At 66.2% G+C, this 456,389-nt stretch carries 406 protein-coding genes, 12 tRNA genes, 7 pseudogenes and 1 riboswitch (1 of these 426 cut by a window edge); of the genes and pseudogenes, 259 read left to right on the forward strand and 166 right to left on the reverse strand.

Annotation, left to right across the window (positions count from 1 at the left end; translation table 11 throughout):
• Positions 1–257 precede the first annotated feature (257 nt).
• Positions 258–1,397, forward strand: coding sequence for a D-alanyl-D-alanine endopeptidase (gene pbpG, locus AB4851_RS22100; RefSeq protein WP_414451449.1), 1,140 nt, complete (start codon positions 258–260; stop codon positions 1,395–1,397).
• A gap of 69 nt (positions 1,398–1,466) precedes the next feature.
• On the opposite strand, the gene AB4851_RS22105 is transcribed toward pbpG, so the two are convergent.
• Positions 1,467–2,276: an IclR family transcriptional regulator gene (locus AB4851_RS22105; protein WP_414451450.1), complete on the reverse strand. Its 810-nt coding sequence runs from the start codon at positions 2,274–2,276 to the stop codon at positions 1,467–1,469.
• A 190-nt stretch (positions 2,277–2,466) separates the two neighbouring features.
• On the opposite strand from AB4851_RS22105, the gene AB4851_RS22110 reads away from it, so the two are divergent.
• The 12 genes from AB4851_RS22110 (at position 2,467) to iscX (ending at position 11,714) form a co-directional block, all read left to right on the forward strand.
• Positions 2,467–3,189 (forward strand): (Fe-S)-binding protein, encoded by a 723-nt coding sequence (locus tag AB4851_RS22110; protein ID WP_414451451.1) that lies wholly within the window; start codon positions 2,467–2,469, stop codon positions 3,187–3,189.
• 51 nt (positions 3,190–3,240) lie between these two features.
• Entirely contained in the window at positions 3,241–4,662 is a 1,422-nt protein-coding gene (locus AB4851_RS22115) for a lactate utilization protein B (protein ID WP_414451452.1), read from the forward strand.
• Between the two features lie 183 nt (positions 4,663–4,845).
• The gene (locus tag AB4851_RS22120; protein ID WP_414442522.1) at positions 4,846–5,061 is read left to right on the forward strand and encodes a hypothetical protein; all 216 of its coding nucleotides are present in this window, start codon (positions 4,846–4,848) and stop codon (positions 5,059–5,061) included.
• Positions 5,062–5,156: 95 nt separating this feature from the next.
• Positions 5,157–5,639, forward strand: a complete 483-nt coding sequence (locus AB4851_RS22125) for a low molecular weight protein-tyrosine-phosphatase (protein WP_414451453.1) — start codon at positions 5,157–5,159, stop codon at positions 5,637–5,639.
• A 123-nt stretch (positions 5,640–5,762) separates the two neighbouring features.
• Positions 5,763–6,299, forward strand: a complete 537-nt coding sequence (gene iscR / locus AB4851_RS22130) for a Fe-S cluster assembly transcriptional regulator IscR (RefSeq protein WP_414442520.1) — start codon at positions 5,763–5,765, stop codon at positions 6,297–6,299.
• A gap of 75 nt (positions 6,300–6,374) precedes the next feature.
• Positions 6,375–7,598, forward strand: a complete 1,224-nt coding sequence (locus tag AB4851_RS22135) for an IscS subfamily cysteine desulfurase (RefSeq protein WP_414442519.1) — start codon at positions 6,375–6,377, stop codon at positions 7,596–7,598.
• Between the two features lie 52 nt (positions 7,599–7,650).
• Positions 7,651–8,061, forward strand: coding sequence for a Fe-S cluster assembly scaffold IscU (gene iscU / locus AB4851_RS22140; protein WP_414442518.1), 411 nt, complete (start codon positions 7,651–7,653; stop codon positions 8,059–8,061).
• A 112-nt stretch (positions 8,062–8,173) separates the two neighbouring features.
• Entirely contained in the window at positions 8,174–8,497 is a 324-nt protein-coding gene (iscA, locus tag AB4851_RS22145) for an iron-sulfur cluster assembly protein IscA (RefSeq protein ID WP_206125547.1), read from the forward strand.
• Between the two features lie 94 nt (positions 8,498–8,591).
• Positions 8,592–9,119: a Fe-S protein assembly co-chaperone HscB gene (gene hscB, locus AB4851_RS22150; RefSeq protein ID WP_414451454.1), complete on the forward strand. Its 528-nt coding sequence runs from the start codon at positions 8,592–8,594 to the stop codon at positions 9,117–9,119.
• A 73-nt stretch (positions 9,120–9,192) separates the two neighbouring features.
• The gene (gene hscA / locus AB4851_RS22155) at positions 9,193–11,061 is read left to right on the forward strand and encodes a Fe-S protein assembly chaperone HscA (RefSeq protein ID WP_414451455.1); all 1,869 of its coding nucleotides are present in this window, start codon (positions 9,193–9,195) and stop codon (positions 11,059–11,061) included.
• Positions 11,062–11,138: 77 nt separating this feature from the next.
• Positions 11,139–11,480, forward strand: a complete 342-nt coding sequence (fdx, locus tag AB4851_RS22160; protein ID WP_414442515.1) for an ISC system 2Fe-2S type ferredoxin — start codon at positions 11,139–11,141, stop codon at positions 11,478–11,480.
• 27 nt (positions 11,481–11,507) lie between these two features.
• Positions 11,508–11,714 (forward strand): Fe-S cluster assembly protein IscX, encoded by a 207-nt coding sequence (gene iscX, locus AB4851_RS22165; RefSeq protein WP_414442514.1) that lies wholly within the window; start codon positions 11,508–11,510, stop codon positions 11,712–11,714.
• Between the two features lie 114 nt (positions 11,715–11,828).
• On the opposite strand, the gene AB4851_RS22170 is transcribed toward iscX, so the two are convergent.
• The 5 genes from AB4851_RS22170 to AB4851_RS22190 all read right to left on the reverse strand — a co-directional run bounded on the left by AB4851_RS22170 (position 11,829) and on the right by AB4851_RS22190 (position 18,679).
• Positions 11,829–12,542 carry a glycine zipper 2TM domain-containing protein gene (locus AB4851_RS22170; RefSeq protein WP_414451456.1) on the reverse strand — a complete coding sequence of 238 codons (714 nt, stop codon included), beginning with the start codon at positions 12,540–12,542 and terminating at the stop codon, positions 11,829–11,831.
• 333 nt (positions 12,543–12,875) lie between these two features.
• The gene (gene lysS / locus AB4851_RS22175) at positions 12,876–14,405 is read right to left on the reverse strand and encodes a lysine--tRNA ligase (protein ID WP_414451457.1); all 1,530 of its coding nucleotides are present in this window, start codon (positions 14,403–14,405) and stop codon (positions 12,876–12,878) included.
• Between the two features lie 176 nt (positions 14,406–14,581).
• A protein-coding gene (gene prfB, locus AB4851_RS22180; protein WP_414442511.1) for a peptide chain release factor 2 occupies positions 14,582–15,686 on the reverse strand; the annotation gives its coding sequence in 2 pieces (ribosomal slippage) (positions 14,582–15,604 and positions 15,606–15,686; 1,104 coding nt in all).
• Positions 15,687–15,872: 186 nt separating this feature from the next.
• Positions 15,873–17,567, reverse strand: a complete 1,695-nt coding sequence (recJ, locus tag AB4851_RS22185) for a single-stranded-DNA-specific exonuclease RecJ (protein ID WP_414451458.1) — start codon at positions 17,565–17,567, stop codon at positions 15,873–15,875.
• Positions 17,564–18,679, reverse strand: a complete 1,116-nt coding sequence (locus tag AB4851_RS22190) for a regulator (protein WP_414451459.1) — start codon at positions 18,677–18,679, stop codon at positions 17,564–17,566. The genes recJ and AB4851_RS22190 overlap by 4 nt, the downstream gene beginning before the upstream one ends.
• A gap of 345 nt (positions 18,680–19,024) precedes the next feature.
• Here AB4851_RS22190 and AB4851_RS22195 point away from each other — a divergent pair, with 345 nt between their 5' ends.
• From AB4851_RS22195 to ftsB, 9 genes are all read left to right on the forward strand, one after another.
• Positions 19,025–20,278: a lipoprotein-releasing ABC transporter permease subunit gene (locus tag AB4851_RS22195; protein ID WP_414442508.1), complete on the forward strand. Its 1,254-nt coding sequence runs from the start codon at positions 19,025–19,027 to the stop codon at positions 20,276–20,278.
• Between the two features lie 19 nt (positions 20,279–20,297).
• Positions 20,298–21,023 (forward strand): lipoprotein-releasing ABC transporter ATP-binding protein LolD, encoded by a 726-nt coding sequence (gene lolD, locus AB4851_RS22200; protein ID WP_414451460.1) that lies wholly within the window; start codon positions 20,298–20,300, stop codon positions 21,021–21,023.
• Positions 21,024–21,027: 4 nt separating this feature from the next.
• Positions 21,028–21,816 (forward strand): TatD family hydrolase, encoded by a 789-nt coding sequence (locus AB4851_RS22205; protein ID WP_414451461.1) that lies wholly within the window; start codon positions 21,028–21,030, stop codon positions 21,814–21,816.
• A gap of 161 nt (positions 21,817–21,977) precedes the next feature.
• Positions 21,978–24,485, forward strand: coding sequence for a ComEC/Rec2 family competence protein (locus AB4851_RS22210; RefSeq protein ID WP_414451914.1), 2,508 nt, complete (start codon positions 21,978–21,980; stop codon positions 24,483–24,485).
• 216 nt (positions 24,486–24,701) lie between these two features.
• Positions 24,702–25,514, forward strand: coding sequence for an alpha/beta fold hydrolase (locus AB4851_RS22215; protein WP_414451462.1), 813 nt, complete (start codon positions 24,702–24,704; stop codon positions 25,512–25,514).
• A gap of 222 nt (positions 25,515–25,736) precedes the next feature.
• A complete protein-coding gene (locus AB4851_RS22220) occupies positions 25,737–27,398 on the forward strand; it encodes a CTP synthase (protein WP_414442503.1) in 1,662 nt (553 codons plus the stop codon).
• Entirely contained in the window at positions 27,395–28,249 is an 855-nt protein-coding gene (gene kdsA, locus AB4851_RS22225) for a 3-deoxy-8-phosphooctulonate synthase (RefSeq protein WP_414451463.1), read from the forward strand. The genes AB4851_RS22220 and kdsA overlap by 4 nt, the downstream gene beginning before the upstream one ends.
• A 97-nt stretch (positions 28,250–28,346) precedes the next feature.
• Complete coding sequence (eno, locus tag AB4851_RS22230; RefSeq protein ID WP_414442501.1) at positions 28,347–29,630, forward strand: phosphopyruvate hydratase; 1,284 nt, start codon at positions 28,347–28,349, stop codon at positions 29,628–29,630.
• Positions 29,631–29,715: 85 nt separating this feature from the next.
• A complete protein-coding gene (gene ftsB, locus AB4851_RS22235; RefSeq protein ID WP_414451464.1) occupies positions 29,716–30,138 on the forward strand; it encodes a cell division protein FtsB in 423 nt (140 codons plus the stop codon).
• A 101-nt stretch (positions 30,139–30,239) separates the two neighbouring features.
• Here the strand turns inward: ftsB and AB4851_RS22240 are convergent, their stop codons facing one another.
• From AB4851_RS22240 to AB4851_RS22250, 3 genes are read right to left on the reverse strand one after another with little or no spacing between them, the layout of a single operon-like run.
• Positions 30,240–30,620, reverse strand: coding sequence for a hypothetical protein (locus AB4851_RS22240; RefSeq protein WP_414451465.1), 381 nt, complete (start codon positions 30,618–30,620; stop codon positions 30,240–30,242).
• A gap of 45 nt (positions 30,621–30,665) precedes the next feature.
• The gene (hslO, locus tag AB4851_RS22245) at positions 30,666–31,616 is read right to left on the reverse strand and encodes an Hsp33 family molecular chaperone HslO (protein ID WP_414451466.1); all 951 of its coding nucleotides are present in this window, start codon (positions 31,614–31,616) and stop codon (positions 30,666–30,668) included.
• A 36-nt stretch (positions 31,617–31,652) separates the two neighbouring features.
• Positions 31,653–32,177: a gamma carbonic anhydrase family protein gene (locus AB4851_RS22250; protein WP_414445622.1), complete on the reverse strand. Its 525-nt coding sequence runs from the start codon at positions 32,175–32,177 to the stop codon at positions 31,653–31,655.
• Positions 32,178–32,369: 192 nt separating this feature from the next.
• Here AB4851_RS22250 and AB4851_RS22255 point away from each other — a divergent pair, with 192 nt between their 5' ends.
• The 11 genes from AB4851_RS22255 (at position 32,370) to AB4851_RS22305 (ending at position 41,748) form a co-directional block, all read left to right on the forward strand.
• Complete coding sequence (locus AB4851_RS22255; RefSeq protein WP_414451467.1) at positions 32,370–33,239, forward strand: ferritin-like domain-containing protein; 870 nt, start codon at positions 32,370–32,372, stop codon at positions 33,237–33,239.
• Positions 33,240–33,342: 103 nt separating this feature from the next.
• Positions 33,343–34,239 carry an alpha/beta fold hydrolase gene (locus AB4851_RS22260; RefSeq protein ID WP_414451468.1) on the forward strand — a complete coding sequence of 299 codons (897 nt, stop codon included), beginning with the start codon at positions 33,343–33,345 and terminating at the stop codon, positions 34,237–34,239.
• 126 nt (positions 34,240–34,365) lie between these two features.
• Positions 34,366–35,196 (forward strand): 3',5'-nucleoside bisphosphate phosphatase, encoded by an 831-nt coding sequence (locus AB4851_RS22265; protein ID WP_414451469.1) that lies wholly within the window; start codon positions 34,366–34,368, stop codon positions 35,194–35,196.
• Positions 35,197–35,283: 87 nt separating this feature from the next.
• Positions 35,284–35,919 (forward strand): L-threonylcarbamoyladenylate synthase, encoded by a 636-nt coding sequence (locus AB4851_RS22270; protein WP_414451470.1) that lies wholly within the window; start codon positions 35,284–35,286, stop codon positions 35,917–35,919.
• Positions 35,920–35,992: 73 nt separating this feature from the next.
• Positions 35,993–36,652, forward strand: a complete 660-nt coding sequence (locus tag AB4851_RS22275) for a site-2 protease family protein (RefSeq protein WP_414451471.1) — start codon at positions 35,993–35,995, stop codon at positions 36,650–36,652.
• A gap of 9 nt (positions 36,653–36,661) precedes the next feature.
• Complete coding sequence (locus tag AB4851_RS22280; RefSeq protein WP_414442492.1) at positions 36,662–37,864, forward strand: tryptophan--tRNA ligase; 1,203 nt, start codon at positions 36,662–36,664, stop codon at positions 37,862–37,864.
• A gap of 8 nt (positions 37,865–37,872) precedes the next feature.
• Positions 37,873–38,478, forward strand: coding sequence for a class I SAM-dependent methyltransferase (locus AB4851_RS22285; protein ID WP_414451472.1), 606 nt, complete (start codon positions 37,873–37,875; stop codon positions 38,476–38,478).
• A 44-nt stretch (positions 38,479–38,522) separates the two neighbouring features.
• A complete protein-coding gene (gene dapA, locus AB4851_RS22290; RefSeq protein ID WP_414451473.1) occupies positions 38,523–39,425 on the forward strand; it encodes a 4-hydroxy-tetrahydrodipicolinate synthase in 903 nt (300 codons plus the stop codon).
• Between the two features lie 109 nt (positions 39,426–39,534).
• Positions 39,535–40,677, forward strand: a complete 1,143-nt coding sequence (gene bamC, locus AB4851_RS22295) for an outer membrane protein assembly factor BamC (RefSeq protein ID WP_414451474.1) — start codon at positions 39,535–39,537, stop codon at positions 40,675–40,677.
• Positions 40,678–40,681: 4 nt separating this feature from the next.
• The gene (locus AB4851_RS22300) at positions 40,682–41,458 is read left to right on the forward strand and encodes an MBL fold metallo-hydrolase (RefSeq protein WP_414442488.1); all 777 of its coding nucleotides are present in this window, start codon (positions 40,682–40,684) and stop codon (positions 41,456–41,458) included.
• A gap of 155 nt (positions 41,459–41,613) precedes the next feature.
• On the forward strand, positions 41,614–41,748 hold the full coding sequence (locus AB4851_RS22305) for a hypothetical protein (RefSeq protein WP_414442487.1): 135 nt from the start codon (positions 41,614–41,616) through the stop codon (positions 41,746–41,748).
• A 341-nt stretch (positions 41,749–42,089) separates the two neighbouring features.
• Here AB4851_RS22305 and AB4851_RS22310 read toward each other — a convergent pair whose 3' ends face one another.
• Positions 42,090–43,292 (reverse strand): JmjC domain-containing protein, encoded by a 1,203-nt coding sequence (locus AB4851_RS22310; protein ID WP_414451475.1) that lies wholly within the window; start codon positions 43,290–43,292, stop codon positions 42,090–42,092.
• Positions 43,293–43,325: 33 nt separating this feature from the next.
• On the opposite strand from AB4851_RS22310, the gene AB4851_RS22315 reads away from it, so the two are divergent.
• Positions 43,326–43,871 carry an FKBP-type peptidyl-prolyl cis-trans isomerase gene (locus AB4851_RS22315; RefSeq protein WP_414442486.1) on the forward strand — a complete coding sequence of 182 codons (546 nt, stop codon included), beginning with the start codon at positions 43,326–43,328 and terminating at the stop codon, positions 43,869–43,871.
• An 84-nt stretch (positions 43,872–43,955) separates the two neighbouring features.
• On the opposite strand, the gene AB4851_RS22320 is transcribed toward AB4851_RS22315, so the two are convergent.
• Both AB4851_RS22320 and mutS read right to left on the reverse strand, forming a co-directional pair.
• Positions 43,956–45,272: a hypothetical protein gene (locus tag AB4851_RS22320; RefSeq protein WP_414451476.1), complete on the reverse strand. Its 1,317-nt coding sequence runs from the start codon at positions 45,270–45,272 to the stop codon at positions 43,956–43,958.
• The gene (gene mutS, locus AB4851_RS22325; protein ID WP_414451477.1) at positions 45,256–47,961 is read right to left on the reverse strand and encodes a DNA mismatch repair protein MutS; all 2,706 of its coding nucleotides are present in this window, start codon (positions 47,959–47,961) and stop codon (positions 45,256–45,258) included. Before mutS ends, AB4851_RS22320 begins: the two co-directional genes overlap by 17 nt.
• 159 nt (positions 47,962–48,120) lie before the next feature.
• Here mutS and AB4851_RS22330 point away from each other — a divergent pair, with 159 nt between their 5' ends.
• Positions 48,121–49,422: a tyrosine-type recombinase/integrase gene (locus AB4851_RS22330; RefSeq protein ID WP_414451915.1), complete on the forward strand. Its 1,302-nt coding sequence runs from the start codon at positions 48,121–48,123 to the stop codon at positions 49,420–49,422.
• 123 nt (positions 49,423–49,545) lie between these two features.
• On the opposite strand, the gene AB4851_RS22335 is transcribed toward AB4851_RS22330, so the two are convergent.
• The 10 genes from AB4851_RS22335 to AB4851_RS22380 form a co-directional block, all read right to left on the reverse strand.
• Positions 49,546–50,628, reverse strand: a complete 1,083-nt coding sequence (locus tag AB4851_RS22335) for a type VI immunity family protein (protein ID WP_414451478.1) — start codon at positions 50,626–50,628, stop codon at positions 49,546–49,548.
• Positions 50,629–50,795: 167 nt separating this feature from the next.
• Entirely contained in the window at positions 50,796–51,008 is a 213-nt protein-coding gene (locus AB4851_RS22340; RefSeq protein WP_414451479.1) for an IS3 family transposase, read from the reverse strand.
• On the reverse strand, positions 50,924–51,172 hold the full coding sequence (locus AB4851_RS22345) for a helix-turn-helix transcriptional regulator (protein ID WP_414451480.1): 249 nt from the start codon (positions 51,170–51,172) through the stop codon (positions 50,924–50,926). The genes AB4851_RS22340 and AB4851_RS22345 overlap by 85 nt, the downstream gene beginning before the upstream one ends.
• Positions 51,169–51,423 carry a hypothetical protein gene (locus AB4851_RS22350; RefSeq protein WP_414451481.1) on the reverse strand — a complete coding sequence of 85 codons (255 nt, stop codon included), beginning with the start codon at positions 51,421–51,423 and terminating at the stop codon, positions 51,169–51,171. Before AB4851_RS22350 ends, AB4851_RS22345 begins: the two co-directional genes overlap by 4 nt.
• A 173-nt stretch (positions 51,424–51,596) precedes the next feature.
• Positions 51,597–52,916 (reverse strand): ParB/RepB/Spo0J family partition protein, encoded by a 1,320-nt coding sequence (locus tag AB4851_RS22355; protein ID WP_414451482.1) that lies wholly within the window; start codon positions 52,914–52,916, stop codon positions 51,597–51,599.
• Positions 52,909–53,130 carry a hypothetical protein gene (locus AB4851_RS22360; RefSeq protein ID WP_414451483.1) on the reverse strand — a complete coding sequence of 74 codons (222 nt, stop codon included), beginning with the start codon at positions 53,128–53,130 and terminating at the stop codon, positions 52,909–52,911. The genes AB4851_RS22355 and AB4851_RS22360 overlap by 8 nt, the downstream gene beginning before the upstream one ends.
• A complete protein-coding gene (locus AB4851_RS22365; protein WP_414451484.1) occupies positions 53,115–53,603 on the reverse strand; it encodes an ACP synthase in 489 nt (162 codons plus the stop codon). Before AB4851_RS22365 ends, AB4851_RS22360 begins: the two co-directional genes overlap by 16 nt.
• Positions 53,600–53,944 carry a beta-hexosaminidase gene (locus AB4851_RS22370; protein WP_414451485.1) on the reverse strand — a complete coding sequence of 115 codons (345 nt, stop codon included), beginning with the start codon at positions 53,942–53,944 and terminating at the stop codon, positions 53,600–53,602. The genes AB4851_RS22365 and AB4851_RS22370 overlap by 4 nt, the downstream gene beginning before the upstream one ends.
• A gap of 38 nt (positions 53,945–53,982) precedes the next feature.
• On the reverse strand, positions 53,983–54,198 hold the full coding sequence (locus AB4851_RS22375) for a hypothetical protein (RefSeq protein ID WP_414451486.1): 216 nt from the start codon (positions 54,196–54,198) through the stop codon (positions 53,983–53,985).
• Between the two features lie 320 nt (positions 54,199–54,518).
• Positions 54,519–55,070, reverse strand: a complete 552-nt coding sequence (locus AB4851_RS22380; protein WP_414451487.1) for a helix-turn-helix domain-containing protein — start codon at positions 55,068–55,070, stop codon at positions 54,519–54,521.
• An 83-nt stretch (positions 55,071–55,153) separates the two neighbouring features.
• Between AB4851_RS22380 and AB4851_RS22385 the strand changes: the two genes are divergently transcribed.
• The 8 genes from AB4851_RS22385 to AB4851_RS22420 all read left to right on the forward strand — a co-directional run bounded on the left by AB4851_RS22385 (position 55,154) and on the right by AB4851_RS22420 (position 61,853).
• Positions 55,154–55,390, forward strand: a complete 237-nt coding sequence (locus tag AB4851_RS22385) for a hypothetical protein (protein WP_414451488.1) — start codon at positions 55,154–55,156, stop codon at positions 55,388–55,390.
• A gap of 9 nt (positions 55,391–55,399) precedes the next feature.
• Entirely contained in the window at positions 55,400–55,618 is a 219-nt protein-coding gene (locus AB4851_RS22390; protein ID WP_414451489.1) for a hypothetical protein, read from the forward strand.
• A 674-nt stretch (positions 55,619–56,292) separates the two neighbouring features.
• The gene (locus AB4851_RS22395) at positions 56,293–56,820 is read left to right on the forward strand and encodes a hypothetical protein (protein ID WP_414451490.1); all 528 of its coding nucleotides are present in this window, start codon (positions 56,293–56,295) and stop codon (positions 56,818–56,820) included.
• A 1-nt stretch (position 56,821) separates the two neighbouring features.
• Positions 56,822–57,205, forward strand: a complete 384-nt coding sequence (locus AB4851_RS22400; RefSeq protein ID WP_414451491.1) for a hypothetical protein — start codon at positions 56,822–56,824, stop codon at positions 57,203–57,205.
• A gap of 23 nt (positions 57,206–57,228) precedes the next feature.
• Positions 57,229–57,690: a hypothetical protein gene (locus AB4851_RS22405; protein ID WP_414451492.1), complete on the forward strand. Its 462-nt coding sequence runs from the start codon at positions 57,229–57,231 to the stop codon at positions 57,688–57,690.
• A gap of 155 nt (positions 57,691–57,845) precedes the next feature.
• Positions 57,846–60,344 (forward strand): VapE domain-containing protein, encoded by a 2,499-nt coding sequence (locus AB4851_RS22410; RefSeq protein ID WP_414451493.1) that lies wholly within the window; start codon positions 57,846–57,848, stop codon positions 60,342–60,344.
• Positions 60,345–60,560: 216 nt separating this feature from the next.
• Positions 60,561–61,334: a hypothetical protein gene (locus tag AB4851_RS22415; protein WP_414451494.1), complete on the forward strand. Its 774-nt coding sequence runs from the start codon at positions 60,561–60,563 to the stop codon at positions 61,332–61,334.
• A 246-nt stretch (positions 61,335–61,580) separates the two neighbouring features.
• Positions 61,581–61,853 (forward strand): hypothetical protein, encoded by a 273-nt coding sequence (locus tag AB4851_RS22420; protein WP_414451495.1) that lies wholly within the window; start codon positions 61,581–61,583, stop codon positions 61,851–61,853.
• Here AB4851_RS22420 and AB4851_RS22425 read toward each other — a convergent pair.
• A complete protein-coding gene (locus AB4851_RS22425; RefSeq protein WP_414451496.1) occupies positions 61,804–62,073 on the reverse strand; it encodes a hypothetical protein in 270 nt (89 codons plus the stop codon). The genes AB4851_RS22420 and AB4851_RS22425 overlap by 50 nt on opposite strands.
• 212 nt (positions 62,074–62,285) lie before the next feature.
• Here AB4851_RS22425 and AB4851_RS22430 point away from each other — a divergent pair, with 212 nt between their 5' ends.
• The 28 genes from AB4851_RS22430 to AB4851_RS22565 all read left to right on the forward strand — a co-directional run bounded on the left by AB4851_RS22430 (position 62,286) and on the right by AB4851_RS22565 (position 86,224).
• Positions 62,286–62,807 (forward strand): MarR family transcriptional regulator, encoded by a 522-nt coding sequence (locus tag AB4851_RS22430; RefSeq protein WP_414451497.1) that lies wholly within the window; start codon positions 62,286–62,288, stop codon positions 62,805–62,807.
• On the forward strand, positions 62,692–64,806 hold the full coding sequence (locus tag AB4851_RS22435) for a phage terminase large subunit family protein (RefSeq protein ID WP_414451498.1): 2,115 nt from the start codon (positions 62,692–62,694) through the stop codon (positions 64,804–64,806). The genes AB4851_RS22430 and AB4851_RS22435 overlap by 116 nt, the downstream gene beginning before the upstream one ends.
• Before the next feature lie 9 nt (positions 64,807–64,815).
• Entirely contained in the window at positions 64,816–65,022 is a 207-nt protein-coding gene (locus AB4851_RS22440; RefSeq protein WP_414451499.1) for a phage head-tail joining protein, read from the forward strand.
• Positions 65,019–66,509, forward strand: coding sequence for a phage portal protein (locus AB4851_RS22445; RefSeq protein WP_414451500.1), 1,491 nt, complete (start codon positions 65,019–65,021; stop codon positions 66,507–66,509). Before AB4851_RS22440 ends, AB4851_RS22445 begins: the two co-directional genes overlap by 4 nt.
• Positions 66,506–67,606: a head maturation protease, ClpP-related gene (locus AB4851_RS22450; protein WP_414451501.1), complete on the forward strand. Its 1,101-nt coding sequence runs from the start codon at positions 66,506–66,508 to the stop codon at positions 67,604–67,606. The genes AB4851_RS22445 and AB4851_RS22450 overlap by 4 nt, the downstream gene beginning before the upstream one ends.
• A gap of 24 nt (positions 67,607–67,630) precedes the next feature.
• On the forward strand, positions 67,631–67,975 hold the full coding sequence (locus AB4851_RS22455) for a head decoration protein (protein WP_414451502.1): 345 nt from the start codon (positions 67,631–67,633) through the stop codon (positions 67,973–67,975).
• Positions 67,976–68,048: 73 nt separating this feature from the next.
• A complete protein-coding gene (locus AB4851_RS22460; protein WP_414451503.1) occupies positions 68,049–69,044 on the forward strand; it encodes a major capsid protein in 996 nt (331 codons plus the stop codon).
• Position 69,045: 1 nt separating this feature from the next.
• Positions 69,046–69,333 (forward strand): hypothetical protein, encoded by a 288-nt coding sequence (locus tag AB4851_RS22465; RefSeq protein ID WP_414451504.1) that lies wholly within the window; start codon positions 69,046–69,048, stop codon positions 69,331–69,333.
• Positions 69,334–69,336: 3 nt separating this feature from the next.
• On the forward strand, positions 69,337–69,867 hold the full coding sequence (locus tag AB4851_RS22470; RefSeq protein WP_414451505.1) for a phage tail protein: 531 nt from the start codon (positions 69,337–69,339) through the stop codon (positions 69,865–69,867).
• Entirely contained in the window at positions 69,857–70,381 is a 525-nt protein-coding gene (locus tag AB4851_RS22475) for a hypothetical protein (protein ID WP_414451506.1), read from the forward strand. The genes AB4851_RS22470 and AB4851_RS22475 overlap by 11 nt, the downstream gene beginning before the upstream one ends.
• A gap of 3 nt (positions 70,382–70,384) precedes the next feature.
• Entirely contained in the window at positions 70,385–71,065 is a 681-nt protein-coding gene (locus AB4851_RS22480; RefSeq protein WP_414451507.1) for a phage baseplate assembly protein V, read from the forward strand.
• 42 nt (positions 71,066–71,107) lie between these two features.
• Positions 71,108–72,421 (forward strand): hypothetical protein, encoded by a 1,314-nt coding sequence (locus AB4851_RS22485; protein WP_414451508.1) that lies wholly within the window; start codon positions 71,108–71,110, stop codon positions 72,419–72,421.
• Positions 72,422–72,683: 262 nt separating this feature from the next.
• On the forward strand, positions 72,684–73,019 hold the full coding sequence (locus AB4851_RS22490) for a GPW/gp25 family protein (protein WP_414451916.1): 336 nt from the start codon (positions 72,684–72,686) through the stop codon (positions 73,017–73,019).
• Positions 73,016–73,912 (forward strand): baseplate J/gp47 family protein, encoded by an 897-nt coding sequence (locus tag AB4851_RS22495; protein WP_414451509.1) that lies wholly within the window; start codon positions 73,016–73,018, stop codon positions 73,910–73,912. The genes AB4851_RS22490 and AB4851_RS22495 overlap by 4 nt, the downstream gene beginning before the upstream one ends.
• Positions 73,902–74,480: a phage tail protein I gene (locus AB4851_RS22500; RefSeq protein WP_414451510.1), complete on the forward strand. Its 579-nt coding sequence runs from the start codon at positions 73,902–73,904 to the stop codon at positions 74,478–74,480. The genes AB4851_RS22495 and AB4851_RS22500 overlap by 11 nt, the downstream gene beginning before the upstream one ends.
• Positions 74,468–76,438, forward strand: coding sequence for a phage tail protein (locus tag AB4851_RS22505; RefSeq protein WP_414451511.1), 1,971 nt, complete (start codon positions 74,468–74,470; stop codon positions 76,436–76,438). The genes AB4851_RS22500 and AB4851_RS22505 overlap by 13 nt, the downstream gene beginning before the upstream one ends.
• 15 nt (positions 76,439–76,453) lie before the next feature.
• Positions 76,454–77,149 (forward strand): tail fiber assembly protein, encoded by a 696-nt coding sequence (locus AB4851_RS22510; RefSeq protein WP_414451512.1) that lies wholly within the window; start codon positions 76,454–76,456, stop codon positions 77,147–77,149.
• 75 nt (positions 77,150–77,224) lie between these two features.
• A complete protein-coding gene (locus AB4851_RS22515; RefSeq protein ID WP_414451513.1) occupies positions 77,225–78,394 on the forward strand; it encodes a phage tail sheath subtilisin-like domain-containing protein in 1,170 nt (389 codons plus the stop codon).
• 10 nt (positions 78,395–78,404) lie between these two features.
• Positions 78,405–78,908, forward strand: coding sequence for a phage major tail tube protein (locus tag AB4851_RS22520; protein ID WP_414451514.1), 504 nt, complete (start codon positions 78,405–78,407; stop codon positions 78,906–78,908).
• Positions 78,909–78,994: 86 nt separating this feature from the next.
• The gene (locus AB4851_RS22525) at positions 78,995–79,297 is read left to right on the forward strand and encodes a phage tail assembly protein (RefSeq protein ID WP_414451515.1); all 303 of its coding nucleotides are present in this window, start codon (positions 78,995–78,997) and stop codon (positions 79,295–79,297) included.
• Between the two features lie 80 nt (positions 79,298–79,377).
• The gene (locus AB4851_RS22530) at positions 79,378–81,792 is read left to right on the forward strand and encodes a phage tail tape measure protein (RefSeq protein ID WP_414451516.1); all 2,415 of its coding nucleotides are present in this window, start codon (positions 79,378–79,380) and stop codon (positions 81,790–81,792) included.
• An 11-nt stretch (positions 81,793–81,803) separates the two neighbouring features.
• Entirely contained in the window at positions 81,804–82,682 is an 879-nt protein-coding gene (locus tag AB4851_RS22535; protein ID WP_414451517.1) for a phage tail protein, read from the forward strand.
• On the forward strand, positions 82,657–82,863 hold the full coding sequence (locus tag AB4851_RS22540) for a tail protein X (protein ID WP_414451518.1): 207 nt from the start codon (positions 82,657–82,659) through the stop codon (positions 82,861–82,863). The genes AB4851_RS22535 and AB4851_RS22540 overlap by 26 nt, the downstream gene beginning before the upstream one ends.
• Positions 82,864–82,872: 9 nt before the next feature.
• Complete coding sequence (locus AB4851_RS22545) at positions 82,873–83,919, forward strand: phage late control D family protein (RefSeq protein ID WP_414451519.1); 1,047 nt, start codon at positions 82,873–82,875, stop codon at positions 83,917–83,919.
• A gap of 76 nt (positions 83,920–83,995) precedes the next feature.
• On the forward strand, positions 83,996–84,280 hold the full coding sequence (locus tag AB4851_RS22550) for a holin (RefSeq protein ID WP_414451520.1): 285 nt from the start codon (positions 83,996–83,998) through the stop codon (positions 84,278–84,280).
• A gap of 2 nt (positions 84,281–84,282) precedes the next feature.
• The gene (locus tag AB4851_RS22555; protein WP_414451521.1) at positions 84,283–84,777 is read left to right on the forward strand and encodes a glycoside hydrolase family 104 protein; all 495 of its coding nucleotides are present in this window, start codon (positions 84,283–84,285) and stop codon (positions 84,775–84,777) included.
• Positions 84,774–85,268, forward strand: coding sequence for a DUF2514 family protein (locus tag AB4851_RS22560; RefSeq protein ID WP_414451522.1), 495 nt, complete (start codon positions 84,774–84,776; stop codon positions 85,266–85,268). The genes AB4851_RS22555 and AB4851_RS22560 overlap by 4 nt, the downstream gene beginning before the upstream one ends.
• Positions 85,269–85,435: 167 nt before the next feature.
• Positions 85,436–86,224 carry a DNA adenine methylase gene (locus AB4851_RS22565; protein WP_414451917.1) on the forward strand — a complete coding sequence of 263 codons (789 nt, stop codon included), beginning with the start codon at positions 85,436–85,438 and terminating at the stop codon, positions 86,222–86,224.
• Between the two features lie 43 nt (positions 86,225–86,267).
• Here the strand turns inward: AB4851_RS22565 and AB4851_RS22570 are convergent, their stop codons facing one another.
• Positions 86,268–86,585, reverse strand: coding sequence for a hypothetical protein (locus AB4851_RS22570; protein ID WP_414451523.1), 318 nt, complete (start codon positions 86,583–86,585; stop codon positions 86,268–86,270).
• A 211-nt stretch (positions 86,586–86,796) separates the two neighbouring features.
• Between AB4851_RS22570 and AB4851_RS22575 the strand changes: the two genes are divergently transcribed.
• Complete coding sequence (locus AB4851_RS22575; protein ID WP_414451524.1) at positions 86,797–87,228, forward strand: LysR family transcriptional regulator; 432 nt, start codon at positions 86,797–86,799, stop codon at positions 87,226–87,228.
• A gap of 404 nt (positions 87,229–87,632) precedes the next feature.
• Here the strand turns inward: AB4851_RS22575 and AB4851_RS22580 are convergent, their stop codons facing one another.
• The 8 genes from AB4851_RS22580 to AB4851_RS22615 all read right to left on the reverse strand — a co-directional run bounded on the left by AB4851_RS22580 (position 87,633) and on the right by AB4851_RS22615 (position 93,499).
• A complete protein-coding gene (locus AB4851_RS22580) occupies positions 87,633–88,052 on the reverse strand; it encodes a type II toxin-antitoxin system HicB family antitoxin (RefSeq protein ID WP_414451525.1) in 420 nt (139 codons plus the stop codon).
• Positions 88,053–88,125: 73 nt separating this feature from the next.
• Positions 88,126–88,311: a type II toxin-antitoxin system HicA family toxin gene (locus AB4851_RS22585; RefSeq protein WP_414451526.1), complete on the reverse strand. Its 186-nt coding sequence runs from the start codon at positions 88,309–88,311 to the stop codon at positions 88,126–88,128.
• Positions 88,312–88,405: 94 nt separating this feature from the next.
• Positions 88,406–89,020, reverse strand: coding sequence for a hypothetical protein (locus AB4851_RS22590; protein ID WP_414451527.1), 615 nt, complete (start codon positions 89,018–89,020; stop codon positions 88,406–88,408).
• A gap of 71 nt (positions 89,021–89,091) precedes the next feature.
• The gene (locus tag AB4851_RS22595; protein WP_414451528.1) at positions 89,092–89,622 is read right to left on the reverse strand and encodes a hypothetical protein; all 531 of its coding nucleotides are present in this window, start codon (positions 89,620–89,622) and stop codon (positions 89,092–89,094) included.
• Between the two features lie 91 nt (positions 89,623–89,713).
• The gene (locus AB4851_RS22600) at positions 89,714–90,193 is read right to left on the reverse strand and encodes a DUF4145 domain-containing protein (RefSeq protein ID WP_414451529.1); all 480 of its coding nucleotides are present in this window, start codon (positions 90,191–90,193) and stop codon (positions 89,714–89,716) included.
• Between the two features lie 530 nt (positions 90,194–90,723).
• Entirely contained in the window at positions 90,724–91,257 is a 534-nt protein-coding gene (locus tag AB4851_RS22605; RefSeq protein ID WP_414451530.1) for a hypothetical protein, read from the reverse strand.
• A gap of 6 nt (positions 91,258–91,263) precedes the next feature.
• Positions 91,264–91,869 (reverse strand): hypothetical protein, encoded by a 606-nt coding sequence (locus tag AB4851_RS22610; protein WP_414451531.1) that lies wholly within the window; start codon positions 91,867–91,869, stop codon positions 91,264–91,266.
• 811 nt (positions 91,870–92,680) lie between these two features.
• Positions 92,681–93,499: an FkbM family methyltransferase gene (locus tag AB4851_RS22615; RefSeq protein ID WP_414451532.1), complete on the reverse strand. Its 819-nt coding sequence runs from the start codon at positions 93,497–93,499 to the stop codon at positions 92,681–92,683.
• Positions 93,500–94,052: 553 nt separating this feature from the next.
• Between AB4851_RS22615 and AB4851_RS22620 the strand changes: the two genes are divergently transcribed.
• From AB4851_RS22620 to AB4851_RS22630, 3 genes are all read left to right on the forward strand, one after another.
• Entirely contained in the window at positions 94,053–96,527 is a 2,475-nt protein-coding gene (locus AB4851_RS22620; protein WP_414451533.1) for a YjbH domain-containing protein, read from the forward strand.
• Between the two features lie 94 nt (positions 96,528–96,621).
• Positions 96,622–97,353, forward strand: a complete 732-nt coding sequence (locus AB4851_RS22625) for a carboxypeptidase regulatory-like domain-containing protein (protein WP_414451534.1) — start codon at positions 96,622–96,624, stop codon at positions 97,351–97,353.
• Between the two features lie 572 nt (positions 97,354–97,925).
• Complete coding sequence (locus AB4851_RS22630; RefSeq protein ID WP_414451535.1) at positions 97,926–98,984, forward strand: sugar transferase; 1,059 nt, start codon at positions 97,926–97,928, stop codon at positions 98,982–98,984.
• A 230-nt stretch (positions 98,985–99,214) separates the two neighbouring features.
• On the opposite strand, the gene AB4851_RS22635 is transcribed toward AB4851_RS22630, so the two are convergent.
• On the reverse strand, positions 99,215–99,628 hold the full coding sequence (locus tag AB4851_RS22635; protein WP_414451536.1) for a hypothetical protein: 414 nt from the start codon (positions 99,626–99,628) through the stop codon (positions 99,215–99,217).
• 226 nt (positions 99,629–99,854) lie between these two features.
• Between AB4851_RS22635 and AB4851_RS22640 the strand changes: the two genes are divergently transcribed.
• Genes AB4851_RS22640 through AB4851_RS22655 form a run of 4 tightly spaced genes read left to right on the forward strand, consistent with a single transcriptional unit; the run spans position 99,855 to position 105,216 of the window.
• Positions 99,855–101,117, forward strand: coding sequence for a polysaccharide biosynthesis/export family protein (locus tag AB4851_RS22640; protein ID WP_414451537.1), 1,263 nt, complete (start codon positions 99,855–99,857; stop codon positions 101,115–101,117).
• The gene (locus AB4851_RS22645) at positions 101,117–101,791 is read left to right on the forward strand and encodes a hypothetical protein (protein WP_414451538.1); all 675 of its coding nucleotides are present in this window, start codon (positions 101,117–101,119) and stop codon (positions 101,789–101,791) included. Before AB4851_RS22640 ends, AB4851_RS22645 begins: the two co-directional genes overlap by 1 nt.
• Positions 101,778–104,003: a GNVR domain-containing protein gene (locus tag AB4851_RS22650; RefSeq protein ID WP_414451539.1), complete on the forward strand. Its 2,226-nt coding sequence runs from the start codon at positions 101,778–101,780 to the stop codon at positions 104,001–104,003. The genes AB4851_RS22645 and AB4851_RS22650 overlap by 14 nt, the downstream gene beginning before the upstream one ends.
• 4 nt (positions 104,004–104,007) lie before the next feature.
• A complete protein-coding gene (locus AB4851_RS22655; protein ID WP_414451540.1) occupies positions 104,008–105,216 on the forward strand; it encodes a glycosyltransferase family 4 protein in 1,209 nt (402 codons plus the stop codon).
• Between the two features lie 38 nt (positions 105,217–105,254).
• Here AB4851_RS22655 and AB4851_RS22660 read toward each other — a convergent pair whose 3' ends face one another.
• Entirely contained in the window at positions 105,255–106,520 is a 1,266-nt protein-coding gene (locus tag AB4851_RS22660) for a glycosyltransferase (protein WP_414451541.1), read from the reverse strand.
• Positions 106,521–107,061: 541 nt separating this feature from the next.
• Here AB4851_RS22660 and AB4851_RS22665 point away from each other — a divergent pair.
• The 7 genes from AB4851_RS22665 (at position 107,062) to AB4851_RS22695 (ending at position 115,162) form a co-directional block, all read left to right on the forward strand.
• Complete coding sequence (locus tag AB4851_RS22665; RefSeq protein WP_414451542.1) at positions 107,062–108,138, forward strand: glycosyltransferase family 4 protein; 1,077 nt, start codon at positions 107,062–107,064, stop codon at positions 108,136–108,138.
• Positions 108,139–108,178: 40 nt separating this feature from the next.
• A complete protein-coding gene (locus tag AB4851_RS22670) occupies positions 108,179–109,660 on the forward strand; it encodes a hypothetical protein (RefSeq protein ID WP_414451543.1) in 1,482 nt (493 codons plus the stop codon).
• Positions 109,657–110,940, forward strand: a complete 1,284-nt coding sequence (locus tag AB4851_RS22675; RefSeq protein WP_414451544.1) for a polysaccharide biosynthesis C-terminal domain-containing protein — start codon at positions 109,657–109,659, stop codon at positions 110,938–110,940. Before AB4851_RS22670 ends, AB4851_RS22675 begins: the two co-directional genes overlap by 4 nt.
• Before the next feature lie 88 nt (positions 110,941–111,028).
• Positions 111,029–112,069, forward strand: a complete 1,041-nt coding sequence (locus tag AB4851_RS22680; protein WP_414451918.1) for a glycosyltransferase family 2 protein — start codon at positions 111,029–111,031, stop codon at positions 112,067–112,069.
• A gap of 67 nt (positions 112,070–112,136) precedes the next feature.
• Positions 112,137–113,069, forward strand: a complete 933-nt coding sequence (locus AB4851_RS22685; protein ID WP_414451545.1) for a glycosyltransferase family 2 protein — start codon at positions 112,137–112,139, stop codon at positions 113,067–113,069.
• Positions 113,070–113,108: 39 nt separating this feature from the next.
• A complete protein-coding gene (locus AB4851_RS22690; protein ID WP_414451546.1) occupies positions 113,109–114,311 on the forward strand; it encodes a glycosyltransferase in 1,203 nt (400 codons plus the stop codon).
• Positions 114,308–115,162 (forward strand): glycoside hydrolase family 16 protein, encoded by an 855-nt coding sequence (locus tag AB4851_RS22695; protein WP_414451547.1) that lies wholly within the window; start codon positions 114,308–114,310, stop codon positions 115,160–115,162. The genes AB4851_RS22690 and AB4851_RS22695 overlap by 4 nt, the downstream gene beginning before the upstream one ends.
• Positions 115,163–115,186: 24 nt before the next feature.
• Here the strand turns inward: AB4851_RS22695 and AB4851_RS22700 are convergent, their stop codons facing one another.
• Together AB4851_RS22700 and AB4851_RS22705 are read right to left on the reverse strand one after the other, a co-directional pair.
• Positions 115,187–116,191: a response regulator gene (locus AB4851_RS22700; RefSeq protein ID WP_414451919.1), complete on the reverse strand. Its 1,005-nt coding sequence runs from the start codon at positions 116,189–116,191 to the stop codon at positions 115,187–115,189.
• Positions 116,192–116,246: 55 nt separating this feature from the next.
• On the reverse strand, positions 116,247–119,834 hold the full coding sequence (locus tag AB4851_RS22705; protein WP_414451548.1) for an ATP-binding protein: 3,588 nt from the start codon (positions 119,832–119,834) through the stop codon (positions 116,247–116,249).
• A gap of 179 nt (positions 119,835–120,013) precedes the next feature.
• Here AB4851_RS22705 and urtA (AB4851_RS22710) point away from each other — a divergent pair, with 179 nt between their 5' ends.
• From urtA (AB4851_RS22710) to AB4851_RS22745, 8 genes are all read left to right on the forward strand, one after another.
• On the forward strand, positions 120,014–121,282 hold the full coding sequence (urtA, locus tag AB4851_RS22710) for an urea ABC transporter substrate-binding protein (protein WP_414442452.1): 1,269 nt from the start codon (positions 120,014–120,016) through the stop codon (positions 121,280–121,282).
• Between the two features lie 82 nt (positions 121,283–121,364).
• On the forward strand, positions 121,365–122,282 hold the full coding sequence (urtB, locus tag AB4851_RS22715; protein ID WP_414442451.1) for an urea ABC transporter permease subunit UrtB: 918 nt from the start codon (positions 121,365–121,367) through the stop codon (positions 122,280–122,282).
• A 106-nt stretch (positions 122,283–122,388) separates the two neighbouring features.
• Positions 122,389–123,558 (forward strand): urea ABC transporter permease subunit UrtC, encoded by a 1,170-nt coding sequence (urtC, locus tag AB4851_RS22720; RefSeq protein WP_414451549.1) that lies wholly within the window; start codon positions 122,389–122,391, stop codon positions 123,556–123,558.
• A 2-nt stretch (positions 123,559–123,560) separates the two neighbouring features.
• Positions 123,561–124,304 (forward strand): urea ABC transporter ATP-binding protein UrtD, encoded by a 744-nt coding sequence (gene urtD, locus AB4851_RS22725; RefSeq protein WP_414442449.1) that lies wholly within the window; start codon positions 123,561–123,563, stop codon positions 124,302–124,304.
• Between the two features lie 16 nt (positions 124,305–124,320).
• Positions 124,321–125,010 carry an urea ABC transporter ATP-binding subunit UrtE gene (urtE, locus tag AB4851_RS22730; RefSeq protein WP_414451550.1) on the forward strand — a complete coding sequence of 230 codons (690 nt, stop codon included), beginning with the start codon at positions 124,321–124,323 and terminating at the stop codon, positions 125,008–125,010.
• A 48-nt stretch (positions 125,011–125,058) separates the two neighbouring features.
• Positions 125,059–126,297: a formamidase gene (fmdA, locus tag AB4851_RS22735; RefSeq protein WP_414451551.1), complete on the forward strand. Its 1,239-nt coding sequence runs from the start codon at positions 125,059–125,061 to the stop codon at positions 126,295–126,297.
• 16 nt (positions 126,298–126,313) lie between these two features.
• Positions 126,314–126,691 (forward strand): FmdB family zinc ribbon protein, encoded by a 378-nt coding sequence (locus tag AB4851_RS22740; RefSeq protein WP_414451552.1) that lies wholly within the window; start codon positions 126,314–126,316, stop codon positions 126,689–126,691.
• Positions 126,692–126,746: 55 nt separating this feature from the next.
• A complete protein-coding gene (locus AB4851_RS22745) occupies positions 126,747–127,784 on the forward strand; it encodes an aliphatic amidase (RefSeq protein ID WP_414451553.1) in 1,038 nt (345 codons plus the stop codon).
• Between the two features lie 61 nt (positions 127,785–127,845).
• Here the strand turns inward: AB4851_RS22745 and kdgR are convergent, their stop codons facing one another.
• From kdgR to kduI, 3 genes are all read right to left on the reverse strand, one after another.
• On the reverse strand, positions 127,846–128,703 hold the full coding sequence (kdgR, locus tag AB4851_RS22750; protein WP_414451554.1) for a DNA-binding transcriptional regulator KdgR: 858 nt from the start codon (positions 128,701–128,703) through the stop codon (positions 127,846–127,848).
• 63 nt (positions 128,704–128,766) lie between these two features.
• Positions 128,767–129,552, reverse strand: a complete 786-nt coding sequence (kduD, locus tag AB4851_RS22755; RefSeq protein ID WP_414451555.1) for a 2-dehydro-3-deoxy-D-gluconate 5-dehydrogenase KduD — start codon at positions 129,550–129,552, stop codon at positions 128,767–128,769.
• A gap of 5 nt (positions 129,553–129,557) precedes the next feature.
• Entirely contained in the window at positions 129,558–130,394 is an 837-nt protein-coding gene (gene kduI / locus AB4851_RS22760) for a 5-dehydro-4-deoxy-D-glucuronate isomerase (RefSeq protein WP_414442442.1), read from the reverse strand.
• Positions 130,395–130,667: 273 nt separating this feature from the next.
• On the opposite strand from kduI, the gene kdgT reads away from it, so the two are divergent.
• Both kdgT and AB4851_RS22770 read left to right on the forward strand, forming a co-directional pair.
• Positions 130,668–131,693 carry a 2-keto-3-deoxygluconate transporter gene (gene kdgT, locus AB4851_RS22765; RefSeq protein ID WP_414442441.1) on the forward strand — a complete coding sequence of 342 codons (1,026 nt, stop codon included), beginning with the start codon at positions 130,668–130,670 and terminating at the stop codon, positions 131,691–131,693.
• Between the two features lie 156 nt (positions 131,694–131,849).
• Positions 131,850–132,470 (forward strand): HAD family hydrolase, encoded by a 621-nt coding sequence (locus AB4851_RS22770; protein ID WP_414451556.1) that lies wholly within the window; start codon positions 131,850–131,852, stop codon positions 132,468–132,470.
• A 114-nt stretch (positions 132,471–132,584) separates the two neighbouring features.
• On the opposite strand, the gene AB4851_RS22775 is transcribed toward AB4851_RS22770, so the two are convergent.
• Entirely contained in the window at positions 132,585–133,400 is an 816-nt protein-coding gene (locus AB4851_RS22775) for an inositol monophosphatase family protein (RefSeq protein WP_414442439.1), read from the reverse strand.
• A 286-nt stretch (positions 133,401–133,686) separates the two neighbouring features.
• On the opposite strand from AB4851_RS22775, the gene AB4851_RS22780 reads away from it, so the two are divergent.
• Both AB4851_RS22780 and cysE read left to right on the forward strand, forming a co-directional pair.
• A complete protein-coding gene (locus AB4851_RS22780; protein ID WP_414451557.1) occupies positions 133,687–134,532 on the forward strand; it encodes an RNA methyltransferase in 846 nt (281 codons plus the stop codon).
• A gap of 192 nt (positions 134,533–134,724) precedes the next feature.
• Positions 134,725–135,507 (forward strand): serine O-acetyltransferase, encoded by a 783-nt coding sequence (gene cysE, locus AB4851_RS22785; RefSeq protein WP_414451558.1) that lies wholly within the window; start codon positions 134,725–134,727, stop codon positions 135,505–135,507.
• Between the two features lie 53 nt (positions 135,508–135,560).
• On the opposite strand, the gene AB4851_RS22790 is transcribed toward cysE, so the two are convergent.
• From AB4851_RS22790 to AB4851_RS22805, 4 genes are all read right to left on the reverse strand, one after another.
• Positions 135,561–136,364 carry a UDP-2,3-diacylglucosamine diphosphatase gene (locus AB4851_RS22790; RefSeq protein WP_414451559.1) on the reverse strand — a complete coding sequence of 268 codons (804 nt, stop codon included), beginning with the start codon at positions 136,362–136,364 and terminating at the stop codon, positions 135,561–135,563.
• Positions 136,365–136,384: 20 nt separating this feature from the next.
• The gene (locus AB4851_RS22795) at positions 136,385–136,876 is read right to left on the reverse strand and encodes a peptidylprolyl isomerase (protein WP_414451560.1); all 492 of its coding nucleotides are present in this window, start codon (positions 136,874–136,876) and stop codon (positions 136,385–136,387) included.
• 97 nt (positions 136,877–136,973) lie between these two features.
• Positions 136,974–137,549, reverse strand: a complete 576-nt coding sequence (locus AB4851_RS22800; RefSeq protein ID WP_414442434.1) for a peptidylprolyl isomerase — start codon at positions 137,547–137,549, stop codon at positions 136,974–136,976.
• Between the two features lie 45 nt (positions 137,550–137,594).
• Positions 137,595–138,308, reverse strand: coding sequence for a tetratricopeptide repeat protein (locus tag AB4851_RS22805; RefSeq protein ID WP_414451561.1), 714 nt, complete (start codon positions 138,306–138,308; stop codon positions 137,595–137,597).
• Positions 138,309–138,550: 242 nt separating this feature from the next.
• Here AB4851_RS22805 and cysS point away from each other — a divergent pair, with 242 nt between their 5' ends.
• The 6 genes from cysS to AB4851_RS22835 all read left to right on the forward strand — a co-directional run bounded on the left by cysS (position 138,551) and on the right by AB4851_RS22835 (position 145,278).
• Positions 138,551–139,945, forward strand: a complete 1,395-nt coding sequence (gene cysS / locus AB4851_RS22810; protein WP_414451562.1) for a cysteine--tRNA ligase — start codon at positions 138,551–138,553, stop codon at positions 139,943–139,945.
• A 43-nt stretch (positions 139,946–139,988) separates the two neighbouring features.
• The gene (locus AB4851_RS22815; RefSeq protein ID WP_414451563.1) at positions 139,989–140,843 is read left to right on the forward strand and encodes a DNA-3-methyladenine glycosylase family protein; all 855 of its coding nucleotides are present in this window, start codon (positions 139,989–139,991) and stop codon (positions 140,841–140,843) included.
• A gap of 106 nt (positions 140,844–140,949) precedes the next feature.
• Positions 140,950–141,921: an acetyl-CoA carboxylase carboxyltransferase subunit alpha gene (locus AB4851_RS22820; RefSeq protein ID WP_414442430.1), complete on the forward strand. Its 972-nt coding sequence runs from the start codon at positions 140,950–140,952 to the stop codon at positions 141,919–141,921.
• 46 nt (positions 141,922–141,967) lie between these two features.
• On the forward strand, positions 141,968–143,416 hold the full coding sequence (gene tilS, locus AB4851_RS22825) for a tRNA lysidine(34) synthetase TilS (RefSeq protein WP_414451564.1): 1,449 nt from the start codon (positions 141,968–141,970) through the stop codon (positions 143,414–143,416).
• Between the two features lie 321 nt (positions 143,417–143,737).
• The gene (locus AB4851_RS22830) at positions 143,738–144,988 is read left to right on the forward strand and encodes an aspartate kinase (RefSeq protein ID WP_414442428.1); all 1,251 of its coding nucleotides are present in this window, start codon (positions 143,738–143,740) and stop codon (positions 144,986–144,988) included.
• Between the two features lie 196 nt (positions 144,989–145,184).
• Positions 145,185–145,278: transfer RNA gene (locus tag AB4851_RS22835), tRNA-Ser, on the forward strand.
• Between the two features lie 221 nt (positions 145,279–145,499).
• Here the strand turns inward: AB4851_RS22835 and AB4851_RS22840 are convergent.
• The 3 genes and pseudogenes from AB4851_RS22840 to AB4851_RS22850 form a co-directional block, all read right to left on the reverse strand.
• Complete coding sequence (locus tag AB4851_RS22840) at positions 145,500–146,948, reverse strand: UdgX family uracil-DNA binding protein (protein WP_414451565.1); 1,449 nt, start codon at positions 146,946–146,948, stop codon at positions 145,500–145,502.
• A 9-nt stretch (positions 146,949–146,957) separates the two neighbouring features.
• The gene (locus AB4851_RS22845; protein ID WP_414451566.1) at positions 146,958–148,169 is read right to left on the reverse strand and encodes a putative DNA modification/repair radical SAM protein; all 1,212 of its coding nucleotides are present in this window, start codon (positions 148,167–148,169) and stop codon (positions 146,958–146,960) included.
• 129 nt (positions 148,170–148,298) lie between these two features.
• Positions 148,299–148,433: pseudogene (locus AB4851_RS22850) on the reverse strand (helix-turn-helix domain-containing protein); the annotation flags it as partial.
• On the opposite strand from AB4851_RS22850, the gene AB4851_RS22855 reads away from it, so the two are divergent.
• The gene (locus AB4851_RS22855) at positions 148,428–148,763 is read left to right on the forward strand and encodes a phytanoyl-CoA dioxygenase family protein (protein WP_414451920.1); all 336 of its coding nucleotides are present in this window, start codon (positions 148,428–148,430) and stop codon (positions 148,761–148,763) included. The pseudogene AB4851_RS22850 and the gene AB4851_RS22855 overlap by 6 nt on opposite strands.
• A 36-nt stretch (positions 148,764–148,799) precedes the next feature.
• Here the strand turns inward: AB4851_RS22855 and AB4851_RS22860 are convergent, their stop codons facing one another.
• Positions 148,800–149,744, reverse strand: a complete 945-nt coding sequence (locus AB4851_RS22860) for a LysR family transcriptional regulator (RefSeq protein WP_414451567.1) — start codon at positions 149,742–149,744, stop codon at positions 148,800–148,802.
• Between the two features lie 54 nt (positions 149,745–149,798).
• Between AB4851_RS22860 and AB4851_RS22865 the strand changes: the two genes are divergently transcribed.
• Together AB4851_RS22865 and AB4851_RS22870 are read left to right on the forward strand one after the other, a co-directional pair.
• Positions 149,799–150,668, forward strand: coding sequence for a DMT family transporter (locus tag AB4851_RS22865; RefSeq protein ID WP_414451568.1), 870 nt, complete (start codon positions 149,799–149,801; stop codon positions 150,666–150,668).
• A 12-nt stretch (positions 150,669–150,680) separates the two neighbouring features.
• Complete coding sequence (locus AB4851_RS22870) at positions 150,681–151,463, forward strand: alpha/beta fold hydrolase (protein ID WP_414451569.1); 783 nt, start codon at positions 150,681–150,683, stop codon at positions 151,461–151,463.
• Positions 151,464–151,809: 346 nt separating this feature from the next.
• Here AB4851_RS22870 and AB4851_RS22875 read toward each other — a convergent pair whose 3' ends face one another.
• On the reverse strand, positions 151,810–152,709 hold the full coding sequence (locus AB4851_RS22875) for a LysR family transcriptional regulator (RefSeq protein WP_414451570.1): 900 nt from the start codon (positions 152,707–152,709) through the stop codon (positions 151,810–151,812).
• A 181-nt stretch (positions 152,710–152,890) separates the two neighbouring features.
• Here AB4851_RS22875 and AB4851_RS22880 point away from each other — a divergent pair, with 181 nt between their 5' ends.
• The 3 genes from AB4851_RS22880 to AB4851_RS22890 all read left to right on the forward strand — a co-directional run bounded on the left by AB4851_RS22880 (position 152,891) and on the right by AB4851_RS22890 (position 156,096).
• Positions 152,891–154,078, forward strand: a complete 1,188-nt coding sequence (locus AB4851_RS22880) for an MFS transporter (protein WP_414451571.1) — start codon at positions 152,891–152,893, stop codon at positions 154,076–154,078.
• 19 nt (positions 154,079–154,097) lie between these two features.
• Positions 154,098–155,216 carry a Gfo/Idh/MocA family protein gene (locus AB4851_RS22885; RefSeq protein WP_414451572.1) on the forward strand — a complete coding sequence of 373 codons (1,119 nt, stop codon included), beginning with the start codon at positions 154,098–154,100 and terminating at the stop codon, positions 155,214–155,216.
• An 85-nt stretch (positions 155,217–155,301) separates the two neighbouring features.
• Positions 155,302–156,096 carry an SDR family NAD(P)-dependent oxidoreductase gene (locus tag AB4851_RS22890; RefSeq protein WP_414451573.1) on the forward strand — a complete coding sequence of 265 codons (795 nt, stop codon included), beginning with the start codon at positions 155,302–155,304 and terminating at the stop codon, positions 156,094–156,096.
• Between the two features lie 57 nt (positions 156,097–156,153).
• On the opposite strand, the gene AB4851_RS22895 is transcribed toward AB4851_RS22890, so the two are convergent.
• The 6 genes and pseudogenes from AB4851_RS22895 to AB4851_RS22920 all read right to left on the reverse strand — a co-directional run bounded on the left by AB4851_RS22895 (position 156,154) and on the right by AB4851_RS22920 (position 160,848).
• Positions 156,154–156,636 carry a RidA family protein gene (locus AB4851_RS22895; protein WP_414451921.1) on the reverse strand — a complete coding sequence of 161 codons (483 nt, stop codon included), beginning with the start codon at positions 156,634–156,636 and terminating at the stop codon, positions 156,154–156,156.
• A gap of 158 nt (positions 156,637–156,794) precedes the next feature.
• Entirely contained in the window at positions 156,795–157,121 is a 327-nt protein-coding gene (locus AB4851_RS22900; protein ID WP_414451574.1) for a RidA family protein, read from the reverse strand.
• 38 nt (positions 157,122–157,159) lie between these two features.
• Positions 157,160–158,592 (reverse strand): annotated as a pseudogene (locus AB4851_RS22905) (FAD-dependent oxidoreductase).
• The gene (locus tag AB4851_RS22910) at positions 158,589–158,882 is read right to left on the reverse strand and encodes a (2Fe-2S)-binding protein (RefSeq protein ID WP_414451575.1); all 294 of its coding nucleotides are present in this window, start codon (positions 158,880–158,882) and stop codon (positions 158,589–158,591) included. Before AB4851_RS22910 ends, AB4851_RS22905 begins: the two are co-directional and overlap by 4 nt.
• A complete protein-coding gene (locus AB4851_RS22915; RefSeq protein ID WP_414451576.1) occupies positions 158,866–159,975 on the reverse strand; it encodes an NAD(P)/FAD-dependent oxidoreductase in 1,110 nt (369 codons plus the stop codon). Before AB4851_RS22915 ends, AB4851_RS22910 begins: the two co-directional genes overlap by 17 nt.
• Before the next feature lie 39 nt (positions 159,976–160,014).
• The gene (locus AB4851_RS22920; RefSeq protein ID WP_414451577.1) at positions 160,015–160,848 is read right to left on the reverse strand and encodes a transporter substrate-binding domain-containing protein; all 834 of its coding nucleotides are present in this window, start codon (positions 160,846–160,848) and stop codon (positions 160,015–160,017) included.
• Positions 160,849–161,155: 307 nt separating this feature from the next.
• Here AB4851_RS22920 and AB4851_RS22925 point away from each other — a divergent pair, with 307 nt between their 5' ends.
• Entirely contained in the window at positions 161,156–162,112 is a 957-nt protein-coding gene (locus AB4851_RS22925) for a LysR substrate-binding domain-containing protein (protein WP_414451578.1), read from the forward strand.
• Positions 162,113–162,602: 490 nt separating this feature from the next.
• Here AB4851_RS22925 and AB4851_RS22930 read toward each other — a convergent pair whose 3' ends face one another.
• Positions 162,603–163,229: a TetR/AcrR family transcriptional regulator gene (locus AB4851_RS22930; RefSeq protein WP_414451579.1), complete on the reverse strand. Its 627-nt coding sequence runs from the start codon at positions 163,227–163,229 to the stop codon at positions 162,603–162,605.
• Positions 163,230–163,469: 240 nt separating this feature from the next.
• Between AB4851_RS22930 and AB4851_RS22935 the strand changes: the two genes are divergently transcribed.
• Positions 163,470–163,895: an H-NS family nucleoid-associated regulatory protein gene (locus AB4851_RS22935; protein ID WP_414451580.1), complete on the forward strand. Its 426-nt coding sequence runs from the start codon at positions 163,470–163,472 to the stop codon at positions 163,893–163,895.
• A gap of 96 nt (positions 163,896–163,991) precedes the next feature.
• Here AB4851_RS22935 and AB4851_RS22940 read toward each other — a convergent pair whose 3' ends face one another.
• From AB4851_RS22940 to AB4851_RS22950, 3 genes are read right to left on the reverse strand one after another with little or no spacing between them, the layout of a single operon-like run.
• Positions 163,992–164,291, reverse strand: a complete 300-nt coding sequence (locus AB4851_RS22940) for a YciI family protein (protein WP_414451581.1) — start codon at positions 164,289–164,291, stop codon at positions 163,992–163,994.
• A gap of 13 nt (positions 164,292–164,304) precedes the next feature.
• Complete coding sequence (locus AB4851_RS22945; protein ID WP_414451582.1) at positions 164,305–165,435, reverse strand: muconate cycloisomerase family protein; 1,131 nt, start codon at positions 165,433–165,435, stop codon at positions 164,305–164,307.
• 45 nt (positions 165,436–165,480) lie between these two features.
• The gene (locus AB4851_RS22950; RefSeq protein ID WP_414451583.1) at positions 165,481–166,827 is read right to left on the reverse strand and encodes an MFS transporter; all 1,347 of its coding nucleotides are present in this window, start codon (positions 166,825–166,827) and stop codon (positions 165,481–165,483) included.
• Between the two features lie 103 nt (positions 166,828–166,930).
• Here AB4851_RS22950 and AB4851_RS22955 point away from each other — a divergent pair, with 103 nt between their 5' ends.
• Positions 166,931–167,827: a LysR substrate-binding domain-containing protein gene (locus AB4851_RS22955; protein ID WP_414451584.1), complete on the forward strand. Its 897-nt coding sequence runs from the start codon at positions 166,931–166,933 to the stop codon at positions 167,825–167,827.
• A 140-nt stretch (positions 167,828–167,967) separates the two neighbouring features.
• Here the strand turns inward: AB4851_RS22955 and AB4851_RS22960 are convergent, their stop codons facing one another.
• The 9 genes from AB4851_RS22960 to atzF all read right to left on the reverse strand — a co-directional run bounded on the left by AB4851_RS22960 (position 167,968) and on the right by atzF (position 180,993).
• Positions 167,968–168,411 carry a hypothetical protein gene (locus tag AB4851_RS22960; protein ID WP_414451585.1) on the reverse strand — a complete coding sequence of 148 codons (444 nt, stop codon included), beginning with the start codon at positions 168,409–168,411 and terminating at the stop codon, positions 167,968–167,970.
• A gap of 347 nt (positions 168,412–168,758) precedes the next feature.
• Complete coding sequence (gene urtE, locus AB4851_RS22965; RefSeq protein WP_414442280.1) at positions 168,759–169,451, reverse strand: urea ABC transporter ATP-binding subunit UrtE; 693 nt, start codon at positions 169,449–169,451, stop codon at positions 168,759–168,761.
• Between the two features lie 12 nt (positions 169,452–169,463).
• On the reverse strand, positions 169,464–170,249 hold the full coding sequence (gene urtD / locus AB4851_RS22970) for an urea ABC transporter ATP-binding protein UrtD (RefSeq protein WP_414451922.1): 786 nt from the start codon (positions 170,247–170,249) through the stop codon (positions 169,464–169,466).
• A 56-nt stretch (positions 170,250–170,305) separates the two neighbouring features.
• Positions 170,306–171,493, reverse strand: coding sequence for an urea ABC transporter permease subunit UrtC (gene urtC, locus AB4851_RS22975; protein WP_414451586.1), 1,188 nt, complete (start codon positions 171,491–171,493; stop codon positions 170,306–170,308).
• Positions 171,494–171,496: 3 nt separating this feature from the next.
• The gene (gene urtB / locus AB4851_RS22980; protein WP_414451587.1) at positions 171,497–173,128 is read right to left on the reverse strand and encodes an urea ABC transporter permease subunit UrtB; all 1,632 of its coding nucleotides are present in this window, start codon (positions 173,126–173,128) and stop codon (positions 171,497–171,499) included.
• Positions 173,129–173,274: 146 nt separating this feature from the next.
• Positions 173,275–174,582 (reverse strand): urea ABC transporter substrate-binding protein, encoded by a 1,308-nt coding sequence (gene urtA / locus AB4851_RS22985; protein ID WP_414451588.1) that lies wholly within the window; start codon positions 174,580–174,582, stop codon positions 173,275–173,277.
• A gap of 215 nt (positions 174,583–174,797) precedes the next feature.
• Positions 174,798–175,514: a GntR family transcriptional regulator gene (locus AB4851_RS22990; protein ID WP_414442276.1), complete on the reverse strand. Its 717-nt coding sequence runs from the start codon at positions 175,512–175,514 to the stop codon at positions 174,798–174,800.
• Positions 175,515–175,550: 36 nt separating this feature from the next.
• Entirely contained in the window at positions 175,551–179,156 is a 3,606-nt protein-coding gene (gene uca / locus AB4851_RS22995; RefSeq protein WP_414451589.1) for an urea carboxylase, read from the reverse strand.
• Positions 179,157–179,166: 10 nt separating this feature from the next.
• Complete coding sequence (gene atzF, locus AB4851_RS23000) at positions 179,167–180,993, reverse strand: allophanate hydrolase (protein WP_414451590.1); 1,827 nt, start codon at positions 180,991–180,993, stop codon at positions 179,167–179,169.
• 959 nt (positions 180,994–181,952) lie between these two features.
• Here atzF and AB4851_RS23005 point away from each other — a divergent pair.
• Together AB4851_RS23005 and AB4851_RS23010 are read left to right on the forward strand one after the other, a co-directional pair.
• On the forward strand, positions 181,953–182,390 hold the full coding sequence (locus AB4851_RS23005; RefSeq protein WP_414451591.1) for a type II toxin-antitoxin system HicB family antitoxin: 438 nt from the start codon (positions 181,953–181,955) through the stop codon (positions 182,388–182,390).
• A gap of 116 nt (positions 182,391–182,506) precedes the next feature.
• Positions 182,507–191,266: a GH36-type glycosyl hydrolase domain-containing protein gene (locus AB4851_RS23010; RefSeq protein WP_414451592.1), complete on the forward strand. Its 8,760-nt coding sequence runs from the start codon at positions 182,507–182,509 to the stop codon at positions 191,264–191,266.
• 222 nt (positions 191,267–191,488) lie between these two features.
• Here the strand turns inward: AB4851_RS23010 and AB4851_RS23015 are convergent, their stop codons facing one another.
• From AB4851_RS23015 to AB4851_RS23025, 3 genes are all read right to left on the reverse strand, one after another.
• Complete coding sequence (locus tag AB4851_RS23015; RefSeq protein ID WP_414451593.1) at positions 191,489–191,662, reverse strand: hypothetical protein; 174 nt, start codon at positions 191,660–191,662, stop codon at positions 191,489–191,491.
• A gap of 127 nt (positions 191,663–191,789) precedes the next feature.
• Complete coding sequence (locus tag AB4851_RS23020; RefSeq protein ID WP_414451594.1) at positions 191,790–192,266, reverse strand: PRC-barrel domain-containing protein; 477 nt, start codon at positions 192,264–192,266, stop codon at positions 191,790–191,792.
• Positions 192,267–192,614: 348 nt separating this feature from the next.
• Complete coding sequence (locus AB4851_RS23025; protein ID WP_414451595.1) at positions 192,615–193,487, reverse strand: slipin family protein; 873 nt, start codon at positions 193,485–193,487, stop codon at positions 192,615–192,617.
• Positions 193,488–193,875: 388 nt separating this feature from the next.
• Here AB4851_RS23025 and AB4851_RS23030 point away from each other — a divergent pair, with 388 nt between their 5' ends.
• Complete coding sequence (locus tag AB4851_RS23030; RefSeq protein ID WP_414451923.1) at positions 193,876–194,157, forward strand: hypothetical protein; 282 nt, start codon at positions 193,876–193,878, stop codon at positions 194,155–194,157.
• A gap of 104 nt (positions 194,158–194,261) precedes the next feature.
• Here AB4851_RS23030 and AB4851_RS23035 read toward each other — a convergent pair whose 3' ends face one another.
• The 9 genes from AB4851_RS23035 to AB4851_RS23075 form a co-directional block, all read right to left on the reverse strand.
• The gene (locus AB4851_RS23035; RefSeq protein ID WP_414451596.1) at positions 194,262–194,540 is read right to left on the reverse strand and encodes a DUF1488 domain-containing protein; all 279 of its coding nucleotides are present in this window, start codon (positions 194,538–194,540) and stop codon (positions 194,262–194,264) included.
• A 547-nt stretch (positions 194,541–195,087) separates the two neighbouring features.
• Positions 195,088–195,486: a RidA family protein gene (locus AB4851_RS23040; protein WP_414451597.1), complete on the reverse strand. Its 399-nt coding sequence runs from the start codon at positions 195,484–195,486 to the stop codon at positions 195,088–195,090.
• 16 nt (positions 195,487–195,502) lie between these two features.
• On the reverse strand, positions 195,503–196,726 hold the full coding sequence (locus tag AB4851_RS23045) for a pyridoxal phosphate-dependent aminotransferase (protein ID WP_414451598.1): 1,224 nt from the start codon (positions 196,724–196,726) through the stop codon (positions 195,503–195,505).
• Positions 196,727–196,780: 54 nt separating this feature from the next.
• Complete coding sequence (locus AB4851_RS23050; RefSeq protein WP_414451599.1) at positions 196,781–197,776, reverse strand: threonine/serine dehydratase; 996 nt, start codon at positions 197,774–197,776, stop codon at positions 196,781–196,783.
• A gap of 60 nt (positions 197,777–197,836) precedes the next feature.
• Complete coding sequence (locus AB4851_RS23055; RefSeq protein ID WP_414451600.1) at positions 197,837–198,565, reverse strand: amino acid ABC transporter ATP-binding protein; 729 nt, start codon at positions 198,563–198,565, stop codon at positions 197,837–197,839.
• A 19-nt stretch (positions 198,566–198,584) separates the two neighbouring features.
• Positions 198,585–199,271, reverse strand: coding sequence for an amino acid ABC transporter permease (locus tag AB4851_RS23060; protein ID WP_414451601.1), 687 nt, complete (start codon positions 199,269–199,271; stop codon positions 198,585–198,587).
• The gene (locus AB4851_RS23065) at positions 199,268–200,026 is read right to left on the reverse strand and encodes an amino acid ABC transporter permease (protein WP_414451602.1); all 759 of its coding nucleotides are present in this window, start codon (positions 200,024–200,026) and stop codon (positions 199,268–199,270) included. Before AB4851_RS23065 ends, AB4851_RS23060 begins: the two co-directional genes overlap by 4 nt.
• Positions 200,027–200,108: 82 nt before the next feature.
• Positions 200,109–201,002, reverse strand: a complete 894-nt coding sequence (locus AB4851_RS23070; RefSeq protein WP_414451603.1) for an amino acid ABC transporter substrate-binding protein — start codon at positions 201,000–201,002, stop codon at positions 200,109–200,111.
• A 12-nt stretch (positions 201,003–201,014) separates the two neighbouring features.
• Positions 201,015–201,746 carry an HAD hydrolase-like protein gene (locus AB4851_RS23075; protein ID WP_414451604.1) on the reverse strand — a complete coding sequence of 244 codons (732 nt, stop codon included), beginning with the start codon at positions 201,744–201,746 and terminating at the stop codon, positions 201,015–201,017.
• 111 nt (positions 201,747–201,857) lie between these two features.
• Between AB4851_RS23075 and AB4851_RS23080 the strand changes: the two genes are divergently transcribed.
• The 7 genes from AB4851_RS23080 to AB4851_RS23110 all read left to right on the forward strand — a co-directional run bounded on the left by AB4851_RS23080 (position 201,858) and on the right by AB4851_RS23110 (position 209,214).
• Entirely contained in the window at positions 201,858–202,529 is a 672-nt protein-coding gene (locus AB4851_RS23080; protein WP_414451605.1) for a GntR family transcriptional regulator, read from the forward strand.
• A complete protein-coding gene (locus tag AB4851_RS23085) occupies positions 202,519–202,665 on the forward strand; it encodes a hypothetical protein (RefSeq protein ID WP_414451606.1) in 147 nt (48 codons plus the stop codon). Before AB4851_RS23080 ends, AB4851_RS23085 begins: the two co-directional genes overlap by 11 nt.
• A gap of 256 nt (positions 202,666–202,921) precedes the next feature.
• A complete protein-coding gene (locus AB4851_RS23090; protein ID WP_414451607.1) occupies positions 202,922–203,629 on the forward strand; it encodes a YfdX family protein in 708 nt (235 codons plus the stop codon).
• A 315-nt stretch (positions 203,630–203,944) separates the two neighbouring features.
• A complete protein-coding gene (locus tag AB4851_RS23095; protein ID WP_414451608.1) occupies positions 203,945–204,517 on the forward strand; it encodes a fimbrial protein in 573 nt (190 codons plus the stop codon).
• 55 nt (positions 204,518–204,572) lie between these two features.
• Positions 204,573–205,328 (forward strand): fimbria/pilus periplasmic chaperone, encoded by a 756-nt coding sequence (locus AB4851_RS23100; RefSeq protein WP_414451609.1) that lies wholly within the window; start codon positions 204,573–204,575, stop codon positions 205,326–205,328.
• Between the two features lie 77 nt (positions 205,329–205,405).
• Positions 205,406–208,078: a fimbria/pilus outer membrane usher protein gene (locus tag AB4851_RS23105; protein ID WP_414451610.1), complete on the forward strand. Its 2,673-nt coding sequence runs from the start codon at positions 205,406–205,408 to the stop codon at positions 208,076–208,078.
• Positions 208,079–208,101: 23 nt separating this feature from the next.
• Positions 208,102–209,214, forward strand: a complete 1,113-nt coding sequence (locus tag AB4851_RS23110) for a fimbrial protein (RefSeq protein ID WP_414451611.1) — start codon at positions 208,102–208,104, stop codon at positions 209,212–209,214.
• A 129-nt stretch (positions 209,215–209,343) separates the two neighbouring features.
• On the opposite strand, the gene AB4851_RS23115 is transcribed toward AB4851_RS23110, so the two are convergent.
• Both AB4851_RS23115 and AB4851_RS23120 read right to left on the reverse strand, forming a co-directional pair.
• A complete protein-coding gene (locus tag AB4851_RS23115; RefSeq protein ID WP_414451612.1) occupies positions 209,344–212,424 on the reverse strand; it encodes an ATP-binding protein in 3,081 nt (1,026 codons plus the stop codon).
• A 77-nt stretch (positions 212,425–212,501) separates the two neighbouring features.
• Positions 212,502–212,696 (reverse strand): hypothetical protein, encoded by a 195-nt coding sequence (locus AB4851_RS23120; protein WP_414442256.1) that lies wholly within the window; start codon positions 212,694–212,696, stop codon positions 212,502–212,504.
• Positions 212,697–213,145: 449 nt separating this feature from the next.
• On the opposite strand from AB4851_RS23120, the gene AB4851_RS23125 reads away from it, so the two are divergent.
• Complete coding sequence (locus tag AB4851_RS23125) at positions 213,146–213,853, forward strand: response regulator (protein ID WP_414451613.1); 708 nt, start codon at positions 213,146–213,148, stop codon at positions 213,851–213,853.
• Here AB4851_RS23125 and AB4851_RS23130 read toward each other — a convergent pair.
• From AB4851_RS23130 to AB4851_RS23140, 3 genes are all read right to left on the reverse strand, one after another.
• Entirely contained in the window at positions 213,826–216,912 is a 3,087-nt protein-coding gene (locus AB4851_RS23130; RefSeq protein ID WP_414451614.1) for an ATP-binding protein, read from the reverse strand. The two genes, AB4851_RS23125 and AB4851_RS23130, sit on opposite strands and share 28 nt — an antisense overlap.
• 85 nt (positions 216,913–216,997) lie before the next feature.
• The gene (locus AB4851_RS23135) at positions 216,998–217,228 is read right to left on the reverse strand and encodes a hypothetical protein (protein WP_414451615.1); all 231 of its coding nucleotides are present in this window, start codon (positions 217,226–217,228) and stop codon (positions 216,998–217,000) included.
• Between the two features lie 217 nt (positions 217,229–217,445).
• The gene (locus tag AB4851_RS23140; protein WP_414451616.1) at positions 217,446–219,317 is read right to left on the reverse strand and encodes a YadA family autotransporter adhesin; all 1,872 of its coding nucleotides are present in this window, start codon (positions 219,315–219,317) and stop codon (positions 217,446–217,448) included.
• A gap of 359 nt (positions 219,318–219,676) precedes the next feature.
• A riboswitch (glycine riboswitch) is annotated at positions 219,677–219,771 on the forward strand.
• Positions 219,772–219,927: 156 nt separating this feature from the next.
• Between AB4851_RS23140 and AB4851_RS23145 the strand changes: the two genes are divergently transcribed.
• From AB4851_RS23145 to AB4851_RS23165, 5 genes are all read left to right on the forward strand, one after another.
• Complete coding sequence (locus tag AB4851_RS23145) at positions 219,928–221,133, forward strand: D-amino acid dehydrogenase (RefSeq protein WP_414451617.1); 1,206 nt, start codon at positions 219,928–219,930, stop codon at positions 221,131–221,133.
• Positions 221,134–221,186: 53 nt separating this feature from the next.
• Positions 221,187–221,411, forward strand: coding sequence for a hypothetical protein (locus AB4851_RS23150; RefSeq protein WP_414451618.1), 225 nt, complete (start codon positions 221,187–221,189; stop codon positions 221,409–221,411).
• Positions 221,408–222,328 (forward strand): helix-turn-helix transcriptional regulator, encoded by a 921-nt coding sequence (locus AB4851_RS23155; protein WP_414451619.1) that lies wholly within the window; start codon positions 221,408–221,410, stop codon positions 222,326–222,328. The genes AB4851_RS23150 and AB4851_RS23155 overlap by 4 nt, the downstream gene beginning before the upstream one ends.
• Positions 222,276–223,028, forward strand: coding sequence for a glutathione S-transferase family protein (locus AB4851_RS23160; RefSeq protein WP_414451620.1), 753 nt, complete (start codon positions 222,276–222,278; stop codon positions 223,026–223,028). The genes AB4851_RS23155 and AB4851_RS23160 overlap by 53 nt, the downstream gene beginning before the upstream one ends.
• A gap of 232 nt (positions 223,029–223,260) precedes the next feature.
• A complete protein-coding gene (locus AB4851_RS23165; RefSeq protein WP_414451621.1) occupies positions 223,261–224,031 on the forward strand; it encodes an SDR family oxidoreductase in 771 nt (256 codons plus the stop codon).
• A gap of 57 nt (positions 224,032–224,088) precedes the next feature.
• Here the strand turns inward: AB4851_RS23165 and AB4851_RS23170 are convergent, their stop codons facing one another.
• A complete protein-coding gene (locus AB4851_RS23170) occupies positions 224,089–225,375 on the reverse strand; it encodes an MFS transporter (protein WP_414451622.1) in 1,287 nt (428 codons plus the stop codon).
• 425 nt (positions 225,376–225,800) lie between these two features.
• Here AB4851_RS23170 and AB4851_RS23175 point away from each other — a divergent pair, with 425 nt between their 5' ends.
• Genes AB4851_RS23175 through AB4851_RS23185 form a run of 3 tightly spaced genes read left to right on the forward strand, consistent with a single transcriptional unit; the run spans position 225,801 to position 231,760 of the window.
• Complete coding sequence (locus tag AB4851_RS23175) at positions 225,801–227,042, forward strand: efflux RND transporter periplasmic adaptor subunit (RefSeq protein ID WP_414442247.1); 1,242 nt, start codon at positions 225,801–225,803, stop codon at positions 227,040–227,042.
• Positions 227,043–227,054: 12 nt separating this feature from the next.
• The gene (locus tag AB4851_RS23180) at positions 227,055–230,222 is read left to right on the forward strand and encodes an efflux RND transporter permease subunit (RefSeq protein WP_414451623.1); all 3,168 of its coding nucleotides are present in this window, start codon (positions 227,055–227,057) and stop codon (positions 230,220–230,222) included.
• Positions 230,222–231,760 carry an efflux transporter outer membrane subunit gene (locus tag AB4851_RS23185; protein ID WP_414451924.1) on the forward strand — a complete coding sequence of 513 codons (1,539 nt, stop codon included), beginning with the start codon at positions 230,222–230,224 and terminating at the stop codon, positions 231,758–231,760. The genes AB4851_RS23180 and AB4851_RS23185 overlap by 1 nt, the downstream gene beginning before the upstream one ends.
• A 48-nt stretch (positions 231,761–231,808) precedes the next feature.
• On the opposite strand, the gene AB4851_RS23190 is transcribed toward AB4851_RS23185, so the two are convergent.
• Both AB4851_RS23190 and AB4851_RS23195 read right to left on the reverse strand, forming a co-directional pair.
• Positions 231,809–232,381 carry a TetR/AcrR family transcriptional regulator gene (locus AB4851_RS23190; protein ID WP_414451624.1) on the reverse strand — a complete coding sequence of 191 codons (573 nt, stop codon included), beginning with the start codon at positions 232,379–232,381 and terminating at the stop codon, positions 231,809–231,811.
• A 98-nt stretch (positions 232,382–232,479) separates the two neighbouring features.
• On the reverse strand, positions 232,480–233,430 hold the full coding sequence (locus tag AB4851_RS23195; protein ID WP_414451625.1) for a LysR family transcriptional regulator: 951 nt from the start codon (positions 233,428–233,430) through the stop codon (positions 232,480–232,482).
• 123 nt (positions 233,431–233,553) lie between these two features.
• On the opposite strand from AB4851_RS23195, the gene AB4851_RS23200 reads away from it, so the two are divergent.
• From AB4851_RS23200 to mmsB, 3 genes are all read left to right on the forward strand, one after another.
• Entirely contained in the window at positions 233,554–234,861 is a 1,308-nt protein-coding gene (locus tag AB4851_RS23200) for an MFS transporter (RefSeq protein ID WP_414451626.1), read from the forward strand.
• A 73-nt stretch (positions 234,862–234,934) separates the two neighbouring features.
• Positions 234,935–236,461, forward strand: a complete 1,527-nt coding sequence (locus AB4851_RS23205; protein WP_414451627.1) for a CoA-acylating methylmalonate-semialdehyde dehydrogenase — start codon at positions 234,935–234,937, stop codon at positions 236,459–236,461.
• Between the two features lie 22 nt (positions 236,462–236,483).
• Positions 236,484–237,377, forward strand: a complete 894-nt coding sequence (gene mmsB, locus AB4851_RS23210) for a 3-hydroxyisobutyrate dehydrogenase (protein ID WP_414451628.1) — start codon at positions 236,484–236,486, stop codon at positions 237,375–237,377.
• Between the two features lie 25 nt (positions 237,378–237,402).
• Here mmsB and AB4851_RS23215 read toward each other — a convergent pair whose 3' ends face one another.
• From AB4851_RS23215 to AB4851_RS23245, 7 genes are all read right to left on the reverse strand, one after another.
• Complete coding sequence (locus AB4851_RS23215) at positions 237,403–238,002, reverse strand: HD domain-containing protein (protein ID WP_414451629.1); 600 nt, start codon at positions 238,000–238,002, stop codon at positions 237,403–237,405.
• A gap of 89 nt (positions 238,003–238,091) precedes the next feature.
• Positions 238,092–238,670 carry a class I SAM-dependent methyltransferase gene (locus AB4851_RS23220; protein WP_414451630.1) on the reverse strand — a complete coding sequence of 193 codons (579 nt, stop codon included), beginning with the start codon at positions 238,668–238,670 and terminating at the stop codon, positions 238,092–238,094.
• Between the two features lie 36 nt (positions 238,671–238,706).
• Positions 238,707–239,432, reverse strand: coding sequence for a class I SAM-dependent methyltransferase (locus AB4851_RS23225; RefSeq protein ID WP_414451631.1), 726 nt, complete (start codon positions 239,430–239,432; stop codon positions 238,707–238,709).
• 44 nt (positions 239,433–239,476) lie between these two features.
• Positions 239,477–240,274, reverse strand: a complete 798-nt coding sequence (locus tag AB4851_RS23230) for a phytanoyl-CoA dioxygenase family protein (protein WP_414451632.1) — start codon at positions 240,272–240,274, stop codon at positions 239,477–239,479.
• 25 nt (positions 240,275–240,299) lie between these two features.
• Positions 240,300–240,557 carry a hypothetical protein gene (locus tag AB4851_RS23235; protein WP_414451633.1) on the reverse strand — a complete coding sequence of 86 codons (258 nt, stop codon included), beginning with the start codon at positions 240,555–240,557 and terminating at the stop codon, positions 240,300–240,302.
• Positions 240,558–240,764: 207 nt separating this feature from the next.
• Positions 240,765–242,087: a TIGR00366 family protein gene (locus AB4851_RS23240; RefSeq protein ID WP_414451634.1), complete on the reverse strand. Its 1,323-nt coding sequence runs from the start codon at positions 242,085–242,087 to the stop codon at positions 240,765–240,767.
• Between the two features lie 655 nt (positions 242,088–242,742).
• Entirely contained in the window at positions 242,743–243,819 is a 1,077-nt protein-coding gene (locus AB4851_RS23245) for an NAD(P)H-dependent flavin oxidoreductase (RefSeq protein ID WP_414451635.1), read from the reverse strand.
• A gap of 304 nt (positions 243,820–244,123) precedes the next feature.
• On the opposite strand from AB4851_RS23245, the gene AB4851_RS23250 reads away from it, so the two are divergent.
• The 11 genes from AB4851_RS23250 to AB4851_RS23300 all read left to right on the forward strand — a co-directional run bounded on the left by AB4851_RS23250 (position 244,124) and on the right by AB4851_RS23300 (position 257,243).
• Positions 244,124–245,152 carry a porin gene (locus tag AB4851_RS23250; protein ID WP_414442233.1) on the forward strand — a complete coding sequence of 343 codons (1,029 nt, stop codon included), beginning with the start codon at positions 244,124–244,126 and terminating at the stop codon, positions 245,150–245,152.
• A gap of 159 nt (positions 245,153–245,311) precedes the next feature.
• Entirely contained in the window at positions 245,312–246,040 is a 729-nt protein-coding gene (locus AB4851_RS23255; RefSeq protein WP_414451636.1) for a GntR family transcriptional regulator, read from the forward strand.
• A complete protein-coding gene (locus AB4851_RS23260; RefSeq protein ID WP_414451637.1) occupies positions 246,040–247,116 on the forward strand; it encodes an ADP-ribosylglycohydrolase family protein in 1,077 nt (358 codons plus the stop codon). The genes AB4851_RS23255 and AB4851_RS23260 overlap by 1 nt, the downstream gene beginning before the upstream one ends.
• Positions 247,117–247,192: 76 nt before the next feature.
• Complete coding sequence (locus AB4851_RS23265; protein ID WP_414451638.1) at positions 247,193–248,641, forward strand: purine-cytosine permease family protein; 1,449 nt, start codon at positions 247,193–247,195, stop codon at positions 248,639–248,641.
• Positions 248,638–249,576, forward strand: a complete 939-nt coding sequence (locus AB4851_RS23270) for a PfkB family carbohydrate kinase (protein WP_414451639.1) — start codon at positions 248,638–248,640, stop codon at positions 249,574–249,576. The genes AB4851_RS23265 and AB4851_RS23270 overlap by 4 nt, the downstream gene beginning before the upstream one ends.
• A 393-nt stretch (positions 249,577–249,969) precedes the next feature.
• On the forward strand, positions 249,970–250,320 hold the full coding sequence (locus AB4851_RS23275) for a hypothetical protein (RefSeq protein ID WP_414451640.1): 351 nt from the start codon (positions 249,970–249,972) through the stop codon (positions 250,318–250,320).
• Between the two features lie 230 nt (positions 250,321–250,550).
• Positions 250,551–252,536 (forward strand): extracellular solute-binding protein, encoded by a 1,986-nt coding sequence (locus tag AB4851_RS23280; RefSeq protein ID WP_414451641.1) that lies wholly within the window; start codon positions 250,551–250,553, stop codon positions 252,534–252,536.
• Positions 252,537–252,644: 108 nt separating this feature from the next.
• Positions 252,645–253,685: a microcin C ABC transporter permease YejB gene (locus tag AB4851_RS23285; RefSeq protein ID WP_414451642.1), complete on the forward strand. Its 1,041-nt coding sequence runs from the start codon at positions 252,645–252,647 to the stop codon at positions 253,683–253,685.
• Between the two features lies 1 nt (position 253,686).
• Positions 253,687–254,784 (forward strand): ABC transporter permease, encoded by a 1,098-nt coding sequence (locus tag AB4851_RS23290; RefSeq protein ID WP_414451643.1) that lies wholly within the window; start codon positions 253,687–253,689, stop codon positions 254,782–254,784.
• On the forward strand, positions 254,781–256,430 hold the full coding sequence (locus AB4851_RS23295) for an ABC transporter ATP-binding protein (RefSeq protein ID WP_414451644.1): 1,650 nt from the start codon (positions 254,781–254,783) through the stop codon (positions 256,428–256,430). Before AB4851_RS23290 ends, AB4851_RS23295 begins: the two co-directional genes overlap by 4 nt.
• Positions 256,431–256,544: 114 nt before the next feature.
• Positions 256,545–257,243 carry a C40 family peptidase gene (locus AB4851_RS23300; RefSeq protein WP_414451645.1) on the forward strand — a complete coding sequence of 233 codons (699 nt, stop codon included), beginning with the start codon at positions 256,545–256,547 and terminating at the stop codon, positions 257,241–257,243.
• Positions 257,244–257,373: 130 nt separating this feature from the next.
• On the opposite strand, the gene AB4851_RS23305 is transcribed toward AB4851_RS23300, so the two are convergent.
• Positions 257,374–258,306, reverse strand: coding sequence for a patatin-like phospholipase family protein (locus AB4851_RS23305; protein WP_414451646.1), 933 nt, complete (start codon positions 258,304–258,306; stop codon positions 257,374–257,376).
• A 373-nt stretch (positions 258,307–258,679) separates the two neighbouring features.
• Here AB4851_RS23305 and gltX point away from each other — a divergent pair, with 373 nt between their 5' ends.
• The 10 genes from gltX to AB4851_RS23355 all read left to right on the forward strand — a co-directional run bounded on the left by gltX (position 258,680) and on the right by AB4851_RS23355 (position 262,052).
• A complete protein-coding gene (gene gltX, locus AB4851_RS23310) occupies positions 258,680–260,080 on the forward strand; it encodes a glutamate--tRNA ligase (RefSeq protein ID WP_414451647.1) in 1,401 nt (466 codons plus the stop codon).
• A gap of 145 nt (positions 260,081–260,225) precedes the next feature.
• A tRNA-Ala gene (locus tag AB4851_RS23315) sits at positions 260,226–260,301 on the forward strand.
• Between the two features lie 157 nt (positions 260,302–260,458).
• A tRNA-Glu gene (locus AB4851_RS23320) sits at positions 260,459–260,534 on the forward strand.
• Between the two features lie 78 nt (positions 260,535–260,612).
• Positions 260,613–260,689: transfer RNA gene (locus AB4851_RS23325), tRNA-Asp, on the forward strand.
• A 78-nt stretch (positions 260,690–260,767) separates the two neighbouring features.
• Positions 260,768–260,843 (forward strand) — tRNA-Glu (locus AB4851_RS23330).
• Positions 260,844–260,921: 78 nt separating this feature from the next.
• A tRNA-Asp gene (locus tag AB4851_RS23335) sits at positions 260,922–260,998 on the forward strand.
• Positions 260,999–261,076: 78 nt separating this feature from the next.
• Positions 261,077–261,152: transfer RNA gene (locus tag AB4851_RS23340), tRNA-Ala, on the forward strand.
• A 27-nt stretch (positions 261,153–261,179) separates the two neighbouring features.
• Positions 261,180–261,255: transfer RNA gene (locus AB4851_RS23345), tRNA-Glu, on the forward strand.
• Between the two features lie 79 nt (positions 261,256–261,334).
• Positions 261,335–261,411 (forward strand) — tRNA-Asp (locus AB4851_RS23350).
• 173 nt (positions 261,412–261,584) lie between these two features.
• Positions 261,585–262,052, forward strand: a complete 468-nt coding sequence (locus AB4851_RS23355; protein ID WP_414451648.1) for a GNAT family N-acetyltransferase — start codon at positions 261,585–261,587, stop codon at positions 262,050–262,052.
• Positions 262,053–262,092: 40 nt separating this feature from the next.
• On the opposite strand, the gene AB4851_RS23360 is transcribed toward AB4851_RS23355, so the two are convergent.
• On the reverse strand, positions 262,093–262,950 hold the full coding sequence (locus AB4851_RS23360) for an AraC family transcriptional regulator (RefSeq protein WP_414451649.1): 858 nt from the start codon (positions 262,948–262,950) through the stop codon (positions 262,093–262,095).
• A 67-nt stretch (positions 262,951–263,017) separates the two neighbouring features.
• Positions 263,018–263,734: a haloacid dehalogenase type II gene (locus tag AB4851_RS23365; RefSeq protein WP_414451650.1), complete on the reverse strand. Its 717-nt coding sequence runs from the start codon at positions 263,732–263,734 to the stop codon at positions 263,018–263,020.
• A 161-nt stretch (positions 263,735–263,895) separates the two neighbouring features.
• Between AB4851_RS23365 and AB4851_RS23370 the strand changes: the two genes are divergently transcribed.
• On the forward strand, positions 263,896–264,798 hold the full coding sequence (locus AB4851_RS23370; RefSeq protein WP_414442218.1) for a LysR family transcriptional regulator: 903 nt from the start codon (positions 263,896–263,898) through the stop codon (positions 264,796–264,798).
• A 429-nt stretch (positions 264,799–265,227) separates the two neighbouring features.
• Here the strand turns inward: AB4851_RS23370 and aceA are convergent, their stop codons facing one another.
• The 3 genes from aceA to AB4851_RS23385 all read right to left on the reverse strand — a co-directional run bounded on the left by aceA (position 265,228) and on the right by AB4851_RS23385 (position 269,306).
• Positions 265,228–266,535 carry an isocitrate lyase gene (aceA, locus tag AB4851_RS23375; protein WP_414442217.1) on the reverse strand — a complete coding sequence of 436 codons (1,308 nt, stop codon included), beginning with the start codon at positions 266,533–266,535 and terminating at the stop codon, positions 265,228–265,230.
• 409 nt (positions 266,536–266,944) lie between these two features.
• A complete protein-coding gene (locus tag AB4851_RS23380) occupies positions 266,945–268,567 on the reverse strand; it encodes a DEAD/DEAH box helicase (RefSeq protein WP_414451651.1) in 1,623 nt (540 codons plus the stop codon).
• 469 nt (positions 268,568–269,036) lie between these two features.
• Positions 269,037–269,306: an acyl-CoA-binding protein gene (locus AB4851_RS23385; protein ID WP_414442215.1), complete on the reverse strand. Its 270-nt coding sequence runs from the start codon at positions 269,304–269,306 to the stop codon at positions 269,037–269,039.
• A 143-nt stretch (positions 269,307–269,449) separates the two neighbouring features.
• Between AB4851_RS23385 and tsaB the strand changes: the two genes are divergently transcribed.
• Genes tsaB through AB4851_RS23405 form a run of 4 tightly spaced genes read left to right on the forward strand, consistent with a single transcriptional unit; the run spans position 269,450 to position 272,757 of the window.
• Positions 269,450–270,226: a tRNA (adenosine(37)-N6)-threonylcarbamoyltransferase complex dimerization subunit type 1 TsaB gene (gene tsaB, locus AB4851_RS23390; RefSeq protein ID WP_414451652.1), complete on the forward strand. Its 777-nt coding sequence runs from the start codon at positions 269,450–269,452 to the stop codon at positions 270,224–270,226.
• Complete coding sequence (gene rimI, locus AB4851_RS23395) at positions 270,223–270,720, forward strand: ribosomal protein S18-alanine N-acetyltransferase (RefSeq protein WP_414442213.1); 498 nt, start codon at positions 270,223–270,225, stop codon at positions 270,718–270,720. The genes tsaB and rimI overlap by 4 nt, the downstream gene beginning before the upstream one ends.
• Entirely contained in the window at positions 270,707–271,789 is a 1,083-nt protein-coding gene (locus AB4851_RS23400) for a uracil-DNA glycosylase family protein (protein ID WP_414451653.1), read from the forward strand. Before rimI ends, AB4851_RS23400 begins: the two co-directional genes overlap by 14 nt.
• Positions 271,786–272,757, forward strand: a complete 972-nt coding sequence (locus AB4851_RS23405) for a DUF1853 family protein (protein ID WP_414451654.1) — start codon at positions 271,786–271,788, stop codon at positions 272,755–272,757. Before AB4851_RS23400 ends, AB4851_RS23405 begins: the two co-directional genes overlap by 4 nt.
• A gap of 40 nt (positions 272,758–272,797) precedes the next feature.
• Here AB4851_RS23405 and thiD read toward each other — a convergent pair whose 3' ends face one another.
• Together thiD and lplT are read right to left on the reverse strand one after the other, a co-directional pair.
• On the reverse strand, positions 272,798–273,610 hold the full coding sequence (gene thiD / locus AB4851_RS23410) for a bifunctional hydroxymethylpyrimidine kinase/phosphomethylpyrimidine kinase (RefSeq protein ID WP_414451655.1): 813 nt from the start codon (positions 273,608–273,610) through the stop codon (positions 272,798–272,800).
• An 88-nt stretch (positions 273,611–273,698) separates the two neighbouring features.
• A complete protein-coding gene (gene lplT, locus AB4851_RS23415) occupies positions 273,699–275,006 on the reverse strand; it encodes a lysophospholipid transporter LplT (protein ID WP_414442209.1) in 1,308 nt (435 codons plus the stop codon).
• A gap of 211 nt (positions 275,007–275,217) precedes the next feature.
• Between lplT and alr the strand changes: the two genes are divergently transcribed.
• From alr to AB4851_RS23430, 3 genes are all read left to right on the forward strand, one after another.
• Positions 275,218–276,288: an alanine racemase gene (alr, locus tag AB4851_RS23420; RefSeq protein WP_414442208.1), complete on the forward strand. Its 1,071-nt coding sequence runs from the start codon at positions 275,218–275,220 to the stop codon at positions 276,286–276,288.
• Between the two features lie 10 nt (positions 276,289–276,298).
• Entirely contained in the window at positions 276,299–277,675 is a 1,377-nt protein-coding gene (gene radA, locus AB4851_RS23425) for a DNA repair protein RadA (RefSeq protein WP_414442207.1), read from the forward strand.
• 116 nt (positions 277,676–277,791) lie between these two features.
• Positions 277,792–278,070, forward strand: coding sequence for a DUF2866 domain-containing protein (locus tag AB4851_RS23430; protein WP_414442206.1), 279 nt, complete (start codon positions 277,792–277,794; stop codon positions 278,068–278,070).
• A gap of 58 nt (positions 278,071–278,128) precedes the next feature.
• On the opposite strand, the gene AB4851_RS23435 is transcribed toward AB4851_RS23430, so the two are convergent.
• A complete protein-coding gene (locus tag AB4851_RS23435; RefSeq protein ID WP_414442205.1) occupies positions 278,129–280,063 on the reverse strand; it encodes an ATP-binding cassette domain-containing protein in 1,935 nt (644 codons plus the stop codon).
• Positions 280,064–280,224: 161 nt separating this feature from the next.
• On the opposite strand from AB4851_RS23435, the gene AB4851_RS23440 reads away from it, so the two are divergent.
• Complete coding sequence (locus AB4851_RS23440; protein WP_414451656.1) at positions 280,225–280,710, forward strand: glutathione peroxidase; 486 nt, start codon at positions 280,225–280,227, stop codon at positions 280,708–280,710.
• 42 nt (positions 280,711–280,752) lie between these two features.
• Here AB4851_RS23440 and cls read toward each other — a convergent pair whose 3' ends face one another.
• The 6 genes from cls to dapC all read right to left on the reverse strand — a co-directional run bounded on the left by cls (position 280,753) and on the right by dapC (position 287,088).
• Positions 280,753–282,192: a cardiolipin synthase gene (gene cls / locus AB4851_RS23445; RefSeq protein WP_414451657.1), complete on the reverse strand. Its 1,440-nt coding sequence runs from the start codon at positions 282,190–282,192 to the stop codon at positions 280,753–280,755.
• Between the two features lie 232 nt (positions 282,193–282,424).
• Entirely contained in the window at positions 282,425–283,354 is a 930-nt protein-coding gene (prmB, locus tag AB4851_RS23450) for a 50S ribosomal protein L3 N(5)-glutamine methyltransferase (protein WP_414442202.1), read from the reverse strand.
• A 16-nt stretch (positions 283,355–283,370) separates the two neighbouring features.
• Entirely contained in the window at positions 283,371–284,510 is a 1,140-nt protein-coding gene (gene dapE, locus AB4851_RS23455) for a succinyl-diaminopimelate desuccinylase (RefSeq protein WP_414442201.1), read from the reverse strand.
• A 118-nt stretch (positions 284,511–284,628) separates the two neighbouring features.
• A complete protein-coding gene (locus AB4851_RS23460; RefSeq protein WP_414451658.1) occupies positions 284,629–284,985 on the reverse strand; it encodes an arsenate reductase in 357 nt (118 codons plus the stop codon).
• The gene (gene dapD / locus AB4851_RS23465) at positions 284,985–285,812 is read right to left on the reverse strand and encodes a 2,3,4,5-tetrahydropyridine-2,6-dicarboxylate N-succinyltransferase (RefSeq protein WP_206128836.1); all 828 of its coding nucleotides are present in this window, start codon (positions 285,810–285,812) and stop codon (positions 284,985–284,987) included. Before dapD ends, AB4851_RS23460 begins: the two co-directional genes overlap by 1 nt.
• A 58-nt stretch (positions 285,813–285,870) precedes the next feature.
• The gene (dapC, locus tag AB4851_RS23470) at positions 285,871–287,088 is read right to left on the reverse strand and encodes a succinyldiaminopimelate transaminase (RefSeq protein WP_414451659.1); all 1,218 of its coding nucleotides are present in this window, start codon (positions 287,086–287,088) and stop codon (positions 285,871–285,873) included.
• 256 nt (positions 287,089–287,344) lie between these two features.
• On the opposite strand from dapC, the gene AB4851_RS23475 reads away from it, so the two are divergent.
• The 5 genes from AB4851_RS23475 (at position 287,345) to def (ending at position 296,044) form a co-directional block, all read left to right on the forward strand.
• The gene (locus AB4851_RS23475; protein ID WP_414451660.1) at positions 287,345–288,277 is read left to right on the forward strand and encodes a DMT family transporter; all 933 of its coding nucleotides are present in this window, start codon (positions 287,345–287,347) and stop codon (positions 288,275–288,277) included.
• 127 nt (positions 288,278–288,404) lie between these two features.
• Positions 288,405–291,923 (forward strand): chromosome segregation protein SMC, encoded by a 3,519-nt coding sequence (gene smc, locus AB4851_RS23480; protein WP_414451661.1) that lies wholly within the window; start codon positions 288,405–288,407, stop codon positions 291,921–291,923.
• Positions 291,924–291,979: 56 nt separating this feature from the next.
• Complete coding sequence (locus tag AB4851_RS23485; RefSeq protein ID WP_414451662.1) at positions 291,980–293,341, forward strand: cell division protein ZipA C-terminal FtsZ-binding domain-containing protein; 1,362 nt, start codon at positions 291,980–291,982, stop codon at positions 293,339–293,341.
• Positions 293,342–293,438: 97 nt separating this feature from the next.
• On the forward strand, positions 293,439–295,514 hold the full coding sequence (gene ligA / locus AB4851_RS23490) for an NAD-dependent DNA ligase LigA (RefSeq protein ID WP_414451663.1): 2,076 nt from the start codon (positions 293,439–293,441) through the stop codon (positions 295,512–295,514).
• Positions 295,511–296,044, forward strand: a complete 534-nt coding sequence (gene def, locus AB4851_RS23495) for a peptide deformylase (RefSeq protein ID WP_414442193.1) — start codon at positions 295,511–295,513, stop codon at positions 296,042–296,044. The genes ligA and def overlap by 4 nt, the downstream gene beginning before the upstream one ends.
• Positions 296,045–296,154: 110 nt before the next feature.
• Here def and AB4851_RS23500 read toward each other — a convergent pair whose 3' ends face one another.
• The 3 genes from AB4851_RS23500 to map all read right to left on the reverse strand — a co-directional run bounded on the left by AB4851_RS23500 (position 296,155) and on the right by map (position 301,907).
• Complete coding sequence (locus AB4851_RS23500; protein WP_414451664.1) at positions 296,155–298,383, reverse strand: pseudouridine synthase; 2,229 nt, start codon at positions 298,381–298,383, stop codon at positions 296,155–296,157.
• A gap of 16 nt (positions 298,384–298,399) precedes the next feature.
• Positions 298,400–300,976: a [protein-PII] uridylyltransferase gene (locus AB4851_RS23505; RefSeq protein ID WP_414442191.1), complete on the reverse strand. Its 2,577-nt coding sequence runs from the start codon at positions 300,974–300,976 to the stop codon at positions 298,400–298,402.
• Between the two features lie 121 nt (positions 300,977–301,097).
• The gene (map, locus tag AB4851_RS23510; RefSeq protein WP_414442190.1) at positions 301,098–301,907 is read right to left on the reverse strand and encodes a type I methionyl aminopeptidase; all 810 of its coding nucleotides are present in this window, start codon (positions 301,905–301,907) and stop codon (positions 301,098–301,100) included.
• 441 nt (positions 301,908–302,348) lie between these two features.
• Between map and rpsB the strand changes: the two genes are divergently transcribed.
• The 16 genes from rpsB (at position 302,349) to AB4851_RS23590 (ending at position 318,048) form a co-directional block, all read left to right on the forward strand.
• Entirely contained in the window at positions 302,349–303,089 is a 741-nt protein-coding gene (gene rpsB, locus AB4851_RS23515; protein WP_414442189.1) for a 30S ribosomal protein S2, read from the forward strand.
• A 179-nt stretch (positions 303,090–303,268) separates the two neighbouring features.
• Complete coding sequence (gene tsf / locus AB4851_RS23520) at positions 303,269–304,150, forward strand: translation elongation factor Ts (protein WP_414442188.1); 882 nt, start codon at positions 303,269–303,271, stop codon at positions 304,148–304,150.
• Positions 304,151–304,316: 166 nt separating this feature from the next.
• The gene (gene pyrH / locus AB4851_RS23525) at positions 304,317–305,030 is read left to right on the forward strand and encodes a UMP kinase (protein ID WP_414451665.1); all 714 of its coding nucleotides are present in this window, start codon (positions 304,317–304,319) and stop codon (positions 305,028–305,030) included.
• 87 nt (positions 305,031–305,117) lie between these two features.
• Positions 305,118–305,678, forward strand: a complete 561-nt coding sequence (gene frr, locus AB4851_RS23530; protein ID WP_414442186.1) for a ribosome recycling factor — start codon at positions 305,118–305,120, stop codon at positions 305,676–305,678.
• Between the two features lie 50 nt (positions 305,679–305,728).
• Positions 305,729–306,511, forward strand: coding sequence for a polyprenyl diphosphate synthase (uppS, locus tag AB4851_RS23535; RefSeq protein WP_414442185.1), 783 nt, complete (start codon positions 305,729–305,731; stop codon positions 306,509–306,511).
• The gene (locus AB4851_RS23540; protein WP_414451666.1) at positions 306,505–307,347 is read left to right on the forward strand and encodes a phosphatidate cytidylyltransferase; all 843 of its coding nucleotides are present in this window, start codon (positions 306,505–306,507) and stop codon (positions 307,345–307,347) included. The genes uppS and AB4851_RS23540 overlap by 7 nt, the downstream gene beginning before the upstream one ends.
• A gap of 21 nt (positions 307,348–307,368) precedes the next feature.
• Positions 307,369–308,565, forward strand: coding sequence for a 1-deoxy-D-xylulose-5-phosphate reductoisomerase (locus AB4851_RS23545; protein WP_414451667.1), 1,197 nt, complete (start codon positions 307,369–307,371; stop codon positions 308,563–308,565).
• Between the two features lie 13 nt (positions 308,566–308,578).
• A complete protein-coding gene (rseP, locus tag AB4851_RS23550) occupies positions 308,579–309,964 on the forward strand; it encodes an RIP metalloprotease RseP (RefSeq protein WP_414451668.1) in 1,386 nt (461 codons plus the stop codon).
• A 67-nt stretch (positions 309,965–310,031) separates the two neighbouring features.
• A complete protein-coding gene (bamA, locus tag AB4851_RS23555) occupies positions 310,032–312,338 on the forward strand; it encodes an outer membrane protein assembly factor BamA (protein WP_414442181.1) in 2,307 nt (768 codons plus the stop codon).
• A gap of 67 nt (positions 312,339–312,405) precedes the next feature.
• Positions 312,406–312,909 (forward strand): OmpH family outer membrane protein, encoded by a 504-nt coding sequence (locus AB4851_RS23560; protein ID WP_414451669.1) that lies wholly within the window; start codon positions 312,406–312,408, stop codon positions 312,907–312,909.
• A 16-nt stretch (positions 312,910–312,925) separates the two neighbouring features.
• Positions 312,926–314,011 carry a UDP-3-O-(3-hydroxymyristoyl)glucosamine N-acyltransferase gene (gene lpxD / locus AB4851_RS23565; protein WP_414442179.1) on the forward strand — a complete coding sequence of 362 codons (1,086 nt, stop codon included), beginning with the start codon at positions 312,926–312,928 and terminating at the stop codon, positions 314,009–314,011.
• A gap of 129 nt (positions 314,012–314,140) precedes the next feature.
• Positions 314,141–314,611 carry a 3-hydroxyacyl-ACP dehydratase FabZ gene (fabZ, locus tag AB4851_RS23570; RefSeq protein ID WP_414442178.1) on the forward strand — a complete coding sequence of 157 codons (471 nt, stop codon included), beginning with the start codon at positions 314,141–314,143 and terminating at the stop codon, positions 314,609–314,611.
• Positions 314,612–314,661: 50 nt separating this feature from the next.
• Positions 314,662–315,450, forward strand: coding sequence for an acyl-ACP--UDP-N-acetylglucosamine O-acyltransferase (lpxA, locus tag AB4851_RS23575; RefSeq protein ID WP_414451670.1), 789 nt, complete (start codon positions 314,662–314,664; stop codon positions 315,448–315,450).
• 2 nt (positions 315,451–315,452) lie between these two features.
• The gene (gene lpxB, locus AB4851_RS23580) at positions 315,453–316,622 is read left to right on the forward strand and encodes a lipid-A-disaccharide synthase (RefSeq protein ID WP_414451671.1); all 1,170 of its coding nucleotides are present in this window, start codon (positions 315,453–315,455) and stop codon (positions 316,620–316,622) included.
• Entirely contained in the window at positions 316,619–317,269 is a 651-nt protein-coding gene (rnhB, locus tag AB4851_RS23585; protein WP_414451672.1) for a ribonuclease HII, read from the forward strand. Before lpxB ends, rnhB begins: the two co-directional genes overlap by 4 nt.
• A complete protein-coding gene (locus AB4851_RS23590) occupies positions 317,266–318,048 on the forward strand; it encodes a TrmH family RNA methyltransferase (RefSeq protein WP_414451673.1) in 783 nt (260 codons plus the stop codon). The genes rnhB and AB4851_RS23590 overlap by 4 nt, the downstream gene beginning before the upstream one ends.
• Positions 318,049–318,154: 106 nt before the next feature.
• On the opposite strand, the gene AB4851_RS23595 is transcribed toward AB4851_RS23590, so the two are convergent.
• Positions 318,155–318,970: a pyruvate, water dikinase regulatory protein gene (locus tag AB4851_RS23595; RefSeq protein WP_414442173.1), complete on the reverse strand. Its 816-nt coding sequence runs from the start codon at positions 318,968–318,970 to the stop codon at positions 318,155–318,157.
• Positions 318,971–319,416: 446 nt separating this feature from the next.
• Here AB4851_RS23595 and ppsA point away from each other — a divergent pair, with 446 nt between their 5' ends.
• From ppsA to AB4851_RS23610, 3 genes are all read left to right on the forward strand, one after another.
• Positions 319,417–321,819: a phosphoenolpyruvate synthase gene (gene ppsA / locus AB4851_RS23600; protein WP_414442172.1), complete on the forward strand. Its 2,403-nt coding sequence runs from the start codon at positions 319,417–319,419 to the stop codon at positions 321,817–321,819.
• Between the two features lie 124 nt (positions 321,820–321,943).
• Positions 321,944–322,378 (forward strand): NfeD family protein, encoded by a 435-nt coding sequence (locus AB4851_RS23605; protein WP_414451674.1) that lies wholly within the window; start codon positions 321,944–321,946, stop codon positions 322,376–322,378.
• Positions 322,379–322,431: 53 nt separating this feature from the next.
• Positions 322,432–323,367, forward strand: a complete 936-nt coding sequence (locus tag AB4851_RS23610; RefSeq protein WP_414451675.1) for an SPFH domain-containing protein — start codon at positions 322,432–322,434, stop codon at positions 323,365–323,367.
• A gap of 118 nt (positions 323,368–323,485) precedes the next feature.
• Here AB4851_RS23610 and smpB read toward each other — a convergent pair whose 3' ends face one another.
• The gene (gene smpB, locus AB4851_RS23615) at positions 323,486–323,938 is read right to left on the reverse strand and encodes an SsrA-binding protein SmpB (RefSeq protein WP_414451676.1); all 453 of its coding nucleotides are present in this window, start codon (positions 323,936–323,938) and stop codon (positions 323,486–323,488) included.
• Positions 323,939–324,032: 94 nt separating this feature from the next.
• Here smpB and AB4851_RS23620 point away from each other — a divergent pair, with 94 nt between their 5' ends.
• Positions 324,033–324,470, forward strand: a complete 438-nt coding sequence (locus tag AB4851_RS23620; protein WP_414442168.1) for a type II toxin-antitoxin system RatA family toxin — start codon at positions 324,033–324,035, stop codon at positions 324,468–324,470.
• A 2-nt stretch (positions 324,471–324,472) separates the two neighbouring features.
• Entirely contained in the window at positions 324,473–324,796 is a 324-nt protein-coding gene (locus AB4851_RS23625; RefSeq protein ID WP_414451677.1) for an RnfH family protein, read from the forward strand.
• Positions 324,797–324,904: 108 nt separating this feature from the next.
• On the opposite strand, the gene AB4851_RS23630 is transcribed toward AB4851_RS23625, so the two are convergent.
• The gene (locus tag AB4851_RS23630; RefSeq protein ID WP_414451678.1) at positions 324,905–325,900 is read right to left on the reverse strand and encodes a DMT family transporter; all 996 of its coding nucleotides are present in this window, start codon (positions 325,898–325,900) and stop codon (positions 324,905–324,907) included.
• Between the two features lie 368 nt (positions 325,901–326,268).
• On the opposite strand from AB4851_RS23630, the gene guaB reads away from it, so the two are divergent.
• The 5 genes and pseudogenes from guaB to AB4851_RS23655 form a co-directional block, all read left to right on the forward strand.
• Positions 326,269–327,729: an IMP dehydrogenase gene (gene guaB, locus AB4851_RS23635; protein ID WP_414442165.1), complete on the forward strand. Its 1,461-nt coding sequence runs from the start codon at positions 326,269–326,271 to the stop codon at positions 327,727–327,729.
• Between the two features lie 6 nt (positions 327,730–327,735).
• Positions 327,736–328,416: a hypothetical protein gene (locus AB4851_RS23640; protein WP_414451679.1), complete on the forward strand. Its 681-nt coding sequence runs from the start codon at positions 327,736–327,738 to the stop codon at positions 328,414–328,416.
• 118 nt (positions 328,417–328,534) lie between these two features.
• On the forward strand, positions 328,535–330,154 hold the full coding sequence (gene guaA / locus AB4851_RS23645; RefSeq protein ID WP_414451680.1) for a glutamine-hydrolyzing GMP synthase: 1,620 nt from the start codon (positions 328,535–328,537) through the stop codon (positions 330,152–330,154).
• 297 nt (positions 330,155–330,451) lie between these two features.
• A pseudogene (locus AB4851_RS23650) lies at positions 330,452–330,751 on the forward strand (Arm DNA-binding domain-containing protein); the annotation flags it as partial.
• Between the two features lie 2 nt (positions 330,752–330,753).
• Positions 330,754–331,077, forward strand: a pseudogene (locus AB4851_RS23655) (type VI secretion protein); the annotation flags it as partial.
• 198 nt (positions 331,078–331,275) lie between these two features.
• Here the strand turns inward: AB4851_RS23655 and AB4851_RS23660 are convergent.
• The 3 genes from AB4851_RS23660 to AB4851_RS23670 form a co-directional block, all read right to left on the reverse strand.
• Entirely contained in the window at positions 331,276–331,554 is a 279-nt protein-coding gene (locus tag AB4851_RS23660; protein ID WP_414451681.1) for a DUF1330 domain-containing protein, read from the reverse strand.
• 160 nt (positions 331,555–331,714) lie between these two features.
• Positions 331,715–332,722 carry a zinc-dependent alcohol dehydrogenase family protein gene (locus tag AB4851_RS23665; protein ID WP_414451682.1) on the reverse strand — a complete coding sequence of 336 codons (1,008 nt, stop codon included), beginning with the start codon at positions 332,720–332,722 and terminating at the stop codon, positions 331,715–331,717.
• Between the two features lie 15 nt (positions 332,723–332,737).
• Positions 332,738–333,580, reverse strand: a complete 843-nt coding sequence (locus AB4851_RS23670; protein WP_414451683.1) for an NAD(P)H-dependent oxidoreductase — start codon at positions 333,578–333,580, stop codon at positions 332,738–332,740.
• A gap of 164 nt (positions 333,581–333,744) precedes the next feature.
• On the opposite strand from AB4851_RS23670, the gene AB4851_RS23675 reads away from it, so the two are divergent.
• The 5 genes from AB4851_RS23675 to AB4851_RS23695 all read left to right on the forward strand — a co-directional run bounded on the left by AB4851_RS23675 (position 333,745) and on the right by AB4851_RS23695 (position 340,498).
• Positions 333,745–334,650, forward strand: coding sequence for a LysR family transcriptional regulator (locus AB4851_RS23675; protein ID WP_414451684.1), 906 nt, complete (start codon positions 333,745–333,747; stop codon positions 334,648–334,650).
• 493 nt (positions 334,651–335,143) lie between these two features.
• On the forward strand, positions 335,144–336,079 hold the full coding sequence (locus AB4851_RS23680) for a LysR family transcriptional regulator (RefSeq protein ID WP_414451925.1): 936 nt from the start codon (positions 335,144–335,146) through the stop codon (positions 336,077–336,079).
• A 175-nt stretch (positions 336,080–336,254) separates the two neighbouring features.
• Positions 336,255–337,853 (forward strand): MFS transporter, encoded by a 1,599-nt coding sequence (locus AB4851_RS23685; protein ID WP_414451685.1) that lies wholly within the window; start codon positions 336,255–336,257, stop codon positions 337,851–337,853.
• 27 nt (positions 337,854–337,880) lie between these two features.
• A complete protein-coding gene (locus AB4851_RS23690) occupies positions 337,881–338,954 on the forward strand; it encodes an HlyD family secretion protein (protein ID WP_414451686.1) in 1,074 nt (357 codons plus the stop codon).
• Positions 338,951–340,498 (forward strand): efflux transporter outer membrane subunit, encoded by a 1,548-nt coding sequence (locus AB4851_RS23695; protein ID WP_414451687.1) that lies wholly within the window; start codon positions 338,951–338,953, stop codon positions 340,496–340,498. Before AB4851_RS23690 ends, AB4851_RS23695 begins: the two co-directional genes overlap by 4 nt.
• A 125-nt stretch (positions 340,499–340,623) precedes the next feature.
• Here AB4851_RS23695 and AB4851_RS23700 read toward each other — a convergent pair whose 3' ends face one another.
• Positions 340,624–342,078, reverse strand: coding sequence for a PLP-dependent aminotransferase family protein (locus tag AB4851_RS23700; protein WP_414451688.1), 1,455 nt, complete (start codon positions 342,076–342,078; stop codon positions 340,624–340,626).
• Between the two features lie 102 nt (positions 342,079–342,180).
• Between AB4851_RS23700 and AB4851_RS23705 the strand changes: the two genes are divergently transcribed.
• The 5 genes from AB4851_RS23705 to AB4851_RS23725 are packed head-to-tail and all read left to right on the forward strand — an operon-like array spanning position 342,181 to position 346,108.
• Positions 342,181–343,272 (forward strand): four-carbon acid sugar kinase family protein, encoded by a 1,092-nt coding sequence (locus AB4851_RS23705; RefSeq protein ID WP_414451689.1) that lies wholly within the window; start codon positions 342,181–342,183, stop codon positions 343,270–343,272.
• On the forward strand, positions 343,269–344,270 hold the full coding sequence (gene pdxA / locus AB4851_RS23710; RefSeq protein WP_414451690.1) for a 4-hydroxythreonine-4-phosphate dehydrogenase PdxA: 1,002 nt from the start codon (positions 343,269–343,271) through the stop codon (positions 344,268–344,270). The genes AB4851_RS23705 and pdxA overlap by 4 nt, the downstream gene beginning before the upstream one ends.
• 22 nt (positions 344,271–344,292) lie before the next feature.
• The gene (locus AB4851_RS23715; protein WP_414451691.1) at positions 344,293–344,973 is read left to right on the forward strand and encodes a 4-hydroxythreonine-4-phosphate dehydrogenase; all 681 of its coding nucleotides are present in this window, start codon (positions 344,293–344,295) and stop codon (positions 344,971–344,973) included.
• Positions 344,970–345,347: a cupin domain-containing protein gene (locus tag AB4851_RS23720; protein WP_414442109.1), complete on the forward strand. Its 378-nt coding sequence runs from the start codon at positions 344,970–344,972 to the stop codon at positions 345,345–345,347. The genes AB4851_RS23715 and AB4851_RS23720 overlap by 4 nt, the downstream gene beginning before the upstream one ends.
• A 5-nt stretch (positions 345,348–345,352) precedes the next feature.
• Complete coding sequence (locus AB4851_RS23725) at positions 345,353–346,108, forward strand: cyclase family protein (RefSeq protein WP_414451692.1); 756 nt, start codon at positions 345,353–345,355, stop codon at positions 346,106–346,108.
• A 138-nt stretch (positions 346,109–346,246) separates the two neighbouring features.
• On the opposite strand, the gene AB4851_RS23730 is transcribed toward AB4851_RS23725, so the two are convergent.
• Positions 346,247–347,173: an AraC family transcriptional regulator gene (locus tag AB4851_RS23730; protein WP_414451693.1), complete on the reverse strand. Its 927-nt coding sequence runs from the start codon at positions 347,171–347,173 to the stop codon at positions 346,247–346,249.
• Between the two features lie 96 nt (positions 347,174–347,269).
• On the opposite strand from AB4851_RS23730, the gene AB4851_RS23735 reads away from it, so the two are divergent.
• Positions 347,270–348,244 (forward strand): oxidoreductase, encoded by a 975-nt coding sequence (locus AB4851_RS23735; RefSeq protein ID WP_414451694.1) that lies wholly within the window; start codon positions 347,270–347,272, stop codon positions 348,242–348,244.
• A 145-nt stretch (positions 348,245–348,389) separates the two neighbouring features.
• On the opposite strand, the gene AB4851_RS23740 is transcribed toward AB4851_RS23735, so the two are convergent.
• Positions 348,390–349,346, reverse strand: coding sequence for an AraC family transcriptional regulator (locus tag AB4851_RS23740; protein WP_414451926.1), 957 nt, complete (start codon positions 349,344–349,346; stop codon positions 348,390–348,392).
• Positions 349,347–349,401: 55 nt separating this feature from the next.
• On the opposite strand from AB4851_RS23740, the gene AB4851_RS23745 reads away from it, so the two are divergent.
• Positions 349,402–350,430, forward strand: a complete 1,029-nt coding sequence (locus AB4851_RS23745) for an SDR family oxidoreductase (RefSeq protein WP_414451695.1) — start codon at positions 349,402–349,404, stop codon at positions 350,428–350,430.
• Between the two features lie 388 nt (positions 350,431–350,818).
• Positions 350,819–351,514 carry a glutathione S-transferase gene (locus AB4851_RS23750; protein WP_414451696.1) on the forward strand — a complete coding sequence of 232 codons (696 nt, stop codon included), beginning with the start codon at positions 350,819–350,821 and terminating at the stop codon, positions 351,512–351,514.
• A gap of 14 nt (positions 351,515–351,528) precedes the next feature.
• Here the strand turns inward: AB4851_RS23750 and AB4851_RS23755 are convergent, their stop codons facing one another.
• Entirely contained in the window at positions 351,529–352,368 is an 840-nt protein-coding gene (locus AB4851_RS23755; RefSeq protein ID WP_414451697.1) for a YkgJ family cysteine cluster protein, read from the reverse strand.
• A 296-nt stretch (positions 352,369–352,664) separates the two neighbouring features.
• Here AB4851_RS23755 and AB4851_RS23760 point away from each other — a divergent pair, with 296 nt between their 5' ends.
• Entirely contained in the window at positions 352,665–354,062 is a 1,398-nt protein-coding gene (locus tag AB4851_RS23760; RefSeq protein WP_414451927.1) for a purine-cytosine permease family protein, read from the forward strand.
• Positions 354,063–354,183: 121 nt separating this feature from the next.
• Here the strand turns inward: AB4851_RS23760 and zwf are convergent, their stop codons facing one another.
• Positions 354,184–355,659 carry a glucose-6-phosphate dehydrogenase gene (gene zwf, locus AB4851_RS23765; protein ID WP_414442102.1) on the reverse strand — a complete coding sequence of 492 codons (1,476 nt, stop codon included), beginning with the start codon at positions 355,657–355,659 and terminating at the stop codon, positions 354,184–354,186.
• A 319-nt stretch (positions 355,660–355,978) separates the two neighbouring features.
• Here zwf and AB4851_RS23770 point away from each other — a divergent pair, with 319 nt between their 5' ends.
• From AB4851_RS23770 to AB4851_RS23845, 16 genes and pseudogenes are all read left to right on the forward strand, one after another.
• Positions 355,979–356,557 (forward strand): TetR/AcrR family transcriptional regulator, encoded by a 579-nt coding sequence (locus AB4851_RS23770; protein ID WP_414451698.1) that lies wholly within the window; start codon positions 355,979–355,981, stop codon positions 356,555–356,557.
• A 96-nt stretch (positions 356,558–356,653) separates the two neighbouring features.
• Positions 356,654–357,529: an SDR family NAD(P)-dependent oxidoreductase gene (locus AB4851_RS23775; RefSeq protein WP_414451699.1), complete on the forward strand. Its 876-nt coding sequence runs from the start codon at positions 356,654–356,656 to the stop codon at positions 357,527–357,529.
• On the forward strand, positions 357,526–358,467 hold the full coding sequence (locus AB4851_RS23780) for an oxidoreductase (RefSeq protein WP_414451700.1): 942 nt from the start codon (positions 357,526–357,528) through the stop codon (positions 358,465–358,467). Before AB4851_RS23775 ends, AB4851_RS23780 begins: the two co-directional genes overlap by 4 nt.
• Positions 358,468–358,665: 198 nt before the next feature.
• A complete protein-coding gene (locus AB4851_RS23785) occupies positions 358,666–359,172 on the forward strand; it encodes a DUF1993 domain-containing protein (protein WP_414451701.1) in 507 nt (168 codons plus the stop codon).
• Between the two features lie 78 nt (positions 359,173–359,250).
• A complete protein-coding gene (locus tag AB4851_RS23790; RefSeq protein ID WP_414442097.1) occupies positions 359,251–360,240 on the forward strand; it encodes an aldo/keto reductase in 990 nt (329 codons plus the stop codon).
• A gap of 480 nt (positions 360,241–360,720) precedes the next feature.
• Positions 360,721–361,122 (forward strand): DnaJ family domain-containing protein, encoded by a 402-nt coding sequence (locus AB4851_RS23795; RefSeq protein WP_414442096.1) that lies wholly within the window; start codon positions 360,721–360,723, stop codon positions 361,120–361,122.
• On the forward strand, positions 361,119–361,805 hold the full coding sequence (tadA, locus tag AB4851_RS23800; protein WP_414451702.1) for a tRNA adenosine(34) deaminase TadA: 687 nt from the start codon (positions 361,119–361,121) through the stop codon (positions 361,803–361,805). Before AB4851_RS23795 ends, tadA begins: the two co-directional genes overlap by 4 nt.
• Before the next feature lie 56 nt (positions 361,806–361,861).
• Positions 361,862–362,800 (forward strand): muramoyltetrapeptide carboxypeptidase, encoded by a 939-nt coding sequence (gene ldcA / locus AB4851_RS23805; protein ID WP_414451703.1) that lies wholly within the window; start codon positions 361,862–361,864, stop codon positions 362,798–362,800.
• 320 nt (positions 362,801–363,120) lie between these two features.
• On the forward strand, positions 363,121–363,816 hold the full coding sequence (locus tag AB4851_RS23810; RefSeq protein ID WP_414451704.1) for a GntR family transcriptional regulator: 696 nt from the start codon (positions 363,121–363,123) through the stop codon (positions 363,814–363,816).
• Positions 363,817–363,962: 146 nt separating this feature from the next.
• On the forward strand, positions 363,963–365,438 hold the full coding sequence (locus AB4851_RS23815; RefSeq protein WP_414451705.1) for an NCS1 family nucleobase:cation symporter-1: 1,476 nt from the start codon (positions 363,963–363,965) through the stop codon (positions 365,436–365,438).
• Positions 365,439–365,487: 49 nt separating this feature from the next.
• Positions 365,488–366,321, forward strand: coding sequence for an aspartate/glutamate racemase family protein (locus AB4851_RS23820; RefSeq protein ID WP_414451706.1), 834 nt, complete (start codon positions 365,488–365,490; stop codon positions 366,319–366,321).
• Positions 366,322–366,490: 169 nt separating this feature from the next.
• Positions 366,491–367,441: an allantoinase PuuE gene (gene puuE, locus AB4851_RS23825; protein ID WP_414442090.1), complete on the forward strand. Its 951-nt coding sequence runs from the start codon at positions 366,491–366,493 to the stop codon at positions 367,439–367,441.
• Positions 367,438–367,959 carry a 2-oxo-4-hydroxy-4-carboxy-5-ureidoimidazoline decarboxylase gene (gene uraD, locus AB4851_RS23830; protein WP_414451707.1) on the forward strand — a complete coding sequence of 174 codons (522 nt, stop codon included), beginning with the start codon at positions 367,438–367,440 and terminating at the stop codon, positions 367,957–367,959. The genes puuE and uraD overlap by 4 nt, the downstream gene beginning before the upstream one ends.
• Before the next feature lie 105 nt (positions 367,960–368,064).
• Positions 368,065–369,075 (forward strand): allantoicase, encoded by a 1,011-nt coding sequence (alc, locus tag AB4851_RS23835; RefSeq protein WP_414451708.1) that lies wholly within the window; start codon positions 368,065–368,067, stop codon positions 369,073–369,075.
• The gene (locus AB4851_RS23840) at positions 369,072–369,584 is read left to right on the forward strand and encodes an ureidoglycolate lyase (RefSeq protein ID WP_414451709.1); all 513 of its coding nucleotides are present in this window, start codon (positions 369,072–369,074) and stop codon (positions 369,582–369,584) included. Before alc ends, AB4851_RS23840 begins: the two co-directional genes overlap by 4 nt.
• Positions 369,585–369,724: 140 nt before the next feature.
• Positions 369,725–369,940, forward strand: a pseudogene (locus tag AB4851_RS23845) (aldo/keto reductase); the annotation flags it as partial.
• A gap of 219 nt (positions 369,941–370,159) precedes the next feature.
• On the opposite strand, the gene AB4851_RS23850 reads toward AB4851_RS23845, so the two are convergent.
• Entirely contained in the window at positions 370,160–371,353 is a 1,194-nt protein-coding gene (locus AB4851_RS23850; protein WP_414451710.1) for a urate hydroxylase PuuD, read from the reverse strand.
• Between the two features lie 68 nt (positions 371,354–371,421).
• Entirely contained in the window at positions 371,422–371,775 is a 354-nt protein-coding gene (gene uraH, locus AB4851_RS23855; RefSeq protein WP_414442085.1) for a hydroxyisourate hydrolase, read from the reverse strand.
• Positions 371,776–372,335: 560 nt separating this feature from the next.
• On the opposite strand from uraH, the gene AB4851_RS23860 reads away from it, so the two are divergent.
• Positions 372,336–373,748 (forward strand): 8-oxoguanine deaminase, encoded by a 1,413-nt coding sequence (locus AB4851_RS23860; RefSeq protein ID WP_414451711.1) that lies wholly within the window; start codon positions 372,336–372,338, stop codon positions 373,746–373,748.
• A 37-nt stretch (positions 373,749–373,785) separates the two neighbouring features.
• Here the strand turns inward: AB4851_RS23860 and AB4851_RS23865 are convergent, their stop codons facing one another.
• A complete protein-coding gene (locus AB4851_RS23865; RefSeq protein ID WP_414451712.1) occupies positions 373,786–374,715 on the reverse strand; it encodes a LysR substrate-binding domain-containing protein in 930 nt (309 codons plus the stop codon).
• Between the two features lie 162 nt (positions 374,716–374,877).
• Positions 374,878–375,087, reverse strand: coding sequence for a dodecin (locus AB4851_RS23870; RefSeq protein ID WP_414442082.1), 210 nt, complete (start codon positions 375,085–375,087; stop codon positions 374,878–374,880).
• 74 nt (positions 375,088–375,161) lie between these two features.
• Here AB4851_RS23870 and AB4851_RS23875 point away from each other — a divergent pair, with 74 nt between their 5' ends.
• Complete coding sequence (locus AB4851_RS23875) at positions 375,162–376,082, forward strand: NAD(P)-dependent oxidoreductase (protein WP_414451713.1); 921 nt, start codon at positions 375,162–375,164, stop codon at positions 376,080–376,082.
• Between the two features lie 103 nt (positions 376,083–376,185).
• On the opposite strand, the gene AB4851_RS23880 is transcribed toward AB4851_RS23875, so the two are convergent.
• From AB4851_RS23880 to AB4851_RS23895, 4 genes are all read right to left on the reverse strand, one after another.
• Positions 376,186–376,626 (reverse strand): hypothetical protein, encoded by a 441-nt coding sequence (locus tag AB4851_RS23880; RefSeq protein ID WP_414451714.1) that lies wholly within the window; start codon positions 376,624–376,626, stop codon positions 376,186–376,188.
• 399 nt (positions 376,627–377,025) lie between these two features.
• Entirely contained in the window at positions 377,026–377,472 is a 447-nt protein-coding gene (mscL, locus tag AB4851_RS23885; protein ID WP_414442079.1) for a large conductance mechanosensitive channel protein MscL, read from the reverse strand.
• A 218-nt stretch (positions 377,473–377,690) separates the two neighbouring features.
• The gene (locus tag AB4851_RS23890; RefSeq protein ID WP_414451715.1) at positions 377,691–378,929 is read right to left on the reverse strand and encodes a tetratricopeptide repeat protein; all 1,239 of its coding nucleotides are present in this window, start codon (positions 378,927–378,929) and stop codon (positions 377,691–377,693) included.
• 92 nt (positions 378,930–379,021) lie between these two features.
• Positions 379,022–379,702, reverse strand: coding sequence for a PspA/IM30 family protein (locus AB4851_RS23895; protein WP_414442077.1), 681 nt, complete (start codon positions 379,700–379,702; stop codon positions 379,022–379,024).
• Positions 379,703–380,276: 574 nt separating this feature from the next.
• Between AB4851_RS23895 and AB4851_RS23900 the strand changes: the two genes are divergently transcribed.
• Positions 380,277–382,784: a penicillin-binding protein 1A gene (locus AB4851_RS23900; protein WP_414451716.1), complete on the forward strand. Its 2,508-nt coding sequence runs from the start codon at positions 380,277–380,279 to the stop codon at positions 382,782–382,784.
• A 107-nt stretch (positions 382,785–382,891) separates the two neighbouring features.
• Here the strand turns inward: AB4851_RS23900 and AB4851_RS23905 are convergent, their stop codons facing one another.
• A complete protein-coding gene (locus AB4851_RS23905; RefSeq protein ID WP_414451717.1) occupies positions 382,892–383,722 on the reverse strand; it encodes an SDR family oxidoreductase in 831 nt (276 codons plus the stop codon).
• Between the two features lie 110 nt (positions 383,723–383,832).
• Here AB4851_RS23905 and AB4851_RS23910 point away from each other — a divergent pair, with 110 nt between their 5' ends.
• Complete coding sequence (locus tag AB4851_RS23910; protein WP_414451718.1) at positions 383,833–384,729, forward strand: LysR family transcriptional regulator; 897 nt, start codon at positions 383,833–383,835, stop codon at positions 384,727–384,729.
• 278 nt (positions 384,730–385,007) lie between these two features.
• On the opposite strand, the gene AB4851_RS23915 is transcribed toward AB4851_RS23910, so the two are convergent.
• The 3 genes from AB4851_RS23915 to mfd form a co-directional block, all read right to left on the reverse strand.
• Positions 385,008–386,027 carry a threonine/serine dehydratase gene (locus tag AB4851_RS23915; RefSeq protein WP_414451719.1) on the reverse strand — a complete coding sequence of 340 codons (1,020 nt, stop codon included), beginning with the start codon at positions 386,025–386,027 and terminating at the stop codon, positions 385,008–385,010.
• 58 nt (positions 386,028–386,085) lie between these two features.
• On the reverse strand, positions 386,086–387,309 hold the full coding sequence (argE, locus tag AB4851_RS23920; protein WP_414451720.1) for an acetylornithine deacetylase: 1,224 nt from the start codon (positions 387,307–387,309) through the stop codon (positions 386,086–386,088).
• Between the two features lie 177 nt (positions 387,310–387,486).
• Positions 387,487–390,957 carry a transcription-repair coupling factor gene (mfd, locus tag AB4851_RS23925; protein WP_414451721.1) on the reverse strand — a complete coding sequence of 1,157 codons (3,471 nt, stop codon included), beginning with the start codon at positions 390,955–390,957 and terminating at the stop codon, positions 387,487–387,489.
• Positions 390,958–391,069: 112 nt separating this feature from the next.
• Between mfd and ispD the strand changes: the two genes are divergently transcribed.
• Both ispD and ispF read left to right on the forward strand, forming a co-directional pair.
• On the forward strand, positions 391,070–391,783 hold the full coding sequence (gene ispD / locus AB4851_RS23930; RefSeq protein WP_414451722.1) for a 2-C-methyl-D-erythritol 4-phosphate cytidylyltransferase: 714 nt from the start codon (positions 391,070–391,072) through the stop codon (positions 391,781–391,783).
• 26 nt (positions 391,784–391,809) lie between these two features.
• Positions 391,810–392,295 carry a 2-C-methyl-D-erythritol 2,4-cyclodiphosphate synthase gene (ispF, locus tag AB4851_RS23935; RefSeq protein ID WP_414442069.1) on the forward strand — a complete coding sequence of 162 codons (486 nt, stop codon included), beginning with the start codon at positions 391,810–391,812 and terminating at the stop codon, positions 392,293–392,295.
• Between the two features lie 81 nt (positions 392,296–392,376).
• On the opposite strand, the gene AB4851_RS23940 is transcribed toward ispF, so the two are convergent.
• The 3 genes from AB4851_RS23940 to ompR form a co-directional block, all read right to left on the reverse strand.
• Positions 392,377–392,898, reverse strand: a complete 522-nt coding sequence (locus AB4851_RS23940; protein ID WP_414451723.1) for a redoxin domain-containing protein — start codon at positions 392,896–392,898, stop codon at positions 392,377–392,379.
• A gap of 162 nt (positions 392,899–393,060) precedes the next feature.
• Positions 393,061–394,425, reverse strand: coding sequence for an ATP-binding protein (locus AB4851_RS23945; RefSeq protein ID WP_414442067.1), 1,365 nt, complete (start codon positions 394,423–394,425; stop codon positions 393,061–393,063).
• 72 nt (positions 394,426–394,497) lie between these two features.
• Entirely contained in the window at positions 394,498–395,232 is a 735-nt protein-coding gene (ompR, locus tag AB4851_RS23950) for a two-component system response regulator OmpR (RefSeq protein ID WP_015875381.1), read from the reverse strand.
• Between the two features lie 260 nt (positions 395,233–395,492).
• Here ompR and AB4851_RS23955 point away from each other — a divergent pair, with 260 nt between their 5' ends.
• The 3 genes from AB4851_RS23955 (at position 395,493) to AB4851_RS23965 (ending at position 398,772) form a co-directional block, all read left to right on the forward strand.
• On the forward strand, positions 395,493–395,789 hold the full coding sequence (locus AB4851_RS23955) for a hypothetical protein (protein ID WP_414451928.1): 297 nt from the start codon (positions 395,493–395,495) through the stop codon (positions 395,787–395,789).
• 282 nt (positions 395,790–396,071) lie between these two features.
• Positions 396,072–397,493 (forward strand): DUF1800 domain-containing protein, encoded by a 1,422-nt coding sequence (locus AB4851_RS23960; RefSeq protein ID WP_414451929.1) that lies wholly within the window; start codon positions 396,072–396,074, stop codon positions 397,491–397,493.
• A gap of 28 nt (positions 397,494–397,521) precedes the next feature.
• Positions 397,522–398,772, forward strand: a complete 1,251-nt coding sequence (locus tag AB4851_RS23965) for a DUF1501 domain-containing protein (RefSeq protein WP_414451724.1) — start codon at positions 397,522–397,524, stop codon at positions 398,770–398,772.
• A 294-nt stretch (positions 398,773–399,066) separates the two neighbouring features.
• Here the strand turns inward: AB4851_RS23965 and AB4851_RS23970 are convergent, their stop codons facing one another.
• From AB4851_RS23970 to AB4851_RS24000, 7 genes and pseudogenes are all read right to left on the reverse strand, one after another.
• Positions 399,067–399,951: a squalene/phytoene synthase family protein gene (locus AB4851_RS23970; protein ID WP_414451725.1), complete on the reverse strand. Its 885-nt coding sequence runs from the start codon at positions 399,949–399,951 to the stop codon at positions 399,067–399,069.
• A gap of 185 nt (positions 399,952–400,136) precedes the next feature.
• Positions 400,137–400,223 (reverse strand) — tRNA-Leu (locus AB4851_RS23975).
• Positions 400,224–400,394: 171 nt separating this feature from the next.
• Positions 400,395–401,438, reverse strand: a complete 1,044-nt coding sequence (locus AB4851_RS23980; RefSeq protein WP_414451726.1) for an ABC transporter permease — start codon at positions 401,436–401,438, stop codon at positions 400,395–400,397.
• 1 nt (position 401,439) lies between these two features.
• The gene (locus tag AB4851_RS23985; protein ID WP_414442063.1) at positions 401,440–402,414 is read right to left on the reverse strand and encodes an ABC transporter permease; all 975 of its coding nucleotides are present in this window, start codon (positions 402,412–402,414) and stop codon (positions 401,440–401,442) included.
• A 421-nt stretch (positions 402,415–402,835) separates the two neighbouring features.
• Positions 402,836–404,110: pseudogene (locus AB4851_RS23990) on the reverse strand (sugar ABC transporter ATP-binding protein); the annotation flags it as partial.
• A gap of 35 nt (positions 404,111–404,145) precedes the next feature.
• Positions 404,146–405,177 carry an ABC transporter substrate-binding protein gene (locus AB4851_RS23995; RefSeq protein ID WP_414451727.1) on the reverse strand — a complete coding sequence of 344 codons (1,032 nt, stop codon included), beginning with the start codon at positions 405,175–405,177 and terminating at the stop codon, positions 404,146–404,148.
• 120 nt (positions 405,178–405,297) lie between these two features.
• Positions 405,298–406,443 (reverse strand): LacI family DNA-binding transcriptional regulator, encoded by a 1,146-nt coding sequence (locus AB4851_RS24000; protein WP_414451728.1) that lies wholly within the window; start codon positions 406,441–406,443, stop codon positions 405,298–405,300.
• A 268-nt stretch (positions 406,444–406,711) separates the two neighbouring features.
• Between AB4851_RS24000 and AB4851_RS24005 the strand changes: the two genes are divergently transcribed.
• Complete coding sequence (locus AB4851_RS24005) at positions 406,712–407,629, forward strand: aldose 1-epimerase (RefSeq protein WP_414451930.1); 918 nt, start codon at positions 406,712–406,714, stop codon at positions 407,627–407,629.
• Between the two features lie 240 nt (positions 407,630–407,869).
• On the opposite strand, the gene AB4851_RS24010 is transcribed toward AB4851_RS24005, so the two are convergent.
• Both AB4851_RS24010 and AB4851_RS24015 read right to left on the reverse strand, forming a co-directional pair.
• Complete coding sequence (locus tag AB4851_RS24010) at positions 407,870–408,067, reverse strand: CsbD family protein (RefSeq protein WP_414442058.1); 198 nt, start codon at positions 408,065–408,067, stop codon at positions 407,870–407,872.
• Positions 408,068–408,136: 69 nt separating this feature from the next.
• Positions 408,137–408,481 (reverse strand): BON domain-containing protein, encoded by a 345-nt coding sequence (locus tag AB4851_RS24015; protein ID WP_414451931.1) that lies wholly within the window; start codon positions 408,479–408,481, stop codon positions 408,137–408,139.
• Positions 408,482–409,049: 568 nt separating this feature from the next.
• Here AB4851_RS24015 and AB4851_RS24020 point away from each other — a divergent pair.
• Entirely contained in the window at positions 409,050–410,039 is a 990-nt protein-coding gene (locus AB4851_RS24020) for a 2-dehydropantoate 2-reductase (RefSeq protein WP_414451729.1), read from the forward strand.
• A 71-nt stretch (positions 410,040–410,110) separates the two neighbouring features.
• Here the strand turns inward: AB4851_RS24020 and AB4851_RS24025 are convergent, their stop codons facing one another.
• A complete protein-coding gene (locus AB4851_RS24025) occupies positions 410,111–410,560 on the reverse strand; it encodes a MarR family winged helix-turn-helix transcriptional regulator (protein WP_414442056.1) in 450 nt (149 codons plus the stop codon).
• Between the two features lie 55 nt (positions 410,561–410,615).
• Complete coding sequence (locus tag AB4851_RS24030; RefSeq protein ID WP_414451730.1) at positions 410,616–411,782, reverse strand: glycerate kinase; 1,167 nt, start codon at positions 411,780–411,782, stop codon at positions 410,616–410,618.
• A 433-nt stretch (positions 411,783–412,215) separates the two neighbouring features.
• On the opposite strand from AB4851_RS24030, the gene tig reads away from it, so the two are divergent.
• The 7 genes from tig (at position 412,216) to AB4851_RS24065 (ending at position 419,178) form a co-directional block, all read left to right on the forward strand.
• A complete protein-coding gene (gene tig / locus AB4851_RS24035; protein WP_414451932.1) occupies positions 412,216–413,562 on the forward strand; it encodes a trigger factor in 1,347 nt (448 codons plus the stop codon).
• A gap of 141 nt (positions 413,563–413,703) precedes the next feature.
• Entirely contained in the window at positions 413,704–414,357 is a 654-nt protein-coding gene (gene clpP, locus AB4851_RS24040; RefSeq protein ID WP_414442054.1) for an ATP-dependent Clp endopeptidase proteolytic subunit ClpP, read from the forward strand.
• Positions 414,358–414,512: 155 nt separating this feature from the next.
• Entirely contained in the window at positions 414,513–415,784 is a 1,272-nt protein-coding gene (clpX, locus tag AB4851_RS24045; protein ID WP_414445522.1) for an ATP-dependent Clp protease ATP-binding subunit ClpX, read from the forward strand.
• Positions 415,785–415,983: 199 nt separating this feature from the next.
• A complete protein-coding gene (gene lon / locus AB4851_RS24050; RefSeq protein WP_414445521.1) occupies positions 415,984–418,401 on the forward strand; it encodes an endopeptidase La in 2,418 nt (805 codons plus the stop codon).
• Positions 418,402–418,651: 250 nt separating this feature from the next.
• Positions 418,652–418,924 carry an HU family DNA-binding protein gene (locus AB4851_RS24055; RefSeq protein WP_015875397.1) on the forward strand — a complete coding sequence of 91 codons (273 nt, stop codon included), beginning with the start codon at positions 418,652–418,654 and terminating at the stop codon, positions 418,922–418,924.
• 69 nt (positions 418,925–418,993) lie between these two features.
• A tRNA-Val gene (locus AB4851_RS24060) sits at positions 418,994–419,069 on the forward strand.
• Between the two features lie 32 nt (positions 419,070–419,101).
• A tRNA-Asp gene (locus AB4851_RS24065) sits at positions 419,102–419,178 on the forward strand.
• 256 nt (positions 419,179–419,434) lie between these two features.
• Here the strand turns inward: AB4851_RS24065 and AB4851_RS24070 are convergent.
• The 3 genes from AB4851_RS24070 to AB4851_RS24080 are packed head-to-tail and all read right to left on the reverse strand — an operon-like array spanning position 419,435 to position 424,348.
• On the reverse strand, positions 419,435–420,895 hold the full coding sequence (locus AB4851_RS24070; protein ID WP_414451731.1) for a TolC family protein: 1,461 nt from the start codon (positions 420,893–420,895) through the stop codon (positions 419,435–419,437).
• Positions 420,892–423,060: a peptidase domain-containing ABC transporter gene (locus AB4851_RS24075; protein ID WP_414451732.1), complete on the reverse strand. Its 2,169-nt coding sequence runs from the start codon at positions 423,058–423,060 to the stop codon at positions 420,892–420,894. The genes AB4851_RS24070 and AB4851_RS24075 overlap by 4 nt, the downstream gene beginning before the upstream one ends.
• Before the next feature lie 13 nt (positions 423,061–423,073).
• Entirely contained in the window at positions 423,074–424,348 is a 1,275-nt protein-coding gene (locus tag AB4851_RS24080; protein WP_414451733.1) for an HlyD family secretion protein, read from the reverse strand.
• A 386-nt stretch (positions 424,349–424,734) separates the two neighbouring features.
• On the opposite strand from AB4851_RS24080, the gene AB4851_RS24085 reads away from it, so the two are divergent.
• Positions 424,735–424,920, forward strand: coding sequence for a hypothetical protein (locus tag AB4851_RS24085; RefSeq protein WP_414445517.1), 186 nt, complete (start codon positions 424,735–424,737; stop codon positions 424,918–424,920).
• 46 nt (positions 424,921–424,966) lie between these two features.
• Positions 424,967–425,356, forward strand: coding sequence for a hypothetical protein (locus AB4851_RS24090; RefSeq protein ID WP_414451734.1), 390 nt, complete (start codon positions 424,967–424,969; stop codon positions 425,354–425,356).
• Between the two features lie 138 nt (positions 425,357–425,494).
• Here the strand turns inward: AB4851_RS24090 and AB4851_RS24095 are convergent, their stop codons facing one another.
• Positions 425,495–425,620: a hypothetical protein gene (locus tag AB4851_RS24095; RefSeq protein WP_414452010.1), complete on the reverse strand. Its 126-nt coding sequence runs from the start codon at positions 425,618–425,620 to the stop codon at positions 425,495–425,497.
• Between AB4851_RS24095 and AB4851_RS24100 the strand changes: the two genes are divergently transcribed.
• Positions 425,597–427,543, forward strand: coding sequence for a SurA N-terminal domain-containing protein (locus AB4851_RS24100; protein WP_414451735.1), 1,947 nt, complete (start codon positions 425,597–425,599; stop codon positions 427,541–427,543). The two genes, AB4851_RS24095 and AB4851_RS24100, sit on opposite strands and share 24 nt — an antisense overlap.
• A 97-nt stretch (positions 427,544–427,640) precedes the next feature.
• On the opposite strand, the gene AB4851_RS24105 is transcribed toward AB4851_RS24100, so the two are convergent.
• Positions 427,641–428,330 carry an arylesterase gene (locus tag AB4851_RS24105; protein WP_414451736.1) on the reverse strand — a complete coding sequence of 230 codons (690 nt, stop codon included), beginning with the start codon at positions 428,328–428,330 and terminating at the stop codon, positions 427,641–427,643.
• Positions 428,331–428,339: 9 nt separating this feature from the next.
• On the opposite strand from AB4851_RS24105, the gene AB4851_RS24110 reads away from it, so the two are divergent.
• Entirely contained in the window at positions 428,340–429,047 is a 708-nt protein-coding gene (locus AB4851_RS24110) for an ABC transporter ATP-binding protein (RefSeq protein WP_414445514.1), read from the forward strand.
• 91 nt (positions 429,048–429,138) lie between these two features.
• Here the strand turns inward: AB4851_RS24110 and pgi are convergent, their stop codons facing one another.
• The 3 genes from pgi to AB4851_RS24125 all read right to left on the reverse strand — a co-directional run bounded on the left by pgi (position 429,139) and on the right by AB4851_RS24125 (position 433,838).
• Positions 429,139–430,764 (reverse strand): glucose-6-phosphate isomerase, encoded by a 1,626-nt coding sequence (gene pgi / locus AB4851_RS24115; protein WP_414451737.1) that lies wholly within the window; start codon positions 430,762–430,764, stop codon positions 429,139–429,141.
• A gap of 124 nt (positions 430,765–430,888) precedes the next feature.
• Positions 430,889–432,478 (reverse strand): NAD(P)H-hydrate dehydratase, encoded by a 1,590-nt coding sequence (locus tag AB4851_RS24120; protein ID WP_414451933.1) that lies wholly within the window; start codon positions 432,476–432,478, stop codon positions 430,889–430,891.
• Positions 432,479–432,533: 55 nt separating this feature from the next.
• Positions 432,534–433,838: an FAD-dependent oxidoreductase gene (locus AB4851_RS24125; protein ID WP_414451738.1), complete on the reverse strand. Its 1,305-nt coding sequence runs from the start codon at positions 433,836–433,838 to the stop codon at positions 432,534–432,536.
• Positions 433,839–434,126: 288 nt separating this feature from the next.
• Here AB4851_RS24125 and purL point away from each other — a divergent pair, with 288 nt between their 5' ends.
• Positions 434,127–438,197 (forward strand): phosphoribosylformylglycinamidine synthase, encoded by a 4,071-nt coding sequence (purL, locus tag AB4851_RS24130; RefSeq protein ID WP_414451934.1) that lies wholly within the window; start codon positions 434,127–434,129, stop codon positions 438,195–438,197.
• Positions 438,198–438,385: 188 nt separating this feature from the next.
• Here purL and AB4851_RS24135 read toward each other — a convergent pair whose 3' ends face one another.
• The gene (locus AB4851_RS24135) at positions 438,386–438,625 is read right to left on the reverse strand and encodes a hypothetical protein (protein ID WP_414452011.1); all 240 of its coding nucleotides are present in this window, start codon (positions 438,623–438,625) and stop codon (positions 438,386–438,388) included.
• Here AB4851_RS24135 and ilvD point away from each other — a divergent pair.
• On the forward strand, positions 438,516–440,375 hold the full coding sequence (gene ilvD / locus AB4851_RS24140) for a dihydroxy-acid dehydratase (protein WP_414445510.1): 1,860 nt from the start codon (positions 438,516–438,518) through the stop codon (positions 440,373–440,375). The genes AB4851_RS24135 and ilvD overlap by 110 nt on opposite strands.
• 232 nt (positions 440,376–440,607) lie before the next feature.
• A pseudogene (locus AB4851_RS24145) lies at positions 440,608–442,150 on the forward strand (methyl-accepting chemotaxis protein).
• Between the two features lie 144 nt (positions 442,151–442,294).
• Here AB4851_RS24145 and AB4851_RS24150 read toward each other — a convergent pair.
• The 5 genes from AB4851_RS24150 to AB4851_RS24170 all read right to left on the reverse strand — a co-directional run bounded on the left by AB4851_RS24150 (position 442,295) and on the right by AB4851_RS24170 (position 446,131).
• Positions 442,295–443,074: a peptidylprolyl isomerase gene (locus AB4851_RS24150; RefSeq protein ID WP_414445509.1), complete on the reverse strand. Its 780-nt coding sequence runs from the start codon at positions 443,072–443,074 to the stop codon at positions 442,295–442,297.
• A 22-nt stretch (positions 443,075–443,096) separates the two neighbouring features.
• A complete protein-coding gene (locus AB4851_RS24155; RefSeq protein WP_414445508.1) occupies positions 443,097–443,405 on the reverse strand; it encodes a BolA family protein in 309 nt (102 codons plus the stop codon).
• A 2-nt stretch (positions 443,406–443,407) separates the two neighbouring features.
• On the reverse strand, positions 443,408–443,941 hold the full coding sequence (locus tag AB4851_RS24160) for a septation protein A (protein ID WP_414445507.1): 534 nt from the start codon (positions 443,939–443,941) through the stop codon (positions 443,408–443,410).
• 158 nt (positions 443,942–444,099) lie between these two features.
• On the reverse strand, positions 444,100–444,528 hold the full coding sequence (gene msrB, locus AB4851_RS24165; protein WP_414451739.1) for a peptide-methionine (R)-S-oxide reductase MsrB: 429 nt from the start codon (positions 444,526–444,528) through the stop codon (positions 444,100–444,102).
• A gap of 37 nt (positions 444,529–444,565) precedes the next feature.
• Complete coding sequence (locus AB4851_RS24170; protein ID WP_414451740.1) at positions 444,566–446,131, reverse strand: protein adenylyltransferase SelO; 1,566 nt, start codon at positions 446,129–446,131, stop codon at positions 444,566–444,568.
• Between the two features lie 105 nt (positions 446,132–446,236).
• On the opposite strand from AB4851_RS24170, the gene AB4851_RS24175 reads away from it, so the two are divergent.
• The 8 genes from AB4851_RS24175 to AB4851_RS24210 all read left to right on the forward strand — a co-directional run bounded on the left by AB4851_RS24175 (position 446,237) and on the right by AB4851_RS24210 (position 455,296).
• A complete protein-coding gene (locus AB4851_RS24175) occupies positions 446,237–447,937 on the forward strand; it encodes a 3-(methylthio)propionyl-CoA ligase (protein WP_414451741.1) in 1,701 nt (566 codons plus the stop codon).
• Between the two features lie 252 nt (positions 447,938–448,189).
• Entirely contained in the window at positions 448,190–450,274 is a 2,085-nt protein-coding gene (locus tag AB4851_RS24180) for a 3-hydroxyacyl-CoA dehydrogenase NAD-binding domain-containing protein (RefSeq protein WP_414451742.1), read from the forward strand.
• An 11-nt stretch (positions 450,275–450,285) separates the two neighbouring features.
• Positions 450,286–450,912, forward strand: a complete 627-nt coding sequence (pncA, locus tag AB4851_RS24185; protein WP_414451743.1) for a bifunctional nicotinamidase/pyrazinamidase — start codon at positions 450,286–450,288, stop codon at positions 450,910–450,912.
• A 76-nt stretch (positions 450,913–450,988) separates the two neighbouring features.
• Complete coding sequence (locus AB4851_RS24190; protein ID WP_414451744.1) at positions 450,989–452,167, forward strand: acetyl-CoA C-acyltransferase; 1,179 nt, start codon at positions 450,989–450,991, stop codon at positions 452,165–452,167.
• A 154-nt stretch (positions 452,168–452,321) separates the two neighbouring features.
• On the forward strand, positions 452,322–452,639 hold the full coding sequence (locus AB4851_RS24195) for a Dabb family protein (RefSeq protein WP_414445500.1): 318 nt from the start codon (positions 452,322–452,324) through the stop codon (positions 452,637–452,639).
• Positions 452,640–452,644: 5 nt separating this feature from the next.
• A complete protein-coding gene (locus AB4851_RS24200; RefSeq protein ID WP_414445499.1) occupies positions 452,645–453,127 on the forward strand; it encodes a PaaI family thioesterase in 483 nt (160 codons plus the stop codon).
• A 124-nt stretch (positions 453,128–453,251) separates the two neighbouring features.
• The gene (locus AB4851_RS24205; protein ID WP_414451745.1) at positions 453,252–454,250 is read left to right on the forward strand and encodes an NADP-dependent oxidoreductase; all 999 of its coding nucleotides are present in this window, start codon (positions 453,252–453,254) and stop codon (positions 454,248–454,250) included.
• An 80-nt stretch (positions 454,251–454,330) separates the two neighbouring features.
• Complete coding sequence (locus AB4851_RS24210; protein WP_414451746.1) at positions 454,331–455,296, forward strand: alpha/beta hydrolase fold domain-containing protein; 966 nt, start codon at positions 454,331–454,333, stop codon at positions 455,294–455,296.
• A gap of 35 nt (positions 455,297–455,331) precedes the next feature.
• Here the strand turns inward: AB4851_RS24210 and AB4851_RS24215 are convergent, their stop codons facing one another.
• Positions 455,332–456,183, reverse strand: coding sequence for an NRDE family protein (locus AB4851_RS24215; RefSeq protein ID WP_414451747.1), 852 nt, complete (start codon positions 456,181–456,183; stop codon positions 455,332–455,334).
• Positions 456,184–456,271: 88 nt separating this feature from the next.
• On the reverse strand, positions 456,272–456,389 hold the 3' end of the coding sequence (locus tag AB4851_RS24220; RefSeq protein WP_414451748.1) for a YgfZ/GcvT domain-containing protein. Its footprint extends 923 nt past the window's final position; the window shows 118 of its 1,041 coding nt (coding positions 924–1,041); the start codon falls outside the window, past its right edge — the gene reads right to left on this strand; its stop codon occupies positions 456,272–456,274.

Here is a 456,389-nt window from a genome sequence, read left to right on the forward strand (position 1 = left end):
TCGTGCTACAAGCTCTTTCTGTTTTCCCGCTGCAATCCGTTGTCGCGGTGCCGTTATACCGGGTATTCGGCCGGTGCCCCGTTGCAGGCAGGGTGTGGCCGCCATTGGTTTTCTCGATGGAAATGGGAGGGTGATTGCCTCAAAGCAATCAACTCTTACAATCCGGTTTAACGAAAGCCGGTAAGTGCCTAAAATTGCTTATTTTTTCTGGTTTTACTACACTTGCGGAAACCTCCCGCCGCTCTGCTCAGACCCCAATGAAAGTCTCACTGTTCTCGCCGCTGAAGATGATGCACGGCGCGGCCCTCGGCACCGCGGTGTCGGTGGCCGTCTCGATGCTCGTCGCGTCGGCCGCCGTCGTGCCTGTCGACGCGCTGGCCGCGACCGCCAAAACCCATCCATCCTCGAAAGCCGCCAAGCCTGTCGCCACCGCGAAGGGCAAGAAGCGCACCGTCGCCGCGCAGAAGAAAACCGCGCGCGTCGCCGCCGCCGAGCCGCACAAGGGCCGCAAGCGCGTGACGCTGGCCGCCGTGCCGGGCCGCCATCACGGCGCAGTGCGCCGCGTGGCGTTCGAGCCGCGCCAGACTCAGGCTTTCGGCCTGCACGAGGCGCCCGATGCGCTCGCGCTGCGTTCGAGCGTGGCCTACGTGGTCGATCAGGGCACCTCGGAGCCGCTGTTCGACAAGAATTCGCACTCGGTGGTGCCGATCGCTTCCATTTCGAAGCTGATGACCGCGATGGTCGTGCTCGATTCGAAGGCGCCGCTCACCGAGCAGATCGAGGTCACCGATGAAGACCGCGATTACGAGAAGGGCACCGGTTCGCGACTGTCCGTGGGGTCGGTCCTGTCGCGCGAAGACATGCTGCACATCGCGCTGATGGCGTCGGAAAACCGCGCCGCGGCGGCGCTGTCGCGCTACTACCCGGGCGGTCGTCCGGCATTCATCGCGGCGATGAATGCCAAGGCGAAGGCGCTCGGCATGGCCGATACGCATTTCGAGAACTCGACGGGTCTGACGGTTCTGAACGTATCGAGCGCGCGTGACCTCGTGAAGATGATCGATGCGGCTTACCAATATCCGCTGATCCGCCGTTTCTCGACCGATCACACCTATACGGTGTTCACCGGCAAGCGTTCGCTGGTCTACAACAGCACGAATGCGCTGGTGCGCAATCCGTCGTGGGATATCGGCGTGCAGAAGACGGGTTTCATCAACGAAGCCGGCGAATGCCTCGTGATGCAGACCACCGTGCACGGCCGTCCGATCGTGATGGTGCTGCTCGATTCGTTCGGCAAATACTCGCGTACGGCCGATGCGGTGCGCGTGCGCAACTGGCTCGACGCCGGCGGCGGCGAGCGCCTGACGGCCGCCAACACGGCTACCGGCGGCACCTGATCGCTCATCTGCTTCGCCATGAAAAAGCCCCGCAGTTGCGGGGCTTTTGCTTTGGAAGGCGTGCCGCCCTCAGACCGATTTCGCGAATGCCGGGCTTTCCGGTTCCTTCGGCGGCCGGTAGCCGAGCGATTCGGAAATCGTCAGCGCGGTGTGACTGACCTGGCCGAGCCACGCGTCCTGCAGGCGGTCGGCCGGTGCCGACAGCGACAGCCCGGCCACCAGCTTGCCCGAATCGTCGTAGATGCCGGCCGCGATGCAGCGCACGCCCAGCTCGAGCTCCTCGTTGTCGCGCGCACACGATTGCTGGCGCACGATCGACAGCTCGCGTTCGAGTTTGCCCAGATCGGTGATGCTGTTCTGCGTATGGCCGGACAGGCCGGTGCGTGTGGCGTAGGCGCGCACGCGGGTGGTTTCGTCGGCCGCCAGGAACAGCTTGCCGACCGAGGTCAGGTGCAGCGGCGCGCGGCCGCCGATCGCCCGCACCACCTGCATGCCCGAGCGCTCGGAATAGGCGCGCTCGATATACACGATCTCGTCACCCTGACGCACCGACAGATTGACGGTCTGCCCGGTCGTGCGATGCAGTTCGCGCATCGGCATCAGCGCCGCGTCACGCACCGACAGGCGGGCCTTCACGAGATTGCCGAGTTCGAGCAGGCGCATGCCGAGCCGATAGGTGCCGGGGTCGGAGCGGTCGACGAGGCGGCAGGTCACCATGTCGTTGAGGATGCGGTGCGCCGTGGACGGATGCAGCTCCGTGCGCAGGGCAAGCTCCTTCAAACTGACCGGGTCGCTGTGGTCGGCGAGGGCGTCGAGCAGCCGCATCATGCGTTCGATCACCTGGATCGACGTCTTCGGGTCCGGAGTCGGAGTGCTCATCGTGAAAAATCAGTTGACCTGTCAAGCGGTGAGGAGCCGATTGTATCTCGTATGGTGAAAAAAGCGAACGCCGTTCGAGGAGAGGCTCGGAACGGGACGCGGGCCATGTTTTCACCGATTCGGGGCGGCCGGCGTTGGTCTGGCGCGCCGAACCACGGATAATGAGCGACGTTTTCTGCAAGGAGCCGCCATGCGAGTCGGATTGTTCGTTACCTGTCTTATCGATCTGATGCGGCCCGAAATCGGGTTTTCCGCGCTGAAATTGATCCGTGAAGCCGGCTTCGAGGTGGACGTGCCGCCTGCGCAAACCTGCTGCGGCCAGCCCGCCTACAACTCGGGCGAGCGCGCCCTCGCGCGCGATCTGGCCGAAAAGACGCTGCGAGAATTCGAGCCGTTCGATTACGTGGTGGTGCCGTCCGGTTCGTGCGGCGGCATGATCCGCGCGCACTATGGCGACCTGTTCCGCGACGATCCCGACCTGATGACGCGCTTTGGCCGGCTGCGCGAGCGCACCTACGAACTGACCGATTTCCTGCTCAACGTGGCCAAGGTGGCGCTGCCGCTCGGCGAATTCACCGGCCCCGTCACGTATCACGATGCCTGCTCGGGCTTGCGTGAACTCGGCGTCAAGGCGCAGCCGCGCGCGCTGCTCGCGCAACGCGGTGTGGACGTTGTCGAGATGAAGGATTGCGAGCACTGCTGCGGCTTCGGCGGCACGTTTGCCGTCAAGTACGGCGATATTTCCACCGCGATCGTCGACGAAAAATGCGCCAACGTGCAGGCCAGCGGCGCGCGCACCGTGGTGCTCGGCGATCTCGGCTGCATCCTCAATATCGAAGGGCGACTGCGACGCACCGGCGACCGCGACACGCGCGTGTTGCACGTCGCGCAGGTGCTTGCCGGCGATCTGTAAGCGCTGTTTTTCGTTCCCCGTTACCTTTGCCGCCAGCCGAATCTGCCAGCCATGCAAGTCCAATCGATGCAGTTCAAGGCGCGCGCGGGCCAGAAGCTCGCCGATCAGCGCCTCCAGCAGAACCTCAAGAAACTGTCGACCAAGTTCGTGTCGGCGCGCGCCGAATCGCTTGAACAAATCGATTTTCCGGCCACGCGCGCCGCGCTGAAGGCGCGCCGCAACCGCGCGCTCGAGCATCTCGACGTCTGGCTCGAAGCGTTCGAGCGCGAGGCCACGCGGCGCGGCACCACGGTGCTGTTCGCCGAATCGATGGCCGACGCGGCGAAGCGGGTGGCCGATATCGCCCGGCGCCACGACGTGAAGAAGGTCATCAAGACCAAGTCGATGGTGTCCGAGGAAATGCGCATCAACGCGGTGCTGGCCGAGATGGGCGTGCAGTCGGTCGAGACCGATCTGGGCGAATACATCCTGCAGATCAACGACAACGAGGCGCCGAGCCACATCATCGCGCCGGTGGTGCACAAGGATCGCGACGAGATCGCCGACCTGTTCGCGCGCACCCACGACCGGCCGCGCCTGACCGAGATCCCGGCCATGACGCGCGAAGCACGCGAGGTGCTGCGTCCGCATTTCCTCGGCGCCGACATGGGGCTGACCGGCGGCAATTTCGTGGTGGCCGAAACCGGCTCGGTGGCGCTCGTGACGAACGAGGGCAACGAAGGCATGTGCACGGTCATGCCGCGTGTGCACGTGGCCGTGACCGGCATCGAGAAGGTGCTGCCGACGCTGGAGGATCTCGCCACGGCGATGCGCCTGCTGCCGCGCTCGGCCACCGGCCAGAAAACCTCCAACTATTTCTCGCTGCTGACCGGCCCGCGCGGCCCGCAGGACGAGGACGGCCCCGAACACAACTACGTGGTGCTGGTCGACGGCGGACGCACCGGCCTGCTGGGCGGCGAATTCCAGGACATGCTGCGCTGCATCCGCTGCGGCGCCTGCATGAACCATTGCCCGGTGTATCAGAAGGTCGGTGGTCACGCCTATGGGTGGGTCTATCCGGGGCCGATGGGTTCGGTGCTGACGCCGAGTTACGTCGGGCTCGATCGCGCGCTCGATTTGCCGCAGGCGGCCACGCTGTGCGGCGAGTGCGACAGTGTTTGCCCGGTCGGCATCCCGCTGTCGGGCCTGCTGCGCACGCTGCGCGAAAAGCAGGTGGAGCGTGGGCTGCGGCCGTGGCGCGAGCGCGCGGCGCTGGCGGTGTGGGGCTTCACGGTGCGCCGGCCGCTGCTGTACGGCCTCGCGACCAAGCTCGCGGTGCGGATTCTCGAACGCGTCGGCGGCGACAAGGCCTCGGGCCGCGGCATCGCGAAACTGCCGTTCGCGGCCGGCTGGACCGACACGCGCGACCTGCCGACCCCCACCGGCCGCACGTTCCGCGAGTTGTACGCCGCGTCGAAGACGCACATCGGCTAATTCAAAGCAGGGCGGGGCGCGTTGATGGGAGCGTGGTGGACATTGCAGATAGCGAGTGACTGTTCGCCGCACGACAACACTGCGTTCGCTATTTGATGGTTTATCTCAATAGGTGCGATCTATAGAATAGGTTCTGTCAATGTCGAACATTGGATTCGACAGGCTTGAACCGGAGGTCGCATCATGAGAAAGACAATATCGATCTACTGGCCGCTCGCGATCATCGTCCCGCTTGCCGCCGCCGCCTATCTGTACGCGTCGAACGCCGCGCGCCCCAGCGAAACACAACCGATCGCGCAGGTGTCGGCGGAGCTGGCTCGCACGGTGTCGTTCGGGCTGGTGGGCGATGTGCCCGACGCCGCGTCGGGTGCGCCGATCGCAGCGGTAAAGTCGCTGTAAGCCATGCCGAGCCGGGCTGCCACGGGACTCGAAGCGCGCCTGTATAATGGCGCGCTTTCTGTTTTCGCGGCCATTTGCCGCCTTCCGGCCGCACGATGAAACCCGCTTCGATCTGCTTCGTCTGCCTTGGCAACATCTGTCGTTCGCCCACCGCGGAAGGCGTGATGCGCCGGCAGGTCAACGCGGCGGGCCTCGATCACGTGATCGAGATCGATTCGGCCGGCACCGGCGACTGGCATGTCGGAGAAGCGCCCGATGCGCGGGCGCGCCAGGCTGCGGAACAGCGCGGTTACGACCTGTCGGCGCTGCGCGCGCGGCAGGTGAGCGCAGCCGATTTCGCGCGTTTCGATCTGCTGCTCGCGATGGACGAGGCGAATCTGGCCGAATTGCAGCGCCGCAGCCCGGCCGAGCATCGACACAAGGTCCGCCTGCTGATGGCGTTCGCAGGCGACGCGAATGAGCGTGAAGTGGCCGACCCTTATTTTGGCGGCGCAGCCGGGTTCGAGCGCGTGCTCGACCAGTGCGAGCGTGCCTGCGCAGGGTTGCTCGCCGATCTGCGCGGCCGCGCGAGCGCTTGATCCGGCGGTTGCCACGTTTCTGAAGCGTTCACTGAATCCCCTTCCCCGGACAGGGATACTTGACTAAAAGCGTCAGATATTTATACTTGACCAAAATCGTCAAGATTGCTGTCCCCTACGACTATGAGACTCACTACGAAAGGCCGTTTCGCCGTCACGGCGATGATCGATTTGGCACTGCGTCAGGAGCAGGGGCCGGTGACGCTTGCAGGCATCAGCCAGCGCCAGCGGATCTCGCTCTCGTACCTGGAGCAACTGTTCGGCAAGCTGCGTCGGCACGAGATCGTCGAATCGGTCCGCGGGCCGGGCGGCGGCTACAATCTTGCGCGCCGCGCGGCGGATGTCACGGTGGCCGACATCATCATCGCGGTCGACGAACCGCTCGACGCGACGCAATGCGGCGGCAAGGGCACGTGCGAAGGCACCAAGCAGCCCGACGGCCATTGCATGACGCACGAGCTGTGGTCGACGCTCAACCAGAAAATGGTCGAATACCTCGATTCGGTGTCGCTGCAGGATCTCGTCGATCAGCAGCGCGCTCGCGAGGGGGCGCCCGCCGTGCTGCGCGATCGCCGCGCGCCGGAACCGGCTGCACCCGTCGAGCCCGTGCGCGCGATGCCGCTCGGGCCGAACTCGGTGTTCAACATCGCGAGTTCCTGACGCCCGCACGCCGTGGCGCCAGATCCAGCATTTAAAAAGAATGTCCCTGCATTGAACGAATACCCGGAGCGACAGATGAACAACCCTACTCCTCACCTGCCCATCTACATGGACTACAGCGCGACGACCCCGGTCGATCCGCGCGTGGTCGACAAGATGGTGCCGTATCTGCGTGAGCAGTTCGGCAACCCCGCATCGCGCAGCCATGCTTACGGCTGGGATGCGGAGCGCGCAGTCGAAGAAGCGCGCGAGCAGGTGGCGGCGCTGGTCAACGCGGACCCGCGCGAAATCATCTGGACGTCGGGCGCGACCGAGTCGGACAACCTGGCGATCAAGGGGGCGGCGCACTTCTACCAAGGCAAGGGCAAGCACATCATCACGGTGAAGACCGAGCACAAGGCCGTGCTCGATACCTGCCGCGAGCTCGAACGCGAAGGCTTCGAAGTCACGTATCTCGACGTCAAGGCCGACGGCCTGATCGATCTGGACGTGTTCAAGGCCGCGCTGCGCGCCGACACGATCCTGGTGTCGGTCATGCACGTGAACAACGAAATCGGCGTGGTGCAGGACATCGCGACGATCGGCGAAATCTGCCGCGAAAAGGGCATCGTGTTCCACGTGGATGCAGCCCAATCCACCGGCAAGGTCGCGATCGACCTGGCCACGCTGAAGGTCGACCTGATGTCGTTCTCGGCGCACAAGACGTACGGTCCGAAGGGCATCGGCGCGCTGTACGTGCGCCGCAAGCCGCGCGTGCGCATCGAAGCGCAGATGCACGGCGGCGGTCACGAACGCGGCATGCGCTCGGGCACGCTGGCGACGCACCAGATCGCCGGCATGGGCGAGGCGTTCCGCATCGCACGCGAGGAAATGGCGGTCGAGAACGAGCGCGTGCGCGCGCTGCGCGACAAGCTGCTGCGCGGCCTCTCGCAGATCGAGGAAACCTATGTGAACGGCGACATGGAGCAGCGCGTCCCGCACAACCTGAACATCAGCTTCAACTTCGTCGAAGGCGAATCGCTGATCATGGCGATCAAGGACGTGGCCGTGTCGTCGGGCTCGGCCTGCACGTCGGCCTCGCTGGAGCCGTCCTACGTGCTGCGCGCGCTGGGCCGCAACGATGAACTGGCGCACAGCTCGATCCGCTTTACGGTCGGCCGTTTCACGACCGAGCAGGACGTCGATTACGTGATCAACCTGCTGCAGGGGAAGATCGCCAAGCTGCGCGATCTGTCGCCGCTCTGGGAAATGCACAAGGACGGCGTCGATCTGTCGACGATCGAGTGGGCCGCACACTGAACGAAGGTCGCGCGGCCGGTGCCGCGCACACGCAACGTATCAAGGAGTCATCATGTCTTACAGCACCAAGGTTCTGGATCACTACGAAAACCCGCGTAACGTCGGCTCGTTCGAGAAGGATGACGATGCGGTCGGCACCGGCATGGTCGGCGCGCCGGCTTGCGGCGACGTGATGAAGCTGCAGATTCGCGTCGGCGCCGATGGCCTGATCGAAGATGCCAAGTTCAAGACCTACGGCTGCGGTTCGGCCATCGCCTCGAGCTCGCTCGTGACGGAATGGGTCAAGGGCAAGACGCTCGACCAGGCGCTGGCCATCAAGAACACGCAGATCGCCGAAGAGCTGGCGCTGCCGCCGGTGAAGATCCACTGCTCGATCCTCGCCGAAGACGCGATCAAGGCGGCCGTGGCCGACTATCGCAAGCGTCACGACGCCACGGCCGAAGACGGTCAGGCTGCTGCCTGAGCGTACCCACGCTTCAGGCTTACGACACGCGGTACGCCGCCCGCGCCTCGGGCGCGGCGGCGGGGTTCATCGAGGAAGACGCCTGCGCGTGGCGCGGGCGACCAGGAACATCATGGCAATCACACTGACCGAAAAAGCAGCGCAACACGTTCAGAAGTACCTGACGCGACGCGGCAAGGGGCTGGGCCTGCGGCTCGGCGTGCGCACGACCGGCTGCTCGGGCCTCGCGTACAAGCTCGAATACGTCGACGACGTGGCGGGTGAAGATCAGGTGTTCGAAAGCCACGGCGTGAAGGTCGTGGTCGATCCGAAGAGCCTCGCCTACATCGACGGCACCGAGCTCGATTTCGCGCGCGAGGGCTTGAACGAAGGCTTCAAGTTCAACAACCCGAACGTGAAGGACGAGTGCGGCTGCGGCGAGTCGTTCCGCATCTGACCCGGTTCCGCTCGATGCGGGCGACAGGCGGCACTGGCCGCCTTTTTCTTGTGCGGCTCGCGCCGCTCTCACGATCAGGTTGGAACGCACCGCGATGATTTCGCTGAAAGACAGCTTCTTCGAACTCTTTCATCTGCCGACGCAGTTCGCGCTCGACGCCGGTGCGCTCGATACCGCCTATCGCACCGTGCAGTCGCAGGTGCACCCGGATCGCTTCGCCGCGGCCGGCGACGCGCAAAAGCGCATCGCGATGCAATGGGCCACGCGCGCGAACGAGGCCTATCAAACGCTGCGCGACCCGTTGAAGCGGGCGATCTATCTGCTGTCGCTGCGCGACGTCGATGTCGGCGCGGAGAACAACACGGCGATGGAGCCGGCGTTCCTGATGCAGCAGATGGAATGGCGCGAGGCGATCGAGGATGCGGCCGGCGCGAAGAACATCGATGCGCTCGACGCGCTGCTCGGCGAGTTGCGCGACGAAAAGCGCGCGCGGCTCGACAAGCTCGCGGCGCTGCTCGACAGCGGTTCGAACCAGGGCGCGGCCGAGGCCGTGCGGCAACTGATGTTCATCGAGCGTGTCGCCGCCGAAGTGGCCACGCAGATCGAGCGTCTCGAAGACTAACCGCGCACGCGCCGCGATCCGTCGCGGTGCGCGCGTTGCAAGCGGGGCGATGCGCCCCTCACCGATAAAACCGATGGCTTTACTGCAAATCTCCGAACCCGGCATGGCGCCCGCGCCGCATCAGCGGCGCCTCGCAGTCGGCATCGATCTCGGCACGACCAATTCGCTGGTTGCCTCGGTGCGCAACAGCGTGCCCGAAGTGCTGCCCGACGACGAAGGCCGCATGCTGTTGCCGTCCGTGGTCCGCTATCTCGAGAAGGGCGGCCGTCGCATCGGCTACGCCGCGAAGGACGCGGCGGCCAGCGATCCGCGCAACACGATCGTGTCGGTCAAGCGCTTCATGGGCCGTGGCAAGGCCGAGGTCGAGCACGCGGCCAACGCACCGTACGATTTCGTCGATGCGCCGGGCATGGTGCAGATCCGCACGATCGATGGCGTCAAGAGCCCGGTCGAGGTATCGGCCGAGATTCTCGCGACGCTGCGCCAACGCGCCGAAGATACGCTCGGCGACGACCTGGTCGGCGCGGTCATCACGGTGCCCGCCTACTTCGACGACGCGCAGCGCCAAGCCACCAAGGACGCCGCGCGTCTGGCCGGGCTGAACGTGTTGCGCCTGTTGAACGAACCGACCGCGGCCGCGATCGCCTACGGGCTCGACAACGGCTCGGAAGGCCTGTTTGCCGTCTACGACTTGGGCGGCGGCACGTTCGACCTGTCGATCCTGAAGCTGACCAAGGGCGTGTTCGAGGTGCTGGCGGCCGGTGGCGATTCGGCGCTCGGCGGCGACGATTTCGATCACGCGCTGTTCGCGCACGTGCTGGCGAACGCCGGCATCGAGCGCGCGGCCCTGTCGGCCGAAGACGTGCGTGCGCTGCTCGACCGCTCGCGTGTCGTCAAGGAAGCGCTGACCGATGCGCCGCAGGCCGCGTTCGAACTGACGCTGTCGACCGGCACCGTGATCGCGCAAACCATCGCGGCCGATACGTTCGCCGCGCTGGTCGAACCGCTCGTTTCGCGCACGCTGTCGCCCACGCGCAAGGCGCTGCGCGATGCGCAGGTCACGCCGGCCGACATCAAGGGCGTGGTGCTGGTGGGCGGCGCGACGCGCATGCCGGTGATTCGCGCGGCGGTCGAACGCTTCTTCGGCCAGCCGCCGCTCGTCAATCTCGATCCCGACCAGGTGGTCGCGCTCGGCGCGGCCGTGCAGGCCGACCTGCTGGCCGGTAATCGCGCGAACGGCGACGACTGGCTGCTGCTCGACGTGATCCCGCTGTCGCTCGGCGTCGAAACGATGGGCGGCCTGGTCGAGAAGATCATCCCCCGCAATTCGACCATTCCCGTCGCACGCGCGCAGGAATTCACGACCTTCAAGGACGGCCAGACTGCAATGGCGATCCACGTCGTGCAGGGCGAACGCGAACTGGTGGCCGATTGCCGCTCGCTCGCGCGTTTCGAGCTGCGCGGCATTCCGCCGATGACGGCCGGCGCGGCGCGGATTCGCGTGACCTATCAGGTCGATGCGGACGGGCTGCTGTCGGTGTTCGCCCGCGAGCAGCATTCGGGCGTCGAGGCGTCGGTGGTGGTCAAGCCGTCGTACGGCCTGGCCGACGACGACGTCGCCAAGATGCTCGAAGACAGCTTCAAGACGGCCGACATCGACATGCGCGCCCGCGCGCTGCGCGAAGCGCAGGTCGAAGCGCAACGCGTGGTCGAGGCGACCGAGGCGGCGCTGGTGGTTGATCCCGACCTGCTGGACGACGACGAGCGCGCCGCGATCGACACATTGATCGCCGCGCTGCGCGCGCTCACGGGCGGCGACGACACCGACGCGATCGACGCGGCGACCAAGGCGCTGGCCGAGGGCACCGACGAATTCGCGGCACGGCGCATGGACAAGAACATCCGCCGCGCGCTCAAGGGCCGCAAGCTCGACGAGATCTGAGAACGAACGGCATCGTGCCCCCGGGCGCGATGCGTGACGGCGCGCCCCGCGCGCCATTGACGAATCACGGAACCAACATGCCCCAACTCGTAGTTTTGCCCCACGTCGAATTGTGCCCGGATGGCGCGGTGATCGATGCGACGCCCGGCAAGAGCATCTGCGACAACCTGCTCGATAACGGCATCGAGATCGAGCACGCCTGCGAGAAATCGTGCGCCTGCACGACCTGCCACGTGATCGTGCGCGAAGGCTTCAACGATCTGACGCCGTCCGAAGAGGACGAGGACGACCTGCTCGACCGCGCCTGGGGCCTGGAGCCGCAGTCGCGCCTGTCGTGCCAGGCGATCGTCGAGGAGAATTCGGATCTCGTCGTCGAGATTCCGAAGTACACGATCAATCACGCCAAAGAAAATCACTGACCCGTTACGGAATCAGGAGGTGCGACGATGAAATGGACCGATTCGCGCGCGATTGCCATCGCGCTGGCCGACAAGTTTCCCGACGTGGATCCGAAGACGATCCGCTTCACCGATCTGCACCAGTGGGTGCTCGATCTCGACGGTTTCGACGATGCGCCCGACCGCTCGGGCGAGAAGATCCTCGAAGCGATCCAGTTGCTGTGGATCGACGAGTCGGATTTCGACGACGCGTGAGCGTGCGCCGCGCAGGCGGCGCAGCGAGGGATAGAAAAACGGCCGGTTGACATGACGTCAACCGGCCGTTTTGCATTCGGGCGCCGTAGCACCGTGAAGGTGGTGCCTGCGAGATCAGCCTGCCGCCAGCGTGCCCCGTTCGATATGGACGCGCTCGCCCTGGCCGAACGGCGGCGGATTGCGGTACGTGAAGGTGCGTTCCGCGCCGCTCTGCATGCGCACGCGGACGTGGTACGCGGTTTCGCTGCGCAGGTGCTTTTCAACCGAATTGCCGGCCAGGCCACCGCCGAGCGCGCCGACGATGGTCATCGCGGTGCGGCCGCCGCCGCTGCCGAACTGGTTGCCGAGCAGGCCGCCCGCGGCGGCGCCGCCCACCGCACCGAGCCCGGTGCCGTGTCCTTCCGTTCGCGTTTCGGTGATCGCGACCACGGTGCCGCACGTGTGGCAGATCGCGGCCTGCGGTTGGGCGGGCTGTTGCGCGTATTGCGGCGGCTGCGGCGCGGCCGACGGTTCGGCTTGCGCGGGCGCGCGGGCTGCCGCGACGGGCGCCACCGCTTGCGTAGGCTGGCCGGCTTGCTGCGCCTGCAGCGTGCCGGGGCCGTTGGCCGTATTGTTGGCTGCACCGCTGGCGGGCGCGGCCGTGTCGACTGCTGCCGGCGGCGTGGATGCCGATGGCGAGCCGCCCGCTTTCGGCAGTACGCCGGTAATGGCGGCGGTGGCGGCCAGGCTGGCGACGATCACTGCACCGGCGGCCGTGGCGACGAGCGGATGCAGGCGCTTGCGTGGTGGTTCGGTAGCGGGTGTGCGGTTCGGGTTGAGGTTGTCCATGTCGGCTCTCCAGCGCACTTCGTGTGCGTTATTTTCTGTCGATGAGTGTCGATCATTCCGACCGGTGCCGGCGTATCAAGATGTAACGATTACCGCTGGCCGGCTCGTGTGGGTGCGGCGGCGAGGCGGATCGGTCGTTGTTCCGCGGCGAGGTGCGGGCACGGCAGCGGAGAAATTTTACGTGCCGTTACAAAACTGTCGATCGTAAGGAAGGCGAAACGAGACGGCGGGGAGGCGGGGGAGGGCCACGGCGAACGCGCGGCCCGAGGCAAGGCGGAATGTACGGTACATGCCGGCCGTGGGCGCACCCACCGGCCGGCATCGTCAGCTCGCTCAGTCTTCGCGGCGCAGGTGCGGGAACAGCAGCACGTCGCGGATCGTCGGGCTGTCGGTCAGCAGCATCACGAGGCGGTCGATGCCGATGCCGCAGCCGCCCGTCGGGGGCATGCCGTATTCGAGCGCGCGGATGTAGTCGGCGTCGAAGTACATCGCTTCCTCGTCGCCCGCATCCTTCTGGTCGACCTGCTTCTTGAAGCGCGCGGCCTGATCTTCCGGATCGTTCAGTTCCGAGAAGCCGTTGGCGATTTCGCGGCCCGTCATGAACAGCTCGAAGCGCTCGGTGATGCCCGGCACCGTGTCCGATTCGCGTGCGAGCGGCGACACCTCGACCGGGTAGTCGATGATGTAGGTCGGTTCCCACAGTTGCGATTCGGCAGTTTCCTCGAACAGCGCCAGATGCAGCGAGCCGATGCCGGCGTTCAGGAAGGCCGGCTGGCCGACATCCACGCCGAAGCGCTTCAGTTCGGTGCGCAGGAACGCCACGTCGGCCAGTTGGGCATCGGTGTAGTCGGGCGCGTACTTCTGGATCGCCTGCGTGATGGTCAGGCGATGGAACGGCTTGGCGAGGTCGAGCTCGCGGCCCTGATACTGGATGGTGGCGGTGCCGAGCGAGTCGATCGCGGCCTGGCGGATCACCTGCTCGGTGAAATCCATCAGCCAGCGGTAGTCGGTGTAGGCCGCGTAGAACTCCATCATCGTGAATTCCGGATTGTGGCGCGGCGACACGCCCTCATTGCGGAAATTCCGGTTGATCTCGAACACGCGCTCGAAGCCGCCCACGACCAGCCGCTTCAGGTAAAGCTCCGGTGCGATCCGCAGGAACATCTGCATGTCGAGCGCGTTGTGGTGCGTGACGAACGGCTTGGCCGTCGCGCCGCCCGGGATCGGGTGCAGCATCGGCGTTTCGACTTCCATGAAGTCGGCATCGGCCATGAACTTGCGGATCGACGCGATCGCCTTGGTGCGCGCACGGAACGTGTTGCGTGTTTCGGGCGACACGATCAGGTCGACATAGCGCTGGCGGTAGCGCGTTTCCTGGTCAGCGAGGCCGTGGAACTTGTCGGGCAGCGGGCGCAGCGCCTTCGACAGCAGGCGCAGCTCCACGCACTTGACCGACAGCTCGCCCTTGTTGGTGCGGAACAGCACGCCACGCGCGGCCACGATGTCGCCGAGGTCCCACTTCTTGAACGCGTCGTAGGTTTCGGCGCCGACGTCGGCCGGCGTGATGAAGAACTGGATCTGGCCCGAGCCGTCCTGCACGGTGGCGAACGCGGCCTTGCCCATCACGCGCTTGAGCATCATCCGGCCGGCCAGCTTGACTTCGAGCGCCTTGGCCTCGAGTGCCTCCTTGTCGTCGCCCGCGTAGCCCGATTGCAGATCGGCGGCGTGGTGCGTCGGCTGGAAATCGTTCGGATAGGCGACGCCCTGCTCGCGCAGCGCGCGCAGCTTCTCGCGGCGCTCGGCCATGATCTGGTTTTCGTCGGTCGCGGGCGCTGCCTGCTGCGGTTGGGTCGGTTCGGTCATGATGGTCGGAATTCGGTGGGTAACACGGGTGCGGCGCGTGACAGGTGCGGCGAGTGCTGCAACTCGGTCGGGCCGGTGCTGCGGGTGCGTCCGGCTGGCCGGGCGCGGGGGCCGCGGCGATCGCGCGAGGCGCGGTGTCGCCGCGTGGGGCGGGCGGCGCGAGGCCGCCCTGACGATCAGACGCCCTGTTTCAGGCTGGCGCCGATGAAATCGTCGAGATCGCCGTCGAGCACGGCGCGGGTGTTGCTCATTTCGACGTTGGTGCGCAGATCCTTCACGCGGCTCTGGTCGAGCACGTAGGAGCGGATCTGGTGGCCCCAGCCCACGTCCGTCTTGCTCGATTCGAGCTTGTCCTGCTCGGCCTGACGCTTGCGCATTTCGGCTTCGTACAGGCGCGACTTCAGCATCGCCATCGCTTCGGCGCGGTTGCGGTGCTGCGAGCGGTCGTTCTGGCACTGCACCACGATGCCGGACGGCATGTGCGTGATACGTACCGCGGAATCGGTCTTGTTGATGTGCTGACCGCCCGCGCCCGACGCGCGATAGGTGTCGATGCGCAGATCGGCCGGGTTCACGTCGATCTCGACCGAATCGTCGATTTCCGGATAGACGAACACCGACGAGAACGACGTGTGGCGGCCGCCCGACGAATCGAACGGCGACTTGCGCACGAGGCGGTGAATGCCCGTTTCGGTGCGCAGGAAGCCGTAGGCGTAGTCGCCCGTGACCTTGATCGTGGCGTTCTTGATGCCGGCCACGTCGCCGTCGGATTCTTCCAGCACTTCGGTCTTGAAGCCCTTGCGCTCGCAGTAGCGCAGGTACTGGCGCAACAGCATCGACGCCCAGTCGCAAGCCTCGGTACCGCCGGCGCCGGCCTGGATGTCGATGAAGCAGTTGTTCGGATCGGCCGGGTTCGAGAACATCCGGCGGAATTCGATTTCCGAGACGCGCTTCTCGAGTGCGGCGGCGTCGCTTTCGCTGCCGACGAGGGTGTCTTCGTCGTCTTCCTCGCGGGCGAGATCGAACAGATCGCTGGCGTCGCCGAGATCGTTATCGAGCGCGGTCAGCGTCATCACGACGCCTTCCAGCGATTTCTTCTCGCGGCCGAGTGCCTGGGCGTTCTTCGAATCATTCCAGACGTTCGGATCTTCGAGTTCCTTGTTGACTTCGGCTAGACGTGCAGACTTGACGTCGTAGTCAAAGATACCCCCGTAGCTCGCCTGCGCGCCGGCGCAGGTCTGCTAGAGAGCTTTCGATCGCGTTGAGGCGTTCCGCTTCCATGTGATGATCGCTTTTTCGGCTTCGTGAAAAGGCGAAATTATAGCCGATCGGGCGGCCCCTCCGGTTGGCCAGGCGGGGCTGCCGTGCGGCGGAAGGTGTGGAAATGAGCGACGGATCGATGGCGAGCCGGCGATGAATCGGCGGCCGGCGGGCGCTGCGGCGGGCAGGGCGGCCCGCCGCGCCGCTTCAGGCGGCGTGCTCGACGATCAGTTGCACGCGCGTGACGCCGTTCCAGGTATCGCTCGCCAGCCGGTAGGCGACGGTCGCGCGCGCCGGCAGCGGCTCGGTGTGGTTGAACCAGATCGCGCCGAAGCGCTGGCGGCCGCGCAGCAGTTGCAGCTTCAGGTGCTTGTCCTTGACCAGCGCCTGCGAGGCCACCTCGAATTCTCCCGAAAACAGCGGGGCCGGAAAGCCCTGGCCCCAGACGGCAGCATCGATCAGCTCGACGAACTGCGGCGTGAAGTACGCATCCTCCAGGTCGCCGTCGGTTTCGACTACGCGCGCGAGCGTGTCGGCCGACAGCCATTCGCGCGCCACCGCCTCGAACGCGGCGGCGAAGCGCGGCACCTTGTCGGTTTCGAGCGTGACGCCGGCCGCCATCGCGTGGCCGCCGAACGTGACGAGCAGATCCGGCTCGCGCTTCGAGACCAGATCGAGCGCGTCGCGCAGATGGAAGCCCGGGATCGAGCGGCCGGAGCCCTTGACACGCGCGCCGCTCTCGTCGGCATGCGCGAACGTGAACGACGGGCGGTGGAACTTCTCCTTGAGCCGGCCGGCGACGATGCCGATCACGCCCTGGTGCCACTCGGGATTGAACAGCACGATGGTGGCCGCCTCGGCCGGATCGACGCTCGCCAGGTCGGCCAGCGCCTGCTGCTGCATGCCGGCCTCGATCTCGCGGCGCTCGCGGTTCATTGTGTCGAGCTGCTGCGCCAGGTCCCAGGCGCGGCCGACGTCGTCGGTGGTCAGGCATTCGATGCCGAGCGACATGTCCGACAGGCGGCCGGCCGCGTTCAGGCGCGGCCCGAGGCCGAAGCCCAGGTCGAAGCCCGAGGCGCTGCGCGCCTCGCGCGCGGCGGCGCGGAACAGCGCGGCGATGCCGGGCTGCATGCGGCCGTTGCGGATTCGCTGCAGGCCCTGCGCGACCAGCACGCGGTTGTTGCCGTCGAGGCGCACCACGTCGGCCACGGTGCCGAGCGCGACCAGGTCGAGCAGGCCGTCGAGGCGCGGCTCCGGGCGCGCGTCGGTGAACGCGCCGCGGCGGCGCAGTTCGGCGCGCAGCGCGAGCAGCACGTAGAACATCACGCCCACGCCGGCAATGTGCTTGCTCGGGAACGTGCAGCCCGGCTGGTTCGGATTGACGATGGCGCGCGCATCCGGCAGCGTCGCGCCGGGCAGGTGGTGATCGGTCACCAGCACGTCGATGCCGAGCGCGTTGGCGGCGGCCACGCCGTCGACGCTGGCGATGCCGTTGTCCACCGTGATCAGCAGGTCCGGCTTGCGCGCGGCGGCGAGCTTGACGATTTCGGGCGTCAGGCCGTAGCCGTATTCGAAACGGTTCGGCACCAGGTAATCGATGCTCGCGCCGAGCATGCGCAAGCCGCGCACGGCCACCGCGCAGGCGGTGGCGCCGTCGCAGTCGTAGTCGGCCACCACCAGCATCCGCTTGCGCGCGTCGAGCGCGTCGGCCAGCAGCACGGCGGCCTCCTCGCAGCCCTTCAGGCTGGCGGGCGGCACGAGGCGGGCCAGCGCCGTTTCGATGTCCTCGGGGCAGGTGACGCCGCGCGCCGCGTACAGGCGCGCGAGAACGGGATGCAGGCCGTGGCGGGCCAGGGCTTCGGTGTCGGCGGGCGAGGCCGAGCGGGTGACGAGTCGGGTCATGCGCTTGCGTTTTCGAACAGGGAGGCGAGCGCGCGGCGTCGCCAGAATTTGCGGAGATCGCCGCGCGTGGCGGCGAGCGTCGTGGCGCTGGTGTCGCCGCACAGCGTGAAGCTCAGTTCGCGCACCCGGCCCGCGCGCAGTGCCTCGAGCGCCGGGGCGAACCAGTCGCGTTCGAGCGCGTCGAGCGCGTCGCGCCAGCGGTACCAGTCCTGCTGGATGAACGGGACGGTCAGCGTGTCCAGCTCGATCAGCGTGGCGCGTGCGTCGTCGTTATCGGCATGGTTGGCGGCCAGGGCATCGAACGTGGCCGGCGGCGCATCGGCGGGCGCCTGCGCGGCGAGCGCCAGCCCGCGCGTGGCGCAGGCGGTGGACAGCACGCGCGCGAACGGGCTGCGCACCGGCCGCAGCGTGCCCTGGCCGTGAAACCAGATCGAATTCGCGCTGAACTGGCGGCGCGCCTCGCGCGCGTCGTTCACCGCGTGGCCGAACCAGGCCATCTGCACTTCGTTCTGCAGTTTCATCCAGAGGCGCGAGCGTTCGCCCGTGCGGGCCTCGTGCGGCAGCCAGATCTCGATGTTGCGGCCGCTCGCGCGCAGCGGTGCGGCCCCGGCCAGTTCGGCCAGCGAGGCACTGGAGACATACCAGCGTTTCGGATGGGGCGCCTGCATGCGCACGCCCAGCTCCTCGATCAGCGGGCGCGCCACGTCGAGCAGCGCGGCGGCTTCGGCGTCGGCCAGTTCGAGCGAGGACGGATCGATCAGCACCAGGTGGTCGGTCGCGATCTGCACGTGCACCGGCTCGATGCAGGCCCACGGCGCGTCGCCGGGCGTGCCGCCGTCGGCGAGCAGCATGTAGGGGGCGAGCGGGGCGTCGTCGGTCTGGCCGTCGATCGCGCCGAAGCGCTGGGCCAGCCAGCGTTCGTGCGGCAGCGTGCGCTGGAAATCTTCGCCGGCGATCCGTTCGACCAGGCGCGCGCGGGCCAGCAGCGCGCTCAGCGCCGGGCTGGCGAGATCGCGCAGTGACAAGGCGGCATCGGCGGCGGACGGGAGCGCGAACGGCAGCAGGAAATGGAGGCGGCGGGGGGCAGGGTGGTCGCGCATGATGGTGCGCATTGTAGGCCAAACGGCCTGGGCCGGCGGCGCGGTTTGTGGCCCGGGGTGACCCGGGCCGCGCGAGCGCGGCAGCGGTCGGGCGAGTCATGGCAGCAGCATGCGCGGCTGTGCCGACAACGGCGGGCGGCCGTGCCGGGAAGACCGCCCGGCGGGGCATCGGCGGCTTTTGCACAGGCCCGTTGCAGGCCGCCTCGTCCTGTCTCGTTTTCAGAGCCGGTTAAGTAATGTGTGGCAAACTTCGCGCGTGATCGGCGGCGCCCGGCCTGGTGCGCCGCCTTCCGGGCTGCCGGCCCGGATGCCTCACCCGGCCGGCGACGCCCGCCGCAACACGTAAAAAGGACCCGCTTGAAACTCCCGTACGAATGGCAGATCGGCTGGCGCTACACGCGCGCCGGCAAACGCACGACCGGCAACGGTTTCATCTCCTTCATCGCCGCCGTCTCGATGCTCGGCATCGCGCTCGGCGTGGCTGCCCTGATCGTGGTGCTGTCGGTGATGAACGGCTTCCAGACGCAGGTGCGCGACCGCATGCTGTCGGTGCTCGCGCACGTCGAGATCTTCTCGCCCACCGGTTCGATGCCGAACTGGCAACTGACTTCCGACGAAGCGCGCCGCAATCCCGAAGTGATCGGCTCGGCGCCCTACGTCGAGGCGCAGGCCTTGCTGACCCGCCAGGATGCGGTGAGCGGCGTATTGCTGCGCGGTGTCGATCCGGTGCGGGAGCCGCAGGTGTCCGACGTGAGCAAGGACATGAAGGCCGGCTCGCTCGCGGCCCTGCAGCAAGGCCAGTTCGGCATCGTGCTCGGCACTGCGCTGGCCAGCAATCTCGGCGTGGGTGTGGGCGATAAAGTCACGCTGGTCGCGCCGGAAGGCACCATCACGCCGGCCGGCATGCTGCCGCGCCTGAAGCAGTTCACGGTGGTCGGCGTGTTTGAATCGGGCCACTACGAATACGACAGCACGCTCGCGATGATCGACATCGGCGACGCGCAAACCCTGTTCCGCCTGCCCGCGCCCACCGGCGTGCGGTTGCGGCTCAAGGACATGCAGCGCGCGCCCGAGGTGGCCGTGCAGTTGTCGCATTCGCTGTCGGGCGATCTGTATATCCGCGACTGGACGCAGCAGAACAAGACGTGGTTCTCGGCCGTCAAGATCGAGAAGCGCATGATGTTCATCATCCTGACGCTGATTATCGCGGTCGCGGCGTTCAATCTGGTGTCGTCGCTCGTGATGACGGTGACCAACAAGCAGGCCGATATCGCGATCCTGCGCACGCTCGGTGCGCAGCCCGGCTCGATCATGAAGATCTTCGTGGTGCAGGGCGTGACGGTGGGCTTCGTCGGCACGCTCGCGGGCGTCGGCCTCGGCAGCCTGATCGCCTGGAGCATTCCGTGGCTGATCCCGATGATCGAGCATCTGTTCGGCGTGCAGTTCCTGCCGCCGTCGGTGTATTTCATCAGCGAACTGCCGTCGGAGCTGGTGGCCGGCGACGTGATCAAGATCGGCCTGATCGCATTCGTGCTGTCGTCGGTGGCGACGCTGTATCCGAGCTGGCGCGCGGCCAAGGTCCGCCCGGCCGAAGCACTGCGCTACGAATGAGCGGGGCGCGCAACAGGCCATGAACTCGAACCATCAAGGAAATCCGCGCATGCGCGAAACCGTGCTCGAAGCGAGCGGCATCACCAAATCGTTCCAGCAGGGCGGGCTCGACGTGCGCGTGCTGGCCGAGGCGTCCGTCACCGTGCATCGCGGCGAGAAGCTCGCGATCGTCGGCGCGTCGGGCTCGGGCAAGAGCACGCTGCTGCACGTGCTGGGTGGGCTCGACGAGCCGGGCACGGGCGAGGTGTCGCTGCTCGGCAAGCCGTTCACGCGGCTCGCCGAGCGTGAACGCAACGACCTGCGCAATCGCGCGCTGGGCTTCATTTATCAGTTCCACCATCTGCTGCCGGAATTCTCGGCGCTCGACAACGTGGCGATGCCGCTGCGAATCCGCCGGCTGGCGGCCGCCGAAGCGCATCACGCGGCGCGCGAGATGCTCGAACGCGTCGGCCTCGGCCATCGCGCGAAGCACCGTCCGGGCGAGCTGTCGGGCGGCGAGCGCCAGCGCGTGGCGGTGGCGCGCGCGCTCGTCACCAAGCCGGCCTGCGTGCTGGCCGACGAGCCGACCGGCAACCTTGACGGCTCGACCGCCGACAACGTGTTCAACCTGATGCTCGAACTGTCGCAAACGCTCGACACCAGCTTCGTGATCGTCACGCACGATCTGGAACTGGCCGGCCGCTGCGACCGCATCCTGCGGCTGCGCGACGGCGTGCTGCACGAGGAGCCGGCGGTGCCGGCCTGACGCGATGTGGATCGACACGCACTGCCATCTCGACGCCGGCGAATTCGACGCGGACCGCGCTGCGGTGGCGTTGGCGGCGGCCGAGGCGGGCGTGTCGGGCATCGTGATTCCAAGCGTCGGCGCGGGCAATTTCGATACGGTGCGCGAGCTGGCGCATCGCACCGCCGGCGGCAGTTACGCGCTCGGCATCCATCCGCTGTTCACGCCGGCCGCGGGCGACGATGACCTCGACCGCCTGCGCATGGAGATCGAGGCCAGCCTCGACGATCCGCGCTTCGTCGCGATCGGCGAGATCGGCCTCGATTACTTCGTCGACGGGCTCGACAACCCGCGCCAGGAACACTTCTACGCCGAGCAACTGAAGCTGGCGCGCGAATTCGATCTGCCGGTGCTGTGCCATGTGCGCAAGTCGCAGGATCGTGTGCTGGCGGGGCTGCGGCGCTTCGGCGTGCGGCGCGGCATCGCGCATGCGTTCAACGGCAGCTTCCAGCAGGCCGAGGCGTTCGTGACGCAGGGCCTGCATCTGGGCTTCGGCGGCAACGTGACGTTCGAGCGGGCGCGGCAGATCCGGCGGCTCGCCGAGCAACTGCCGCTGGAGGCGCTGGTGGTCGAAACCGATGCGCCCGACATCGCCCCCGAATGGCGCTACAAGCAGCGCAACACGCCCGATCAGGTGCCGCGTATCGGCGAGATCATGGCGGCCCTGCGCGGCAGCGACGTTGCCGGCATGGCGCGCGCGACCACCGAGAATGCCCATGCGGCGATGCCGCGTTTGCGCGCCGCGCTGGCTTGATGGCGCCTGAGTTGCCTGCTCGGTTGCACGCGTTTCGGTTTTTTCCCATCGCTCTATTCCCTTCGGCCGGCGTGATCGTTTCGACGGTTCGCGGCTGCCTTTCTTCCCCATAATCGTCCGTGCTTGGCGTCGTGTTCGCGGCGCGTCATCACGAGGTGGCGATGCGGGAAATCTGGATCGCGTTTGCGCTCGGCGTCGTGCTGTTGCAGCGGCAGGCGAGCTTGCCGGAATGGCGCTTGTTGGCGGCCTTGGGGCTGGCGGTGGGGCTGCTGATCGCGCTCGTGCTCGTGCTGTTTGTCGGGCCTACCCGTTGGGCGGGGCGGGCGTGTGTGCCTGCGGCGCTCGCGTTGGCCTTGCTCGCCGGCTTTTCCTACGCTGCCGTGCGCGCGCATTGGCGGCTCGCCGATACCTTGCCGGCCGAATGGATGCGGCGCGATGCGATCGTGACCGGCACGGTGCGCGGGCTGCCCGCGCGCGACGCCGACGGCATGCGTTTCGTGTTCGACGTCGACGGTCACGACACGGGCCTCGCACACTTTCCGGCGCGCTTGCGCTTGTCGTGGATCGTGCGCGGTGGCGACGCCGTGCCACCGCCGCCGATGCGCCCTGGCGAGCGCTGGCGGCTGCGCGTGCGCCTGAAGCGACCTCACGGCGCGGCCAACGACGGCGTGCGCGACGCCGAGGCCGGGTGGCTGGCGCAAGGCGTGCGCGCGCTCGGCTACGTATCCGCGCCGCGCGACGCGATACGGCTCGATGCGGGGCCTCGCACACCGCGCGACGCCGTCGATCGGCTGCGGTTCGCGCTGCGCGAGCGGGTCCGCACGGTGCTGGCCGGGGCGCCGCATGCGGGCATCGTGATCGCGTTGGCGATCGGTGCGCAGGACGACATCACCGAAGCCGACCGCCGCTCGCTGCGCGCCACCGGTACGAGCCATCTGGTGGCGATTTCGGGGCTGCATATCGGTATGGTCGGGGCGTTGGCCGGCTGGGGCGTGGCCGCGTGGTGGCGGCGCGCGGCGGTACGCGGCATGCCGTTGCCGCTGATCGTGCCGGCCCAGTACGCCGGCGCGTGCGCGGCGATCGCCGGAGCCGGCTGCTATGCCGCGCTGGCCGGCTTCAACGTGCCGGCGCAGCGCGCCTGGTGGATGTTGAGCACGGCCTGCCTCGCCTATCTGGCCGGGCGTGCGGTGCCGCCGTCGGCCACGCTGGCGATGGCGCTTGCCGGCGTGCTGATCGCCGATCCGTGGGCGGTGCTGCTGCCGGGGTTCTGGCTGTCGTTCGGCGCGGTTGCGGTGATCCTGTTCGCGGTGTCGGGGCGCACGAATCGGCGGCGGCATCGGCGGGAGGGCGAACCGCTGGCCGCCGATGCCGATATGGGTGTTGCGCAGCCGCGTCGCGCCATCGATTCGCGGCGTTGGGTTGCGCGCCTCGCTCACGGGATCGCCAGCGGCGCGCGCGTGCAATACGCGGTGACGCTCTGGATGGTGCCGCTCGGCGTCGTCTGGTTCGGGCAGATCCCGCTGGGCGGCATGGCGGCCAATGCGCTGGCGATTCCGTGGGTCGGCTCACTCGTCACGCCGGTCGTGCTGGCCGGCGTGGTGCTGCCGGCGCCGCTCGATGCGCTGGCGTTTCATGCGGCGCACGCGATGCTCGCGGCGTTGTTCGGCGTGTTCGACGCGCTCGGGCCGGCCGAGCGCTCGGTGTTGACGATGGCGCCGCCGTCGGGCTTCGCACTGGCCGCCGCGCTGATCGGCGGCGGATGGATGCTGATGCCGCATGGCTGGCTGTTGCGTTTCGCGGCCCCGCTCGCGTGGCTGCCGTTCGCGCTGCCCGCGCCGCAGGGGCCGCCAGCGGGCGCGGCGAGGCTGACGATGCTCGATGTCGGGCAGGGCACGTCGGTGCTCGTCGAAACCGCGCATCACCGGCTGCTGTTCGATGCCGGGCCGGGTGAGGAGTCCACGCGTGCGGGCGAGCGCGTGGTCGTGCCGTTCCTGCGTGCGCGCGGTATCGACAAGCTCGACGTGCTGATGATCAGCCACGCCGATGCCGATCACGCGGGCGGCGCGCCGGCCGTGCTCGCCGCGTTGCCGGTCGCGCAGCTCGCGGGCGGCTTGCCGCCCGGCAACCGGCTGTGGCGTCAGGCGAAGGATGCCGGCGTGGCCGACCGGCTCGTTTGCGCGGCCGGGCAGCACTGGCAGTGGGATGGCGTGCGTTTTGCCGTGCTGTGGCCGCAGGGCGGGGTGCGGGCCGGCAGCGCGAATGCGCAATCTTGCGTGCTGCACGTCTCGGCGGTCCGCCACGCGGCCTTGCTGACAGGCGACATCGACACGCGCGTCGAACGCGTGCTGCTGGCCGGCGACCGCGCGGCGCTGGCGGCCGATGTGCTGGTGGTGCCGCATCATGGCAGCCGCACGTCGTCGTCGGAACCGTTCGTCGATGCGGTCGGGCCGCGCACCGCGTGGTTTCCGCTCGGTTATGCGAACCGTTTCCGGCATCCGCATCCGACTGTCTGGGCGCGTTTTGCCGAACGCGGCATTCCGCTGGCGCGCAGCGATCGCGACGGTCAGGTGGAGGTCATGCTGAACGATCCCGACGCTCCCGACGCTCCCGACGCATTGCCGATCCTGCGCTACCGTGACCGCCACCGGCGCTACTGGATGGATCGATGAGGGCGAGAGTAGAGGGAACCATCGAAGCGCGGTCGATCGAAAGGATTCGATAAAAATCAAACGCTTATCGCCTCATTTCGAAAATGACCCGGCACGCGGCCCGGTGCGCCCCGGCGCATTGTGCGATATGGCCGCACGGACGCGCTATGCTCGTCCGGCATCGTCGCGCAGCCTTGTCTGCCGTGCCCCGAACCGAACACAGGAGACACCGCTCACTTGAAGGACATCCTCCATTTCTCGCATGCGAACGGCTTTCCCGCCTCGACCTACCGGACGTTGTTCGCCGAGCTGGCCGACGAGTACGAGATCCGCACGCTGGAGCGGATCGGTCACGACCGGCGCTATCCCGTCACGCGCGACTGGCCGCATCTCGTCGACGAGCTGGTCGAGACGATCGGCCAGCGCTACGAGCGGCCGGTCTGGCTGGTCGGCCATTCGCTCGGCGGGTATCTGTCGCTGATGGCGGCGCTCAAGAGGCCGCAATGGGTGCGCGGCGTCGTCATGCTCGATTCGCCGGTGATCGCGGGCTGGCGCAGCAGCGCGCTGCGCGTGAGCCAGTGGACCGGCCTCGACGAGCGGCTCTCGCCGGCCGCGGCCACCCGTAAGCGGCGCACGCGCTGGGCCAGCCGCGACGAGGTCTGGCGGCATTTCCGCGAGAAGCCGGCGTTCGCGCGCTGGGACGAGCGGATGCTGGCCGACTACGTCGATCACGGCATTCCGCAGACGGATGCGTCCGGCGAGCGGCGGCTCGCGTTCGACCGCGAGATCGAGTACATGATTTATCGGACGTTGCCGCACACGCTCGGGCCGCGGCTTGCGCACGGCGCGCCGGTGCCGGTGGGCTTCCTGGCCGGCACGCGTTCGCGCGAGGTGCGGCAGGTCGGGCTCGATGCCACGCGGCGTATCGCGCACGGCCGGATCGAGTGGCTCGAAGGCTCGCATCTGTTCCCGATGGAGCACCCGCTGGAAACCGCACGCGCCTTGCAGCGCATGCTGAATACCTTGCGTTCGGCCGGCGCCGCCGCATAGCAGCCGGCGTGGCGCGAGGCGGCGTGCAAAGGCGCGGGACAGCCTGCCGCAGCACGCCTTCCCGGCCGCTCGCGCGGCGTCGGGACAGCCGGCGCGCAGGTGCCGAAACGGGCCATCGGCCGCCTCGCCGCACAGGGCAAGGATAGGGCGCGATCGGTCCACAATTGCTCAGAGATGCACGGTCTTTACGGTATAATCCGTTTTTCCCGCGAGCATTCAGCGATGACCAAATATGTATTCGTCACCGGCGGCGTAGTTTCTTCCCTCGGCAAGGGAATTGCTGCCGCTTCTCTCGCCGCGATCCTCGAGTCGCGCGGTCTAAAAGTCACCCTCCTCAAGCTCGATCCGTACATCAACGTCGACCCCGGCACGATGAGCCCGTTCCAGCACGGCGAAGTGTTCGTGACGGAAGACGGCGCGGAAACCGATCTCGACCTCGGCCACTACGAGCGCTTCATCAGCACGAAGATGCGCAAGGCCAACAACTTCACGACCGGTCAGATCTACGAGTCGGTGATCCGCAAGGAACGCCGTGGCGATTATCTGGGCAAGACGGTCCAGGTCATTCCGCACATCACCAATGAAATCCAGGCGTTTGTCGAGCGCGGCGCGGCGTCGGCCACCTGCGGCGAGCCGGACGTGGCGATCGTCGAAATCGGCGGCACGGTGGGCGACATCGAATCGCTGCCGTTCCTCGAAGCCGCACGTCAGATGAGCCTGCGCATGGGCCGCAACAGCGCGTGCTTCGTGCACCTGACGCTGGTGCCGTTCATCGCGACGGCCGGCGAACTGAAGACCAAGCCGACCCAGCACAGCGTGCAGAAGCTGCGCGAAATCGGCATTTTGCCGCATGTGCTGCTGTGCCGTGCCGATCGCCGCATCCCCGACGACGAGTGCCAGAAGATCTCGCTGTTCTCGAACGTGCCGGAAGACGCGGTCATTTCCGTGTGGGACGTCGACAGCATCTACAAGATCCCGCAGATGCTGCACGATCAGGGCCTCGACAAGATCATCTGCGAAGAGCTCAAGCTCTCGCCGAACGACGCCGACCTCTCGATGTGGGCCTCGCTGGTCGATCGCCTGCAGCACCCGAAGCACGAAGTCACGATCGGCATGGTCGGCAAGTATGTCGAGCTGACGGAATCGTACAAGTCGCTGATCGAGGCGCTGCGTCACGCGTCGATTCACACGTCGACCAAGGTCAACATCGAATACCTCGACTCCGAGGAAATCGAAACCAACGGCGTCGACAGCCTCAAGCACCTCGACGCCGTGCTGGTGCCGGGCGGTTTCGGCCGTCGCGGCACCGAAGGCAAGATCGCGGCGATCCGCTATGCGCGCGAAGCGAACGTGCCGTATCTCGGTATCTGTCTCGGCATGCAGCTCGCGGTCATCGAATTCGCACGCGACGTGGTCGGCCTGAAGGGCGCCAACAGCACCGAATTCGATCCGGAAACGCCGAGCCGCGTGGTCGCCCTCATCACCGAGTGGCACGATCGCGAAGGCAAAGTGGAAAAGCGCACGGAAGGATCGGATCTGGGCGGTACGATGCGCCTGGGCTCGCAGCGCTGCCCGATCAAGGCCGGCACGCTGGCCGAGGAAATCTATGGCGCCGACGTCAACGAACGTCACCGCCATCGTTACGAGGTCAACAACGGTTTCGTGCCCCAGCTCGAAGCCGGCGGCCTCGTGATCAGCGCCCGCACGCCGAGCGAGGATCTGCCGGAAATGATGGAGCTGCCGCGCTCGATGCACCCGTGGTTCGTCGGTGTCCAGTTCCACCCGGAATTCACGTCCACGCCGCGTGACGGTCACCCCCTGTTCAAGTCGTTCGTCGAAGCCGCGCTGGCCAATCAGCAGGCGCGTGCCGGAGTGAAAGCATGAAACTGGGCGATTTCGAAGTCGGCCTCGATCGGCCGTTCTTCCTGATCGCCGGCACTTGCGTCGTCGAATCGGAGCAGATGACGATCGACACCGCGGGCCGGCTCAAGGAAATCTGCGCGAAGCTGAACATCCCGTTCATCTACAAGTCGTCGTTCGACAAGGCCAACCGCAGTTCGGGCACCTCGTTCCGCGGCCCGGGCATGGACGAAGGCCTGCGCATCCTGTCCGAAGTCAAGCGCCAGCTCGGCCTGCCGGTGCTGACCGACGTGCACGGCATCGAGGAAATCGAGCCGGTGGCGTCGGTGGTCGACGTGCTGCAAACGCCGGCCTTCCTGTGTCGGCAAACCGATTTCATCCACGCCTGCGCGCGCTCGGGCAAGCCCGTCAATATCAAGAAGGGTCAGTTCCTCGCGCCGCACGACATGAAGAACGTGATCGACAAGGCGCGCGCCGCGGCCCGCGAAGCCGGCCTGTCCGAAGATCGCTTCTTCGCCTGCGAGCGCGGCGTTTCGTTCGGCTACAACAATCTCGTGTCCGATATGCGTTCGCTCGCGATCATGCGCGAAACGGGCGCGCCGGTCGTGTTCGACGCCACCCACTCGGTGCAGTTGCCGGGCGGGCAGGGCACCAGTTCGGGCGGCCAGCGCGAGTTCGTGCCGGTGCTCGCACGCGCGGCCGTGGCCACCGGCGTGGCCGGGCTGTTCATGGAGACGCACCCGAACCCGGCCGAGGCGAAGTCCGACGGCCCGAACGCCGTGCCGCTGCATCGCATGGCCGCGCTGCTCGAGACGCTCGTCACGCTCGACGCGGCGGTCAAGCGCACGCCGTTCCTGGAAAACGATTTCAACTAATGCATGAACTTGGCGGCGGTGGCAGGCGTCTGTAGCAAGGTCTGCTCCGCCGTCACAGCCATCACGACGGAATCCATCGTCATCCTCAGAGGAAATCATGAGTGCAATCGTAGATATCATCGGCCGCGAGATTCTGGATTCGCGCGGTAATCCTACCGTCGAGTGCGACGTGCTGCTCGAATCGGGCACGATGGGCCGCGCCGCGGTGCCGTCGGGTGCGTCGACGGGCTCGCGCGAAGCGATCGAGCTGCGCGACGGCGAAGCCGGCCGTTATCTCGGCAAGGGCGTGCTGAAGGCGGTCGAGCATATCAATACGGAAATCTCCGAAGCGATCATGGGTCTCGACGCGTCGGAGCAGGCGTTCCTGGACAAGACGCTGCTCGAGCTGGACGGCACCGACAACAAGTCGCGCCTCGGCGCGAACGCGATGCTGGCCGTGTCGATGGCCGTCGCGAAGGCTGCCGCCGAAGAAGCCGGCCTGCCGCTGTACCGCTATTTCGGCGGCTCGGGCGCGATGCAGCTGCCGGTGCCGATGATGAACATCGTGAACGGCGGCGCGCACGCCAACAACAGCCTGGACATCCAGGAATTCATGATCGTTCCGGTCAGCCAGCCGACGTTCCGCGAAGCGCTGCGCTGCGGCGCCGAAGTGTTCCACGCGCTGAAGAAGATCCTGTCGGATCGCGGCATGAGCACGGCCGTCGGCGACGAAGGCGGCTTCGCACCGAACTTCGGCAGCAACGACGAATGCCTGTCGACCATCATCCAGGCGATCGAGAAGGCCGGCTACCGTGCCGGTGAAGACGTCCTGCTGGCGCTCGACTGCGCGGCCTCGGAGTTCTATCACGACGGCAAGTACCAACTGGCCGGCGAAGGCCTGCAACTGTCGTCGGCCGAATTCACCGACTACCTGGCCACGCTCGCCGACAAGTTCCCGATCGTCTCGATCGAGGACGGCATGCACGAAAGCGACTGGGACGGCTGGAAGCTGCTGACCGATCGTCTGGGCAAGACGGTGCAACTGGTCGGCGACGACCTGTTCGTCACCAACACGCGCATCCTGAAGGAAGGCATCGAGAAGGGCATCGGCAACTCGATCCTCATCAAGATCAACCAGATCGGTACCTTGACCGAAACGTTCGCCGCCATCGAAATGGCCAAGCGCGCCGGCTACACGGCCGTGATCTCGCACCGCTCGGGCGAAACGGAAGATTCGACGATCGCCGATATCGCCGTGGGCCTGAACGCCGGCCAGATCAAGACGGGCTCGCTGTCGCGCAGCGACCGCATCTCGAAGTACAACCAGTTGCTGCGCATCGAGGAAGATCTCGGTGATATCGCCAGCTACCCGGGCAAGTCGGCGTTCTACAACCTGCGCTGATAACGCGCTACTATCCGGACTTGTCCTCCGTGACGCCGCTTCGCGACCCTCGCGAAGCGGCGCTTCTTATATCTGCGGCTCGTACATGCGGCTTGTCACTGTCGTTCTGATCGCCTTGCTGGTGTTGATTCAGTACCCACTCTGGTGGGGACATGGCGGCTGGCTGCGCGTGCACGAATTGCGTCAGGAGCTGGTCGACCAGATGCAGAAGAACGCGGACGAAAAGCTGCGCAACGAGCGCATTGCCGGCGAAGTGCAGGATCTGCAAAGCGGCACGGCCGCCATCGAGGAGCGCGCGCGCTACGAGATGGGCATGATCAAGGACGGCGAAGTGTTCGTGCAGTTCGTCTCGCCGAATTCGCCGGCGCCGATGGTGCCGAATCAGAATTCCACGGCGTCGCTGACCAATCACGGCGTGACCACCGGTGCACCGGTCAGTGTCGTGCCGAACCCGGTGTCGCGCGCCAAGCCCGAACGTCATCACGGCCGCGCGGCGCATCACGAGTGAGGCGGGAACGGCGGCAGCCAAAGAAAAACGCGACCAATAGGTCGCGTTTTTTTCAGCAAGCGCGCATGAGCGGAAGGCCAGAACCCACGGCCGGATGAGTCTTACCAGCCCCATCCCCAGCCCGGATAGCCGTATCCGTAACCCCAGCCGTTGTTCCAGCCCCCGTAGTAGCCGCCATAGACGGTGACCGGTGCCGGTGCGTAATAAGCGGCCCGCGCGGCGGCTTCGGCCGACATCACCTCGTCCTGCTCGCGCAGCACCTGCTTGTCGATGGCGTCGTAGCGCTGCTTTTCCGCGGGCGTAAGCGGCCGAGCCTGGGCCGCGGCGGCACCGGGCTGGCCATCGGGCAGCCGGCTCAGCACCGTGGACGGCGGCGCGACCGCACAGCCCGCGAGCAGCGTGGCCGCCAATACGGCGGCCAGGGCGGCCGAGGCCGATACCGAGGCCGGCAGCGGCAGTTGGCGAATGGATCGGATGCTCATGATGCTTCTCCCTCGGCGCGGGCGGGCGGTGCCGCCGCGTGCTGCTCAGTGACGCTGATCGCTTGCCGGCGTGACGCCGGCACCCAACGCGGGCGTCGCGAACAGTTGTTCGACATCGACCGGATCGAATTCATAGCGCTGGTTGCAGAACTCGCAATGAATCTCGACGTGGCCGCGCTCCTCGATCACGCCGTCGATTTCCTCGCGGCCCAGCATGCGCAGCATCCCGCCCACCTTCTCGCGCGAGCAGGTGCACTGGAAGCGCGTGCTGGCCGGTTCGAAGTGACGGACGTTCTCCTGCCAGAACAGACGCCGAAACACCGTCTCGGGTTCCGTTTCGAGCAATTCCTTCGACGTCAGCGTGCTGCCGAGCGTGCAGACGCGTTCCCAGGTGTCGGCGTCCTGCTCGTCGGCGGCCGGCACGATGCCGCCGTCGCCGGGCAGCTTCTGCAGCAGCATGCCGACCGCGCGGTCGCTGTCGGCCGCGAGCCAGAGCCGCGTGTCGAGCTGCTCCGAGTGATGCATGTAGTGTTCCAGCGCCTGCGCAACCGATTGCAGCGGGCCGTCGTGATCGTTGAGCGGCACGATGCCCTGGTACGGCTGCTGGCCCGGCTGCTTGTCGGACGGGTCGAGCGTGATCACGCAACGGCCATGGCCGCTGACGTTGAGCAGATCGACGAACGACATGTCGTCGCCGAGCGTGGCCGCCGTCGAATCGGCCAGCTTGGCGGTGGCGCGCATCGACAGGTCCGAGCTGCACTGCACCACCAGCATCTTGACCGGCCCGTCGCCGTAGATCTGCATGACGAGCGTGCCGTTGAACTTCAGGTTCGCGGACAGCAGCGCGCAGGCGGCCATCATCTCGCCGAGAATGTGGCGCACGGGCGCCGGATAGCTGCGACGCGTCAGGACTTCGCGCCAGGTGCTGCCGAGCGAGACGATCTCGCCGCGCACCGGCGCCGTGTTGAACATGAATTTCTGTAGCTGGTCGCTCACTTCGGTTCCTCGATTGGCGGAGTGCGGCGGACGGCTTTAGCCGATCCGCACGAGCTGCTCCTTGAAATACGCGCGTCGCTGCGCGTAGTTTTGCGTGTTCGCGTGCATGCCCGCGATGTCCTCGTCGGACAGCGTGCGCACGACCTTTGCCGGCGCGCCCAGGATCAGCGAGTTGTCGGGGAAGGTCTTGCCTTCCGTGACCACCGCGCCGGCGCCGACCAGACAGTTGCGGCCGATGACCGCACGATTCAAGACCACCGCCTGAATCCCGATCAGCGAACCCTCGCCGATCGTGCAGCCATGCAGCATCGCCTGGTGACCGATCGTCACATTCGGGGCGATCGTCAGCGGGCAGCCCGGATCGGTGTGCAGCACCGCGCTTTCCTGTACGTTGCTGCCGGCGCCGACCACGATCGGCTCGTTGTCGCCGCGGATCGTCGCGCCAAACCAGACGCTGGCGTTCTCCTCGAGCACCACTTTGCCGATGATCGCCGCGCTATCCGCGACGAACACGCTTTCATGAATGGTCGGGGCGTCTTCGCCGAGCTTGTAGATGGTCACGTTGTCTCCTGGGGGGCACCTGCAGGGTGGGGCGCCGTATGGCGCCGGTACAATGTGCGCGGCCGTGCGGGCCGGGTTGCCGTGGCCGCCGCGCGCGAAACGGGCAGCGGCCGAACGCACCGTAATCCGCTATTGTAAATGCTTGCGTGAATTGATCGCGCACACCGCTTCGCTGTCGCCAGCGTCGTATTCATGTCCGACCCGAATTTCCCGTCCGAAACCTTGCCCTGCCTGCGCACCGCCGCACTCGCCGCGCTGCTCGAAACCGATCCCGTCGCGAAGGCCGCGCAGGTGCGCGCGCTGCATGCCGATGGCTTGGCGGGCCGCGCACGGATCGACCCGGCACGTCGCTTCGAGGTGCCCCCGGCCTTGCCCGGCCGCCCCGAGCGCCCCGAACTGGTCGAACCGCGCCTGCTGAAGCGCCGTTCGATGCGCTCGCCCGAAGGGCGCGCCACGCTGCTGCACGCGCTGGCCCATATCGAATTCAACGCGATCAATCTCGCGCTCGACGCGGTGTGGCGCTTTCCCGGCATGCCCGAGGCGTTCTACGCCGACTGGCTCAAGGTGGCCGCCGAGGAGGCGCATCACTATTCGCTGCTGGCGCAGCGGTTGGGCGAGTTCGGCCATGTCTACGGCGATTTCCCCGCGCACGACGGGCTGTGGGAAATGTGCGAGCGCACGGCCGGCGACGTGCTGGCGCGCATGGCGCTGGTGCCGCGCACGCTGGAGGCGCGCGGCCTCGATGCCTCGCCGCCGATCCGGGCGCGGCTCGCGCAGTCGGGCGATGAGGCGTCGGCGGCGATCCTTGACGTGATCCTGCGCGACGAGATCGGCCACGTATTGATCGGCAACCGGTGGTTTCGTCATCTGTGCGCGCAAACGGGGCGTGAACCGCATCCGGCCTACCTGCAACTGGCCGCGCAATATCATGCGCCGCGCCTGCGCGGGCCGTTCAATTTCGAGGCGCGTCGCGATGCCGGTTTCGACGAGACCGAACTCGACGCGCTGGTCGCGCAGGATCGCGATCCGCCGCCCGTGGCCGGGGCCCGACCATCGGCTTGACCTAGAGAGGTGGCTCGACACGCGTCCGCGGCGCGACGTTGCGCAGCACCGGCTGCCATCGGCATCGATATAATCGAACGATCATTCTTTTTTGGTGGCCGCAATGACCCAGATCAGCACCGATTCCCTCTCCGAATTCGTGACCGTGCGCGGCACGCGCCTGCACGTACGCCGCTGGGGCCGGCCCGGCGCGCCGACGCTCTACATGCTGCACGGCTGGATGGACGTCGCCGCATCGTTCCAGTTCGTGGTCGACGCGCTGGCGGGCGATTGGCAGGTGATCGCGCCGGACGCGCGCGGCTTCGGGCTGTCCGACTATCCGGTGGCGGCGCAGGGCGGCGGCCAGTATTGGTTCATGGACTATCTCGCCGATCTGGAAGCGCTGATCGATCACTACACGCCGGACGGCGAAGTCAACCTGGTCGGTCACAGCATGGGCGCGAACGTGGTGTGCCTGTACGCCGGCGTGAGGCCGCAGCGGGTGCGCCGCGTGGTCGATCTCGAAGGCTTCGGCCTCGCGCCGCCGCCGCCGTCGCAGGCGCCGCTGCGCTTGGCCGGCTGGCTCGACGAGCTGCGCGAGCCGCCGCACCTGGCCAGCTACGCCTCGCTCGACGAGGTCGCCGCGCGCCTGATCAAGACCAACCCGCGCCTCGCGCCCTCGCGTGCGGCGTTCCTGGCCGGCTACTGGTCGCGCCGCGATCCCGACGGCCGCTTTCACCTGCTTGCCGATCCCGCCCACAAGCAGGCCGGCCCGCTGCTGTACCGGCTCGACGAGGTGATGGCGGTGTGGTCGAAGGTGCGCGCCAAGGTGCTGCACATCGAGGCGGTCGATTCGCCGACGCTGCGCTTCCTGGCCGGCAAGATCCCGCTCGACGAATTCAAGGCGCGTTTCGCCGCGTTCCCCGACTGGCGCGAGAAGACCATCGAGGACGCCGGCCACATGGTCCATCACGACCAGCCCGAGCAGGTCGCCGCGCTGATCGAGGCGTTCTGCGCCTGATTTCAGCCTGAATCCGGGCCGCATGCGGCCCCGGTTTCACCCGGGCATGGCGGCCCTATCCGGGATCGGCGCGACCGCCGGATTGCGGCGTTGCAGTAGAATGCCTGCATGTACCCGATTCCGACGATGAACGCCGATCTGCACTGCCATTCCAACGTCTCCGACGGCCAGTTGACACCTGCCGAGGTCGCGCAGCGCGCGCACGCGGCGGGCGTGACGCTGTGGGCGCTGACCGATCACGACGAGATCGGCGGCCAGGCGGTGGCGCGCGAGGCGGCGCAGGCGCTCGGCATGCGCTACCTGTGCGGCGTGGAGATTTCGGTCACGTGGGCGTCACGCACGGTGCATATCGTCGGGCTCAATATCGATCCGGCCCATCCGGCGCTCGTCGACGGGCTGTATCGCACCCGCAACGGCCGTGCGGCGCGCGCGCAGGAAATGAGCGAGCGGCTCGCCGAGATCGGCATTCCGGGTGCCTACGAAGGTGCGCTGCGCTTCGTGTCGAATCCCGAACTGATTTCCCGCACCCACTTCGCGCGTTATCTGGTCGAGGCCGGCTATGCCGCGTCCACGTCAGACGTGTTCGCGCGCTATCTCGGCGACGGCAAGCCTGGCTGCGTGCCGCACCGCTGGGCCAAGTTGTCGGACGCGGTCGGCTGGATCCAGCAGGCGGGTGGCGAGGCCGTGATCGCTCACCCGGGCCGCTATGCGTTCACGCCGGTGGAATTCGGCGCGCTGTTCGGCGAATTCATCGGTCTGGGCGGGCGGGCGATCGAGGTCGTCACGGGCAGCCACACGCCCGACCAATATCGCGAATATGCCGACGTGGCGCGCCGCTACGGCTTCGAGGCGTCGCGCGGTTCCGATTTCCATGCGCCGGGCGAGAGCGTGATCGAGCTTGGCAGCCTGCCGCCACTGCCGCCGGACCTGAAACCGGTCTGGGAACGCTGGCTTTGACCCCCGCTGCCGCGCGCATCCCGGCGCGGCCTGGCCCCCCAACGCGCAACGCACGCGCGGGCCGACGATCCACTCCCCACACAGTCCATGTCCCAGTTCTTCAGGATTCACCCGGAAAACCCGCAGTCGCGGCTGGTGCGCCAGGCGGCCGAGATCGTCAGGCAGGGCGGCGTGATCGCGATGCCGACCGATTCGAGCTACGCGCTGGCCTGCCATCTCGACGACAAGACCGCCGTGGAGCGTGTGCGCCGCATCCGCGGCCTCGACGACAAGCAACTGCTGTCGCTGCTGGTGCGCGACCTGTCGGAGCTGGCCAATTTCGCGATGGTCGACAACCACCAGTACCGGCTGATCAAGTCGGTCACGCCCGGCCCGTACGTGTTCGTGCTGCAGGCCACCAAGGAAGTGCCGCGCCGGCTGTCGCATCCGTCGCGCAAGACCATCGGCCTGCGCGTGCCGGATCACGCGATCACCCTGGCGCTGCTGGAGGCGCTCGGTCAGCCGCTGCTCGGCACCACGCTGATCCTGCCGTCCGACGACGAGCCGCTCAACGATCCCGAGGAAATTCGCGAACGCCTGGAGAAGCAGGTCGATCTGGTGATCGACGGCGGCGCATGCCCGCGCGAGCCGTCCACGGTGATCGACCTGAGCGGCGACGAGCCGGTGCTGGTGCGAGCCGGCCGCGGTGCGCTCGAACCGTTCGGCCTGAGCGCCAACGCCTGACTCCGACCCGAACGCAGCGGCGCGCCGCCGGTTTTCCGCGTCCGTCATTTTCCGCTTGTTACAATATCGCGCTATGGACAACCTGATTCAGACGATCGTCGTCTACGCCTTGCCCGTGATCTTCGCGATCACGCTGCACGAGGCCGCACACGGCTACGCCGCCCGCCTGCTCGGCGACAACACCGCCTACGCGCTCGGCCGCGTTTCGTTCAATCCCGCGCGCCACATCGATCCGATCGGCACCATCGTGATGCCGATCGCGCTGTATTTCCTGACGAGCGGGGCCTTCCTGTTCGGCTATGCCAAGCCGGTACCGGTCGCGTTCCGCAACCTGCGCAACCCGCGCTGGGGCAGCCTGTGGGTGTCGGCCGCCGGCCCGGCCTGCAATTTCGTGCAGGCGCTGATCTGGGGCCTGGTCGCGGTCGGCCTGGCCGCCGGCGACGTCGACGAGGCGTTCTTCACGCGCATGGCCGGCGCCGGCGTGGGCGTGAACCTCGTGCTGTGCGTGCTGAACCTGTTTCCGCTGCCGCCGCTCGACGGCGGGCGCGTGTTGTCGGCGCTGCTGCCGCCCAAGCAATCGATCGCGCTTTCGAGGGTCGAGCCTTACGGCTTCATCATCGTGCTGCTGCTGCTCATGACCGGCGTGCTGTCGAAGTACTGGCTGCAGCCCGGCGTCGGCATCGGCTACAGCATCGTGCGGGCCATCCTGTCTCCCATTGCATCGCTTTTCTAAAACACAAACATGTTCCCCGATCGTATCTTTTCCGGCATGCGTCCCACCGGGTCGCTTCACCTCGGCCATTACCATGGCGTGCTGAAGAACTGGGTGAAGCTGCAGTCCGAGTATCCGTGCTTCTTCTGCGTGGTGGACTGGCACGCGCTGACCACGCACTACGAAACGCCCGAGGTCATCGAAAAGAACGTCTGGGAAGTGCTGATCGACTGGATCGCGTCCGGCATCGATCCGACCCAGGCGACGCTGTTCATCCAGAGCAAGGTGCCCGAGCATGCGGAGCTGGCGCTGTTGCTCGGCATGAGCACGCCGCTCGGCTGGCTCGAACGCGTGCCGACCTACAAGGAACAGATCGAGAAGCTCAAGGACAAGGATCTTTCCACCTACGGCTTCCTCGGTTACCCGGTGCTGATGGCGGCCGACATCCTGCTGTATCGCGGTTCGCTGGTGCCGGTGGGCGAGGACCAGGTGCCGCACGTCGAGATGACGCGCGAAATCGCACGCCGCTTCAACTACCTGTACGGCCGCGAGGCGGATTTCGAGGAAAAGGCGCTGGAAGCCGCCAAGAAGCTCGGCGGCAAGCGCGCCAAGCTGTACCGCGAGCTGCGCAACGCCTACCAGCAGGAAGGCGACGACGAGGCGCTCGAACAAGCGCGCGCGATGCTGCAGGAATCGCAAAGCTTGTCGATGAGCGACCGCGAACGCCTGTTCGGCTATCTCGAAGGCTCGCGCAAGATCATCCTGGTCGAACCGCAGGCGCTGCTGACCGAGGCCTCGCGCATGCCGGGCCTCGATGGCGGCAAGATGTCGAAGTCCTACGGCAACACGATCGGCCTGCGCGAAGATGCCGAAACCATCACGAAGAAGGTCCGCACCATGCCGACCGATCCGGCGCGCGTGCGCCGCACCGATCCGGGCGATCCGGACAAGTGCCCGGTCTGGCAATTCCATCTCGTCTATTCGGACGATTCGACGCGCGAATGGGTGAAGCAGGGCTGCAAGACGGCCGGCATCGGCTGTCTCGACTGCAAGCAGCCGGTGGTCGACGGCATCCTGCGCGAACAGCAGCCGATGCTGGAGCGTGCGCAGAAATACATGGACGATCCGTCGCTGCTGCGCGCGATCGTCGCGGACGGTTGCGACAAGGCGCGCAAGCACGCGGTCGAGACGATGCGCGACGTGCGCGACGCAATGGGCCTGTCCTACAACTGAGCCGCGGCATGACCACCACCACGCCGATCCCGCCGGCTGCCCACGCAGGCACCGCCGAGCCGCACGCGGCCGGCGCGCCGTCGCGCTGGGTCGCCGCCTGGTCGCACCTGGTGCCGCCCGGCGGCGCGGTGCTCGACGTGGCGGCCGGGCAGGGCCGGCATGCGCGCTGGTTCGCCGGGCGCGGCCATCCGGTGCTCGCGCTCGACCGCGATCCGGTGGCGCTCGATGCGCTGGCCGGCATCGGCGGCGTCGAGGCGCGCGCGGCCGATCTCGAAGGTGCGCCGTGGCCGCTGGCCGGCGATGCGCGCTTCGCGGCGGTGGTCGTCACGAACTACCTGCATCGCCCGCTGCTGCCGCGCCTGGTGGCGTCGGTGGCACCGGGCGGCATCCTGCTCTACGAAACTTTCGCGCGCGGCAACGAAACGCTCGGAAAGCCGTCCAATCCCGCATTCCTGCTCACGCCGGGCGAATTGCTCGACGCGGTACGCGGCGAGTTGCGCGTGATCGGTTTCGAGGACGGCTTCACGGACCAGGGGCGGCCCGCCTTCGTCCAGCGGATCTGCGCGGTGCGCGATCAAGGGGAGGGATTCCCGCGTTACGGACTGCTCGGGTAATCCGCTACAATCGACGTTTATTGAGTTTACTTTCATTGCGTTTCATGGCTAACGGCACCCAAGACGGCATTCAATTCCGCGGCAGCATGCCCGCGATCGTGACCCCGATGCTCGAAGACGGCAGCCTCGATCTGCCGGCCTTCCGCAAGCTGGTCGACTGGCATATCGAAGAAGGCACCGATGCACTGGTGGTGGTCGGCACGAGCGGCGAATCGGCCACGCTGTCGGTCGACGAGCACATCCAGACGGTCAAGACGGCGGTGGAGCACGCCGCCAAGCGCATCCCGATCATCGCGGGCGCGGGCGGCAATTCCACGGCCGAGGCGATCGAGCTGTCGCGCCAGGCCAAGTCGGTCGGCGCCGACGCCACGCTGCAGGTGGTGCCGTACTACAACAAGCCGACGCAGGAAGGCATCTATCGCCATTTCCGTGCGATCGCCGAGGCGGTCGACCTGCCGGTGATCCTGTACAACGTGCCGGGCCGCACGGTGGCCGACATGGCCAACGAAACCATCCTGCGTTGCGCCGAGGTGCCGGGCATCGTCGGCGTGAAGGATGCCACCGGCAACCTCGAGCGCGCCGCGCACCTGATCAAGGCCGCGCCGCAGGGCTTCGGCATCTACAGCGGCGACGATCCCACCGCGATCGCGCTGATGCTGCTCGGCGGCCACGGCAACATCTCGGTCACGGCCAACGTCGCGCCGCGCGCGATGAGCGAGCTGTGCCGCGCCGCGATCGCCGGCGACGCGAAAACCGCGCGTGAAATCCATATGAAGCTGCTGTCGCTGCACAAGCACCTGTTTGCCGAGGCGAACCCGATTCCCGCGAAATGGGCGCTGCAGGAAATGGGCAAGATTCGCGGCGGCATCCGCCTGCCGCTGACGCCGCTCGACGAGCGCTTCCACGATGTCGTGCGCGGCGCGCTGCGCGAAGCCGGCATCGTTTGACCGATCCGGATGGCCGCGCCCGCGGCCGTCCGTGCTTCCCGACCCACCCGATTTCACCCCGGCCCGCCGGCATTGCGCGTGTCACGCGTTTAGCAAGACGAAGGATTTCATGAAACATTTCGCCTTTTCCTCTCGCGCCGTCCAGGCGTCCGTGGTGGCGCTTGCGCTTGGCGCGCTGGCCGGTTGCGACACGCTGAACGATTATTTCGCGCCCGACCGTGTCAACTACAAGTCGACCGGCTCGGCGCCGCCGCTGGCCGTGCCGAAGGATCTGACGGCCGTGCCGGTCAGCCCGTCCTACGTCGCGCCGCCGACCAATGCGGGCCTCGGTTCGCTGCCGCAGCGCGCCGTGACGGCCGCGGGCAATTCCACGGAAGGGCAGCCCAGCGCGCAGGATCCGTACGGCATGCACATCGAGCGCGATGGCGATCGCCGCTGGCTCGTGGTCGATGGCCGCACGCCGGAACAGCTGTGGCCGCAACTGAAGGAATTCTGGGCCGACAACGGCTTCGCCCTGAAAACCGACGCGCCGCAAACCGGCATCCTCAGCACCGATTGGGCCGAGAATCGCGCCAACATTCCGGACGACTGGTTCCGCCGCAGCATCGGCCGCGTGATCGACTTCGCCTATTCGTCGGGCACGCGCGACAGCTTCCGCACGCTCGTCACGCGTGGCGGCAACGGCACGACCGACATCTCGATCACGCACAGCGCGATGGAAGAAGTGCTGACGGGGCCGCAGGGCGGCGATTCGTCGCGCTGGGTCGAGCGTCCGCGCAACCCGGTGCTCGAAGCGGTGTTCCTGGCCAAGCTGATGGAGAAGTTCGGCTTGACCGATGCCCAGGCCAAGCAACTGCTGACCGACGCGCGCTCCGCCACGGCGCCGGCCACCGTGGTCGACAGCTCCGGCGCGGCCACGCTCGATCTGGCCGAATCCGTCGATCGCGCCTGGCTGCGCGTGGGCCTCGCGCTCGATCGCACCAACTTCGCCGTCGACAACCGCGATCGCGCCAAGGGCGTGTACATGGTCCGCTACGCGAATTCGGCCGACGAGCTGAAGGGCGACGGCCTGCTCGGCAAGCTGTTCTACGGCCACGCCAAGGCCGCCAAGCAGGGCAAGGAATACTTCGTCAGCGTGCGTGCCACCGGCGACGCGAAGACGCAGGTGGCCGTCGTCGATGCAAACGGCCAGGCCGACAATTCGACCGACGCGCAGCGCATCATCACGCTGCTCCACACGCAACTGAACTGAGCGCGTGAGAGTCACAAGCCTCGGCAGCGGCAGCGAGGGTAACGCGCTCGTTGTCGAGGCATCGTCGGGCACCACCACCACACGCGTCCTGCTCGACTGCGGTTTTTCAGCGAAAGAAATCGATCGCCGCCTGGTGCGGGTCGGGCTCGCCTCGGGGGAGCTCGACGCGATCCTGATCACGCACGAGCACAGCGATCACATCGGCGGCGCGCTGACCATGGCGCGGCGTTTCGGCATCCCGCTGTACATGAGCTGGGGCACCGCACGCGCGGTCGGCGCCGATAGCGCCGACGTCGATCTCCATGTGATGTGGGGCGACGACACAGCTGCCATCGGCGATCTCGAAATCCATCCCTATACGGTTCCGCACGACGCGCGTGAGCCGCTTCAGTTCGTGTTTTCCAATGGCAGTGCACGGCTCGGCGTGCTGACCGATGCGGGCATGTCCACGCCGCATCTCTGCAGTGCCCTGAACGGCTGCGACGCGCTCGTGCTCGAAGCCAACCACGATGTCGAGATGCTGGCCAAGGGCCGCTATCCGGCCTCGCTGAAGGCGCGCATCAGCGGCCCGCACGGGCACCTCAGCAACGCCGCGGCGGCCGAGATCCTGGCCTCGCTGGATCGCTCGCGCTTGCGGCATCTGGTGGCTGCGCACCTGAGCCAGCAGAACAACCTTCCCGAGCTGGCGCAGGCCGCATTCTCGGCCGTGCTCGATTGCGCGCGGGATGACGTGACGGTCGCGTCGCAGGACGACGGTTTCGGCTGGCTGGACGTGGGGTAGGGGAGCGGGCACACATGTGCCGCAGGGGGAGTGCCCGCTTGTCGCGATGGAATCGCGAGCGGGCATAAAAAAACCGGCCACCAGGGCCGGTTTTTCGTATCAGCGTGAGCTGAGTCTTGCTTAGTTGCTTGCGCCCGAAGCCGGAGCAGCAGCCGATGCGCCTGCGTCCGAAGCCGGAGCAGCAGCAGCCGATGCAGCGTCGCTCGCAGCAGCAGCCGTGCTCGAAGCTGCGTCCGAAGCAGCAACAGCAGCCGACGAAGCAGCCGAAGCTGCTGCCGATGCGTCGCTAGCAGCCGACGAAGCAGCTTGGTCCGAGCTCTTGTTGCAAGCAGCAAGAGCAACAGCGGCCAACAGGGAAGCTACGAGGAGGGATTTCTTCATGATCACGTCCTTTTATGGTTAAAGGTAAGCAACAGCGCGAAACAATACCGGTAATGTGCTCCAACACCGACTCGGGCCGCTGGTGGAGACGCGCTGGACGCACTGCCAGAGCGTGAATCTTCCCTACGGCTTGGGCGGAAATTATATGCACTTTCCTATCGACCGTCGACAAATGCGGGGTCAATACGTTGTCTTTCCCATACAGGTTTCATCCAATATGGGATGTCATGCCGGGGCAAGCGTACAGCACTTATCCCAGTTTGATCCAGCCCGCACAATACCACTCGTGGAGCAACGCTGTCATGAGCGGGTGGCGGGAGTGTGTTACAAAGCGTTTCGCCCCCAAACAGCGTCGATCGGCCAATTCCGGCAGCCATTTTGCGGTGCCGGCGAGCGGATTTTCTTCGCCATTAATGAAGTACGAGCGCGCGTTATACATCAACGCCGCCTTTCTGTCGAGGCGAATACCCCGGCGGCCTGCTTCAGTCGAGAAATCGTCCTCTTCGAGCGGGTCATCAGGGGTGTCGAATACCACGTTCGATTTGGGTTCGCTGAGGTAGCTGCCGAGGAACGATTCGATCTCGCGCGGCGTCCAGCGAATGCCGTTCAGCACCGCTTCCACTTTCTCCACCATCGTGGCGGGCAATTGCGCCGGACGATCGACGGCCGGTTGCCGCGGATCGCGATACAGCGTGCCGGCGCGCGCGCCTTGACGCAGCGCGCCGCGCTCGGCGAGGTAATACAGGAACTGGCTCGTCAATTCCCCGGTGGACGGGGCACGGAAGCCGATCGAGCAGGTCATGCACTCGCCCTCGGCGATGCCGTCGTGGGCGATATGCGGCGGCAGGTAAAGCATGTCGCCCGGCTCCAGCACCCACTCCTCGGTCGGCTCGAAATGCTCGAGCACTTTGAGCGGCAGATCCTCGCGCAGGCTAAGGTCGGTTTGCGCGCCGATGCGCCAGCGTCGCTTGCCGTGCACCTGCAGCAAAAACACGTCGTAGGAATCGAAGTGCGGACCGACGCCGCCGCCGTCCGTCGCATACGAAATCATCAGGTCGTCGAGGCGCGCATCGGGCACGAAACGGAAACGTTCGAGCAGGGCGCGCGCGGCATCGTCGTGCAGGTCCGCGCCTTGCAGCAGCAGGGTCCATTCGCGCTTGTTCACCGAGGGCAGCGCACGTGCCTCGAATGGGCCGTGATCCAGTTGCCATCTGTTACGAAAATGGGTGATGAGCCGCGATTCGATATCCATGTCGGCGGCCAGCTCGAACAGCGCGTCGCGCGTGATCGGCGGCACGATGCCGGGTATCGCCTGGCGGATCAGCAGCGGCTTTTTCTGCCAGTAGCGGCGCATGAATTGCGACGGTGTCAGGTTGCCGAGCAGCGGCGTCGGCTGGTCGGGGCGGGGGGCATCGGACGGGCTGTGCGCTTCGGTTTCGGACCGTTGAGACATCGGTATAATGCGGCTTGAAATTGGGAGATCTGGATGAAAATCGCAAAAAACACCGTCGTATCGGTTGCTTACAAGCTGTCGGATGCGCAAGACAACCTGATTGAAGAAAGCGACGAGCCGATGGTCTATCTGCACGGCGGCTATGATGGCACGTTCCCCAAGATCGAGGAACAGCTCGACGGTCAGGAAGCCGGCTACGAGGCGGAGGTCCAGCTCGAACCGCAAGACGCGTTCGGCGAATACGATCCCGAGCTCGTGAAGATCGAGGCGCGCGACCGCTTCCCCGAGCCGCTCGAAGTCGGCATGCAATTCGAAGGCACGCCGGAAGATGGCGACGAGGAAGTCGATTCGCTGATCTACACCGTCACCGATGTCGCCGAAGACAAGGTGGTGCTCGACGGCAATCACCCGCTCGCCGGCATGGCGCTGCGTTTCTCGCTGAGCGTGAAGGATGTGCGTGCGGCCACCGAAGACGAAATCGAGCACGAACACGCGCATGGCGCGGAAGGGCTGGAAATCGTCGACGAGGACGATGACGACGAAGAAGGCGAGGCGCCGAAAGGCCACACGCTGCACTGATCGAACGCGGGCCGAGGCCCGCGTTTTTGCATCCGCTTGGCCCCGGCCCTCGGGGCATCGTGGCTCAGGCCTTCCGGGCTGCGTTCAGCGGTAGCTGCCCGGCGCCGATGCCGGCACGTTGGACGTTGGTGCCGATGGGTAGAGCGGCGGCATGGCCTGACCCGCGCCGCTCGCCGCGGTGCCGGGCGACGCGCCGATCGAAGCCGGTTGCGGCGATACGCCGCCCGCGGTGGAGGCCGGATCGGGCAATTCCGGCAGCGCCGGGATTTCCGGCATATCGGGCAACGGGATGTCCTCGTGCGGCGTGGCAGGCAGCGCGGGCGGCACCGGCAGGTTGGCCGGCACTTCTTGCAGGCTCACCCCGAACATCGGCCGTCCGACCGGATTCATCGTGATCTTGATCCATTGCACGAGCCGCTCGCGCGGCGCGATCGCGATGCGCGTCAGGTTCTCCATGCGCTCGCCTTTCTCGTCGTGCAACGGCTGATCGATCCGGAAGCCGCCGCGCAGCGCCTCGCTGCCTGCATGGATCACGAGGATCGTGCCGCGAAACGTGGCGGCCGCCTTCACGAGCGAGCGCTTGAATTCCAGAAAGCCGTCGCGCGCGCGCGTCCTCAGTTGCAGCCAGGCAAAGCGCTCGTGTTCGTAGCGCTCGAACTGCGGATCGCCTTCGATCACGATCACCAGCGCGCGGGCATTGCGCCGCTTCGCGAATTCGGCCGCATGGTCGATCCAGAATGCGTTGGCGATGGCGCGATCTTCGAACTCGCCGTTGCGCCCGCCGGCTGTCAGATAGCGGTTGTTCGGCGACGGCGCGTTCAGCGCGACGAAGACGGCATCGCCCTGGGTCCAGCGGATGTTCTCGCGGAACGGGCGGAAGCGCGCGACTTCGCTCTCGCGCGTGACGGGCTGCGGCGTCGCGCCAAGCGATTCGGAATCCGACAGGAAGGTCTGGCGCAGATAGTCGAGCCGCTCGACCGCGTCGTAGCCGCCGTTGTCCTTTTGCGCGCACACCGCCCAGTCGAATTGCCCCGGCACGTAGAACACCGGCACGCGCGAGGCCTTGAGGATGGCGAAGCGGTTGTCGTACACGCCGTCGCGGCACGCTTCGCGCGCACCCTTGAGGTTGCCGTCGTAGATCGCGAACGCCACCGCGCGATCGCGCGAAATCGCGTCGAACATGCGCGCCATGCCGGGGTCGTCGGCCGGGCTGTTGATCATGCCGGACAGCACCGCGAACGCGAAGCCGCGCTCGGCAACATGCGCGGCGCCGGCCGCGGGCGCGGCACCAACCGGGTTGGCGAACGCCGCGGCGGCGGCCAGCAGCAGCCACGCCGCCGTGTGCCGGCAAGGAGCGCGGCGCGGGCCGTGCGCAGGCCTGGCTTCAGTGCGCGAGGTCATCGTCCGCCTGCCGGGCGGCGAGGGTTTGCAGTTCGTAGAGCAGATCGAGCGCCTCGCGCGGCTTGAGGTTGTCCGGTTCGATCTCGCGCAGGCGCGTGAGCGCCGGATGCGGCGCGGCCGGCGGTGCTTCGTGCACGGCGGGCGTGTCGTAATCGGACTCGTCGTCGTACAGCGGTGCCGGTGCGGCGAACAGGTCGAGTTGCGGCGTGGGCTGGCCGGCCGACTGCTGTTCGAGGTGCGCGAGGTGCTTGCGCGCGGCGCGGATCACGGCGGGCGGCACGCCGGCCAGTTGCGCGACCTGCAGGCCGTAGCTCTGGTTCGCCGGGCCTTCGTTGACCGCATGCAGGAACACGATGCCGTGGCCGTGCTCGACGGCCGACAGGTGGACGTTCGCCGCATGCGGGAATTCGGCCGGCAGTTGCGTCAGCTCGAAGTAGTGGGTGGCGAACAGCGTGTAGCAGCCGTTGTGCGAGAGCAGGTGGCGCGCGATCGCCCAGGCCAGCGCGAGGCCGTCGAACGTCGAGGTGCCGCGGCCGATCTCGTCCATCAGCACCAGGCTTTGCGGCGTGGCGTCGTTGAGGATCGCCGCGGCTTCGGTCATCTCGACCATGAACGTCGAGCGGCCGCCGGCCAGATCGTCGGCCGCGCCGATGCGCGTGAAGATCCGGTTGATCGGGCCGAAGCAGGCCGACTTCGCCGGCACGTAGCTGCCGACATAGGCCATCAGCGCGATCAGCGCGGTCTGACGCATGAAGGTCGATTTACCGCCCATGTTCGGGCCGGTGATCAGCAGCAGCTTGCGCTCGTTGCCGAGCCGGCAGTCGTTCGCGATGAACTGCTCGACCTGCGCTTCCACCACCGGGTGGCGGCCCTGTTCGATATCGATGCCGATTTCATCGGAAAAGCGCGGCGCGACCCAGTCGAGCGCGCGGGCGCGTTCGGCGAAGGCGCCGAGCAGATCCAGCTCGGCGAGCGCGGCGGCCACCCGCTGGCACGCCTCGATATGCGGCAGCAGCGCCTGCAGCAGCGCGTCGTAGAGGGAGCGCTCGCGAGCCAGCGCGCGCTCCTGCGCCGACAGCGCCTTGTCTTCGAAGGTTTTCAGTTCCGGCGTGATGTAGCGCTCGGCATTCTTCAGTGTCTGGCGGCGGCGGTAGTCGTCGGGCACCTTGTCGGTCTGGCCGCGCGTGACTTCGATATAGAAGCCGTGCACCTTGTTGAACTCGACGCGCAGGTTCGCGATGCCGGTGCGGGTGCGCTCGCGCGCTTCGAGATCGATCAGGAACTGGCCGCAGTTTTCCGAGATGTCGCGCAGCTCGTCGAGATCGGCGTCGTAGCCGCGCGCGATCACGCCGCCGTCGCGCACCATCGCCGACGGCTCCGGGGCGATCGCGCGCGTCAGCAGGTCGGCGCAGCCGGCCGGCGGTTCGAGCGCGGCTTCGAGGCGCGCCAGCGCCTCCGCCTGTTGCGCGATCGGCGTGAGGCGCGCGCGCAGCTCGGGCAGCGAGGCGAACGTGTCGCGCAGGCTCGACAGATCGCGCGGGCGCGCCGACAGCAGCGCGAGGCGGCCGGTGATGCGCTCGACGTCGGCGATCCGGCGCAGCGCGCCGCGCAGCGTTTCGAGGTTCGCGTCGCCCACGGCTTCGAGCAGCACGCCGATCGCCTGCTGGCGGCCCTGCGCCGCCACCGAGGCGCGCGGCGGGTGATGCAGCCAGTGGCGCAGCAGGCGGCTGCCCATCGTCGTGCAGCAGGTGTCGAGCAGCGAGTAGAGCGTGGGCGATTCGGTGCCGCGCAGCGTTTCGGTCAGTTCGAGATTGCGGCGCGTGGCCGGGTCGAGCCCGATGTATTCGGATTCCGTCTCGACCTTGAGGCTGCGCACGTGGCGCAATTGCTGGCCTTGCGTGGACGCCGCGTAGAGCAGCAGCGCGCCGGCCGAGCCGCAGGCGCTCGTCATCGAATGCGCGCCGAAGCCTTCGAGGCTCGCCACGTCGAGCTGGCTGCACAGGCGCTGCGTGCCCGAGGCGATGTCGAAGTGCCAGGCCGGCACGCGCGTGACCGCGCCGGCGCCGGGCGGCACGGCTTCGATGGCGGCATCGGCGGCGAGGATTTCGGCCGGGCGGATGCGTTCGAGCGCGGTGCCGAGTTCGCCGGGCGCGATTTCCGCGAGGCGCAGCGCGCCGCTGGCCAGGTTGAGCCACGCGAGGCCGACGTTGGTGACCACGCCTCGCTTGTTGTGGCCGAGGCTCAGCGCGAGCAGGAACACGTCGGCCTTGTCGGACAGCAGTGCCGCGTCGGTCAGCGTGCCGGGCGTGACCACGCGCACCACCTTGCGCTCGACCGGCCCCTTCGACGTGGCCGGGTCGCCGATCTGTTCGCAGATCGCCACCGATTCGCCGAATTTCACGAGCTTCGCGAGATATTGTTCGAGCGCGTGATGCGGCACGCCGGCCATTCGGATCGGCGTGCCGGCCGACGCGCCGCGTTGCGTCAGCGTCAGGTCGAGCAGGCGCGCGGCTTTCTCGGCGTCGTCGTAGAACAACTCGTAGAAATCGCCCATCCGGTAGAAGACGAGCGTATCCGGGTGTTCGCTTTTGATGCGGAGGTACTGCTGCATCATGGGCGTGTGACCAGATAACTGGGCTTCCGTAAGCTGCTGTTTCGTTTCCGTAATTTCCTGCACTTCCTTATCCATCAAAGCTGTCCGTCTGTTTTGGGGTATTTCATCTCGAATTTCCCCACGTCATGACATCTTGCTAAATTTCCGTCGTCAGCGTAGCTTTGCGCCTACCTTGAAATCTACGCCTACGCTAATGGCTAAGTGCGTATGGCGGAAACCTACGCTGAGGTTGGCATGCGGTTTGACGCGCGCACGGCAAAGCAACTTTTGCCCGGTGCACATTTGAATATCGACGGTTATCCAGGCTTGAGACTTGAGGCAACGGCATCGCGTCGGAGCTGGACTTACCGATACAAATCGCCGGTCGACGGTCGCATGCGACAGATCAAAATCGGCGAATGGCCTGCGTTGTCGATAGCGGCTGCGGCCGTTGAATGGGAGCGCTTGAGGGATCAGCGCAACGCTGGCAACGACCCAGCACTTGCCAAGCGACAAGCGCGCGGCTCAGTCGCCGTTATGGTACAGCAAGGGCATTCGCCGACAGTGCGCGAAGTGTGCCTCGCGTACCTGGAAGGGCATGTCGAACGGAACCGAAAATCGAAAGGCGCGGCTGAAGTTGCCCGAATCTTCAAGACGATGATTGGCGATATCGCGGAGTTGCCGGCGGCCGAGCTGACACGCGAGCGCGCATTCAACAAGATTGATTCATTTCGTCACATTCCCGTTCAGGCATCCAAGCTGCGGCTTGAGCTGGGGGCCGCGTGGGATTACGCGCTCGATGCCGGCCGTTTGCCGGAGACGGCGCTTAACTGGTGGCGCCAGGTGATGCGCGGCCGTCTGCGCAGCAATGGCAAACGCATCCAGGGCCAGCCGACCGGAACCGTAAAGCGCTTCCTCAGCGATGCGGAAACCGGTGCTTTGATTAACTGGTTGCCGAACTTCAGCCGCAACGTGGAAGACGCGTTGACGTTCTATCTCTGGACGGGCACGCGCGGCGCTGAAATTGGCGCGATGGAAGGGCGGGAGATCGCGGAAGAACCGGACGGACTTTGGTGGACGATACCGAAGGTCAAGACGAAAAACGCCCGCCACGAAAACGCTACGGATTTGCGGGTGCCGCTAGTGGGACGAGCTGAGGCGATCGTGCGTCGTCGGCTGGAGCGTTATGGTCCTGGTTGGCTGTTTCCGGCAGAGCGGGGCGGGCCGATGCAGCAGAAAGTGTTCGGGCAGGCCGTGCATTTTCACATGCCCTACAGCGAGACGAGGCCAGAGCAGCAGCGTCCGCGCCTCACGATCACCCATTGGGCTCCGCATGATCTGAGGCGGACGACTCGCACCTTGTTGGCGGCGGTCGGATGCCCTTACGAAGTGGGGGAGGCGATCATCGGGCACATGCTGCCTGGCGTCGGCGGCATCTACAACCGCCATGACTACGATGCCGAGCGCCGGCAGTGGCTGGCCAAGTTGGATGCGAAGCTTGAGACGCTGAGTGTCGCAAGCACAAGCTCGGCGAGGGGCGGTGCTGCGGCTGCTTGAACGTGTGAATCAGAGGCCGATGATTGCCAGCTCGCGCTCCAGGGCTATCCAAATCGAGCAGGCGATGCTGGCCTGCGGGATTTCTTCGGAGCGCTTCAATCTCGATGGCCAGCAGGTTGGTAGTTACAGAGGGTCGGGAAGCGCGTTTTCTTGCGAGAGTTGAGGCGTGTCCAGTAGGGCCGCCTTGGCCGCGAGCAGCCCCTTGTCGTCTGTCTCGTAGCGCCGGAGCCAGGCGGACGTCGACGCTTGCGTGTTGTACACCAGTGCGCCCGCGTTGACAGTCCCGCGTTGCAGGATGTCCATTTCGTTTGCCCTGACCGCGCGCAGCGCGTGGTCGAGCACGACGTAGGCGGGCGGTGGCACCGGAGGCTTGTCTTCGTTGTCAGAGACGCCCGATTCCGGTTGGACGCCGGCGCGGATGACCACCCCCGCTCCGTAGTCGCCCATCGAAAACCAACTTGGGGGCAGCTCGGAGCGCAGTGTGGCGACGCCGCCAACGGCGGCAAGCATCGGCTTGCTGATGGCGGTCAGCCAGTTGACGGATTTGATCCGCTCTTTCAAGCCTCGTACGGAAACCGAATCCGGCTTGCCGACGTCGAGACCAGGCATGATTTGCGAGATCCAGTGCTCGGTTGCTTCGTTTTCCTCGGGGTTGGTCGGGGACAGGTTGACCGCGCAGCCTGCCTGACCATGCACCGCGTTGATTCGGCGGGCCGAGTCGAAGAACAGCTTGGCGAAAGCGTCGGGATTTTCCTGGACGGCGGAGAGGGGAAAGGAGAAGGCGAGAGCGTTGAGGCCTCGGGTTCCCTTCGCTTCTTGCCATTGGCGCAGGCCCGTGACGTCGAACCGGAAAAGGCTCGCGTCGGTCGCGGCTTCGCCGCCCACATAGCAAAAGTCGAAACGGTCGTCCGGGCCAAGGCTGGCGGCGATCGACCGGAAAGGCTTGGCTTTGTCGAAAGCCTGCGCTGCCTTGCCGTTGTTCCACAGGAACGTGAGCTTGCAGCCCGGCATTGCTTGATAGTCTTCGAAGCACTCGACGATGGCCTTGCGGACGTCCGGATCGAACGCTCGCTCGAAGTAGAGCGAGCCGCGAACGACGATCGCCGCGCCGATGCCGTCATGGGCGTAGCGAGGCTCCAGCAGCCCATTCTGAATCAGCGCTTTGTCCTGGTTGGCTTTCGCCCACTCGATGAAGTTTTTGTCCATGCTCTCGTGCCGCAGGCCGGTTGGCGAAAATGGGATTATGGGGCGAACGAGCCAGGTTGGAACGCGGGCGCTCCTGAGCTTTACTCCGGTTTCCGTATTCCATAAATCTCGATTTATGTCGCCGTATTTCTGGTATTCCGAGCCTTGATCCAGTTCCCAAGGAACCGCTATGGATAAACGAGGCCGAGCGACGAATGACGACGATTGCGGTTGTAAAACGCTTCGATGTATTTGAACAGATCGGCCTTTGCGCTCGGATGCGTCCGGCAGCGCGTGGCGCGAATCTGTTCGTTATTCAAGCTGCCGAAGTATCTTTCCTGCGACCAGTTCCGCAATTGGGCGGAGGTAGAAATTCGGATGGCGTCCTTGCCTCCGCCCACTCCTCTATTTCCCGTGTGAGCCAACCAACACGCCGGCCAGACAGCGCGCGCGGTTTCGGGAATTCGTTGTGCCGGACGAGCTTGTGAATGACGGCCGGCGACAAGGAGATTGCAGCGGAGACCGATTCGAGGCTGAGGTAGATCGGTTTCATTGCTACGCTCATGCGGATGTTTCCTGGTCTTGGGTTGCTTCATCGGTCGAGTCGGTCAACGCTCGGCCGATTTGCATCAAACCGGTTTCCAATGTGATGCTCGCGGCGGCTAGCCAGGTGCGCCGTTCTTGCGCTGCGTTGTAGCAAGCAAACGAGCCGATCTCGCGTGCCATCAGATCCAGCAGCTCGACGTCAGCCGCGCGGGATATCTCGGTGATCAGCGCGCGGATCTCGATGCGAAGGGCGTCGAGTCGAGCGAGCATGCTTTGGTTCTCGTCCGTCTGGATTGGTTTTCGCCGCGCAAGCGGCGCACCATCTTTCTGGATAGCTGTTGCGGGCGAATGCCCGCTTTTAGGCCGTGCGATTGCCGCGTGAGATTTTCCGTGTTCCCGCATTCGCGGCAGCGGTTGTTGGGTAGAAGCGGCCGGGCGAGGCATCACGAGGCCTCCTTGGCAGCGGTGTGCTTGGCCGCCAGTTCCGGGGTCCAGTCGGGATCGGGCATCAAGTACAGCTTGTCGAGCCATCGGCGCACGACGTCTGCGCCTTTCGCCTTCGACATCGAGGCAGACGATTCCAGAGCGCGCGTGATATCGGCCACGGCGGCCCGGATTGCTTGGCCGCGTGTGGGGAACATGGTGGTGAAGCATCGCATGGAAGGCAGGCCGGTCATGGCGCTGGAGCCGAGATCCAGCGAGAACGAATGAATCCAGGTCTGATCGTCCACGTGAGCAAGATGAATTTCGGCCGGTGGTTGGCCCGTGGTCTTGATGCGCGGCGAACTGATCGTCTCGCACTGATCGAACACGCCGTGTTTGTTCGGGGCATGGATCGGGTGTTTCTTTGCTTTCGCGGGGAGATCAAGCATGCCCTCAAGGCCGGCCAGCGCGGCGTGGACACCGTGAACCGTTCCGGGGGACAGTTGCCCGAACGTCGGGTCGTGCAGAACTGCCTGCAGCGCCTGCAAAAGTTGCTTTGCGCGCCCGGCATCGATTTTCTTTGCGGCCGGCGGTGCCTCAGGCTCGAGGCCGGGAAAAGGCGCGTGGGCAAGGTGCTTCTTCGTGACCTTGCTCTTGCCGGCTTCTTTCGCCTTGGAGAGTCCGATCTCAATTCGATCGAGCGCCTTCTCGCCGCCGTGTTCGCGTATCTCCTGGATTGCGAGCGTGCCGGCGATCGCGCCACTGCGCACCAAATCGTGCAGTGGCGCCGGTGCCTGTTCCAGCAGCGCGACGTCGCGGATCGTTTGATCAGTGACATTCAGACGCTTGCAGATAGCAGCAAGCGTCATGCCATGAGTGTCGCGCAGCTCCGCAACGGCAGCGGCCAGGTCGAGCGGTGACGACGGTTTGCCGTTGTTGCTGAGATAGCCATCAATCACCATCTCAGCGCGGTTAACGGTCTTTGCGTCGCGGACGACGACCGGGATCTTGCCCAGACTCTTCCCGGCTGCGATTACGTGTCCAGCCGCGAGGTAGCGGTGCTGCCCCTTGTACACGTAAAGCAGATCCTTGCCGTCGACCTTCCGGGCGTAGCAATGGAGCGGCGAACCCTTGTCGTATCCGTTCTCCCTCATCAACGCGGCGAGGTGCGCCACCCATTCGGGATCGACCGCGCGGATGTTGTCAGCCGGATCGTAGTGAAGCTGTTCGTAGGGGACCATCCACAGGTCCGCCGACGTTGCGCCGGCCTGCGATGCGGCGGCCTTGGTGTTTCCCGTCACGATTTGCGGGATCAGCGGGAGCGGTGTGGTTTTAGACATGGAGCCTCCGGAGCGCAGAACGGATGAGCGGCAACGCGAAGCAGAAGCAGCAGAACGCGGCCACGGCGGTGATGGCGCTGGTGCCAGCCGACAAGCTGGCCAGCAACCAGAGCAGGGCGTTGGCGAGGCCGAACGCGCAGCCGAGCAAACTGCCGGTCGAGGCAAGTAGCGCGGCAGCGGCGCAGCTCGTTAAGGCGATCAGGAGGCCGAACATGTCTTGGTCTCCTTTGCATTGCCAATGCGATCGGTCGTCTTCTCCGTGAGGTGTTTGCGCAGTTCGACCGATGCGTCCAGTTCGACCCGGATCTGCGTCTTGGGCTTGCGGAGAATGACCGTACCGTAATTGCCGCCCAGGCCTTCCCGTTCGAAGGTCCACCCGAGATCGAGGAACGCGTGCACGAAGCGATCGCTGTAGGCGCGGGAAATCGCGCCGCTATCGAGACTCAGCACATACATGGCGCGTGACGCGTATGTCAGACGGCGATCGCGAAGCATGAACGAGCCGCGTTCGGCAGCGAAGAAGAGCCCGTTCTGTTCGTGCAGTGCGCGCAGATCCGGCTCGATCGCGCGGATATGTTTCTCGGCCCGCTTCAATTGTGCGAGCTTGGCGGCGAGACCATCATGGGCTTGCTGGACCAGTTCACGATAGGTGGTCGGCGGCCGATAGGGCGTGGGTGTGCGCTTCATACCGCCACCTTCGACGTCTGGCGGCGACGTTTGGCAACTTTGCCTGCGTCGTCCTTCGCATTGATCGCAGCAACCCGAGCATGGATCGCGCTTGCGCAATCGGCCTCGCTTGGAATCGAGATCTGCGTTCGTGCCACGGCAGCGCCATCTCGGATCGAGTACAGCGTGTAAATGCTGTCGGATAACGGCCGTCGATCGACCACATACTTGCCGACAAGGATCGGGGTGCTGGGGCGATCCGCGCGGGGATCGTAGCGCGTGGCGCTGTGCAATGACAGAGTGTCTCGACGTTTAACGTCGATGAGGGCGTGGGTCGGGAATTGCGGCATGGTGATCTCCATGACGCCGGGGCGGCTCGCCCCGGCTGAACCGAGGCGAGTTAGATCGTGAAGTGATACGGGGTGGGCACGACGACGGGGCCGTCTTGCAGCACGTCCACGATCGCGAACAGCAGGGCGAGGATGAATATCGCGCGGAAGATAGCCGACTTCTCAAAGTTGCTTTGGCGTGCCGGCTCGGACGAGGTAACGCGGGGTGTTTGTTCGTCGCGGAGCCAGGCCTGACGGGCTTGCGCATGCAGATCAGTCGATTTCACTGAGATTCTCCAGGGAGGGCGTCGATGAGACGCGATAGCCGGAGTATCCATTAAAGGAAAAATGACTGTCAATCCTTAAATGGATAATTTTCTGCGACAAATCCCCCAGAGGTTACGGGGAGCGTCACCGTTGTGATGGGTTGTGACGGCCGAGTTGCTTGATCGGATTTCCCCGATTCGCTTCGCTGGTTGATGTGTGGATGCCGGCGCATCGTCGGCAGTATGGGGATCTGCGCCCGTGGCCGAACATCCTCTTGGTGATCGACTAGGGCGTTCTGGGAGGTTCAAACGCTACGTGTTGCTGGCCAAAGCAGACGTTGTTAGGCGCCTGTTTTGGCTCCTCTGCTGCGTTTGCTACGGTTCTGCTCTTCCCCATCGCTCATCGACTCATTGGGTAGCGGGCGTTGGGAGGCGGTTTGGGCGCGTCGTTTGGACGCGGCAGTGGCAGGGATGGTCTCTTCGATTGTTTTTGAGCCGTCGTCATCGAGAGTGGCAACGTCAGCTTGGCTCAGTACGAATTCAATGTAGCGCTCGATTGCTCTCTTGTCTGCGTCGGGTAGGCGAGCAAAGCGTACGCGGTCGTAGTGAATTACGGCTGCGTCGTTTTCTTCGTCGGTGAGTAGTTCCATTGGCGACACACCAATGGCGTACGCGAGTGATTCGACGATTCGCATCTGCGTGTCAATCTTTGCGGCCAAGACGCGATTTACCGAGCTTTGGGAGATCCCTGCGCGTTTTGCGACCTTCTCCTGGCGATCGACATGCTCATAACGGTCCATGTACCAACGAAGCTTGCGGGCCAAGGTGGTGCGGAGATCTGACTTGGTTGGCGGCGTTTTCATATTGGTATCTTGCCAAGCATGGATATCCATTAGAGGGTTATTTAGCGCTTCGAGGCCTTGATTGAAAATCCATAAATGGATAAACTCGCCCCGTCCATCTCTCGGGGAAGTCCATGCAGACCGAATTCGAGCCCATTTTGTCGTTTGTACTTCGCCGGCTTGACGCTGCCAAGGGCGACTGGCCCGAAATCTCCAGGCGGAGCGGTGTCCCCTATCAAACGCTTACGAAGATTGCGGGACGCTTTGTTGCCGATCCGCGCATCTCAACCTTGCAGGCGCTTCACGACTGCCTGCGGGAGCGTGAAGCGGTGACAAGCGATCACGCTTCAGGGTCATCGGATAGCCAATGAGCGCCCGCCATGGCAGCACATCGTATGTCGCGGTCACGTCCAGCGACAGCATTGGCCACCTTGGCGGTTCAGCACGGGGCGCGGTTCTTTGGTTACGAAAAACTACTGGATGGCACGCAGCGCGTGAGCAATTGGCTTTCACGCGGCATTCCCGCTGCCGTGAAGGTCGAGCGCCCCGATCTATTTCTGGTCACCTCACCCGCCGCAAATCCTATCGACGTGCACTGACGCGCGACAGGATGAAAGCGACCGCAGCTCAATGCCCCGATTTGTGTCGCCATGCCGACGGCTCTCAGCACGCTCACCACATGTGCTGCGGGGCAGCGCTAACCCAGCAGGAGGAAATATGAAGTTGATTCGAGGAACGGTGCTTGTGACGACACTGGACGAGTCTGGTCACGACAGTGGTGGCGTCCGCGTGCTTGTCGGTTTGGACGACAGCGCGGACGCCACTTCCGAAGGTATCTCGGCATTGGCCGAAGTACTCGGAAGAGCAGCGGCTAGCGTGGGTCCCGTTGTCGCGACTCGGTATGTCCACATGCAGAACAACGGAGTGAATCAAGCTTCACCCCAGCAAAGCCGAACTGAGGATCAGGAGCCGACGATATGACTGCCAATGTCGCTTCCTTGCATATTGGGCAGATCTGTCCGCCAGGCGAGAGCTTCGCTTCAAGCGCAGCAACGCGTGCTTTAAGCGCATCGATTTCGGTTGGTGCTGCCGAAATTCGCTTCCAGCCCGGAACGCGTTCGAGAGTTTTCATGATGTCTTCAAGCAGTCCCATTTGCATTTTTCCTATTGGGTTACACGGTTTAAAACGCTTCCGCCGAGAAAGCTGGCGGGAGTTCGGACGACATCGCCATATTGCATCGGCTAGCGCGCCAGACTTCAGGGGCGCGTCGCTATGACCTGCCGATACGACACTACCGAATGGTTGGACGTGCTTTACACGTCCGTTCGCAACACGCCCGGCGGCGTTGCCGATGCCGCCCATCATCTGACCGCTCGACGCGGCAAAAACGTCACGCCCGAGTCCCTTCGCCTTCGCCTGCGCGGCGTTGGTGACAGCCGATTGTCGATGGAGATGTTCGAGCTGCTGATCGAATGGATGCAGGAGAAAGCCGAGGCCGGTTCACACGCGCTCGATGCGCTGCACGCGTTGAACGCTCGCTTCGGCCTGGTCGCCGAGCAAATCGACGACCAAACCTCGGACGACATGGCCGAACCTGGGGCGATGCACCTTGTCTCGACGACGTTGCGCTTGCAGGCGCAGCTCGGCCGGGTTGCCGACGACGTAACCAGTGCGCTCGACGGCCGACAGATCGACGATCGAAAGGCGGAGGAGATCATCGCGACTGGGCGCAGGGGGCAGCAACTGTTTCAACGGCTGATCCGAGCGGCTCGCAATCTTGCCAAGCGTCGTCGCCGCTGACATGGAGCGATTCAAGCCTGGCATGGGATGTTGCCGTGTCGAGCGAGAGCAGGTCGCGTTGTGCTGCGGGCGTGCGCAACAACTTACATGCGCAACGACGGCGCTCGCGCAGCGACTCGATTCCTCGCCTGATCAAGCTGCTCGCCTTATCGCCTATCTGATTTCGACCTTTCCAGATCGGATCGCTGTCTTTCTCGCGGAAGCGCAGCGCGTCGATCGCTTCGACATATTTAACCAGGCCGCCGCCAATGCGTGTGCGGCGCTTCCCACCAAAGCGGAACGCCATGTGTTTCGCGATCAGATCGTCGGCCAGCTTTGTGAGGCCGATCTTGCCGCATTCGATAAACGCATGTCTGCCGAATGGCATCGCCTGCGCGGCAAGTAACCGGATTCTCAATATTCAAGGACATGATGAACGATCCTAAAAGGGAGTTGGCACACCGTGTGATTCGCCACGCCGAATGCTATTGGAAAAGCTGGGGTGGTGACTCCGAGGCCGTCAAGGTCGGGCGAATTTTCGAGTCCGTCGACCACGAGGTTGCGATTGGTGTGTTGGTGGAGCTGTTCTTGCGTATCGGTGGATGGGGGCGGGACGCACTGAAAATGGAGTGCTGCCGTTGCCTTCCCGAAGTGCCAACTAAAAGCAACGAGCGTTGCGTAACAGTACCGACTAATTTATCCCTGGTCGAAATCGGCAACAGATGCTTCCACGGTGTGACGAGCATTCGCGAAAGCCGAGCCGAAATCACGGAATTTGTTAAGAGCCACGAACCGGAGGAAATCGTGGCAGGCGTGGCGGCACTCATGCTCGACATTAAGTTCAAAGGGCGTGAAGCATTGCGGCGTAGCTGCGGTATGGCTCGGTGCTAGGAGATCAAAGTGACTTTGCAAAGCGTCAGCAGCGGCTTGCGCCGCCGGCATTCGATTCCGCTACGCAAGACGATCGGAGTCGATGTTTACAGCGCCGGCCGCAAGGCCTGGCGTTCGACTCTTCACCAATGTGAGCTGGAAAGGAGGCTTGCCGAATGTCGTCGTTAGACCAGATCCGTGCGCAACTCGCGGCAGCCGACCATCCGTTGCCGGCTGGCCATCCGATCGCGGACGGAAAACATCATCGTTATGGGCCTCGCAAGAAATACTGGTATCAGTTGCGCGAGGTGGTGAGCAGGGGGGGCGTTATCGGCTACTCGGGCACGTTCGGCCATTTCTCGGGCGACGATCCGGGCACCGAGCGTTTTCGATGGGATGGCGCACCGTTGAGCGACGAGGTGCTGGCGGAAACACGTCGTCGTCAGGAGCAGGTCGAACGCGAGCAAGCGGAGAGTGAAGCCCGACAGGCGAAGCTCGCGGCGAATCGTGCTCGCAGTCAGTGGGCACGCGCGAGCGAGCAAGGCGAGTCGGCCTATTTTCGCCGCAAGCGGATCACGCCGGAAGGTGTCCGGTTCGACCAGGACGGGACAGTTTTTGTCCCGATGCTCGTGTATGGCGACGAGCCGCGCTTGGTCGGTTTGCAGAAGATCACGCCGGACGGGGCGAAGCGCTTCAACAAGGGGATGCAGAAGAAAGGCGCATCGTATCTGCTCGGTGATATCGGCCCGGACGACAAGATGGTGCTGGTCGCTGAAGGCTATGCCACCGGCAGGTCGGTCCGGATGGCATCGAACGAAGCGTTTGCGCTTTCCGTGTGCTTCGATGCCGGAGGGATTCTGCCGGCCGTGAGGCACCTGCGTGAAGCGCATCCGGGCGTGCACATCATGGTGTGTGCCGACGACGACTGGCCGATCGAACAGCGCATGCGTGACTGGCTTGTCGAGGAGTTCGCCTTCAAGGGCGAGCTGACTTACGACGCTTCGCCCGTGCGGATCGAGGCGAAGAATACTTGGTACGCGGTCGCGGTGCGCAAGCTCGTCGACGCGAACGGCGTCGAGTATATCGAGGCGACGTATGGCAACGACGTGATGCCGCAGCGCCGCAGGCGGTTCGAGAACGCAGGATTGAAACGGGCGTGTGAAGCGGCAGCGGTGGTCGATGGGGTGAGCGTGGTGTGTCCCACGTTTGCGAATCGCGGGCAGCGCAAGCTGACGGACTTCAACGATCTACATGTCGAGGAAGGGATCGAGGTTGTGTCGCGACAGATCCAGTCGGCAATCCTGGCCGTTCTCGCGCCAGCTTACGACGAAGTGAGGCCGACCACGGTCGAGGTGGCCGCCGCTCCGCAACTCAAAACAGCCGCGACATCCGCTGGCGCCGACGAAACGGAGTGGCGCGGTCAGGACATCGAAAACGGTGCGCACACGTGGGAGCGTGACCTCGTGCGCACGGAGAAGGGCACGCTGCTGCCGACGCTCGGGAACGTCCATCTGATTCTGTCGAACCACAAGGATTGGCAGGGCGTGATTGCCCAGGATGATTTCGCGGGGCGTGTCGTCAAGCTCAAGTCACCGCCGTTCCCGCAGGGCGAAACAGGCGAGTGGACCGACATGGATGACCAACGCTGCACGCTATGGTTGTCGAACAAGTACGCGCTTTCTGTGCGGGCCGACATCGTCATGAACGCGGTTCTGCTGGTTGCGGATGCAGCGCATTTTCACGATGTCCGCGAATACCTGGATGGCCTCGAATGGGATGGCGTCGAGCGTGTGCGATCGATGCCATCGAAGTACTTGCGTGTCGACGATACCGAGTACGCGCAGCTCGCGTTCATGAAATGGATGATCGCGGCCGTGGCGCGTGTCATGAAGCCCGGCTGCAAGGTCGACAACGTGTTGATCCTCGAAGGCCGGCAGGGCTGGCGTAAATCGACTGCGCTGAAGGTCCTCGCTGGCAAGCCGTGGTTCACCGACACGCCGATCCAGATCGGCAACAAGGACACATACGCGGTCATGGCCGGCAAGTGGATCATCGAGTTGGCCGAGCTGGATTCGCTCAACAAGACCGACTCGTCGGCCGCGAAGAGCTTCTTCGCGACGGAGTCCGACCGGTTTCGCAACTTCTACGGCAAGCGTGCCACTGACGTTCATCGGCAGTGCGTGTTCGCCGGCTCGGTCAACTTCGACGCCTACCTCAAGGATGAATCGGGAAACCGGCGCTACTGGCCGCTGCGTTGTGGCGGCCTGGTCGATATCGATGGCATCGAGCGTGCGCGCGATCAGCTATGGGCCGAGGCCGTGCACCTCTACCGCGAAGGCGTGGTGTGGCACGTCACCGAGGCAGAGCGCCCTCTGTTCGAGGTTGAGCAGGCGGAACGGTACGAGGGCGATGTGTACGAGGACGTGATCGGCAGGCAGCTTGAGTACGCGACCCGCACGACGATGGAGGAGATCTTGCGCGACGTGTTGAAGCTCGATTCGTCGAAATGGACGCAGCCCGAGCAGCGCCGCATCGGCAAGGCTTTGAAGTCGCTTGGTTGGATCCGCAAGCGTGAGTCAGTGGGCGTGCGTCATTGGTTCTACATGCGCGACGAACACGAGCTGGATCGCGTGCCGGAACCCGTGAGTGCAGGCGACGACGACAGCCCGCTTTGATGACGTGGCGCGCTGCACCGGTATCGACGGCGCGCTATTGCGCCAGCGATGGCGCGCCGTGTCCGTCCCAATGTCCCAACGTCCCAAGGCATTGCCTCGGGTGCGGGGGCAGGCGGGCGACATGCGCGACATGAGCGGCGCATGTCGTGGCCGCGCGCGCAACCTCAGGACTTTTCCCTTGGGACATTGGGACATTAGGACGGTAAGGAGAGAATCATGATCGATTTGAAAGAGCGAGCAGGCATTGCAATGAGCGTTCGTGGTCAGTTCACCGACCCGATTGCCGATCCAAAAGTTACTTTGGGCGCGCTCGCCTTTGCGAGCGACCTCGGTCGCCTGATGACGCGGATAAAGGCCGGGCCGCATCCGACGCCTGAAATGGTTCGGCGGGCTTCGTTGTTGCTGGCGCAGATGATCCGGACGTCGGGGCGCTTCAAGCGAGGCAAGTTCTCAGGGTTGAAACGGGAGGAGCTTCGGGAGCAAAGAGCAGGGCAGGCAGTCGAGCGTGCGAAGTTCGATATCGTTGAGCGGTTCGCGCTTCGGCTGCTCGACGAGTGGGTGAACGATCAATGTATCGAATGCGAAGGGCGAGGCGTTGTGCGTCGAGCGCGCGGGATTCGAAACATCACGCCTCGGTGCGTGACGTGCGTGGGTGCCGGAAAGATATGTGTATCTGAAGAGCGCATTCCGTTCTTCGTCGGGCGCAATGGGCCGCTCGTGTTTCGTGAGTTCGATCCTTGCGATGATTGCGGCGGGATGGGGCGTGTTGCGCCAGCTTCGATTATTGATGCGCAGGGCCGGCGTATTTGTCCTGTCTGTTCCGGATCGGGTAAGCGGCAGGCTGATGAGGCAAGTCGTGCGCATTCAATCGGCGTATCGCTTGCCGAGTATCGAAACAACTGGTCCTGGCGTTTTCACGACATGCTTGCGTTGATCGACAATGTCGATGGATCGGTGTGCGACATAATGCGCCGGCAATTACGAAGATGAACGCTATTCCATTTCAAGAGTGATTCGCTTACACTCTGCGCATCCTTTACCGCGTCACTGGATTCATGAGCGACCGCATACTCGTGTCGCAACCTTCGCCCGACAGGCGTACTGAATCGCGGGAGCGCCGCGACCAACCATAAACAAAGTCTGTCGGGATCTGCTGGGAGGGCGTTCGCCCTGACGAAATGAATATCGGAGCCTTGAGAGCGAAAGTTCTCGGGGCTTTTTGCATTGGAGTGCGAGATGCGTAAAAACTCTGGAAGTGGGCCGGTGGACCTGATCCTTGGCGAGCAGGTAGCTGAGGCCGTCAAAGAGGCGGTGCACGACGATCCCAACGCGTACGGTATTGCCGATGGAGAAGAAGCGGAAGCGCTCAAGGCATTGTCGATGACCCTGAGCGCTATCGATGAATTCGGCAATCAGATTGCTGTTTTGGTACGTGCAGAGCGTGGTACTCGCGACGTACTCAGATCTTCCGGAGTGTTTCCGGGAGTAGATCGCGTACTGATTGCTTGAATGTTTCGATGATCTCGTCGGACGCCTCTGACGCAATAAGTTTCGACACACGCAACTCAGTTAGTGTGTCGACCGCAGTAACGAACGCCGAGTTGCTGGCATTGGCTTCGGCGAGTGCACGGACAACGGTGTAAAGCGCCATATTGTCCGCGACAAGTTGCTGCTTGATTGGGGCGTCGGCCTTTAAGGTTTCTGCAATTTTTTTTAGTGCATCGCTCATACGGATCTCCTTCATGGTTGATGCGCGCGATTCTACCGCTCAATGAAATGGGGCGGTTTCTTGCTCCGATCGCGTGGGTGCGACAACTGATCGCTGTTTGGTGCGGTCTGCACAATCCATGTGCAGGCGGGGACCCTGAGGGCTTCGCCACACGCGGGGGCTCGGACCCGCGCCTTTTCTCTACTGGCGAATCTCCATAGGGGGTCATATTCATGCCGACTCAGCAGCAGATCGCCGACCATCTCGACCTCGACCAGTCAGCCGTTTCTCGGTTCGTCGACAAGCTTCAGCTCGACTACCGCGCAGCATCAATCGACGAGATCCGCGTCGCCTACATCCGGCACTTGCGCGAGATCGCCGCTGGCCGCTCCAGCGAGACCGGGATCGATCTGGTGGCGGAGCGCGCGATGACCGAGCGCGTCGATCGCGAGCTCAAGCTGCTGACGCTGGCGGAGAAGAGAGGGCAGCTCGTCAACGCGGCGCAGCTCGAACAGGCGTATGGCCTCATGGTCGGCGCATTTCAAACGGAACTGCTGGCGCTGCCCGACAAGCTGGTGCCGGAGCTTTACGCGCTGCACGGTGTTCAGGTCGACATCGAATGGTTGAACGAGCATATCTATGGATGCCTTGAGCAGCTATCTGAATACGAGCCAGACCGTCCGCACGGTGATTCGTCGGATCGCGAAGCTGTTGAGGCCGCCGGAACGGATCGGGACGACGGAATGGGCGAGTAAGTACCGCCGTCTGAACGCCAAGGCGTCCGCCAGCCCGGGCCGCTACAACCCGAATATCACGCCGTGGGTGCTCGCGATGCATGACGCGCTGGACGATCCGACCGTGCAGAAGGTGGTGTGCATGAAGTCGGCGCAGGTCGCGTGGACAGACGGCGTACTGCTGAACTACATCGGCAAGCGGATCGACGTCGATCCATGCCCGATGATCTTGATGTTCCCAAAGGAGAAGACGGCCAAGAAGTTCAACCTGGAGAAGTTCGAGCCCATGATCGAGGTGACGCCACGGCTCGCTGCGAAGCTGCCGGTCCACGCGGCGCGCGACAAGAACAACCTCTGGGATCACAAGACCTTCGCGCGCGGCTTCCTGAAGTTCATCACGTCGAACGCACCTGACGACGTGAAGTCGACGCCGGCTCCAGTGGTGGCCGTCGAAGAGCCGGACGATGCAAACACCAACGTGCGCGACCAGGGCGATTCGATCACGTTGCTGGAGCAGCGGAACAAGTCCTACTCGGCACGTCGCCGCAAGATGATCCTGGGCGGCACGCCGACGGTCGACGGTCTGTCGCGTATCCAGCAAGCGTATGCAGCCTCCGATCAGCGGGTGTACCTGGTCCCGTGCCCGGACTGCGACGAAGAGCACGAGCTGATGTGGGAGCACGTCACATGGAGCAATGACGCCGACATCGTGCACGAAGTCTTCGGCCGGGCGCGGCCCGAGTCGGCCCGCTACACCTGTCCGCATTGCGGATCGTTGTGGGATGACCCGACTCGCATTCGCGCTGTTCGCCGTGGGCGTTGGGTCGCCACCGCACCGTTTCACGGCGTGGCCGGCTTTCGTGTGAACGAATTGGTGTCGCCGTTCCCCGGCTCGAACATGCAGGAGCTGGTGAAGAAGTGGCTGGAGGCGGACAAGGCGCTGCGCGACGGCGACGACACGAAGATGCGTTCGTTCGTGAACAACTCGCAGGGCCGTGCGTACCGATACAAGAGCGAGCTGCCCGAGTTGGACGTGCTGGCCGAGCGCGCGATGGACTACGCGGAGCTGACGGTGCCGGCCGGCGGATTACTGCTGACGCTTGGCGTGGATGTGCAGCACGACCGCCTCGCGCTCGTGCTGCGCGCGTGGGGGCGCGGCGAAGAGAGTTGGCTGGTCGTGTGGGGCGAGATCCACGGGAACGTGCTCGACCAGCAGCAAGACCCCTTGGAAGGCGGCGTATGGGGTGCCCTGACCACGATGTTGACCCACGCATATCGGCACGAAAGCGGATGGCTGCTGCGCGTGCGAGCCACCTCGATCGACTCGTCGGACGGCTCGACGTCGGACGCTGTGTACAAGTACGTGCGCGCGGCGCAGCAGGCCGGACTCAACGTCGTGGCGGTCAAGGGCAGCAGCAACGCCGAAGCCGAGATCTTCAGCGTCCCGAAGGCCTCGATCGATTCGACGCGCAACAACAGCAAGGCGGCCAAGTACGGCCTGCGCCCCTACATGGTCGGCGTCAGCCGTGCGAAGGATCTGATCCTCGAAAACCGCCTGAAGCTCGAAGGCGACGGCCCGGGCCGCATGCACTGGTATCGCGGCGTGCGTAGCGACTATCTGGCTCAGTTGACCGCCGAGGTCAAGGTGCCCGGCCCGCGCGGCGGCAAGCGCGTCTGGCAGAAGAAGGCCGGCGTGAGAAACGAAGCGTTGGACTGCGAAGGCTATGCGTTGCACGCGGCCCGCAGCGTCAAGGTGCATTTGATGAAGGAACCACATTGGCAGATGGAGCAGCACCTGGTTTCGCAGGCGCCGCTGTTCGACGCGGCACCGGTACTCGATGCGCTGCCGTCCGGGCTGCCCGTTGAAGTGCCACCCGATCCGCCGGCCGAGCCGGCTGTTACAGAAGCGCCGCGGCCACCGCCGCCGGCAGCAACCCCCGACGAAACCCCGCCATCGAGCGGGGTTTCGCGCATTCAGGGGCGTCGAGTGGGGCGCTCGTCCTACCTGACCCGACGCTAGGAGATGTTCATGGGATACACAAAGCAGGATCTGGAGAGCATCCAGTCGGCGATCGCGAAGGGCGAGCTGGAAGTGCAGTACGCAGATCGACGCGTGAAATATCGTTCGATCGCCGAGCTGCGCGAAGCGCGCACCGAGATCGTCCGGGATCTGAATGGGGCTTCCGGCCGATCGTCGATCTTCCGGCTGCGCCACGCAGGCAAGGGGGTGCGATGAGCGCCGGCTTCCCGTCGCTTTCCCGGCGCGGGTTCGTGGTGCCGACGCGGCTCAAGGCGGCGGCTTACGAGGCGGCGAGCACGGCCGGAGCCCGCGCGAAGGCGTGGCGTACATCGAGCGCCGGGCCGAACGCGGCGGCGGTACAGAACCTGCCGCTGATGCGCTCGCGCGCACGCGACGCGATCCGCAACGATCCCTGGGCGGAAACCGCGATCGCGCGGCTCGTCTCGAACACGATCGGCAACGGCATTCAGGCGCATCCTCAGCATCCGAACGACGTGGTGCGTCGGACTCAAAAGCAACTTTGGGAGGACAGCGGGCACGAGATCGATGCCGACGGGCTGTTCGACATCGCGGGTGTGCAGACGCTCGCCGCGCGTTCGTTCTTCAGCGATGGCGAGGTGCTGGTCCGCCGTCGGCTGCGTCGTCCTCGCGACGGCCTGGCCGTGCCGATGCAGATCCAACTGCTCGAAGGCGATCTGTTGCCGATGGAAAAGAACGAGCTGGTGCCGGGCGGCGAGATCATCAACGGCGTGGAGTTCGACGACGACGGGCGACGTGTTGCGTATCACTTGCTTAGGCGCCATCCCGGTGAGACCGGACGCCTCTCGAAGGCCGGCACGCAGACTGTCCGCATCCCGGCCGACGAGATCGCGCACGTCTTCCTGGCGCTGCGGCCCGGCCAGGTGCGCGGCGTGCCCAAATTATCGACGGTGCTGCTGCGATTGAAGTCGCTCGATAACTTCGACGACGCGGTGCTGTTCCGGCAGGAAGTCAGCAACCTGTTTGCCGGCTTCATCACGAAGCCGCCGGCCGAGCCTGGCATGCCGGGCGATCCGATCACGGGCGGTGCGATGGCATACGACACGGACGGCTTCTCGCCGGTCGTATCGCTCGAACCGGGGAGCATGCAGGAGCTGGCACCGGGCGAAGGCGTGGAGTTTGCTGAACCGCCTGGCGCTGGAGGCGATTACGTCCCATTCATGCGGCAGCAACTGATGGCTGCCGCCGCATCGGTTGGCATGCCGTACGAAGTCATGACGGGCGATCTTCGCGAAGTTAGCGATCGCGTGTTGCGGGTGATCCTCAACGAGTTCCGTCGGTCGGTGGAGCAGATCCAGTGGAACGTGTTTATCCACCAGTTTTGCCGCAAGGTCTGGCGCTGGTGGGTCGACGCCTGCGCGCTGTCGGGTGCGATGGCGATGCCCGACTACTACCGCGCGCGACGCGACTACCTGCGCGTGCGCTGGGTGCCGCAGGGCTGGCCGTACATCCATCCAGTGCAGGACGTTACGGCGAAGAAGATGGAAATCCGCTCCGGCCTGACGAGCCGATCGGCCGCCGTGCTCGCGCGCGGCGACGACCCCGAACAGATCGACCAGGAGAACGCCGACGATCTCGCGCGCGAGCAGCGGCTCGGTATTCGATACGACACGCTCGAACCGGCAGAAGTGGCGAGCAACCTATCCAACAAGGATGACGAATGAAAGGAAAGAAGCGGTGGTGGGACATCCGTGCGCAAGCCGGCGCGGATGGCACGAGCGAGGTCGAGATCCGCATATACGGCGATATCGGATTCTGGGGAGCCGACGCCGACCTGTTCGCATCGCGGCTCGCCGAGGCGGCGGCCTCGGCGACATCGATCGTGGTCGCGATCAACTCGATGGGCGGCGACGTGTTCGACGCGTTCACGATCTACAACGCGCTGCGCCGTTACGCCGGCAAGGTGACGGGGCGCGTCGACGGCATTGCCGCATCGGCCGCGTCGCTGATCCTGATGGCGTGCGACACGATCGTCATGCCGTCGAACGCGATGCTGATGATTCATAACCCGCACACGGTGGCAGCAGGCGAGGCTGAGGACTTCCGCCGGCTTGCGGATTTGCTCGACAGCACGGGAGCGAACTTCGTCACGGCCTATGTGGAGCGCAGCGGACTTACCGAGGATGAGGTGCGCGCCATGATGTCTGCGGAGACCTGGCTGACCGCATCGCAGGCGAAGGAGCAGGGGTTTTGCGATTCGATCGAGGAACCGATCAGCATCGACGCGTACGCGGGCGCTGCCCGGCTCGCGGCCCGCTTTTCGGCCGTTCCCGCCGAGATTCGAGCTGCGCTGGACGACGAGAGCGAGTCGCCTGCGCCGAATGTGCCGCTGGATCCGCCGATCGAGCCCGAGCCGATACCGCCTGCCGCGCCGGATACACCGAGCGCACCGAACGTCGCGGCGCTCGCCTCGCATGTGTTCGCCGCATGCCGCGAGGCACGGATCGAGCATTGCGCCGAGGGCATCGTGCTCGCGACGGGCCTGCGCGACCGAGCAACCGTGGACGCCGCGATTCGTGGTGCTCAAGACATCGCTGGCATCTGTCTGGCCGCGAGCCTCACGGAGCTGACGGCCGGCTTTGTCGCTGACGGCCTGACGCCCGACCAGGTACGCGCCCGGCTGTTCGAGCGTGTGACCGCATCACAGCAACCGATCAACCATCGTGCCGCCCCGGTCGACCACCAGCACGCGCCGGTTGTCGCCAGTGCGCCGCGTGCGGCGTCGATCTATGCGGCCCGCAAGGGCAGCAAGCCACTTTGACGTAACCCCAGGAGGAAAGGATTCATGTCGAACATCGAGCTACAAGGAGTGCTGACGGCCGAGTTTCTCGTGTCGGAAGGCAATGGACAGATCTCGCGCGAGCGCATCGTCGTGAAGGCGGGCGACGCGCTGCCGGCCGGGCAGGTGCTCGGCGTGACGGGGACGGGCGAGTACGCACCGTACGACAACGCGGCCAGTGACGGCTCGGAGGTCGCGGCGGCAATCCTTTATGCGGCGCTGGCGTCGTCTACGCAGGCTCGCCCCGCGACCGGCGTCGTGCGTCTCGCCGAAGTGGCGGGCGAACTGCTCGCCGGTCTTGATGTGGCTGGCCGTGACGATCTCGCGGAACGGCACGTCATCGTCCGCTGAACCAGGCACACCCCGTTCAAGGCCACGCAATGCGCGTGGCCTTTTTTGTATCCACTTTCATTTCGGAGTTCGTATGGCGGATATCGCCCTGTTTCAAGACGACGCGTTCTCGCTGGCTTCCCTGACCGCTGCAATCAACGATCAGCCACATATCCCCGGCCGGATCGGCACGCTTGGGCTGTTCGAGGAGGACGGCATCACCACCACCACGATTCAGATCGAACGCGACGGCGACACGCTGGCGCTCGTCGCTGCCGGCGAGCGCGGGGCACCGTCGGCCATCACGGTCGGCAGCAAGCGCGGCATGATCCCGTTCAACACGGTGCATTTGCCGCAACGCGCGGCCATCAAGGCTGACGAGATCCAGAACCTGCGCGCGTTCGGTTCGGAGACGGAGATGGAATCGCTGCAGACCGTCGTGAATCGCCGCCTGGCGAAGATGCGCCGCCAGCTCGACGCCACGCACGAGTTCCACCGCATCGGCGCGATCAAGGGCGCGGTGCTCGACGCGGACGGCAAGACGGTGCTGATCGACTTGCTCAAGTATTTCGGCATCAAGCAGACGTCGATCCCGTTCGAGCTGGACAACGAATCGACCGAGATCCGGCAGAAATGCCAGGAAGTGCAGGACGCGATCGAGGACGCCCTCGGCGCGACCACGTACACCGGCGTGCGTGTGCTGTGCGGTCGTAACTTCTGGAACAAGCTGATCGTGCTGCGGACTGTCAAGGAAACTTACCTCGCCACGGCGATGGCAACTGTGCTGCGCGACGACGCGCGCGAGGCGATCGACACTGGCGGCTGCGTGTTCGAGCGCTACCGTGGCCGCGTGGGCGACATCGGCTACGTCGCGGACGACGAGGCGCACGCGGTGCCGGAAGGCGTGCCGGATCTGTTCATCACGCGCTTTGCGCCGGCCGACTATGTCGAGGCGGTCAACACCACCGGCCTGCCTTACTACGCGAAGCAGGAGCTGATGGACTTCGGCAAGGGCGTCGAGATCGAGGCGCAGTCGAACCCGATCCACCTCTGCACACGTCCGAAGGCGATCGTCAGGCTGAAGGCTTGATATGGCGTTCCGTGACTTGATGGCCGATGTCGACAAGGCCGTGATGCGCGATCTGTCCGACGACATCACGATCGACGGTCGGGCGCTGCGCGGCATGTTCAAGGCTCCGTGGCTCGGTCCGGATCTCGGGACGCAGCGCACGCAGCTCGTCGCGCCGATTCTCCATGTACGGGATGCCGATGCCGTCGATGTTTCGGTGGGCAGTGTCGTCGTGGCCGATGGCGAGCGCTTCCGCGTGCTTGAGATTCAACCGACAGGCACGGGCTGGACCGTACTGATTCTGAGGTGATCCATGGATCTGATGAAGGTCGAGATCGACGTGAAGGGGGCGTCAGCGGTGCTCGCCAGCCTGCCGCCTGCCGCGATGCAGGCGGCATGGCGGCGAACGCTTCGCAAGACGAGCGCGTGGATCCGGAGCCAGACGGCGAAGGAGGTTGGCGACGAGACGGGCATCCAGAAGAAGCTGCTGCGGCAGCGGATGTACTTCTACATGCGATCGGCCGACACCGGGAAGGTATGGCTCGGATTGAATCCGATCGATGCGCATCGGCTCGGTGCGGTGCGGCGGACGAAGGCCGGCATGCGCGCTGGGAAGGTCCAGTTCGACGGTGCCTGGCGCAAGACGAAGGCGCAGCCCCGCGGCCCGATCTTCCGGCGAACCGGAAAGGCCCGGACGCCGTTCGAGCGGGTGACGATGGAGTGGGCGCAGTCCGGCGATCCGGCGTTTAGACGCGCCGCGCGGGCGTGCGAGGCGCGGCTGATGACGGTGCTGCGGCAGGAGGTCAACTATGAAGTCCAGAAGGCATTGAACCGTGCTCGATAACCTGAAGCAACTTCATGACGGGATCGAAGCCGGGCTTCGCGAGCGCTTGCCTGGCATTGATCGGATTCATGCGTATCCGAAGATCGGCAAGGCGATCGAGACGCCGTTTGTTGCGATCGAGCTGGCGGAGCTGGAGCCGGGCGAGGACGACGGTACGGGGCGTGTGCCGTTGATCGCGCGGATGCAGGCGCGCGTGATTGTCGATCCGCTGGTGCCGGACGCCGCGTTGCAGGTTCGCGAGCTGTCTGCTCGCGTCCTGCTGGCGGTCCACGGCTCGACTTGGGACCTGGCGGTAACGCCGGGCAAACAGGTCGGCTCGGCGGGGGAGGATCCGTTTAAGCCGGAGCTGGATACTTACCTGGTCTGGCTTTTGGAATGGGTGCATGAGTTCGACCTTGGCGATGTGTACGAGCCTCCGGCGACAGGGCGCTCGGTGTTGTGGGGCGTGGAGCCGAACACGGGGCCGGCACACAAGGGCGATTACTGGAACCCGGCCGATCGGGAAGCGAGGTGACGCGTGAGCGATTTCGAGCTGGGCGAAATGGATCGCCGCATGGCGTGCCTGACGCAGTCGGCCACGGTCGAGGCGATCACCTACGATCCGCCGCGCGTGAAGGTGCGCATCGGTGATTGGGTCAGCGATTGGCTCAAATGGCAGGCGGGAGCGGCTGGCCAGGTTCGGCACTGGCGTCCGCCATCGATCGATGAAGAGGTGGCGTTGTGGGCACCGTCCGGGGATCTGGCCGGTGCGTTCGTTGCTCCGGGCTACTACACCGAGCAGCACGGCGGGTCGGCGAGGTCGAGTCCCGACGAGACGGCCACGGATTTCCCTGACGGTGCGTTCGAGCAGTACAACCATGCGAGCCATGAGTATGTGCTGTCGGTGCCAGCGGGTGGCCGGATCGTGTTCCGCATCGGCGAGACCGAGTTCGAGCTGAAGGCGGACGGTGTGACGCTTCGCAGCGCAAAGCTGCTTGCGGATGTGCCCGACTCGACCTTCACCGGCAACTCGACGACTGAACAACTGCTGACGTTCAACGGCGGGATGCGAGGTAAGCCGGGGAAGGACGGAGGCGTTGCGGTGGTGGTCGAGGGCGGGGCGGAATTCACTGAGGACGTTGTCGCCAGCGGTAAGTCGCTTACTAATCACAGACACTGGGAACAAGGTGATGGTGAACTTGTAAGTAAGCCGATTTAGCCGTGAGGTAGACCTGTATTTTTTGCGAGGACTATTTATCGTGTGGAACTTCTAGAATTGACGCCGATGCAGGAAAATCACTTCGTGAAAAGGATCGAGTCGATGAGTTCCGTTGGTAACAACCAAAACGGCAGTGCAGGTTCAGGGGCTACGGGTAATTCTAATAATGTTGACTGGGAGGATTTCAAGCGTTTTCATAAAAATTATATGTCGGTGCTCGCTGTCCTGAAGGATACGATGGAAGTCCTATGGAAGTTTGCTCCGATCGGTCTAGTGATGCCGGCTATGTTGATATGGATTTATTTAAGAAAAATCGGCTGGCAGCAATTATTTCCGGAGACTGTAGTTTCGGTGCCGGGGTTGGTGGTAATGATCGTTGCATCATGTTTATTGACGATTTTGCTGGCGATCCAGTTTGGAATTCCCTCAATGATTTCAGTGGGGGCGGTGGGTGTATACGAAGAACAAAATAAGATTTCAAAGGCATTGGGGTATGGCGGATTGAGAGGTGTCGTCTCTTTCTTGTTTATTGGATCGCCGATTCTCTGGGCGATTTTGTTTGGATTGCTTTCGTTTATTTTCGATTTATCTTTTGGGTGGTGTTTTTTTCTGGGTATTGCTGGGATGGTTGTATTTGAATTTTTTGTGGTGTGGGTGAATTCAAGGATATTTTTCGATTCAAAAAATACTAAATTGTCGAGTAAGCTTTATGTCTCTTTCAAGATGGTATTTGCTCCAACATTTATTGTGATATCTGTTTTTCCAACGTTAATTATTTGTATGGGTTTGTTTTCCGGTGATAATTTATCGGGTTTTTGGGCGTTTATTACGTTCGTTGGCTGCGTAATTTATAGTGTAGTGGGTGTGATTCCGGGTGTGGTTTATTTGATTGGTAGGTTGTCTGATAAAAATCCATTCAATGTTTTCAAGGCGACGATTTCTATCGGTGCGGTAGTGCTCTATGCGGCATCTTCAATTGCGCTAATTCTGGGTCCTGTCACATCTACAATTCTGAGATCAATTGGAGCAATCGACGATAAAAGATATGTTTATCAGGTCTTGGAGCCGAAGCTCGTTACTGGGTTGCAGGGAGCCGGGTTCACAGTCTACATGGCGGGTCCTTCAGTGTTCAGCGACGGAAAGCCAACCTATTTTGTTGATGGGTATGTTCGATTCAATTTTGCGAATGTTCTTCTGCTTTGTCGCGATCCATTGAATTTTAAAAAAGCGGATGGAGTTTCTATGACTAACGAAGATGTCCAGAACAAGCTGCCGTTGTGGCGTGCAGGTGGGTATTTTTGTGTGGAGGCACATGCAAGCGAAGTCCGATTGTTGCAGAGTCGTCGAAAATCTTAATCTTAAGCGTATTTTTTTAATTGAACCCCGCGAATGCGGGGTTTTTGTTTTATGGAGGTCATATGTCGAAAGACGCTCTGAAGGGGGCAGCATGTGCGCCCGTGGCATTCATCGAGACCAAGTTTCGCAGCCGCGTAGTCGCGCTGCCAGACGGTTTGTTTATTACCGTGGAAATCGGAAAAACGAAGGTCACGAAGCCCGAGCACATCGCATATCTCGATGCGCATTCGTGCTTCAGGCGCGTCCCTTCCATGAGGCAATGATGGTGGCGCGTATCGGCATGTGTCGCCGCACGGGCCGGTTGATCGGTGGGGTAGCCCACCTGATCCAGAGCATCGCCGACATCCTCGGCACACGCAAAGGAACCCGCCGCGAGCGTCCCGAATACGGCTCGGACCTGCCCGCGATGGTCGACCTACCGGTCACGCGTGGCTGGATCTCCGCAGCACAAGCGGAGTCCGCGCGCGCAATCGGTCGATGGGAACCTCGCCTGGCGCTCGATCGTATCAACGTGCTGTCGGTGGTGGACGGCAAAGTAACTTTTCGAATCGCCGGCCGCTACAACGGCGACGACGTCGTATTCGAGGTGACGACATGACGGTAATCGATCTATCCGCGCTCGATCCTCCCGACCTGGTGGAAACGCTGGATTTCGAAGCTGCCTACCAGCTCAAGCTTCAACATTTCAAGCGCATCTATCCCGATTGGACGGCTGCGCTGGAATCCGATCCGGTGGTGAAGCTGATCGAGCTTGCGGCGTACGACGAGATTCGGTTTCGGGCTCGCACCAACGACGCCGGCCGCGCTGTACTGCTGGCCTGCGCGACGGGTGCCGATCTCGAACACCTCGCCGTTCTCTGGAACCTACAGCGGGAAATCATCGACCCTGGCGATCCCGAGGCGCATCCGCCGATTCCGGCGACTGCCGAACGCGACGCGCGGCTGCGACTGCGCACGCAGATGGGCATCGAGCGTGCGTCGACGGCCGGCCCCGCCGGCTCGTATCGCTCGCTTGCGATGAACGCCTCGGCAGACGTTGCTGACGTGCGGGTCGACCGTTTGGAGCCCGGCACCGTGCGAGTGGTCGTGAAGTCGTACTCGAATGGGGGCATCGCGAGCGCCACATTGCTCGACAAGGTCCGGCGAGTGCTGTCACCCGAGGACCGTCGGCCGCTCAACGACTCGCTGCTGGTCGTGCCTGCTAGTCCTGTCGATTACGCGATCGTCGCCGACGTGTACATCGGTCGCGGCCCGGATCCGGGTGTTGTGCTCGACGCTCGTCGCCAGGATCTCGATGTCACGGTCGACGAACACGAAGCGCTGCGCCTCGGTATGCCGCGATCTGCCATCACCGGCGCACTGCATCCCAAGGACTCCGGTGTCGTTCGGGTGGAGTTGAAGTCGCCACCGTCTGATGTCACATGTTCGATCGATCAGTTTGCACGCTGCACGTCGATCGTGCTCAACCCGAAGATGAACGATGACGATTGAACGCCTGTTGCCGACGAACCAGACGTCGCTTGAGGCTGCGCTCGCACAGGTGCTGCGCCCGAGCATCGATCCCGACGTGATCAGAACGCTCTGGGACGCGGATCGCTGTCCATCGGCATTTCTGCCCTGGTTGGCGTGGTCGCTGGCCGTCGACGGATGGGAACTGGCGGAATCCGAGGATGCGCGTCGCGCGCTGATCAAGTCGTCCCTGGCGATTCACCAGCGCAAGGGCACGCCGTGGGCCATCCGCGAGATCGTACGGCGGCTTGGTTTCGGCGAGATCGAGATTCAGGAGGGGCGCCGGATCAAGTGCCGCGATGGCTCGGCCAAGCGCGACAGTCGATATCTGCACGGTGGTGCAGCCGCATGGGCCGAGTACATCGTGAAGCTGCGGCGGCCGGTGACGCGGGATCAAGGAGAGAACCTGAAGCGCGCAATCGAGCGATACGCGCCAGCACGCAGCAGGCTTGTATGGCTCGACTTTTCCGAGGTCGCGATCCGGCATAACGGCGTCGCAACACGTAATGGTCAATTTACGCGAGGAGTGATCGGGACATGGCCAATCTGAAAGAGGAAAGCAAGTGGGAGGACGGCGTCTATCAGTTCGAGACGTCCGATCCTGTCGAGGGTGGTCCTGAAGGGATCGATAACGTGCCGACGAGGCAACTTGCGAACCGGACGCGGCATCTCAAAGGCCGGGCCGATGGCAACGACAAGCGCGTGGGCGAGGTGAGCAAACAGGTCGAGGCGCTGGGCAAGCGTGTTGACGGACTCGGCAAGGACATGCTGCCGATCGCGGGCGGAGCGTTGAAGGGGGCCTTGCTCGGGAAGCCAGGTGCGATCGCCGCGAATAACCCGAAGAGTGTCGGCATCGGCTTCGACGGCGATCCCGACACCGGCATGTTCTCGCCGTCCGACGGTCATCTTCAACTGGGTGTGAACGGCGTTCCGTACCTTGTGCTGCAAGGCGATGTCATGTCGCTCGCTGCGCCCGGAGCCATGCTGCTGAATGCTGGCGGTGGTGAACGGGCTCGGCTGACTTCCGAGGGGCGGTTGCTCATCGGCACCACGTCCGATAACGGTCGTGACGGATTACAGGTTGCGCTCGGTGCTTCGTTCACGAAAGGCCTTTGCGGGGCAGGTATGGATGTGCCGGAGGGTGGACAGATTCGTGCCACGAGCTCGCAATTTGGCGTGATGTTACGAGTTGACGATCTGACCGCGTATTGGCTGCAAACGAAGAAGGGCGATTCGCGAGGCGGATTTAACGACTATCGGCCGTTTTCGTGGGAGCTGACCAACGGGGCAGTGAGCATCGACGGTACGGGATCCGGGACGCATTTCGGTGGATCGATCGACATGAAGGGCGATCTCACGGTGCGGCCGGCCTCGGGCGAGGGGCGCGCGAATCTGGGGCAAAACGACGGATATTTCTTTGCGAACTCCGATCGCGCCGGATGGTTCTCCGGAAGTCGAGGGTCGTTTCAGTATCACTTCGCTGAACGTGTCTTAAAGGTTAACGACGACGTTGTCTGGCACGAAGGCAACCTGGCACCGTTGGACCTGAACAATGGTGGAACGCTCAAGGGGGCGCTGTCGCTCGCAGACGGTGCGCGGATTTTTCTAGCAGAGGGCACGCCGCAGAATCCGTCGCTGGCATTCGACAAGGATGGTGCGCCGGATACCGGGCTGTACCACCTTGCTGACGGGGCGTTTGGCGTTACCTGCAACGGTTTGGTGACGGCTCGATTCACGGCCGACCGGGGCACGATTTTCGACCGCCCGGTGCAGGTTCCGACGCCGCCGAACGGTGATCGATCAAACAATGCGGCGTCGACGGCGTTTGTCGTCGACGCAATCGCATCGGCGTCAGTCGGACAGATTTTCTTCGAGGTCCGGACCGTGCCGCGTGCCGGTTGCCTCGTGCTGAACGGTTCATTGCTTAACCGCGACGACTATCCAGCGTTGTGGGCGTATGCCCAGGGAAGCGGTGCGCTGGTCGAGGAACAGGACTGGACGAATGGGAACTGGGGATCGTTCTCTAGTGGCGATGGTGTTGTGACATTTCGCCTCCCGGAGTTTCGCGGCGAGGGGATTCGGTGCGCCGATCTCGGTCGCGGCGCCGATGCCAATCGGCGAATCGGTACCTGGCAAGACAGTCAAAACCGCTGGCACTCACACAGTGCGTATGCAGATGGCGTTGGCGATCACGCGCACGGTGCATGGACAGACACGCAGGGGTGGCACGGCCATGGTGTCAACGATCCAGGTCACAACCACGCGATCCCGGTTGCTTCCGGTGGAGGGTACATCGGTGAAATCAATCTGAATGGTGGTGGTCGCGGCGACAAGTGGACCACCGTCAGCGGCACGAATATTTCGATTAACGGCGACGGCTTGCACGGGCACAACGTCGGCATTGCCGGGGCGGGCAGTCACACGCACACGATCAACGTAGTAGCCGATGGGGGCGACGAGACGCGCATGCGAAACGTTGCCGTTCTCGCGATGATCCGTGCTTTTTAATTGACGAGGTAGAGCATGCTTTGTAATCAATACGACAGCCTCACGGGGCAGTACATCGCGAGTTTCCTCGCCGATGCTGACCCAATGAATGCGAACCGCGTCCTCGTTCCCGCGTTCTGCACTCTCGTGCCGCTTCCCGAGCGGCCTAAGCGGACATGGCCGTTCTGGCGCAATGATAAGTGGGAGATGCTGCCCGACTATCGCAGCGTGCGCCTGTATCGCACTGAGTCAGGCGTGGCGGCCGAAATCACGGTCGCAGGCGTGACGCCCAAAGAAGTGGGGCTGACCGAAGTGCCGCGTCCGTCCGACGCGCATGTTTGGCGTAACGGCGCGTGGGTTGTTGACGAACGGATCGTTGCGGACAACGCGCGCGAGTTGGCGATGAATGACTTCTTCGCGCGGCTGGAAAAAGCGCGACGACACAATCTCGGCAAATCGGATGCGCGCGTAACCGGCCGCTTGTCGGATCTCGAAGAAGCGACGTTCGATGCGTGGACCGATTATCAGATGGCGCTGACCGCCGTCGTCGAATCCCCGACATTTCCGGCGGATATCGAGTGGCCGCCCGAGCCGCGTGCGGACGTGATTCTTGCGGAAGTCGAGGCCCGGCGTGTTGCGAAGGCGGAACGTGATGCGGTTGAAGCTGGTAAGGCCGACACCACTGGTGCTGTGGATGAACCGAACCCGTCCGGCGCATCGACCAAAAAGTAACTTTGCCGACGCCAATCGCGTCGTTTTCTCTCAAGCCGCTCACAGAGCGGCTTTTTTTATTTTCCGGAGATCCGCATGTCCGCGACTTCATTTTTCCACGGCATCACGACGACGATCGTCGACAGCGGCCCGCGCACGATCGCGGTGCCGTCGTCGTCGGTGGTCGGCATGGCCGACACGTTCACGCCCGGCCCCGATCTGGCACAGCAGAACGTGCCCGTGCAATTGACGAGTTACGGCGAAGCCGTGCGAGCGTTCGGCGAGAAGAGTGCGATCGCGCGCTCTGCCCGCGCGATCTATGCCCAAAGCAGCGCAGTCGTCGTCGCGGTGGGCGTGCCCGCTATCGACGAAGAGGCAGAACTGACGTCGGCGATCATCGGTGGCGTGTCGGCCAGCGGTGCCCGCACCGGCTTGCAGGCGCTGCTCGATGCAAAGTCGCGTTTCAACACGCAGCCGCGATTGCTGATCGCACCTGGGCACTCGTCGAGGCAGCCGGTCGCAACGGCCGCCGATTCCCTCGCCGGCAAGCTGCGTGCCTTGGCCGTGATCGACGGCCCGAATGCCGACGACGAGGCGGCAATCGCCTACGCAAAGAATTTCGGCAGCAAGCGCCTGTACATGGTCGATCCCGGCGCGAAGGCGTGGGACACATCGACGAACGGCGAGATTGCGCTGCCCGCGTCCACCTACGCTGCCGGCCTGTTCTGCCAGACCGACGCGAAGATCGGCTTCTGGGCGTCGCCATCGAACAAGGAGATCGTCGAGATCACGGGCACGGGCCGGCCGATCGAATACCTTGACGGCGACGAGACGTGCCGGGCGAACCTGCTCAACAACGCGAACATCGCGACGATCATTCGCGACGGCGGGTTTCGCTTGTGGGGAAACCGCACGCTGTCGGCCGATCCGAAATGGAAGTTCGTCACGCGCGTGCGCACGCTCGACATCGTCATGGACGCCGTCCAGGCCGGGCACAAGTGGGCGGTCGACCGGGGCATCACGGCCACGTACGTGAGCGACGTCACCGAAGGGCTGCAGGCGTTCATGCGCGATCTGAAGCGTCAGGGCGCTGTCGTCAACTTCGAGGTCTATCCGGACCCGCAGCTCAACACGGCGAGCCAGCTTGAGGACGGCAAGGTGTACTGGAATATCCGCTTCACGGATGTGCCGCCTGCCGAGAACCCGATTTTCCGCTTCGAGGTCACGAATCAGTGGCTGACCGAAGTGCTCGACAACCAGATCTGAGGGAGCAAGGATGATTCCGGAAACGCTGTACAACTGCAACGCATTCGTCGACGGCCGTGGTTACGCGGGGCGAGTGACGAGCGTGACGCCGCCGAAGCTGAAGCTCAAGACTGATGACTATCGGGCCGGCGGCATGGACGCGGCGGTCAAGGTCGACCAGGGCATGGAGGCGCTGGAAGCGTCGTTCGCGATGGCGACGCTGGATTACGATGCGCTGAAGTTTTTTGGGCTGGTCGATCAGGGCGCGTTCAACGGTGTGTTTCGCGCGGTGTTCAAGGATCGCAGCGGCAAGACGAAGAGTGTCGCCGTCTACCTGCGCGGCATGCTGTACGAAGTCGATCCGGGCGAGTGGAAGCCCGGCGACAAGGTCGATGCCAAATACACCGTGTCGTGCGACTACTACAAGTTGGAGATTGACGGAGCGATCGTGCACGAGATCGACGTGTTTGCGTGCAAGCGCGTGATCAACGGCGTCGATCAGCTCGCCGAGGTGCGTAAAGGGCTCGGCATGTAGCACGGTGCTCACGCGCACGCTGCAAAGTTACTTTCTTCAATCGATGGCGGGCCGGCGGCTCGCCATTTTTCATTTCAGGAACCGCAATGGACAAGGTCACGGTCAAGCTCAACTATCCGATCAAGCTCAACGGCGTCGAGTGCGATGCATTCACGATGCGCCGGCCGAAGGTGCGCGACATGCGGGGCGCGCAGAAGCTCGCCCCGAACGATACCGAGGAGCAGGAGCTGGTCCTGTTCGCGACGCTCGCCGATATCGCGCCGAGCGATCTGGATGCGATGGACATGGCCGACTACGAGCGCGTGCAGGACGCCTACTACTCCTTTCGATCCGTACGCAAGGCTGGACAGACAGACCCTGAAAGCGCTCGCGAACCGGCTGTTGCGTGAGTTTGGCGTGCAGCCGTTGTCGATCGACGAGATGACGGTCGACGACATGCTGTGGTGGCTGACCGACTGAGAGGTGACAGATGGCAAATGATTTGGCGCTCGGCATCGTAATCGGCGGTGCCGTATCGGGGACGTTCGGCAAAGCGATCGCCGACACCTCGAAGAAGATCGACGCAATGAAGAAGCGGGCGAACGACTCGCGGCTCTGGCAGCACCAGATCGGCGAGACGATGCGCTTGCAGGACGAGTTTCGTCGGCTGCATTTGGCGGGTGACAGCGCGGCCGACGGCATTCGCCGCAAGCTCGACGGCAATCTGAAATCGCTGCGCGATGCGGGCGTGGAGGTCAATCGGCTCGATCGCGCTTATGCGCGGCTCGGCCGTACCGCGCGAGGCATGGATCTGCAGGCGTCCGGCTTCTCCCGGCTCTCGGCCGGACAGAAGGCTGGACGCAGCGCGATCGGCGACGCCATGAAGCTGACGGCCTCCGTTGCGGTGCCCGCCACGATCTCGGCGAACTACCAGGCGATCATTCGCGACATCGCGATCAAGGCGGGCATCGCACGTACGCAGGAAGAGGCGGCGATGAAGTCGCGCATCCAGCGTGATGCGTCGGCAAACGGCATCGGCCGGAACGAGCTGGCCGATTCGGTCAACCAGATGGTGGCGGGCGGCATGGATCTGGGCCGGGCGCTCAACTTCGCGCCGCTGGTTGCGAAGTTCGCGATCGGGCAGGGGGCGACGTCGGTCGAGACTGCAAAGATGATTCAGGCGTTGCAGCAAAACGCGGACATTACGGATCCGAAGGAGATGGCGAAAGCGCTTGAGGCAATCGCTTATCTCGGCAAGGAGGGTTCGTTTGAATCGGTCGATATGGCGCGGTGGTTTCCGGTGCTGCTCGCGGAAATGAAGAAGCTCGGCATTACCGGGCTGGATTCGGTCTCCCAGCTCGGCTCGATGCTTCAGGTGCAGATGAAAACGGCGGGCAGCTCGGATGAGGCGGCGAACAATCTGAAGAACTGGTTCTCGAAGATTGGAGCTGGGGACACGGACCGTTACTACGCGAAGGCCGGCGTTGACTACCAGGCAAAGATGCGTGAAGCGATCGGCAAGGGCTGGTCGACGATGGAAGCGTCGTTCGTCCTGGCGCGTGCGTATATCGAGCGTGTCGATCCTGAGAAGGCAAAGCAGATCGCGGCGGCTGCAACGAAATTCAATTCGGAAATGGACCCGGCCAAGCGTCAGGCGCAGATGGATGCATTTGCCGAGACGATGAAGACGGGGGATCTGTTCACCGACATGCAGGTCAAGGCCGCATTGACCGCATACATGCAAAACGCGGACATCTACAACAACATGAAGCGAGTTTCGCTGCAGGCGAGCGGCGAGATCCAGAAGGATCTGGAGGCTCGTCGTGAAACTTCCAAGCAGATTTGGAGCGAGGTCGGGCAGCAGTGGGACGACGCGATGCGCAGCATCGGCGACGCGCTGCGTCCCGTGACGGATCTGGCAGGCAAGGCGGCGAAGGCGGTTGGCGGCGGCGTGCGATCTGCCACGGACAGCGCACCGAAGGCGACAGCGGCCGTGGTCGGCGTTGCTGGGGCGGTGGTCGCGATGCGGGGAGCAAAGGTGCTTTGGAGCATCGGCCGAGGTTTGCTCGATATCGCGCGCGGCGTGGTGCTCGCGCGTGGTGGCCCAGCGCTCGCAGGGCGCAGTGGACCGGCCGGCAAAGGCGTCGGGCGCGCACTCGATGCACTCGGTGGAGCGGCAGGCGCTGTTGGCGGGGTACAGCGCGTGTTCGTCGTCAACATGTCCAGCGGCGGCGGCCTCGGCGACCTGGTCGATGGCGGTCGAGCTGCGCGTCGAACGAGCTTGCGGCGAGGCCGGATCGGGCGAGTGCTCAATGGTGGCCGTGCATTGTTTGGCCGACTCGCCCCATATGCGGGAAAGCTTGCTGCTGCCGCCAGCTTGCTGAAGATCGGCATGGCGGCGAAAGATGCCTACACCGTCGCATCGAGCAACGACTCACGAGGGGAAAAGGCGAGCCGATTCGCGGGCATCGCAGGACGTCTCGCTGGTGGCGTCGCGGGCGCGAAGATCGGCGCAATGATCGGTGCATTCGGTGGCCCCATCGGCGTGGCGGTCGGCGGTGTGGTGGGTGGTGCCGTTGGCGCAATCGCGAGCGAGAAGATTTTCGGTGCTGTCTCGCGAAAGCTGCTGGTTCGCAAGGCGGATGACTCGGCCGCCCACGTCGCGGCGCTCGCGAAAGTGAATGCCGCCGTGACGAACGCGCCTGGCGCGGGCGCTCTGCGCGGGCCGCAGATCGAGCAAACCAACACGTTCGCGCCGGTCTTTCATGTGAAGCTCGAAGCGACCGACGCCGACGTGGCCGACAAGTTTCTCGCGAAGGTCAGCCCGATGCTGACGCGAATGATGGACGAGCAGCAGCGCAAGGCGAACAGTCGTACCGCCATGTTCGACGCGCCACACATGTAATCGGAGGAGCGATGGATGTAATCGGGCAAATCACGGGTGCCGCAACGCAGGCCAGTATCGCGAGCGAGCGTGTGCGTCACATGGTGCGGGTGTCGGGCCGTAATCGAGCCGCCAGCATGTCGACGGTCGACGTGCTGCAACGTCTTGCGACCGGCAATCTCAGCAGCGCGGCCGAACTCCTCGCTGGCGCATCGAGTGGGCTTTCGGTGGCCGGCGATCTGTTCCCGAAGGTCGGCACGGTGTTGCGCAGCTTCAGCGCCACGCGGGCCTCGGTCGGCGCGATTGTGACGTCTATCGAGGGGGCCGATTTTCCGCTCGTTCGAGCTGCTACCGACAGCGTGAAATCGGCGCTCGGCGGGGCGTTGAACCAGTTCAACGCGGCGGTCGGCATCAAGGACTCAACCATGCTCGTCGCGGCCCGATTGACGGGGGCTGGTTCGATGCCGCTCGGGCTGCTCGAAGGGGCGACATCGAGCACGCCGCATCTGATGTCGATGACGACCGACGCGGGCGATGCTTTCCATTTCAATCTGTCGACTGCGGCATACGACAAGCTGCGTCGCGCAACGCGTTACCGCGTCGCCACGCAGGAGCGCTTGAATCGGCAGGAGGCGCTGCAGGCGGTCAGCGAAGGGGGCGAGACGATCACGCTGTCCGGTGTCGTGTTCCCGGCGCTGGGAGCCGGCGTCAGGCAGATCGGCCGCCTGCGCGAGATCGGCGGGCGCATGAAGCCGCTGCAGCTCACGACCGGCGACGGCGAAGTGCTCGGCCGCTGGCTGCTTCAATCGATCGAGGAAGAGCAGGAGGCACTGCTCGTGGACGGCCTGCCCCGCAAGCAGGCATTTTCCGTGGAGTTCGGCCGTTATGGCGAAGATTTTAAGAACGTCTGACGGCGATGTGCTCGACACGCTCTGCTTCCGTATCTACGGAACGCTGCGGGGCACGGTCGAGGCCGTGTACGACGCGAACCCGGGGCTCGCTGCGAAGCCGCAGCCGTTCTCGGCCGGCGTCGAGATCCTGATGCCGGATCTCGATGTGCAGCGAGTCGAATCCGTCCAGCTCTGGACGTAGCGAGGTGCGATGGAAGCAATTTTTCAGATCATCGCGAACGGCACCGACGTGACCAGGATCATTCAAGACCGGGTGCTTGAAATCCGTGCGATCGACAAGCCTGGACTGGATGCTGACGAATGCACGATCACGCTCGACGATCGCGACGGCCGAATCGAATTTCCGCCGAAGGGCGCGACCTTGAAGGTGTCGATCGGCTGGGAAGGGCAGGGGCTGTCGATGCTCGGTGAGTACGCCGTCGACGAGATCGGCGTGCGCGGGCCGCCGGCCAGCGTGGTGATTCGTGGCAAGCCGGCGAACATGCGCGCGACGTCGAAGACGCAGCGAAACGGGAGCTGGTCCAACGTGAAGCTGGCCGACATCGTCGGCGACATTGCGCGGCGTAACAAGTGGGCAGTCGCGTGTGATGTCGACGTGGCCGTGCCGCGCATTGACCAGTTCGGTGAGAGCGATCTGCATTTCATCACGCGCATCGCCAGGCAGTACGGTGCGACGGCCACGGTCAAGGCCGGCAAGCTGCTCGTGCTTCCACGAGGCGGCGGCAAGAGCGCGAGCGGCAAGGCGTTGCCGGTCGTGACGCTGACGCCGGATGTGCTGATCGACTACGACATCAATTTCCCGGACCGAGCGAGCTTCGCGGCCGTTCGCACAAAGGTGCACGATCGCAAGTCCGGGAAGAAGATCGATCTCGTGATACCGAATCCGGATGTACCGCCTGGCGCGTCTGCCGTACATACGGAGCGCCATGCGTTCCCGAGCCATGCGGCGGCCAAGGCTGCGGCGACGTCGCGATTGACGGCGCTCAACCGAGCCACTTCTTCGAGCCGGCTCACGATGCGCGGTCGAGCGGATCTGTCGGCTGAAAAGACGATTGCTCTGAAGGGCTTTAAGGCCGGAGTGGACGGCGACTTTTTGATTGAATCGGTGGAGCATACCTTCGCGTCGCGGGGCTGGCTCACGGTCCTTACGTTGAACGGAGGGAACAAGGGTAAGGCGAAGGTCGGGCAGGGAAAGAAGGGCAAGAAGATCGATCTGGTGGTGCCGGCACCGAAGTAGCGTACCGCGCACCGTATTTCAGGCCGCTCACGGGCAACCGGAGCGGCCTTTCTTTTTATCGGGTCAAGGTGAATCGATGCAGGACCACGAAAAGACGATTCTGGAGCTAATCATCATGGGTGGATTGATTGGGGTGGCGAAGGTGCTGGTGGGCGGTGAGCCGCTGACGGTTCGGCTGGTTGCTGGCCGGGCCGTGCTCGGCTCGGCTACGTCGATGTTGGCGGGATTGGCGCTGGTGAAGATCCCGGATCTGCCGCCGATCGCGCTGCTCGGTATCGGCAGCGGGCTAGGTATTGCCGGCTCGCAGTATCTGGAGGTGCTGCTGCGCCGCCATGCAAAACGCATCTTCGGGGAGAAATGACGATGGCTCGAATCAGTGTTGCTGCTGCGGGCGGGATGAATCGGGTGGCGTTTCTCGACGCCATCGCGGTGAGCGAGATCGGCTCGGCGTTGCTGGCCAGGTCGGACGATGGTTACAACGTGCTGGTCGGGGCGACGGTATCACGGCCGTTGCTGTTCTCGGACTATGCGAAGCATCCGAACGTTCTGAACCGGCAGATCCGCGTCCCGTCGACAGCCGCCGGCCGCTATCAGATCCTGTCGCGATGGTGGCGGATCTACCAGGCGCAGATGAAGCTGCCGGACTTCGGTCCAGTCTCGCAGGATCGGTATGCGTTGCAGCAGTTGCGCGAGCACGGTGCGCTGCCGTTGATCGACGCTGGCCGGTTTCGTGAGGCGGTGGCGAAGGTGTCGAACGTGTGGGCCAGTTTGCCAGGTGCCGGATATGGGCAGCACGAAAACGGTATCGAGCCGTTGCTGGCTGCGTATCGATCCGCCGGCGGAGAGGTGGCCGCATGACCTGGATCGATCCGCGCATCTGGCTGCTGGTCGTTGCCGGCGTGGTGGTCGGCTCGGCCTGTGGCTATTCGAAAGGGCATCGTGACGCGGACCAATCCGCCCATGTCGCGGACCAGGCCCGGCAGATTGCAGATCTCACGAATGAACGGGATGAATTCGGTCGCCGACTGGCGGCACAAGGGAGGATTGCAACCGATGCTGCGAAAGAACGTGATCGCGCTCGTGCTGACGCTGCTGTTGCCGACAGCGCTGCTGACGGCCTGCGCAAGCAGGTCGCCGCGCTCGTCGCCGAGGCTCGACGTGCCGGTGCTTCCGCCGGCAGCTCGGCAACCGGCGACGCCCTCGATCTGCTTGCCGACCTGCTCGGCCGGACTGACGAGCGTGCGGGAGAGCTGGCGAGAATCGCTGACGAGCGAGGGATCGCTGGGTGGCAGTGTGAGCGGAGCTATGACGCGCTGATGGAGGGTGCGACTACCGAAGTGCCGCAGTAACGCGTCAATCGAGGCCGGAGGGTCTCGAACGAAACAGGGCGGCCGGAGGAATGTTGGAGCATTTCCCCGGCCGCCTTTCCACTGTCGAAGCCAGTGAATCAGCCAAGGCCCTGCTTACCTACGTAGGCGCGCCGAATTCTACACGAAGTTTAAAAATGGCTTTCATCATGGCAAATCCCATCATCCCTTGGATCGGCGGCAAGCGCCGTCTCGCAGACCATCTGATCCCGCGCTTTCCTGCGCATGACTGCTATGTCGAAGTGTTCGCGGGCGGCGCTGCGCTGTTCTTCATGCGCCCGCCGGCCAAGGTCGAAGTGATCAACGACGTGAATGGCGAGCTGGTGAACCTCTATCGCGTCGTGCAGCATCACCTGGAGGAGTTTGTGCGGCAGTTCAAATGGGCGCTGACGAGCCGGCAGGTGTTCGAGTGGTTGAAGGCGACTGCGCCGGAAACGCTGACGGATATCCAGCGGGCTGCGAGGTTCTACTATCTTCAGAAAAGTTGCTTTGGTGGGAAGGTTGAGGGGCAGACGTTTGGGACGGCGACCACGACGCCGCCAGGGCTCAATTTGCTACGCATCGAGGAGGAGCTGTCTGCGGCGCATCTGCGTCTTGCGAACGCGTTTGTGGAGCGTTTGGATTGGGCGGCATGTATCGATAGATACGATCGGCCGCATACACTGTTTTACCTTGACCCGCCGTACTACGAGACGGAAGGGTACGGCGTCGCGTTTCCATTTGCCGAATACGAGAAGATGGCCGCAAAGCTACGCTCGATCAAGGGCCGTGCAATCGTTAGCTTGAACGACCATCCTGACATCCGGCGTGTGTTCACTGGATTTCATATTGAAAATATTTCGATTCAGTACACAGTCGGGGGCGGGAAAGGGGCCGAGCGGAGCGAACTGATCATCTTCAGTTGGGATGATGCGGCGCAGCCCGTAGGAATTTTCTGATTCGGTAAAACAGTAAGGGCGCGCTTCATATGCGCCCTTACTTTTATCGAAAAGCGTATTCGATGCGGCTTCCGAGTTGTTTAAGCCCCTGCAGCAGTAATGCAGCAGTCTCGGCTTCGCATCCTTTCGCGCATGTCGACATCGAACCGTCTGATCGGAGAACGATCAATACAGCCGCGACGACATTTGGATGTTGAGCGTCGAATTGCGTAATAACGGCCTCCTTGATTTTGTTGTGCCGTTTGAGAGTCACTTGCTGACGTGGAAACTCGTAAACGTTTCGTCCGGTAAGTCGGGCCGTTAAGGTACGGTCGGTTTCCTTGTCAGGAGTGGGTGTGAGGGTGAGTGCTTGGTGGTTCAAACAGTCTCCTACATCTCGGGTTTCGAGTCGTGATCGATGCCTTATTAACGCAGGTTTGTGGATAAATTAAAATGCAATGTATCGTTGACATTTATAAATTATTGTGAATGTTTTGCGGTATGCGTGATTCCACTGTATTCATATCCTCGTAAAAATGACAGGATGGCGCGAGAAGTGCAATCGCGCCGAAACGAAGGTCTAGACAGGGTAGATGAATATGTTGGATGACCTTAGGGCATTGAATTTAAATGATATTTATGCGCTTACTTTAGTGATTAGGCACGGCTCACTAGCCGGCGCCGCACGGGCAATCGGAATGACGCGGCAAGCATTTTCACAGAGGATCACGAGATTAGAGGACGTGCTCGGTGTGCGGCTGTTGTCGACGCGGCAGCGCGGGCGAGGTGTGGAATTTACCGAGCAAGGGAGGCTTGTGGGTGGGGCGGCCACCATCCTGTTTTCTGGACTACAGATGTCGCTGCAGTGTGCCCTAAAGGGGGATGAGCAAGCTTTGAGTCTTGCGGCGGTTAGTCAGGCAGAAGCTATGCTTGGCTTATTGAGGGGGATAATTATCGGCGAGCAATATCTCAAAATAATTGATATAGTTGAGGCAAGCTCAGTGGTCAAATCACATTTGAAGTAAACGAAACTTAACATATCCAATATGTGGAGGGGGGTGGTGAGAATTGTTCTTGTTGTGGGATTATTAATTGTTTATTTAAAATAACTAATTTATAAAAAATAATAACAATTAAGGTTAAATGATTGATGAAAGTCTTGTCGGGTGTGGCGATGGGGGGCGGCGACGTCAGCTCAACGTGTCATGCGAGCTTGACCGGTTTCCTGAAACGCGTTCACCTCGGCGGCGGCGTCGACGGTAACGATCGCGGCAGTCGAACTGGCCGTCGCGGTGGATGATTTGGCCGTGTGGGCAGTGGAAGGTATGTGGTGGGAAGGGAATTGGTTGCTACGAATTTGCTATAACAGTGGGGAGGGGACTTGCTGCCAATGCCAAAGAGAAAGCCCCTGGTGTCGGGGCTTTATCAATCAAACGGCCCGCACTTCGAGCCGTTTTCCGAGCGCGCTAAGCGCGGCCTCAACCATTTCGATTTTCGAGCCGTGGCTGAATTTCAGCAGACGATCGACCTGCACCTGGTTGACGTTCAATCGGCGGGCCAACTCGGCCTTCCGAACTTTTTGCTTCACCATTTCATTGGCCAGCAGAATCTTTGACGCAACGAGCACCGGCAGGGTGACGACTCGTTGATCGGCTGTTGCCGCCGAGGGCATCGGGATCGGGCGCTTCTCGTCGAAATAAATTTCGAGCGCGGCCTCAAGGGCGTCGAGCGCTTGGATCAGGGCGTCGTCAACGTTATCGCCGACGCTGATTGCTTCCGGGACGTCAGGGAACGTGACGAGCTGGGAACCGTTCGAGTCCGGCGTCAGGGTGACGGGATACGACAGCATTGTGTGTGACTCCTGGGTCATTTGGGGGTGCCTGTAGGCGAGTTTGGGGCAGCCCTTTCGGGCCGCCGGTGCTTCACTTCAGTCCGAGTTGCTTTTTGATCGCCTCGACTAGACCGGTACCGATTTCCTTTGCTCCGTGATCGGGGAAGATCGTCGTCTTGTCATTCAAAGTAACTCGGTAGTGACTGGAGCCAGATCGGTGTTTTTCGAACGTCGCACCTTGATTCTTCAGCCACTTCCGAAACTCGCTGTATTTCATGCACCCCCTCGTGTGTTGTTACGGTGGAATCATTGTACAACAATTTTGTTGTATTGTAACAGCATATTGAATCAATTTTGTTGTAATTTTTGTGTCAAGCAACGCGATCAACTTCGGCTTCGATTGCCAGGCGCAGCAGCTTCGCGTCGGCCGAATCCGGCGCTGCCGCCTCTGCAGCCCTGGCCAAGCGGGCGAATTTTCGAAGCGCGCGGCGCGTTTGCACCGCTTCCAGCATCAGTCGCTGCTCGATCGTAAGCTCGGGTGGTTTCGTCCGGCCGATGTCGAGCCATCGTGCACGTAGCTCATGCCACGTCAGGGCGATGAATTCGGGGAGTGCACGCGCTCGCGTTTCGCCGGGATCGGCTTCGGCCGGCTGGGATTTCAGGAAGCAATGCACGGACTCCCGTGCCTGCCACGCTTCGCTGTAGGGCGTGAGCGCGGAGCGAGGATCGTCGAGCGGGCCGGCGCGATGCTGCTCGGCGGTTATCCGTCTAAGCATGCGGCGCAGCGGCGCGACGGTCGGCTGTGGCTCGATTTCGAGGCGCTCGATCACGCGTCCCGCTTCACGCGTGAGATCTGCCAGCTCGCGCATCGTCAGGCGCTGGTGCATCACTTCGAGGATCAGGATGTGGACGTCGGCGTTTGTGCACGCGCGCCAATATTGCGTCAGGTCGTCAATCTGCGGTGGGTCGAATGGGGGGAGCAACATGGCGTGAATACTGTATGAATGTACAGTATATGTCGTCCACGTCGATTGTGAATGAGCCTCGTTTCAGGGCCTTATTTGGAGATCAGGTACTCGCCGAACGCGTAGAGAAGAAAGACCGATTGAGCGATCACGCCAACATCGATCGCCCAGCGCGGGATATTTGCGTATCCCTGAAGACGGCGCTGGGCACTGCGTTGCAATAAGAGGCCGAGCATTACCGACACAAAGCCCAGTGAAATTGCGCCGGCATATCGCATGGGAGTGTGGGCATCCTTAGCGTGATGCCATAACCAATCTGAGGCAGCTGCGAGCCCCAGCACCACCAAGAGGTTGCGGCAATATTCGAAGACCGCCTTGACCGCGACGTCGTCCTTGGACAGCTCTTGGACATAAATAATGGGCATCAGCAGGTACATCAGGGCGCGCAAGGGCAGCAGTAGGCACATCAGCAGGAACTTCTGGGCATACGAGGGCATATTCGGCTTGGGGGTGGTTTGAGTGTTGGCTTTTTGTTTTTGCCCTTGCGGAAGAAGGCGAAGGCGCTGTCGCAGAAGCAGTATATGCCGGCGGCTGAGGTGGGGAATTTGCTGCGAAATCTGCACGGCACTACGCCAGATTGGCGGCATCTCGTTTCTGGGTAAGGGTTTCCGGGGATTTTTTGGTCCCCGACAGGAATCGTTGACGGGGGGGAGGTCAGTCCAGAATGCCGCGGCGAGCCGCCCTGCGCTTCTTCGCCTCTTCCAGCCGTGCTGGCTCGGTGTAGAGGCGCTCAAGCAATTCCACAGTGAAGTCTCGCAGATCCTCGGCGTCTGCTTGCGTCAGCGTTCCTTCGTGAGCGCCATCGTTGCCGTCTTCCTTCACGCATTCCGCAAGGTCTGCGAGCCCTTTGTCTAGATGCCCATTGTCAAAGAGCCACTCAAGGCGGAACCCTAGGCTATACCTAACTTTCTTGGGAATGTCTGCTTCAGCAAGGCTATCGAGAATATCCTTTGTTGCGGCATCCAGGCAAAGGCGAAACATGGTGCCGCCCGCGTTTAGGCAGCCGATCGCCATGCATCGAGAGCCTTCATCAAAATATCTCGCTATATTTTCCGGAAGGTGGTGTGGGGCCGCTTCGGCGTCGCGATCTTTCGTTGATACGTAGCCGGTGACCTCGATCCAGTCGTTCAGCATTCCTCTTAGGCTTGCCAAGTCAATGTTCGCTGACCTTGTTGCGCTGTCAAGGTCTTTGTTTCTAGCTTGGAATATCGTCCCGCGAGAGCAATGCCGGCACACGCAAAAGATCTCATAGTATCGCTGCCAACCGTCAATGCCGAGTGGCAAGCACCCCACCACGCCGAACGTGATTTTGTCGTAGCCGCATCGAGGGCAATCCGCACCAAGTTCCGCCATTTCATATCCCCGTTGTTGTCGCGAAATTATGTCTCACCCATAGCGCAATGGGGGGGGCGTGAAAATTTTATAGCGTAGGGTTTGGCGTAGCTTTTTGCTCAACTGCCCTACAAAAAAGGCGCATGCGCCTATGCATTACCGGGTTGACGCTTTCAGGCGTTGATGTGGGGTGCGTGCTCATGTGGCCGGGAAAAGTTGCTTTGGTCGCGCGAGTTTACCAGCGGCACGCCAAATAAGGCGCAGGTGCTGCTGCATCATGCGGATGGCGCGCTGCGTCGCCGCAGCTTCGGTGGAGAGCTTCGTTAAGCAGGCTACAAGAAAGCAGGTGCTTGGGAATAGCCCATTAATTTATTGGTATCAGCTATCAACGTGCCCAGGATGATTGGGCTAAACGGATACGGCTGTTTGTATCCGAATTTCAATAGATGATGAAGATATGATGAGCAAACGATGTGGTGTCGAATTGCACTCATCGCTTCGTAGGCAGGCAGGCCTTTTAATGGATAATCGAAAGCTGCCTTATATCTTACCGATAATGGATTGTCTATATAGTCTAGCGATGATTTAAAAAAATAGGCTGCATTTAATTTATTTATTAAATCGAGGGTTGGGAGTGGAGTAAATGGATTTATTGGGGTTGCGATGGAAGAGTAAAAGCGAAGCGAGGCTTGGTCGCGCGTGGAGAAGATATAGAAGATCCACGAGTCGCCCGTATTGTCTTCGAACGAAAGCGAGGTAAGATCGCCGATCGCTGGCGGAGGTTGGTTATCCGGCGGGGCCGTAAACGAAAATCCCGCATCTCTCAGCATTTCATGTAACAGCTTGGTATTTGTCAGGTCGCTCATGGTGTGTCAATGAAAGGTGCTTCGGGCGAACTGATTTCGCTCGGGAGTGTCTTCGGCGATCCCCGGGTGATGTTTCTCGTTGGAGATTGCTTGTAATATTGTCTCGTTCTGAATGGTGAGAGACGCGTGGAGCGTTTCAATTCTAGCAGCGAGGGTCTGGACAAATTCCGTAGAAACAACTGTGAGGTGCGCCAAAGATGCTTCACTCGTCCGATTGAGTCGCTGTTCTTCAAGTTCGTGAGACAGAAGTGTTCCATCTACTGGCTTGAATCCGTCTGGCACATCGTTGATGCCATTGGGCAAAAACCAAACTGAGGTAACTTCCCCGCCGAATGTTTTGTCAACGGCGTGCATCCACGGTTGATTCAAAGCATCGATCAGCGATAGCTTCCCTGCTCTCAAGCTATTTAAAATGGCTTCGCTTGTTGCGACGACGAGTAGGCGGTAATAACGATCTTCCTCATCGACGTCGCTGACGTAGACTAAAAGCGGGCGGCCGCAAGACTCCGCAACAAAAATCTGCGGGCCATCATATTCATACAGAACAACGACTGGTCGGAGTTCGCCAACAATCTCGTTGCTGATCCTGGCCCCTTGTACTTCCCATGTCATGGAAGACTCCTTAAGCGCTTGTTGGCGAGAACAGTGTATGCGGCTCAATGCCCGCGTACGGCCACCAAGTACTGTGCTCCGGATGTTTGTGCGACGGTGTATCAGCAATCACCCCGTGTGCTGCCGTCAATTGAGCGCGAGCGATGTACCGTCCGAGCCTCGGAAGCGCACGTCGAAGATGTGCGCAGCCCTCGATAGTAGGGAAGACGGACAATCCGTGGCGCGTGCAAATTCCCTCGCCGTCTGCGTCGAGAGCGCGGTTACGCTGAGCTTGGGATTGGAAATCCTTGGCCACACAAGGAATTTCTTTGCACACCATATATACGTCGCCATCGCAGTTTCGGGCCCTAGGAAGCGGGCATTCGTCAGGCAAATGATCTGGAAAGGTCCCTAGTTCCATGATTTTGCAAAGTTATTTTCATTTCCAGCGACTATATCATGCCCCCGGGTTGGATTGAAAATGGTGGCAGACTTCGCGTTCGCAAGAGGGTGGGGTGGCGTAGCCTATGGCGTAACTTCTTATTCTGAGGCTTGTCAATAAAGGCGGAGGCACCCCTGCATCATGGGCGTGTGGTTCGCGGTTACGTCGGTGGGTTGCGTGCTCATTTGACAGGCTGAAGTGGCTTTGGTCGTGGAGTTTACCAGCAGGGGGCGGTGACGGTTCGCGGGGCAGGCCGTTTGGCAGAGGGTAAAATGGCCGCCGGGCGCGGCCCGGGCGGCGGGGCTTGCGGCATATCAGTAACCGGCGTCGATCCTGACCGGCGAAGCGCGCCGGCACCACGTTTCACATGCCGCCCGCCAACCCTGCGGCTCAACCCGCCGCGTCCCGGCAAAACGCAAACATCGGGCTGGTGTGATGGTGATCCTCCCCCGGCTCCACACTCACATCCACGAGTTCCAGCCCGTAATCCGACTTGCGCAGATACGCCCGATATCCATACGGATGCGTCGCCTTCAACCGCTCCGCGAATTCGTGCCGCAACTCACCATACAACTCGGCGATGACGACCCGCGGCGGACACTGCGCAAGCGTGTCGGCCGCGCCGGTCAGCGCATCGACCTCCGCACCCTCGATGTCGAGCTTCCAGATGTCGAAGGCGCCGTGTTCGGCGCGCAGCGCGTCGATGGTGATGGTCGGCACGTCGATCTTGCGATGGGCGTCGCCGAAGATGTACGGGAACAGCGCCAGCACTTCGTCCTTCAGGCTCGAGCCCTGGTTGTGCGCGAGCGACACGGTCATGGTGGCCGAACCGGGCGCCGACGACACGGCCTGCGGCACGGCCACCACGCGATCGGCCGGCAGGGTGGCGAGCCGGGCAAACAACTCGGGGATCGGCTCGGCGGCGATCACGCGGCGCGCGCCGGTGTCGAGCAGTTCGAGCGCGGTCACGCCGATATTCGCGCCGGCGTCGAGCACCTGGTCGCCGGCCTGCACGAAGCGCTGGAACAGTGCGCGATCGACGTCGCCTTGCGGGTAGCGAATCTTCAACAGCAGCGACGCGGCGTAGTAGCGCTCGTGCCGGTTCGCCAGATCGAACGTGATCGGGATGCCGCCGATCTCGAAGCTCACCTTCCCGCTGTCGCGGATGCTGCCTTCGATTTCCGTATACAGCATCGCTTGCGTCGACATGGCCCGGCCTTCCGTCTGATGAGTGGGCAAGCATTATGACGCACGCCCATCGCCGCTCCGGCGCGCAAACCGGCCGCTCGCGCCCGATGTCACCCGCCCGCCCGTAACGCCCACGCCGAACGTCACGTAACCGGAACATCCCCGCCCGCCGCGCACCTTCGCGCTTGTCCACGTTTTCGCAATCCTTCGCCGTCCGACCCTCTTTCGGAAACGAAAAATTTCAGCATTGACGATTTGTAAGCAATCTTCCGATTTTGGAACGCTTCTTGCTGCGTTGCAGCGTCGCATGTGTGGCAGGGGGATGGACGCCGCCGCGACGGTCTGACAGCAGGACTGCAGCGACGCCAGGCGCGGTACGGCCGGTGCGGTGCAGCGCGAATGTCGTCCACGCCAGGGTGCCGGGCGTGGTTCACCGGGTATCGAGCCAGTTTCCTTGCAGCCGTCCGGCGGATGCAGGGCGGACGCGTGCGATTTGCCGCCGCGCCGGGGGCGCTCGATGGCGGGGAGCGGGGGGCGGCGAAGCGGCGATCACACGTCAACGATAGCGACAACAATGACCTACAAAAACCGAAAGAAGCGGGCCGGCAGCGGCCTTGGGGTATTCGCGCTGGGTGCGATCCAGGCGTTCGCGGCGAGCGCCGCGACGGCGGCGGAGCCGGCGTTGTCGGCGCTGGGGCCGAGCGGAGGGCTGGTGATTCCGTACGGCTTCACGCTGCCGCAAGGCACGTTCGAAGGGCAATACAACGATTACATCGACCCGCGTTTCGGCCGCACGGCCACGAAGTCGGACGTCGCGTGGGCGGGCATCGGCATCCTGCCGTACGTCGAGGTGACGGGCGGACTGGTGAACTACACCGGCAACGTGCGGCCGGTGTTCCCGGGTGCCGAGTCGATCGTGGTACGCCACCTGATGGCGAACCTCAAGGTGGCGGTGCCGAAGTTCTTCCGCTATCAGCCGGACATCGCGTTCGGCATCAACGACATCGGCGGCCAGACGCATTTCTTTCGCGCGAAATACGGCGTGATCTCGCAGGCGCTCGGCCCGGCGACGTTCACGGTGGGCTACGGCAGCGGCGACCGGCTCGACGGCGCGTTCGGCGGCGCGGAGCTGAGCGTGTTCCACACGGGCCTGTCGCTGCTGGTCGAACACGATTCGCAGACACCCTATGCGGGCATCCGCTATCACTCGCCGGCCATCCGCTGGCTGGCCGACGCGAGCGTGGTCGCCACGCTGATGCGCTCGCTGAAGCAGACCCACGGCGTGGCCGAACGCACGGCGTTCTCGGTCGGCATCCAGATTCCGCTCGGCAAGCGCTTCGACGCCGCCCATTGCGCGAGCGCGTTGTGCGATGCGCAGCAGGCCGCGGCCACGAACGCAGCCGCAAACGCAGCCGCGAACGCCGCGATGACGGACGCCGCATCGACGGACACCGAACCGCATGCCGCAGCGGGCACAACCTCGGGCCTGGACGCCCGCCCGGCCTCGGCAAACACCGCCACGCCGCTCCTGCTGCCGGCCATCGCATGGTCCGCGCTGCACCCCGCGTCGACGAACGAAATGGATGCGCGCGCAACGATGCAGCGGGTCGGCGCGATCGTGCCGGTGGCGAGCGGGCCGACTTCGCTCGACGCGATCGTCGATGCGCTGTCCGAGGCCGGGCTCGAACGCGGCCGCGCGGGCATCGTCGGCCACGACCTGGTGGTCGAATACGAAAACCACCGCTACAACCAGAACGAAGCCGATGCGCTCGGCATCGCGCTCGGCATCGCGGCGCACCACGCGGGCGGCGAGATCGACACGATCCGCGTGGTGATCCGCAAGGCGGGCGCGGCAATGGCCGAGGTGAGCGTGGATCGCGGCGCGTACGCGGCGTTCCTCGCCGGTGGCGCGCCGACCACGGCGAGCGCGTCGCTCGCGATGCGCATGCGTCCGACCTACGATTCGGCCAGCGTCGACTGGTCGGGCAAGACGGGCCGCCACAGCTACGTGCGCTTCGAGATCGCGCCGGTCACGCACTACCTGTACGGCACCGACTACGGCAACTTCGACTACTCGGTCGGCGCGCAACTGCGCGCGTTCGTGCCGCTCTGGCGCGGCGCGGAGTTCTACGCGAGCGCGATCGCGCCGCTGGCCAACAGCCGCAACATGGACAACGGCCGCTTCTACAGCGCCTACCGCCTGCGCGGCGGCATCGCCGACGCCGCGCTCGCGCAGAGCTTCTGGATCGCGCCGCGCGTGCTGAACGTCACGTCGGCGGGCAAGTTCGATCTGCAGTACCTCGGCGTCGAGAACGAGACGACGGCGTTCGTGCCGGGCCGGCCCGACGTGGTGCGCCTGAAGCTGGCCTACCTGCGTCGCGAGCCGGGCAAGGACGCGCTGCCGGACGTCAAGAACGCCTCGCTGACCTATCGCTGGGTGCAGCCGGCCTGGAAGCTGTGGATCGAGGCGGGCGTGGCGCGCTACGTGGGCGGCGACAAGGGGCCGCTGGTGGTGGCGACGCGCTGGTTCGACGACGTCGCGTTCAGCTTCCAGGCGCAGCACAGCGGCCACGGCTCGTTCATCGGGGCGTCGGTCAGCCTGCCGCTCACGCCGCGCCAGGGCATGAAGCCGGGCCTCGTCGAGGTGGCCGGCACCTCGCAGTTCGATCTGAATTTCCGTACGCGCGTCGGCTCGACCAACTACCTGGCGGCCGACGGCACGCAGAGCCTCGATTTCGGCTACGACACGCAGCAGTTGCTGCTCAATCAGGGCCGCTTCAGCGCGGGCTATTTCTCGACGCAGCTCTACCGCATGCGCGATGCCTACGAACGCTACGCCGCGCCCGATGCGGCGGCCACGCGCAAGACGCCGGCCGCCGCACCGCAGACGCAGACGCAGACGCAGACGCAGACGCAGACGCAGACGCAGACGCAGACGACACCCGCGCAGGACCCGCTGGCGCTCGTCGCCATCGCGAACGCAACCCACGCCATCAACGCCGCAAGCGCAACGACGACGGCCCCCGCCGCCGCCGCGCCGCAACCCTGAAACCACACGAGCCGCGTGCGGCGCGACCCGTCATCCCGACGTTTCGCACCGCCCGTGGTCGGCACGACGATTCACGAGAACACGGAGAACCACGATGAAGACACGCGTTACGAAGCTGCGCGCCGCGCAGTGGATGGGGCCGGGCGTCGTTGCGATGGCCCTGATGACCGCTTGCGGCGGCGGCGGGGACAGCGGCGGCGGCGGGCCGGTCACGACCTCCACCACGGCCTCGGGCAAGATCAGCGGCACCGCAGCGGTGGGCGCGGCGATGGCGAACGCATCGATCACGGTGGCCTGCGTGCAGGGCACCGGCGCGAGCACGGCCACGTCCGCCGGCGCGTTCACGGTGAGCTTCGCGTTCTCCGGGCCGTGCTCGATCACGGGCAGCACGGGCACGGCCACGCTGCACTCGCTCGCGAACGGCAGCGGCACGTTCAACGTGACGCCGCTGACCGAACTGATGCTCGTCTACCTGGCGGCCGAACTGGGCACCGATCTGAACGGCCTGCTCGGCGGCCTCGCGTCGAACACGGCCTATCAGAGCGCGGTGGTCAACAGCGGCAACCTGAGCACCGCGCAGGGCGGCGTGGCGACGGTGCTGAAGTCGATGTTCAACATCACGCTGTCGACCTCGGCGTTCCTGACGACGGCGTTTACGCCGGGCCAGCCGGGCGCCGACGCCGATCTCGATGCGTTGCAGGCGGCCGGCGCGTTCACCAGCGCCGGCACGCCATCGGCGGCGCTGCTGGCGGCGGTGGCCGCGGCCGGCACGGCGGCCAACCGCCCGACCGGCGGCACGGGCGGCAGCACCAGCGGCACGCCCTGAGCAACGGGCTCGGCTGACGGCCGCGATGGATCGCGGCCAGCGCCCGGGCGGCGTTGGCCGCTTCAAGTTGTCATTTCGCGCAATCGTTTGCGCGAATTTCAACAATGTCTTTTATGTTGCATCGATCTTTCTTCATATCACTTCAATCGTTACGTAACGATTCGCGGCGCATTCGTAACGTTACGACACGTTTCAGATTCGAAACGCCCAGTCAGCTTCATCCAAGTTCCCATCTCAACTCGTTAAGGTATTGATCAGAAACGGTTTGGCGATTTCGATGACGCTCATCGTCAACGTTCTTTCCAGTGGCATGTTTCATGCTTGATACATCGCCAGCCAATCGCTGCATCGCACCATGGTCGTCGCATGCAAGGTTTGGCGGCGAGACCACGCGGGCAGATCGATCCAGCAGGCCGATCAAGCAGGACTGCGAAAGATTGTGGCGGACCGTCAAGCGCGGCCGCGGCTTGGCCGAGCGGCGCGCGAGACAGCGCCGCCGGCCACGCGAGATGCCGAAAAGACAAGAAATCCTGAACAACCGAAAACGAATCATTTTTTGAACGGGGTGAGTGATGAGAGGCCTGATCTGGCGCCTGGTCGACGGCACGTTGATCATCGTGGGCGCGCTATGCGCACTGCATTTCGAGCTGATGCCGCCGTCGGCGGCGGCCAGCTCCGGTTTCGACGGCCTGCTGGTGGCGTTCGCCGTCGCGCTCGCCCTGTCGGTGTTCCCGGCGTGCGACACCGACAGCCTGACGAGCGTGCGCTCGGTGCTCAACCTGATCAGCCGTACCGTCATCGCCTGGCTGTTCGTGCAGGCCTGCGGCTTCCTGCTGCTGTTCGTGCTGCATCGCCTGCATCTGGTCTCGCGCCTCTGGTTCCTCTACTGGACCATCACGAGCGGCCTCGGGATGCTGATCGCGCGCACCTTCGCGCTGACCGTGCTGCGCACGCTGTGGCGTTTCGTCGGCCGCGCGCACGAGCTGGCCGCGCAGGCCGATTCGCGGCTCGCCACGCATCTCGCACGCCGCACGTTCAAGCGCGGCTTCGATACGGCGCTGGTGATCCCGATGCTGGTGGCGCTGGCGCCGGTATTCCTGATCCTCGTGCTGCTGGTGCGTCGCGACGGCGGCCCGGCGTTCTACGGCCACCTGCGCGTGGGCCGCGATGGCCGCCGTTTCCATTGCCTGAAATTTCGCACGATGGTGACCGACAGCGATGCCGTGCTGCGCGAACTGCTCGCGCGCGATCCGGTGGCGCGCGCCGAATGGGACCGCGATTTCAAGCTCAAGCACGACGTGCGGATCACGCGGGTCGGGCAGTTCCTGCGCCGCACCAGCCTCGACGAGCTGCCGCAGTTGTGGAACGTGCTGCGCGGCGAGATGAGCCTGGTCGGCCCGCGCCCGGTGGTCGAGAAGGAACTGGAGCGCTATGGCCACGAGGTTCGCTACTACCTGATGGCCAAGCCCGGCATCACGGGCCTGTGGCAGGTCAGCGGGCGCAGCGACGTGGATTACGCGAAGCGCGTGTCGCTCGACGTGTCGTACGTGAAGCAGTGGTCGCCGATGCTCGACTGCGGAATCCTGCTTCGCACGGTGGGCGTGGTGATGCGGCGCGAAGGGGCGTATTGAACTGAACGTATCGGGCGGCTTGTCACGCGGCGTGTTGAGCGGCGTATCGGCGCGGCGTGTTGAGTCGTTATCGAGCCGCGTGTTGGGCCGCTTACTGAGTCACGTATCCAGCCGCGTATCCAGCCGCATATCGAGCCGCGTATCGAGCCGCATATCGAGCCGCATATCGAGCCGATATTGCGCGGCGCCCGCCGGGCGGCCACGCATCGAGGCAAGCGGTAGATAGGCGATCAGCGTGCGGGCGCGCTGCCGCCGTAAGCGGACGACGCGCTCCAGCCGTCGTAGCGATACGGGTTGGCGGCGTCGTCGCTGGCGGCGGCAGCGGGCTTGGCGCGATAGCGCGCGAGCTTGGCGCGGCTGCCGCGCGTGTCGGCCGCGCCTGGCGCGAGACCGGCCCGGCCGGGCGCGCGATAGGCGCGCGGCAGCGAGGCGCCGAGCGGTGCGGCGGCGCCCGAGGCAGCGCGCGTGGCGGCCGGCTTCGGCAGCATCGCGCCGGTCTGGTTCGGCGGCAGGTAACGCGGCGGCTGCGACTGCGATTGCGACGCGCCGCCTGCGGTTTGCGCGTGAGCGGCGAAGCTCGCCGGCAAGCCGGCGGCGGCGAACACGAGGGCGGCGGCCGGCACGGCCAGGAGGCTTCGCTTCATTCGGTGGGCAGCAACGAGGGTAGGGGTTTCGCGGGGACGCCGGTACGCCATCGCAGCGGGCCGGTTCGACGATGAACAAACGGTGCAACCGGACGATCGGGCGATCGGCCCGAGCGCGCCGACAACCAGGCCAGACACCATGTTAGACACGGCAACGGGAAAGCGAACGATAGCACTGCTGTCACGAATGGCGAAAGCGCTTCGGCGCGAGCCCCGATTCACCACGATGCGTATCACGATGCACATCACGCGGCAGGGCGCGCGGCAGGGTGCGCGTCGCGCGGCGGCGTGGGTCGCGCTCGGCGCGGCGAGCGCGCTGATCACCGGCTGCGCGTTCGCGCCGGGCATGACGTTTCGCGGCGGTTGCGGGCCGGCCGGCAACGGCGGCGCGCAACCGGCCTCGTGCCATCGTGCGCTGGCAGCGGCGGCGCCGGCCGGCGGCGGCACGCTCGACGCGAGCAACGCCGCCAAGGGCGCCAACGGCACCGACGCGCCGCCTTCGGGCTCGCTGGTCGAAATCGACGGCAACCTGATCGCGACGGTGCAGGCAAGCGTCGATCCGTCGATCCCGGCCGACGTCAGCGCGCTGTTCGCCAAGCCGACGCCCTACACGCTCGGCCCCGGCGACGTGCTCGCGATCGTCGTGTGGGATCACCCCGAACTGAACATGCCGCTCTCGCAAGGCCCGAGCACCGGCGTCGACAACACCGGCTCGAACGCGATCGTGTCGGGCTACACGGTGGACGCGACGGGCCGCGTGCAGTTCGCCTACATCGGGCCGGTGGAGGTGGGCGGGCTGACCGAGCTGGAGGCGCGCGAGCGCGTCAGCGCGCGGCTCGGCAAGTTCATCCGCGATCCGCAGGTCACGCTGCGGATTCAGGCGTACCGGAGCCGGCGCATCTATCTCGACGGCGAAGTGCGCCTGCCGGGCCTGCAGGTCATGAACGACCTGCCGATGACGCTGCCCGAGGCGATCAACCGCGGGGGCGGCCTGACGGCGGCGGGCGATCGCGCGCGCATCTCGATCACGCGTGGCGATGCCACCGCCATCGTGAGCCTGCCGAAGCTGGTGGCGCAGGGCATCAACCCCGATCGCATCCTGCTGCGCGACGGCGATCTGGTGCGCGTGTATCCGCTCAGCGACACCAAGGTGTTCGTGCTCGGCGAGGTGGGCCACACCACCACGCTGAACTTCAACAACGGGCGGCTCTCGCTCGGCGAGGCGCTCGGCTACGCGGGCGGCGTGAGCCAGTATTCGGCCGATGCGAGCCAGGTGTACGTGATCCGCAGCCGCACCGGCACGAGCCCGACCATCTTCCATCTCGATGCGACCTCGCCGGTGTCGATGGCGCTCGCCAACGAGTTTCCGCTGCGGCCCGACGACGTGGTGTTCGTCGATGCGTCGTCGCTGGTGCGCTGGAGCCGCGTGGTCGGCATGTTCCTGCCGAGCGCGCAGACCCTCGCCACCGGACGGAGCATCGCGTACTGATGGATACCTTGCTCGTGATGTGTACCGCCAATGTCTGCCGCAGCCCGATGGCCGCCGCGCTGTTCGCGCGCGCGCTGCCCGGCGTGCGGGTGTGGTCGGCCGGCGTCGAGGCGATGCCGGGCCTGCCGCCCGATCCGCTGGCCGTCGATTGCCTGCGTGCGCTCGGCCTGGAAATCGGCGAGCACCGTTCGCAGTCGCTCGCGCAATGGATGCTCGAAGCCGCCTCGCTGGTGCTGACGATGAGCGAGCGGCAACGGCGCGCGATCGTGCAGCGCTACCCCACGGCGACCGGGCGCGTGTATCGCCTGCTCGACGAGGACGTGGCCGATCCGTACCGGCGCGGGCCGGCCGCGTATCTGGCGGCGCTGGAGCGCCTGCAGGACGGCGTCGAGCGCTGGTCGCGGCGGATGACGCGGGTGCAGCCGTCGGGGGCGGCGTCCGCCGTCGCTGTTGCTTGCGCTGTCTCTGTTTCGCCGGCTGCGTCTGCGCCGCCCGGTTCGATCGGCAGGTTCGCTGCGGGCACGTCGACTGTCTCCATTGCTTCCGTTTCGCCGGCCGCATCCGCGCTGCCCGTTTCGACAACCAAGGCCGCGCCGGCCACATCCATCGCCTCGGCCGCGTCTTCTCCGTTCGCCGCGTTCGTTTCGCAGGGAGCCTTGCATGAACCACTTTGACGCGCCGCTCCCGTACCGGGAGCCCGACGACGCCGCGCCGCCGTCCAGCTTCGGCAGCTACCTCGACGCGCTGTACGACAACCGCCGCCTGATCGTCGCGATCACGGCCGGGATGCTCGCGATCGGCACCGCCTACGCGCTGCTGGCCGAGCCGGTGTATCGCTCCGACATCCTGATCCAGGTCGAGGAGAACACCAACTCGACCAAGAGCATGCTCGGCGATATCTCGTCGATGTTCGACGTGAAGACGCAGGCCTCCTCGGAGATCGAGGTGCTGCGCTCGCGGCTCGTGTCGGGCCGCGTGGTCGACAAGCTCCACCTGTATATCGACGCCGAGCCGCGCTACCTGCCGGTGATCGGCCGCTGGCTCGGCGAGCACGCCGACGGCGTGTCGCGGCCGCTGCCGTTCGGCTATGTGACCGGCGCCGAGCAGATCTCGGTGGCGGCGTTCGCGGTGCCCGACGCGCTGCACGGCAAGGCGTTCACGCTGACCCGGCTGGCCGGCGAGCGCTACCGGCTTGCGCTCGGCGATGCCTCGGCCGAAGGCGAGATCGGCGCGCCGCTCACGCTGGCCACGCGGCAAGGCCCGGTCACGCTGACGGTCGCCTCGCTCGACGGCGCGCCCGGCGCGCAATTCGTGTTGCGCTGCCATTCGCAACTGGCTACCACCGAGCGGTTGCGCGACGCGCTGAAGATCGCCGAAAAAGGCAAGCAGTCCGATGTGATCGGCGTGACGCTCGACGGCCCCGATCCGGTCCGCACCTCGGCCGTCCTCAACGCGATCGGCACCGAGTACGTGCGCCAGAACGTGCAGCGCAAGTCGGAGGAGGCCGAGCGCTCGATCCAGTTCCTCAGCGCGCAGTTGCCGGAACTGAAGACCCAGCTCGAACACGCCGAGAGCCGCTTCAACGATTACCGCGCGAAGAAGGGCACGCTCAATCTCGACGAGGAATCCACCGCGCTGCTGCAACGCTCGGTGGATGCGCAGACGCGCATGACGGGCCTGCAGCAAAAGCGCGACGAGCTGCTCGCGCGCTTCATGCCCGATCACCCGGCCGTCAAGGCGGTGGATGCGCAGATCGCCACCGCGCAGGCGGAGCTGGGCGGCATCGACAGCAAGACGCGCGCGCTGCCGCCGATCGAGCAGGAAGTGCTGCGCCTGCAACGCGACGTGCAGGTGGGCACCGAGCTGTACACCAACCTGCTCAACACGCAGGAGCAGTTGCGGCTGGTGAAGGCCGGCAAGGTCGGCAACGTGCGGATGGTCGATACCGCCGCGGTGCCCGAGCTGCCGGTGCGCCCGAAGCGCGCGCTGGTGATCGGCGGCGCGGCGGTGCTCGGCCTGATGATCGGCATGGGCATCGCGTTCGCGCGGCGCCGCATGTTTGATTCGATCGAGGACCCGGGCGAGGTCGAGCGCTTCGCCGCGATGCCGGTGTACGCGACGATCCCGCACAGCCGCGAGGAGGTGTCGCTGACGCGCCTGCGCCGCGCCGCCGACAAGCCGTCGCGCGACCTGATCCTGGCCAACCGCGCGGCGCTCGACCCGGCGCTCGAAAGCTTGCGCAGCTTCCGCACCGCGCTCGATTTCGCGATGACCGACCTGCGCAACCGGGTGGTGTTCATCACCGGGCCGACGCCGGGCATCGGCAAGTCGTTCATCGCGCTGAACCTGGCGGCGGTGCTCGGCGGCGCGGGCAAGCGCGTGCTGCTGGTCGATACCGACCTGCGCCGCAGCGGCATGAACCGCATCATTCAGGCCGAGCGCGGCGCGGGCTTCGTCGAACTGCTGCGCGGCACGCACGGCCTCGACGCGGTGATTCGCCGCGAGACGCTCAAGGGCGTGGACTACATCTCGCCGGGCAGCCATTCGGAGAACGCCAGCGACGAGCTGTTCGACGCCGACCTGCGCGCGATCTTCGCGGCGATGAGCGCGGCCTACGACATCGTGATCTGCGACGGCGCCCCGATCCTGCCGGTGCCCGACGCTGTGCAACTGGCCGGCCATGCCGGCGTGACGTTCATGGTGGTGCGCCAGGGCGTGACCAAGCGCGGCGAGATCCAGGAATCGCTGCGCCGGCTGCGGCAGGTCGGCATCGCGCCGCGCGGGCTGATCTTCAACGGCCTGCGGCCGCGCCCCGGCAACTACGCCTACGGATACGGGCAGTACCGCTACGCCCGCGCCAATTACGCCTACGACGACAAGGCCTGATGCGATGAACTGGACGATCCCGAACGACGCGCTGTTGCCGCCCGAACCGGCGGCGGCGCCGCTGCCGCCGCCGAGCTTCGGCCGGGTGGCCGTGGTGCACGAATGGCTGACCACCTACGCCGGTTCCGAGAAGGTGCTGGAGCAGATCCTGTCGATCTGGCCCGACGCCGACCTGTTCGCGGTGGTCGATTTCCTGTCCGACGAGGATCGCCGCACGCTGCACGGCAAGCGCGCGCGCACCTCGTTCATCCAGCGCCTGCCGTGGGCGCGCAAGCGCTATCGCGCGTACCTGCCGCTGATGCCGCTCGCGATCGAGCAGCTCGACGTGTCGGGCTACGACCTGGTGATCTCGTCGAGCCACGCGGTCGCCAAGGGCATCCTGACCGGGCCGGATCAACTGCATGTCAGCTACGTGCATTCGCCGATCCGCTATGCATGGGATCTGCAGCATCGCTATCTGGCCGAATCGGGCCTGACGTCCGGCCCGAAGAGCTGGCTCGCGCGCGCGCTGCTGCACTACATGCGGATCTGGGATCAGCGCACGGCGCACGGCGTGGATGCGTTCGTCGCGAACTCGGGCTTCATTGCGCGGCGCATCCGCAAGGCCTACGGCTACGCGGCCAGGGTGGTCTATCCGCCGGTCGACATCGACCGCTTCAGCCTGCGCACGGACAAGGAATCGTTCTACTTCACGGCCTCGCGGATGGTGCCGTACAAGCGGCTGCCGCTGATCGTCGAGGCGTTCGCGAAGATGCCGGGCCGGCGGCTGGTGGTGATCGGCGACGGCCCCGATCTCGCCAAGGTGCAGGCGATCGACGCGCCGAACGTGACGCTGCTCGGCTATCAGCCCAACGATGTGCTGGTCAGCTACATGCAGCGCGCCCGCGCGTTCGTGTTCGCGGCCGAGGAGGATTTCGGCATCGCGCCGGTCGAGGCGCAGGCCTGCGGCACGCCGGTGATCGCCTACGGGCGCGGCGGCGCGCTCGAAACGGTGGTCGAGGCCGACGATCCGCTGCGGCGCACCGGGGTGTTCTTTCGCGAGCAGAGCGTCGATGCCATCGTGGCGGCCGTGGAGCGCTTCGAGACGATGGGGCCTTTCGATCCGGTGGCGTGCCGCGCGAATGCGCAGCGCTTCGGGGCCGAGCGGTTCCGGCGCGAGTTCGCGGAGGTGGTGGCGCGGACGGCCGGGGCGAGGGCGAAGCAGATGGCTTGATGTGGCGAGGGCGTTTCGAAGGTACTTCGACGCGAACGTTACGCCGCTGCCGCCGCGCCTCCTTCGGCCTCGCGCACCGCGCAAACCGGCAGCAGCCGGCTCGAGGCGACGCCCGCGCGAAAGCGCTGCAACTGCGCGTCGGTGCGGCAATCGCGCCAGCCGGTTTCGATCAGGCAATGCAGGAAATCGGGATCGTCGTGGAGCCGGTGCAACTGCGCGGCGGCGTGCGCGAGATCGGGATCGGCCCAGGCCACCGTGCCGTAGACGCCGCCTTCGTCCTGCCCGACGCGCACCGTGTGCTCGACCAGCAGGCTGTTGCCCGCGTTCATGAACACCAGGTTGCCGGACCAGCCGGTCGCGACGGCGGCCAGCCCCAGCCCCATCGCCTCCAGCAGCGGCAGGCCGAAGCCTTCCGCGCGATGCAGCGAGACGAACACATGCGCCGCGCTGAACAGCGCCTCCACATCCTCGCGCGACAGCACGCCGGTCAGCAGTTCGATGCGCGGGTCGCCGCCGACGGCCTCGCGCAGCCGTTCGAGTTCGCCGGGCGCGCCATGCAGCTTGAGCTTGACGATCAGCCTCACGTCGCGCTCGTGCGGAAACGCCGCGCGAAACGCGGCGATCGCACCGAGCGGATTCTTGCGCGCGAGGCTCGATCGCGCGTCGGCCATCGTCAGGAACGTGAGCGGGCCTTCGTTGCGCCGCCAGCGGCGCGGCGTGCCGCGCGGGTCCACCACATGCGGCGCGACCACCACCGGCACCGCGAACACCGGCGCGAGCGCCTCGGCGGCGAACGGGCTGGGCGTCCAGACCTCGTCGACGAGCGGCGCGGCGCGCTGCCAGCCTTGCGGCGGCAGCGCCGATTCCCACGCGAAATAGCCGATGGTGCGGCCGCTCGCCAGCACGTCGCGCAGCGGCCACGCGAGCAGCGGCAGCTCGGGGCCGCCGCAATGCACGATGAACAGGCCACCCGGCGTGGCGGCGAGCTTGCGCCACGGCCGCTTGACGGCCGCCGTCACGTCCACCAGTTCGACCGCGTAGCCGAGCCGGCGCAGCGTCTGCGCCTGATAGCGCGCGCCGTTGACGATGCCGTTGGTCAGCCCGAACTGCGCCACGATCTTGATGGTGCCGACCGGATGCGCGGCGGCACGGCGGCGGCGCGCGCGCAGCAGCGCCGCCTGCATCGTCGCGAGCCCGGTGGCGGCGTGACGCTTGAGGCGGGAGAACAGCGGGGCGGCGGGGTTCGGCATCGTGGGCGGCAAGGTCGTGATGCCGTGAAGCCAAGCAACATGCGTGCCGTTCATTCGCATCGAGCGGAACCATCGAGCGATGGCGCGGCCGAGTACACCGGCAGTCGGCCAAAGCTATTGCGGCGCAATAAGCGCAATCGTTTGACGTGCGGCGCGGTGCCGGGCGCAGGTGCGCCGCGCGCGGCGGCTCGTTACGTAACGCGAGCCGGCAACGGTTACGTAACGATCGGGAACATCCGCACGAGACCCGCATCGCGCACGCGGCCTTGAGCGCGAAACCCCTTGAAATCAGGCCGTTTTGGCGCGTCGCAACACACGCGACGCCGCGCGATGCGATTGGCACGATACCTGCTGTATAGGCAGGCCGTGTCGGCGGGTCGGGGAATGCCCGCGCAGCGGTGTCGATCGCGGAGCCGGTGCCGACCGGCCCGGCTCGTGACGGCCGACGCCATCCGTGAATCGAAGCAGCCGAGGGCGTGCGGCATGCGGCATGGGCCGGCCGCGCCGCCCGATCGGAACAATCGGAACAATCAGAACATCAAGAACGGACCAGACCAACACGATGCGACCATCGAACGGGGTGCGAAAGATTGCGGTGAACGGGCGATTCCTGTTCCGTCCCGCCACGGGCGTCGATCGCTTCGCGTTCGAGATCATGCGCAGCATCGACACGCTGATCGCCGAGCGCGATCCGTCGGTGGCCGGGCTCGATCTCGAGCTGCTGGTGCCCGATGGCCCCTACGCGATCGCCAATCCGTTCGGGCGGATTCCGATGCGCACGGTACAGGGCCGGCGCGGCCAGGCGTGGGAGCAATGGGCGTTGCCCGGCGCCGCGCGCGGCAGCCTGTTGCTGAACCTGTGCAACTCCGCGCCGCTGTTCATGCGCAACCAGATCACCGTGATCCACGATGCCGCGCCGGTGCGCGTGCCCGACAGCTACAGCCGCGCGTTCCGCTCGTGGTATCGCGTGATGGCGCCGTGCGTGGGGCGCGCGGCGCGGCGCATCGTGACGGTGTCGCGCTTCTCGCGCGGCGAGCTGATCGACGCGTATCGCATCCCGGGCGGCAAGATCGGCGTGATCTCCGAGAGCGGCGAGCACATGCTGCGTCATGAGGAGGACGAAACGATCCTGTCGCGCCACGGCATCGGCGCGCGGCCGTTCGTGCTGGCGGTCAGCAGCCTGAACCGCCACAAGAATTTCCGGCTCGTGATCGACGCGCTGCGGCACATCGGCGAGGCCCGCTTCGACGTGGTGGTGGCCGGCGGCACCGATCCGGCCGTCTACGGCAGCGGCGCGCAGCCGCTGCCCGATTACGTCAGGCATGTGGGCTTCGTGTCCGACGCCGAGCTGAAGACGCTGTTTCGTCACGCGCTGTGCTTCGTCCATCCGTCCCGCTACGAAGGCTTCGGCCTGCCGCCCGTCGAGGCGATGACGCTCGGCTGCCCGATCGTGGTGGCCGACCTGCCGGCCGTGCGCGAGGCGTGCGGCGACGCTGCGATCTACGTGTCGCCCGACGATCCGGCCGCGCTGGCGGCGGCCCTGCTGCGCGTGTCGGGCGATGCGGCCGAACGCGACGCGATGCGCGCACGCGGCCTGGCGCGCGCGGCCGAACTGACCTGGCGCGCGAGCGCGGTGCAACTGCTCGCGGAGATCCGGCCATGCATGGCTTGAACGTAGCGCGGCGCATTCTCGCGCATACGGCGGCCTAGCCATGGAGATCAGCGTATTCGGCCTGATCGTCGCGGTGCTGGGCGTGGCGAGCTTCGCGCTGCCGTTCCGCTGGGGCGTGGCCTTGATGGCCTGCTGCACGTTGTTCGGCGCGACCGAGGCGCTGTCGATCGGCGGCACCGGCATCCTGCCGGCCAACCTGTTCCTGCTGTTCTTCGCGGGCCGTGCGCTGCTGCGCGAGGACGTACCGGCCTTCCTGCGCGAACTGACGCCCGCGTCGCCGGCGTTCTGGCTCGGCGTGCTGACCGTGTTCGGCTGCGCGAGCGCCGTGCTGTTGCCGCGCGTGCTGCAGGGCGACAGCTTCGTGTTCGCGATCGACCGCGCCGATGCATCGGGCGGCCGGCTCGCGCTGACGCCGCTCGCGCCCGTGTCGGGCAACCTGTCGCAATCGGTCTATCTGATCGGCGAGTTCGTGCTGTACGTGGCGGCGTCGGTGTATCTGCGCCGGCGCGACGCAAGCCGCGTGTTCGCCGATGCGATCCTCGCGCTGACCGCGCTGAACGTGGTGGCTGCGCTGATCGATCTGGCCTCGGGCTTGCTCGGCCTCGACGTGCTGTCCGAAATCAAGACGGCGCAGTACGCGATCCTCGACGGCGCCGAGGTCGAAGGCCTGCGCCGCATCAGCGGCACATTCACCGAAACCTCGGCGTTCTCGGCGTTCTCGCTGCCGCTGTTCGCGTTTTCATCGAGCCTCTGGCTGTTCGGCTATCGGCGCGTGCTGAGTGGCGCGCTCGCGTTCGCAACGTTGGCGCTGCTGATGCTGTCGACCTCGACCACGGCCTACGCGGGCCTGGCCGGCTACCTGATCGTGTTCATCGCGAGCCGGGGGCACACGATCGACCCGGCGAGCCGGGGCCGCAAGCGCCTGCTGATCGCGCTGGCCGCAGCCGGCCTGGTGCTGCTCGGCGGCGTGCTGGCCGCGATCGATTCGCCGCTGATCCAGACCGTGTCCGACCTGCTGTCGGGTGCGCTGTTCGACAAGATGAACACCGATTCGGGCGTCGAGCGCGGTGCCTGGAACATGCAGTCGCTGGTCAACCTGATCGATACCCACGGCCTCGGCGTCGGCCTCGGCAGCGCGCGCGCATCGAGCTTTCCGCTGGTGCTGCTCGGCAATCTCGGGGCGTTCGGATTCCTGATTTACGGCGTGTTCATGCTGCGCACGCTGGCGCGCACGCCCACCTCGCCGACCACGCGCGGCGACGCCGCCGTCAGCTTCGCGGCGCGTCAGGCGATGTTCGCGAACCTGATCGGCGCGACGATCTCGGCCGCCGTGTTCGATCTCGGCCCGTGCTTCTACCTGTTTGCGGCGGTGGCGTTCGCGACCGTCAACCGCCGTGCGCCGGCCGGCGCGCGCGAACGGCGGCGCGCAGCGGGGCTGGCGGGCTGGCGCGCGGCGTGGCGAAAGGCGCCGCGCCCGGGCGCGATGCGCCACGCCGCTTCACGCACCGGAGGCCGCCCATGAATCGCATCAAGCCGACGCTGTCGAGCTTCGAACTGTTCGCGGTCTATCTGTCGTACGTCTCGCGCTACCTGTATCCGCTGTTCCTGCTGCCGTACTACGGGCGCACGCTCGGCGCGGGCGGCTACGCGGTGATCCTGGCCGGCATGTCGCTGTCGAATTCGATCTGGCTGTTCGTCAACTACGGCTTCTCGACGGTCGGCGCGCGCGACACCGTGCATACCCAGACCGACGCCGAACGGGCGGCGATCCTGCGCCGCCAGTTCAGCGCGCGGCTGGTGCTGTGCGTGCCCGGCGCGATCGTCGGCGCGATCGCGGCCACTCAATCGGCGATCTTCGCGCGCGTGCCGGGCATCGGCGTGCCGGTGGTGGCGATGGGGCTGGTCGCGGCGTTCAACCTCGGCTGGTATTTCGCCAGCACCGGGCGCGCCAAGAAGAGCGTGGCGATCGAGGTGGTGGGCTTCGTGCTGTCGCTGTCGATGATCTTCTGCTTTATCCACCGGCCCGGCGATCTGAAGTTCGTGTTCCCGCTGCTGCTCGTGTCGAGCGTCGTGCAACTGGGCTTGGCGTACTGGGCCGTGCGCCGCGAATTCTCGGGGCTGCTGTCGAGTCTGCGCGACGCGCTCGGGCTGATTCGTCAATCCACGGTGATCTTCATTTACGGCGGCACCTCGGTGCTGCTGATCGGCGCCTCGACCTACGTGCTGTCGCTGCTCGCGCCGGCCGCCGAGGTGGGCGCGTTCGGCGTGGCCGAGCGGCTGATCGGCGCGGGCCTGAGCCTGATGGGGCCGGCCGCGCAGATCCTGGTGCCGAAGGTCACGTTCCTGGTGGGCCGCGACGCGCAGCGCGCCAACCTGCTGGCGCGGCGCATCTTCGCGTTCTTCTTCGGCGGCGCGACGCTGGCCACGCTCGTGACGGTGTTCGCGGCCGGCCGGGTCGTGCCGTTCATCTTCGGCGCGGGCTTCGCGCACGCGGTGCCGGTGCTGCAACTGCTGGCGTTCGTGCTGCCGGTGAGCGTCTGCACCCAGGTGCTCGGCATGTACTTCCTGATTCCGCGCAAGCGCGAAGGCCTGCTCGCGCGCAGCGGCGTGATCAGCGCGATCGTCAACCTGGCCTGCGCGGTGCCGCTCGCCACGCACTGGGGCGCGATGGGCATGGCGGTGGCGCGGTTGCTCGGCGAACTGACCATGCTCGGCGTGCTGCTGGTGGGCGTGTGGCGCGCCGGGCTGGTGGCGGAAATCGTCGGCGCGCGGCGCTGCGCCGGCTCGCCGGCGGGCACGTGAGGCGCGCCATGCCGCGTCCGATCGGTATCGCAACTTTGATTGCAACGTTGATGCGACTTTGATCGCAACTTGGGAGAAACCGGTGAGCCTGCCTTCGGTAACGGTGGTGATCTGCAACTACAACTATGGCCGGTTCATCGGGCAAGCCGTCGATTCGGCGCTCGCGCAAAGCGTGCCGCCCGCGCGCGTGCTGGTGATCGACGACGGCTCGACCGACGATTCGGTGGCGATCCTGCGCGCCTACGGCGCGGCCGTGGACCTGCGCCTGAAGGAGAACGGCGGGCAGGTATCGGCTTACAACGCGGCGGTCGAGCTGCTCGACACCGAGGTCGTGATCTTTCTCGACGCCGACGATTTTCTGTACCCCGAAGCCGTGGCCGAAGTGGCGGCCGGCTTTGCCGACCCGCGTGTGGCGAAGGTGCAATACCGGCTCGACATCTTTTCGAGCGGCGGCGTGGCGACCGGCAGCCAGATTCCGAACTCGCGGCCGCCGCGCGATTGCGGGCCGTCGCTGCGCAAGGGCTGGCTGTATCCGTCGCCACCCGCCTCGGGCAATGCCTATCGCGTCGCGAACCTGAAGCGCATCTATCCGATTCGCGAGCCGATGGACAGCAAGTACGGCGCGGATTTCTACGCGATCTACGGCATCGCGCTGACGGGCCAGGTGGGGGCGATCGATCACGCGCTGGGCGGCTATCGCGCGCATGCGCCGAACCTGCGCACCGACAAGTCGCGCGACATCTCGTTCGCCAACGCCGCGAAGTGGAAGGACACGCCGCAAGAGTTTCGCGAGCGCTGGCGGCTGCTGTCGACGCTGGCCGCGAACCGGCTCGGCGTGGCGCTGCCGGCCGACCTGATGGATTTTTCGTACACCAAATCGGTGTTCGTCGCGGAGCTGTACGGGCGGCCGTTCGCGTCGCGCATGCGCTGGCTCGCGCTCGGCTCGCCGCGCTATTTCCGCTCGATCGTGACGAACCCGTACTGGAACTGGCGCAAGAAGGCGGCGCTGGTCGCGATCAGCCTGTGCTGCTTCGTGCCGGGGCGGCGGCTGTCCGATCACATGCTGCGCTTCATCGCGAACCCGTTGCTGCGGCGGCGGTTCCAGGCGGGCGGCGGCCCGGCGGCATGAGGCGGCATGCGGACGAGCAGGCAAAAAATCAGGCGGATGGATACGAACGATTCGAGGGGGAGCAAACATGAAGAAATACGTGATCGTGGCGACCAAGGGGCGGGCCGACGAATGCCGCACGCTGCTGACGCTGCTCGATGCGCAGACAGTGCCGCTCGACGCGGTCTATGTGGTGGGCGCGGAGCCGTCGGACGTGGCGGGCCTGCAGGCCCACGCGCTGGCCGCCCGCACGCGGCTCGTGATCGATCTGGCGCCCACCGCCGGCCTGACGCGCCAGCGCAACCACGGCGTCGCGCGCCTGCTGGGCGAGATCGACGCCGCCACGCCCGGCGACAACGACTGGTTCGTGGTGTTCTTCGACGACGATTACCGCCCGGCCGCCGATTGGGCGGTGCGCTGCGAGCAGGTGTTCGAGGAAGATCGCGCGATCGTCGCGCTGACCGGCCGCGTGCTGGCCGACGGCATCATGGGCGCGGGCCTGAGCGAGCAGCAGGCGCTCGCGCACCTGAGCGGCGCGCTGCCGCCGCAGCCGCATTGGGCGTCGGGCGATGCGCAGCGCGAGATGCAATCGGTGTACGGCTGCAACATGGCGATCACCGGCCGGGCGCAGCGCTCGTTCCGCTTCGATGAAAACCTGCCGCTCTACGCGTGGCAGGAGGATCGCGATTTCACCGGCGTGATCCGCCATCTCGGCAAGGTGGTGTACGACCCGCGCTGCGTGGGCGTGCACCTGGGCAGCAAGCGCGGCCGCACCTCGGGCGTGCGGATGGGCTACTCGCAGATCGCCAACCCGCTGTACCTCTATCACAAGGGCACCATGAGCCGCCGCGTGGCGATGCGCTTCATCGTGCGCAACGTCAGCGCGAACGTGGTCAAGAGCCTGCTGCGCTTTCCGTTCATCGACTATCCGGGGCGCTTGCACGGCAACGTGATCGGCTTCTGGGACGTGGTGCGCGGCAAGATCCATCCGCTGCGCGTGCTGCATATCGGCGCGAAGTGAGCGTCGCATTCGCCTCATCTTTTTTCGGAGCCGCATGCCATGTCCACTTACCGTGAACTGATCGATCTCGATGCACTCGACACGTTCGATGATGCGGCGCTCATGCCCGCGCCCGCGGCTTCGGCCGATGCCGCTCGCGCCGGACGCCCGCGCCCGTTGCAGGTGTTCGCGCATCTGGCGATCGACAAGGATGCCGAACAATGGCGCCGCAGCCGCGAGGCCGGCCGGCTGGTGGGCCTGAACGACGCCACGCCGTACGGCTATGGCCGCGCCGACGCGATGCAGTGCCGCGTGGCGTTCTCGCGCTCGGCGCCCGAGCCGGCCGTGGCGAAGTGGCTGCGGCTGGCCGTGCGCGCCGCGACCGGTTTCGACCTGGTTCACGCCTGGCGCAATCGCGATGCGATCCGCACGGCCGACGTGGTCTGGACCCACACCGAATCGCAGTATCTGGCGGTGGCGGCGGTGGGCCTGCTGATCGGCAAGCGGGTGCGGGTGATCGGCCAGTCGGTCTGGCTGATCGACCGCTGGCGCGCGCTGTGGTGGCCGCACAAGCTGCTGTTCCGGCGCTTGATCGGGCGCGTCGACGTGCTGACGTTCCATTCGCCCGACAACCTCGCGATCGCGCGGCGGCTGTTTCCGGCCGCGCGCACGGAGCTGGTTCGCTTCGGCATTCCGTCCGAGCGGCGGCAGGCGCCGCGTTGCGCGCCGCGCGACACGATCCGCGTGCTGGCGCTCGGCAACGATCGGCATCGCGACTGGGCCACGCTGATCGAGGCGGTGCGCAACGTCGAGGGCATCGCGTTGACGATCCTGTCGGGCAGCGTGCCGGCCGGGCTCGCGCGCGGCGCGGCCAACGTCGAGATCCGGCTCGCGCGCAGCAACGCGGAGCTGGAGGCCGCGTTCGCCGACGCGACGCTGGTGTGCGTGCCGCTGCGGCCGAACCTGCACGCGAGCGGCATCACGGTCGTTCAGGAGGCCGTACTGTCGGGGCTGCCGGTGATCGCGAGCGACGTGGGCGGCCTGTCGGCGTATTTCACGCGTGACGAGGTGCGCTACGTGCCGGCAGGCGACGCGCCGGCGCTGCGCGCGGCGATCGTCGAGGTGGCGCGTGCTCCGGCCGCGTCGATCGCTCGCGCCGCGCGCGCGCAGCGGCGCATGGGCGAGCAGGGCGACCTCGGCGCGCAGCATTACGTGCGCGCGCATGTGCGCCTCAGCGAGCAGTTGCTGGGGCGCGGCGCATGAGGCGCGCGGCCGGGCTGGCGCTGTGCCTCGCGCTTGCAACCTCGCATGTGAACGCCAGGACGCCGCTCGACGCCGACCGGCTCGATCTGTGCGGCTACAACCTGGTGTTCGACGAGACGTTCGCCGATTTCCGCATCGCCTCGCGCACGCTCGGCGACGCGCGCTGGACCGCGCATACGCCATGGAACGGCGATTTCGGCGACGCGGCGTTCGCCGACCCCGGCCCGAACGGCCCGTTCTCGGTATCGAGCAATGGATTGGCGATCACGGCGCGCCGCGCGGCCGACGGCAAGTGGACGTCGGGCCTGATCGCGGCGGCCGACGCCGGCGGCAAGGGCAGCGGCGTGCGCTACGGCTATTTCGAGGCGAGCCTGCGGATGCCGACCGGGCCGGGCACTTGGCCTGCGTTCTGGCTCAGTACGCTGAAGGCGGCCAGCGACCGCTCGCCGGGCATCGAGATCGACGCGGTCGAATACTACGGCCACGACGACACCGCGTATCAGTCGGCCGTGCATGTCTGGTACGACGGCGCAGACAAGGCGAAATCGCGCCACCGCTCGCGGTCGATTCCGGTGCCGCCCGGCGCGCTGGAGGCGGGCTTCCACGATTACGGCGTGCGCGTCACGCCCGAGGACATCACGTTCTATCTGGACCGTCGGCCCATGTGGCGGCAGTCCACGCCGCCCGAGCACCGGCTGCCGCTGTTTCCGTTGGTCGATCTGGCGCTCGGTTCGGGCTTTCCGATCAAGGACACGCCGAACCCGTCGGTGCTGGCGGTGAAGGCGGTGCGCATCTATGCCGCGCCGGCCGGCGACGCGACGGCGGCGAGTTGCACGGGGGCGCCCGGCTGAGTGCTATGCGCTAACCGCTAACCACTAACCACGGCCTGCCGCCTTGACGGCCAGCGCGGCGGCGGCCGAGCGTGTTTCGACGTGGAGCTTGCGGAACAGGTGCTCCAGGTGCTTGTTGACGGTGCGCGCGGCCATGTCGAGGATGTCGCCGATGTCGCGATTGGTCTTCCCGCGCGACACCCACAGCAGCACTTCCGCCTCGCGCACGGTCAGGCCGAAGCGCTCGATCAGCGCGGCGACCTGCGCGCCGTCGTCGGACGCCTCCAGCACGATCACCCATTCGCCCTGTGCCGGCGTGCCGGTCACGCGCGCCGAGCGGCGCACCGCGCCGTCGGCCGTCTCGTGCGCGGCCTCGTCGGGGCAGCCCTGTTCGAGCCATTCGGCGAACCAGCGATGCAGCTCGGGCGGCAGGGTTCGCCTGCCGGTCGTCGTGCCTTGTGCGATCGCACTGTCGCGATCGTTGTGGTCGCCGCTAGTGCTGCCGCCGTTGCCGTCGCCGCTACCGCCGCCGCCATTTCTGCCGCTATTGCCGTCGCCCCCAAGCCCGCGATACCCATCCAGCCGCGCAGCCGCCTGCGCCGACTGCCAGCGGATCGCGCCGCCGCCATCGACGATCACGGCCGCGCGCGCATCGAGTTCGAGCACCGTGTCGGCGTAGCGCTGCGCGCGCGAGCGCTGCACATGCGCGGCGATCCGCGCGCACACCTCCTCGGGCCGCACCGGCTTGGTCACGTAATCGATGCCGCCCACCCGAAAGCCCTGCACCACGTGCTCGCTTTCGGCCAGCGCGGTCATGAAGATCACCGGCAGATGCGCGTGGCGCGCGTCGAGCTTGAGGCGCCGGCAGGTTTCGAAGCCGTCGAGCCCCGGCATCATCGCGTCGAGCAGCACCACGTCGGGCGTGACGCGCGCCAGGCACTTCAGCGCGTCGTCGCCGCTCAGGGCGACCAGCACCGCGTAGCCGTCGGCGCGCAGCGTGTCGGACAGCAGCGCGAGGTTGTCGGGCGTGTCGTCGACGATCAGCACCACGGGGCGATTGCCGAGCACGCCGGGCAGGGCGGCGTCGGGCAGTGGGCGCGCGGCGTCAGTCATCGGCGCCGAGCGGCAGGCGGTCAAGCTCATGCTCGAACTCCTTCAGTTGGAACAGTTCGGCCCGCGCGCGCAGCGCGGCGAGCGGGGCGGCCAGCGCCGGGCGGCGGGCCACGGCAGCGTCGAGCGCTTCGATCAGGCCTTCGACGTAGCCGACGTCGAGCAGCGCGCGGAGTTGCGCGTGCATCGAACGCGGCAGGCGGGGTGGTTCGGTCGGCGCGGCCGTCGCGGCCGGTGTCGACGACGAGGGCGACGGTGACGCGCCGCCGACGGTCGCCGCGGCACCCGTCGCGGCAGCCATCGAAACGGGCGAGGCCGCATCGTCCGGCGCGGCCTCGCGGCTCGCTTCGGACGTTGCCGCCGCAGCATCGGCGCGCTCCCATTCAATCCGCAGCAGCGCCGCGAGCTTGTCGAGCAGCACCGGCACCTGCACCGGCTTGACCAGATAGTCGTCGCAGCCGATCGCGATCGCGCGCTCGCGGTCGTCGGCGAACGCATTGGCCGACAGCAGCATGATCGGCGCCGAGGAAATCCGCCGCTCGCGGATCAACCGGCTGGTCTCGTAGCCGTCCATGTCGGGCATCGAGATATCCATCAGGATCGCATCGGCCGCGTTGGTGCCGAGCCAGCGCAGCGCGTCGATGCCGCTGCCCGCCTCGACGATCTCGAAGCCGAGCGGCGCGAGCATCTGCACGACGATCGCGCGCTGGTCGGGCAGGTCGTCGACAATCAGCAGCGTGCGCCGCGTGCCGCGATAGCCGCGAATGTCGGCCAGCTCGATGCGCGCCGGCACGGCGGTGCGCACGGTCGGCGCGTACACCTTGACGACGAAGCGGGTGCCGCGCCCGACTTCGCTGTCGACCTCGAGGCTGCCGCCCAGCGCATGCGTGAGCAGCTTGCAGATGGTCAGCCCGAGCCCGGCGCCGTGATCGTGCGCGCTGGCCGCCTCGCCGCGCTCGAACGGCAGGAACAGCCGCTCCATCTCGTCGGCCGGAATGCCGGGGCCGGTGTCGATCACCTCGAACGTCAGCGTGTCGAGCGCGTGGCCGACGCGCAGCGTCACGCCGCCCGCCTGCGTGAAGCGGATCGCGTTGCCGATCAGGTTCGTCAAAATCTGGCTCAGGCACTTCTGGTCCGACTTGACGGTGGCCGGCAGCCGGCCGGCCGGCTGCACCACGAAATCGATCGCCTTCTCCACCGCCTGCGGGCGCAGCATCGCCGTCATCTGCGCGAGGAATTCGGGCAGCGCGATCGGCGTGACGTTCAGTTGCAGCTTGCCGGCCTCGATGCGCGCCACGTCGAGCAGGCCGTCGACCAGCGCCAGCAGGTGCTCGCCGCTGCGGTGGATGGTGCGGATCGCGTTGAGCCGCGCGGGCGGAATGTCGTCGCGCCCCTGCAGCAGCAGTTGCGCATAGCCGAGGATGCTGTTCAGCGGCGTGCGCAACTCGTGGCTCAAGCCCGTCACGTAGCGGCTTTTCGCGCTGTTGGCCGATTCGGCGGCGGCGCGGGCGCGCTTGAGCGCGGCGTCGGTTTTCTGGTGCGCGTCGATCTCGTGCATCAGCAGTTCGGTCTGGCGCTGCGATTCCTCCTGCGTGACGCGCCGGCTCTCGCGTTCCAGCACCAGCCACCACGCGGCGATGCAGCCGATCAGCGACAGCGCCACGAACACCTTCACGTAGCTGCCGGCCACCTCGCGCCAGGCCGGCGAGCCGGGCACCGCGAGCGTGTCGGCGCTCTGCGACCAGATCAGGTACAGCACCGTGGCGAGCAGCATCAGCATCGCCAGCACCAGGCCGAGGTAATGCGCGAGCCGCACGCCGGCCACGCCGAGCCGCGCGTTCGGGAACAGCCGGTGCAGCGCGCGATCGAGTTGCGAGGCGATCCGTGCGTGCGGCTTGCAGCGGTCGTTGCAGCGCGCATCGAGCGAGCAGCACAGCGAGCAGATGGTGCCGCCGTAGGCCGGGCAGTACGCGGTGTCCTCGTGCTCGAATTCGTTTTCGCAGATCGCGCAGCGCCGCAGCGCCGCAGGTGACCCGGGTGGCCCAGGCGGCCCAGGCGGCCCCGGTTCGGCCTGGCGCGCGAGGTAGTAGCGCCCGCGCGTGAGGATCGCGATGGCCGGCGCGCAGACGAACGCCACGCCCAGCGCGATGAACGGCGACATCGCCTGCGCCAGCTCGCCGAACGCGCCGCCGTGCGCCAGCATCGCCGTGACGGCGGCGATCGCCATCGCGCCCACGCCCACCGGGTTGATGTCGTACAGGTGCGCACGCTTGAACTCGATGTCGCGCGGGCTGTAGCCGAGCGGCTTGTTGACCACCAGGTCGGCGAACAGCGCGCCCACCCAGGCGATCGCAACGTTCGCGTACATCGACAGCACCTTGCCGATCGCGTCGAACACGCCCAGCTCCACCAGCAGCAGCGCGATCAGCACGTTGAACACCAGCCACACCACGCGCCCCGGGTGGCTGTGCGTGAGCCGCGCGAAGAAGTTCGACCACGCGAGCGAACCGGCGTAGGCGTTGGTCACGTTGATCTTCAACTGCGAGACGATCACGAACAGCACCGCGGCCGGCACCGCCCAGGCGGCCAGCCCGAGCGGGTCGAGCAGCAGGTGATAGGCGACCAGGTACATCTGGGTGGGCTGCACCGCGTGCGCCACGTCGATCTCGTGCTGGATCGCGATGAACGCCAGGAACGCGCCGCCGAGCATCTTCAGCGCGCCCGGCACGATCCAGCCGGGGCCGGCCGACAGCAGCGCGATCCACCAGCGCCGGCGGTTCTTGCGCGTGAGCGGCGGCAGGAAGCGCAGGTAATCCACCTGCTCGCCGACCTGCACGATCAGCGCGAACACCACGGTGGCCGCCTGCCCGAACGCGATCGTGCTGAACGCGCGGCCCTCGTGCGCGAAGCCGGCGAACGTGGACCATTCGCGCAGCAGCCCCGGGTGATGCCACAGCACTCCCGCGTACGGCAGCACGAACAGCACCAGCCACAGCGGCTGGGTCCAGCTTTGCAGGCGGTTGATCAGCGTGATGCCGAACATCACGATCGGAATCACCACCAGCGAACTGACCACGTAGGCGAGCCCGATCGAGATCGGAAACATCATCTGGAGCGCGAGCGACATGATCGCCGCCTCCAGCGCGAAGAAGATGAACGTGAAGCTCGCGTACAGCAGCGAGGTGACGGTCGAGCCGATATAGCCGAAGCCGGCGCCGCGCGTGAGCAGATCCATGTCCACGCCGTGGCGCGCCGCGTAATAGCTGATCGGCAGGCTGGTCAGCCAGATCAGCACCGACACGGCGGCGATCGCGCACACCGCGTTGGTGAAGCCGTAATCCACCACCAGGCTGCCGCCGATCGCCTCCAGCACCAGGAACGACACCGCGCCGATCGCGGTGTTCGCGACCCGGAATTCCGACCAGCGCCGGAACGAACTCGGGGTGTAGCGCAGCGCGTAATCCTCGAGGGTTTCGTCGCCGACCCAGGCGTTGTAGTCGCGCCGCACCTTGACGATGCGCTGCGTGCTGGGTCGCGCCGCGTGCTCGGGGGCGGGTGCGGCGCTCGGGTGCATGGATGCCATCTCGGGTGATCCAGGTTGGTGCGTCCGTGGCGGGAGGCATGCGTCACGCAAGTTACATTCCAGGCGCGGGCCCGGATATACGTCAATCGACGTATTTCGATCGTTTATTTGGCTTCCTACATTTCGCCTCACACGCCGGCCACGATTCGCCGGCGGTGCGACCCGACAAGGAGAATGTGATGTCCGTAGACGATCGATTCGATGACGAAGCCCCGTCGCCGCTGCGCCGGCGCCTGATCGGCGGCCTCGCCGCCGCGCCGCTGATGGCGCTCGGCCTGCCGCGCGCCGGTTACGCGCAGACCCCGCCGACCGCCAAGGTCAACACGACCAAGCTGGCCGTCACGGACACCACGGTGACGGTCGGCCAGTTGCACTCGGCCACCGGCACGATGGCGATCTCCGAGACGGGCTCGATCCAGGCGGAGCGGCTCGCGATCGAGCAGATCAACGCGATGGGCGGCGTGCTCGGCCGCAAGATCCAGATCATTCAGGAGGACGGCGCGTCCGACTGGCCGACGTTCGCCGAGAAATCGAAGAAGCTGCTGGAAAACGACCACGTGGCGGCGGTGTTCGGCTGCTGGACCTCGGCCTCGCGCAAGGCGGTGCTGCCGGTGTTCGAGAAGGACAACGGCCTGCTGTACTACCCGACCTTCTACGAAGGCCTGGAGCAGTCGAAGAACGTGTTCTACACGGGCCAGGAAGCGACCCAGCAGATCGTCTGGGCGCTCGACTGGGCCTCGAACACCAAGAAGGCCAAGAGCTTCTTCCTGATCGGTTCGGACTACATCTGGCCGCGCACCTCGAACAAGATCGCGCGCCGCCATATCGAGCAGCATCTGCACGCGAAGGTGGTGGGCGAGGAGTACTACCCGCTCGGCACCACCGATTTCTACTCGTTGATGAACAAGATCAAGCTGGCGCGCCCGGACTGCATCTTCGCGACCGTGGTGGGCGGCTCGAACGTGGCGTTCTACAAGCAACTGAAGGCGGCCGGCATCACGCCGCAGAAGCAGTTCCTGCTGACGCTGTCGGTGACCGAGGACGAGGTGCTCGGCATCGGCGGCGAAAACTTCGCGGGCTTCTTCTCGTCGATGAAGTACTTCGAATCGCTCGACAACGACAACAACAAGAAATTCGTGCAGGCGTTCAAGGCGCGCTACGGCCAGAAATCGGTGATCGGCGACGTCACGCAGGCGGCCTACCTCGGGCCTTGGATCTGGAAGGCGGCCTGCGAGCGCGCCGGCAGCTTCGACGTGGACAAGGTGGTGGCCGCCTCGGCCGGCATCGAGCTGAAGAACGCGCCGCAGGGCTACGCGAAGGTCGATCCGAACCATCACCTCTGGAGCCGCTCGCTGATCGGCGAAGGCCAGGCGGACGGCCAGTTCAAGGTGGTGGCGGCATCGGACGCGCCGATCCAGCCGAACCCGTTCCCGAAGGGCTACATGTAAGCCGACGCGGGGCCGCAAGGCTCCGCACGCTGTATCACGCGCATGGCGGCGGCCGCCCGGCCGCCGCGCGAGGAGGTTTTCGATGTCCGCTACCGACATTTTCAATATCACGCTGATGCAGGGCTTCGCCGGCCTGAGCCTGTTCAGCGTCCTGCTGCTGATGGGCCTCGGCCTCGCCGTGATCTTCGGCCAGATGGGCGTGATCAACATGGCCCACGGCGAATTCATGACGATCGGCGCGTACACCGTCTATCTGTTCTCGTGGTTCGCGCAGAACGTCTGGCACGCGATCACGCCGGTGTATTTCTTCATCGCGATCGTGGCCGCCTTCTTCATCGCGTTCGCGGCCGGCTGGCTGGCCGAATGGGCGCTGATCCGGCATCTGTACCGCCGCCCGCTCGACACGCTGCTCGCCACCTGGGGCCTGAGCCTCGGCATGCAGCAGGTGTTTCGCTCGACGTTCGGCCCGAAGGAAGTCAGCCCGCAACTGCCCGACTGGCTGATGGGCTCGTGGGAGCCGTCGCAGGGCCTCGACATTCCCGTGAGCGGCATGTTCGTGATGGGGCTGGCGCTGGTCATGACGGGCGGCCTGCTGCTCGCGCTGTACCGCTCGCGCTGGGGCCTGCGGGTGCGCGCCACGGTGGCCAACCGGCCGATGGCGAACGCCGCCGGCATCAACACGCGGCTCACCGACCGGATGACGTTCGCGATCGGCTGCGGGGTGGCCGGCGTGGCCGGGGCGGCGTTCACGGCGATCGGCTCGACCGGGCCGACCAGCGGTTCGCTCTACATCGTCGATTCGTTCCTGGTGGTGACGTTCGGCGGCGCGGCGAGCCTGCTCGGCACGGTGGCCTCGGCGTTCGGCATCGCGCAGATGCAGTCGATCAGCGAGTTCTTCCTGTCCGGCTCGACGGCGCGCGTGCTGACGCTGCTGACCGTCGTGATCATCCTGATGCTGCGCCCGCAAGGCCTGTTCGCCTCGAAGGTGCGGCGCGCCTGACCCGCGTGCCTGATGCCTGGGTCCGACCCGTTCAGCCGACCCGTGCGGCCGTGCGCATCGACCGTTCAGTTCAACCGAATTCTGACCTCCTGACCGGAGAGCAATCATGGAACCCATCCAATCCGTCGCGGGCAAGCTCGTCTCGCCCGCCGGCCCCGCCAAGCCGGGCGGCTGGCGCGCGCTGGCGCGCCGCGCCGACGCCTCCGGCTATGCCGGCATCGTGCTGCTGGCGATCCTGATCGTCGTGGTGTTTCCGCTCGCGCTCGACGCGTTCCGCCTGAACCTGATGGGCAAGTACCTGACCTACGCGTTCGTCGCGGTGGGCCTGGTGATCGCCTGGGGCTACGGCGGCGTGCTGAGCCTGGGGCAGGGCGTGTTCTTCGGCCTGGGCGGCTACGCGATGGCGATGTTCCTGAAGCTGGAGGCGTCCGATCCGATCTCGACCAAGACCCAGACCACGCCGGGCATTCCCGATTTCATGGACTGGAACCAGCTCACCGCGCTGCCGGGCTGGTGGCAGCCGTTCCACTCGCTGCCGTTCGCGATCCTCGCGGTGCTGGTGGTGCCCACGCTGCTGGCCTTCGTGGTGGGCTTCGCGATGTTCAAGCGGCGCGTGGGCGGCGTGTATTTCGCGATCATCACGCAGGCCGTGGCGCTGATCCTGTCGGTGCTGATCATCGGCCAGCAGGGCTATACGGGCGGCGTGAACGGCATCACCGACCTGCGCACGCTGCTGGGCTGGAGCATCCAGTCGAACGCGTCGAAATACGTGCTGTATTTCGTCAACGCGGCGCTGCTGATCGTGGCCATGCTGGCCTGCCGCTGGGTGCAGCGCGGCAAGCTCGGCACGCTGCTGCTGGCGATGCGCGACAAGGAGGACCGGGTGCGCTTCTCCGGCTACGACGTGGCGATGTTCAAGGTGTTCGCGTTCTGCGTGGCGGCGCTGCTCGCGGCGGTCGGCGGCGCGATGTTCACGCTGCAGGTGGGCTTCATGTCGCCGTCGTTCGTCGGCATCGTGCCGTCGATCGAGATGGTGATCTACGCGGCGGTGGGCGGGCGCATGTCGGTGGCGGGCGCGGTGCTCGGCACGATCCTCGTCAATCTCGGCAAGACCTGGTTCTCGGAGAGTTTCCCGAACCTGTGGCTGTTCCTGATGGCGGCGATGTTCATCGGCGTGGTGATGGCGTTCCCGAACGGCATCGCGGGGCTGTACGAGGCGCATGCACGGCCGCGGCTGCGGCGCTGGCTCGGCGAGCCGGCCAACCAGGAGGCCTGACGATGAGCAATACCGACTTCCTGCTCGCGGTCGAGGACCTGACCGTGTCGTTCGACGGCTTCAAGGCGATCGATTCGCTGAACCTCTATCTCGAACGCGGCGAGCTGCGCGTGGTGATCGGCCCGAACGGCGCCGGCAAGACCACGCTGCTCGACCTGATCTGCGGCAAGACCCGCGAGACGGCCGGCAGCATCAAGTTCCGCAACGAGGAAATCACGCGGCTGGCCGAATTCCGGCGCGTGCGCAAGGGCATCGGCCGCAAGTTCCAGACGCCGTCGATCTACGAAAACCTGTCGGTGTCGCAGAACCTGGAGGTGTCGTATCCGCGCGGGCGCGGCGTGTTCGGCGCGCTGGCGTTCCGGCGCGACAGCGCGGTGACCGACCAGGTGCTGGCGGTGGCCGAGGAGATCGGCCTGGCCGCGGTGCTCGACATGGAGGCCGGGCTGCTGTCGCACGGCCAGAAGCAGTGGCTGGAGATCGGCATGCTGCTCATGCAGGACCCCGAACTGTTGATGCTCGACGAGCCGATCGCCGGCATGAGCGTGAAGGAGCGCGAGATCACGGCCGAGCTGCTGGGCCGGATCTGCCAGCAGCGCTCGATGATCGTCATCGAGCACGACATGGCGTTCGTCGAGCGGATCGCGCACAAGGTCACCGTGATGCACCAGGGAAAGATCCTGGCCGAAGGGCCGATGGCCACGGTGCAGGCGGACCCGCGCGTGATCGACGTTTATCTGGGCCACTGAAAAGGAGGAACCCGACATGCTCGAAGTCGACGATCTCGTCGTCAGTTACGGCCAGAGCGAGGTGCTGCACGGCATCGGCTTTTCGGTCGGCAACCGCGAAAGCGTCGCGGTGATGGGCCGCAACGGCATGGGCAAGACCACGCTGTTCAAGTCGCTGATCGGCATGCTGCCGGCCAGCCGCGGCACCGTGAAGGTGGGCGGCGCCGATGTCTCGAAGGACGAGAGCTTCCGGCGCGTGGCCAAGGGCATCGGCTACGTGCCGCAGGGCCGGCAGATCTTCGCGTCGCTGACGGTGGAGGAGAACATCCGCACCGGCCTGGAGAACGCGCCCACGCAAACCGTGCCCGAGGAGCTGTACGCGCTGTTCCCGGTGCTGTGGGACATGCGCCGCCGCAAGGGCGGCAACCTGTCGGGCGGCCAGCAGCAGCAACTGGCGATCGCGCGGGCGCTGGCCACCGACCCGAAGGTGCTGCTGCTCGACGAGCCGACCGAGGGCATCCAGCCGTCCGTGATCAAGGACATCGCCAAGGCACTGAACCAGATCCGCGCCTCGCGCGACATCGCGATCGTGGTGTCCGAGCAGGTCCTGAGCTTCGCGCTCGAGGTGGCCGACCGGCTGTTCGTGATCGAGGGCGGCCGTTTCGTTCACCAGAGTACCCGCGAGGCCGGCGACACCGACCGCATTCGCGAATACCTGTCCGTCTGACGGCGTGCGCGCCGTCATCGTCCAACGCAGCACCGAGGAGCGTGCGAAATGCCCGAAACCCTGATCAAGGTCGACCTGAACCAGTCCGCCTACGAGAACCAGCAAGTCCACAACCGCTGGCACCCCGACATTCCGATGGCGTGCTGGGTCAAGCCCGGCGACGACTTCGTGCTCGAAACCTACGACTGGACCGGCGGCTTCATCAAGAACGACGACAGCGCCGACGACGTGCGCGACATCGACCTGTCGATCGTCCACTTCCTGTCCGGCCCGGTCGGCGTGAAGGGCGCCGAGCCGGGCGACCTGCTGGTGGTCGACCTGCTCGACATCGGCGCGAAGTCCGACAGCCAGTGGGGCTTCAACGGTTTCTTCTCGAAGACCAACGGCGGCGGCTTCCTGACCGACCATTTCCCGTCGGCGCAGAAGTCGATCTGGGATTTCCACGGCTTGTACACCAGCTCGCGCCATATTCCCGGCGTGAACTTCGCGGGCCTGATCCACCCCGGCCTGATCGGCTGCCTGCCCGATCCGAAGCTGCTCGAAACCTGGAACACGCGCGAGACGGCCCTGATCGCGACCGACCCGGAACGCGTGCCGCCGCTGGCCAACCCGCCGTTCGCGGCCACCGCGCACATGGGCAGCCTGAGTGGCGACGCGAAGGCCAAGGCCGCCGCCGAGGGCGCGCGCACCGTGCCGCCGCGCGAGCACGGCGGCAATTGCGACATCAAGGATCTGTCGCGCGGCTCGAAGGTGTTCTTCCCGGTGTACGTGGACGGCGCGGGGCTGTCGGTCGGCGACCTGCACTTCAGCCAGGGCGACGGCGAGATCACGTTCTGCGGCGCGATCGAGATGGCCGGCTGGGTGCACATGCGCGTGAACCTGATCAAGGGCGGCATGGCCAAGTACGGCATCCGCAACCCGGTGTTCCAGCCGAGCCCGATCACGCCGAACTACAACGACTACCTGATCTTCGAGGGCATTTCGGTCGACGAGACGGGCGGCCAGCATTACCTCGACGTGACCGTCGCCTATCGCCAGGCCTGCCTGAACGCCATCGAATACCTGAAGAAGTTCGGCTACTCGGGCGCGCAGGCCTATTCGCTGCTCGGCTGCGCGCCGGTGCAGGGGCATATCAGCGGCGTGGTCGACATCCCGAACGCGTGCGCGACGCTGTGGCTGCCGACCCAGATCTTCGATTTCGACATCCGGCCGAACGCGCAGGGGCCGGTGCGGCACGTGACGGGCGAGGTGGACCTGCCGATCTCGTACGACCTGAGCCACGCCTGAGCACGGAGCGCCCGAGATGCCGATCTACGACTTTCACTGCGAGGCCTGCGGGCCGTTCGTCGCGATGCGCGCGATCGCCGAGCGCGACCGGCCCGCGCCGTGCCCCGCGTGCGGCACGATCGGCGCGCGGCGGCTGACCGCGCCCGCGCTGGCGCTGATGGCGGGCGACCGGCGCACGGCGCACGCCACCAACGAGCGTGCGGCCCATGCGCCGCGTCAATCGGGCGACGGCGGCAGCGGGGGGCGCCACCGGCCCGGCTGCGGCTGCTGTTCGGGCGGGCGCGCGACGCTCGCCGGCGCGAGCGGCGGCGGCGCGATCGGCAAGCCGGCGCAGGCCAACCCGGCGGCGGCGCTCAAGCAGCCCGCCGGCCGGCCCTGGATGATCAGTCACTGAACCCTGGCGCGGGGCCGCATGCCTGCGCGCCCCGCGCACCGAACGGAGCAAGACGATGCGACATGGCGATATTTCGAGCAGCCGCGACAGTGTCGGCGTGGCGGTGGTCAACTACCGGATGCCGCGCCTGCACACGCGCGCCGAGGTGCTGGAGAACGCGCGCAAGATCGGCGAGATGCTGATCGGCATGAAGCGCGGGCTGCCGGGCATGGACCTGGTGATCTTCCCCGAGTATTCGACGCACGGCATCATGTACGACGAGGCCGAAATGTATGAAACGGCCTCCACCATCCCCGGCGCGGAAACCGAGATCTTCTCGGCCGCCTGCCGCCAGGCCAACGTGTGGGGCGTGTTCTCGATCACCGGCGAGCGTCACGAGGAACACCCGCACAAGGCGCCGTACAACACGCTGATCCTGATCGACAACCACGGCGAGATCGTGCAGAAGTACCGCAAGATCATGCCGTGGACGCCGATCGAGGGCTGGTATCCGGGCGACCGCACCTACGTGAGCGATGGGCCGAAGGGCCTGAAGATCAGCCTGATCATCTGCGACGACGGCAACTATCCGGAGATCTGGCGCGACTGCGCGATGCGCGGCGCGGAGCTGATCGTGCGCTGCCAGGGCTACATGTACCCGGCCAAGGAGCAGCAGGTGATGGTGTCGAAGGCGATGGCCTGGATGAACAACACCTACGTGGCGGTGGCCAACGCGGCCGGCTTCGACGGCGTGTATTCGTATTTCGGGCATTCGGCCATCGTCGGTTTCGACGGGCGCACGCTCGGCGAATGCGGCGAGGAGGAGATGGGCGTGCAGTACGCGGAGCTTTCGGTCTCGCTGATCCGCGACGCGCGCCGCAACCTGCAGTCGCAGAACCATCTCTACAAGCTGCTGCATCGCGGCTATACCGGCACGATCCATTCGGGCGACGGCGTGCACGGCGTGGCCGATTGCCCGTTTGCGTTCTATCGCGACTGGATTGCCGATCCGCAGAAGGCGCGCGCGGCCGTCGAGGCGATCACGCGGCCGATGCCGGGCACGCCCGAGTGCCCGGTGGAGGGGATTCCGCACACGGCGGATGGGGCGTCTTGAGTTTGCCGATGCCGATGCATTGAGGCGTGGATACGAGCCGGGCGGCGCGCCGCCCGGCGATTCAGACGGCCGAAGCCTCGCCTTCGTTCTCGCTGCCGCCGCGATACCCGAGCTTCGCCGAAATCGCCTGCCCGGCCTGCTTGAGCAGCGCCACGTAATGCGGCTTGGTGTCGGCGCCGCAGCGCATGGTCGGAAACGAGATCGACAGCCCCGCGATCGCGCGGCCGAAGCGGTCGAACACCGGCACCGCCAGGCACACCAGCCCGTCTTCCTGTTCCTCGTTGTCCTCGCCGTAACCCTGCTCGCGCACGTGCGGAAGAATGCTCCAGACGGCTTCGGCCGAGGCCAGCGTCTTCGGCGTGGACTTGCGGAACACCACGCGCGCGAGCGCCTCGCGCGCCTCGTCGGGCGCCATCCAGGCCAGCAGCACCTTGCCGATCGCGGTGCTGTGGAGCGGGTTGGTGCGGCCGATCCGCGAATGCATGCGCAGCCCGTAATCGGCGTCGATCTTGTGGATGTAGATGATGTGATCCTCGTCGAACGCGCCGAGATGCAGCGCCTCGCGCGTGAGCCGGCCGATGCGGCGCATCTCGATGTCGGCCTCGCGCACCAGGTCGACGCTGTCGAGCGCCTGCGCGCCGAGTTCGAACAGGCGGATCGTCAGCCGGTAGCGCTCGGTTTCGTCTTCCTGCGCGACGAAGCCGAGCGTCTTCAGCGTCTGCAGGAAGCGGTGCACGGTGGTCTTGGACATGCCGAGCCGCTGCGACAGCTCGCTGATGCCGATCGGGCCGTGCGCGCCGAGCGCTTCCAGCACGGCGAACACCTTGCCGGCGGCCGAGGCCGATTCGGCCTTGTCGCCGTCGTCGTTTCGCGCCCGGGACGCGGCCTCGTCCTTCCGGCGCGTGAGCATCGCTTCCATGTGCAGACCATCCGTCGAATATGAATCAGGCGTGAGCATAGCGTGTCCGGGCGCGGCGTTGCATCAGCGGGCCAGCCAGCCGCCGTCGACGGCCAGCGTGTGGCCGTGCACGTAATCGGAGGCCGACGAGGCGAGGAACAGCACCGGCCCGGCCAGATCCTCGGGCGCGCCCCAGCGTCCGGCCGGAATCCGGCCGAGGATTTCCTCGTTGCGCTGCGCATCCTCGCGCAGTTGCGTGGTGTTGTTGGTGGCCATGTAGCCCGGCGCGATCGCGTTGACGTTGATGCCGCGCGCGGCCCACTCGTTGGCGAGCAGGCGCGTGAGCCCCAGCACGCCGCTCTTCGACGCGGTGTACGACGGCACCCGCACGCCGCCCTGGAACGACAGCATCGACGCGACGTTGATGATCTTGCCGGGGCCGTCCTGCCGCACGAACTGCTTCGCCACGGCCTGCGCGAGGAAGAACACCGTCTTGAGGTTGGTGTCGATCACGGCGTCCCAATCGTCCTCGGTGAAGGCGAGCGCGTCGTTGCGGCGGATGATGCCGGCGTTGTTGACGAGGATGTCGATGCGGCCGAACGCCTCGACGCTGGCGGCGATCACGTCGTCGATCGGCGCGATGCTCGACAGGTCGGCGCGCAGGTCCAGGAAGCGGCGGCCGAGCGCCTCGACGCGCGTGAGCGTGTCGGCCGGCGCGCCGCGGTTGACGCCCACGATGTCGCAGCCGGCCTGCGCCAGCGCGATGGCCATGCCGGCGCCCAGGCCGGTATTGCAGCCGGTCACGAGCGCGACCTTGCCGCTCAGGTCGAAGGGGGAGGCCGGGGTCACGGTTCGGTTCTCGAGGCTCATGAGGCTTAGCGCAGCGCGGAAATCGCGACGTGGTCCATGTCCTTGAACACCTGGTTCTCGCCGACCATGCCCCAGATGAACGTATAGGCGCGCGTGCCGACGCCCGAGTGGATCGACCAGCTCGGCGAGATCACGGCCTGCTCGTTGTGCACCAGCAGATGGCGCGTCTCGGTCGGCTCGCCGCACATGTGGAACACCGCCGCGTCGTCCTGCATGCCGAAATAGAAATACACCTCCATGCGCCGCTCGTGCGTATGGCACGGCATGGTGTTCCACAGGTTGCCCGGTTCGAGCTTGGTCATGCCCATCGAGAGCTGGCAGGTCTGCACGACTTCCGGAACGATGAACTTGTAGATGGTGCGGCGGTTGCTGGTGGACGGATCGCCGAGCGTTTCGGGCGAGGCCTGCGCCAGCGTGATGACGCGCGTGGGGTAGGCCGTGTGGGCCGGCGCGCAGTTCAGGTAGAACTTGGCCGGGCGGCTGGCGTCGTCGCTGCCGAACGCCACCGATTGCGCGCCCTGGCCGATATAGATCGCTTCCTCGAAGCGCACCGCGTGACGCGTGCCGTCCACGTCCACCCAGCCGTCGCCGCCGATATTGATCGCGCCCAGCTCGCGCCGCTGCAGCAGGTGATCGACGCCGATCGACTTGCCGAGCGAGGCCGGCACTTCCACCGCGCGCGTGGCGGGGAACGCGCCGCCCACGATGATGCGGTCGATATGGCTGTAGGTCAGTTGCAGCGCATCCGGCTCGAACACCTTCTCGACCAGGAAATGCCGACGCAGCCCGGCCGTATCGAGGGTTTTCGCGTGCTCGCTGTGAATCGCCTGCCTGACTTCCATGTGCTGTCTCCGTGGGGGATCGATGCGCGGGCTGCCGCGCTCGGCGCCCGCTGGTGTTCCGGCATTAGAGCACAACCGGAAAATAATCGGAACATCGTTCCAACTATTTTTCTGGGCCGCCGGAAAATCCGCTGCGTCTCGATGCAGGGGCCTTGTCTTGGTGCAGGGTTAACCGCGATGGGAGGCGATCGGAGAATGGAATAACGTTCCGAAATCACGTCAGGAGACGACGGATTCGATAACGGACGCCTGCGTCCAGGGATGGAGAACCCAGTGAAAATCAAGAAATTCATCGACCGCGTGCCGGGTGGGCTGATGCTGGTGCCGATGGTGCTCGGCGCCTGCGTGCACACCTTCGCGCCCGATTCGGGGAAGTATTTCGGCTCGTTTACCAACGGGCTGATTTCGGGCACGGTGCCGATTCTGGCGGTGTGGTTCTTCTGCATGGGGGCGACCATCGACCTGCGCGCCACCGGCGTGGTGCTGCGCAAGTCGGGCACGCTGGTGCTGACCAAGACGCTGGTGGCGTGGCTCGTCACGCTGATCTGCGCGCGCTTCATTCCGGGTGACGGCATTCAGAGCGGGGTGTTCGCCGGGCTGTCGCTGCTGGCGATCGTGGCCTCGATGGACATGACCAACGGCGGCCTGTACGCCGCCGTCATGCAGCAGTACGGCACACGAGAGGAGGCCGGGGCGTTCGTGCTGATGTCGCTCGAATCGGGGCCGCTCGTCAGCATGACGATCCTCGGCGCGACCGGGGTGGCGGTGTTCGAGCCACGGCTGTTCGTGGGCGCGGTGCTGCCGTTCCTGATCGGCTTCGCGCTCGGCAACCTCGACCGCGACCTGCGCGACCTGTTCGGCCGCTGCGTGCATCCGCTGATTCCGTTCTTCGGCTTCGCGCTCGGCAACGGCATCGATCTGCACGTGATCGCGACCAGCGGCATTCCGGGCATCTTCCTCGGCGTGGCCGTGATCCTCGTCACGGGCATTCCGCTGATCCTGGCGGATCGCTTCATCGGCGGCGGCAACGGCACGGCCGGCATCGCGGCCTCGTCCACGGCGGGCGCGGCGGTGGCCAACCCGGCGATCATCGGCGAGATGGTGCCGCGCCTGAAGCCGCTGGTGCCGGCCGCCACGGCCACGGTGGCCACGGCCTGCCTGATCACGGCGATCCTGGTGCCGATCGTCACGGCGATCTGGGCGCGGCGCTTCGCGAAGCCGGTGGAAGCCGGCGAGGCGGCGGGCGACGCCGGGCTGCAGCAGGTCGGCGTGTCCGCGCATCAGCAGGGCCATATCTGATCCGATCGCGCGCCGGCGTGCTGCCTGATGGCGGTGCGCCGGTCGTGGAATCGAGCGCCGGAGCGTGGTTGGCTCCGGCGTTGTCGTCGATGCGCGCCCCAGGCCGCGCAAATTTGCTATCGTCCGGGCTTGTTCGTTGCGCTACACGCCCTTGCCATGACCGACCGCATCGTTGCCGCCTTCGATTTCGACGGCACCATCACCACTTCCGACAGCTTCCGGCACTTCGTGCAGCAGGCCGTCGGCCCGATCCGTTTTGCCTGGGCCGGCCTGCGCGCGCTGCCGTGGATCGTCGCGATGAAGGCCGGCTGGATCTCGCGCGGCGCGGCCAAGGCGCGCTTCGCGTGGTTCGCGTTCGGGCCGATCGCGCAGGCCGAGCTCGATGCGCGCGCCGCGCGCTTCGTCGCCACCGAGCTGCCGCGCCTGGTGCGGCCCGAGATGCTCGAACGCGTGCGCGAGCATCAGGCGCGCGGTCATACGGTGGTGCTGGTCAGCGCGTCGCCGTCGCTGTACCTGGAGAAGTGGGCCGCGACGGCCGGCATCGACACCGTGCTCGCCACGCGCCTGGCGTTCGAGGGCGGGCGCTTCACGGGCCGCTTCGATGGCGAGAATTGCTGGGGGCCGCAGAAGGTGGTGCGTCTCGCCGCGTGGTGGGGCGCGCAGCCGCCGGAGAAGCTGTTCGCCTATGGCGACAGCCGTGGCGACAAGGAGATGGCCGAGCGCGCCGACTGGTCGTGGATTCGCGGCCACGGGCCGATGGGTGCGATCGACGGTTGAGGTTGGGTAGCCCGCAAGCCGCCGGCCGACGACGAAAAAAGGCCCGCATCGTTTCGATGCGGGCCTTTTTCATGGCGCGTCGCGAGCCGGGCGCACGCGGCGCCCGGCGCGGGCTCAGGACTGCTGGGCCGGCTTGTCGAGGCCGATGCGCGAGTAGCGGTTCAGGATCGGGATCATCTGCGCGTAGACCTTCGGGTTCGCCGCGACGATCTCGTTGCGGTCGAGGAAATCCGATTCGCCGTGGTAGTTGCCCACCAGGCCGCCGGCCTCGGTGATCAGCAGGCTGCCCGCGGCGATGTCCCAGGCGTGGATGCCTTGCTCGAAGAATGCGTCGAGGCGGCCCGCCGCGACGTTCGCCAGATCGAGCGCGGCCGCGCCCGGGCGGCGCAGGCCCGAGCAGGCTTGCGTCATTTCCATGAACAGGCGCGTGTATTCCTCGAGGCCATCTTTTTCGCGGAACGGGAAGCCGGTGCCGACCAGCGCGTCCGCCAGGCGGTCGCGGCGGCCGACGCGGATGCGGCGGTCGTTCAGGAACGCGCCGCGGCCGCGGGTGGCCGTGAACAGGTCGTTCTTGTTCGGATCGTAGACCACAGCCTGCTGCACCACGCCGCGATGCGCGAGCGCGATCGAGACGCAGTAGTACGGGAAGCCGTGAATGAAGTTGGTGGTGCCGTCGAGCGGATCGATGATCCAGACGTATTCGGATTCGTTGTCCGACTTGCCCGATTCCTCGGCCAGGATCGCGTGATCGGGGTAGGCCGTCTTGAGCGTGTCGATGATCGCGTCTTCCGCGGCTTTGTCGACTTCCGTGACGAAATCGTTGTGCTGCTTCTTGCGGACCTCGACCAGATCGAGATCGAGCGAGGCGCGGTTGATGATCTGCCCGGCGCGACGCGCAGCCTTGACAGCAATATTGAGCATGGGATGCATGAGCCTGATCCTGTAGCCGGCGGCAAGGGGCCGCCACGAAGGTGAACTGAACCGGCGAAGCGCCGCCCGGCAAGGCTGGGCGGACGTTTCGTCGACGGAAGACGCGAATTGACAAAGAACGGGGCGCTGGCGCTGTGCCGTTGCCCACTGCCATGACAGGCGGCGGGCAAGCGCGAAACCGGCATTTTACCCGAGTCGGGGCATTTTTCCGACCGTCACGTGGCCTGGACCGTTCGGCCGGGTGGGATTAGTGTGGCGTTGGCGCTACCATGACGCCCCGACTCTCATGTTCTTCGGACGGATCCACACGTTGGCAACCTCGCATTCCACCCCGGCCACGCTGTCCGGTTCTGATTCCGGCTCCGCCTTCGCCGCTGCACGCTTCGTGCTGGTCGAGCCGAGCCACCCCGGCAACGTCGGCGCGGCGGCCCGCGCGCTCAAGACCATGGGTTTCTCGCGGCTGGTGCTGGTCTCGCCGCGCGTGGCCGACGTGCTGGCCGATCCGGACGCCATCGCCATGGCGAGCGGCGCCGACGACGTGCTGGCCGCCACGCGCATCGTGGCCACGCTCGACGAGGCGCTGGCCGGCGTGCAGTGGTCGGTGGCCCTCAGCGCGCGCAGCCGCGAATACGGCCCGCCGCGGCTTGCGCCGCGCGCGGCAGCCGGCGAGGCGCAGCGCCAGCTCGCCAGCGGCGAGATCGCGTTCGTGTTCGGCAACGAGCGCGTGGGGCTGTCGAACGAGCATGTCGAGCGCTGCAGCGCCATCGCGCATATCCCGGCCAATCCCGATTACAGCTCGCTGAATTTGTCGCAGGCGATCCAGGTGCTGGCCTACGAACTGCGCGTGGCGCTGCTCGAGGTCGCGGCACAGGCGCCGCAGCCGCACGACGGTCCGGTCGGCGCGGTCGGTGTGGTCGGCACGCTTGCGCAGGCCGAGGAGATCGAGCGGATGTTCTCGCATCTCGAAACGGCGCTGGTCGCGCTCGATTTTCTCGATCCGCACAACCCGAAAAAGCTGATGTCGCGGCTGCGGCGGCTGTTTTCGCGCGCCGGGCTGGAGCGCGAGGAGGTCAATATCCTGCGCGGCATCGCCAAGCACATCCTGATCAAGTCGGGCCGCGACGAGCGCTGAAGCGGCGGGGTGCCGGGCGTTCGCAGCCAATACCCCCGGCGTCGATGGGGGCAAGCGCGCACCGTCAGCGGCCGCGCGCGAGTCGCCCTACAATCGGTCGGCGCGTCATAAGCAAATGCCGTTGACGCATAAGGGCCGTGCGACGCAGAGCGCGCGGCGCATCCCCATCCCGGTCGACATCAGCCCCACACCATGTTCACGAGACTCCGAGAAGACATCGCGACGATCCGCGAGCGCGATCCCGCCGCTCGCAGCGCCTGGGAGGTGCTGACCTGTTACCCCGGCATCCACGCACTGATCTTCCATCGCATCGCGCACGCCTGCTGGCGGCGCGGCCGGCGCTGGCTCGGCCGCTTCGTGTCGCAGGTGGCGCGTTTCATGACCGGCATCGAGATCCACCCGGGCGCCACGCTCGGGCGGCGCGTGTTCATCGATCACGGCATGGGCGTGGTGATCGGCGAGACGGCGATCGTCGGCGACGACTGCACCATCTATCAGGGCGTGACGCTCGGCGGCACGTCGCTCACGCGCGGCGCGAAACGGCACCCCACGCTGGAGCGCGGCGTGATCGTCGGGGCGGGGGCGAAGGTGCTGGGCGGGTTCACCATCGGCGAGGGCGCGAAGATCGGCTCCAACGCGGTGGTCGTCAAGCCGGTGCCGGCAGGCGGCACCGCGGTCGGCAATCCGGCGCGGGTGGTCATGCCGGCGCAGGCGCCGGCCGAAGCGAAACGCGGCACGCCCGAGCGCGCCGTGTTCAGCGCCTACGGCATCACGCCGAACGCCGACGACCCGATGTCGCTCGCGATTCACGGCCTGGTCGATCATGCGGCGAAGGAAGCGCAGCGCGTCGACGAGGTGGTGGCGGCGCTTGAGCGGCTCGGCGAGCGTTTCGAGGCGCTGCAGGCCGACGGGCGGCTCGATCTGCGCAGGTTGTCGGCCGCGCTCGGCGGCCACGCGATCGAACACACCGGTTGAAGAGGCTGAGGTAGCGAGCCGATCTGCCCAGGGCGGCACACGCCGCCCGCCGTTCAGGATTCGAGCGGCAGCGCGCGCACGCCTTCGGCGTCGAGCCGCAAATAACCGCCGCGCGCCGCGCCGTGGTCCAGATCCCAATCGGGCAGCACCCAGCGCGTGCCTTCCGGCTCCGCATGCCGGGCCGGGCGGTGCGTGTGGCCGTGGATCATCAGGTCGGCGCCGCTGCGCCGGAACAATTGCGCGATGCCGTGGCGCGTGACGTCGTAGCGCGGCGACACCGGCCGCTCGCGGCCCGATTCGCTCTTGGCGCGCATGCGTTGCGCGAGCCCACGCCGCCATGCCAGCGAGCGCGCGAGGAACAGCCACTGCGCGAGCCGGTTGCGCGCGAACCTTCGGAACCATTGATAGCCGCGATCGGCCGTGCATTGCGCGTCGCCATGCGCGAGCACGATGCGCTTGCCGAACGCGAGCACCACGGATGGGTCGGGCACCAGCATCGCGCCGGCTTGCTTCATGAAGCGCTTGCCGAGCAGGAAATCGCGGTTGCCGTGCATCACGTAGAGCGCGATGCCGCGCTCCGGGAACGTGTGCAGCAGCGCGGCGATGTGCCGGGCGAACGGGTCGTCGTCGAGGATATCGTCGCCGACCCAGTATTCGAACAGATCGCCGAGGATGAACACCGAATCGGCGCTCGCGGCCGTGACGTGCACGAAGTGCTCGAACGCGGCGACGGTGCGCGGAATCGCGTCGCTCAGATGCAGATCGGAGATGAACAAAAACGGGCGTGCCGCGTGAGCGAGACTCTGCTCGCCCGGCACGCCCCCGGAGACGCTTCGCGGCGGTGTTTCCTGCAGCATCGAAGTGCCTCCTCGCCGCGTCAGACCACCACGGCCTTTTCGATCACGACGTCGTCGGCCGGCACGTCCTGATGGAAGCCCTTGCTGCCCGTCTTGACGGCCTTGATCTTGTCGACCACGTCCTGGCCTTCGACCACCTTGCCGAACACGGCGTAGCCCCAGCCTTGCGGCGTCGGCGACGAGTGGTTCAGGAAGTCGTTGTCGTTGACGTTGATGAAGAACTGGGCCGTGGCCGAGTGCGGATCGTTGGTGCGCGCCATCGCGACCGTGTAGTTCGCGTTCTTCAGGCCGTTGTTCGCTTCGTTGTCGATCGGCGCTTCGGTCGGCTTCTGCTTCATGCCCGGCTCGAAACCGCCGCCCTGAATCATGAAGTTGTTGATGACGCGGTGGAACACCGTGTTGTCGTAGTGGCCGGCCTTCACGTAGTTGAGGAAGTTTTCCACCGACTTCGGTGCCTTGTCGGCGTCGAGTTCGAGCTTGATCACGCCGTGGTTCGTATGCAGTTCAACCATGATGGTTCCTTCGTTGAGGGTGGTGAAAATGGCAAGCGGCCGGTCGAAACGACGCGGCCGCGTAGCGGGGCGCAGACTTGCGCGCCGGTTGACCGGGTTACTTGCCGACGACGCTCGCCGAATCGATCGTGATCGGCTTTTCCGGCACGTCGCGCATGCCGCCGCGCGAGGTGGTGGGCGTCGCCTCGATCTTCTTGACGACATCCATGCCCGACACGACCTTGCCGAACACGGCATAGCCGTTGCCGTCCGGGTTCGGGTAGTCGAGGTTGGCGTTGTCGACGGTATTGATGAAGAACTGCGCCGTGGCCGAATTCGGATCGCTGGTGCGGGCCATCGCGATCGTGCCGGTCACGTTCTTCAGGCCGTTGCGGCTTTCGAGCGGGATCGCCGCGCGGGTCGGCTTTTCGTCGAAGTTGGCCTTGTAGCCGCCGCCCTGGATCATGAAGCCCGGGATCACGCGGTGGAAGATCGTGCCGTTGTACTGGCCGGATTTCACGTAGTCGAGGAAGTTGGCCACGGTCTTGGGGGCCTTCTCCGGATACAGCTCGACGCGGATCTCGCCCTGCGAGGTCTTCAGTTGCACGACGGGATGCGTGGCGGCCGTTTGCGCGTACGCCGGTGCGGTCGCAACGAGGGCGGCGCTGCCGAGCGCCAACAACAGACGTTTCATGACGATCCTCTGGATGATGGGTAAAAGGCGCGTGGCGATGCGGCGTCAGTTCGACGGCGCGAGGTAGGGCGGCGTCGTCAGCGACGTGCCGCTCACGCCGAACTGGAAGCTCGGCGACAGCGGCAGCGTGGTGGTGGAGACGTTCGCCGCCGCGGCGTTCGACAACGCGCTCGTGCGGCTCGCGGCGGCGGGCGCGGCGGCGGAGGCCGGCGACGGCGAGACGATCCGGTCGATATCGGCCAGCCGCTGCGCGGTCGGGCCGCTGGTGTGGCCGAGCTTCTGCGCGCGCTTGTACGATTCGGCCGCGAGCCGCAGGTACAGATCGCCGAGGTTCTCGTAGGCCACGCCGTAGTCGGGGTTGGCCTGGATCGCGGTGACGAGCGCGGCGCGCGCTTCTTCATAGCGGCCATGCTTGGCATACAGCGCGGCGAGATTGTTGTACGGCTCGGGGAGTTCGGGGTAGGCCTGGGTGATCGCGGTGAACTGCCGGATCGCGTCGTCGTCGCGATTCAGCCGCGCGAGCACGGTGCCTCGCTTGAACTGCGCCTGCACGTCGCGCGGGTTCGACGCGATACGCGCGTCGAGCTGCGACAGTGCCGCCGACCAGTTGCGGCTGGTGATCGACGTGTCGATTTCCGGCGTGCCGTCGGCGGTGGCGGGAGCCTTCTGGGCAAAGGCCGGGAAGGCCAGCGCTGCACCGAGTACGGCGGTTGCAACGAGGGTCGCAGCGCTCGGCGCGCGGCCGCGGGAAGATTTCATGGGCTTAAATCGCAATGTTATACTCCGACCCATTCTAGCAAATCGTCCGCGCGTTCCGGCGAGCCGCGGACTGTCTTTTGCCTCTCGCAGCCGTTTCTTACGGCCGTTGACGCTTCGCCCGCCGTCCGTTCGGCGCCGCCGTTGCGCGGCGAGTCGAGTCGGCCCGCGGCAGGCGCTCCGAGCGGAATCTCTTGCAAGCGCCCGTCGCCAGGGCGGCACCCATCGGCTCTCGTTTCATCTCTATGGAATCTCTGCGCATCTACAACACGCTCGCGCGTGACAAGCAAGTCTTCGCGCCAAGGCATCCTGGCGAAGTACGGATGTACGTTTGCGGCATCACCGTATACGACTACTGTCACGTCGGGCACGCGCGCATGATGGTCGTGTTCGACATCGTGCAGCGCTGGCTGCGCGATCTCGGCTATCGCGTGACGTACGTGCGCAATATTACCGACATCGACGACAAGATCATCCGCCGCGCGGTCGAGAACCGCGAGACGATCGCCTCGCTCACGTCCCGCTTCATCGCCGCGATGCATGAAGACCTGGATGCGCTCGGCGTCGAGCGGCCCGAGCACGAGCCGCGCGCGACGCAGTTCATCCCGCAGATGCTCGGCATGATCGAGAAGCTCGAAGCCAACGGCTACGCCTATCAGGCGACGGACGGCGACGTCAATTACGCGGTGCGCAAGTTCGCCAACTACGGCCGCCTGTCGGGCAAGTCGCTCGACGACCTGCGCGCCGGCGAGCGCGTCGCCGCGAACGACGCCAAGCAGGACCCGCTCGATTTCGTGCTGTGGAAGAGCGCCAAGCCCGAGGAGCCGGCCGATACGAGCTGGGATTCGAAGTACGGGCGCGGCCGGCCGGGCTGGCATATCGAATGTTCGGCGATGGGCTGCACGCTGCTCGGCGATCACTTCGACATCCACGGCGGCGGCCAGGATCTGCAGTTCCCGCACCACGAGAATGAGATCGCCCAGAGCGAAGGCGCCACCGGCACCACCTTCGTCAACTACTGGATGCACAACGGCTTCGTGCAGGTCGACAGCGAGAAGATGTCGAAATCGCTCGGCAACTTCTTCACGATCCGCGAAGTGCTCGCGAAGTACGACGCCGAGGTGATGCGCTTCTTCATCGTGCGCACCCATTACCGCTCGCCGCTCAATTACAGCGATGTGTCGCTCGACGATGCGCGCGCCGCTCTCACGCGCCTGTATACCGCGCTGAAGGACGTGACGCCCGACGCGGCGCCGCTCGATCGCGACGAGCCGCATGCGCAGCGTTTCGCGGCCGCGATGAACGACGACTTCAACACGGCGCTGGCCGTGTCGGTGCTGTTCGAACTGGCCGGCGAAGTCAATCGCACGGGCTCGCCGTCGCTGGCGCGTCAGCTCAAGCATCTCGGAGCGCTGCTGGGCCTGCTCGGCCGCGATCCGCGCGCCTATTTGCAGCAGGCTGCCGGCGCGGCCGACAATGCGCTCGACGCCGAGGCGGTCGAGGCGCAGATCGCCGCGCGCACCGCGGCGAAGCTGGCGAAGAACTATGCCGAAGCGGACCGGATCCGGGCGCAATTGCTCGAAGCCGGCGTCGCGCTTGAAGACAAACCGGGCGGGTTGACCGAATGGCGTCGCGTTTGATCGCGCGTCGTCCGTTCCGCTGACCCGCCAGGCAGGAGGCAAGATGGCAACGGGCAGGAAAGTGCCGGCGAAGCGCGCGGCACGCACGGCGAACGTGTCGCCGGTGGCCGCGAAGCGTGCGCCGGCCGGGAAGGTCGCCGCCAAGCGCGCGGATGCCATTAACGGCGCCGCGCATGCGCCGCTCGCGCGCGCCGTGGCGAAGGCCGCGCCCGCCGAGCGCCGCGAGCCGCCGGCCGAGGCGGAGGCACCGGCGCATGCCGACGCCGTGCTCGAGGTGGTGGTGCGCCCGCCCTATTGGGACAAGGCCTGCGCCGATCTCGTCAAGCGCGACCGCATCCTCAAGAAGCTGATCCCGAAGTTCGGCCCGGCCCATCTGGTCAAGCGCGGCGACCCGTTCGTCACGCTCGCGCGCTCGGTGGTCGGCCAGCAGATCTCGGTCGCCTCGGCGCAGGCCGTGTGGGCCGCGATCGAAGCGGCCTGCCCGAAGCTCTCGCCGCAGCAGGTGATCCGGCTCGGCCTCGACAAGCTCGGCGCCTGCGGCCTGTCCAAGCGCAAGTCCGAGTACATCATCGATCTGGCCCAGCACTTCGTGTCCGGCGCGTTGCACGTCGACAAGTGGACCTCGATGGAAGACGAGGCCGTGATCGCCGAGCTCACGCAGATCCGCGGCATCGGCCGCTGGACGGCCGAGATGTTCCTGATCTTCAACCTGTCGCGGCCCGACGTGCTGCCGCTCGACGACCCCGGCCTGATCCGCGCGATCAGCGTCAACTATTTCAGCGGCGAGCCGGTCACGCGCAGCGAGGCGCGCGAAGTGGCCGCCAACTGGGAGCCGTGGCGTACTGTCGCAACCTGGTACATGTGGCGCAGTCTGGACACGGAAACCGGCGACGCTTGACCTGAATTGACTATTGCTTAGGTTGGGTCGATAGTTTCGACCCGATTTTGATGCGGGCGAGCGCGGTTAGAATACGCGCTGCCGCATGACCCAAGGATTCTCATACATGAAGACCACGTTTCTGGATTTCGAACAGCCGATCGCCGAACTTGAAGGCAAGATCGAAGAACTGCGTTTTGTGCAGGACGATTCGGCTGTCGACATTTCGGAAGAGATCGAGCGTCTGTCGAAGAAGAGCCAGCAGTTGACCAAGGATCTCTACGCGAACCTGTCGCCCTGGCAGGTTTCGCAGATCGCGCGTCATCCGCAGCGCCCGTACACGCTCGATTACGTGAACGAGCTGTTCACCGATTTCCATGAACTGCACGGCGACCGCGCCTTTGCCGACGACCAGTCGATCATCGGCGGTCTGGCGCGTTTCGGCGGCACCCCGTGCATGGTGATCGGCCATCAGAAGGGGCGCGACACCAAGGAACGCGCGGCGCGCAACTTCGGCATGCCCCGCCCGGAAGGCTATCGCAAGGCCGAGCGCCTGATGCGCCTGGCCGAGAAGTTCAGCCTGCCGCTGTTTACGTTCGTCGATACCCCGGGCGCGTATCCGGGCATCGGCGCCGAGGAGCGCAGCCAGTCGGAAGCGATCGGCCGCAACCTCTACGTGATGGCCGAGCTGAAGACGCCGATCATCACCACCATCATCGGCGAAGGCGGCTCGGGCGGTGCGCTCGCGATCGCCGTGGCCGATACCGTGCTGATGCTGCAGTTCTCCACCTATTCGGTGATCTCGCCGGAAGGCTGCGCGTCGATTCTCTGGAAGAGCGCGGCGAAGGCGCCGGAAGCGGCGGAAGCGCTGGGCCTGACCGCGCATCGCCTGAAGGCGCTCGGCCTGATCGACAAGATCGTCAACGAGCCGCTCGGCGGCGCGCATCGCGATCCGAAGGGCATGGCCGCGCTGCTGCGCCGCGCGCTCGCCGACACGCTGCGCCAGTTCCAGGGCATGGGCATCGATGCGTTGCGCGAGCGCCGCATGGAGCGCCTGCTCGGCTACGGCAAGTTCAAGGAAACCACGCCGGGCCTGTGAGCCTGGCATATCGCGCCGGCCGCTTCGTGACGCGCGCGTGTTACCGATGATTCCACCGAAAGATCTCTCCGCGGACCGCGTCGTGCTCGACGCGGTCCGCGTTGCTTTGGGCCGCCTGCCCGACGATGCGTCGATCGGCATCGCCTACAGCGGCGGCCTCGATTCCACCGTGCTGCTCGATGCCGCGGTGCGCGTGGCCGGCGCCGCGCGCTGCTTCGCGTTCCATGTGCATCACGGCCTCAGCGGCAATGCCGATGCGTGGCTGGCGCATGCCGAGGCCACCGCCGCGGCGCTCGGCGTGCGCTTTGCGGCCGAGCGCGTCGCGGTGCCGCGCGAGACCGGGTTGGGGGTCGAGGCCAGCGCGCGCGAGGTGCGCTATCGCGCGCTCGACGCGCTCGGCGAACATCACGACGTGCAGGCGCTGTGGCTCGCCCAGCATGCCGACGATCAGGCCGAAACCGTGCTGTTGCAGTTGCTGCGCGGGGCGGGGCTGGCCGGCATGGCGGCGATGGCGCCGAGCTATCTGCCGGCCGAAGCGCGCATCGTGCGGGTGCGGCCGCTGCTGCATCTGTTGCGCGCGCAACTCGAACGCTATGCCGAAGCACATGCACTGCGCTGGATCGACGACGAGTCGAACGCCGACACGCGCTATGCACGCAATGCGCTGCGCCTGGAGGTGTTGCCCGCGCTGTCGGTCCATTTCCCCGGGTTTCGCGATGCGCTGTCGCGCACCGCGCAGCATGCCGCCGCCGCACAACGGCTGCTCGACGTGCTCGCGGCCGGCGATCTGGACAACGTGGGGCACGAGGACGACGAGGGCCGCCGCGTGTTGTCGCGCGAGCGCTTGCTGGCGCTCGACGACGAACGCGGCGCGAACCTGCTGCGCCACTGGATGCGCACGCTGGGCCTGCCCGGCGCTTCGGCGGCGCGACTGGCCGAGATGATCAAGCAACTGCGCGCCACGCAGGTGTCGCATGCGTTGCGCATCGACCACGCGGGGCAGTGCCTGCGCCTGTATCGCGGCGACGTGTACTGGGAGGCCGGCGACAGCGCCGATCCGGCCGACGACGGCACCGCACCCGCGCGGCCCGCTGCCCGGCTCGCCTGGCATGGGCAAGAAGTCTGGCACCTGCCGGCCTGGCGCGGCAGCTTCGTGTTCCGGCCGATCGCGGAAGACGAGGCGCTCGACGAGTACACCGTGACCGAAGCGCAACTCGCCGCCGCGCCGCTCGTCGTGCTTGCGCGCAGCGGTGGCGAACGGCTGCGCACATCGGCCGCCGGCCCGTCGCGCACTTTGAAGAATCTGTTCCAGGAGCGTGGCGTGCCGGCCTGGCAACGCGACGTGCCGCTGCTGCATGTGGGCGAGGTGCTGTTGTTCGTGCCGCGCATCGGCGTGAATCGCGCGCCCGAAGCAGGCGGTGAGGGGAGCGGGAACGGCCGCGCCGGCCATGCGAGACGCCGCATCGAATGGCGGCCGGATCTGCTGATCAGCTGATCAGGCCCCGAAATATCGCTCCAAATTGGGGCATTTTCTTATGTGGTGCCAGATCAAATCGGCAAACTTGTCAAGCAGACCTCGATAGAGTACGCTCAGGCGTTTGCTCGGCTCGATATTTCGAGCATTTTGTGCAGGTTTCCCGCGTGACGTACCCGGTCTGCGCGGCCTGATCCGCCTTCCGGGCAAATCCGCCACGCCAGCGTGTTGCTTCCCGCCGTCTTCCTCGTCGTCGTCCACTGCCAAAAGCCGCGTGACCGAACGGCAGCGCGGCGTTCAGCGCAGCGCGCCCGCGCGGTCAATCTCCAGTACTGAACGACAATGGCACTCATCGTACACAAATACGGCGGCACCTCGATGGGCTCGGTCGAGCGCATCAAGAACGTCGCGAAACGCGTCGCGAAATGGCATCAGGCCGGTCACCAGCTGGTGGTCGTGCCGTCGGCGATGTCCGGCGAAACGAACCGCCTGCTCGGTCTCGCGAAGGAAATTTCGAGCCAGCCCAGCCCGCGCGAACTCGACATGATCGCGTCGACGGGCGAGCAGGTCAGCGTCGGTCTGTTGGCGATCGCGCTGCAGGACATCGGCGTGCCCGCTGTCAGCTACGCGGGTTGGCAAGTGCCGATCAAGACGGACAACGCCTACACCAAGGCCCGCATCCAGTCGATCGACGACGTGCGCGTGAAGCAGGACCTCGCGGCCGGCAAGGTCGTGATGATCACGGGCTTCCAGGGCGTCGACCCGGAAGGCAACATCACCACGCTGGGCCGCGGCGGCTCGGACACCTCGGCGGTGGCGGTTGCGGCCGCGCTCGGTGCCGAGGAATGCCTGATCTACACGGACGTCGACGGCGTGTACACGACCGACCCGCGCGTGGTGGACGACGCGCGCCGCCTCGATCGCGTCACGTTCGAGGAGATGCTGGAAATGGCCAGCCTCGGCTCGAAGGTGCTCCAGATCCGCTCGGTCGAATTCGCCGGCAAGTACCGCGTCAAGACGCGCGTGCTGTCGAGCCTGACCGATCCCCTGATTGCGCTCGACCAGGAAATGAAGTCGGGCACCCTGATTACTTTTGAAGAAGACGAGACCATGGAAAAGGCAGTCATTTCCGGCATCGCATTTCAACGCGACGAAGCCCGCATCGTGGTGATGGGCGTGCCCGACAAGCCGGGTATCGCCTATCAGATCCTCGGCCCGGTCGCCGACGCCAATATCGACGTCGACATGATCATCCAGAACCAGAGCGTGGCGGGCAAGACCGACTTCACGTTCACGGTCGGCCGTGGCGATTACCAGCGGGCCATGGATATCCTGACCAACCAGGTCAAGGGCCATGTGAACGCGGAGCAGGTGCTCGGCGACCCGAAGGTGTCGAAGGTGTCGGTGGTCGGCGTCGGCATGCGCTCGCATGTGGGCGTGGCCAGCACGGCGTTCCGCACGCTGTCGGAAGAGGGCATCAACATCCAGATGATCTCGACCTCCGAAATCAAGATCTCGGTGTTGATCGACGAGAAGTACATGGAACTGGCCGTGCGCGCGCTGCACAAGGCGTTCGAGCTCGACCAGGCCTGAATTCGGCCTGGTATCGACGCGGGTTCTTCGGGGCTCGCGATCGATGACAACGCCGTGTCGTACTCAATGGCGGCATGGGTGCGCAACAGGTTGTCTGTTTCCGCTAAAAAACGTGCCGAAACATTTGACCTGAGTGTCGTGTCCAGATAGAATTTCGTTCTCGTCGCGCTGCCTCCCTAGCGCGATCGACAGTTTGGGAGACGTGGCCGAGAGGTCGAAGGCACTCCCCTGCTAAGGGAGCATCTGGGCCAAAACCTGGATCGAGGGTTCGAATCCCTCCGTCTCCGCCATTAGGCGGTGACAAAGCCCCGCAAGTTCTCGGACTTGCGGGGCTTTTTCTTTTTCAGCCTATCCAGCCCATCGGCTGGCGTTGGCTTGATCCCTGCAACTGAGGGTTGCCGGCACACCTGCCCAGGGGCCGTGGGCATCGCGAAGCCATGTTCACCTCCTGGCACAAAAATGATCCGAAGGATGCACAGGTCATTCTTCGGATGCCCCGGCGCAGCACTGATCAGCGCCAGGCATCGGCCATTTCACGCGCAAGGACGAGTGCCCGGGTCATGTCATCGAGCACTTGGTCGCGCGAGTTTCCATCCTGCTGGCGCAATGCGAACGACGGGTGATAGGTGGCGATGGCCCATCCACCATCGATCTCGAAAGGTGCATTCAGGTAATCTCCAAGGCTGGCTTTCCTGCGCAGCAGCGTGGTGAGCGCCGTGGCGCCGAGCGCCACGATCACGGCAGGTCGCACCGTGTCCAGTTCACGCTCGAGCCAGTAATGGCAGGCTTCGATTTCACGTTGCACGGGCGTTTTGTGCAAACGGCGTTTGCCGCGCGGCTCCCATTTGAAATGCTTCACTGCATTGGTCAGATAGACCTGATCGCGCAACAAGCCCGCGCGCTCGATGGCAACGTCGAGCAGTTGTCCCGCCGGCCCGACGAACGGTTGTCCGCTCAGGTCTTCCTGATCGCCCGGTTGCTCGCCGATCAACATGATTCGAGCGCTGCTCGGTCCCGCGCTGCCCACCGCCTGCGTAGCGTTCCGCCACAAGTCGCAACGTCGGCAAGCATCCAGCGAAGAGGCTTGCTCTCGAACCGGTTGCGCCGCGTCGGCTTCGACAGCAATCGCTTTGCCGGCCAGCGTGCCGACACCGCTGGCTTGAGCGAGCCGCCGCGCGCCGCTCCTGGCTTCGCTGATCATGCCGGGAATCAAACGCGCCTCGGGCAAGCCCTTCCAGAAACGCACCGGCATATGCTGCTCCAGCGCGTTTTCGTTCAATCGTGCCGGGTTGAACGTGCTCCGGTAATACGCGAGCCACAATGCCTCGGCCTCATCCTCGGTGTCGTGACGATGACCACCCGGCAACGCGCAATGCGTGTCCAGATGCAACTGGCCGCCGTCCCAGAAGGCGGCGCCGCGAGGGGTGGTGATGAGCCATGAGGATCGGCCCATGCGCTGCGCAAAATGTTCCGCGGCCCACTCGAGCACGTCGTGGTCGGGCTCGTACCAGGCAAGGTATTCGGGAGCGGCCTGGCCGTTCGGCTGCTTGCGAAATCGCACATAGGCAATCATGTCGTGCTGGGCGCGGCGCACGCTCTTGGCCATGCGGTAAAGGCGTGAGCCGTCGGAATCGGCGGGCGATGCCGCCGAGCGGTCGCCGTGATGCCAGCGCCACAGCACCTTGTATAAAAACGCCCAGCGCTGAGGATCGCGAAACGATGCGGCGTCTTTCAGCAGCGCCGCGAACGCCTTCGACACCTGAACTTCGGCACGGCGGGGTGAAGCCGCGGGCGTGCCTGGCGATTCCGGCGCGTAGTCGATCAAGGCTTGCTGCTGCGGCATCTCGATCGCCTCCGCGAGATGCCAGTGGATCGACGCCGGCGGAAGGTCTTCGGCGAGGGCCGCAAGCGAGGCCGCGCGCCACGCGGCAAAGCGATCTTCGATCACGATGGTACGCATCGGCCGTCCTTACAGCAGCGCGAGTTGCACCGGCGGTGGCACGAGTACGCGGCGCAGTGTCTCCGACGACGCATCATGCAGGGCGGCGCGATAATCCTGCGTCACCACGAACGGCCGGATTTTCTCCATCGGACAGCGCAGACGCACCAGATCCTCGTAACGGACGCGACGCGTGCACCGCAATTCGACGATGCGTTTTGCGTTGCGCATGCCGATGCCGGGCACGCGCGCGATCATGCGAAGCGGCGCGCGGTTGAGGTCGACAGGAAAATGCTCGCGATGAGCGAGCGCCCACGCGAGCTTCGGATCGATATCAAGCGTCAGATCTGCGCTTTGCTCGAACAGTTCGTCTGCACGGAAGCCGTATCCGCGCAGCAGAAAGTCGGCTTGATAAAGCCGATGTTCGCGCAGCAGAGGGGGCGCCTGCGCGGGCAAGGAGGACGGGCTGTCTGGGATCGGACTGAAGGCCGAGTAGTAAACGCGCTTGAGCTTGAACGAGCCGTAGAGCGATTCGGCCGTCTGCAGGATGGTGCGATCGTTTGTCTGGTCGGCCCCGACGATCATTTGCGTGCTTTGCCCCGCCGGTGTGAACGGTGGAGCCTTCGTCTCGGTCTGCGCCTCTTCCTGGGCAAGCCGGATCGATCCCATCGCCAGCTTGATGGTTCGCAGGTTCTTTTCCGGCGCGAGGCGCGCGAGGCTGCCGTCCGTCGGCAATTCGATGTTCACGCTCAGACGATCCGCATAGCGGCCGGCTTTCGCGATGAGTTCGGAGTCCGCGTCCGGAATGGTCTTGAGATGCAGATAACCGCGGAACTGGTGGTCCTCCCGCAGCGATTGCGCCACGCGCACCAATTGTTCCATCGTGTAGTTGGACGACCGGATGATGCCCGAACTGAGGAACAGGCCGTCGATATAGTTGCGCCGGTAAAAATCGAGCGTGAGATCGACGACTTCCTCGGGCGTGAATCGTGCGCGCGGCACATTGCTGGAGCGGCGGTTCACGCAGTACTGGCAGTCGTACAGGCAAAAGTTGGTGAGCAGGATCTTGAGGAGCGACACACAGCGCCCGTCCGGCGTAAAGCTGTGACAGATGCCTGCGCCGATGCTGGCACCGAGCCCGGCAACACCGCGCGAACCGCGCTTGGGTGCGCCGCTGCTGGCGCAGGAAGCGTCGTACTTTGCCGCATCGGCCAATACCTCGAGCTTCTTCTGCAGTTCCACATCATCACCAATACTGTATATACATACAGTATTTTACGTGGGCGGGCGGGGAGCGCAAGCGGAAAATGAAATCGCTTTTGGGGCGGAATCGAAGGGCAGGCCGGGCCGCAAATCGGGCGGGCTGCGATGCGGGACGCCGAAGTTTCGCCGGAACATCGCGGTAAACGCGCTGGGGCTGCTGTAGCCGCAATCCAGCGCGATATCGATGATCCTCCTGCCCTGAGCCAGTTGCCGGAGGGCAAACAGGAATCTGGCCTGGTGTCGGCGAGGCTGGCGCTCGGTTTCGAGCGTTCTTCAAACGGCGCGATCGAGTTCATACCGCGCTCGCATCGGAGGCTCCTCGAGCGGCGGCGTTTCGACGATGCGCTTTTTTTCCGGGAGACGCTGGCCGAGAATCGAGATGTCATCGACACGCGCGTGGAAGTCGAGATGAGGCCGGGCGATGTCGTGTTCTTTCATTGCAAGACATTGCATCGCGCCGGCCAAAACGGATCGGAGCAGGTGAAGCTTTCGCTCGATTTCGCGTACCACGGTACCGGTAACTTTCCGGTTCAGGGAACGCGATCGGCTGGCATGCCGTCCATCGCCATGTGAACACCATCGCGATGCCGGCTGGGCAGTCTCCACGACTCAGTCGATCTTCGCCGCTCTCCGAAGTGCGACGTCGTGCGCCACCGCCGCCAACGCCGCAGCCAGCTCTCCGTCGTCGTGCGCGACCCGGACGTGCGTCTCGGGCAATTCGGGCAATGCCGCAGCCAGCGGGGCCGGCAGCAGATCCTCGTCCGACATGGACGCGGGCAAGGCCGCAATGGCCAGATCGGCGCGCACCGCGGCCGCCTGGCCGGCGGGCGCGTCGCTGCTATAGGCGATGCGATAGGCCCGGCCATCCGCCTCCAGTGCGTTCAGGGCCACTTCGCGCCAGGCGCAGCCCGTCACGGCCACGGCCAGCGGCAAGGGGTCGACGGAAATCGCGCGCCCGCCGCGCGCCGTGAGCCATACCAACGGTTCGGACCAGACCTTCCGGGACGGTATGGTCGGCGGGCCGACGTCGCTGAACAGCACGACATTGCTGCGTCCTTTCGTGAAACCGTGCATCACGCTCGACGACGCGCCCAACTGCACATCGATGCGAATGCGCGGATGGCGCTCGGCCATCTGAAGCAGCAGTTCGGGCACGAACGTCTTGCCGAGATCGTGCGGCGCGGCGAGCACCACGCGTCCTTCGAGCGACGACCGGGAGAACAGCGCAAGGGTTTCGTCATTGAGCGCCAACAGGTTGCGCGCCTGCCGCAACAACAGCTCGCCGTGTTCGGTCAGCGACACCCGCCGCGCATCGCGTTCGAGCAGACGATGCCCGAGCAGCGCTTCGAGCCGGGCGATTTGCAAGCTGACGGCGGATGGCGAGAGGTTGACCCTGGCCGCGGCGCGCCGGAACGAGCCCGTTTCCTGGATCGCCACGAAGCTGCGCAGCGCTTCCAGACTCAGCGTGCGCATCGACGGCGGTATCGCCAGCGTTGAGTTTTCCTGTTTCATAGGAGAAGTAAATTTCGTTTTTGTAAACGTCGTTCGGACCATACCATGCCGTCAATCCAATGAAACCGGCAATGTCTCGTGTCCCCTTCCCGCAATTTGACGTTCGGCCTGATGTGGGCCGCCACGGCCATCCTGATCTGGTCGGGATCGTTGATCCTGCTGCGTCTCGGCGTCACCACCGGGTTGACCGCCTATGACCTGACCGCACTGCGTTTCGGCGTGGCGGCTACCTTGCTGCTGCCGGTGCTGGTCCGCGGTGGCATCGCGACCGACGGCCCGGGCCTGGTCGGCGTGCTGGCGATGGTTGCGCTGTTCGGCGCGCCCTATGTGCTGTTGCTGTCGCTGGCCGTGAAGACGGCGCCCGCCGCTGCGGCCGGCGCACTGAACCCCGGCGTCATGGCGATCGCCTCCGTGCTGCTGGGCCGGGTGCGCCATGCGCAGCGCATCAACCCGGCGCGCTGGCTGGGAATCGGCCTGACGCTGGCGGGCATCGCGGCGTTCGTTGGGACGGCGGGCGGCCTGGCGACGGGCCATTTCGTGCTGTTCGCCACGGGGCTGATGTGGGCGGCCTTTGCCGCCTTTGTCCGCGCCCGGCGCGTGCCGGCGCTTCGCGCCACCGCGCTCATCGCCGTGGGCTCGGCGGTGCTGTATCTGCCCGTCTACCTGCTGGCGCTGCCGGTCGGGATCCTCCACGCAAAGCCGGCCGACGTGCTGCTGCAAGCCGTGTTTCAAGGCGTACTGGTGACCACGGTCGCGGTGTATGCCTTCGGCAGGTCGGCGGAATTGCTGGGGGCGGAAGTCGGCACCAGCCTGCCGGCCTTGATTCCCGCCGTCACGCTGGCGCTGGACACGTTCGTCATGGGCGACACGCCACGGCCGTGGGACGTGGCGGCGGCGTGCCTGGTCACGGTGGGCATCGCGCTGATCCTGCTGCGCGCCCGCCGGAGGCCCGGATCGAAAAATTAAGTCGCGAGCCCGGTGCTCGCATTACATCGATCAACAAAGGAAAGGAAAAACACGATGGCAACATTCGTTCTGGTCCACGGCGCCTATCAGGGCGGCTGGGTGTATGCGCGTCTGGCGCGCAAGCTTCGAGCGGCGGGGCACGAGGTCCATACGCCCACGCTGACGGGGCTCGGCGAGCGCTCGCATCTGGCCGATCGCGCGATCAATCTCGACACGCACATTCAGGACATCGTCAACGTCTTCAAGTTCGAGAATATCGACGACGCCATTCTGTGCGGCCATTCCTATGGCGGCATGGTCGTGACGGGTGTCGCGAACGAGATCGGCGCACGGATCCGCTCGCTGTTCTACATCGACGCCTATGCGCCCACCGATGGGCAGTCGCTCGTCGACATCACCGGCCCGGAGATGGCACAGGCGTTTCTGGCGCAGGCCGGCGCGAATGGCGGCATGTTGCCGCCGATTCCGGCCCGTCTGTTCAACGTCAACGAGGCCGATGCCGCATGGGTCGACGCGACGAGCGTGCCGCAGCCGCTGGCGACGTTCGTGCAAGGCGTTCGGGCCGGCGTGGATGCGACGCGAGTGTCCCGGCGCACGTTCCTGTTTGCCACCCGGAACGGCGGCAACTGGTTTGCCTCCACCTACGAGAAGCTCAGGCACGAGGCGGGGTGGACCGTTCATACGCTGCCCTGCGGACACGCGGTGATGTTGGACCAACCGGACGAACTGGCTGCGCTGCTATTGCAGGAATGTGCCGCCGAGCCGGGCAGCGGCGACGAGCAGGCGCCACGCTAGGCGAGCGTATCGATCGCGCTACGGCGCCGGCCCCTGGAATTCGGCGTGCCGTCTCAGCCAACTGCCGCCCGCTTTCACCGGGCCGCGATTGGCATGGACGGCCAGTTGCGCGCGCGCATTCGGGTAGCGGGCGACCTGACGAATGACGGTTGGCAACCTGAACCGCGTGTTTCGGAGTTTGCCGAGATGGAGCGCAGCTCGCGGACCTGACCAGGGTGTCCCGCCGACTTGGCGCGGCTCACCCGAGCCTGCGCATGATGCTGCGGGCGTCGCATCGTCTGCGGCACGGCAGGACGAAGAAAGCGCGGGCGGCAGTGATCAGACAAATACCGAGTGCGTCGCAATGCTAGGGCCGTTCGGCGGCCATCTTCTCGACGAGAAAGTCGACCAGCGCCCGCACTTTCGGCGAAGGGTGGCGGGAGGATGGCCAGAACATGCGGAACGTGACTCGGTGCAACTCGGTGAAATCCTGAAGGACGACTTCGAGCCGTCCTGCCGCCAGCGCCTCGCGCACCGTGAACTCGGGCAGGCAGGCAATCCCCAGCCCGTTTTCCGCGAAACACAACCGCCCCTCCAGATGGTTCGCGACCATCGACACCGGCAGCGGGATCTCGCCCTCGTCGCCCCAGGCCAACGGCCAGCGTTCGAGCTTGCCGGTGCCGTCGAAGCAGTGGTGCAGACAATCGTGCCCGGCCAGATCCGCCGGCCGCTCGGGCCGGCCTCTGAGCGCCAGATAAGCCGGCGACGCGACCAGCAGCATGCGCCAGCTTCCAAGGGCACGAGCATTCAGCGCGGAGCTTTCAGGCTCTCCGGTGCGGATGACCGCGTCGAATCCTTCCTCGACGACGTTGACCATCCGGTTGCTGAGATCGAGATGAAGCGCTATGGCGGGATGCGCGCGCATGAACTCGGCCAGCAACGGCAGGAACAGCGTACCGACCATCGGCAGACTCACCTTGAGGCGGCCCTGCGGCGCCCCGGCGGCGCGTGACAGCTCGTGTTCGGCGCCCTGAACCTCGTCCAGGACGCGCCGGCAACGAGCGAGGAACATCGCGCCCTCGGCCGTCAGGGTGACGCTTCGCGTACTGCGGTGCAGGAGCCGTACCTTCAGGCGTTCCTCCAGGCGGGCCATCCGCTTGGCCACGGCCGAGGCCGAGACGCCGGTGGATCGGGCGGTCTCGGCGAAGCTGCGCGTCTCCGCGACCTGCACGAACACGGCGAAATCGTCGAGGCTGTCGAGCATCATGGGCTTCACTCCGGACATTCCAGTCATGAGAGATAGGAAGTGTACCCACCTTTATCCGGAATGATGTCTTCCCTATCGTGAAGGCCTTCTCTTCTCGAAGGCAATGCGATGCAAGCCACATCCTGCAAATTTCGGCACCGCGATCCCGTCGCCCGCCGGCGGCCCATCCAGGGGCGCGATCATGCGTGAGGCGAACCGCTTCCCCTGGGCCGGCCTGCTCGCCCTGGCCGCGGCAGGGTTCGTGGCCATCCTGAGCGAGGCGTTGCCGGCCGGCCTGTTGCCCGCCATCGCCACCGATCTCGGCATTTCCGTCGGTGCGGCCGGGCAGTTGGTGACGCTGTATGCCCTGGGCTCGGTGGTCGCCGTGATTCCGCTGGTCAAGGCCACGCAGGCCTGGCGTCGCCGGCCGCTGCTGCTGACGGCCATCGGCGGCTTCTGCCTGGTCAACGTGGTGACCGCCCTGTCGAGCTCATTCGCGCTGACGCTCGTCGCGCGGTTCGGCGCGGGCGTGTTCTCGGGGCTGCTTTGGGCGCTCCTGGCGGGACATGCGATGCGCATGGTGGCGCCTGCATGGCAGGGGCGGGCCATCGCGGTCGCGATGGTGGGGACGCCCTTGGCGCTGTCGATCGGCATTCCGGCAGGAACACTGCTCGGTGGCCTGGTCGGCTGGCGCTGGTCCTTCGGGGTGATGTCGCTGCTGGCTGTAGGCTTGTGGGCCTGGGTGAGGCTGGGTGTGCCGGACTTCCCGGGCAAGACGGGCGACGCGGCGCACCGCGTCGGCCGAGTGCTGGTTCTGCCGGGATTGCGCCCCGTGCTGGCGCTCACCGTGCTGTACGTGCTCGCGCACAACATGCTCTACACGTACATCGCGCCGTGGCTGACGTTCCTGCAATCGGGCGTTCGCGTCGACGTGGCGCTGCTCGTGTTCGGCCTGGCGGCGCTGGGCGGCATCTGGCTGACCGGGATGCGGGTCGACCGGTGGTTGGCACCGCTCATCCGCACGAGCATCGTCGCGTTCGCCGCTTCGGCCCTGGTGGCCAGCCAATTCGGGCATTCGGCGATCGTGCTCCTGGCGTGCATCGCGCTCTGGGGCCTTGCCTTCGGCGGAACGGCGACGCTGTTCCAGACCGCCTCGTCGCGGGCCGCCGGCGACGCGGCCGACCTGGCGCAGTCGATGCTCGTCACGGTCTGGAACGCGGGCATGGCGGGCGGCGGACTGCTTGGCGCCGCGCTCCTTCCGTCGTTCGGCGCCGCTGCACTGCCGTGGGCCGTGCTGGGTTTGCTGGCGGCCGCCTGGCTCGCGTCGATGGGCTTGGGACGGTCAGAAACGCCCGTGGCCGGCCAGGGCGCGCCATCGAGGGAGTTCTGACATGCCCCGAGACGTTTCAATGATCCGGCCGCATCCCATCGCCAACATCCGCATCGGCATCGTCGGCGCCTCGCCGGAACGCGGCTGGGCTGCCATGGCGCACGTTCCGGCGCTTCGCACGGTGCCCTCGATGACGCTTCAGGCCGTGGCCACCCGGCACGAACGATCGGCCCGTCTTGCCGCCGCCGCTTTCGGCGCGCCGCTCTGGTTCGACGATGCCCACGAGATGATCGCGCACGCGCAGGTCGATGCGGTCGTGGTCGCGGTGAAGGCGCCGGACCACGCCCTGCTGGTTCGGCAGGCGTTGCTTGCAGGCAAGCCCGTCTTTTGCGAGTGGCCGTTCGGGCGCACGCTCGAGGAGGCGCGAGAACTGGCGCAACTGGCCTGCGACCGTGGCATTCCGACTGCGGTGGGGCTGCAGGGCCGCTTCTCGCCGTGGCTGCGACAGGTGCGCGAGATCGTCGCGACCGGCCGGCTCGGTCGAATCCTTTCCACGTCGCTCCTTGCCTGGGACGAACTGTCGACGGGTTCGATCGACCAAGGCAACGCGTACCTGCTCGACGCCGCGAACGGAGCGAATCCGCTGACCATCCACTGCGGCCACTACATCGATTCGCTGTGTTTCGTGCTCGGCGAGTTGGACAGCGTCTCGGTCACGACCGCGATCAGTCGGCCTCGGGTCGTGGTCCGGCAGACGGGCGAGGCCCTCGCGTCGTCGTCGCCCGACCAGATCGCGATGTGCGGACAACTGAACGGCGCCGCGTTCAGCTTCCACATGCGTGCCGGCAGCGGCGACCCGTCGTTTACCTGGGAGATCCAGGGCGAGGATGCCGTGCTGCGCGTGACGTCGAAGGGACAACTGATGTGGCGGCCGCTGAGGCTGGAACGCCGGGACACCCGCGAAAAGCGATGGGAAACGATCGCACCGCCCGATGCTTTCGAAGCCGGCGGCGGCCTGCTCGCATCGGACAGCCCGGCACGCTTCGTCGCCGCGGCCTACGAGGCCTTCGCCAGCGATATCCGGACGGGATCGCGGCTATCCGCATCCTTCACCGAGGCACTCGCGCGCCGCGAGACGATGGAGGCCATCCGCACGGCCGCCGTCACCGGCACCCGCTGGCAGCCATCAGGCGCCTGACTCTCACCGCATTGCACGTATGCGCCATGGCCGGACAGCGCTTTTCGGCCAAACACCCTCTCATCTTTCAACGAAGGAAAACGCCATGAAAATCGACCTCGGCGGCAAACGCGCCATCGTGAGCGGATCGACGGCCGGCATCGGCCTCGCGATCGCTCGCGGCCTCGCGGCCGTCGGTGCGCGTGTCATTGTCACCGGGCGGACCGACGCGCGCGTCCAACACGCCATCGACGACATTCGTTCGACCGTGCCCGGGGCAGCGCTCGATGGCGTGGCCGCGGATCTCGCCACCGCAGCGGGCGCCGGGGCGCTCGCCGAACGCGTGGCGGACGCCGACATCCTCGTCAACAACCTCGGCACCGCTGTCCCCAAGCCGTTCGGCGAACTCACCGACGACGACTGGCTGAGTCTCTTCAATTTCAACGTCATGAGCGGCGTGCGCCTGACGCGCCGATACCTGCCAGGCATGGTGGATCGGGGCTGGGGCCGGGTGGTGTTCATCAGCAGCGAGTCCGGCCTGCATATCCCGAAGGACATGATCGACTACGGCATGACGAAGACGGCACAGCTTGCGATTGCGCGCGGCCTGGCCGAATCGGTCGCCGGCTCCGGCGTGACGGTCAATTCGGTGCTGCCTGGGCCCACCCGCTCCGAGATTTTCGCGAACTGGCTGGAGCCGGTGGCCCGCGAGCAAGGCAAGACGCTGGAGCAGGTGCAGAAGGACTTCATCGACACCATGCGCCCCAGCTCGCTGATCGGCCGCTTCGCGACCACGGAGGAAGTGGCGAACATGGTGGTGTATGTCTGTTCGGTGCAGGCCTCGGCGACGACTGGCGCGGCGCTGCGCGTCGATGGCGGCATCGTGCGCTCGCTCGGATGATCGCTGCGGGGCCACGTTCGCCTTGAACACGACCGAGTGCGTTTGCCGGGGGCGGATTCAGCAATGATCCGGTTTCAACCGGAACAGGAAGTCGATTTCGACCGACGCGCCTTTGGGCAATTGCGCCACGCCGACCGAGGTTCGCGTATGCACGCCGACGTCGCCCAGCACGGCGTAAAGCACGTCGGACGCGCCGTCGGCGACTTCACTTTGCTTCGAAAAATCGGGCGCGCTGCGCACGAAAACCGTGATGCGCGGCACCGCCGCGATTCTGTCGAGCGATCCGCAATGATTCCGTATCAGCGTCAAGGCGCGCAGCGCGGAAATGGCCGCCGCGCGGCGGGCGTCGTCGAGCGAGATGTCGTCGCCCGCCACGCCGATGAAGCGCACCACGTCGCCGACACGCGGAATCTGCCCGGACACGTAGGCGAGATTCTCGTCCACCACGACAGGCCGATAATTCCCGCCGACCTTGATCTCCTCGGTCAAGGGAAACTGGAAATCGTTCGCGAGTTGCTGGAGCACGTCGAATCGGTTCATGGTGTCGTCTGGCGGAAAGGGGCAGTGGGGGGAGCCGTGGAAGTGTAGCGCGCTTGCAATCGGCCTGATCGGAGTTTCGATGCTCAGGCCGGCTCGGAATCGAAATCCAGGGGGCAGTGCGATGCAATGCTTCCGCCCCGCCCGCAGCCTGAAGACATTCAATTCGACACGGCGGCGGTGACGCTGAATTCGACAAGCAGTTCCGGCAAGCCGAGGGTGGCCTGCACGGTGCAACGCGCCGGAAGGTGATCGGGATCGACCCACTGTTGCCAAGCGGCGTTCATGCGATCGAAATCGCCCATGTCCTTCAGGTAAATGGTGACCGACAGCAGATGGCGCTTGTCGCTGTCGGCGTCGGCCAGCAGCGCGTCGATCCGCCTGAACGCTTCCCGGCACTGTGCTTCGATCGAGCGAGCGCCCGGTTCTCCGGACGACGTCTGTCCCGCCAGGAACAGCAGATTTCCGAAGCGCACCAGCTTGCTCATGCGCGCATTGCCGGGCGTTCTGAGGATGAGTGCATCATTCATTTCGGGACCCATTCGGTTGGTTTTGCCGCGTTTTCGTCGGGGATGAAGGAGGCCGCCAGATCGGCGAGGCTCACCGGCTTGATGGGGGGGCGCAGGGTGTAGTAACCCGTTTCGTCCATGCGTTGCCCGTTCTGTTCGGCAAGCAGTTCGGACACGGTCAGGCCGCACAGCCGACCCTGGCACGGCCCCATTCCGCATCGGGAAAACGATTTGGTCTGGTTGGGGCCGACGCAGCCGAGACGAGCCATGTCGCGGATCTGCCCGGCCGTTACCTCTTCGCAGCGGCACACGACGGTTTCGTTCGCCGGACGGCGGAACGGCTCGCCCGGGCGATACAGCGCGTCGAGGAACGGACGGACGCGGGCATGGCGTTCGCGTTGGCGATTCAGCGGCGCGGCCTGCTCGCTCAACGACGCCGCGCTCAACGCGCCAAGGCGATGGGCGACGGCGAGTGCGGCGCGCTCGCCGTCGATTCGTGCAGCGATCGCGCCGCCGATACCGGCGCCGTCTCCCGCCGTGAACACGTTCGGGACCGATGTTTCGCCCCAACCGTCCGTACGCGGGCGCCAGCAGAGCTGAACGTCGTTCCAGTCATGGGCGCAGCCCATGGAACGCGTCAGTTGCACGTTCGGCACCACGCCTTGATGCAGCAGGACGAGGTCCGCCGCGATCGTGGCGGATCGGTTTCCCGAGCGATACGTGATGCGCTCGGCGTGCCCGGCACCTTCGATCGAGAACGCGTCCACCTCGCGAATGTGGGCGATGCCGGCCTTCTTGATGGCGCGCAGCAGTTTCATGCCCTTCAGCAGATAGTTCGGACTGCGCAGCGCCGGCGCGAGATGTTTCAGCGCCTGACGGAAGTTGGCGGCGGGCGTGGTTTCCAGGATTGCGACCGGCGGCCTGCCTGCCTGAATCAATTGCCATGCGAACAGGTAAAGCAGCGGTCCGCTGCCGCACAGCACGGTCGGCACGTCGGGCAGGAGTCCGGCCGATTTGACGAGCGTTTGAGCCGCGCCGACACCCATCACGCCGGGCAGCGTCCACCCCGGAACCGGAAACGGGCGCTCGTACGCGCCATTCGCGATGACGAGCGCTCGACACCGTATCTGGCCGCTCGCGGCGGCGCCGCTGCGACGTGTGAAGCTGATCTCGAGCGCCGGGCTCACTTGCCAGGCGAGCGTGTTCGGCCAGTACGATACGGACGACGCACCGAACTGCTTCACCAGGTCGGCGCCGTCCGTGTAGTCCGAGCCGAGTCGTGCCGGGTCGGGCAGGGGGAGCGTCCGACGTTGCGATAGATCTGTCCGCCGGGCTGCGAATTTTCATCCATGACCAGCACCTTCAGGCCGAGCCTGTCGGCACGCAATGCGCATGCCATGCCCGCGGGCCCGGCACCGATCACGACGAGGTCGAACGATTCGATCGTCATTGAAGGCTCCTTGCGCCGTTCATGAAGTTCACGCGCATGCCGTCCTTCACCTCGACCATGCAGGACTGCCGATTGGGCTGTCCGTCGATCTCGACGAGACAGTCGAAGCACACGCCCATCATGCAGAAGGGCCCGCGCGGCGCGTCGCCGACCGGAGTTCGCCGGAAGGTCCGGACCCCCGCATGGAGCAGCGCAGCGGCAACCGTCGTCGATTCCGGCACGTCGACAAGCCGGCCGTCGATCTCGATGCGAATCAGCTTCGGTGTGCTCCCTTCAATGGGGCTGAACATGGAATCGCCTTGCTTGGAAATAGTCGAGAATGGCCGGTCGCTGGCCGCCCAGCATCCACGGCACGAGCAGCTCGCAGTGAGCGGCAGCGAGCGTTACGCCGCTGTGGCAGGTGGTCAGGAAAGCGCCGGGGCAATCGATCGATGCGTCGTAGATCGGCATGCTGTCCGGTGTCATCACCCGTAGCGCGCCCCATGCCCTCACCACATTCACGTCCTGCAGCAGCGGAAACGGCCTGATCGCCTTCCGAGCGATGTGCGCGACGATATCTGCCGACACGCCGGCATCCATCCCCACGTCCTCGGCGGATTCCCCGAGCAGCACCGAACCTTCCGCGGTCTGTCTCACCGACAAGGTGGGAAAGTGGAGGAAGGGCCGGACGCGCTCGGTGACCAGAATCTGGCCGCGCAGCGGCACGACGGGAGCATGCAGGCCGACCATCGGTGCGAGCTCCCGATTGCCGAGGCCCGCGCACAGCACGAGCTTCGCACTGCCGAACGATCCGGATTCCGTATCGAGACGAAAGCTGTCGCAAGTGCGCTCGATCATCGTGACCGTGGCGTTCGGCACATAGGCGCCACCCGCCTTTTCGAAGGCGGAAAACAAGGCCCGCAACGTGTAGAGCGGGCTGACGTGGCCATCGTTCTTGGAATACACCGCCCCGACGACGTCGTCGGCGATGTCGGGCACCATGGCCTTCAGGCGGCGATGATCGAGCACGTCGTAAGTCAGTCGTGCATCCTGGCGAAACAGATGGTCGACGTTCTCGATGCTTGCCGAAAGCGCGTCCTCGGTCAGGGCAAGGTTCAATCCGCCCGGCCGCGCATACCCGAGGCTCAGGCCGGATATGTCTTCCAGCTCCCTTGCGAAGGCCGGCCAGAGCCGGGACGATTCCAGCGACCAGCGCCCGTAGTCGGGTTGCTTGCGGCCCTTGCCGGACACCCAGATCAGGCCGAAATTGCCGCGCGCGGCGCGCAAGCTTGAATCTTCACCGTCCAGCACGACGACGCGCTGGCCGCGCTTGGCAAGTCCATAGGCGATCGCCATGCCGACCAGACCGCCGCCGACCACGGCGAAATCAAACGTGTTTTTCATTCGGGGCTTTCCTCGATCGAGCCATTCCGCAGGCAATGCTCACCGCGGCGTCAGATCGGTTTTCATGTATTGCAGGGAAAGCCGCGACAGCGTGCCGTCGGCCTTGACCGAGGCGATGGCCTTGTCGAATGCATCGCGCAATGCCGTGTCGGACTTGCGCAACCCCATGCCCACGCCTTCGCCCCAGATTTTTCCGCCGATGACAGGTCCGATCAGCGATAGATCGTTGCCCGCGTTGTTGAGCAGGTAGACAGTGTTCTCGACCGATGCATCGATTCGGCCGTTCTTCAGGTCGAGATCGCGATCCTTGGAACTGCGGTATTCGCGGATCTCCGCGATGTCGGAGAAGTTCGATCGAACGAAGGGCACATAGGTCGTCGCGGTCTGGACACCGATCACCTTGCCCTTGAGCGCGGAGCGCATCGTCGCGAGCGCAGTCTTGGCGTCGGCTTCGGAGTCGATGGTCACGAGGCCGGTGTCGAGTTTCCCGAAGGCGCCGGCGTGGCCTTTCGCGGTGACGAAGCTCGACGTGACCGTGGCGTACGGAATGCTGAAATCGATCGCTTGGCGGCGCGCGTTCGTGATGGCCATGCCGTCCATGATCACGTCGAATTTTCCCGTATTCAGCGCGGGGATCATGCTGTCCCAGTCGGCGGCAATCTGTTTGCAGCTCAGGTGGGCACGCTCGCACAGCACCTTGGCCAATGCCGGCTCGAAGCCGCCGAGCGTGCCGTCGGGGTTCGAGAGATTCCACGGCGTGTAGCTGCCCTCGAACGCTATCACGACGTCTTTCGCTTGCGCCGGCAGTGCCGCGACGATTGCGCAGAGGCTGCCGATCAAACACACCGCGCGTTTCAGTGTCTTGTTCTTCATGATGTCCGGTTCCGTGGAGTCGCGTCCTGGGTTGACGGCTGAAGCGAGGTAACGGGTCGTTCAGCGTTGACTCATTTTGGGATCGACGCCCGGCGGCCTCAATTGCCGCAAAAATGGTCGTTCATTCCAAAAAGGTATGAGCGCTTGTTGGCTATGTGACGGGAGTCGGGGCCGGGTCGTCGCGTTTCGACGGAGCCGGAAGAGGGGCGGCTTCTCTGCTTGATTGCCAAAGGTTATGATCTAGCCGATCCGGCCGTATGGGCTGGTGACTGAAGGAAGGGACGCCAGCGATATCGGGGAGGGTGGGGTGAGCGATTTTTCATTGCGCGAGCTTGAGGTGTTTGCCGCAGTCATGCAGCATGGCACCGTGACCCGGGCGGCCGATTTTCTCGATATCGCCCAGCCCGGTGTGAGCAAACTGCTCGCACGTCTCGAAGCCAAGGTGGGCTACAGCCTGTTCAACCGGCAGCGTCAACGTCTGGTTCCCACCGCCGAGGCGATTTCGTTGTACGCCGAAGTGGAGCGCTCCTTTATTTCGGCCAGGGAAATCATGCGGCTTGCGCGGGATCTCGGTGATCTGCGGGCAGGTCGTTTGAAAGTCGGCATTCTTCCCGCGTTGGGAAGCGGCGTGATGCCAGCCATCATCCAGCGTTTCCAGGCCGATCATCCCGGTGTCAAGTTGACGGTCAACATCCGCTCCACGCAAACCCTCGTCGAATGGGCCGGGCGAAACCAGCTCGATCTGGCGATCGGCGTGACCACCAGCATCGATCATCCCGCCGTCGTCCGGCGAACGCTTCCAGCGGTGCCGGTGGTGTGCGTGGTGCCCGAAGGGCACGCGTTGGCGAAGGTGGAGGTGGTCACGCTTCAGCATCTTGAAAACGTGCCGCTGATTTCGCTGCTCGCATCCGATCCGCTGGTGGCGCAAATCGAGCGCCACGCCGCGCTCGCCAATCTGCGCATTCCCGTTTCGATCGAAACCAATCTGGCCGCCACGGCCATTGCGTTTTGTCAGGCCGGAGCGGGCGTGACGGTTGTCGATTACCTGTCGGCCAGCGCAAACGCGACGCAGGGCGTGGTCATCAGGAAGTTCGAGCCGGCGCTGTCGATTCAATACAGCATCTATCGACAGAAGGGCAGCAAGGCATCCGCGCTGACCGATGCCCTGATCGAACGGATTGTCGACGAGCTGACACGGGCGATCGCCGAATGCGATGTGGTGACGCGCGTGCGGGCCGCGATCAGATCCGGCAGGCTACGGTAATTGGTGGCGCTTGGCGCGTGTTCCGCGGCTCATGCTTCGGATGCTATCGCGTCGGATTGGCCAGCGGGCGCTGCCGATCCGAAACTGTTCGGTATCAACCCGCAGGGCGCCAAAGGCCGGGCAAGTTCTCGGACTTGGGGGGCGCTTTCTTTTTCAGCGCATCACACAGTCCATCGGCGAGAAAGGGCGGGCTTGAGCCTGTCGTTGGGGTGGGGCATCGATCGATATTCCCCCGCTCAGTCGCCGGAGTCTTCGCGCTGATTCCGTCGAGGCGCTTTATCGACGCGAAAACGCGTGCATGGCTCGAACTGTTGAAGGCCGAAACGCCAGCGGCACTGGAGCGTGACGTCCGGTTTTTCGAGCCTGGCCAAATGGCGAGGAAGAATCGCTAGTCAAGCTTGCCGTGCCGCTTCATCGGAGCCGAAACCCCGGTGTTTGATGCGTTGCGGAACGCACCGGCTCCCGCTATCGCCGGCGGCCGCCGCGCCGATCAACGCACCGGCGCCGCCGCCGCCAGCAAGCTGCGCAGGAACACCATGATCATGTGTCCGATCGGCGCCTCGGACAGCATCGAACGCTGCAACGCCAGGCCCTGCGAAAGCCCCATGAACGAGATGGCCAGCACGATCGGCGGCTCCGGCGGCACCTTCCCCAATCTGGCGAAAATCTGCGCAATGCAATAGGCGAGACCGTCGCGATGCGCATCGAGCAAGGCCTGCGAGGTCGCCGCAAAATCGCTGTTGCGCCCGCCGTGAAGCTTGAATTCGACGCCCAACACCGACCACTCCGGCTCGGCATCGAGCGTTCGCGCCCAGGATTCCAGCGCATTCAGGATATCGTCCGCGGAGGCCGCCGGGTCCCTCAGCGCGGCGGCGATGTCGGCCACTTGCGACGTCGAGCGCTCCTGCATCAGCGCCAGGAACAGCGCGTCCTTGCTGGCGAAGTTCGAATAGAACGCACCCTGCGTATACCCGGCTTCGGCCGCGATATCCCTGAGCGACGTGGCGCCGAACCCGCGCTCGACAAACAGCCGTTTCCCCGCGGCAAGCAAATGCGCACGAGTCTGCAATCGGCTTGCTTCGCGGCTCAGTCGTGGGGGTTGGGTCGCCGGTTTCATGGCACGAAGGATATCAGTTGATATTTAAAATTCAACTGGCTATCATTGCGTTTTCCTTTCAAATATCACTTGATATGCGAAAGGATGCGAAGCGAGTTCGTCTCCGTGGCGGGTCGTATCGGACCGGCTCGGGACATGCCGGCGAAGCCGGCCGAAAACACCGGCTCGTTTCAAGCAATCGATTAGTCATGCGAATGGTTTTTGCGGTTCTCATGAGAGCGTGAGGCAGGAAAGCGGAAGATGAATGCAGGAAGAACCCGAAAGGCCCGAAAGACATATCCGCAGCTCGTCGCGGAGCTGGCCGCGCTGGATGAGCAAATCGAGCGCACGCGCGCCCGCGAGCGTACCGATGCGATCGAGGCGGTTCACACGCTGATGGAAACCTATGCGATCAAGCATCGCGACCTGATCGGCAGAAATGGCGGGCGCGGCCCGTACGTCGTGAAAGCGCTGCCGGTGCGGTATCGCGATCCGGCGAGCGGGCGGGAGTGGTGTGGGCGCGGCAACGTTCCGCTCTGGATCAGGGGCAAGGACCGCAGCCAGTTCGCCGTCATCGAGCCGGCCCACGCCTGCAAAAGCCGAAACGGCGAGAGGGAGCATGAGCTGGGGGACGCGAACCTCGCCGGACGCACCATTCGGCCCGACCGTAAAAAATCCCCGACTTGAGCCAAAGATTTCATTGCGCGTTCGGCTTATCCCTCAGATTCGGCGGCTGCCCGATTGTCTTCATGCCGCCGCCGCGGTTTTCCGGAGTGAGGTCGATTATCCGAGAAAACAGATTCCATCCACGTAGGCCTTGCGCCAGCGTGTCATGTTGATCTTTTCGAAGAGACCGACCTTGTAGAAGGGATCGGCTTCGATGAACGCTTGTGCAACGTCTCTTTCCTCGGTGTCGACGACATACAGTCCGCCGCCGAGGTCTTTGCCGTCGTCGTTCAGCTTCGCGCCACAGGCGAGAAGGAAGGATGCATGTTTCGCCAGATAGTCGAGGTGTTCGGGTCGTGCCTCCAGTCGCAGCGGGAAGCTATTGGGGCGGTCCCAGGTTTCAATCACGTACGGCATGGTCTTCTCCCATTTAAATTGCGCGCTTGTAACGGCCGCCGTCACGGCGATAGTAGGAAAGCTTGTCCTCGTCGATTCGCATGCCGAAACCCGGGCCTTGCGGCACGGTCAGATGGAAATCCTTGTATTCAGGCTGCTCGACGGTAATCGAATCGGAAAAGAGCAGGGGGCCGAAGAGTTGGCAGCCCCAGTCGAGTTGGTTGGCGGTTGAAAAAATCTGCGCGTACGCCGCCGTTCCGATGCCGCTTTCGAGCATCGTCCCGCCGAACAGGGAAATGCCGGCGGCTTCCGCAATGTTGATGACCTTGCGGGTCGGCGCAATGCCGCCGTGCTTGGTGACCTTGATCGAGAATGCATCGGCCGCGTTCCGGCGGGCGAAATCAAGGGCATTCTCGACGGTTTCAATCGGCTCGTCCGCCATGATCGGTATCGTGAAGCGCTCGCACAAGCGGCGCATGCCGTCGACATTGGAGCGGGGGAGAGGTTGCTCGACGACGGCGATGCCGGCATCTTCCAGGCGTTCGATTGCCCACGTCGCAGCGGATTCGTCCCAGCACTGATTCGCGTCCACATGCACTCGCGCTCGGTCGCCAAGCGCGTGCTTGATTGCGCAGGCACGTTCCACGTCTTTGCGCAGCTCGCCTTTGCCCACCTTGACGAGGAAGAGCTTGTGCTGGCGTTGTTCCAGCTTTTCTTCCGCAAGCGCGATATCGCTGTGTTCTTCCCCGTTGCCAAGCACCAGGAGAACCGGCAACGCGTCGCGTACCGATCCGCCGAAGAGTGCGGACGACGCAACACCCAAGCGGCGCGCTGCAAGATCGACACACGCCATTTCCACGGCGGCCTTCGCATAGTGGTTGTCCTTCACCGATCCATCCATTTTCTTGTGGAGGAGTGCGAAGTTTGCCGGGTCCGCGCCGAGCACCGCCGGCGCGAGATATCCGTCGATGACGGCCTTGATGGCTTCGACGGTTTCGGCGCCATAGTGCGGAATGACCGAGGCCTCGCCGAGGCCCACCGCGCCGTCGGCGTCGCGCACGCGAACGATCACCAGGCTCTGGCTGTTGATCGTGGCCATCGCCAGCTTGTGAGGGCGAACGGTTGGCAGATCGATGACGATGGATTCGATGGAAGTGATTTGCATGGGCATGCCGTAGTGGATAGTGCGGGTTCGAAGGAGGTCTTCTCTCTAGGCGCCGCGGCTGCGCGCAACGCCCAGAACGAGCGTCATCGCGGAGATGGCCAGCATCGCGCCGATGCAGGCAAATCCGGCGTAAAGACTGCCCGTCAGATTGCTTGACCCGCCGACAATCAGAGGGCTCACGAATCCGCCGATCGCCCCCGCGCTGCTGATGAATGCGATACCGCCCGCCTTTGCATTCGGCGCCAGGTAGGCGGGCGGAATAGTCCAGAACACGGCAAGCGCGGCCCATGCGCCGCTTGCCACCAGGGCCATCAGCGCGACGATGCCAAGCGTGCTGTTCGCGGCGAGCGGCAGCAGCGCCAGGCATGCCGCCGCGACAAGCATCGACAGTGCGAAGTGCCAGCGGCGTTCCTGGCGCCGGTCGGAACTCCGGCCTACGAGGAAGATGCCGATCATGGCCGCTGCCGGTGGAATGGCCGCGAGGAGCCCGATCGTCGTGATGTCGATGCCGAGCTTTTTCAGCAGCGTGGGCGTCCAAAGCGAGACTGCCTGCGTGCCGGCAAGAATGGACAGGTAGGCCAGTGCGAACAGATAAACGGTCGGATCGCGGAACGCTTGCGCGAGCGCACCGCGTGAATGCGTCTCGGCGGGCTTGTCCGCACCAAGGCGTTCACGAAGCAGCGTCTTTTCTTCCGGAGACAGCCAGTGCGCCCGTTCGGGCTTGTCCTGAACGTAGAAGAAGCAGAAGACGCCAAGAAGAATCGCCGGGATGCCTTCATAGATGAAGATCAATTGCCAGCCGCGCAACGCGTGCAATCCATCCAGCGACATCAGCCAGGCCGACAAGGGGCTGCCGATAATGCCGGCGATGGAAGCGCCCATGGCGAAAATCGCGGTTGCCCGGCCCCTGATTTCAGGCGGAAGCCAATAGCTGAAGTAAAGGATGATGCCTGGAAAGAAGCCGGCTTCGGCCGCGCCGAGCAGGAACCGCATGACGTAAAACTCGGCGGGCGTCGAGACAAACCCCATTCCGACGGATAAGGCACCCCACAGCACCATGATTCGAGCGAACGTCAATCGTGCGCCGATGCGAGCGAGAAGCAGGTTGCTCGGCACTTCGAAAAGGAAATAGCCGGCGAAAAAGAGCCCCGCGCCCAATCCATAGATCGCCTCGCTGAACGACAGGTCGGTCATGAATTGCAGTTTTGCAAACGCCACGTTGCTGCGATCGATCTGCGCGATGACGTAGCCAATCACGGCCAGCGGAACGATTCTCCGAAACAGCTTGCGATCGAGGGCGCGCGAGGCGTTCTTTTCCGCGGTCGCGGTAAAAGCGGCGTGGTCGGTAGGGCCGTGGGCAGTGGCCGAATACGCCTCTGACTTTGTTTGCATCGCTGTCTCCTCTATCGTTTTTTCAGTATGTTTCGGCGGATCGATTGCGTCCAATAATTATTTGGCCGGTATACGATTGCGATTCGTGATCGATGGAGGGGCTATGGATTTAAGGTGGATTCGTTCGTTTGTCACGCTCGCGGAGACCTTGCATTTCGGCCGGGCGGCAGAAAAATTGCGGCTCGCGCAGCCGGCCATGTCGCAACATATCCAACGGCTGGAATCCGCATTGGGGGTCAGGCTGTTGGATCGGGGGCCGCGCAATGTCAATCTCACGCCGGTCGGGCAGGAGTTTCTGGTGGAGGCGCGGGGCGTTTTGGCGCAGCTCGAGCGGGCAAGCTTGGTCGCCGCACGCGCGCAACGCGGAGAGGTCGGCCGTCTGGAGATCAGCTATGCGAGCTCGATGGTGTACTCGGGGATTCTTCCGGCGTTGCTGTCCGCCTTCGAGCGCATCGCGCCGGACGTGGCGGTCGGCCTCACGGAAGCCGACCAGCAATCGCAAATCACGTTTCTCGAGGAGGGACGCGCGGATGTCGCGGTCTTGCGATTGCCGGCCGGCGAATTGCCGGCGATGTTGCGGACCGTCGTGGTACGCAGGGAGGGCGTCATGGCCTGCCTGCGAGAAGGCCATCGACTCGCCGGCAAGCCTGTCCACGTCGCCGACTTGCGGGACGAACCGTTTCTCGCCACTCACCTGCGAGAAGGGCATGGCTTTTACGACACGGCACTGCGCGTTTGCCGCGCGGCCGGCTTCGCGCCACGCATCGTCAGTCGCTCACATCAGTTCTCGACGATCGTCGGGCTGGTCGCCGCAGGACGCGGCGTGGCGCTCGTGCCCGAGTCCGTGGCCAAGCTCGCATTGCCGGGCGTCGTGTATGAAGCGCTGGACGACTGCGAACTCATGTCGGACATGGCCGTCGCGTTCCGGGCCGAAGGCAACGCGCCGTGGACAGTCCGTTTCATCGAGCTCTGCGCGAAGTTCATCGATCGGGTGGACTGATTCCCGCCAACCTTGAGAAGCCGGGGCGGCACGCGGCCCGTTGCGCGATCGAATCGGGCGCGCCATGCCTCGCCAAGGCTCGCGAAGTCTCGATCGACCCGGCTTCGGCCGGGTTTTTCGCCTGGGGCGGGGCGGCCTCGTCAGATCCGGCCGGCGGCGACGGCAGCCGGCGGGGCGACCAGCAGTGCCGAGAGCGCCTGGAGCGCGTCAGGCGTCACGAACAGTATCTCGCCGTTGCTCAGCCACACATGGCCATTGCCCGTCTTCATCGGTTGTACGGCGACGATCGCATTCGGATTCACGTGGTAATCGAGCGGGGTGGCCGACTTCAGTTCGACCGGCACGAGCGGCACGCCGGCGGCGGTCAGCGCGGCCAGGACGTCGACCAGCGGGGTGGGCGAGGTGAGCGTGCGGGCCCGGACGTGCGGCGTATGCGTGACGGGTTGGGGGTCGCGCGCATTCAGCCCGATCGTGGTGCCGCCCGGCGCGGTGGTGGAGCGAGAGATCGTCACGACTTGGGCGGGGTTGAGGGCGGCCGTCGGATATTGGTCGGCAGTCAACACGGGAATCTGAATGAGGGGCATCGATAAGGTCTCCTGGTGGCGATGGCAGGCGGCACACAAGCGCGCGCCGAACCCAGGCAGATCATCCACTACGGCGGGCCACCGGCATAGGGGGGCATCAAATTATCGAGGCCTGTGCAGACGTGCTGCATCCGCTCCGGCCGAAGCCTCGAATGATCGGTTCGCCAGGTCGTTCGACGGCCGCTTGCGGGACGAATGTCTGAACGTGAACCGGGTGCCTGTCATGGGGCGATCATCATGAAAGGATCGAGCCGGCCGGGGGCCGGCCAGACCTGCGCCCGGCCGGCGCGACGGCCCCGCCAATCCATGCAACAGGCCGGCGATACGCGGCATGCGCTTGCCTACGCTCACACGGCGATCAGTTCTCTAACCCCGTTCGCTTCCATCTCGCTGCCGGCGCCGCCGGTGACGATCTCGCCGCGGCTCATCACCCAATACTGATCGGCGATCGAGCGTGCGAAATCGTAGTACTGCTCGACCAGCAGCACGGTCATGTTGGTTTCGTCGACGAGCTGGCGCAGCGTGCGGCCGATGTCCTGGATGATCGACGGCTGGATGCCTTCGGTCGGCTCGTCGAGGATCAGCAATTGCGGCTCGCTCATCAGCGCACGGCCGATCGCAAGCTGTTGCTGCTGCCCGCCCGACAGGTCGCCGCCACGCCGCGCGCGCATGTCCTTCAGCACCGGAAACAATTCGTAGATGCGGTCCGGCACCTTCGACGGCGCCTTGCGGCTCGCCGCGCCCACCAGCAGGTTTTCCTCGACCGTCAGGCGCGGAAAGATGTCGCGACCCTGCGGCACGTAGGCCAGCCCGGCGGCGACGCGTGCATGCGGGGCGAGCGCATCGAGCGGCTTGCCGCGCCACGCCACGCTGCCGTTCTTCGCGGCCACCACGCCCATCAGGCAGCGCAGCAGCGTGGTCTTGCCCACGCCGTTGCGCCCGAGCAGCACGGTCAGCTTGCCGTCCTCGGCGGTGAGATTGACGTTGCGCAGGATGTGGCTGCCGCCGTAGAACTGATTCAGCGATTCGATCTTCAACATGCTGGGGATTCCTTATCGACCGAGGTAGGACTCGATCACGGCTTCGTCGCGCTTGACCGTGTCGAGCGTGCCTTGCGCGAGCACCGCGCCTTCGGCCATCACGGTCACGCGGCCGGTGTCGCCCGCGAGCGCCGCGACGAACTCCATGTCGTGTTCGACCACCATCATCGAGCAGGTGCCGCGCAGCGTGTTCAAAAGCTGCGCGAGTTCCATGGTTTCGTGGTCGGTCATGCCGGCCGCCGGCTCGTCGAGCAGCAGCAGCGCCGGTTGCTGCATCAGCAGCATGCCGATTTCGAGCCGCTGCTTCTGGCCATGCGACAGCTCGCCGGCCAGCCGATAGGCGCTGTCTTCGAGCTTGATCAGTTCGAGGGTTTCCTCGATGCGCTGTTGAGCGTGGCGATCCAGACGTGAGCGCAGCGATGCGAACCAGCCTTTATCCGCTTTCATCGCCAGTTCGAGGTTTTCCCAGACGGGATGCGCCTCGAACACGGTCGGCTTCTGGAACTTGCGGCCGATGCCGGTGCGCGCGATTTCCGGCTCGTTCATGCGCGACAGGTCGATGGTCTGGCCGAGGAACACCTTGCCCGAATCGGCCTTCGTCTTGCCGGTGATCACATCCATCATGGTGGTCTTGCCCGCGCCGTTCGGGCCGATCACGCAGCGCAACTCGCCCGCATCGATCGTCAGCGAGAGCTTCTTCAGCGCGCGAAAGCCGTCAAAGCTGACCTCGATGTCTTCGAGGTACAGGATGGTGCCGTGGGATACGTCGATCTCGCCTGGGGTGACAACGCGCCCCATCGACGCAACGCCACTGACGGTCAGTTCGTCGCTACGGTCGGTAACTTGGCTTCCGCTCACTTTCGGCCTCCACGTTTCATGACGGATTCGATCACGCCCACGATGCCGCGCGGCATCAGGAGCGGCACCAGCACGAAGATCAGGCCAAGAAAGAACAGCCAGTATTCGGCGAAGTAGGCCGTGAAGAAGCTTTTCGCGCCGTTCACCGCGAACGCGCCGATGATCGGGCCGATCAGCGTGCCGCGCCCGCCCACCGCCACCCAGATCGCCATCTCGATCGAGTTGCCCGGCGACATCTCGCTCGGGTTGATGATGCCCACCTGCGGCACGTACAAGGCGCCTGCGATGCCGCACAGCACGGCCGACACGGTCCACACGAACAGCTTGTAGGCGAGCGGGCTGTAGCCGAGGAACATCAGCCGCGTTTCGCCGTCGCGCACGGCGGTGACCACCCGCCCGAGCTTCGAGGTGACGATCGCGCGCGCGGCGATGAACGCGAGCACCAGCGTGGCGAACGTCAGCAGCAGCAACACCGTGCGCATGCCGGGCGAGGTGATGGTGTAGCCGGCCAGGCGCTTGAAATCGGTGAAGCCGTTGTTGCCGCCGAAGCCGGTTTCGTTGCGATAGAACAGCAGCATCGCGGCGAACGTCATGGCCTGCGTGATGATCGACAGGTACACGCCCTTCACGCGCGAGCGGAACGTGAAGAAGCCGAACACCCAGGCGATCACGGCCGGCGCCAGCACCACCAACACCAATGCGACGATCAGGTGATCGGAGCCGCTCCAGTACCACGGCAGCGATTTCCAGTTCAGGAACACCATGAAGTCGGGCAGGTTGCTGCCGTACACGCCGTCGTGGCCGATCTCGCGCATCAGGTACATGCCGATCGCATAGCCGCCGATCGCGAAGAACAGGCCGTGGCCGAGGCTCAGGATGCCGCAGTAGCCCCACACGAGATCGAGCGCGAGCGCACCGATCGCGTAGCACATGAACTTGCCGGCGATCGTCATTGCATAGGACGACAGATGAAACGTGCTCGATTCGGGCGTGACGAGCGCCGCGATCGGCACGCCGATGCCGATCGCGAGGCACAGCGCGACCAGCGCGAGCCAGGCGCGGCGCGACAGCAGCGCCGCACGCGGCGGCAGGCCGAGCGCGAAGCCGGATGTGCCGCCCGCGCCCGGGGTGGGCAGAGTGACCGGCGTGACCGGCGCGGCGGCGAGGGAAGAGGTCGAAGTCATGTTTCAGGCCTCCGCGCTGCGGCCCTTCAGGGCGAACATGCCCTGCGGGCGTTTCTGGATGAACAGCACGATCATGACGAGCACCACGATCTTGGCGAGCACGGCGCCCCAGAACGGCTCGATCGCCTTGCTGACGAGGCCGAGGCCGAAGCCGCCCACCACCGTGCCGGCGATCTGGCCCACGCCGCCGAGCACCACCGCCATGAACGAATCGATGATGTAGTTCTGGCCGAGGTCGGGGCCGACGTTGCCGATCTGCGAGAGCGCGCAGCCGCCGAGCCCGGCGATGCCCGCGCCGAACGCGAATGCATAGGAATCCACACGAGCTGTCTTCACGCCGACGCAGGCCGCCATCCGGCGGTTCTGCGTGACGGCGCGCACGAACAGGCCGAGGCGAGTCTGGGTCAGCACGGCCCAGGCGATGCCGACCACGATCAGCGAGAACGCCAGGATCGCGATGCGGTTGTACGGCAAGATCAGGTTCTGCATGACGCTCACGCCGCCGCTCATCCACGACGGGTTCGAGACCTGCACGTTCTGCGCGCCGAAGATCATGCGGGTGGCCTGGATCAGGATCAGGCTCACGCCGAAGGTGGCCAGCAGCGTCTCGAGCGGGCGGCCGTACAGATGCTTGAGCACGGTGCGCTCCAGCACCACGCCCACCACGGCGGCGGCCACGAACGAGGCCGGCACGGCCAGCAGCGGATACCAGTCGAACGCGCCCGGCGCGTAGCGCTGGAACAGCGTCTGCACCACGTAGGTGGCGTAGGCGCCGATCATCAGGAACTCGCCGTGCGCCATGTTGATCACGCCGATCAGGCCGTAGGTGATCGCCAGGCCGAGCGCGGCGAGCAGCAGCACGCTGCCGAGCGAGAGGCCGGCGAACAGCGTGCTGGCGATCTCGCCGCGTTCCTGCAGCGAGTGCAGCGCGTCGAGGCCTTCCTGCGCCGCCGCGCGCACCTGCGCATCGGGTTCGGCGAAGCTGCCGTCGGGGTTCTTCGCGACGAGCGGGCGCAACTGCTCGATCATGTCGAGATCGTGGCGCGCGGCCACCACCTTGACGGCTTCGAGCCGCTTGGCGGCGTCCTTGTCGTGCAGCGCGGCGATCGCCCACAGCGCGTCGAGGCGGCGCTTGAGCGTGGCATCGGTTTCCTTCGCGCGCGCTTTTTCGATCAGCGGCTTGATCGACGGATCGGGATTCTTGAGCAGTGCATCGACCGCAGCGGTGCGCGTGGCGAGATCGGGCGAGGCGAGGTCGAGCGCCGACAGCGCGTTGGCCACCTTGCTGCGCAGCAGGTTGTTGAGCGTGATGGCTTGCGCGTCGCCGGGCTGCACGGTGGCGCCGCTCAGGGCGTCCTTGGTGCTGCCGTCGTCGGCCTGCACCAGCAGCTTGCCGTCGTCGGTCGCGAGCACGCCGCCGTCGGCCAGCGCGTGCAGCAGCGCGACCGATGCGGCGTCGCCTGCCGCCGAGAGATGATCGATTGCGGCGAGCTTCGCATCGAAATCGTCGCCGGCCAGCGCGGCCGTGTCGGCGGCATCGAGCGCGAACGCCGGGCTGGGCGCGACGCACGCGAGCGCGGCGAAAGCAGCGAGCGCGGCGAGGCCGTGTCGGGCGCGGCGTGAGAACGTGAGCATCGGAAAATCCTGGCTGTCGGTTGAACCGCAGGGTGAACCGCGCGACCGGCCGGCCGCGCGGGGAGAAGCGGCCGCGCACGGCGCGCGAGGCGCGGTGCGCGGAGGCCATGACGGCCACCCATGCCGCCTCGCGGGCGGCCGCCCGCTCAGGCGAGCGCGGCGCGGCGGCGGCGCAGGAAGTCGCCGATCGAGCTGACCACGTCGGGCTTGCCCGCGTTGCCCGGGATATACGGGCTCCACGGTTGCGCGCGCACCGTCGTCTTGGTGCGCCACACCACGTTGAACTGGCCGTCGGCGCGGATCTCGCCGATCATCACCGGCTTGTGCAGGTGGTGATTGCCGTCCATCTCCAGCACGAAGCCCGACGGCGCGTTGAACTTCTGGCCGATCATCGCCACGCGCACCTTGTCGACGTCCGTGCTCTTGGCCTTCTCGACCGCCTGCTTCCACATGTGGATGCCGACGAAGGTCGCTTCCATCGGATCGTTCGTCACGCGCTTGGCGCCGCCCGGCAGGTTGTTCTTCTTGACCCAGTCCGCGAACATCGCCTTGAACTTCGCGTTCTCGGGATTGCGCAGCGACATGAAGTAGTTCCAGGCGGCCAGGTTGCCGACCAGCGGCTTGGTGTCGATGCCGCGCAGTTCTTCCTCGCCCACCGAGAACGCCACCACCGGCACGTCGGTGGCCTTGAGGCCCTGGTTGCCGAGTTCCTTGTAGAACGGCACGTTCGAATCGCCGTTGATGGTGGAGATCACGCAGGTCTTGCCGCCTTGCGAGAAGGTGCGGATGTTCGAGACGATGGTCTGGTAATCGCTATGACCGAACGGCGTGTAGACCTCCTGAATATCGGCATCCTGAACGCCCTTCGATTTCAGGAACGCGCGCAGGATCTTGTTGGTCGTGCGCGGGTACACGTAGTCGGTGCCGAGCAGGAAGAAGCGCTTGGCCGCGCCGCCTTCGGCACTCATCAGGTATTCGGTGGCGGGGATCGCCTGCTGGTTGGGCGCGGCGCCCGTGTAGAACACGTTGCGCGACATTTCCTCGCCTTCGTACTGCACCGGGTAGAACAGCAGGCCGTTCAGTTCCTCGAACACCGGCAGCACCGATTTGCGCGACACCGAGGTCCAGCAGCCGAACGTGACGGCGACCTTGTCCTGGGTGAGCAGCCCGCGCGCCTTCTCGGCGAACAGCGGCCAGTTCGAGGCCGGATCGACCACCACCGGCTGCAACTGGCGGCCCATCACGCCGCCCGCCTTGTTGATCTCCGCGATGGTCATCAGCGCGGTGTCCTTCAACGAGGTCTCGGAGATCGCCATCGTGCCCGACAGCGAATGCAGGATGCCGACCTTGATCGGACCTTTGTCCGTGCTTTGTGCCAGTGCCGACGGCACCTTTGCTGCCAGACCCGCTACCCCGACTGCCGATGCGACCTTCAAGAACTCGCGCTTTTTCATGGATCGTCCCAAGTGGTTGAATGTTGTATCTGGTCTTGGATACAAGACGATGTTCAAAAGAGCAGCTTTCGTGCCAGCACGGTAATTCAAGGTTTGCGAGGAAGGATCAAGAAAAACGGGCCCAATTTGGACCCGTCGAGAAGCGATTTCGGTGCGCGGCAGCGTCAATCTGGTGCGCGGCGCGGGTGGTGACGCATCAGTCAGGCGTGCATGAATCAGGCGTCTTCGCGGCTGCTGTATCGTTCGCGCGCGGTTTGCATCATGTACAGCGTGATGCGTTTCACCTCGGCCTGGCTTTCCGCGATGTGCTCGCGGATCATCGCTTGGGCCGGTGCGTCGTCGCCGGCCGCAATCGCATCGAGAATGGCGGCGTGCTCCTGGTAGGTCGCCGTGATGCGTGGCGCTTTCGTGAAGTCGAGGCGGCGGATGATGCGGATGCGCTCGGTGACGTCGGCGTGCATGCGTGCCATTTCCAGATTGCCGACCGCGGCAACCAGGCCCGCATGGAACGCCTCGTCCAGCGCGGCCACTTTGACGCCATCCTGCTCGCGCTTGCGGGGCGGGACGCACCAGATGCCGCGCAGGGTCGCGAGTGCCGGTTGCAGATCTTCGGCGACGATACGCGCGATCGCATTCGTTTCCATCATCACGCGGATCTCGTACAGATCCTCGAAATACTTGAAATCGAACGCCCGTACCTGCCAGCCGCTCTTGAAGTGCACGTCGACGTAGCCTTCGCGCTGCAGCCAGAACAGCGCCTGCCGCACCGGGGTGCGGCTGACCTGCATGCGCGTGGCGATGTCGCCCTCGCTGAACTTGTCGCCGGGCAACAGCCGAAAGTCGAAAATGTCGGCCTTCAACTGCGCGTAGATCTGCGCGGCGAGATTGCTGGATTGCCGGGACGGGCCGTCGGGCGCGCGATTATCCACCATGAGAAATTCCGGAAGCGGTTGACTGAAGCGGGGGCGTCATGCGAGGGAAACCAGCGGATCGCCTGCCTGGACCATCATACCTGCTCGACAATGGAAGTCCTTAATCGTCCCGTTGCGTGTGGCGACCACCGGAAACTCCATTTTCATGGCCTCCAGGATCATCAGCGTGTCGCCCGCGCTGACCGTATCGCCGGGCGCGGTGGTCAGCTTCCAGACGTTGGCGCTGATGTCGGCGCGGATCGCGTCGACATCGGCGTCGCCGCCGGCCGATCGGCGTTCCTCGTTGGGCAGCGCTTCGGCTTCGGATGCGCCGCTCGTCGCCCAGTGTGCGACTTCGGCATCGAACGCCGCCCGCTGGGTTTGCCTGAACTCGCGCAGTTCGGGTTCGATGCCGGCGAGAAACGCGTTGTAGGCGCCGAGGTCGAAGACTTCCTCTTCGATGCGAACCGTCTCGCGGCCTTCGCGGAAATCGGCACGCAGCGCATCGAGTTCCGCTTCGCTGACGGGGTAGAAGCACACCTGGTCGAAGAAGCGCAGCAACCACGGCTTGCCCTCCACGAACAGGCGGTTTTTCAGGAACTTGTTCCAGATCGGCAAGGTGCGGCCGACGAGCTGATAGCCGCCCGGCGAATCCATGCCGTAGATGCACATGTACACGCCGCCGATGCCCACCGTGCCTTCCGCCGTGTAGGTGCGGGCAGGGTTGTATTTCGAGGTCAACAGGCGGTCGCGCGGATCGACCGGCACCGCGCAGGGCGCGCCGAGATACACATCGCCCAGGCCCAGAACCATGTAGCGCGCGCGATACAAGACGTCGCGCACCGCGTCCACCGAGGCGAGCCCGTTGATGCGCCGCATGAATTCCGTATTGCTCGGCAGCCACGGCGCCGTGTCGCGTACCGATTGTCGGTAGCGGGCGACCGCGTCGAGCGTGGCCGAATCCTCGAACGCCATCGGCAGGTACACCACTCGGCTCGGCACCTTCATGGTGGCGATGTCGCCCAGCGTGTCGTCGGCCGCGGCCAGCGCGCGCACCAGCGAGCGTTGCGGCAGCACGCGGCTATCGTAGCGAACCTGCAGCGAGCGCACCCCCGGCGACAGCTCCAGGATGCCGGCATGATCGGCCTGCTCGAGTGCTTCCATCAGCGCATGAATGCGAAAGCGCAGGTTCAGGTCGAGCACGTTTTCGCCGTATTCGACGAGGACGTACTTGTCGCCGGCCTGGCGGAACACCGTCTTCGGACGATCGCCGTCAGCCGCCGCCTCGAACAGGATCGGCGAACCGCGGCGGCTCGCGAGCGCGGGCGCGTTGCCCGCGACACCGGCGCAGAAGTCGATCATCGTCGCGTCCTGCCTGCGCTCGAGCGCCAGTGCATCGTCGAAGCCCATCTCGCGGAAGCGGATGCGATCGCCCGGTTTGACCTGGCCGACCTTCCAAAGCTCGGCCTTGGCGATCGTGACCGGGCACACGAAGCCGCCGAGGCTCGGGCCATCGCGGGTCAGGATCACGGGCATGTCGCCCGTGAAGTTGATACTGCCGATCGCATATTCGCAATCGTGGATGTTGGACGGGTGCAGGCCGGCTTCGCCGCCATCGGAACGGGCCCATTGGGGCTTCGGGCCGTTCAGGCGAATGCCGAGACGGTTCGAGTTGTAGTGCACTTCCCACTCGCTCGAAAAGAACGCCTCGATCGATTCCGGCCTGAAGAAGTCCGGGGCGCCGTGCGGACCATACAGCACCCCGATTTCCCAGGTGTTGCCGTAGGTCGGCACGAGCGAGGCCGGCAACGCCTCCGGCGCGAAGGCCGGCGAGAGCGCGGCGCTGGCGGGCAGCGCCGGATCGGCGATCGGCAGCACGTCGGCCGCGCGCAGCGTGCGGCCGGCATGGCCGCCGAACTGGCCGAGCGCGAAGGTCGAGCGGCTGCCGAGATAGCGCGGCATATCCAGGCCGTTGCGCACGGCCAGATAGGTGCGGCAGCCGCTTTGCGCCTTGCCGATCCGCAGGGTCTGGCCGGCCGACACCTCGACGGGTGCCCAGAACGGAACCGGCTCGGCGTCGAGTGTCGCATCGGTCGGGGCGCCGGTCAGCGCGATGAGCGTATCCGCGTGGAAGCGAAGGGTGGGCCCGAGCACCGTGGTCTCGATGCCGGCCGCTGCCTCGACGTTGCCGACGATGCGGTTGGCGATGCGAAACGCCCAGTCGTCCATCGGGCCGGAGGGCGGCACGCCGATGTTCCAATACCCGACACGGCCGGGATAGTCCTGCACGGTGGTGTAGGTGCCGGCCTCGATCACCTCGACCACGGCGGGGCGGTACGCGAAGCCGTCCAGATAGCGCGTCGAGACGCGGCCGCTGCCGAAGCCGTCGCTGGCCACCACCTTGCGCAGATAGTCGAGATTGGTGGTGATGCCGGACAGTCGCGTCGCATCGAGCGCCCGACGCATCGCGGCAATGGCGGCCGGGCGGTCCTCGCCGTGCACGATCAGCTTGGCGATCATCGGGTCGTAATGCGCGGACACCTCGGTGCCCGTTTCGACCCAGCCGTCGACCCGCACGTCGGCCGGGAACGCGACTTCGGTCAGCGTGCCCGGGCTCGGCGCGAAGTTGCGCAACGGGTTCTCGGCATAGATGCGCACCTCGATCGACGCGCCGCTCGGCACGATCTCGCGATCGAGCGCGGGCGGCTCGCCGGCGGCGGTCGCGATCATCCACTCCACCAGGTCGATGCCGGTCACGCCCTCGGTGATCGCATGCTCGACCTGAAGGCGCGTGTTGACCTCCAGAAAATAGAACGATTCCTGTGCGGCGTCGTAGATGAATTCGACCGTGCCGGCCGAGCGATATGACACCGAGCGCGCGAGGCTGGCCGCCGAGGCCAGCAGGTCGCGGCGCACGCGCTCGGGCAGGTTCGGCGCGGGCGTTTCCTCGACCACCTTCTGGTTGCGGCGCTGCAGCGAACAGTCGCGCTCGCCGAGGGCGAGCACGTTGCCCAGTCCGTCGCCGAAAATTTGCACTTCCACATGACGCGCGCGATCGACGAAGCGTTCGACGAACACGCCGCCGTTGGCGAAGAACGATTGCCCGAGCCGCTGCACCGATTCGAAGGCGGTCACGAGTTCGGCTTCGTCGTTGCAGCGTGTGAGGCCGATGCCGCCGCCGCCGGCGGTGCTCTTCAGCATCACCGGATAGCCGATCGCGGCGGCGGCCTCGCGGGCGGCCCGCACATCGGCCAGCAGGCCGGAGCCGGGCGTGAGCGGCACGCCGGCCTGCTCGGCGAGCGCGCGCGCGGCGTGCTTGAGACCGAACTGCTCCATTTGGTGCGGTGTCGGGCCGACGAAGGCGATGCCCTCGGCTTCGCAGCGTGCCGCGAACGCCGAATTCTCGGACAGGAAACCGTAGCCGGGGATGATGGCCTGCGCACCGGTACGCTTGGCCGCCTCGATGATCAGAGCGGTGCGCAGATAGCTCTCGGCGGCGCCATGGCCGCCGAGCGCAATCGCTTCGTCGGCTGCGCTCACGTGCAGGCTGTTGCGATCGGCATCGGAGTAGACGGCCACGGAACGGATACCCATGCGCTTGAGCGTGCGGGCGATGCGGCAAGCGATTTCACCGCGATTGGCGATCAGGACGGTATCGAACATGGCGGCCCCCTCAGGCGCGGGTCGCCACGGCCGAGGCCTGGCGGCTCGCGAGATAGCTGGCCCAGCCGCCGAATTCCGTGATGTCGAGCGCGTCGGGCAGCGCATAGGGCTCGCAGATGAAGCCCTTGACCTGCCGGCCGTCGGCGAGCGTCAGCGTGCCGATGCCGAGCGGCGAGGGAATCCCCGCCACGAACGAGCCGAACTCGGTGGCCGCGATGTCCCACAGCTCCACCTTGATCGGTGCGCCGGTGGCCGAACGCGCGAGGCCGGGCTTCGGCGGCGTGGTGTTGGCCAGCGCGTACAGGCGATAGTCGGAGGCGGTGGTGGTGGCTTCCACGAAACGCGCGTGCCGCGAGCTCAGTTCGTGATTCAGCGGCATGCCGCGCAGGTGCGCGCCGACCACGGCCACGCGGATCATGCCGGCTGCCGGCGCCACGCTGGCGGCGGCGGGCCTGTCGCTCGACAGTGGCGCCCCGGTGGCGCCGCGTGTGAGGCCGGTGGCGCGATGCCAGTCGCCCGCGAATTCGGCCAGCGCGCGTTCGCGCCATGCGTCGCCGATCAGGGTGATGCCGAACGGCAGGCCGTCCTCGCGCAAGTTGGCGGGCACGGCCACAGCGCTCCAATCGAGCAGGTTCACGAAGTTCGTGTACTTGCCGAGATTGCTGTTCAGGCGGATCGGGTCGGCCAGCAGTTCGGCGATCCGGTAGTGGGTGGGAGCCGTCGGCACGATCAGTGCGTCGAACCGGGCAAGCAGTGCATCGGCCTCGCGCTTGAGGTCGGCCAGGCGGTAAATGCCGTCGAACGTGTCGGCCGCCGAAAATTCACGCGCCTTGAAGATCACGTCGCGCACCACGGGATGGATGTCCGTCTCGTGCGTCGAGGCGAATTCGCGGATCGCGGCATAGCGCTCGGCGACCCAGGGGCCGTGATACAGCAGCGCCGTCACGCGGTCGAATACCGAGAAATCCACGGGCACGCAGGTCGCACCGCGCGCCTCCAGGTGAGCGACGGCCGCGTGGAACGCACGCTCGGACAATACGTCGCCGAAGAACTCGGGCGCCGCGGGAATGCCGAAACGCGGTGCGTCGGCCACGCGCCATGCCGCCGAACCGGCGGGTTGGGCGCGCGACAGGCCGTCCTTCGCGTCGAGCGCGGCGGCGACGTCGTACACCCGGGTTGCGTCGTCGGTGGTCGTGGCGAACACGGATACGCAGTCGAGCGTTCGGCACGCCGGCACCACGCCGGTGTTGCTGAATGCGCCTCGTGTCGGCTTCAGCCCGACGATATTGTTCAATCCGGCCGGGATGCGGCCCGAGCCGGCCGTATCGGTGCCGAGCGAGAACGGCACGATGCCGCGTGCCACGACGCGGGCCGATCCCGAGCTGGAGCCGCCGGAGATGTACTCGGGATCGAAGGCATTGGCCGGGATGCCGTACGGCGTGCGCACGCCCACCAGGCCGGTGGCGAATTGATCGAGATTGGTCTTGCCGATCGGGATGGCGCCGGCCGCCACCAGGCGTGCGATCAGCGAGGCGTCTTCGCCGGGGCGATAGGCGAAGGGCGGGCAGCCGGCGGTGGTGTCGAAGCCTGCGACATCGATATTGTCCTTGGCCGCGAACGGCACGCCGTACAGCGGGAACGCGGCGATGTCGCCGTCGGCGTCGGCCAGCCGCGCCGCCAGTGCCGCGAAGCGCGCGCGCAGCGCCTCGGCCGTTGCGACCGAGATCCAGGCACTGTCGTGCGTATCGAGCGAGGCAAGCAGCTCACCGATGCGCTGCTCCGGGGTGGCGCCTGCCTGATAGTTGGCAATCCAGTCCGCAATCGTCCAGCCGATCATCTCGTATTCCCTCTTGTGTACAAGTTTGGAGGGAGAGAAGCGAGAGTCGTGCCAGATCGGGGCGTGCTCGAAGAAAGCACGGCGGAATCGGGCGTTGGAGCCGCAAGGGCGGCATGGCGTGGTTGCGCCGTGCACGAATTTGGCTCGTCGCACGATGAATCCTGGTGCGGCGGGTGAAGTTGGTGCATCGAGCCGTTGACCGTGGGCCTCGGTGCCCGGCGCCAGATCAATGGCTTTTCACGGCGGCGTTTCCTCGGAGCTTGACCCGCAAGGCATCGAAGAAAACGACGGACATACATCCCACGACTCCATCGTTACCGTCGGATATCGTACCGACTTTCGACACGCGCACGCGCAACCTGACATATCGCCGACGCGGGCTCGCGAAGGCATGACGATGATGAACCGATATCCAGGTGCGGCCTGGGTTGCCCACGCGATACCGCGTACCGTTCGCGCCACTGTCCAACCTCTTCGCGCTCAAACAGCGCGCGGAGCCGCCCCAGCAAGGCGGATGTCGAAGCCGGCGAAGCGCCGGCTTTTGATTTTTATCGGTGCGGCGGCGCCTTGACCGGCCCGTTCGCGGTTGCACGTTCCTGAGCATTGAATCGAACGATGCGTAACGAAAATCCGAACATCAACGCCATTCCGACCACGATGCCCCACATTGCCGTTGTCATCTTGCTACCTCTTTGGTGATAAGACATGGCCACTGCCCGAATCGCCCGCATCGAAGCGCGGATTGCCCGTGTGGTCTGATTATTCTGCCTCTGAACGCGGAGCGTGTCGGTTCGCCACGAGACGGTGTTGGCTGCGCGGCCAGGCAGGGCGGCAAGCGTCGCGAACGCCGCCGCCTATGCGGGTTCGCAGCGAAAGCGTCATGCAGCGTACCGATTGCGTGCGCCCGATGCGGCACCATGACACGTGCCACGCAGGTTCGCGAGGCGAGGAGCGGTGACATGGACTATCCGATCTACATCACGCGGCGCGGCCCGTTTCGTTATCGCGGCACGTTGGCGGATTTCCCCGAGGCGGTTGCCGAGGGCAACGCCTACGCTGCATTGCCGGATCAGGTCGTGCTGCGCGCGATCGCCCTGTATCACCGGGGGCCGCGCCTCGTTCCCCCGCCGACCACCGACATGGCCGTCCTCCAGGCGTCCTCGCTCGATACCGGCGACGGCATCTGGCGTTTCGTCGAGATCGAGCCCGGGCGCATTCTGTCGAGTTCCGTGCATATCGGCGTGTGTCTGCCCGAGCGCGTCGTGCAGGATATCGATCGCGCCGCCCGTGCCCTGCATGTGAGCCGCGACGAGATCGTGGCGTCGGCGTGCCTGCATGTGACCACCCAATCCGTGCGCCTCGTCGTGTCCGACGGCGCCGAATCGATGACGCAGTAGTCTCGGGCGTGCGCCCGAGCGCAGATTTCCTTTCCCGGCCGCTTTCCGACGCGCGGCGAACCACGGGGCGATGCCGCGGTTGCGCCATCGGTCGCGAAGTTCCGGGAGACCGCAGGGTGAAAGACTATTTGGCGTGGCCGGCACGATTCGTCGCGTCGCATCGCGCGCCGCCATGGCGTCATACCCGCCCGGTGCGGGAGGAATTTTTCGGCGAGGAGCGGCTGGCGCACCATGCGGCCAAGCTCGCGAGCGAGCAACACGTGCTGCCCGGCCCGCAGTCCGGCCCCTCGCTCGGGCGGCGGCTCAAGGACAACGCGGCGCATCTTCTCGACGCCTACCGCAACACGATGTCCGCCGACACGCGCGACGAGGCGCTCACGCCCGCCGCGGAGTGGCTGCTCGACAACTACTACCTGGTGGCGGAACAGGTCCGGCAGGTCCGCGACGATCTTTCCCCTCGCTATTACCGGCAGTTGCCCAAATTGAGCGGCGGCCCGTTCGCCGGCTATCCGCGCGTATTCGGGATCGGCTGGACGTTCGTCGCGCACACCGACAGCCGCTTCGATGTCGACAATCTCTGCCGTTTCCTGAACGCCTATCAGGCGGTCGCGCCGCTGACGATCGGCGAGCTGTGGGCCGTCGCGATCACGTTGCGGATCGTGCTGATCGAAAACCTGCGGCGCCTCGCCGATCAGATCATCGACGACCGGCGCGCCCGCAGGGATGCCGATGCGTTCGCCGATCGGCTGCTCGGCGAGGGCGGCGCGCCGCGCACGGCGCCGGCGCTGTTGATTGCCCGCTACGGGCGCGCGCCGCTGCATGACGCCTTCGCGGTCCAACTGATCCAGCGGCTCCACGATCCCGACCCCGGCGCCGCGCCGGTGCAAGCCTGGCTCTACCAGCATCTGGCCGAGCGTGGCACCACACCGGATCAGATCGTCGCCTCCGTCAACCAGCAGCAGGGCGCCGCGAGCCTGACCGTGCGCAACGTGATCACCAGCATGCGGCTGATCTCGGAGGTGGACTGGGCGGATCTGTTCGAGCGCGTCAGCCTGGTCGATCAGGTGCTCGGGCGGTATCCCGGCTTCGTGCAGATGGATTTCGCGACCCGCAACCGGTATCGCGATGCGATCGAGGCGCTCGCGCGCGGCGCCCCCGTCAGCGAGATCGAGATTGCCCGGCGCGTGGCCGCCGACGCGGCGCCGGACGCCGACCCCGCGGCGGTGATGCCGACCGCGCTGCGGCGCGATGCCGACCCGGGGTACTTCCTGCTGGCGGGCGGGCGCAGCGGGCTCGAAGCGGCGATCGGCTACCGGCCGCCCGTGGCGTTGTGGTTGCGGCGCACGATCCGGCGGGCCGGCCTCGGCGGCTACCTGGCCCGCATCGCGGGGTTCGCCGCGCTGCTGCTCGGCGTGATGCTGGCATGGCTCACCCGCTTTGCGTTGCGGGCGGACAGCCTGATCGTGCTGGCCGCGGCCGGCTTGCTGCCGGTGCTCGATGTTGCGGTGGCGCTGGTCAATCGCGGCGTGATGCGCGACATCGGCGCGAGCATCCTGCCGGGTCTGGCGCTGGCGGACGGGATTCCGGCCGATCTGCGCACGGTCGTCGCGGTGCCGGTGCTGCTGACGACCGAGGCCGCGCTGATCGAGCAGATCGAACAACTGGAGATCCACCATCTCGCCAGCCCGGGCGGGGCGCTGCATTTCGCGCTGCTGTCCGACTGGACCGACGCGCCGACGGCGCGCGTGGCAGCGGACGACGCGCTGCTCGCGAGCGCGCGCGCCGGCATCGAGCGGCTGAACCTGCGCTACCCGGCGGCATCGGGCGATTGCGCGCGGTTCCTGCTGCTGCATCGGCGGCGCGTGTGGAGCGACGGCGAGCGGTGCTGGATGGGCTGGGAGCGCAAGCGCGGCAAGCTGCACGAGCTGAACCGGCTGCTGCGCGGCGCGACGGATACCTCGTTTGTCGGCCTGCCGGCCGGTGGCTCGCACGCATCGTCCGCCGAGATGGGGGCGAGTGCCGACACCGACACGCCGCCCCCGGTGCCCGCCCAGGTGCGCTACGTCATCACGCTGGACGCCGACACGCGCCTGCTGCGCGATACCGTGCGCCGCCTGATCGGCAAGATGGCGCATCCGCTGAACCGGCCGGTATTCGACCCGGCGAGCCGGCGCATCGTGGAAGGCCACGGCATTCTGCAACCCCGCGTGAGCGCCTCGCTCGCGAGCGGCGACGAGGGCTCGCTGTTCCAGCGCATCTCGTCGAGCGCGCATGGCATCGATCCCTACGTGTCGGCGGTGTCGGATGTCTACCAGGACCTGTTCGACGAAGGCTCGTACGCGGGCAAGGGCATCTACGACATCGATGCGTTCGAGGCGGTGCTCGGCGAGCGCGTGCCCGACAACACGATGTTGAGCCACGATCTGTTCGAAGGCGTGTTCGCGCGGGCCGGGCTGGCGTCGGATATCGAGGTGGTGGAGGCGTCGCCGTCGCGCTACGACGTCGCGGCCGCGCGCCAGCACCGCTGGGCGCGCGGCGACTGGCAACTGCTGCCGTGGCTCGCGTTCGGCCGCGGGCCGCTGCCCGCGATCGGCCGCTGGAAGATGCTCGACAACCTGCGCCGCACGCTGACCGCGCCGGCCGTGTTCGTCGCGCTGCTGGTCGGGTGGACGGCGCCGCTGCCGGTCGCGCTCGCCTGGAGCGCCTTCATCCTCGCGACGATCGCGCTGCCGTTGCTGCTGCCGGTACTGAGCAGCCTCGTGCCGCGCTGGCGCCGCACGCACATGAAGCTGACCACGCGCAGCGTCCTGCACGCATGGGCCGTCGAACTGCGCTTCGCGCTGGTCCGCTTCGGCCTGACGGTCGCGCTGTTGCCGGAGCAGGTGTGGTCGATGGGCGACGCGATCGGGCGGACCCTGTTCCGGCTCGGGTTCAGCCGGCTGCATCTGCTGGAATGGACCACCGCCGCCGCGTCCGGCGCGCATGGCCGGCACACGCTCGCCGGCACCTTCGCGCGGATGCGCGGCGGCCTTGCGCTCACGCTGCTCGGTGCGGCCGCCGCCGCCCAGGCCCCGCGCGCCGATGCCCGGACGGCCTGGGCGGCGGTGCCGCTGGTGCTGGTGTGGCTTGCCGCGCCGGCGATCACGTATTGGCTCAGTCGCGCGCCGCGCGCGGCCGCCGACCTCGCGGTCGCGCCGGCCGATGCGCGTGCGTTGCGGCACGACGCACGCCGTACCTGGCGCTATTTCGAGACGTTCGTGACCGCCGACGACCAGATGTTGCCGCCGGACAATTTCCAGGAAGATCCGAAGCCGGTCGTCGCGCATCGCACCTCGCCCACCAATCTCGGCCTGTACCTGTTGTCGGTCGCGAGCGCGCGTGAGTTCGGCTGGCTGGGCACGTTCGACGCGGTGGCGCGGCTGGAGGCGACGTTCGCGTCGATGGCGCGGCTCGCGCGCCATCGCGGCCATTTCTACAACTGGTACGACACGCGCAGCCTGGCGCCGCTCGAACCGAAATACGTGTCGACGGTCGACAGCGGCAACCTGGCCGGCCACCTGATCGCGCTCGGCAATGCCTGCCGCGCGTGGGCCGCCCGGCCGGGTGGGGTGGGCCGGGCGGCGGCGGCCCGCGGTATCGGCGACACACTCGCGCTGCTGCGCGATGCGGTGCGGATCGACGGTGGCGAGCGCACGCCTCTGCACGACGAATTCGAGCGGGCCGCGATCCGGTTGGCCGCCGTGCTCGACGAGGCGCAGGGCGAGGATGTTGCCGATCTCGCCGATTTCGCTCCCACCGCGTCGGACCCGGCGCTCGCCGCCGACGCGTGGCCGGCGCTCGCCGCGACGCTGGCCGCGACGTTGGCCGATCTGGCTCGCGCGCTGGTGGACGACGTGGTGCGGGTGGGCGGCCGCGACGGCGCGGACGTACGGTTCTGGGCCGGCGCGCTGGAGCGTGTCGCGCAAGCCCAGCTCGACGACCTGCGCATCACGACGCAGGCCGCCGTCGCGCTGAACGCGCGCCTGCATGGGCTGGCCGACACGGCGCTCGCCACCGCCAACGCGATGGCGTTCGGCTTTCTCCTCGACCCGGTGCGCAATCTGCTGTCGATCGGCTATGCGGTGGCCGACGGCCGCGTCGATCCGGGCAACTACGATCTGCTCGCCTCCGAGGCGCGTCTGGCGAGCTTCGTGGCCATCGCGAAGGGCGATCTGCCGCTCGCGCACTGGTTCCGGCTCGGCCGGCTCGCGACGCCGATCGGCCAGGGCGCGGCCTTGGTGTCGTGGTCCGGCTCGATGTTCGAATACCTGATGCCGTCGCTGGTGATGCGCGCGCCGGCCGACAGCCTGCTCGCGCGCACCAACCAGCGCGTGGTGGGGCGCCAGATCCGCTACGGCGTGGAACTCGGGCTGCCATGGGGGATGTCCGAATCGGCCTACAACGCGCGCGATATCGAGCTGACCTACCAGTATTCGAGTTTCGGCGTGCCGGCGCTCGGCCTGAAGCGCGATCTCGATCAGCACCGCGTGATCGCGCCGTATGCGACCGCGCTCGGCGCGATGATCGCGCCGGCCGCCGCCGCGCGCAATTTCGAGCGGCTGCGCGCGGCCGGCGCGGGCGGGCGCTTCGGCTTCTACGAGGCGCTCGACTACACGCCGGCGCGGGTGCCGGAAGGCATGCCGGTGGCGCTGGTGCGTGCGTTCATGGCGCACCACCAGGGCATGTCGATCGTCGCGATCGCCAATGCGCTGCTCGGCGGCCGGATTCGCGCGTTCTTTCACATGGAGCCGGCGGTCCGCGCGACCGAGCTGCTGCTGCAGGAACGGGTGCCGAGCCGGGTCGCGGCGGCACGGCCGCGGATCGACACCGCCCCGGCCGGCAAAATGCGCGGCAGCGAATCGTCGTTTGCGCGGCGCGGGGTGCTGGTGGAGGAACCGTCGCCCGTGACCCATCTGCTGTCCAACGGCCGCTATACGGTGATGCTGACGGCCGCCGGGTCCGGCTACAGCCGCCGCGACGATCTGGCCGTCACGCGCTGGCACGAGGACGCGACACGCGATCACTGGGGCAGCTACCTGTATCTGCGCGACGCCGACAGCGGCGCGGTGTGGTCGGCCACCTGGCAGCCGAGCGGCGTGGCGCCGGACACGTACGAGGCGACCTTCACCGAGGACCGGGCGGAATATGTGCGCCGCGACGGCACGCTGACCACCACGGTCGAGGTGCTGGTATCCGCCGAGGACGACGCGGAGGTGCGCCGCGTGTCGGTCGTCAACCACGGTGCGCGCGCCCGCGTGATCGAATTCACCTCGTATGCGGAAGTGGTGCTTGCGCCCGCCGCCGCCGATCAGGCGCATCCGGCGTTCTCGAAGCTGTTCGTCGAGACCGAGTACGTGCCGGTGTCCGGTGCGATTCTCGCGACGCGTCGTCGGCGGGCGCCGACCGACAGCCAGGTCTGGGCGGCCCATCTCGCGGTGGCGACGGGCGAGACGGTGGGCGCGCAGGAGTTCGACACGGACCGCATGCGCGTGATCGGCCGCGGTCGCGGCGTGCGTCTGCCGCTTGCCCTCGCCGAGTCGCGCGAGCTTGCCGGCTCGCAAGGGGCGGTGCTGGACGCGGTCTTCACGCTGCGTCGGCGGCTGCGCATTCCACCCGGCGCGAAGGCGAGCATCGCGTACTGGACGATCGTCGCGGATTCGCGCGAACAGGTGCTCGATCTGGTCGACAAGCACCGCGACGGCGACGCGTTCGCGCGCGCGGCGATGCTGGCGTGGACGCAGGCGCAGGTGCAATTGCGCCATAGCGGCGTGAGCCTCGACGAGGCGGCGTTGTTCCAGCAACTGGCCGGCGCGCTGGTGTACAGCGATCCGTCGATGCGGCCGAACTCCGCCGTGCTGCTGCGCCATGCGCTCACCGCGTCGGCGGCGGGCGCGGTGGGCGCCTCGCCGCTGTGGGCGCACGGCGTGTCGGGCGATCTGCCGATCCTGCTGGTGCGGATCGACGACCTCGAGCATCTCGCGGTGGTGCGCCAACTGATCCGCGCGCATGACTACTGGCAGGCGAAGCGGCTCGCCGTCGATCTGGTGATCCTCAACGAGCGCGCCGCGTCCTACGTGCAGGATCTGCAGGCCGCGCTCGAAGGCTTCGTGCGGGTGCGTCCGTCGGGCGACGCGGCCGGGCGCGGCGGCGTGTTCGTGCTGCGTGCCGACCGGATGACCGATGCGGCGCGCGCGCGCTTTCCGGCGGTGGCGCGCGTGGTGCTCGCCGCGCGCAACGGCCGGCTGGTCGACCAGTTGCGGCGTCTCGCGAGCGCGCCGGCCGTGCCGCCGCCGGACCCGCCGCGCCTCTCGTGGCTGCCGCGCGCGATGCCGAAGCCCGACGACGCGCCGGTATCCACCGCCGATCTCGACTACTTCAACGGCATCGGCGGCTTCGCGCGCGACGGACGCGAATACGTGGTGATCCTGCAGGGCGGCCTCTGCACGCCGATGCCGTGGGTCAACGTGATCGCGAACCCGGTGTGCGGGTTCATCAGCTCGGCCGAAGGCGGCAGCCATACCTGGGTGACCAACAGCCGCGAGCATCCGCTGACGCCGTGGTCGAACGATCCCGTCGCCGATCCGTCGGGCGAGGCGTTCTACCTGCGCGACGACGAGACGGGCGCGCGCTGGGGGCCGCAGGCGAACCCGATGCGCAGCGTGGCGGCCGGCGCCGATCGCTACGTCGCGCGTCACGGGCAGGGCTACAGCCGGTTTGCGCATACCGAGGCCGGCATCGCCGCCGACCTGCTGCAGTTCGTGCCGCTCGCCGATCCGGTGAAGATTTCCCGGCTCACGTTGCGCAACCTCTCGGGGCGAGCGCGCCGGCTGTCGGTCGCAACCTGCGCCGAGTGGGCCTTGGGGCCGTCGCGCGGCGTCGCGGCGCCGCATACCGTGACCGAGATCGATGCCGTCACCGGCGCGCTGTTCGCGCGCAACGATTGGCAGCACGCGTATCCCGGCCGGGTGGCGTTCTCCGATCTGTGCGGGTTGCAGACCTCGTGGACGGGCGACCGGCGCGAGTTCATCGGCCGCAACGGCACGCCGGCGGACCCGGCCGGCTTTCCCGGCGAGATCGACGCGCCGCTGCTGTCGGGGCGCGTGGGCGCCGGCCTCGATCCGTGCGCGGCGTTGCAGACGCATATCGAACTGGCGCCGGGAGGCGTCGCGGAAATCGTCTGGCTGCTCGGCGAAGGCGCCGACCGGGAGGCGGCACGGCAATCGGTCATGCAGTACCGGTGCGCGGATCTCGATGCCGTGTTCGCGGCCGTCACGGCATCCTGGGACGAGACGCTCGGCGCGCTCCAGGTGCGCACGCCCGACCGCGCGATGGATCTGATGCTGAATCGCTGGCTGCTGTACCAGACGCTGTCGAGCCGCATCTGGGCGCGCGCGGGTTTCTATCAGGCGAGCGGCGCATACGGCTTTCGCGATCAGTTGCAGGACGGCATGGCGCTGGCGCTCGCGCGGCCGACGCTCACGCGCGAGCACCTGTTGCGCGCCGCGGCGCGGCAGTTTCCGGAGGGCGATGTGCAGCATTGGTGGCTGCGCGAAACCGGCAGCGGCGTGCGCACGCGGATCAGCGACGATCGCGTGTGGCTCGCCAGCGCCATCGCGCATTACGTGGAGGTCAGCGGCGAGTGCGCCGTGCTCGATGTGCCGGTGCCGTTCCTCGACGGCCGGCCGCTCGCGCCGGACGAGGCGGACGCGTTCTTCGTGCCGGGCGTGTCCGATATCGGCGCGCCGCTGTTCGAGCACGGGGCGCGGGCGCTGGAGCAGGGGCTCGACCAGTTCGGCGCGCACGGGCTGCCGCTGATCGGCACCGGCGACTGGAACGACGGCATGAACCGGGTGGGAGAAGCAGGGCGGGGCGAGAGTGTCTGGCTCGGCTGGTTCCTGTACGCAACCCTGATCGCGTACGCGCCGCTCGCTCGGGCGCGGGGCGACACCGCGCGGGCCGAACGCTGGCTCACGCGCGCCGCGGCGTTGCGCGAGGCGCTCGACCAAGCCGGTTGGGATGGCGCCTGGTATCGCCGCGGATACTTCGACGACGGCACGCCGCTCGGTTCGAGCGGCCGCGCCGAATGCGAGATCGACGCGATTGCGCAGTCGTGGAGCGTGCTGTCGGACGGCGCGGCCCCCGAGCGAGCGCGCACCGCGATGGCGTCGCTCGACGCCCGCTTGACCCGACGCGACGAGGGCCTCGCCTTGCTGTTCGCGCCGCCGTTCGACCGACCGGCGAGCGGACGGGCGGCGGGCACCGATCCCGGCTATATCGACGGCTATCCGCCCGGCATTCGCGAGAACGGCGGCCAGTACACGCACGCCGCGGCGTGGTCGGTGCTCGCGTATGCGAAGCTGGGCGACGGCGAGCGCGCGGCGCAGCTGTTCGCGATGCTCAATCCGGTCAGCCGCAGCCACACGCGCAGCGGTGCGAACCGTTATCGGCTCGAACCGTATGTGGTGGCGGCGGATGTCTATTCCGTCGCGCCGCATGTGGGGCGCGGCGGGTGGAGCTGGTACACCGGATCGGCGGGGTGGCTCTATCGCGCGGGTATCGAGGGCTTGCTCGGGGTGCGCCGGCAAGGCAGCGTGCTGTCGATTCGACCGTGCCTGCCCCGCGCCTGGCCGGGTTTCGACCTGACGCTGCGCCATGGCACGGCGTGGTACGAGATCGCCGTCAAGCGAGCGGAGGACGAAGCGGTGGAGGGCTGCGGGATCGTCGTCGACGGCGAGCCGTTGCCGGCCGGGCAAACGACGCTGCGCCTGGCCGACGACGGGCGGCGACACGACGTGCTCGTCACGTTCGGTCGGATGCCGACGAGCGACTCAGCGTAAGCGGCAATGGCGATTGCCGCGGATGAACCGGGATGGGATGACGGGCTTGGGCGTGCGATCGGCAGGCATCGGTTGCGACAGGGGCGTCGGCAACAGGGGGGCAGGGATGGTCCATGCGGACGGTTCCGGTGAGGAACCGCCCTGAAGCTTCATGAATCGAGATGGTGTGTCAAATAAATTTGACGTCTTTCTGCATCATTCGATTCATGCCGTCGGTGAGGTTCAACGCGCGTGTTTCGGCGCGTCCTTGTGCGTATCGTGCGTCTTTTGCGGTTGGCGGACGGCGCCTTTCGCGTCCTCGGTGCCTTGCTTCGCGGGCGCGGCGTCGTCGTGGTGCGCGTCCTTCGATTTGCTCTTCTTGCTCTCGTTGTGATCGGTGGTGTGTACCTTGACCATGGTGATGCTCCAGTGCAGGTTGGATCGGTGGACGAAACGCGGTGCGGGCCGGCCGGATGGGGCCGAACGCCTTCGCGTGAAACGGTCGATCGCCGCGTTGATCTCGCGGCCTCGACTTCGGTGCCCGTTACAGCAGCAGGCCGGGCGGATCGTTCGATATCGCCTGCTCGGTTCCCGTCCAATACGGGCGACGGTGGTAATGCGCATGAATTTTCAGGCCCCATTCCAGATCGGTCATCGACGGCCAATCGTATTTTTCGAATACGGGCGCGTCCTTCACGCTGTCGGCCGGGACGCCGAGCCGGAAGCATGCTTCATCGGTATCGAGCGTGAGCGCACTCCATGGAATTGCGCGAAGGCTGTCGCCGATGCCGAGAAAGCCCCCGCTGGACAGCACCGCGTAGGCAACTCGCCCACTGCGCACGTCCAGCATGATTTCGGCGATCTTGCCGACCTCCTCGTTGTCGGACGAGATCACCTTGTCGCCGCGCAGCGTGTCGGCCGCCATGATGTCGGGGCCGGGCCCGTCGCCTTCACCACGGCCGATGATGCCGGCGCCGTCCGGTGTGGCCGATGCGGGCCGGTTCGGATCGATGGTCGTCATGATGCTCTCCTGAATTTATTGGAAAGGATGCCGAAACGATTTTCCGGACGGCATTTCGATAGTCATGCGGGCCGCATGACGGGCGCAGCGCGAACTGACGAGGGGACGGGTCAGGGACACGCCGGCGTGGGATCGGGGCGGCGTGGCCTGCCGGCACGTTGGCTGTTTCGACGGGTGAGTCGCATGCAGGCTCGGTACGACTGTGCGCGCGCCCGATCGTCGAATCGGTACGGCATCGTACGAATTCGGCGGGTTGATGGAAGCGCTTTCAGGGCCGCGCGATCCGCCCGTGGGGGCGTCGGCACGGCCACGCACGACGTGCGACGTCGCGCGTATGCCGTCACACGCTCATGCGGCGGTCTTGAGCGAGGGTGCGCCGTCGGCGCTCGGGTGCGAACGGTTCGCCTGCGCGAGTTGCGCGACGGGATTCAGGGCGTCGATCATCGAGCTGGGAATCAGGATCGTGGCGCCGCGTTCCTTGGTGGTCTCGTAGATGATGTTCATCGCCCGCAACTGCAACGCACCCGGATGGTCTGCGTACACCTGCGCCGCCTCGACGAACTTGCCGGCAATTTCCGCCTCCGCCGAGCCGAGAATGACCCGCGCCTGTTTTTCGCGCTCCGCCTGCGCCTGGCGCGACATCGAATCCTGAAGGGCGACGGGAATCGCCACGTCACGCGTCTCGACCGAACGCACGGTGACGCCCCAATCGGCTGTCTTGCGGCCGATTTCCTGGCACAGATGCGCGTCGGCGGTCTTGCGATCCGACAGCAGGGTCGCCAGCATCGACGAGCCGATCATCTCCCGCAACGATGTTTGCGCGACGCGATCGATGGCCTGCCGGTAGTCGGTGATCGCGAGCGCGGCCTTTTGCGCGTCGTGAACATGCCAGAAGATGATCGCATCGACATTGACCGGCACGGTGTCGCGGGTCAGGGCCTGCTCGGCGTTGAACGCGGTGGTCTGGATTCGCTCGTCGATGACGGCGACCACAGTGTCGAGGATCGGCACGATCATGAAGAAGCCGGCGCCCTTGACGCCTTGCAGCTTGCCGAGGCGCAGGATGACGAATTTTTCCCAGGTATTGGCCACCCGCACCGATGCCATCACGAGGGCCGCGACGACGAACAGCCCGATGCCGAGCGCGATGGCGCCCAGCATGCCGGCGAGCAGCGCGGCGAGGAGGGGCACGAATGCAAGAACCAATCTGACGGGACTCACGATCATCCTCCATTCCGGTAACGGCTGCGATTGCCGGGCACGATGGTGCAGATCGTTTCGCAGACGTCCTGAGTGCCGCGGCGAACCGCGGCACTCGCTCGAATTCTGCTTCCGATGGCATGGAAAATCCGTACGCTGTCATACCGAATCATGCCGAGGCATAGCGAATCATGCCGCACGTGCATCGTGCGAACGTCGATACCGCCATCGATGCGTAGCGCGGGTCGATGGGCGTATCGAGGCCTTGAATCGACTTGGGTGAGCGATCCGGTTTTGTTCTTGCTTATCGGTGGCGAAGCGCGCAGGCTGGCCCGGTCTGTTCGACGTATCAGGGGCCCGCGCCGCCCGAATCCATGCGCGCAAATCGTTGCTCAATCAGGAGCGGATCATGACGATTCCCACCATCGATTACCGAGGCCACGAGCTTCGCGCCTATGCCCAATCCCTGTTTCCGCCGCTGGGCGACCCGTATTTGCCCGGGGCCAGGCGATTCGGTTCGGTCGTGCGGATCGACACGATTCCGTCCACGTCGGCACCGGCCATGCGGTACAGGACGATCTTCGCGAACGGTGAGCCGCCTACCGAGGCGCTGGCGCTCGACGGCGCAATCCAATTCGGCAAGGACATCGTCGACGGCAAGATCACGGCCGTTCCGATCGAACCGACCTGATTTGCGCGGTTGCGTGGCCCGGAAACCGGGAGCCGTTCGTTTTTATATCGGGGCGATGTGCGGCCGGCGCTCGTGCGTTGGCCGATCCGGAGCCGGCCTGCCGCTCATGAAATCAAATATCGATTCTGCGGGCCGCCGACATACTGCCGCTGTGCGATCTTGAGCACCGTGTCGCGAAACGCGTCGAACGCAACCAGCATCGCGTGCTCGTCGGAGCCCATGTCGGGCTGCAGGCTTCTGAGTACGGCGTCGTCCACCATGAAGCTGATTTCACGCGAATTGTCGTAGCCCCAGAAACACACGCAATGCCGGGAGGCATCGTAGCTGCGGCTCGGATTGGGGAATTGAAGCACCGTGGTCGGCTTTCTGAAATAACGATTCATGGCGATATCGAAGCCTCGCGTTGTCATGCCTGACGTTGAAGAAGCGCCGCTCGACCGGGACTTCGATCTGGCGGCGCCTCCGCGATTGCGATATCACTGACGCTTCGCGGCCTCCTTCTTCAGCTTCTTCGCATCCTTCTTTTCCTTCGGTGTCTTGACTGCGACTTTCTTTTCCGATTTTCGGGCGTCTTGGGCTTTGCTCATTACTGCCTCCTTCCGTAAAACATTCATAAAGTGCGCCGTGGATGCATCGCAAGGCGCTTGCGATCGAAACGGTGCGGCGACGGGGTCGCGTCTGGAATCGTCGTTGTTGAGTATAGGCACGTTTCGTGCGGCAGCCGTGCCAATTTTTTGTCGACCGCTGCCGGCGGTCGAGATGGTGCATCATCGCGCCGATCGTGGTCGACTTGCCGGGCACCGGTGTCGCAGGAGGCGTTGGCCGGCAAGGCGCCGGATCGTAGCGCCAAAATTATCGCGCTTGACGGCGCGCTCCTGCTCCGGCGATTGCAACGCCAGGCAGCAGATACCTCGCTGCTGACGCAGCACATCACGTCCGTTTCTCACGCGGGCCAGCCCACAGCACCGCGTCGACCTCGATATCGAAGCCGATCAGATTCGACTGGACGAGCGTTCGGGCGGGGGGCGGATCGCTCACATATTCGGCATAAATGGCATCGAAAGCCTTTGCATCCGATGGCGTTTTCAAAAACACGCCAACTTTGACTGCATCTTTCATCGATAATCCGGCGGCATTCGCTGCGGCTTCAAGGTTATCCAGCGTCATGCGTGCCTGAACTTCAAAGGGCCTGTCGCCGTGGCGTATGTTGTGCCGGTCGCGCGGGGTTTGCCCTGCAAGAAAAACCAAGTCCTGCGCCTGCATTGCGACGCTGTAGGTGCCCGCCGGCGGCGGCGTGTAGTCGCTCGAAAAGGCTTTGCGGGTCGTCATGCTATTTCCTGTGTGCCTAGCCGCGGTAGCGGTCGATAAGTTGCACGGTACGTTCGACGGCCTGCACCGCGGCGGCGTGGTTCTGGGAGAAATTCAGACGGATGCTGTCTGCCGCACCGGGGCTGAACTCCGTACCCGGTGTCACGATCACACCGGCCTGATGGCGAACAATGCGAACGAACTCGTGCAGCGATACGGACATCGCCGGCAGGCGAGGGAACAGGTAACTGCCGGCCTCGGGCACCCGTGCGGCCATGCCGTCGACCGAGCCAAACAACCCGAACAGATCATCGCGGATGGCTTGATGCTGCGCGATACGCTCCTGCATCCAGCCCTTCGGTTCTTCGAACCAGGTGCGCAGAACCGCCTGGCAGTAGCCCGGCGCTCGGAGGGACACAATGGCTTGCAATTTCTCCATCCGATCGACAAGACGCTTTGGACCCAACGCGACGCCGAGGCGATAGCCGCTCAACGACTCGGTTTTGGATGGCCCCATGATCGTCACGACATTCTCGGAATGGATCCCGGACGAGCGCAAATGCGTGTACGTCATGCCGGTATAAACCAAACGGGAATACAGCTGATCGACGATGACGGTTGCCCCGTATCGGTTTGCCAGGGCGGCAATCTGGCCTATCTCGTCCTTTGAATAGATCACGCCGGTAGGGTTGTTCGGATTGGAGAACAGGAAGGTCTTGACGCCGCCTTTGAATGCATCTTCGAGCTGATTGAGATCGAGGCCCGCGCTCGAGGAATGATCCAGGTAGTCCAAACGTATGGGGACGACCTTGCCACCCGAGAACTCGACCAGCTTGCGATTCGCAAAATAATCGGGGCGCACGATGGCGACCTTGTCGCCGACCGTTACCGTGGCCGCGATCGCCAGAAACAGCGCACTCTGCGTTCCGGGTGTGATGATCAGCTCATCGGCGCCTGACAACGGTTCGCCGGTGAAAGCAGCCAAGTGTCCAGCCAAGCGATCGCGCAACTCGGGGGCACCTCGGTACTCGGTGTAGGCCTGCTCGCCACCGCGTTCAACGCCGCTGATGAATGCTTGAAGCGAACCAGGCGTCGGAACGAAAGCGCTGCCGTTCACGTCGCCGTGAGAGAAATCCACAGGTGTACCACTCAGGATTTCTCCGCGCAGCAATAATTCCAGGTTGCCAGGGTTCTGACGCAGCTCCTGGCCCGGAGCATGATCCGTGGACAGTTGGGCGAACTTCTCTTCGATAGGGCTCATTTCATGACTCGGTGAGTTGGATTCGGGGCAATTGGCTGCATGCAGCCGACAAGCTTATGAAATTGCCTGGATAAACAGCTTGGCGTCGACGTTTCCTCCAGACGCGATCACGACGGCCTGCCGGCCGCGGAGCATCGAGGGGTTTGCCAGCAGCGATGCAATGGCGATGGCGCCACCAGGCTCAACGACGACGCGGAATTCTTCGAACAGGAGACGCATCGCGTTCAATACCGTGGCGTCGTCGGCCGTTACGACACCGCTCAGCCGGCTTCGATTGATTGAGAACGGGAGGACGGCAGGTGTGGGTGCGAGCAGCGCATCGCAGATGGACGTGGCGGTCGACCGATTGACTTCGCGCGAGCCTGATTCGAGTGAACGGCGCGTGTCGTCACAGTTTTCAGGTTCCGCGGCCCAGATTTCCGCTGTCGACCCGACGGCATCGGCGGCGAGGCCTGTTCCGGCAGCAAGGCCGCCGCCGCCGCAAGGAACGAGGATGACCCGGGTACTGTTCGCAGGCAGCGCATTGAGTGCCTCGAATGCTGCTGTTCCCTGACCCGCGATGACATGCGGATGATCCCCCGGGGGGATCAGGGCATAGCCTCCCGAGGCACCCAGCCGTGCCGCGATCGCTTCGCGACTCTCCGTCTTCCGATCGTACAGGACTACTTTCGCCCCTTGATTCCGTGCCTTATTCACTTTCACGCTTGGCGCGTCGGAGGGCATCACCACCGTGACGGGAATATCGAGGAGCTTGCCGACCGTGGCGATCGCTTGGCCGTGGTTGCCCGTGGAATAGGCGAGAACGCCCAATGGGCAACTGCTGCGATCGAGGCGGGACATACTGTTGTATGCGCCTCGGAACTTGAACGCGCCGGTGCGCTGGAGGCTCTCGAGCTTTACCAGAACCGTTCCACCGACGAGTGCATCCAGGCGATCCGACCGCAGCAGTGGCGTTGCGGTGGCGATATGACGCAATCGTTCGGCGGCATCGATCACATCGGATGGAGCGGGCGAGATCAAGCCGGCTAATTCGGGAATAGGTAATGTCATGATTAAAGCGAAGTGAAGCCGATGGTGTTAGTCGTAGCGCACCTGGATACCGGTGACGCGTCAGTCGTGCAGAACCTTTGAAAGGAAATCCTTTGCTCTGTCCGAATGGGGCATATCGAAGAACTGCCGTGTGGGTACATCTTCGACAATCCGCCCGCGATCCATGAAGATCACACGGTTGGAGACGCGGCGTGCAAAGCCCATCTCATGCGTGACGATGACCATCGTGATGCCTTCGCGAGCAAGCTCCGTCATGAGGTCCAAAACTTCACTGACCATTTCGGGGTCGAGCGCCGATGTCGGTTCGTCGAAAAGTATCGCCGCCGGGTCCATGCTGAGTGCACGGGCGATGGCAACACGCTGTTGCTGCCCTCCCGAAAGTTCAGCAGGATATTTGTCCGCCTGATTGCTCAATCCCACTCTCGCAAGCAACGTCATTGCTTTCTGGGTGGCCTCGCTCCTTCCCCTGCCGAGCACTTTCATTTGACCGAGCAGCAGATTCTCGAGGATGGAAAGATGGTGAAAGAGTTCGAAGTGCTGAAACACCATCCCGACCTTGGCCCGCAGCTTGGGAAGACTGGTTCCCTTGGCCCCGACCTCGACGCAGTTCAGAAAGATTTTTCCCCTCCCATAAGGCTCAAGTGCATTGATGCACTTGATCAAAGTCGATTTTCCGGACCCCGACGGGCCGCAAACCACTACGACCTCACCCTCCTCGATCTTCGTGGAGCAATCGTCGAGAACCTTGAAGCTGCCGTACTGCTTTGAAACATGTTCAATGCGAATCATGACGTGGTAACTCCATTCTTTAATGAGAGGCGAGACGAAGTTGAAGTCGACGAACGCCCCTGGTACATAAAAAACAGGTGACGAAGTAGACCAGAGCCACGAATAGATACATCTCGACGATGCTGCCTTGCTGCTGCGCAATTTGCGTGGCGGCTCCGACGAAGTCGGTTAGCGAAAGCACATAGACCAGGGATACGTCTTGAAACAGCACGATGGCTTGCAGAATCAGGAGGGGTGCCGTATGTCGGACAGCCTGAGGCAAGATCACGGTCGCGAGCACCTGATGGCCGGTCAGACCTAATGCGCGTGCAGCCGATGCCTGTCCGTTCGGGACCGCCAACACGCCAGCGCGAATGATTTCGCAGTAATAGCAGGCCTCGAACAGGCTGAACGTCACGAAGGCCGACACATAAGCATTGACCTGCACCGGGTCGGCGGAGCCCACTACCCAGGCGACCACGTAAGGGCTGAGAAAGTAGACCCAAAATATAACGAGGATCAACGGAATCGATCGAATCAAATTCACATAGCTCGTAACCAGGACCTGCGCCCATCGTGGGCCATACAGGCGAATTACCGCCAGAACCGTGCCTAGCGCCACGCCCGTTAAAGCGTACAGTATGGTCAATTTGATTGTCAGGCTGAAGCCATCGAATATCAGATATGAAAGATTGGATGTAATTGCGCTGAAATTCATGGAGTTCATGACAGGACATCCCGGGGTAGCATGGCGTGTGCGACTCGCTCCTTGCGGCTTTTCCTTCCGATCGCGAAAATTCGAATCATCCCGATCAGGACCATATTGATCAAAAGATAGCCGGCGGTCGCCGCTAAAAACGCTTCAAACGTGTGAAAGGTCGTTTCCTGCATTTCTCTTGCCCTGGCCGTCAATTCAACGAGCCCGATCGTCATGCCGATCGATGTGTTCTTGACCAGATTGACGAGTTCGGAGGTGAGCGGCGGAATCATCAGGCGGAATGCCTGAGGCAGGATGATCAGACGTAAAACGTCCGCTCTCGTCAGGCCGAGTGCAAGCCCCGCCATCTGCTGACCCCTGGGCATGGCCGTGATGGCCGCACGTGTCTGCTCCGCTACCCGTGCCCCTGTGTACAAGCCGATCGATATCGACGCCGTGATGAACGAACCGTATTCGAGGCTCTTGATCCAGGTTCCGAGTGCACCGGGCAACAGTTCGGGCACCACGAAATACCAGATGAATATCTGAACGAGAAGCGGGATATCCCGGAATACTTCGACGTATACGGCTCCCACGCCTTGTCTGATTCGATTTTTCGATACGCGCAACAAGCCGACGGCCACGCCCACCAGCAGAGCGATGAAGGCCGAAACCAGCGCTGTCGCCACGGTCCAGCCGGCGCCGCAGAGCAGGTTGTGGGCGTATGTCGAAATGCCGTCGCTGGACAAGTCGTAGAAAGCGCTCCAACTCCACTGATAATTCATGTTTACTCCACTTGAGTAGTCGACTGGCCGATACCGCAGGCCAGTCGACGATTCTCGGATACCGAGCTAGCGGGCCGGCTCATCAATCAGGGATCGCATCGACCTGAAATATGCGTTGCACGGATGGGTCGAGCGGCATGCCGATCTGGGAGAACCATTTCGTGTACAGATCGGCAGCTCGTCCGGATTTGAAGTCACCGGCCAGCGTCGCGTTGACGCTGTTCAACAGCGCCGAGTTATTCGGCGCCACGACGATGCCGTAGGGCAGATAGGAAAGCGCTCTGCCGGTAATGCGAAAGGCATCCGCGCCATTCGCGCGCTTCTTCAATCCGTACAGGATCACGTTGTCGGACATATAAGCATCGGCGCGTCCGGTGCTGACCGTGAGGAAGCCCTCGGCCTGATCCTTGACGAGGACGAAGCGGATCCCCAACTTCTTTTTGGCATTGATCGCCTGCGCAAGGGCTGCATTGGTCGAGCCGGCCGGCACCGCCAGCGCTTTCCCCGCGAGGTCTTCGAACTCCTTGATCTTCGAATTGGCCTTGACCAGAAGTTGGTCGGCCGCCGCGGCTGTGACGAACGAGAAATCAACCTGGGCTGACCGCTTCAGCGTATGAACCGTCGAACCGCACTCCATATCGACACTGCCGTTCTGCAGCAAAGGAATGATCGTGCTCAGATCGACCGGCACGAAACGCACCTTCAGATCCGGGCGGCCCAGTTGTCGCTTGAGCGAATCCACGACGCTCAGGCAAAGATCGATCGTGTATCCGATGGGTTTCTGATTGGCGTCGAGGTACGAGAAAGGGATACTCGATTGCCGGTAGCCGATGACCACCTCATTGCGTGCCTTGATGCGAGCCATGGCGGAATCCACGGTCTGCGCACTGGCTGGTGCGATCCCGACGACAGAAAGCACACACGCAATGCCGGCCATACGGGCCCATGACATCGAAAGCGCGAGACGACAGTTCATGGCGGCTCTCTCCTAGTGAGTGGAGATGGAAAGCTGGGCGCGATGATGCGCCGCGAGTTCCTGGAGCGTGTCGAAGGTCATGTCGGGCGCCGCACCCTTCGCGTCTTCCTGACGTGACCCCAGGCTCCGGCCAGGCCGCTTGATCCAGGCGCAGTGGATGCCGAGGTCGTTGGCCGGGATGACGTCCGCGCGCAGGCTTTGGCCGACGTGCAGGATCTCGCCACGGCCGATTCCAAGATCGTCGAAGGCCTTGAACGCGGCGTTGAAGTGGTGATGATCGGGCTTGTAGGCCGCGACGCTTTCTGCGGTGGCGATCACGTCGGCGTTCAGATCGAGTTTTCGCGTCGAGAACGACAGCGAGTGATTGTCGATGTTGCTCAGCAGTCCGATCTTGAAGTGTTTGTGCAGATAAGCCAGCGACGCTTTTGCGTCCTGGAATGCAGGCCACAACATGACGGCGTTGGCAAACATCTCGCGCTCCGCTTCGTTTGTCGGGATGTTGTAACGCTCGCAGAACTCGCCGTAAGCACGACGAAGCACGTCGGGATAGAGCAGTGCGGGGCGGACGCGTTGCAGTTGCGCACGGGCACGGTCGAACTCGAGCAACAATTGTTCGCGGGAGAGTTCGACGTGGTATTGGTCCGCGACGCTCTGGAACATCGAGATGATCGAGGGTTCCCAATCAATCAGGGTCCCATACACGTCGAAGGTCAAAGCTTTGAATTTGGTCAGATCGAGGGTCATCGTTGGCTCCGTAAATTATCGATAATCGTTAATCGATGATCGCTAGGCTAGCGCCGACGAAAATTTGTGTCAACATAGGGCCGTCACGATTTCTCGCTACGTACAAACCCTATGGAACAACTCACTTCGCTCGCTCAATCGGTTCAGGAAAAGCGACAGCCGATCTCGGGTGTGGTCGCCGATGCCTTGCGCGAAGCGATATTCCGAGCTGCGCTCAAGCAAGGGGAATCGCTGCGCCAGGACGCGATCGCGAAGCAATTCGGGGTCAGTCAGGTCACCGTGCGGGAGGCCTTCCGGCTGCTTGCGGAAGAGGGGATCGTTGAAATCGTGCCGCGACGCGGCGCCGTGGTTGCGTCGCTATCACCGGCAGATGTGGAAGAGATCGTCGAGCTGCGCATTGCGCTTGAGACGATGCTGGTCGCACGCGCAATTCCCCGTCTGGAAGAGGAGGATTTGTCGGCGGTAGAGAAAATCGTACGCAAGCTGGACAAGACACGCACGATGGACGAGCAACTTGCCTTGAATGTCGACTTCCACGCACGGCTCTATGCGAAGGCGGAGCGGCCGCGCACACTGGCGGCGCTGGAGAAGCTGCGGCTCGCATTCGAACCGTACCTGCGTCTGCTCTGGGCCAGATCGGACTACAAATCCCACTCCCAGGATGATCACCGGGAGATCGTGGCACTGTGCCGTAGTAAAAATATAAAAGGCGCCCAGAAGATTCTGGCTGGTCACATCGCGAGCACCGGCCGGGAAATACTGGGCTTGCTGAATGCCGACTAGTGGGCGCTCGACCTCGTTCGAGCGTCTCTGGAAAGTGATCGACCGCCGGACGGAAGGTCATGACGTGCATGCCGTGGGCAGCGTGGTGTCGTCACCGCAAACCGATGCCGGAAGCAACCAGTTCGGGCCGTGGTGACCGTCTGTCGTATTCGACCGATCCTGCTTCCTGCCTGTCCGAGAAACGCCGCCGCATTTTCCGACGCGTCCTATATCGGGCATTCGAGCCTGCTCAGTAGAATTTCCTCGCGCTCATGACGTGCACGGCGTTCGGGCCGCACACCGTCGACGCGCGAGTCGGCCGGGCCGGGACGCTTCCGGGCCCGGCCCGGATGAAATCAAGCAAGATGGCGCCGGGGCAGCCTGCCTGCGCGCCACATCGAGCAGGTGAAAACATGAAGATTCGATATCTCACTTCCGTCGTGCTGATGGCACTGACGTATGCAAGCGCTGCCGTTGCCGCGGAGCCCACGGCAGCAGTGGCGCCCAAGGCCGCCTCGGCGTCTGCGGCCGCCGCCGACGTGCGCAGGCTGTCCGCTCAGGGCAGCGAGGCCTACCGCGACATCGTGCTGGCGCGTCTGGCCATCTTCAACGGCAAGCCCGCGCTCGCGAAGGATCTGGTCAAGCAGGCGCGCGCATCGCTCGCGAAGGCCAAGACCGACGGCACCGGTTACCTGCGCGCGGAATCGCAGTTGAAGCAGCCGGTTTCGCCCGAGCATGCCGCGAGCAACGAAGCCGGCAAGTCGATCTACTGGCTGCCCGTGGAGGGCGACGTGACGGTCGCCGACGACTTCGAGAAGACGCCGGACAAGCTCGCATCGATCAAGGCGGCCAACGCGCACCTGAAACAGGGCCAGCGCCAGAAGGCCGTGGATACGCTGCGCCTGGCCGGTATCGACGTGACCTACACGCTCGGCCTGGTGCCGCTCGAACGCACGGTCGGCGAGGTGGACAAGGCGCAGGATCTGCTCGACGTGGATATGTACTACGAAGCGAACAACGTGCTGCGCCACGCGCAGAACGACGTGTGGTTCGACAGCGTCGAACTGCACGGCAAGCCGGTGGCCGTGGGCGCGAACGCCGCTTCTGCCGCGGGCAAATAAGCGCATCGGGCGACGCGATCGCCGAACGATCCGTCGGGTTTCGGGCCGGGCTGCATGCCCGGCTTTTTTACGTCCGGTCGAAGCCTCGAAGTCTCGACGGCGCGGCCGGCGCCGATATCGGCAAGCGAATTCAAGACTCGCCAAAAATCGGACCCGTACGACCCCGCGCTCCACGAATCTCGTACCGGTCAAATGGATGTGAAAAGTGTGCATCCCTAAACTTCTCCAGGTCGCGTAAATGCATCACGCAGTGCGACGCACACATCCTCGCGGCCGGCACCGGGCTGCGCACGATAACTATCTGGAGTACCAACGATGAACAAGAACAACGTCAGCCGACTCGCGCTCGCCCTCAGCCTCGGCGCAGGCGCCATCGTCGCCATGCCTGCCGCGCAGGCCGCCGACGGCACGATCAACTTCAACGGCCAGCTCGTCGACCAGACCTGCACGATCGACGTGAACGGCGTGGTCACGCCGGCCGTCGCCACGGTCACGCTGCCGACGGTCACCACCGGCCTGCTGCAGACGCTCGGCCAGACCACCGGCCAGACCGGCTTCACCGTGAAGCTCTCGCAATGCGTGGGCCCGGCCAAGACCGCCTCGACCTTCTTCGAGAACGGCCCGACGGTGGATCTGACCACCGGCAACCTGAAGAACACGTCGGTCGCGGCGGGTGCGGCGAAGAACGTCCAGCTGCAACTGGTCGACGCGTCGAACGGCTCGGTGATCCAGGCCGGCAACACCAACCAGGTGACCGGCACCACGCGCGTGTCGCTCGACGCCAGCGGCTCCGCCGTGATGCCGTACGGCGTGCAGTACTACGCGCTGGGCGCGACCACCGCCGGCCCCGTGACCAGCTCGGTCACGTTCTCGGTCAACTACCAGTAAGCCGGCAGCGGCGGGCGCGGCGTGCGCCCGCCGCCGCCTTCATCGAGTTCCCGTCATGAGAATCCCCTGTCTGCTCCGCATGCTGGCCGTCGCGGGCTGCGCGTTCGCGATGCTCGAACCGGCATCGGCCACCGTGGTGATCACGGGCACGCGCGTGATCTATCCGTCCGACGCGCGCGAAGTCACCGTCAAGCTTGACAACAACGGCACCGTGCCGGCGCTGGTGCAGAGCTGGATCGATCACGGGGATGTCAACGAAGATCCGAACGCGGGCGGCATGCCGTTCACGCTGATGCCGCCCGTCACCCGCATCGATCCGGCGAAGGGGCAGACGCTGCGCCTGCTCTACACGCACGATCCGCTGCCGCAGGACCGCGAATCGGTTTACTGGCTCAACGTGCTGGAGATTCCGCCGAAGCCGCCGAAAGCCGTGGAGCAGGAGCAATTGCTGCAGATCGCGTTCCGCTCGCGCATCAAGATTTTCTTTCGCCCCGCTGGGCTGAAGGGCGAGGCCAACGACGCCCCGGCGCAACTCGGCTGGGCCTGGGAGCGCGACGCGGCCGGGCACGGCGGCGCCGTGCTGAAGGCCACCAACCCGACGCCGTACGACGTCAGCGTGGTGACCGTGCGCGTGAAGTCGGGCGGCAAGACCTACGAGTCCGACAGCCGGATGGTGACGCCGTTTTCCACGGCCACCTTCACGTTCAAGGATCTGCCGCGCGCGCCGGACGGGCCGCCGGTGCTCCGCTTCGATTCCGTCAACGACTACGGCGCGATCGTGCCCACCGCGTTTCCCGCCGCTTCGAAGTAAGCGCACCCCCCGATTCGAACCTGCCGCATCGTCCACGGGCTCCGCGCCGCGCGGCGCGGCCCCTTGACGAGCTTTCCATGAACCATCGTCGTGACGATTCGCCCGGCATGCCCGCGCGAGCCTGGCTGTCGCCGCTGTACGCGGCCGCGCTGCTGGCGTTCGCGGCTTCGGGCAATGCCTGGAGCGCCGCCGCGAACGCCGCAAACGCCGTGATGCCGGCCGCCGCCGATCTCGATGCGGGCGCAACCGACGCGGCGAAATATGCGCAGGACGTCGATCCCGCCAACGTCGAGTTCAACCCCGACTTCCTGCCGAAGGAAGGCGGCAAGCGCGTGGATCTGTCGCGTTACGAGGCGGGCAATCCCGTGTTGCCGGGCCAGTATCGCGTCGACCTGTTTCTGAACACGCGCCCGCTCGGACGCATCGATCTGCGGGTTGCACCCGGCAGCGATCCGAACCGTGGCCGGCTCTGCATGACGCGGCCGCTGCTCGAGCAGATGAGCGTGGATACCTCGGCGTTTTCACCGGCGCAGCTTGCCCGGCTGAACGCGACCGACCGCTGCGCGGCGCTGCCCGAACTGCTGCCGGATTCGACCGCCCGTTTCGATCCGGGCGAGCTGCGGCTCGACGCGAGCATCCCGCAGGCGCTGCTGCGCCACACCGCGCGCGGCTACGTGAGCCCGGACCTGTGGGACCCGGGCGTGACCTCCGCGGCGCTCGCCTACAGCTTCAACGCCTATCGCACCGACGGCCCCGGCGGCCCGCGCGATTCGTCGTTCCTGAGCCTGACCGCCGGCTTCAACGTGGCTGGCTGGTACTTCCGCCACAACGGCTCGCTGAGCACGCAGCAGGGCAGCGGCAGCGGTTACGACAGCCTGAACACCTACGTGCAGCACGACCTGCCCGGCATCAAGAGCCGCCTCACGCTCGGCCAGTCGAACACCACCGGCGAGATCTTCGACACGCTGCCGTTCCTCGGCGTGCAGGTGGCCAGCGACGACCGCATGCTGCCCGATTCGCTGCAGGGCTATGCACCGGTGGTGCGCGGCATCGCGGAAACCAATGCGCGCGTGACGATCCGGCAGAACGGCAACGTGATCTACGACATGCCGGTGGCGCCGGGCCCGTTCGTGATCGACGACCTCTATCCCACCGGCTACGGCGGCAACCTGGAGGTGACGGTGACCGAGGCCGACGGGCGCAAGCGCATGTTCCTGGTGCCGTATGCCGCCGTGCCGCTGCTGCTGCGCCCCGGCATCTCGCGCTTCAGCGTGACGGCAGGGCGGCTCGACCAGCGCGGCCTCGGTTCGCATCCGATGCTGCTGCAAGGCACGGTGCAGCACGGCTTCACCAACAGCTTCACCGCGTACGGCGGCGTGCAGGCGAGCCAGGATTATCTGGCGGCGCTGGGCGGCGGCGCGTTCGGCACGCCGTTCGGTGCGTTGTCGGCGGATTTGACCGGGGCGCGCACCAACACCGGCGCGGCGCAATGGCAGGGCACCAGCCTGCGGCTCGGCTACAGCAAGTATTTCGACAGCACGCAAAGCAATATCTCGGTGGCCGCCTATCGCTTCTCGACACAGGGTTTTCTCGATTTCAACGGCGCGGCGCAATTGCGCGACGCGGTACGCGGCGGCCTGCCCGGCGACAGCGTGTGGCGCGCCAAGACACGCTTCTCGATCACCGTGAACCAGACCCTCGGCCAGAAGTGGGGGCAACTGTTCCTGACCGGCTTCACGCAGAACTACTGGAACCGCAACCAGAGGGACCTGCAATTCCAGCTCGGCTACAGCAACCAGTGGCGCTGGCTCGCCTATTCTCTGACCGGCAACCGCGTGCGCAACGCCAATGGCGGCATGGAAAACCAGTTCATGCTGAATCTGGCGATGCCGCTCGGCAAGTCGGCGCAGGCGCCGCAGTTGAGCGTGAACCTCGCGAACGCGCCGGGCACCGGCACCGCCACGCAGGCGACGTTGAGCGGCGTGGCCGGCGCCGACAGCCAGTTCTCGTATGGCGTGACCGGCACGCAGGCCGCGAGCGCGGGCGGCAGCGGCTCCGTCACGGCGCAGTACCGCGCCTCGCAAGCCACCTTCCAGGGCAGCGCCGGCGCGGGCCGTGGCTACCACAGCGGCTCGCTCGGCGTGTCGGGCTCGATCGTCGCGCACCCGGGCGGCATCACGCTCTCGCCGTACAGCGGCGAGACGCTGGCCGTGGTGCAGGCGCCGGCCGCGGCCGGCGCGAAGATCCTCGGCTATCCGGGGCTGCGGCTCGACGCGCGCGGCTACGGCATCCTGCCGTTCCTGATGCCGTACCGGCAGAACGAGGTCGCGCTCGATCCGGACGGCATTCCCGACGACGTGGAGCTGAAGGTGACGAGCCAGCAGGTGGCGCCGCGCTCGGGCGCGGTGGTGATGCTGAAGTATCCGACCGTGACCGGCCAGGCGGTGCTGATCGACGCGCATCTGGCCGGCGGCGAGCGCGCGCCGTTCGGCGCGGAGGTGGTGGATGCGAGCGGCGGCCACGTGGGCATGGTGGGGCAGGGCGGGCGCATCTATGCGCGGCTGGCCGCGCGGGCCGGCACGCTGCGCGTGAAGTGGGGCGAGGCGCCCGATCAGCAATGCACGTTGCCGCTGACGCTGCCGGCGCAGGCCGGCGCGAAGCCGCAGGCGCTGATGCGGCTCGATGCCGACTGCGAGCCGGGCGCGGCCACCGCACGACGCGATGACGGTGGCGCAAGCGCCACGCGATGACCGACAACCGATTGGGATACCTGATGATCTTCCTCGTTCACACGATCCGCCGGCTCGGGCTGGGCGCGCTGCTGATGCTGCTGCTGTGTGGCGCCGCGCATGCCGAGTGCACCTACAACGACAAGAATCCGTATGGCGCGCGCCCCTACACGCTGGTGTCGCCGCTGGTCATCAGCGCGCTGACGGTGGGCCGCGACGTGCCGGTCGGCACGATCCTCTATCGCCAGACCGTCACGTCGCAAACCCAGTTCTTCACCTGCGTGGTGCCGAGCGGCGTGATCACCTCGACCTGGCCGCTGACCGCCACGCCGTTGCCGCTCGCGTCGTGGAACCAGAACCCGTTTGCGGGGCATGTGTATCAGACGGGCGTGGCCGGGATCGGCGTGGCCATCTATTGGGGGAGCAATAACGCGGCGCCCACCAGCAACACGCTCAACAACTGCAATAACGGCAACGGGGCCTGCAACTGGTCGCTCGTCACGCCGTCGTTCAACATCGTGCTGATCAAGACCGGGCCGGTGTCGCCGGGCGTGATCTCCGGCACCAGCCTGCCTACCGTGGAAAACGCCTGGAACGGCGGCAGCGTGCCGCTGAAGCTGCTGCACGTGTCGTTCACCGGTTCGATCCGGATCGTGGCGCAGACCTGCACCACGCCCGACGTCAACGTCGATCTCGGCAAGTACACGGTGCAGGCACTGAGCGGCAACAACGCCGCCACGCCGTGGAAGCCGTTCGCGATTCAGTTGCAGGCGTGCCCCGCGTTCTACGGCGCCACCGGCACGTCCACCAACACCGATAGCGGCTCCGGCTTCATGCCGGGCGGCTTCACCACGCCGAACCAGATCGGGTTCTCGCTCGCGCCGGCCACCCCGGTGATCGACCCGGCGAATGCGATCGTGGCGTTGAGCCCGGGCACGCCGTCGAAACCGTCGGCGTCGGGCATCGGCGTGCAGGTCGCGAACGGCGCCGGCAAGCCCGTGTCGTTCAACACGCTGATGCCGAGCGGGATCACGCCGCAGCCGACCAGCGGCGGCGCGTATGCGATTCCGTTGCAGGCGCGCTATACACGCACCACCGGCACGGTGGCGGCCGGTCAGGCCAATGCCTCGATGACGTTTACGATCAACTATCAGTGACGCTCGCCACCGGACAGCCGTGCAGGGCGCGGCCACCGATCTTCGCGCGGTCACTTGCGGAAAGATCTGGCCATCCGCGTGATACCCAAGCCGCCGCGAACGCGGAAATGCCGACAGTCTGCTTTACCGTCAGTTTGAATCGACCGCGATTGGCACAGGTTGCGCCATCGCGCTTTCTCTACACCTGATGGCTGCGTCAATGCTCGACCACAGGGTGTCGAGCGCCGCCAAGGCACCCTCCACCCCGTGCTGTCGACACCGCATTTCCATGTCGCCGATCGCATCGGCGATGGCCGGCTCGCGTGCCATCGCCCAGGCGCCTCGCAGGGCGTGCAGGATATCGAGCAGCCGTGCCGGGTTGCCGGCTGTGATCGCACGACGCGCGTCATCGAAATTCTCGAGGGTCGTTCGCCAAAGCACTTCGAAATGGTGTTCGCCGAGTGCCCCGTCGCTCAAGGCTGGCATCTCATGCATCGTCTGCGGAAGACGCAGGTTGCGTCGCACCGCCGCGTCGATCATGGCCAGCGTCGCGGGCTTGTGCAGCACGTCCGACATCCCGCATTCGCGGCAGTTATGTGCATCGGTATCCGACGTGTTCGCGGTATAGGCGATCACCGGCACCCGGGGGTCGATGTCGGTGAGGCACTGCGCCAGCGCGAAGCCGTCCATGCCGGCCATGCTCAGATCGGTCAGCACCACGTCGTAATCGTGCTCGATGAATGCGCGTATCGCGTCGCGCGCGTTGCTCACCACGTCCGCGTCGTAGCCCAGTTCGGCGAGCTGGTCGGCGATGAGCGCGCGGTTCAGTTCCTGATCATCGACCGCGAGCACGCGGATCTCGACCTGTCGCGGGTGCACGTCGAACGGTATGTCCGGCGGGACGGTGCAGATGTCGACAACCGGCGCGGCGAGCGTGGCCGGAAGCGGCAACTGCACGATGAAGCGGCTTCCCGCCGAGGGCTCGCTCGACACCGTGATCGTGCCGTCCATCAACTCCGCGAGCTTGCGGCACAGCGTGAGGCCGAGCCCCGTGCCGCCAAACCGCCGCGAGATGGACTCGTCGGCCTGGGCGAACGAATCGAAGATGCGCGCCTGCTGCTCCGGCGTCATGCCGATACCGGTGTCCTCCACGACGAGGTGGACGGTGCCGGTGTCGGACACACCGTGTGACATGTCCACGCGAATTCGCACCTGGCCGCGCTCGGTGAACTTGATCGCGTTCGATACGAGATTCACGAGAATCTGCCTCACCCTCAGGGCATCGCCCATGCATGCCGAATCGACAGCGGCGCCGATCTCGACCTCGAGCGCGATACCCTTGCTCGCCGCGAGCGGCGCAAACAGTCGGGATACCTGATGGACCAGGCGCGCCGGGCTGAACGCAATCGATTCGAGCTGCATCCGGCCCGATTCGATCTTCGAGACGTCGAGAATGTCGCTGATGACGTCGAGCAGATGCTGGGCAGACGTTTCCACCACGGCGAGGCGCCCGGCGTCGTCGAGCGATGGCCAATGGCGGCGCAGCAGTTCGAGATGCCCGAGCATCGCATTGAGCGGCGTGCGCAACTCGTGGCTCACGGCGGCCACGAACATGGTCTTGGCGGTGTTCGCTTCCTCGGCCAGCCGCCGTGCTTCGGTGGCGGCGTACTCGGCGAGCTTGCGTACCGTGATGTCCGACAGGATGCAGAGAATCGCGTCTTCGCCGTGCACGCGCGCGGTCACGATGCTGGCGAGCAGGTTGCGGGTCGTGCCGTTTTCGGTCACCACGCTGAGGTCGAGATTCAGCGGCACGACGATTTTGTCGCTGCCGAAGGTGGCGCAATGCATACGATAGGCATCGAGCAAGGGCTGCGTGATGCGCCGGCCGCCGCCGTGGGCGGCGTGGCGGTACGCATGCATCGGCTCGTTCTCGAAGATCACCTCGCGGCGCGCGATCGAGATCAGGCCGATCCCGACCGGCGCCGTGGAGAGGATCGACCGGTTCAGGTGCTCGCTTTCGTACACGCGCTGCGAGCGGCGATACACGGGGCGGAACACCTTGTGGTTGAACACCAGCAGCAGGGTCCACAGCAGCGCCAGCAGGCTCGCGACGCCGCCTGTCCAGACGGCGGCCTTGGGCGCGAGCGCCGCTGCCATGGTGCGCCACGACCAGATGTAATTGAGCGTCCAGTCCGTGCCGGGGATGCGGTCGCTGATCGAGAACACGCCACCGCGATAAGCGTCGGCGACACGATTGCGCTTGCGCGGTCGCGCAGCGCCCACCTTCAGCGCCCGGATGGCAAGCGCGGTGTCGGCGCGCGACGGATCGCCCTCGGAATGCAACACGACATCGCCCTGTCGGTCGAGCACCAGGAATTCGCCCGGCGCGGGCGACTGGCGCAGCATCGCGCGAAGGCGCTCGATCGACACCTGGCGCACGAAGATCGCGAACACCTCGCCCTCGTAGTGCGCGGGCTGGCTCAGATGGAGCACGTGGCCTGCGCCAAACGGGTTCGGCAGCGGCGAGGACCAGTAAGTGGGCAGCACGCCGGACACGGCATCGTCGATCGAATTCGCTTCGAAGGTCGATGCCCGCGGCACCAGGCGCTCGATCACGTCGGCCACGCTGTGCTGGCCGGGCGTGCCGAGCACGTCACCGGAGAGCCGCGCGGGCGCCATCGACACGAAGGTGCGGTCGGGGTTGTAGAAGATGCCGATTCCAGGCCGCCCCACCTGCCGCTCGGCCGCGCCGAATACGTTGCCCATCTCGGCGGTCAGGCCCAGATAGTAAGCATAGGAATCCTGATCGGGCGCTGCGTCGCGCCTGTCGAGCTGGGCGAGCGCGAGTTGCGCGGTGGCGTCGCGATGCTTTTGCACGATCCGGCGGCCTTTCGACTGGGCGAACTCGGCAAGCTCATGCTTGCCGGCACGGCGATGCTCGCTCCAAAGCAGCTCGGCGGCCGCCACGGTGCGCGAAAACAGCGCCTGCTCGGTTTCCATTTCCATGCGAAGCAGCGAGCGGTTGACCAGGAACGCGTTGTGTTGGCCCGCGAGATAGTCGTGCACGCTGGCCTCGATACCGAGCGCGTAGGCGGCAATCATCAGCAGCGACAGCACGATGCCGCCGCCATACAGCATCACGCGCTGGTAGCGCTTGAGCAGCAGGAGGTCCGGAGCCGGCGGCTCCGAACGCGTGGTGGGCGCGTTCGGCTGCCCGTGTGGATACGCCATGTGGATCGTCCTCGGCCGTTTGCGTCATGCAAACCGCGCGCATGGCGCGTGGCCGAAACCGGATGGCGCGCCGTGGGTCAGTCGTCCGGGCTCGCTTCCGGGGCCTGGCCGGCCAGCAGGTGTTGCCAGCGGCAGATCAGCTCCCGCCTGCTGGAGGGCGACGCGAACACGAACTCGTTGAGCTTGCAGTGGAAAAACGTCTGATCGCTCTCGTTCAGCGCCGCGTAGGCGAGCAGCACGCTGAGGGCAGGGGTCGTCGCGGGTTTGTTCATCGATGAAGTTCCGGCGCGTGGCTTGCGGCGAGACCCGGCATGGCGTCGCGCGAATGCGGTCAGATTGCGGTGCACGGTGAAGCTGTGTCGGCACCCTGAGCATCATTGTGGGACGGGATGCGGCGCGGCGAAATCTGACCGGGTACGAGATGGCATGGGACCCGTACGAAATTCCGCCGAGGGCGAGGCAGGCCTCAATCGCCACCGGGGGCAGGCCAAGCCGTGTGCGTTTAGGATTTGTCCTGCTACTATTTAGGCCGAGTCCGAGATTCACCGGCCCGAATTCACCCAAGTACTATGGGTCGGTACCGGTGGCGGCCTTAAAGTGGAACGTGCAGGGGTTCCCTGCGTATTCCCGGGAGCCGCGTGAGCGGGCTCCGCCGTTGCAGGCCGATGCGGGCACCCAGTGCCGCCATGTATCGGTTGCCCACCGCACAGGACGCTTTCACATGGACGATTTCGCCATCCGGGTCATGCTCGCCGACGATCATCCCCCGATCATCGTCGGCTTGCTTCACACGCTGAAGAAGCATCGCACCATCGACGTCGTCGCCACCGCCGGCAATTCCACCGAACTGATCGATGCGCTGGGCAAGCAGCCGTGCGACGTGCTGGTGTCCGATTACGCGATGCCCGGCAGCGATTACAGCGACGGCATCACGTTGTTCTCGTTCCTGAAGCGGCGCTATCCGGCCACGCGCATCGTGGTGCTGACCATGATCGACAACCCGGGCGTGATCCGGTCGCTGCTCAAGCTCGGTATCAACTGCATCCTGAGCAAATCCGACGCCACCGATCATCTGCTGGCCGCCATTCACGGGGCATACGCGGATGGCCGATATTTTTCGCCGACCATCGCCAAGGTGGTCTGGCAACTCGAGGCGGATTCGCACGGCCACAGCGACCGCGCGCTCACCACGCGTGAATCCGACGTGATCCGGCTGTTCGTGTCGGGCATGACGGTCAACCAGATCGCCGCGCAACTCAAGCGCAGCAAGCAAACCATAAGCGCGCAGAAAAATAGCGCGATGCGCAAGCTCGGCGTGGAAACCGATACCGACTTGATCAAATATTCGATCGGCGCGGCGCTGGCCGCCAGGCCGGCCGATTCTGCGGCCGACACGACCCCTCAAGAGCCGGACGGCAGCGCGCGTTGATCCGGGCCGCGCCGCGCCAGCACGGTGCGCGCGGCCGACTCGAAGCGCCCGATCCGGGCCAGGATGTCGACGGGGCTCCCCGCCACGGCGCGCACGGCATCTTCCATGTCCGCACACAGCCCGGCCGGCTCGGCTTCGTGAATCATCGCGAACGCGCCGCGCAGCGCGTGCAGATGCGCGAGCAGCGCGGGGTGGTCGCCGTCGGCCGCGGCGGTGCGCAACGCCTGCAGGCCGCTGTCGAGCGAGCGCGTCAACGTCTTGTGCACTGCGTCGGGCAGCGGCCCCTGCGCGATGTCGTCTTCGGGGGCGTGCGTGGCCGCCGAGGGCTCGCGGCCGAGCAGCCGGCGAATCGTGCCGCCAATCTCGTCGAGCAGCGCGGGCTTGACCAGGATCGCATCGATGCCGGCCGCCCGGCAGCGTCGATGCTCCGCGTCCCCCGCATGCGCCGTGATGGCGACGATCGGCACCGTCGCGCCGCACTGGCGCAATGCCTGCGCGAGCGTGTAGCCATCCATGCCCGGCATGTTCAGGTCGGTCATGATCAGGTCGAAATCGCGCGGCTTGGCGAGGAAGCGCGCCAGCGCCGCGCTGCCGTTGCCGGCCAGCTCGCAGCGATGTCCGAGCGTGGCGAGCTGCGCCTCGAACAGCAACTGGTTGGCGGGGGTGTCCTCCACCACCAGGATGCGGGCGGCGGTGGCCGTGTCCGGCACCGCTGCGTGTGGAGCGGGATTCGCGCCGGCCGCTGCCGCTTCAGCCCGATCTCCCGCTTGATCGGGCGCCAACGGCAAGGTCACCGCGAACGTGCTGCCATCGTCCGGCCGGCTGCGCACCTCGATCGTGCCGCCCATCATCTCCGTCAGCCGCTTGCACAGCGCGAGGCCGAGCCCGGTGCCGCCGTAGCGGCGCGCGATGCTCGCATCGGCCTGCGTAAACGGCCGGAACAGCGCCGCCTGTTGTTCCGGCGTCATGCCGATGCCCGAATCGGTCACGCTGACCACGATCGGCGAATCGACGCGCGTATCGTCCTCCCTGAAGAGTTCGATCATGACGTCGCCGGCGTCGGTGAACTTGATTGCATTGCTGAGCAGGTTGGAGACGATCTGGCGCAACCGCGTGGGGTCGCCGAGGTAATGGCGCGGCAGATCCGGCTCGATCACGCATTCGAATTGCAGCCCTTTTTGCCGCGCGACCGCCGAGAAGATGGCGGCACTCTGCCGGACGACATCGGCCGGATCGAAGCGGATCGCCTCGATGCCCAGTTGCCCCGATTCGATCTTCGAGAAGTCGAGCAAGTCGTTGATGATATCGAGCAGCGTGCGCGACGAGGACACCACCGCGTGCAACTGCCCGCTCTGCGCGGCCGTCATCGTCGAGCGGCCCATCAGCTCCAGGTTGCCGAGGATCGCGTGGAGCGGGGTGCGGATCTCGTGGCTCATCATCGACAGGAACGACGACTTGGCCTGGTTCGCCGCGTCGGCCGCGCGTCGCGCCGCTTCGAGCGTGTGTTCGAGCGACTTGTGGGCGGTGATGTCGGAGAAGTTGCAGAGCAGGGAGTCGGCGCCCCGGTACTTGGTGGCGACGAGGCCCACTTCCAGCTGGCGGACGCTGTCGTCGGCGAGCCGCAACGGCAGTTCAAGCCCCATGTGCGTTGCCGGCTCGGCCCCCGCCGCGTGAAAACGGTCGTACAGCTGTTCGCGCAGCGGCGTTTCTCCCGCCGCCGTGCGCGCCGCGTAGTCGCGCATCACCGCGTTTTCCAGCAGCACCGCGCCGTTGTCCATCGACAGCAGGGCGAGACCGAACGGCGTGGTGGAAATGATGGTGCGATTGAGCTGCTCGCTTTCGAAGATGCGCTGCGCGCTCAGGTGGCCCGGCCTGAAGATCCGCCGATCGAGCAGCAACAGCACCGTCCACACCAGGCCGATCATCAGCAGCAGGGCGGCGAGGCAGCCGGCCAGCTTCGGCCAAAGCTCCGCCAGCACGGTGCGCCACGAAAATGCGTAGATGAACGTCCAGCCCAGCGGCTGCACGCCGGCGCGGATCACGAACAGGCCGTCCTGGAAGTGCGTGGCGATCGGGTCCTCGGCATGCGAGCCGGCCGCGAGCCGCCGCATCAGCGCCAGGCGTTGCGCCTCGTGGTCGGCAGCCTTGCCCGAGGCGGCGAACACCGTGCCCCGCGCATCCAGCACGAGCGAGTTCGCATCGTGGCGATCGGTCGGCAGGATCGACTGCAGCACGCGCACGGGCAGATTGCTCGCGAACACGATCACCGGCTTGCCGTCGACATAGGCGGGCTTCGCGATGCGGATCACCGGCTCGCCGATGAACGGGCCTGGCGTGGGCGGGAGCCACACCGGCGCGGCGGGGCCGCCGAGCGCATCGCGCACGGTGGCGCTGGTCAGATCGCCGAGATCGGGCGCAAGGCGCGCCAGCAGGGCGTGCACGCTGCCCGCGCCGCTGGCGGCGACCGGATCGCCGCCGGGTGGTGCGGGCAGGATCGCCATGAAGCTGCGGTCCGGGCTGTAGCAGTAGAAATAGCCGATCCGCGCGTAGCCGCGCTCCTGCGCATAGGCGCCGAGCCGGTAGCTGAATTCCTGCGCCATCGCGAGGTAGGGGGAAAACGAGGCGGCCGGTTGCGGCGACGCGATATCGCCGAGCAGCAGCATCGGCGGGAAATGTGGATTGCCGCGCACCGTCGCGCGGCCGCCCTGGGCCGCGAAGCTGGCGACCAGCGAGGCGGGTGGCGCCTGACGGTCGAGCCAGACCGCTTCCTCGTGCTGGATTCCGGCTCGAAACGCCGTGTTCGTTTCGTTGACCTTGAGTTGCAGGCTCGTCTGCCGTATCACGAAATCGGCGTAGCGATCGGCGATGTAGCCTTTCACGAGCGCCGTCATCACGGCCGCCGCGATCGCCGCCAGCACCAGCGAAACGATCACGCCGCCACCGTACAGCAGCACGCGCTGATAGCGATTCAGCACGCCCGGCTTGCCGGCCGATGCCTCGGCGGCGGACAGGGCGTCCGTGAGTCGGCGATGCCTGCCTTCATGGTCTTGCATTGCCATGAACCGCCCCTGCGGGGGAAATCGAGATCGCCAATCATAAGCGAATTCGCCGGGTGAATTCGACGCGGCGACTGGGGTGCCCGGTTCAGGCGGACGGGTTGCGATCGCTGTCGCGGGCGCCGACCCGCTGCACGAATGATTGACACGGTTCGCCGCGCAGCGGCTGGTCATGGAAGCGCCGCAGTGGCAACGAAGCTTCGGTGTGGAAGTGGTCGGGATGATCGAGACGCAGCTGCTTGACGGTGTCGTCGATCCGCGCCCGGCCCGCTTTCGATGCCGCGATCAGTTGCTTCTGCTCGTTCGTGCTGAATGTCATCGCGATTCCTCTGCCGGCAAGATGTGCCCGGCTGCGCTGCTGCCGGACCGCAAAACAGCAGTCTGGCGGTCGACGGCTCGCCAGGCTATGGGACAGGGACGAAAAAAAGCCGGGCATTCAGCCCGGCCAAACGACCCCGCCACGACTTCCGGAACGAACCACGGGGCCGGTCCTGCTCTCTCTGTTCGTTGTTGTTGTCAGAACGCGTCAGGAAGCCTTACCAGCGGTAGCCCACACCGGCACCCGCGCCCACCGAGCCGCGCGTGTTGGTGGTCAGCGAACCCTTGACCATCCACTTTTGCGTGGCGGTCGACAGGCCGAGCGCCATCGCCGACTGGCCGCCGTACGTGCCGCCCGCGATCGACACCACGCGTTCGCCCGGCAGCACCGCCTGCGGCAAATTCGCCATCGCCATCGCCGAGGCGGAGCCGGCGGCCGCATCCTTGCGGTAGCCGTCCACATCCGAACGCAGCTGGCCGACCTGCTGGTTCGTGTAGGCGTTGGCGCGCTGCACGCCGTTGTCGACAGCCGAGTTCAACTGGCCGACGTTCGCCGCGTCCGTGTCCGCCACACCGGCCGCGACGTTGGTCACGCGCTGGCCGGCACCGTCGACGGGGCCGCCGTTACCCGCATCCCGGCCGGTATTGCCGGTATTGCCGGCATAGCCCGTGCTCGCCAGGGCATCGACCCGCGAGGTCAGCTCGAACAGTTGGCCGCCGTTCACGGCGTCGGTGCTGTTCGCCGCGATGCGGCCTGCCGCGACGTTCGTGAGCGCCACCGTCTGCGCCGCGCCGATCCCGCCGAGCGTGACCATGCCGCGGTTCGAGCCGGCGTCGTACACGAGCGCGTCGAGCGTCGAGCCGTCGCTGCCCACCAGGCCGGCCTGCTTCAGTTGCGCGACGTTCACCGCGTCGGTGTCGGCGGTGCCGGCCGCGACGTTGGTGATCTGGCGTTCGGCGCCCGCCGCGCCCACCGAGACGGTGTTGGCGCGATTGGCGACGCTGCCCTGGCCGAGTGCGACGGCGTTGGTGGCGCCGGCTTGCACTTGCGCGCCGAAGCCGATCGCGGTGCCGTTGAGTTCCGATACCGTGCTGTTCGCGCCCAACGCGGTCGATTGGACCGTGGCGGCGTTTGCGAGTGCACCGATCGCGGTGCCCGAGCCGATTGCGTGCGCTTGATAACCGAGTGCCGACGCGGGATTGCCCAGACCGGTGGAGTCGGCCAGCGCCTGATCGCCGATCGCGATGTCCGCGACCTTGTTGGCGGTCGCCTTGTAGCCGACGGCCACGGCGGCTTGCGAATTCGCGGCTGCGCCGTAGCCGATCGCCGCCGCCAGCGACGAATTCGCGGTGGCGGCCGCCCCGAGCGCAACGGAGTCGTAGCTGTTGGCCGCTGCTTTCACGCCAATGGCGACCGAGCTCGAACCGGTGGTCAGCGCGCTGTTGCCGAGTGCGACCGAGTTGTAGCTGTTGGTCTGCGCGCCGTTGCCGATCGCGACGGAGTTATAGCTGTTGGCCGCTGCCTTCACGCCAATGGCGACCGAGCTGCTGCCGGCGGTGCTGGCCGCGTGACCGAGCGTCACCGAATCGGACGAGGCGCTCAGGGCGTCTTCCCCAATCGATACCGAGCTATGTCCGAGCGTCTTCGCATTGGTGCCGACCGCCACCGAATCGTAGCTGCCGCTGTTGGCATTGAGGCCCAGCGCGATCGCTCCGCCGCCACCGTTCGACAGCGAGCCCTGGCCGATGGCGATGTTGCCGGCGCTGCCCGATGCCGCTACCGCGTTGTTGCCCAGTGCGACAGCCCCGGCGCCCGAGGCGCTGGCACCCGCGCCGATCGCGCTGGCGCCTGCCGATGCGGCGATGGCGCCGTGGCCGAGGGCGGTCGAGTCGGCGCCATTCGCGGCGGCCGACGCGCCGGCTGCCACTGCGTTCGCGCCCTTGGCCGTGGCGGAATCGTCGACGGTGGCCGAGCCCTTCGCCACGAAGTAGTCGCTGGTCGAAGCGGCATGGGCTGCGTTCACGCCGCCAAACATGGCGCCGACGAGGAAGGTGGTGGTGACTGCGCGTTGGATCAGTGAGGTTTTCATGGTTCGCTCCAGTAGGTTTTAACCGATGAGTTCACTTTACAAAGTGCTGACCATCGGTGATATCTGACCGGTTTCGAACCGCATAGGACTAGTACTAAAACCGGAAAACGCCGGCGCGACGGCGATGCGGGCACCGGTGGTCGAGTCAATTCCGTACCGGCTGAATGGCGGGCGAAAGAGGCGGTCGATGCCCTGGCGGGGGCGCGAAAATCCATACCGGGGCACGCGTCGCGGGGTCGCCGTGGAGGCTTCGACGCCGTGTATCGGCAGATCGGTGTCGAGGACGAGCGCGCGGTAAGGGATATCGCGTTTTCGTTGGCCGTTCCGCATTGCGTATGGTAAGTTTGCGGTCGTTCTACACGTGCATCACGGGAGAGACCGCTTGCTCAAGTCAAGCGGCGCCGACGGAGCAACCGCCCCGGAAACTCTCAGGCAAAAGGACCGTGATGCGGGAACACTCTGGAGAGCGGCGCCTTGCGCGCCCACCGAAGGGGAGCCGCGCCGCGATGTCATGCGGGATGTGGCGAAACTCTCAGGTAAACGGACAGATGGGGCAAATGCGCCGGCGGCACGGATCGCCGGCAATGCTCAACACTGTCTGGACCATCACATGTCACGAATCGCCATCATTGGCGCCGGCATTACCGGCGTCACGACCGCCTATGCGCTCTCGCAACGCGGCCACAGCGTCACCGTCTTCGAACGGCACCGCTATGCCGCGATGGAAACCTCCTTCGCCAACGGCGGCCAGCTCTCGGCCAGCAATGCGGAAGTCTGGAACAGCCGGGCCACGGTACTGAAGGGGTTGCGGTGGATGTTCACGCGCGACGCGCCGCTGCTCCTGAACCCGCGCCCCAGTGCGCACAAGTACGGCTGGATCGCCGAATTCCTCGGGAAGATCCCGCGCTACGAAGCGAACACGATCGAGACCGTGCGGCTGGCGATCGCCGCCCGTGCCCATCTGTTCGAGATTGCGGAGCGCGAGGGCATCGAGTTCGATCACGAGCGGCGCGGTATTTTGCACTTCTATGCAACGCGCAAGGAGCACGACGCGGCCACGCGCGTGAACACCTTGCTGCGTGCAGGCGGGCTGGACCGTCGAGCGGTGACGCCGGAGGAGATGCGCGCGATCGAGCCGGCGCTTCAGGGCAGTTTCCACGGCGGATTCTTTACGGAGTCCGATTCAACCGGCGACATTCACAAATTTACCCGGGGGCTGTCGTCGGCCTGCGAGCGTCGCGGCGTGCAATTTCATTACGACACGGCGGTCGGCGGCATCGAGTCGATCGAGGGCGGCCGGATCTCGATCGCCTCCGGGCGGCAACAGGAGGTTTTCGATCGTGTCGTCATCTGCGCCGGGGTCGGCAGTAAGCAGTTCGCCGCGATGGTGGGCGACCACGTGAACGTCTATCCGGTCAAAGGGTATTCGATCACCGTGCAACTGGACGATGCACCGAGCCGCGACGGCGCGCCCTGGGTCAGCCTGCTCGACGATCGCGCGAAGATCGTGACCAGCCGTCTGGGCGCGGATCGTTTCCGGGTTGCCGGCACGGCGGAATTCAATGGCGCGAACCGGGACATTCGCGCGGATCGGATCGAGCCTTTGGTCGATTGGGTGCGCCGCTACTTTCCCGCCGTCTCGACGTCTCGCGTGGTGCCGTGGGCGGGCTTGCGGCCGATGTTGCCGAGCATGCTGCCGCGAGTGGGGCGTGGCAAGCGCCCGGGCGTCTTCTACAACACCGGGCATGGGCATCTCGGCTGGACCTTGTCGGCGGCAACGGCGGAAGCCGTGACGTCGGTGATCGGCGAGGGTTGAATTCGCGGCATTGACCGACTGCCCGGATGCGGTCCGAACCTCGCTGCGACGAGATGAGCGAATTCGCACAGAGATTGAGCGAAACCGTCGCGATCATGCCGATATTTGATGACAGAATGGCTCACGTTCCCTGGACATCAACGATACCCGCCATGATCGCTTCACCGTTCGACACCGCGCCGCGTTGCGCTCGCGCATCACGCTGCCCGCAGCCGATCGTTGCCACGCTCGAATCGCCCGTGCCGTGGCCGACGCGCTCGCTGTCGGATGTCCCATGAATGCCGACCTGTCGGCAGAGAGCGAGGCCGCCGACCGCCTCGCCGAGGCAATCCGGTTCGGAGCGGGTTCACGCAGCGTACTGTCCAGGCCCGAGGTGGGCGCGGCGGGGCATATCGTGCAACGCTCCGATCTGACCTCGCGTCGGATCGTGGTCGGTCAGGCAACGCTGATTCTCGTCGAGGAGGGCACCAAGCGGATTCGCTGGCGTGGCGGCGAGGGCGTCGCGAACCCCGGGGCGGCGTTCACGCTGCAGGCCGGTGAACGCGTCGACATCTCCAACACGCCCGGCCGAAGCGGCCTCTACCGTGCGCTCTGGATCAACTGGAGTGCGGCGCTGCTCGCGATGCCCGAGCCGGTCAGGCGCCGGCCGAGCCCGCGCGTGGCCGTGCATGCCGGCTTGGGCGACGCGTTTCGCGCATCGTTCTATCGCGCCTTCAATGGCTTGCAACCGGCCGAAGGCCTGCCGCCGGCGATCGCGGCGAGCCGTTTGCGGGAAGTGCTGCTGTGGCTCGCCGAACGCGGTTTTCATTTTTCGTCCCTGGCGTCGGCGCCGGCGTCGTTCGGCGAGCAGGTTCGCACGCTGCTTGCCGCGGATCTGTCGACGGCGTGGTCGATGGAACGCGTCGCCGACGAAATCGCAACCAGCGTGCCGACACTGCGAAGAAAGCTGGCGGCGGAGGACACATCGTTTCGCCGGCTTCAGCAGGATGTCCGCATGTCGCATGCGCTGGCGTTGCTTCAGAACACCGATGTGCCTGTACTGGAGATCGCCCTGGCCACCGGTTATGCCTCCGCATCCCGCTTCTCGGCTCGCTTCCGTGAGCGGTTCGGCTATCTGCCCACCGACGTTCGCGGACAACGCCGTGGGCGCTCGGCGTCGTTCGCCCGCCATCTCGGCGCGCCGGACGGTGTCTAGCCACCGCATCGCTCATCGCCGTCTCGCTCGCTACATTTCATACCGAGGAACACATGCCATGCTGAAAATTCATCATCTGGGTCATTCGCAATCCGAACGGATCATCTGGCTCTGCGAGGAGCTGGACCTTCCCTTCGAACTGGAGAAGTATCAACGGGATGCCGTCACACGCCTGTCGCCGCCTGAATTGAAAGCGCTGCATCCTCTCGGCGCCGCGCCGCTGGTCGAGGTCGACGGCGCGTGCCTGGCCGAATCGGCCGCGATCGTCGAATTCATCCTCGCGCGATACGGGCATGGGCGGCTGCAGTTCGATTCGTCGCATCCGGCGTTCGCGTCCTATCTCTACTGGTTTCATTTTGCCAACGGCAACCTGCAGCCGGTCATGCTTCGATCGATGACCGTGGAGCGCTGCGGATTGCCGGCCGATCATCCGGTGTTGACGTCGACCCGGGGGCGGCTCGACAAGGTGCTGCGCCTGATCGACGACCGGCTGGCGCACAGCGCCTATCTCGCCGGCGACACGTTCACGGCGGCGGACATCATGAACGTGTTTTCACTGACGACGATGCGCCTGTTTCATCCGGTCGATCTCGCGCCTTACCCCGGCATACTGGCTTACCTCCAGCGTATCGGCGCGCGGCCCGCGTATCGTCGGGCGATGGAGAAGGGCGATCCGGACCTGACGCCGTTGCTGACCTGAGCGCGCGCAACGTAGCGGCGCATCCGATATCGCATCGAGCAGGGCCACCGCAGCAACGCATCGCGCGCCTCGTCCACCCGATACCCCTGCTCGAATCGCGGCCATTGTTGCGCCGCCGACCGACTTCCCGGCCCCCTGCTACGATCCCCGTCGAGACGGCACACGAGGCGCCCGGCGCCCCGGTCAGCCCTCGCTTCTCCCCCATCCCGACGGCACGCATTGGAGACACCCCATGGATCTCGGTATCAAAGGACGCACCGCGCTGATCACCGGCGCATCGAAAGGCATCGGCCTGGCCAGCGCGATCGCGCTCGCCAGGGAAGGGTGTGCGGTGCATCTGGTGTCGTCGAACCCCGACCTGCTCGAACTGGCCCGGCGCGAAGTCGAGGCGGCCGGCGAGGTGACGGTGCGCGCGAGCGCGGTCGATCTGTCCGACCCGGTTGCGCGTCGCGAGCTGCTGGCGGAAGCGGGCACGATCGACATCCTGGTCAACAACGCCGGCGCGATTCCGGGCGGCGGCCTGGAGGCGATCGACGAGGCCGCGTGGCGGGCCAGTTGGGAACTGAAGCTGTTCGGCTATATGGATTTCGCGCGGCTGGTGCTGCCGGCGATGATGGAGCGCGGCAGCGGCGTGATCGTCAACGTGATCGGCGCGGCCGGCGTGACGCCGCGCTACGACTACATTCTCGGCTCGACGGCGAACGCCGCGCTGGTGGCGTTCACCCAAGCGGTGGGCGCGCATGCGACGCGACGCGGCGTGCGCATGGTCGGCATCAACCCGGGGCCGTGCGCGACGCAGCGGCTCGAAAAGCTCTATCGCAGCCGCGCCGAAACGCAGCTCGGCGACGCCTCGCGCTGGCGCGAACTGCTCGACGGGCTGCCGTTCGGCCGGCCGTCGGAGCCCGAGGAGATGGCCGATCTGGTCAGCTTCCTCGCATCGGATCGTGCGTCCTACCTGAGCGGCGTGGTGATCGACGCCGACGGCGGCGCGAAGTACCGCTGAGGTACCGCCGGCCCCGCGCGCGGGCCGGCCTGAGCGCGTGGCCCGCGCCGGGCGCGCTCAGGCGGTGCGCCGCCGCTGCGCCGCCGGCAGGATTCCCACCAGGAAAATCGCCGCGCCGCCGATGCAGCACAGCGCCATCTGCGTGCTCATGACAAGCGCGGGCGATTCCGGAAAGCGCGTCAGCAGCACGCCCTCGATATAGCTGGCGCAGGCACCCATCCCCGTCATCAAGGCGTTCATCAGCGCGGAGGCCGTGCCGGCGAACTGCGCGGCGCGCTCCATCGCGCCTTGCTGCGCGATCGGCGTGAGGATGCCGAGGCAGGTGGTGTTCAGCGACAGCAGCAGCGTCAGCACGGTCACGTCGAGCCGGTGGCCGGCGGACAGCGACAGCATCGTCAGCGGCGACGCCACCGACACCGCCAGCGTGGCGGCCAGCACCCACTCGCCGGGCACGCCGTGCTTGCCGAGCCGCGCGCTGATGAACGAACCGAGCATCAGGCACAGCGCCATCACGGCGAACAGCAGGCCATACAGCGTGGTCGAGACATGCAGCACGTCGATGAACACGTACAGCGAGCCGGTGATGTACGAGAAGTGGCTGGAGAACGTCAGCGCGATGATCAGCGCGTACGACAGGCTGGTCTTGTCGGTCAGGAACTGCCGGTAGTCGGCCAGCACCGAGCGGCGTGCGGGCGCGGCGTCGGACGGCGTGAGGCCGCTCATGCCGCCGAGCTTCGCGCCGTGGCCGTCGGCGCGCGCGAGCTTCGCATGCGACGATTCCGGCAACTCGCGCGCCACGATCAGCAGCATCAGGAAGCCGCCGAGCGCCATGAAGCCGTAGATCCACCGCCAGTTGCCGAACATCAGCAGCAGGTTGCCGAGCGTGGGCGCGGTGGTCGGCCCGATGATCCGCACCACGGCGGCGTAGGACAGCAACTGGCGCGCTTCGTCGCCGCTGCGCTGATCGCGGATCACCGTGATCGCCAGCACCGAGGCCGCGCCGGCGCCGGTGCCCTGCAACAGCCGGCACACCAGCAGCATGTCGAACGAGGTCGACAGCGTGGCCAGCACGCTCGCGAACGTGTACACCACGCAGGCGAACAGCAGCACCGGGCGGCGCCCCATCCGGTCGGACAGCGGCCCGTAGATCAGCGGCGACACCGAGAAGCTGAAAAAGAAGAAGCTCAGGGTTTGCGACACGCGCTCGATCGGCATCGAGAACATGGTCGCGATGCTGGCGAAGCCGGGCAGGCCGAGGTCGATCGACAGAGCGGGGAAGATCGTCAGGATTCCGCAGATGATGACGAGTCGAAGCGAAGCGATATGAGGCGGAAGACGGGACATCGGTGATCGGCGTGGAGTGGAGCGGCGGCACGGGTAAGCCGGGCCATCACTGTACGCGACGAAAATTAAATTCCTAAGATGTTTCGTCCGTCTTTACCCGGCAAAGCTTCCATTTTCCTTTCGTATTCCTGCCTTTTCTCGTGAAACCCGCTGTGCGTCGCGCCTGAATTCAGTAGCCGACAGCCTAGAACAATCCCGCAGATCCCCATCCAGCATGCGTTTGCGCCCATTCGCGCGAGGCAGCGCCGTGCTTCGTCATTTCGTCGCGCTTGATCATTTGGATGTTATGGGTAATCTAACGCAACTTGGATGTCGATAGACATCCAAAATGAGGCCGGCCGCCGGGTGGGGTTACGCGGCGCCGACATCGCCCGGTTCGTTCGCATGCGCACGATGCCGGGCGCAACGCTTTCCAGGGTGAAGCAGTGGATACGAAGACAAGACTGGACGAAGACGGCGCGCACGTGGACGGCGGCCGCAATGGCGGGCCGAAGCGGCGCGCGCGGGCCGTGGCGATCGCGGTTGCGATCGTGGTGATCGGTGGCGGGTTGTGGTTCCATCATGCGCAGCAGGGCGGCGCGGGTACGGCCGCCGCCGCGCCGATGGGGCCGCACGACGTGACGGTCAGCCGGCCGCTGGTGCGCGATCTCGATACGCGGCTCGGTTTCCTCGGCCAATTCTCGGCGGTCGATCAGGTGGAGCTGCGCGCGCAGGTGGGCGGCACGCTGACGGGCATCCACTTCCGCGACGGCGCGGTGGTCCACAAGGGCGACCTGCTGTTTACGATCGATTCGGTTCCCTACGAAATCCGCTATACGCAGGCCAAGGCGCAGCAGCAGACGGCGGCCGCGCGGCTGGTGCTGGCCAAGCAGGAACTGGCGCGCGCGCAGCAATTGCAAAGCGCCGAAGCCGGCACCCAGCAGAACACCGAACAGCGCACCTCCGAGCTGCACGCCGCGCAGGCCACGCTCGACGACGCCGACGCGCAGGTGCGCGACGCGCGCTTCGACCTCGACCACTGCCGCATCGTCGCGCCGTTTACCGGCCGCATCGGCCGGCACCAGGTGTCGGTCGGCAACCTGATCGCCGGCAGCCGCTATGCGGCCAGCCCGACCACGCTGCTCACCACGATCGTCTCGCTCGATCCGATCTACCTCGATTTCGACATGAGCGAATCGGACTACGAAGCGTTCCAGCGCTATCGCGGCAACGTGGCGGGCCTGCCGGCCGACCGCGTGGAGCTGGCCTCGGGCGGCTCGACGAACTACGACCGCCAGGGCACGCTCGATTTCGTCGACAACGTGCTCGACCGCTCCAGCGGCACGCTCCACGCGCGCGCCACGGTGCCGAACGCCGACGGCCGCTTCACGCCCGGCGAGTTCTCGCGCGTGCGGGTGGCCGTCACGCACCCGGCGCCCACGCTGCTGGTGCCCGACGCGTCGGTGCTGCCGAACCAGTCCGAGCATATCGTGCTGACGGTGGCGGCCGACGGCACGGTGGTGCCCAAGCAGGTCGAGCCGGGCGAGGTGCGCGGCGGCCTGCGCGTGATCCGCTCGGGCCTGACCGACAGCGATCGCGTGATCATCGACGGCCTGCCGTTCGCGGCGCCCGGCTCGAAGGTGAAGCCGCACGACGGCACCATCAGCTACGCGGCCCAGCCGCAATAAGGGGGCGACGTCATGAGAATCGCCCATTTCTTCATCGACCGCCCGCGCTTCGCGACGGTGGTCAGCGCGTTCCTGACGCTGATCGGGCTCGGCGCGATGTTCGTGCTGCCGGTCGCGCAGTATCCGGAGATCGTGCCGCCCACGGTGCAGGTCACCACCTCGTACCCCGGCGCCTCGGCCGACACGATCGCGCGCACCGTGGCGACGCCGCTCGAGCAGCAGATCAACGGCGTCGAGAACATGCTCTACATGAGCAGCCAGTCCACCGGCAACGGCCAGCTCACGGTGACGGTCACGTTCCGCATCGGCACCGACCTGAACGTCGCGCAGATGCTGACGCAGAACCGCGTGCAGGATGCGCTGCCGCGCTTGCCGGAAGACGTGCAGCGGCTCGGCGTGCAGGTGCGCAAGTCCACGCCGAGCATCCTGCTGGCGGTGCACCTGTACTCGCCGAACCACTCGCACGACACGCTCTACCTGTCGAACTACGCGACGCTGCACGTGAAGGACACGCTCGCGCGGCTGCAGGGCGTGGGCGACGTGCAGATCCAGGGCGCGCGCGAATACGCGATGCGGATCTGGATCGATCCCGATCGCGCGGCCGCGCACGACCTGACCGCGAGCGAGGTGCTGGCCGCGCTGCGCGCGCAGAACGTGCAGGTGTCGGCCGGTATCCTGAACCAGCCGCCGGTGGCGACCGGCTCGGCCTATCAGATCAACGTCGAGGCGCTGGGCCGGCTGTCCACGCCGGAGCAGTTCGGCGACATCGTGCTGAAATCCGATCCGCAGGGGCGTGTCACGCACCTGCGCGACGTCGGGCGCGTCGAGGTGGGCGCGGCCGATTACGGCGCGACCTCGTTCAAGGATCGCGACGACGCCACCGCGATGCTGATCTACGCCGAACCGGGCGCGAACTCGCTGGCCGTCGAGCACGAGGTGCTCGGCGCGATGGAAGGGCTTAAGAAGGAATTCCCGGCCGGCGTCGATTACCAGATCATCTACGACCCGACGATCTTCATCGGCAAGTCGGTCGACGAGGTGATCACGACGATTTTCGTCGCGATCCTGCTGGTGGTGGGCGTGGTGTTCGTGTTCCTGCAGAACTGGCGCGCGACCATCATTCCGGTGGTGGCGATTCCGGTGTCGCTGTTGGGCTCGTTCATCGTGCTCGCGACGTTCGGCATCTCGCTGAACAATCTCTCGCTGTTCGGGCTGGTGCTGGCGGTGGGGATCGTGGTGGACGATGCGATCGTGGTGGTGGAGAACGTCGAGCGCAACATGCGCGCCGGCATGTCGGCCGTGGAGGCCGCGCACCGCACCATGGACGAGGTCGGCGGCGCGCTGCTGTCGATCGCGCTGACGCTGTGCGCGGTGTTCGTGCCGTCGGCGTTCATCTCGGGCATCTCGGGGCTGTTCTTCCGGCAGTTCGCGGTGACCATCGCGGCGTCCACGGTGATCTCGTGCTTTGTCTCGCTGACGTTGAGCCCGGCGCTGTGCGCGGTGCTGTTCAAGTCGCATCAGGCCGGCCACGAAGCGGCGCCGAAGGGTCGTGTCTCGCGGATGCTGGAGTCGGGTTTCGCCAGCTTCAACCGCGGCTTCGACCGGATTTCGTTCGGCTACGGCAACCTCACGCGGCGGCTGGTGCGCGGCCTGACGGTGATGCTGGCGATCTATGTCGCGCTGATCGCGGTGGCCGGCGTGGAGTTCTCGCGCACGCCCACCGGCTTCATTCCCGAGCAGGACCAGGGCTACCTGATCACGATCGTCCAGTTGCCGCCGGGCGCCTCGCTCGAACGCACCGAGAAGGTGGTGCGGCAGGTGACGGACATCGCGCTGTCCACCAAGGGCATCGAGCACGCGGCGCCGTTCGTCGGGCTGGACGCGACCACGCTGACGGTCGCCTCGAACTCGGGCACGGTGTTTACGGGCCTGCCGTCGCTCTACAACCACTCGCTGCCGGGCGTCACCGCCGGCACCGTGCTGGCCGACCTGCGCAAGCGGCTGTCGGTCATCAAGGATGCCTACGTATTGACGATCCCGCCGCCGCCGGTGCAGGGCCTCGGCAGCGCGGGCGGCTTCAAGATGATGCTGGAGGATCGCGCGGGCCTGGGGCCGGACGCGCTCGTGAAGGCAGCCAAATCGCTGGTGGCGGCGGCCAACAAGGACCCGCATTTCGCCGGCGTGTTCACGCTGTACAACGCGGGTTCGCCGTCGGTGTTCGCGGATATCGATCGGGTCAAGGCGCAGAAGCTCGGCATCACGCCCACCGACGTGTTCTCGACGCTGCAGGTCTATCTGGGTTCGCAGTACGTGAACGACTTCAACTACCTCGGGCGGACCTACGAAGTGATCGTGCAGGCCGACGGCAGCTTCCGCCACAGCGGCGAGGACATCGGGCGGCTCAAGACCCGCAACCAGGCCGGCGAGATGGTGCCGATCGGCTCGGTCGCGACGTTCGAGGATCGCACCGTGCCGTATCGCGTGCCGCGCTTCAACCTGTATCCGGCCGCCGAAGTGCAGGGCGCGGCCGCACCGGGCGTGGCCACCGGCACGGCGCTGCATCGCATGGAGGAACTGGCGCACGACGTGCTGCCGCAGGGCATCTCGTTCGAATGGACCGATCTGGCCTATCAGCAGCAGCAAAAGGGCACGCCGACACTGGTGGTGTTCGGCGCGGCCGCGCTGTTCGTGTTCCTGGTGCTGGTGGCGCAGTACGAAAGCTGGAAGCTGCCGCTGGCGATCGTGCTGATCGTGCCGATGTGCATTCTGGCGTCGGTCACGGGGCTGTCGATTCGCGGCATGCCGATCGACATCCTGGCGCAGATCGGCTTCGTGGTGCTGGTGGGGCTGGCGGCCAAGAACGCGATCCTGATCGTCGAGTTCGCCAGACAGAAGGAGGATGAAGGGGTGGACGCGGCGGAGGCGGCCGTGCATGCGGCGCGTACCCGCCTGCGTCCGATCCTGATGACCTCGTTCGCGTTCATTCTCGGCGTCGCGCCGCTGGCCGTGGCCACCGGCGCGGGCGCGGAGATGCGGCAATCGCTCGGCACCGCGGTGCTGTTCGGGATGCTCGGCGTGACGGGCTTCGGCCTGCTGTTCACGCCGGCGTTCTACGTATTCATTCGCCGCTTCGGCCAGAAGAAGAAAGAAGCCTGGTTCGGTCGCAAGGAGGAAGCATGATGTCGCCGTCCAAACCCTGGCGCGCGGCGCGCCCGTCGCGCGTGCCGGCGATCGCCGCCGCCGGGGCGTTGCTGTTCGCGCTGGCCGGCTGCGCGGTCGGCCCCGATTATCACGCGCCGGTCGATACGCTGGTGCCGTTCGAGCATGCGCCGAAGCAGGCGGAATCCGGCGCATCTAGTGCATCGGCCGCCGCGCTCGATAGCTGGTGGACCGGCTTCCACGATCCGGTGCTGGTGTCGATCGTCGATCGCGCGCTGGCGCAGAACCTGGACCTGGCCGCCGCGTTCGCGCGGGTGCGGCAGGCGCGCGCCGCGGCCTCCGCGGCGGGCGCCGCGCTGCTGCCGACCGTCGATCTCGACGGCTCGGCGAGCGACCAGCACCAGAGCGAACTGAGCCCCACCGGCTCGCTCGCGAAGGCGTTCCCGGGCTACAGCCGCAGCCAGCGCGAATACACGCTCGGCGCGGCGGCGAGCTGGGAAATCGATCTGGCCGGCGGCCTGCGCCGCAACGCGTCGGCAGCGGCCAACGAGGCGCAGGCGGCCGAGGCGGACCGGCTCGGCACGCGCGTCACGGTGGCCGCCGATGCGGCCGACGCGTACCTCCAGGTGCGCGGCTACCAGGCGCGGCTCGCGGTGGCCAACGATCAGGTGCGGACCGATACGCATCTGCTCGATCTCGTGAAGGCGCGCCGCCGTGCGGGCGCGGCCGACGAGCGCGAGATCGCGCAGGCCGACGCGTTGCTGCGGCAGGCGCGCGCGCTGATCCCGACGCTGCAGACCAATCTCGTCGCGCAACTGAACCGGCTCGACATCCTGATGGGCGCGCAACCCGGCACCTACGCGAGCCAGCTCGCGGTGGCGGGCGAGATCCCGGGGATTCCGTCGGTCGATGCGAGCGCGACGCCCACCGACGTGCTGCGCCGCCGGCCCGACGTGATCGCGGCCGAGCGCCGGCTGGCCGCCTCGAACGAGCGGATCGGCGCGGCGCTGTCGGACTACTACCCGAAGCTGTCGATCTCGGGCCTGCTCGGCTTCGACAGCATCAACGCCGGGCAGTTGTTCACGGCGCGCGCGTTCCAGCCGGCCGTCACGGCCGGGCTGCGCTGGCGGCTGTTCGACTTCGGCAAGGTGGACGCCGAGGTGGCGTCGGCGCGCGGCGCGAACGCGGAGGCGCTCGCTGTTTATCGGCAGACCGTGCTGAAGGCGGCCGAGGATGTCGAGAACGCGTTCGTGACGCTGACGCAGACGCAACTGCGGCAGGGCGAACTCGATGCCGAGGTGGTGTCGCTCACGCGCGCGCGCGATCTGTCGGAGAAGGCGTACAAGGCCGGCGCGATCACGCTGACCGATGTGCTCGACGCCGATCGGCAACTGCTGAGTGCGCGCGACGATCTCGATGCGACGCGTGCCGATTCGGCGCGGGCGGCCGTGTCGGTGTTCCGGGCGTTGGGCGGGGGATGGGCGACCGGGCAGACGGCGGATGCGGCCGTGCCGGCGTCGGGCGGCTTGCCGAAGCCGGCGGCGTCGGCCGCCGGTTGATGGACTGAGACCCGGCCCAGGCCGGCCGACACCGGCCGGTCGATTGCCTCAGGGCTGCTGAAGCGCCTTGCGCGCCTCGCGCAGCACCGAGGCCGCAAGCGCCTCGTCGTTGACGAGGCGCGCGACCGTCAGCGCGCCGATCATCGTCGAGACGATCACCGTGGCCTTCTTGCGCGCCGCGGCCGGGCTCAGGTCGGTCAGGTGGCTTGCGAACAGGTCGATCAGCGCGATCGTGCTGTCGGCGGCGGCGTTGCGCACGTCGTCGCTGGCGCGCACCAGTTCGCTCGCCAGCGAGACCAGCGCGCATTCGCTGCAACTGCCGCCCAGGTGCAGCGCGGACAGGTAGCGGTCGATGGTGGCGTCGAGGCCGCGTTTGCCTGGCGTGCCGTCGAGCGTGACGGCCATGTGCTCGCGCGCGTTCTGCGTGGCGAGCTTGAGCGATTCCACCACCATCTGGTCTTTCGAGGCGAAGTGCTTGTAGAAGCCGCCGTGCGTGAGGCCGGCCTCTGCCATCACGTCACTGAGCGCGGTGCTCTCGATGCCGTTCTCGCGGAACTTGCGCGAGGCGGCTTCGACGATGCGCTGGCGGGTTTCGGCGGTTTCCTGTCTGGACTTTCTCATGAGCGCGATGCGGCTGTCTGGATCGTTTGGATTACATACAACATCTTTCGGCGCGTGGCAAGCGTGAGCGCGGCAGACAAGGTCCGCATGGGCCGCCTTCAGAGCGCCGCGAACTTCATCTCCGGCGTCTGGCCGAGCAGGAACGTGCGATTGAGCACGGCCGAATCGCGCAGGAAATCCCATAGCGCCGAGATCCGCCGCAGGTTGCGGATGTCCTCGCGGCAGCACAGCCAGAAGTGCCGCGTGATCGAGACTTCACCCGGGAACACCGGGATCAGGCGCGGATCGGGTTCGGCCATGAAGCAGGGCAGGATCGCAAGCGCGGTGCCCTGCAGCGCCGCGTGGTATTGCGCCACGATGCTGGTGGTCGACAGGTTGGCGCCCGCGCCCGGCACCGTGCGCTCCAGGTACAGCAGCTCGGGGCTGAACACCAGGTCGGTCACGTAGTTCAGGAATGCGTGCTCGCGCAGGTCGGCCAGCCGGGGCGACACCGGGTGACGCTGCAAATAGGCCTGCGTGCCGTACAACTGCAACCGGTAATCGCACAGCTTGGTGTGCACGTACTGGCCGCGCTCGGGGCGCTCCAGCACGATCGCCAGGTCGGCCTCGCGCTTCGACAGGCTGACGAAGTGCGGCACCGGCAGCAGGTCGATCGAGATCTCCGGGTGCGCCCGCGCGAAATGCGCCAGTTGCGGCGCGAGAAAGAACGAGCCGAAGCCCTCGGTCGAGCCGATCCGCACGTGCCCCGACAGCAGGTTCGCCCCGCCCTTGAACTGTTCCCCCGCCAACTGCACGGCGCTTTCGATCTCGTCGGCATAGGTCAGCAGCCGCTGGCCTTCCGAGGTCAGCACGAAGCCCCCCGCCCGCGATTTCTCGAACAGCACCGCTTCCAGCGAGGCCTCCAGCTCGCGCACGCGCCGCGCCACCGTGGTGTGGTCGACGCCGAGCCGGCGCGCCGCCGCGCTGGCCGTTTGCAGCCGCGCGACGGCCAGGAAATAACGCAGATCGTCCCAGTTGATCCGACGCATTTCGCTTGTGGATTTTTGCATAACGGATGGGTTATTAGCGGTATTTCGTGTGGAAAATCAAAGAACTATACTCGCCGGGACGTCGCCGCAAAGTGCGACGCGCAATAGGGATTCCCCTCATTGGACAAGAACACCGGAGACAACATGGAACTGCATTCGACCGCCGCCGCGGCGCCACCGGCCACGCGCCGGTCCGCGAAGGATTACGTCGTGGCTGGCTGGGCCAGCATGGCGGGCACCACCATCGAGTGGTACGACTTCTTTCTCTATGGCACCGCCGCTGCGCTCGTCTTCAACAAGGTTTTCTTCCCCACGCTCGACCCGGTGCTCGGCACGCTGGCCGCATTCGCCACCTATGGCGTGGGCTTCATCGGCCGGCCGATGGGCGGCATCGTGTTCGGCCACTTCGGCGACAAGATCGGCCGCAAGTCGATGCTGATGGCCACGCTGCTGATGATGGGCATTCCGAGCATCGCGATCGGCCTGATCCCGTCGTTTCAGAGCATCGGTTACTGGGCCGCCGGGCTGCTGGTGGCGATGCGCTTCATTCAGGGCATGGCGGTGGGCGGCGAGTGGGGCGGCGCGGCGCTGATGGCGGTGGAACACGCGCCGCCGGGCAAGAAGGGGCTGTTCGGCAGCCTGCCGCAAACAGGCGTGGGCTTCGGGCTGATTCTCTCGTCGAGCGCGATGGCGATCGTCGCGGCGCTGCCCGAACCGGCGCTGCTGTCGTGGGGCTGGCGCGTGCCGTTCCTGGCCAGCGTGGTGCTGCTGATCGTGGGCTGGTATATCCGCACCCGCGTGCCCGAGTCGCCCGATTTCGAAAAGCTCAAGCAGGAAGGCGCGCGCGTGAAATCGCCGGTGGCCGAGGTGATCGTGCGTCACCCGCGTGCGCTGCTCGCCATCATCGGCGCGCGCACCGCCGAGAACACCTGGTTCTATCTGGTGGTGGCGTTCGCGCTGTCCTATGCGGCCAATCAATTGTCGATCCCGAAGGCGCAGATCCTTCACGCGATCACGGCCGGCGCGGCGTTGTCGATCGTCACGATGCCGCTGTCGGGTTACCTGAGCGACGTGATCGGGCAGAAGCGCCTGTTCGTGATCGGGCTGGTGGTGATGTGCCTGTTCGCGGCGCCGTTCTTCCTGATGCTCGAAACGCGCCACGCCCTGGCCGTGTGGTGGGCGATGGTGCTCGGCGTGGGCGTGGTGTTCCCGATCCTCTACGCGCCCGAATCGCAGTTCTTCGCCGCGCAGTTCCCGGCGCAGGTGCGCTACAGCGGCATTTCGGTGTCGGTGCAGGCGGCCGGCGTGCTGGGCGGCGGCATCGCGCCGATGATCGCCACCGCGCTGCTCGCCGCGGGCGGCGGCAACCCGCGCTACGTGGTGGCCTACATGGTCGTGCTCGGCGCGATCGCGATTGCCTGCGCGCTATGCCTGCGCGACGGCAAGGAATAACCCCATCCATTTACCCGGTGCGCAGTGCCCGACCCGTCGAGGCGCTCGCATCGGCAACCGCAGAGAGTCGAACATGAATGCAGTCATTCAGGATAACGTAGCAGGCGTGCCGAACGTGCCGCTGTTGATCAACGGCGAATTCGTCGAATCGACCAGCACCGAGTGGCGCGACATCGTCAACCCGGCCACCCAGCAGGTGCTGGCGCGCGTGCCGTTCGCCACGGCCGGCGAGATCGATGCGGCCATCGAGGCCGCGCACGCCGCGTTCGCCACCTGGCGGCACACGCCGCTCGGCACGCGGCTGCGCGTGATGCTGCGCTTCCAGGCGCTGGTGCGCGAGCACATGTCGCGCATCGCCGCGGTGCTGACGGCCGAGCAGGGCAAGACGCTGCCCGATGCCGAAGGCGACATCTTCCGCGGCCTCGAAGTGGTCGAGCACGCGTGCTCGATCGGCACGCTGCAACTCGGCGAATTCGCCGAGAACGTGGCCGGAAGCGTGGATACCTACACGCTGCGCCAGCCGATCGGCGTGTGCGCCGGCATCACCCCGTTCAACTTCCCGGCGATGATCCCGTTGTGGATGTTCCCGATGGCGATCGTGTGCGGCAACACGTTCGTGCTGAAGCCGTCGGAGCAGGACCCGCTGTCCACCATGGAGCTGGTCAAGCTCGCGATCGAGGCCGGCGTGCCGAAGGGCGTGCTGAACGTGGTGCATGGCGGCAAGCAGGCGGTGGATGCGCTGTGCACGCACCGGCATGTGCAGGCCGTGTCGTTCGTCGGTTCGACCGCCGTCGGCACGCACGTATACCGGCTCGCCAGCGAGCACGGCAAGCGTGCGCAATCGATGATGGGCGCGAAGAATCACGCCGTGGTGCTGCCCGACGCGAACCGCGAGCAGACGCTCAACGCGCTGGCGGGCGCGGGCTTCGGCGCGGCCGGCCAGCGCTGCATGGCCACCTCGGTGGTGGTGCTGGTGGGCGCCGCGCGCGACTGGGTGCACGACCTCGCGGCCAAGGCGCGCACGCTGAAGGTCAACGCCGGCCACGAGGCCGGCACCGATGTCGGGCCGGTGGTGTCGAAGGCGGCCCGCGCGCGCATCCTGGCGCTGATCGAATCGGGCGTGCAGGAAGGCGCGACGCTGCTGCTCGACGGCCGCGACGTGAAGGTGCCCGGCTACGCCGACGGCAACTTCGTCGGCCCGACGATCTTCACCGACGTGAAGACCGACATGCGCATCTACACGCAGGAAATCTTCGGGCCGGTGCTGGTGGTGCTGACCGTCGACACGCTCGACGAGGCGATCGCGCTGGTCAATGCCAATCCGTTCGGCAACGGCGTGGGCCTGTTCACGCAGAGCGGCGCGGCGGCGCGCAAGTTCCAGAACGAGATCGACGTCGGCCAGGTGGGCATCAACATCCCGATTCCGGTGCCGGTGCCGTTCTTCAGCTTCACCGGCTCGCGCGGCTCGAAGCTCGGCGATCTCGGCCCGTACGGCAAGCAGGTCGTGCAGTTCTACACGCAGACCAAGACCGTCACCGCGCGCTGGTTCGACGACGCCACCGTCAACGACGGCGTGAACACCACCATCAGCCTGCGCTGAACCCGCACGAGGACCGCACATCATGAAGATCGGATTCATCGGGCTGGGCAACATGGGTGCGCCGATGGCGCGCAATCTGCTGAAGGCCGGGCACGCGCTGCGCGTGTTCGACCTCGACGTGGCGGCGGTGCGGGCGCTGGCCGATGCCGGCGCGCGCGCGGCCGCCTCGCCGAAGGATGCCGCGAGCGATGTCGAATGCGTGATCACGATGCTGCCGGCGGCCGCGCACGTGCGTCACGTGATCGGCGCCGAGGACGGCGTGCTGGCGGGGATCGCGCCGGGCGTGACGATCGTCGATTGCAGCACGATCGATCCGGCCACCGTCAAGGCGATGGCGCAGGCGGCGGCCGCGCGCGGCAACGGCTTCGTCGATGCGCCCGTGTCGGGCGGCACCGGCGGCGCGACGGCCGGCACGCTGACGTTCATGGTCGGCGCGGCGGGCGCGGAATTCGATGCGCTCAAGCCGTTGCTGGCCGCGATGGGACGCAACATCGTGCCGTGCGGCGGCGTGTCGATGGGGCAGGTGGCGAAGATCTGCAACAACCTGATCCTCGGCATCACGATGGCCGGCGTGTCCGAGGCGATGGCGCTCGGCGAGGCGCTCGGCATCGATCCGAAGGTGCTGGCCGGCATCGTCGACAGCTCCACCGGGCGCTGCTGGAGCTCGGACACCTACAACCCGTTCCCGGGCGTGGTGGAGACGGCGCCGGCTTCGCGCGGCTACAGCGGCGGTTTCGGCACGGACCTGATGCTGAAGGATCTGGGCCTGGCCACCGACGCCGCGAAATCGGTGCGGCAGCCGGCGTATCTGGGTGCGCTCGCGCAGCAGTTGTACCAGGCGCACAGCGCCGGGGGCAGCGGGGGGCTGGATTTCTCGTCGGTGATCGGGCTGTATCGCGCCAGGCCGAAGGGCTGATGCGCGAAGGCCGGCGTGCGCGCGGTCAGCGGGTGGCGAAATGCGCACGCACGCGCTCGCGGGCCGCGTCCCACAGCGCCGGCGAGCCGCGCGCGATGACCGGGCCGTAGCGCTCGATCACCTGCTGTTCGGTGATGCCGTTTTCGCGCCAGGTGCCGCCGTCGGTCAGCGTGTTGATCAGCAGCGGTTGCAGGCGGTCGAGCGCCTTGGCGAAGATCGCCTCGGGGGTGCGCGCCGCCTCGAATTCTTCCCACAACGCGCGCAGCGCCGTGCCCTGCGCCTCGGGCAGCAGCCCGAAGATGCGCGCGGCCGCTTCGTGCTCCTGCGCCTCGATGTCGTTCGCGCCCGCGCCCGGCGCATGGAACGGGTGATCGCCCGCGTCGATCTCGACGATGTCGTGCACCAGCAGCAGCTTCACCACGTGCATGACGTCGGCGCCATCGGCGTACTGCGGCGCGAGCGTCATCGCGAACATCGCCAGATGCCACGAGTGCTCGGCCGAATTTTCCTTGCGGGTGCGATTGACGAGCGGCGATTGCCGCAGCACGGATTTGAGCTTGTCCAGCTCGGCGAGAAAGGCGAACTGCTGGCCGAGCGGCGGGAGGGTGGGGGTGAGGGCATCCAAGAGGCGTTCTCCTTCGCTTGCGTGACGTCGCCGGTATTGTGACGTGTCGCGAAGGGTTGCGCCAAGCGTCGCCCGTCCCGTTCTCCCGTTCAGATCCAGCGGAACGTCAGGTCGCTGTCCTTGCTCTGCTTGAACTTGTTGCACTTCGCCAGCACGTTGTAGCGGATCGGGAACAACTCGCGGCCCGGCGATTCGAGGATATCGATCTCGACGATATCGAAGTCGCGCAGCAGCGCGTTCCAGCCGTGCTCGGTGATGCGCCAGCAATCGGGCGTCGGCCCGTGGATGCGCCAGTTCAGCGGCGCCGAAATCAGCAGCCAGCCTTCGTGGCGCAGCACGCGCCGGATTTCCTTGACCGCCTCGAACGGATTGAGCGTGTGCTCGATCACTTCCATGCAGACCACGCAGTCGTAGGTGCTGTCGGCGATCTGCACATTCGGGCGGGTGATGTCGCCGACGATGTCGGGCGCGTAGGTATCCACCACGTCGAACGTGTCGACCGCGAAGTTGCCGAAGCACTCGCGCACGAAGGTGCGATCCTGCGGGCCGACTTCCAGCAGGCGGCCGGACTCGCCGGCGAGCTTCTGGGCGGTGCCGCGCACGAAGGCGGCGAGGTGGTCGCGCGCCAGCGAGAAGGTGTCGTTGTCGAATTGCGAAGGAATGGCCATGGGGTTACCTGTCGTTGCGGGCGGGGCGCTTGCTTGTCACGAGGCGGCTTGGGGCGGGACCTGGCGTTCCGGCACCGCGACATCGCGCAGATGGAACACGATCATGGTGTTCTCGACGTGATACAGCGGCATGTCGTGGGCGAGGTCGTCGAGGTACTGCGTCAGTTCGGGGAACTGACGATTGCCGTAATCGTGCCAGGCGATGCAGGCCCGGCCTTCGGGCGCCAGCATCACGAGGGCGTTCTCGGTGTCCTTGCGGACGTAGTTGACTTCGTGATTGGCGTCGATGAAGACGTACTGGAACTGTTCCGCGTACGGCGCCGGATCGAGCTTCATCGAATCCTGGAACACCTGCTTGACGAGATGGCGGTTCGACGATTTCAGATACTTGCGCTCGAAGCCGAGCGCTTCGTTGGCGAGATGGCGATCGTCGCCCTGGAACGCCACGTCGTCGAGATCGGGCAGGTCGAGCGTGTAGATGCGTTCGCCCTGCGCGTCGTGCGGCGTCAGGTTCTCGGCCAGCAGCCGGGTAGTGTAGCCCTTGTAGGTGCCGAATTCGAACAGCCGGGCCGGTTCCACCACGCGCATCAGCTTGAGCAGCACGATCGATTCGAGCGACGTCAGCGAGCCGGCGCCTTGCGCGGGCGGCATGAAGAAGCGGATCTCCTCCGGATGGTCGTCGGGAATCGACAGCAGTTGCGTCGGGCGGATATGGATCATTCCCGAAGGGCCTGATTGCGTGGCGTTGGATTGGATTGTCATCGGTTCTTTCGGATGGTGGTCGAGTCGGGGTGCCCGGCGTGCGCTCAGCCCGCGTTGCGTTCTTTCTCGTACTTGATCAGCTTGTGGATACGTGAATTCTTGAAGTACCGGATATGGTTCTGGTGCGAATAGAAGATGTCGGTCTGCCATTCGCCGCACAGCAGGTCGATGCCGGTCGGATCGTCGGCCGGTTGCACGATCGTGTCGGCGAGGATCCGGTCGACGCCCGAGGTGTTCGGGCTGGACTCGTGCCACACCGAGCTGTTCATCACGACGAAATCGCCGGGCGCCAGTTCGGGCGTGATTTTCGGCCATTGGATGTCGAACGCGTCGGGGTCGATCTCGCCGGCGTCGCCGAGCACGCCGAGCCGGTGCGAGCCGGGGTAGAAGCTCATCGCGCCGTTGGCCTCGTTGACCTCGCTCAGTGCCACGAACAGGCTGCACTTGTTCAGGTTGCCGAGGTGGTAGCAGCTGTCCTGGTGCAGGAACACGCTGGCCGGGCTGAACTGATCCTTGATCACGAAGCGATGGTTGTAGAGCGCCACGTGCGGCCCGAAGATCTGCTTGACCGTGTCGGCGAACACCGGCTCGCGGTACATGTGGGCGAGTGCGTCGGGCAAGTCCTCGGTCAGCGACACGGGGTTGCGGCGGCTCACGTCGCGCCCTTCGCGCAGCCGGGCGTCGTAGAACTCGCGCCAGGCGGCCTGCCAGTCGCGCATCACGTCGGCCGGGATCGCATTGCGCATCACGAACACGCCGGTTTCCGCGAATACGGCGGGGTCGAACCTGTCGGACGAGAGCTTCTCGACCGCGCGCGCGAGGGAGTCAAGCGTGCTGGGCATGGTGGCGGCACATAGTTATCGATCGTCAAATTATGGTGGGCGCCGGCTCGCGGCCAAGCCGCGAGATGACGGCAAAAGCGCCGTCAATTTGTTTGATGGCGAGGCGGCGGGCGACCGGGTCGGGTGCGGCGGAGCGCAAATGGGGCGGGAAGGGGAGAAAGCGGCCGGGGCGGGGAATGCCGGCGGCAAATTGCCGACGAGCGCCGACAAGAGCCGGCGTCAAGCTGTCGAATCTGCCGAAAGCACCGAAAGCACCGAAAGCACCGAAAGCACCGGCAAGCACCGGCAAGCACCGGCAAGCACCGGCAAACGGCCGGCAGGCAGCCGACAAGCGACAAAGCAACTGGAGGCGTGGGCGTTGCCGATGCGGTGCCTCGGTGCCTCGGCGCCTGCCCGACCGGCGAGCCCGCCGGTCGGTTCGGATCAATTCATCGGGCCGGGCGAGGCGATCGCCTCTGTCGCTCAGGACATCGCCCGGCCCGGCGGCCACTCAGAACAGATAAATCCCCGCAATGAACACCGCGCCCGAAAACAGCAGCGCCGTCACGCAATAGCCCATGATGTCGCGCACGCCGAGCCCGGCGATCGCGAGCGCCGGCAGCGCCCAGAACGGCTGCGCCATGTTGGTCCAGGCCTCGCCGTAGGCGATCGCCATCGCCGACTTGCCGAGATCGGCGCCGAGCGCCTGCGCGGCCGGCATCACGAACGGCCCCTGCACGACCCAGTGGCCGCCGCCCGACGGCACCGCGAAATTGATCACGGCCGAGCTCAGGAACGCCAGCAGCGGGAAGGTGTGGACGTTGGCGATGTCGACGAACCACTTGGTGATCACGCCGGCCAGCCCCGAATGATCCATCAGCGCCTGGATGCCGGCGTAGAACGGGAACTGGATCATGATCGCGCCGGCGCCGCGCGCGGCCGCGCCGATCGCGCGGGCATAGGCCATCGGCGTCTTGTGCAGCACGAGGCCCGCGGCCAGGAACACCAGGTTGACGGTGTCGATGTCGAGCATGAAGCCTTTGGCGCGGGTGCGGATCACCAGGAACACCACGCACAGCGCCGCCACCAGCAGCGACAGCAGGCGGCTTTCCTCCATCCGCTCGGCCCAGCTCGCGCCCGGCCCGAGCTTGCGCTCGAAGCTCGGCTCTTCCTCGAGCAGCTTCGGATCGATCGACACCACCTCATGCGGCTTCGGCATCATCATCCGCGCCAGGAACGGCAGCAGCACGATCAGGCCGATCGTGATGAATGCGTTGTAGCCGGTGAAGATGGTCTGCGAGACGGGGATCAGGCCGATCACCTTCTCCATCGGATTGCCCTTGGTGGCCGCCACCAGCGGCACCGAGCCGGACAGGCCGCCGTGCCAGGTCAGGAAGCCCATGTAGGCGGAGGCGACCAGCAGCCGGTAGTCGGAGCCGCGCACGCGCCGCGCGACCTCGCGCGCCAGCATCGCGCCGAGCACCAGGCCGAAGCCCCAGTTGATCGCGCAGGCCACCGACGCCACGAAGGCCACCAGCATCACGCCGCCGGCCGGGGTTTTCGGGGTGCTGGCGAGCGCCACCAGCAGGCGCTTGACCGGCCCGGAGCTGGCCAGCGCGTGGCCGGTCACGAGGATCAGCGCCATCTGCATGGTGAAGGCCAGCAGGTTCCAGAAGCCGCTGCCCCACAGCAGCACGAGCTCGGCGGGCGGCTTGGGCGTCAGCGAGAACGCCAGCACGAACGTGACGACGGTCAGGAAGATCGCGAAGATCAGCGGGTCGGGCAGGACCCGATGGACGATTTGCGTGAAAAAACGGGAAATGCGAGAGATCACCGGGTCTCCTCCGTGATGGCGGTTTGTTCTGGACGGGATGCGTAGTCGGGCGCGCGGCTTCAGGCGGGCGCCTGGAGCCGGGGTACACGGGCGCGCACAAGACTAATGGTCAGACGTGTCAACAACAATACGTAAAGTTGCATAAGCGGTAACCCTCGCTGCCGCGCGTGCGGTTCGTGGCGGGCAGCGGGAGCGGCGCTGGTGCGCGGGAGAGGAAAGGGAAGGCCGCTGAGGTGGCTTCGTGCACGCCGCGTCGCGAACCGGCCGGGCGCGGACCTGCTGTTACGCCAGCTTCGGCCAGCGGACGCATGAACGTGGCGGCGGGAATGCCGGCCCCGCACCGGCTTCGGCCGGGGCCACGGCCGTTTCCTGGGCTACCGCATGCACGAATGTGGCAGCCCGAATGACGGCCTCGCGTCAGTTTCAGCCGGGGCCACGGCCGTTTCCTGGGCTACCGCATGCACGAACGTGGCAGCCCGAATGCCGGCCTCGCGCCAGTTTCAGCCGGGGACCACGGCCGTTTCCTGGGCTACCGAATGCACGAACATGGCAGCCCGAATGCCGGCCCCGCGCCGGTTTCAGCCGGGGCCACGGCCGTTTCCTCGGCCACCACGCGCACGAGCCAGCAGCCCGAATGCCGGCCCCCACGCCGGCTTCAGCCGAGCGCCACCGCCGTTTCCTCGGCCAGCGCCTGCACGAGCGCAGCGGCCGGAATGCCGGCCTCGCGCCGCCGGCTCAGGCCGGCCGCCTGACCGGCCCACAGCGACAGGAATTCGGGCCGATCGGCCGCGCCGGCCGCCTTGCGGATCTCGGTCGTCAGCGCGTTCTGCACCGGGTAAGCCGGCACTTCCACTTCGTATTCGGCCATGCGCAGCATGAATTCGTTGACGATGCCGCGCGCCGGGCGACCCGAGAAGGTGCGCGTGGTGCGGGTGGACGTGTCGGTCGATTCGCGGATCCGCTCGCGCCAGCCGGCATGGATCGGCGATTCGGCGCTGGTCAGGAACGCGGTGCCGAGCTGGGCGGCCTGCGCGCCTAGCACCAGCGCGGCGGCGACGCCCCGGCCGTCCATGATGCCGCCCGCCGCGATCACGGGCAGCCGCACCGCGTCGGCGATTTGCGGCACCAGCGCGAGCGTGCCGATCATGCTGGCGTCGGGATGGCCGAGGAAGGTGCCGCGATGGCCGCCGGCCTCGGCGCCCTGCGCGCAGATCGCATCGGCGCCGTTGGCTTCCCAGGCGCGCGCCTCGGCCACATTGGTGGCCGTGCCGATCACGAAGCTGCCCGCCGCGTGCAGCCGCTCGACCGAGGCCGCGTCGAGCAGGCCGAACGTGAAGCTGGCCACCGGCACCTTCAAGTCGATCAGCGCTTCCAATTGTTCACGGAAATCCTCGCTGTAGCGGGCCGGCGGCTGCATCGGCGCGAGGCCGAGCTCGTCGCGAAACGGCTGCAATTGCGCGAGCGCGCGCTGCACGGCGGCTTCGGTGGGCGCGGGCGTATCGAGCACGAACAGGTTGACCGCGAACGGTTTCGCGGTGCCGGCGCGGATCGTCGCGACCTGCTGGCGCAGCGCATCGGGCGAAAACCCGGCCGCGCCGATCGAGCCCAGGCCGCCCGCGTTGGAGACGGCCACCACCATGCCCGGCGGCGAACCGCCGTTCATCGGGCCTTGCACGATCGGCAACTCGATGCCGAGCTGGCGGGTCAGGGCAGTGGAAAGCGAACGTGGCATGGCGAGTCCTCTGAATGGGTTGGGGAAGGCGATATCGGAAATAACAGGTAAATGATATGCATCTTATCAGGCCGCCAGGTATGAAAGATCGAGATACCGGTTGCCTCCTGGGCAGATGACTGCGTACCACGTTCCGATCTCCCGCCATCGTCTCTGCGCCTCGCGCACCACAGGTTTTCCCCTATCGATTCGCGCTTGACTTGTTCAAATTGGAACCTTAATTTTGCGCCTGTTCCTACATGTTCTTTTTATGGGAACAGGCCAGTCGCTTCGGCGACCGCTTTCAACCGACCGGGATTCCACGATGTCCTTCCGTCTGTCGCGCCTCGCGTTCGCGCTCGCCCTCGGCGTGCTGCCGCTCGTCGCCCATGCCGATTCGAGCAGCGTCACGCTGTACGGCATCGTCGACGAGTTCTTCCAGTACGTGAACACGGGCAGCGGCTATACGGCCGCGATCGGCTCGTCGGGGCAGTGGGCGAGCCGGATCGGCCTGCGCGGCCATGAGGATCTCGGTGGCGGCAACTACGTCGGCTTCGATCTGCAGAACGGCTTCAACCCGAACGACGGCAGCTTCGCGTCGGCCGGCTCGATGTTCAACCGGCAGGCCTGGGTGGGCCTCGGCGGCGACTGGGGCGAACTGCGCGTCGGCCGCCAGAATTCGCCGCTGTTCAACGATCAGGGCGGGCTCGACGCGTTCGGCGCGGCCACCCAGGCCTCCGGTTTCAGCAACATGGAAACCTATGCGGTGCGCACCAGCAATACGGTGTCCTATACGTCGCCGCTGCTGTCGGGCCTGCAATTCAGCGTGTACGTGGGCTTCGGCGACGCGGGCGGTTTGCGCTCGGGCGGCGCCAGCTATCAGGCCGACGTAACCTACACGCACGGCGCGTTTGCCGCGATCGCGGCGGCGCAGGCCGTGCGCAGCGCCGACAACGGCACGCTCGACCGCACGGCCGAAGCCGGCGCGTCGTATCAGCTCGGCAAGACCACCGTGTATGTGGGCTGGGCCGGCGCGAAGTGGGCCGACATCGGCCTCGACGCGAACATCTACGGCGTGTCGGCGCTGTACCAGGTGACGGGCGCGCAAGCCGTCTCGCTCGGCGGCACCTACCTGCACGACGAAACGGGCCAGGGCGCGAACGCCAGGCAGATCGCCGCGCTCTACACCTACACGATGTCGAAGCGCACCACGCTGTACGGCACGCTGTCGTTCCTGCAGAACCGCGGCAACGCGTCGTACCGGCTGGCCGGTTCGGCCAACGCGGGCTTGCCGCTGGCCTATCCGGGCGCCGATGCGCGCGGCGTGCAGCTCGGCATCGTCCACCGTTTCTGAACGCGCCACGCCTGCCCCATCGCCATGTCCGCCCGCCGATCCGCCTCGCGCCGCCGTCCGCGATCAAACCTGTGCATACTTGTACCTTTTGCGACGCGATCCGCGCCGCCGGGTATGAGCCGGTGCGCGGGCGCGGCGCGTGCTGACAGGAGACTGAAGATGGTGCGTAACTCGGCCAAGGCGTCCGACGTCGGGCGTTCCAAGGCACACAAGGTCGCGGCGGCGCTCGAACGCGACATCCTGAGCGGGCGGCTGCCGTACGGCCAGCAACTCGAAAGCGAGAGCGAACTGGTCGAGCGCTTCGCGGTGAGCCGCAACACCGTGCGCAAGGGCCTCGACCTGCTGACCACCAGCGGGCTGATCACGCGGCGCGGCGGCATCGGCTCGTTCGTGACGTTCCACGGGCAGACCATCGACGGCTCGCTCGGCTGGACCACGGCGCTGGAGCAGGCCGGCGGCAGCGCGCAAACCCGGCTGCTGCAGATCGCGATCATCGAGGACGAGGCGCTGGCCGCCGAACTCGGGCTCGCGCAGCCGCGCTTCGTGGCGATCGACCGGATGCGCGTGACCGGCGAGCCGGCCACGCATATTTCGCTGGAGCGCAGCCGCTTGCCGTTCTCCGACGATCTCGCCGCGCTGCCGCTCGAAGGGCTGGTGGGCGGCTCGCTGAACCGCACGCTGGCCGAGCACGGCATGGTGGCCGATCACGGCGAGCAATGGGCCGAGGTGGTCGGCCTGGCGGCGGACGACGCGAAGCTGCTCAAGCGCCGCGCCGGCACGCCGTTTCTGCGCTCGCGGCGGCTCACGCGCGATCGCGACGACCGGATCATCGAGTACGTCGTCAGCCTGCTCGACCCGGCCCACTTTGCACTTCACCTGGAATTCTGATGTCGATCTCCCGTACCGATGCTGCTCCCGCCGCACCCGCTGCCGCACCCGCCGATTCGAACCATGCGGCCCGGCTCGACCGCGCGCGCGGCGCGTTCTACGGCCTTGCGCTCGGCGATGCGTTCGGGATGCCGACCCAGGCGCTGAGCCGCGAGACGATCCGCGCGCGCTTCGGCCGCATCACGCAGTTGACGGAGGCCGGCCCCGATCAGCCGATCGCGCCGAACATGCCGGCCGGCGCGATCACCGATGACACCGAACAGGCCGTGCTGGTCGCGCAGTTGCTGGTGGACGGGCGGGGCGCGATCGCGCCGCTCGAATTCGCGCGGCGGCTGATCGCCTGGGAAGCCGACATGAAGGCGCGCGGCTCGCTCGACCTGCTCGGGCCGTCGACGCGGCGTGCCACGCAGGCGATCGTCGATGGCGAGGACGTGGCGCTCGCGGGCCGCTTCGGCACCACCAATGGCGCCGCGATGCGGGTCACGCCGGTCGGCATCGCCACGCCGCTCGACGACGCGCAGGCGTTCGTTGACGCGGTGCTCGCGTCGTGCCTCGTCACGCATCACACCACGCTCGGCGTGGCGAGCGCGGCGGCGGTGGCGGCGGCCGTGTCGGCCGGCATCGCCGGCGCGACGCTGGCCGAGGCGCTGGAGGCCGGCGCGCGCTTCGCCGAGCTGGGCGAGACGCGCGGCTACTGGGTGGCCGGCGCGCGCATCGGCGCACGCCTTCGCTGGGTGGCCGAGGCCGGCGCGGCGCTGACCGGCGCGCCGCTGGCGGACTGGCTCTACGAGGTGGTCGGCACCTCGGTGGCCTCGCAGGAATCGGTGGTCGCGGCGTTTGCGCTCGCGCACGACGCGGCGCGCCACGGCACCGGCATCGAGGCGGCGCTCGCCACGGCGGCCAGCCTCGGCGGCGACACCGACACGATCGGCGCGATGCTCGGCGCGATGCTCGGCGCCTGCGCCGGCTACGACGCGCTGCCGGCCGAGGCAGTGGCGACGATGCGGCGCGTGAGCGCGCTCGATCTCGATGCCCTGTGCCTGCAATTGCTGACGCTGCGCGCCGCGCGCGGCTGATACGGCTGATTCACGCGGCCGCGCCGGCCTTGCCCGGCCGCGGCGCACCTCATGACCCGACCCAGGAGATCGACAGATGGCTTCGTCCCGCAAACCCGCGTCCGCCGGCAAGATCGAAGCGCGCGGCATCGAACCCGTGCCCGACGAGGAATGTCGCGGCCATCCGCTGCAATTGTTCTGGGTCTGGTTCGCCGCCAACATCAGCATCCTCGGGCTGCCGCTCGGTGCGACGCTGGTGGCGTTCCAGCATCTCGCGATCTGGCAGGCGATCCTGGTGGCGGTGATCGGCGCGGCGGGCTCGTTCGCGCTGGTCGGGGTGATCTCGATCGCCGGCAGGCGCGGCCATGCGCCGAGCCTGACGCTGTCGCGCGCGGTGTTCGGCGTGCGCGGCAACATCGGGCCGACCATCGTCTCGCTGCTGTCGCGGCTCGGCTGGGAAACCGTCAACACCACCACCGGCGCCTACGTGCTGCTGTCGCTGTGCTCGATCCTGTTCGGCTCGTCGGCCGACGCCAAGGCCGAGCCGGTGCTGACGCTGGTGTTCATCGCGATCTTCGTGGCCGCCACGCTGGTGGTGTCGGGCCTTGGCCATGCCACCTTGCTGGTGATCCAGAAGTGGTCGACATGGGTGTTCGGCGCGCTGAACCTGATCGTGGCCGGCTTCCTCGCGCAGTCGATCGACTGGCACGCCGTGTTCGCGGCCGCGCCGGCGCCGGCCAGCGCGGTGATCATCGGCATCGGCACGATCGCGGCCGGCACCGGGATCGGCTGGGCCAACGCGGGCGCCGACATGTCGCGCTACCAGGCGCGCGACGTGAAGGGCGGCGCGCTGGTGGCATCGGCCGCGTTCGGCGCGGGCATTCCGCTGGTGCTGCTGGTCACGCTCGGCGCGCTGCTGTCGGTCGGCAACGACACGCTGGCCTCGGCCACCGATCCGATCGCGGCGATCCGCGATCTGCTGCCGCACTGGATGGCGATTCCGTATCTGATCGCCGCGTTCGGCGGGCTGCTGCTGTCGAACTATCTGTCGGTGTACTCGGCCGGCCTGACCACGCTGACGCTCGGCCTCAAGGTCAAGCGCGTGCAGGCGGTGGTGGTGGACATCGTGGTGATCTCGACCGGCTCGGTCTACTTCATGCTGATCGAGGGCAGCTTCTACGGCCCGTTCATCGGTTTCATCTCGCTGCTCGCGGTGCCGATCACGGCGTGGGTGGGGATCTTCATCGTCGATCTGGCCAGCCGCGACGGCTACCGGGCCGATGCGCTGCTCGACGTCAGCCCGGCCAGCGCCTACTGGTATCGCGGCGGCATCGAATGGCGCGCGTTCGGCGCGTGGGCGATCGCGATCGTGCTCGGCGCCTGCTTCCTGTCGATCGGCGAGCATGGTTTCCACGGGCCGTTCGCCGGCAGTTGGCTCGGCCGCAACGGGCTCGGCTGGGTCGTCACGTTCGTGGTGGGCGGCGGGCTGTACGCGCTGCTCGGCGGCGCGCGTCGCACGCGCGGCCTGCAGGAGCGCACGACATGACGGCCGTGGTGCCCCGCTTGATTCATACGGGACAGGTGCTGGTCGACCTGATCATGCGCGTGGGCGCGTTGCCGGCGCCGGGCGGCGACGTGCTGGCCTCCGAGGCGCGCTTCGAGGTGGGCGGCGGCTTCAACGTGCTGGCCGCCGCGCGGCGCAGCGGCATGGCCTGCGTCTATGCGGGCGGCCACGGCACCGGGCGCTTCGGCGAGCTGGCGCGACAGGCGCTGGCCGCCGAGGGCGTCGAGCTGGCCGCGCCGCGTGTGGCGGATCGCGATACGGGCGTATGCGTCGCGATCGTCGAGGCCACCGCCGAGCGCACGTTCGTCACGCATCTCGGTGCGGAGGCGGTGCTCGAACGCGCGGTGCTCGATGCGCTGGCGGTCACGCCGCACGACGTGGTGTACGTGTCGGGCTACGCGCTGTGCCTGCCCGACAAGGGCGAGGTGCTGGCGGGCTGGCTCGAAGCGCTCGACGACGCAGTGCCGGTTGCGTTCGATCCGGGGCCGCTGGTCGATACGATCGACGCCGCGCTGCTTGCGCGCGTGATGCGGCGCACGCGGATCTGGACGGGCAACCGCGAGGAGGCGCAGCGCCACACCGGCTGCGCGACGGCCGAGGCGGCGCTGGCCGCGATTGCCGCGAACCTGCGCGACGACGCGCTGACGCTGGTGCGCGATGCCGGGCACGGCTGCCTTGTCGCATCGGGCGGCGCGGTGACGCGCGTGGCCGCGTTCGAGGTGGCGGCGGTGGACAGCAACGGCGCCGGCGATGCGCATACGGGCGTGCTGCTGGCGTCGCTCGCGCAGGGCCATGCACCGCTCGCCGCGGCACGTCGCGCGAACGCCGCCGCCGCGCTGGCCGTCACGCGCTTCGGGCCGGCCACGGCGCCGCTTGCCGCCGAGATCGATGCGCTGGTGAACGCGCGCAGCGCATAAGCGCAACGCGCAACGAGAGACGGGCGCTGCCGTTGCCCGATCGCGCCGCCGCGCGCCATGCCGCGTCGTCGCGCCATATCGCGCGCTATCACTACCCGCGCCGTGCGTCCCGATTCGGTGCCGCTGCGTCGCATTCATTTGCCGCCGGGCCGCATCGCAACGCAGCTTCCCGACGCGGTTTCACGAAGCGCCGCTACAATACGCGCGCCGCGTTCGGCCCATGCCCCACCGTCTCCGCATCGTCGTTGCCATTGCGCCGTCAAATGTAACAAGACGTTAGCGATGCATCGATCATGCGATTCCGCGCATCAGTTCTTACAAAGTGGAAATATGCGGACGCGGGCTGAGTCGTTATAGTCAAACCACTCAATGAAACCACCGGAAGGGGACTCCATGAAAAGCTTGCGTGTTGCTTCGCTCGTGACCGGTCTGGCCGCACTGTGCGTATCGGGCGCCGCAATGGCGGGCGTCAGTGTCGGTATCAACCTCGGCGCGCCGATGTATGCGCCCGCACCCGTTTATGCACCGCCGCCGCCCGCGTACTATCAACCGGCGCCGGTCTATGCGCCGCCGCCGGCCATCATCATCGGCTGGCATGGCGATCGTTATTGGGATGGCCGCCGCTACTGGGGCCGTCAGGAATGGAACCGTCATCACGGCGGCTGGCATGGCGGCGGCGGCCCCGGCTGGCACGGCGGTGGTGGCGGCTGGCACGGCGGCGGCCACGACGGCTGGCGCCGTTAAACCCGGCAGGGTGGGTTGCCTCGACGGCCGCCTCACCCGCCAGGCCTGAAGGCGGGTTGCACGATCCGCCGCGCCTGATCAAAAAACCGCCCGCAACCGCCCGCATGCCGGGCGGTTTTTCTTTGGGCGCGCGCCGGGCGCCCGCGCCGCGCGCGCGAATGCGCCCCCTCGCCGGAACGGACTCGGTAGAATGCGCGACACAGCCACCGATCCACGAGCGATTCCGCCTCATGCCGATTTCGTCGTTCCGGACCGCCGCGTCCCGCCGTGTCGCACCTGCCGCCGTGGCGCTTGCCACGCTGTTCGATGTCGCCAAGGCCCGCGCCGCGATGGCCCGATCGGCGGTGTCCGATGCCGTGACGGGCAACGCAGTCCGCCACGTTGCCCCGCGCCGTGCGGCCTGGCTGCTCGCGCTGGCCGCCTGCGCCGCGCAGCCCGCGTATGCCGTCTACGCGATCGCGCAATACGGCGAGCCGAAATATCCGGCCGGTTTCAAGCACTTCGACTACGTGAACCCCGATGCGCCGAAGGGCGGCACGCTGGTGCTCGCGAATCCGAGCCGGCTCACGACCTTCGACAAGTTCAACCCGTTCACGCTGCGCGGCAACCCGGCGCCGGGCATCGGCATGCTGTTCGAGAGCCTGACCACCGGCAGCGCCGACGAACCGGCCAGCGCCTACGGCCTGCTGGCCGACGACATCGCGATCGCGCCGGACCGGATGTCGGTGACGTTCCACATCAACCCGCGCGCGCGTTTCTCGAACGGTGATCGGGTCACGGCCGCCGACGTGAAGTATTCGTTCGACACGCTGAAGAGCCCGAAGGCCGCGCCGCAATACGCGGCCTATTTCTCCGACATTTCGCAGGCGGTGGCGGTGGATGCGGCCACGGTCCGCTTCGAGTTCAAGCGCGCGAACCGCGAGTTGCCGCTGATTGCCGGCGCGATTCCGGTGTTCTCTCGCAAGTGGGGGAGCAAGCCGGACGGCTCGCAGGTGGCGTTCGACCAGCTCGCGTTCGAGACGCCGATCGGCAGTGGCCCCTACCTGATCGACCACTACGACAGCGGCCGCACCATCGACTACCGGCGCGATCCGAACTACTGGGGCGCCGGCCTGCCGGTGCGGGTGGGCACCAACAACTTCGCGCACATCGTCTACAAGCTGTACGGCGACGGCGTCGCGCGCCTCGAAGCGTTCAAGGCCGGCGAATACGACGCGATGGTGGAATACATCGCGCGCAACTGGGTGCGGCGCGACATCGGCAAGCGCTTCGACAGCGGCGAGCTGGTCAAGCGCGAATTCCGCCAGCATAACGGCGCGGGCATGCAGGGCTTCTTCATGAACCTGCGCCGGCCGCTGTTCCAGGACGTGCGCGTACGCGAGGCGCTCGACCTCGCGTTCGATTTCGAATGGCTGAACCGGCAACTGTTCTTCGGCGGCTACACGCGCCTGAACAGCTATTTCGCCGATACCGAACTGCAGGCCACCGGCACGCCGGGCGAGGGCGAACTGGCGATCCTCGAACCGCTGCGCAAGCAGCTCGATCCGGCCGTGTTCGGGCCGATGCCCGAGCAGCCGTCCACCGCTGCGCCCGGCTCGCTGCGCGCGAATCTGCTGAAGGCCCGCGCGCTGCTGGCCGACGCCGGCTGGACCTACCGCGACGGCGCGCTGCGCAACGCGGAAGGGGAGCCGTTCCGCTTCGAGATCCTCGACGATTCGGGCGGTGCGATGGCGCCGGTGGTCACCGCCTATCAGCGCAATCTCGCCAAGCTCGGCATCGAGGCGAGCTTCCGCGCGGCCGATTTCGCGCTGCTGCAAAAACGGCTCGACGCGTTCGACTACGACATGACCACCGTGCGCTACCCCGGCGTGCAGGTGCCGGGCAGCGAGCAGGTCGCGCGCTTCGCGAGCCGTTATGCCGATCAGCCCGGCTCGGACAACATGATCGGGCTGAAATCGCCGGGCGTCGACGCGATCCTCGGCTCGCTGGTGCAGGCGCAGACGCGTGAGCAACTGCTCGACGCCACCCACGCGCTCGACCGCGTGCTGATGCACGGCTATTACGCGATCCCGCAGTGGTACAGCACCGTGCATCGGATTGCCTACAAGCGCACGCTGGCCTATCCGGCGAGCTTGCCGCTGTACTATTCCGCCGAGGACTGGATCGCGTCGATGTGGTGGGCCACGCCCGCCCACGGCCAGCCGTCCGGCGACTGAGCGATGGCCGTGACCGCTTTGCCTTGCCCCGTCGTTGTCTCGTTCCCTGGGCGGCCCGCGTGGCCGTCGTCCCGCTAACCCTGCGTCAACCGCGCCCCGATCTCGCCTATGTGGAGCTACATCCTCAAACGCCTGCTGCTGATGATTCCGACCTTGCTCGGCGTGCTGACCATCACGTTCGCGGTGATCCAGTTCGTGCCGGGCGGCCCGGTCGAACAGGCGGCGCAGGAGCTGCGCAAGGGCGCGGAGCAGGGCCATGCGCCGTTCGGCCTGCGCGGCTACTCGGGCGTCGATCCGCAGCAGCTCGCGCAACTGAAGGTGCTGTACGGCTTCGACAAGCCGCCGCTCGAACGCTACGGCTTGATGCTCGAACGCTTCGCGCATTTCGATCTCGGCCAGAGCTATTTCCATCACCAGAGCGTGGCGTCGCTGGTGGTGTCGAAGCTGCCGGTGTCGATCAGCATCGGCCTGTGGACCTTCCTGCTCAGTTATCTGATTTCGGTGCCGCTCGGCATCGCCAAGGCGGTGCGCAACGGCACGCCGTTCGACGTGGCGTCGAGCCTCGTGGTGCTGACCGGCTTCGCGATTCCGGGTTTCGTGCTCGGCGTGCTGCTGCTGGTGCTGTTCGCGGGCGGCTCGTTCTGGCAGTGGTTCCCGCTGCGCGGCCTGACCTCGGACAACTTCGCGCAACTGAGCGTGGGCGGCAAGATCCTCGATTACGTCTGGCACCTGGTGCTGCCGATCGCGGCCTCGGTGGTGGGCAGCTTCGCCACCATCACGATGCTGACCAAGAACGCGTTCCTCGACGAGATCCGCAAGCAGTACGTGCTGACCGCGCGCGCCAAGGGCCTCGGCGAGCGGCGCGTGCTGTGGAAGCACGTGTTCCGCAACGCGCTGGTGCCGCTGATCGTGGGCTTTCCGGCGGCGTTCGTCGGCGCGTTCTTCTCGGGCAGCCTGCTGATCGAGACGCTGTTCTCGCTCGACGGGCTCGGCCTGCTGTCCTACGAATCGATGATCCGCCGCGATTACCCGGTGGTGCTCGGCACGCTGTACGTGTTCACGCTGATCGGCCTCGTGACCAAGCTGATTTCCGACCTCTGCTATGTGTGGGTCGACCCGCGCATCCAATTCGACCGACTGGAGTCATGACGTGAGCCGAGCCGCCGTCTCCCCCCGGATCGACGCGGCGCGCGCGCGCGTCTCGCCGTCGCCCGCCCGCCGCGTCTGGCGGCGTTTCCGCAGCCAGCGCCTCGGCTACTGGAGCCTCGTGATCTTCGTGGTGGCGTTCGCCGCCAGCCTCGCCGCGCCGCTCTGGTCGAACGACCGGCCGCTGGTGGTGCGCTACGACGGGCATTACTACTTCCCGATCGTCAAGGATTACGCCGAAACCACCTTCGGTGGCGATTTCCCGACGCCGGCCGATTATCTCGATCCATACGTGCGCCGGAAGCTCGACGCACCCGGCAACTTCGTGATCTATCCGCCGAACCGCTATTCGTACACCACGCTGAACTACTTCTCGGCGCTGCCGAACCCGGCGCCGCCGTCGCGCGACAACTGGCTCGGCACCGATGCGCAGGGCCGCGACCTGTTCGCGCGGCTGGTGTACGGGTTTCGCGTGTCGGTCGAATTCGGGCTGGTGGTCACGCTGATCGGCACCTTGCTCGGCATCGCGGCCGGCGCGGTGCAGGGCTTTTACGGCGGGCGCATCGACATCGTCGGCCAGCGCCTGATCGAGATCTGGGGGGCCATGCCCGAGCTGTACCTGCTGTTCATCTTCGCGTCGATCTTCGAGCCGAGCTTCCTGCTGCTGATCGTGCTGGCGTCGGTGTTCGGCTGGATCGGGCTGTCCGACTACGTGCGCGCCGAATTCCTGCGCAACCGCACCCAGGATTACGTGCGCGCGGCGCGCGCGATGGGCCTGTCGAACTGGCAGATCGTCTGGCGGCACGTGCTGCCGAACAGCCTCACGCCGGTCATCACGTTCCTGCCGTTCCGCATGAGCGGCTCGATCATCGCGCTGACCAGCCTCGACTTTCTCGGCCTCGGCGTGCCGCCGCCCACCCCGAGCCTCGGCGAGCTGCTGGCGCAGGGCAAGGCCAACCTCGACGCCTGGTGGATCTCGCTCGCCACGTTCGTGGTGCTGGTGCTGACGCTGCTGCTGCTGACCTTCATGGGCGACGCGCTGCGCAACGCGCTCGATTCGCGGATCGCCGACACCTCGCGTGCGGCGGGAGGTGCGCGATGACGACGGCGCCCATGCAGGGGCAGGTTCAAGCGCCCGCCGCCGAGCCGCTGCTGTCGATCGACGACCTGCGCGTGAGCTTCGGCGAGACGGCCGCCGTCGATGGCGTGTCGCTCGCGGTCGGCCGCGGCGAGCGCGTCGCGCTGGTCGGCGAATCGGGTTCGGGCAAGAGCGTCACGGCGCTGGCGATCCTGCGGCTGCTGCGCGACGCCGAGGTGACGGGCCGCATCCGTTTCGACGGGCGCGATCTGGCCACGGCGGGCGAGCGCGCGATGCGCGGCCTGCGCGGCTCGGAGATCGCGATGATCTTCCAGGAGCCGATGACGGCGCTCAATCCGCTCTACACGGTGGGCGACCAGATCATGGAAACCATCGTGCTGCACGACGGCGTGTCGAAGCGCGAGGCACGCGCCCGCGCGATCGCGCTGCTCGGGCGCACCGGCATCGCCGAGCCGGAACGCCGCGTCGACAGCTATCCGCATCAGTTGTCGGGCGGCCAGCGCCAGCGCGCGATGATCGCCATGGCGCTGGCCTGCCGGCCGCGCCTGCTGCTGGCCGACGAGCCCACCACCGCGCTCGACGTGACGATCCGCGCGCAGATCGTCGAGCTGCTGCTCGACCTGCAACGCGACGCCGAACTGACGCGCGGCATGGCGATCCTGCTGATCACGCACGACCTGAACCTGGTGCGGCGCTTCGCGCAGCGCGTGGCGGTGATGGAGAAGGGCAGGCTGGTCGAGCAGGGCGAGGTCGAGCGGATTTTCGCCGACCCGGAGCATCCGTACACGCGCAAGCTGCTGAACAGCCGGCCGCGGCGCACAGTGGCGCCGGTGCTGCCGATCGCGCCGGTGGTGCTCGACGCGCAGGCCGTGACGGTGCGTTACCGGCAGAAGCTGCCCGGCATCGGCGGCTGGTTTCGCAGCGGCAGCTTTACGGCGGTCGACGGCGTGAGCGTGTCGGTGCGGCAGGGCGAGACGCTCGGGGTGGTCGGCGAGTCGGGGTCCGGCAAATCGACGCTGGCGATGGCGCTGCTCGGCCTGCAGCCGATCGCGGGCGGCGCGATCGAGTTCGACGGCCGGCCGCTGGCCGACTGGCGCGGCGCCGACGCCCGCCGGTTGCGCGCGCGCATGCAGGTGGTCTTTCAGGACCCGTTCGGCTCGCTGTCGCCGCGTCACACGATCGAGCGCATCGTCGGCGAGGGCCTGGCGCTGCATCGCCCCGAGCTGTCCGAGGCGGCGCGGCGCGACCGCGTGGTGGCCGTGCTGCGCGAGGTGGGCCTCGACCGCACGCTGCTGCACCGCTATCCGCACGAATTCTCGGGTGGCCAGCGCCAGCGCATCGCGATCGCCCGCGCGCTGGTGCTTGAGCCGCGCGTGCTGGTGCTCGACGAGCCCACCAGCGCGCTCGACGTGTCGATCCAGCAGCAGGTGCTGAAGCTGCTGGCCGGCCTCCAGCAGAAATACAACCTCGGCTACGTTTTCATCAGCCACGACCTCGAGGTGATCGGGGCGATGGCGCACCGCGTGGCGGTGATGCAGGACGGCGTGATCGTCGAAACCGGCGAAGTCGGAAAAATCTTCACGAAACCGTCACATGCTTATACGCGAAAGCTGTTGGAAGCCGTTGATTTGACTGGGTTGCCCCAATGATGTGCAGATTGTGATTGATTTTTTCAATTCGTTTTGACAAACAAATACCGTCTAGCTAGTATCGACCGAAATTTCCGCCAATCAGCTGATTTTTAAGCACAAAATTACCGACTGATGCAGCATCGATCTCTTACTCAAGCCTGCAAGCGCGCCGTCGCTGGGCTAGTCGTCGGCGTTCTGGTTTCGGCATCTTCCGGCGCGTTCGCCGACGATACCGTCCGTTTAAGCCAGGATGTCACGCTCACGAACCCGTCGGGTTCGTCTTCCGTCTCCCAAAACACCCCCGCCACGCAAGCTGCCGCCTCGTCGAGCACGAGCAGCGCGAAGTCGTTCCTGTCCGGCATGGCCGGCAAGGCCGGCGACGTGGTGGTGGGCGCGCTGAACATGATCGGCGTGCGTTACCGCTGGGGCGGCAATTCGCCGGATTCGGGCCTTGATTGCAGCGGCTTCGTGCGCTACGTGTTCCAGGACACGCTCGGCATGTCGCTGCCGCGCCGCGCCGAGGAAATGAGCCGCGTCGGCGAAAAGGTTCGCGTCAGCGAACTGAAGCCGGGCGATCTCGTGTTCTTCAACACGATGCGTCGTGCGGCCTCGCACGTCGGCATCTATATCGGCGACAACAAGTTCGTGCATTCGCCGTCCACCGGCAGCACGATCCGTGTCGACGACATGGAGAACAGCTACTGGGTGAAGCGTTTCGACGGCGCGCGCCGGATCGAATCGCAGTTCGACGGCAAGCCCGACGACCTGCGTCAGCGCGTGAGCGCGACGCTCGGCGTCAGCGGCTCGGATTTCAACACGGGCAACCAATAAGGCACAGGGTCGCGCGGGAGGTTTTCAGTCGACCTCCCGATCGTCCCGGCCAGTCGTTCCGAGTTCAGGATCGGTTCCGAATCACCCCCGGCCTCCGCAAGGAGCCCGGGGGTTTGGTGCTTTGGCGTGCTCAAGCCGTCGCGCGCGCTTGAGCGGCGGCCAGCTTGCTCTTCAACTCGGGCATGATCTTCGCGGCGGCTTCCTCGCCGGCCAGGATCGCGGCGTTGCGCTGCGTGAAATCGCTGGCGCTCATCGCGGCCAGGTTCGGGCGGATCACCACGTCGGCGTATTTGTCGAGTTCGTAGGCCTTGATGGTCTGGCCCATGATCGTGAAGGTCTGCAGCAGCAATTCGATCGGGTTGCCGGTGGCCGCGCCTTCGGGGCGGGCCGAGATGTCGACCGCGATCACGAAATCGGCGCCCATCTTGTGCGCGAACGAGGCCGGCACCGGGCTGACGAGGCCGCCGTCCACGTATTCGCGCGAGCCGATCTTCACCGGCTCGAACACCGACGGCACGCTGCTCGAGGCGCGCACCGCCAGGCCGGCATTGCCGCGCTGGAACAGGATCGGCTGGCCGCTTTGCAGGTCGGTCGCGACAATGCCGAGCGGCTTGGCCATCTTCTCGATCGGCCGGTTGTTCAGCGTCTTGTTGATGTAGTTCTGCAGCGCCACGCCCATCAGCAGGCCGCGCGAGCGCCACGGCAGCGCCCAGTCGCTGATCGAGGCTTCGTCCATGGTCAGCGCCAGCTTGTTGATGTCGAAGGCGTTCATGCCCGACGCGTAGAGCGCGCCCACCACCGAGCCGGCGCTGGTGCCGGCCACCATGTCGATCGGAATGCTGTGTGCTTCCAGGCCCTTGAGCACACCGATGTGCGCGAAGCCGCGCGCCGCGCCGCCGCCGAGCGCGACGGCCACCTTGAGCGGGCGGCGCTGCGTCGCGGCGACCGGCGGCGGGGTGTTGCCGTTGTCGGACTTGCCGCCGAACGAGGTGCAGGCGGTCAGCGAGGCGGACATCGCGGCCAGCGAGAACTGGCGGCGGGACAGGCGAGGGGACGACGACATCGGCGGATTCTCCGGCTAGAACGGTGGCGCAGGCAAGGCGCGGGCAGGCGGACACACGGCGAGGCGGCCGCGCCTTGATGGCGCCCGGGCGGGCCTCGCGCGCGGCGGACCCGCCGCGGCGCGCACATCATAAATCAAGCGGCAGGGCGTGGGCGGGAACCGGCGAAGGGCGAGGGCGGCTGCGCGCGCCGGTTCGGCCCGGCCGTTCGGTCTGGTCCGCCAGCCCTTCGAAGCCGGCGCGCGGCGGGTATAATTCCGGATCGTTTTTATTTCGTTCCGGCGCCGGCTGCGCCCGCGCGCATGGCGCGCACCGTGCGCCGTCGCCGCGTCGTTTGTCATCCGAGCCGCGCAAGCGGCCATCGAGTTTCCGCCCATGACCCGTCCTGTCCGTACCCGTTTCGCGCCCAGCCCGACCGGCTTCATCCACCTCGGCAACATCCGCTCCGCGCTCTATCCGTGGGCGTTCGCCCGCAGCACGCAGGGCGTGTTCGTGCTGCGCGTCGAGGACACCGATGTCGAGCGTTCGTCGGAAGCCTCGGTGGACGCGATCCTCGAAGGCATGAAGTGGCTCGATCTCGATTTCGACGAAGGCCCGTTCTACCAGATGCAGCGCATGGACCGTTACCGCGAGGTGCTCGCGCAGATGGTCGAAAAGGGGCTCGTCTATCCGTGCTACATGTCGAGCGAGGAACTGGACGCGCTGCGCGAACGCCAGCGCGAGGCCGGCGAAAAGCCGCGCTACGACGGCACCTGGCGCCCGGAGCCGGGCAAGGTGCTGCCCGAGCCGCCGGCCGGCGTGCGGCCGGTGCTGCGTTTCCGCAACCCGCTGACCGGCTCGGTGGTGTGGGACGACGCGGTGAAGGGCACGATCGAAATCTCGAACGAGGAACTCGACGACCTCGTGATCGCGCGCCCCGACGGCACGCCGACCTACAACTTCTGTGTTGTCGTCGACGATCTCGACATGCAGATCACGCACGTGATTCGCGGTGACGATCACGTCAACAACACCCCGCGCCAGATCAATATCCTGCGCGCGCTCGGCGGCCAGGAGCCGGTCTACGCCCACTTGCCCACCGTGCTGAACGAGCAGGGCGAAAAGATGAGCAAGCGGCACGGCGCGATGAGCGTGATGGGCTACCGCGACGCAGGCTATCTGCCGGAAGCCGTGCTCAACTACCTGGCGCGCCTCGGCTGGTCGCACGGCGACGCGGAAATCTTCTCGCGCGAACAGTTCGTGTCGTGGTTCGACCTCGCGCACCTCGGCAAGTCGCCGGCGCAGTACGACCAGGCCAAGCTCGACTGGCTCAACAATCACTACATCAAGGAAGCGGACAACGCGCGCCTGGCCGAGCTGGCCAAGCCGTTCTTCGCGGCGCTCGGCATTGACGAGCCCACGCTCGAAAACGGCGCGGCGCTGCCGGCCGTGATCGGCCTGATGAAGGATCGCGCCTCGACCATCAAGGAAATCGTCGAGGGCGCCGCGATGTTCTACCGCGTGCCGGCACCCGATGCGGAAGAACTCGCGCAGCGCGTGACCGATGCCGTGAAGCCCGCGCTGGCCGATCTCGCCACTGCGTTGAAAACGGCCGAGTGGACCAAGGAAGGCATCGCCGCGGCGCTGAAAGGCGCGCTGGCCGCGCACGGCCTGAAGATGCCGCAACTCGCGATGCCGGTGCGCTTGCTGGTGGTCGGCACCACGCACACGCCGTCGATCGATGCGGTGCTGGCGTTGCTGGATCGCGATGCCGTCGTGTCGCGTCTCGCGGCGTGAGGTGAGGGCGGTTTCGGAGGCCGTCCGCCTGCGCTTGAGGCGGGCGGTTTCCGGGCTGAACGCGGGGTGGAAATTTTGTGATTCCGATAAAAAGGGTATTTACAAACCCCAAGTCGCTCTCTATAATCTCGTTTCTGTTCTGCAAGGGGGTATAGCTCAGCTGGGAGAGCGCTTGCATGGCATGCAAGAGGTCAGCGGTTCGATCCCGCTTACCTCCACCAACAGAACAGTGTTTATGCAGTATCTTGGTTAAAGCGCTTGTCGTGAACGGGTTGAAAAAAATCCTTCACAAAACGCTGAAAATCAGTAAGAATCTCGGTCTTTGCTGAATGCGCAAAACAGCAAAAACCAGCAGCAAGACAAATCTGCAAAGATTTTGTCCCCTTCGTCTAGAGGCCTAGGACATCACCCTTTCACGGTGAGTACAGGGGTTCGAATCCCCTAGGGGACGCCAGTCAAAGCGTCGTGCCCGGTTGGCGCGATGTTGATGGGCCGGCAGCAGAATGCGCCGGCCAGTCGGGAAGCATAGTGTGGAGCGGTAGTTCAGTTGGTTAGAATACCGGCCTGTCACGCCGGGGGTCGCGGGTTCGAGTCCCGTCCGCTCCGCCACCAACACGCAAAGCCCGTTCGGCTGTTTCGATGAACGGGCTTTATCGTTAAAGGTGCAAGCAGTTGAAGCAGTACGCAGTCCCCTTCGTCTAGAGGCCTAGGACATCACCCTTTCACGGTGAGTACAGGGGTTCGAATCCCCTAGGGGACGCCAAATACAGGCGTCGTTCGGATTGATTCGATCGATGTGCCGGCAGGAGCGACCAACGCCTGCTGGTGGTAGTGAAAAGCTGGAGCGGTAGTTCAGTTGGTTAGAATACCGGCCTGTCACGCCGGGGGTCGCGGGTTCGAGTCCCGTCCGCTCCGCCAGATACGTCAAGCCCGTTCGGCTGTTCGTTGAACGGGCTTTGTTGTAAATGAGCAGGTAGTAGTGTTGTCGCGGTGCAGGGGGGTATAGCTCAGCTGGGAGAGCGCTTGCATGGCATGCAAGAGGTCAGCGGTTCGATCCCGCTTACCTCCACCAACAACGCGGCAATAAAAGCAGTACGCAGTCCCCTTCGTCTAGAGGCCTAGGACATCACCCTTTCACGGTGAGTACAGGGGTTCGAATCCCCTAGGGGACGCCAAATACAGGCGTCGTTCGAGATTGATTCGATCGATGTGCCGGCAGGAGCGACCAACGCCTGCTGGTGGTAGTGAAAAGCTGGAGCGGTAGTTCAGTTGGTTAGAATACCGGCCTGTCACGCCGGGGGTCGCGGGTTCGAGTCCCGTCCGCTCCGCCAGAATGCAAAGCCCGTTCAGGATGTCCTGAACGGGCTTTTTGCTTTGGTGCACTGTTGGGGCAAGCCGGCTCTGTCGCCGAATTTCGCGCGCCGCTGCAAATCGGGGCAATCCGGCATTGCATCGGCGGCGCGCTAGGTTATCGTGGCGGGGATCCGGGATATTTCACGATGCCATGTTCGATCCCATCGACGTCAGACTGCTGTTTCAGCTTCGCCCGGCCGAGCCGGCGGATTTCGAATTCGCCGAAATGCTCACGCACGCCAACATGGGCGATTACTATCGCCGCCACGGTTTGCAGTGGCGCGCCGATCTGTTCTATCTGAGCTGGTGCGAATCGGAGAACTTCATTCTGGAGCGCGACGGCGCACGCGTCGGCATGATGCGGCTGACCGAAGAGGGCGATTCGCTGCATATCCGCGACGTGCAGATCAGCGCAGGGCATCGCGGCTTCGGCGCGGGCAGCTATCTGCTCGACACGGCGCATCGCTGGGCGCAGGCGCGCGGGCTGCGCGAAACGCAATTGCGCGTGTTCGTGGACAACCCGGCCGCCAAACTCTATCTGCGCATGGGCTATCGGCTCGCGGGGCCACGGCTCGCGCAACTCGGTTCGATTCGCCACATGGTGCGGCGCGTGCATTGAGCGCGCGGCGAGGGCCACCCCAATGCCGTCGTGAGCGCGCTCAGGCCGTATCGTCGCGTGCAGCCAGTTCGGCCAGCGCAGCGGGATCTTCAGGATCGGGCGGCGGCGCGCCCGCGTCGCCGAGCATGAACGCACGCGGGCTTTTCCCGAAGGCCCGCCGGAACATCGCCGAGAACGCGCTCTGGCTTTGATAGCCCAGCTCCTGCGCGACGTGCGACATCGGCCGCCCCTGGTTCAGCAGCGGGATCGCCCGTGCGAGCAGCGCCTGCTGCTGCCATTGCGTGAAACTCACCCCCAACTCCTGACGGAACAGCCGCGCGATGGTGCGCGTGCTCGCGCCCACGTGGGCGGCCCAGTAGTCGAGCGATTCGGCCTGCGCCGGATGCGCGAGCACGGCCTCGCATAGCGCGCGCAGCCGTTTTTCGGTCGGCATCGGCACGGCAAGCGGCAACGGCTCGCTGCGTGTCAGTTCGTCGAGGATCAGCGCGGTCAGCATCCGTTCACGCGCCTGCTGCAGGTCGCGCGCATCGAGCGCGACGATCAACTCGCGCAGCAGCCCCGACACTTCCACCACGCGGCAATCGGCGAGGCCGTCGGGAATCGCGGATTCGTCGATATAGAGCGTGCGCAGGAACGCGTCCTCGACCACCACGATCTCGTGCGCGACGTGCGGCGGCGTCCAGATTGCGCGCGACGGCGGGACCATCCAGGTGGTGCCGGCCGTCGTCACGCGCAGCACGCCGCGCGGTGCGTAGGCGAGCTGCGCCCAGGCGTGCGTGTGCTGCGGGATGCGCGTGGCGGCCGGCATCGGCCGGGGCCGCACGCGCAACGGGTGCTCGGGCGTGGGCGCGAATTCGGGCGGGATGTCGATCGTGATCGAGGCGTCGGACGGGTTCATCGAATGCGGTCGGGCAACGAAGGCGGACCGCTATTGTAAGAGCGCCGCCATCCGATGCGCGTGGCCTTCAGGCGGCGAGGCCGGTCACGAAGGCGAGCAGGTCGTCCATGCCGGCGCCGGTGGCGGCCGGCGCGATGCCGAGTTCCTCGCCCGGCGCGCCGCTGCGATTGAGCCAGAACGTGGTGTAGCCGAACCAGCCCGCACCGGCGGCATCCCAGCCGTTCGACGAGACGAACGCGATCTCGTGCGGCTCGGCGTCGAATGCGCGGGTGCCGAGCCGGTAGGCGGCCTCGGCCGGCTTGTAGGCGCGTACGGCTTCCACCGACAGCACGCGATCGAACAGGCCCGCCATGCCGGCGCTTTTCACGGCGATGTCGAGCATGCGGGTGTCGCCGTTCGACAGGATCGCCAGCCGGGGGGCGCCGGGCAGCGCGCGCAGGCGGCGCAGCACGGGCACCGTGTCGGGATAGGTGGACAGGCAGGCGTATTCGTCCATCAGGCGCTTCTCGGCCGACGCGCCGAGCGCGAGGCCCAGCGAGCGCGCGGCATGGCGCAACGCATCGAGCGTGATGTCCCAGAACGGGCGGTAGCGCGCGCCGTCCGGCGCCGACAGCGTGCGCAACTGCGTGTACTCGATCTGCTTGCGCCGCCAGAGTTGCGAGAGCGCCTCGCCGCGCCCCGGGAACAATTGCTCGGCCGCCGCCACCACGGCGTGCACGTCGAACAGCGTGCCGTAGGCGTCGAACAGGATGGCTTTGGGGAAGGGGGCCGCGATGGGCGACATGGCCGTGCGCTCCGGTGAGAGGTCGGAAGCCGATTCTATTCGTGATGCGAGCGGCTCAAAAGGCGGCTAACGATCACTTGATCTTTTACTTTTACCAACCTAGTCTGGCGGTCATCGCGGGCGCGACGTCCCGTGTTTCCTTTCCGCTTTCGCCTTTCCTCATGGACCGTTTCAAGCAGATCGAGACTTTCATCTCCGTTGCCGCGAAGGGCAGCCTGTCGGCCGCCGCGAACGCCGAGGGGGTCGCGCCGGCCATCATCGGCCGTCGGCTCGATGCGCTGGAGGAGCGGTTGGGCGTCAAGCTGCTGGTGCGCACGACGCGCAAGCTCACGCTGACGTTCGAGGGCTCGGCCTTTCTGGAGGATTGCCAGCGCATCGTGCACGACATGCAGAACGCGGAGGCCAGCGTGTCGGCCGGCGGCGTGAAGGCGAGCGGCCATCTGCGCGTGTCGGGGCCGGCCGGTTTCGGGCGCCGGCACGTTGCGCCGCTGATCCCGGCGTTCACGGGCGCGCACCCTGACGTGACGATCACGCTCGATCTGTCGGATCGGGTGGTCGATCTCGTCAACGAGGGCTTCGATTGCGCGGTGCGGCTCGGCGAGCTGCCCGATTCGTCGCTGGTGTCGCTGAAGCTCGGGGAAAACCGGCGCGTGTGCGTGGCCTCGCCCGGCTACCTGGCGCGGGCCGGCACGCCGGCCACGCTTGACGATCTGGCGCGTCATCACTGCCTGGCGTTGGCCGCCAATGCCAACCAGCAGCGCGGCTGGGTGTTCCAGCAGGACGAGCGGACCGTGTCGATCCGCGTGAACGGCACGATGGAATGCTCGGACGGCGCGGTGCTGCACGAATGGTGTCTGGCCGGGCAGGGGCTGGCGTGGCGCTCGTGGTGGGAGGTCGGCGCGGATATCGCGGCGGGCCGGCTGGTCAGCGTGCTCGACGCATTCGCCGCGCCGCCGATCGGCATCCACGCGGTGTTTCCGCAGCGCCGCCATTTGCCGCTGCGCGTGCGCCTGTTTCTCGATTTCCTCAAGCACACCTACGAACGGCCCGGATACTGGGGCTGACCGGCGAAGGCCGTGCGCTCGGCGTTTCCGATGTTGGAACGAATCCGTTGCCGTGGCGGCAGCGCCGGCCGGTCGACCTGCCATCGAGTGGGGGACGCCTGCCGATCGCCAGCGAGACGCCGCGCGTGCTCACGCATTCGAAGATGCCGGCGGTTGCATACCGATGAAGCGATGACCGCGCTGCAGATCACCACGGCGGTTGCGGCAAGCGTGGTCGCATGGCGGCGGTGTAAACGGAAAAACCGCGCGCCGAAGCCGGCGCGCGGGTCGTAACGACCTTGAAACTGGATTGGCCCGTGTCGGGCGTCTCCGCTGCCGGACGCGTGCATCGCGCGCCCGGCTTGTCCTGGCTTGTTGTTATCGCTCCCTGAAGCGGCGCATCGGGGAAGCGCCTGACCCGTGCCAGCGGGTTCCTTGCCGATCAGCCGTTCAGGCGACCTTCTTGCTGTCGAAGAACTGTTCGTCCTCGGTCGAGCCATGCAGCGCCGTGGTCGAAGCGTCGCGCTCGACCGTCTGCGTGACCGCGTCGAAGTAGCCGGTGCCCACTTCGCGTTGATGCTTGACCGCCGTGAAGCCCTTGTCGGCGGCCGCGAACTCGGCCTGCTGCAACTCGACGAACGCGCTCATCTGCGAACGGGCGTAGCCGTGCGCGAGGTTGAACATCGAGTAGTTCAGCGAGTGGAAGCCGGCCAGCGTGATGAATTGGAACTTGTAGCCCATCGCGCCGAGTTCCTTCTGGAACTTCGCGATCGTCGCGTCGTCGAGGTTCTTCTTCCAGTTGAACGACGGCGAGCAGTTGTACGACAGCATCTTGCCCGGGAACTGCTTGTGGATCGCCTCGGCGAACTTCTTCGCGTACTCGAGATCCGGCTTGCCGGTTTCACACCACACCAGGTCGGCGTATGGCGCATAGGCGAGGCCGCGCGAGATGGCCTGCTCGATGCCCGGCTTGGTGCGGTAGAAGCCTTCGACGGTGCGCTCGCCGGTCAGGAACGGCTTGTCGTTGTCGTCGACGTCGGACGTGATCAGGTCGGCCGCTTCGGCGTCGGTGCGGGCGATCAGCACGGTCGGCGTGCCCATCACGTCGGCGGCGAGGCGCGCGGCGGTCAGCTTCGCGACGTTCTCGCGGGTCGGCACCAGCACCTTGCCGCCCATGTGGCCGCACTTCTTGACCGAGGCCAGTTGATCCTCGAAGTGCACGCCCGAGGCGCCCGATTCGATCATCGCCTTCATCAGCTCGAACGCGTTGAGCACGCCGCCGAAGCCGGCTTCGGCATCGGCCACGATCGGTGCGAAGTAGTCGACATAGCCTTCGTCGCCCGGGTTCTTGCCTTCCGACCACTGGATCTGGTCGGCGCGCGTCAGCGTGTTGTTGATGCGCTTGACCACCAGCGGCACCGAGTTGGCCGGATACAGCGACTGATCCGGGTACATCTCGCCGGCCACGTTCGCGTCGCCCGCCACTTGCCAACCCGACAGATAGATCGCCTTGAGGCCGGCCTTCACCTGCTGCATGGCCTGGTTGCCGGTCAGCGCGCCGAGCGCGTTGACGAACGGCTCGTCGTTGACGAGGCTCCAGAGCTTTTCGGCGCCGCGCTTGGCCAGCGTGTGCTCGACTTCGATCGAACCGCGCAGGCGGATCACGTCTTCAGCCGTATAGGCGCGCTTGATGCCCTTCCAGCGCGGATCGGTTTCCCACTTCTGTTGCAGTTCCTTCGCCTGTTGTTGACGCGACATGATCGACTCCTTGAATGAGTGTGAATCGGGATGAGTATCGAATCCGGGGTCACGTCGGCGGGCGGGGTGGAGAACCGGGCGCCGCGTTTCGTGAACTCTTGTAGAAGAGTCTAGGGAAGCGGCGGGCGTGGTGATAGCGGCTTGGATGCGTCTCTCTAAATTATTTAATCGTTATGAATCAATTGCTTGTGTGATTCGTTTCACAATGGGGAATGCGGTTTCCCATCTCGCAATCGCGTCCTTGTGCCACGCAACATGATTTTTTACGAGGCAAAAAAATTTTTCGCATCGTGAAATTTCAGGCGCAGGCGAAAAAAAACCGGTGCCGAAGCACCGGTTGTTCATGCGCGAGCCACGAGACGGGCGAGGCGAGGGCCGTTCAGGGCCGCTCGTTCACCCGTGCATTCGCTCAGGCCGTGCCGCGACGCGGGCCGCGCGGGCCGTCGCTGCGACGGTTGCCGCCACCGTAACCGCCTTCGCGATTGCCGCCGCCGAAGCCGCCTTCACGGTTGCCGCCGGCCGACTTGCCGCTCCAGCCGCCGCCATTGCCGCCACCGTTGCCGCTGCCATAGCTGCGACCGCCTTCGCGGTTGCCGCCACCGTAGCCGCCTTCACGGCTGCCGGCCGGCTTGCCGGCGCCGCTGCCGAAGCGGCGGCCACCATTGCCGTTGCCCGGACGGCCACGGCCGCCGCTCGGCGCGCCATTGCGCGGGGGGGCCTTGCGCGGCTCGAAGCCTTCGACGACGTTGACCGGCAGCGGCGAACGCACGAAGCGCTCGATGCGCTTGAGCGCGCCTTGCTCGGCGTGGTGCACCAGGCTCACCGCGGTGCCGGTGCGGCCGGCACGGCCGGTGCGACCGATACGGTGAACGTAGTCTTCGGCGAACTTCGGTAGGTCGTAGTTGAACACGTGCGTGATGCCCGGGATGTCGATCCCGCGCGCGGCCACGTCGGTGGCGACCAGCACGCGCACACGGCGCTCGCGCAGTGCGCGGATCGTGCGGTTGCGTGCGCCTTGCGGCAGGTCGCCGTGCAGGGCGGCCGATTCGAAACCGGCGTCGGCCAGACGGCCGGCCAGGTTGTCGGCGTCGATCTTGGTGGCCGTGAAGATGATCGCCTGGTCGAGCGACTCGTGGCGCAGCAGGTGATCGAGCAGACGGTCCTTGTGATCGCGGTCGTCGACGTAGTGGACGGTCTGGGCGATGTTGGTGCGCGCTTCGAGCTTCTGGACGATTTCGATGCGTTCCGGATCCTTCAGCAGGCGGCCCGTCAGCGAACCGATCTTGCCGTCGAGCGTGGCCGAGAACAGCATCGTTTGACGCGAGGCCGGCGTGGCCGCGACGATCGTTTCGATGTCGTCGATGAAGCCCATGTCGAGCATGCGGTCGGCTTCGTCGAGCACCAGGATCTTCAGATCCGACAGATCGATACGGCCGCGCTCGAGGTGGTCGAGCAGACGGCCCGGCGTCGCAACGAGGATTTCCGGGTTCTTGGCGAGCAGCATCAGCTGCTGGCCGTAGGCCACGCCGCCGAGAATGCTGACGGTGCGCAGGCGGCGCAGGTGCTTGCCGTAGTTCGCGGCGGCCGTGGTGACCTGCATCGCGAGTTCACGGGTGGGCGTGAGGACCAGCAGTTGCGGCTTTGCGACCGGCTGCGGGCGACGCTGGCGACGGTCGGCCGATTGCGGCTCACGCGGCTGTTGCGCCTGCGTCTTCTGCACTTGGGCGAAGCGCTCGATGGCGGGCAGCATGAACGCGGCGGTCTTGCCCGAACCGGTCGGGCTGGACACCAGCAAGTCGCGGCCAGCGATGCCGGCGGGGATCGCACGCTCCTGAACCGGCGTCGGCTTCACATAGCCGGCGGCCTGCAGTGCGGAAACGATCTCCGGCGACAGCCCGAGCGATTCGAAGGTCGGGCCGTCGATCACCGGTTGCGCGGCTGCCTCGACGGGCGCCGGCGCGTCGGGGGTCGTCACGCCGAGTGCTTCGTCTGCAATCGCGGTGAGGGGGCTTTGGGGTTGGCTCGAAGTCATATCAATCCTTGAAACACGGTAGGTTAAACGTCGGCGCCAATCGTGCATGCCCAAGTCGACAAGTGCATCGAGCAAATCGGGAACGTGACGGACGTCCGCGTTCGGAGAACGCAGACTCACTCACGGGGGCGTCAAGAAGCTGTTTCGGGTGCGGCACACGGCGGAGCCCGGAAACCGGACATCGCCGAACACGCCGCCAGCCTGATACTTTGATGGCCGCAGGGGCCCAGAGAGGCAGGAGGGGACAGGTTCTAAACTGGATTGGAGCGAAACGTACGAGGCATCAGGCGGTGGGAGCACATGGCCGGCCAGTGCGTGATGCGGAGGCGAGTATAGCCGGATTTGCTGCGGCGCGCCACTGCTGGATGGCGTTTTTGTGAAATGCCGGCGCGTTGCACGCCGGTTCGACACGATTGCTTACGTTTGACGCCACTTATGTCGCACATCAGCGGCGTCGCACCGCGGCGGCCTACGAGGCGGTGCCGTTCTTCAGGTCTTCGACGAGCTGCACGTACTGCTGCTGGGCCTGCTCCTGCGCGGTGCCCTTGAGCGCGGCCCAGGCGTCGTACTTGTATTTGCCGACGATATCGGTGAAGCCCGGCTTGTCGCCGTGCACGTCGCCTTCGCTGCCTTGCTTGTAGAGCGCGTAGAGGCGCAGCAGCGTCATGTTGCCGGGGCGCTCGGTCAGTTGCTGGACGTCGTCCTGGGCTTGCTTGAACTGGGCGGTGATGTCGCTCATGCGGTGTCTCCGTGGGTTTTCAGGTCGGCAGATGGTAGCAAGCGGCGCCGCGCGGCGGGTCGAGCGTTCCTTCCAAACCGGTGCGAGGCGCGTGTGCGGCCGGCTGTCCGGAAACGCCCGAACCGGCGGGGCGCCGCATTACAATGTCGGCCATGACGCAAACAGTGCTCCTCGCCATCGATACCTCGACCGAATTCTGCTCGGTCGCCCTGATCGCCGCGCCCGCCGACGCGAGCGCCTCTTCTGCCCCCCGCATCTGGTTCCGCCACGACGAAACGGGCGCCGTCTCCAGCACGCGCGTGCTGCCGGCCGTGCGCGAATTGCTCGACGAGGCCGGCTTCACGCTGGCCGATTGCGCCGCGATCGCATTCGGCGCCGGGCCGGGTTCGTTCACGGGCCTGCGCACCGCTACCGGCGTGGCGCAGGGGCTCGCGTTCGGCCGCGATCTGCCGGTGGTGCCGGTCGGCACGCTGCTGGCCTGCGCCGAACACGCGCGGCTCAACGCGCTTGCTGCCGGCCAAGCGCCCCCCGTGCGCGTGCTGGCCGCGCTCGACGCGCGCATGGACGAAGCCTACTGGGCCGACTACGCCTGGGACGATGCCGCCGGCGACTGGCGCACGCTGCAGCCGGCCTCGCTCGACGCGCCCGATGCGCTCGTCATGCCCGACGCGCCGTTCACGCTGGTCGGCAACGCCGCCGCGGCGTTCGGCGAGCGGCTGCCGGCCGCCGCGCGCGCGGCGCGGGTGGATGGCGCGGCGTTGCCGCACGCGGTGCCGGTCGCGCAGGTCGCGCTGCGCGCGTTCCGCGCCGGCCGCGCGGTGCCGGCCGATCAGGCCGCGCCCGAGTACGTGCGCAACAAGGTCGCCCAAACCACGGCCGAACGGCTCGCCGCGCGCGCGGCGCAGGAGGCGAAGCGATGAGCGGCGTGCTGATGACCGATCGTTATCTCGCGCCGATGACCGATGCCGATCTCGACGAGGTGGTCGTGATCGAGCAGGCGGCCTACGAATTCCCGTGGTCGCGCGGCAATTTCGAGGATTCGCTGCGCAACGGCTATTTCGGCGTCTGCATGCGGCACGTGACCGGCACGCTGATCGGCTATTGCGTGCTGATGCCGGTGGTCGACGAGATGCATCTGCTCAATCTGTGCGTGGCGCCCGCCGCGCAGCATGGCGGCTGCGGGCTGGCGCTGCTGCGCGACGCGGTGCGGATCGCGCGCGCCGAGCGGCTCGACAGCGTGCTGCTCGAAGTGCGACCCAGCAACCCGCGAGCGATCCGGCTCTACGAACGCTTCGGCTTCGAGACGATCGGCCGCCGCAAGAACTATTACCCGGCCCGGCACCGCACGCGCGAGGATGCGATCGTGATGCGGCTGTCATTTGGCTCGCAAGGAGGCGCGCATGACCTGGCTTGATTCGGCGCTCGACGAAATGGGCCTCGGGCCGCGCTGGGTGCGTCGCGTGGAAGGGGCGGAAAACGGCGGCGACACGGCGGTTGCCGCGGATGCGGCGGTGGTTGCCGACGCGCGCACCGCCGCAGTGCAGCCAGCCTCGCGCGAAGCCACGCCACGCCGGGAGCCGCTGCCGGCCGCGCGCGATGGCGATGTCCCGCAGGGCGACAGGGCGCAAGCGCCGCAGGATCGCGCACCGCTGCCCGCCACGTCGCGCCGCGATGCCGAACCTGCACCGCGCCAGGCCGAACCGGAACCACGCCAGGCCGAACCGGAACCACGCCGCGCCCAGCCTGCCATGCCCGAAGCAGGGGCCGAGCCCGCACCCGACGATTCCGCCTGGTTCGATCTCGCCCCCGCTACCGATCTGCCGCCGCATGGCTTCGAACCGGCCGAGCCAGTCCGTCCGTCCGCCGCGCGTGCATCGGTCGCCGATCTCGGCTGGGACGAACTCGAATCGCGCGTATCGGCCTGCGAGAGCTGCCGTCTCTGCGAGAAGCGCACGCAGACGGTGTTCGGCGTGGGCGATCGCGAGGCCGACTGGATGCTGATCGGCGAAGCGCCCGGCGAGAACGAGGACAAGCAGGGCGAGCCGTTCGTCGGCCAGGCCGGCAAGCTGCTCGACAGCATGCTGCACGCGGTGTCGCTCAAGCGTGGCGAGAACGTCTATATCGCCAACGTGATCAAGTGCCGGCCGCCCGGCAACCGCAATCCCGAGCCGGACGAAGTGGCGCGCTGCGAGCCGTATCTGCAACGGCAGGTGGCGCTGGTCAAGCCGAAGCTGATCGTCGCGCTGGGCCGCTTCGCCGCGCAAACCCTGTTGAAATCCGACGCCAGCATCGCCTCGATGCGCGGGCGCGTGCATCAGTACGAAGGCGTGCCGGTGATCGTGTCCTACCATCCGGCCTACCTGCTGCGCAGCCTGCCGGACAAGGCCAAATCCTGGGCCGACTTGTGCCTCGCGCGCGATACCTATCGCGACGCGGGCCAGGCCGGCAGCGCCGCGCAAGACGGCCAGCCGGGCGACGCATGACGGAGGCCGCGCGGTCCGCACCGTGGGTGGGGCTGCGCGATGTGGCGGTGCGCGATCTCGCGTGGCTGCTGGCCAGTGCCGACCTGCTGGCGGACTCGGCCGCCGCGCCGCTGGCCCGGCCGTGGCAGGGCGATGCCGAGGCCGCGCGCGTGCTGGCGTGGCTTGCCGCGCTCGATGCCGAGCCGGCGCCGCTGCGGCAGGCCGTCGAAGCCGCGCAGCCGACCCGCCTCGGCCGTTACGCCGAAACGCTGCTGGCGTTCTTTGCCGCGCATGGCCCCGCCTGGACGCTGGTGGCCGCGAACCTGCCGGTGCGCGTCAGCGGCCGCACGCTCGGCGAATGCGATTTCCTGCTGGTCGCGCCCGACGGCGAACGGCTGCATTGGGAGCTGGCGGTGAAGTGCTATCTGTGTGCCGCCACGGTGGGCGAGGCCGCGTTGCGCGACTATGTCGGCCCGAATCTGGCGGACCGTTTCGATCTCAAGTTCCGGCGTCTCGTCGAGCATCAATTGCCGCTCAGCGCGCGCGAGGAGTTCGCGTTCGCGGGGCAGCCCGGGCCGTGGGCGGCGCGCATGTTCGTCAAGGGCTGGCTGTTTTATCGCGATGACGGCGTCGCGCTCGACGGCAGCGCACCGGCGTCGCCGGCCGAACTCGACGCGGCGCACCCGCGCGGCTTCTGGGCCACGCGCGGCGATTGGCCGGCGCTGGCGGCGCGCGAACCGGCGGCGACGCGCTGGGTGGTGTTGCCGCGTCTCGCGTGGCTCGCGCCACGGCGCCTCGAAGCCGGCGATCCGCTGGCGCCGGTCGAGGCGTTGGCGCTGTTCGACGCCGTGGCGGCGCGCGCCGCGCCGTCGCTCGTTGCGGCGCTGGTGCCGGGCGAACGCGGTGTCTGGCACGAGACGCGTCGCGGCTTCATCGTCGACGACGACTGGCCGCAACGCGCCGGCGCATTCGCGCAGGTCGCGCGCTGAGGTTCCGGCCGGGCGCCCGCTCGCTCACCGGCTTACCCGCTTACCACCAACGATGGAAATGATGAACCGGCCCGACGCCGTGGCCCACGCTCAGTTGCGTGCTCGCGGCGATCGCGCCGGCCAGATAGTGCTTGGCGTCGACCACCGCGCCGGTCAGATCGTCGCGTTGCGGGCGCAGCGCCGCGATCGCGGCCGACAGCGTGCAGCCGGTGCCGTGCGTATGCGCGACCGGAATCCGCGCGCCGTCGATGCGTTGCTCGTCGCCGGCGCGAATCAGCCAGTCGGGGCTGCGGGCCGCGTCGGGCAGGTGGCCGCCCTTCATCAGCACGGCCTTCGCGCCGCGTGCGACGAGCGCGCGGCCTTGCTCGATCATCTGTGCTTCGTCGATGGCTTCCGCGCAGCCGAGCAGCGCGGCGGCTTCGGGCAGGTTCGGCGTGGCCAGGTCGGCGAGCGGCAGCAGCGTGTCGCGCAGCGCGGCCACGGCTTCGGGCGCGAGCAGCGCATGGCGGCTCTTCGAGATCATCACGGTATCGAGCACGACGAACGGCGGCGCATGGCGTTGCAACGCCTGGGCCACCGCGCGGACGATATCGGCATTGGCCAGCATGCCGATCTTGACGGTGTCGATGCGGATGTCGTCGAACACGGCGTCGAGCTGGGCCGTCACGAAACCGGCGTCGGGCGCATGCACGGCGGTGACGCCGCGCGTGTTCTGCGCGGTCAGCGCGGTGATGACGCTCGCGCCGTAGGCGCCGAGTGCGGAAAAGGCCTTGAGATCGGCCTGGATGCCTGCCCCGCCGCCGGAATCGGAGCCGGCGATGGTCAGGGCGTTCGGGATGGGCGAGCGGGTCATCGCTGGGGTGCCGGCCGGGCAGGCCGGCTGCAGGAAGCAGGATCGGACGGCGCGGCGAGCGGTGCCGCGCCGGGTGAACAGCGGTGGCTCAGTGGCGTGGTTCGCCGATCAGCGCGACCGAATCGAATTGCCGCTGATTGGCGATATGGCGACGCATCACGAGCCACATGGTCAGGCACACGAAGGTGCCGAACAGCACGATCACGACGCCCACCGGCACATCGAGCCAGACCAGCATTGCATAGAGGCACAGCATCACGAGCACCGACAGGTTCTCGTTGAAGTTCTGCACCGCGATCGAATGGCCGGCCGACAGCAACACGTGGCCGCGATGCTGCAGCAGCGCGTTCATCGGCACCACGAAGAAGCCGGACAACGCGCCCACTATCATCAGGAACAGGTAGGCGATCATCAGATAGCCGGGAATCCGGATGCTGCCGAAATGCAGCACCCAGTGATGCGGCAGCAGATCGCGCGTGTAGAACGCCATCATCATGACGGCCAGGCCCATCACGATGCCGACCGGCAGCACCTTCAGCGATTTCTTGAGCGGGATCTTGCTGGCGGCCGCCATGGCGCCGCCGGCCACGCCGAGCGCCACCACGGCCTGCAGGATCGCGCCTTCGGACAGCGACATGCCGAGCGACACCTCGGCCCACTTCAGCACGATGAATTGCAGCGTGGCGCCGGCGCCCCAGAACAGGGTGGTGACGGCCAGCGAGATCTGGCCCAGCTTGTCGTGCCAGAGCACGTTGAAGCATTCGGCGAAATCGGTCACCAGGCGGATCACGCTTTGCTGCTGCTTCGGGTAGCGCGCGCCGGTATCGGGAATGCGCAGATTGAACAGCGCGGCCACCACGTAGATCGCCATGATCACGAGCATCGCGGCTTCGGCCGGCGTATTGACCGCGGCCGGCGTGTAGGCGATCACGTGCGCGGCGATATGCGGGTTGATCAGCGCACCGCCGAGCACCGTGCCGAGAATGATCGAACCGACCGTGGTGCCCTCGATCCAGCCATTGGCCGCAACCAGCCGGTCAGGCGGCAGCAGTTCGGTCAGGATGCCGTATTTGGCGGGCGAATAGGCGGCCGCGCCGAAGCCGACGATGCCATAGGCGATCAACGGATGTGCGCCGACCAGCATGATCAGGCAACCGACCACCTTGATCGAATTCGTGATGAACATCACGCGGCCCTTCGGCCGTGAGTCGGCGAACGCGCCGACGAAGGCGGCCAGAACCACGTACGACAGGACGAAAAACAGCTTGAGCAGCGGAATCATCCAGTTCGGCGCATGCAGATCTTTCAGCAGGGCGATGGCGGCGATGAGAAGCGCACTGTCGGCCAGCGACGAGAAAAACTGCGCGGCCATGATGGAGTAAAAACCTTTTTTCATCTGAAGCGATGCTTTCCTCGCTGCGGCTCGGCCGCAGGGGCCGTGCATTCGGACTATCCCGTGCAAAATAGGTTGTGCGCACGGCTTTATATCACGAAAATACGTCAAATCCGACTAGCAAGAATCCCCGATCGCTCCGGGTTCGTCACGGCACGGCACCCACAAGGTGCGGTAAGCTGCTGATTCGCCTGCGTGTTTATGAAATTTCCCTATGCCGCGCCCGATTTCCGCCACGATTCACACTGCTGCACTCGTTAACAATCTCGCGGCAGCTCGCCGCTTCGCCCCTCGCTCGAAGGTGTGGGCCGTCGTCAAGGCCAATGCCTACGGGCATGGGCTCGCGCGAGCGTTCCCGGGCCTGCGCGGCACCGACGGGTTCGGCCTGCTCGACCTCGAAGAGGCGGTGCGGCTGCGCGAACTGGGCTGGGCGGGGCCGGTCCTGCTGCTCGAGGGCTTCTTCCGCTCCACCGACGTGGACGTGATCGACCGTTACAGCCTGACCACCACGGTCCATAACGACGATCAACTGCGGATGCTCGAAACGGCGCGGCTGTCCAAGCCCGTCAATATCCAGTTGAAGATGAACAGCGGCATGAACCGGCTCGGCTACGGCGCGGAGAAATACCGTGCCGCCTGGGAGCGGGCGCGCACCTGCCCCGGCATCGGCCAGATCACCCTGATGACCCATTTCGCGGACGCCGACGGCGAGCGCGGCGTGGCCGACCAGATGGCCGCCTTCTCGCGCGGCGCGGAAGGCATCGCCGGGGCACGCAGCCTGGCCAATTCGGCCGCCGTGATGTGGCATCCCGACACGCATTTCGACTGGGTCCGGCCCGGCATCCTGCTCTATGGCGCCTCGCCCTCGGGCCGCGCGGCCGATATCGCCGGCGCGGGCCTGCAACCGGCCATGACGCTCACCTCGCAACTGATCGCGGTGCAGAACATCGCGAAGGGGCAGGCAGTGGGCTACGGCGGCGCGTTCGTCGCGCCCGCGCCGATGCGGATCGGCGTGGTGGCCTGCGGCTATGCGGACGGCTATCCGCGCATCGCGCCCGAAGGCACGCCGATCGTGGTGGACGGCGTGCGCACCCGGATCGTCGGCCGCGTCTCGATGGACATGATCACGGTTGATCTGACACCGGTGCCCGGCGCCGGCATCGGTGCGCGCGTCGAGCTGTGGGGCGAGGCGCTGCCGATCGACGACGTCGCCGCGCACTGTTCCACGGTCGGCTACGAGCTGATGTGCGCCGTCGCACCGCGCGTGCCCGTGCGTGCGGAATAAGGGCGCATCCGTGGCGAAACAGAAAACCGTCTATACCTGTACCGAATGCGGCGGACAGTCGCCGAAGTGGGCCGGCCAGTGCCCGTCCTGCCATGCCTGGAACACGCTGGTCGAATCGGCGTCCGAGGCGCCTTCCACGCACCGTTTTCAGGCGCTCGCCAAGAGCGCGCCGGTGCAGCGGCTGGCCGACATCGACGCAGCCGACGTGCCGCGTTTCTCGACCGGCATCGGCGAGTTCGATCGCGTGCTGGGCGGCGGCCTGGTGGCCGGCGGCGTGGTGCTGATCGGCGGCGACCCGGGCATCGGCAAATCCACGCTGCTGCTGCAATCGCTGGCGCAACTGGCCAGCCAGCGCCGCGCGCTCTATATCAGCGGCGAGGAATCGGCGGCCCAGATCGCGCTGCGCGCGCAGCGGCTGGCGCTGCTCGATCACGGCGGCGATGCGGCCGACCTCAAGCTGCTTGCCGAAATCCAGCTCGAAAAGATCCAGGCGACGATCGCCGCCGAGCGGCCCGACGTGGCCGTGATCGATTCGATCCAGACCGTCTATTCGGAAGCGCTGACCTCCGCGCCCGGCTCGGTCGCGCAGGTGCGCGAATGCGCGGCGCAGCTCACGCGCATCGCCAAGCAATCGGGCACCGCGATCATCATGGTCGGCCACGTCACGAAGGAAGGGGCGCTGGCCGGGCCGCGCGTGCTCGAACACATCGTCGACACCGTGCTGTATTTCGAGGGCGACACCCATTCGTCCTACCGGCTGGTGCGCGCGATCAAGAATCGCTTCGGCGCGGTCAACGAACTGGGCGTGTTCGCGATGACCGAGCGCGGCCTGCGCGGCGTGTCGAATCCGTCGGCGCTGTTCCTGTCGCAGCATGAAGAGGTGGTGCCCGGCTCCTGCGTGATGGTGACGCAGGAAGGTTCGAGGCCGCTGCTGGTCGAGGTGCAGGCGCTGGTCGACACGGCCAACGTGCCGAACCCGCGCCGGCTCGCGGTCGGCCTCGAACAGAACCGGCTCGCCATGCTGCTCGCCGTGCTGCACCGTCATGCGGGCATCGCCTGCTTCGATCAGGACGTGTTCCTGAACGCTGTTGGGGGCGTCAAGATTACCGAGCCGGCGGCCGACCTCGCGGTGCTGCTGGCGATCCACTCGTCGATGCGTAACAAAGCGTTGCCGAAGGGGCTGGTCGTGTTCGGGGAAGTGGGCCTGGCCGGCGAGATCCGGCCGTCGCCGCGCGGTCAGGACCGGCTGCGCGAGGCCGCCAAGCTGGGCTTCACCACCGCCCTGATTCCCAAGGCCAATGCGCCCAAGCAGCCGATCGAGGGGCTCACCGTGATTGCGGTCGAGCGCATCGAGCAGGCCATCGATCGCGTGCGCGGCCTCGAATGAGGGCCATCGCAGCCCTGCTGCACGCGTAACTCCATGTAACGTTTCCGGGCCGGGCTGTAACTCGTCTCGCGGTGGTTTTCCCCTATGCTTGGCCGCAATGCGTCCCGCAGGTGTGAATGGAAGATCCCGCCTTGAAACAGCTCCAGCAAATCATCGATCAGCGCCTCTACAATCTGCGTGGCTGCCGTGTTTCGGAGCCAATCCGGCCGCCGTTCGGCGGTGGCTGCCGGATCATCGAGTGGGTCGATGACGAGGGGCGGATCGCGCGGCGCGTGGTGGCCGAGCATGTGACCGAAGCCGAAGTGGTGGAGACCATCCGCCGCCCGCTCGACGGGCGCCGCTACCTGATGCACGACGACGAGCAGATGCCGCGCGAGACCTTGCCGCGTCGTTGAACGGCGCGCGGGCCGATACCGCCGGCTTGCCGCGGCTGACGCGCCTGGCCTTGGTGCGTCAGCCGATCTGTTCGAGCTGCTCCTGCAGATCGAGCCAGTCGATTTCCAGCGCTTCGAGCTTGGCGTTGACATCGCCGAGCTTGCGGATCGTTTCGGTCAGCTCGGCTTTCTTCTCGGCGGCATAGCTGCCCGCATCGGCCACGAAGGCATCGAGCTGCGCCTTGTCGGCATTGAGCTTTTCCATCTCCTTCTCGATTTTCGCGACCTTCGTCTGCAGCGGTTTCTTGACCTGCGACAGGCGTTGCCGCGCTTCCGCTTCCTGACGTTTCTGATCCTTGCGGTTCGCCGCACCGGCGCCGCTGTCGGCTGCCGCGGCGGCATCGCCGCGCGCCGCCGCGCGCTGGTCGGCCGCGTGTTGCAGCAGCCAGTCGCGGTAGTCGTCGAGATCGCCGTCGAACGGCTGGATACGGTGCTTGGCAACCAGCATGAACTGGTCGGTGGTGGCACGCAGCAAGTGACGATCGTGCGAGACGAGGATCAGCGTGCCATCGAACTGGGCGAGCGCCAGCGTGAGTGCGTCGCGCGTTTCGAGGTCGAGGTGGTTGGTCGGTTCGTCGAGCAGCAGCAGGTTCGGCTTGCGCCAGATGATCAGCGCCAGCGCGAGCCGAGCCTTCTCGCCGCCCGAGAACGGCGCGATGGGCGACGACGCCATGTCGCCCGAGAAATTGAAGCCGCCCAGGAAGTCGCGCAGTTCCTGCTCGCGGGTGTCCGGCGCGATGCGCGCCAGATGCGCGAGCGGCGAATCGTCGGGACGCAGCGTTTCGAGCTGATGCTGGGCGAAATAACCGATTGTCAGGCCCTTGCCGCCGCGCACGTCGCCGGCAAGCGGTTCGAGCGTGCCGGCCAGGGTCTTGATCAGCGTGGATTTGCCCTGGCCGTTGGCGCCGAGCAGGCCGATGCGCTGGCCGTTCTGGATCGACAGTGCGACGCGCTCGACGATCGGCAGCGCCGTGCCGTCGTTGCCGTGATAGCCGCACACCACGTCTTCCATGATCAGCATCGGGTTCGGTGCGGAATCGGGCGTGCGGAATTCGAAGCTGAACGCCGACCCGGCCTGCGTGGGCGCGAGCCGCTCCATCTTCTCCAGCGCCTTGACACGGCTTTGCGCCTGTTTGGCCTTCGAGGCCTTGGCCTTGAAGCGATCGATGAAGCTTTGCAGGTGCTCGATGGTTTTCTGCTGCTTGTCGTAGGCGCTCTGTTGCAGCGCCATGTGCTGCGCGCGCAGCACTTCGAACTGCGAGTAGTTGCCGCCGTAGCGCTTCACCTGGCGCGCTTCGAGATGCAGCGTGACGTTGCAGATCGCATCGAGGAATTCGCGATCGTGGGAGATTACGACGAGCGTGCCCGCGTAGCGGTGCAGCCAATCTTCCAGCCAGACGATTGCGTCGAGATCCAGGTGGTTGGTCGGTTCGTCGAGCAGCAGCAGGTCGGAGCGGCACATCAGCGCCTGCGCGAGATTCAGGCGCATGCGCCAGCCGCCCGAGAAATTCGCCACGCTTTCACGCGTTTGCGCGAGCGTGAAACCGAGCCCGAGCAGCAACGCCTCGGCGCGCGCCGGCGCGGTGTAGCCATCGGCATCGGCGAACGCCACGTGCGCCTCGGCTTCGGCCGAGCCGTCGTGCGCGGCGGCGGCCGCCGCGATGCGAGCCTCGATGCGGCGCAGCATGGCGTCGCCGTCGAGCGTGTAATCGAGTGCGGTGCGATCGACGGCCGGCGTTTCTTGCGAGACGTGGGCGATCTGCCAAGACGGCGGCATCGAGAAATCGCCCCCGTCGGCGTGCAATTCGCCGCGCAGCACCGAAAACAGCGTGGATTTGCCCGCGCCGTTCGCACCGACGAGGCCGGCCTTTTCGCCGGGGTTGAGCGCGAAGGTGGTGCCCTCGAACAGCGGCTTGGTGCCGCGCGCAAGACTGAACTGGTTGAAACGAATCACGACGGGAAGGGCAAGGGAAAACCGCTATTCTAGACCGGCAGCCCGGCGCGGGGCACTGTCCGTTCGGACGACTCACGCGCGGCGGCGGTTTCGCATAGACTGCCGCGGTGGCTTGCAGCACGCCAGAACCCACCCACCAAACCTGTGCCCGGGAGAATCCGATGCCGACCGATACCGTTTATTCATTTACCGCGAAGGCGCTCGACGGCCGCGACGTGTCGCTCGGCGATTACCGCGACAAGGTGCTGCTGATCGTCAATACCGCGAGCGAATGCGGATTCACGCCGCAGTACGCCGGTTTGCAGGAGCTGTATACGCGTTACGGCAGCCGCGGCCTGGCCGTGCTCGGTTTTCCGTGCAACCAGTTCGGCAAGCAGGAGCCGGGCGACGCCGCGCAGATCGGCGCGTTCTGCGAGCAGCGTTTCGGCGTGAGCTTTCCGCTGTTCGAGAAGGTCGATGTCAAGGGCGACCAGGCACATCCGCTGTTTCGCTGGCTGACCGAGGAGGCACCGGGCGTGCTGGGCCTGAAGGCGATCAAGTGGAATTTCACGAAATTCCTGATCGGTCGCGACGGCAAGGTGATCAAGCGCTATGCACCCACCACCAAGCCGGCGGATGTGGCGGCCGACATCGAGGCGCTGCTCTGAGCCACTGCGCGGCGCATCGCCGCCGAACGGCGGCGTCGGCGTTCAGAGGATGGGCGCGAACAGCCGGGCGACGTGCATCACCACGCGCCGCCAGGCGCCGGTGCGATCGAGTTCGCCGAGGTCGACTTCGTCGGCCAGCGCGAAATCCTGTTCGAGCATGGCGTCCACGTCGGCCGCAAAGCCGGCGTCCACCGTCAGCACCATGATCTCGAAGTTCAGCCGGAACGAGCGGTTGTCGAGATTCGCGCTGCCGATCGCGGCGGCCGCGTCGTCGATCAGCACCACCTTCTGGTGCAGGAAACCGGGCCGGTAGCGGAAGATCCGCACACCGGCATCCACCAGATCGCGCGCATACAGTTTCGAGGCCTCGAACACCACGTAGTGGTCGCGCCGGCTCGGAATCAGAATCCGCACGTCCACGCCGCGCATCACGGCCAGCTTCAGGGCGGAGATCACGGCCTCGTCGGGCACCAGGTAGGGCGTGGTGATCCACACGCGCTCGTGCGCCGCGTGGATCGCCTCGACGAAGAACAGCGAACCGGTTTCCTGCTTGTCGGCCGGCCCCATCGGCACGACCAGGCAATGCATGTCCTCGTCGCCCACGGGCGGTTGCGCGGGAGCGCCAACCGGCAGCGACTGCGTGGCCCAGTGCCAGTCCTCGGCGAACACGTACTGCACGTTCGCCACCACCGGCCCGCGCAGCTCGATGTGCGTGTCGCGCCACGGCGAGAGCTTCATGTTGCCGCCGAGGTACTCCACGCCCACGTTGTGGCCGCCCACGAATGCGCGTTCGCCGTCCACCACCACGATCTTGCGGTGGTTGCGGAAGTTGAGCTGGAAACGATTCACGAAGCGCTTGTTGGTGGCGAACGTGTGGACTTCCACGCCGCCCGCGCGCAAGGCGTTCACGTAGCGGTGCGGCAGGTCGAAGCTGCCGATGCTGTCGTACAGCAGGTAGCAGCGCACGCCGCGCGCGGCGCAGGCCAGCAGCGCATCGCGCAGCATCGCGCCGAGCGCATCGTCGCGCACGATGAAGAACTGCACGATCACGTAGTGGCGGGCGCCCTCGATCGCCGACAGGATCGCCGCAAAAGTGGCCTCGCCGTTGACCAGCAGCCGGACGGCATTGCCGCCCACGAACGGCATCCCGCCGAGTTGCGTCAGCGCACGCACGGGCGAGGCGCCGAGCATGTCGCTGGGCACGCCGAGCGAGCTGCCATGCGTGTCCCAACCGGCCGGGCGCGAGTGCGTGCGCAGCGCGGCCGTTTCGGTGCGGCGCGCGTCCACGTAGCCGGAGAACTTGCTGCGGCCGAGAAACAGGTAGGGGATCAGCGTGAGGTAGGGCATCGCGGTCAGCGACACCGCCCAGGCGATCGCGCCCTGCGAGGTGCGGGTATTGAGGATCGCGTGGCAGGCCGCGATCAGCCCGAGGAAATGGGCGAGTGCGACGAGAGTGCCGAGATGAAGCCAGTCGAGATGCATCGTTGCGTGAGTTCCGAGCGGTTCGTGACGGTTGCGGTGTCGGGCGGCCGGCGGCCCCGGCGGCGAAGCGCGCCGTGCCGCCCGCCTGCGGCATCTTAGCGAACCGGGCGGCCCGATGCAGAACCAGCGGCCGGAGCCGCCCGTGCGGTGGCGGATTCGGCCGGGTTCACAGCGAATTCACAGCGAATTCACGGCGGATTTTCGGCAGGTGCGCGGCCGATCCAGCGCACGCTCAGGCCGAATAGGGCAGATCGGCGGCGTGGATCAGGAACACGCTGTCGTCACCGGCGCTGGTCGGCAGCCAGATCAGGTCGAGCCCGCCGAACGCGGCTTCGACGTTGTGCCGCTCGTTGCCGATTTCGACGACGAGCACGCCGTCGTCCTTGAGCCATTTCTTCGCCTCGCGCAGCAGGCGGCGCACGATGTCCATGCCGTCCTCGCCGCCGGCCAGCGCCATTTCGGGCTCGTGGCGGTATTCCTCGGGCAGCGCGGCCATCGATTCGGCGTTCACATACGGCGGATTGCTGAGGATCACGTCGTAGCGCAGGTCCGGGTTGTCGAGCCGTTCGGTCGGCAGCGGCGCGTAAAGGTCGCCGTGATGCAGCGCGATACGGTGGTCGAGGCCGTATTCGGTCACGTTGATTTCGGCCACTTCCAGCGCTTCCTCGGACAGGTCCACCGCATCGATGTCGGCGTTCGGAAACGCTTCGGCGGCCAGGATCGCGAGGCAACCCGAGCCGGTGCACAGTTCGAGCACCGCGCCCACCTGTTCCGGGTCGGCCACGTACGGTTGCAGGCCGTCGTCGAGCAGTTCGCCGATGAACGAGCGCGGCACGATCACGCGTTCGTCGACATAGAAGCGGTGGCCGTGCATCCACGCTTCGTTGGTCAGGTAGGCGGCCGGCAGCCGTTCGGTGGCGCGGCGCTCGACGCGTTGCAGCACCGCATCGAGTTCGTCGGGCAGCAGGCGCGCGTCGAGGAACGGTTCGAGCGTGTCGAGCGGCAGGTGCAGCGCGTGCAGCACCAGGTAGACGGCCTCGTCGTAGGCATTGTCCGAGCCATGGCCGAACGACAGCTGTTCGGCCGAGAAGCGCGTCACCGCATAGCGCACCACATCGCGGATCGTCGTGAAGGTGGTGGCGGGCGTGGCAGAAGATGTCATGGCGGGTTCCGTTGCGTCAGGCGATCAGTTGTTCGAGCACACGGCGGTAAACGTTCTTCAGCGGGTCGATGAAGCGCAGCTCGATATGCTCGTCGATCTTGTGGATCGAACCGTTGGGGGGGCCGAATTCGATGACCTGCGGGCAGATGCGCGCGATGAAGCGGCCGTCCGAGGTGCCCCCGGTGGTCGACAGTTCGGTGGTGAGGCCGGTTTCGTCGCGAATGGCGTTCTCGAGCGCCGTCGACAGCTCGCCGCGCGGCGTCAGGAACGGGTGGCCGCTGATCGACCACTTCAGCTCGTAGTCGAAGCCGTGCTTGTCGAGCATCGCATGCACGCGCGACTGCAGGCCCTCGACCGTGCTGGCCGTCGAGAAGCGGAAGTTGAACAGCAGCGTGACGTGGCCCGGGATCACGTTGGTCGCGCCGGTGCCGCCGTGCAGGTTCGACACCTGCCAGGTGGTGGGCGGGAAGTATTCGTTGCCGTCGTCCCAGCGCTCGGCGGCCAGTTCCGCGAGTGCGGGCGCGAGCAGGTGGATCGGGTTCTTGGCGAGGTGCGGGTAGGCGATGTGGCCTTGCACGCCCTTGACCACGAGTTCGCCCGACATCGAGCCGCGCCGGCCGTTCTTGACCACGTCGCCGAGCGTGGCGGAGGAGGTCGGTTCGCCGACGATGCAGTAGTCGAGCCGCTCGCCGCGCGCGTTCAGCGCCTCGCACACCTTGACGGTGCCGTCGGTGGCCGGGCCTTCCTCGTCGCTCGTGATCAGCATCGCGATCGAGCCGCGATGGCCCGGGTGGGCGGCTACGAATTCCTCGCTCGCGACCACGAAGCCGGCCAGCGAGGTTTTCATGTCGGCCGCGCCGCGGCCGTACAGCTTGCCGTCGCGGTGGGCCGGGACGAACGGCGGCGAGGTCCACTGTTCGAGCGGGCCGGTGGGCACCACGTCGGTGTGGCCCGCGAACGCGAGCAGCTTGCCGTCGCGGCCGTCGGCGCCGCGCTTGACGGCCCACAGGTTCGTCACGCCGTTCGAGGCGATCGTTTCGCACGCGAAGCCGATCGCCGAGAGGCGCTCGATCATGATCTGCTGGCAGTGCTGATCGTCGGGCGTCACGGACGGGCGTGCGATCAGTTGTTCGGTAAGGGCAAGGGTGGCGGACATGGTTCGGACCACTTTCGATGAAAAATGCCGGCGCGACGGCCGGCAGGTCGGGGTGGCGCGCTTGCCCGGAGCTAACCCGGGCGGCGCGCCGTTCGCGCGAAGCGGCTCGCGCGCGGGGTCAGGCCGCGAACAGCGCCGCGTACTGGTCGGACACGAAGCCGACCGATTTGACGCGGCCGTCGACGACCAGCACCGGGCGCTTGATGACGGAGGGTTTTTCCAGCATCAGCGCGATCGCGCCGGCTTCGCTGTCGGCCGAGGCCTTGACGTCGTCGGGCAGCCCGCGCCAGGTGGTGCCGCGGCGGTTGACGAGGGTGTCCAGCGGCACGTCCTTCAACCAGCCCTTCACGATGGCGGCGGTGAGGCCGGCCTTCTTGAAATCGTGGAAGTCGAACGCCACACCGTGCTCGTCGAGCCACACGCGGGCCTTCTTCACCGTGTCGCAGTTCGGGATGCCATAGACGACGGTGGGCATCAGTCGCCTCGCAGCAGTTCGTTCAGGCCGACCTTGGCGCGCGTCTTGGCGTCGACCTTCTTGACGATCACGGCGCAGTACAGGCTGTGCGAGCCGTCCTTCGACGGCAGGTTGCCGGCCACCACCACTGAGCCGGCCGGGATGCGGCCGTAGCTGATTTCGCCGGTTTCGCGATCGTAGATCTTGGTGCTCTGGCCCAGGTACACGCCCATCGAGATCACCGAGTTTTCCTCGACGATCACGCCTTCGACCACTTCCGAGCGCGCGCCGATGAAACAGTTGTCTTCGATGATGACCGGGTTGGCCTGCAGCGGCTCCAGCACGCCGCCGATGCCCACGCCGCCCGACAGGTGGACGTTCTTGCCGATCTGCGCGCACGAACCGACCGTCGCCCAGGTGTCGACCATCGTGCCTTCGTCGACGTACGCGCCGATGTTGGTGTACGACGGCATCAGCACGACGTTCTTCGCGATGAACGAGCCGCGGCGCGCGACGGCCGGCGGCACGACGCGGAAGCCGCCGGCGGCGAAATCTTCGGCCGTGTAGTTCGCGAACTTCGACGGCACCTTGTCGTAGAACTGCGAGAAGCCGCCGGCCGGCATCGGCGCGTTGTCTTCCAGACGGAACGACAGCAGCACGGCCTTCTTCAGCCATTGATGGACGATCCAGTCGCCGTTCTGCTTTTCGGCGACGCGCAGGGCGCCCTTGTCGAGCTGCTCGATCGCGTGCGCGACGGCTTCGCGCACTTCGGCGGGGGCGGCCTTCGGCGACAGTTCGGCGCGGTTTTCCCACGCGGTATCGATGATTTGCTGAAGTTGTTGCGACATGTTGATTGCTTCGCTGGAAGTGGGAAGAAGGATGAAAACGGCAGCAGGCCCGACGGGCTCAGGCGGCGAGGCCGCGGCAGAAACTGACGATGCGCCGCGCGCCCTCGACGCATTCGGCGACGCCGGCCACGAGCGCGATCCGCACGAAATCGCGGCCCGGATTGGTGCCGTGCGCGTCGCGCGCGAGGTACGAGCCGGGCAGAACCGTCACATTATAGTCGGCGTACAGGCGGCGGGCGAACTCGGTGTCGGACAGGCCGGTGCGCGCCACGTTGGCCCACAAGTAGAACGCGGCGTCGGGCAGCGCGACATCGAGCACCTCGGCCAGCATCGGCGTGACGGTGTTGAACTTCTGCGCGTACAGCGCGCGGTTTTCGCGCACATGGGCCTCGTCGCCCCAGGCCACGATGCTGGCGCTTTGCCAGACCGGCGAGAGCGCCGCGCCGTGATAGGTGCGGTACAGCAGGAAGCGCTTGAGGATCGCCGCGTCGCCGGCCACGAAGCCCGAGCGCATGCCCGGCACGTTCGAGCGCTTGGACAGGCTCGACAGCATCACGAGCCGCTCGAAACCGCGGCCGAGCCGGCGTGCCGCGTCGAGGCCGCCGAGCGGCGGGTTCGCCTCGTCGAAGTAGATTTCCGAATAGCACTCGTCGGAGGCGATCACGAAACCGTGGCGGTCCGACAGCGCGAACAGCTCGCGCCAGTCGTCGAGCGTCAGCACGGCGCCGGTCGGGTTGCCCGGCGAGCAGACGAACAGCAACTGGGTGCGCGCCCAGACGTCCTCGGGCACCTGTGAATAGTCGGGCGCGAAGTTGCGGGCCGGGTCGCTGTTGACGAAATAGGGCTCGGCGCCGGCCAGCAACGCCGCGCCTTCGTAGATTTGATAGAAAGGATTCGGACAGAGTACGATCGCATTCCTGCCGTCGGCGCGCGGCGTGGCGTCGATCACGGCCTGCGCCAGCGAGAACAGCGCCTCGCGCGAGCCGGACACCGGCAGCACCTCGGTGGCCGCGTCGATCGCCGCCAGGCCGTAGCGCTGCTCGACCCAGCGTGCGATCGCGGTGCGCAGCGCGTCCGAGCCAGCCGTCGCCGGATACGAGGCCAGCCCGTCGAGCGAGTTGGCCACCGCGTCGCGGATCAGCGCCGGGGTCGGATGTTTCGGCTCGCCGATGCCGAAGCTGATCGGGGCGAGCGTGGCGGACGGCGTCACGTCCTTGAACAGCGCGCGGAGCTTTTCGAACGGGTAGGGCTGGAGCGTATCGAGTCGTGGATTCACGGGCTTGGAGCGTCGGGAGCGGTTGGGTCCGTCGGGCGGGACCGGAGCGGGCTGCTGCGGCGCGGCGGCCAGAGCCGCCGCAGGTGCGCACCCGGTGCGCGCCGCGAGCCGCCGATTATAGCGTGCCGCCCGCCCAGGGCGGGAGCGCGGCTTGCCGGGCGACCGGCGGCGCGTACGGTTCCGGAACCAGACAAAAACAGGGCATGAACGGCATGCAGGCCGTCATCCATCGACAGGAACTATCGAGAATGCGGACATGATGGGCAATCGACGTACGGCGCTGCCGACGCTGGCGATTCTGGTGGGGGCTTCGGTCTGGGGGCTGATCTGGTATCCGCTGCGGATCGTGGCCGGGCTTGGCCTGACCGGCACCGCGGCCAGCGCCCTGACGAGCCTGTGCGCGTGCGGTTTCGTGGTGATCTGGCGCCGCCGTTCGTTGCGCACGCTGCGCTGGCATTGGGCGCTGCCGGCGCTCGGCGTGGCGGCTGGCGTGACCAATCTCGGGTTTGTGTGGGGCACGATTCACGGCGAAGTGCTGCGCGTGATGCTGCTGTTCTATCTGACCCCGGCCTGGACCGCGATCTACGCCCATTTCCTGCTGCGCGACCGGCTCGGTTGGGCCGGCGCCGGCGTGGCGGCGCTGTCGATCGCCGGCGCGATGCTGATGCTGTGGTCGCCGCGTCTGGGCTTGCCGTTGCCGTCGACGCCGGCCGAATGGGCCGGGCTGGCCGCCGGCCTCGCGTTTGCGATGAGCAACGTGCTGGTGGTGCGGCTCTCGCGCGATTTGCCCGACCTCAAGCCCGAAATGCGCACCGCCACGCTGTTCGCGGGCGGCGCGGCGTTCGGCATCGCGGCCAGCTTCGTCGAGGGCGTGCCCGTGGTGCCCGCGCCGCACGCGCTCGGGCTCGCGCTGCTGATCGCGGCCGCGATCGGCGTGACGATGGCGCTCAACAACCTGCTGGTGCAATACGGGCTGTCGCGCGTGCCGGCCAACCGCGCCTCGGTCATCATGCTGTTCGAAATCATCGTGACCGCGCTGTCGGCCTGGGTGTTCGCCGGCGAATTGCCGGGGGCGCGCGAGTGGGCGGGGGGCGCCTGCATCATCGTCGCCTCGCTGCTGTCGAGCCGTGTGCACAAGGCCTCGGCCCCGGACGCCGATCCCCGGGACGACGCGCGCGCGATGGTATGATTGTTCCGCTTCACGGGGGCGGCCGCACGACGGTTCGCCCCCGTTGTCCGAATTTCGGGACGGGCGGCGCCCGCAGTGCGCCGCCGGTTGCCGTCCGTTTCAATCCCTATTCCATACCGATACCGACGTGCGACTGAGCTCGATCAAACTCGCAGGCTTCAAATCCTTCGTCGATCCCACGCATTTCCAGGTTCCGGGCCAGCTCGTCGGCGTGGTCGGCCCGAACGGTTGCGGCAAATCCAACATCATCGACGCCGTGCGCTGGGTGCTCGGCGAATCGCGCGCCTCCGAGCTGCGCGGCGAATCGATGCAGGACGTGATCTTCAACGGCTCCACCACGCGCAAGCCCGGCAGCCGGGCCAGTGTCGAGCTGATCTTCGATAATTCCGACGGCCGCGCGGCCGGCCAGTGGGGCCAGTACGGCGAGATCGCTGTCAAGCGCGTGCTCACGCGCGACGGCACCTCCAGCTACTACATCAACAACCTGCCGGCGCGCCGCCGCGACATCCAGGACATCTTCCTCGGCACCGGCCTCGGGCCTCGCGCCTACGCGATCATCGGGCAGGGCATGATCGCGCGGATCATCGAGGCCAAGCCCGAAGAGCTGCGCGTGTTCCTGGAAGAAGCCGCCGGCGTGTCGAAGTACAAGGAGCGCCGCCGCGAAACCGAGAACCGCCTGCACGACACGCGCGAGAACCTGACGCGCGTCGAGGATATCGTCCGCGAACTCGGTGCGAACCTCGAAAAGCTCGAGGCGCAGGCCGTGGTCGCCACGCGCTACAAGGATTTGCTGGCCGACGGCGAGGAAAAGCAGCGTTTGCTGTGGCTGCTGCGCAAGAGCGAGGCTCAGGGCGAGCAGCAGAAGCAGCAGCGTGCGATCGAACAGGCGCAGATCGACCTCGAAGCGCAAACGGCCAAGCTGCGCGAAGTCGAGGCGCAGCTCGAAACGCTGCGCGTCGCCAACTATTCGGCCAGCGACGCGATGCAGGGCGCGCAGGGCGCGCTCTACGAAGCCAACGCCGAAGTCAGCCGGCTCGAAGCCGAGATCAAGTTCATCGTCGAATCACGCAACCGCGTGCAGGCGCAGATCGCCGCGCTGACGGCGCAGCGCGAGCAATGGCAGGCGCAGACGCAGAAGGCCCAGGACGACCTGGAGGAAGCCGAGGAAGCGCGCGCGATCGCCGACGAGAAGGCCGCGATGGCCGAGGACGACGCGGCCGCCAAGCACGACGCGCTGCCCGCGCTCGAAGCGCGCTGGCGCGATGCGCAGGCACAGCTCAACGACGAGCGTGGCCGCATCTCGCAAACCGAGCAGGCGCTCAAGCTGGAGGCCGCGCACCAGCGCAACGCCGATCAGCAGTTGATGCAGTTGCAGCAGCGCCACGAGCGCCTGAAATCCGAAGCGGGCGGCCTCGACGCGCCCGACGAGGCGCAGCTCGAAGAGTCGCGCATGCAGCTCGCCGAGCAGGAGGAAGTGCTGCACGAGGCGCAGGCGCGCCTGAGCGACGCGCAGGAAACACTGCCGCGCCTCGATGCCGAGCGCCGCGCCGCGCAGGAGCGCGTGCAAGCCGAAAGCGCGCAGATCCACCAGCTCGAAGCGCGCCTGGCCGCACTCAAGCAGCTTCAGGAAAACGTCCAGACCGAAGGCAAGATCCAGCCCTGGCTCGACAAGCACGAGCTTGGCACGCTGCCGCGTCTCTGGAAAAAGCTGCACGTCGAAGCGGGCTGGGAAACCGCGCTCGAAGCGGTGCTGCGCGAGCGCCTCGCCGCGCTCGAAATCTCGAATCTCGATTGGGTCAAGGCATTCGCGACCGACGCGCCGCCGGCCAAGCTCGCGTTCTTTTCGCCGCCGGCCGCCGGCGAGCCGCTCGCGGCGCCAGCCGGCATGCGTCCGGTGCTGTCGCTGCTGCGCATCGACGATGCGGGCCTGCGTGCCGTGCTCAACGACTGGCTCGGTTCGGTGTATGTCGCCGACGATATCGCCCAGGCGCTCGCCACCCGTGCCCAGTTGCCGGCAGGCGGTGCGTACGTGGTCAAGGCCGGCCATATCGTGACGCGCGCCGGCGTGCAGCTTTACGCCGCCGATTCCGAGCAGGCCGGGATGCTGGCGCGCCAGCAGGAAATCGAGAATCTCGGCCGCCAGGTGCGCGCGCAGGCGCTGCTCGCCGACGAGGCGAAGACGGCCGCGGTGCGCGCCGATGCGGCCCATACGCAGGCCGCGCAGGCGCTCGGCGACGTGCGCGGGCAGGCCGAACGCGCCACCCAGCGCGTTCATGCGTTGCAGATGGACGTGCTGAAGCTGGCCCAGGCGCACGAGCGCTACATGCAGCGCAGCACGCAGATCCGCGAGGAACTCGAGGAAATCGGCGCGCAGATCGAGGAACAACGCGCGCTGCGTGCCGAATCCGAGGCGAACTTCGAACGCTACGACGGCGAACTGGCCGAATTGCAGGCGAAGTTCGAGGACAACCAGCTCGCGTTCGAGGCGCTCGACGCGTCGCTGTCCGATGCCCGCCAGCGCGCGCGCGATCTCGAACGCGCGGCCAACGATGCGCGCTTCGCCGCGCGCAACTCGGCGAACCGCATCGACGAGCTGAAGCGCACCATCCAGGTCGCGCACGATCAGATCGAACGGGTGGCCGGTTCGCTGGAAGACGCCCGCGCCGAACTCGAAACCATCAACGAGCAGACCGCCCACACGGGCCTGCAGGATGCGCTCGAAATCCGTTCGGCCAGGGAGCAGACGCTGTCGGCCGCACGCATCGAGCTCGACGACCTGACCGCCAAGCTGCGTGCCTCCGACGAGCAGCGCCTGGCCGCCGAGCGCTCGCTGCAACCGCTGCGCGACCGCATCACCGAGCTGCAACTGAAGGAGCAGGCCGCGCGCCTGTCGTCCGAGCAGTTCGACGAGCAACTGGCCGAAGCCGGCGTGGACGAAGCCGCGCTGCTGCCGAAGCTGACGCCCGATCTGAAGCCGTCCTACCTGCAGGGCGAGGTTACGCGCATCAACAACGCGATCACGGCGCTCGGTCCCGTCAACATGGCGGCGCTCGAGGAGCTGGCGGCCGCGAGCGAGCGCAAGGTGTTCCTCGACGCGCAATCGGCCGACCTGCTGCTGGCGATCACCACGCTCGAGGACGCGATCCACAAGATCGACCAGGAAACGCGCACCTTGCTGCAAGGCACGTTCGACGAGGTCAATCACCACTTCAGCGACCTGTTCCCGAAGCTGTTCGGCGGCGGCCAGGCGAAGCTGACCATGACCGGCGACGAAATCCTCGACGCTGGCGTGCAGGTGATGGCGCAGCCGCCGGGCAAGAAGAACGCGACGATTCACCTGCTGTCGGGCGGCGAAAAGGCGCTCACGGCCACGGCGCTCGTGTTCGCGATGTTCCAGCTCAATCCGGCGCCGTTCTGTCTGCTCGACGAAGTCGATGCACCGCTCGACGACGCGAATACCGAGCGTTTCGCGAACCTGGTGCGCGCGATGTCCGACAAGACGCAGTTCCTGTTCATCTCGCACAACAAGATCGCGATGGAAATGGCGCAGCAGTTGATCGGCGTGACGATGCAGGAGCAGGGCGTATCGCGGATCGTGGCGGTCGACATGGAAACCGCGACCGGTTTTGCCCAGAATATTGGCTGATCGCGCGCGCCGCCTCGCCGTGGCGCGCCGGAAAAAGAATTCCTGATGGAGCATGCATGGACGAGTTGACACTCGGGTTGGTAGGCGCAGGCGTGGTGGTGGTCGGCGGCGTAGCGATCTATAACGCCTTGCAGGGCGCGAAGGTGCGCCGCAAGATGCCGCGGCCGATGCCGTCCGAGACGGCCGATACGCTGGCGCGCCAGGAGCGCGACGACGACGCGCCGTTCATCGAACCGGTTCGCCAGCCGTCGGCGCGCCGCGATGCGGCTGCCCCGGCCGCACCCGCCGCACCCGCTTCTGCGGCCCCGGCCCCGGCCGGCGATCGCGCCGCGCGCGTCGAACCCACGTTCGGCAACGCGCCCGAAGCCGCTTTGCCGGCCGACGTGCCGGCGGATCTGCAAGCCGACGAGACACTGACCGCAGCAGCCGGTGGATCGGACAGGTCCGACACACCGGCCGAGCCTCATGCCGGCGATGCCGGCGATAAGCACGCGCCGTATTCGGGCGAAGCGGGCACGGCCGATGTCCCCGTCGAGCCGGTTTTCGAGGCCGATGACGAGCCGGTGTTGCCCGCCGCCACCACGATTTCCTCTGCGCCGCCGGCCATCGTCGATCGGCGCATCGATTGCATCGTGCCGATCCGGCTGGCCGGGCCGATGCCGGGCGAGCGCCTGATGCCGGCCGCGCAACGGTTGCGGCGCGCGGGCAGCAAGCCGGTCCACATCGAAGGCAAGCCCGAAGGCACCGATCATTGGGAATTGTTGCAAGGCGGCGTGCGCTACGAGGAGTTGCGCGCGGCGGTTCAGCTTGCGAACCGCAATGGCCCGCTCAACGAGCTCGAATTCTCCGAGTTCGTGTCGGGCGTCGGCCAGTTCGCCGATGCGATCGACGGCGGCGCCGAATTCCCCGACATGCTCGAAACCGTGCAGATGGCGCGCGAGCTGGACGGCTTCGCGGCGCAGTGCGACGCGCAACTGTCGATCAACGTGATGTCGGACGGCGCACCGTGGTCGGCCAACTACGTGCAGGCCGTGGCCTCGCAGGACGGCCTGCTGCTGTCGCGCGACGGCACGCGCTTCGTCAAGCTCGATGCCCGGCAGAACCCGGTGTTCATGCTGCAGTTCGGCGACACCAACTTCCTGCGCGACGACCTGACCTACAAGGGCAGCAACATGATCACGCTGGTGCTCGACGTGCCGGTGGCCGACGAGGACATCCTGCCGTTCAAGCTGATGTGCGATTACGCCAAATCGCTGTCGGACCGGATCGGTGCACGGGTGGTCGACGATTCGCGCCGGCCGTTGCCCGAGGCCACGCTGGTGGCGATCGAGCAGCAATTGATGAAGCTGTACGGGCGGCTGGAGCAGGCCGGCATTCCGGCCGGTTCGCCCGTCACGCGGCGCCTGTTCAGCCAGTAATCGGGGCAGGGCCGGCAGGTGCGAGACAGACGGTGCGCAAGCGCACGCCGCCTGAGATAATCCTGACTCGATTGTCACGAGAGCAAGTGCCGCCAGCATGGCCCGATCCCCAGTAGAACCGCCAGCCAGCCAGCCGTCCGAACGGGCGGCCTGGTTGCGCAACGAACTCGAGCGCGCGAATCACGCGTATTACGTGCTCGACCAGCCCGATCTGCCCGACGCCGAATACGATCGGCTGTTTCGCGAGCTGCAGCAGATCGAGGCCGATCAACCCGACCTGATCACGCCCGATTCGCCGACGCAGCGCGTCGGCGGTGAGGCGTCCACGGGCTTCACGCCGGTCGTGCACGACGTGCCGATGCTGTCGCTGAACAACGGCTTCGCCGACGAGGACATCGCCGCGTTCGACAAGCGCGTGTCCGACATGCTCGACAAGGCCCCGGCCGACCTGGCCGGCACCGCCACCGATCCCGTCGAATACGCCTGCGAACTGAAGTTCGACGGGCTGGCGATCTCGTTGCGCTACGAGCACGGCAAGTTCGTCCAGGCCGCCACGCGCGGCGACGGTGCGACGGGCGAGGACGTGACCGAAAACGTCCGCACCATCAAATCGATTCCGATCACGCTGAAGGGGGCCAACCCGCCCGCCGTGCTCGACGTGCGCGGCGAAGTGCTGATGTACAAGCGCGATTTCGCACGCCTGAACGAACGGCAGCGCGAGGCCGAGCAGCGCGAGTTCGCGAACCCGCGCAACGCGGCGGCCGGCAGCCTGCGCCAGCTCGATTCGAAGATCACGGCGCAGCGGCCGCTGTCGTTCTTCGCCTACGGCATCGGCGTGCTCGACGGCGCGCCGATGCCCGACACGCACAGCGGCCTGCTCGACTGGTACGAATCGTTCGGACTGCCGGTCAATCGCGAGCGCGCCGTGGTGCAGGGCGCCGACGGCCTGCTCGATTTCTTCCGCAAGGTCGGCGAGCGGCGCGAATCATTGCCGTACGACATCGACGGGGTGGTCTACAAGGTCAACCGGCGCGACGAGCAGGAGCGGCTCGGTTTCGTGTCGCGCGCGCCGCGCTTCGCGCTGGCGCACAAGTTTCCGGCCCAGGAAGCGCTGACCAGGCTGGTCGCGATCGACGTGCAGGTCGGCCGCACCGGCGCCATCACGCCGGTCGCACGGCTCGAGCCGGTGTTCGTCGGCGGCGCGACCGTCACCAACGCGACGCTGCACAACGAGGACGAAGTCCGCCGCAAGGACATCCGCATCGGCGACACCGTGATCGTGCGGCGCGCCGGCGACGTGATCCCGGAAGTGGTGTCGGCGCTGATGGATCGCCGCCCGGCCGACGCGGCCGAATTCGTGATGCCGACCGAATGCCCGGTGTGCGGCTCGAAGATCGAACGCCTGCCTGACGAGGCGATCGCCCGCTGCACGGGCGGCCTGTTCTGTCCGGCCCAGCGCAAGCAGGCGCTGTGGCACTTCGCGCAGCGCCGCGCGCTCGATATCGACGGCCTCGGCGAAAAGATCATCGATCAGCTCGTCGAGCAGAACCTGGTGCGCACGCCGGCCGACCTGTTCCATCTCGGCTTCGGGACGCTGGCCGCGCTCGATCGCTTCGCCGATAAATCCGCGCAGAACCTGCTCGAATCGCTCGAAAAGGCGCGCCACACCACGCTCGGCCGCTTCATCTACGCGCTCGGCATTCGCCATGTGGGCGAATCCACCGCCAAGGATCTGGCCAAGCATTTCGGTTCGCTGCAGCCGATCATCGACGCCACGCCCGAGCAACTGCTCGAAGTCAACGACGTCGGGCCGGTGGTGGCCGAATCGCTGCACCAGTTCTTCGCCGAGGAGCACAACCTCACCGTGATCGCGCAGTTGCGCGAGAAGGTCGAATGGCCGGAGGGGCCGCCCGCGCCCCGCGAGCCGCAAGGCGTGCTGGCCGGCAAGACGGTCGTGTTGACCGGCACGCTGCCCACGCTCGCGCGCGACGACGCGAAGGCCATGCTTGAAGCGGCTGGCGCGAAGGTGACCGGCTCGGTATCGAAGAAGACGGATTACGTCGTTGCTGGCGCCGAAGCGGGCAGCAAGCTCGCCAAGGCCGAGGAACTCGGCATCCCCGTGCTCGACGAGGACGGGATGCATCAACTGCTCAAGGGGGAGACACCATCATGATTCGCGCAATCCTGAAGATGGGCGATCCGCGCCTGCTCGAAGTCGCGAAGCCGGTCGATGCATTCGACACGCCGGCGCTGCACGAACTCGTCGCCGACATGTTCGAGACCATGCATCACGCCAACGGCGCCGGGCTGGCCGCGCCGCAGATCGGCGTCGATCTGCAGGTGATCATCTTCGGCTTCGGCAACAATGCGCGCTATCCCGACGCACCGCCGGTGCCGGAGACGGTGCTGATCAATCCGAGCGTCGAGTATCTGCCGCCGGACATGGAGGAGGGCTGGGAAGGCTGTCTGTCGGTACCCGGCATGCGCGGCGTGGTGAGCCGTTATGCGAAGGTGCGTTACGGCGGCTTCGACCAGTACGGCAAGCGGATCGATCGCGTGGCCGAGGGTTTTCATGCGCGCGTCGTGCAGCATGAATACGATCACTTGATCGGCAAGCTCTATCCGATGCGGATCACCGATTTCTCGAAGTTCGGCTTCACGGAAGTGCTGTTTCCGGGCCTGGACCCGAACGCCGACGATTGAGCGTCTAGCGTGCGAGCCGCGCCCGAATGAAAAAACGGCGCCGGGGACCTTGGGGTTCGCCGGCGCCGTTTGCGTTTCGCATCGCGCGATATCGCGATGTCAACGCATCGTCAGAACGTCTCGTCGGGTGACAGGTAGCGCCACTCGCCTTGCGGCAGCGCGCCCAGCATCACGCGGCCCATCCGCACGCGCTTCAGGCCGATCACCTCCAGCCCCACCAGCTCGCACATGCGGCGAATCTGGCGCTTCTTGCCTTCGCGCAACACGAAACGCAACTGCTCGCCGTTCTGCCAGCTCACCATCGCGGGCTTCAGCGCAACGCCGTCGAGTTCGAGGCCGTGACGCAGTTGCGCCAGCAATTCGGCCGGGAAATGCTGATCGATATCGATCAGTTGCTCGCCGAAGCGCACGCGCACCAGATATTCCTTGTCGACGTCCGAATTCTCGCCGATCAGTTGCTTGGCGACCACGCCGTTTTGCGTGAGCACCAGCATGCCGGTCGAATCGATGTCGAGACGGCCCGCCGGCGCGAGCGCGCGCAGTTGCATCGGAGAGAAGCGCAGCGGCGAGCGGTCGCCGCTCCAGTGGTTTTCGCGCGTGATCAGCGTGACGGCCGGCTCGTAACCGTCCTCGGCCTGACCCGACACATAGCCGACCGGCTTGTGCAGCAGGATCGTGACCTGCGCGGCTTGCGCGGCCTGCGCGCGATCGTCGATTTCGATCTTCTGGTCCGGGCGGACCTTGGTGCCGAGCGTGTCGATGCGTTCGCCGTCGACGAGCACCCAGCCCTTTTCGATCCATTCATCCGCTTCGCGGCGCGAGCAAAGGCCGAGCTCCGACATGCGCTTCGAGAGACGCATCATGCCCGTTTCGTCTTCCGACTCGAATGATTCGGCGCGTGCCTTGACGGGTTGCGCGGTCTTGAGGCGCGAGGGGGCGGCGCGTTCGGCGCTGTCGCGGGCGGGGCGGTTTTCGCTGCTGCGTTGCGGACGATCGCCGTCGCGGGAGAAGCGAGCACCGCCTTCACGCGGGGGGCGGTCGCCGAAGCGCGGGCGTTCGCCGTCGCGAGCCGGGCGGTTTTCGTTACTGCGTTGCGGGCGGTCGCCGTCGCGGGAGAAGCGGGGAGCGCCTTCGCGCGGGGGACGGTCGCCGAAGCGTGGGCGTTCGCCATCGCTGCTGCGTTGCGGGCGATCGCCGTCGCGGGAGAAACGAGCGCCGCCTTCACGCGGGGGGCGATCGCCGAAGCGTGGGCGTTCGCCATCGCGGGCCGGGCGGCCTTCGCTACTGCGTTGCGGACGGTCGCCGTCGCGGGAGAAACGAGCGCCGCCTTCACGCGGGGGGCGATCGCCAAAACTCGGGCGTTCACCATCGCGCGCCGGACGGCCTTCGCTGCTGCGTTGCGGACGGTCGCCGTCGCGCGAGAAACGAGCGCCACCTTCACGCGGCGGCCGATCGCCAAAACTCGGACGTTCACCGTCACGCGCCGGACGGCCTTCGCTACTGCGTTGCGGGCGATCGCCGTCGCGAGAGAAGCGAGCCCCGCCTTCGCGCGGCGGACGATTGCCAAAACTCGGTCGTTCGCCATCACGCGCCGGACGGCCTTCGCTGCTGCGTTGCGGGCGATCGCCGTCGCGGGAGAAACGAGCGCCGCCTTCACGCGGGGGGCGATCGCCAAAACTCGGGCGTTCACCGTCACGCGCCGGGCGGCCTTCGCTACTGCGTTGCGGACGGTCGCCGTCGCGGGAGAAACGAGCGCCACCTTCACGCGGCGGACGATCCCCAAAACGCGGGCGTTCGCCATCGCGCGCCGGACGGCCTTCGCTGCTGCGTTGCGGACGGTCGCCGTCGCGGGAGAAACGAGCACCACCTTCACGCGGCGGACGATCCCCAAAACGCGGGCGTTCACCATCACGTGCCGGACGGCCTTCGCCGCTGCGTTGCGGGCGATCGCCATCTCGCGAGAAACGCGCCCCGCCTTCGCGCGGCGGCCGATCGCCGAAACGCGGGCGTTCACCATCGCGCGCCGGACGGCCTTCGCCGCTGCGTTGCGGGCGATCTCCATCCCGAGAGAACCGTGCTCCGCCTTCACGCGGCGGCCGATCCCCGAAACGCGGGCGCTCGCCGTCACGCGCCGGACGGCCTTCCGGCCGCGGACCGCGTGGGCCGGCCGGTTTGCCGCCTGCCGGGCGCGGGCCGGCCTTGCCGGCCGATTTGGGTTTGGCGCCGGCCGGATCGGGCGCGGGACGCGTGGCCTTGCGGCCGACGAGGCTGCCTGAGCGGACCGGGGCGCGGGACGGCGATGCCGGACGGGGATTCTTGATGGTCAGTTTGGTGCGCATAAACGCTGGTATTCAGTCAGGCTGCGATCGCGCGCAGCAATTCGGTTTCGACCTGGATCTGCAGGCGGTTGTCGGACAGGCCGGCGCCATCGAGCAGGAACACGTCCTCGACGCGCTCGCCGAGCGTATTGATCCGCGCCGCATGGACGCCGACCCGATGCTCGGCCAGCACGCGCGCGATCGAATAGAGAAGGCCCGGCCGGTCGTTGGCCGACACGGACAGGATGTAGTACTGACCACGCTCGTCCGCGCGCAGGTCGACGCGGGGCGTGATCGGGAAGCTGCGGGAGAGCCGCGAGAGGCGGCCCTTCGACGGCTCCGGCAGCAGTGTCGAACTCGACAGGCGATCGGCGAGCTGCTGCTCGACGAGATTCGCGATGTCGCGATACTGCACGTCGTGCTCGGTTTGCGTGACGATGAAATTGTCGAGCGCGTAGCCGTGCTTGGTGGTGCTGATGCGGGCATCGAGCACCGACAGCCCGTTACGGTCGAAGTAGGCGCAGATCCCGGCGAACAGGTCCGAGCGGTCCTTCACGTAGACGAGCACCTGCAGTGCGTCGCCGACCGGCGACGGCCGGGCGCGCACGATGGCCGTTTCGGCATGCACGTGCCGGTACAGCACACGCGTTTGCCAGGCGATGTCGGCCGCGTCGTGACGCAGGAAATAGCCGACATCGAGCTGATCCCAAAGCGGCTTGTGCACGTCGGCCGGCACCGTTTCGAGACGCAGCAGGGCCAGCGCCTCGTCGCGGCGCGTTTGCAGCTCCGAGTGCGCGTCGGGCCGCGCGCCGCCGAGCACGGCGCTGGTGACCCGGTACAGATCCTCGAGCAGCTTGCCCTTCCAGGTGTTCCACACCTTCGGGCTGGTGCCGCGGATGTCGGCCACCGTCAGCAGGTAGAGCGCCGTCAGCCAGCGCTCGTTGCCCACCACGGCGGCGAAGCGCTTGACGACTTCCGGGTCGCTCGTGTCCTGCTTCTGCGCGACCTGGCTCATCGTCAGATGCTGCTCGACGAGCCAGACCACCAGCGCGGCATCGTCGCCGGTGATGCCGTGCTCGCGGCAGAAGCGCCGCGCGTCGTCCATCCCGAGCTTCGAATGGTCGCCGCCGCGGCCCTTGGCGATGTCGTGGAACAACGCCGCCACGTACAGCACCCAAGGCCGCTCGAAATTCGCGATCAGCTGGCTGCAGAACGGATATTCGTGCGCATGTTCGGCCACCGCGAAGCGGCGGATGTTGCGCAGCACCATCAGGATGTGCTGGTCGACCGTGTAGACGTGATACAGGTCGTGCTGCATCTGCCCGACGATGCGGCGGAAGTTCAGCAGATAACGGCCCAGCACGCTGGTCTGATTCAGCAGGCGGAACGCGTGCGTGATGCCCTCGTTCTGCTGCAGGATCTTCATGAACGTGGCGCGGTTGCGCGGGTCGCGCCGCCACGCGCCGTTCATCACGTCGCGCGAGTTGTAGAGCGCGCGCAGCGTGCGCGCCGACAGGCCCTTCACGCCGCGCGTGGTTTCGTACAGCAGGAACGCCTCGAGCACGGCGTCGGGGTGCTGCTCGAACACGTCGTCGGAGACGATTTCGAGCATGCCCTGCTTTTCGACGAAACGGCCCGGCGACAGCTCGCGCGTGATGCCGCTGGTGGCCGGGAACAGTTGCGCCTCGATGTTCTGGATCAGGATGGTCGCCAACTGCGTGACGGCCTTGGCCGCCCAGTAATAGCGGCGCATCAGTTGCTCGCTGGCGCGCTTGGCGGCGGTCGGCACATAGCCGAAGCTCTCGGCTGCCTGCGTCTGCAGGTCGAACACGAGGATGTCCTGGCGGCGGCCCGTGATCACGTGCAGCCGCGCGCGCAGCGCCTTCAGGAAACCCTCGTTGCGGCGCAGCTCGCGAGCCTCGCGCGCGCTGATCAGGCCGCGCGCGTCGAGTTCGCGCCAGCTATTGCCGAAGCCAGCCGCCCGCGCGATCCAGAGGATCGTCTGCAGGTCGCGCAGGCCGCCCGGGCTTTCCTTGAGGTTCGGCTCGAGGCTGTACGGCGTGTCCTGGAATTTCGCGTGACGTTGACGCATCTCCAGCACCTTGGCCTGGAAGAACGCGAGGGGGTCGAGCGCCTCGCGATAGCGTGTCACGGCGCGCTTGAACAGCGTCATGCTGCCCGTGATGCGGCGCGCTTCCAGCAGGGAGGTTTGCACCGTCACGTCCTGCGCCGCTTCGTCGATGCATTCGCCCACGGTCCGCACGCTGCTGCCGATTTCCAGCCCGAGATCCCAGGCCATGCCGATGAAGCGCTCGATACGCGTGTCGAACTCGCCGGCATGCGTGTCGGGCAACAGCACCAGGATATCGACGTCCGAATGCGGGGACAGTTCTCCGCGCCCGAAGCCGCCGACCGCCACCAGCGCCAGCGAGCCGGGCAGGCCGCATTCGGTCCAGATCTGGCGCAGGGCGTCGTCGGTGGCGCGCGACAGCGCGCGCATCAGGGCTTCGACATGGGTCGCGGCGCGAAAGCGCGCGATCAGTTCGGCCTTGACGGCACGGAACTCGGCCTTGCGCAGCGGCGCTTCGATGTCGGGAATGGCGATAACGCTCATGGGTGACGGGGCGGGCGAATCGGGTGGAACGGCGGGGCGATGCGGTCAGGCATCGGCGCGATGAAACCGGATGTCTAGATACGATTCGGCGCGGGCCGTATGCATGGCCCGCGCCGCGAGGTCAGGCGACGAGTGCTTCGAGCTCGGGCCGCGCCGGCGTGCCGGCCGACACCGTCAGCACGTCATAGCCGGTCGGCGTGACCAGCACGGTGTGTTCCCACTGCGCGGACAGGCTGCGGTCGCGCGTCTTGACGGTCCACTGGTCGGGCATGGTGCGGATATCGCGCTTGCCGGCGTTGATCATCGGCTCGATCGTGAAGATCATGCCTTCGACGAGTTCGATGCCGGTGCCCGGGCGGCCGTAGTGCACCACCTGCGGATCTTCGTGGAACACCGTGCCGATGCCGTGCCCGCAATATTCGCGCACGACGCTGTAGCCGCGGCTCTCCGCATGCTTCTGGATGGCGTGGCCGATATCGCCCAGATGCGCGCCGGGGCGCACCTGCTCGATGCCGAGCCACATGCATTCGTAGGTGGTTTGCGCGAGGCGCTTGGCCAGGATCGATGCTTCGCCCACCAGGAACATCCGGCTCGTGTCGCCGAAGTAGCCGTTCTTGATCACGGTGATGTCGAGGTTCACCGCATCGCCGTTCTTGAGCACCTTGTCGCCGGGGATGCCGTGGCAGATCACGTCGTTGACCGACGTGCAGATCGCCTTCGGATACGGCGGATAGCCGGGCGGCTGGTAGTTCAGCGGCGCCGGGATCGTGCCCTGCACGTTGCTCATGTACTCGTGGCAGAGACGGTCGATCTCGCCCGTCGTGGTGCCGGCGACGACGAACGGCGTGATGTAGTCGAGCACTTCGCTCGCAAGCCGGCAGGCGACGCGCATCTGCTCGATATCGTGTTCGTTCTTGATCGTGATGGCCATGATTCAGTGCCTGAAAACAATGCGTGTAATTACGGGATTATCGCACCTTCTGGGGGTGGTCGGAGCCGTTGTCCGGCGAGGGTTTCGCTTGGCGGCGGGAGCGGGGCGGTGCGCCGCCGTGGTGCAGCCGCGCGAGGCCGACATCGGCGCGTCACGTTGTGTCGGCAAAATGGAAGGGACGGATCGATAACGGGTTTGCCCGAATGGCGCCTCGATCGGCAAAGCGACGGATGACTTGAGAGTCGTCATTTCGGCGTGCTATACTCTTTGGCTAAGTCTCGATCCGCTTGCAATTCTTGCAAGAATGGCTCGGAACTGAACGGTGCGCGCGGTTTCGCGAGCACCGAATCGCAAGCCGGCGCACCCCCTGGGTGTCGCGCGCAACTTTGCCGCGATACGGCAGCCGGCTTAAGACCCAAACCCTAGCGGAGTATTACTCTCATGGCAGTCACGATGCGCCAAATGCTGGAAGCCGGTGTCCACTTCGGTCACCAAACGCGCTTCTGGAACCCGAAGATGGCCCCGTTCATTTTCGGTCATCGCAACAAGATTCACATCATCAACCTCGAAAAGACGTTGCCGATGTTCACGGACGCACAGAAGTACGTGCGTCAGCTGGCAGCAAACCGTGGCACGATCCTGTTCGTCGGCACGAAGCGTCAATCGCGCGACACGATCGCTCAGGAAGCGCAACGCGCGGGCATGCCGTTCGTGAACGCACGCTGGCTCGGCGGCATGCTGACCAACTTCAAGACGCTGAAGGTGTCGATCAAGCGCCTGAAGGACATGGAAGCGGCTGTCGAATCGGGTGAAACCGAGAAGATGAGCAAGAAGGAAGCGCTGCTGTTCGAACGCGAAATCGCCAAGCTGCAAAAGTCGATCGGCGGCGTGAAGGACATGGGCGGCATTCCGGACGCGATCTTCGTGATCGACGTCGGCTACCACAAGATTGCCATCACCGAAGCTGCCAAGCTGGGCGTGCCGGTCATCGCCGTGGTCGATACGAACCACTCGCCGGAAGGCGTGGATTACGTGATCCCGGGTAACGACGACTCGAGCAAGGCTGTCGCGCTGTACGCCGAAGGCGTGGCCGACGCGATCCTCGAAGGCCGTGCCAATGCGGTCAACGAAGTGGTCCAGGCAGTGCGTGGCGACGACGAGTACGTCGAAGAGAACGCGTAACCGGTTCCGAGCCGGCGCAAAAAGGGGGCTCTGAACAGGCCCCCTTTTTTAAGCCGCTTTTCCCCGGAGCGTGGCGTGTCGGGCGCGAAAAATCGCGCGCCGGCGCAAATCGTCGGAAACGAATGCCCGCCGTCCGGGTCGAAGGGCGGCGTTGTGAATACAGACTCAAGGAGCGAATGATGGCGGCAATTACCGCAAGCATGGTGGCAGAACTGCGCGCAAAGACCGATGCACCGATGATGGAGTGCAAGAAGGCGCTGACGGAAGCCGACGGCGATCTGGGCAAGGCTGAAGAACTGCTGCGCGTGAAGCTCGGCAACAAGGCGAGCAAGGCAGCATCGCGCGTGACGGCCGAAGGCATCGTCACGGCGTTCGTCGGCAACGGCGCCGGCGCGCTGGTCGAACTGAACTGCGAAACCGATTTCGTCGCGAAGAACGACGATTTCCTGGCCTTCGCCAAGACGGTGGCCGAACTGGTCGCCACGCAGAACCCGGCCGACGTCGCTGCCCTGGCAGCCCTGCCGCTCGACGGCAAGACGGTCGACGAAGTGCGTCTGGCACTGGTCGGCAAGATCGGTGAAAACATCTCGATCCGCCGCTTCGTGCGCCTCGAAACCGCCAACCAGATCGCCACGTACCTGCACGGCGCACGCATCGGCGTGATCGTCGAGTACACGGGTGCGGACGAGCAGGTCGGCAAGGACGTCGCGATGCACGTCGCGGCCATGAAGCCGGTCTCGCTGTCGTCGGAACAGGTTCCGGCCGAGCTGATCGAAAAGGAACGCCGCGTTGCCGAGCAGAAGGCTGCCGAATCGGGCAAGCCGGCTGAAATCGTCGCCAAGATGGTCGACGGCAGCGTCCAGAAGTTCCTGAAGGAAGTCTCGCTGCTGAACCAGCCGTTCGTGAAGAACGACAAGCAGACGATCGAACAGATGCTGAAGGCCGCCAATGCTGCGGTGCAACAGTTCTCGCTGTTCGTGGTCGGCGAAGGCATCGAAAAGCGCCAGGACGATTTCGCCGCCGAAGTGGCGGCGCAAGTCGCGGCAGCCAAGCAGCAGTAAGCCTCACGCAGTCATGTCGTACCCGCGGCGGGCGCTCGCCCCGCCGCGGTTCGGTAGCGCCCGGAGTGTGCCTGGGTTCCGGTACACAATTTGGCAGCGCTTGCCCGAATCAGTATTTCGCCCCTACAGTTCGTGCTTGTCATCCTCTCGTCGCCTGGAAGCCCCTATGCCCAATGCCTATAAACGCGTCCTCCTCAAACTTTCCGGTGAAGCGCTGATGGGCGATGATGCCTTCGGCATCAACCGTGCGACGATCGAGCGGATGGTGGCGGACATCGCCGAGGTGGTGCGTCTCGGCACGCAGATGGCCGTGGTGATCGGCGGCGGCAACATTTTCCGTGGCGTGGCAGGCGGCGCGGCCGGCATGGACCGCGCGACCGCCGACTACATGGGGATGCTCGCGACGATGATGAACGCGCTGGCGCTGCAGGATGCCATGCGCCACGCCGGCATCGAGGCGCGCGTGCAATCGGCGCTGCGCATGGATCAGGTCGTCGAGCCGTACATCCGGCCCCGCGCGATCCGCCAGCTCGAGGAAGGCCGGGTGGTGATCTTCGCGGCCGGCACCGGCAACCCGTTCTTCACGACCGACACGGCGGCCGCGCTGCGCGGCTCGGAAGTGGGCGCGGAAGTGGTGCTGAAGGCCACCAAGGTCGACGGCGTGTATACGGCCGATCCCAAGAAGGATCCGTCCGCCACGCGTTACACGACGATCAGCTTCGACGAAGCGATCGGCCGCAATCTGCAGGTCATGGACGCCACCGCCTTTGCGCTGTGCCGCGACCAGAAGCTGCCGATTCGCGTGTTTTCGATCAACAAGCCCGGTGCGCTCAAGCGTATCGTGCAGGGCGAGGACGAAGGTACGCTCGTCCACGTATAAAATCACGCCGACACAGGCCGGGCATGACGCCGCTGGCGATATGCCGGCCTGTGCCGTTTTGAAGGTTCGAAGGTTTCGGAGGTTGAAATGAGTGTCGCTGATGTGAAGAAGGGCGTCGAGCAGAAGATGCAGCGCTCGATCGATGCGTTCAAGAACGATCTGGCGAAGATCCGTACGGGCCGTGCGCACACGGGCATGCTCGATCACGTTCAGGTCGATTACTACGGCTCGATGGTGCCGATCTCGCAGGTGGCCAACCTGACGCTCGTCGACGCCCGCACGATCGGCGTGCAGCCGTGGGAAAAGCCGATGGTGGCCAAGGTGGAAAAGGCGATCCGCGAATCGGATCTGGGCCTGAACCCGGCTACCTCGGGCGACAGCATCCGCGTGCCGATGCCGGCGCTGACGGAAGAGCGCCGCCGCGAGCTGGCCAAGGTCGTCAAGAGCGAAGGCGAAACGGCCAAGGTCGCCGTGCGCAACCTGCGCCGCGATGCCAACGAGCAACTGAAGAAGCTCGTCAAGGACAAGGAAATCTCGGAAGACGACGAGCGCCGCGCCAGCGACGAAGTCCAGAAGCTGACGGACAAGCACGTCGCCGAAATCGACAAGCTCGTGGTGTCGAAAGAAGCCGAGATCATGACGGTCTGACGCGCAACGCGCGCGTTGCACTTTTTCCCTCGGTTACTGTCTCTGCGGCCATGACTTATACCAGCTCTACCGTTCGCGTACCCGACGTGGCCATCGTGCCGCGTCACATCGCGATCATCATGGACGGCAACGGCCGTTGGGCGACCGAGCGTCGCCTGCCGCGCGTGGCGGGACATACGCGCGGCGTCGACGCAGTCCGGTCGGTCGTGGAAGGGTGCGCGCGCGCCGGCGTCGAATATCTGACGCTGTTCGCCTTCAGTTCCGAGAACTGGCGGCGGCCGAACGACGAAGTGTCGTTCCTGATGCGGCTGTTCATTACCGCGCTCGAGCGCGAGGTCGGCAAGCTGCACGCGAACGGCATCCGCCTGCGCGTGGTCGGCGATCTCGACCGTTTCGAGCCGCGCATCCGCGAACTGATCCGCCGCGCGGAAACCAAAACCGCGCGCAACACGCGCCTGACGCTGACCATCGCCGCGAACTACGGCGGCCGCTGGGACATCCTGCAGGCCACCAGGAAGCTGATCGCGCAGGCCGTCAGCGAGGGCCGCGAGGTCGAGGTGACCGAAACGGCATTCGCCGAGCATCTGGCGATGGCCTATGCGCCGGAGCCCGACCTGTTCATCCGTACCGGCGGCGAACAGCGCGTGAGCAATTTCCTGCTCTGGCAACTCGCCTATACCGAGTTCTACTTCACGGGCAAGTTCTGGCCCGATTTCGACGCCAATGCGCTGGCCGATGCGCTTGCGTCCTATACCGATCGCGAGCGCCGGTTCGGCCGAACCAGCGCCCAGCTCGAACCCCAGTCTCAGGACGTCGACTCCCTTTCATGCTGAAGACCCGTGTTGTCACGGCGGTCGTGTTGCTGGCCATTCTGCTGCCGGTGACGCTGTTCGCGCCGCTTGCGGCATTTGGCGCGCTGATCGCGCTGGTGCTCGTGTTCGCTGCCTGGGAATGGGCACGTCTGCTCAAGCTCGGCGCCGCCGGTTCGGTGGTCTACGCGATCGTCGCGGCCGTGGCGCTCGGCGCCAGCATGCAGCTTGGCGGCGGCGTGGATACCGGCTTCGGGCCGTCGCGCCCCCTGATCGAAGCGGCGGCGGTGTTCTGGTTGCTGGCCGGGCCGTTCGCGCTCTGGCGCAAGCCGGTGCTGGCCGAGCGGGCCTGGCGCCCGTTCCTGCTGGTGGCCGGCCTGGTGGTGTTCGCCGCCTGCTGGCACGCCGTGGTTGCCGCGCGCGCGGCCGGCATCCCGTTCGTGCTGTCGCTGCTGCTTGTCGTGTGGCTCGCCGATATAGGCGCATACTTCGCGGGCAAAGCGTTCGGCAAGCACAAGCTGGCCGTGTCGATCAGCCCCGGCAAGACCTGGGAAGGCGCGGCGGGCGGCTGGCTGGCGGTGATGATCGTCGCGGGCCTCGCGATCGGCCTGCACGCTTTCGAACCGACCCTGTTTTCATCGCTTGCGCAGCGCTTCGGCGCACCGGGCGCCTTCGCTGCACTGACCTTGCTGGTCGTGTACAGCGTGATCGGCGACCTGTTCGAATCGCTGCTCAAGCGTCAGGCCGGCGTCAAGGATTCGAGCGGGCTGCTGCCGGGCCACGGCGGCGTGCTCGACCGGGTCGACGCGCTGCTGCCGGTGCTGCCGCTGGCGGTGCTGCTGCTCGGCCAGACCGCTTAAAAACACTAGATCTTCGTCATCATGCAAAAACGCCTGACTATCCTCGGTTCGACTGGCTCGATCGGCGAGAGCACGCTCGACGTCGTCGCGCGCCACCCCGATCGCTTCTCGGTCTACGCGTTGAGCGCGCACCGCAACGGCGACAAGCTCGTCGAGCAGTGCCTGAAGTTCGCGCCCGAGGTGGCCGTGGTCGGCAGCGCCGAACTGGCCGCTCAGGTCGAAGCGAAGCTGCGCGCGGCCGGTAGCCGCACCGAAGTCACGTACGGCCCGCAAGCGCTGGTCGCGGTGGCGCAGTCGAACGCGTGCGACACCGTGGTGGCCGCCATCGTCGGCGCGGCCGGCCTGCCGTCGAGCCTGGCCGCGGCGCGCGCCGGCAAGCGCATCCTGCTCGCGAACAAGGAATCGCTGGTGATGTCGGGTTCGATCTTCATGGACGCCGTGCGCGACCATGGCGCGATCCTGCTGCCGGTCGACAGCGAGCACAATGCGATCTTCCAGTGCATGCCGCGCGATATCGCCGAGCATGGCGGTATCGCCAAGATCATCGTGACCGCCTCGGGCGGCCCGTTCCGCACGCGCGAGCCGGCCACGCTGGTCGACGTGACGCCGGACGAGGCCTGCAAGCACCCGAACTGGTCGATGGGCCGCAAGATTTCGGTCGATTCGGCCACGATGATGAACAAGGGCCTCGAAGTGATCGAGGCGCACTGGATCTTCGGCTTGCCGAGCGAGCGGATCGACGTGCTGATCCATCCGCAGAGCGTGATCCATTCGCTGGTGTCGTACAAGGACGGCTCGGTGCTCGCGCAGCTCGGCAACCCCGACATGCGCACGCCGATCGCGCATGCGCTGGCGTTCCCCGATCGCGTCGATGCCGGCGTCGCCCAGCTCGATCTCGCGCAGATCGCCACGCTGAACTTCGAAAAACCCGATTTCGCGCGCTTCCCGTGCCTTGCGCTGGCGATCCAGTCGCTCGACGCCGGCGGCGTGGCCAGCGCCATGCTGAACGCGGCCAACGAAATTGCCGTCGAGGCGTTCCTGGCACGCCGCATCGGCTTCATGGACATCGCGCATACGGTGGATGCGGTGCTCGACCGTCTGGCGAATCGCGAACCCGACGGCCTCGACGACGTGCTGGCGGCCGATGCCGAAGCGCGCCGTGCGGCCGACGCCGTGATCGCGAATCTGCCTGTCCCGCGCGCGGAGCGCGCAGCCTGACCGAGAGGGGCGCATGAATGTGCTGATCGAGCTGGTGGCGTTTGCAGTGGCGATCGGTGTGCTGGTCGTCGTTCACGAATACGGGCATTACAGCGTCGCGCGGCTGTGCGGCGTGAAGGTGCTGCGCTTCTCGATCGGCTTCGGCACGGTGCTGCTGCGGCATACGAGTCGCCGCACCGGCACCGAATGGACACTCTCGGCGCTGCCGCTCGGCGGCTACGTGAAGATGCTCGACGAGCGCGATCCCGGCCCGGACGGCATCGCCGCGGGCGATTTGCCGCAGGCGTTCAATCGCCAGTCGGTCTGGAAGCGGATCGCGATCGTCGCGGCTGGCCCGCTCGCCAATTTCCTGCTCGCGATCGTGCTGTTTTCGTCGGTGTTCGCGACGGGCGTGACCGAGCCGGCGGCGATCGTGGCGGCGCCGGCCGCCGACACGGTGGCCGCGCGGGCCGGCTTCGACGGCGGCGAAACCATCGTGTCGATCCGCGATGCGCACGGCGGCGCGAGCGAGCCGGTGCGGTCGTGGTCGGATCTGCGCTGGAAGCTGCTCGGGGCGACGATCGATCATCGCAACGTGATCCTCGGCGCCCGTTCGGGCAGTGGCGCGACCTACGATTTTCGCGTGGACCTGAGCGGTGTCGATCCGAATACGGCCGACGATGATTATTTGTCGCACCTCGGTTTCGAACCGGGCGGCGGCTCGCTGTCGATTTCGGCGGTCACGCCGGGCAGCGCCTCGGAGCAGGCCGGCCTGCAGCCCGGCGACAAGCTGGTGGCGCTGGACGGCAAGCCGGTGTCGGGTGCGGCGCGTTTCATCGATGCGATCAAGTCGCACGCGGGCCGTCCGCTTGCGCTGCAGATCGCGCGCGGTGACGCCGAGCGCACGCTGACCATCGTGCCGCACGCCGAGCGCGATGCCACGCCGGGCGCGAACGGCGCGCAGGTCGGCCGGATCGGCGCGGCGCTGGCGCTGCATGCGCCGTCCGTGGACGTGCGCTACGGCGTGCTCGAAAGCGTCAACCTGGGCGTGCGCCGCACCTGGGGTATTTCGGTGTATTCGCTGAAGATGTTCGGGCGGATGCTGACGGGCGAGGCTTCGCTGAAGAATCTGTCCGGCCCGGTGACGATCGCCGACTATGCGGGCAAGAGCGCGCGGCTCGGTTTATCGGCCTTCCTGTCGTTTCTGGCGCTGGTCAGCATCAGCCTCGGCGTGCTGAACTTGCTGCCGATTCCGGTTTTGGACGGGGGGCATCTGTTATATTATCTGGTTGAAGCCGCGACCGGGAAGGCCGTTTCGGAACGCTGGCAACTGATTCTGCAAAGAGCGGGGTTGATCTGCATCGTCGCACTGTCGGCGATTGCGCTCTTCAACGATCTGTCTCGTTTAATCCATTCATGAAGCGTCGGGCGAGGGCTGCGAGGGCCGTCGCCTGATCTGATGCAAGCTTAAATACTGGGGATGCACGTTGTTCAAACCTCATCGCTTCGTACCCAAGACTGTAGCCGCCGCGGCACTCGCCGTGCACGGACTCGCAGCCCACGCGACATCGCCGTTCGTCGTGCAGGATATCAAGATCGAGGGCTTGCAGCGTGTCGAAGCCGGTTCGGTGTTCGCCTACCTGCCGATCAAACAGGGCGATACGTTCACGGACGACAAGGCATCCGAAGCAATCCGCGCGCTGTATGCCACGGGCTTCTTCAATGACGTAAAGATCGCGACGCAAGGCAGCGTCGTGATCGTGCAGGTGCAGGAGCGCCCGGCGATTTCGGCGATCGACTTCACCGGCATCAAGGAATTCGACAAGGACAACCTGACCAAGGCGCTGCGCGCGGTCGGGCTGTCGCAAGGCCGCTACTACGACAAGTCGCTGGTGGACAAGGCCGAACAGGAACTGAAGCGCCAGTACCTGACGCGCGGCTACTACGCCGCCGAAGTCACCACCACGATCACGCCGGTCGACGCGAACCGCGTCTCGATCCTGTTCTCGGTGGCCGAAGGCCCGAGCGCCAAGATCCGCCAGATCAACTTCATCGGCAACAAAACCTTCAGCACGAGCACGCTGCGCAATGAAATGCAGCTGTCGACGCCGAACTGGTTCTCCTGGTACACGAAGAACGACCTCTACTCGAAGGAAAAGCTCACGGGCGACCTCGAGAACGTCCGCTCGTACTACCTGAATCGCGGTTATCTCGAGTTCAACATCGAGTCGACGCAGGTGTCCATCTCGCCGGACAAGAAGGACATGTACCTGACGCTGACGCTTCACGAGGGCGAGCCGTACACGATCTCGAGCGTGCAACTGTCGGGCAACCTGCTCGACCGTCAGGCGGAGCTGCAGAAGCTGGTCAAGATCAAGGCCGGCGAGCGCTTCTCGGCCGAAAAGCTGCAGGCCACCACCAAGGCGATCGTCGACAAGCTCGGTGAATACGGTTACGCATTCGCTACCGTCAACGCCCAGCCCGCCATCGATCAGGCCACGCACAAGGTCGGCCTGACGCTGGTGGTCGATCCGAGCCGCCGCGTGTATGTGCGCCGCATCAACGTGGTCGGCAACTCGCGCACGCGCGACGAAGTCGTGCGCCGCGAAATGCGCCAGCTCGAAAGCTCGTGGTTCGATTCGAGCCGCCTCGCGCTGTCGAAGGATCGCGTGAACCGCCTCGGCTACTTCACCGACGTCGATGTCTCGACCGTGCCGGTGGACGGCACGACCGACCAGGTCGACGTCAACGTCAAGGTGACCGAAAAGCCCACCGGCGCGATCACGCTGGGCGCCGGCTTCTCGTCGACCGACAAGGTCGTGCTGTCGGCCGGTATCTCGCAGGACAACGTGTTCGGTTCGGGCACCAGCCTGTCGGTCAACGTCAACACGGCGCGCAGCTACCGCACGCTGACGGTGACCCAGGTCGATCCGTACTTCACGGTGGACGGCATCAAGCGCATCACCGATGTGTTCTATCGCACGTACCAGCCGCTGTACTACTCGACCAATTCGAGCTTCCGGATCATCACGGCCGGTGGCGACATGAAGTTCGGCATCCCGTTCTCGGAAGTCGATACCGTGTTTTTCGGCGTGGGCTTCGAGCAGAACCGCCTGGACGTCGATGCGGATACGCCGCAGAGCTACCAGGATTACGTGCAGCAGTTTGGCCGTGTGTCGAACTCGGTGCCGCTGACGGTGGGCTGGTCGCGTGACGCGCGTGACAGCGCGCTGATCCCGAGCCGCGGTTACTTCACGCAGGCCAATATCGAGTACGGCGCGCCGATCGACAAGATCCAGTACTACAAGGCCGACATCCAGGCCCAGTACTACTATTCGTTCTCGCGCGGCTTCATCCTGGGCCTGAACTTCCAGGGCGGCTACGGTAACGGCATCGGCAACGCGTACCCGATCTTCAAGAACTACTACGCGGGCGGTATCGGTTCGGTGCGTGGCTACGAGCCGAGCTCGCTGGGCCCGCGCGACACCAAGACTAACGACCCGATCGGCGGTTCGAAGATGCTCGTCGGCAACATCGAGCTGACGTTCCCGCTGCCGGGCACCGGTTACGACCGTACGCTGCGCGTGTTCACGTTCTTCGACGGCGGTAACGTCTGGGGCAATGCACCGGGCGGCACCAGCACGGGCGCGAACGGCCTGCGTTACGGCTATGGCGTGGGTCTCGCGTGGATCTCGCCGATCGGCCCGCTCAAGCTGAGCCTCGGCTTCCCGCTGCAGAAGCACGAAGGCGACCAGTACCAGAAATTCCAGTTCCAGATCGGTACGGCATTCTGATCGGAACCGCAACATCAAACGCATCGAGAGGGTAATTTTGCTAACCGGTAAGTTTTCGAAACGAGTGATGTGCGCGTTGGCGCTTGCTGCTGCGCTCGGCGCGACGGCCGCGCAGGCGCAGGACGTCGCTCGGATCGCGGCGGTCAATTCCGACCGGATCCTCCGCGAGTCGGCGCCGGCCAAGGCCGCGCAGACCAAGCTCGAAGCCGAGTTCGCGAAGCGCGACAAGGACCTGCAGGACATGGCCGCGCGCCTCAAGACGCTGTCGGATTCTCTCGACAAGAACGGGCAATCGCTGTCGGCCGCCGATCGCGCACAGAAACAGCGCGATCTGGCCCAGCTCGACACCGATTTCCAGCGCAAGCAGCGCGAGTTTCGCGAAGACCTGAACCAGCGTCGCAACGAGGAACTCGCGGCCGTGCTGGAGAAGGCGAACAAGGTGATCAAGCAGATCGCCGAACAGCAGAACTACGATCTGATCGTGCAGGAGGCTGTCTACGTCAGCCCGCGCATCGATATCACCGACAAGGTGCTGAAGGCGCTCGCGTCGCCTTCCGGTTCGTTGAACTGACCAGGACGGAGTACGCATGGCATTGACGCTTGAGGCACTCGCCCAACGTTTCGGCGGGGACATCGCCGGCGATTCGCACTGCCAGGTCGCCGGCTTGGCGCCGCTCGATCAGGCCGGCCCGAACCAGCTCGCGTTCCTCGCCAATCCGAAATATCTGTCGCAGGTCGAGACCACCCGCGCCGGCGCGGTGCTGATCAAGCCGCAGGATCTCGAGAAGCTCGGCGCGGCCGCGGAAGGCCGCAACTTCATCGTCACCCCGAACCCCTACGCCTATTTCGCGCGCGTCGCGCAGATGTTCATCGATCTGGCCGCGCCGAAGCGTGCGTCGGGCGTGCATCCGAGCGCGAACGTCGATGCCGCCGCGCAGGTGGCGGCGAGCGCCGTGATCGGCCCGAACGTGACGGTCGAGGCGGGCGCGGTGATCGGCGAGCACGTGCGGCTCGACGCCAATGTGTTCGTCGGTGCCGGCACCAAGATCGGAGAAGGCTCGCATCTGTATCCGAACGTGGCGATCTATCACGGCTGCGACATCGGCGTGCGTGCGATCATCCATTCGGGCGCCGTGATCGGTTCCGACGGGTTCGGCTTCGCGCCCGATTTCGTAGGCGATGGCGCAGAGCGCACCGGTACCTGGGTGAAGATCCCGCAGGTCGGCGGCGTGAAGATCGGCCCGGACGTCGAGATCGGCGCGAACACGGTGATCGACCGCGGCGCGATGGCCGACACGGTCATCGAGGAATGCGTCAAGATCGACAACCTCGTGCAGATCGCGCACAACTGCCGCATTGGCGCCTATACCGTGATCGCCGGCTGTGCCGGCATCGCGGGCAGCACCCATATCGGCCGCCATTGCATGATCGGCGGCGCGGTCGGCATCGCCGGCCACGTCACGCTCGGCGATTACGTGATCGTCACGGCGCAATCGGGCGTATCGAAATCCCTGCCGAAGGCAGGCATCTACACGAGCGCGTTCCCGGCCGTCGACAACGGCGAATGGAACCGGAGCGCAGCGCTCGTGCGCAATCTCGACAAACTGCGCGACCGCATCCGCTCGCTCGAAACCGCGCTTGCCGCGCGGAACGACGGACCCGCGCAGGACTGAACGTCGAAACAGGGCGCGGTGCTCGGCCGGGATCGGCTGCCACCGCGATCAAACAGGGCCGCTCCGCGCTTCGGGCGGTCCTCGGCATTTGCATCATCACCGCGCAGTGATTGCGTGAGACGAACCATCATGAGCATCGAACAAATCAATTTCGACATCCACAAGATTCTCACGCTGCTGCCGCATCGTTATCCGATTCTGCTCGTCGACCGCGTGCTCGAACTCACCCCGCACGAAAGCATCAAAGCCCTGAAGAACGTCACGATCAACGAGCCGTTCTTCCAGGGCCATTTTCCGCAGCGTCCGGTGATGCCGGGCGTGCTGATCATCGAGGCGCTGGCGCAGGCCGCCGCGCTGCTCACGTTCAGCGAGGAATCGTCCACGGTCGATCCGAGCAATTCGCTGTACTACTTCGTCGGCATCGACGGCGCGCGCTTCAAGCGCGTGGTGGAGCCGGGTGATCAGCTGATCCTGAACGTCAAGTTCCAGCGCTATATTCGCGGCATCTGGAAGTTCTCGGCCACGGCGGAAGTCGATGGCAAGGTGGCGGCGGAAGCCGAACTGATGTGCACGGTGAAGCCGGCCGACGCGGCGCCCTGAGCGACGCGCGGCGCAACCGAGGCACGACTGACTAAGAGAGGCAACCGCGCATGAGCAGGATTCATCCCACGGCCATCATCGAACCGGGCGCGCAGATCGACGCCACGGTCGAGATCGGCCCGTACGCGATCATCGGCGCGAACGTGACGATCGGCGCGCGCACCACGATCGGCTCGCACAGCGTGATCGAAGGGCACACCACGATCGGCGAAGACAACCGCATCGGCCATTACGCGTCGATCGGCGGGCGTCCGCAGGACATGAAGTACAAGGACGAGCCCACCCGGCTCGTGATCGGCGATCGCAACACCATCCGCGAATTCACGACGATCCACACCGGCACCGTGCAGGACACCGGCGTGACCACGCTCGGCGACGACAACTGGATCATGGCCTACGTGCACATCGGCCATGATTGCCGGGTCGGCAACCACGTGATCATGTCGAGCAACGCACAGATGGCGGGGCACGTCGAGGTGGGCGACTGGGCGATCGTCGGCGGCATGTCCGGCGTGCACCAGTTCGTGCGGATCGGCGCGCATTCGATGCTGGGCGGCGCATCGGCGCTGGTTCAGGACGTGCCGCCGTTCGTGATCTCGGCCGGCAACAAGGCCGTGCCGCACGGCATCAACGTCGAGGGGCTGCGCCGCCGCGGCTTCTCGGCCGAGTCGATCAGCACGCTGCGCAGCGCGTACCGGGTCGTCTACAAGAGCGGCAAGACGCTCGACGAGGCCAAGGCCGAACTGCGCGAGCTGGTGGCTGCGGGCGGCGAGGGCGTGGAAGCGCTGACGGCCTTCGTCGACTTCATCGACGCCTCCCAACGCGGCATCATCCGCTGACGATGGCGCTCACTTCGACCCCGCTGCGTCTCGCGCTCGTCGCGGGCGAGCCGTCGGGCGACCTGCTCGGCGCGTCGCTGCTGGGCGGGCTGCACGCGCGCCTGCCCGGTTCCGCGCACTACTACGGCATCGGCGGGCCGCGCATGATGACGGCCGGCTTCGATTCGCACTGGCCGATGGATCGCCTGACGGTGCGCGGCTATGTCGAGGCGCTCAAGGAAATCCCCGGCATCCTGCGCATTCGCACCGAGCTCAAGCGCCAGTTGCTGGCCGAGCCGCCCGACGTGTTCGTCGGCATCGATGCGCCGGACTTCAATTTCGGCGTCGAGCAATCGCTGCGCGACGCCGGCATTCCGACCGTCCACTTCGTGTGCCCGTCGATCTGGGCCTGGCGCGGCGGGCGGATCAAGAAGATCGTCAAGTCGGTCGATCACATGCTGTGTCTGTTTCCGTTCGAAACGGCGCTGCTCGAGAAGGCCGGCGTGGCCTCGACCTACGTGGGCCATCCGCTGGCCGACGACATCCCGCTCGAACCCGACACGCGCGGCGCGCGGATCGCGCTCGGGCTGCCCGAAAGCGGCCCCGTGATCGCGGTGTTGCCGGGCAGCCGGCGCTCCGAAATCGGCTTGATCGGGCCGACGTTCTTCGCGGCCATGGCGCTGATGCACCAGCGCGAGCCGGGCGTGCGTTTCGTGATGCCGGCGGCCACGCCGCAGTTGCGCAGCCTGCTGCAGCCGCTCGTCGATGCGCATCCGCAACTGCCGCTGACGCTGACCGACGGCCGCTCGCAGGTGGCCATGACGGCGGCCGATGCGATCCTCGTCAAGAGCGGCACGGTGACGCTCGAAGCGGCGCTGCTCAAGAAGCCGATGGTGATCTCGTACAAGGTGCCCTGGCTGACGGGGCAGGTGATGCGCCGGCAGGGCTATCTGCCGTACGTCGGGCTGCCGAACATCCTGGCCGGCCGTTTCGTGGTGCCCGAACTGCTTCAGCATTTCGCGACGCCCGAGGCGCTGGCCGATGCGACGCTCACGCAGTTGCGCGACGACGCCAACCGCCGCACGCTCCACGAGGTCTTCACCGAAATGCATCTTTCGCTGCGCCAGAACACGGCCGCGCGCGCGGCCGAGGCGGTCGAGCGGGTGGTGGCGAACCGGAAGCCGCGCGCATGAACGTTATCCGCGAGAAGCGCGGCGCGTCGGCCATCGTCGTGGCCGAGCAGCCCGGGTTCGCGTTCGACGCGCCGGGCGAGATCGTCTGCGGCGTGGACGAAGCCGGACGCGGCCCGCTGGCCGGCCCGGTGGTTGCGGCGGCCGTGATCCTCGATCCCGCGCGGCCGATCGTCGGCCTCGACGACTCGAAGGCGCTCAGCGCGAAGAAGCGCGAGGCGCTCTACGCCGAGATCGTTGCCCGCTCGCTTGCCTGGTGCGTGGCGTCGGCCAGCGTCGAGGAAATCGATACGATCAATATCCTGCATGCCACGATGCTGGCGATGCGGCGTGCCGTCGAAGGGCTGTCGGTGGTGCCGACGCTCGCGAAGATCGACGGCAACCGCTGCCCGCCGCTGACCATCCGCAGCGAAGCGATCATCGGCGGCGACGCGCTGGTGCCGAGCATCTCGGCCGCCTCGATCATCGCGAAGGTCACGCGCGACCGCCTGCTCGTCGATCTGCACGCGAGCTTCCCGCTCTACGGTTTCGACGTCCATTCCGGCTACGGCACGCCGAAACACCTCTCCGCGCTGCGCGAGCACGGGCCGTGCGAGCACCATCGACGCTCGTTCGCGCCGGTGCGCGCGGCGCTCGATATCGTCCGATGAAACTGATTACCTCGCGCGACAACCCGCTGTACAAGCGCCTGAAGGCGCTGGCGGGCTCGACGCAGCAGCAACGCCGCGGCGCGCAAGCGCTGCTCGAAGGGCTCCACCTCGCGTCGGCCTATCTCGACGCATGCGGCCAGCCCGAACTCTGCGTCGTGACCGACGGCGCGCTCGCGCACGACGAAACGCATGCGATCGTCTCGCGCGTCGAACCGCAGCGCGTGGTGTCCTTGCCCGATGCGCTGTTCGGCCAGTTGTCGAGCGTCGTCAACGGCGTTGGCATGCTGCTGCTGGTCGAACGGCCCGCCGCCGAACTGCCGGAACGCGTGACGCAAACGGCCGTCGTGCTCGACGGCGTGCAGGATGCCGGCAACGTCGGTTCGATCCTGCGCAGCGCCGCCGCAGCGGGCATCGGCCAGGTGTTCTGCGTGCGCGGCACGGCCTATGCATGGTCGTCGAAGGTGCTGCGCTCGGGCATGGGCGCGCATTTCCTGTTGCAGATTCATGAGGACGTGGACGCCGATGCGCTGATTCCGCGTCTCGGCGTGCCGGTCGCGTTGACCGATTCGCACGGCGCGCAGGCGATCGACGACTGCGACCTGAGCGGCCCGGTGGCGTGGGTGTTCGGAAATGAAGGGGCGGGCGTGTCGGCCGCCTGGCGCGAGGCCGCCGGCTTGCGCGTGACGATTCCGCAGCCCGGTGGCATGGAATCGCTCAACGTGGCGGCAGCGGCGGCCGTCTGCCTGTTCGAGCAGTGCCGGCAACAGCGCAAGCGCTGAACCGGCGGCAACGCAACGCATGCGGGATGGAAGCGGCGGGTCACTTCGGTGGGCCGCCGCTTTTTTCATGCGCCGCGGGCGCGGCAATCGGCCCGCGTCGGCCCGCTCAGTACGACAGGTGGTCGAGCTTGATTTCCTGGAGGATCGTCGTGGCGATTTCCTCGATCGACTTGTGCGTCGACGACAACCAACTGATCCCCTCGCGCCGCATCATCGCCTCGGCCTCGTTGATCTCGTAGCGGCAGTTCTCGGGCGACGCGTACTTGCTGCCGGGGCGCCGCTCGTTGCGGATTTCCGAGAGCCGTTGCGGATCGATCGACAGCCCGAACAGCTTCTCGCGATGCGTCGCCAGTTCCCCCGGCAGCTTGCCGCGTTCGAAATCTTCGGGAATCAGCGGATAGTTGGCTGCCTTCACGCCGTACTGCATCGCCAGATAGAGGCTGGTCGGCGTCTTGCCGCTGCGCGACACGCCCACCAGGATCACGTCGGCCTCCGCCAGGTTGCGGTCCGATTGGCCGTCGTCGTGCGCGAGCGAGAAGTTGATCGCCTCGATCCGGGTTTTATATTCCTCGGTGTCGGCGTTCTGGTGGCCGCGCCCCATCGCATGGGTCGACTTGAGTTGCAACTCCTGTTCGAGCGGCTCCACGAAGCGCTGGAACATGTCGAGCACCAGCGCGTTGGAGCGCTTCACGATCTCGTTCGATTCGCTGTCCACCAGCGTGGTGAACACGATCGGGCGGCGCCCGTCGAGCTGCGCCGCGTCGTTGATCTTCTGCACCGTCAGATACGCCTTGTCGTGCGAATCGACGAACGGCACGCGCACATGCCGGAATTTCTGGTCGAACTGGGACAGGATCGAGTGCGCGAAGGTCTCGGCGGTGATCCCCGTGCCGTCGGAGACGATGAAAACGGTTGGAAGCATGAATCGTGAGCGCTGACGTGCTGCGATGGCGGCCTCGTGCGGGCCGGAAGCGGCCATTCTAGCAGGGCGTGCGTGCACCGTTCGAGCCTCGCGGGCATGCGCGGCGGGCTTGCGGGAGGCGGGCGTGCCCGGCTTTCGAGGCTCGCGCCGAGCGTCGATTGTCACATCGCGCACCGGGCACGGTAGAATAGCGGCCAACCTGTTGGATAAGCCGTTGTGGAAAAGCCGTCATGTTCGCGACTTTTTTACCGAGGCTGGCTTGCGTTCCCGGCAAATTGGGCGATTTGTCTGTTATTTCGTCCTTCTGCCGGGATTTTTACAAGCTGCGCCGGTTCTGGCGACCGCTTATCCAACAGGTCGTGCGATGCGCGCTCCCGCTTCTTATAGGCGGCCGCGCCCGAGCCCAATCGCCCGATCGTGAATTTTTTTCACACTTAGGGGCTTGTATGACTAACGCAGCAAACGTCGCAAAGGACCAGGCGTATGTAATCCCGTTCGAGCAGTTGCGGATGACCGATGTCGAGATCGTCGGGGGCAAGAATGCCTCCCTCGGCGAAATGATCAGCCAGCTTTCGCAAGCTGGTGTTCGCGTACCCACGGGCTATGCGACGACGGCACTCGCGTTCCGCGACTTCCTCGCTCACAACGACCTCACCGATCGCATTGCGAAACGCCTCGAGTCGCTCGATATCGACGACGTGAAGGCGCTCGCCGTCGCGGGTGCCGAAATCCGCAAGTGGATCGTCGACGCACCGCTGCAACCGCGTCTCGAGGCCGAAATCCGCGAACAGTTCGTCGTGCTGTGCAACAGCTCGCCCGAAGAGCTGTCGTTCGCCGTGCGTTCGTCGGCCACCGCCGAAGATCTGCCGGACGCCTCGTTCGCCGGTCAGCAGGAATCCTATTTGAACGTCGTCGGCGTCGAAGACGTGCTCGATCGCATGAAGCACGTGTTCGCGTCGCTCTACAACGACCGCGCGATTTCGTACCGCGTCCACAAGGGCTTCACGCACGCCGAAGTGGCGCTGTCGGCCGGCGTGCAGCGCATGGTCCGTTCGGACGTCGGCGCGGCCGGCGTGATGTTCACGATCGACACCGAATCGGGCTTCAAGGATGCCGTGTTCGTCACGTCGAGCTATGGCCTGGGCGAAACCGTCGTGCAGGGCGCTGTGAATCCGGACGAGTTCTACGTCTTCAAGACCACGCTCGCGCAGGACAAGTACCCGATCATCCGCCGCTCGATCGGCTCGAAGCTGATCAAGATGGAGTTCACGCAGCCGGGCGAGCCGGGCCGCGTGAAGACGGTCGACGTGCCGGGCGAGCAGCGCAACCGCTACTCGATCACCGACCAGGACGTGATCGAGCTGGCCAAGTACGCCGTCATCATCGAAAAGCACTACGAGCGTCCGATGGACATCGAGTGGGGCAAGGACGGCCGCGACGGCAAGATCTTCATCCTTCAGGCGCGTCCGGAAACGGTCAAGAGCCAGGCCAGCGGCAAGGCCGAGCAGCGCTTCAAGCTGAAGGGCCAGTCGCAAGTGCTGGCGACCGGCCGGGCGATCGGCCAGAAGATCGGCGCGGGCCCGGTGCGCGTGATCAACGATCCGTCGGAAATGGAACGCGTGCAGCCGGGCGACGTGCTGGTGGCCGACATGACCGACCCGAACTGGGAGCCGGTGATGAAGCGCGCGGCGGCGATCGTCACGAACCGCGGCGGCCGTACCTGCCACGCGGCGATCATCGCGCGTGAGCTCGGCGTGCCGGCCGTGGTGGGTTGCGGCGATGCCACCGACGTGCTGAAGGAAGGCTCGCTGGTCACGGTGTCGTGCTCGGAAGGCGACGAAGGCAAGATCTACGACGGCCTGCTCGAAACCGAAGTGACCGAAGTGCAGCGCGGCGAACTGCCGGCCATCCCGGTCAAGATCATGATGAACGTCGGCAACCCGCAACTCGCGTTCGACTTCTCGCAACTGCCGAACGCCGGTGTCGGCCTCGCGCGTCTCGAGTTCATCATCAACAACAACATCGGCGTTCACCCGCGGGCGATCCTCGAGTATCCGAACATCGATGCGGATCTGAAGAAGGCCGTCGAGAGCGTCGCGCGCGGCCACGCCTCGCCGCGTGCGTTCTACGTCGACAAGCTGATGGAAGGCATCGCCACGATCGGCGCGGCGTTCTATCCGAAGCCCGTGATCGTGCGTCTGTCGGACTTCAAGTCGAACGAGTACAAGAAGCTGATCGGCGGTTCGCGCTACGAGCCGGACGAGGAAAACCCGATGCTGGGTTTCCGCGGCGCATCGCGCTATATCTCCGAGGATTTCGCGCAGGCGTTCGAGATGGAATGCATCGCGCTCAAGCGCGTGCGTGACGAGATGGGCCTGACCAACGTCGAGATCATGGTGCCGTTCGTGCGCACCGTGAAGCAGGCGGAACGCGTTGTCGGCTTGCTGGCCAAGTACGGCCTCAAGCGCGGCGAAAACGGCCTGCGCCTGATCATGATGTGCGAAGTGCCGTCGAACGCGATCCTGGCCGAGCAGTTCCTCGAGTACTTCGACGGCTTCTCGATCGGCTCGAACGACCTGACGCAGCTCACGCTGGGCCTCGACCGCGATTCGGGCATGGAACTGCTGGCCGTCGATTTCGACGAACGCGATCCGGCCGTCAAGTTCATGCTCAAGCGCGCGATCGACGCGTGCCGCAAGCTCGACAAGTACGTCGGCATTTGCGGCCAGGGTCCGTCCGATCACCCGGATTTCGCGCAATGGCTGACCGAGGAGGGCATCCTGTCGATCTCGCTGAACCCGGATACGGTCATCGATACGTGGCAGGCGCTCGCGAAATCGGCGAAGTAGGTCGATGAAATAAGCAGTCCTTGATTCGCCTCGCCTGCCGTTCGCGGCCGAGGGGCCGGAACAGCCTCAGGTCTGTGCTATAAACACCCCGGTAATTCCGGGGTGTTTTCGTTTGGAGACCGACATGCAGGCAGCGCAGTGGTTCTGGTGGATCGGCGTAGGTGTGCTGGCCGTCGCGGAGTTGCTGACGGGCACGTTCTATCTGCTGATGATTGCGATCGGCTTTGTCGCCGGCGGGCTCGTGCATCTGGTCGGCGGCCCGCTGCACTGGCAGGTTGCCGCCGCGGCGATCGTGTCGGTGCTGTTGCTCGTGGTGTTGCGTCGCTCCGGCATCGGGCGGCGCCAGAAGCGCGACGCATCGGCCAATCCCGACGTGAATCTCGATATCGGCGCCACCATTGCGGTGCCGCACTGGCAGAATCGCCGGGCGCGCGCGCCGTATCGCGGCGCCGATTGGGACATCGAACTCGCCGAAGGCGAGCGCGACGATGCGCAGCTCTACGAGGTGCGTGCAGTACGGGGAAACTGCCTGATCGTCGCCGCCAAGGCCCGGACCTGAGAGCCGGGCCCCCGATCCTCGCTCAATCGATATAACAAAGGAGGTAAGCCGTCATGTCTGCGCTCATATTCTGGGTCGTGGTTCTCGTGATCGTGTTCGTCATCGTGTCGAAGACGGTCAAGATCGTGCCGCAGCAGCACGCCTGGGTGCTCGAACGCTTCGGCCGCTATCACGCCACGCTGTCGCCGGGGCTGAACATCGTGCTGCCGTTCATCGATCGCATCGCGTATCGGCACATTCTCAAGGAAATTCCGCTCGACGTGCCGAGCCAGGTCTGCATCACGCGCGACAACACGCAGTTGCAGGTGGACGGCGTGCTGTACTTCCAGGTCACCGACGCGATGAAGGCGTCGTACGGATCGAGCAACTTCGTGCTGGCGATCACGCAACTGTCGCAAACCACGCTGCGCTCGGTGATCGGCAAGCTCGAACTCGACAAAACCTTCGAGGAGCGCGATTTCATCAACCACAGCATCGTGTCGTCGCTCGATCAAGCCGCGTCGAACTGGGGCGTCAAGGTGCTGCGCTACGAGATCAAGGATCTGACGCCGCCGAAGGAAATCCTGCATTCGATGCAGGCGCAGATCACGGCCGAACGCGAGAAGCGCGCGCTGGTGGCGGCCTCCGAGGGCCGCAGGCAGGAGCAGATCAACCTGGCCTCGGGCGCGCGTGAGGCGGCGATCCAGAAGTCGGAAGGCGAACGGCAGGCCGCGATCAACCAGGCGCAGGGCGAAGCGTCGGCGATCCTGGCGGTGGCCGAGGCCAATGCCGCGGCCATTCGCAAGATCGCCGAGGCAATTCAGTCGCAGGGCGGCATGGATGCCGTGAACCTGAAGGTGGCCGAGCAGTACGTGAGCGCGTTCGGCAATCTGGCCAAGCAGGGCAACACGCTGATCGTGCCGGCGGATATGTCCGATCTGAGCACGGCGATTGCTTCGGCGCTGACGATCGTCAAGCGTGGTGCGCCGGGCGGGGCGGCCAAGGGCTGAACGACGTTCGCCATCGCGCGAGGGTTGCGCGACCCCAATGAAATGGCCCGCTCGAAGCGGGCCATTTGTCTTGATGGGGCAGGGCGGTGGAGGTTGCCGTCGCCCGGGCCGCCCGCTTTCAGGTGCGGGCGCCATCGCGCATGATTCGCGCCTTTTCGCGCTCCCAGTCGCGTTTCTTCTCCGTTTCGCGCTTGTCGTGGAGCTTCTTGCCCTTGGCGAGGCCGATATCGCATTTGACCCGGCCGGCCTTGTAGTGGAAGTTCAGCGGCACCAGCGTGTAGCCGCGCTGCTCGACCTTGCCGATCAGTTTCTTGATCTCGTCACGATGCAGCAGTAGCTTGCGCGTGCGGACCGGGTCGGGCTGGATGTGCGTCGACGCTTCCGGCAGCGGGCTGATATGGGTGCCGATCAGGAAGATTTCGTCGTTCTTGACGATCACGTAGCCTTCCTTGATCTGGCCGCGGCCGGCACGCAAGGCCTTGACCTCCCATCCTTCGAGCACAAGCCCTGCTTCATAGCGCTCTTCGATGTGGTAGTCGAAGAATGCCTTTCTGTTGTCTATGATGCTCATGAAAGGAAATGGCCAACTCGTTTAAAATCGCGATTTTAGCAAAGCGGGGCGCACTTGGCCCGGCTTGGCCTCCACTCTTGATGCCGCGAGATTTATGGCAGATGTCCACAAAACCGTATTGATCCGCCATTCGGCGGAACAGATGTTCGACCTCGTGACCGACGTGGCCGATTACCCGAACTTCCTGCCCTGGTGCGGCGGCGTCGAAGTGCGCCGCCAGGACGAGACCGGCATGGAGGCGCGGATCGACATCAATTTCAAGGGAATTCGGCAGCACTTCGCGACCCGCAACACGCAGGAGCGGCCGCATCGCATCGACATGGAATTCGCCGACGGCCCGTTCAAGAACTTCACGGGCTACTGGCGCTTCACGCCGCTGCGCGCCGATGCCTGCAAGATCGAGTTCTCGCTGCACTACGAATTCACCAACGTGATCCTCGAAAAGATCATCGGCCCGGTGTTCAGCCATATCGCCAACACGTTTGTCGATTCGTTCGTGAAGCGCGCCGATCACCTGTACGGGAAGGGCTGACCATGCTGGCCGTTCAGGTGTGTTACGCGCTGCCGACCTGCCAGACGCTGATCGACGTGTCGGTGCCCGACAGCGCCTCGGTGCGCGATGCGATCGAGGCGAGCGGGATCGTCGCGCAGCATCCCGAAATCGATCTCGATGCCGCCAAGACCGGCGTGTTCGGCAAGCTCGCGCCGCTCGATGCGCCGCTGCACGACGGCGACCGCGTGGAAATCTACCGGCCGCTGATCGTCGATCCGAAAGCCGCGCGCCAGCGCCGTGTCGACAAGACGCGCCGCGAAGGCTCGATCGAAGGCCGCAAGTGGATGCCGAAGGATTCGCGCTGAGTCTCAGCGGCCGGGGTTGCCCGGTCGGTCTTCCATGGCGGGTTTCCGCCTGATCTTGCGTTGGGCTGTGCTGCCACGGCTGGCCGCGTTTCGGGGTGGCATCGTGCGTCAGTGCGCCGTGCGGTGCCGTTCCGCTGACGACTGTTCGAGATCGGGGCTGCCCGGCCCGGCGGCGGGCGGCGCGGCATCGCCGTGGCGGCGCACCGCGCCGTAGACGCCGGCCAGCAACAGCCCCAGCGCGGCGATTTCCAGCCCGCGCGGCATCCGCGCCTCGAACACGAAGCCGTACAGCATCGCGAACACGGTCTCGAACACGATCAACTGGCCGGTCAGCGTCAGCGGCAGGCGTTTCGACGCCGCATTCCACAGACCATTGCCGAGCCACGACGCGCCGATCGCCAGCGCGAGATTGAGCAGCCAGAACATCGGCCAGCCGCCGGCGGCCGGCATCGCGACCGCGCCCGACGGCAACACGGCCAGCACGAGCCACGCCAACGCCCCAACCAGCCCCGTGACGATGCCCCACAACGCCGACCACTCGTTGCCGTCGAAGCGGTGATGGCGGCGCAGGTAGCGCGCGTTGGCCACGGCGTACCAGGTCCAGCTGGCCAGCGCGCCGGTGGCGCAGGCGATGCCGGTCAGCTTGTCGAGCGTCGAGGTGGCCTGGGCCGCGCTCGACGTGAACAGATCGATGTTGATGCAGACGATGCCGGCCGCGACCAGCGCGAGCGGCAGGGCGAGCCGGCGCAGCGGCACGGCGTCGGCGTCGCGCAACCCCGCGAACGTGACCGTGACGGGCAGCACGCCGACGATCAGCGAGGTGGGCGCGATGCCGATCAGGTGCACGGCGCTCGCCAGCAGCATGTAATAGCCGAGATTGCCGACGATCGCGAGCCGCACCAGCGCGATCAGGTCCTCGCGCGTCAGGCGGGCGAGCAGCGAGCGCGCCATCGGCAGCGCCACGGCGGCCGACACGAGCCCGTACATGGTGTAGCGGCCGGCACTGAGCACCAGCGGCGAGATGTCGGCGAGCAGCCTGGGCACCAGAAACACCATGCCCCAGAGGGCGCCGGCCAACACCCCATACATGACTCCGCGCTGCATGATGATTTTCCTTGCACTGGCTGAAACGATGAGGGAGCGCATCGTAACGGTTCGCGCGGCCGGGCGTCTTGTCGAATCCTGCATGGGGGACGGATTGTCGGGCGTGGCTGGCCGCCCGCGCGGATGCGTCGCGGTTCGGATGCCCTTATTCGACGCAGGGGTTTTCCGCGTCGCCCGGGCGGCTCGGCAGGCCGCCGAAGCTAGGAATTTTCGTATTCGAACATGGCCGCGCGGGCGCGAAATCCGGACGAACCCGCCGCGAAGTGCAAACCGAACGCCGCGCCGGGCGGGCCGCTAAGCCGTTGTTCGGGTGGTGAAAATCCGCTCGGTATCGCGTATAATCTGCTTTTGCGCCCATAGGATTTGCCATGCGTCTTATCCAAAAAGCACTCACGTTCGATGACGTGCTCCTCGTCCCGGCTTTCTCCGATGTCCTGCCGCGCGACACCAGCCTCAAAACCCAGCTCACCCGCAACATCGCCCTGAACATGCCGCTCGTGTCCGCCGCCATGGATACGGTCACGGAAGGTCGCCTCGCCATTGCGATGGCGCAGCAGGGTGGCGTGGGTATCGTCCACAAGAACCTCACGCCCGCCGAGCAGGCGCGCGAAGTCGCGAAGGTCAAGCGTTTCGAGTCCGGCGTGGTCCGTGACCCGATCACGGTGCCGCCGACGATGAAGGTTCGCGATGTGATCGACCTGTCGCGCCAGCATGGCATTTCGGGGTTCCCGGTGGTCGAAGGCCCGCAACTGGTCGGCATCGTGACGAACCGCGACCTGCGTTTCGAATCGCGTCTCGACGAGCCGGTCAAGTCGATCATGACCACGCGCGAGCGTCTCGTCACCGTCAAGGAAGGCACGCCGCTCGCCGAAGCGAAGGCGCTGATGCACAGCCACCGCCTGGAGCGCGTGCTGGTCGTCAACGATGCGTTCGAACTGCGCGGCCTGATGACGGTGAAGGACATCACCAAGCAGACCGAACACCCGGACGCCTGCAAGGACGAACACGGCAAGCTGCGCGTGGGCGCGGCGGTGGGCGTGGGCGCGGACAACGAAGAGCGCGTCGAACTGCTGGTGCAGGCCGGTGTCGACATGATCGTGGTCGATACGGCGCACGGCCACAGCAAGGGCGTGCTCGAGCGCGTGCGCTGGGTCAAGCAGAACTTCCCGCACGTCGAAGTGATCGGCGGCAACATCGCCACCGCGGCGGCCGCCAGGGCGCTGGTCGAGTACGGCGCGGATGCGGTCAAGGTCGGTATCGGCCCCGGTTCGATCTGCACGACGCGAATCGTCGCCGGCGTGGGCGTGCCGCAGATCAGCGCGATCGCCAACGTGTCCGAAGCGCTGCGCGGCACCGGCGTGCCCTGCATCGCCGACGGTGGCGTGCGCTTCTCGGGCGACGTGTCGAAGGCACTGGCCGCCGGCGCGAATACGGTGATGATGGGCAGCATGCTGGCCGGCACGGAAGAAGCGCCGGGCGACGTGTTCCTGTATCAAGGCCGCCAGTACAAGTCGTATCGCGGCATGGGTTCGGTCGGCGCGATGAAGGACGGCGCGGCGGACCGCTACTTCCAGGACAATTCCGCGAACATCGACAAGCTCGTGCCGGAAGGCATCGAAGGCCGTGTGGCCTACAAGGGCTCGGTCAACGCGATCCTGTTCCAACTGGTCGGCGGCGTGCGCGCCAGCATGGGTTATTGCGGTTGCCGCACCATCACCGAAATGCACGAGAAGGCCGAGTTCGTCCAGATCACGGCTGCCGGCATGCGCGAGTCGCATGTCCACGACGTGCAAATCACCAAGGAAGCCCCCAACTACCACGTGGACTGATCGCTCATGAAGCCATTGCTGCGCGTCGTACTCGTTATCGATGCCCTGCTGCTGCTCGCAGGTGGTGTGCTGTTCGTGCTGACGCCCTGGAAGGGGCTGTACGACGCGTTGCAACTGGTTCAGGTCGATCCAGCCATGGTGGGGCAGGCATTCGGCATTGCGTTGCTCGGGCTGGCATGGCTGGCGTTTCATGCGTCGGTCAACGGCGATCTGACGTCCGGCGTCGCCCGTGCGGTCGGCCATGTGAACTGGCTGATCGGCGTGGTGATGGTGGTCTGGCTGATCGGCCTGCACCGGCCGGAGTTGACCGCGTTCGGTCAGCTCGTGTCGGTCGTCACGGCGGCGCTGTTGGTCGTGATCGGGCTCGGTGGCGTGCAGCTTGCCTCCACGGTGCGCAAGCGCGAGCGCGTGCGGGCCGTCGAGGCCAAGGCGTCGCGCAACGCCGCGGCGCAGCAGCCCGCGCCGGTCGTCGTGCCGCCGCAGCCGCAGCCGGCCGCCACGCGCGTCGAGCCGGGCATTGGCGGTGCGCGGGCGGCATCGGTCACCGAACCGGCGCCGTCGTATGCCGCGCCGTCGTCGGCCGGGTCCGCCGCCGGCACGCGTCCGTACGAGCCGAGCGGTACCGGCCGAGCGACCGATACGCCGGCCGCCCACAGCGAGCCTCCGAAGCCGCCGTTCCACGGTTGACCGGGCGCCACCCGAGCGTGGCGTTCGCCGGGCCTCGCGCCCGGATGGTTTCCGATTCAGATGCAGCGCCGCGTGCGCTGCTTTTCTTACCCGTTTGTTTATCTTCGCGTCCGCAGCCATGCACGACAAAATCCTGATTCTCGACTTCGGTTCGCAAGTCACCCAACTGATCGCGCGGCGCGTGCGTGAAGCGCACGTCTACTGCGAAATCCATCCGAACGACGTCACCGACGAATTCGTCCGCGCGTTCGCGCCGAAGGCCGTGATCCTGTCCGGCAGCCATGCCAGCACCTACGAAGATCACCAGTTGCGCGCGCCGCAGGCCGTGTGGGATCTCGGCGTGCCGGTGCTCGGCATCTGCTACGGCATGCAGACGATGGCCGTGCAGCTTGGCGGCAAGGTGGAATGGAGCGACCACCGCGAGTTCGGCTACGCGGAAGTGCGCGCTCATGGCCACACGCGCCTGTTGAACGGCATCGAGGATTTCACGACCGGCGAAGGCCACGGCATGCTGAAGGTGTGGATGAGCCACGGCGACAAGGTCGGCGAACTGCCGCCCGGCTTCAAGCTGATGGCCTCGACGCCGAGCTGCCCGATCGCGGCGATGGCCGACGAGGAGCGCGGCTACTACGCCGTGCAGTTCCATCCCGAAGTCACGCACACCATGAAGGGCCGCCAGATCCTCGAACGCTTCGTGCTCGAGATCGCCGGCGCGAAGCCCGATTGGGTGATGCGCGATCACATCGAAGAGGCCGTGAAGCTGATCCGCGAGCAGGTGGGCGACGAGGAGGTGATTCTCGGCCTGTCCGGCGGCGTGGATTCGAGCGTGGCCGCGGCGCTGATCCATCGCGCGATCGGCGATCAGCTGACCTGCGTGTTTGTCGATCACGGCCTGCTGCGCCTGAACGAAGGGCAGATGGTGCTCGACATGTTCCAGGGCCGCCTGCACGCGAAGGTCGTGCATGTGGATGCGTCCGAGCAGTTTCTCGGCCATCTGACCGGCGTGACCGACCCGGAAGCGAAGCGCAAGATCATCGGCCGCGAGTTCGTCGAGGTGTTCCAGGCCGAAGCGAAGAAGCTGTCGAACGCGAAGTGGCTGGCGCAGGGCACGATCTATCCGGACGTCGTGGAATCGGGGGGCACCAAGACCAAGAAGGCCACCACGATCAAGAGCCACCACAACGTCGGCGGCCTGCCGGAAACGCTCGGCCTGAAGCTGCTGGAGCCGCTGCGCGACCTGTTCAAGGACGAAGTGCGCGAGCTGGGCGTGGCGCTCGGCCTGCCGCCCGAGATGGTCTATCGCCATCCGTTCCCGGGCCCGGGCCTCGGCGTGCGGATTCTCGGCGAAGTGAAGCGCGATTACGCGGATCTGCTGCGCCGCGCCGATGCGATCTTCATCGAGGAACTGCGTGCGACGATCGCCAACGAGCAGGATGTGGCGGCCGGCATTTGCGACGCGTCGCAGGTCGGCAAGTCGTGGTACGACCTGACGAGCCAGGCGTTTGCGGTGTTTTTGCCGGTGAAGTCGGTCGGCGTGATGGGCGATGGCCGGACGTATGACTACGTGACGGCGCTGCGTGCCGTGCAGACCACGGACTTCATGACGGCGCATTGGGCGCATTTGCCTTATGCGTTGCTGGGGCGGGTGTCGAACCGCATCATCAATGAGGTGCGCGGGATCAATCGGGTTGTTTATGACGTGTCGGGGAAGCCGCCGGCGACGATCGAGTGGGAGTGAATTCACGTCCTTCGAGAACTGTCGCCAGCTATCGAAAAGTACTCGTAACGTGTTGATTTTGAAAAAATACGTCGCGGCAGCTATCGGTGGCTGTCGCCGGCCAGCAAAACAGGTCGACGGTAAAGCTGACGGTAAGAATCGAGGCCGAATTAAGACCCTCCCGTTCACTATTCAGCCTTTTACCGTCTTTGACGGTAAAAGGCTTCTCGGGAAAGCTTGTTTTATGCGGCTTTCCAGGCATCAACAGGTCTCCTGGTCCCTGACGGTAACGCCGTCAAAAAGCTGGAGGAAACCTCGATGCTTACCGACGCTGCACTGCGTAACTTGAAGCCCAAGTCCAAGACTTATCAGGCTTCTGACCGTGATGGGATGTCCGTGACGGTATCACCCAGCGGTACCGTCACCTTCCGCTACGATTACCGGTTCAACGGACGCCGGGAAACGCTGACCCTCGGGCGCGATGGCCCTGACGGTATTTCTTTGGCGATGGCGCGCGAACTGCTCCCGGACGCGCGGAAAACCGTCCTCAAGGGCATATCACCTGCGCTCGAAAAGCAACGCGAGAAACGCCGGGTGGTCGCCATCAAGACCTTCGGCACGGCGAACGCGACCGGCACCAGTTCCGGTTCATCGTCTCTCCGGAGGAGGCCGAACAGCTCGACGACCTGCGCACCTACACGCGGCACCTGATGGCGCGCATGAAGGCCGACCTGGGCACGCGGCTGGAATGGGGCGCGGTCGATCACGGGAACACCGACAACCCGCACACACACGTCGTCCTGCGCGGCAAGGACAACACCGGCAAAGACCTCATCATTTCCCGTGACCACATCGCCGAAGGGATGCGTCGTCGGGCGTCGGAACTGGCGACCGAATGGCTGGGGCCGCGTACCGAGCTGGAGATGCAGCGGGCCATGCAGCGGATGAGGGACGTCGGCTCAGGGTGTGCACACACGATTAGGTCGAGCCTGGCGCGCAGTTGCGAAGTGGCCGCCGTTGCATCGGCAACCGAACGTACTCTACTTAGCCTTTCCGACACGCCCAAACTCCGGTCGGAACGCTGCGGGAGGGGCAAACGATGCGGGCGTGGAGGCAGATCCTCCGGGCGCTTGGATCGTCGGCTAGCCGATCAGTCGAAAACGGCATTCCATGCCGGCCAAGCGGTCTGCCCGGGTCGCCTGATATTCGGCCGAGTTGTACCAGGCGATCGCCGTCTCGCGATTGATGAAGCTGATAATCGCACCGTTTTCGAAGGCCGGCTCTCCAGCCAGTACCTCCCAGGCGCCACGGCCGATGAACTCGCCTTCAAATTGTTCGACGACGGGGCCTGCCGCTGCTGAATAGCGCTTCAGGGCCTCCGGATCCTTTACGGCCAACTCGACAGCCACATAGACGCTCATTTCGATACTTCGGATGGAGGAGCGATTTGAAAGAAACCGGTTCTACGAGCGGTGGCCGCTCCTCACGAAGACCTGAAACACTACGCCGTCTCGAGAGGATAAACCCCTAACGAGACGGCTCCGCCGAGTTGGAGTTGATGGAGGCGCTCCATCGTTCTTTTCAATATTCCACGACGATCTTGCCGAAGTGGCTGGCTGTTTGCTGCAGACGGAAGGCGTCGGCCAGTTTGGGGAACGTGAAGGCGTGATCAATGATGGGCCTGACGCCGACGATGTCGAGCGCCCGTACCATTTCGAGTTGATGCTGGCGGTTACCGACCACGAGGCCCTGGAGTCGCTGTTGGCGCGCCATCAGCAAACCCGTGGGCACATCGCCGCCGCGTCCAGTGAGAACGCCGATCAGCGCCAGATGACCGCCGACCCGCCCGGCCTGGATTGACTGGGCCAGTGTGCCGGGTCCCCCGACCTCAACGACATGGTCGACGCCGCGTCCGCCGGTAATATCGCGGACATGCCTGCCCCATTCTGGGATCTCGCGATAATTGACGGTGTGATCGGCGCCGAGCGCGCAGGCACGTTCCAGCTTGTCGTCGGATGACGAGGTCACGATCACCGACGCCCCCATTGCCTTGGCGAGTTGAAGCGCGAAGATCGACACCCCACCCGTGCCCAGCACCAGCACAGTTGCACCGGCCTTCAATCCACCATCGACGACGAGAGCGCGCCAAGCCGTTAGCCCTGCCGTTGTCAGCGTCGCTGCTTCGGCATGGGTGTAACCCTTCGGTGCGTGTGTGAAGGCGTGTACTGGCGCCACGACCACTTCGCGTGCGTAACCGTCGATACCGTCGCCCGGCGTCGTCGCGAAATCGGCGATTTGCGGCTCGCCATCAAGCCACGTCGGAAAGAAAGTTGACACGACATGGTCGCCGACCGAGAAAGCCTCTACGTCCGGCCCGACCGCCTCGACCACGCCTGCTCCGTCCGCCATGGGGATGCGTCCCGGAGCGGCTGGAAGCCGCCCCGTCACGACGCCCAGATCGTGATAATTGAGCGAGGTCGCATGCAGGTGGACCCGGATTTCTCCCGGGCCCGGCATACCCGGATCGGGCAAGTCGACCATCGTGAGGGCTTCGAGGCCGACCTGACCGTTGGAGTGGAACGCGCGCATGATTGGCAATCCTGATCAGGCGCTGGCAAGCGCCGCGGGCCGTGATTCGGCCGAGTCCAGATTCTCAACAGGATCGCCCTGTTGCGCCAGGTGGATGCGGAGGCCCGTTTCTCCGGAACCGAGGCCGGGCTTGAGCACCTGCTGTCCGTCATAGTGGCCGCCATTCTGAGTGCGATACGGGATCGGCGTGTCGGTGAAGAGATTCTCCATCCGGACCTTGAAGGCTGCCGCGACTTCCACCCAGCGCTCTTCAGACAGGCGGTCGCTCTGGTAGATGGGGAAGGGCGGCATAACATCCATGCCCGGATAGAAGAGCTGTCCATGCTGGATGGGCCACAAGATCTCGTCGAGTCGGCCATTGACGCCGCGCTCGCTATAGTGCGGCTCGCGACCGCCGATGCTGACGACAACCATCGCCCGGCGACCGGCTAGCGTTCCTTCACCATACCGATCGCCCCAGCGTTCACCACCATGCGGGCCAACGCCGTAAGCGAAGCCATGCGCATAGACGCGCTCGACCCAACCCTTCAGGATTGCCGGCGCGCTGAACCACCACAACGGGAAGGTGAGGATGACCGCGTCGGCCCACAGCAGCTTCTGCTGCTCAGCCACGATATCGGCGGGTTGGGTACCCGTGGCGAAGGCGTTGCCTGATTCCGATGCATAGCGTAGCCGATCGGCGTTCTTTCGCTGCGGGAAATCGGCTGCATCGGCGACGGCCTTCCAGTGCATGGCATAGAGGTCGGATACTTGAACCTGATGGCCCTGCGCGGTCAGCGTTTCGACCGCGAGGTTCTTCAAAGAGCCGGTCAGCGACTGGGCCTCTGGATGGGCGTGGACGATAAGAACGTTGCTCATGCGGTGATCCTGAATAAGAAAGGGAAGAGGCGGCTTTCGACCGTTCTCCTCAAAGCTAGACAGCCCTAAGGACTTTCACCGTTTATCGCGTTGATGGTGAAGCATGCAGCGTAAATAGTGATCAGGTATATTGGAAATGAATTTCATAGATACCTGGTATTGTCATGGATAATTTGCGTAGTCTCGACCTGAACCTTCTGCGCACGCTCAATGTATTGCTTGAGGAGCACAACGTGAGTCGGGCGGCCGAGCGTCTCAATCTGTCGCAGCCGTCTGTCAGCGTCCACCTATCGAAACTTAGAAGAGTCTTCAAGGATCCTCTGCTTTTGCCCGGGCCTCGCGGTATGCGACCAACGGCAAGGGCCGACTCGCTGCGGGAGTCGCTTTCCGTGGCCTTGGCTGCCCTGAACGAAGTCATGTCGCCGTTACAGCCGTTTGACCCATACACCGCGGCACTAACTTGGAAGATTGCCGCGACGGATTACAGTGAAACGACGGTACTGCTACCGACGCTTCCAAGGCTGCGTGAATATGCGCCGAATACTCGCGTTAGCGTTACGCAGATCGCACCGCGTCTCATCGCCAGACAATGCGAAATAGGTGAAGTTGATCTAGCATTCCATACGGCGGACGAAGCGCCTGACGGCTTACGCCGAAAGACCTTGTTTCAGGAAAAGTATGTGTTGGTCGGACGGCCTGATCATCCTCGACTCAAGCGAAAGCTTACCGTGTCGCAGTTTTGCAAACTGGATCATGTAATCGTGTCACCGGATGGAGGTGGATTTGTCGGCGTCACTGATATGACTTTGGCACAGCTTGGTCTGAAGAGGCGAGTCGTACTTTCAGTGCCACATTTCACCTTCGTACAAGACGTATTGTCGCGTACGGACTTGGTTGCGATGCTCCCATCGCGCCTGCTTAAAGGCGAATCCAAATTACGATCGGTCGCGCCGCCGGTCGAGGTTCCCGGGTACGAAATGGTAATGCTGTGGCACGAACGGTCACACCGCGACCTGTCGCATCAATGGTTACGGGAGCTTATCGGTTCGAGCATTAAGGGGGACGATTAGCCGGCGCGGAGATGTGACGACTGAGAAAGGTTCCTTTGAAACGTGGTCCTTCCACGCGTCGTGTTGGCGAAATTCAACTTATTAGCATTACTCGGATGTTGAGGTTTTCTCTTTGCGTCGATCCGGCGCTCGCGTTATCGCCGGTTTTTTACCAGTGGCGTGCGGCGTCGGCACTTCGAAATTGAATGATAAGTGCGCGCTCAAAGTTTTCGATCATGTCTGGATAGGCAGCACTGCCCCGCATGACTATTTGTCCACCGTGATGTGCAATAGACCGTGTCGTTGATGCGCTGGAGACATGACTCTTTTCGTCCACATCTCTGATTTCGACAACTGCAAACGCAGTCACCAAGCCACCTTAGGGGGTGAAGTTCGTGGAATTGTGCCCGCTCATGAAGGAGCCAGAAATGCCGTGCCATGCACTTCTGTAGTGCGTTCAACGCACGACAAAGACCATAGCGGCTCATGTCTGAGCAACTATAATTTCCCCATCATGCAATCACCTGACCTCAATCTCCTGTTCGCGCTCGACGTGTTGCTCGAGGAGGGGTCCGTTGTGTCCGCCGCTCGCCGCATGAATCTAAGTGCACCGGCGATGAGTCGTACCCTGGCACGCATTCGCGAGACTGTCGGTGACCCGATCTTTGTGAAGGTCGGGCGCAAGATGGTGCCGACACCGCGCGCACTTGCGTTGCGGGAGCAGGTCCGCCAAGCTGTTCAGGGCGCTCGCCGCCTGCTGGAACCCGAACACGAGGTCGACCTATCCTCGCTCAAACGTAATTTCAATCTGCATGCAAACGACGTGTTCATTAGCGCGTTCGGGCAGGCGTTGATGGAACGGGTGTGTGCCGAGGCGCCCCATGTCCTGTTACGTTTCTCACCGGAGCGGGAAACGGAAGATACGGTGCTGGAGGATGGCAAGGTCGATCTCTATATCAGCGCTATGCGCCCGATGGGGAAGGACTTACATGTGCAGTCGCTGTTCACGACGAAGTTCGTTGGGATGGCGCGCGATCAGCATCCCATCTTCGAGCACGAAATTACTCCCGAACGTTTCGCGAGATACGATCAGATCAGTGTCTCCCGCCGTGGACGTGCGAGCGGCCCGATTGATACTGCCCTGCAGCGTCTCGGTCTTTCCCGCCGTGTGTCGTTGGTGGCTCCCACATTTCATTCAGGCGTTTTCATGCTCGGGAGTTCGGACCTGATCTTGACCGTACCCGAGCACGTTGCGTGGGCCGTACGACGGATGGGCGTGCGGGCGCGTCATTTTGAGCTGCCACTTCCGCTCGAAACCGTGGTGGTTGTCCAGGCGTGGCATCCCCGATTCCAGAGCGACAGCGCGCATCAATGGCTCCGAGGTATCGTCCGCGAACTCTGCACGGGTGAGGCTGGTGCTAATCCCGGCGCGATGGTGCTTTCGAAATAGATGCGTCAGACGCACGGCAGGAGTGCAAAGATTTCAATTTTCGGAGTGACCCACCGCATCTAGACTGACCACATTCGATGTTGTCTGTGGAAGGTAAAACGGTGAACGATTTTCCGAATTCAATTGACGCTGTCATTGTCTCAATGCGGTGTTCGGATGAGGTATGGGGGCGCACGTGAGCAGCGTCGTGCTTTCCCCGGTGCCGACTGCGTCCGCATCGGCGGTGCCCGTCAGTCCTGCCATGCCGGCGGCATTTGGCGCGCGAATCCTCGTGGGCATGGCAGGCGTGCTTCTCGCCGTTGTGATCGCTCAACTGAACGATCATGTAACCGAAATCGCGATGGCCGATGTACGTGGCGCCATGGGGATCAGTTACGACGACGCGTCATGGCTGTCCACGCTCTATCAGGTCACGCAGGTGACGGCGATGATGTTCGCGCCCTGGTGCGCGACAACATTTTCACTCAGGCGCTTTACGATTGGTGCGGTCGCTGTATTTGCCGTGCTGGGACTTATTTTTCCATTTGCCCCTTCCACGGCGGCACTCTTCACATTGCGCGCATTGCAGGGATTCGCCGGAGGGTGTCTTCCACCGATGCTCATGACGGTTGCGCTGCGATTCCTGCCTCCGGGAATCAAGATCTACGGGCTGGGTGCCTATGCGCTCACGGCAACCTTCGCGCCAAATCTTGGTACACCGCTCGCGGCATTGTGGACCGAATACGTTGGCTGGCGATTCCTGTTCTGGGAAATAGCGCCTCTCGGCTTGCTGTCGATACTCATGATTGCATGGGGACTTCCGCAGGATCCCCTGCGCCTCGAACGATGCCGCCAGTTCGATTGGCGCGGCCTGGTCCTTGGCTTTCCTGCGGTCGGAATGCTCATTGCGGCGCTGGGCCAGGGAACGCGGCTGGGTTGGATGGATTCTCCGTTGATCTGCCTGTTGTTTGTCGCTTCGGCGATCCTGCTCGTGCTGTTTCTGGTGAACGAATGGTTTCACCCGTTGCCCTTCTTCAAGATCCAGTTGCTGGCGCGCATGAATTTAACCCATGCGCTTATTACGCTTGGTGGCGTGCTGCTGATCTTTGTCGCCATTGCGGGCATTCCCGCGGCCTACCTTGCGGAAGTGAAGGGCTATCGGCCCTTGCAAAGCGCACCTCTTTCGTTATGCGTAGCGCTGCCGCAACTGCTGGCGCTTCCCATCGTCGCAGCCTTGTGTAACGTACGTGCGATTGACTGCCGCTGGATTCTTGCCACGGGGATCGGCCTCATTGCGTTGACGTGCGGCATTGGTAGCAATCTCACATCGGACTGGACGCGCGAGAACTTTTACGTCCTGCAGATCATCCAGATATTCGCGCAGCCGATGTCGGTGATTCCAATTCTCGTGCTGGCGACCAACGGGCTCGCACCTGTCGAGGGGCCGTTTGCTTCTGCCTGGTTCAACACGATCAAGGGGCTCGCATCGGTCGTGGGAACTGGCGTGACCGAAGGGTTCTTCACCATGCGCGAGCATTTCCATTCCAACGTACTCATTGACCAGCTTGGCAACCGGCCGCAGGTCCTGCCCGGGGCGAACGATGGATTGATCCGTGCGGCGGAACTCCCGCACCCGGCGTTACTGCCACTTCTCGACGACCGGATACGTGAGCAGGCGCTGGTTCTTGCTTCAGCGGATGTCTTCCGGCTGATGGCCCTCATTGCGGTTGCGCTCATCGTGCTGATCCCGCTCCTCGCGCCCCGTGTCTATCCTCCCAGCGCTGTCGCGAAGTAGTGCGACCCAAGAACGATTTTATTAGCCATGTCTGAATCAATTAAAAAACGGAAAATGTATATCGCCGCTGCCGCCATCCTGATTGCGGTTGCCGTATCGGCTGCCATTGCCGGTTTTGGTCGGTCTTTGTCATCAGAGGCCACCAACGACGCGTATGTGACTGCCGACTACACGGTCGTTGCGCCGCGTGTGGCTGGGCAGATCACGGGGCTGCTGGTGGAGGACAATCAGGTCGTCCATCAGGGGCAACTCCTCGCGCAGATCGACGACAGGGATTACCGGGCAGCAGTCGCTTCTGCACAGGCGAACGTGGCTATGGCAAAAGCCGCGATCGACAATGCGTCGGCAAGTATCGTGCAGCAGCAGTCGGTCATCGAGCAGGCGAATGCAGCGCTTGCGGCTGCCCGCGCGAGCTATACGTTCGCCCGCGCGGATTACAGTCGCTACACAGATCTGGCAAGTCGTGGTGCGGGCAGCGTGCAAAACGCGCAGCAGGCACAGTCCCGTATCGATACCGCGCGGGCTGACGTTGCACGCAGCCAGGCGGCCGTCCAGGCAGCACGGCAGCAGGTCGCGGTGCTGCAGTCGGTCAGGGACCGCGCGCAGGCGGCGCTCGAACAGGCATCGGCGGCACTCGACACGGCTCGCCTCAATCTCTCATGGACACATATCGTCGCCCCGGTTGATGGCATGGTGGGCCAACGCTCAGTGCGTCTCGGGGCTTACGTGACTGCAGGCACGCCACTGCTTGCCGTGGTTCCGCTGCAGAGGGCCTATGTTGTAGCCAACTTTCAGGAAACGCAGCTGAGATCTGCGCGTCGCGGCCAGCCGGCCGATGTCCGCGTCGATACGTTTCCTGGCGCCGTGTTGCACGGAACGGTCGATAGCCTGGCACCGGCCACGGGGGTGACCTTTGCCCCGATCGCACCGGACAACGCAACGGGAAACTTTACCAAGATTGTCCAGCGCATTCCGGTGAAAATCCTGCTGCGTCCCGGGCAGCCTGAACTGGAACGCCTTCGCGTAGGCATGTCAGTCGAGGCAACCATCCGGACGGACGATTCGGATGCCAAGGGTAATACGGGAGGCATTCTGAAATGAGCCCGTATATTGCGCGCGTAGCCGGCGCGGTGTTGCTGACACTGTTAGCCGGGTGCATGGTCGGTCCGGACTATTACAAACCTGAAGCCGCATTGCCGGCACAGTGGACGCAGGCGGCCAAACAGGAAATACCAGCGGTAGGCCGTCGAGCTGTTCCAGGCGACGTCGATGCGCAGTGGTGGACCGCATTCTCGGATGCCGAACTCTCTTCGCTCGTTCAGCGTGTGGCAGGCGCAAACCTCGATGTCAAGGTTGCCACTCAGCGGCTGATGCAGGCACGAGCGGCCCGTCGCATGACCGGGGCGGACGCCATGCCCGCGTTCGAGGGAACGGCCTCGTATCAGCATTCGCGCTCGAGCCAGAACGGGCTCGTGGACATTTCAGGTCTGAATGGCCAGCATGACTATAACGTCTGGCAGCCGGGGATCGACGCCTCGTGGGAATTGGACCTCTGGGGGCGTGTGCGTCGCGAGATCGAATCCGCCGACGCGTCGGTGCAGGCAACTGCGGAGTTGCGGCGCGATGTCCTGCTCTCTGCAATCGCCGAGACAGCGAGCGACTATATCCAGCTCAGGGGTGTACAGGCACAACAGGCTGTCGTTGAGCAAAACCTCGACATCGCACGCCAAAGCCTGAAGCTCACCCAGATCCGCTTTACCGACGGGGTAGCGACCCACCTTGAGACTGCGCAGGCAGCAGCTCAGGTGAGCGGCATCGAAGCGCGTCTGCCGGTGCTTGAAAACCAGCGGGTTCATCTCGTCAACGCCCTGAGTTTCCTGCTCGGCGAGCCCCCGCGAACGCTCGAAGGCGAACTCGATGCCGTCCACGCCATTCCCCCCGTGCCGCCACGTGTGCCCGTGGGATTGCCTTCGCAACTGGCCGAGCGTCGGCCGGATATCCGCCAGGCGGAGGCACGTTTGCATGGGGCAACTGCGGACATCGGCGTCGCTGTTGGGGACTTCTACCCAAGGGTCACCCTTTCAGCGAATCTGAGTCTTCAGGCCATGCACTTTGGAGATCTCGACGAGTGGACTTCACGCATGTTTGGCGTGGGGCCGGCGCTGACCGTGCCGATCTTCGAGGGGGGGCGTCTCAAGGGACAACTCGAGCTGCGCAAGGCACAGCAACGTGAAGCAATGATCGAGTACCAGCGCACGGTACTCAATGCCTGGCATGAGGTCGATAACGCCATGAGCGACTACGACACACAGCAGACACGGGAGGAGAAACTTGACGCAACGGAGGTGCAGGACAGCGAGGCATTTGAGAACGCACGTAGTCAGTACCTAGCGGGTGCGACGGATTTCCTCAATGTGCTGACCGTCCAGCGCGACCTGCTGGATACGCAGCAAGCCAGGGTTGCCAGTATTACCGACGTGTCACTTGCACTGGTCGGCCTCTACAAGGCTCTGGGGGGCGGGTGGGAAACGAGCTTCCCCTCTGCGCCAGAGGCTGCAAAGGTCGACGCTTCCACGCGTGGAAAACTCATGAGCAGTGGCGGGAACGCGTCAGGCGAATCCGCGCGGCGCACTGATCTGGGGTAGCGATGAGCGGTCTCGACACCTCCTGCTTTGTTGTGTTTGACGTCAACGCGTTTCCCGTTGTGGTCCGCTGCCGCTGGTCGGCAGCGCTATCCGCAGAAATGATCCACTCGCCCAAGCTGTTTCGCCTAACGCGAACGACACCGCCCGATACAAGCGGTCAATTCATCCAGCGCAACTGACAGATCGTCCAGATCCATATGCGCATACCCCAGCAAAAATCCATTCGACGCTTCCGGAGTCGAGCCGGCAAACTCCCGCACTTCGTTGAACACGATGCCGCGTGAATTCAAGGCCTTTCGCAATTCGCGATCGAATGCTCGCTCGCGACCGGCCACCACAACGTGCAAGCCCCCTTCATCGCCGCTCAAGTCGATTTCGCTGACGTAGTCGGCCAAGCGAGCGCGGACCAGATCGCGCATCGCGCCATAGTGGCGTCGCACTCTGCGCAGATGCTTGTCGAGTTCTCCTGAAACCAACAGCGTCTCGACAATCTTCTGAACAGGCCAGGACACATGCACACGTTCGCGTTCGATGTGTGCTGCCAGCGCCGTTGCCGCCGCCTTGGGCGCCGCGATAAAACCAAGCCGCAGCGAGGGGCTGACGGCTTTCGCAAACGTGCTCAGCAGCAACGTATTGTCCGGCGCGCTCGCAAACAACGGCGGATAACGCGTGCCTGCGTAGTGGAATTCGCAGTCGTACTCGTTCTCGACAATCACGGTCCCGTGCATGCGAGCGAGGTCGATGAGCGAACGACGCCGTGGCCCGGACAGACGGCCGCCCAGCGGGTATTGGTGCGCCGGCGTCACGTGTACCAACGCTGGCATTCCCGGCGAATCCATGATCCGTTCCACCAACACGCCTTCGTCGTCGACGGGCACATGGCGCAGCGTCGCGCCCGAGCGCGCGAATGCCCAGTTGGCCCCCGGATATCCAGGGTCTTCGACCGCACACAGGTCGCCATCGCGCAAGAACGTGCGCGCGACGAGATGCAGTGCCTGCCCGGTTCCGTGGGTCACGACAATCTGATCGGGATCGACCGACACCGAACGATGTTCGTGCAGCCAGTGCGCAATCGCATGGCGCAATCCCGATTCTCCGCGCGAGTCGCCATATCCCGCCGGCGGAAGATGCCGCCCGGCTTCCCGGCATGCGTTGCGCCATGCCTCCAGCGGCAGTGCCCGCACATTGACCTGCCCAAGTCGCCAGTCGAATGCGGCGGCCGGTTGCGGCGCCGTCTTGCCGTTCTCGTTATCGATACGTCCCAAAACCGACGATTGCCGGACGATGGTCTCTCGCCGAGGCGTGGCAATGCCCCGGCTCGCGGCCACGAAGGTCCCGTTTCGGCCGCGTCCTTCCAGCACGCCATCGGCAATCAATTCGTCATAGGCCTCCACGACGCCATTGCGCGCGATTCCCAGTTGCTGCGCCAGATCGCGTGTCGGTGGCAGGCGGGTTCCGCATGGCAGGACCCCGTTGTCGATTCGCTCGCGTAATTGCCTGATGATTTGGCGGAACACCGGGCCGCTTGCATGCCGATCGATCTCAAGGTCGACCAAGGCAGGATGGGATTGTTTCGACACGGCGGAGCGAACCATAGACACCCTGAAATTCCATTTTTTTGGTTCTTAAAAAATACATGAAAAACGTCAAAATTCAAGAACCAAAGACAACGCGGAATTTCCATGCGGATTCGCATCATCACTGACGACTTCACGAGCGCGCTCGACGGCACGGCCTGTTTTGCCGAGCGAGGCTGGGATACGGCCGCGCTGCTGCGGCCGGAACAGGCCGGCGCGGTGAGGGCGACCGCAGTCGTCAGCCTCGACACGGATACGCGCGAACACGTCGCGGCCGGCGACCCGGTAGCCGATACGGCGCGTGCCTGGCGCGATGCGGACGTGCTCGTGCTGCAGTTCGATTCGACGTTGCGCGGGCGCGTCGCCGAAGACTGCCTGAGCGCCCGCGCCGCATCCGGCCGCTGCAAGTTGCTGATCGCGCCGGCGTTCCCGTCGGCCGGACGCACGACGGAGGCTGGCCGGGTACTTGTCGACGGCATTCCCGTCCATGAAACCGCATTCGGGAGAGACCCGACCTTGCCGGTTCGGGAGTCCAACGTGCCTGCGCTGTTTCTCGCGCAGGGTTTGCCGGTTGTCATCGCACGCGACGCCGCGCAAGCGAAAGCCCTGCTCGAAGAGCACGACGCCGTCGTGATGGATGCGCGTGTCGAGAATGATCTCGACGCCTTGGTCGGCATGTTCGCCGGCTCACGAGACGTGTTGCTCGCCGGTTCCACGGGATTGCTGCGCGCGCTCGCCCGTGCACTGCCGCAGCCCGAACCGACTCCTCGACCTGCGGCCTTGCCCTGCGATGCGCCCTGGCTGGTTGTCGGCAGCCTCAATCCGCGTTCGCGTCGCCAACTGATCGTGGCGCGCGAACGCCGCCCGATCAACGTGCTGGCTACCGGCAGTGATCGCCTGTTCGAGGCCGCGTTGACCGAAGCGGCACTGCGCGACCTGGTGAAGCAGGCCACCCACCTCATTTCCGATGGCGCGTGCGATGGCCTGGTCGTAACGGGGGGCGAAACGGCCAGACGTATTGTCGACGCCCTGCCTGCCGTGTCGCTGCGCGTCCATCGCGAAATCCTGCCGGGTGTGCCGCTGGTCGAGGTTCGCACCTCGAAAGGCCGCTTCCCGATGATTACGAAGGCCGGTGGTTTTGGCGACGACGACGCGCTGCTCGCCTGCATCGACGCATTGACTGGAGCAAGAGCATGAAACAGAAACTGATCGCCGTGACGATGGGCGACGCGGCCGGCATTGGGCCCGAAATCGTCGTCAAGACATTCTCGAACAGCGCGTTTATCGCTGACTATCCGTCGTTTGCCGTCGGCGATGCCGGCGTGCTGCGGCGCGCGGCGGCCGCGCTCGGCTTGCCGCTCGAAATCCGCGAGACGGATTCGGTGTCGGGCATCACACCGCGCCCGGGCACGCTCGACGTGCTGCGCGTGCCGGGCGCCGAACCGCTGCCTGCCGATCTGCCGCTGGGCGCCATCAGTGCACTGGCCGGCGAAGCGGCCTTTGGCGCGATCCGCACGGCGATCGATCTGGCGATGCAGCGCGAGATCGCGGGCATCTGCACCGCGCCGATTCACAAGGAGGCGCTTGCCGCCGCCCGCGTTCCTTATCCGGGCCACACGGAGATGCTCGCGGATCTTTCCGACACGAGCGATTACGCGATGATGCTCGTGAACCCGACGTTGCGCACGATTCTCGTGACGGTTCACTGCTCGATGCGCGAGGCGATTTCAAGGCTGTCCGTCGAGAGCGAATTGCGCATCATCCGGCTCGCGCATCGTGCGATGACGGAACTCGGCATCGAGCGCCCGCGGGTTGCCGTGGCGGGCCTGAATCCTCATGCCGGCGAGGGCGGGCTGTTTGGCCGGGAGGACCTCGACATCATCGCGCCGGCCATCGAGCGTGCCCGGGCGGAAGGCATCGACGCCAGCGGCCCCTGGCCGGGCGACACGGTGTTCATGAACGCACGCCGCGGCCGCTTCGACATCGTGGTGGCGCAGTACCACGACCAGGGGCTGATCCCGGTCAAGCTGGCGGGCGTCGAAGACGGCGTGAACATTACCGTCGGCCTGCCGTTCGTGCGGACGAGCCCGGATCACGGCACGGCGTTCGATATCGCCGGCAAGGGGATAGCCGACCCCGCAAGTTTGCAGGTCGCACTTCAAACCGCCCATCAATTCGCCCGTTCGCGGGTGTGAGTCATTTATCAAGGAGTCCGACATGTCCTCCCATTTCATTCTGATGCTCACGGAGAACGATGCCACCGTTCCCGATGCGCTGGCGGTCTACGACAGCCTGCGCGACAGCCCCGTTCACTTTGTGGGTTTCAAGGATATCGGCCTGCCGGTCGCCTCGCTCAGGCAACTGGCTCAACGGATCCGGGCCGACGGCCGCAAGGTCATGCTCGAAGTGGTTGCGACGAGCCGTGACAGCGAACGCGAATCGATCCAGGCTGCGCTCGATATCGGCGTCGACTATCTGCTCGGCGGCCGTCACGTCGAGGATGCGCTGGCCATGCTGCGCGGCTCGTCGATCCGGTACTTTCCGTTTGCCGGCCGCACGGTCGGGCACCCGACCGTGCTCGAGGGTACGATGGACGAGATTGTCGAGGACGCGCGTCGCATTGCGGCCATGCCCGGTGTACACGGGCTCGATCTGCTCGCTTACCGCTTCACGGGCGCAGGCGACCCGGCCGAGTTGACGCGGCGCGTCACGCAAGCCGTGACGGTTCCCGTCATTGCGGCCGGCAGCATCGACGGAGAAGCGCGTGTCAAGGCCATGATCGAGGCGCAGACTTGGGGTTTCACGGTGGGCAGCGCATTGTTTCAGGGTACGTTCGTCAAGCGCCTCCTGCCGGCGCAGATCGACACCATTTTCCAGATCGAAGGAGTGACGGCATGAAACTGAACAAGGTCAACGTCGCGGCCGCATTCTCGGCTTTCAGCGAATACTGGTCGCCCAGGATCGGTGGCGACATCAACGAGTCGCAGATCAAGTTCGCCAAATTCAGCGGTACGTTCAACTGGCATCATCACGATCACGAGGACGAACTGTTCTTCGTGGTGAAGGGCACGCTGCGCATGAAGCTGCACGCCGAAAACGGCGGCGATATCGTGATCGAAGCGGGTGAATACCTGATCGTGCCGAAGGGCACCGAGCACTGCCCGGAAGCCGTGACGGACGAAGTGCATTGCCTGCTGCTCGAGCCGAAGACGACCATCAATACCGGCAATGTCGTCAACGCGCGCACGCGCACCAACCTCGAGCGCATCTGAAACGCATGGCGCTCGACCTCTGGGCACTCCTGGGGCAGTTGCACGCGTGCCGGTTCGTGGACCTGACCCACGCGTTCGACGCATCGATTCCGCATTCGCCGTTCTTCGAGCCCGAGACGCGCACGGTCCTGTACGACCATGCTCCCGCGCGGGGTTCGATGGGGCAGGGGTTTCTTGCGCATCGCTACAGTTTTGTCGGCCAGTGGGGCACGCACGTCGATCCGGGCGCGCACTTCGTGGCGGGCCGCCGGTTTCTCGACGAGATTCCGGTGCGCGAGATGATCCTGCCGCTGGTCGTCATCGACATTCGCGAGCAGGTCGCCGCCGACGCGGATTATTGCCTGTCGATCGACGACGTGCTGCGTTGGGAAACGCGTCACGGTGTGGTGCCGCGCGGGGCATTCGTTGCCAAGCACAGCGGCTGGTCGTCGCGCTGGCCGGATCGCGAGAAGATATCGAATCGCGACGCGCAGGGCGTGGCGCATTTCCCCGGCTGGACCCTCGCAGCGCTACGCCATATCTTCGAGGCGCGCGGCGCCACGGCCTGCGGGCATGAGACGCTGGACACCGATGGCGGCCTCGCGATCAGCCGCGGTGACGGTTCGCTCGAACGCTATGTGCTCGACCAGGATCGTTGGCAGATCGAACTGTTGGCGAATCTCGATGCGGTGCCTGAAGCGGGGGCGCTCATCGTCGCAACGTGGCCGAAGCCGAAGCATGGTTCCGGCTTTCCGGCTCGTGTTTTTGCGATCGTGCCGTGACGTAATACGTTGTCTTCGATCGGCGCGTTTTTATCGGCCGCGCCATGCCCTCGACGATCGCTTCGGATGGACGGTGCGGACGCGCGCCGCGCCGGCGCGGATGGCGGGTTCAAACGGCTTGGTCGGCCTGCCGTCCCCTCAAGCGTCGCCCACCTCCGCCGTTCGCCGATACTGCCCCGGCGCCACATCCATCACACGTTTGAACGCGCTCCTGAACGCGCTTTCGGACGAATATCCCACGGCCGCCGCCGCCTCCGCTATCGACACGCCCGCCCGAATCGCGCGCCGGGCCAGGTGCATGCGCCACCGGGTCAGGTAGGTCAGCGGCGGCACGCCCATCATGTCGCGGAATCGAACCGCGAACGACGTTCGCGACATCCCGGCCTCTTTCGCCAACGCCTCCAGGTTCCAGTTTCGAGCCGGATCGCCGTGGATGCAGCGCAGCGCGACGGACAGGCGAGCGTCGCCGAAACCCTTCAACCAGCCCCGGTCGTCATGCGGTGCGTGCGCCAGATAGGCCCGCAACGTCTGCACGAACAGCAGTTGCGCCAGCCCGGAGATCACGGTGGCCTGGCCCGGCCGGCTGCCGGGCTGCGTTTCCGCAACCAATTGCGCGATCAGCCATGAAATCGGCGCGGCCGCCTCCGTGGCTCGGTTCACGTGGATAAGCGGCGGCAGGCCGCTCAGGAGCAGCGCCTGCCGGTCGGCGTCGATCTGCACCAGGCCGCTCAACATGGTGAAGTCGGTGCCGTGGCCGAGGCGATAGGTGCCGTCGTCGTCCCGGGCGAGCGGCATGGCCGTCGCGCCGGAGATCCGTGCCGGGGCGCTGGCCAGCACCAAGGTATGCGTGCCGCTCATGACCAGGATGTCGCCCGCCGCAAGCTGGCGAGGTTCGTCGGGCAGGCCTTCCATGAAACACCAGCAACGGCCTTCCGTGATGGCGCAAAACTTGATCGAACCCATCGTGCCGAAGCGACGCGCCCAGGCGCCGCCCGCCACCAATCGTCCGGACAGCTCGCAGCGGGCCTGGAGAAAATCCAGCAGATCGGATAGCGGGTCGATCATCAGGTTTGAACGATTGCGTATAAAAAATGAACGAATGCGGCTTATAGGTACGGGTTCGGAACATTAGCATGCGGATGTCACTCTTGGAGATCCAGTATGTCTACCCCGCAATCGCCCATTGGCTCGGGCTTCAGAGCCGCTTCCACCGCCGAGGAGGTCATCCGCGGCATCGACCTGACCGGCAAATGCGCCGTCGTCACCGGCGGCTATTCCGGCATCGGTATCGAAACCGTCAAGGCGTTCCGGGCTGCCGGCGCCAAGGTGTTCGTGCCGGCGCGCGATCTCGTGAAGGCGCGCGCCGCCTTGAGCGGCATGCCCGATGTGGTGTTGCAGCCGATGGATCTGCTCGATCCGGCGTCCATCGATCGTTTCGCCGAGCATGTCCTCGATTCGACGGATGCCGTCGATATCCTCGTGAACAATGCCGGCGTCATGGGGCCGCCGCTCGCACGCGATGCGCGCGGATATGAATCCCAGTTTTCAGCGAACCACCTCGGCCACTTTCAACTGACCTGCCGCCTGTGGCCGGCGCTGGTCCGCGCCGGGCAGGCACGCGTGATAGCACTGAGTTCCTATGGGCATCGCCGGGCCGGCATCGATTTTCACGACGTGAACTTCGAACGCCGAGACTACGACCCGTGGGTTGCCTACGGCCAGGCCAAGACGGCCAATGCACTGTTCGCCGTGGCGCTGGACGCGATCGGCAAGCACTCGGGGGTGCGCGCGTTTTCCGTTCATCCGGGCGGCATCATCACGGACCTGGTCCGTCACATGCCGAGGGAAGCGCTTGAAGCCCAGGACTACATCGACAAGGAAGGCCGGCCGATCATCGATCCGGAAAACAACAAGAAAACACCGCAGCAAGGCGCTGCAACGAGCGTCTGGTGTGCGACGAGCGCGAGGCTCGACGGCATGGGCGGGGTTTACTGCGCGGACTGCGACATCGCTCGTGCGCTCCCGTCCGACGACTCCGAGGCGCTGAATGGCGTGCGTCCTCGGGCGATGGACGCGGTAGCGGCAGGGCGGCTTTGGCAATTGAGCGAACAGCTTACCGGCGTGCGTATCGATTGATGTTGTTGGGGCAGCGCGTCGAGCGATGGGGGCATCGCATCTGCGCTTTGGTTTTGTCCAGGCAATCGACCAACGCTCCGCATCAACGGCCGATGCGGCGCGTTGGCTTTCATTGCGCCAATCCGTGAATCCGCGAATCCGCCCATCACCCCCGAACCCCCAACCGATACGCTCGCGGCGAACTCCCGGTCACCCGCTTGAACGCGTTGCTGAACGCACTCTCCGACGCATACCCGAGCGATTCCGCCAGCACCGCCACCGGCCGGTTCTCCTCCCGCAACGCCCGCTCCGCCAGACGCATGCGCCATTCGGTCAGATAGGTCAGCGGCGCGGTGCCGACCACCGCCTTGAAGTGAAACGCGAAGCTCGTGCGCGACATCGCACACGCCTTGGCCAGTTCGTCGAGATGCCACGCGCGCGACGGCTCGCCGTGCATCAGGCGCAGCGCCGGCGCGATGCGCGGGTCGCCCAGCGCCCGCAGCCATCCGGCCGGCATCGCGTCCGACGTTTTCAGGTGCGCGCGCAGGATCTGGATGAACAGCAACTGCGCGAGTTGCGCGGTCGCCAACTGCCCGCCGGGCTGCTCGGCCGTGCGTTCCTCCACCAGTTGATCGAGCAGCCAGCGAAACGCGCTGGCCTGAGGCGACGCGGCCGGCACGTGAATCCACGGCGGCAGCACATCGGCCAGCAAGCGCCCGCTGGCCGGATCGAGCAGCACGTGGCCGCCGAGATGCGCGAAATCGGCGCCGTCGCCCAATTGCAGACTGTTGCGGCCCGCGCCGGAAAACACGCTCATCGCGTCGAGCGGTTCCAGATCGGGGTCGCTGGCGAGCACGAACGCGCGCCTGGCCGACAGCAGGCCGACGTCGCCGGTGTCGAACCGCACCGGCGCCGGTTCGCCGTCGATGCGGACCCAGCAGCAGCCCTTCACGACCGCGAAGAACTTGATCTTGTCGGGCGCGGGAAAGCGTAGCGCCCACGGGCCGCCCGCCGTGAAACCGCCGGTCACGATCGATTCGGCGCTGGTGAACTTGAGGATGTCGGAAAAGGGATCGGTGCTCATTCTCGTACTATCGCGCAAGTAAATCGCACTTTCAATTATTCACGGTCCGAGTGCCGCTGTCTAAGCTGACGCTTTGCTCAATCAGGACATCGGCATGAACGACACAACGGTACTCGTCACCGGCGGCACCGGGTTTATCGCGCAGCATTGCATCCTCGCGCTGTTGCGCGAAGGCTATCGCGTGCGCACCACGATCCGCTCGCCGGGGCGCGAGGCGGAAGTGCTCGGCAACCTCAAGCAGGGCGGCGCGCAGCCGGGCGAGCGCCTGAGCTTCGCCATGGCCGACCTTGGCGACGACCGCGGCTGGGCCGAGGCGGTGGCCGGCTGCAGCTACGTGCTGCATGGCGCGTCGCCCACGCCATCGGGCAACCATGCCACCGAGGACGACTGGATCCGGCCGGCCGTGGACGGCAACCTGCGCGTGCTGCGCGCCGCGCGCGACGCGGGCGTCAAGCGGGTGGTGCTGACGTCGGCGTTCGGCGCGATCTGCGCGGGGCATGCGCAACTGAGCCGCCCGTTCGACGAGCGCGACTGGAGCAACCTGTCGGGCAAGGTCTGGCCGTATCAGAAGTCGAAGACGCTGTCCGAGCGCGCGGCCTGGGATTTCATCGCGAAAGAGGGCGGCGGGATGGAACTGTCGGCGGTCAATCCGACGGCGGTGATGGGGCCGGTGCTCGGCCCCGACTACTCGCACTCGATCCGCACGGTCACCAACATGCTGGACGGCCAGCGCGCCTGCCCGAAGATCAATTGCGGCTTTGTCGACGTGCGCGACGTGGCGGACCTGCACGTGCTCGCGATGCGCCATCCGGCCGCCAACGGCGAGCGCTTTCTCGCGATCGCGGGCCACAGCCTGTGGATGCGCGAGGTGGCCGAGGTGCTGCGCCGCCGGATGGGCGCGGCGGCCGGCAAGGTGTCGGCGCGCGAGCTGCCGAATTGGGTGGTGCGCCTGGCGGCGCGGCGCAACCCGGCCATGCGCGGTATCGCGACGCTGCTCGGCCGCGACATGAACGCCACGAGCGCCAAGGCGATCCGGCTGCTCGGCTGGCGGCCGCGGTCGAGCGAGGACGCGATCGTCGCCACGGCCGACAGCCTGATCCGGCTCGGCTTGCTCAAGCCGTAACAGGTCATGGGGCGGCTCGAGCCTTGTCGATGGAGCAAGCACGAAGGCCGTCGCGCTGTCCCGCTCGGCCAGGTCCATTTCGTTGCACGACGGCCGCGCGGCATTGGCGGCGCGCGGCCTGGTTGCCAATGTCGTCGGCCGGCTCGCGACAATTCAGGCCTGTCATCGACGTGCGCCTGCGCGATCCGCGTCGCGGCCGCCAGAAAGCGCGCCCTCGAATCCGATCCCGTCGCCGTTCACACGCCTGCTACCTTCGCACACCGAAGTGATTGAGGTTGCGTATCGCACGCTTTGTCGTTACCCTAACGAACGTTAGGTAGTGATCGGCGATCGAAGCATCATCCGTTCGTCGATTGCGTGTCGAAACCCCTCCATCGAAAGGCAATCCATGAGCATCGAACCCATCCACGCCGCTGCGGACACCCGCGCCGTCATGACGATCCACGATTTCGCGACCGGGCCGTATCCGGCGCGCGTACGCATCGCGGTCGCCGAAAAGCAGCTCGATGCGCAGGTGCGCTTCGAGCGAGTCGATCTTTATCAGGGCGAGCACAAACGTCCGGCGTTCATCGCGGACAAGAACTATTCGGGCACGCTGCCGGTGCTCGAACTGGCCGACGGCACCTGCATCGCCGAATGCACGGCGATCACCGAATACCTCGACGCGCTCGACGGCGCGCCCGTGCTGACGGGCACCACGCCGCTGGAGAAGGGCGTGATCCACATGATGAGCAAGCGCGCGGAGATCGAGCTGCTCGACGCGATCAGCGTGTATTTCCACCACGGCACGCCGGGCCTGGGGCCGGATGTCGAGCTGTATCAGAACGCCGAATGGGGCTTCCGGCAGCGCGACAAGGCCGTGCGCGGCATGCATTACTTCGACCAAGTGCTGCGGGATCGGCCGTTCGTGGCCGGCAACGCGTTTTCGATGGCCGACATCACCGTGATCGGTGGCCTCGTGTTCGCGGCGATCGTGAAGCTGCCGGTGCCGGAAGCGTGCACCGCGCTGCGCGCCTGGCTCGCACGGATGCTGGCGCGGCCGAGCGTCGCGAAGCAGCCGGCGCTGGCGGTGCTGAACACCTGACGCCGGTTGCTCGATTAGGCCCGCGGCGGTTCGGACAGTTCGGACGGTTCGGGCGGTTCGGGCGGTTCGGCATCGAAGAATCCCAGATAAGCGGGGGCGGCACCGGCCGGCGCCGTATCGGCCATGCGCGCCGGCGCGTCGATCGACAGCAGCGTTGCGAGCGTCGAGGCGCGGTTCGTCACGTAGCGCCACGGATACGGCGAATGCGGCTCGGCGCTGCCGTCGCTGTGCGCGGCCGCCAGTTGCGCGGCTTCGAGCGCGGCGCGCAAAGCCTCGCGCGCCGGCGAATACACGGCGAAGCCCTCGTTGGCGAGCGCGGCCGTGTCGTAGCCGAGTTGCGCGCACAGGTAGGCCTTGGCGAGACGGTCGCGCTGGTCGGCCTCGCGCGATTGCGCGATCAGCTCGGCGGTGGCGGCATCGACCAACCGGCCCTCGGTCATCAGCACCGGCCGGTCGGCCGACCACGCCTCGGGCGGGCAGGCCTTCGAGGCCGGGTCGAGCGCCAGCGCCGGGTGCGATTCGGCCGGATAGATCCGGCACACGCGCGGACGTTGCTCGTAGGCGCCGCAGGCCATGTCGGCGCGCAGGTGCGGGCACGGCCCGGCGAACGCCGCCACCAGCGTGACCGCCACGCGCACCGGCAGCGTGCCGCATTGGGCCGCGAACGAACGCCGCCGCCGGTGCTGCGCGAGCAGGTTGTCGGCGGGCGGCTCCTCGGGCCAGGGCACGGCGTCGCAGAACAGTTGCACCTCGCCGCCGCGCGACAGCCAGGTGATCGCTTCGTCAACGGCGAGCGGCAGGCGCAGGTCATGGCAGCAGCGGCCGCACATCGTGCAGGAAAAGTGGACGGACATGATCGGGGGTTGTGGTGGTGTTCGACGCCGTCAATTCGCTGCGCGGGCCGCCGTGGTTACAGTGGCGGCGCACGATGATTTTCATTGCCCAGGTTGACTATTCAAATTTGGCTGGTTGAGATGCGTGCATGAAGCAGACCAAGGCGATGCGGGGTAATTCCCGATGTCTGCCAGGATGTCTATACAAGAAGATGCGAGCACGGGCCGTCGAGCCCATCCGCCGCCGCGCGTCGTCGGCGATACCAACCGGAGCGCAATACGTGGCGAACCAGAGAGAGGGCCGTGGCAACGGCGCGTTGATCGAAACGCGATCGATCGATTTCATTCCCGACGCGGAGCGTCACGGCAGCCTTGCGAGCCAGTTCACGCTGTGGCTGTCGGCGAACCTGCAGATCACGGCGATCGTTACCGGGGCATTGGCCGTGGTGCTGGGCGGCGACGTGTTCTGGTCGCTGATCGCGCTGCTGCTCGGCCAACTGGTGGGCGGCGCGGTGATGGCGCTGCACGGCGCGCAGGGGCCGCAACTGGGGCTGCCGCAGATGATCTCGAGCCGCGTGCAGTTCGGCGTGTACGGCGCCACGATCCCGCTGGTGCTGGTCTGCCTGATGTACGTCGGCTTTTCGGCCAGCGGCTCGGTGCTGGCCGGCGCGGCCGTCGCGCAACTGCTGGGCGTGGGCGACGTGGCCGGCATCGTGCTGTTCGCGATCTGCATCGTGCTCCTGACGATCCTCGGCTATCGCACCATCCACCTGATCGGCCGCATCGCCAGCGTGATCGGCGTGGTGGCGTTCGTGTTCATGTTCGCGCGCCTGTTCGCGCAGCACGACATCGGGCTGCTGCTGGCGAACCGGCATTTCTCGATCGCCAGCTTCCTGTTGTCGATGTCCTTGTCGGCGTCGTGGCAGATCGCGTTCGGCCCGTACGTGGCCGACTATTCGCGCTACCTGCCGCGCTCGACATCCTCGCCGGCCACGTTTCTGGCGGTCGGCCTCGGCTCGGTGATCGGCGCGCAGGCCGCGATGGTGTTCGGCGTGTTCGCGGCGGCGCTGGCCGGCGCGCAGTTCGCGCATCACGAGGTGGCGTTCATTGTCGGGCTCGGTTCGACGGGCGCCGTGGCCGGGCTGCTGTACTTCAGCATCGCGTTCGGCAAGGTCACCGTCACCACGCTCAATGCCTACGGCAGCTTCATGTCGATGGCGACCATCGTCAGCGGCTTTCGCGGCCAGCGCACGCTGTCGCATGGCCGGCGGCTCGCCTACATCCTCGCGATGGTGGCCGTGTCGACCGCGCTCGCGATCGCCGGCCGCCACGCGTTCCTGAAGGAATTCACGTCGTTCATCCTGTTCCTGCTGGCGTTCTTCACGCCGTGGAGCGCGATCAACCTGGTCGACTATTACGTCTTCACGCGCTCGCGCTACGACGTGCCGGCGCTGTCGAACCCCGACGGCCGCTATGGCCGCTGGAACGGCATGGCGATCGGCGTCTACGCGGTCGGCATTCTCGTGCAGATGCCGTTCATCTCGACGGGCTTCTACACCGGCCCGCTCGTCGATGCGCTGGGCGGCACCGACATCTCCTGGATACTCGGCCTCGCGGTGCCGGCGCTGCTGTACTACATCGGTGCGCGGGCGTCGTCGCGCAGCATTCCCGAGCGCCTGATCCTGCCGGGCGAGGGCGCACGCGGCGCGAAGTGATCGCCTAATCAATGCCGAATGTGCGTTGATTGCCCGCTAAAAAATGAAGACAAAAAAAGCCGGCTGCCCATTCGCAGCCGGCTTTTTCATGCGTGACGAAGCCGCGTGTGACCCCGCGCGCTCAGGCCTCCTCGGCCCACGACATGTTGTCGCGCGCGAGCAGCGCCGACGACGCGGCCGGCCCAAACGTGCCCGCCGTATAGAGGCGCGGCCGATCGCCCGGCTGCTGCCAGCCTTCGAGGATCGGCTCGACCCAGGTCCAGGCCGCTTCGAGTTCGTCGCGGCGCATGAAGTGGGTGAGGCGGCCGCGGATCACGTCGATCAGCAGGCGCTCGTACGCTTCGGCGCGGCGCTCCGGAATCGCCTGCTGCAAATCGAGGTTGAGGCTCACCGGCACCATGTTCATGCCGCTGCCCGGCTCCTTCGCGAGCATCTGCAACTGGATCGATTCCTCGGGCTGCAACTGGATCACGAGGCGGTTGCTGTAGTGGCGCGGGCCGTCGGGGATGATCGAGAACGGCAGGTCGGCGAACTCGATGACGATCTCCGATTGCCGCTTTTGCAGCCGCTTGCCGGTGCGCAGGAAGAACGGCACGTTGGCCCAGCGCCAGTTGTTGATGTGGGCGCGCAGCGCGACGAAGGTTTCGTTGCGGCTGTTCGGCGGCACGTTGTCTTCCTCGAGATAGCCCTTGACCGGCTTGCCGTCCACCGCGCCGGCCGCGTATTGGCCGCGCACCGTGTCGCGTGCGATGTCGGCCGGCGTCATCGGACGCAGCGAGCGCAGCACCTTGAGCTTCTCGTCGCGCACGGCATCGGGATCGAGCGACACGGGCGGTTCCATCGCGACGATGCAGAGCAGTTGCAGCAGGTGGTTCTGCACCATGTCGCGCAGTGCGCCGGTGTGGTCGTAGAAGCCGGCGCGGCTGCCCACGCCCACCGTTTCCGCCACCGTGATCTGCACGCTGCGGATATACGGCGCCTGCCAGAGCGGCCCGAAGATCGGGTTGCCGAAGCGCAGCACCATCAGGTTCTGCACCGTTTCCTTGCCGAGGTAGTGGTCGATCCGGTAGATCTGCGATTCCGCGAAATGGCGGCCGACGTCGTTGTTGATCGCCTGCGCCGAGGCGAGATCGTGGCCGAGCGGCTTTTCGAGCACCACGCGCGAGGCGGCGTTCAGCAGCTTCGCGGTGTCGAGGTTGTCGCAGATCGTCGTGAACAGTTCCGGCGAGGTCGACAGGTAGAACACGCGGATCGCCTCGTCGCGCGAGGCTTCGGCCAGGCGCTGGTAGTCGGCGGCGGCGTTCACGTCGATCAGCACGTACTGGAACAGGTCGAGGAAGCGGCTCCACGCTTGCGCGTCGAAGGCTTTTTCGTCGATGAACGGACGCGACTGCTCTTCCATGAACTTGCGGTAACCGTCGATGCCCCAGTCACGGCGGCCGACCGCGATGATGCGCGTTTCGGCCGGCAGATTGCCGTGCAGGTGCGCCATGAAGAGCGCGGGCAGCAGCTTGCGGGCGGCGAGGTCGCCGCCGCCGCCGAAGATGATCATGTCGACGGGCGATTCTTTTGCGGCTTGGGAGGTGGGGTGGGTCATGGGTGGTGGGTTCGCGGGTCAAGTCGATGAGCGTTGAACGGACGGCGCATGTTGCGCCGCGGTGCTGCGGAAAACGCTCAGTGTGCCCGGTTTTGCGCGACTTCGCGCACCGGCATGCTGCACGAATTTCACGTGGGTGAGCCGGGTGGGCCGCGAAGGCCCGTCGCGTCGTGTGTTGCGCGGCGGCGCGCTAAACACGCGTGACCGGCCGAAACCGGTTAAAGGGGGCGCATTGCGATACATCAAAGGGAAATTTCTCTTGTGCGTGGCTGCGTGTTTATCTATGATTGAGCAATCACTCATTTATAGGTGCACGGTTTTGGCCCGTCCTCGCAGTGCCGACAAACAGGAAGCGATCCTCGATGCCGCCGCGCGCGCGCTGGCCGAGCACGGCGCGGCCGCCACCACGGCGCGCATCGCGCGGCTGGCCGGGGTGGCCGAAGGCACGGTGTTCACCTATTTCGACACCAAGGATGCGCTGCTGAACGCGCTGTACCTGCATCTGAAGGACGGCCTGCGCTCGGCGATGATGGGCGCGTTTCCGCATGGGGACAGCGTCGAGCGGCGTGCTCGCCACGCCTGGAACGCCTTTGTGGAGTGGGGCGTGACGCATCCCGACGGGCGGCGCGCGCTGCGCCAGCTCGAGGTGGGCGCGAACATTGAGGAAGCGAACCGCGTGGCCGGCGCGAGCGGGTTCGGCGCGGTGCGCGACATGTTTCGCGAATGCCTGTCGGGCATGAGCGGGCTGTCGGACGAGCAGGTCATGAATTTTTGCGGCGCGCTGTTTTCGTCGATGGCCGAGGTCACGATGGACAGCATCGCGCGCGAGCCCGAGCAGCAGGAAGCGTACCGCGAAGCCGGTTTTCGGGCGATCTGGGCGGCCTTGCAGGCGCACTGATCGCCATCACGCGCGACGGCGGCGCGACCGATTTCGGTCGCCGCATCGCGTTATTTAATGAGTGAGTAATCATTCATTTTTATCGAGGAGCAAATCATGTCGAAGGTCTGGTTGGTAACGGGAGCGGCGCGCGGCCTGGGTCGTGCGATTTCGGAAGCCGTGTTGGCGGCGGGGGATCGGCTGGTGGCCGGGGTGCGCGAGCCGTCGCGCCTGGCGGATCTGGCCGAGCGCCACGGCGATCGTCTGCGCGTGGTCGAACTCGACGTGACGGACGAGGCGGCCGCGCAGCGCGCCGTGGCCGTCGCAAGCGAATCGTTCGGCCGGCTCGACGTGCTCGTCAACAACGCCGGTTACGGCCACATGGTGCCGTTCGAGCAGATGGGCGCGGACGATTTCCGCGCGCAGGTGGAAACCAACCTGTTCGGCGTGGTCAACCTGACGCGCGCGGCCTTGCCGGTGATGCGCGCGCAGCGCGCGGGCCATATCTTCCAGGTGTCGTCGGTGGGCGGGCGCAGCGCGGCGCCGGGGATGTCGGCGTATCAGGCCGCGAAATGGGCGGTGGGCGGCTTCAGCGATGTGGTCGGCCACGAGGCCGCGCCGTTCGGCGTGCGCGTCTGCACGCTGGAGCCGGGCGGCATGCGCACCGAGTGGGCCGACCGGGCCAAGCAGGCGACACCGGCGATGCTGCCCGACTACGAGGCGTCGGTCGGCAAGATCCTGAACCTGCTCAACGGTTACGCGGGCCGCGAAATGGGCGACCCGGCCCGGATCGCGGCGTTGATCGTCGAGCTGTCGCGCCGCGACGACGTGCCGATGCGGCTGCTGCTCGGCGGCGATGCGCTGTTCGTCTGCGAGCAGGCCGAGACGCTGCGCGCCGAACAGGCCGCGCACTGGCGCGACACGTCGCTGTCGACGCACTTTGCCGATGCTAATCTTCCCGACGGACTCGACTCTCTGAAGGCCTCGTCATGAACTGGAGCGTGCGCGACATCCCGAGCCAACGCGGCCGATTCGCGGTGGTGACCGGCGCGACCGGCGGCATCGGCTACGAAACGGCGCTCGCGCTGGCCGGCGCGGGCGCGCGCGTGCTGCTGGCCGGCCGCGACGATGCGAAGGGCGAGGCCGCGTTGCGGGCGATTCGCGCCGCGCATCCGCGTGCCGAGGTCGAGTACCGACGCGTCGATCTGGCCAGCCTCGATGCGGTGCGCGGTTTCGCGGCCGAATTGACGGCGCGGCATCCGGTGCTCGATCTGCTGATCGACAACGCCGGGGTCATGACGCCGCCCGTGCGTCACGCCACGGCGGACGGCTTCGAGCTGCAGTTCGGCACCAACTACCTGTCGCATTTCGCACTGACCGGCCTGCTGCTGCCGATGCTGCGCGCGGCTCCGGCGCCGCGCGTGGTGATCGTCAGCAGCGGGGCACACCGCTTGCGCGCCGCGATTCATTTCGACGACCTGCAATGGGTTCGCCGCTATGCGCCGTGGCAGGCCTATGCGCAGTCGAAGCTCGCGATCCTGATGTTCGCGTTCGAGTTGCAGCGGCGCAGCGATGCGGCCGGCTGGGGGCTGCACGTGACGGCCGCGCATCCGGGCTTCGCGCGCACCGGTTTGCAGAGCGCCGGCCCGAACCTCGGCGCGACGGGGCGCAGCGCGCTGTTGCGCTGGCTGATGGCGCAGTCGTATCCGTGGGTCTCGCAATCGGCGGCGGCCGGCGCGCTGCCGACGCTGTTCGCGGCGACCTCGCCCGAGGCGGAGCGCGCAGGCTATTACGGGCCGCAACACCGCTTCGAGCTGATCGGGCCGGTCGGCCCGGCAAAGGTGGGCGCCGAGGCGCGCGACGAGGCTGTGGCTGCCAGGCTCTGGACGGTATCGGAGGCGTTGACGGGCGTGAACTGGCCGTCGCCCTGAGCGCCGCCGCGTCCTGCGTGCGCCGATCGCGAACAATCGGCGCCCGGCTTACGCCGTCGTTACGAAAAGCGTGCAGATCCGTTCCCGCTTGGTGTGCCGATCGCCCGATGTCTGCGGCGATCGGCGAATCGCATTAAGCTTGCGACCGAACGCCGCGAAGCCGGCGCATCGATGCACCCCACCCAGTCAGGAGCTCCCATGTCCGTTTCCCTGTACGACGTTTCCATTTCCGCGCTGGTGCGCGGCCTGCGCAACCTGTCGAAGATTCTCGACAAGGGCGAGGCGCACGCAAGCGAGAAGGGCATCGACCCCGCCACGCTGACCACCGCCCGCCTGTTCGAGGACATGCTGCCGCTGTCGGCCCAGGTGCAGGTGGCCACCGATGCCGTGAAGGGCTGCGTGGCGCGCCTGGCCGGCATCGACGTGCCGTCGTTCCCCGATACCGAACAAAGCTTCGCCGAGCTGCGCGAGCGCATTGCCAAGACCATCGCGTTCGCGGAATCGGTCGATGCCGCGCAGTTCGCCGACGCGGCCACGCGCACCGTCACGCTGCCGCTGCGCAGCGGTGCGCTCGAATTCACGGGCCTGAGCTACGTGTCGACGTTCGTGCTGCCGAACTTCTATTTCCACGTGACGACGGCCTACGACATCCTGCGTCACAACGGCGTGCCGCTCGGCAAGATGGATTACCTGGGCCTGCGTTGAGCGATTGCTCGCCATTGCCCGGCCGGCGTGCCCACACGCCGGCCGTCACGACACTGCTCAACCCACGAGGAATCCGCAATGAAACAACGCAAGCTGGGCCGACAAGGCCTTGAAGTGTCGACGATCGGGCTGGGCTGCATGGGCATGAGCCAGTCCTACGGCACGCCCGACGACGCCGAATCGATTGCCACGCTGCATCGCGCGATCGAGCTCGGCTGCACGTTTCTCGATACGGCGGAGGTGTATGGGCCGTTCACCAACGAGGAACTGCTCGGCCGCGCGCTCGAAGGGCGCCGTCACGAGGTGACGATCGCGACCAAGTTCGGCTTCCGCATCTCGCCGGAAGGCAAGCAGAGCGGTACCGACAGCCGGCCCGAACATATCCGCGAGGCGGTGCACGGCTCGCTCAAGCGGCTGCGCACCGACCATATCGATCTGCTGTACCAGCATCGTGTCGATCCGGCCGTGCCGGTGGAAGACATGGCCGGCGCCGTGCGCGACCTGATCGCGGAAGGCAAGGTGCGGTTTTTCGGCATGTCGGAAGCGGGCGAGGACGCGATCCGCCGCGCGCACGCGGTGCAGCCGGTGTCGGCGCTGCAAAGCGAGTATTCGATCTGGGAACGCAATCTCGAGGCGAACGTGCTGCCGGTGCTGCGCGAACTGGGCATCGGGCTCGTGCCGTTCAGCCCGCTCGGGCGCGGGTTCCTGACGGGCCAAGTGAAATCGCTCGACGAGATCGGCGAGCGCGACTATCGCGTGACCAACGACCCGCGTTTCCAGCGCGAGAATTTCGACGCAAACCTGCGGATCGCGCAGGCCGTGCAGGCGATCGCGGCGGCGCGCGGCGTGACGGCGGCCCAGGTGGCGTTGGCGTGGGTGTTGCGCGCAGGCGACGACATCGTGCCGATTCCGGGCACCAAGCGCCGGCGGTATCTGGAAGACAACCTCGGCGCGGCCGATCTGGTGCTGGGCGACGACGATGTCGCGAAGCTCGACGCGGTGCTGGCCGAGATCGGTGTGGCGGGCGACCGTTATCTGCCGGCCGGGTTGGCGCTGGTCAATCGCTGAGGCCGGGCGGCGGGAGCGGGGCGCATGCCCGGCTGGATGACGGCGGGGACGACGGCATGAGGTGATGCATGAACTGCGGCGCATTGTCGCGATTTTGGTTGCGCCCCAAGCCCGAGGCGCCCGCTGCTGCCGCGGCCTCCGTCATGGGGTCAGAAACGCATCGTCGTTCCGCATGCCCCGCCGGCCCAGCCGTTGGTGCCGGCCCCGCTGCAAAACACGCCGCAGCCGCTCAAGCCCAGCAGAAGCACGGCGGCGGCCAGGACAAGCCCTGTTCGAATTGCACTGCGCACGGCAATTTCCTCCTCAATCCGGTCCGGCGGCGCGGCCGGCCGGATCTGCCGGCCGCGCCGTGACAATCCGGGCCAGCATAACGGCTTTCGTCAATGGGCGAGTGCGGCAATCGAGCATTTGCTCCAGAGGGCTGGCAGTTGCCCGATCCCCTGTTAGAATCGCCAGGCCGCATTGCCTTGAATTGCTCGAATGAGACTGCTTGACGCCCTGGTCGAACAACGTATTGCCGCTGCCGCTGCGCGTGGGGAGTTCAACGACCTGCCGGGAACCGGTGCGCCGACGGAACTGGATGACGGTCTGCTCGTCCCGGCCGAGGTGCAGATGGCCAATCGGATCCTGAAGCACGCGGGCTTTGCCCCGCCCGCGCTCGAGCAGCTTCGCGCCTTGTGCCACCTGCAGGACGAAATGCGCGCGGTCAGCGATCGCGCCACGCGGTGCCGCCTGCAGGCCAAGATGCTGGCCCTCGACATGGCTCTCGAATCGTTGCGCGGCGGCCCGCTGGTCGTGCCGCGCGAATACTGCCGCCGCATTGCCGAACGCCTGTCCGAGCGCGTGCTCGACGATGGCGCCGGCGAAGCGGGGGCCGCGTGAGCAGCGCATTCCCTCCGGCGCGCGACGCGCGCGCCACCTCCGACGATCTTCCCGTTGTTCCCGATTCCACGGATCTTTCCTCTCCCGCTGCTCCCGCTGCTTCCGCTGTCGACCCGGCCGCCGAACGCGACCGCTACTACATGCGCATGGCGCTGGAAGCGGCCGAACAGGCGCGCGCCGCGGGCGAGGTGCCGGTGGGCGCGGTGATCGTGCGCGGCGACGAAGTGATCGCACGCGGCTTCAATCATCCGATCGGCGGCCACGATCCGTCGGCTCACGCCGAAATGGCCGCCTTGCGCGCGGCTGCGCAAGCGCTCGGCAACTATCGCCTGCCGGGCTGCGAACTCTACGTGACGCTCGAACCGTGCCTGATGTGTTCGGGCGCGATCATGCACGCGCGGATCGCCCGCGTGGTGTTCGGTGCGGCCGATCCGAAAACGGGCGCGTGCGGCAGCGTGATCGACGCGTTCGCCAATCCGCAACTGAACCACCACGCGACCGTGACGGGCGGTGTGCTCGCCGACGCCTGCGGCGATGCGCTGCGCACGTTCTTCGCCGAACGCCGCCGGGCGGCGCGCGAGGCGCGACAGGCGGCCAATGCCGACGCGGCGGCGCAGCCGGACGGCAAGGCCTGCGGCTGCGGCCACGACCACGGCGACGACAGCGCCTCCACGGCCGACTGAACCAGTCGCCATCGCCCGGCTCTAACCGGGCTGTCCCCTTTTTCGATACGCGACCGATGGCTTCCACCTCTCTCTCGCCGCGCACCATCCGACTGCTCGGGCCGTCCGGCTATCCGCACGATCCGGCTGCAATCCAGCGCGCGATCGAACGTTTCGGCGATCAGCATCACGTGGTACAAAACCTGGCCGCCACGCAACGGCGCCACCAGCGCTTCGCCGGCAACGACGCCGAGCGCGCCGACGACCTGAACCGCCTCGGCGACCGGTCGCAGCCGCTGCCCGACATCGGCCTGGCGGTGCGCGGCGGCTCGGGCGCGGCGCGCATCCTCGAACGCCTCGACTACCGCGCGCTCGAACGCCTGCGCGACCAGCCTGTCGCGCTATGCGGCCACAGCGATTTCACGGCGATCCAGCTCGCGCTGCTGGCCAAATCGGGCGTCAAAAGCTTCGGCGGCCCGATGCTGTCGGCCGATTTCGGCGCCGTGACGCCGAGCGAATTCACCATGACGCAGTTCTGGTCGACGCTTTCGCAACCCACCACCACGATCCTCGGCGATGCCCCGCAACAGCAGGCGGTCAACGTGGCGGGCACGTTGTGGGGCGGCAATCTCGCGATCCTGGCCTCGCTGGTCGGCACGCCGTACATGCCGCAGATCGAAGGCGGCATCCTGTTCATCGAGGACGTGAACGAGCAGCCGTTTCGCATCGAACGGATGATCTACACGCTCCATTACGCCGGCATCCTGGCGCGCCAGCAGGCGCTCGTGCTCGGGCAGTTTACCGGCGCGCGCGCGTTCGACTACGACAACGGCTACGACATGCAGGCGATGATCGACCAGGTGCGCGAGACGATCGGCATTCCGGTCGTGACGGGCTTGCAGTTCGGCCACGTGCCCGACATGGTCACGTTGCCGGTGGGGGGGCAGGCGCAGCTCGTCGCCAACGAACATGGGTTCCGGCTGTCGGTATCCGACTATCCGGTGCTGGCCCGATAGGAATCGACGCGGCAGCGCGCGACAAAAGGCGGAGATCCGCCTTTTTTTATATCCAAAATCGCAACTAACGGTCCGACATTCGAAGCGACTTCGAGGGCGGCATGCGCCATCGTTGCGCATAGATTGTTGACAAAATATTCGATCAATCGAGAGTGAAAGTCTTGACTGGCTTGCATGAGGGCCTTGTGGATGCACGATTTTGACGCGCTCGCACTGTTTGGGCGCGTTTCAATGGTCGACAATCGTGCAAAATCGGCGGGATAAATTGTTGACAATATTTATGTCCGCCCTAGCATGACGAACATAACGAGATAGAAAACATGACCAAGCAGGAAACCGCAGCGCCGGCGCTGACGCCGGAAGCGATTGCCGAACGGATCCGCACCGCGATCCTCGAGCATCGGCTCGCGCCGGGCGCGAAGCTGACCGAGGCGCAGTTGTGCGACGTGTTCGGCGTGAAGCGCGGCCCGATCCGGCAGGCGCTCGCGCTGCTGGCGACGGACCGGCTCGTCGATCTCGAGCCGAACCGCGGTGCGTTCGTCGCCAGCCCGTCGCTGCAAGAGGTGCACGAGGTGTTCGAGCTGCGGCGGATCATCGAGCTGGCGGTGGTCGAACGGCTGGCGACGGGACCGGGTGCGAAGCGCCTGAAGGGCGTCGCGAGCGGTATCGAGCGCGAGCGCGATGCGTTCGAGCGGCGCGATTTCGCCGCGTGGATCCGGCTGTCGGGCGAGTTCCACACGGCGCTCGCCGCGTTGACCGGCAACGGCACGCTGTGCGATTGCCTGAACGGGCTGGTGGCGCGCTCGACGCTGATGTCGGCGCTCTACGAGGCGCACGGTCGCAACGCGTGCTCGTTCGACGATCACACCGAGATCGTCGCGGCGCTCGAAACCGGCGATGCCGCGCGGGCGGCGAAGCTGATGGCGCATCACCTGCAGCACGTGGAACTGAGGATGCTGGATCGCCCCGCGCAGGGTGCGGTCGATTTGCGCGACGTGTTCGGCGGCGCGGGCTGACGGCCCGCGCGCCACGCCCGCGCCGACGAGCTGACGGAATGCTGGCGGCAGCCTCGCTGCCGCACGCGGGCGTGGCCTGACCTCGATGTCGGGCCGCGATTTCAATGACGATCGCGCGGCTCGACCGCGGCAGGCAAGGAGATGTCATGGCTCAGTTCGGTATCGCGCAGGCCAACCCCCCGTATCATGCGGGCCCCCCTCCGGACGGCGAGGCGCTGCGGCCCGCCGCCTACAGCGAGCGGCTCTACAACGACGACCTCGCACCGCTCGAAAAACAAGGCTGGGGCGCCTACAACATCTTCGCGTTCTGGATGTCGGACGTGCATTCGGTGGGCGGCTACGTGTTCGCCGGCAGCCTGTTCGCGCTGGGCCTGACGAGCTGGCAGGTGCTGGTGTCGCTGATCGTCGGCATCGCGATCGTCAACGCGCTCTGCAACCTGATCGCCCGGCCGAGCCAGCAGCTCGGCGTGCCGTATCCGGTCGCCTGCCGCGCCACCTTCGGCGTGCTCGGCGCCAACGTGCCGGCCGTGATCCGCGGCCTGATCGCGGTGGCCTGGTACGGCATCCAGACTTTTCTCGCTTCCAGTGCGCTGGTGATCGTGGTGCTCAAGTTCGTGCCGCAATGGATGCCCTATGCGGACGTGCACCGCTACGGCTTCCTCGGGCTGTCGGCGCTCGGCTGGGCCGGCTTCATGCTGCTCTGGGTGCTGCAGGCGCTGGTGTTCTGGAACGGCATGGAAACCATCAAGAAGTTCATCGACTTCGCCGGGCCGGCCGTGTACGTGGTGATGTTCGTGCTGGCCGGCTACATGGTGTGGCGCGCGGGCTGGCGCAACATCGGCCTGAACCTGGGCGGCGTGCGCTATCACGGCGCCGATGCGATTCCGGTGATGATCACGGCGATCGCGCTGGTGGTGTCGTATTTCTCGGGGCCGATGCTGAACTTCGGCGATTTCTCGCGCTACTGCAACAGCTATCGCGCCGTGAAGCGCGGCAATTTCTGGGGCCTGCCGGTCAACTTCCTGGCGTTCTCGCTGGTCACCGTGATCACCACGGCCGCCACGCTGCCGGTGTTCGGAGAACTGATTACCGACCCGGTCGCAACCGTCGGCCGCATCGATCATCCGACCGCGGTGATCCTCGGCGCGCTGACCTTCACGATCGCCACCATCGGCATCAACATCGTCGCGAACTTCGTGTCGCCGGCGTTCGACTTCTCGAACGTCGCGCCGCGCCTGATCAGCTGGCGCGCGGGCGGGATGCTGGCCGCCGTGGCGTCGATCTTCATCACGCCGTGGAACCTGTTCAACAACCCGGCCGTGATCCATTACACGCTCGACGTGCTCGGCAGCTTCATCGGGCCACTGTACGGTGTCCTGATCGTCGACTTCTACCTGATCAAGCGCGGCAAGCTCGATCGCGACGATCTGTACACGCTGTCGGAAACGGGCGCGTACTGGTATCGCGGCGGCGTGAACCGGCGTGCGGTGTTCGCACTGCTGCCGGCCGCGGCGATCGCGATCGCCTGCGTGATGGTGCCGTCGCTGGGCGCGCTCGCCAACTTCTCGTGGTTCGTCGGCGCGATCCTGGCCGGGCTCGTGTATCGCGCCATCGCGAAGTGAGCGGCGTGCCGGCCCGAACGTGGCCGAGATGGAAATTCAGGAGACGACAATGAAAATCAAGCTCATCAATCCGAACACCACGCAGCGCATGACCGACGCGATGGGGCGCTGCGCGCGCGAGGTCGTCAACGCCGGCACCGCCGTGGTGGCGGTCAGCCCGACCATGGGGCCGCCGTCGATCGAGAGCCACTACGACGACGCGCTCGCGGTGCCGGGCCTGCTGGCCGAAATCGCGGCCGGCGAGCGCGACGGCTTCGACGGCTACGTGATCGCCTGCTTCGGCGATCCGGGCCTGTACGCGGCGCGCGAGATCGCGCGCGGCCCGGTGGTCGGCATCGCCGAGGCCGCGATGCACGCGGCCAGCGTGCTCGCGCCCGGCTTCTCGGTGGTGACCACGCTGTCGCGTACCTGCGGTCTGGCCTGGCATCTGGCCGAACGCTACGGCATGCAGCGCTTCTGCCGCAACGTGCGCGCCACCGACGTGGCCGTGCTCGAACTCGACCGGCCCGGTTCGCCGGCGCGCCAGTTGATCGTGGACGAATGCCGTCGCGCGCTCGACGAGGACGGCGCCGGTGCGATCGTGCTCGGCTGCGCAGGCATGGCCGAGTTCGCGCGCGAGGTGGAGCAGGCGATCGGCGCGCCGGTGGTGGAGGGCGTGACGGCCGCCGTGAAATGGGTCGAGATGCTGATTGCGCTGCGCCTGTCGACGGCCAAGCGCGGCGACTATGCGCGCCCGCTCGCGAAGCGCTACGACGGCGAGTTCGCGCGATTCGGCCCCGATGCCGACGGCCTGCCGGCCGGCATCGCCGGCAGCGCGGCCTCGGTTGCCACCGCCGAGGCCGCGCCGGCGCGCATGCCGCAAGCGCACATACACCCGGTGTGACACGCACTATCGGTTTGGCTGTATGCGCGTTGCGAGGCCTTTTCGCTACACTGGCCCATCCCTCGCAACGGTGCACGAAGACGCCCGATCCGTCACGGATTGCCCGCCGAATCCCGTCTCCGCGCGCCGTTGCGAACCCCTCTCCACGGGATTTCATTCGTACTCCACCATGTCACACGATTCCCACTATCCGCGCGATCTGATCGGCTACGGCCGGTATCCGGTGCAGGCGAACTGGCCGGGGCGCGCGCGCGTCGCCGTGCAGTTCGTGCTCAATTACGAGGAAGGCGGCGAGAACTGCGTGCTGCACGGTGATCCGGGCTCCGAACAATTCCTGTCCGAGATCGTCGGCGCGGCGGCTTATCCGTCCCGTCACATGAGCATGGAATCGATCTACGAATACGGCTCGCGCGCGGGCGTGTGGCGAATTCTGCGCGAGTTCGAGAAACGCGGCCTGCCGCTGACGGTATTCGGCGTGGGCATGGCGATGGAGCGGCACCCCGAGCTGTCGCGCGCGTTCGTCGAGCTGGGCCACGAGATCGCGTGTCACGGCTGGCGCTGGATCCACTATCAGGACATGACGCCCGAACGCGAGGCCGAGCACATGCGGCTCGGCATGGAAGCGATCGAGCGCGTGACCGGCGTGCGGCCACTCGGCTGGTATACCGGCCGCGACAGCCCCAATACGCGCCGGCTGGTGGCCGAGCACGGCGGGTTCCTGTACGACTCCGATTACTACGGCGACGACCTGCCGTTCTGGGCCGAGGTGCCCGTCACGGGCGGCGCAAGCGTGCCGCAACTGATCGTGCCGTACACGCTCGACACCAACGACATGCGCTTCGCGACGCCGCAAGGTTTCAACACGGCCGACCATTTCTTCCAGTACCTGCGCGATGCGTTCGACGTGCTGTACGAAGAGGGCGACGAAGCGCCGAAGATGCTGTCGATCGGCATGCATTGCCGGCTGCTTGGCCGGCCCGGCCGCTTCCGCGCCTTGCAGCGCTTCCTCGATCACATCGAGCGGCACGATCGCGTGTGGGTGACGCGCCGCGTCGACATCGCGCGCCACTGGCGCGAACACCATCCGTATTCCACCAACCGACGCGAAGGGACGGCATGAAGGCGATGCAATACACGTTGGCAGAACTGAACACCATGACGACCGACGGGTTCGTCGCCACGCTGTCGGGCATTTTCGAGCATTCGCCCTGGGTGGCCGAGGCGGCGGCCGGTGCGCGCCCTTACGCAAGCATCGATGCGCTGCACGCGACGATGTCCGGCGTGGTCGAGCAGGCCGGCGTGGAGCCGCAGCTCGCGCTGATCAATGCCCACCCGGAGCTGGCGGGCAAGGCCGCCGTGCGCGGCGAGCTGACCGCCGAATCGACGCGCGAGCAGAGCGGGGCCGGCCTCGATCAATGCACGCAGGCCGAGTTCGATCGCTTGCAGCAGCTCAATCGCACCTATCGCGAGAAGTTCGGATTCCCGTTCATTCTTGCCGTGCGCGGCTACGACCGCCACGGCATCATCGCCAACTTCGAAGCGCGCGTGGCCAACACGCGCGAGCAGGAGTTGCGCGCCAGCCTCGACCAGATCTACCGGATCGCGCGCCTGCGGCTCGACGATCTGATCGACGCCTGAGTTTCGCCACGCACCGCGCGGGGTTTGCCGCGCGACGCGACGCACACGTCGCGCCCGTCAAGGCGGGCGCCGCGCTTTTCACGCACTTCGAATAAGGACCTCATCATGGCCATGCCGCTGCTCGATCCCAATGCTCCCGAATTCACGCGTCGCTACGTGAACCTCGCCGATCCGCGTCTCGGGGCACAGGCACTCGAGGCGAGCGACGATTTCTTCGCACCGAAGGATCGCATGCTGAATCCGGAGCCGGCCGTGTTCATTCCGGGCAAGTACGACGATCACGGCAAGTGGATGGACGGTTGGGAAACGCGCCGCAAGCGCGTGTCCGGCTACGACTGGTGCATCGTGAAGCTCGCACGCCCCGGCGTGATCAAGGGCCTCGACATCGATACCAGCCACTTCACCGGCAATTTCCCGCCGGCCGCGTCGGTCGAGGCCTGCCATGCGGACGGCGCACCGAACCAGTCGACGCGCTGGGTCGAGATCGTGCCGTCCACCACGCTGCAGGGCAATCACCACCACTACGTCGACGTGAACGACGCCGCGCCGTACACGCACTTGCGCGTCAACATCTATCCCGATGGCGGCATCGCGCGGCTGCGCGTCTACGGCCAACCGCAGCTCGATTGGGAAGGCGCGAGCCGCAGCGAGCTGTTCGATCTGGCCGCGATGGAGAACGGCGGCTATGTGGTTGCCGCGAACAACCAGCACTTCGGGCCGGCGTCGACCATCCTGCTGCCGGGCCGTGGCGTAAACATGGGCGACGGCTGGGAAACGCGCCGTCGCCGCGAGCCGGGCAACGACTGGGCGATCATCGCGCTGGCGCGGCCGGGCGTGATCCGCAAGATCGAAGTCGACACTGCGCACTTCAAGGGCAACTATCCCGATCGCTGCTCGATCCAGGCCGCCCAGGTGACGGGCGGCACCGACAGCTCGCTCGTCACGCAGGCGATGTTCTGGCCGGTGCTGCTCGGCGAGCAGAAGTTGCAGATGGACAAGCAGCACATCTTCGAATCGGAGCTGGCCGCGCTCGGCCCGGTCACGCACGTGCGCTTGAACATCATTCCGGACGGTGGCGTATCGCGTCTGCGTTTGTGGGGCACGCTCGGCCAATGAAGACGCTGACCATCGAGGCGCTGACGCGTGAGGCATTCGCGCCGTTCGGCGACGTGATCGAGACCGAGGGCGCGAAGCAGATCCCGATCAATCTCGGCACGACGATCCGCTTTCACGATCTCGCCCACATTGACGTGAACGATGAGGGCGGCCGTACGCTCGTCAACCTGTTTCGCGGGCAGCCGCGCGCGCTGCCGTTCGAGGTCACGATGCTCGAGCGGCATCCGCTCGGCAGCCAGGCGTTCCTGCCGCTGTCGACGCAGCCTTATCTCGTCGTCGTGGCACCCGCCGGCGAGCTCGATGCCACGAAGATCCGCGCGTTCGTGTCGAGTGGCTGGCAGGGCGTCAATTACGCGAAGGGGGTTTGGCATCACCCGCTGATTGCGCTGGAGGAAGTCAGCGATTTCGTCGTGGTCGATCGCGGCGGAGAGGGGCTCAATCTCAATGAGCAGGTGCTTGGAGAGTCGCTTTGGTTGACGGATGAGGCGATGCATCGAGTGGCGGCTTGAGCGTGTAGTTGCCGGCTCGCCTGAGCGGCGCGTGGTGATGGTCAGGAAGGCCCTGCGAACCTTGGTTCGCAGGGCCTTCCTGCTTTCGGACGCCGTTTTGCCGCGTCATCCAATTTCTGAACAACGTGGTGATTCGCGAGGTCGAGAAAATTGCATTGGCGCGCGGTGTGCCCATGGCCCAGGTGGCGCTTGCCTGGGTGCTCGTCAAGGCCGGCGTGTCCGCACCGATCGTGGGGGCGTCCAAAACACGTCATCTCGACGATGCGGTTGCCGCGCTGGACGTCAGCCTGAGCGCTGACGAGATCAAGGCGCTAGAAGCGGCCTACGTGCCGCATGCGATTACGGGATTCGAGTAAGCGGCAAGCGTAACGCTGAGGGAGTTCGGTGTGGGCGGTGTATCTCCTCCGATCGATGCCCGTTCCGCTGAAGCGAGACGCGAGCCGGCATCGATGCCGATCGCCGTTGCGGGTCCGAAACGGACCTGAACACTTCTGCCCAGGACGATCGGCCCACCCCCGAAAGCAAAACGGGTTCGCCATCGGCGAACCCGTTCCGGTTGCAGACCCACGCGGCGCTTATTTCGCTGCGCCTCCCTCGAACCAGGCCGCGATCTTCGTCCGCTCGTCGTCGGTCATGTGCGTGACGTTCCCGATCGGCATTGCCTTCAACTGCACGGCCTGCTGATAAATGCGCTGCCCGTTCTGCGCGATTTCGTCGGGCGTATCGAACATCACGCCGGCCGGGGCGCTGCCCATCATTGTCGGCTTGGCCGAGTGGCAGGCCACGCAGCGCTGCTGCATGACCGGCTCGATGTCCTTCACCGTCAGCTTCGGCAGATTGGCCGCCTCGGCTTGCGGCGCGACCGGGCGCGGCATGGTCCAGATCAGCGCGACGAACATCAGCGCCACGCCGCCGAGCGGCAGATACCAGAGCTGCTGGCCGCGATGGCGCATCACGAAGAACTGCCGGATCAGCGCGCCCGCCAGCATGATCAGCACGAGCACGATCCAGTTGTAGCGGTTCGTGTAGGTCATCGCGTAGTGGTTCGACAGCATCGCGAACACCACCGGCAGCGTGAAATACGTGTTGTGCACCGAGCGCTGCTTGCCGCGCTTGCCGTAGATCGGGTTCGGCGTTTCACCCTTCAGCATCTTGTCGACCATCTTGCGCTGGCCGGGGATGATCACGAAGAACACGTTGGCCGACATGATGGTCGCCAGCATCGCGCCCACGATCAGATACGCCGCGCGCCCCGAGAAGATGTGGCACGCGAGCCACGCGGCGGCCACCACGTACAGCCCGACGAACACGCCGAGCAGGCGATCGCGGTTGCCGAGCAGGCGGCACGCGCAGTCGTAGACGATCCAGCCCGCCATCAGGAAGCCGAGCGCCGAGGCCACGGCCACCACCGGCCCCATGTCGAGCACGTTGCGGTCGATCAGGTAGGTGTTCGGCGCAAGCAGGTAGAGCACGAAGAACAGGCCGAAGCCGGACATCCACGTGGTGTACGACGGCCATTTCGACCAGTGCAGGTCTTCCGGCATTTCAGGCGGTGCGACGGTGTACTTCTGCATGTTGTAGAAGCCGCCGCCATGCACGTGCCACAGCTCGCCGAACACGCCGCGCTGGCGCTGGTTCGGATCCTTGGGCGGCTTCAGGCTGTTGTCGAGGGCAACGAAATAAAACGATTCGCCGATCCAGGCAATCGCGACGATGACGTGCAACCAGCGCAGTGCGAGGTTCAGCCAGTCGGTGATGAAACCTTCCATGAAACTCCTCCGGACAGACTCAAGTTCTTGTTATCGGTGTGATCGGGTGGGGATCGTGCGCCGGGGTGTCAGCTGCCGCGATAGGTGCTGTACGACCACGGCGAGACGAGCAGCGGCACGTGATAGTGCGCGCCGGCATCGGCCACGCCGAAGCGCAGCACGACGCGATCGACGAAGCGCGGTTCGGGCACCTTGACGCCGATCGCGGCGAAGTAATCGCCGGCATGGAAGGTCAGTTCGTATTCGCCGGCGACGAGCGCCGCGCCTTCGAGCAGCGGGCTGTCGCAGCGGCCGTCGTCATTGGTGGTGGCGGTGACGAGCGCGCGGCGCGCGGCGCCGTCGATCGCATGCAGTTCGATCCGGATGCCGGCGCCGGGGCGGCCGTGCGCGGTATCGAGTACGTGGGTGGTGAGCTTGCCCATTCGCCAGTGTCCTTGTGTGAATGCGATGAGTAAACGCGGCGTCGATCCAGGGGATGGCGGATCGAGGCTCCACGTTCGTGGCTACATACCCGTCGGCGGATCGAAGCGCGCGCCGAGTGGCCATTTTAAGAATGCTCGCGTCACGATTCGCCGCGCGATATAGAAGATAAGCCGGGGTGCATGAGCGGCCGCGTCACGCGCCGGGTTTGTCCGGATTGCCGGTGCAGGCAGGCACGCAGCCGGTTGTCCGAGATCCAACTTAGCCGATCATATTGCCGGCGTGAAGTGAAGTATTTGAGGTGGCGGCTTGCGTCGCGTGTCGTGGCAGGCGATGCTCGGCCGGTTCGCGCGTGGCCGCATGGGCTCGATCCCAGGAATCCTCCGGCCGTGCGCACCCCGAAGACGGCGAGCACGCCGGGTAACCGGGCCACGGGCGTTCGACAGGGCGCAGCGGCACGGTCGGTGCCGCCGCATCCGTCCGGGCGCCGTTCAGCCACACGCCAGCCTCATGCGACGCATTGCAGCGCGGCACGGGCGGCGCAACCGAACGGAGATCCTCCATGCCGACCTCATCCCGAACCGATCCCTCCGCACCGGCCGGTGCGACCCCGCGCGGCCGCACGTTGCTGGTGCGCCACGCCGACGTGCTGGTGACGATGGACGACCAGCGCCGCGAGATTCGCGACGGCGGGCTCTATATCGAAGGCAACCGCATCGTCGCGGCCGGCCCGACCGACACCTTGCCCGACACGGCCGACGAGGTGCTCGACCTGCGTGGCCATCTGCTGATGCCGGGCCTCGTCAATACGCATCACCACATGTACCAGAGCCTGACGCGCGCCGTGCCGGCCGCGCAGAACGCCGAGCTGTTCGGCTGGCTCACGAATCTTTACCGGATCTGGGCGCACCTGACGCCCGAGATGATCGAAATCTCGACGCTGACGGCGATGGCCGAACTGTTGCTGTCGGGCTGCACGACGTCGAGCGACCATCTGTATCTCTACCCGAACGGCGCGCGGCTCGATGACAGCATCGCGGCGGCGCAGCGCATCGGCCTGCGCTTTCACGCGAGCCGCGGCAGCATGAGCGTCGGGCAGCGCGACGGCGGCCTGCCGCCCGACTCGGTGGTGGAGCGCGAGGACGCGATCCTCGCCGACACGCAACGCCTGATCGAGACCTATCACGACGCCGGCCGCTACGCGATGCTGCGCGTGGTGGTGGCGCCGTGTTCGCCGTTCTCGGTGAGCCGCGACCTGATGCGCGAATCGGCGAAGCTGGCGCGCACACACGGCGTGTCGCTGCATACGCACCTCGCGGAAAACCTCAACGACGTCGCCTACAGCCGCGAAAAGTTCGGCATGACGCCGGCCGAATACGCAGAGGATCTCGGCTGGGTCGGCCCCGATGTCTGGCATGCGCACTGCGTGCAGCTCGACGAGGCCGGCATCGCGCTGTTCGGGCGCACGGGCACGGGCGTCGCGCATTGCCCGTGCTCGAACATGCGGCTCGCGTCGGGCATCGCGCCGGTGCGGCGCATGCGGCTCGCGGGCGTGCCGGTGGGCCTGGGCGTGGACGGCTCGGCGTCGAACGACGGCGCGCAGATGGTGGCCGAGGCGCGCCAGGCGTTGCTGTTGCAGCGCGTCGGCTTCGGCCCCGATGCGATGACGGCGCGCGAGGCGCTCGAAATCGCCACGCTCGGCGGCGCGCGGGTGCTCGGCCGAGACGATATCGGCGCGCTCGCGCCGGGCATGGCGGCCGACTTCGTCGCGTTCGATCTGAATCAGCCGTCGTTCGCTGGCGCACTGCATGACCCGGTCGCGGCGCTGGTGTTCTGCGCGCCGTCGCAGGTGGCGTGGAGCGTGGTCAACGGGCGGGTGGTGGTGCGCGAAGGGCGTCTGGCGACGCTCGATCTCGGGCCGGTGATCGAGCGCCACAACGCGCTTGCGCGCAACTTGATGGAAGCGGCGCGCTGAAGCTCGAGCGCAACGTCGCCTTGGCGCCCGCGGCCGGTCAGGCGCCGATCAGCGTGCGGGTTGCCTCGGCCACGAGGCCACGCAGCCAGCGCACTTCGTCCGAGTAATGGCAGCGTTCGTGCCAGAGCTGGTAATACTGCATCGGCGGGAAATCGAGCGGCGCGGGTATCACCGACAGCGGCAGGAACTTCGCGTAGTGATCGGCGAACAGGCGCGTGGTCGTGAAGATCAGATCCGATTTCACGAGCACGTACGGCGCGAGATTGAAGTACGGCAGCGTCACGACCACATGGCGCTTGAGCCGCTCGCGCGCCAGGTGCACGTCGATCGCACCGCGCTGGCCAACCGAGTAGGGGGTCGGTGCGAGGTGCGGCGCATTGAGGTACTGATCGAGCGTCAGCCCGCCGCGCTTGGCGAACGGGTGCGCATTGCTCATCAGGCAGACGATCTGGTCGACGAACAGGTTCGACAGGTGCAGTTGCTCGGGCGGCTCGGGCCAGTTGCCGACCACGATGTCGAGCTTGCCGTCTTCCAGCGCCAGCTCGTAGTCGAACGCGGGGCCGAGCGAATGGAATTCGAGCGTTGCGTTCGGCGCGGCCTGCCGGAAGCGCTCGACCACGGTCGGCACGAACAGCACGTTCAGGTAATCGGGGCAGCCGATCCGGTAGCAGCGGATCGAGGTGGCGGGATCGAAGTTGTGTTGCTGGAACTTGATGCGGTCGATTTCACGCAGCGCGTTCTGTACCGGTTCGAGCAGGCGCAGGCCGTATTCGGTCGGGACCATGCCCGACTTGCCGCGCACCAGCAGCGGGTCGCCGGTGATGTCGCGCAGGCGGCGCAGTGCGGCGCTGATCGCGGGCTGTGACTGGTTCAGCTTGACCGCCGTGCGTGTGACGCTGCGTTCCATCAGCAGCGTATGCATGACGCGCAGCAGGTAGGTGTCGATCGCCTCGCGTTGTTGGCTCATGTTCTCTCCAAGTTATATATGTCCGGGCTGATCGATAGATCGTTGTGACATACGATTTTTAATATGGACAGAAAGGAGCGTCAAGACGGCGTAAACCGCCATCGCGGCGTATTGAAGCGTGCCGCGATGGCGGGCCTGGCTAACGGGGCCGGTCGGTTTCGGTCAGTCGTCGAGGCGCACGCCCACCTTCAGCGTGACCTGCCAGTGCTGGACCTGGTCGCCGTCGATGTGGCCGCGCGTCTCCACCACCTCGAACCAGTTCAGGCCGTGCAGCGTCTTGGCGGCCTTGGCGATGGCGTTGCGGATTGCGTCGTCGCTCGACTTCTGCGACGAGCCGGTCAGTTCGATCGTCTTGTAAACATGGTCGGTCATGGTGCCTCCTGAAAAGTTGGGTTCATGCGTGCCGTGCGGCGATGCACCCGGCCGCGCATCCTTGAGTGATCGGTATGATGGGCACCGAGTTCAATCCGATTGCGAGAAACCACGTGGAAGCAGGATTTTGCGGACCGGGCCTGATGGGGGCGCCGATGATTCGGCACTGGCTGCGCGCGGGGCATGCCGTGCAGGTCTGGAACCGCTCGCGGGCCAAAGCGGAGGCGCTGGCGGGCGAGGGCGCGCAGGTGGTCGATACGCCGCGCGAGATGGCGGAGCGCGTCGACACCGTGATGCTGTGCGTGTTCGACGCGGCCGCGGTGGGCGATGTGGTGTTCGGCCCGGGTGGCCTGCTGTCGGGCGAGCCGGGCACGCGGCGCTTGCGCCGCATCGTCGACCATTCGTCGATTCCGCCAGCGGCCACCCGCGACTATGCGGCGCGCGCGGCGGCGCAGCAGGTGGCGTGGATCGATGCGCCCGTCTCGGGCGGCGTGCCCGGCGCCGAGGCCGGCACGCTCGCGGTGATGGCCGGTGGCCCGCGCGAGGACATCAACGCCGTGCGCGACTTGATCGGCGCCTATGCGTCGCGGCTCACGCATCTTGGCGACGCCGGCGCGGGGCAGACGGCCAAGCTCTGCAATCAGGCGATCGTGACGGCCACGGTGGCGGCGATCGCCGAAGCGGTGGGGCTCGCGCAAGCCAGCGGCATCGATGCGGCACGCCTGGCCGAAGCGCTCGCGGGCGGCTGGGCCGATTCGGTGCTGCTGCAAACCTTCGTGCCGCGCATGACGGCCAGCGGCCACGCACCGCTCGGCGCGTTGAGCACGTTCAGGAAGGATGCCGAAGCGGTTGCCGATGCCGCGCGCGAAGTGGGCGCGGCGATGCCGGTGGCGGGCGCGGTGCAGCAAGTGCTGCGCCTGGGTTCGGCGATGGGATTGGCCGGCGCGGATTTTTCGGCGTTCATCGATATCGTCCGTCCGCACGCGCGCGGCTGACGCGTTCGCTGCCGTATCGGACGAACCGCCGCCACGGCATGCGCGCGGCGGTGTGCCCAAACGAATCGGGCCGCAACGTCGCGGCCCGTTCGATTGAATCCGGTCAGAGCGACCGGGGTGTCGTGTCGCCGGCATTCTGCCGGCCCGCGCTGCGCTCGCCGACGCTCGCCCCCGCTGCGAACTCCGGCAGGATGCGGGCGCGCGCGCGGCTCGCGAACACGAGAAAGCCGAAGCCGCTCGCCTCGTACCAGTAACCGCCGTTCTCCAGCCCTTCGATCGGCTGTTCGAGCGCGTTGCTGATCGATTCGATGCAGCGCTTGCGCAGGTCTGCGATGGCCGGATACGGCGGTTGCGCGCCGCGCACGGTGCACAGCAGCACGTCGAGGCCGGGCAGCACGTGGGCGTACAGCACCGGTTCGTCCTGGGCGCGGGCGCGGGAGATCTTCGTATCGAGCTGGGCGAACGGCTTCGCATGATGCAGGACGGCCAGAAACGATTCCTGGCCGTCTTCCTGCACGCGTCGGCGTTTTTTCGGAAAGGACATAAACACTCGCGTCAAAAACGATTGCAAGATTTGTGGCTTTGTCATGCGACCCACCCCCAAACCGGCTAGCGCGCCCGCATGTCGATCTTTTATAGCATACGAAAAAGCCGGCTTCACGATGTTCAGTGATGCCGAGCATTGCCGATGCGTCCCAAACCCTGATCGTCATGTAGGCGCATTGTGCGCCTTGTGTAATGTCATTGCTGTTTCATGATAGTGCGGCCAGCGCGGCATGTGCAGGCCGATTCGTAAAAAAGCGCGGTTTTTGGCGGCGAAAACGCTGAGTGTTTTCCCGCGTACGCGCGGCGCGCACGAATTGCGCTGCACCAAAGCGGGCGCAAAAAAGCCCGCGCACGGCGGGCTTTTCGGGGCGTGACGCGCGCAGGGCGCGGCAGGCTGTCAGCGGTTCTTCAACGAATCGCGGATCTCGCGCAGCAACATCACGTCTTCCGGGGTCGGCGGCGGCGCGGCCGGGGTGGCCGGCGCTTCTTCCGGGCGGCGCAGGCGGTTGATGAAGCGCACCATCATGAAGATGATGAACGCGAGGATGATGAAGTTGATCAGCACGGTGATGAACGAGCCATAGCCGAACAGCGCGACGCCTGCCGCCTGCAGATCCTTGTAGGAATCCGGATTGCCCTTGAAGGTCGCGGGAATCTGTCCGAGCTGGATGAACTTGTTCGAAAAATCGAGGCCACCGGTAATCACGCCGATCACCGGCATGATCAGATCCTTGACGATGGAATCGACGATCTTCGAAAACGCGCCGCCGATGATCACACCGACAGCCAAGTCCATCACGTTGCCCTTGACGGCGAACTCCTTGAATTCCTTGACGATGCTCATATGCAGGTTTCTCCAGGGACGGGGAAGGGGATGTGCGGCCGGACCTGCCCGCACGCGAACGCGCTCATGATAACGAACTCGATCGGACACCGAAAGTTCGTCTGAGCAATGTTAACAAAGTCCGTCGCGTTCGGCGTGCCATGAAAAACGGGCCGTTGCCGGCCCGTCGAGGTGTGCGTCGGATGCAACCGCGCCATGCGCGGTGCATGGTTGCGCGCTCAGCTATTGTCCCAGTCGTCGTCGGTGCTGCCGAGATCGACGCCGCCGCTGTCGTTGCCGCTGTCCCAGTTGTCGCCCTGGCCCAGATCGAAGCTACCGTCGTTCCCGCCATTGCCGTTGTCGAACGGATTGCCGACCGAGCCCGAGCCGTGCTGGCGCTGGTCGTCGACGATCACGTCGCGCTCGACCACGCGCTCGCGGTTGCCCGACAGCGCTTCGCCGAGCAGCACGCCGGTCAGCAAGCCGCCCACGCCGCTGCCGATGCCGCCGCCCTGCTGGATCACCACCGGCGGTTGCTGCGGATACGGATATGGCGCTTGCGGCGGGTAGGGCGGATACGGCGGCGGCTGCGTCATGCGATCCGCTTCCTGAGCAAACACCGAACCCGAACCGCCGGGCGCGCCCGGTGCATTCGCGGGCGCCGCGTTCGGATCGGGGCGGCCTTCGACGCGCGCCTTCAGGCTCGCGAAGCGGTGTTCGAGATCTTCCAGCTGATACGGCGGCACCGGGTTCTTGCCGTTCGACAGCGCTTCGACGAGGTTGCGCGCCTCGCTTTCCACGGCCTCGATCTCGCCCGTCAGCGCGGACACGCCGGGCGCGGTCGAAATGCGCGCGTCGAGCTTGAGCGGGCGCGCTTCGTTGAGCAGGTCGGTGGCGCGCTTCAGTTGCGCGCGGCGCTCGTCGTCGGCGGCCTGGTTTTCGGTCGAGCGCGAGCGGCGCAGCGTCCAGCGCAGCACCAGCGCGATCACCACCACCAGCAGGATCAGGCCGATCCACATGCCGGCCGAGGGGCCGTGATGCGCGGGCTTGGCCGGCGCGAACTGCGCCTGTTGCGCCTGCTGCGTCAGTTGCGAATCGGTCGGCACCAGCGCGCCGCCCGAGGTGGCCGAGCGGCGTTCGCCCGACGCGCGTTGCACGTCGGCGCGCACCTTCGATTCGGTTTGCGCGAAGGCTTGCGAGTTCGTGAAATGGAGCGTGGGGTCGAGCGACTTCGCGCGTTCGATCTCGGCGAGCGCGTCGGCCGAGCGGCCTTCGCGGTCGAGCACCTGACCGTACAGATAATGCGCGCGCGCGTTGTCGGGGTGAGCCGCGATGACTTGCGAGAGCTGGCTGTCGGCGCGTTGCCAGTTGTGCTGCTCGATCGACTGGGTGACCTGCGACAGCGAGGGCACGGCCGCGAACACGCTGGCCGAGGCGACCAGCAGCGCGATGCCTGCGGCGGCGACGAATTTCTTCATGATTGACCAGGCGGCGAGCCTGCCTCCTTGCGGGCGGAGCCACGCGAGGCCCGGGGTGAACCGGGCCTCGCGCGCGGCGGCCGGTGCGTGTGTTACTGCGCCGGCGTGTTCAGTTGCTTCTTCAGCGCTTCGAGACGATCGTCGACCGACGGGCCGCGATTGAGCGCCGCGAGCTTGTCGTCGAGCGCCTTGCCGCTGTTGGTGTCGGCCGAGTTCAGGCGGGCGTCCGAGCGGGCGTTCGACAGCGTGACCTTGTCTTCCAGCTTCTGGAAATCGCCCGACAGATCCTTGCCGCCGATGCCGCCCAGCGCCGTGGCCGCCACGTCCTTGGCCTGCGCGATTTCCTGCTTGGCTTGCAGGATGTTCGAGCGCGTGTTCAGGTCGTTGCGGCGCTGACGCATGTCGGCGATCTGCGATTTGAGCTTGGCGACCGACGGCTCCAGCGTGTCGAGTTCGTGCGCGAGCGCATCGCGTTCGACTTCGGCGTTGGTTTGCGCGGTCAGCGCCTCGCGGGCGAGCGATTCGTCGCCCGATTGCAGCGCGCGCTTCGCGCCGTCTTCGTACTTGCGCACCTTGTCGTTGGCCGCATCGCACTTGCTGCGCTGCGTGGCCACCTGCGCTTCGATCTCGATCAACGAGTTCTCGGCGCGGCCGATGCTGTCGTCGAGCTCCCGCACGATCTGGCGTGCGTCGCGCGACGGGTCCTGCACCGAATCGGCCGCATCATTCAACAGGCCTTTGAGCGTGCGCGAAATAGAGTCGAAAAGCGACATGAAACCCTCCGTGATGATGATGACGACGCGGTCGGCGACCGCGTCGGCGGCACGGCGCTGCGCGCCCGATGTGCCGGCGGATATTACACCACCGGATCGCTTAAACACCGCTTAAACACGGCGTTCGGCGTGGGCGTGGGCATGCTGATCCGCCAACGGAAAATGCGGGCGAACCGCGTGGATTTCCAGGGAAAAATACAGATGGATACAATGCTTTCGCCATTGAAAGCCGTGAAAGGCGGAAACGCGAATTCAATACGTGCATAATTGCGCGCGAAGCCGGCGCCGATTCGTGCCGGCGAAGCGCGTCGGCCGGCCCGCAAACGGGTGCGCCTGCGCCGCCTGGCACGACGCCCTGCGATGGGGTGGGTGCAGGAATTTTTTACAAAAAATCGCGAGAGGGCCGGGGTGATGTCATTAGAATGCGCTGTCACGTCGCGGGAACGGATCCACACGTGCCTGGGTCTGTCGACGTGCTACGCTCCATCCGCATCGCGTCTAGCCTGACGTATCGATCCACCCGCGCGCATCTCGCGCGCGCTTACGGTGCCGCTGCCGCGCCTGCTATTCCGACATGCCGATCATCAAACGACCGTCCGATTCCGAACCCAATTACAAGTTGCGCCGCTCGCCTTCCGGCGCGTTCTACGCGGACGACTCCGACCGCCACGGCGGCGGTGACCGTCGCGACCGCGACGACGGCGGTTCGGGCCGCCGCTCGTTCGGCGCCCGCATCGCGATCTGGTTCGCCGGGCTGGCGGTCGTCGCCGGGGTGATCGGCGCGCTGATCGTCGGCTACGCGCTGGTGGTGATGGCGCCGCAACTGCCGTCGCTCGATGCGCTGACCAACTATCAACCGAAGGTGCCGCTGCGCGTGTACACGGCCGATCACGTGCTGATCGGCGAATTCGGCGAGGAGCGCCGCAGCCTGGTGCGCTTCCAGGACATCCCCGACGTCATGAAGAAGGCGGTGCTCGCGATCGAGGATTACCGCTTCTACGAACACGGCGGCGTGGATTTCCTCGGCATCATGCGGGCCGGCGTGGCCGATCTGATGCACGGCGGCGCACGCCAGGGCGCGAGCACGATCACCATGCAGGTGGCGCGCAACTTCTTCCTGTCGAGCGAGAAGACCTACACGCGCAAGATCTACGAAATGCTGCTGGCGTACAAGATCGAGAAGACGCTGTCGAAAGACCAGATCCTCGAGCTGTACATGAACCAGATCTACCTGGGCCAGCGCGCCTACGGCTTCGCCGCCGCCGCGCGCGTGTATTTCGGCAAGGACCTGAAGGACATCACGCTGGCCGAGGCCGCGATGCTGGCCGGGCTGCCGAAGGCGCCGTCGGCCTACAACCCGGTGGTCAATCCGAAGCGCGCCAAGATCCGTCAGCAATACATCCTCCAGCGCATGCGCGAGCTCGGCTACATCACGCCGCAGCAATACGACGAAGCCGTGAAGGAAGAGATCCACACGCGCACGCCGGGCAACCAGTACGCGGTGCATGCGGAATACATCTCGGAGATGGTCCGCCAGATGATGTACGCGCAGTACAAGGACGAAACCTATACGCGCGGTTTGACGGTCACCACCACGATCAATTCGAGCGATCAGGAAGCGGCCTATCAGGCGGTGCGTCGCGGCATTCTCGATTACGAGCGCCGTCACGGCTATCGCGGCCCCGAAGGCTTCATCGCATTGCCGGCCGAAGGCGACGCGCGCGACGAGGCGGTCGACGACGCGCTCGCCGATCACCCCGACAACGGCGATCTGCAATCGGCGGTGGTCACCTCGGCGGCGCCCTCGGGCGTGCAGGTGCAGTTCGTGGGCGGCGAGAAGGCCAGCATCGGTGCGGCCGGAGTGCGCTTCGCGGCGGCGGCGCTGAGCCCGCGCGCCTCGGATGCACTGCGCATCAAGCCCGGCTCGATCGTGCGCGTGACCCAGGACGCGAAGGGCGCGTGGCAACTGTCGCAACTGCCGCAAGTGGAAGGCGCGCTGGTGGCGCTGGCGCCGCAGGATGGCGCGATCCGCTCGCTGGTCGGCGGCTTCGATTTCAACAAGAGCAAGTTCAACCACGTCACGCAGGCCTGGCGCCAGCCGGGTTCGAGCTTCAAGCCGTTCATCTATTCGGCCTCGCTCGACAAGGGCCTCGGGCCGGCGACCATCATCGACGATGCGCCGCTGTCGTTCCCGTCGAGCACGCCGGGCGGCGCTGCCTGGGAACCGAAGGACGACGACCAGCCCGACGGCCCGATGACGATGCGCGAAGCGCTGCGCCGTTCGAAGAACCTCGTGTCGATCCGGATCCTCGCGTCGATCGGCACCAAGTACGCGCAGGATTACGTCACGCAGCGCTTCGGTTTCGATCCGGCCAAGACGCCGCCGTACCTGCCGATGGCGCTCGGTGCGGGCCTCGTCACGCCGCTGCAATTGGCCGGTGCGTATTCGGTGTTCGCCAACGGCGGCTATCGCGTCGATCCGTACTTGATCGCCGAAGTGGACGACGCGCACGGCCAGCCGCTGCAGAAGGCGCAGCCGGCGCTCGCGGGCAGCAACGCGCAGCACACCGTCGATTCGCGCAACGCCTACATCATGAACAGCCTCCTGCACACGGTCGCGACGGCCGGCACGGGCTCCGGTTCGAACGTGCTGGGCCGCAGCGACCTGCAAGGCAAGACGGGTACCACCAACGATGCGAAGGACGGCTGGTTCGCCGGCTATCAGCAGTCGCTGGTGGCGGTGGCCTGGATGGGCTACGACCAGCCCAAGAGCCTCGGCAGCCGCGAATTCGGTGCGCAACTGGCGCTGCCGATCTGGATCAGCTACATGCGTACGGCGCTGCACGGCGTGCCCGAGCAGCAGATGGCGATGCCCGACGGCGTGACCACCATCGACGGCGAGCTGTATTTCGCCGATCACACGCCGGGCAACGGTTTCGTGCCGAGCGTCGACATCAGCCAGACGGGCAACGGCCTCAACGCCAACGATGCGCTCGGCTCGGCCGGCGCCGCGGGCCTGACGCCGCCGCCCGTCACGGCGCAGGAGAAGCAGCAGATCATGGACATGTTCGACAAGCCCTGATCGGCCGCGCGCCCGCTCGAAGGCGGGCGCGCGACCTGAGCTGACGAAGAACGTCGCGGTGCCGCTGGCCGCGACGTTCTTGCGTTTACAGCTCGGAGGCGAGTGTTTCAGCCCACCGGCATGACCGACAACGCCACTTCGCGCTGCGATTCGAGCAGGTCCAGCCGCTGCCGCAGCGCGGCCGACACCGAGCGGTAGGTCGAGCTGCCGAGCGCGAGCCGCAGCGGCGGCTCGGGCGCATCGATGACGGGCAGCATCGCGTCGACGGTGCGTTCGGCGTCGCCGTATTCGTTGAACGCGCCGCTCGCGATCGCGCGGCGGATTTCGCCGGCCGGCGTGGCGTCGTAGCACGGCATCGGCTCGGTGCGATCGAGGCTCGCGCCGAACTGCGTGCGCGTCGGCCCGGGCTCGACGATCAGCACGTCGATGCCGAACGGCTCGACCTCCTGCGCGACCGATTCGAGAAAGCCCTCGATGCCCCACTTGGTCGCGTGATAGAGGCTGAAGCCGGGGTAGGCGATCTGGCCGCCTTCGGACGAGACCTGCACGATCCGGCCGCCGCCCTGTTGCCGCAGATGCGGCAGCACCGCGCGCACGAGCTGGATCGAGCCGGTCAGGTTGGTGGCGATCTGGCGGTCGATCTGCGCGTCGCTCGCTTCCTCGGCCGCGCCGAACAGGCCGTAGGCGGCGTTGCTGACCACCACGTCGATCCGCCCGAACGCCGCGAACGCGCGATCGACGGCGGCGCGCAGCGCGGGCGTGTCGGTCACGTCGGCGCGCAGCGTCAGCAGGCGCTCGTCGTACTGCGCCTGCAAGGCGTCGAGCGCACCGTCGCGGCGCACCGTGGCCGCGACGCGATCGCCGCGTTGCAGCGCCTTCTCGGTCAGCAACCTGCCGAGCCCGGCCGAAGTGCCGGTGATGAGCCAGGTTTTCTGCATGACGTTCTCCTTCGATAGGGGATGGGGGATGAGACACGCCCATCCTAGAGAGCGCTGATTGGTTCGAGAATCCCCTGGATCTTGCATGTGTCGGTGAGTAATATCGACCAATGAAATCGCCATCGATCACCGATCTGCACGCCTTCATCGCGGTCGCCACGCATCGCAGCTTCCGGCGCGCGGCCGATGCGCTGGGCGTCTCGCACTCCGCGCTCAGTCACGCGATGCGCGCGCTGGAGCGTCAACTCGGCGTGCGCTTGCTGAACCGCACCACGCGCAGCGTGTCGCCCACGCAGGAGGGCGAGCGCCTGCTCGCGCGGCTTGCGCCGGTGCTCGGCGAGCTGTCGGCCGTGCTCGGCGATGCCGCCGCCGCGAGCGGGCGGCCGGGCGGCACGGTGCGCATCAACGGCAGCGAGGGTGCGATTCGCGTGTTGCTGACGCGCGTCGTGCCGGTGTTCCAGCACCGCTATCCGCAGGTCGAACTCGATCTGGTGGCGCAGGGGCAGTTGGTCGACATCGTCGAGCAGGGCTTCGACGCCGGCATCCGGCTGGGCGAAGCGGTGCCGAAGGACATGGTGGCGGTGCGGCTCGCGCCGGACCTGCGCTTCGTGGCAGTGGCCGCGCCCGCGTATCTGGATGGCGCGCCGGCGCTGCGCACGCCCGACGATCTGCTCGCGCATCGCTGCATCCGGCAGCGGCTGCCGAGCGGCAAGCGCTATCGCTGGGAATTCCGCCGGCACGATCAGGAGCTGGCGATCGACGTGCCCGGCACGCTGACGCTCGATCACAATCCGCTGATGGTGGACGCCGCCGCCGACGGGCTCGGTATCGCCTATGTGCCGGAGATGTATGCCGAGCCGGGGCTGGCGTCGGGGCGGCTGTGCACGGTGCTGGAGGACTGGTGCCCGCCGGTCCCGGGCCTGTTTCTGTACTTCCCGGCCAACCGGCATATGCCGCCGGGGCTGCGCGCGCTGGTCGACCTGATCAAGTCGCTCGACCCGGCCTGAGGCCCGCGCCGGGTTGTCCACAGTTTGTGTTGAGATCCTTGTTGATAACTGTCGGGCAGACGGCGCAAACCGTTGAGCGCGTTCGGTTTTTTGTCGACGGCCGCGCTTTGGGCAGCGCGGGTGCGAAAACGGGCAGCGCGGCGTGCGCGCCCGTCGGGCGACCGATTCGGGTCAGCGCCACGAATGTCCGCCCAATCAAGCACTTGCCTCGCTTGTCAGGTGCTTGTCCACAGGCTACTCAACACAATCTGGGGATATGTCGGGGCCGGCGCGGCCGGTCACGCGCGGCGTGCGGCCAGGTGCGCCGCGAAGCGCGCCGCGTCGATGTTGGAGCCGGCCAGCAACACGCCCACGCGCTTGCCCTGCAAGGTTTCGCGCAGCGGCCCGAGCAAGGCCGCGATCGGCGCCGCGCAGGCCGGCTCGGCCACCGTCTTCAATTGCGTGAACAGATAGTGCATGGCGGTGCGCAATGCGTCGTCGTCCACCGTCACGAGCCGCTCGAGATGACGGCGGCACAGCTCGTAGTCGTATTCCTCGGTGTGCGTGAGCGCGAGCGCATCGGCGATGGTGTGGACCTCGCTGACCTCCACGGGCCGGTTGGCCGCGAAGCTGCGGCGCATCACATCGGCGCCGGCCGGTTCCACGCCATACACGCGAACCTGCGGATTGGCGAGCCGCAGCGCGGTCGACACGCCGGCCGCGAGGCCGCCGCCCACCGGCACGATCACGGCGTCGAGGTCGGGCGCCTGCGTGGCCCATTCGTAGCCGAGCGTGGCCGTGCCGAGGATGGTGCGATAGCCGTTGAACGCGTGCACGAAATGGCGGCCTTCCTCGGTCTCGATGCGCCGCACGCGCTCGAACGCCTCGGCGCGGTCGGCGGCCATGACGATTTCGGCACCGTACTGGCGGCACAGCGCGCGATGCGCGCCGCAGGCGCTGTCGAGCATCACCACCTTGGCGCCGATGCCCAGCCGCATCGCCGCGTAGGCCACGGCGGCCGCGTGATTGCCCGACGACACGCAGGTCACGCCGAGCCGCCGCTGCCGCTCGCCGAGCGCGAGCAGGTTGGCGAACGCGCTGCGCACCTTGAAGCTGCCGCTGGCCTGCAGCAGCTCGAACTTCAGGTTGACGTGGGTGGCTTCGAGATCGGGCAGGTCGGCACGCTCGAACACCGGCGTGCGCGATACCCACGGCGTCAGCGCGAAGTGTTCGGCGGCGATGTCGTCGAGCGTGGGAACCGGCTTGCCGTTGATGGCGGGCTGGGCGGCGGGGGCGGGCGGAGGAGCGAGAGTCGACATGGCGGCGGGGGGCGCGGCCCCCGCCGCGAACGGCGGGCGCCGCGGCAGGTTATCGGGATCAGGCCAGCGTCATGCTGTGGATGAACTTGCGCAGGAACTGGTCGCAGGCATCGAGCTGGGCCAGCTCGACATATTCGTTCGGCTTGTGCGCCTGTTCGATGTTGCCGGGGCCGCACACGATGCTCGGGATGCCCGCATTGGCGAACAGCCCGGCCTCGGTGCCGTAGGCGACCTTGCGTTGCGAGCGGTCGGCCGTCAGCGCGCGCACCAGTTGCGTGATGGCGGCCTGCTCGTCGGCATCGAGGCCCGGCGCGGCGGCGATCTGCGAGATCTCGATGGCCGCGTCGGGATGCTCGCGGCGCATCTTCGGCAGCAGCGTGTCGCGCGCGTAGGTGTCGATCTTCGCGAAGATCGCGTCGGGGTCGAGCGTCGGCAGGTTGCGGAATTCGAACGAGAAGCGGCACTCGGCCGGCACCGTGTTGATCGCGTTGCCGCCTTCGATCAGGCTCGTTTGCGCGGTGGTGAACGGCACGTCGTAGAGCTCGTCGAACGGGCCGTTGGCGCGGAATTCGTCGGCGATGTCGCGGATATGGCAGATCAGGCGCGCCGCGTATTCGATCGCATTGAGCCCCTTCGGCGTCAGCGAGGAATGCGCCGCGTGGCCACGCACGCAGCAGCGGTAGGTGTTGATGCCCTTGTGGGCGATGATCGGGCGCATGCTGGTCGGCTCGCCGACGATGCAGCCGCTCGGATGCAGCCCGCGCTCCTTCAGGTCGGCGAGCAGCAGCGGCGCGCCGGCGCAGCCGATTTCCTCGTCGTAGGACAGCGCGAAATGGATCGGCTTGACGAGCCGCGCCGATTGCATCTCGGGCACCAGCGCGAGTGCCGCGCCGATGAAGCCCTTCATGTCGCAGGTGCCGCGCCCGTAGAGGCGGCCGTCGCGGATCTGCGGCGCGAACGGATCGCTGTCCCAATTCTGACCGTCGACCGGCACCACATCGGTGTGGCCCGACAGCACCACGCCGCCGTCGGTCGCGCCGTCGTGCGCGGGGATCGTCGCGAATAAATTGGCCCAGCCTTCGCGCTTGTCGTACGTCAGCTCGGAGCGGATGCCGCGTTCGGCCAGCGCGTCGCGCACGGTTTCGATCAGGCCGAGGTTCGGCACGCGGCTGGTGGTGTCCATCGCCACCAGGCGGTTGATCCAATCGAGGCTGGCGGGGGAGGTGGCGGAAGCAGGGGCGGAGGAAGCGGGCGGGGTAGTGGCGTCGACGGCGGAACGCATGGTGAAACTCCGGATGGCAATACGAAAATCATACTCAAAAACAAGGCGGCCCGCGCTCGCGGGCCGCCTTGCAATGCAGCATGAAGAACATGGGGCGGCCGCCAGGCCGGGGCAGATCCGGCCCGGGCGGCGCAATCCGCAGCGGTGGCGGCGATGCCCGCGCTGCGGCAGCCGCGCTCAGCGCGCCGCCGCCTTCTTGCCGCCGCTGGGCTGGCCGAGCGCGCGCAGCGTTTCCTTGACGGTCGACACGCGGATCGCCGGGTCGGGCGTGCGCGTTTCGATGCGCAGCTTGTCCTGGCCGGCGAGCTTCACATGGCGATGCTTCTGCACCATCTCGATGATGCGCATCGGATCGATGGGCGGATCGGGCACGAACTGCAGGCCGATCGCCACCTCGCTCGCATCGATCTTGCTGATGCCGAGCGGCCGGGCCAGCAGCCGCAGCCGGTGCGTCTCGACCAGCGCGGTGGCCTGCGGCGGCAGTTTGCCGAAGCGATCGACCAGTTCCTCGTGGATCGCATCGATCGATTCGCCTTCCTCGCAGTTGGCGAGGCGCTTGTACAACGACAGCCGCTCCTGCACGTCGGCGCAGTAATCGGCCGGCAGGATCGCCGGCGTGTGCAGGTTGATCTCGGTGGTGGCGGCCAGCGGTGCGAGCAAGTCCGGCTCGCGGCCGTTCTTGAGCGCCTTCACGGCATCGTTGAGCATGTCCGTGTAGAGCTGGAAGCCGATCTCGTGGATCTCGCCCGATTGCTTGTCGCCGAGCACTTCGCCGGTGCCGCGGATCTCCAGGTCGTGCATCGCCAGATAGAAGCCCGAGCCGAGCTCCTCCATCTGCTGGATCGCTTCGAGCCGCCGCTGCGCCTGCTTGGTCAGCGACTGCGGATCGTGCACCAGCAGGTACGCATAGGCCTGGTGGTGCGAACGGCCCACGCGGCCGCGCAACTGGTGCAACTGCGCCAGCCCGAACTTGTCGGCGCGATGCATGATGATCGTGTTCGCGCTCGGCACGTCGATGCCGGTTTCGATGATGGTCGTGCAGAGCAGCACGTTGCTGCGCAGGCCCACGAAATCGCGCATCACGCGTTCCAGCTCACGCTCGTGCATCTGGCCGTGCGCGATCGCGATGCGCGCTTCCGGCACCAGCGCTTCCAGCATCGCCCGGCGGTTCTCGATGGTTTCGACCTCGTTGTGCAGGAAGTACACCTGCCCGCCGCGCTTCAGTTCGCGCAGCATCGCCTCGCGGATCACGCTGTCGTCCTCGCGCCGCACGAAGGTCTTGATCGCGAGCCGCTTCTGCGGCGCGGTGGCGATCACCGAGAAATCGCGCAGGCCTTCGAGCGCCATGCCGAGCGTGCGTGGAATGGGCGTGGCGGTCAGCGTCAGCACGTCGACCTCGGCGCGCAGCGCCTTCAGCGCTTCCTTCTGGCGCACGCCGAAGCGGTGTTCCTCGTCGATGATGACCAGCCCGAGCCGCTTGAACTGCACGTCCGAGGACAGCAGCTTGTGCGTGCCGATCACGATATCGACGCTGCCTTCGTTGATCTGCTGGATCGCCGCCGAGATTTCCTTGGTCGACTTGAAACGCGACAGTTCGGCCACGCGCACGGGCCAGTCGGCGAAACGGTCGATGAAGGTTTGCGTATGCTGTTCGGCCAGCAGCGTGGTGGGCGACAGCAGCGCGACCTGCTTGCCGCCGAGCACGGCGATGAACGCCGCGCGCAGCGCCACCTCGGTCTTGCCGAAGCCCACGTCGCCGCACACCAGGCGATCCATCGGCTTGCCGCTCGTCATGTCGCCGATCACGGCGGCGATCGCGGCGGCCTGGTCGGGCGTTTCCTCGAAGCCGAAGCTCTCGGCGAACTTCACGTAGTCGCGCGGATCGAGCGCGAACGCATGGCCCTCGCGCGCGGCGCGGCGTGCGTACAGGTTCAGCAGCTCGGCGGCGGTGTCGCGAATCTGTTGCGCCGCCTTGCGCTTGGCGCGCTCCCACTGGCCCGAGCCGAGCGCGTGCAGTGGTGCGCTGTCGGGGTCGGCGCCGCTGTAGCGCGAGATCACGTGCAGTTGCGACACCGGCACGTAGAGCTTGCTTTCGCCCGCGTATTCGAGATGCAGGAATTCGGTGTCGCCCTCGCCGAGATCCATCGACACCAGGCCCATGTAGCGGCCGATGCCATGCTGCGTGTGCACCACCGGGTCGCCCACCTTCAGCTCCGACAGGTCGCGCACCATCGCGTCGACGTTGCTGGCCTGCTCCTGGCGGCGGCGCCCGGTGCGACGGCCGGTGACGCCGTACAGCTCGGTTTCGGTGACGATCGCGTAGCCTTCGCCGGGCACCGCGAAGCCGCTCGAGAGCGGCGCGACGCCGAGCGCGAAACGCTCGTCGCTTTCGAGCCAGGCGGCGAAGCTGTCGTTGCCGGCCGGGCGCAGGCCGTTCTCGGTCAGCAGTTGCGCGATGGTTTCGCGGCGGCCGGCCGAATCGACCGTAAACAGCACGCGGTTCGGCGTGGTATCGAGGTAGTGGCGCAGCGTGGCGACCGGATCGTCGGCCTGCCGTTCGAGCGCGAGCGGCGGCAGCGCCGTGGCCCAGCCGCCGGCCGGCTGCGCGGGCAGCACGAGGCGCGCGAACGGCTTGGCGAGCGTGTAGAAATCCTCGTCGCTGAGGAACAGGCGCAGCGGTTCGAGAATCGGCCGCTCGCGATCGTGCGACAGGAACGTGTAGCGCTGCCGGGTGTCGGCCGTGAAGCGGCGGATCGCGTTGTCGAGATCGCCGGTGAACACCAGATGCGCGTTGTGCGGCAGATAGTGGAACAGCGTGGCCGTTTCGTCGAAGAACAGCGGCAGGTAATACTCGATGCCGGCCGACGGCACGCCGTTGCCGATGTCGCGGTAGATCGTGGCGCGGCTCGGATCGCCTTCGAAGGTTTCGCGCCAGCGGCTGCGGAACGTGGTGCGCGCGGCGTCGTCGAACGGGAATTCGCGGCCCGGCAGCATGCGCACGTCGCGTACCGGGTACAGGCTGCGCTGCGTGTCCGGATCGAACGCGCGGATCGAATCGACCTGATCGTCGAACAGGTCGAGCCGGTAGGGTAGCGGCGAGCCCATCGGGAACAGGTCGATCAACGAGCCGCGCACGCAGTATTCGCCCGGGCGCACCACCTGGCTCACGTGCTCGTAGCCGGCCAGCGTCAGCTGCGCCTTGAGCCTGGCCTCGTCGAGCCGCTCGCCCTGCTTGAACGCGAACGTGTAGGCGGCCAGGAACGAGGCCGGCGGCATGCGGTACAGCGCCGTGGTGGCCGGCACCAGCAGGATGTCGCAGCGCCCCTCGCCGAGATCGTGCAGCGTGGCGAGCCGTTCCGAGACCAGATCCTGGTGTGGCGAAAACGTATCGTAAGGCAGGGTTTCCCAGTCGGGCAGCAGCCGCACGCGTGCGTCGGGCGCGAAGTACGCCAGCTCCAGCGAGAGCCGCTGCGCGTCTGTCGCGTTCGCGCAGACCACCGCGAGCAACGGCACCTGCGCCTTGTGGGCGGCGAGATAGCGGGCGATGACGAGGCCATCGGCGGAGCCGAGCGCGCCGTCGAAGGCGAAGCGCTGGCCCGGTTTCACGAGTGCGACGGGGGACGACGGAGTGCTGGCGTTTTCTGGCATGGACGAGGCTGGAATGGCGAGCGCCGGGGCGCCGCGAGCGGCACGACGGTCGAGTCGAAAGACCTATTATAAAATCCTGCCTTCGATTTCCCTATTACCGGCGTTCGCTCACGTGACTCCCCGACTTTTTGCCCTGATTCCCTGTGCCGGCACCGGCAGCCGTTCCGGCTCGGCGCTGCCCAAGCAGTACCGCACGCTGGCCGGTCGGGCGCTGCTGCACTACACGCTGGCCGCGTTCGACGCGCTCAGCGAATTCTCGCAAACGCTGGTGGTGATCTCGCCGGACGACACGCATTTCGACGCGCGCCGCTTCGCTGGCCTGCGCTTCGCGGTCAGCCGTTGCGGCGGCGCATCGCGCCAGGCGTCGGTGCTGAACGGCCTGCTGCAGCTCTGCGCGGAATTCGGCGCGACCGATGCCGATTGGGTGCTGGTGCACGACGCCGCGCGCCCCGGCATCACGCCCGCGCTGATCCGCACGCTGATCGGCACGCTGAAGGACGACCCGGTGGGCGGCATCGTCGCGCTGCCGGTGGCCGATACGCTCAAGCGCGTGCCGGCCGGCGGCGACGAGATCGCCCGCACCGAATCGCGCGACGGGCTCTGGCAGGCGCAAACGCCGCAGATGTTCCGCATCGGCATGTTGCGCGACGCGATCCTCGCCGCGCAACACGACGGCCACGACCTGACCGACGAGGCCAGCGCGATCGAATGGGCCGGCCATGCGCCGCGCGTCGTGCAGGGCAACCTGCGCAACTTCAAGGTCACGTACCCCGAGGATTTCGATCTGGCCGAGGCATTCCTGTCCCGGCCGGCGAACGCCTCCTGATCCACTCAACCAGGAACCGACCCAGCATGGATTTCAGAATCGGACAAGGCTACGACGTACACCAACTGGTTCCCGGCCGGCCGCTCATCATCGGCGGCGTGACGATCCCCTACGAGCGCGGCCTGCTCGGCCACTCGGACGCCGACGTGCTGCTGCACGCGCTGACCGACGCGCTGTTCGGCGCGGCCGCGCTTGGCGATATCGGCCGTCATTTCTCGGACACCGATGCGCAGTTCAAGGGCGCCGACAGCCGCGTGCTGCTGCGCGAATGCGTGAAGCGCGTGACGGCCGCGGGCTTCACGATCCGCAACGTCGATACCACCGTGATCGCCCAGGCGCCGAAGCTCGCGCCGCACATCGACGCGATGCGCGCGAACATCGCCGACGATCTCGGCCTGCCGCTCGACCGCGTCAACGTCAAGGCGAAGACCAACGAGAAGCTCGGCTATCTGGGCCGCGGCGAAGGGATCGAGGCACAGGCGGCCGCGCTGCTGGTGCGCGAAGGCGCCTGAGTTTAGGCATCCGGCGTCAGCCGGTCGATGTCGACAACGCCCCGCCTCGCGCGGGGCGTTGTCGTTTTCGCGCGCCGGCCGCTATCGTGCCGCCTGCGCCGCGTCCTGCAACGCAGTGAGCACGCGCAGGATCTCCTGCGGCCGGCAGCCGGCTTCGAGCCGGTCGACCGAGACGTGCTGAATGGTGTTGTCGGTGTCGACGATGAACGTGGCGAGCAGGGCGGTGCCGGTGTCGCGGTCGCGCACGCCGAGCTGGTCGATCAGCTCGCCCTTCACGTCGCCGAACGCATGATGGTTGAGCCGCTCGAGTGCCGCATTCTCGCGCCGCCAGGCGAGCTTGACGCATTCGTTGTCGGCGCTGCCGCCGAGCAGCACCGCGCCGCGTTCGGCGAACGCCGGCTGCAGCCGGGCGAAGCCGGCGATCTGGTCGGCGCAGGCGGGGTCGAAATCGCGTGGATAGAAATAGATCACCTTCCAGTGATCGGGGAACGAGGCCTGCGTGATGGTTTCGTATGCCGAATGGCCGTTTTCCTCGGGCAACAGAAAGCCGGGGCGGGCGGCCATCACGGTGAATGCTTCGAGCGTGTCGCCGACGGTTTTCATGCACGGGCTCCTTGCGGTGCGTGGGTGTCACGCATCGACTATAGATCTATCGCGAGTGCATTCCAGTAGAAATTGGCTATTGATGTGCGTGCGATGCGAGCAGCGGGCCAATCATGGCCGCTGCCTGCGAAATGACGGAAAACGGAGGAAATGGAGCGGGGTTCAGGCTGCCGTGCGGGCGGCCTTGCCGGTCGGGAAGTCGAGCGACACCTCGAGGCCCGGCTCGGGCGCGCGGTTGCGCAGCTTCAGCGTGCCGCGATAGCGGCCGACGATGCGCAGCACGATCGCCATGCCGAGGCCGGTGCCGTCCGCCTTGCTGCGCGCCGCGTCGACGCGATAGAACGGGCGCATCACGAGCGGCAGTTGATCGTCGGGGATGCCGGGGCCTTCGTCGCGCACGATCAGCTCGACGCGAGTGGGCGAGCTGCGCGTTTCGACGACGATCCGCGCGATGCCGTCGTTGGCGCTCAGGCCGTACTTGCGCGCGTTCTCGACCAGGTTGCCGACCACGCGCCGCATGTCGGTTTCGTCGGCCTCGACCACGGCGGCCGGCGCCAGCTTCATGGTGATCTGCACGCCGTCCTCGTTGGCGAGGCGCGCGGCCACGTCGTGCGCGATCATCGACAGATCCACCGGTTCAAGCGCGCGTTGCGGCGTGGGCCGCGCGTAATCGATGAAGGCCGCGATGATGCGGTCCATCTGCTCGATGTCGTCGACCATCGCATCCTTGGTGGCCTGATCCGACGGGCTCATCTCGGTTTCGAGCCGCAGCCGCGCGAGCGGCGTGCGCAGGTCGTGCGAGATGCCGGCCAGCATCAGCGCGCGATCGGCGTCGAGCTGTTCGAGGTCGCGCACCATCTGGTTGAAGCTGCGGTTGGTGTCGGCCGCCACGCCCATGCCGCGCTCGGGCAGCGGCTCGGGCATCTGCCCGGCGCCCACCTTGCGTGCCGCGAGCGCGAGCCGCGAGAACGGCTGGTTCACGAGGCTCGTGATGAACGCCGAGCCGAGCAGCGAGAGCGCCAGCGCGAACAGGCCCCACCCGGCCCATTGCAGGCCCGTGACGGTGTCGAGCTGGTCGCGGTCGAGCGCGACCCAGTAATCGTCGTCGTCGATCTTGAAGCTGATCCACACGCCGGGAATCTCGTTGACCGATTGCGCGATCACGGTGTCGTCGCCGAGCCGGCTGCGGATGTCGTGCTCGATCAGGCGATTCAGCGATTCGTCGGGCTGGAGCTTGAATTTGTCGGATGTTTCGCGCGGGTAGACGCGCACGCCCTCGTTGCTCTCGAGATCCTGCAGCAGCGCGCGGCGCAGGTCGGGATCGGAATAGAGCAGGGCGGTGCGCGTGAGCTTGACGACCGCGACGAGCTGCAAGGCCACGCGCTGCGCGCGCGGCTCGCGCTCGATCACGCGAAAGCTCTGAAACCACGCGGCGAGGCTGACCGCGATCAGCAGGGCGATCAGCAGGAAGGTGCGCCAGAACAACCCGCCGAAAACGAGCGTCAGAAGGCGCCGGTCAATACGCATAGGGCGGACTGTCTAGGCTGGCGTGGCGTGGAAGGCCGGCGCGCGCGAACGCGCGCCGAGCAGGTCGGGCGATCAGGCCGCGCCGTCGGGGATGAACACGTAGCCGAGGCCCCAGACGGTCTGGATGAAACGCGGGCTGCCCGGATCGGGTTCGATCAGCTTGCGCAGGCGCGAGATCTGCACATCGAGGCTGCGGTCGAATACTTCATATTCGCGGCCGCGGGCCAGTTCCATGAGTTTCTCGCGCGACAGCGGCTGGCGCGGATGACGCGCGAACACTTTCAGCACCGAGAATTCGCCGGTGGTCAGCGGAATCTCCTGGCCGGATTTGGTCAGCGTGCGCGTGGCGAGATTCAGCGAGAACTCGCCGAATTCGAATACCTCGGTGGTTTCCGACGGCGCGCCCGGCAATTCGGCCGGCGCCTGGCGACGCAATACCGCGTGAATCCGCGCCACCAGCTCGCGCGGATTGAACGGCTTCGGCAGGTAATCGTCGGCACCCATTTCGAGGCCGACGATGCGATCGACGTCCTCGCCCTTCGCCGTCAGCATGATGATCGGCGTGCGGTCGTTGCTGCCGCGCAGGCGGCGACAGATCGACAGGCCGTCTTCACCGGGCAGCATCAGGTCGAGCACGAGCAGATCGAAACGTTCGCGGACCCAAAGCTTGTTCATGGCCGTCGCATTTTCGGCGACATACACGTTGAAGCCTTGTTCGCCGAGATAACGACGCAGCAAATCGCGCAAGCGGGGATCGTCGTCGACGACGAGGATTTTCGAGGGGTTTTTCGTTTCCATGGGCGGCATCTTATCGCGATTACGGAGGTGCGCACGGGCGCGGGATTTTACGAGTAACAGTCGGTTACAAAATTTACCCGTGCTGCGATGCTGAGTAAAGACAGTCGTTAGACACTCCTTTACTTGGCGCGGAAATTCAGTGGATACTCCACCCACTCGATATTTCGTAGTTCGTTTGCCCGATATTCGCCGGGTTTGTTCAAGTACCAGAGGTTAAACGGTTGCCGCGTGACGAAGGGAACAAATCGACCACAGAAGCGAGCACAGTGATGCGATCTCAGCGGATTGCATGCGCACTGACGATCGTGTTTGCCGGTCTCTTTGCATCGAACTTCGCTTGCGCGCAGCGCCAGGAGCGGGGCGGGCCGTTGCAGAAGGTGTCGCGCGGCCGTGCCGCGCCGCAACCGGCGCGTGATCAATTCGATCGTTTCGACGAGCCGTCAGGCCGTTCCGCCGTGTCCCCCGATCTCGACCAGCGCCGCCGCGACGGGCACATGACGCCCGAGGAACGCCACCTGCTGCGCCAGCATATCGAAGATGCCGTGCGCGAGCTTTACAAGCGCTAAGCACTGCGTTTCATTCTCCCCGATCTTGATGTCAGGACGTCGTGCGACGCACCGTTTGCGTGCGTGTGCATCGACATGCGCCACGTCAACGCCTTACCCGCGCCGTCCGTTTATCTGAAGTGATGCGCTTGCCGCGCCCGCTTGCCGTGGGGCGCCGGCCTGCGCGCAATCCAGGCCATCAGGGAGCGGCGTCGCATGCGTCGAATCGATACCGAAGTGTCTCGTCCGGGTACGCATGGCGCCCATGGCGTCACCCATGCCGCGGCCACCTGGCCGCCTTCGATGCAGGCGCTGCTCGACGCCGACGATGTTCGTTTCCTGCTGACGCGCACGGGTTTTGCCGCCTCGCCCGACGAGGTCGCGCGCCATGTCGGCACGACCCGCGCGGTGGCCGTCGAAGCGTTGCTCGATGGCGCGCGCCACGATACGTTCACGGCGATGCCGACATGGACCGACGAACCGCCGCCGCCGCGCGCCGTGCGCAACGCCTGGACGCCCGATCAGCGGCGCGACGATCAACGTCTGCAGTCGCAACGTTACGACGCGTTGCGCGCCTGGTGGCTCGACGCGATGCTGAGCACGCCTTCGCCGCTGGCCGAACGCATGACGCTGTTCTGGCATCGGCATTTCACCTCGGGGCAGGACAAGTCGCCGTATGCGCGCACGATGGCGATGCAGCACCGCCTGCTGCGCAGCGAGGCGCTCGGCAATTTCGGCACGATGCTGCACGCCGTCGCGAAGGACCCGGCGATGCTGCAATACCTCGACGGCGCGAGCAATCGCAAGGGCCGCCCCAACGAGAATTTCGCGCGCGAGGTGATGGAGTTGTTCACGCTCGGCGAAGGGCACTACACGCAGCACGACGTGACCGAGGCGGCGCGCGCGCTGACCGGTTGGGGCCTCGATCCCGATACGCTCGAAACGGTTTGGCATCCGAATCTTCATGACGACGGCATCAAGACCGTGCTCGGGCAGAGCGGCCCGCTCGACACCGACGGCGTGCTCGACATCCTGCTCGCGCAGCCCGAAACGGCGCGCTTCGTGTGCGCGAAGCTGTGGCGCGAGTTCGTTTCCGATACGCCCGATTCCGTCGAACTGGACGCGATCGCCGCGCGCTTTCGCGACAGCGGCTACGAGATCCGCGCGGCGCTCGTGGCGCTGCTGTCGAGCGACGCGTTCTGGAGCGATCGCGTGCGCGGCGTGCATGTGAAATCGCCGGTGGAGTTCGTGGTCGGCAACGTGCGGCTGTTCGCGATCGATTACGGCGATGCGGCGCAATTCGTGCCGGTCGTGCGCGGCCTCGGCGAGAACCTGTTCGCGCCGCCGAACGTCAAGGGCTGGCCGGGCGGCGCGATGTGGATCAATAGTGCGACGCTGCTCGCGCGCAAGCAGTTCGTCGAGCGCATGTTCCGGTCGACCACCGCGTCGGGCAAATCGGCGAAGGCAGTGCGGCCCGCGGCAGCCTCCGCAATGCAGACCGCCGCAATGGCGCAGCCTCCGCGTGGCGCGGCGATGCGCTTCGATCTCGACGACTGGCTCGCGCGATTCGGGGCGGCGCCGCAGGGCAAACCGTCGGTGTCGGTCGAATTGCAATTGCAGCACGCGGTGCTGCCGCTGTCGCCGGTCGCGGCGATCGATGCCGGTGCGAGCGGCGCGGCGTATTTGCGTGCGCTGCTGATGGATCCGGTCTATCAACTGTGCTGAAGCCGGCAACGGCGACGAGGACGCAAGCATGAAACGACGCGATTTCCTGAGGCTGGCCGGCATGGCGGGCGCGGCCGGCGTGACGATCTGGACGCCGGGCGCGCAGGCGGCCGAGGCGCTGGCCGGCGCGAACCTCGCGAGCCCGGCGGGCACAGCGCACGAAGCCGGGCATTACCGGCGCCTGCTGATCCTCGTCGAACTGAAGGGCGGCAACGACGGGCTGAACATGGTGGTGCCCTATGCCGATCCGCTCTATCGCACGCTGCGCCCGACGCTCGCGCTGCGCCGCGAGACGCTGCTGCCGCTCGACGAACGCGCGGCGCTGCATCCGTCGCTCGCGCCGTTGTTGCCGGCCTGGCAGGCGCACGAGCTGGCGGTGGTGCAGGGCGTCGGTTATCCGCAGCCGAATCTCTCGCATTTCCGCTCGATCGAGATCTGGGATACGGCCTCGCGCTCGGATGAATATCTCGGCGATGGCTGGCTGTCTCGCGCGTTCGCGCGCGCACCGGTGCCGCCGGGTTTCGCGGCCGATGGCGTGGTGTTCGGCAGCGCCGAGATGGGGCCGCTCGCGAACGGCGCGCGCGCGATCGTGCTCGTCAATCCGGCGCAGTTCATCGGCGCGGCGAAACTCGCGCATCCGGTGGCGCTGCGCGAGCAGAACCCGGCGCTCGCGCATCTGATCGACGTGGAGAACGACATCGTCAACGCGGCGGCGCGGCTGCGGCCGCGCGAGGGCGCGTTCGCGTTCGGCACGGCGTTTCCGGCCGGGCCGTTCGGCACCTCGGTGAAGACGGCGATGCAGGTGCTGGCCGCCTCCGAATCGCCGCAGCGGCAGCCGCTGGCGGGGCAGGGCGTGGCCGTGCTGCGGCTCACGCTGAACGGCTTCGACACGCATCAGAATCAGGCCGGCCAGCAGGCGGCGCTGTTCAAGCAGTTATCGGAAGGGCTGGCGGCGATGCGCTCGGCGCTCGTCGAGCTGGGGCGCTGGGACGACACGCTCGTGATGACCTATGCCGAGTTCGGCCGGCGCGTGCGCGAGAACCAGAGCGGTGGCACCGATCACGGCACGTCGGCGCCGCACTTCGTGATGGGCGGGCGCGTGCGCGGTGGCCTGTACGGCGAGACGCCGGCGCTCGCACGACTCGACGGCAACGGCAACCTGCCGGTGGCGGTCGATTTCCGGCAACTGTATGCGACGGTGCTCGGGCCGTGGTGGGGGATCGATTCATCTGCCGTGCTGCGCGGGCGCTTCGCGCCGCTGCCGTTGTTGCGCGTGTGAGTGGGCACGTGGGCGGTGAGTGGCGGTGTGCCATGCCGTTCAGAGCCTGCACGCGTGAGTGCCCGTGGGCGAATGGATGACTTATCAGCGGCGGCGCGCGACGCGACGTGTCACCTAAAGCCTTGCGTCTGAGCGCGCGTGAGCGGATGACTTATCAGCGGCGGCGGGCGGCGCGACGTGTCACCTAAAGCCTCGAGCCTGAGCGCGCCTGAGCGGGATGACCTATCAGCGGGGCGCGCAGCGCGACGTGTCGCCCACCGCCTTGCGTCTGAGTGCGCGTGAGCAGATGACCTATCAGCGGCGGCGCGCGGCGCGCCACGCCACCCACAGCTTGCGGATCGGCGTCAGCGCGATGCGTTGGTGCAGCACCTGGTACTGTTCGCGATCGATTTCGTCGAGCGTCGCCAGTGCCAGCGCACCGAGCGCGCGCAGCGTGCGCTGGGCGCGCCGCTCGGCGGCGGGAATCGCGTCGAGCGCTTCGTGCAGGGCCTTGCGCGCCCGCTCGGCCTGGAAAAACATCAGCTCGCTGAACGCCTGGCTGTAGCGCCGGTGCATGAGGTCGGCTGCCGTCACCTCGTAGCGCTGCAACTCGTCGATCGGCAGATACACGCGACCGTGACGCGCGTCGTGCCCCACGTCCTCGACGATCTGCGCGAGCACCAGCGCGTTGCCGAGCGCGAATGCCCAGTCGGGCGTTGTCCCGGCACGATCATCGGCGCCATCGCCGGCACTCGAACGGGCACCTGAGCCATCACCCGCGCCCGCGCTGTCGCGCGCGACCAGCGCCGCGAACCTGCCGCCCACGCCGCCGATATAGCGGCGCAGGTTCGCAAAATCCAGATAGCGTGCCTGTTCGAGATCCATTGCGAAGCCGTCGGCGAGCGCCTGCCACGCCGCGCCGTCGGGCGCGAGCCCCGGCGCGTGATGGGCGATGGCCTGCGTGACCGGGTGCGAGGCGTGGCCTTGCGCAAGCGCGGCGAGTTCGTTGCGCCACCAGGCGAGCTTGGTATGGCCGATGGTCGGATCGCTGGTTTCGCGCGTGGTTTCGTCCAGCTCGCGGCGCAGCGCGAACAGCGCGGTCAGCGCGCCCTGTCGGGCGAACGGCGCCTGACGGAGCGCGTAATAGGCGCTGGAGCCGGCCGGCGCGGCCTTCTGCTGGCAGTATTCGTCGAAATTCACGGGCGGGGCAACGGATGGACGTAAGCGGGCGGCCGGACACGGCGCAGGGGGATACCGCGCCGGGCCGGGCAAATGCGCGGCGATTCTAGCACCGACGCACCGGATCGCGGCATGGGCCCGCGGATCGGACAGCCGTGACACGTCGGGAACCGGAAAGGGGGCAACAGGGGGGCAATACGGGGGGATGGTGCGTGAGGCCGGACTCGAACCGGCACACCCTTGCGGGCGTCAGGACCTAAACCTGGTGCGTCTACCAATTTCGCCACTCACGCACATCGATGATCGGGAACACCGCCGCGTAGCGGCTGGAGCGTCCCGCGAACACGCCGCCAATGTGGAATCGGACGGCCGCCGAAAAGCGCGAGCGCGGATTCTAACCGATCTCCCCGCGCTTGTCTCTACCCGCCATGCCGGGCCTCGCGGGGAGCGCCGCGCCTGTTTGTCTAGCTCTTGCGCGAGCTGGTCAGCACCGTCTGCACGATCACCGCGAGCAGCAGGAACACGCCGCTGGCGAGGTTCTGGTAATAGGGGCTGAGCGTGCCGACCTGGTTGATGACGTTCTGGATCACACCGAGCAGCAGCACGCCGGCCAGCGGCCCGGTCATGGTGCCCACACCGCCCGTCAGCAGCACCCCGCCGATCACGGCTGCCGCGATCGATTGCAGCTCGTAGCCCGAGCCCGCGCCCGACAGCCCCGAATCCAGATGCGACGCCAGCAGCGCGCCCGCCAGCCCCGCCAGCGCACCGCTCAGGCCGTAGGTCAGGATCTTGATGCGCTCGACGCGCACGCCGAGCATGCGCGCTGCTTCCTCGTTGCCGCCGATCGCGAAGATCGCCGCGCCGTACGGCGTGGCGTTCAGCACCAGCGCGCCCACCGCATAGGCGATCACGAGCAGCCAGATCAGCGTGTTGACGCCGAAGATCGAACCGTTGGCGATCTGCGTGAAGAAGCCCGGGTTCTCGATCAGCAAATCCTGGCTGGCCAGCACCAGCGCCAGCCCCTTGAGGCCGAGCAGCGCGGCCAGCGTGACGATGAACGGCGCCATCCGCGCCCGTGCGATCAGCACGCCGTTGACGAGCCCCACCAGCAGGCCGACGGCGATCGGCGCGAGCATCGCCGCGCCCCAGCCGTAGGGTGCCGCATAGGCTGCCACCACGGTGCCGAGGCCCACCATCGAGCCGACCGACAGGTCGAAGCCGCCCATGATGATCACGAGGCTCTGGCCGATCGCGATCAGGCCGAGGAAAGAACCTGCGGAGACGATGTCCGCCAGATTGGCGGGACGCAGGAAAGCGGGAAACACCGCGCCGGCCACGGCGCACACGAGAATCAGGATGCCGATCGCGCCGCGTGACTGGATCAGCCCGACCAGGCGGGCACGGCGCGCCTTGCGGGCGAGCAGCGGGGCGGCCGAGGGCGCGGGGCGCAGGTTCGCGTCGGCGTCGAGCCGGCCCGTGCCGGATTCGAGGTTCGGACGTGCGTTCATCTCAGCCCCCTTGCCGCTGCAGATACAGCGCGACGACGATGAACACGGCCTTCAGGATCTGCGCATAGGTGAAGCTGACGTTGTTCATGATGAAGCTCGCATCGAGCACCTGCAGCAGCAGCACGCCGAACACCGTGCCGACGATCGAGATGCGCCCGCCCGACAGCGGCGTGCCGCCGATCACCGAGGCGGCGATCGCATCGAGTTCGAAATTGACGCCCACGTAGTTCGGGTCCGACGCGCCGAGCCGCGCCGATGCGAACACGCCGGCCAGGCCCGCCAGCGCACCGCTCGCCGCATACACGAGGAACAGCGTGCGGCGCACCGGAATGCCGGCCAGGAACGCCGCGCCGCGGCTCGCGCCGATCAGGATCGTGTAGCGGCCGAAGGTGGTGCGGCGTACCAGCAGCATGACCAGCAGGCCGAGCGCCAGCGCGATCAGCATCACCACCGGCAGCGGGCCGATCGCGCCGGTGCCGAGCAGGTCGAACGCGTCGGCGGGCGGCAGGCTCACGCGCGAGCCGCCGACCAGCGCTTGCGCGAGGCCGCGCGCGGCGACCAGCAGCGCGAGGCCCGAGATCAGCGGATCGATGCGCACGATCGACACCAGCGCGCCGTTGAAGATGCCGACCACCAGGCCGGCCGCGATCCCGGCCGCGATCGCGGTGCCGGTGCCGAAATCGAGGCAGACGGCCACCGTCGCGCTGGCCAGCGCCATCACCGAGCCGACCGACAGATCGATGCCGCGCGTGGCGATCGCGAGGTTCTGGCCGAGCGCGATCAGCACCACCGGCGCGGCTTCGAACAGCAGGCTGCGGGCGGCCAGCGGATTCGAGAAGCCGGGCGTGATCGCGAGATTGATCAGCACCAGGATCGCCAGCGCCACGTAGACGCTGTTCTCGCGTGCCCACACCAGCGCGGCGTGAGCGGGCAGCGCGCGGGGCGGGCGCTGCGCGGAAGGGTTGGAAAGGCTCAAGCTGTCCTCGTCGGTTCGGTGGAGCGGCCGGGCGCGGCGCGAAGCGCGCGCGGCCTGGCGGTTGTGCGGGCGATCTATCGGTCGGCTGCCGGGGCTGGGGCCGGCGTCGGGGGGCGTCCGGCGCGGCATCGCCGCCGGGGTCCTGGCCGCCCTGGGCGAGGATCGCCAGCACGTCGTCGGAGCTGGCGCCCTGCGTCGCGAGCGTGCCGGTGGTCACGCCTTCGTTGAGCACCACGAGGCGGTCGGTCAGTTCCAGCAGTTCTTCCATTTCGGACGAGGTCACGACCACCGCCAGCCCGTCGTCGGCCAGGCCGCGCACTACGCGGTGCACTTCCTCTTTCGCGCCGACGTCGATGCCGCGCGTCGGATCGTCGAGCAACAGCACGGTGGGGTGGGTCGACAGGCAGCGCGCGATCAGCACCTTCTGCTGGTTGCCGCCCGACAGCGTGGAAATCGGTGCGCCGGGGCCGGCGGTCTTGATGCCGAGTTCCTCGATGTAGCGTGCCACCAGTTCGTCCTGCTTGCGCGTGGAGATGAAGCCGAAGCGCGAGATGCGCGGCAGCACCGAGGCCACCAGGTTGTCGCGCACCGACAGCCGCGGAAAGATGCCTTCCGAGCGGCGGTCTTCCGACAGGAACGCGAGGCCGCGCTCGATCGAGCGCGCCGGCGCGGTGTTGCGCAGCGCGCCGCCGTCGATCTGCACGTCGCCGCCCTCGGCCTTCTGCGCACCGAACACGGCCTTGAAGGTTTCGGTGCGGCCCGAGCCGAGCAGGCCGGCCAGCCCGACGATTTCCTTCGGCGCGATCCGCATCGACACGTCGCGCACCCGGGTGCGCCAGCGCAGCTTGTCGACCGTCAGCGCCGGTTCGGCGGAGGCGGCGGCCGACGAGGGGCGTTCGACGCGCCCGCCGTGGCCCTTGTTGTCGCGTCCGAGCATCGCGGCGATCAGCGCCGCGCGCGGCAGCTCGTGGGGCGTGCCGGTCTTCACGACCGCGCCGTCGCGCATCACCGTGAAGCGATCGCAGAGCCGGTAGCATTCGGAGAGCCGGTGACTGACGAACAGCAGTGCAATGCCGTCGGCGCGCAGGCGATCCACCACGTGGAACAGCACCTCGACTTCCGCGCCCGACAGCGCCGAGGTCGGCTCGTCGAGAATCAGCACGCGCGCGCCGAGCGACACGCCGCGCGCGATCGACACCATCTGCTGCTCGCCGAGGCCGAGCGCACTGAGCCGCGCAGCCGGATCGACGGCGAGGCCGTAACGTCGCAGGATCTCGCCGGCCATCGCGTTCATGCGGCGCCGGTCGATCAGGAGCCCGAAGCGACGCGGCTCGTGACCGATGAAGATGTTCTCGGCCACGCTGCGCTCGGGAATCAGGTTGATCTCCTGATAGACGGCACTCACGCCGAGGCGCTGCGCGTCGCGCGGCGAGGTGAACGCAACCGGCTCGCCGTCGAGATGCACGGCGCCTTCGTCGAGCGGGTGGAAGCCGGTCAGGATCTTGATCAGCGTCGATTTGCCGGCGCCGTTCTCGCCGATCAGGCCGTGCACCTCGCCGGCGCGCAAGGTCAGCGAGACGTCGCGCAGCGCGCGCACCACGCCGAAGGTTTTCGACGCGTGACGCGTCTCGAGCACGATCCGGCCGGGCGCATCGCGCCCGTCGCGGTTCGCATCGCGTGCTGCCGAATCGTTCATCGTGCTGGCTCCGGGGCGGGGTGCGGAAGGCTGGCTCAGTACACCGAGCCGGCGTCGAGCGACTTCTTCGCGTTGCTCTTGTCGTAGAGCGCGTCCTTCATGATCTGCTTCTGCGCGACCGGCTTGCCGGCGAACCAGTCGGCGAGCGACTGCATCGCGAGCGGGCCGAAGCGCGGGTTGGTCTCGACGTCGGCGGCCACGATGCCGGCCGAGATGTCGCGCACCACGTCCTTGGTGCCGTCGATCGACACGATGGTCACGCCCTTGAGCTTGCCGGCCTGGCGCAGCGCCGTGATCGCGCCGAGCGTCATCACGTCCGCGTGGGTGTAGACGGCGTTGACGTCGGCGTGCGAGAGCAGGATCTGCTCCATGACCTTCTGCGCCTCGGTGGTCGACCAGTTGGCGGTTTGCGCCGCCGCGATCTTCATGTTCGGGTAGGCCTTGAGGCCTTCGGCGAAGCCGTCGGTGCGCTGGCTTTCGACCGTGTTGCCGTAGCCGCCCTGGATTTCGGCGATCACGGCCTTGCCGCCGGTGGCGGCGGCGAGCGCCTGCGCGGCGCGCTTGCCCTGATCGAAGAAGTCGGAGCCGAGGAACGTGATGAAGTCCTCGCAGTTGGTGCCGGCCGTCTGGCGGTCGATCGTGACCACCGGGATGCCCTTGGCCTTGGCCTGCGCGAACGCCGGCTGGAGGCCCGTGGAGTTGTTCGGCGCGACGATCAGGGCCTGCGCGCCCTGGTTGATCATGCTTTCGATGTCCGACACCTGCTTGGCCGGATTGTTGTTGGCGTTCGTGTAAAGCAGGCGCTTGACGCCGGCGGCCTTGGCGGCGGCGCGCACCGAGGCGGTTTCGGTCGCGCGGAACGGGTTCTGTTCGTTTTCCGATTGCGAGAAGCCGACCACCAGGTCGTTGAGCTTGAGGCTGCCCGGCTTCGGATTGGTACAGGTTTCGTTCGAGGCGTTGCCGACCTTTTGCGCGGCGGTGTCCTGCGCGAGCGCGACGCCCGACCAGGCACCGGCCACGCACAGGGCGATCGTGACGAGGTTGCGATGCAGCGATGCTGTTGCCATGCTTGTCTCCGTTTATTGTTGACCCTACACGTTTCACGACGAGTTGCTGCTGGCGCGCCTGATGGCCGGAACCGGTCCGGCACGAACCCCGAGCGCAGGGGATTCAATTAATATTAACAGTCATGAATTAAAAATATTACCTCGGGTATCCCCGGATACGGCGACGGTTTCATGACCGCCTGCCTCGCCGTTTTTTTCGTCCGATGCTTCAGCCGATGCGCCGGCCGGCGGGCACACCGAACCGCGCTCGATCAACGGGCCGTCGAGCTTGATCGTGCGGTGCCGGAACGGCGCGCCGGCATCGCGGTTCTCGTGTTCCTGCAGCAGCGTTTCCACGGCCCAGCGGCCCAGCTCGTAGTTCGGCAGCAACACCGTGGTGAGCGGCGGATGCGTGTGCCGGGCGATTTCCTGGTCGTCGTAACCCATCACCGAGACATCCTCCGGCACGCGCAGGCCGAGCTGCTTGAGCGCCTCGATCGCGCCGATCGCGGTCAGGTCGTTGGCGCAGAAGATCGCGGTGGGCGGGTTCGGCTCGCGCATCAGCGAGAGCGTGTGCTCGAAGCCCTTGCCCGAGCTCCAGTCGCCGTCGCGCACCAGGTTCGTGTCGAACGGCAGATCGGCGGTGGCGAGCGCCTGGCGATAGCCCTTGAGCCGGTCCTTGGCCGCGTCCTGCCAGGTTTCGCCGTTGATGAAGCCGATCCGGCGATGGCCCGAGGCGGTCAGGAATTCGGTGGCGGTGTGGCCGCCCGTGACTTCCGACGGCACCACCGACGACAGCGGCCGCTCGTTGCAATAGCAGTTCAGCAGCACCGTGGGCACCTTCAGCAGCGCGGCCGGCACCGTCACCTTGCGGGTGTAGACGGTCGCGTAGATCACGCCGAGCACCGATTCGCTCGACAGCGCCTGCTGCAGCACGCGCTGCTCGATCTCGGCGTTGCCGTGCGTGGAGTACACGGCCAGCAGGCAGCCGTTGTTCCAGGCGGCGTCGCGCGCGCCGTCGATGCTGACGACCGGATGCGGGCTGGTGGAGATTTCGTCGGCGATATAGACGATCTGGTTGCGTTCGCCGGGCGCGGCCGGCGCGCTGGCGCGGGTCGGCAACTGGTAGCCGAGTTCCTCGGCCGTTTTCAGCACGCGCTGGCGCGTGTCGTCGGAGAACTTCGCGCCGACCGCGCCGTTCAGCACGAGCGAGACGGTCGATTGCGAGACGCCGGTGATCTTGGCGATGTCCGTCATGGTAGGACGGCGCTGCGTGGATTTTTTCATTCGAATGCGGAAACCGGGAACGGTGCGCGATGCGGCGGTCGCATCGGCGATGAATGAATTATTAGTAATAAATTGACGAAAATGCAATGGCTATGCGACGCTGGCGGAAATTACCCGCGAACCCGCCGCCATCGTCATGGGAGCGATTGTCTTGAACTGCCGTCCCGCCACGCCCCCTTCCTCCCGCCAATCGCAGGCCCCAGGCCCCGAGCACGCCGCCGAGCCGGTGGCGGTCGACCTCGATCGCACGATCCTCGATGATCCCGCGCTGGTTGTATTGCACGATGGTGCGCGCCGCGTGGTGATCGCGCCCGAATTGGGCGGATCGCTGGCGGCGTTCTACGATGCCACGCCGCACGGGCCGGTGCATTGGCTGCGCCCGGCCGGGCGCGACGCGCTCGATGCCGCCGATCCGCTGCTGCTGGCGAGCTTCCCGTTGATGCCGTATTGCAACCGAATTCGCGACGGGCGGTTCCGCTTCGACGGCCGCGACTGGCAATTGCCGATGGGCAAGGGCGCGCTGCGCCATGCGCTGCACGGCCATGCGTGGCGCCTGCCGTGGCAGGTCGTGGCACGCGGCGAGACTTCAGTGGAGTTGCGGCTTGATTACGAACCGGCCGACGATGCCGGCACGGCCGCCAACCCGGGCTGGCCGTTCCGTTATGCGGCCACGCAGCGGATCGAATTGCGCGCGGATGGCGCACTGTCGCTGCAGATCGCCGCGCGCAATCTCGACAGCCGGCCGATGCCGTTCGGCTTCGGTCACCACCCGTATTACCCGCGCAGCGCACCTACGCGGCTTCGCACGCGAGTGGCCGCGATGTGGCAAAGCGATGGCGACCTGCTGCCGGTGTCGCTCGACGCGCATCCGGCCGTCGAGGCGCTCGCGCAGGGCGTGGCCGTCGACGCGCTCGCGCTCGACAACAATTTCACGGGATGGGGGCACGAGGCCGTGATCGACTGGCCGGACGAGCGTCGTCGCCTGACGATGCGCGCCGAGGCGCCGCTCGACTGCTTCGTGCTGTATTCGCCGCCGGGCGAGCCGGTGTTCTGTGCCGAACCGGTCAGCAATACGACCGACTGGATCAATCTCGATGTGCCGGCAGCGGCGCGCGGCGGATGCGTGCTGGCGCCGGGCGAAGCGGTGCAGGCCACCATCGTCTGGGTGCCGGAAACGAATCTGTAACGAGGCGGGAGAAGGGCGGCCGGCGCGGAAAATAAAAAACGCGGTGTATCAGCGAACTGCTGATACACCGCGTCTTGCGCAATCCAGCCTTCGATATCAAAGAATGTGCGCGATCAGATAAATCACGACCAACAGTCCGATCGGCACGCCAAGCAGCCAGGCAATCAGGTATCTACCCATTTCGGCCTCCTTGCGTGAGCGCAGCGCGCACGCACGAAGGTGACGCGCCGCGGTTGTCGGTTAGAGCGTGCGGTCGAAGTCGTGCAACTGCTTTTCGACTTCGTCGCGAGCGATGCCGTAACGCTCCTGAATGCGGCCCGCCAGATATTCGCGGTTGCCGTCCAGCACCTTCAGGTCGTCATCGGTCAACTTGCCCCATTGGGCCTTCAGCTTGCCGGCCAGTTGCTTCCATTGGCCCTTGATCTTGTCTTCGTTCATGATGTCCTCCTTGGTCGTTGGGGAATCGGGCGCCGCGCGCGGCGGCGCCCCGAACTCACGGGTGAAGCGTTAGCCCTTCGACTTCAGGCCCGAATCGTCGACACTCTTGACTCCCTTGATCGACTTGGTGACGGCTACGGCCTTCTTGACGGCCGTCGACGACGGCAGCGCACCGGTCAGCGTCACCACGCCATCGACCGTCTTCACGCCGATTTCCGTGCTCTTGACGCCCTTGGTGGTGGCCAGTTCGGACTTCACCTTGGTGGTGATCCAGGTATCGGTGACCGGCTGATCCGACTTCATCGCGGCACCGTTGGCATCCGTGGTTTGCGCGTAGGCGGCCGGCATGCCGACCGTACCGAGCAACAGGGCAGCGCTCACGGCAAGCAGCGACGGAATGGTGATCTTGTTCATCTTGTTCATGGTGTCGTTCTCCGTTGAGTGGTGTCGTCAATGACGGGTTAATTAAATGCAATGCGCGTCATGCACGCGGTGGATCGGGAATCGGTGTCACGGGCGGCAAGCCCGGTGGCGGCACCGGAACGTCCGGTTGAGGCGTACCCGGTAAATCCTGGCCGGGCGGCGGATCGCCTGGAATCGGTTGGGGCGCGATCGGTTGCGGATCGGGCGTGATATGTAAGTGCTGCATCGCCTGTCTCCTCAGTGGAAGTGGCAGTTCGTTCAGAATACGGTGGCGATGTCGCCGTCAACAGGGCCAAATGCAGGGGGCTTTCTAGTGCGTTTGCCCTGAAGCCGGTGCTCACGTTTTGTTACGTTCGGCGGAATTTTTCGTGCCTGAAATCGGCCGGAAACCCGCCAGGGCTGGCGATCCGGGGCGTAACCGCTTGTGTCTTGTCGTGCCTGAACCGTTGCGCGTGCAACCATGTAACAAAAAGTTTTCAACAGGTGCATGCAGGTGCATCTTGAATGGCGATGCCGCGAGCGGCTTTGGGCATCATCGAACCTTTGAGGAGGCGTGCGTATGAATGCTTCACCGGTACGGGCCGCGATCGTAGGCCCTGGCGCGATCGGCGGCTTGCTGGCGGCGGCGCTGTCGCAGGCGGGTTGGACGGTGTCGGCGCTGGCGCGTGGGCAGACGCTCGCCGCGTTGCGCGGCGACGGCCTGACGGTCGTCGACGATCTTGGCGTGACGCGCCGCACGCCGCTGGTCGCCAGCGACGATCCGCGCGCGCTCGGCGAACAGGATTACGTCGTGATCGCGCTGAAGGCGCAGGCGCTCCCGGCGCTCGCCGCGCAACTGGCGCCGCTGGTCGGCCCGCGCACCACCATCGTCGCGGCCATGAACGGCCTGCCGTGGTGGTTCCTGCACGGCATCGGCGGCGCGCTCGACGGCCGTTCGCTCGATGCCGTCGACCCGGGCGGCGCGATCGCTGCCGCGCTGCCGCCGGTGCAGTCGATCGGTTGCGTGGTGCATCTGTCGTCGGCGACCGATGCGCCCGGCGTGGTGCGGCGCGTGGCCGGCAACCGGCTGATCGTCGGCGCGCCCGGCACGGCACAAGCGGCGCAGGCCGAGGCTTTCGCCGCCGCGCTGGCCGCGGGTGGTTTCGACGTTGAAACCACCGCCGATATCCGCACGCAGATCTGGGCCAAGCTGTGGGGCAACATGAACATGAATCCGCTCAGTGCACTGACCGGCTCTACGACGCTGGCGCTGCTCGACGATCCGGACACGCACGCGCTGGCGTTGCGCATGATGGACGAGGCGGCGGCGGTGGGCGAGCGGCTGGGCCTGTCGACCGGCATGAGCAGCGTCGAGCGCACGGCCGTGACGCGCCGGCTCGGCGCGTTCCGTACGTCGATGCTGCAGGATTTCGAGGCGGGCCGGCCGCTGGAAATCGCGCCGATCCTCGGGGTTTTCCCCGAACTGGGCCGTGCGCTCGGCGTGCCGACGCCGTTTTGCGACGCCGTGTTGGGCCTGCTGCGCCAGCGTGCGCGCAATAGCGGCCTATAGCCAGGCAGGAATTGCGGCGCATCACGCAAAACAGCCGGCTGCGGAAGCCGGCTGCTTGAAGCGCGCGGCGCTTACTCGATGCGTTCGCGCGTGCTGGCGATCAGCTTGTCGAGCGCGCGTTCGAGCGCGGCGTGCTCGCTGTCGGTCAGGCGTTCGGCCAGATCGGCGTTCCAGCGCCGCGCCAGCGTCATGATCCGGCGGTTCAGCGCCGTGCCTTCGCGCGTCAGGCCGATCACCACCACGCGGCCGTCTTCGTCGCTGGTGGTGCGTGTCAGCAGACCCTGATTGATCAATGCTTCGGCGGCGCGGCTCGCCTGGCTCTTGTCGAGATGCGTGCTGCGTGCGAGTTCCATGATCGAGAACGGCCCGAAGGCCCCGACCGAGGTGATCACGCGGGCTTCGGGCAGCGTGATGCCGAGCTTGTCCCGGTAAAGCTCGCCGATCGCGCGATCGGTGAGCTTGTTCAGCGTATGCAGACGCTGGGTCAGAAACTGGTCGAGTCCGGCTTGACTGCCTTTCATGGCGGTTCCTGGAGATAGGGCGGCGGCCCGATTGTTCCCGGATCGCCGCGCGCGGTCAACGGGGCGACGACGGCGCGGCGAGGCGGCCGAAGCGCAACCGGGTCAGTTGCTCGGCTTCGTTTTCGAGCAGACGCGCGGCGTCGCGGATCGCGACCTCGAGCGTAATCGGTCCCGGCGCCGGGGAAAAGCAGCCGTCGAAATGTACCGACAATTGGGACAGCGCGGCCGAATCCACGCCGCCCGACAGCAGGGTGGCGGGCACGCCGGCCGCCGCTGCGTGGCGGCACGCAATGAACGGCGCCTTGCCGTGCAGCGTCTGGCCGTCGGAGCGGCCTTCGCCTGTGATCAGCCAGTGTGCGCCGTCGAGGGCCGCATCGAGCCCGATCTGGCGCGCGACCACTTCCGCACCCGCCTCGAAGCGCGCGCCGAGCAGATGCAGCGCGAAACCGAGGCCGCCCGCCGCGCCCGCGCCGGGCAATTCCCGTACCTGCCGGCCGAGCGCCGCTTCGGCCAGATCGGCGTAATGTGCGAGCGCCGCGTCGAGCTGCGCGACCTGATCGGGGCGCACGCCTTTTTGCGGCCCGAAGATCGCCGTGGCGCCGTGATCGCCGGTCAGCGGGTTGTCGACATCCGACATGCCGACGAATTCGGTGTCGGCCAGGCGCGGATCGAGGCCCGAGGCGTCGAGCCGGACGATATCGGCCAGCCGTTCCGGGGTGGGCTCGATCTCGCGCCCTTCGGCGTCGAGCGCGCGCAGGCCCAGCGCGGCCAGTAGGCCGGCGCCGGCGTCGTTGGTGCTGCTGCCGCCGAGCGCCACGAAGAAGGTGCGCACGCCGCCATCGAGCAACTGGCGGATCGCCTCGCCCATGCCGCGCGTGCTGCGCGTTTCCACCGGCACGGCCATGCCGACCGGATCGGTGATGCCGACGATTTCCGCCGTCTCGATGATCGCCGTGTGCGTATCCACCAGGCCCGCCGCGCTTTCGCGCGAGGCCAGCGACGCGCCCTTCACCGCGAGCGTGCGGCGTGCGCCCCCGTGCGCCAGCATGGCGTCGAGCGTGCCTTCGCCGCCATCGGCCATCGGGCACGAACGCACCTCGGCATCGGCGCGCGCGCGCAGGACGCCGGCCGCGATCGCGTCCGAAACCTGCTGCGCGGATAACGACCCCTTGAAGGAATCGGGCGCGATGACGATGACAGGCGCGGACGGGAAGGGCTGCATGGTGTCTCCGATGAGATGTTCGGTGGGTGTCGCAAGGGCTGTCTCAGCGGCTGCGGCGGTGGCCGAACCTCGGCGCGCGAGCCGTCGATCGAGACGGAAACGCGAGCTTAACAGGCCGGCGGCGTGCGGCGAATAGGCGGGGCGGTATGGCTGGAATCGGCGCGCTGGGAGCGGGAAGCGCGCGGGGCCGAGTGCGGGCGGGCGCCGCCGGCTGGTTCGAGGCGCTGCAATCAGGCGGGTATGGGGAAAATAGTTTGCTAGAATAGCCGATTCTTCCGGCCAAAGCCGTGCTTTTCATGCCGCAGGCGTCGCACTTTTCAACGTGGCGCCGACGAACGAGAACGGCGGCGACGCCGCGCGATGCATGCGTGTCGCGAGGCAGGCGCGGCAAGGAAACCCGATTCGCTCGAATAATTTTAGGACGATTGAAGCCATGGCTAACGTTGTTGAAAACCTCGGCAAGCTTGAACGCCGTGTGACGATCTCCCTGCCGAAGGAAGTCGTGCAGAAGGAGATCGACGCCCGTATTCAGAAACTCGCGAAGAACGTGCGCATGCCGGGCTTCCGCCCGGGCAAGGTGCCGCTCAAGATGGTCGCGCAACAATACGCGGGTCAGGTCGAGGCCGAAGTGCTGAGCGACAAGATCGGCCAGGAGTTCTTCGAAGTCAGCCGCGCGGAAAGCCTGCGCGTGGCCGGCCAGCCGAGCTTCGCACCGAAGGCGGAAGCCGAGGCCGACGCTTACGCGTTCGACGCGACGTTCGAGGTCTACCCGGAAGTCACGATCGGCGATCTGGCGACGGCGGAAGTCGAGCGTTCGACCACCACCATCGGCGACGCCGAGATCGACCGCACGCTGGACATCCTGCGCAAGCAGCGCGTCCACTTCCATGATCGCGGCGAAGCCGGCGAGCATGGCGACGGCGGCGCCGAAAAGGCAGCCCAGAACGGCGACCGCGTGACGGTCGACTTCGTCGGCAAGATCGACGATGTCGCGTTTGCGGGCGGCACGGCCGAAGATTTCCCGTTCGTGCTCGGCGAAGGCCGCATGCTGCCGGAATTCGAACAGGCTGCACTGGGCCTGACGGTCGGTGAAGCACGCGAATTCGACCTGACGTTCCCCGAGGATTACCACGGCAAGGACGTCGCCGGCAAAACCGCGAAGTTCACGGTCACGCTGAAGAAGGTCGAATGGCCGCATCTGCCGGAAATCGACGGCGAGTTCGCCAAGACGCTCGGCATCGAAGATGGCGACACCGCCAAGATGCGCAACGAGATCAAGGAAAACCTCGAACGCGAAGCCAAGCGCCGCACGCAATCGCTCGTCAAGAACCAGGTCATGGACGCCGTCCTGAAGATCTCGGAACTCGACGTGCCGAACGCGCTGGTCGAGCAGGATCAGCAGCGCCTGGTCGAATTGGCCCGTCAGGATCTGGCGCAACGCGGCGTGCCGAACGCCGAGAACGCACCGATCCCGGTCGAAATGTTCAAGGAACAAGCCGAGCGCCGCGTCAAGCTGGGCCTGGTGATCGCCGAGCTGGTCAAGGCCAACGGCCTGGAAGCGAAGCCGGAACAGATCCGCGCCGAAGTCGACGAGTTCGCCAAGAGCTACGAAGACCCGAAGGAAGTGGTCCGCTGGTATTATTCGAACCAGCAGCGTCTGGCCGAAATGGAAGCGTTCGTCGTTGAAAGCAACGTCGTCGAATTCGTGCTCGGCAAGGCGAAGGTGACGGACAAGGAAGTGAGCTTCGAGGCACTGGCCAGCGCATCCGCGCAGGCTTAAGCGTCGTTTCAGCGGCGTGCCGGCTGTCGGAGCGACGGCCCGCACGCCGTTTTTACGTCGGTGTCCGGGCCGGTGGCGCAATCGTTTCGCGCCACCGGCGCTTTCTTCCGTTCAATACTCATTTCGGACAAGGCTCATTGCATGATCAATCGCGCTGAATTGCTGAATACGCTGGCTTCCCATGCGCCGCAGGATTTCGAGACCAAGGCGCTCGGCCTCGTGCCGATCGTGGTCGAAACGAGTGGCCGCGGCGAGCGTTCGTACGACATCTACTCGCGTCTGCTCAAGGAGCGGATCGTGTTCATGGTCGGCGAAGTGAACGACCAGACTGCCAACCTCGTGGTCGCGCAGATGCTGTTCCTCGAAAGCGAGAATCCGGACAAGGACATCAGCCTGTACATCAACAGCCCCGGCGGTTCGGTGTCGGCTGGCCTGGCGATCTACGACACGATGCAGTTCATCAAGCCGGATGTGTCGACCTTGTGCATGGGCCTCGCGGCCAGCATGGGCGCGTTCCTGCTGTCGTCGGGTGCGAAGGGCAAGCGCTATGCGCTGCCGAACGCCCGCGTGATGATTCACCAGCCGCTGGGCGGCGCGCGCGGCCAGGCGTCGGACATCGAAATTCAGGCGCGCGAAATTCTGTATTTGCGCGAACGCCTGAACAAGATCCTCGCCGAGAACACCGGGCAGGATGTCGAGCGCATCGCACGCGACACGGATCGTGATAATTTCATGTCCAGCGATGACGCGAAGGCCTATGGCCTGATCGACCACGTCACGGCAAAGCGCCCGTAAGTCAGCAAACGGGGTGCCGCCCCAAATGGGGCAGCCCCCGCGCCTAGAGCATCTGCGGCAAGACCAGCGCAGCTGGCCAATACCCATGGCAGCGTCATGGGCGGCCGGCCAAACGGCGTATTATGTAACTCGTGTGTCCGGAGGCTCATACATTCATGGCGGACAAAAAAGGTTCGAACAGCGAAAAGCTGTTGTATTGCTCGTTCTGCGGGAAAAGCCAGCATGAGGTGAAAAAACTCATCGCAGGCCCGTCGGTGTTCATCTGCGATGAATGCATCGACCTCTGCAACGAGATCATTCGCGACGAAGCAGCCGCATCCGGGGTCGAAGCCAGTCTGTCGAAATCGGACTTGCCGAGCCCGCAGGAAATTCGCGAGATCCTCGATCAGTACGTGATCGGGCAGGAGCGTGCGAAGAAAATCCTCGCAGTGGCTGTCTACAACCACTACAAGCGTCTCAAGCACCTCGACAAGAAGGACGACGTCGAGCTGTCCAAGAGCAACATCCTGCTGATCGGGCCGACCGGCTCGGGCAAGACGCTGCTCGCGCAAACCCTCGCACGCCTGCTGAATGTGCCGTTCGTGATCGCCGATGCGACCACGCTGACGGAAGCGGGCTACGTGGGCGAGGACGTCGAGAACATCATCCAGAAGCTGCTGCAGAACTGCAATTACGAAGTCGACAAGGCGCAGCGCGGCATTGTCTACATCGATGAAATCGACAAGATCAGCCGCAAGTCGGACAACCCGTCGATCACGCGCGACGTGTCGGGCGAGGGCGTGCAGCAGGCGCTGCTGAAGCTGGTCGAAGGCACGATGGCGTCGGTGCCCCCGCAGGGTGGCCGCAAGCATCCGAACCAGGATTTCATCCAGGTTGATACGACCAACATCCTGTTCATCTGCGGTGGCGCGTTCGATGGCCTCGAAAAGGTCATCACCGATCGCACCGAGAAAACCGGCATCGGCTTCGGCGCGTCGGTGAAGAGCAAGCAGGAGCGCGATTCGGGCGAGGTGCTGCGCGAAACGGAACCGGAAGACCTGATCAAATTCGGGTTGATCCCCGAACTGATCGGCCGCTTGCCGGTGGTCGCCACGCTCGGCAAGCTCGACGAAGAAGCGCTGATGACGATCCTCGTCGAGCCGAAGAACGCACTGGTCAAGCAATACCAGAAGCTGTTCGCGATGGAGCGTGTCGAGCTGGAGTTGCGCCCCGGTGCGCTGCAGGCCGTGGCCCGCAAGGCCATTCGCCGCAAGACCGGTGCGCGCGGCTTGCGCTCGATCATCGAACAGGCGTTGCTCGAAGTGATGTACGAGTTGCCGACGCTCAAGGGCGTGAGCAAGGTCATCATCGACGACAACGTGATCGACGGCGATGGCAAACCCCTGCTGATCTACGAGGACACGCCCAAAGTGGCGGGTTCGAATTGATCGGCTTGACTGTCTGAAAGAAGCAAAAAAGCCGTTCATGGCGTCGTGAACGGCTTTTTTCGTTTAGTCTTGTGGGTAACACTGACTTTCTTCCGACCGGCGACTTTTTTACCGAATATTTCCCACGCGCTGAAGGCTTGCAATCCAATCTGCCGGCCTCAACTACCGAACAATTGATTCCACTCATGGGGAAATGAAAATGTCAGGCACCCAACTTCTCCCGCCGGAACGCATTACGCTCCCGCTGCTGCCGCTGCGAGATGTCGTCGTTTTCCCGCATATGGTGATTCCTCTGTTCGTGGGCCGACCGAAGTCGATCAAGGCCCTCGAAGCAGCGATGGAAGGCGGCAAGCACATCATGCTCGTCGCGCAGAAAACTGCCGCCAAGGACGAACCGACCGAAAAGGACATGTACGAGGTCGGCTGTATCGCCAACATCCTGCAGATGCTGAAGCTGCCGGACGGCACCGTGAAGGTGCTCGTCGAAGGCCTGCAACGCGCGCAGGCGCTGTCGATCGAAGAACAGGAAACCCAGTTCTCGTGCGAAGTGCTGCCGCTCGAACCCGACCATGCCGATAGCGCCGAAACGGAAGCCCTCCGCCGCGCCATCGTGTCGCAGTTCGACCAGTACGTGAAGCTGAACAAGAAGATCCCGCCGGAAATCCTGACCTCGCTGTCGGGTATCGACGAAGCCGGCCGTCTGGCCGACACGATCGCCGCGCATCTGCCGCTCAAGCTCGACCAGAAGCAGCACATCCTCGAGATGTTCCCGGTCATCGAGCGCCTCGAGCATCTGCTCGCGCAACTCGAAGCCGAGATCGACATCCTCCAGGTCGAAAAGCGCATCCGCGGCCGCGTCAAGCGCCAGATGGAGAAAAGCCAGCGCGAGTACTACCTGAACGAACAGGTCAAGGCGATCCAGAAGGAACTGGGCGAAGGCGAGGAAGGTGCCGATCTCGAGGAACTCGAGAAGCGCATCAACGCCGCGCGCATGCCGAAGGAAGCCAAGAAGAAGGCCGATGCCGAGCTCAAGAAGCTCAAGCTGATGTCGCCGATGTCGGCCGAAGCCACCGTCGTGCGCAACTACATCGACACGCTGATCGGCCTGCCGTGGCGCAAGAAGAGCAAGGTCAACAACGACCTGACGAACGCCGAATCGGTGCTCGACGAAGATCACTTCGGCCTCGAGAAGGTCAAGGAACGGATCCTCGAGTATCTCGCGGTGCAACAGCGCGTCGACAAGGTCAAGGCACCGATCCTGTGCCTGGTCGGGCCTCCGGGCGTCGGCAAGACCTCGCTCGGCCAGTCGATCGCCCGCGCCACGAACCGCAAGTTCGTGCGCATGGCGCTCGGTGGCGTGCGTGACGAGGCCGAGATCCGCGGCCACCGTCGGACCTACATCGGCTCCATGCCGGGCAAGATCCTGCAGAGCCTGACCAAGGTCGGCGTGCGCAATCCGCTGTTCTTGCTCGACGAAGTCGACAAGATGGGCATGGATTTCCGTGGCGATCCGTCGTCGGCCCTGCTCGAAGTGCTCGATCCGGAACAGAACCACACGTTCGCCGATCACTACGTCGAAGTCGATTTCGATCTGTCGGACGTGATGTTCGTGGCGACGTCGAATTCGCTGAACATCCCGCCGCCGCTGCTCGACCGGATGGAAGTGATTCGTCTGTCGGGTTACACGGAAGACGAGAAGGTCAGCATCGCGCAACGCTATCTGCTGCCGAAGCAGAAGAAGAACAACGGGCTGAAGGACGGCGAAATCGCGGTTTCGGAAGAAGCGATCCGCGACATCATTCGTTACTACACCCGTGAAGCGGGCGTGCGTTCGCTCGAACGTGAAATCTCGAAGATCTGCCGCAAGGTCGTGAAGATGTTGCTGCTGAAGACGGCAGCGAGCCCGGTCAAGATCGATGCCGGCAACCTCGACACGTTCCTCGGCGTGCGCAAGTACGACTTCGGTCTGGCCGCCAAGGAAAATCAGGTCGGCCAAGTCACGGGCCTGGCCTGGACGGAAGTCGGCGGCGATCTGCTGACGATCGAAGCGGCGGTGATGCCCGGTAAGGGCAACGTGATCCGTACCGGCTCGCTCGGCGACGTCATGAAGGAATCGGTGGAAGCCGCGCGCTCGGTCGTGCGTTCGCGTTCACGTCGTCTGGGCGTGAAGGACGAGGCGTTCGAGAAGCAGGACATCCACATCCACGTGCCCGAAGGCGCGACGCCGAAGGACGGTCCGTCCGCCGGTATCGCCATGACGACTGCCCTGGTGTCGGTGCTGACCGGCATCCCGGTGCGTGCCGACGTGGCGATGACGGGTGAAATCACGTTGCGCGGCGAAGTTCTGCCGATCGGCGGGCTGAAGGAGAAGTTGCTGGCGGCACATCGCGGCGGCATCAAGCTCGTGCTGATTCCGGAAGAGAACGTGAAGGATCTCGCGGACATTCCGGACAACGTGAAGAACGCGATCGAGATCGTGCCGGTCCGCTGGATCGACAAGGTGCTCGAACTGGCACTCGAACGGATGCCGAGCGCGCTGCCGGAAGAAGAGGCGAAGGCCGCGGCGCCGGTGGCCGAGGCGCCGAAAGATGCATCAACCGAAGTTGTGAAGCACTAAATGCCTTGAATCAGGTGCGGCCGGGCTAGCCCCCGGCCGGCAAAAACCCGCGGTGAATACCGCGGGTTTTTTTATGCCCTGATGAAAACCATCGCAAATGCGTCAAATTGTGGGATCCCTTGCCCTGTCTCGGTTCTGCCGCTTGACAGGCTGGTTTCGGCTTCATTTAATGATCGACCCGGCATGAACCGGGCGACGGCCTGCACGGGGCGGCTGTTCTGAGACTGAACCACTCACGAAAGGGGACGGCATGAACAAGACGGACTTGATCGACCACATCGCACGCGAGGCGGATTTATCGAAGGCATCGGCCGGACGTGCGCTCGACGCACTGATCGGCGGCGTCATGCAGGCGCTCGAAAGCGGCGGCAGCGTCACGCTGGCCGGTTTCGGCACATTCGAGGTTGGCGAACGGATTGCACGCAACGGGCGCAATCCGCAAACCGGCGAGACGATTCGTATCGAAGCGGCGCGCGTCGCGAAATTCAGGGCTGGTAAAGCACTGAAGGATGCGCTAAACTAGCGGGCTTGCTGCATGAGAATGCCTTCGTGGTTCAGGGCAATCTCGGCAAGCAGATGGCAAGCGCGAAACGGGTGCTTAGCTCAGTTGGTAGAGCGGCGCCCTTACAAGGCGTAGGTCGGGAGTTCGAGCCTCTCAGCACCCACCAGTTTTGCGATCTTGTCGGCAGTACCGACCCAAGGAGCGGTAGTTCAGTTGGTTAGAATACCGGCCTGTCACGCCGGGGGTCGCGGGTTCGAGTCCCGTCCGCTCCGCCAGATTCAGACAAAAGCCTCATGAGTTCGCGCTCGCGGGGCTTTTTGTTTTGCGCGTATTTTCCTGCCCTTGGCCAATCGCCCTTCAGTTGTCCGCCGAGGATCGCGGCGGCCACGCGCAACTTGTCGAGCGACTCGCGCAAGCCGGCTGCGACGACGCCACGGCCGGTAGACGATCGAGCCGCAGACCCACGTCGCGCCCGATGCGTTGCCGGCTTGAATCGCGATGCACCAGGCGCTCACGACGGATCGGCGGTGGCTAGCGTGGATCGCGCCACAAGCCGAGCTCGCCGAGGCTGGCTGCCAGTTCGAGGCGCGCCGTACGCCAGTGCGATATGGCCAGCACGCGCTGTTTCTGTGCATCGGCCAGCGCTGTCTGTGCGTTCAGCAGATCGATGAAACTGCCGACGCCGGCGCGATAACGGCCGCGCGCGATGGCGAGTGAATGCTGCGCATCGTCGAGCAGCTTGCGCGAGTTGTCGAGGTTGAGCGAGTACGCTTGCACGCTGTGATAGCTTTTCCATACTTCGAGCGACACCTGGAGCTCGGTGTCGTCGAGCGTCGCCTGTCGCGCATCGGCCCGGGCGTGTGCTTCAGCGTTGCGATAGCCTGACGCGAAGCCCTCGAACAGCGGGATCGTCACCTGTACCCCGATCGTGCTGCTGCGACTGCGCGTGAGCGGAGCCGAGAGCGGCTGCTGCTGATACGACGGATTGTTCTGCGCCAGACTGCCGACCAAGGCGATGGTTGGCCGGCCTTCCGCGCGTGCCGCATCCACTTTGGCGACAGCCGCGTCCAGATTCGCGCGCGCCGCAATCAGGCTCGGATGATGCAGCTTCGCCTCGGCGATCAATTGATCGATGCCGGCCCGGATGCCCGGGCCGGCATCGCGATCGTGTTCGGGTGGCGCGATTTGCAGGGGGGTATCGGCTGGCACGCCGATCGTGACCGCGAGCGCGCCGATGGCCGCCTGTGCTTTGCCTTGCGCATTCACGCGTTCGAGCACGGCGCGCCAGTGACTCGTGCGCGCCTGCAGTTCGTCGGCCAGCGTTTCGGCACCGGCGGCATGTTTGGCGCTGGCCTGCGCGAGGCTGTCCGCCGTGATCGTTTCGATACTGAGCGTGGCATCGAGCGTGGCCTGTGCTTCGCGCAGCGCGTAGAACGCACGCGCTGCGTCGAACAGCACCCGCTGCAGGGCCGCATCTTGCGAGGCGTTGGCCGCAATCAGCAGGGCACGCGCCTCGCGTCTCGCGGCACCGCGTTTACCGAAATCGAACAGCACCCAACTCATGTTCAGCATGGCGTACTTGCTCGACGAGTTTTGCGATTGACGCACCGAGCCGAGCCCCCAGGCGCTTTCGTCGTAGGTGGATGAGAGCGTGTCGCGCTCGATGCCGGTGCTCACGTTCAACCGCGGCAGATAGGCCGCATCTGCGATACCGAGCGCGGCGGCCTTGGCGCGTGCTTCGGCCCATGCCTGGCGCGCCTTGGGATGGGCGCAGATCGCCTGCAGGATGACGTCGTCGAGTTCGATCGGATGCGTGTCGGGCAGCGCGACACACGATGCGCCCTTCAGCAGCGGCGCAGCCGGCGACGCGCTTGCCTCGTCGCGAGTGCCGAACACGTCGAGCCGTTGTGCGTGTGCCTGGTGCGGGATGGCAATGGCACCGGCAGTTGCGACGGTAAGCGCGACGACAGATGGCAGATGTCGTGCCCTCATGGCGTCCCCATGCCGTCGTCCGCCGCTGCGGCATGCCGTGGCTGCGTCGTGCGATCGAGCACGATCCTGCCACTATCGAGCATCACGACACGTTGCGCCGAGGCGATCGTTTCCGGACGGTGGGCGATGATGAGGCGCGTCATGCGCAGCGCGCTGATCGCGGCGTTGACCTGATGCTCGCGCTGCAGGTCCAGATGGCTGGTCGCCTCGTCGAGGACGAGAATCTTCGGCCGCTTGTAGAGCGCGCGCGCGAGCAGCACGCGCTGTTTCTGGCCTCCCGAGAGCACGGTGCCCATGTCGCCGACCAGCGTGTTGTAGCCCATCGGCATCGCGGCGATGTCGGCATGCACCGCGGCGAGCTGGGCGCACTGTGCGATCCATTGTGCGTCGGCCTCCGGGTCGAAGAAGCTGATGTTGTCGGCGATCGAGCCGGCGAACAGCACGTCGTCCTGCAGCACGGTGCCCACCATCGCGCGCAGGCGCTCGAGGCCGAGTCGGGCCGTATCGTGGCCGCCGATGCGCACGGTGCCGCCGGTCGGCGCCAGTACGCCGAGCAGCACGTTGGCCAGCGTGGTCTTGCCGCAGCCGGACGGTCCGACGAGCGCAATCGACTCGCCCGGCGAAATCGCAAACGACACGCCGTCGAGCACGCTCGGTTCCCCTTCCGCATAACGAAAGGCAACCGAATCGAATTCGATGCTCGCCGCGAGTTCGTCCGCTTCGCCGGGCACGCTGCGTTCGTCGGGCCGCGCTGCGGCTTCGGCCTTGCTGAATACGATGTCGGCGAGCCGCTCGCCCTGCAACTGCAGCATTCGAACCTCGAAGTACTTGTCGATGAGGCTGCCGATGCGGCTGTCGAACTGTCCCTTGTAGGCGTTGAACGCCATCAGCACGCCTACCGTGAACTGGCCGTCCATCACGAGACGCGCGCCGAGCCAGATCACGAGCAGCCCCTCGATGCCGAACAGCAGCCCGTTCAGTTGCGCGTAGAGCAATTGCAGCTTCTGCACGTGCAGGCCGGCATTGATCTGCTCGACCAGCAGCGCGAGCCAGCTCGCGCGTCGTTCGCGCTGGCGATTGAACAGCTTGATCGTCTTCACGCCGCGCACGGTTTCGAGAAAGTGGCTCTGCTGCTTGGCCGCGCGCACGATCTGCTCCTCGGTGGCGCGGCGCAACGGCCGGTACCAGAGCCAACGCAACAGGGCATACAGCGCCATCGCGGCCAGCGCGACGCAGCCGAGCAGGCGGCTGTAGACGAACATCATCCCCAGCGTGACGATGGCCATCACGCCGTCGATCATCGCGCTCAGGAACGAGGTGGTGAGCGTCTGCTGAATCGTGTCGATCGAACCGAAGCGCGAGACGACGTCGCCGAGGTGCCGTTGCTCGAAATAGCGGGTCGGCAGGTTCAGCAGATGCGTGAACACGTTGGCGCGCCATTGGATATTGAGCGTGGTGCCGAAAACCATCAGCGCCCAGCTCCGGATTGCACTGGTCGCCTGCTGCATCAGCAGCAACAGCCCGAAGCCGAGCGCCAACACCGTGAGCAGGTCGAGGTCGGCGCTGACGATCACCTCGTCGATCACCCATTGCAGGAAGAACGGCTGCACCACCGCGAACACCTCGAGCGCCAGCGCCAGCACCAAGATCTGGCCGAGCGATCTGCCGAGGCCCGAAACCGGCCCGAGCAGCGCACGCAGCCTGACGGGCGCGACAGCCTCGCGCCGCTCGAAGCGCTCGGTCGGCCACAGTTCCAGCGCAATGCCGGTGAACGAGCGGGACAGCGTGTCGAGCGGCAGCTTGCGGATGCCCTGTGCCGGGTCGTGGATCACGGCATGGCGGCCCACCACGCGCTTGAGCACGACGAAGTGATTGAAATTCCAGTGCAGCAGGCATGGCGTGCGCAACTGGCCGAGTTCGTCGAGGTCGAGTTTCAGCGCGCGCGTGCCGAGCTCGAGCCGCTGTGCGATGTCGATCAGGCGGTTGAGGCCGGTGCCCTTGAGCGATACCGGAAACCGACCGCGCAGCGTGGCGAGATCGACGTGGCGGCCATGGTAGCCGGCGACCATCGCCAGGCAGGCCAGCCCGCATTCGGCCGCTTCGGTTTGCAGCAGCATCGGCAGCGAATGACCGATGCCGAGCGAGAGACGTTGGAGAAAGGACATGGCGGCGAGGTGGTTAAAGTTTGCCGGTCAGGCTGTAAAGCGGTTCGAGCACCCACTCGTACAGGTGGCGGCGCTCCTGCAGGATGTCGGCCTGCAGCGCCATGCCGGCCGCGAGCGGCTCCGGCTTGCCATAGGCGGTGACGTGCTGCGCGTCGAGCGCCGCGCTCACGCGGTAGAACACGCCTGCGCCGCCTCGGCCATCACCGGCCGGCATGCCGCTCGTGGCGAGCTCGGCGGGCGACAGGGCTGCGCGGGCGATCAGGGTCACGTGCGCGGTGTACTGGCCGAACTTCTGATACGGATACGCCCGATACCGAATGCGCACGCGCTCGCCGACATGGACGAAGCCGATGGCCGCACTTGGCACGAACAGGTGCACGAGCCAGTGCGCGCCGTCGGGCACGATGCTGGCGGCGGGCTGCGTCGTATCGATGGTCTGCCCCGGTTCGGCGACGACGGCGGTGGCGATGCCGCTCTCGGGCGCCGTGACCACGAATTCGCGCCGCGCCTCGTTTTCCACGAGGGTTTGATCGACGTCGATCACGCGTCGGTCGATCTGCGAGAGATGGTTCTGTTGCTTGAGCGCGATGCCCGACAGGTCGTTGGCGGCCTCCTGAAGCGATTGCGAGACGCTTGCACGCTCGCGCTGCAGCGCAAGCAGCTTCGACTGCTGGTCGAGCAGATCGGCCTGCCGCTGCTGCAACTGGTCGGTGGATATGTAGTCCTGCTCGAGCAGCCGCCGGTAGCGGCTCACACCGTCGGCGGCGATCGACTGGCGCTCGCGCTGGTTGGCAAGCTGATCGTCGAGCCTTGCCAGCGCGCTGCGCAGGTTCGTGAGCTTGCCCTGCAAGGTGCTGCGTTCGTCCTGTTGCAACGCGCGCGTCTTGTCGATTTCCTGCAGCAACGATTGCCGGCGCAGGCGGGCCTGGCCGATCAGCGCGGCCTGCGTGCTGCCTTGCGCGGCGCTCTGCAGGTCGGTGGACACGGTGAACAGTGCCGCGCCGCGCATCACATGCTGGCCTTCGGTGACAGATTTGCGTCGAACGATCCCCGACTGCCGCGCATAGATCTTGACGAGCCCCGTATTCGGCAGCACCACGCCGTCGACGGTGGTGCGCCGGGTATAGCTGCCGAGCCAGAACAGCGCGATCAGCGCGGCGGCCATGATGGCGGCCGCCGCGCTCAGGAAGGCGAACGACACGGGGCGGATCAGCACGATCTCGCCATGGATCGGGGTGTGCTGGGCATCGATCGCGGCGCGACGAAAGAGAGGCTTGGGCGATGTCATGGCGGATCGGCAGGCAATTCTCGAAAGGGATGATCGGCAAGCGCAATGCGCCCGTGCGTGAAGGATGCGAGCTGCGGGGACGAAGCCGGGTTTTGAAATTCGGATTAATCGAACGCTTTGTTTTGCATGCGATGCTTTGTCGGAAGTGAATGTCTGGCATTTCGATTTCACGCAGTATAGGGAGCGTAATTCGAGGCGAGTGTGCAATTTCGACCATAAGTCATTTCATTTGATTTTCATCAGACTGGATTTTCGCGTGTTCGTAATAATGAGTTCCGTTTTCCGGAGTCCGATTTTTGAATCTGGAAAATTTGCGCGGTGGAGCGGTCGGGTGATATCCGCTCCTTCGGAAATCCATGTCCGTCATGAAACAAGGAGTGCTTTATATGCAAGTGCTGAATATGCAAGAGGTCGATGAGGTATCCGGCGGTATCGGCTTGCTCACGCTGCCGTCGATGCTCGGGCTGGGTCTGTTCATTCCCGGCATTGTGTTCAGTGGGATCGGCCTCGGCGTCACGATCCTGGGTACGGTCGTTTCCGGCATCGGGCTGGTCGCCAGCGCCGTCATCTGACGGGTCGGCGCGCGGCGGTTTGCACCGCCGCGCGCCGAGTTGCGTGATGAGCCGTGCGCCAGGTGCCCGGTGGTTAACGCTGGCTGCCCCGGAGCAAGACGCACACAAACTTCAGCGCGCCCGTGGCGAGGCTGTCGATAAATCGCATTTTCCTGATTTGAATGCCCGGGTGGTCGGGTCGCTTTGTCCTGTAATCGAGGTGTCGGTCGTATCGGATCGAGCTCGATTTATTTTTCGCTTTTTATTTAAGGTGCGTCATTTTGGTGTTTCATGTCGAATTTTTGAAAATCGACATATTCTGAAATTTCTCAAAGACTCGATGATTGCTTTTGTGTGCGTAAATGATGGCCGATATTGTGTCTCGTTCTGGCGCCGAGGCGCGCCGGCGGTTCGCACGCGTCGCGCTGCTGGCGCGACACTTGCATCGACGGCTTGACCGCGGGTCCGGTCGTCATGGAATACGAAGCCGGGGGGGCGTCGGCCTGTCGCCAGAGGGTGAGCGGCATGGGGACTGCTGTCGTGAGCAAGTCATTGAATTGGCGGTGGTTTACAGCGGCCGGTCGGTCAGCGGTCATCACGCCACCGGTGCGCCGACAAACTCTTGGCCGCTGCTTTCGCCTTTTCTGCTTGCCGCTGATGTAATATCGATCGTTTTGTCCAGCCATTCCGCCCACGCATGCTCGATTTCTTCCGCAATCATCAGCGCCTGATGATGTCTCTCCTGCTCCTGATCGTGTTGCCGGGGCTTGGGTTCGTCGGGGTTCAGGGTTTCCGCGACTTCTTTGACGACAGTGCGAACGTGGCCTCGGTCGGCGGGCGCAAGCTCACGCGAGCCGAATTCGACAGCGCCTACCGGCAGCAGGTCGACCAGGCTCGCCAGACGCTCGGCGCCAATTTCGATTCGAAAACCTTCGACACGCCCGAACGTCGCCAGCAACTGCTCGACGGCATGATCGAGCAAAGCGCGCTGACCGACGAAGTGCGCCGCCTGCACCTGACCGCCTCCGATGGCGCGGTGCGCACGGCTCTGATGTCGAATCCGATCATCGCCTCGCTGCGCAAGCCGGATGGCACGATCGACGGCGAGCGCTACACGCAGCTGCTCGCGATGCAGGGCATGACGCCCGAGCAATATCAGGAATCGATCCGCTACCAGCTCTCGCAGAGCCAATTGCCGGAAAACCTGATCAACAGCGCGTTCACGCCGAAGAGCGTGGCCCGGCACCTGACCGATCTCGCGCAGCAGCAGCGTGAAGTGCAGGCCATCGTGCTGAAGCCGGCCGATTATGCCAGCAAGGTTCAGCCGACCGACGCGCAAATCTCGGCCTACTACGATGCGCACAGGGCATCGTTCGCCACGCCCGAGACGGCCACCATCCAGTACCTCGTGTTCTCGCCGGCTTCAGCCGCCGCGAATGCGCAGCCGTCCGACGCCGATCTGCACAAGTTCTACGAGGACAACGCCGCGCGTTTCCGTACCGAAGCGCAGGTGCGCGTGAGCCACATCTTCATCGAGGCGCCGCGCAGCGCCAGCGCCGCCGACAAGGCCGCCGCGAAGGCCAAGGCCGACAAGCTGCTGGCCGACGTCAAGGCGCACCCGGACCAGTTCGCGCAGATCGCCGAGAAGAATTCGCAGGATGCGCCGTCGGCCGCGAAGGGCGGCGACCTCGGCTACGTCACGCGTGGTTCGACGGCAGGCGGCCCGGCATTCGACGATGCCGCCTTCGCGCTGAAGTCGGGTGAGGTCAGCAACGTGGTGGAATCCGACCTGGGCTTCCATATTCTGAAGGCCACCGACGTCAAGCCGGCCGCGGTCAAGCCGTTCGACGAGGTCAAGGACAGCATCGCGGTCGAGCTCAAGCAGCAGTTCGCGGCCAAGGCATTCACGGACAACTCGGAAGGGTTCACGTCGCTTGTCTACGAGAAGGCCAAGAGCCTGCAGCCGGCCGCCGACAAGTACAAGCTGACCGTGCAGACGGCCACCGTCACGCCGCAACCGAACCCGCAACTGCCGCCGGACAGCCCGCTCAACAATCCGAAGTTCCTGGCGGCCGTGTTTGCCGCCGATGCGGTCAAGAACGGCAACAACACGCAGGCGATCGACATCGGCAACAGCACGCTGATCGCCGCGCACGTGACGGCCGACAAGCCGGCCGCGGTGCCCGCGCTCGACGCGATCAAGGATCAGGTTCGCCAGAAGTTCATCGCCGACGAAAGCGCCAAGCTGGCCAAGCAGGCCGGCAAGGACAAGCTCGCGGCGCTGCAGAAGTCGAAGTCCACCGATGGCTTCCTGCCGGCCGAGAAAATTTCGCGCACGCAGGCGCAGGGCTTGCCGCCCGACGCCGTGGCCGCGATCTACAAGGCCGACGACAAGGCGCTGCCGGCGTATGTCGGCGTGGACCTGGGCGATGGCGGCGGTTATGCGATCTTCCGCGTAAACGCCGTGATCGCGCCGCCGGCACCGGACCCGAAGCAACTGCAAGCCGCGCAGCAGCAACTGGCGCAGGTCTACGCGCAAAGCGAGAGCGAGGCGTTCATGAAGGCGCTGCGCGCGCGCTCGACGGTCAAGCTGTATGGCTCGGTCACCGACAACAGCAATGCGAACAACGCCGACGGCAACTGATCGCGGTATTGCAGCGTAAGCCCCGCAACGCGCTTCAGCGTTCGCCCGACACACAGCCCCGCCCGGTCACGAGCGGGGCTGTTTGCTTATGAGGCGCTCAATGCGCGCCCGGCCCGAGCAGCGGCTTCATGACGGGCCAGACGTTGTCGAGCAGCTTCGGCTGCGCGCCCTGGTTCGGATGCTTCTGGTCGTCCTGGAATTGGTCCGGCTGGTCTTCCATGCCGGCCAGCAGGAACGGCACCAGCGGCAGATGCAGCTCCTTGGCGAGCGTGCCGTACATCGCATGGAACTTCTGCGTGTAATCGAGGCCGTAATTCGGCGGCACGTACATGCCGATCAGCACCACCTTGGCCTTCGCCTGCCGTGCGCCTGCGATGATCGCGCGCAGGTTCTGCTCGGTGGTGGCGATCGGCACGCCGCGCAGCGCGTCGTTCGCACCCAGCTCGACCACCACGATCGCCGGTTTCAGGCGCGTGAGCAGGGCGGGCAGGCGGGCGCGTCCGCCGCTGGTGGTATCGCCGCTGACGCTTGCGTTCGCAACGCTATAATCGAGCCGCTGTTGCGCGATGCGTTCGCGCATCAGCGCCACCCAGCCGGTATCGCGCGGCAGGCCGTATTCGGCGGACAGGCTGTCGCCGAGCACGACAATGTTAGGTTTGGCGGAGGCCTGCGCGGCGTTCGCCGCCGGGCTGGCCGCATGGGCGGCAACGCCCGCCAGCGAAGCCGTGGCAGCCACGGCGATCACGACGGCGCGCAGGCCGTTTTTCCAGGAACGTGTGTGCTTCATGCTCAAAAGATGACGGAACCGATCATTGAAGTTCGACAAGTATCGAAACGCGTGGCCGATGCGGCCGGTGAACTGACGATCCTCGACAGCATCGACCTGACCGTGCACGCCGGCAACAGCGTGGCGATCGTGGGGGCGTCGGGATCGGGCAAGTCGACCCTGCTTGGCTTGCTTGCCGGGTTGGACAGCGCGACCGACGGTACGGTTCGCCTGCTCGGCCGCGACCTGAACGGCCTGAACGAGGATCAGCGCGCGGCCTTGCGCAGCGGGGCCGTCGGCTTCGTGTTCCAGTCGTTCCAGTTGATGCCGCATCTGACCGCACTCGAAAACGTGATGCTGCCGCTCGAATTGCGCGGCGGAATTTCGGCGCGCGAGGCGGCCGAACGGGCGCGGCGCCTGCTCGATCGCGTCGGCCTGGGCGCGCGTACCGGCCATTACCCGAAGCTGCTGTCGGGCGGCGAGCAGCAGCGCGTGGCGCTGGCGCGTGCCTTCGTGACCGATCCGGCCATCCTGTTCGCCGACGAGCCGACCGGCAGCCTCGACGCCGCCACCGGCCACGCGGTCATCGACCTGATGTTCGAACTGAACCGCGCGCAGGGTGCGACGCTGGTGCTCGTCACGCACGATCCGGTGCTCGCGCGCCGCTGCGGCGCGACCATCACGCTCGACGGCGGCCGCATCGTGGCCGCCGAGGCGGTGGAGCCGAGCCCGGGCTGAATCGGCACGTCGAGTGCGCCTCGGCGCGCGCCACCAATAAAAACGGCCGGTGTCGAGGTTTCGATACCGGCCGTTTCGCATGGCGTGCCGTTTAGCCCTGCTTGAGCGCCGCGCGCGCCTTCGCGATCAGCGCCGAGGTCGACGAATCGTGCTTGGCCGGGTCCGTGCTGGCTGCGGTCAGGTCGGCCTCGACCACCTTGCCGAGAATCTTGCCGAGCTCCACGCCCCACTGGTCGAACGGGTTGATGTTCCACACCGACGCCTGCACCAGCACCTTGTGTTCGTAGAGCGCGATCAGCGCGCCGAGCGTGCGCGCGGTGAGCGCGTCCACCAGGATCGTCGAGGTCGGCCGGTTGCCCGGGAACGTCAGGTGCGGCGCGAGTTCGGGCTTGTCCGGGCCGGCGATCTTGCGCGCCTCGTCGAGCGTGCGGCCGAGCATCAGCGCCTCGCTCTGCGCGAAGCAGTTGGCGAGCAGCTTCGGGTGATGGCTGGCGAGCGGATGCTCGGGCGTCAGCACCGCGATGAAGTCGATCGGCACGATCGTCGGACCTTGATGCAGCATCTGGAAGAACGCGTGCTGGCCGTTGGTGCCCGGCTCGCCCCAAGTAACGGCCGAGGTCGGGTAGTCGACGAACGCGCCATCGAGGCGCGCCGACTTGCCGTTGCTCTCCATTTCGAGCTGTTGCAGGTACGACGGCAGGAAATGCAGCGCTTCCGAATACGGCGCGACGAGGTAGCTCTGCGAGCCGAAGAAGTTGCGATACCAGATGCCGATCAGGCCGAGCAGCACCGGCAGGTTCGATTCGAGCGGCGCTTCGCGGAAATGGCGATCCATCTCGTCGGCGCCGGCCAGCAGTTCGTCGAATTGCTGCGGCCCGATCGCGATCATGATCGACAGGCCCACGGCCGACCACAGCGAATAGCGGCCGCCGACCCAATCCCACATTTCGAACACGTTGTGGGCGTCGATGCCGAACTTGATTACTTCCTCGGGGTTGGCCGACACGCCCACGAAGTGCTTGGCGAGCGCGTTTTCCGGGCAGCCGTGCGAGGTCAGCCAGTCGCGCGCCGAGCGCGCGTTGGTCATGGTCTCGAGCGTCGTGAACGTTTTGGAGACGACGATCACGAGCGTTTCTTCGGGATTGCAGTGTTCGAGCGCGCGGTACAGGTCGGCGCCGTCGACGTTCGACACGAACGTGCACGACAGCTCGCGGGTGGCCAGATGATCGAGCGCGTGCACGACCATCTTCGGGCCGAGGTCCGAGCCGCCGATGCCGATGTTGATCACGTGGCGCACGCGCTTGCCGGTGTAGCCCGTCCAGCGGCCGTCGCGCACCTGCTCGGCGAACGCGGCCATCTTCTTGCGTTCGGCGGCAATTTGCGCGTGGAACGGCGCATCGGGCGCGCTCGCGCGCAGCGCCGTGTGCAGCGCCGCGCGGCCTTCGGTGGGGTTGACCACTTCGCCGGCGAACATCGCGTCGCGGCGCGTTTCGACGCCGGCTTCGCGCGCCAGTTGCACGAGCAGCTTCAGCGTGGCGTCGGTGATGCGGTTCTTCGAGAAATCGATGGCAAGGCCGCCGCCGGCGAACGTGAAGCGTTCGGCGCGGGTCGGGGCGGGATCGTTGGCGGGGGCGAACCAGTCGCGCAGATGCGCGTCGCGGATCTCGTCGTAGTGCGATTGGAGGGCAGGCCAAGCGGGGAGCGAATTCAGCGTCATAGCGGTTCTGGGGAAACGGTCGTGACTCGGAAGGCGAGGGCGGCGCGCATCGGGCGCCGCGTGCCGGCGGACTACGCAAGCCGCGCGCGACGGATCGCGCGCAGGACTATCCAGTATAGCGGCGTCACCCCTGCGGCGACGTGACGCGTGAATAAAAGTGCCGGTTCAGAAGCCGGCGTACGGCCGGCGCGAGTTCGCCGGCAGCCATGCCGGCCGGGCCGTGGCCGAGCGCGGTCAGGCAGTCGGCGGCGAGCCCGTGCAGGTAGACGCCCGCCAGCGCAGCCTCGCAGGCCGGCATGTGTTGCGCGGCGAACGCGGCGATCAGGCCGCCGAGCACGTCGCCGGTGCCGCCGGTGGCGAGCGCGGCGTTGCCGGTCGGGTTGACGAACACGCGCCCGCCCGGCTCGGCAATCACCGTGCCCGATCCCTTCAGCACCGCGACGGCCCGGAAGCGATGCGACAGCTCGCGCGCGGCGGCCAGCCGGTCGGCTTGCACGGCGCGCGTATCGGTGTCGAGCAGGCGCGCCGCTTCGAGCGGGTGCGGGGTCAGGATCGACGCGGCGCCATCGCGATCGGCGCGCGCGCGCAGGGCGGCGGCCAGATCGTCGTGCGCGGCGATCAGGTTCAGCGCGTCGGCGTCCACGAGCACCGGCAGATCGAGCGCGAGCGTGTGGCGCAGCATCGCGATGGCGGGCTCGCGCGTGCCGAGGCCGCAGCCGATGCCGACCGCGCTGAGGCCGCCGGTATCGAGCGAGCCGGCCGGATGCAGCATCAGTTCGGGGAACGGCGGATCGTAGGGCGGCGCGTCGTCACCCAAGAAGCCCACGTGCACCTTGCCCGCGCCTGCGTGCAGGGCGGCGCGCGCGGCCAGGATCGGGGCGCCGCACATGCCGGTGTCGCCACCGACGATCGCCACGCTGCCGAAGCTGCCCTTGTGGGTGGCCGCGCCGCGCGCGGGCCAGTCAGGCGCGAACAGCGCCGCCGCGTTCAGCGTGGCGGACGGCCGGGCCGGTGCGGCGTCGATCGTCTCGACGACGATCTCGCCCGCGTGGTCGCGCCCGTCGCCGAGATAGAGGCCCGGCTTGGCGGCGATGAACGACAGGGTATGCGTGGCGCAGACGGCCGGGCCATTGCCGACGCGCGTGCCGCTGTCGGCATCGATGCCGCTCGGCACGTCGAGCGCGAGCACCCGGCCGTGCGCCTGCGCGCGTGCAGACAGCGCCACGGCCAGCACCGCGAACGGGCCGTCGAGCGCCCGCGCGAGGCCGATTCCGAACAGGCCGTCGACGCACCAGCCGTAGCCGTCGAGCGAGGCGGGCGGTTCGGCCGCGATCGGCACGCCGGCCTCGCGGGCGAGCGCGAGCGCCCAGCGCGCGTCCTCGGGTTTCGGTTCGACGGGCAGGCATACCTCCACCTGCACGCCGAGCCGCAGCAATTCGGCGGCGGCCACCAGCGCGTCGCCGCCGTTGTTGCCGGGGCCGGCGGCGAGCCAGACCGGGCGCGTGTCGCGATCGGCGCGCGCGGCCAGCCAACGCGCGGCGGCCGCGCCCGCGCGCGCCATCAGCGTGTGCGGCGGCAGCGCGGCGGCGGCCGTGGTTTCGGCGGCGCGCACGTCGGCGACGGTGGACAGCGCAAGCGGGAGATGGGCGAGCGGCGCGTCGAACGAATCGACGGCGGCAGGCGTGGCGGACAGCGAGGCAGAGGGGGCGAGCAGCATCATGTCGGAAGGGCCGCCGGGCGGCCGGTCGATGCGCCGCCCGTGGGCGGCGTCAGGTGGCGAAGCGATCCGCGCGCAGCGCGGCGAGCGTGTCGGCCGGCACTTGATGCCCGGTGCCGCCGAGGTAATCGCTCACCACTCTAGCAGAGCCGCAGGCGAGGCCCCAGCCGGCCGGCCCGTGGCCGAGGTTGACGAACACGCGCGGGTGGGGCGTCGGCCCGACCACCGGCAAGCCGTCCGGCGAGAGCAGCCGCGTGTCCTGCCACGGCAGCGCGGCGGAGATCTTCGCCGCGCCGGGAATCCAGTCGTGGGTGGCCTGGCCGAGCAGCGCCAGCGCCTCGTCGTTGAGCGCGGCCGGCAGTGGCCTCGCCGTATCCTTCTCGCTTTGCAGCACCGGCGCGCCGCTGATGCGCACGCGCTGGTGCATGCGCGTCATGACGATCCGCTTGATCGAATCGATCACCGTCAGGTGCGGCGCGTGTTCCTCGTACGCGACCGGCGCCGTCAGCGCATTGATGCGCACCGGGTGCAGCGGCAGCGTCACGCCGAGCCGCGCCAGCAGCGGCACGCTGCCGGTGCCGGCGGCGACCACCACGGCGTCGGCCGAGATCACGTCGACTTCCTTGCCGCGCACGCCGAGCCGGTCGCCCGGTTCCGGCGCGAGTTCGACGGCCGCGCGGTTCGCCTCGACGCGGATCGCCGTGACGGTGCGGCCGAACATGAACTGCACGCCATGCTCGTCGAGCGTCTGCTTGATCAGCTTCGCGAACAGGGGGCAGTTGCCGGTGCGCTCGAATTCGAGCAGCACGCCACCGGCGAACGTCGGATCGGCCGGCACCGAATGTTCGAGCGCCGTGCATTCGTCGGCGGTGAGGATCTGGTGCGGGACTTCGTTGGCGCGCAGCAGGTCGAGCGCGGGCTGGGCCTGCTCCCATTCCTGGCGCTCGCGGATCACGTGCAGCACGCCGGGGCGCTGTTCGAATTCGAGGCCGAAGCGGCGCTCGACGTCGGCGATCGTGTCGCGCGACAGATCCACCAGCGGCTTGAGCTTCGCGAAATGGGCCGTGAACGCGTCCGGGTCCTGCAGCCTGGCCAGTTCGCGCGTGAAGCGGCGCAGCGCGCCGTTCAGGCCCGGTTTGTAGACGACGCCGCTGCGCAGCGCGCGGCGATGGTGCATGAAGGTCGGGCCGAACCAGACGTCGAGCGGGGTGGGCAGCATGAGGCCGCCATGGCCGTAGGTCGCGCCCTGGGCAACGGTGGCGTGGCGTTCGACCACGCAGACGCGATGGCCCGCGGCACGCAACTGGTAGGCGGTGGCGACGCCGCCGATTCCGCCGCCGATGACGATGACATCCATGTTGTGATTCGATGACGAGCCGCGTCGCGACCCGGAGTCTGGTCTTCCTTGAGGGCCGTGTGGAACCCGGTGAACCGCGAATGATAGCGCCAAACCGGGCGCTGGCGGATTCGGCCTTGCAGCCAGGGCCGGCGCGCCGCGCCGTGGCGGATTGGACACGATCCGCCGATTCCCCTGCCCGGCATGGCTCGCAAGCGCCTTGGGCGGACCCACTTCCGGGTATAATTACGGCCTTCCTTTCGCCCCAATGTCGCCGCTTTGCGCGACTCATCGATGTCCGTCCAGCCCATGGCCCACTTCTCGTGTTTCCCCGGCGCCGCCGCCCTGTCCGATTTCCGCCAAGCTCGCCTGCTCGACACGCTCAAGCAGATCGACGGCGATATCGTCGCCATTCGCGGCCAGTACCTGCATTTCGTCAACGCGTCCGACGCGCTCGCCGCCGATGAAGCGGCCCGCATCGATGCGCTGATGCACTACGGCGCGCCGTTCGAGGCGGCCGCCGAGAAGGGCGCCACCGAAACCTTCATCGTGCTGCCGCGTCTGGGTACCGTGTCGCCGTGGGCCAGCAAGGCAACCGACATCGCGTTGCACTGCGGCCTCGCCAAGGTGCGCCGCATCGAACGCGGCGTCGAATTCAGCGTGACGCTGAAGGCCGGCCTGCTAGGCATGGGCGGCAAGAAGGCGCTGTCGCCGGAGGTGCGCGCCGCCGTGGCCGCCGCGCTGCACGACCGCATGACCGAAACCGTGGTGGCCGCGCGCGACGATGCGCACCACCTGTTCGCCGAGCTGCCGGCCAAGGCGCTGGGTCGCGTCGACGTGCTGGGCCAGGGCCGCGCCGCGCTGGAAGCCGCCAACGCCGAGCTGGGCCTCGCGCTGGCCGACGACGAAATCGTTTATCTGGTCGATGCGTTCACCAAGCTCGAACGCAACCCCACCGACGTCGAACTGATGATGTTCGCGCAGGCCAACAGCGAGCACTGCCGCCACAAGATCTTCAACGCCGACTGGACGATCGACGGCGCCAAGCAGGACATGTCGCTGTTCGCGATGATCCGCAACACCGAGAAGATCAGCCCGCAAGGCACGATCGTCGCCTATTCGGACAACTCGTCGATCATGCGCGGCGCGCAGGCCGAGCGCTGGTTCCCGCGCGGCGCGAGCGTCGCCGGCCAGCCCGCCGAGCAGTACGGCCGCCACAGCGAGCTGACGCACACGCTGATGAAGGTCGAGACCCACAACCACCCGACCGCGATCTCGCCGTTCGCCGGCGCCGCGACGGGCGCGGGCGGCGAAATCCGCGACGAAGGCGCGACCGGCCGCGGCGCGCGCCCGAAGGCCGGCCTGGCCGGGTTCACGGTGTCGAACCTCGATCTGCCCGAGGCGCGCGAAGCCTGGGAAAACGCCCGCGACGCCGCGCAGCCGGTGGCCGAGCGCAATCCGGCCGATGCGCACACGCCGTACGGCCGCCCGGACCGCATCGCTTCGCCGCTGCAGATCATGATCGACGGCCCGCTCGGCGGCGCCGCGTTCAACAACGAATTCGGCCGCCCGAACCTCGGCGGCTACTTCCGCGTGTACGAACAGAACGTCGGCGGCACCGTGCGCGGCTATCACAAGCCGATCATGATCGCCGGCGGCATCGGCAACATCTCCGACGGCCACACCCACAAGCACGACCTGCCGGCCGGCACGCTGCTGATCCAGATCGGCGGCCCCGGCATGCGGATCGGCATGGGCGGCGGCGCGGCCAGCTCGATGGCCACCGGCGCGAACACGGCCGAGCTCGATTTCGATTCCGTGCAGCGCGGCAATCCGGAAATCGAACGCCGTGCGCAGGAAGTCATCAACGGCTGCTGGCAGCTCGGCGATACCAACCCGATCCTGTCGATCCACGACGTCGGCGCGGGCGGCCTGTCGAACGCGTTCCCCGAACTGGTCGACGGCGCCGACAAGGGCGCGCGCTTCGAACTGCGCAAGATCCAGCTCGAGGAAAGCGGCCTGTCGCCGCGTGAAATCTGGTCGAACGAATCGCAGGAGCGTTACGTCCTGGCGATCGCGCCGGACGATCTGCCGCGCTTCGAGGCGATCTGCGTGCGCGAGCGTTGCCCGTTCGCCGTGATCGGCGTGGCCACCGATGCTCGCGAGCTGAAGCTCGTCGACGACGCCATCAGCGGCGCCGACAGCGCGCCGGTCGACATGCCGATGGACGTGCTGCTCGGCAAGCCGCCGAAGATGCACCGCGACGTCGCACGCGTGAGCGTCGAGCGCGCGCCGGTCGACGTGACGGGCCTGTCGCTGGCCACGGCCGCGGTCGACGTGCTGAAGCACCCGACGGTCGGCAGCAAGTCGTTCCTGATCACGATCGGCGACCGCTCGGTCGGCGGCACCACCGTGCGCGACCAGATGGTCGGCCCGTGGCAGGTGCCGGTGGCCGACTGCGCCGTCACCGCGCTCGATTACGCCGGCTTCGGCGGCGAGGCGATGACGATGGCCGAGCGCACGCCGCTGGCCGTGATCGATGCGCCGGCCTCGGGCCGCATGGCGGTGGGCGAGGCGATCACCAACATCGCGTCGGCGCCGATCGCGTCGCTCGACAAGCTCAAGCTGTCGGCCAACTGGATGGCCTCGTGCGGCACCGCCGGCGAAGACGCCGCGCTGTACGACACGGTCAAGGCGATCGGCATGGAGCTGTGCCCGGCGCTCGGCATCGGCATTCCGGTCGGCAAGGATTCGCTGTCGATGAAGACCAAGTGGAACGATGAAGGCGTGGCGAAGGAAGTCGTCTCGCCGGTGTCGCTGATCATCTCGGCGTTCGCGCCCGTGGAAGACGTGCGCCGCCACCTCACGCCGCAACTGCGCCGCGTGGCCGATGCCGGCGACAGCGTGCTGATCGCGATCGACCTCGGCCGCGGCAAGAACCGCATGGGCGGCAGCATCCTGGCCCAGGTCACGCAACAGGTGGGCGACGCCACGCCGGACGTGGACGACCCCGAGGATCTCAAGCGCTTCTTCAATGCGATCCAGTCGTTGAACGCCGGCGGCAAGCTGCTGGCCTACCACGATCGTTCGGACGGCGGCCTGTGGGCGACCGTCTGCGAAATGGCGTTTGCGGGTCACGCCGGCGTGTCGCTGAACGTCGACATGCTGACGCTCGATCCGAACCACGAATCCGATTTCGGCGACGCCAAGGATTGGGCGAAGCAGACCAGCGGCCGCCGCGAGGATCGCACGATCCGCGCGCTGTTCAGCGAGGAACTGGGCGCCGTGGTGCAGGTGCGCGCCGCCGACCGCGACGCCGTGCTGGCCTCGCTGCGCGAACACGGCCTGTCCGCTTGCTCGCATGTGATCGGCACGGTCAACGAGCGCGACACGGTGGAAGTGTTCCGCGACGCCAAGAAGATCTACGAAGCGCCGCGCGCCGAACTGCAACGCGCCTGGACCGAAGTGAGCTGGCGCATCGCGCGCCTGCGCGACAACCCGGCCTGCGCCGACGGCGAGTACGACACGCTGCTCGACGTCGCCGATCCGGGCATGCAGCCGGTGCTGACGTTCGATGCCGCCGACGACGTGGCCGCGCCGTTCATCGCCACCGGCGCGCGTCCGCGCGTCGCGATCCTGCGCGAGCAGGGCGTGAACTCGCACCTCGAAACGGCTTACGCGTTCGACCGCGCCGGCTTCGACGCGCACGACGTTCACATGAGCGACCTGCTGGCCGGCCGCGCCAACCTGGCCGACTTTGCCGGCGCGGTGGCGTGCGGCGGCTTCTCGTACGGCGACGTGCTGGGTGCCGGCGAAGGCTGGGCCAAGACGATCCGCTTCAACGAAGGCCTGGCCGAGATGTTCACGACGTTCTTCGCGCGTCAGGACACGTTCGCGCTCGGCATCTGCAACGGCTGCCAGATGCTGTCGAGCATCGCGTCGATGATCCCCGGCGCCGAAGCCTGGCCGAAGTTCACGCGCAACAAGTCCGAGCAGTTCGAGGCGCGCTTCTCGCTGGTGGAAGTGCAGCCGTCGCCGTCGATCTTCTTCGCCGGCATGGAAGGCTCGCGCATCCCGGTGGCCGTCGCGCACGGCGAAGGCTTCGCCGATTTCTCGCAGCAGGGCGACGCGAGCCGCGTGGCCGTGGCGATGCGCTTCGTCGATCACCGTGGCCAGGCCACCGAGCGTTACCCGTTCAACCCGAACGGCTCGCCGGCCGGCATCACGTCGGTCACCACGGCCGATGGCCGCTTCACCGTGCTGATGCCGCACACGGAGCGCGTGCACCGCACCGTGCAGATGAGCTGGTCGCCCGAAGGTTGGGGCGAGGCGAGCCCGTGGATGCGCGTGTTCCGCAACGCGCGCCGCTGGCTCGGTTGAGTTCCGGCGCGCGGCGCAGGGTGGGGCGGCCCCTGGCGAGCCCGCCGCCCGCGCCGCGCGCCATGCAGTGGGTTGGATCGAAATCGGCGCGTCGGACGATCGCGCCAGCGCCTTCCGGCAGCGCGATCGCCGCCTGAAAGCGCACCGCCGTATCGCGCGCAAGCCTGCGCACGGTGCGGCATAATCGTTCAGGTTTGCATCGGCGGGCGCTCAAAAGGCGCCTGTTGTGGTGCGCAGCGGTGCGTCGCGGCGAGCCCAAAGGCCTCATTCGCCACGACCCCCGTTTTCCCGGTCACTTTCTGTTTCGCTACCACAACAATGCCCGCATACCGTTCCAAAACATCCACCGCCGGCCGCAACATGGCAGGCGCGCGCTCGCTCTGGCGCGCCACCGGCATGAAGGACGAAGATTTCTCGAAGCCGATCATCGCGGTCGTCAATTCGTTCACGCAATTCGTGCCCGGCCACGTCCACCTGAAGGACCTCGGCCAACTGGTCGCGCGTGAAATCGAAGCCGCCGGCGGCGTCGCCAAGGAATTCAACACCATCGCCGTCGACGACGGCATCGCGATGGGCCACGACGGCATGCTGTATTCGCTGCCGAGCCGCGAGATCATTGCCGACTCGGTCGAGTACATGGTCAACGCGCACTGCGCCGACGCGATGGTCTGCATCTCGAACTGCGACAAGATCACCCCCGGCATGCTGATGGCCGCGATGCGCCTGAACATCCCGGTGATCTTCGTGTCGGGCGGCCCGATGGAAGCCGGCAAGGCCAAGCTGGCCGTGCCCGGCACCAACACCATTCAGATCAAGAAGCTCGACCTGATCGACGCCATGGTGATGGCCGCCGACAGCAAGGTCAGCGACGAGGACGTGGCCGAAGTCGAACGCTCGGCCTGCCCGACCTGCGGTTCGTGCTCGGGCATGTTCACGGCCAACTCGATGAACTGCCTGACCGAGGCGCTGGGCCTGTCGCTGCCGGGCAACGGCACGGTGGTCGCCACGCACGCCGATCGCGAACAACTGTTCAAGCGCGCCGGCAGCCGCATCGTCGAACTGGCCCGCCAGTACTACGAGCAGGAAGACGAGAACGTGCTGCCGCGCTCGGTCGGCTTCAAGGCGTTCGAGAACGCCATGACGCTCGACATCGCGATGGGCGGTTCGACCAACACGATTCTTCACGTGCTGGCGATCGCGCAGGAAGCCGAGATCGATTTCTCGATGGCCGACATCGATCGCCTGTCGCGCGTCGTGCCGCAGCTGTGCAAGGTTGCGCCGAACACCAACAAGTACCACATCGAGGATGTGCATCGCGCCGGCGGCATCATGGCGATCCTCGGCGAGCTCGAACGCGCCGGCAAGCTGCACACCGACGTGCCGACCGTGCACGCTCCGACGCTCGGCGCGGCCCTCAAGCAGTGGGATATCGTGCTGACCGACGACGCGGCCGTGAAGAAGTTCTACATGGCCGGCCCGGGCGGGATTCCCACCCAGGTGGCGTTCAGCCAGGACGCGCGCTGGCCGAGCCTCGATCTCGACCGCGCCGAAGGCTGCATCCGCTCGTATGAGCACGCGTTCAGCAAGGAAGGCGGCCTGGCCGTGCTGACCGGCAATATCGCGCTGAACGGCTGCGTCGTGAAGACGGCCGGCGTGGACGAATCGATCCTGGTGTTCGAAGGCCCGGCGCATGTGGTCGAGTCGCAGGACGAAGCGGTCGAGAACATCCTTGCCGACCAGGTCAAGGCCGGCGACGTGGTGGTGGTGCGCTACGAAGGCCCGAAGGGCGGCCCGGGCATGCAGGAAATGCTCTACCCGACCAGCTACATCAAGTCGAAGGGCCTGGGCAAGGCGTGCGCGCTGCTGACCGATGGCCGGTTCTCGGGCGGCACGTCGGGCCTGTCGATCGGTCACTGCTCGCCGGAAGCGGCAGCGGGTGGCGCGATCGGCCTGGTGCGCAACGGCGACCGCATTCGCATCGACATCCCGAACCGCACGATCGACGTGCTGGTCAGCGATGAAGAACTGGCGAAGCGTCGCGCCGAGCAGGACGCGAAGGGCTGGAAGCCGGCGCTGCCGCGTCCGCGCAAGGTGTCGGCGGCGCTGAAGGCGTACGCGAAGCTGGTGATGTCGGCGGACAAGGGCGCGGTGCGGGATCTGTCGCAGCTTGAGGATTGAGCTTCTTCTGCCGATTGCGTCGCCGCAGTTGAGAAACGCCACCCTCCGGGGTGGCGTTTTGCTTTGAAGTCAGGCCCCAAGCTTTCGGCGACATGAACGAGTCATGTCGTCTCAGTAAGGTATTGATTTGTCAGAGTTATGCCTCGGTTTTCGCCCCTTCAAAGCGGCGGCTTCAGGCCGTTAACAGAGGCTTCGCATGCTCCATGCGACAGTACCTTTCAAAAGATCCTCAATGAAGCTCAGTCGTAAGATTCCTCTCGCGTTTTCCCTTTCTCTGACGTTGATGGCCGCCGGCGCCTTTTACGGCATCCACACGCTCAACGACGCCATCGATACCTATCGCACCAGCGTGCAGGACGCCGCCGCGAACGAGCGCATGGTGTCCGCGACGCTCGTGGCGTTCAAGCTTCAGGTGCAGGAGTGGAAGGACACGCTGCTGCGCGGCAAGGACCCGGACAAGCTCGACCGTTACTGGAGCGCGTTCCGGAAACGCGAAGCCGCCGTTGCCGATTCGGCGGCCAGGCTCGAGGCGAAGTTGCCCGACGGCGAGGCGCGCACGCTCGTCACGCAGTTTGCGGCAGCGCATGCCGAGATGGGCAAGGGCTACCGGAAGGGCTTCGAGGCGTTCAAGGCGGCCGGCGAAGATCCGGCCGCAGGCGACGCGGTGGTGGCCGGCGTGGATCGCGCGCCGTCGACGCTGCTCGACCAGGCCGCGCAATTGATCGCCGCCGACAACGCCCGCATCGCGGCCGACGCGGCCACCGAAGCGCAGCGCGCTACTGTCGTCAGCGCTGGTGATCGCAGCGCTCGTGTTCGTGTTGGGGCTGGCGGGCGGGATCGTATTCGGCCGGGCCGTGACGCGGCCGCTGCATCGCGCCGTGGCGTTCGCGCGCGACGTGGCGGATGGCGACCTGTCGACGGACCTGCACGCGCACGGCGACGACGAAACGGCCGAGCTGCTGGCCGCGCTCGCGCAGATGCAGGCCAGCCTCGCACGCGTGGTCAGCGACGTGCGCCACAACGCCGTCGGCGTGGCTGCCGCGAGTGCGCAGATCGCGGCCGGCAACCTGAACCTGTCGCAGCGCACCGAGGAGCAGGCCGCGTCGCTCGAACAGACGGCCGCGAGCATGGAGCAACTGACGGCGACCGTGAAGACCAGCGCCGAGAACGCGCGGCAGGCGTCCGAGCTGGCCGGTGCCGCCGCGCAGACGGCCACGCAAGGCGGCGCGGTGATGCGCGACGTGATCGGCACGATGCAGTCGATTGCGGACAGCTCGAACAAGGTCGTCGAGATCATCGGCATGATCGACGGCATCGCGTTCCAGACCAACATCCTGGCGCTGAATGCCGCCGTGGAAGCGGCGCGCGCGGGCGAGCAGGGGCGCGGCTTCGCGGTGGTGGCGGGCGAAGTACGCACGCTGGCGCAGCGTTCGGCCGCGGCGGCGCGCGAGATCAAGACGCTGATCGCGCAATCCACCGAGCGCGTGGCGGCCGGCTCGTCGCAAGTGGCCAGCGCGGGCGAGATCATCGACCGGATCATCGGTTCGGTGCAGCGCGTGACGGATATCGTCGGCGAGATATCGGGCGCGGCCGGCGAGCAATCGACCGGGATCGCGCAGGTGAATCTGGCGGTGACGCAGCTCGACGAGGTGACGCAGCAGAATGCGGCGCTGGTGGAGCAGGCGTCGGCGGCGGCGCATGCGCTGGCGGATCAGGCGCAAGGGTTGAGGGAAGCGGTGGCGGCGTTCCGGTTGCGGGAAGCGATGGCGGTTTGAGGCAAGGCAGGCGGGCGCGCCGATTTTTCGCCGGCTGGTGTGTTCGGCGCGTAGCGGCATTCGATCGCCGCCCCATGAAAAATGCCGCCCCGAGGGCGGCATCCAGATTCACCGCGAGGCCGGCATCGCGCCGGCCATCGTGCGTTACTGAATCTTCGCTTGCGCGCGCAGCTTCTCTTCGAACGCCTGCAGCTTCTGCTGCACGATCTGCTGCGCCAGTTGCGCCTTGACCTGTTCGAACGGCGGCGGGGCGATCGCGCGGATATCGTCGACGCGGATGATGTGCCAGCCGAACTGCGTCTTGACCGGCGTATCGGTCATTTGGCCCTTCTGCAGGTGCTGGGCCGCGTTGGCGAATTCCGGCACGAACGACTTCGGGTCCGCCCAATCCAGATCGCCGCCGTTCTTCGCGGAACCCGGGTCCTTCGAGAACTGCTTGGCCAGATCCTCGAAGTTCGCGCCGCCCTTGATCTTCGCGATCAGATCCTTGGCCTGCTGCTCGTTGTCGACCAGGATGTGATGCAGGTGGTATTCGCTGCCGGCCGCGCTCTTGGCCAGTTGGTCGTACTGCGCCTTGACCTCGGCGTCGCTCGGCTTGTTCTGCTTGACGAAATTCTCGATCAGCGCGCGCAGCACCACGGTTTGCTGGGCGATCGCCACTTGCTGCTTCACGTCGGGCTGGTTCGGCACGCCTTCCTTCAGCGCTTCCTGCATGAGGATTTCTCGATTGACCAGCTCCTGGCTCACCATCTTGCGCAGCTGGTCGGAATCCTGCTGACCTTGCTGGACAAGTTGCGCGACCATCGCGTCGACGCGCGCTTTCGGGATCGGCGAGCCGTTCACGACGGCAACGTTTTGAGCAAAAGCCGGTGCGGCGACAAAGGCGGCCGCCGCAACCCACAGGCGGGGAGATTTCAGGATCATCGGGAACAATTCCTAGTGAGACTTAATGTGAGGAGACGTTGAACTCATCGGGCGCGTAGGCCACGATCGCGAGCGCGTGAATGCCGCGCTGCATCGCATCAGCGAGCGCATCATACACCAGCCGATGTCGCGCCACGCGCGACTTGCCGGCGAACGCGGCAGCCACGATCGTGACCGTATAGTGCCCGCCGGCTGCGGCACCCGCGTGACCGGCGTGCTGCGCGCTGTCGTCGCTGATCTGCAGCGATTCGGGGGCGAGGGCGGCGGTGAGCCGGGCCTCGATTTGCGCGATGCGCCCGTCGGGCGTCGCGTCGAGAAATGCGTCGGACATCGTCATTCGTCTTCTTTAAGGTATTTCGCGAGCCACAGGCTCTGCAGGATGATGAACACGAACATCGCGCCGGTGGTGCCGAACAGCTTGAAGTTGACCCACTGCGACGGCGTGTAGTGATCGACCACGTAGAGGTTCGCCACGCCGAGCACGGCGAAGAACAGCCCCCACGCGATGTTGAGCTTGTCCCAGATCGGATGCGGCAGCGTCAGTTGCTTGCCCATCATCTTCTCGATCAGGTTGCGGCCGAACAGGTAGCGCGCGCCGATCAGGATCACGGCGAACAGCCAGTACAGCACGGTGGGCTTCCACTGGATGAACTTCTCGTTGTGCAGCACGAGCGTGGCGCCGCCGAACACGACGATCACGCCGAGGCTGACCCACAGCATCGTGTCGACCTTCTTGTGACGGTAGGCCGACCAGGCGACCTGCAACAGCGTCGCGACGATGGCCACGGCCGTCGCGGTGAAAATGCCCCAGACCTTGAAGGCAACGAAAAACAGGATGATCGGAAACAGATCGAACAGGAATTTCATGGTGATCGGGGCTGGGTGACGCGCCGGGCGCCGGATGGCCGGGCTGCGCCACCGTTATGGGGCTGCGCCGCGCCAGGCCATCGCGATGGCGGCCCGTGCGGCGGGTTTCGCCGGCAGGCAAACGTAACGCGCCGCGGAAGGCGGCGTGCTGCGTTGCATCAATTGCCGGCGTCAGGCTCGAAGTTTAACGCAGCCGAATTGATGCAGTAGCGCAGGCCGGTCTTGTCGCGCGGGCCGTCCTCGAACACGTGACCCAGGTGCGCGCCGCAATGATTGCAACGCACCTCCACGCGGACCATGCCGTGGGTGCGGTCGGTCTTCTCCTCGATCACCTCGCCGTTGAGCGGCTTGAAGTAGCTGGGCCAGCCGCAGCCGGAATGGAACTTCGCGCCCGATTCGAACAGCGGCGTGTCGCAAACCACGCAGTGATAGATGCCGGCATCCTCGACATCGGTGTATTCGCCGGTGAACGCCCGCTCGGTGGCGGCGTGCTGCGTCACTTCGTACTGCATCGGCGTGAGGCGCTCGCGCAGGTCGGCGTCGTCCTTCTGGTACGGGTAGTCGCGGTCGTGGTGATCGTGGGACATGGTGGTGTTTCTCCAGGGGATGCGGGGCGCGGCGGCGTCAGGACGAACAGCTCACTTCGAGCGAGGTCGCCCAGTCCGGCGGCAGCGCGGCGTAGGCCTCGTGCTCGGGCTGCTCGTCGAACGGGCGGCGCAGAATCTTTGCGAGCCGCTCGACTTCGGAATAGTCCTTCTCGGCGGCGCGACGGATCGCCGTTTCGGCGAGATGGTTGCGCAGCACGTATTTCGGATTGACGCGATTCATCGCGGCGGCGCGTTCGGCGTCGTCGCGCGTTTCGGCGGCCAGGCGCGCGCGGTATTGCTCGGCCCAGCCGTCGAACGCTGCGCGGTCGATGAACAGGTCGCGCACCGGCGCATCGTTCGACGCGTCGTGCTTCGAGAGCTGCGCGAGGCGGCGGAACGTCAGCGTGAAATCGGCGCGGCTGCCGTTCATGATTTCGAGCAACTGGTTGGCCAGCGCAGCGTCGCCTTCCAGTTCGAGCGCGAGGCCGAGCTTGGCGCGCATCGCGCGTTCGAGTGCCGGGCCGAAGGTTTCGGGGAAGCGCGACAGCACGGCCTGCGCGTCTTCCACGGCGCGTTCGGTGCGCGGGTCGTCGTCGAGATCGGTGCGTTGCTGGCCGATCAGCGGCAGCAGCGCCTGCGCGAGGCAGAAGCAGTTCCAGTGCGAAATGCGCGGCTGCATGCGGTATGCGTAGCGGCCCTGCTGATCGGTGTGATTGCAGATGTGGTTCGCGTCGAAGCCGTCGACGAAGCCGAACGGGCCGTAATCGAGCGTCAGGCCGAGGATCGACATGTTGTCGGTGTTCATCACGCCGTGGCAGAAGCCCACCGCCTGCCATTGCGCGACCATCGCCGCCGTGCGCTGCATCACGGCGTCGAGCAACGCGAGGTACGGGTCCTCGGTGTCGCGGCAGGCCGGGTAGAAGCGGTCGATGACCTGATCGGCCAGTTGCTTGAGCAGATCGGGCCGGTCGTTCGAGAACCAATGCTCGAAATGGCCGAAGCGCACGAAGCTCTCGGCCACGCGCGTGACCACGGCGGCCGTTTCGACGGTTTCGCGGATCACGGTTTGATCCGAGCCGGTCACGGCCAGCGCGCGCGTGGTGGGGATGCCGAGGTGGTGCATCGCTTCCGAGCACAGGAACTCGCGGATCGATGAGCGCAGCACGGCGCGACCGTCGCCCATCCGCGAATACGGGGTGCGGCCCGCGCCCTTGAGCTGCAACTCGAAGCGGCGGCCGTCATGCTCGATCTCGCCCACCGTCAGCGCGCGGCCGTCGCCGAGCTGGCCGGCCCACACGCCGAACTGGTGCCCGGAATAGACGGTGGCGTACGGCATCGCCTCGGCGGGCCAGTCGCGGGTGGGATTGCCGCTGAACAGCGCGGCGAAGCCCGGCAGGTCGCGGATCGCGGGGTCGAGGCCGAGTTCGCGCGCCACCTCGCTCGAGAAGCCCACCACGTAGGGCTCGGGCAGCGGCGCGGCGGGCAGGCGCGTCAGGAACGCGGGGCCGAGCGAGAGGAACGCGTCGTCGCGCGGGGCGGCGAGCGAGGCGGCGAGATCGGGGAGAGTGGCAGCCAAATGGGGTTCGCTTCTGGATAACGACAAGTTGAACGGCACGGCACAAGCCGATATTGTAATTCCGCGCCGCGCGGGCCGCTTGCGGCGAGGGAGACACCTGTCGAAGTCGGATCCAACCGGGAGAGCTGGACGATGAGCATGACGCAGAACCCGCCCTTGCTGGGCCAGATGATGGACATTCCGCTGCTGGTGTCGTCGCTGATCGCGCACGCCGCGCGTCATATGGGCGACGCCGAGATCGTTTCGCGGCGCGTCGAGGGTGATATCCACCGTTACACCTATCGCGACTGCGAGCGGCGCGCCAGGCAGTTGGCGCAGGCGCTGCTGCGGGCCGGCGTGGCGCCCGGCGAGCGGGTTGGCACGCTGGCCTGGAACGGCTATCGCCATCTGGAGGCCTATTACGGCATCAGCGGGATGGGCGCCGTCTGCCATACGATCAATCCGCGCCTGTTTCCCGAGCAACTCGTCTATATCGTCAATCACGCCGACGATCAATTTGTGCTGTTCGACATCAGCTTCGCGCCGCTCGTGGAGCGGCTCGCACCGCTTTGCCCGAACGTGCGCGGCTGGATCGCGATGACCGACGAGGCGCATTTGCCGCAAACATCGGTTGCGCTGCTCGCGTACGAAACGCTTCTGGCCGCCGAGGATGGCCGCTACGACTGGCCGCTGCTCGACGAGCGCCAGGCGTCCTCGCTCTGCTACACGTCGGGCACCACCGGCCATCCGAAGGGCGCGCTCTATTCGCACCGCTCGACGGTGCTGCACGCCTATGCCGCCGCGCTGCCCGACGCGATGGGGCTGTCGGCGCTCGATGCGGTGCTGCCGGTCGTGCCGATGTTCCACGTCAACGCCTGGGGCCTGCCGTACGCGGTGCCGCTGACCGGCGCCAAGCTCGTGCTGCCGGGCAAGGATCTCGACGGCAAGTCGCTCTACGAACTGATGGAACGCGAGCGCGTGACCTGTTCGGCCGGCGTGCCGACGGTCTGGCTCGGCCTGCTGAACCATTTGCGGGAAACCGGCGCGCGCTTCACGACCATGGCGCGCACCGTGATCGGCGGCTCGGCCTGCCCGCCGGCCATGCTGCGCGCGTTCGAGGACGATTACGGCGTGCAGGTGATCCACGCGTGGGGCATGACGGAGATGTCGCCGCTCGGCACGCTGGCGCGGCTGACCTGGGCGCAATCGCAGCGCGACCAGGCCGCGCGCCGCCATTCGCTCGAAAAGCAGGGGCGCGTGATCTATGGCGTGGACATGCGGATCGTCGGCGACGACGGCCAGCCGCTGCCGTGGGACGGCGTGGCGTTCGGCGAATTGCAGGTGCGCGGGCCGTGGGTCATCGAGCAGTATTTCGGCGCGGACGGCGCTGCCTCGCCGCTCGTCGACGGCTGGTTTCCGACCGGCGACGTGGCGACCATCGACCCCGACGGCTTCCTGCACATCACCGACCGCAGCAAGGACGTGATCAAGTCGGGCGGCGAATGGATCAGCTCGATCGACCTGGAGAACGTGGCGGTGGCGCACCCGGCCGTGGCCGAGGCGGCCTGCATCGCCTGCGCGCATCCGAAATGGACCGAGCGGCCGTTGCTGGTGGTGGTGCCGCGCGCCGGCATGACGGTCACGCGCGACGAGCTGATCCGCTTTTACGACGGCAAGGTCGCGAAATGGTGGGTGCCCGACGACGTGGTGTTCGTCGATGCGCTGCCGCATACGGCCACCGGCAAGCTGCAGAAGCTGAAGCTGCGCGAGATGTTTCGCGATCACGTGCTGCCCGGCGTCGACGCGATCGATTGCCCGATGGAGCCGCTGCCGGTGCGTCCGGCGCAGTCCTGAACGGGCGCGGGCGGGCGGTAGGGCTGGCCGGCCGCCGCCCGGCTTTGCGTTCCCACCCTGGTTGGCGTGCCTGCTCGCGCCCGTATTCCAGGTTGCGCCCCCCGGCTTATCTCTCAATTGAACGATCGTGCTTTTCTGGGTATGCTGCTCCGGTTTGCTCGCGTGCGGCGGTGCCGCCGTGCGCGCACAATGACCGTCAACGCTGACGACGCGCCGCCGCAACGGCCCGCGTAACCGCATGGAGGCAGGCAGATGGCAGTGGATTACACGACTCGCGACGGCGTCGCCGTCCTTACGCTCAACAATCCGCCCGTCAACGGGCTCGGCTATTCGACGCGCGCCGGCTTGATGGCGGGCCTCGACCGCGCGCTGGCCGATCCGGCCGTCAAGGCGATCGTGCTGACCGGCGCGGGGCGCGCATTCTCGGGCGGCGCCGACATCACCGAATTCAACACACCTAGGGCGCTCCAGGAACCGAACCTGCACACCACCATCGCGGCTGTCGAGGCCAGCGCCAAGCCGGTGGTGGCCGCCGTGCACAGCGTGGTGATGGGCGGCGGGCTGGAGCTGGCGCTCGGCGCGCATTACCGGATCGCCGCGCCCGGCACCCAGGTGGCGCTGCCCGAGGTCAAGATCGGCCTGTTGCCCGGCGCGGGCGGCACGCAGCGGCTGCCGCGCGCGGTGGGCCTCGAAACGGCGCTGAACATGATCGTGTCGGGCGCGCCGGTGCCGTCCGAACAACTGGCTCAAAGCGGCCTGTTCGACGAACTGGCCGAGGGCGACCTGCTCGATGCGGCCGTGGCGCTCGCACAGCGCGTCGGCGCGCTGCCCGGCCCGCATCCGCGCGTGCGCGACCGCACGATCGAGCATCCGAACGCGGCCGGCTTCATCCAGTTCGCGCGCAACAGCGCGAAGGCCGCCGCGCCGAACTACCCGGCGCCGCACAAGTGCATCGACGCGATCGAATCGGGCGTGCTGCATGGCTTCGATCGAGGCCTGATCGACGAGCGCGAGGGCTTCGTCGCGCTGGTGCAGACGCCCGAAAGCCGCGCGTTGCGTCACGCGTTCTTCGGCGAGCGCGCCGCGAGCAAGATTCCGGATGTGCCGGCCGATACGCCCGTGCGCGAGATCCGCCGGGTCGGCGTGATCGGCGCGGGCACGATGGGCGGCGGCATCACCATGAATTTCCTGAACGCGGGGCTGCCCGTCACGCTGCTCGAAACGCAGCAGGACGCGCTCGATCGCGGGCTGGCGACGATCCGCAAGAACTACGAGGCGCAGGTCAGGAAGGGCAAGCTCAGCGAGGCGAAGCTCGAAGCGCGCATGGCGCTGATCGCGCCGACGCTCGCCTATGACGACCTGAAGGACGCCGACCTGATCGTCGAGGCCGTGTTCGAGGAACTGGGTGTGAAGGAGCAGGTGTTCCGTCAACTCGACGCGGTGGCCAAGCCCGGCGCGATCCTGGCCTCGAACACCTCGACGCTCGACGTAAACAGGATTGCCGCGTTCACGCAGCGTCCGCAGGACGTGGTCGGCCTGCACTTCTTCAGCCCGGCCAACGTCATGAAGCTGCTCGAAGTGGTGCGCGGCGCGCAAACCGCCAAGGACGTGCTGGCCACCGTCATGCAGGTCGCCAAGAAGATCCGCAAGACGGCCGTGGTGTCGGGCGTGTGCGATGGCTTCATCGGCAACCGCATGATCGAGCAGTACATCCGCCAGGCGCTGTTCATGCTGGAGGAAGGCGCGTTGCCCGCGCAGGTCGATCGCGCGATCGAGGCGTTCGGCTTCGCGATGGGGCCGTTCCGCATGAGCGACCTGGCCGGCAACGATATCGGCTGGGCGATCCGCAAGCGCCGCTACGTCGAGCAGCCCGATCTGCACTATTCGAAGATCGCCGACCGGCTGTGCGAGCAGGGCCGTTTCGGCCAGAAGACCGGCGCGGGCTGGTACGACTACCAACCGGGCGAGCGGCGCGCGAAACCGTCGAAGCTGGTCGACGAACTCGTGCTGGCGTATTCGAAGCAAGCCGGCGTCGAGCGCCGCGCGATCCCCGACGACGAGATCGTCGAGCGGCTCGTGTATGCGCTCGTCAACGAGGGCGCGAAGATTCTCGAGGAAGGCATCGCCTCGAAGGCGTCCGACATCGACATGGTCTATCTGACCGGCTATGGCTTCCCGCTCTGGCGCGGTGGCCCGATGCTGTACGCCGACACGGTCGGCCTCTACAACGTCGAGCGCGCGATGCGCCGCTACGCGGCCGGCGCGAACGGCGACGCGTGGCAACCGGCGTTGTCCATTGCGGCGCTGGCCGCGAGCGGCAAGGGCTTCAACGGTTGAGGAGCGAAGCGATGATGCGAACCGACGACGTGCTGCTCGTGATCGACGTGCAGAACGATTTCATGCCGGGCGGCGCGCTGGCCGTGACCGACGGCGATGCCGTGGTGCCGGTCGTCAACCGGCTCGCCCGGCGTTTCGATCAGGTGGTGATCACGCAGGATTGGCACCCGCGCGCGCATGTGTCGTTCGCGGCCAACCACCCGGGGCGCGAGCCGTTCTCGATGCTCGCGCTGCCGTACGGCGAGCAGGTGCTGTGGCCCGTGCACTGCGTGCAGGACACGCCGGGCGCGGCACTGCATCGCGATCTCGACGTGCCGCAGGCGCGGCTCGTGATCCGCAAGGGGCTGGATGCCGCCGTCGACAGCTATTCGGCGTTCGTCGAAGCCGATCGCGCGACGCCGACCGGGCTGGCCGGCTATCTGCGCGCGCTCGGCGCGAAGCGCGTGTGGTGCTGCGGCCTCGCGACCGATTACTGCGTGGCGTGGTCGGCGCTCGACGCGCGCGCGGCCGGCTTCGAGGCCGCCGTGATCGAGGACGCGTGCCGCGCCATCGACCTGAACGGCTCGCTCGAGCGCGCCTGGCGCGAACTCGACGCCGCCGGCGTGGCGCGCGTGCAGTCGGAGGCGGTGCGCGTCTGAGCGCGCTTTCACATAGCCCGACGCCAATTCAACGCAGCGTCATCGCGCTGCAAGCCATTCCTACCCGGAGACAGGCATGACCGAAGCCGTAATCGTATCCACCGCCCGCACCGCGCTGGCCAAATCGTGGCGCGGCGCGCTCAACATGACGCACGGCGCGACGCTCGGCGGCCATGTGGTGGCCGCCGCCGTCGAACGCGCGAAGCTCGATCCCGCGCGCGTCGAGGACGTGCTGATGGGCTGCGCGAACCCCGAAGGCGCGACCGGCGCCAACATCGCGCGCCAGATCGCGCTGCGCGCCGGCTTGCCGGTATCGGTGCCGGGCATGACCGTCAACCGCTTCTGTTCGTCGGGATTGCAGACCATCGCACTGGCCGCGCAACGCGTGATCGCGGGCGAAGGCGAGGTGTTCGTGGCGGGCGGCGTGGAATCGATCTCGTGCGTGCAGAACGAGATGAACCACCACATGCTCCAGGAAGGCTGGCTGCGCGAGCACAAGCCCGAGATCTACTGGAACATGCTGCAGACGGCCGAGAACGTCGCCAAGCGCTACGGCATCGCCAAGGCGCGGCAGGACGAATACGGCGTGCAGTCGCAACTGCGCGCGGCGGCCGCACGCGAGGCCGGGCGCTTCGATGCCGAGATCGTGCCGATCACGGTGCTGGCGGGCGTTGCCGACAAGGCCACCGGCCGGCTGTTCACGCGCGAGGTGACGCTGTCGGCCGACGAAGGCATCCGCGCCGACACCACGCTCGACGGCGTCGCGAAGATCCGCTCGGCTGTGCCCGGCGGCGTGATCACGGCCGGCAACGCGAGCCAGTTCTCGGACGGCGCGTCGGCCTGCGTGGTGATGGACGCCAAGCTGGCCGAGCGCGAGGGGCTGACGCCGCTCGGCATCTTCCGCGGCTTCGCGGTGGCCGGCTGCGAGCCCGACGAAATGGGCATCGGCCCGGTGTACGCGGTGCCGAAGCTGCTCAAGAAGGCGGGCCTGAAGGTTTCCGACATCGATCTGTGGGAGCTGAACGAGGCGTTCGCGGTGCAGGTGCTGTATTGCCAGGACACGCTCGGCATCCCGGCCGACCGGCTCAACGTGAACGGCGGCGCGATCGCGGTCGGCCATCCGTACGGCGTGTCGGGCGCGCGGCTGACCGGCCACGCGCTGATCGAGGGCAAGCGGCGCGGCGCGAAGTACGTGGTGGTGACGATGTGCATCGGCGGCGGGCAGGGCGCGGCCGGGCTGTTCGAGATCGCCTGAGGCGGCGCGCGATCCTGACGAAAGCCTTTCCGGGCGGCGCGGGCGGTCGCATGCCGGCCGTTCGCGCCGCCCGCAAGTTTGGTAGGCTTCGGGTCTGGATGGCCGGCGCATGCCGGCTTCGGTTCACCCTCGACTCGTCAAGCAAGAAGGCACCATGATTCGTCACATCGTGATGTGGAAACTGAAGGAATCGGCAAACGGCGCCACGCGCGCCGAGAACAGCGTCACGCTCAAGCAGAAGCTCGAAGCCTGCCGCGGCATCGTGCCGGGCCTGCTCTACCTGGATGTCGGCCTCGCCACCGATGGCCTCGAAGCCACCTACGACGTGGTGCTGGTGTCCGAATTCACCGACAAGGCGTCGCTCGACGCCTACGCCGTTCACCCAGTTCACGAGGAAGTGAAGAAGTTCGTCGGCCTGGTGCGCGAATCGCGCGAGTGCATGGATTACCTCGTCGACCACGCGGCGCGGTGAGCGGCATGAGCACCACCGGCACTCCACGGCAAACGCCGCTCTCGATCGAAAGCCCGTTCGTCGACGCGCTCGGCGTGAAGCTCGTCACGGCCAAGGACGGCGCGAGCGAGATCATGCTGCCGCTGGCCGAGCAGCACATGAACACCTGGAGCATCGCGCACGGCGGCGTGACCATGACGCTGGCCGACGTGGCGCTGGCGATGGCCGCGCGCAGCCTGACCGACGACGGCGTGGGCGTGGTCACGGTGGAAATGAAGGTCAACTTCATGCAGCCGGGGCGCGGCGAGTTGCGCGCCTACGGCCGCGTGATGCACCGCTCGACCACCATGGCCTATTGCGAGGGCGAGGTGCGCGACAGCGAAGGCAACTTCGTCGCCAAGGCGGTGGGCACGTTCAAGTACATGAAACGGCTGGCGGTGGGCCGCGACATCGCCCGGCAGCGCTCGCGCACCGATCCGGGCGCGAAACCGGGGCCGAGCGACGCCTGAGCGCCCCCGCATTCCCACGGCCCCGCCCGCAACGGCGGGGCCGCTTCGTTTGGCGCGACGCCCGGCGCGCCAGACATGCTTCAAGACGCATCTACGCATCACGATCGACGACCAGGAGACAGCGATGACAGACATCAATCGGCAGGTATGGCTCGTATCCCGTCCCGACGGCGCAGCCCGCCTCGACAATTTCAAGCTGGTGGAAACGCCGCTCGCGCCGCTTGACGACGGCGAGCTGCGCGTGCGCAATCATTTCCTGTCGCTCGATCCGTACATGCGCGGCCGGATGAGCACGGCGAAATCGTATGCGGCGCCGCAGGCACTCGATACCGTGATGATCGGCGAGACGGCCGGCGAGGTGGTCGAATCGCGTCATGCGGGCTTTGCCGTCGGCGATCGCGTGACCGGCATGTTCGGCTGGCAGACGCACGGCACCTCGAACGGCGCCGGGCTGCGCAAGATCGGCGCGAGCGGCGTGCCGCTGTCGGCCTATCTCGGCGTGATCGGCATGCCGGGCGTGACGGCCTGGTACGGATTGAACCGCATCATCGAGCCGAAGCGCGGCGAGACGGTGGTGGTCAGCGCGGCGAGCGGGGCGGTGGGCAGCGTGGTCGGGCAATTGGCCAAGCGCGCCGGCTGCCGCGTGATCGGCATTGCCGGCGGCGAAACCAAGTGCCGCTTCGTGGTGGAGACGCTCGGCTTCGACGCCTGCGTCGACTACAAGGCCGGGCGCATCGCCGAGGATCTGGCCGCGGCCGCGCCGGACGGCATCGATGGCTGCTTCGAGAACGTCGGCGGCCCGGGCCTCGACGCGACGCTCGCGCTGATGAACGCGTTCGGCCGGATCGCCGTATGCGGCATGATCGCGGGCTACGACGGCCAGCCCGCGCCGATCACGCAGGCCACCGCGATCCTGCGCGCACGGCTGCGCGTGCAGGGCTTCATCGTCACCGAGCAGCTCGATTCGTGGCCGCAGGCGCTGGGCGAACTCGAGGCGCTGGTGGCGAACGGCGAGCTGCATTACCGCGAGACGATCGCGCAGGGCATCGAGCGCGCGCCCGAGGCGTTTCTCGGCATGCTGAAGGGCCACAACTTCGGCAAGCAACTGGTCGCGCTGACCTGACTTGGGCGGTGTGCGCCTGCCGTGAATCGGGTTGACCCGGTTCGCGGCGCACACCGCCGCGTTCCCGACTTTTCCCGCCCATGCCGTTGAATCCCGACATCGCCCGCGTGCTCGACATGATCGAGCGCACCCGGCAACCGTCCTACGCGTCGCAGACGCCGCAAGCCGTGCGCGCCGCTTATGCGCGCAGCGCGCCGATCCTCGATCTCGCGCCCGCGCCCGCGCCGATGGCCTCGGTGGAAGACCTGAGCGTGCCGACGCGCGACGGCGCAACGATCCGCGCGCGGCTCTATCTGCCGATCGAACCGAGCCTGGCCGAACCGCTGCCGGCGCTCGTCTATTTCCACGGTGGCGGCTTCACGATCGGCAGCGTCGACACGCACGACGCGCTGTGCCGGATGTTCGCGCGCGACGCGCAGTGCGCGGTGCTGTCGGTCGATTACCGGCTCGCGCCCGAGGCGACGTTCCCGACCGCCCATGACGATGCCGACGACGCGTTCGCGTGGCTGCACCGGCACGCCGGCGAATTCGGCCTCGACGCGGCGCGGCTCGCGGTGGGCGGCGACAGCGCGGGCGGCACGCTGGCCGCGGCGGTCGCGGTGCTGGCGCGCGATCGCGGCCTGCAGCCACGGCTGCAATTGCTGATCTATCCGGGGTTGACCGCCTTCCAGCAGACGGCCTCGCATGCGCGGCTCGCGCATGGCTATCTGCTGACGGCCGAAACGATCCAGTGGTTTTTCTCGCAGTACGTGCCGAACCGCGCCGATCGCGAGGATTGGCGCTTCGCGCCGCTCGACGGCATGCGCGGCGCGCCGTCGTTCGCGGGCCTGGCGCCGGCCTGGATCGCGGTGGCCGAATACGATCCGCTCTGCGACGAGGGCGAGGCCTATGCGGACAAGCTGCGCGCGGCCGGCAACGCCGTCGCGCTGGTGCGCTACGACGGCATGATCCACGAGTTCTTCAAGATGGGCGGCTTCGTGCCGGCGGTGCGGCAAGCGCATGCCGATGCGGCGCAGGCGCTGCGCGCGGCGTTCGAGGCCGATTAGGAGGCCTCGAACGCGAACCGCGCCAGCCGGGCGGGTCAGCGTGGCGCCGCGCCGCCCAGATCGACGTCGAAGCTCGCCGCGCGCTCGAACGCGCCGGGGCGCACGATGCGGTGCGAGCCGTCGTCGTCGTTGCGTTCCTTGATCTCGACCGTGAGCCGCGAACGTTCCTTCATCGTCACGCGCAGCGCGGTGGTGCCGCGTGTGCCGTATTCGGGCGTTTCGATGAAGGCGGCCGACAGTGCGCGCTCGCGGGCGAGCGGAATGCCGGTGTGCGGCAGCGCGTCGTCGTCGGCGGTGCGCGTGTCGCGCATGATGTCGATCAGCGTGTCGAGCGACGGCATGGCGTCGTCGGTCAGCAGCGTGCCCAGTTCGCTGCGCTTGTGGACCAGCTTCGGCCACGGCGTATCGAGCCGCGCGTTCGACAGGCCGTGCACGCCCGGGCCGAGCAGCAGCGGCGGGTCGAGCGGCGTATCGGGTTCGGCCGGCCGGTTGCAGTACCAGGCCAGTTCGCGGCGGCGGCAGTCGCCCACCAGTAGGTTGAAGCCGTTGTAGAGCGCGGCGGTGCCGGCAAGATGGGCGAGGTAGTCGAGCGGCGCGACGTTGCGGCCGCCGAGGAAATCGGACACCAGCTTGCCGCGCGTGGGCGCGCCGGCGCGGATGTCGAACGGGGCGCGATAGTTGGTTAGCGCGGCGAAGCGGCCATCGCGCGACACGCCGAGCCAGGTGCCGCCGCCTTCGAGGTCGCGGCCGGCCAGCACGCCCGGCACATCCTCCCACCAGGCGATCGGCGCGCTCGTGCGCCGGAAGAATTCGTCACGGTTGGCGGTGAGCGTCAGCACCGGGCCATCGTCGGCCTCGGGCTGCCAGTCGAATACGATCAGGCACATCGGGTGAGTCCCTCGCTGGGATCGGGGTGCGCGGCCCGGGCAGGCGCGACGGGGCGCGCCAAGCCGCGCGCCACGATAGCACGCGCGCTCAGACTTCGGTGGGCAATGCGTAGGGCAGCGGCAGGAAGCGCAGCGCCGGGCCGTCGGCCGCGCCGAGATGGACCGAGCCGCCTTCCTGCGCGGCCAGCTTGATCTCGACCAGGGCA

It is taken from the genome of Burkholderia sp. 22PA0099 (genome assembly GCF_047497165.1).
Classification (GTDB): domain Bacteria; phylum Pseudomonadota; class Gammaproteobacteria; order Burkholderiales; family Burkholderiaceae; genus Burkholderia.

What these genes read in the sequence shown, in the direction of transcription:
- pbpG (WP_414451449.1), top strand. Translation starts at nt 258, where the DNA reads ATGAAAGTCTCACTGTTCTCGCCGCTGAAGATGATGCACGGCGCGGCC.
- AB4851_RS22105 (WP_414451450.1), bottom strand. Translation starts at nt 2,276, where the DNA reads ATGAGCACTCCGACTCCGGACCCGAAGACGTCGATCCAGGTGATCGAA.
- AB4851_RS22110 (WP_414451451.1), top strand. Translation starts at nt 2,467, where the DNA reads ATGCGAGTCGGATTGTTCGTTACCTGTCTTATCGATCTGATGCGGCCC.
- AB4851_RS22115 (WP_414451452.1), top strand. Translation starts at nt 3,241, where the DNA reads ATGCAAGTCCAATCGATGCAGTTCAAGGCGCGCGCGGGCCAGAAGCTC.
- AB4851_RS22120 (WP_414442522.1), top strand. Translation starts at nt 4,846, where the DNA reads ATGAGAAAGACAATATCGATCTACTGGCCGCTCGCGATCATCGTCCCG.
- AB4851_RS22125 (WP_414451453.1), top strand. Translation starts at nt 5,157, where the DNA reads ATGAAACCCGCTTCGATCTGCTTCGTCTGCCTTGGCAACATCTGTCGT.
- iscR (WP_414442520.1), top strand. Translation starts at nt 5,763, where the DNA reads ATGAGACTCACTACGAAAGGCCGTTTCGCCGTCACGGCGATGATCGAT.
- AB4851_RS22135 (WP_414442519.1), top strand. Translation starts at nt 6,375, where the DNA reads ATGAACAACCCTACTCCTCACCTGCCCATCTACATGGACTACAGCGCG.
- iscU (WP_414442518.1), top strand. Translation starts at nt 7,651, where the DNA reads ATGTCTTACAGCACCAAGGTTCTGGATCACTACGAAAACCCGCGTAAC.
- iscA (WP_206125547.1), top strand. Translation starts at nt 8,174, where the DNA reads ATGGCAATCACACTGACCGAAAAAGCAGCGCAACACGTTCAGAAGTAC.
- hscB (WP_414451454.1), top strand. Translation starts at nt 8,592, where the DNA reads ATGATTTCGCTGAAAGACAGCTTCTTCGAACTCTTTCATCTGCCGACG.
- hscA (WP_414451455.1), top strand. Translation starts at nt 9,193, where the DNA reads ATGGCTTTACTGCAAATCTCCGAACCCGGCATGGCGCCCGCGCCGCAT.
- fdx (WP_414442515.1), top strand. Translation starts at nt 11,139, where the DNA reads ATGCCCCAACTCGTAGTTTTGCCCCACGTCGAATTGTGCCCGGATGGC.
- iscX (WP_414442514.1), top strand. Translation starts at nt 11,508, where the DNA reads ATGAAATGGACCGATTCGCGCGCGATTGCCATCGCGCTGGCCGACAAG.
- AB4851_RS22170 (WP_414451456.1), bottom strand. Translation starts at nt 12,542, where the DNA reads ATGGACAACCTCAACCCGAACCGCACACCCGCTACCGAACCACCACGC.
- lysS (WP_414451457.1), bottom strand. Translation starts at nt 14,405, where the DNA reads ATGACCGAACCGACCCAACCGCAGCAGGCAGCGCCCGCGACCGACGAA.
- recJ (WP_414451458.1), bottom strand. Translation starts at nt 17,567, where the DNA reads ATGACCCGACTCGTCACCCGCTCGGCCTCGCCCGCCGACACCGAAGCC.
- AB4851_RS22190 (WP_414451459.1), bottom strand. Translation starts at nt 18,679, where the DNA reads ATGCGCACCATCATGCGCGACCACCCTGCCCCCCGCCGCCTCCATTTC.
- lolD (WP_414451460.1), top strand. Translation starts at nt 20,298, where the DNA reads ATGAACTCGAACCATCAAGGAAATCCGCGCATGCGCGAAACCGTGCTC.
- AB4851_RS22205 (WP_414451461.1), top strand. Translation starts at nt 21,028, where the DNA reads ATGTGGATCGACACGCACTGCCATCTCGACGCCGGCGAATTCGACGCG.
- AB4851_RS22210 (WP_414451914.1), top strand. Translation starts at nt 21,978, where the DNA reads ATGCGGGAAATCTGGATCGCGTTTGCGCTCGGCGTCGTGCTGTTGCAG.
- AB4851_RS22220 (WP_414442503.1), top strand. Translation starts at nt 25,737, where the DNA reads ATGACCAAATATGTATTCGTCACCGGCGGCGTAGTTTCTTCCCTCGGC.
- kdsA (WP_414451463.1), top strand. Translation starts at nt 27,395, where the DNA reads ATGAAACTGGGCGATTTCGAAGTCGGCCTCGATCGGCCGTTCTTCCTG.
- eno (WP_414442501.1), top strand. Translation starts at nt 28,347, where the DNA reads ATGAGTGCAATCGTAGATATCATCGGCCGCGAGATTCTGGATTCGCGC.
- ftsB (WP_414451464.1), top strand. Translation starts at nt 29,716, where the DNA reads ATGCGGCTTGTCACTGTCGTTCTGATCGCCTTGCTGGTGTTGATTCAG.
- AB4851_RS22240 (WP_414451465.1), bottom strand. Translation starts at nt 30,620, where the DNA reads ATGAGCATCCGATCCATTCGCCAACTGCCGCTGCCGGCCTCGGTATCG.
- AB4851_RS22255 (WP_414451467.1), top strand. Translation starts at nt 32,370, where the DNA reads ATGTCCGACCCGAATTTCCCGTCCGAAACCTTGCCCTGCCTGCGCACC.
- AB4851_RS22260 (WP_414451468.1), top strand. Translation starts at nt 33,343, where the DNA reads ATGACCCAGATCAGCACCGATTCCCTCTCCGAATTCGTGACCGTGCGC.
- AB4851_RS22265 (WP_414451469.1), top strand. Translation starts at nt 34,366, where the DNA reads ATGAACGCCGATCTGCACTGCCATTCCAACGTCTCCGACGGCCAGTTG.
- AB4851_RS22270 (WP_414451470.1), top strand. Translation starts at nt 35,284, where the DNA reads ATGTCCCAGTTCTTCAGGATTCACCCGGAAAACCCGCAGTCGCGGCTG.
- AB4851_RS22275 (WP_414451471.1), top strand. Translation starts at nt 35,993, where the DNA reads ATGGACAACCTGATTCAGACGATCGTCGTCTACGCCTTGCCCGTGATC.
- AB4851_RS22280 (WP_414442492.1), top strand. Translation starts at nt 36,662, where the DNA reads ATGTTCCCCGATCGTATCTTTTCCGGCATGCGTCCCACCGGGTCGCTT.
- AB4851_RS22285 (WP_414451472.1), top strand. Translation starts at nt 37,873, where the DNA reads ATGACCACCACCACGCCGATCCCGCCGGCTGCCCACGCAGGCACCGCC.
- dapA (WP_414451473.1), top strand. Translation starts at nt 38,523, where the DNA reads ATGGCTAACGGCACCCAAGACGGCATTCAATTCCGCGGCAGCATGCCC.
- bamC (WP_414451474.1), top strand. Translation starts at nt 39,535, where the DNA reads ATGAAACATTTCGCCTTTTCCTCTCGCGCCGTCCAGGCGTCCGTGGTG.
- AB4851_RS22305 (WP_414442487.1), top strand. Translation starts at nt 41,614, where the DNA reads ATGCGCCTGCGTCCGAAGCCGGAGCAGCAGCAGCCGATGCAGCGTCGC.
- AB4851_RS22310 (WP_414451475.1), bottom strand. Translation starts at nt 43,292, where the DNA reads ATGTCTCAACGGTCCGAAACCGAAGCGCACAGCCCGTCCGATGCCCCC.
- AB4851_RS22315 (WP_414442486.1), top strand. Translation starts at nt 43,326, where the DNA reads ATGAAAATCGCAAAAAACACCGTCGTATCGGTTGCTTACAAGCTGTCG.
- AB4851_RS22320 (WP_414451476.1), bottom strand. Translation starts at nt 45,272, where the DNA reads ATGACCTCGCGCACTGAAGCCAGGCCTGCGCACGGCCCGCGCCGCGCT.
- mutS (WP_414451477.1), bottom strand. Translation starts at nt 47,961, where the DNA reads ATGGATAAGGAAGTGCAGGAAATTACGGAAACGAAACAGCAGCTTACG.
- AB4851_RS22330 (WP_414451915.1), top strand. Translation starts at nt 48,121, where the DNA reads ATGCGGTTTGACGCGCGCACGGCAAAGCAACTTTTGCCCGGTGCACAT.
- AB4851_RS22335 (WP_414451478.1), bottom strand. Translation starts at nt 50,628, where the DNA reads ATGGACAAAAACTTCATCGAGTGGGCGAAAGCCAACCAGGACAAAGCG.
- AB4851_RS22345 (WP_414451480.1), bottom strand. Translation starts at nt 51,172, where the DNA reads ATGAGCGTAGCAATGAAACCGATCTACCTCAGCCTCGAATCGGTCTCC.
- AB4851_RS22350 (WP_414451481.1), bottom strand. Translation starts at nt 51,423, where the DNA reads ATGCTCGCTCGACTCGACGCCCTTCGCATCGAGATCCGCGCGCTGATC.
- AB4851_RS22355 (WP_414451482.1), bottom strand. Translation starts at nt 52,916, where the DNA reads ATGTCTAAAACCACACCGCTCCCGCTGATCCCGCAAATCGTGACGGGA.
- AB4851_RS22360 (WP_414451483.1), bottom strand. Translation starts at nt 53,130, where the DNA reads ATGTTCGGCCTCCTGATCGCCTTAACGAGCTGCGCCGCTGCCGCGCTA.
- AB4851_RS22365 (WP_414451484.1), bottom strand. Translation starts at nt 53,603, where the DNA reads ATGAAGCGCACACCCACGCCCTATCGGCCGCCGACCACCTATCGTGAA.
- AB4851_RS22370 (WP_414451485.1), bottom strand. Translation starts at nt 53,944, where the DNA reads ATGGAGATCACCATGCCGCAATTCCCGACCCACGCCCTCATCGACGTT.
- AB4851_RS22380 (WP_414451487.1), bottom strand. Translation starts at nt 55,070, where the DNA reads ATGGATATCCATGCTTGGCAAGATACCAATATGAAAACGCCGCCAACC.
- AB4851_RS22385 (WP_414451488.1), top strand. Translation starts at nt 55,154, where the DNA reads ATGCAGACCGAATTCGAGCCCATTTTGTCGTTTGTACTTCGCCGGCTT.
- AB4851_RS22390 (WP_414451489.1), top strand. Translation starts at nt 55,400, where the DNA reads ATGGCAGCACATCGTATGTCGCGGTCACGTCCAGCGACAGCATTGGCC.
- AB4851_RS22395 (WP_414451490.1), top strand. Translation starts at nt 56,293, where the DNA reads ATGACCTGCCGATACGACACTACCGAATGGTTGGACGTGCTTTACACG.
- AB4851_RS22400 (WP_414451491.1), top strand. Translation starts at nt 56,822, where the DNA reads ATGGAGCGATTCAAGCCTGGCATGGGATGTTGCCGTGTCGAGCGAGAG.
- AB4851_RS22405 (WP_414451492.1), top strand. Translation starts at nt 57,229, where the DNA reads ATGATGAACGATCCTAAAAGGGAGTTGGCACACCGTGTGATTCGCCAC.
- AB4851_RS22410 (WP_414451493.1), top strand. Translation starts at nt 57,846, where the DNA reads ATGTCGTCGTTAGACCAGATCCGTGCGCAACTCGCGGCAGCCGACCAT.
- AB4851_RS22415 (WP_414451494.1), top strand. Translation starts at nt 60,561, where the DNA reads ATGATCGATTTGAAAGAGCGAGCAGGCATTGCAATGAGCGTTCGTGGT.
- AB4851_RS22420 (WP_414451495.1), top strand. Translation starts at nt 61,581, where the DNA reads ATGCGTAAAAACTCTGGAAGTGGGCCGGTGGACCTGATCCTTGGCGAG.
- AB4851_RS22425 (WP_414451496.1), bottom strand. Translation starts at nt 62,073, where the DNA reads ATGAGCGATGCACTAAAAAAAATTGCAGAAACCTTAAAGGCCGACGCC.
- AB4851_RS22430 (WP_414451497.1), top strand. Translation starts at nt 62,286, where the DNA reads ATGCCGACTCAGCAGCAGATCGCCGACCATCTCGACCTCGACCAGTCA.
- AB4851_RS22435 (WP_414451498.1), top strand. Translation starts at nt 62,692, where the DNA reads ATGGATGCCTTGAGCAGCTATCTGAATACGAGCCAGACCGTCCGCACG.
- AB4851_RS22440 (WP_414451499.1), top strand. Translation starts at nt 64,816, where the DNA reads ATGGGATACACAAAGCAGGATCTGGAGAGCATCCAGTCGGCGATCGCG.
- AB4851_RS22445 (WP_414451500.1), top strand. Translation starts at nt 65,019, where the DNA reads ATGAGCGCCGGCTTCCCGTCGCTTTCCCGGCGCGGGTTCGTGGTGCCG.
- AB4851_RS22450 (WP_414451501.1), top strand. Translation starts at nt 66,506, where the DNA reads ATGAAAGGAAAGAAGCGGTGGTGGGACATCCGTGCGCAAGCCGGCGCG.
- AB4851_RS22455 (WP_414451502.1), top strand. Translation starts at nt 67,631, where the DNA reads ATGTCGAACATCGAGCTACAAGGAGTGCTGACGGCCGAGTTTCTCGTG.
- AB4851_RS22460 (WP_414451503.1), top strand. Translation starts at nt 68,049, where the DNA reads ATGGCGGATATCGCCCTGTTTCAAGACGACGCGTTCTCGCTGGCTTCC.
- AB4851_RS22465 (WP_414451504.1), top strand. Translation starts at nt 69,046, where the DNA reads ATGGCGTTCCGTGACTTGATGGCCGATGTCGACAAGGCCGTGATGCGC.
- AB4851_RS22470 (WP_414451505.1), top strand. Translation starts at nt 69,337, where the DNA reads ATGGATCTGATGAAGGTCGAGATCGACGTGAAGGGGGCGTCAGCGGTG.
- AB4851_RS22490 (WP_414451916.1), top strand. Translation starts at nt 72,684, where the DNA reads ATGGTGGCGCGTATCGGCATGTGTCGCCGCACGGGCCGGTTGATCGGT.
- AB4851_RS22495 (WP_414451509.1), top strand. Translation starts at nt 73,016, where the DNA reads ATGACGGTAATCGATCTATCCGCGCTCGATCCTCCCGACCTGGTGGAA.
- AB4851_RS22500 (WP_414451510.1), top strand. Translation starts at nt 73,902, where the DNA reads ATGACGATTGAACGCCTGTTGCCGACGAACCAGACGTCGCTTGAGGCT.
- AB4851_RS22505 (WP_414451511.1), top strand. Translation starts at nt 74,468, where the DNA reads ATGGCCAATCTGAAAGAGGAAAGCAAGTGGGAGGACGGCGTCTATCAG.
- AB4851_RS22510 (WP_414451512.1), top strand. Translation starts at nt 76,454, where the DNA reads ATGCTTTGTAATCAATACGACAGCCTCACGGGGCAGTACATCGCGAGT.
- AB4851_RS22515 (WP_414451513.1), top strand. Translation starts at nt 77,225, where the DNA reads ATGTCCGCGACTTCATTTTTCCACGGCATCACGACGACGATCGTCGAC.
- AB4851_RS22520 (WP_414451514.1), top strand. Translation starts at nt 78,405, where the DNA reads ATGATTCCGGAAACGCTGTACAACTGCAACGCATTCGTCGACGGCCGT.
- AB4851_RS22525 (WP_414451515.1), top strand. Translation starts at nt 78,995, where the DNA reads ATGGACAAGGTCACGGTCAAGCTCAACTATCCGATCAAGCTCAACGGC.
- AB4851_RS22530 (WP_414451516.1), top strand. Translation starts at nt 79,378, where the DNA reads ATGGCAAATGATTTGGCGCTCGGCATCGTAATCGGCGGTGCCGTATCG.
- AB4851_RS22535 (WP_414451517.1), top strand. Translation starts at nt 81,804, where the DNA reads ATGGATGTAATCGGGCAAATCACGGGTGCCGCAACGCAGGCCAGTATC.
- AB4851_RS22540 (WP_414451518.1), top strand. Translation starts at nt 82,657, where the DNA reads ATGGCGAAGATTTTAAGAACGTCTGACGGCGATGTGCTCGACACGCTC.
- AB4851_RS22545 (WP_414451519.1), top strand. Translation starts at nt 82,873, where the DNA reads ATGGAAGCAATTTTTCAGATCATCGCGAACGGCACCGACGTGACCAGG.
- AB4851_RS22550 (WP_414451520.1), top strand. Translation starts at nt 83,996, where the DNA reads ATGCAGGACCACGAAAAGACGATTCTGGAGCTAATCATCATGGGTGGA.
- AB4851_RS22555 (WP_414451521.1), top strand. Translation starts at nt 84,283, where the DNA reads ATGGCTCGAATCAGTGTTGCTGCTGCGGGCGGGATGAATCGGGTGGCG.
- AB4851_RS22560 (WP_414451522.1), top strand. Translation starts at nt 84,774, where the DNA reads ATGACCTGGATCGATCCGCGCATCTGGCTGCTGGTCGTTGCCGGCGTG.
- AB4851_RS22565 (WP_414451917.1), top strand. Translation starts at nt 85,436, where the DNA reads ATGGCAAATCCCATCATCCCTTGGATCGGCGGCAAGCGCCGTCTCGCA.
- AB4851_RS22575 (WP_414451524.1), top strand. Translation starts at nt 86,797, where the DNA reads ATGAATATGTTGGATGACCTTAGGGCATTGAATTTAAATGATATTTAT.
- AB4851_RS22580 (WP_414451525.1), bottom strand. Translation starts at nt 88,052, where the DNA reads ATGCTGTCGTATCCCGTCACCCTGACGCCGGACTCGAACGGTTCCCAG.
- AB4851_RS22585 (WP_414451526.1), bottom strand. Translation starts at nt 88,311, where the DNA reads ATGAAATACAGCGAGTTTCGGAAGTGGCTGAAGAATCAAGGTGCGACG.
- AB4851_RS22590 (WP_414451527.1), bottom strand. Translation starts at nt 89,020, where the DNA reads ATGTTGCTCCCCCCATTCGACCCACCGCAGATTGACGACCTGACGCAA.
- AB4851_RS22600 (WP_414451529.1), bottom strand. Translation starts at nt 90,193, where the DNA reads ATGCTGAACGACTGGATCGAGGTCACCGGCTACGTATCAACGAAAGAT.
- AB4851_RS22605 (WP_414451530.1), bottom strand. Translation starts at nt 91,257, where the DNA reads ATGAGCGACCTGACAAATACCAAGCTGTTACATGAAATGCTGAGAGAT.
- AB4851_RS22610 (WP_414451531.1), bottom strand. Translation starts at nt 91,869, where the DNA reads ATGACATGGGAAGTACAAGGGGCCAGGATCAGCAACGAGATTGTTGGC.
- AB4851_RS22615 (WP_414451532.1), bottom strand. Translation starts at nt 93,499, where the DNA reads ATGTCGACGCAAGCGATGCTGTATACGGAAATCGAAGGCAGCATCCGC.
- AB4851_RS22620 (WP_414451533.1), top strand. Translation starts at nt 94,053, where the DNA reads ATGACCTACAAAAACCGAAAGAAGCGGGCCGGCAGCGGCCTTGGGGTA.
- AB4851_RS22625 (WP_414451534.1), top strand. Translation starts at nt 96,622, where the DNA reads ATGAAGACACGCGTTACGAAGCTGCGCGCCGCGCAGTGGATGGGGCCG.
- AB4851_RS22630 (WP_414451535.1), top strand. Translation starts at nt 97,926, where the DNA reads ATGAGAGGCCTGATCTGGCGCCTGGTCGACGGCACGTTGATCATCGTG.
- AB4851_RS22635 (WP_414451536.1), bottom strand. Translation starts at nt 99,628, where the DNA reads ATGAAGCGAAGCCTCCTGGCCGTGCCGGCCGCCGCCCTCGTGTTCGCC.
- AB4851_RS22640 (WP_414451537.1), top strand. Translation starts at nt 99,855, where the DNA reads ATGCGTATCACGATGCACATCACGCGGCAGGGCGCGCGGCAGGGTGCG.
- AB4851_RS22645 (WP_414451538.1), top strand. Translation starts at nt 101,117, where the DNA reads ATGGATACCTTGCTCGTGATGTGTACCGCCAATGTCTGCCGCAGCCCG.
- AB4851_RS22650 (WP_414451539.1), top strand. Translation starts at nt 101,778, where the DNA reads ATGAACCACTTTGACGCGCCGCTCCCGTACCGGGAGCCCGACGACGCC.
- AB4851_RS22655 (WP_414451540.1), top strand. Translation starts at nt 104,008, where the DNA reads ATGAACTGGACGATCCCGAACGACGCGCTGTTGCCGCCCGAACCGGCG.
- AB4851_RS22660 (WP_414451541.1), bottom strand. Translation starts at nt 106,520, where the DNA reads ATGAACGGCACGCATGTTGCTTGGCTTCACGGCATCACGACCTTGCCG.
- AB4851_RS22670 (WP_414451543.1), top strand. Translation starts at nt 108,179, where the DNA reads ATGGAGATCAGCGTATTCGGCCTGATCGTCGCGGTGCTGGGCGTGGCG.
- AB4851_RS22675 (WP_414451544.1), top strand. Translation starts at nt 109,657, where the DNA reads ATGAATCGCATCAAGCCGACGCTGTCGAGCTTCGAACTGTTCGCGGTC.
- AB4851_RS22685 (WP_414451545.1), top strand. Translation starts at nt 112,137, where the DNA reads ATGAAGAAATACGTGATCGTGGCGACCAAGGGGCGGGCCGACGAATGC.
- AB4851_RS22690 (WP_414451546.1), top strand. Translation starts at nt 113,109, where the DNA reads ATGTCCACTTACCGTGAACTGATCGATCTCGATGCACTCGACACGTTC.
- AB4851_RS22695 (WP_414451547.1), top strand. Translation starts at nt 114,308, where the DNA reads ATGAGGCGCGCGGCCGGGCTGGCGCTGTGCCTCGCGCTTGCAACCTCG.
- AB4851_RS22705 (WP_414451548.1), bottom strand. Translation starts at nt 119,834, where the DNA reads ATGGCATCCATGCACCCGAGCGCCGCACCCGCCCCCGAGCACGCGGCG.
- urtA (WP_414442452.1), top strand. Translation starts at nt 120,014, where the DNA reads ATGTCCGTAGACGATCGATTCGATGACGAAGCCCCGTCGCCGCTGCGC.
- urtB (WP_414442451.1), top strand. Translation starts at nt 121,365, where the DNA reads ATGTCCGCTACCGACATTTTCAATATCACGCTGATGCAGGGCTTCGCC.
- urtC (WP_414451549.1), top strand. Translation starts at nt 122,389, where the DNA reads ATGGAACCCATCCAATCCGTCGCGGGCAAGCTCGTCTCGCCCGCCGGC.
- urtD (WP_414442449.1), top strand. Translation starts at nt 123,561, where the DNA reads ATGAGCAATACCGACTTCCTGCTCGCGGTCGAGGACCTGACCGTGTCG.
- urtE (WP_414451550.1), top strand. Translation starts at nt 124,321, where the DNA reads ATGCTCGAAGTCGACGATCTCGTCGTCAGTTACGGCCAGAGCGAGGTG.
- fmdA (WP_414451551.1), top strand. Translation starts at nt 125,059, where the DNA reads ATGCCCGAAACCCTGATCAAGGTCGACCTGAACCAGTCCGCCTACGAG.
- AB4851_RS22740 (WP_414451552.1), top strand. Translation starts at nt 126,314, where the DNA reads ATGCCGATCTACGACTTTCACTGCGAGGCCTGCGGGCCGTTCGTCGCG.
- AB4851_RS22745 (WP_414451553.1), top strand. Translation starts at nt 126,747, where the DNA reads ATGCGACATGGCGATATTTCGAGCAGCCGCGACAGTGTCGGCGTGGCG.
- kdgR (WP_414451554.1), bottom strand. Translation starts at nt 128,703, where the DNA reads ATGGAAGCGATGCTCACGCGCCGGAAGGACGAGGCCGCGTCCCGGGCG.
- kduD (WP_414451555.1), bottom strand. Translation starts at nt 129,552, where the DNA reads ATGAGCCTCGAGAACCGAACCGTGACCCCGGCCTCCCCCTTCGACCTG.
- kduI (WP_414442442.1), bottom strand. Translation starts at nt 130,394, where the DNA reads ATGGAAGTCAGGCAGGCGATTCACAGCGAGCACGCGAAAACCCTCGAT.
- AB4851_RS22770 (WP_414451556.1), top strand. Translation starts at nt 131,850, where the DNA reads ATGACCGACCGCATCGTTGCCGCCTTCGATTTCGACGGCACCATCACC.
- AB4851_RS22775 (WP_414442439.1), bottom strand. Translation starts at nt 133,400, where the DNA reads ATGCATCCCATGCTCAATATTGCTGTCAAGGCTGCGCGTCGCGCCGGG.
- AB4851_RS22780 (WP_414451557.1), top strand. Translation starts at nt 133,687, where the DNA reads ATGTTCTTCGGACGGATCCACACGTTGGCAACCTCGCATTCCACCCCG.
- cysE (WP_414451558.1), top strand. Translation starts at nt 134,725, where the DNA reads ATGTTCACGAGACTCCGAGAAGACATCGCGACGATCCGCGAGCGCGAT.
- AB4851_RS22790 (WP_414451559.1), bottom strand. Translation starts at nt 136,364, where the DNA reads ATGCTGCAGGAAACACCGCCGCGAAGCGTCTCCGGGGGCGTGCCGGGC.
- AB4851_RS22795 (WP_414451560.1), bottom strand. Translation starts at nt 136,876, where the DNA reads ATGGTTGAACTGCATACGAACCACGGCGTGATCAAGCTCGAACTCGAC.
- AB4851_RS22800 (WP_414442434.1), bottom strand. Translation starts at nt 137,549, where the DNA reads ATGAAACGTCTGTTGTTGGCGCTCGGCAGCGCCGCCCTCGTTGCGACC.
- AB4851_RS22805 (WP_414451561.1), bottom strand. Translation starts at nt 138,308, where the DNA reads ATGAAATCTTCCCGCGGCCGCGCGCCGAGCGCTGCGACCCTCGTTGCA.
- cysS (WP_414451562.1), top strand. Translation starts at nt 138,551, where the DNA reads ATGGAATCTCTGCGCATCTACAACACGCTCGCGCGTGACAAGCAAGTC.
- AB4851_RS22815 (WP_414451563.1), top strand. Translation starts at nt 139,989, where the DNA reads ATGGCAACGGGCAGGAAAGTGCCGGCGAAGCGCGCGGCACGCACGGCG.
- AB4851_RS22820 (WP_414442430.1), top strand. Translation starts at nt 140,950, where the DNA reads ATGAAGACCACGTTTCTGGATTTCGAACAGCCGATCGCCGAACTTGAA.
- tilS (WP_414451564.1), top strand. Translation starts at nt 141,968, where the DNA reads ATGATTCCACCGAAAGATCTCTCCGCGGACCGCGTCGTGCTCGACGCG.
- AB4851_RS22830 (WP_414442428.1), top strand. Translation starts at nt 143,738, where the DNA reads ATGGCACTCATCGTACACAAATACGGCGGCACCTCGATGGGCTCGGTC.
- AB4851_RS22840 (WP_414451565.1), bottom strand. Translation starts at nt 146,948, where the DNA reads ATGCGTACCATCGTGATCGAAGATCGCTTTGCCGCGTGGCGCGCGGCC.
- AB4851_RS22860 (WP_414451567.1), bottom strand. Translation starts at nt 149,744, where the DNA reads ATGGTCCGAACGACGTTTACAAAAACGAAATTTACTTCTCCTATGAAA.
- AB4851_RS22875 (WP_414451570.1), bottom strand. Translation starts at nt 152,709, where the DNA reads ATGATGCTCGACAGCCTCGACGATTTCGCCGTGTTCGTGCAGGTCGCG.
- AB4851_RS22880 (WP_414451571.1), top strand. Translation starts at nt 152,891, where the DNA reads ATGCGTGAGGCGAACCGCTTCCCCTGGGCCGGCCTGCTCGCCCTGGCC.
- AB4851_RS22885 (WP_414451572.1), top strand. Translation starts at nt 154,098, where the DNA reads ATGATCCGGCCGCATCCCATCGCCAACATCCGCATCGGCATCGTCGGC.
- AB4851_RS22890 (WP_414451573.1), top strand. Translation starts at nt 155,302, where the DNA reads ATGAAAATCGACCTCGGCGGCAAACGCGCCATCGTGAGCGGATCGACG.
- AB4851_RS22895 (WP_414451921.1), bottom strand. Translation starts at nt 156,636, where the DNA reads ATGAACCGATTCGACGTGCTCCAGCAACTCGCGAACGATTTCCAGTTT.
- AB4851_RS22900 (WP_414451574.1), bottom strand. Translation starts at nt 157,121, where the DNA reads ATGAGCAAGCTGGTGCGCTTCGGAAATCTGCTGTTCCTGGCGGGACAG.
- AB4851_RS22910 (WP_414451575.1), bottom strand. Translation starts at nt 158,882, where the DNA reads ATGTTCAGCCCCATTGAAGGGAGCACACCGAAGCTGATTCGCATCGAG.
- AB4851_RS22915 (WP_414451576.1), bottom strand. Translation starts at nt 159,975, where the DNA reads ATGAAAAACACGTTTGATTTCGCCGTGGTCGGCGGCGGTCTGGTCGGC.
- AB4851_RS22920 (WP_414451577.1), bottom strand. Translation starts at nt 160,848, where the DNA reads ATGAAGAACAAGACACTGAAACGCGCGGTGTGTTTGATCGGCAGCCTC.
- AB4851_RS22930 (WP_414451579.1), bottom strand. Translation starts at nt 163,229, where the DNA reads ATGAAACCGGCGACCCAACCCCCACGACTGAGCCGCGAAGCAAGCCGA.
- AB4851_RS22935 (WP_414451580.1), top strand. Translation starts at nt 163,470, where the DNA reads ATGAATGCAGGAAGAACCCGAAAGGCCCGAAAGACATATCCGCAGCTC.
- AB4851_RS22940 (WP_414451581.1), bottom strand. Translation starts at nt 164,291, where the DNA reads ATGCCGTACGTGATTGAAACCTGGGACCGCCCCAATAGCTTCCCGCTG.
- AB4851_RS22945 (WP_414451582.1), bottom strand. Translation starts at nt 165,435, where the DNA reads ATGCAAATCACTTCCATCGAATCCATCGTCATCGATCTGCCAACCGTT.
- AB4851_RS22950 (WP_414451583.1), bottom strand. Translation starts at nt 166,827, where the DNA reads ATGCAAACAAAGTCAGAGGCGTATTCGGCCACTGCCCACGGCCCTACC.
- AB4851_RS22955 (WP_414451584.1), top strand. Translation starts at nt 166,931, where the DNA reads ATGGATTTAAGGTGGATTCGTTCGTTTGTCACGCTCGCGGAGACCTTG.
- AB4851_RS22960 (WP_414451585.1), bottom strand. Translation starts at nt 168,411, where the DNA reads ATGCCCCTCATTCAGATTCCCGTGTTGACTGCCGACCAATATCCGACG.
- urtE (WP_414442280.1), bottom strand. Translation starts at nt 169,451, where the DNA reads ATGTTGAAGATCGAATCGCTGAATCAGTTCTACGGCGGCAGCCACATC.
- urtD (WP_414451922.1), bottom strand. Translation starts at nt 170,249, where the DNA reads ATGGGGCGCGTTGTCACCCCAGGCGAGATCGACGTATCCCACGGCACC.
- urtC (WP_414451586.1), bottom strand. Translation starts at nt 171,493, where the DNA reads ATGACTTCGACCTCTTCCCTCGCCGCCGCGCCGGTCACGCCGGTCACT.
- urtB (WP_414451587.1), bottom strand. Translation starts at nt 173,128, where the DNA reads ATGCTCACGTTCTCACGCCGCGCCCGACACGGCCTCGCCGCGCTCGCT.
- urtA (WP_414451588.1), bottom strand. Translation starts at nt 174,582, where the DNA reads ATGAAAAAGCGCGAGTTCTTGAAGGTCGCATCGGCAGTCGGGGTAGCG.
- AB4851_RS22990 (WP_414442276.1), bottom strand. Translation starts at nt 175,514, where the DNA reads ATGGTGGATAATCGCGCGCCCGACGGCCCGTCCCGGCAATCCAGCAAT.
- uca (WP_414451589.1), bottom strand. Translation starts at nt 179,156, where the DNA reads ATGTTCGATACCGTCCTGATCGCCAATCGCGGTGAAATCGCTTGCCGC.
- atzF (WP_414451590.1), bottom strand. Translation starts at nt 180,993, where the DNA reads ATGATCGGCTGGACGATTGCGGACTGGATTGCCAACTATCAGGCAGGC.
- AB4851_RS23005 (WP_414451591.1), top strand. Translation starts at nt 181,953, where the DNA reads ATGGACTATCCGATCTACATCACGCGGCGCGGCCCGTTTCGTTATCGC.
- AB4851_RS23015 (WP_414451593.1), bottom strand. Translation starts at nt 191,662, where the DNA reads ATGGTCAAGGTACACACCACCGATCACAACGAGAGCAAGAAGAGCAAA.
- AB4851_RS23020 (WP_414451594.1), bottom strand. Translation starts at nt 192,266, where the DNA reads ATGACGACCATCGATCCGAACCGGCCCGCATCGGCCACACCGGACGGC.
- AB4851_RS23030 (WP_414451923.1), top strand. Translation starts at nt 193,876, where the DNA reads ATGACGATTCCCACCATCGATTACCGAGGCCACGAGCTTCGCGCCTAT.
- AB4851_RS23035 (WP_414451596.1), bottom strand. Translation starts at nt 194,540, where the DNA reads ATGAATCGTTATTTCAGAAAGCCGACCACGGTGCTTCAATTCCCCAAT.
- AB4851_RS23040 (WP_414451597.1), bottom strand. Translation starts at nt 195,486, where the DNA reads ATGACGACCCGCAAAGCCTTTTCGAGCGACTACACGCCGCCGCCGGCG.
- AB4851_RS23045 (WP_414451598.1), bottom strand. Translation starts at nt 196,726, where the DNA reads ATGAGCCCTATCGAAGAGAAGTTCGCCCAACTGTCCACGGATCATGCT.
- AB4851_RS23050 (WP_414451599.1), bottom strand. Translation starts at nt 197,776, where the DNA reads ATGACATTACCTATTCCCGAATTAGCCGGCTTGATCTCGCCCGCTCCA.
- AB4851_RS23055 (WP_414451600.1), bottom strand. Translation starts at nt 198,565, where the DNA reads ATGATTCGCATTGAACATGTTTCAAAGCAGTACGGCAGCTTCAAGGTT.
- AB4851_RS23060 (WP_414451601.1), bottom strand. Translation starts at nt 199,271, where the DNA reads ATGAACTCCATGAATTTCAGCGCAATTACATCCAATCTTTCATATCTG.
- AB4851_RS23065 (WP_414451602.1), bottom strand. Translation starts at nt 200,026, where the DNA reads ATGAATTATCAGTGGAGTTGGAGCGCTTTCTACGACTTGTCCAGCGAC.
- AB4851_RS23070 (WP_414451603.1), bottom strand. Translation starts at nt 201,002, where the DNA reads ATGAACTGTCGTCTCGCGCTTTCGATGTCATGGGCCCGTATGGCCGGC.
- AB4851_RS23075 (WP_414451604.1), bottom strand. Translation starts at nt 201,746, where the DNA reads ATGACCCTCGATCTGACCAAATTCAAAGCTTTGACCTTCGACGTGTAT.
- AB4851_RS23080 (WP_414451605.1), top strand. Translation starts at nt 201,858, where the DNA reads ATGGAACAACTCACTTCGCTCGCTCAATCGGTTCAGGAAAAGCGACAG.
- AB4851_RS23085 (WP_414451606.1), top strand. Translation starts at nt 202,519, where the DNA reads ATGCCGACTAGTGGGCGCTCGACCTCGTTCGAGCGTCTCTGGAAAGTG.
- AB4851_RS23090 (WP_414451607.1), top strand. Translation starts at nt 202,922, where the DNA reads ATGAAGATTCGATATCTCACTTCCGTCGTGCTGATGGCACTGACGTAT.
- AB4851_RS23095 (WP_414451608.1), top strand. Translation starts at nt 203,945, where the DNA reads ATGAACAAGAACAACGTCAGCCGACTCGCGCTCGCCCTCAGCCTCGGC.
- AB4851_RS23100 (WP_414451609.1), top strand. Translation starts at nt 204,573, where the DNA reads ATGAGAATCCCCTGTCTGCTCCGCATGCTGGCCGTCGCGGGCTGCGCG.
- AB4851_RS23105 (WP_414451610.1), top strand. Translation starts at nt 205,406, where the DNA reads ATGAACCATCGTCGTGACGATTCGCCCGGCATGCCCGCGCGAGCCTGG.
- AB4851_RS23110 (WP_414451611.1), top strand. Translation starts at nt 208,102, where the DNA reads ATGATCTTCCTCGTTCACACGATCCGCCGGCTCGGGCTGGGCGCGCTG.
- AB4851_RS23115 (WP_414451612.1), bottom strand. Translation starts at nt 212,424, where the DNA reads ATGGCGTATCCACACGGGCAGCCGAACGCGCCCACCACGCGTTCGGAG.
- AB4851_RS23120 (WP_414442256.1), bottom strand. Translation starts at nt 212,696, where the DNA reads ATGAACAAACCCGCGACGACCCCTGCCCTCAGCGTGCTGCTCGCCTAC.
- AB4851_RS23125 (WP_414451613.1), top strand. Translation starts at nt 213,146, where the DNA reads ATGGACGATTTCGCCATCCGGGTCATGCTCGCCGACGATCATCCCCCG.
- AB4851_RS23130 (WP_414451614.1), bottom strand. Translation starts at nt 216,912, where the DNA reads ATGGCAATGCAAGACCATGAAGGCAGGCATCGCCGACTCACGGACGCC.
- AB4851_RS23135 (WP_414451615.1), bottom strand. Translation starts at nt 217,228, where the DNA reads ATGACATTCAGCACGAACGAGCAGAAGCAACTGATCGCGGCATCGAAA.
- AB4851_RS23140 (WP_414451616.1), bottom strand. Translation starts at nt 219,317, where the DNA reads ATGAAAACCTCACTGATCCAACGCGCAGTCACCACCACCTTCCTCGTC.
- AB4851_RS23145 (WP_414451617.1), top strand. Translation starts at nt 219,928, where the DNA reads ATGTCACGAATCGCCATCATTGGCGCCGGCATTACCGGCGTCACGACC.
- AB4851_RS23150 (WP_414451618.1), top strand. Translation starts at nt 221,187, where the DNA reads ATGAGCGAATTCGCACAGAGATTGAGCGAAACCGTCGCGATCATGCCG.
- AB4851_RS23155 (WP_414451619.1), top strand. Translation starts at nt 221,408, where the DNA reads ATGAATGCCGACCTGTCGGCAGAGAGCGAGGCCGCCGACCGCCTCGCC.
- AB4851_RS23165 (WP_414451621.1), top strand. Translation starts at nt 223,261, where the DNA reads ATGGATCTCGGTATCAAAGGACGCACCGCGCTGATCACCGGCGCATCG.
- AB4851_RS23170 (WP_414451622.1), bottom strand. Translation starts at nt 225,375, where the DNA reads ATGTCCCGTCTTCCGCCTCATATCGCTTCGCTTCGACTCGTCATCATC.
- AB4851_RS23180 (WP_414451623.1), top strand. Translation starts at nt 227,055, where the DNA reads ATGAGAATCGCCCATTTCTTCATCGACCGCCCGCGCTTCGCGACGGTG.
- AB4851_RS23185 (WP_414451924.1), top strand. Translation starts at nt 230,222, where the DNA reads ATGTCGCCGTCCAAACCCTGGCGCGCGGCGCGCCCGTCGCGCGTGCCG.
- AB4851_RS23190 (WP_414451624.1), bottom strand. Translation starts at nt 232,381, where the DNA reads ATGAGAAAGTCCAGACAGGAAACCGCCGAAACCCGCCAGCGCATCGTC.
- AB4851_RS23195 (WP_414451625.1), bottom strand. Translation starts at nt 233,430, where the DNA reads ATGCAAAAATCCACAAGCGAAATGCGTCGGATCAACTGGGACGATCTG.
- AB4851_RS23200 (WP_414451626.1), top strand. Translation starts at nt 233,554, where the DNA reads ATGGAACTGCATTCGACCGCCGCCGCGGCGCCACCGGCCACGCGCCGG.
- AB4851_RS23205 (WP_414451627.1), top strand. Translation starts at nt 234,935, where the DNA reads ATGAATGCAGTCATTCAGGATAACGTAGCAGGCGTGCCGAACGTGCCG.
- mmsB (WP_414451628.1), top strand. Translation starts at nt 236,484, where the DNA reads ATGAAGATCGGATTCATCGGGCTGGGCAACATGGGTGCGCCGATGGCG.
- AB4851_RS23220 (WP_414451630.1), bottom strand. Translation starts at nt 238,670, where the DNA reads ATGGCCATTCCTTCGCAATTCGACAACGACACCTTCTCGCTGGCGCGC.
- AB4851_RS23225 (WP_414451631.1), bottom strand. Translation starts at nt 239,432, where the DNA reads ATGACAATCCAATCCAACGCCACGCAATCAGGCCCTTCGGGAATGATC.
- AB4851_RS23230 (WP_414451632.1), bottom strand. Translation starts at nt 240,274, where the DNA reads ATGCCCAGCACGCTTGACTCCCTCGCGCGCGCGGTCGAGAAGCTCTCG.
- AB4851_RS23245 (WP_414451635.1), bottom strand. Translation starts at nt 243,819, where the DNA reads ATGCCACGTTCGCTTTCCACTGCCCTGACCCGCCAGCTCGGCATCGAG.
- AB4851_RS23250 (WP_414442233.1), top strand. Translation starts at nt 244,124, where the DNA reads ATGTCCTTCCGTCTGTCGCGCCTCGCGTTCGCGCTCGCCCTCGGCGTG.
- AB4851_RS23255 (WP_414451636.1), top strand. Translation starts at nt 245,312, where the DNA reads ATGGTGCGTAACTCGGCCAAGGCGTCCGACGTCGGGCGTTCCAAGGCA.
- AB4851_RS23260 (WP_414451637.1), top strand. Translation starts at nt 246,040, where the DNA reads ATGTCGATCTCCCGTACCGATGCTGCTCCCGCCGCACCCGCTGCCGCA.
- AB4851_RS23265 (WP_414451638.1), top strand. Translation starts at nt 247,193, where the DNA reads ATGGCTTCGTCCCGCAAACCCGCGTCCGCCGGCAAGATCGAAGCGCGC.
- AB4851_RS23270 (WP_414451639.1), top strand. Translation starts at nt 248,638, where the DNA reads ATGACGGCCGTGGTGCCCCGCTTGATTCATACGGGACAGGTGCTGGTC.
- AB4851_RS23275 (WP_414451640.1), top strand. Translation starts at nt 249,970, where the DNA reads ATGAAAAGCTTGCGTGTTGCTTCGCTCGTGACCGGTCTGGCCGCACTG.
- AB4851_RS23280 (WP_414451641.1), top strand. Translation starts at nt 250,551, where the DNA reads ATGCCGATTTCGTCGTTCCGGACCGCCGCGTCCCGCCGTGTCGCACCT.
- AB4851_RS23285 (WP_414451642.1), top strand. Translation starts at nt 252,645, where the DNA reads ATGTGGAGCTACATCCTCAAACGCCTGCTGCTGATGATTCCGACCTTG.
- AB4851_RS23295 (WP_414451644.1), top strand. Translation starts at nt 254,781, where the DNA reads ATGACGACGGCGCCCATGCAGGGGCAGGTTCAAGCGCCCGCCGCCGAG.
- AB4851_RS23300 (WP_414451645.1), top strand. Translation starts at nt 256,545, where the DNA reads ATGCAGCATCGATCTCTTACTCAAGCCTGCAAGCGCGCCGTCGCTGGG.
- AB4851_RS23305 (WP_414451646.1), bottom strand. Translation starts at nt 258,306, where the DNA reads ATGTCGTCGTCCCCTCGCCTGTCCCGCCGCCAGTTCTCGCTGGCCGCG.
- gltX (WP_414451647.1), top strand. Translation starts at nt 258,680, where the DNA reads ATGACCCGTCCTGTCCGTACCCGTTTCGCGCCCAGCCCGACCGGCTTC.
- AB4851_RS23355 (WP_414451648.1), top strand. Translation starts at nt 261,585, where the DNA reads ATGTTCGATCCCATCGACGTCAGACTGCTGTTTCAGCTTCGCCCGGCC.
- AB4851_RS23360 (WP_414451649.1), bottom strand. Translation starts at nt 262,950, where the DNA reads ATGAACCCGTCCGACGCCTCGATCACGATCGACATCCCGCCCGAATTC.
- AB4851_RS23365 (WP_414451650.1), bottom strand. Translation starts at nt 263,734, where the DNA reads ATGTCGCCCATCGCGGCCCCCTTCCCCAAAGCCATCCTGTTCGACGCC.
- AB4851_RS23370 (WP_414442218.1), top strand. Translation starts at nt 263,896, where the DNA reads ATGGACCGTTTCAAGCAGATCGAGACTTTCATCTCCGTTGCCGCGAAG.
- aceA (WP_414442217.1), bottom strand. Translation starts at nt 266,535, where the DNA reads ATGTCGCGTCAACAACAGGCGAAGGAACTGCAACAGAAGTGGGAAACC.
- AB4851_RS23380 (WP_414451651.1), bottom strand. Translation starts at nt 268,567, where the DNA reads ATGACTTCGAGCCAACCCCAAAGCCCCCTCACCGCGATTGCAGACGAA.
- AB4851_RS23385 (WP_414442215.1), bottom strand. Translation starts at nt 269,306, where the DNA reads ATGAGCGACATCACCGCCCAGTTCAAGCAAGCCCAGGACGACGTCCAG.
- tsaB (WP_414451652.1), top strand. Translation starts at nt 269,450, where the DNA reads ATGTCGGCCATGACGCAAACAGTGCTCCTCGCCATCGATACCTCGACC.
- rimI (WP_414442213.1), top strand. Translation starts at nt 270,223, where the DNA reads ATGAGCGGCGTGCTGATGACCGATCGTTATCTCGCGCCGATGACCGAT.
- AB4851_RS23400 (WP_414451653.1), top strand. Translation starts at nt 270,707, where the DNA reads ATGACCTGGCTTGATTCGGCGCTCGACGAAATGGGCCTCGGGCCGCGC.
- AB4851_RS23405 (WP_414451654.1), top strand. Translation starts at nt 271,786, where the DNA reads ATGACGGAGGCCGCGCGGTCCGCACCGTGGGTGGGGCTGCGCGATGTG.
- thiD (WP_414451655.1), bottom strand. Translation starts at nt 273,610, where the DNA reads ATGACCCGCTCGCCCATCCCGAACGCCCTGACCATCGCCGGCTCCGAT.
- lplT (WP_414442209.1), bottom strand. Translation starts at nt 275,006, where the DNA reads ATGAAAAAAGGTTTTTACTCCATCATGGCCGCGCAGTTTTTCTCGTCG.
- alr (WP_414442208.1), top strand. Translation starts at nt 275,218, where the DNA reads ATGCCGCGCCCGATTTCCGCCACGATTCACACTGCTGCACTCGTTAAC.
- AB4851_RS23430 (WP_414442206.1), top strand. Translation starts at nt 277,792, where the DNA reads ATGGAAGATCCCGCCTTGAAACAGCTCCAGCAAATCATCGATCAGCGC.
- AB4851_RS23440 (WP_414451656.1), top strand. Translation starts at nt 280,225, where the DNA reads ATGCCGACCGATACCGTTTATTCATTTACCGCGAAGGCGCTCGACGGC.
- cls (WP_414451657.1), bottom strand. Translation starts at nt 282,192, where the DNA reads ATGCATCTCGACTGGCTTCATCTCGGCACTCTCGTCGCACTCGCCCAT.
- prmB (WP_414442202.1), bottom strand. Translation starts at nt 283,354, where the DNA reads ATGACATCTTCTGCCACGCCCGCCACCACCTTCACGACGATCCGCGAT.
- dapE (WP_414442201.1), bottom strand. Translation starts at nt 284,510, where the DNA reads ATGTCCGCCACCCTTGCCCTTACCGAACAACTGATCGCACGCCCGTCC.
- AB4851_RS23460 (WP_414451658.1), bottom strand. Translation starts at nt 284,985, where the DNA reads ATGCCCACCGTCGTCTATGGCATCCCGAACTGCGACACGGTGAAGAAG.
- dapD (WP_206128836.1), bottom strand. Translation starts at nt 285,812, where the DNA reads ATGTCGCAACAACTTCAGCAAATCATCGATACCGCGTGGGAAAACCGC.
- AB4851_RS23475 (WP_414451660.1), top strand. Translation starts at nt 287,345, where the DNA reads ATGATGGGCAATCGACGTACGGCGCTGCCGACGCTGGCGATTCTGGTG.
- AB4851_RS23485 (WP_414451662.1), top strand. Translation starts at nt 291,980, where the DNA reads ATGGACGAGTTGACACTCGGGTTGGTAGGCGCAGGCGTGGTGGTGGTC.
- ligA (WP_414451663.1), top strand. Translation starts at nt 293,439, where the DNA reads ATGGCCCGATCCCCAGTAGAACCGCCAGCCAGCCAGCCGTCCGAACGG.
- def (WP_414442193.1), top strand. Translation starts at nt 295,511, where the DNA reads ATGATTCGCGCAATCCTGAAGATGGGCGATCCGCGCCTGCTCGAAGTC.
- AB4851_RS23500 (WP_414451664.1), bottom strand. Translation starts at nt 298,383, where the DNA reads ATGCGCACCAAACTGACCATCAAGAATCCCCGTCCGGCATCGCCGTCC.
- AB4851_RS23505 (WP_414442191.1), bottom strand. Translation starts at nt 300,976, where the DNA reads ATGAGCGTTATCGCCATTCCCGACATCGAAGCGCCGCTGCGCAAGGCC.
- map (WP_414442190.1), bottom strand. Translation starts at nt 301,907, where the DNA reads ATGGCCATCACGATCAAGAACGAACACGATATCGAGCAGATGCGCGTC.
- rpsB (WP_414442189.1), top strand. Translation starts at nt 302,349, where the DNA reads ATGGCAGTCACGATGCGCCAAATGCTGGAAGCCGGTGTCCACTTCGGT.
- tsf (WP_414442188.1), top strand. Translation starts at nt 303,269, where the DNA reads ATGGCGGCAATTACCGCAAGCATGGTGGCAGAACTGCGCGCAAAGACC.
- pyrH (WP_414451665.1), top strand. Translation starts at nt 304,317, where the DNA reads ATGCCCAATGCCTATAAACGCGTCCTCCTCAAACTTTCCGGTGAAGCG.
- frr (WP_414442186.1), top strand. Translation starts at nt 305,118, where the DNA reads ATGAGTGTCGCTGATGTGAAGAAGGGCGTCGAGCAGAAGATGCAGCGC.
- uppS (WP_414442185.1), top strand. Translation starts at nt 305,729, where the DNA reads ATGACTTATACCAGCTCTACCGTTCGCGTACCCGACGTGGCCATCGTG.
- AB4851_RS23540 (WP_414451666.1), top strand. Translation starts at nt 306,505, where the DNA reads ATGCTGAAGACCCGTGTTGTCACGGCGGTCGTGTTGCTGGCCATTCTG.
- AB4851_RS23545 (WP_414451667.1), top strand. Translation starts at nt 307,369, where the DNA reads ATGCAAAAACGCCTGACTATCCTCGGTTCGACTGGCTCGATCGGCGAG.
- rseP (WP_414451668.1), top strand. Translation starts at nt 308,579, where the DNA reads ATGAATGTGCTGATCGAGCTGGTGGCGTTTGCAGTGGCGATCGGTGTG.
- AB4851_RS23560 (WP_414451669.1), top strand. Translation starts at nt 312,406, where the DNA reads ATGTGCGCGTTGGCGCTTGCTGCTGCGCTCGGCGCGACGGCCGCGCAG.
- lpxD (WP_414442179.1), top strand. Translation starts at nt 312,926, where the DNA reads ATGGCATTGACGCTTGAGGCACTCGCCCAACGTTTCGGCGGGGACATC.
- fabZ (WP_414442178.1), top strand. Translation starts at nt 314,141, where the DNA reads ATGAGCATCGAACAAATCAATTTCGACATCCACAAGATTCTCACGCTG.
- lpxA (WP_414451670.1), top strand. Translation starts at nt 314,662, where the DNA reads ATGAGCAGGATTCATCCCACGGCCATCATCGAACCGGGCGCGCAGATC.
- lpxB (WP_414451671.1), top strand. Translation starts at nt 315,453, where the DNA reads ATGGCGCTCACTTCGACCCCGCTGCGTCTCGCGCTCGTCGCGGGCGAG.
- rnhB (WP_414451672.1), top strand. Translation starts at nt 316,619, where the DNA reads ATGAACGTTATCCGCGAGAAGCGCGGCGCGTCGGCCATCGTCGTGGCC.
- AB4851_RS23590 (WP_414451673.1), top strand. Translation starts at nt 317,266, where the DNA reads ATGAAACTGATTACCTCGCGCGACAACCCGCTGTACAAGCGCCTGAAG.
- AB4851_RS23595 (WP_414442173.1), bottom strand. Translation starts at nt 318,970, where the DNA reads ATGCTTCCAACCGTTTTCATCGTCTCCGACGGCACGGGGATCACCGCC.
- ppsA (WP_414442172.1), top strand. Translation starts at nt 319,417, where the DNA reads ATGACTAACGCAGCAAACGTCGCAAAGGACCAGGCGTATGTAATCCCG.
- AB4851_RS23605 (WP_414451674.1), top strand. Translation starts at nt 321,944, where the DNA reads ATGCAGGCAGCGCAGTGGTTCTGGTGGATCGGCGTAGGTGTGCTGGCC.
- AB4851_RS23610 (WP_414451675.1), top strand. Translation starts at nt 322,432, where the DNA reads ATGTCTGCGCTCATATTCTGGGTCGTGGTTCTCGTGATCGTGTTCGTC.
- smpB (WP_414451676.1), bottom strand. Translation starts at nt 323,938, where the DNA reads ATGAGCATCATAGACAACAGAAAGGCATTCTTCGACTACCACATCGAA.
- AB4851_RS23620 (WP_414442168.1), top strand. Translation starts at nt 324,033, where the DNA reads ATGGCAGATGTCCACAAAACCGTATTGATCCGCCATTCGGCGGAACAG.
- AB4851_RS23625 (WP_414451677.1), top strand. Translation starts at nt 324,473, where the DNA reads ATGCTGGCCGTTCAGGTGTGTTACGCGCTGCCGACCTGCCAGACGCTG.
- AB4851_RS23630 (WP_414451678.1), bottom strand. Translation starts at nt 325,900, where the DNA reads ATGCAGCGCGGAGTCATGTATGGGGTGTTGGCCGGCGCCCTCTGGGGC.
- guaB (WP_414442165.1), top strand. Translation starts at nt 326,269, where the DNA reads ATGCGTCTTATCCAAAAAGCACTCACGTTCGATGACGTGCTCCTCGTC.
- AB4851_RS23640 (WP_414451679.1), top strand. Translation starts at nt 327,736, where the DNA reads ATGAAGCCATTGCTGCGCGTCGTACTCGTTATCGATGCCCTGCTGCTG.
- guaA (WP_414451680.1), top strand. Translation starts at nt 328,535, where the DNA reads ATGCACGACAAAATCCTGATTCTCGACTTCGGTTCGCAAGTCACCCAA.
- AB4851_RS23660 (WP_414451681.1), bottom strand. Translation starts at nt 331,554, where the DNA reads ATGAGCGTCTATGTGGCTGTCGAGTTGGCCGTAAAGGATCCGGAGGCC.
- AB4851_RS23665 (WP_414451682.1), bottom strand. Translation starts at nt 332,722, where the DNA reads ATGCGCGCGTTCCACTCCAACGGTCAGGTCGGCCTCGAAGCCCTCACG.
- AB4851_RS23670 (WP_414451683.1), bottom strand. Translation starts at nt 333,580, where the DNA reads ATGAGCAACGTTCTTATCGTCCACGCCCATCCAGAGGCCCAGTCGCTG.
- AB4851_RS23675 (WP_414451684.1), top strand. Translation starts at nt 333,745, where the DNA reads ATGGATAATTTGCGTAGTCTCGACCTGAACCTTCTGCGCACGCTCAAT.
- AB4851_RS23680 (WP_414451925.1), top strand. Translation starts at nt 335,144, where the DNA reads ATGCAATCACCTGACCTCAATCTCCTGTTCGCGCTCGACGTGTTGCTC.
- AB4851_RS23690 (WP_414451686.1), top strand. Translation starts at nt 337,881, where the DNA reads ATGTCTGAATCAATTAAAAAACGGAAAATGTATATCGCCGCTGCCGCC.
- AB4851_RS23695 (WP_414451687.1), top strand. Translation starts at nt 338,951, where the DNA reads ATGAGCCCGTATATTGCGCGCGTAGCCGGCGCGGTGTTGCTGACACTG.
- AB4851_RS23705 (WP_414451689.1), top strand. Translation starts at nt 342,181, where the DNA reads ATGCGGATTCGCATCATCACTGACGACTTCACGAGCGCGCTCGACGGC.
- pdxA (WP_414451690.1), top strand. Translation starts at nt 343,269, where the DNA reads ATGAAACAGAAACTGATCGCCGTGACGATGGGCGACGCGGCCGGCATT.
- AB4851_RS23715 (WP_414451691.1), top strand. Translation starts at nt 344,293, where the DNA reads ATGTCCTCCCATTTCATTCTGATGCTCACGGAGAACGATGCCACCGTT.
- AB4851_RS23720 (WP_414442109.1), top strand. Translation starts at nt 344,970, where the DNA reads ATGAAACTGAACAAGGTCAACGTCGCGGCCGCATTCTCGGCTTTCAGC.
- AB4851_RS23725 (WP_414451692.1), top strand. Translation starts at nt 345,353, where the DNA reads ATGGCGCTCGACCTCTGGGCACTCCTGGGGCAGTTGCACGCGTGCCGG.
- AB4851_RS23730 (WP_414451693.1), bottom strand. Translation starts at nt 347,173, where the DNA reads ATGATCGACCCGCTATCCGATCTGCTGGATTTTCTCCAGGCCCGCTGC.
- AB4851_RS23735 (WP_414451694.1), top strand. Translation starts at nt 347,270, where the DNA reads ATGTCTACCCCGCAATCGCCCATTGGCTCGGGCTTCAGAGCCGCTTCC.
- AB4851_RS23745 (WP_414451695.1), top strand. Translation starts at nt 349,402, where the DNA reads ATGAACGACACAACGGTACTCGTCACCGGCGGCACCGGGTTTATCGCG.
- AB4851_RS23750 (WP_414451696.1), top strand. Translation starts at nt 350,819, where the DNA reads ATGAGCATCGAACCCATCCACGCCGCTGCGGACACCCGCGCCGTCATG.
- AB4851_RS23755 (WP_414451697.1), bottom strand. Translation starts at nt 352,368, where the DNA reads ATGTCCGTCCACTTTTCCTGCACGATGTGCGGCCGCTGCTGCCATGAC.
- zwf (WP_414442102.1), bottom strand. Translation starts at nt 355,659, where the DNA reads ATGACCCACCCCACCTCCCAAGCCGCAAAAGAATCGCCCGTCGACATG.
- AB4851_RS23775 (WP_414451699.1), top strand. Translation starts at nt 356,654, where the DNA reads ATGTCGAAGGTCTGGTTGGTAACGGGAGCGGCGCGCGGCCTGGGTCGT.
- AB4851_RS23780 (WP_414451700.1), top strand. Translation starts at nt 357,526, where the DNA reads ATGAACTGGAGCGTGCGCGACATCCCGAGCCAACGCGGCCGATTCGCG.
- AB4851_RS23785 (WP_414451701.1), top strand. Translation starts at nt 358,666, where the DNA reads ATGTCCGTTTCCCTGTACGACGTTTCCATTTCCGCGCTGGTGCGCGGC.
- AB4851_RS23790 (WP_414442097.1), top strand. Translation starts at nt 359,251, where the DNA reads ATGAAACAACGCAAGCTGGGCCGACAAGGCCTTGAAGTGTCGACGATC.
- AB4851_RS23795 (WP_414442096.1), top strand. Translation starts at nt 360,721, where the DNA reads ATGAGACTGCTTGACGCCCTGGTCGAACAACGTATTGCCGCTGCCGCT.
- ldcA (WP_414451703.1), top strand. Translation starts at nt 361,862, where the DNA reads ATGGCTTCCACCTCTCTCTCGCCGCGCACCATCCGACTGCTCGGGCCG.
- AB4851_RS23810 (WP_414451704.1), top strand. Translation starts at nt 363,121, where the DNA reads ATGACCAAGCAGGAAACCGCAGCGCCGGCGCTGACGCCGGAAGCGATT.
- AB4851_RS23815 (WP_414451705.1), top strand. Translation starts at nt 363,963, where the DNA reads ATGGCTCAGTTCGGTATCGCGCAGGCCAACCCCCCGTATCATGCGGGC.
- AB4851_RS23820 (WP_414451706.1), top strand. Translation starts at nt 365,488, where the DNA reads ATGAAAATCAAGCTCATCAATCCGAACACCACGCAGCGCATGACCGAC.
- puuE (WP_414442090.1), top strand. Translation starts at nt 366,491, where the DNA reads ATGTCACACGATTCCCACTATCCGCGCGATCTGATCGGCTACGGCCGG.
- uraD (WP_414451707.1), top strand. Translation starts at nt 367,438, where the DNA reads ATGAAGGCGATGCAATACACGTTGGCAGAACTGAACACCATGACGACC.
- alc (WP_414451708.1), top strand. Translation starts at nt 368,065, where the DNA reads ATGGCCATGCCGCTGCTCGATCCCAATGCTCCCGAATTCACGCGTCGC.
- AB4851_RS23840 (WP_414451709.1), top strand. Translation starts at nt 369,072, where the DNA reads ATGAAGACGCTGACCATCGAGGCGCTGACGCGTGAGGCATTCGCGCCG.
- AB4851_RS23850 (WP_414451710.1), bottom strand. Translation starts at nt 371,353, where the DNA reads ATGGAAGGTTTCATCACCGACTGGCTGAACCTCGCACTGCGCTGGTTG.
- uraH (WP_414442085.1), bottom strand. Translation starts at nt 371,775, where the DNA reads ATGGGCAAGCTCACCACCCACGTACTCGATACCGCGCACGGCCGCCCC.
- AB4851_RS23860 (WP_414451711.1), top strand. Translation starts at nt 372,336, where the DNA reads ATGCCGACCTCATCCCGAACCGATCCCTCCGCACCGGCCGGTGCGACC.
- AB4851_RS23865 (WP_414451712.1), bottom strand. Translation starts at nt 374,715, where the DNA reads ATGAGCCAACAACGCGAGGCGATCGACACCTACCTGCTGCGCGTCATG.
- AB4851_RS23870 (WP_414442082.1), bottom strand. Translation starts at nt 375,087, where the DNA reads ATGACCGACCATGTTTACAAGACGATCGAACTGACCGGCTCGTCGCAG.
- AB4851_RS23875 (WP_414451713.1), top strand. Translation starts at nt 375,162, where the DNA reads ATGATGGGCACCGAGTTCAATCCGATTGCGAGAAACCACGTGGAAGCA.
- AB4851_RS23880 (WP_414451714.1), bottom strand. Translation starts at nt 376,626, where the DNA reads ATGTCCTTTCCGAAAAAACGCCGACGCGTGCAGGAAGACGGCCAGGAA.
- mscL (WP_414442079.1), bottom strand. Translation starts at nt 377,472, where the DNA reads ATGAGCATCGTCAAGGAATTCAAGGAGTTCGCCGTCAAGGGCAACGTG.
- AB4851_RS23890 (WP_414451715.1), bottom strand. Translation starts at nt 378,929, where the DNA reads ATGAAGAAATTCGTCGCCGCCGCAGGCATCGCGCTGCTGGTCGCCTCG.
- AB4851_RS23895 (WP_414442077.1), bottom strand. Translation starts at nt 379,702, where the DNA reads ATGTCGCTTTTCGACTCTATTTCGCGCACGCTCAAAGGCCTGTTGAAT.
- AB4851_RS23900 (WP_414451716.1), top strand. Translation starts at nt 380,277, where the DNA reads ATGCCGATCATCAAACGACCGTCCGATTCCGAACCCAATTACAAGTTG.
- AB4851_RS23905 (WP_414451717.1), bottom strand. Translation starts at nt 383,722, where the DNA reads ATGCAGAAAACCTGGCTCATCACCGGCACTTCGGCCGGGCTCGGCAGG.
- AB4851_RS23910 (WP_414451718.1), top strand. Translation starts at nt 383,833, where the DNA reads ATGAAATCGCCATCGATCACCGATCTGCACGCCTTCATCGCGGTCGCC.
- AB4851_RS23915 (WP_414451719.1), bottom strand. Translation starts at nt 386,027, where the DNA reads ATGTCGACTCTCGCTCCTCCGCCCGCCCCCGCCGCCCAGCCCGCCATC.
- argE (WP_414451720.1), bottom strand. Translation starts at nt 387,309, where the DNA reads ATGCGTTCCGCCGTCGACGCCACTACCCCGCCCGCTTCCTCCGCCCCT.
- mfd (WP_414451721.1), bottom strand. Translation starts at nt 390,957, where the DNA reads ATGCCAGAAAACGCCAGCACTCCGTCGTCCCCCGTCGCACTCGTGAAA.
- ispF (WP_414442069.1), top strand. Translation starts at nt 391,810, where the DNA reads ATGGATTTCAGAATCGGACAAGGCTACGACGTACACCAACTGGTTCCC.
- AB4851_RS23940 (WP_414451723.1), bottom strand. Translation starts at nt 392,898, where the DNA reads ATGAAAACCGTCGGCGACACGCTCGAAGCATTCACCGTGATGGCCGCC.
- AB4851_RS23945 (WP_414442067.1), bottom strand. Translation starts at nt 394,425, where the DNA reads ATGCGTATTGACCGGCGCCTTCTGACGCTCGTTTTCGGCGGGTTGTTC.
- ompR (WP_015875381.1), bottom strand. Translation starts at nt 395,232, where the DNA reads ATGCCGCCCATGGAAACGAAAAACCCCTCGAAAATCCTCGTCGTCGAC.
- AB4851_RS23955 (WP_414451928.1), top strand. Translation starts at nt 395,493, where the DNA reads ATGCGATCTCAGCGGATTGCATGCGCACTGACGATCGTGTTTGCCGGT.
- AB4851_RS23960 (WP_414451929.1), top strand. Translation starts at nt 396,072, where the DNA reads ATGCAGGCGCTGCTCGACGCCGACGATGTTCGTTTCCTGCTGACGCGC.
- AB4851_RS23965 (WP_414451724.1), top strand. Translation starts at nt 397,522, where the DNA reads ATGAAACGACGCGATTTCCTGAGGCTGGCCGGCATGGCGGGCGCGGCC.
- AB4851_RS23980 (WP_414451726.1), bottom strand. Translation starts at nt 401,438, where the DNA reads ATGAACGCACGTCCGAACCTCGAATCCGGCACGGGCCGGCTCGACGCC.
- AB4851_RS23995 (WP_414451727.1), bottom strand. Translation starts at nt 405,177, where the DNA reads ATGGCAACAGCATCGCTGCATCGCAACCTCGTCACGATCGCCCTGTGC.
- AB4851_RS24000 (WP_414451728.1), bottom strand. Translation starts at nt 406,443, where the DNA reads ATGAAAAAATCCACGCAGCGCCGTCCTACCATGACGGACATCGCCAAG.
- AB4851_RS24010 (WP_414442058.1), bottom strand. Translation starts at nt 408,067, where the DNA reads ATGAACGAAGACAAGATCAAGGGCCAATGGAAGCAACTGGCCGGCAAG.
- AB4851_RS24015 (WP_414451931.1), bottom strand. Translation starts at nt 408,481, where the DNA reads ATGAACAAGATCACCATTCCGTCGCTGCTTGCCGTGAGCGCTGCCCTG.
- AB4851_RS24020 (WP_414451729.1), top strand. Translation starts at nt 409,050, where the DNA reads ATGAATGCTTCACCGGTACGGGCCGCGATCGTAGGCCCTGGCGCGATC.
- AB4851_RS24025 (WP_414442056.1), bottom strand. Translation starts at nt 410,560, where the DNA reads ATGAAAGGCAGTCAAGCCGGACTCGACCAGTTTCTGACCCAGCGTCTG.
- AB4851_RS24030 (WP_414451730.1), bottom strand. Translation starts at nt 411,782, where the DNA reads ATGCAGCCCTTCCCGTCCGCGCCTGTCATCGTCATCGCGCCCGATTCC.
- tig (WP_414451932.1), top strand. Translation starts at nt 412,216, where the DNA reads ATGGCTAACGTTGTTGAAAACCTCGGCAAGCTTGAACGCCGTGTGACG.
- clpP (WP_414442054.1), top strand. Translation starts at nt 413,704, where the DNA reads ATGATCAATCGCGCTGAATTGCTGAATACGCTGGCTTCCCATGCGCCG.
- clpX (WP_414445522.1), top strand. Translation starts at nt 414,513, where the DNA reads ATGGCGGACAAAAAAGGTTCGAACAGCGAAAAGCTGTTGTATTGCTCG.
- lon (WP_414445521.1), top strand. Translation starts at nt 415,984, where the DNA reads ATGTCAGGCACCCAACTTCTCCCGCCGGAACGCATTACGCTCCCGCTG.
- AB4851_RS24055 (WP_015875397.1), top strand. Translation starts at nt 418,652, where the DNA reads ATGAACAAGACGGACTTGATCGACCACATCGCACGCGAGGCGGATTTA.
- AB4851_RS24070 (WP_414451731.1), bottom strand. Translation starts at nt 420,895, where the DNA reads ATGAGGGCACGACATCTGCCATCTGTCGTCGCGCTTACCGTCGCAACT.
- AB4851_RS24075 (WP_414451732.1), bottom strand. Translation starts at nt 423,060, where the DNA reads ATGTCCTTTCTCCAACGTCTCTCGCTCGGCATCGGTCATTCGCTGCCG.
- AB4851_RS24080 (WP_414451733.1), bottom strand. Translation starts at nt 424,348, where the DNA reads ATGACATCGCCCAAGCCTCTCTTTCGTCGCGCCGCGATCGATGCCCAG.
- AB4851_RS24085 (WP_414445517.1), top strand. Translation starts at nt 424,735, where the DNA reads ATGCAAGTGCTGAATATGCAAGAGGTCGATGAGGTATCCGGCGGTATC.
- AB4851_RS24090 (WP_414451734.1), top strand. Translation starts at nt 424,967, where the DNA reads ATGAGCCGTGCGCCAGGTGCCCGGTGGTTAACGCTGGCTGCCCCGGAG.
- AB4851_RS24100 (WP_414451735.1), top strand. Translation starts at nt 425,597, where the DNA reads ATGCTCGATTTCTTCCGCAATCATCAGCGCCTGATGATGTCTCTCCTG.
- AB4851_RS24095 (WP_414452010.1), bottom strand. Translation starts at nt 425,620, where the DNA reads ATGATTGCGGAAGAAATCGAGCATGCGTGGGCGGAATGGCTGGACAAA.
- AB4851_RS24105 (WP_414451736.1), bottom strand. Translation starts at nt 428,330, where the DNA reads ATGAAGCACACACGTTCCTGGAAAAACGGCCTGCGCGCCGTCGTGATC.
- AB4851_RS24110 (WP_414445514.1), top strand. Translation starts at nt 428,340, where the DNA reads ATGACGGAACCGATCATTGAAGTTCGACAAGTATCGAAACGCGTGGCC.
- pgi (WP_414451737.1), bottom strand. Translation starts at nt 430,764, where the DNA reads ATGACGCTGAATTCGCTCCCCGCTTGGCCTGCCCTCCAATCGCACTAC.
- AB4851_RS24125 (WP_414451738.1), bottom strand. Translation starts at nt 433,838, where the DNA reads ATGGATGTCATCGTCATCGGCGGCGGAATCGGCGGCGTCGCCACCGCC.
- purL (WP_414451934.1), top strand. Translation starts at nt 434,127, where the DNA reads ATGGCCCACTTCTCGTGTTTCCCCGGCGCCGCCGCCCTGTCCGATTTC.
- ilvD (WP_414445510.1), top strand. Translation starts at nt 438,516, where the DNA reads ATGCCCGCATACCGTTCCAAAACATCCACCGCCGGCCGCAACATGGCA.
- AB4851_RS24135 (WP_414452011.1), bottom strand. Translation starts at nt 438,625, where the DNA reads ATGATCGGCTTCGAGAAATCTTCGTCCTTCATGCCGGTGGCGCGCCAG.
- AB4851_RS24150 (WP_414445509.1), bottom strand. Translation starts at nt 443,074, where the DNA reads ATGATCCTGAAATCTCCCCGCCTGTGGGTTGCGGCGGCCGCCTTTGTC.
- AB4851_RS24155 (WP_414445508.1), bottom strand. Translation starts at nt 443,405, where the DNA reads ATGTCCGACGCATTTCTCGACGCGACGCCCGACGGGCGCATCGCGCAA.
- AB4851_RS24160 (WP_414445507.1), bottom strand. Translation starts at nt 443,941, where the DNA reads ATGAAATTCCTGTTCGATCTGTTTCCGATCATCCTGTTTTTCGTTGCC.
- msrB (WP_414451739.1), bottom strand. Translation starts at nt 444,528, where the DNA reads ATGTCCCACGATCACCACGACCGCGACTACCCGTACCAGAAGGACGAC.
- AB4851_RS24175 (WP_414451741.1), top strand. Translation starts at nt 446,237, where the DNA reads ATGAGCATGACGCAGAACCCGCCCTTGCTGGGCCAGATGATGGACATT.
- AB4851_RS24180 (WP_414451742.1), top strand. Translation starts at nt 448,190, where the DNA reads ATGGCAGTGGATTACACGACTCGCGACGGCGTCGCCGTCCTTACGCTC.
- pncA (WP_414451743.1), top strand. Translation starts at nt 450,286, where the DNA reads ATGATGCGAACCGACGACGTGCTGCTCGTGATCGACGTGCAGAACGAT.
- AB4851_RS24190 (WP_414451744.1), top strand. Translation starts at nt 450,989, where the DNA reads ATGACCGAAGCCGTAATCGTATCCACCGCCCGCACCGCGCTGGCCAAA.
- AB4851_RS24195 (WP_414445500.1), top strand. Translation starts at nt 452,322, where the DNA reads ATGATTCGTCACATCGTGATGTGGAAACTGAAGGAATCGGCAAACGGC.
- AB4851_RS24200 (WP_414445499.1), top strand. Translation starts at nt 452,645, where the DNA reads ATGAGCACCACCGGCACTCCACGGCAAACGCCGCTCTCGATCGAAAGC.
- AB4851_RS24205 (WP_414451745.1), top strand. Translation starts at nt 453,252, where the DNA reads ATGACAGACATCAATCGGCAGGTATGGCTCGTATCCCGTCCCGACGGC.
- AB4851_RS24210 (WP_414451746.1), top strand. Translation starts at nt 454,331, where the DNA reads ATGCCGTTGAATCCCGACATCGCCCGCGTGCTCGACATGATCGAGCGC.
- AB4851_RS24215 (WP_414451747.1), bottom strand. Translation starts at nt 456,183, where the DNA reads ATGTGCCTGATCGTATTCGACTGGCAGCCCGAGGCCGACGATGGCCCG.